The sequence below is a fragment of the Vibrio sp. MA40-2 genome (assembly GCF_047302445.1).
In the GTDB taxonomy this organism is placed as follows: domain Bacteria; phylum Pseudomonadota; class Gammaproteobacteria; order Enterobacterales; family Vibrionaceae; genus Vibrio.
This window is the reverse complement of the sequence record NZ_CP178627.1, coordinates 807,399-1,268,771: the sequence shown is the minus strand read 5'-3', so window position 1 is coordinate 1,268,771 and position 461,373 is coordinate 807,399. Positions and strand designations below refer to the sequence as shown.

The 461,373-nt window shown below is 40.1% G+C and carries 393 protein-coding genes, 1 tRNA gene, 30 pseudogenes and 1 riboswitch (1 of these 425 cut by a window edge); of the genes and pseudogenes, 204 read left to right on the top strand and 220 right to left on the bottom strand.

The genetic code is table 11. From position 1 onward, the window contains the following. Nucleotides 1–1,197 carry the 3' portion of an alpha-galactosidase gene (locus ACLKML_RS05630; RefSeq protein WP_413282735.1) on the top strand. It extends 906 nt beyond the left edge of the window, so the window shows 1,197 of its 2,103 coding nt (coding positions 907–2,103); the start codon falls outside the window, past its left edge; its stop codon occupies nt 1,195–1,197. A gap of 115 nt (nt 1,198–1,312) precedes the next feature. Then, a complete protein-coding gene (locus ACLKML_RS05625; RefSeq protein WP_413282734.1) occupies nt 1,313–3,079 on the top strand; it encodes a solute:sodium symporter family transporter in 1,767 nt (588 codons plus the stop codon). 243 nt (nt 3,080–3,322) lie between these two features. Here ACLKML_RS05625 and ACLKML_RS05620 read toward each other — a convergent pair whose 3' ends face one another. Together ACLKML_RS05620 and ACLKML_RS05615 are read right to left on the bottom strand one after the other, a co-directional pair. Next, nucleotides 3,323–3,646, bottom strand: a complete 324-nt coding sequence (locus ACLKML_RS05620) for a Fis family transcriptional regulator (RefSeq protein WP_413282733.1) — start codon at nt 3,644–3,646, stop codon at nt 3,323–3,325. A 132-nt stretch (nt 3,647–3,778) separates the two neighbouring features. Then, nucleotides 3,779–4,432: a cupin domain-containing protein gene (locus ACLKML_RS05615; RefSeq protein ID WP_413282732.1), complete on the bottom strand. Its 654-nt coding sequence runs from the start codon at nt 4,430–4,432 to the stop codon at nt 3,779–3,781. A gap of 438 nt (nt 4,433–4,870) precedes the next feature. Between ACLKML_RS05615 and ACLKML_RS05610 the strand changes: the two genes are divergently transcribed. After that, nucleotides 4,871–5,203, top strand: a complete 333-nt coding sequence (locus ACLKML_RS05610) for a DMT family transporter (protein ID WP_413283730.1) — start codon at nt 4,871–4,873, stop codon at nt 5,201–5,203. A gap of 564 nt (nt 5,204–5,767) precedes the next feature. Beyond that, complete coding sequence (locus tag ACLKML_RS05605) at nt 5,768–7,381, top strand: ISL3 family transposase (RefSeq protein ID WP_413282731.1); 1,614 nt, start codon at nt 5,768–5,770, stop codon at nt 7,379–7,381. Nucleotides 7,382–7,500: 119 nt separating this feature from the next. On the opposite strand, the gene ACLKML_RS05600 is transcribed toward ACLKML_RS05605, so the two are convergent. The 5 genes from ACLKML_RS05600 to ACLKML_RS05580 form a co-directional block, all read right to left on the bottom strand. Then, nucleotides 7,501–7,920 carry a hypothetical protein gene (locus ACLKML_RS05600; protein WP_413282730.1) on the bottom strand — a complete coding sequence of 140 codons (420 nt, stop codon included), beginning with the start codon at nt 7,918–7,920 and terminating at the stop codon, nt 7,501–7,503. Next, complete coding sequence (locus ACLKML_RS05595) at nt 7,910–8,362, bottom strand: Panacea domain-containing protein (RefSeq protein ID WP_413282729.1); 453 nt, start codon at nt 8,360–8,362, stop codon at nt 7,910–7,912. Before ACLKML_RS05595 ends, ACLKML_RS05600 begins: the two co-directional genes overlap by 11 nt. 394 nt (nt 8,363–8,756) lie before the next feature. Next, nucleotides 8,757–9,104 (bottom strand): SH3 domain-containing protein, encoded by a 348-nt coding sequence (locus ACLKML_RS05590; RefSeq protein ID WP_413282728.1) that lies wholly within the window; start codon nt 9,102–9,104, stop codon nt 8,757–8,759. A 217-nt stretch (nt 9,105–9,321) separates the two neighbouring features. Next, nucleotides 9,322–9,540 carry a GNAT family N-acetyltransferase gene (locus tag ACLKML_RS05585; protein ID WP_413283729.1) on the bottom strand — a complete coding sequence of 73 codons (219 nt, stop codon included), beginning with the start codon at nt 9,538–9,540 and terminating at the stop codon, nt 9,322–9,324. A 114-nt stretch (nt 9,541–9,654) separates the two neighbouring features. After that, nucleotides 9,655–10,119: a DUF2798 domain-containing protein gene (locus tag ACLKML_RS05580; protein WP_413282727.1), complete on the bottom strand. Its 465-nt coding sequence runs from the start codon at nt 10,117–10,119 to the stop codon at nt 9,655–9,657. Between the two features lie 141 nt (nt 10,120–10,260). Between ACLKML_RS05580 and ACLKML_RS05575 the strand changes: the two genes are divergently transcribed. Together ACLKML_RS05575 and ACLKML_RS05570 are read left to right on the top strand one after the other, a co-directional pair. After that, nucleotides 10,261–10,719, top strand: a complete 459-nt coding sequence (locus ACLKML_RS05575; RefSeq protein WP_413282726.1) for a MarR family winged helix-turn-helix transcriptional regulator — start codon at nt 10,261–10,263, stop codon at nt 10,717–10,719. Between the two features lie 809 nt (nt 10,720–11,528). Continuing rightward, nucleotides 11,529–11,719: riboswitch (cobalamin riboswitch) on the top strand. Nucleotides 11,720–12,394: 675 nt separating this feature from the next. Then, nucleotides 12,395–13,303: a PocR ligand-binding domain-containing protein gene (locus ACLKML_RS05570; RefSeq protein ID WP_413282725.1), complete on the top strand. Its 909-nt coding sequence runs from the start codon at nt 12,395–12,397 to the stop codon at nt 13,301–13,303. A 140-nt stretch (nt 13,304–13,443) separates the two neighbouring features. On the opposite strand, the gene ACLKML_RS05565 is transcribed toward ACLKML_RS05570, so the two are convergent. The 4 genes and pseudogenes from ACLKML_RS05565 to ACLKML_RS05550 all read right to left on the bottom strand — a co-directional run bounded on the left by ACLKML_RS05565 (nt 13,444) and on the right by ACLKML_RS05550 (nt 18,363). Then, nucleotides 13,444–13,932: an ATP-binding protein gene (locus ACLKML_RS05565; RefSeq protein WP_413282724.1), complete on the bottom strand. Its 489-nt coding sequence runs from the start codon at nt 13,930–13,932 to the stop codon at nt 13,444–13,446. Nucleotides 13,933–14,067: 135 nt separating this feature from the next. Further along, nucleotides 14,068–15,570, bottom strand: a pseudogene (locus tag ACLKML_RS05560) (deoxyribodipyrimidine photo-lyase/cryptochrome family protein). Next, nucleotides 15,567–16,880, bottom strand: coding sequence for a DASH family cryptochrome (locus ACLKML_RS05555; RefSeq protein WP_413282723.1), 1,314 nt, complete (start codon nt 16,878–16,880; stop codon nt 15,567–15,569). Before ACLKML_RS05555 ends, ACLKML_RS05560 begins: the two are co-directional and overlap by 4 nt. Nucleotides 16,881–17,319: 439 nt before the next feature. Continuing rightward, on the bottom strand, nt 17,320–18,363 hold the full coding sequence (locus ACLKML_RS05550; RefSeq protein ID WP_413282722.1) for an alkene reductase: 1,044 nt from the start codon (nt 18,361–18,363) through the stop codon (nt 17,320–17,322). A 402-nt stretch (nt 18,364–18,765) separates the two neighbouring features. Between ACLKML_RS05550 and ACLKML_RS05545 the strand changes: the two genes are divergently transcribed. After that, nucleotides 18,766–20,523, top strand: a complete 1,758-nt coding sequence (locus tag ACLKML_RS05545) for a C1 family peptidase (RefSeq protein WP_413282721.1) — start codon at nt 18,766–18,768, stop codon at nt 20,521–20,523. A gap of 14 nt (nt 20,524–20,537) precedes the next feature. Beyond that, the gene (locus ACLKML_RS05540) at nt 20,538–25,421 is read left to right on the top strand and encodes an OmpA family protein (protein WP_413282720.1); all 4,884 of its coding nucleotides are present in this window, start codon (nt 20,538–20,540) and stop codon (nt 25,419–25,421) included. 611 nt (nt 25,422–26,032) lie between these two features. On the opposite strand, the gene ACLKML_RS05535 is transcribed toward ACLKML_RS05540, so the two are convergent. The 3 genes and pseudogenes from ACLKML_RS05535 to ACLKML_RS05525 form a co-directional block, all read right to left on the bottom strand. Further along, nucleotides 26,033–26,773 (bottom strand): DUF1499 domain-containing protein, encoded by a 741-nt coding sequence (locus tag ACLKML_RS05535; RefSeq protein ID WP_413282719.1) that lies wholly within the window; start codon nt 26,771–26,773, stop codon nt 26,033–26,035. A gap of 69 nt (nt 26,774–26,842) precedes the next feature. After that, complete coding sequence (locus ACLKML_RS05530; protein WP_413282718.1) at nt 26,843–29,971, bottom strand: efflux RND transporter permease subunit; 3,129 nt, start codon at nt 29,969–29,971, stop codon at nt 26,843–26,845. Between the two features lie 3 nt (nt 29,972–29,974). After that, nucleotides 29,975–30,919 (bottom strand): annotated as a pseudogene (locus tag ACLKML_RS05525) (efflux RND transporter periplasmic adaptor subunit); the annotation flags it as partial. Here ACLKML_RS05525 and ACLKML_RS05520 point away from each other — a divergent pair. Next, nucleotides 30,836–31,243, top strand: a complete 408-nt coding sequence (locus ACLKML_RS05520; protein ID WP_413282717.1) for a DsbA family protein — start codon at nt 30,836–30,838, stop codon at nt 31,241–31,243. The pseudogene ACLKML_RS05525 and the gene ACLKML_RS05520 overlap by 84 nt on opposite strands. A 242-nt stretch (nt 31,244–31,485) precedes the next feature. Here ACLKML_RS05520 and ACLKML_RS05515 read toward each other — a convergent pair whose 3' ends face one another. From ACLKML_RS05515 to ACLKML_RS05465, 11 genes and pseudogenes are all read right to left on the bottom strand, one after another. Next, complete coding sequence (locus ACLKML_RS05515; RefSeq protein ID WP_413282716.1) at nt 31,486–32,010, bottom strand: regulatory protein ToxS; 525 nt, start codon at nt 32,008–32,010, stop codon at nt 31,486–31,488. Between the two features lie 293 nt (nt 32,011–32,303). Beyond that, a pseudogene (locus tag ACLKML_RS05510) lies at nt 32,304–32,693 on the bottom strand (winged helix-turn-helix domain-containing protein); the annotation flags it as partial. 281 nt (nt 32,694–32,974) lie between these two features. Further along, nucleotides 32,975–33,106 carry a hypothetical protein gene (locus ACLKML_RS05505; RefSeq protein ID WP_413282715.1) on the bottom strand — a complete coding sequence of 44 codons (132 nt, stop codon included), beginning with the start codon at nt 33,104–33,106 and terminating at the stop codon, nt 32,975–32,977. A gap of 267 nt (nt 33,107–33,373) precedes the next feature. Continuing rightward, nucleotides 33,374–35,143 carry a diguanylate cyclase gene (locus tag ACLKML_RS05500; protein WP_413282714.1) on the bottom strand — a complete coding sequence of 590 codons (1,770 nt, stop codon included), beginning with the start codon at nt 35,141–35,143 and terminating at the stop codon, nt 33,374–33,376. A 188-nt stretch (nt 35,144–35,331) separates the two neighbouring features. Next, nucleotides 35,332–36,020, bottom strand: a pseudogene (locus ACLKML_RS05495) (IS6 family transposase). 93 nt (nt 36,021–36,113) lie between these two features. Beyond that, complete coding sequence (locus ACLKML_RS05490; RefSeq protein WP_413282713.1) at nt 36,114–36,656, bottom strand: histidine phosphatase family protein; 543 nt, start codon at nt 36,654–36,656, stop codon at nt 36,114–36,116. 622 nt (nt 36,657–37,278) lie between these two features. Then, nucleotides 37,279–37,584 carry a hypothetical protein gene (locus ACLKML_RS05485; protein WP_413282712.1) on the bottom strand — a complete coding sequence of 102 codons (306 nt, stop codon included), beginning with the start codon at nt 37,582–37,584 and terminating at the stop codon, nt 37,279–37,281. A gap of 162 nt (nt 37,585–37,746) precedes the next feature. Then, nucleotides 37,747–38,058: a helix-turn-helix domain-containing protein gene (locus tag ACLKML_RS05480; RefSeq protein WP_413283728.1), complete on the bottom strand. Its 312-nt coding sequence runs from the start codon at nt 38,056–38,058 to the stop codon at nt 37,747–37,749. A 162-nt stretch (nt 38,059–38,220) separates the two neighbouring features. Beyond that, a complete protein-coding gene (locus ACLKML_RS05475) occupies nt 38,221–38,727 on the bottom strand; it encodes an IS110 family transposase (protein ID WP_413282711.1) in 507 nt (168 codons plus the stop codon). 236 nt (nt 38,728–38,963) lie between these two features. Then, nucleotides 38,964–39,479, bottom strand: coding sequence for an adenylate kinase (locus tag ACLKML_RS05470; RefSeq protein WP_413282710.1), 516 nt, complete (start codon nt 39,477–39,479; stop codon nt 38,964–38,966). Between the two features lie 291 nt (nt 39,480–39,770). Then, entirely contained in the window at nt 39,771–39,971 is a 201-nt protein-coding gene (locus tag ACLKML_RS05465) for an Arm DNA-binding domain-containing protein (RefSeq protein WP_413282709.1), read from the bottom strand. A 209-nt stretch (nt 39,972–40,180) separates the two neighbouring features. Here ACLKML_RS05465 and ACLKML_RS05460 point away from each other — a divergent pair, with 209 nt between their 5' ends. Continuing rightward, entirely contained in the window at nt 40,181–40,300 is a 120-nt protein-coding gene (locus tag ACLKML_RS05460; RefSeq protein WP_413283727.1) for a helix-turn-helix domain-containing protein, read from the top strand. 242 nt (nt 40,301–40,542) lie between these two features. Here ACLKML_RS05460 and ACLKML_RS05455 read toward each other — a convergent pair. After that, nucleotides 40,543–40,617, bottom strand: a tRNA-Gly gene (locus tag ACLKML_RS05455). Between the two features lie 266 nt (nt 40,618–40,883). On the opposite strand from ACLKML_RS05455, the gene ACLKML_RS05450 reads away from it, so the two are divergent. The 6 genes from ACLKML_RS05450 (at nt 40,884) to ACLKML_RS05425 (ending at nt 45,219) form a co-directional block, all read left to right on the top strand. Then, on the top strand, nt 40,884–41,252 hold the full coding sequence (locus tag ACLKML_RS05450) for a helix-turn-helix domain-containing protein (protein ID WP_413282708.1): 369 nt from the start codon (nt 40,884–40,886) through the stop codon (nt 41,250–41,252). Between the two features lie 332 nt (nt 41,253–41,584). Further along, the gene (locus tag ACLKML_RS05445) at nt 41,585–41,899 is read left to right on the top strand and encodes a VOC family protein (protein WP_413282707.1); all 315 of its coding nucleotides are present in this window, start codon (nt 41,585–41,587) and stop codon (nt 41,897–41,899) included. Between the two features lie 76 nt (nt 41,900–41,975). Continuing rightward, nucleotides 41,976–42,971 (top strand): dihydroxyacetone kinase subunit DhaK, encoded by a 996-nt coding sequence (locus ACLKML_RS05440; RefSeq protein ID WP_413282706.1) that lies wholly within the window; start codon nt 41,976–41,978, stop codon nt 42,969–42,971. A 154-nt stretch (nt 42,972–43,125) separates the two neighbouring features. Further along, nucleotides 43,126–43,764, top strand: coding sequence for a DAK2 domain-containing protein (locus ACLKML_RS05435; RefSeq protein ID WP_413282705.1), 639 nt, complete (start codon nt 43,126–43,128; stop codon nt 43,762–43,764). An 11-nt stretch (nt 43,765–43,775) separates the two neighbouring features. Next, nucleotides 43,776–44,660: a 3-hydroxy-5-phosphonooxypentane-2,4-dione thiolase gene (lsrF, locus tag ACLKML_RS05430; RefSeq protein ID WP_413282704.1), complete on the top strand. Its 885-nt coding sequence runs from the start codon at nt 43,776–43,778 to the stop codon at nt 44,658–44,660. Between the two features lie 10 nt (nt 44,661–44,670). Beyond that, on the top strand, nt 44,671–45,219 hold the full coding sequence (locus tag ACLKML_RS05425; RefSeq protein ID WP_413282703.1) for a DUF1097 domain-containing protein: 549 nt from the start codon (nt 44,671–44,673) through the stop codon (nt 45,217–45,219). Nucleotides 45,220–45,471: 252 nt separating this feature from the next. Here the strand turns inward: ACLKML_RS05425 and fhuB are convergent, their stop codons facing one another. The 5 genes from fhuB to ACLKML_RS05400 form a co-directional block, all read right to left on the bottom strand. Beyond that, on the bottom strand, nt 45,472–47,439 hold the full coding sequence (gene fhuB / locus ACLKML_RS05420; protein ID WP_413282702.1) for a Fe(3+)-hydroxamate ABC transporter permease FhuB: 1,968 nt from the start codon (nt 47,437–47,439) through the stop codon (nt 45,472–45,474). Beyond that, nucleotides 47,436–48,395: an iron-siderophore ABC transporter substrate-binding protein gene (locus ACLKML_RS05415; protein WP_413282701.1), complete on the bottom strand. Its 960-nt coding sequence runs from the start codon at nt 48,393–48,395 to the stop codon at nt 47,436–47,438. The genes fhuB and ACLKML_RS05415 overlap by 4 nt, the downstream gene beginning before the upstream one ends. Continuing rightward, nucleotides 48,389–49,156 carry an ABC transporter ATP-binding protein gene (locus ACLKML_RS05410; protein WP_413282700.1) on the bottom strand — a complete coding sequence of 256 codons (768 nt, stop codon included), beginning with the start codon at nt 49,154–49,156 and terminating at the stop codon, nt 48,389–48,391. The genes ACLKML_RS05415 and ACLKML_RS05410 overlap by 7 nt, the downstream gene beginning before the upstream one ends. Before the next feature lie 81 nt (nt 49,157–49,237). Continuing rightward, a complete protein-coding gene (locus tag ACLKML_RS05405) occupies nt 49,238–51,394 on the bottom strand; it encodes a TonB-dependent siderophore receptor (RefSeq protein WP_413282699.1) in 2,157 nt (718 codons plus the stop codon). 100 nt (nt 51,395–51,494) lie between these two features. Next, a complete protein-coding gene (locus tag ACLKML_RS05400) occupies nt 51,495–52,406 on the bottom strand; it encodes a helix-turn-helix domain-containing protein (protein ID WP_413282698.1) in 912 nt (303 codons plus the stop codon). A gap of 125 nt (nt 52,407–52,531) precedes the next feature. Between ACLKML_RS05400 and ACLKML_RS05395 the strand changes: the two genes are divergently transcribed. Next, nucleotides 52,532–53,272, top strand: a complete 741-nt coding sequence (locus ACLKML_RS05395) for a siderophore ferric iron reductase (protein ID WP_413282697.1) — start codon at nt 52,532–52,534, stop codon at nt 53,270–53,272. Nucleotides 53,273–53,483: 211 nt separating this feature from the next. Here the strand turns inward: ACLKML_RS05395 and ACLKML_RS05390 are convergent, their stop codons facing one another. The 3 genes from ACLKML_RS05390 to ACLKML_RS05380 all read right to left on the bottom strand — a co-directional run bounded on the left by ACLKML_RS05390 (nt 53,484) and on the right by ACLKML_RS05380 (nt 58,189). Further along, complete coding sequence (locus tag ACLKML_RS05390) at nt 53,484–54,773, bottom strand: dicarboxylate/amino acid:cation symporter (protein ID WP_413282696.1); 1,290 nt, start codon at nt 54,771–54,773, stop codon at nt 53,484–53,486. 327 nt (nt 54,774–55,100) lie between these two features. Beyond that, nucleotides 55,101–56,510 (bottom strand): sigma-54-dependent transcriptional regulator, encoded by a 1,410-nt coding sequence (locus tag ACLKML_RS05385; protein WP_413282695.1) that lies wholly within the window; start codon nt 56,508–56,510, stop codon nt 55,101–55,103. A 2-nt stretch (nt 56,511–56,512) separates the two neighbouring features. Then, a complete protein-coding gene (locus tag ACLKML_RS05380) occupies nt 56,513–58,189 on the bottom strand; it encodes a transporter substrate-binding domain-containing protein (RefSeq protein WP_413282694.1) in 1,677 nt (558 codons plus the stop codon). Nucleotides 58,190–58,775: 586 nt separating this feature from the next. On the opposite strand from ACLKML_RS05380, the gene ACLKML_RS05375 reads away from it, so the two are divergent. From ACLKML_RS05375 to ACLKML_RS05360, 4 genes are all read left to right on the top strand, one after another. Beyond that, the gene (locus tag ACLKML_RS05375) at nt 58,776–58,985 is read left to right on the top strand and encodes a cold-shock protein (RefSeq protein WP_171751734.1); all 210 of its coding nucleotides are present in this window, start codon (nt 58,776–58,778) and stop codon (nt 58,983–58,985) included. 88 nt (nt 58,986–59,073) lie between these two features. Then, nucleotides 59,074–59,529, top strand: a complete 456-nt coding sequence (locus ACLKML_RS05370; protein ID WP_413282693.1) for a YccF domain-containing protein — start codon at nt 59,074–59,076, stop codon at nt 59,527–59,529. Nucleotides 59,530–59,544: 15 nt separating this feature from the next. Further along, nucleotides 59,545–60,078: a YaeQ family protein gene (locus ACLKML_RS05365; RefSeq protein ID WP_413282692.1), complete on the top strand. Its 534-nt coding sequence runs from the start codon at nt 59,545–59,547 to the stop codon at nt 60,076–60,078. 7 nt (nt 60,079–60,085) lie between these two features. Beyond that, nucleotides 60,086–60,646 carry a hypothetical protein gene (locus ACLKML_RS05360; protein ID WP_413282691.1) on the top strand — a complete coding sequence of 187 codons (561 nt, stop codon included), beginning with the start codon at nt 60,086–60,088 and terminating at the stop codon, nt 60,644–60,646. Nucleotides 60,647–60,801: 155 nt separating this feature from the next. On the opposite strand, the gene ACLKML_RS05355 is transcribed toward ACLKML_RS05360, so the two are convergent. The 4 genes from ACLKML_RS05355 to ACLKML_RS05340 all read right to left on the bottom strand — a co-directional run bounded on the left by ACLKML_RS05355 (nt 60,802) and on the right by ACLKML_RS05340 (nt 64,048). Then, on the bottom strand, nt 60,802–61,119 hold the full coding sequence (locus ACLKML_RS05355) for an AzlD domain-containing protein (protein ID WP_317718603.1): 318 nt from the start codon (nt 61,117–61,119) through the stop codon (nt 60,802–60,804). A gap of 15 nt (nt 61,120–61,134) precedes the next feature. Next, the gene (locus tag ACLKML_RS05350) at nt 61,135–61,860 is read right to left on the bottom strand and encodes an AzlC family ABC transporter permease (RefSeq protein WP_413282690.1); all 726 of its coding nucleotides are present in this window, start codon (nt 61,858–61,860) and stop codon (nt 61,135–61,137) included. Nucleotides 61,861–61,865: 5 nt separating this feature from the next. Beyond that, entirely contained in the window at nt 61,866–62,729 is an 864-nt protein-coding gene (locus ACLKML_RS05345) for a tetratricopeptide repeat protein (protein WP_413282689.1), read from the bottom strand. A 116-nt stretch (nt 62,730–62,845) separates the two neighbouring features. Further along, entirely contained in the window at nt 62,846–64,048 is a 1,203-nt protein-coding gene (locus ACLKML_RS05340; protein ID WP_413282688.1) for a hypothetical protein, read from the bottom strand. Between the two features lie 208 nt (nt 64,049–64,256). Between ACLKML_RS05340 and ACLKML_RS05335 the strand changes: the two genes are divergently transcribed. Together ACLKML_RS05335 and ACLKML_RS05330 are read left to right on the top strand one after the other, a co-directional pair. Then, entirely contained in the window at nt 64,257–64,901 is a 645-nt protein-coding gene (locus ACLKML_RS05335) for a hypothetical protein (RefSeq protein WP_413282687.1), read from the top strand. A 170-nt stretch (nt 64,902–65,071) separates the two neighbouring features. Further along, nucleotides 65,072–66,055 carry a Gfo/Idh/MocA family protein gene (locus tag ACLKML_RS05330; RefSeq protein ID WP_413282686.1) on the top strand — a complete coding sequence of 328 codons (984 nt, stop codon included), beginning with the start codon at nt 65,072–65,074 and terminating at the stop codon, nt 66,053–66,055. A 422-nt stretch (nt 66,056–66,477) separates the two neighbouring features. On the opposite strand, the gene ACLKML_RS05325 is transcribed toward ACLKML_RS05330, so the two are convergent. From ACLKML_RS05325 to rsxA, 11 genes are all read right to left on the bottom strand, one after another. Further along, on the bottom strand, nt 66,478–67,707 hold the full coding sequence (locus ACLKML_RS05325) for a diguanylate cyclase (protein ID WP_413282685.1): 1,230 nt from the start codon (nt 67,705–67,707) through the stop codon (nt 66,478–66,480). Between the two features lie 300 nt (nt 67,708–68,007). Further along, nucleotides 68,008–68,403 carry an ArsR/SmtB family transcription factor gene (locus tag ACLKML_RS05320; protein ID WP_413282684.1) on the bottom strand — a complete coding sequence of 132 codons (396 nt, stop codon included), beginning with the start codon at nt 68,401–68,403 and terminating at the stop codon, nt 68,008–68,010. Beyond that, on the bottom strand, nt 68,404–68,679 hold the full coding sequence (locus ACLKML_RS05315) for a hypothetical protein (RefSeq protein WP_413282683.1): 276 nt from the start codon (nt 68,677–68,679) through the stop codon (nt 68,404–68,406). It abuts the gene before it with no gap. A gap of 112 nt (nt 68,680–68,791) precedes the next feature. Continuing rightward, a complete protein-coding gene (locus ACLKML_RS05310) occupies nt 68,792–69,328 on the bottom strand; it encodes a flavodoxin (protein WP_413282682.1) in 537 nt (178 codons plus the stop codon). A gap of 218 nt (nt 69,329–69,546) precedes the next feature. Beyond that, nucleotides 69,547–69,804 carry an RnfH family protein gene (locus ACLKML_RS05305; protein ID WP_413282681.1) on the bottom strand — a complete coding sequence of 86 codons (258 nt, stop codon included), beginning with the start codon at nt 69,802–69,804 and terminating at the stop codon, nt 69,547–69,549. Between the two features lie 17 nt (nt 69,805–69,821). Beyond that, nucleotides 69,822–70,538, bottom strand: a complete 717-nt coding sequence (locus ACLKML_RS05300; RefSeq protein WP_413282680.1) for an electron transport complex subunit E — start codon at nt 70,536–70,538, stop codon at nt 69,822–69,824. Then, nucleotides 70,535–71,143: an RnfABCDGE type electron transport complex subunit G gene (locus ACLKML_RS05295; RefSeq protein ID WP_413282679.1), complete on the bottom strand. Its 609-nt coding sequence runs from the start codon at nt 71,141–71,143 to the stop codon at nt 70,535–70,537. Before ACLKML_RS05295 ends, ACLKML_RS05300 begins: the two co-directional genes overlap by 4 nt. Then, nucleotides 71,143–72,141, bottom strand: a complete 999-nt coding sequence (locus tag ACLKML_RS05290) for an RnfABCDGE type electron transport complex subunit D (RefSeq protein ID WP_413282678.1) — start codon at nt 72,139–72,141, stop codon at nt 71,143–71,145. Before ACLKML_RS05290 ends, ACLKML_RS05295 begins: the two co-directional genes overlap by 1 nt. Further along, on the bottom strand, nt 72,134–73,639 hold the full coding sequence (gene rsxC / locus ACLKML_RS05285) for an electron transport complex subunit RsxC (RefSeq protein ID WP_413282677.1): 1,506 nt from the start codon (nt 73,637–73,639) through the stop codon (nt 72,134–72,136). The genes ACLKML_RS05290 and rsxC overlap by 8 nt, the downstream gene beginning before the upstream one ends. A 13-nt stretch (nt 73,640–73,652) precedes the next feature. Continuing rightward, on the bottom strand, nt 73,653–74,183 hold the full coding sequence (locus ACLKML_RS05280; protein WP_413282676.1) for an RnfABCDGE type electron transport complex subunit B: 531 nt from the start codon (nt 74,181–74,183) through the stop codon (nt 73,653–73,655). Nucleotides 74,184–74,225: 42 nt separating this feature from the next. Then, nucleotides 74,226–74,801, bottom strand: coding sequence for an electron transport complex subunit RsxA (rsxA, locus tag ACLKML_RS05275; RefSeq protein ID WP_413282675.1), 576 nt, complete (start codon nt 74,799–74,801; stop codon nt 74,226–74,228). A gap of 440 nt (nt 74,802–75,241) precedes the next feature. Here rsxA and nifL point away from each other — a divergent pair, with 440 nt between their 5' ends. The 4 genes from nifL to ACLKML_RS05255 all read left to right on the top strand — a co-directional run bounded on the left by nifL (nt 75,242) and on the right by ACLKML_RS05255 (nt 80,253). Next, nucleotides 75,242–76,771, top strand: a complete 1,530-nt coding sequence (gene nifL / locus ACLKML_RS05270; RefSeq protein WP_413282674.1) for a nitrogen fixation negative regulator NifL — start codon at nt 75,242–75,244, stop codon at nt 76,769–76,771. An 11-nt stretch (nt 76,772–76,782) separates the two neighbouring features. After that, a complete protein-coding gene (nifA, locus tag ACLKML_RS05265) occupies nt 76,783–78,432 on the top strand; it encodes a nif-specific transcriptional activator NifA (RefSeq protein WP_413282673.1) in 1,650 nt (549 codons plus the stop codon). 194 nt (nt 78,433–78,626) lie between these two features. Next, nucleotides 78,627–80,024: a nitrogenase cofactor biosynthesis protein NifB gene (nifB, locus tag ACLKML_RS05260; protein ID WP_413282672.1), complete on the top strand. Its 1,398-nt coding sequence runs from the start codon at nt 78,627–78,629 to the stop codon at nt 80,022–80,024. Then, nucleotides 80,002–80,253, top strand: coding sequence for a 4Fe-4S binding protein (locus ACLKML_RS05255; RefSeq protein WP_413282671.1), 252 nt, complete (start codon nt 80,002–80,004; stop codon nt 80,251–80,253). Before nifB ends, ACLKML_RS05255 begins: the two co-directional genes overlap by 23 nt. 121 nt (nt 80,254–80,374) lie before the next feature. On the opposite strand, the gene modC is transcribed toward ACLKML_RS05255, so the two are convergent. The 24 genes from modC to ACLKML_RS05135 all read right to left on the bottom strand — a co-directional run bounded on the left by modC (nt 80,375) and on the right by ACLKML_RS05135 (nt 102,418). Beyond that, the gene (modC, locus tag ACLKML_RS05250; RefSeq protein WP_413282670.1) at nt 80,375–81,466 is read right to left on the bottom strand and encodes a molybdenum ABC transporter ATP-binding protein; all 1,092 of its coding nucleotides are present in this window, start codon (nt 81,464–81,466) and stop codon (nt 80,375–80,377) included. Further along, complete coding sequence (gene modB, locus ACLKML_RS05245; RefSeq protein ID WP_413282669.1) at nt 81,456–82,151, bottom strand: molybdate ABC transporter permease subunit; 696 nt, start codon at nt 82,149–82,151, stop codon at nt 81,456–81,458. Before modB ends, modC begins: the two co-directional genes overlap by 11 nt. A 41-nt stretch (nt 82,152–82,192) precedes the next feature. After that, the gene (modA, locus tag ACLKML_RS05240) at nt 82,193–82,951 is read right to left on the bottom strand and encodes a molybdate ABC transporter substrate-binding protein (protein ID WP_413282668.1); all 759 of its coding nucleotides are present in this window, start codon (nt 82,949–82,951) and stop codon (nt 82,193–82,195) included. A 91-nt stretch (nt 82,952–83,042) separates the two neighbouring features. After that, a complete protein-coding gene (gene nifM, locus ACLKML_RS05235) occupies nt 83,043–83,849 on the bottom strand; it encodes a nitrogen fixation protein NifM (protein ID WP_413282667.1) in 807 nt (268 codons plus the stop codon). A gap of 43 nt (nt 83,850–83,892) precedes the next feature. After that, nucleotides 83,893–84,354, bottom strand: coding sequence for a nitrogen fixation protein NifZ (locus tag ACLKML_RS05230; protein ID WP_413282666.1), 462 nt, complete (start codon nt 84,352–84,354; stop codon nt 83,893–83,895). Between the two features lie 11 nt (nt 84,355–84,365). Next, nucleotides 84,366–84,638, bottom strand: coding sequence for a nitrogenase-stabilizing/protective protein NifW (locus tag ACLKML_RS05225; protein ID WP_413282665.1), 273 nt, complete (start codon nt 84,636–84,638; stop codon nt 84,366–84,368). A gap of 46 nt (nt 84,639–84,684) precedes the next feature. Next, the gene (gene nifV, locus ACLKML_RS05220; RefSeq protein WP_413282664.1) at nt 84,685–85,842 is read right to left on the bottom strand and encodes a homocitrate synthase; all 1,158 of its coding nucleotides are present in this window, start codon (nt 85,840–85,842) and stop codon (nt 84,685–84,687) included. A gap of 39 nt (nt 85,843–85,881) precedes the next feature. Next, a complete protein-coding gene (nifS, locus tag ACLKML_RS05215; protein ID WP_413282663.1) occupies nt 85,882–87,168 on the bottom strand; it encodes a cysteine desulfurase NifS in 1,287 nt (428 codons plus the stop codon). Further along, nucleotides 87,158–88,108, bottom strand: a complete 951-nt coding sequence (gene nifU / locus ACLKML_RS05210; protein WP_413282662.1) for a Fe-S cluster assembly protein NifU — start codon at nt 88,106–88,108, stop codon at nt 87,158–87,160. The genes nifS and nifU overlap by 11 nt, the downstream gene beginning before the upstream one ends. Nucleotides 88,109–88,425: 317 nt before the next feature. Further along, nucleotides 88,426–88,716 carry a ferredoxin III, nif-specific gene (fdxB, locus tag ACLKML_RS05205; RefSeq protein ID WP_413282661.1) on the bottom strand — a complete coding sequence of 97 codons (291 nt, stop codon included), beginning with the start codon at nt 88,714–88,716 and terminating at the stop codon, nt 88,426–88,428. Between the two features lie 27 nt (nt 88,717–88,743). Then, complete coding sequence (locus tag ACLKML_RS05200; protein WP_413282660.1) at nt 88,744–89,226, bottom strand: NifB/NifX family molybdenum-iron cluster-binding protein; 483 nt, start codon at nt 89,224–89,226, stop codon at nt 88,744–88,746. Continuing rightward, complete coding sequence (nifN, locus tag ACLKML_RS05195; protein ID WP_413282659.1) at nt 89,223–90,602, bottom strand: nitrogenase iron-molybdenum cofactor biosynthesis protein NifN; 1,380 nt, start codon at nt 90,600–90,602, stop codon at nt 89,223–89,225. Before nifN ends, ACLKML_RS05200 begins: the two co-directional genes overlap by 4 nt. Next, entirely contained in the window at nt 90,595–92,055 is a 1,461-nt protein-coding gene (nifE, locus tag ACLKML_RS05190) for a nitrogenase iron-molybdenum cofactor biosynthesis protein NifE (RefSeq protein WP_413282658.1), read from the bottom strand. The genes nifN and nifE overlap by 8 nt, the downstream gene beginning before the upstream one ends. Before the next feature lie 375 nt (nt 92,056–92,430). After that, nucleotides 92,431–92,721, bottom strand: a complete 291-nt coding sequence (locus ACLKML_RS05185; RefSeq protein ID WP_413282657.1) for a hypothetical protein — start codon at nt 92,719–92,721, stop codon at nt 92,431–92,433. 10 nt (nt 92,722–92,731) lie between these two features. Continuing rightward, complete coding sequence (locus ACLKML_RS05180) at nt 92,732–93,430, bottom strand: dinitrogenase iron-molybdenum cofactor N-terminal domain-containing protein (RefSeq protein ID WP_413282656.1); 699 nt, start codon at nt 93,428–93,430, stop codon at nt 92,732–92,734. 14 nt (nt 93,431–93,444) lie between these two features. Continuing rightward, nucleotides 93,445–93,669: a putative nitrogen fixation protein NifT gene (nifT, locus tag ACLKML_RS05175; protein WP_413282655.1), complete on the bottom strand. Its 225-nt coding sequence runs from the start codon at nt 93,667–93,669 to the stop codon at nt 93,445–93,447. A gap of 146 nt (nt 93,670–93,815) precedes the next feature. Next, nucleotides 93,816–95,387: a nitrogenase molybdenum-iron protein subunit beta gene (gene nifK / locus ACLKML_RS05170; RefSeq protein ID WP_413282654.1), complete on the bottom strand. Its 1,572-nt coding sequence runs from the start codon at nt 95,385–95,387 to the stop codon at nt 93,816–93,818. 77 nt (nt 95,388–95,464) lie between these two features. Continuing rightward, a complete protein-coding gene (gene nifD, locus ACLKML_RS05165; protein ID WP_413282653.1) occupies nt 95,465–96,943 on the bottom strand; it encodes a nitrogenase molybdenum-iron protein alpha chain in 1,479 nt (492 codons plus the stop codon). A 53-nt stretch (nt 96,944–96,996) separates the two neighbouring features. Beyond that, nucleotides 96,997–97,875, bottom strand: coding sequence for a nitrogenase iron protein (nifH, locus tag ACLKML_RS05160; protein WP_413282652.1), 879 nt, complete (start codon nt 97,873–97,875; stop codon nt 96,997–96,999). A gap of 370 nt (nt 97,876–98,245) precedes the next feature. Then, the gene (locus ACLKML_RS05155) at nt 98,246–99,271 is read right to left on the bottom strand and encodes a CobW family GTP-binding protein (RefSeq protein WP_413282651.1); all 1,026 of its coding nucleotides are present in this window, start codon (nt 99,269–99,271) and stop codon (nt 98,246–98,248) included. A 186-nt stretch (nt 99,272–99,457) separates the two neighbouring features. After that, entirely contained in the window at nt 99,458–99,910 is a 453-nt protein-coding gene (locus ACLKML_RS05150) for a Fur family transcriptional regulator (RefSeq protein WP_413282650.1), read from the bottom strand. A gap of 5 nt (nt 99,911–99,915) precedes the next feature. After that, complete coding sequence (locus ACLKML_RS05145) at nt 99,916–100,710, bottom strand: DUF1826 domain-containing protein (protein WP_413282649.1); 795 nt, start codon at nt 100,708–100,710, stop codon at nt 99,916–99,918. A gap of 99 nt (nt 100,711–100,809) precedes the next feature. Further along, a complete protein-coding gene (locus ACLKML_RS05140) occupies nt 100,810–101,607 on the bottom strand; it encodes a metal ABC transporter permease (RefSeq protein ID WP_317718189.1) in 798 nt (265 codons plus the stop codon). Beyond that, the gene (locus ACLKML_RS05135; protein ID WP_413282648.1) at nt 101,597–102,418 is read right to left on the bottom strand and encodes an ATP-binding cassette domain-containing protein; all 822 of its coding nucleotides are present in this window, start codon (nt 102,416–102,418) and stop codon (nt 101,597–101,599) included. The genes ACLKML_RS05140 and ACLKML_RS05135 overlap by 11 nt, the downstream gene beginning before the upstream one ends. A gap of 148 nt (nt 102,419–102,566) precedes the next feature. On the opposite strand from ACLKML_RS05135, the gene ACLKML_RS05130 reads away from it, so the two are divergent. After that, the gene (locus ACLKML_RS05130) at nt 102,567–103,589 is read left to right on the top strand and encodes a zinc ABC transporter substrate-binding protein (RefSeq protein ID WP_413282647.1); all 1,023 of its coding nucleotides are present in this window, start codon (nt 102,567–102,569) and stop codon (nt 103,587–103,589) included. A gap of 186 nt (nt 103,590–103,775) precedes the next feature. Here the strand turns inward: ACLKML_RS05130 and napC are convergent, their stop codons facing one another. The 7 genes from napC to napF form a co-directional block, all read right to left on the bottom strand. Next, nucleotides 103,776–104,357, bottom strand: a complete 582-nt coding sequence (napC, locus tag ACLKML_RS05125) for a cytochrome c-type protein NapC (protein ID WP_317717252.1) — start codon at nt 104,355–104,357, stop codon at nt 103,776–103,778. Between the two features lie 8 nt (nt 104,358–104,365). After that, nucleotides 104,366–104,800 carry a nitrate reductase cytochrome c-type subunit gene (locus ACLKML_RS05120; RefSeq protein ID WP_317717253.1) on the bottom strand — a complete coding sequence of 145 codons (435 nt, stop codon included), beginning with the start codon at nt 104,798–104,800 and terminating at the stop codon, nt 104,366–104,368. Continuing rightward, nucleotides 104,790–105,662: a quinol dehydrogenase ferredoxin subunit NapH gene (napH, locus tag ACLKML_RS05115; protein ID WP_413282646.1), complete on the bottom strand. Its 873-nt coding sequence runs from the start codon at nt 105,660–105,662 to the stop codon at nt 104,790–104,792. The genes ACLKML_RS05120 and napH overlap by 11 nt, the downstream gene beginning before the upstream one ends. After that, complete coding sequence (gene napG, locus ACLKML_RS05110; protein ID WP_413282645.1) at nt 105,662–106,465, bottom strand: ferredoxin-type protein NapG; 804 nt, start codon at nt 106,463–106,465, stop codon at nt 105,662–105,664. Before napG ends, napH begins: the two co-directional genes overlap by 1 nt. 23 nt (nt 106,466–106,488) lie before the next feature. Next, entirely contained in the window at nt 106,489–108,975 is a 2,487-nt protein-coding gene (gene napA, locus ACLKML_RS05105) for a nitrate reductase catalytic subunit NapA (RefSeq protein WP_413282644.1), read from the bottom strand. A gap of 10 nt (nt 108,976–108,985) precedes the next feature. Beyond that, nucleotides 108,986–109,237: a chaperone NapD gene (locus ACLKML_RS05100; protein WP_317717257.1), complete on the bottom strand. Its 252-nt coding sequence runs from the start codon at nt 109,235–109,237 to the stop codon at nt 108,986–108,988. An 89-nt stretch (nt 109,238–109,326) separates the two neighbouring features. Continuing rightward, nucleotides 109,327–109,854 (bottom strand): ferredoxin-type protein NapF, encoded by a 528-nt coding sequence (napF, locus tag ACLKML_RS05095; RefSeq protein ID WP_413282643.1) that lies wholly within the window; start codon nt 109,852–109,854, stop codon nt 109,327–109,329. Nucleotides 109,855–110,114: 260 nt separating this feature from the next. Between napF and narQ the strand changes: the two genes are divergently transcribed. The 4 genes from narQ (at nt 110,115) to ACLKML_RS05075 (ending at nt 114,191) form a co-directional block, all read left to right on the top strand. Then, on the top strand, nt 110,115–111,800 hold the full coding sequence (gene narQ / locus ACLKML_RS05090; RefSeq protein ID WP_413282642.1) for a nitrate/nitrite two-component system sensor histidine kinase NarQ: 1,686 nt from the start codon (nt 110,115–110,117) through the stop codon (nt 111,798–111,800). Nucleotides 111,801–111,813: 13 nt separating this feature from the next. Further along, complete coding sequence (locus ACLKML_RS05085; protein WP_413282641.1) at nt 111,814–112,443, top strand: response regulator; 630 nt, start codon at nt 111,814–111,816, stop codon at nt 112,441–112,443. Nucleotides 112,444–112,822: 379 nt separating this feature from the next. Next, on the top strand, nt 112,823–113,677 hold the full coding sequence (locus tag ACLKML_RS05080; protein ID WP_413282640.1) for a winged helix-turn-helix domain-containing protein: 855 nt from the start codon (nt 112,823–112,825) through the stop codon (nt 113,675–113,677). After that, nucleotides 113,664–114,191, top strand: coding sequence for a regulatory protein ToxS (locus tag ACLKML_RS05075; protein WP_413282639.1), 528 nt, complete (start codon nt 113,664–113,666; stop codon nt 114,189–114,191). The genes ACLKML_RS05080 and ACLKML_RS05075 overlap by 14 nt, the downstream gene beginning before the upstream one ends. A 104-nt stretch (nt 114,192–114,295) precedes the next feature. Here ACLKML_RS05075 and ACLKML_RS05070 read toward each other — a convergent pair whose 3' ends face one another. After that, a complete protein-coding gene (locus ACLKML_RS05070) occupies nt 114,296–115,237 on the bottom strand; it encodes a triose-phosphate isomerase (RefSeq protein ID WP_413282638.1) in 942 nt (313 codons plus the stop codon). Between the two features lie 408 nt (nt 115,238–115,645). On the opposite strand from ACLKML_RS05070, the gene ACLKML_RS05065 reads away from it, so the two are divergent. From ACLKML_RS05065 to ACLKML_RS05045, 5 genes are read left to right on the top strand one after another with little or no spacing between them, the layout of a single operon-like run. Next, on the top strand, nt 115,646–117,196 hold the full coding sequence (locus ACLKML_RS05065) for an ABC transporter substrate-binding protein (protein ID WP_413282637.1): 1,551 nt from the start codon (nt 115,646–115,648) through the stop codon (nt 117,194–117,196). Continuing rightward, entirely contained in the window at nt 117,193–118,242 is a 1,050-nt protein-coding gene (locus tag ACLKML_RS05060; RefSeq protein ID WP_413282636.1) for an ABC transporter permease, read from the top strand. The genes ACLKML_RS05065 and ACLKML_RS05060 overlap by 4 nt, the downstream gene beginning before the upstream one ends. After that, entirely contained in the window at nt 118,232–119,023 is a 792-nt protein-coding gene (locus ACLKML_RS05055; protein WP_413282635.1) for an ABC transporter permease, read from the top strand. The genes ACLKML_RS05060 and ACLKML_RS05055 overlap by 11 nt, the downstream gene beginning before the upstream one ends. Next, complete coding sequence (locus ACLKML_RS05050; RefSeq protein ID WP_413282634.1) at nt 119,023–119,724, top strand: ATP-binding cassette domain-containing protein; 702 nt, start codon at nt 119,023–119,025, stop codon at nt 119,722–119,724. Before ACLKML_RS05055 ends, ACLKML_RS05050 begins: the two co-directional genes overlap by 1 nt. Then, entirely contained in the window at nt 119,708–120,295 is a 588-nt protein-coding gene (locus ACLKML_RS05045) for an ATP-binding cassette domain-containing protein (protein ID WP_413282633.1), read from the top strand. The genes ACLKML_RS05050 and ACLKML_RS05045 overlap by 17 nt, the downstream gene beginning before the upstream one ends. A 57-nt stretch (nt 120,296–120,352) precedes the next feature. On the opposite strand, the gene ACLKML_RS05040 is transcribed toward ACLKML_RS05045, so the two are convergent. The 7 genes from ACLKML_RS05040 to ACLKML_RS05010 form a co-directional block, all read right to left on the bottom strand. After that, the gene (locus ACLKML_RS05040; RefSeq protein ID WP_413282632.1) at nt 120,353–121,237 is read right to left on the bottom strand and encodes a PfkB family carbohydrate kinase; all 885 of its coding nucleotides are present in this window, start codon (nt 121,235–121,237) and stop codon (nt 120,353–120,355) included. Between the two features lie 99 nt (nt 121,238–121,336). Further along, nucleotides 121,337–121,996, bottom strand: a complete 660-nt coding sequence (larB, locus tag ACLKML_RS05035) for a nickel pincer cofactor biosynthesis protein LarB (RefSeq protein WP_413282631.1) — start codon at nt 121,994–121,996, stop codon at nt 121,337–121,339. Next, entirely contained in the window at nt 121,996–122,802 is an 807-nt protein-coding gene (locus tag ACLKML_RS05030) for a hypothetical protein (protein WP_413282630.1), read from the bottom strand. The genes larB and ACLKML_RS05030 overlap by 1 nt, the downstream gene beginning before the upstream one ends. Then, a complete protein-coding gene (locus ACLKML_RS05025) occupies nt 122,780–124,174 on the bottom strand; it encodes a LarC family nickel insertion protein (RefSeq protein ID WP_413282629.1) in 1,395 nt (464 codons plus the stop codon). Before ACLKML_RS05025 ends, ACLKML_RS05030 begins: the two co-directional genes overlap by 23 nt. Nucleotides 124,175–124,184: 10 nt before the next feature. Continuing rightward, nucleotides 124,185–125,618 carry a lactate racemase domain-containing protein gene (locus tag ACLKML_RS05020; RefSeq protein WP_413282628.1) on the bottom strand — a complete coding sequence of 478 codons (1,434 nt, stop codon included), beginning with the start codon at nt 125,616–125,618 and terminating at the stop codon, nt 124,185–124,187. A gap of 38 nt (nt 125,619–125,656) precedes the next feature. Continuing rightward, nucleotides 125,657–126,526 carry a class II fructose-bisphosphate aldolase gene (locus tag ACLKML_RS05015; protein WP_413282627.1) on the bottom strand — a complete coding sequence of 290 codons (870 nt, stop codon included), beginning with the start codon at nt 126,524–126,526 and terminating at the stop codon, nt 125,657–125,659. Between the two features lie 9 nt (nt 126,527–126,535). Further along, nucleotides 126,536–127,435 (bottom strand): PfkB family carbohydrate kinase, encoded by a 900-nt coding sequence (locus ACLKML_RS05010; protein WP_413282626.1) that lies wholly within the window; start codon nt 127,433–127,435, stop codon nt 126,536–126,538. A 382-nt stretch (nt 127,436–127,817) separates the two neighbouring features. Between ACLKML_RS05010 and ACLKML_RS05005 the strand changes: the two genes are divergently transcribed. The 8 genes from ACLKML_RS05005 to ACLKML_RS04970 all read left to right on the top strand — a co-directional run bounded on the left by ACLKML_RS05005 (nt 127,818) and on the right by ACLKML_RS04970 (nt 137,587). Then, nucleotides 127,818–128,837, top strand: a complete 1,020-nt coding sequence (locus ACLKML_RS05005) for a TRAP transporter substrate-binding protein (RefSeq protein ID WP_413282625.1) — start codon at nt 127,818–127,820, stop codon at nt 128,835–128,837. Nucleotides 128,838–128,897: 60 nt separating this feature from the next. After that, complete coding sequence (locus ACLKML_RS05000; protein WP_413282624.1) at nt 128,898–129,407, top strand: TRAP transporter small permease; 510 nt, start codon at nt 128,898–128,900, stop codon at nt 129,405–129,407. A gap of 12 nt (nt 129,408–129,419) precedes the next feature. Further along, a complete protein-coding gene (locus tag ACLKML_RS04995; RefSeq protein ID WP_413282623.1) occupies nt 129,420–130,694 on the top strand; it encodes a TRAP transporter large permease in 1,275 nt (424 codons plus the stop codon). Nucleotides 130,695–130,696: 2 nt separating this feature from the next. Beyond that, nucleotides 130,697–131,908: a mannose-6-phosphate isomerase, class I gene (gene manA, locus ACLKML_RS04990; RefSeq protein WP_413282622.1), complete on the top strand. Its 1,212-nt coding sequence runs from the start codon at nt 130,697–130,699 to the stop codon at nt 131,906–131,908. A gap of 964 nt (nt 131,909–132,872) precedes the next feature. Continuing rightward, complete coding sequence (locus ACLKML_RS04985) at nt 132,873–133,856, top strand: TRAP transporter substrate-binding protein (RefSeq protein ID WP_413282621.1); 984 nt, start codon at nt 132,873–132,875, stop codon at nt 133,854–133,856. A 482-nt stretch (nt 133,857–134,338) separates the two neighbouring features. Continuing rightward, nucleotides 134,339–135,628 carry a TRAP transporter large permease gene (locus tag ACLKML_RS04980; protein WP_413282620.1) on the top strand — a complete coding sequence of 430 codons (1,290 nt, stop codon included), beginning with the start codon at nt 134,339–134,341 and terminating at the stop codon, nt 135,626–135,628. Then, nucleotides 135,628–136,221 carry a TRAP transporter small permease gene (locus ACLKML_RS04975; RefSeq protein WP_413282619.1) on the top strand — a complete coding sequence of 198 codons (594 nt, stop codon included), beginning with the start codon at nt 135,628–135,630 and terminating at the stop codon, nt 136,219–136,221. The genes ACLKML_RS04980 and ACLKML_RS04975 overlap by 1 nt, the downstream gene beginning before the upstream one ends. Nucleotides 136,222–136,720: 499 nt before the next feature. Further along, nucleotides 136,721–137,587: a GGDEF domain-containing protein gene (locus ACLKML_RS04970; protein ID WP_413282618.1), complete on the top strand. Its 867-nt coding sequence runs from the start codon at nt 136,721–136,723 to the stop codon at nt 137,585–137,587. A 55-nt stretch (nt 137,588–137,642) separates the two neighbouring features. Here the strand turns inward: ACLKML_RS04970 and ACLKML_RS04965 are convergent, their stop codons facing one another. Then, nucleotides 137,643–140,567, bottom strand: coding sequence for an HD domain-containing phosphohydrolase (locus tag ACLKML_RS04965; RefSeq protein WP_413282617.1), 2,925 nt, complete (start codon nt 140,565–140,567; stop codon nt 137,643–137,645). Between the two features lie 189 nt (nt 140,568–140,756). Between ACLKML_RS04965 and ACLKML_RS04960 the strand changes: the two genes are divergently transcribed. Continuing rightward, nucleotides 140,757–141,560: a substrate-binding periplasmic protein gene (locus tag ACLKML_RS04960; RefSeq protein WP_413282616.1), complete on the top strand. Its 804-nt coding sequence runs from the start codon at nt 140,757–140,759 to the stop codon at nt 141,558–141,560. A gap of 74 nt (nt 141,561–141,634) precedes the next feature. On the opposite strand, the gene ACLKML_RS04955 is transcribed toward ACLKML_RS04960, so the two are convergent. The 6 genes and pseudogenes from ACLKML_RS04955 to ACLKML_RS04930 all read right to left on the bottom strand — a co-directional run bounded on the left by ACLKML_RS04955 (nt 141,635) and on the right by ACLKML_RS04930 (nt 149,481). After that, nucleotides 141,635–141,820, bottom strand: a complete 186-nt coding sequence (locus ACLKML_RS04955; protein ID WP_413282615.1) for a DUF1289 domain-containing protein — start codon at nt 141,818–141,820, stop codon at nt 141,635–141,637. Between the two features lie 91 nt (nt 141,821–141,911). Next, entirely contained in the window at nt 141,912–142,529 is a 618-nt protein-coding gene (locus ACLKML_RS04950) for a glutathione S-transferase family protein (protein ID WP_413282614.1), read from the bottom strand. A 98-nt stretch (nt 142,530–142,627) separates the two neighbouring features. Then, nucleotides 142,628–143,659 carry an NADP-dependent oxidoreductase gene (locus ACLKML_RS04945; RefSeq protein ID WP_413282613.1) on the bottom strand — a complete coding sequence of 344 codons (1,032 nt, stop codon included), beginning with the start codon at nt 143,657–143,659 and terminating at the stop codon, nt 142,628–142,630. A gap of 187 nt (nt 143,660–143,846) precedes the next feature. Beyond that, complete coding sequence (locus tag ACLKML_RS04940; RefSeq protein WP_413282612.1) at nt 143,847–144,260, bottom strand: two-component system response regulator; 414 nt, start codon at nt 144,258–144,260, stop codon at nt 143,847–143,849. Between the two features lie 45 nt (nt 144,261–144,305). Continuing rightward, nucleotides 144,306–146,381, bottom strand: coding sequence for an EAL domain-containing protein (locus tag ACLKML_RS04935; protein ID WP_413282611.1), 2,076 nt, complete (start codon nt 146,379–146,381; stop codon nt 144,306–144,308). A gap of 82 nt (nt 146,382–146,463) precedes the next feature. Next, nucleotides 146,464–149,481, bottom strand: a pseudogene (locus ACLKML_RS04930) (chemotaxis protein CheB). 366 nt (nt 149,482–149,847) lie between these two features. On the opposite strand from ACLKML_RS04930, the gene ACLKML_RS04925 reads away from it, so the two are divergent. The 6 genes from ACLKML_RS04925 (at nt 149,848) to sstT (ending at nt 154,771) form a co-directional block, all read left to right on the top strand. Next, the gene (locus ACLKML_RS04925; protein ID WP_413282610.1) at nt 149,848–150,309 is read left to right on the top strand and encodes a hypothetical protein; all 462 of its coding nucleotides are present in this window, start codon (nt 149,848–149,850) and stop codon (nt 150,307–150,309) included. After that, entirely contained in the window at nt 150,306–151,451 is a 1,146-nt protein-coding gene (locus tag ACLKML_RS04920) for a GGDEF domain-containing protein (protein ID WP_413282609.1), read from the top strand. Before ACLKML_RS04925 ends, ACLKML_RS04920 begins: the two co-directional genes overlap by 4 nt. A gap of 351 nt (nt 151,452–151,802) precedes the next feature. Then, complete coding sequence (locus ACLKML_RS04915) at nt 151,803–152,072, top strand: hypothetical protein (RefSeq protein WP_413282608.1); 270 nt, start codon at nt 151,803–151,805, stop codon at nt 152,070–152,072. Beyond that, a complete protein-coding gene (locus ACLKML_RS04910) occupies nt 152,069–152,686 on the top strand; it encodes an SCO family protein (protein WP_413282607.1) in 618 nt (205 codons plus the stop codon). The genes ACLKML_RS04915 and ACLKML_RS04910 overlap by 4 nt, the downstream gene beginning before the upstream one ends. Before the next feature lie 31 nt (nt 152,687–152,717). Then, the gene (locus ACLKML_RS04905) at nt 152,718–153,182 is read left to right on the top strand and encodes a copper chaperone PCu(A)C (protein WP_413282606.1); all 465 of its coding nucleotides are present in this window, start codon (nt 152,718–152,720) and stop codon (nt 153,180–153,182) included. A gap of 377 nt (nt 153,183–153,559) precedes the next feature. After that, complete coding sequence (gene sstT / locus ACLKML_RS04900) at nt 153,560–154,771, top strand: serine/threonine transporter SstT (protein ID WP_413282605.1); 1,212 nt, start codon at nt 153,560–153,562, stop codon at nt 154,769–154,771. A 108-nt stretch (nt 154,772–154,879) separates the two neighbouring features. Here sstT and ACLKML_RS04895 read toward each other — a convergent pair whose 3' ends face one another. Then, nucleotides 154,880–156,043 (bottom strand): tetratricopeptide repeat protein, encoded by a 1,164-nt coding sequence (locus ACLKML_RS04895; RefSeq protein ID WP_413282604.1) that lies wholly within the window; start codon nt 156,041–156,043, stop codon nt 154,880–154,882. Nucleotides 156,044–156,529: 486 nt separating this feature from the next. Here ACLKML_RS04895 and glgX point away from each other — a divergent pair, with 486 nt between their 5' ends. Further along, the gene (gene glgX, locus ACLKML_RS04890) at nt 156,530–158,500 is read left to right on the top strand and encodes a glycogen debranching protein GlgX (protein WP_413282603.1); all 1,971 of its coding nucleotides are present in this window, start codon (nt 156,530–156,532) and stop codon (nt 158,498–158,500) included. Between the two features lie 280 nt (nt 158,501–158,780). Continuing rightward, on the top strand, nt 158,781–159,437 hold the full coding sequence (locus tag ACLKML_RS04885; RefSeq protein WP_413282602.1) for an NAD(P)H-dependent oxidoreductase: 657 nt from the start codon (nt 158,781–158,783) through the stop codon (nt 159,435–159,437). Nucleotides 159,438–159,527: 90 nt separating this feature from the next. Here the strand turns inward: ACLKML_RS04885 and ctlX are convergent, their stop codons facing one another. Beyond that, on the bottom strand, nt 159,528–160,496 hold the full coding sequence (gene ctlX, locus ACLKML_RS04880) for a citrulline utilization hydrolase CtlX (RefSeq protein ID WP_413283726.1): 969 nt from the start codon (nt 160,494–160,496) through the stop codon (nt 159,528–159,530). Between the two features lie 294 nt (nt 160,497–160,790). Between ctlX and ACLKML_RS04875 the strand changes: the two genes are divergently transcribed. Next, a complete protein-coding gene (locus tag ACLKML_RS04875; protein ID WP_413282601.1) occupies nt 160,791–162,626 on the top strand; it encodes an ABC transporter ATP-binding protein in 1,836 nt (611 codons plus the stop codon). Nucleotides 162,627–162,662: 36 nt separating this feature from the next. Here the strand turns inward: ACLKML_RS04875 and ACLKML_RS04870 are convergent, their stop codons facing one another. Further along, nucleotides 162,663–163,025, bottom strand: coding sequence for a hypothetical protein (locus tag ACLKML_RS04870; protein ID WP_413282600.1), 363 nt, complete (start codon nt 163,023–163,025; stop codon nt 162,663–162,665). On the opposite strand from ACLKML_RS04870, the gene ACLKML_RS04865 reads away from it, so the two are divergent. After that, entirely contained in the window at nt 163,024–163,308 is a 285-nt protein-coding gene (locus tag ACLKML_RS04865) for a hypothetical protein (protein ID WP_413282599.1), read from the top strand. The two genes, ACLKML_RS04870 and ACLKML_RS04865, sit on opposite strands and share 2 nt — an antisense overlap. A gap of 113 nt (nt 163,309–163,421) precedes the next feature. Here the strand turns inward: ACLKML_RS04865 and ACLKML_RS04860 are convergent, their stop codons facing one another. Continuing rightward, nucleotides 163,422–164,225: a heparin lyase I family protein gene (locus ACLKML_RS04860; protein WP_413282598.1), complete on the bottom strand. Its 804-nt coding sequence runs from the start codon at nt 164,223–164,225 to the stop codon at nt 163,422–163,424. An 806-nt stretch (nt 164,226–165,031) separates the two neighbouring features. On the opposite strand from ACLKML_RS04860, the gene ACLKML_RS04855 reads away from it, so the two are divergent. Then, nucleotides 165,032–165,667 carry a hypothetical protein gene (locus ACLKML_RS04855; protein WP_413282597.1) on the top strand — a complete coding sequence of 212 codons (636 nt, stop codon included), beginning with the start codon at nt 165,032–165,034 and terminating at the stop codon, nt 165,665–165,667. Then, entirely contained in the window at nt 165,667–166,431 is a 765-nt protein-coding gene (locus ACLKML_RS04850; protein ID WP_413282596.1) for a DUF3307 domain-containing protein, read from the top strand. Before ACLKML_RS04855 ends, ACLKML_RS04850 begins: the two co-directional genes overlap by 1 nt. Here ACLKML_RS04850 and ACLKML_RS04845 read toward each other — a convergent pair. Together ACLKML_RS04845 and ACLKML_RS04840 are read right to left on the bottom strand one after the other, a co-directional pair. Then, nucleotides 166,418–166,618 (bottom strand): hypothetical protein, encoded by a 201-nt coding sequence (locus ACLKML_RS04845; RefSeq protein ID WP_413282595.1) that lies wholly within the window; start codon nt 166,616–166,618, stop codon nt 166,418–166,420. The two genes, ACLKML_RS04850 and ACLKML_RS04845, sit on opposite strands and share 14 nt — an antisense overlap. Further along, on the bottom strand, nt 166,569–166,766 hold the full coding sequence (locus tag ACLKML_RS04840) for a hypothetical protein (protein ID WP_413283739.1): 198 nt from the start codon (nt 166,764–166,766) through the stop codon (nt 166,569–166,571). The genes ACLKML_RS04845 and ACLKML_RS04840 overlap by 50 nt, the downstream gene beginning before the upstream one ends. A gap of 167 nt (nt 166,767–166,933) precedes the next feature. Here ACLKML_RS04840 and ACLKML_RS04835 point away from each other — a divergent pair, with 167 nt between their 5' ends. Next, complete coding sequence (locus tag ACLKML_RS04835; RefSeq protein WP_413282594.1) at nt 166,934–167,638, top strand: DUF445 domain-containing protein; 705 nt, start codon at nt 166,934–166,936, stop codon at nt 167,636–167,638. 189 nt (nt 167,639–167,827) lie between these two features. Here ACLKML_RS04835 and ACLKML_RS04830 read toward each other — a convergent pair whose 3' ends face one another. The 3 genes from ACLKML_RS04830 to pdxH form a co-directional block, all read right to left on the bottom strand. Next, nucleotides 167,828–168,307, bottom strand: a complete 480-nt coding sequence (locus tag ACLKML_RS04830) for an Lrp/AsnC family transcriptional regulator (RefSeq protein WP_317717283.1) — start codon at nt 168,305–168,307, stop codon at nt 167,828–167,830. Nucleotides 168,308–168,854: 547 nt separating this feature from the next. Beyond that, nucleotides 168,855–170,348, bottom strand: coding sequence for a sodium/proline symporter PutP (gene putP, locus ACLKML_RS04825; RefSeq protein ID WP_413282593.1), 1,494 nt, complete (start codon nt 170,346–170,348; stop codon nt 168,855–168,857). Nucleotides 170,349–171,065: 717 nt separating this feature from the next. Then, a complete protein-coding gene (gene pdxH / locus ACLKML_RS04820) occupies nt 171,066–171,779 on the bottom strand; it encodes a pyridoxamine 5'-phosphate oxidase (RefSeq protein WP_413282592.1) in 714 nt (237 codons plus the stop codon). A gap of 276 nt (nt 171,780–172,055) precedes the next feature. On the opposite strand from pdxH, the gene ACLKML_RS04815 reads away from it, so the two are divergent. The 4 genes from ACLKML_RS04815 to ACLKML_RS04800 are packed head-to-tail and all read left to right on the top strand — an operon-like array spanning nt 172,056 to nt 178,219. Beyond that, nucleotides 172,056–173,447, top strand: coding sequence for an HlyD family type I secretion periplasmic adaptor subunit (locus tag ACLKML_RS04815; protein ID WP_413282591.1), 1,392 nt, complete (start codon nt 172,056–172,058; stop codon nt 173,445–173,447). A 45-nt stretch (nt 173,448–173,492) separates the two neighbouring features. After that, nucleotides 173,493–174,158 (top strand): transglutaminase-like cysteine peptidase, encoded by a 666-nt coding sequence (locus ACLKML_RS04810; RefSeq protein ID WP_413282590.1) that lies wholly within the window; start codon nt 173,493–173,495, stop codon nt 174,156–174,158. Nucleotides 174,159–174,163: 5 nt separating this feature from the next. After that, nucleotides 174,164–176,074, top strand: coding sequence for an EAL domain-containing protein (locus ACLKML_RS04805; RefSeq protein ID WP_413282589.1), 1,911 nt, complete (start codon nt 174,164–174,166; stop codon nt 176,072–176,074). Between the two features lie 30 nt (nt 176,075–176,104). Continuing rightward, nucleotides 176,105–178,219, top strand: a complete 2,115-nt coding sequence (locus ACLKML_RS04800) for a type I secretion system permease/ATPase (RefSeq protein ID WP_413282588.1) — start codon at nt 176,105–176,107, stop codon at nt 178,217–178,219. A 92-nt stretch (nt 178,220–178,311) separates the two neighbouring features. Here the strand turns inward: ACLKML_RS04800 and ACLKML_RS04795 are convergent, their stop codons facing one another. The 4 genes from ACLKML_RS04795 to ACLKML_RS04780 form a co-directional block, all read right to left on the bottom strand. After that, nucleotides 178,312–179,991: a DUF342 domain-containing protein gene (locus ACLKML_RS04795; protein ID WP_413282587.1), complete on the bottom strand. Its 1,680-nt coding sequence runs from the start codon at nt 179,989–179,991 to the stop codon at nt 178,312–178,314. Between the two features lie 193 nt (nt 179,992–180,184). Beyond that, nucleotides 180,185–182,251, bottom strand: coding sequence for a GNAT family N-acetyltransferase (locus ACLKML_RS04790; RefSeq protein WP_413282586.1), 2,067 nt, complete (start codon nt 182,249–182,251; stop codon nt 180,185–180,187). Nucleotides 182,252–182,336: 85 nt separating this feature from the next. Continuing rightward, nucleotides 182,337–183,308 carry a ParB/RepB/Spo0J family partition protein gene (locus tag ACLKML_RS04785; protein ID WP_413282585.1) on the bottom strand — a complete coding sequence of 324 codons (972 nt, stop codon included), beginning with the start codon at nt 183,306–183,308 and terminating at the stop codon, nt 182,337–182,339. A 6-nt stretch (nt 183,309–183,314) separates the two neighbouring features. Then, nucleotides 183,315–184,544 (bottom strand): ParA family protein, encoded by a 1,230-nt coding sequence (locus tag ACLKML_RS04780; RefSeq protein WP_413282584.1) that lies wholly within the window; start codon nt 184,542–184,544, stop codon nt 183,315–183,317. A gap of 1,173 nt (nt 184,545–185,717) precedes the next feature. Between ACLKML_RS04780 and ACLKML_RS04775 the strand changes: the two genes are divergently transcribed. From ACLKML_RS04775 to ACLKML_RS04755, 5 genes are all read left to right on the top strand, one after another. After that, nucleotides 185,718–187,706 carry a replication initiator protein RctB domain-containing protein gene (locus ACLKML_RS04775; RefSeq protein WP_413282583.1) on the top strand — a complete coding sequence of 663 codons (1,989 nt, stop codon included), beginning with the start codon at nt 185,718–185,720 and terminating at the stop codon, nt 187,704–187,706. Between the two features lie 446 nt (nt 187,707–188,152). Next, entirely contained in the window at nt 188,153–188,347 is a 195-nt protein-coding gene (locus ACLKML_RS04770; protein ID WP_413282582.1) for a PA3496 family putative envelope integrity protein, read from the top strand. A 138-nt stretch (nt 188,348–188,485) separates the two neighbouring features. Beyond that, nucleotides 188,486–188,695 carry a DUF3283 family protein gene (locus ACLKML_RS04765; protein ID WP_413282581.1) on the top strand — a complete coding sequence of 70 codons (210 nt, stop codon included), beginning with the start codon at nt 188,486–188,488 and terminating at the stop codon, nt 188,693–188,695. 81 nt (nt 188,696–188,776) lie between these two features. Beyond that, nucleotides 188,777–189,502, top strand: coding sequence for a YebC/PmpR family DNA-binding transcriptional regulator (locus tag ACLKML_RS04760; RefSeq protein WP_413282580.1), 726 nt, complete (start codon nt 188,777–188,779; stop codon nt 189,500–189,502). 164 nt (nt 189,503–189,666) lie between these two features. Next, nucleotides 189,667–190,539, top strand: coding sequence for an NAD(P)-dependent oxidoreductase (locus ACLKML_RS04755; protein WP_413282579.1), 873 nt, complete (start codon nt 189,667–189,669; stop codon nt 190,537–190,539). A gap of 78 nt (nt 190,540–190,617) precedes the next feature. Here ACLKML_RS04755 and ACLKML_RS04750 read toward each other — a convergent pair whose 3' ends face one another. Next, nucleotides 190,618–192,285, bottom strand: a complete 1,668-nt coding sequence (locus tag ACLKML_RS04750; RefSeq protein WP_413282578.1) for a methyl-accepting chemotaxis protein — start codon at nt 192,283–192,285, stop codon at nt 190,618–190,620. Between the two features lie 279 nt (nt 192,286–192,564). On the opposite strand from ACLKML_RS04750, the gene ACLKML_RS04745 reads away from it, so the two are divergent. Further along, nucleotides 192,565–192,921: a YibL family ribosome-associated protein gene (locus ACLKML_RS04745; protein WP_413282577.1), complete on the top strand. Its 357-nt coding sequence runs from the start codon at nt 192,565–192,567 to the stop codon at nt 192,919–192,921. An 80-nt stretch (nt 192,922–193,001) separates the two neighbouring features. On the opposite strand, the gene ACLKML_RS04740 is transcribed toward ACLKML_RS04745, so the two are convergent. The 5 genes from ACLKML_RS04740 to ACLKML_RS04720 form a co-directional block, all read right to left on the bottom strand. Next, nucleotides 193,002–193,868 carry a glycerol kinase gene (locus ACLKML_RS04740; protein ID WP_413282576.1) on the bottom strand — a complete coding sequence of 289 codons (867 nt, stop codon included), beginning with the start codon at nt 193,866–193,868 and terminating at the stop codon, nt 193,002–193,004. A 95-nt stretch (nt 193,869–193,963) separates the two neighbouring features. Further along, nucleotides 193,964–195,403 carry a sodium:proton antiporter NhaD gene (nhaD, locus tag ACLKML_RS04735; protein WP_413282575.1) on the bottom strand — a complete coding sequence of 480 codons (1,440 nt, stop codon included), beginning with the start codon at nt 195,401–195,403 and terminating at the stop codon, nt 193,964–193,966. A gap of 162 nt (nt 195,404–195,565) precedes the next feature. Next, nucleotides 195,566–196,588 carry a GGDEF domain-containing protein gene (locus tag ACLKML_RS04730; RefSeq protein WP_413282574.1) on the bottom strand — a complete coding sequence of 341 codons (1,023 nt, stop codon included), beginning with the start codon at nt 196,586–196,588 and terminating at the stop codon, nt 195,566–195,568. A 424-nt stretch (nt 196,589–197,012) separates the two neighbouring features. Beyond that, entirely contained in the window at nt 197,013–198,143 is a 1,131-nt protein-coding gene (locus tag ACLKML_RS04725; protein WP_317717309.1) for an HlyD family secretion protein, read from the bottom strand. A gap of 5 nt (nt 198,144–198,148) precedes the next feature. After that, nucleotides 198,149–198,541, bottom strand: a complete 393-nt coding sequence (locus tag ACLKML_RS04720; protein WP_317717310.1) for a DUF3302 domain-containing protein — start codon at nt 198,539–198,541, stop codon at nt 198,149–198,151. Nucleotides 198,542–198,772: 231 nt separating this feature from the next. Between ACLKML_RS04720 and ACLKML_RS04715 the strand changes: the two genes are divergently transcribed. Continuing rightward, nucleotides 198,773–199,660 carry a DMT family transporter gene (locus tag ACLKML_RS04715; protein ID WP_413282573.1) on the top strand — a complete coding sequence of 296 codons (888 nt, stop codon included), beginning with the start codon at nt 198,773–198,775 and terminating at the stop codon, nt 199,658–199,660. 20 nt (nt 199,661–199,680) lie between these two features. Continuing rightward, nucleotides 199,681–200,607 carry an ornithine cyclodeaminase family protein gene (locus ACLKML_RS04710; protein WP_413282572.1) on the top strand — a complete coding sequence of 309 codons (927 nt, stop codon included), beginning with the start codon at nt 199,681–199,683 and terminating at the stop codon, nt 200,605–200,607. A 59-nt stretch (nt 200,608–200,666) separates the two neighbouring features. On the opposite strand, the gene ACLKML_RS04705 is transcribed toward ACLKML_RS04710, so the two are convergent. Continuing rightward, entirely contained in the window at nt 200,667–201,125 is a 459-nt protein-coding gene (locus ACLKML_RS04705) for an Lrp/AsnC family transcriptional regulator (RefSeq protein WP_413282571.1), read from the bottom strand. Nucleotides 201,126–201,277: 152 nt separating this feature from the next. On the opposite strand from ACLKML_RS04705, the gene ACLKML_RS04700 reads away from it, so the two are divergent. Next, on the top strand, nt 201,278–202,192 hold the full coding sequence (locus ACLKML_RS04700; RefSeq protein ID WP_413282570.1) for a DMT family transporter: 915 nt from the start codon (nt 201,278–201,280) through the stop codon (nt 202,190–202,192). A gap of 53 nt (nt 202,193–202,245) precedes the next feature. Beyond that, complete coding sequence (locus ACLKML_RS04695; RefSeq protein WP_413282569.1) at nt 202,246–202,641, top strand: DUF2391 family protein; 396 nt, start codon at nt 202,246–202,248, stop codon at nt 202,639–202,641. Nucleotides 202,642–202,668: 27 nt separating this feature from the next. On the opposite strand, the gene ACLKML_RS04690 is transcribed toward ACLKML_RS04695, so the two are convergent. The 4 genes from ACLKML_RS04690 to deoD all read right to left on the bottom strand — a co-directional run bounded on the left by ACLKML_RS04690 (nt 202,669) and on the right by deoD (nt 208,237). Then, the gene (locus ACLKML_RS04690; protein WP_413282568.1) at nt 202,669–204,252 is read right to left on the bottom strand and encodes a diguanylate cyclase; all 1,584 of its coding nucleotides are present in this window, start codon (nt 204,250–204,252) and stop codon (nt 202,669–202,671) included. Next, on the bottom strand, nt 204,245–205,723 hold the full coding sequence (locus tag ACLKML_RS04685) for a hypothetical protein (RefSeq protein WP_413282567.1): 1,479 nt from the start codon (nt 205,721–205,723) through the stop codon (nt 204,245–204,247). Before ACLKML_RS04685 ends, ACLKML_RS04690 begins: the two co-directional genes overlap by 8 nt. A 157-nt stretch (nt 205,724–205,880) precedes the next feature. Then, on the bottom strand, nt 205,881–207,350 hold the full coding sequence (locus ACLKML_RS04680) for a transposase (protein ID WP_413282566.1): 1,470 nt from the start codon (nt 207,348–207,350) through the stop codon (nt 205,881–205,883). A 176-nt stretch (nt 207,351–207,526) separates the two neighbouring features. Then, entirely contained in the window at nt 207,527–208,237 is a 711-nt protein-coding gene (deoD, locus tag ACLKML_RS04675) for a purine-nucleoside phosphorylase (RefSeq protein WP_413282565.1), read from the bottom strand. A gap of 324 nt (nt 208,238–208,561) precedes the next feature. Between deoD and ACLKML_RS04670 the strand changes: the two genes are divergently transcribed. Further along, entirely contained in the window at nt 208,562–208,906 is a 345-nt protein-coding gene (locus ACLKML_RS04670) for a RidA family protein (RefSeq protein ID WP_413282564.1), read from the top strand. A 95-nt stretch (nt 208,907–209,001) separates the two neighbouring features. On the opposite strand, the gene ACLKML_RS04665 is transcribed toward ACLKML_RS04670, so the two are convergent. Further along, a complete protein-coding gene (locus tag ACLKML_RS04665; RefSeq protein ID WP_413282563.1) occupies nt 209,002–209,418 on the bottom strand; it encodes a MarR family winged helix-turn-helix transcriptional regulator in 417 nt (138 codons plus the stop codon). Next, a complete protein-coding gene (dmeF, locus tag ACLKML_RS04660) occupies nt 209,415–210,371 on the bottom strand; it encodes a CDF family Co(II)/Ni(II) efflux transporter DmeF (RefSeq protein ID WP_413282562.1) in 957 nt (318 codons plus the stop codon). The genes ACLKML_RS04665 and dmeF overlap by 4 nt, the downstream gene beginning before the upstream one ends. Before the next feature lie 778 nt (nt 210,372–211,149). On the opposite strand from dmeF, the gene glpT reads away from it, so the two are divergent. Beyond that, nucleotides 211,150–212,514 (top strand): glycerol-3-phosphate transporter, encoded by a 1,365-nt coding sequence (glpT, locus tag ACLKML_RS04655; RefSeq protein WP_413282561.1) that lies wholly within the window; start codon nt 211,150–211,152, stop codon nt 212,512–212,514. 98 nt (nt 212,515–212,612) lie between these two features. Here glpT and ACLKML_RS04650 read toward each other — a convergent pair whose 3' ends face one another. Beyond that, complete coding sequence (locus ACLKML_RS04650; RefSeq protein ID WP_413282560.1) at nt 212,613–213,950, bottom strand: MATE family efflux transporter; 1,338 nt, start codon at nt 213,948–213,950, stop codon at nt 212,613–212,615. Nucleotides 213,951–214,314: 364 nt separating this feature from the next. On the opposite strand from ACLKML_RS04650, the gene ACLKML_RS04645 reads away from it, so the two are divergent. The 5 genes from ACLKML_RS04645 (at nt 214,315) to ACLKML_RS04625 (ending at nt 222,223) form a co-directional block, all read left to right on the top strand. Further along, a complete protein-coding gene (locus ACLKML_RS04645; protein ID WP_413282559.1) occupies nt 214,315–215,682 on the top strand; it encodes a TolC family protein in 1,368 nt (455 codons plus the stop codon). Then, nucleotides 215,679–217,028: an efflux RND transporter periplasmic adaptor subunit gene (locus ACLKML_RS04640; protein WP_413282558.1), complete on the top strand. Its 1,350-nt coding sequence runs from the start codon at nt 215,679–215,681 to the stop codon at nt 217,026–217,028. Before ACLKML_RS04645 ends, ACLKML_RS04640 begins: the two co-directional genes overlap by 4 nt. A gap of 5 nt (nt 217,029–217,033) precedes the next feature. Beyond that, nucleotides 217,034–220,189, top strand: a complete 3,156-nt coding sequence (locus ACLKML_RS04635; protein WP_413282557.1) for an efflux RND transporter permease subunit — start codon at nt 217,034–217,036, stop codon at nt 220,187–220,189. Beyond that, nucleotides 220,183–220,851, top strand: coding sequence for a response regulator transcription factor (locus tag ACLKML_RS04630; RefSeq protein WP_413282556.1), 669 nt, complete (start codon nt 220,183–220,185; stop codon nt 220,849–220,851). Before ACLKML_RS04635 ends, ACLKML_RS04630 begins: the two co-directional genes overlap by 7 nt. 106 nt (nt 220,852–220,957) lie before the next feature. After that, nucleotides 220,958–222,223, top strand: a complete 1,266-nt coding sequence (locus tag ACLKML_RS04625) for a sensor histidine kinase (RefSeq protein ID WP_413282555.1) — start codon at nt 220,958–220,960, stop codon at nt 222,221–222,223. A 254-nt stretch (nt 222,224–222,477) separates the two neighbouring features. Here ACLKML_RS04625 and ACLKML_RS04620 read toward each other — a convergent pair whose 3' ends face one another. Both ACLKML_RS04620 and hisC read right to left on the bottom strand, forming a co-directional pair. Next, a complete protein-coding gene (locus tag ACLKML_RS04620; RefSeq protein ID WP_413282554.1) occupies nt 222,478–223,248 on the bottom strand; it encodes a transporter substrate-binding domain-containing protein in 771 nt (256 codons plus the stop codon). A 19-nt stretch (nt 223,249–223,267) separates the two neighbouring features. After that, nucleotides 223,268–224,347, bottom strand: a complete 1,080-nt coding sequence (hisC, locus tag ACLKML_RS04615; protein ID WP_413282553.1) for a histidinol-phosphate transaminase — start codon at nt 224,345–224,347, stop codon at nt 223,268–223,270. A 199-nt stretch (nt 224,348–224,546) separates the two neighbouring features. On the opposite strand from hisC, the gene ACLKML_RS04610 reads away from it, so the two are divergent. Next, entirely contained in the window at nt 224,547–225,428 is an 882-nt protein-coding gene (locus ACLKML_RS04610; protein WP_413283725.1) for a LysR substrate-binding domain-containing protein, read from the top strand. A gap of 67 nt (nt 225,429–225,495) precedes the next feature. Here the strand turns inward: ACLKML_RS04610 and ACLKML_RS04605 are convergent, their stop codons facing one another. Together ACLKML_RS04605 and ACLKML_RS04600 are read right to left on the bottom strand one after the other, a co-directional pair. Beyond that, entirely contained in the window at nt 225,496–226,008 is a 513-nt protein-coding gene (locus ACLKML_RS04605; protein ID WP_413282552.1) for a hypothetical protein, read from the bottom strand. A gap of 286 nt (nt 226,009–226,294) precedes the next feature. After that, on the bottom strand, nt 226,295–227,167 hold the full coding sequence (locus ACLKML_RS04600) for a patatin-like phospholipase family protein (protein WP_413282551.1): 873 nt from the start codon (nt 227,165–227,167) through the stop codon (nt 226,295–226,297). A gap of 612 nt (nt 227,168–227,779) precedes the next feature. Between ACLKML_RS04600 and ACLKML_RS04595 the strand changes: the two genes are divergently transcribed. The 5 genes from ACLKML_RS04595 (at nt 227,780) to ACLKML_RS04575 (ending at nt 235,083) form a co-directional block, all read left to right on the top strand. Further along, nucleotides 227,780–230,104 carry a beta-prism lectin domain-containing protein gene (locus ACLKML_RS04595; protein ID WP_413282550.1) on the top strand — a complete coding sequence of 775 codons (2,325 nt, stop codon included), beginning with the start codon at nt 227,780–227,782 and terminating at the stop codon, nt 230,102–230,104. Nucleotides 230,105–230,396: 292 nt separating this feature from the next. Further along, on the top strand, nt 230,397–230,753 hold the full coding sequence (locus ACLKML_RS04590; RefSeq protein ID WP_413282549.1) for a winged helix-turn-helix domain-containing protein: 357 nt from the start codon (nt 230,397–230,399) through the stop codon (nt 230,751–230,753). After that, nucleotides 230,743–231,492: a hypothetical protein gene (locus tag ACLKML_RS04585; protein ID WP_413282548.1), complete on the top strand. Its 750-nt coding sequence runs from the start codon at nt 230,743–230,745 to the stop codon at nt 231,490–231,492. The genes ACLKML_RS04590 and ACLKML_RS04585 overlap by 11 nt, the downstream gene beginning before the upstream one ends. Nucleotides 231,493–231,647: 155 nt before the next feature. Then, on the top strand, nt 231,648–233,978 hold the full coding sequence (locus ACLKML_RS04580; RefSeq protein ID WP_413282547.1) for a beta-prism lectin domain-containing protein: 2,331 nt from the start codon (nt 231,648–231,650) through the stop codon (nt 233,976–233,978). Between the two features lie 202 nt (nt 233,979–234,180). Beyond that, nucleotides 234,181–235,083 (top strand): helix-turn-helix domain-containing protein, encoded by a 903-nt coding sequence (locus tag ACLKML_RS04575; protein ID WP_413282546.1) that lies wholly within the window; start codon nt 234,181–234,183, stop codon nt 235,081–235,083. 67 nt (nt 235,084–235,150) lie between these two features. Here ACLKML_RS04575 and ACLKML_RS04570 read toward each other — a convergent pair whose 3' ends face one another. The 10 genes from ACLKML_RS04570 to ACLKML_RS04525 form a co-directional block, all read right to left on the bottom strand. Beyond that, nucleotides 235,151–235,996 (bottom strand): outer membrane beta-barrel protein, encoded by an 846-nt coding sequence (locus ACLKML_RS04570; protein ID WP_413282545.1) that lies wholly within the window; start codon nt 235,994–235,996, stop codon nt 235,151–235,153. Then, nucleotides 235,996–237,036 (bottom strand): hypothetical protein, encoded by a 1,041-nt coding sequence (locus ACLKML_RS04565; RefSeq protein ID WP_413282544.1) that lies wholly within the window; start codon nt 237,034–237,036, stop codon nt 235,996–235,998. The genes ACLKML_RS04570 and ACLKML_RS04565 overlap by 1 nt, the downstream gene beginning before the upstream one ends. A gap of 3 nt (nt 237,037–237,039) precedes the next feature. Further along, on the bottom strand, nt 237,040–237,762 hold the full coding sequence (locus ACLKML_RS04560) for a hypothetical protein (RefSeq protein WP_413282543.1): 723 nt from the start codon (nt 237,760–237,762) through the stop codon (nt 237,040–237,042). 13 nt (nt 237,763–237,775) lie between these two features. Further along, complete coding sequence (locus ACLKML_RS04555; RefSeq protein WP_413282542.1) at nt 237,776–240,550, bottom strand: CS1-pili formation C-terminal domain-containing protein; 2,775 nt, start codon at nt 240,548–240,550, stop codon at nt 237,776–237,778. Further along, complete coding sequence (locus ACLKML_RS04550; protein WP_413282541.1) at nt 240,547–241,059, bottom strand: hypothetical protein; 513 nt, start codon at nt 241,057–241,059, stop codon at nt 240,547–240,549. The genes ACLKML_RS04555 and ACLKML_RS04550 overlap by 4 nt, the downstream gene beginning before the upstream one ends. A gap of 113 nt (nt 241,060–241,172) precedes the next feature. Further along, nucleotides 241,173–241,712, bottom strand: a complete 540-nt coding sequence (locus ACLKML_RS04545) for a hypothetical protein (RefSeq protein ID WP_413282540.1) — start codon at nt 241,710–241,712, stop codon at nt 241,173–241,175. Nucleotides 241,713–242,193: 481 nt separating this feature from the next. Then, the gene (locus tag ACLKML_RS04540) at nt 242,194–244,545 is read right to left on the bottom strand and encodes a YjbH domain-containing protein (RefSeq protein ID WP_413282539.1); all 2,352 of its coding nucleotides are present in this window, start codon (nt 244,543–244,545) and stop codon (nt 242,194–242,196) included. A 2-nt stretch (nt 244,546–244,547) separates the two neighbouring features. Beyond that, entirely contained in the window at nt 244,548–245,348 is an 801-nt protein-coding gene (locus ACLKML_RS04535; protein ID WP_413282538.1) for a capsule biosynthesis GfcC family protein, read from the bottom strand. Between the two features lie 3 nt (nt 245,349–245,351). Next, entirely contained in the window at nt 245,352–246,053 is a 702-nt protein-coding gene (locus tag ACLKML_RS04530; protein WP_413282537.1) for a YjbF family lipoprotein, read from the bottom strand. A 141-nt stretch (nt 246,054–246,194) separates the two neighbouring features. Then, nucleotides 246,195–246,509: a hypothetical protein gene (locus ACLKML_RS04525; RefSeq protein ID WP_413282536.1), complete on the bottom strand. Its 315-nt coding sequence runs from the start codon at nt 246,507–246,509 to the stop codon at nt 246,195–246,197. Nucleotides 246,510–247,311: 802 nt separating this feature from the next. Between ACLKML_RS04525 and pseB the strand changes: the two genes are divergently transcribed. The 23 genes and pseudogenes from pseB (at nt 247,312) to ACLKML_RS04410 (ending at nt 268,548) form a co-directional block, all read left to right on the top strand. Then, nucleotides 247,312–248,319 (top strand): UDP-N-acetylglucosamine 4,6-dehydratase (inverting), encoded by a 1,008-nt coding sequence (pseB, locus tag ACLKML_RS04520; protein WP_413282535.1) that lies wholly within the window; start codon nt 247,312–247,314, stop codon nt 248,317–248,319. Between the two features lie 8 nt (nt 248,320–248,327). Then, entirely contained in the window at nt 248,328–249,491 is a 1,164-nt protein-coding gene (pseC, locus tag ACLKML_RS04515; protein ID WP_413282534.1) for a UDP-4-amino-4,6-dideoxy-N-acetyl-beta-L-altrosamine transaminase, read from the top strand. After that, entirely contained in the window at nt 249,491–250,180 is a 690-nt protein-coding gene (gene pseF / locus ACLKML_RS04510; RefSeq protein ID WP_413282533.1) for a pseudaminic acid cytidylyltransferase, read from the top strand. The genes pseC and pseF overlap by 1 nt, the downstream gene beginning before the upstream one ends. A 3-nt stretch (nt 250,181–250,183) precedes the next feature. Beyond that, entirely contained in the window at nt 250,184–251,254 is a 1,071-nt protein-coding gene (gene pseG / locus ACLKML_RS04505; RefSeq protein ID WP_413282532.1) for a UDP-2,4-diacetamido-2,4,6-trideoxy-beta-L-altropyranose hydrolase, read from the top strand. Then, on the top strand, nt 251,235–251,792 hold the full coding sequence (gene pseH, locus ACLKML_RS04500; RefSeq protein WP_413282531.1) for a UDP-4-amino-4,6-dideoxy-N-acetyl-beta-L-altrosamine N-acetyltransferase: 558 nt from the start codon (nt 251,235–251,237) through the stop codon (nt 251,790–251,792). The genes pseG and pseH overlap by 20 nt, the downstream gene beginning before the upstream one ends. Continuing rightward, entirely contained in the window at nt 251,785–252,843 is a 1,059-nt protein-coding gene (gene pseI / locus ACLKML_RS04495) for a pseudaminic acid synthase (RefSeq protein WP_413282530.1), read from the top strand. Before pseH ends, pseI begins: the two co-directional genes overlap by 8 nt. A gap of 760 nt (nt 252,844–253,603) precedes the next feature. After that, complete coding sequence (locus ACLKML_RS04490) at nt 253,604–254,728, top strand: ISAs1 family transposase (RefSeq protein WP_413282529.1); 1,125 nt, start codon at nt 253,604–253,606, stop codon at nt 254,726–254,728. A gap of 23 nt (nt 254,729–254,751) precedes the next feature. Next, a pseudogene (locus tag ACLKML_RS04485) lies at nt 254,752–254,952 on the top strand (transposase); the annotation flags it as partial. A gap of 58 nt (nt 254,953–255,010) precedes the next feature. Continuing rightward, nucleotides 255,011–255,829 (top strand): hypothetical protein, encoded by an 819-nt coding sequence (locus tag ACLKML_RS04480; RefSeq protein ID WP_413282528.1) that lies wholly within the window; start codon nt 255,011–255,013, stop codon nt 255,827–255,829. After that, entirely contained in the window at nt 255,829–257,166 is a 1,338-nt protein-coding gene (locus tag ACLKML_RS04475) for a hypothetical protein (RefSeq protein ID WP_413282527.1), read from the top strand. Before ACLKML_RS04480 ends, ACLKML_RS04475 begins: the two co-directional genes overlap by 1 nt. Continuing rightward, nucleotides 257,159–258,355 (top strand): oligosaccharide flippase family protein, encoded by a 1,197-nt coding sequence (locus tag ACLKML_RS04470; RefSeq protein WP_413282526.1) that lies wholly within the window; start codon nt 257,159–257,161, stop codon nt 258,353–258,355. The genes ACLKML_RS04475 and ACLKML_RS04470 overlap by 8 nt, the downstream gene beginning before the upstream one ends. Beyond that, nucleotides 258,342–259,421 (top strand): glycosyltransferase, encoded by a 1,080-nt coding sequence (locus tag ACLKML_RS04465; protein WP_413282525.1) that lies wholly within the window; start codon nt 258,342–258,344, stop codon nt 259,419–259,421. Before ACLKML_RS04470 ends, ACLKML_RS04465 begins: the two co-directional genes overlap by 14 nt. A gap of 3 nt (nt 259,422–259,424) precedes the next feature. Further along, nucleotides 259,425–260,387 (top strand): EpsG family protein, encoded by a 963-nt coding sequence (locus ACLKML_RS04460; RefSeq protein WP_413282524.1) that lies wholly within the window; start codon nt 259,425–259,427, stop codon nt 260,385–260,387. A 244-nt stretch (nt 260,388–260,631) separates the two neighbouring features. Then, a pseudogene (locus ACLKML_RS04455) lies at nt 260,632–260,760 on the top strand (ISAs1 family transposase); the annotation flags it as partial. Nucleotides 260,761–260,943: 183 nt separating this feature from the next. Next, nucleotides 260,944–261,767, top strand: a pseudogene (locus ACLKML_RS04450) (ISAs1 family transposase). A 68-nt stretch (nt 261,768–261,835) separates the two neighbouring features. After that, entirely contained in the window at nt 261,836–262,408 is a 573-nt protein-coding gene (locus ACLKML_RS04445; protein WP_413282523.1) for a serine acetyltransferase, read from the top strand. Continuing rightward, nucleotides 262,408–263,448 (top strand): glycosyltransferase, encoded by a 1,041-nt coding sequence (locus ACLKML_RS04440; protein ID WP_413282522.1) that lies wholly within the window; start codon nt 262,408–262,410, stop codon nt 263,446–263,448. Before ACLKML_RS04445 ends, ACLKML_RS04440 begins: the two co-directional genes overlap by 1 nt. Before the next feature lie 673 nt (nt 263,449–264,121). Next, nucleotides 264,122–264,823: pseudogene (locus ACLKML_RS04435) on the top strand (ISAs1 family transposase). Between the two features lie 311 nt (nt 264,824–265,134). After that, on the top strand, nt 265,135–265,764 hold the full coding sequence (locus ACLKML_RS04430) for a hypothetical protein (protein ID WP_413282521.1): 630 nt from the start codon (nt 265,135–265,137) through the stop codon (nt 265,762–265,764). Beyond that, nucleotides 265,757–266,392: an HAD family hydrolase gene (locus tag ACLKML_RS04425; protein ID WP_413282520.1), complete on the top strand. Its 636-nt coding sequence runs from the start codon at nt 265,757–265,759 to the stop codon at nt 266,390–266,392. The genes ACLKML_RS04430 and ACLKML_RS04425 overlap by 8 nt, the downstream gene beginning before the upstream one ends. Then, entirely contained in the window at nt 266,385–267,479 is a 1,095-nt protein-coding gene (locus tag ACLKML_RS04420) for a hypothetical protein (RefSeq protein ID WP_413282519.1), read from the top strand. The genes ACLKML_RS04425 and ACLKML_RS04420 overlap by 8 nt, the downstream gene beginning before the upstream one ends. Beyond that, on the top strand, nt 267,472–267,795 hold the full coding sequence (locus tag ACLKML_RS04415; RefSeq protein WP_413282518.1) for a hypothetical protein: 324 nt from the start codon (nt 267,472–267,474) through the stop codon (nt 267,793–267,795). The genes ACLKML_RS04420 and ACLKML_RS04415 overlap by 8 nt, the downstream gene beginning before the upstream one ends. Then, the gene (locus tag ACLKML_RS04410; protein ID WP_413282517.1) at nt 267,796–268,548 is read left to right on the top strand and encodes a glycosyltransferase family 2 protein; all 753 of its coding nucleotides are present in this window, start codon (nt 267,796–267,798) and stop codon (nt 268,546–268,548) included. 196 nt (nt 268,549–268,744) lie between these two features. On the opposite strand, the pseudogene ACLKML_RS04405 reads toward ACLKML_RS04410, so the two are convergent. Beyond that, nucleotides 268,745–268,946 (bottom strand): annotated as a pseudogene (locus tag ACLKML_RS04405) (IS1634 family transposase); the annotation flags it as partial. 220 nt (nt 268,947–269,166) lie between these two features. Between ACLKML_RS04405 and ACLKML_RS04400 the strand changes: the two are divergent. The 4 genes and pseudogenes from ACLKML_RS04400 to ACLKML_RS04385 all read left to right on the top strand — a co-directional run bounded on the left by ACLKML_RS04400 (nt 269,167) and on the right by ACLKML_RS04385 (nt 273,422). Further along, a pseudogene (locus ACLKML_RS04400) lies at nt 269,167–269,990 on the top strand (ISAs1 family transposase). A gap of 298 nt (nt 269,991–270,288) precedes the next feature. After that, entirely contained in the window at nt 270,289–271,290 is a 1,002-nt protein-coding gene (locus tag ACLKML_RS04395) for an NAD-dependent epimerase (protein ID WP_413282516.1), read from the top strand. Between the two features lie 8 nt (nt 271,291–271,298). Beyond that, nucleotides 271,299–272,414, top strand: coding sequence for a glycosyltransferase family 4 protein (locus ACLKML_RS04390; protein ID WP_413282515.1), 1,116 nt, complete (start codon nt 271,299–271,301; stop codon nt 272,412–272,414). 507 nt (nt 272,415–272,921) lie between these two features. After that, nucleotides 272,922–273,422 (top strand): hypothetical protein, encoded by a 501-nt coding sequence (locus tag ACLKML_RS04385; protein ID WP_413282514.1) that lies wholly within the window; start codon nt 272,922–272,924, stop codon nt 273,420–273,422. Between the two features lie 78 nt (nt 273,423–273,500). On the opposite strand, the pseudogene ACLKML_RS04380 reads toward ACLKML_RS04385, so the two are convergent. Next, nucleotides 273,501–273,722, bottom strand: a pseudogene (locus ACLKML_RS04380) (ATP-binding protein); the annotation flags it as partial. 77 nt (nt 273,723–273,799) lie between these two features. Between ACLKML_RS04380 and tnpA (ACLKML_RS04375) the strand changes: the two are divergent. The 10 genes and pseudogenes from tnpA (ACLKML_RS04375) (at nt 273,800) to ACLKML_RS04330 (ending at nt 281,610) form a co-directional block, all read left to right on the top strand. Beyond that, nucleotides 273,800–274,099 (top strand): IS66 family insertion sequence element accessory protein TnpA, encoded by a 300-nt coding sequence (tnpA, locus tag ACLKML_RS04375; protein ID WP_413282509.1) that lies wholly within the window; start codon nt 273,800–273,802, stop codon nt 274,097–274,099. Beyond that, complete coding sequence (gene tnpB, locus ACLKML_RS04370; protein WP_016785055.1) at nt 274,096–274,440, top strand: IS66 family insertion sequence element accessory protein TnpB; 345 nt, start codon at nt 274,096–274,098, stop codon at nt 274,438–274,440. Before tnpA (ACLKML_RS04375) ends, tnpB (ACLKML_RS04370) begins: the two co-directional genes overlap by 4 nt. 86 nt (nt 274,441–274,526) lie before the next feature. Continuing rightward, nucleotides 274,527–276,056: an IS66 family transposase gene (tnpC, locus tag ACLKML_RS04365; protein ID WP_413282510.1), complete on the top strand. Its 1,530-nt coding sequence runs from the start codon at nt 274,527–274,529 to the stop codon at nt 276,054–276,056. A gap of 71 nt (nt 276,057–276,127) precedes the next feature. Beyond that, nucleotides 276,128–276,325, top strand: a complete 198-nt coding sequence (locus tag ACLKML_RS04360) for a hypothetical protein (protein ID WP_413282513.1) — start codon at nt 276,128–276,130, stop codon at nt 276,323–276,325. Further along, nucleotides 276,306–277,453 (top strand): annotated as a pseudogene (locus tag ACLKML_RS04355) (transposase); the annotation flags it as partial. The gene ACLKML_RS04360 and the pseudogene ACLKML_RS04355, both read left to right, overlap by 20 nt. 274 nt (nt 277,454–277,727) lie before the next feature. After that, nucleotides 277,728–278,810, top strand: coding sequence for an IS110 family transposase (locus ACLKML_RS04350; RefSeq protein WP_413282512.1), 1,083 nt, complete (start codon nt 277,728–277,730; stop codon nt 278,808–278,810). Nucleotides 278,811–278,826: 16 nt separating this feature from the next. After that, a pseudogene (locus tag ACLKML_RS04345) lies at nt 278,827–279,261 on the top strand (transposase); the annotation flags it as partial. A gap of 31 nt (nt 279,262–279,292) precedes the next feature. Continuing rightward, nucleotides 279,293–279,841, top strand: a pseudogene (locus ACLKML_RS04340) (IS1634 family transposase); the annotation flags it as partial. A gap of 146 nt (nt 279,842–279,987) precedes the next feature. Beyond that, nucleotides 279,988–281,163 (top strand): annotated as a pseudogene (locus tag ACLKML_RS04335) (IS3 family transposase). Between the two features lie 177 nt (nt 281,164–281,340). Beyond that, nucleotides 281,341–281,610 (top strand): hypothetical protein, encoded by a 270-nt coding sequence (locus ACLKML_RS04330; protein ID WP_413282511.1) that lies wholly within the window; start codon nt 281,341–281,343, stop codon nt 281,608–281,610. 4 nt (nt 281,611–281,614) lie between these two features. Here ACLKML_RS04330 and tnpC (ACLKML_RS04325) read toward each other — a convergent pair whose 3' ends face one another. The 3 genes from tnpC (ACLKML_RS04325) to tnpA (ACLKML_RS04315) form a co-directional block, all read right to left on the bottom strand. Next, on the bottom strand, nt 281,615–283,144 hold the full coding sequence (gene tnpC, locus ACLKML_RS04325) for an IS66 family transposase (RefSeq protein WP_413282510.1): 1,530 nt from the start codon (nt 283,142–283,144) through the stop codon (nt 281,615–281,617). 86 nt (nt 283,145–283,230) lie between these two features. After that, a complete protein-coding gene (gene tnpB / locus ACLKML_RS04320; protein ID WP_016785055.1) occupies nt 283,231–283,575 on the bottom strand; it encodes an IS66 family insertion sequence element accessory protein TnpB in 345 nt (114 codons plus the stop codon). Beyond that, nucleotides 283,572–283,871 carry an IS66 family insertion sequence element accessory protein TnpA gene (gene tnpA / locus ACLKML_RS04315; RefSeq protein WP_413282509.1) on the bottom strand — a complete coding sequence of 100 codons (300 nt, stop codon included), beginning with the start codon at nt 283,869–283,871 and terminating at the stop codon, nt 283,572–283,574. Before tnpA (ACLKML_RS04315) ends, tnpB (ACLKML_RS04320) begins: the two co-directional genes overlap by 4 nt. 102 nt (nt 283,872–283,973) lie before the next feature. Here tnpA (ACLKML_RS04315) and ACLKML_RS04310 point away from each other — a divergent pair, with 102 nt between their 5' ends. Beyond that, nucleotides 283,974–284,339: a hypothetical protein gene (locus tag ACLKML_RS04310; RefSeq protein ID WP_413282508.1), complete on the top strand. Its 366-nt coding sequence runs from the start codon at nt 283,974–283,976 to the stop codon at nt 284,337–284,339. 456 nt (nt 284,340–284,795) lie between these two features. On the opposite strand, the gene ACLKML_RS04305 is transcribed toward ACLKML_RS04310, so the two are convergent. From ACLKML_RS04305 to ACLKML_RS04285, 5 genes are all read right to left on the bottom strand, one after another. After that, nucleotides 284,796–285,374 (bottom strand): hypothetical protein, encoded by a 579-nt coding sequence (locus tag ACLKML_RS04305; RefSeq protein ID WP_413282507.1) that lies wholly within the window; start codon nt 285,372–285,374, stop codon nt 284,796–284,798. Continuing rightward, on the bottom strand, nt 285,374–286,537 hold the full coding sequence (locus tag ACLKML_RS04300; RefSeq protein WP_413282506.1) for a tyrosine-type recombinase/integrase: 1,164 nt from the start codon (nt 286,535–286,537) through the stop codon (nt 285,374–285,376). Before ACLKML_RS04300 ends, ACLKML_RS04305 begins: the two co-directional genes overlap by 1 nt. Nucleotides 286,538–286,860: 323 nt before the next feature. Then, complete coding sequence (locus tag ACLKML_RS04295; RefSeq protein ID WP_413282505.1) at nt 286,861–288,216, bottom strand: hypothetical protein; 1,356 nt, start codon at nt 288,214–288,216, stop codon at nt 286,861–286,863. Nucleotides 288,217–288,275: 59 nt separating this feature from the next. Next, nucleotides 288,276–291,350, bottom strand: a complete 3,075-nt coding sequence (locus tag ACLKML_RS04290) for a hypothetical protein (protein ID WP_413282504.1) — start codon at nt 291,348–291,350, stop codon at nt 288,276–288,278. Then, complete coding sequence (locus tag ACLKML_RS04285) at nt 291,340–292,959, bottom strand: hypothetical protein (protein WP_413282503.1); 1,620 nt, start codon at nt 292,957–292,959, stop codon at nt 291,340–291,342. Before ACLKML_RS04285 ends, ACLKML_RS04290 begins: the two co-directional genes overlap by 11 nt. A 948-nt stretch (nt 292,960–293,907) precedes the next feature. Here ACLKML_RS04285 and ACLKML_RS04280 point away from each other — a divergent pair. From ACLKML_RS04280 to ACLKML_RS04260, 5 genes are all read left to right on the top strand, one after another. Next, a complete protein-coding gene (locus tag ACLKML_RS04280; RefSeq protein ID WP_413282502.1) occupies nt 293,908–294,594 on the top strand; it encodes a hypothetical protein in 687 nt (228 codons plus the stop codon). Between the two features lie 13 nt (nt 294,595–294,607). Continuing rightward, nucleotides 294,608–294,967 (top strand): hypothetical protein, encoded by a 360-nt coding sequence (locus tag ACLKML_RS04275; protein ID WP_413282501.1) that lies wholly within the window; start codon nt 294,608–294,610, stop codon nt 294,965–294,967. A 457-nt stretch (nt 294,968–295,424) separates the two neighbouring features. Next, nucleotides 295,425–296,102 (top strand): hypothetical protein, encoded by a 678-nt coding sequence (locus ACLKML_RS04270; RefSeq protein WP_413282500.1) that lies wholly within the window; start codon nt 295,425–295,427, stop codon nt 296,100–296,102. Further along, the gene (locus ACLKML_RS04265) at nt 296,095–296,349 is read left to right on the top strand and encodes a hypothetical protein (protein WP_413282499.1); all 255 of its coding nucleotides are present in this window, start codon (nt 296,095–296,097) and stop codon (nt 296,347–296,349) included. The genes ACLKML_RS04270 and ACLKML_RS04265 overlap by 8 nt, the downstream gene beginning before the upstream one ends. Nucleotides 296,350–296,365: 16 nt before the next feature. Next, nucleotides 296,366–297,130: a hypothetical protein gene (locus ACLKML_RS04260; protein ID WP_413282498.1), complete on the top strand. Its 765-nt coding sequence runs from the start codon at nt 296,366–296,368 to the stop codon at nt 297,128–297,130. A gap of 342 nt (nt 297,131–297,472) precedes the next feature. Here the strand turns inward: ACLKML_RS04260 and ACLKML_RS04255 are convergent, their stop codons facing one another. The 4 genes from ACLKML_RS04255 to ACLKML_RS04240 form a co-directional block, all read right to left on the bottom strand. Then, entirely contained in the window at nt 297,473–297,745 is a 273-nt protein-coding gene (locus ACLKML_RS04255) for an HAD hydrolase-like protein (RefSeq protein ID WP_413282497.1), read from the bottom strand. A gap of 383 nt (nt 297,746–298,128) precedes the next feature. After that, nucleotides 298,129–299,127 carry a LacI family DNA-binding transcriptional regulator gene (locus ACLKML_RS04250; RefSeq protein ID WP_413282496.1) on the bottom strand — a complete coding sequence of 333 codons (999 nt, stop codon included), beginning with the start codon at nt 299,125–299,127 and terminating at the stop codon, nt 298,129–298,131. 56 nt (nt 299,128–299,183) lie between these two features. After that, on the bottom strand, nt 299,184–300,932 hold the full coding sequence (locus tag ACLKML_RS04245) for a dihydroxy-acid dehydratase (protein ID WP_413282495.1): 1,749 nt from the start codon (nt 300,930–300,932) through the stop codon (nt 299,184–299,186). Next, complete coding sequence (locus ACLKML_RS04240) at nt 300,925–301,458, bottom strand: gluconokinase (protein ID WP_413282494.1); 534 nt, start codon at nt 301,456–301,458, stop codon at nt 300,925–300,927. The genes ACLKML_RS04245 and ACLKML_RS04240 overlap by 8 nt, the downstream gene beginning before the upstream one ends. A 121-nt stretch (nt 301,459–301,579) precedes the next feature. Here ACLKML_RS04240 and idnD point away from each other — a divergent pair, with 121 nt between their 5' ends. The 6 genes from idnD (at nt 301,580) to ACLKML_RS04210 (ending at nt 307,110) form a co-directional block, all read left to right on the top strand. After that, nucleotides 301,580–302,608 (top strand): L-idonate 5-dehydrogenase, encoded by a 1,029-nt coding sequence (gene idnD / locus ACLKML_RS04235; protein WP_413282493.1) that lies wholly within the window; start codon nt 301,580–301,582, stop codon nt 302,606–302,608. Then, complete coding sequence (idnO, locus tag ACLKML_RS04230) at nt 302,592–303,356, top strand: gluconate 5-dehydrogenase (protein WP_413282492.1); 765 nt, start codon at nt 302,592–302,594, stop codon at nt 303,354–303,356. The genes idnD and idnO overlap by 17 nt, the downstream gene beginning before the upstream one ends. Before the next feature lie 55 nt (nt 303,357–303,411). After that, nucleotides 303,412–304,419, top strand: coding sequence for a TRAP transporter substrate-binding protein (locus tag ACLKML_RS04225; protein WP_413282491.1), 1,008 nt, complete (start codon nt 303,412–303,414; stop codon nt 304,417–304,419). 124 nt (nt 304,420–304,543) lie between these two features. After that, nucleotides 304,544–305,143, top strand: a complete 600-nt coding sequence (locus ACLKML_RS04220; protein WP_413282490.1) for a TRAP transporter small permease subunit — start codon at nt 304,544–304,546, stop codon at nt 305,141–305,143. After that, on the top strand, nt 305,136–306,470 hold the full coding sequence (locus tag ACLKML_RS04215) for a TRAP transporter large permease (RefSeq protein ID WP_413282489.1): 1,335 nt from the start codon (nt 305,136–305,138) through the stop codon (nt 306,468–306,470). Before ACLKML_RS04220 ends, ACLKML_RS04215 begins: the two co-directional genes overlap by 8 nt. Nucleotides 306,471–306,477: 7 nt before the next feature. After that, nucleotides 306,478–307,110, top strand: a complete 633-nt coding sequence (locus ACLKML_RS04210; protein WP_413282488.1) for a bifunctional 4-hydroxy-2-oxoglutarate aldolase/2-dehydro-3-deoxy-phosphogluconate aldolase — start codon at nt 306,478–306,480, stop codon at nt 307,108–307,110. Nucleotides 307,111–307,419: 309 nt separating this feature from the next. On the opposite strand, the gene ACLKML_RS04205 is transcribed toward ACLKML_RS04210, so the two are convergent. The 5 genes and pseudogenes from ACLKML_RS04205 to ACLKML_RS04185 form a co-directional block, all read right to left on the bottom strand. Further along, entirely contained in the window at nt 307,420–307,695 is a 276-nt protein-coding gene (locus ACLKML_RS04205) for a damage-inducible protein J (RefSeq protein ID WP_413282487.1), read from the bottom strand. Nucleotides 307,696–307,779: 84 nt separating this feature from the next. Then, nucleotides 307,780–308,736 carry an IS110 family transposase gene (locus ACLKML_RS04200; protein WP_413282464.1) on the bottom strand — a complete coding sequence of 319 codons (957 nt, stop codon included), beginning with the start codon at nt 308,734–308,736 and terminating at the stop codon, nt 307,780–307,782. A gap of 335 nt (nt 308,737–309,071) precedes the next feature. Then, complete coding sequence (locus ACLKML_RS04195; RefSeq protein ID WP_413282486.1) at nt 309,072–309,575, bottom strand: GNAT family N-acetyltransferase; 504 nt, start codon at nt 309,573–309,575, stop codon at nt 309,072–309,074. Beyond that, complete coding sequence (locus ACLKML_RS04190; protein WP_413282472.1) at nt 309,566–309,832, bottom strand: DUF1778 domain-containing protein; 267 nt, start codon at nt 309,830–309,832, stop codon at nt 309,566–309,568. The genes ACLKML_RS04195 and ACLKML_RS04190 overlap by 10 nt, the downstream gene beginning before the upstream one ends. Before the next feature lie 245 nt (nt 309,833–310,077). Then, a pseudogene (locus tag ACLKML_RS04185) lies at nt 310,078–310,956 on the bottom strand (group II intron maturase-specific domain-containing protein); the annotation flags it as partial. A 663-nt stretch (nt 310,957–311,619) separates the two neighbouring features. Here ACLKML_RS04185 and ACLKML_RS04180 point away from each other — a divergent pair. Then, nucleotides 311,620–311,958, top strand: a complete 339-nt coding sequence (locus tag ACLKML_RS04180; RefSeq protein WP_413282485.1) for a cytosolic protein — start codon at nt 311,620–311,622, stop codon at nt 311,956–311,958. Nucleotides 311,959–312,383: 425 nt separating this feature from the next. On the opposite strand, the pseudogene ACLKML_RS04175 reads toward ACLKML_RS04180, so the two are convergent. Continuing rightward, a pseudogene (locus ACLKML_RS04175) lies at nt 312,384–312,767 on the bottom strand (GNAT family N-acetyltransferase); the annotation flags it as partial. A 98-nt stretch (nt 312,768–312,865) separates the two neighbouring features. Between ACLKML_RS04175 and ACLKML_RS04170 the strand changes: the two are divergent. Then, on the top strand, nt 312,866–314,071 hold the full coding sequence (locus ACLKML_RS04170; protein ID WP_413282484.1) for a hypothetical protein: 1,206 nt from the start codon (nt 312,866–312,868) through the stop codon (nt 314,069–314,071). Nucleotides 314,072–314,087: 16 nt separating this feature from the next. Here ACLKML_RS04170 and ACLKML_RS04165 read toward each other — a convergent pair. After that, a pseudogene (locus ACLKML_RS04165) lies at nt 314,088–314,411 on the bottom strand (zeta toxin family protein); the annotation flags it as partial. A gap of 473 nt (nt 314,412–314,884) precedes the next feature. On the opposite strand from ACLKML_RS04165, the gene ACLKML_RS04160 reads away from it, so the two are divergent. Next, nucleotides 314,885–316,777: an EAL domain-containing protein gene (locus ACLKML_RS04160; protein ID WP_413282483.1), complete on the top strand. Its 1,893-nt coding sequence runs from the start codon at nt 314,885–314,887 to the stop codon at nt 316,775–316,777. A gap of 115 nt (nt 316,778–316,892) precedes the next feature. On the opposite strand, the gene ACLKML_RS04155 is transcribed toward ACLKML_RS04160, so the two are convergent. From ACLKML_RS04155 to rhaB, 4 genes are all read right to left on the bottom strand, one after another. Next, complete coding sequence (locus tag ACLKML_RS04155; RefSeq protein ID WP_413282482.1) at nt 316,893–318,035, bottom strand: iron-containing alcohol dehydrogenase; 1,143 nt, start codon at nt 318,033–318,035, stop codon at nt 316,893–316,895. A gap of 10 nt (nt 318,036–318,045) precedes the next feature. Beyond that, entirely contained in the window at nt 318,046–318,846 is an 801-nt protein-coding gene (gene rhaD / locus ACLKML_RS04150; protein ID WP_413282481.1) for a rhamnulose-1-phosphate aldolase, read from the bottom strand. Between the two features lie 77 nt (nt 318,847–318,923). Continuing rightward, a complete protein-coding gene (locus tag ACLKML_RS04145) occupies nt 318,924–320,183 on the bottom strand; it encodes an L-rhamnose isomerase (RefSeq protein ID WP_413282480.1) in 1,260 nt (419 codons plus the stop codon). An 11-nt stretch (nt 320,184–320,194) separates the two neighbouring features. Next, on the bottom strand, nt 320,195–321,640 hold the full coding sequence (gene rhaB, locus ACLKML_RS04140; RefSeq protein WP_413282479.1) for a rhamnulokinase: 1,446 nt from the start codon (nt 321,638–321,640) through the stop codon (nt 320,195–320,197). Nucleotides 321,641–321,852: 212 nt separating this feature from the next. Here rhaB and ACLKML_RS04135 point away from each other — a divergent pair, with 212 nt between their 5' ends. Continuing rightward, entirely contained in the window at nt 321,853–322,824 is a 972-nt protein-coding gene (locus ACLKML_RS04135; RefSeq protein ID WP_413282478.1) for an RNA-guided endonuclease InsQ/TnpB family protein, read from the top strand. A 326-nt stretch (nt 322,825–323,150) separates the two neighbouring features. Here the strand turns inward: ACLKML_RS04135 and rhaM are convergent, their stop codons facing one another. Next, complete coding sequence (rhaM, locus tag ACLKML_RS04130; protein WP_413282477.1) at nt 323,151–323,474, bottom strand: L-rhamnose mutarotase; 324 nt, start codon at nt 323,472–323,474, stop codon at nt 323,151–323,153. Between the two features lie 12 nt (nt 323,475–323,486). Continuing rightward, complete coding sequence (locus tag ACLKML_RS04125; RefSeq protein WP_413282476.1) at nt 323,487–325,217, bottom strand: purine-cytosine permease family protein; 1,731 nt, start codon at nt 325,215–325,217, stop codon at nt 323,487–323,489. Nucleotides 325,218–325,571: 354 nt separating this feature from the next. Here ACLKML_RS04125 and ACLKML_RS04120 point away from each other — a divergent pair, with 354 nt between their 5' ends. After that, the gene (locus tag ACLKML_RS04120; protein WP_413282475.1) at nt 325,572–326,375 is read left to right on the top strand and encodes a helix-turn-helix domain-containing protein; all 804 of its coding nucleotides are present in this window, start codon (nt 325,572–325,574) and stop codon (nt 326,373–326,375) included. Between the two features lie 63 nt (nt 326,376–326,438). Here the strand turns inward: ACLKML_RS04120 and ACLKML_RS04115 are convergent, their stop codons facing one another. The 7 genes from ACLKML_RS04115 to ACLKML_RS04085 form a co-directional block, all read right to left on the bottom strand. Continuing rightward, nucleotides 326,439–326,678, bottom strand: a complete 240-nt coding sequence (locus tag ACLKML_RS04115; protein ID WP_413282474.1) for a zinc ribbon domain-containing protein — start codon at nt 326,676–326,678, stop codon at nt 326,439–326,441. A 13-nt stretch (nt 326,679–326,691) separates the two neighbouring features. After that, complete coding sequence (locus ACLKML_RS04110; protein WP_413282473.1) at nt 326,692–327,195, bottom strand: GNAT family N-acetyltransferase; 504 nt, start codon at nt 327,193–327,195, stop codon at nt 326,692–326,694. Further along, nucleotides 327,186–327,452: a DUF1778 domain-containing protein gene (locus tag ACLKML_RS04105; protein ID WP_413282472.1), complete on the bottom strand. Its 267-nt coding sequence runs from the start codon at nt 327,450–327,452 to the stop codon at nt 327,186–327,188. Before ACLKML_RS04105 ends, ACLKML_RS04110 begins: the two co-directional genes overlap by 10 nt. A gap of 294 nt (nt 327,453–327,746) precedes the next feature. Beyond that, nucleotides 327,747–328,037, bottom strand: a complete 291-nt coding sequence (locus tag ACLKML_RS04100) for a hypothetical protein (protein WP_413282471.1) — start codon at nt 328,035–328,037, stop codon at nt 327,747–327,749. Between the two features lie 325 nt (nt 328,038–328,362). After that, nucleotides 328,363–329,202, bottom strand: coding sequence for a DUF4062 domain-containing protein (locus ACLKML_RS04095; protein ID WP_413282470.1), 840 nt, complete (start codon nt 329,200–329,202; stop codon nt 328,363–328,365). Nucleotides 329,203–329,548: 346 nt separating this feature from the next. After that, the gene (locus ACLKML_RS04090) at nt 329,549–330,367 is read right to left on the bottom strand and encodes a hypothetical protein (RefSeq protein ID WP_413282469.1); all 819 of its coding nucleotides are present in this window, start codon (nt 330,365–330,367) and stop codon (nt 329,549–329,551) included. 214 nt (nt 330,368–330,581) lie between these two features. After that, nucleotides 330,582–332,063 (bottom strand): P-loop ATPase, Sll1717 family, encoded by a 1,482-nt coding sequence (locus ACLKML_RS04085; protein WP_413282468.1) that lies wholly within the window; start codon nt 332,061–332,063, stop codon nt 330,582–330,584. 358 nt (nt 332,064–332,421) lie between these two features. On the opposite strand from ACLKML_RS04085, the gene ACLKML_RS04080 reads away from it, so the two are divergent. After that, entirely contained in the window at nt 332,422–333,444 is a 1,023-nt protein-coding gene (locus ACLKML_RS04080) for an IS110 family transposase (protein ID WP_413282467.1), read from the top strand. 431 nt (nt 333,445–333,875) lie between these two features. Here ACLKML_RS04080 and ACLKML_RS04075 read toward each other — a convergent pair whose 3' ends face one another. Together ACLKML_RS04075 and ACLKML_RS04070 are read right to left on the bottom strand one after the other, a co-directional pair. Then, nucleotides 333,876–334,661 (bottom strand): sulfite exporter TauE/SafE family protein, encoded by a 786-nt coding sequence (locus ACLKML_RS04075; RefSeq protein ID WP_413282466.1) that lies wholly within the window; start codon nt 334,659–334,661, stop codon nt 333,876–333,878. A gap of 15 nt (nt 334,662–334,676) precedes the next feature. After that, nucleotides 334,677–335,588, bottom strand: a complete 912-nt coding sequence (locus tag ACLKML_RS04070; RefSeq protein WP_413283724.1) for an NAD(P)-dependent oxidoreductase — start codon at nt 335,586–335,588, stop codon at nt 334,677–334,679. Nucleotides 335,589–335,728: 140 nt separating this feature from the next. Between ACLKML_RS04070 and ACLKML_RS04065 the strand changes: the two genes are divergently transcribed. The 4 genes and pseudogenes from ACLKML_RS04065 to ACLKML_RS04050 form a co-directional block, all read left to right on the top strand. Then, the gene (locus ACLKML_RS04065; RefSeq protein ID WP_413282465.1) at nt 335,729–337,069 is read left to right on the top strand and encodes a PLP-dependent aminotransferase family protein; all 1,341 of its coding nucleotides are present in this window, start codon (nt 335,729–335,731) and stop codon (nt 337,067–337,069) included. Nucleotides 337,070–337,751: 682 nt separating this feature from the next. Beyond that, on the top strand, nt 337,752–338,708 hold the full coding sequence (locus ACLKML_RS04060) for an IS110 family transposase (RefSeq protein WP_413282464.1): 957 nt from the start codon (nt 337,752–337,754) through the stop codon (nt 338,706–338,708). A 30-nt stretch (nt 338,709–338,738) separates the two neighbouring features. Next, nucleotides 338,739–338,945, top strand: a pseudogene (locus ACLKML_RS04055) (zinc ribbon domain-containing protein); the annotation flags it as partial. 72 nt (nt 338,946–339,017) lie between these two features. Continuing rightward, nucleotides 339,018–339,116: pseudogene (locus ACLKML_RS04050) on the top strand (fluoroquinolone resistance protein); the annotation flags it as partial. Nucleotides 339,117–339,442: 326 nt separating this feature from the next. Here the strand turns inward: ACLKML_RS04050 and ACLKML_RS04045 are convergent. Further along, nucleotides 339,443–340,774 carry an ATP-binding protein gene (locus tag ACLKML_RS04045; protein ID WP_413282463.1) on the bottom strand — a complete coding sequence of 444 codons (1,332 nt, stop codon included), beginning with the start codon at nt 340,772–340,774 and terminating at the stop codon, nt 339,443–339,445. Between the two features lie 587 nt (nt 340,775–341,361). Here ACLKML_RS04045 and ACLKML_RS04040 point away from each other — a divergent pair. Beyond that, nucleotides 341,362–344,289 (top strand): EAL domain-containing protein, encoded by a 2,928-nt coding sequence (locus ACLKML_RS04040; protein WP_413282462.1) that lies wholly within the window; start codon nt 341,362–341,364, stop codon nt 344,287–344,289. 550 nt (nt 344,290–344,839) lie between these two features. On the opposite strand, the pseudogene ACLKML_RS04035 reads toward ACLKML_RS04040, so the two are convergent. From ACLKML_RS04035 to ACLKML_RS04020, 4 genes and pseudogenes are all read right to left on the bottom strand, one after another. Continuing rightward, nucleotides 344,840–345,398 (bottom strand): annotated as a pseudogene (locus ACLKML_RS04035) (ISNCY family transposase); the annotation flags it as partial. 235 nt (nt 345,399–345,633) lie between these two features. Beyond that, nucleotides 345,634–348,033: a hypothetical protein gene (locus tag ACLKML_RS04030; protein WP_413282461.1), complete on the bottom strand. Its 2,400-nt coding sequence runs from the start codon at nt 348,031–348,033 to the stop codon at nt 345,634–345,636. Between the two features lie 698 nt (nt 348,034–348,731). Then, the gene (locus tag ACLKML_RS04025; protein ID WP_413282460.1) at nt 348,732–350,138 is read right to left on the bottom strand and encodes a HipA domain-containing protein; all 1,407 of its coding nucleotides are present in this window, start codon (nt 350,136–350,138) and stop codon (nt 348,732–348,734) included. Next, a complete protein-coding gene (locus ACLKML_RS04020; RefSeq protein ID WP_413282459.1) occupies nt 350,131–350,466 on the bottom strand; it encodes a helix-turn-helix domain-containing protein in 336 nt (111 codons plus the stop codon). Before ACLKML_RS04020 ends, ACLKML_RS04025 begins: the two co-directional genes overlap by 8 nt. A gap of 357 nt (nt 350,467–350,823) precedes the next feature. On the opposite strand from ACLKML_RS04020, the gene ACLKML_RS04015 reads away from it, so the two are divergent. Beyond that, entirely contained in the window at nt 350,824–351,261 is a 438-nt protein-coding gene (locus ACLKML_RS04015; protein ID WP_413282458.1) for an RNA-guided endonuclease InsQ/TnpB family protein, read from the top strand. Between the two features lie 82 nt (nt 351,262–351,343). On the opposite strand, the gene ACLKML_RS04010 is transcribed toward ACLKML_RS04015, so the two are convergent. The 10 genes from ACLKML_RS04010 to ltnD all read right to left on the bottom strand — a co-directional run bounded on the left by ACLKML_RS04010 (nt 351,344) and on the right by ltnD (nt 361,203). Further along, complete coding sequence (locus ACLKML_RS04010) at nt 351,344–351,946, bottom strand: mobile mystery protein B (RefSeq protein ID WP_413282457.1); 603 nt, start codon at nt 351,944–351,946, stop codon at nt 351,344–351,346. Nucleotides 351,947–351,961: 15 nt separating this feature from the next. Further along, nucleotides 351,962–352,735, bottom strand: a complete 774-nt coding sequence (gene istB / locus ACLKML_RS04005; RefSeq protein ID WP_413282456.1) for an IS21-like element helper ATPase IstB — start codon at nt 352,733–352,735, stop codon at nt 351,962–351,964. Then, complete coding sequence (istA, locus tag ACLKML_RS04000; protein ID WP_413282455.1) at nt 352,732–353,766, bottom strand: IS21 family transposase; 1,035 nt, start codon at nt 353,764–353,766, stop codon at nt 352,732–352,734. The genes istB (ACLKML_RS04005) and istA (ACLKML_RS04000) overlap by 4 nt, the downstream gene beginning before the upstream one ends. A gap of 131 nt (nt 353,767–353,897) precedes the next feature. After that, nucleotides 353,898–354,386, bottom strand: coding sequence for a mobile mystery protein A (locus tag ACLKML_RS03995; protein WP_413282454.1), 489 nt, complete (start codon nt 354,384–354,386; stop codon nt 353,898–353,900). Nucleotides 354,387–354,851: 465 nt separating this feature from the next. Next, entirely contained in the window at nt 354,852–355,913 is a 1,062-nt protein-coding gene (locus tag ACLKML_RS03990; protein ID WP_413282453.1) for an alpha/beta fold hydrolase, read from the bottom strand. A gap of 94 nt (nt 355,914–356,007) precedes the next feature. Continuing rightward, nucleotides 356,008–357,483: a GntP family permease gene (locus tag ACLKML_RS03985; RefSeq protein WP_413282452.1), complete on the bottom strand. Its 1,476-nt coding sequence runs from the start codon at nt 357,481–357,483 to the stop codon at nt 356,008–356,010. 151 nt (nt 357,484–357,634) lie between these two features. Next, nucleotides 357,635–358,411, bottom strand: coding sequence for a 2-oxo-tetronate isomerase (otnI, locus tag ACLKML_RS03980; protein WP_413282451.1), 777 nt, complete (start codon nt 358,409–358,411; stop codon nt 357,635–357,637). After that, nucleotides 358,411–359,043 carry an aldolase gene (locus tag ACLKML_RS03975; RefSeq protein ID WP_413282450.1) on the bottom strand — a complete coding sequence of 211 codons (633 nt, stop codon included), beginning with the start codon at nt 359,041–359,043 and terminating at the stop codon, nt 358,411–358,413. Before ACLKML_RS03975 ends, otnI begins: the two co-directional genes overlap by 1 nt. Further along, nucleotides 359,036–360,295, bottom strand: coding sequence for a 3-oxo-tetronate kinase (otnK, locus tag ACLKML_RS03970; protein WP_413282449.1), 1,260 nt, complete (start codon nt 360,293–360,295; stop codon nt 359,036–359,038). The genes ACLKML_RS03975 and otnK overlap by 8 nt, the downstream gene beginning before the upstream one ends. Nucleotides 360,296–360,297: 2 nt before the next feature. Continuing rightward, on the bottom strand, nt 360,298–361,203 hold the full coding sequence (ltnD, locus tag ACLKML_RS03965; protein ID WP_413282448.1) for an L-threonate dehydrogenase: 906 nt from the start codon (nt 361,201–361,203) through the stop codon (nt 360,298–360,300). A gap of 233 nt (nt 361,204–361,436) precedes the next feature. On the opposite strand from ltnD, the gene ACLKML_RS03960 reads away from it, so the two are divergent. Continuing rightward, entirely contained in the window at nt 361,437–362,198 is a 762-nt protein-coding gene (locus tag ACLKML_RS03960) for a DeoR family transcriptional regulator (protein WP_413282447.1), read from the top strand. A gap of 935 nt (nt 362,199–363,133) precedes the next feature. After that, nucleotides 363,134–364,290, top strand: a protein-coding gene (locus tag ACLKML_RS03955; RefSeq protein WP_413282446.1) for an IS3 family transposase whose coding sequence is annotated in 2 segments (ribosomal slippage) — nt 363,134–363,395 and nt 363,395–364,290 — 1,158 coding nt in all. Because the reading frame shifts where the segments join, the coding sequence is not laid out codon by codon here. Nucleotides 364,291–365,144: 854 nt separating this feature from the next. On the opposite strand, the gene ACLKML_RS03950 is transcribed toward ACLKML_RS03955, so the two are convergent. The 3 genes from ACLKML_RS03950 to ACLKML_RS03940 all read right to left on the bottom strand — a co-directional run bounded on the left by ACLKML_RS03950 (nt 365,145) and on the right by ACLKML_RS03940 (nt 366,881). Continuing rightward, the gene (locus tag ACLKML_RS03950; protein WP_413282445.1) at nt 365,145–366,161 is read right to left on the bottom strand and encodes an IS110 family transposase; all 1,017 of its coding nucleotides are present in this window, start codon (nt 366,159–366,161) and stop codon (nt 365,145–365,147) included. A gap of 174 nt (nt 366,162–366,335) precedes the next feature. Then, nucleotides 366,336–366,632, bottom strand: coding sequence for a type II toxin-antitoxin system RelE/ParE family toxin (locus ACLKML_RS03945; RefSeq protein WP_413282444.1), 297 nt, complete (start codon nt 366,630–366,632; stop codon nt 366,336–366,338). A gap of 6 nt (nt 366,633–366,638) precedes the next feature. Beyond that, on the bottom strand, nt 366,639–366,881 hold the full coding sequence (locus ACLKML_RS03940) for a type II toxin-antitoxin system Phd/YefM family antitoxin (RefSeq protein WP_000557295.1): 243 nt from the start codon (nt 366,879–366,881) through the stop codon (nt 366,639–366,641). 368 nt (nt 366,882–367,249) lie between these two features. On the opposite strand from ACLKML_RS03940, the gene ACLKML_RS03935 reads away from it, so the two are divergent. The 16 genes and pseudogenes from ACLKML_RS03935 to ACLKML_RS03860 all read left to right on the top strand — a co-directional run bounded on the left by ACLKML_RS03935 (nt 367,250) and on the right by ACLKML_RS03860 (nt 384,724). After that, on the top strand, nt 367,250–367,588 hold the full coding sequence (locus ACLKML_RS03935) for a metalloregulator ArsR/SmtB family transcription factor (protein ID WP_413282443.1): 339 nt from the start codon (nt 367,250–367,252) through the stop codon (nt 367,586–367,588). A 45-nt stretch (nt 367,589–367,633) separates the two neighbouring features. Then, a pseudogene (arsB, locus tag ACLKML_RS03930) lies at nt 367,634–368,697 on the top strand (ACR3 family arsenite efflux transporter). 48 nt (nt 368,698–368,745) lie between these two features. Beyond that, nucleotides 368,746–369,258 (top strand): sigma-70 family RNA polymerase sigma factor, encoded by a 513-nt coding sequence (locus ACLKML_RS03925; RefSeq protein WP_413282442.1) that lies wholly within the window; start codon nt 368,746–368,748, stop codon nt 369,256–369,258. 76 nt (nt 369,259–369,334) lie between these two features. Continuing rightward, nucleotides 369,335–371,272, top strand: coding sequence for a methyl-accepting chemotaxis protein (locus tag ACLKML_RS03920; protein WP_413282441.1), 1,938 nt, complete (start codon nt 369,335–369,337; stop codon nt 371,270–371,272). Between the two features lie 102 nt (nt 371,273–371,374). Continuing rightward, complete coding sequence (locus tag ACLKML_RS03915; protein WP_413282440.1) at nt 371,375–372,325, top strand: permease; 951 nt, start codon at nt 371,375–371,377, stop codon at nt 372,323–372,325. Nucleotides 372,326–373,290: 965 nt separating this feature from the next. Further along, on the top strand, nt 373,291–374,322 hold the full coding sequence (locus ACLKML_RS03910) for an IS110 family transposase (protein ID WP_413282439.1): 1,032 nt from the start codon (nt 373,291–373,293) through the stop codon (nt 374,320–374,322). Nucleotides 374,323–374,596: 274 nt separating this feature from the next. Then, nucleotides 374,597–375,019: a sigma factor-like helix-turn-helix DNA-binding protein gene (locus tag ACLKML_RS03905; RefSeq protein WP_413282438.1), complete on the top strand. Its 423-nt coding sequence runs from the start codon at nt 374,597–374,599 to the stop codon at nt 375,017–375,019. A 408-nt stretch (nt 375,020–375,427) separates the two neighbouring features. Further along, on the top strand, nt 375,428–375,607 hold the full coding sequence (locus tag ACLKML_RS03900; RefSeq protein ID WP_413282437.1) for a type II toxin-antitoxin system HicA family toxin: 180 nt from the start codon (nt 375,428–375,430) through the stop codon (nt 375,605–375,607). A gap of 38 nt (nt 375,608–375,645) precedes the next feature. After that, nucleotides 375,646–376,062: a type II toxin-antitoxin system HicB family antitoxin gene (locus ACLKML_RS03895; protein WP_413282436.1), complete on the top strand. Its 417-nt coding sequence runs from the start codon at nt 375,646–375,648 to the stop codon at nt 376,060–376,062. A 231-nt stretch (nt 376,063–376,293) separates the two neighbouring features. Next, the gene (locus ACLKML_RS03890; protein WP_413282435.1) at nt 376,294–376,779 is read left to right on the top strand and encodes a hypothetical protein; all 486 of its coding nucleotides are present in this window, start codon (nt 376,294–376,296) and stop codon (nt 376,777–376,779) included. Between the two features lie 45 nt (nt 376,780–376,824). Continuing rightward, nucleotides 376,825–376,959 (top strand): annotated as a pseudogene (locus ACLKML_RS03885) (sigma factor-like helix-turn-helix DNA-binding protein); the annotation flags it as partial. A 172-nt stretch (nt 376,960–377,131) separates the two neighbouring features. Then, nucleotides 377,132–378,784: an ATP-binding cassette domain-containing protein gene (locus ACLKML_RS03880; protein ID WP_413282434.1), complete on the top strand. Its 1,653-nt coding sequence runs from the start codon at nt 377,132–377,134 to the stop codon at nt 378,782–378,784. Next, nucleotides 378,777–380,477 carry an ABC transporter ATP-binding protein gene (locus tag ACLKML_RS03875; protein ID WP_413282433.1) on the top strand — a complete coding sequence of 567 codons (1,701 nt, stop codon included), beginning with the start codon at nt 378,777–378,779 and terminating at the stop codon, nt 380,475–380,477. Before ACLKML_RS03880 ends, ACLKML_RS03875 begins: the two co-directional genes overlap by 8 nt. Nucleotides 380,478–380,513: 36 nt before the next feature. Continuing rightward, the gene (locus ACLKML_RS03870) at nt 380,514–382,478 is read left to right on the top strand and encodes a TonB-dependent receptor (RefSeq protein ID WP_413282432.1); all 1,965 of its coding nucleotides are present in this window, start codon (nt 380,514–380,516) and stop codon (nt 382,476–382,478) included. Nucleotides 382,479–382,483: 5 nt separating this feature from the next. Next, nucleotides 382,484–383,719, top strand: coding sequence for an MFS transporter (locus ACLKML_RS03865; protein ID WP_413282431.1), 1,236 nt, complete (start codon nt 382,484–382,486; stop codon nt 383,717–383,719). Between the two features lie 171 nt (nt 383,720–383,890). After that, the gene (locus tag ACLKML_RS03860) at nt 383,891–384,724 is read left to right on the top strand and encodes a helix-turn-helix transcriptional regulator (RefSeq protein WP_413282430.1); all 834 of its coding nucleotides are present in this window, start codon (nt 383,891–383,893) and stop codon (nt 384,722–384,724) included. Between the two features lie 18 nt (nt 384,725–384,742). On the opposite strand, the gene ACLKML_RS03855 is transcribed toward ACLKML_RS03860, so the two are convergent. Together ACLKML_RS03855 and ACLKML_RS03850 are read right to left on the bottom strand one after the other, a co-directional pair. Further along, nucleotides 384,743–385,300, bottom strand: coding sequence for a hypothetical protein (locus tag ACLKML_RS03855; RefSeq protein WP_413282429.1), 558 nt, complete (start codon nt 385,298–385,300; stop codon nt 384,743–384,745). Further along, nucleotides 385,284–385,745, bottom strand: coding sequence for a hypothetical protein (locus ACLKML_RS03850; RefSeq protein WP_413282428.1), 462 nt, complete (start codon nt 385,743–385,745; stop codon nt 385,284–385,286). The genes ACLKML_RS03855 and ACLKML_RS03850 overlap by 17 nt, the downstream gene beginning before the upstream one ends. A gap of 736 nt (nt 385,746–386,481) precedes the next feature. Between ACLKML_RS03850 and ACLKML_RS03845 the strand changes: the two genes are divergently transcribed. Then, nucleotides 386,482–388,743, top strand: a complete 2,262-nt coding sequence (locus ACLKML_RS03845) for a hypothetical protein (protein WP_413282427.1) — start codon at nt 386,482–386,484, stop codon at nt 388,741–388,743. 124 nt (nt 388,744–388,867) lie between these two features. Here the strand turns inward: ACLKML_RS03845 and ACLKML_RS03840 are convergent. Together ACLKML_RS03840 and ACLKML_RS03835 are read right to left on the bottom strand one after the other, a co-directional pair. Further along, a pseudogene (locus tag ACLKML_RS03840) lies at nt 388,868–389,077 on the bottom strand (IS3 family transposase); the annotation flags it as partial. Nucleotide 389,078: 1 nt separating this feature from the next. Next, nucleotides 389,079–390,329, bottom strand: coding sequence for an ATP-binding protein (locus tag ACLKML_RS03835; protein ID WP_413282426.1), 1,251 nt, complete (start codon nt 390,327–390,329; stop codon nt 389,079–389,081). A gap of 199 nt (nt 390,330–390,528) precedes the next feature. Between ACLKML_RS03835 and ACLKML_RS03830 the strand changes: the two are divergent. From ACLKML_RS03830 to ACLKML_RS03820, 3 genes and pseudogenes are all read left to right on the top strand, one after another. After that, nucleotides 390,529–390,711 (top strand): annotated as a pseudogene (locus ACLKML_RS03830) (hypothetical protein); the annotation flags it as partial. A gap of 53 nt (nt 390,712–390,764) precedes the next feature. Continuing rightward, entirely contained in the window at nt 390,765–390,980 is a 216-nt protein-coding gene (locus ACLKML_RS03825) for a hypothetical protein (RefSeq protein ID WP_413283723.1), read from the top strand. Next, the gene (locus ACLKML_RS03820; RefSeq protein ID WP_413282425.1) at nt 390,981–391,337 is read left to right on the top strand and encodes a hypothetical protein; all 357 of its coding nucleotides are present in this window, start codon (nt 390,981–390,983) and stop codon (nt 391,335–391,337) included. A 279-nt stretch (nt 391,338–391,616) separates the two neighbouring features. Here the strand turns inward: ACLKML_RS03820 and ACLKML_RS03815 are convergent, their stop codons facing one another. Continuing rightward, on the bottom strand, nt 391,617–392,492 hold the full coding sequence (locus tag ACLKML_RS03815; protein WP_413282424.1) for a LysR family transcriptional regulator: 876 nt from the start codon (nt 392,490–392,492) through the stop codon (nt 391,617–391,619). A gap of 104 nt (nt 392,493–392,596) precedes the next feature. Between ACLKML_RS03815 and ACLKML_RS03810 the strand changes: the two genes are divergently transcribed. The 7 genes from ACLKML_RS03810 to ACLKML_RS03780 all read left to right on the top strand — a co-directional run bounded on the left by ACLKML_RS03810 (nt 392,597) and on the right by ACLKML_RS03780 (nt 399,845). After that, nucleotides 392,597–392,899 (top strand): putative quinol monooxygenase, encoded by a 303-nt coding sequence (locus ACLKML_RS03810; protein WP_413282423.1) that lies wholly within the window; start codon nt 392,597–392,599, stop codon nt 392,897–392,899. Next, complete coding sequence (locus ACLKML_RS03805) at nt 392,896–393,870, top strand: Gfo/Idh/MocA family protein (protein WP_413282422.1); 975 nt, start codon at nt 392,896–392,898, stop codon at nt 393,868–393,870. The genes ACLKML_RS03810 and ACLKML_RS03805 overlap by 4 nt, the downstream gene beginning before the upstream one ends. A 504-nt stretch (nt 393,871–394,374) precedes the next feature. Further along, a complete protein-coding gene (locus tag ACLKML_RS03800) occupies nt 394,375–395,856 on the top strand; it encodes a sugar ABC transporter ATP-binding protein (protein WP_413282421.1) in 1,482 nt (493 codons plus the stop codon). Between the two features lies 1 nt (nt 395,857). Next, a complete protein-coding gene (locus ACLKML_RS03795; RefSeq protein ID WP_413282420.1) occupies nt 395,858–396,838 on the top strand; it encodes an ABC transporter permease in 981 nt (326 codons plus the stop codon). Between the two features lie 8 nt (nt 396,839–396,846). Beyond that, complete coding sequence (locus ACLKML_RS03790) at nt 396,847–397,815, top strand: sugar ABC transporter substrate-binding protein (protein WP_413282419.1); 969 nt, start codon at nt 396,847–396,849, stop codon at nt 397,813–397,815. Nucleotides 397,816–397,931: 116 nt separating this feature from the next. Further along, nucleotides 397,932–399,419 (top strand): xylulokinase, encoded by a 1,488-nt coding sequence (xylB, locus tag ACLKML_RS03785; protein ID WP_413282418.1) that lies wholly within the window; start codon nt 397,932–397,934, stop codon nt 399,417–399,419. 111 nt (nt 399,420–399,530) lie between these two features. Then, the gene (locus ACLKML_RS03780; RefSeq protein ID WP_413282417.1) at nt 399,531–399,845 is read left to right on the top strand and encodes a hypothetical protein; all 315 of its coding nucleotides are present in this window, start codon (nt 399,531–399,533) and stop codon (nt 399,843–399,845) included. Between the two features lie 44 nt (nt 399,846–399,889). On the opposite strand, the gene ACLKML_RS03775 is transcribed toward ACLKML_RS03780, so the two are convergent. The 3 genes and pseudogenes from ACLKML_RS03775 to ACLKML_RS03765 form a co-directional block, all read right to left on the bottom strand. Further along, nucleotides 399,890–401,233, bottom strand: coding sequence for a PTS galactitol transporter subunit IIC (locus ACLKML_RS03775; RefSeq protein WP_413282416.1), 1,344 nt, complete (start codon nt 401,231–401,233; stop codon nt 399,890–399,892). Nucleotides 401,234–401,561: 328 nt separating this feature from the next. Beyond that, a pseudogene (gene tnpA, locus ACLKML_RS03770) lies at nt 401,562–401,951 on the bottom strand (IS200/IS605 family transposase); the annotation flags it as partial. Between the two features lie 60 nt (nt 401,952–402,011). Next, nucleotides 402,012–402,551: a helix-turn-helix domain-containing protein gene (locus ACLKML_RS03765; protein WP_413282415.1), complete on the bottom strand. Its 540-nt coding sequence runs from the start codon at nt 402,549–402,551 to the stop codon at nt 402,012–402,014. A gap of 101 nt (nt 402,552–402,652) precedes the next feature. On the opposite strand from ACLKML_RS03765, the gene ACLKML_RS03760 reads away from it, so the two are divergent. Next, on the top strand, nt 402,653–403,819 hold the full coding sequence (locus ACLKML_RS03760; RefSeq protein ID WP_413282414.1) for a benzoate/H(+) symporter BenE family transporter: 1,167 nt from the start codon (nt 402,653–402,655) through the stop codon (nt 403,817–403,819). Between the two features lie 13 nt (nt 403,820–403,832). Then, nucleotides 403,833–404,210, top strand: coding sequence for a hypothetical protein (locus tag ACLKML_RS03755; RefSeq protein ID WP_413282413.1), 378 nt, complete (start codon nt 403,833–403,835; stop codon nt 404,208–404,210). 233 nt (nt 404,211–404,443) lie between these two features. Here ACLKML_RS03755 and ACLKML_RS03750 read toward each other — a convergent pair whose 3' ends face one another. The 6 genes and pseudogenes from ACLKML_RS03750 to ACLKML_RS03725 all read right to left on the bottom strand — a co-directional run bounded on the left by ACLKML_RS03750 (nt 404,444) and on the right by ACLKML_RS03725 (nt 409,607). Next, the gene (locus ACLKML_RS03750) at nt 404,444–405,214 is read right to left on the bottom strand and encodes a hypothetical protein (protein WP_413282412.1); all 771 of its coding nucleotides are present in this window, start codon (nt 405,212–405,214) and stop codon (nt 404,444–404,446) included. 239 nt (nt 405,215–405,453) lie between these two features. After that, nucleotides 405,454–405,543 (bottom strand): annotated as a pseudogene (locus ACLKML_RS03745) (LysR family transcriptional regulator); the annotation flags it as partial. A 64-nt stretch (nt 405,544–405,607) separates the two neighbouring features. Continuing rightward, the gene (locus ACLKML_RS03740; RefSeq protein WP_413282411.1) at nt 405,608–406,972 is read right to left on the bottom strand and encodes a sensor histidine kinase; all 1,365 of its coding nucleotides are present in this window, start codon (nt 406,970–406,972) and stop codon (nt 405,608–405,610) included. Further along, entirely contained in the window at nt 406,969–407,658 is a 690-nt protein-coding gene (locus tag ACLKML_RS03735) for a response regulator transcription factor (RefSeq protein ID WP_413282410.1), read from the bottom strand. The genes ACLKML_RS03740 and ACLKML_RS03735 overlap by 4 nt, the downstream gene beginning before the upstream one ends. 211 nt (nt 407,659–407,869) lie before the next feature. Continuing rightward, a complete protein-coding gene (locus ACLKML_RS03730; RefSeq protein ID WP_413282409.1) occupies nt 407,870–408,640 on the bottom strand; it encodes a hypothetical protein in 771 nt (256 codons plus the stop codon). A 310-nt stretch (nt 408,641–408,950) separates the two neighbouring features. Beyond that, nucleotides 408,951–409,607 (bottom strand): LysE family translocator, encoded by a 657-nt coding sequence (locus ACLKML_RS03725; RefSeq protein WP_413282408.1) that lies wholly within the window; start codon nt 409,605–409,607, stop codon nt 408,951–408,953. Between the two features lie 179 nt (nt 409,608–409,786). Here ACLKML_RS03725 and ACLKML_RS03720 point away from each other — a divergent pair, with 179 nt between their 5' ends. Beyond that, nucleotides 409,787–410,692, top strand: a complete 906-nt coding sequence (locus ACLKML_RS03720; protein ID WP_413282407.1) for a LysR family transcriptional regulator — start codon at nt 409,787–409,789, stop codon at nt 410,690–410,692. A gap of 36 nt (nt 410,693–410,728) precedes the next feature. Here the strand turns inward: ACLKML_RS03720 and ACLKML_RS03715 are convergent, their stop codons facing one another. Continuing rightward, nucleotides 410,729–411,316, bottom strand: a complete 588-nt coding sequence (locus tag ACLKML_RS03715; protein WP_413282406.1) for a cytochrome b — start codon at nt 411,314–411,316, stop codon at nt 410,729–410,731. A gap of 280 nt (nt 411,317–411,596) precedes the next feature. Here ACLKML_RS03715 and ACLKML_RS03710 point away from each other — a divergent pair, with 280 nt between their 5' ends. Next, complete coding sequence (locus ACLKML_RS03710; RefSeq protein ID WP_413282405.1) at nt 411,597–412,550, top strand: methyl-accepting chemotaxis protein; 954 nt, start codon at nt 411,597–411,599, stop codon at nt 412,548–412,550. Between the two features lie 373 nt (nt 412,551–412,923). Here ACLKML_RS03710 and ACLKML_RS03705 read toward each other — a convergent pair whose 3' ends face one another. Further along, nucleotides 412,924–414,018, bottom strand: coding sequence for a permease (locus ACLKML_RS03705; protein WP_413282404.1), 1,095 nt, complete (start codon nt 414,016–414,018; stop codon nt 412,924–412,926). Between the two features lie 236 nt (nt 414,019–414,254). On the opposite strand from ACLKML_RS03705, the gene ACLKML_RS03700 reads away from it, so the two are divergent. Continuing rightward, nucleotides 414,255–414,545, top strand: coding sequence for an ArsR/SmtB family transcription factor (locus tag ACLKML_RS03700; RefSeq protein ID WP_413282403.1), 291 nt, complete (start codon nt 414,255–414,257; stop codon nt 414,543–414,545). A gap of 98 nt (nt 414,546–414,643) precedes the next feature. On the opposite strand, the gene ACLKML_RS03695 is transcribed toward ACLKML_RS03700, so the two are convergent. After that, a complete protein-coding gene (locus tag ACLKML_RS03695) occupies nt 414,644–415,636 on the bottom strand; it encodes a calcium/sodium antiporter (protein WP_413282402.1) in 993 nt (330 codons plus the stop codon). 683 nt (nt 415,637–416,319) lie between these two features. Between ACLKML_RS03695 and ACLKML_RS03690 the strand changes: the two genes are divergently transcribed. Both ACLKML_RS03690 and ACLKML_RS03685 read left to right on the top strand, forming a co-directional pair. Further along, the gene (locus tag ACLKML_RS03690) at nt 416,320–416,547 is read left to right on the top strand and encodes a hypothetical protein (protein ID WP_413282401.1); all 228 of its coding nucleotides are present in this window, start codon (nt 416,320–416,322) and stop codon (nt 416,545–416,547) included. A gap of 64 nt (nt 416,548–416,611) precedes the next feature. Then, nucleotides 416,612–416,779, top strand: coding sequence for a hypothetical protein (locus ACLKML_RS03685; protein WP_413282400.1), 168 nt, complete (start codon nt 416,612–416,614; stop codon nt 416,777–416,779). Nucleotides 416,780–416,882: 103 nt separating this feature from the next. On the opposite strand, the gene ACLKML_RS03680 is transcribed toward ACLKML_RS03685, so the two are convergent. The 8 genes from ACLKML_RS03680 to ACLKML_RS03645 all read right to left on the bottom strand — a co-directional run bounded on the left by ACLKML_RS03680 (nt 416,883) and on the right by ACLKML_RS03645 (nt 425,876). Beyond that, on the bottom strand, nt 416,883–417,914 hold the full coding sequence (locus ACLKML_RS03680; RefSeq protein ID WP_413282399.1) for a hypothetical protein: 1,032 nt from the start codon (nt 417,912–417,914) through the stop codon (nt 416,883–416,885). 17 nt (nt 417,915–417,931) lie between these two features. Then, nucleotides 417,932–418,630 carry a 4Fe-4S dicluster domain-containing protein gene (locus tag ACLKML_RS03675; RefSeq protein ID WP_413282398.1) on the bottom strand — a complete coding sequence of 233 codons (699 nt, stop codon included), beginning with the start codon at nt 418,628–418,630 and terminating at the stop codon, nt 417,932–417,934. Nucleotides 418,631–418,642: 12 nt separating this feature from the next. Beyond that, complete coding sequence (locus tag ACLKML_RS03670; protein WP_413282397.1) at nt 418,643–421,204, bottom strand: molybdopterin-dependent oxidoreductase; 2,562 nt, start codon at nt 421,202–421,204, stop codon at nt 418,643–418,645. Nucleotides 421,205–421,434: 230 nt separating this feature from the next. Next, a complete protein-coding gene (phoU, locus tag ACLKML_RS03665; RefSeq protein ID WP_413282396.1) occupies nt 421,435–422,079 on the bottom strand; it encodes a phosphate signaling complex protein PhoU in 645 nt (214 codons plus the stop codon). A gap of 9 nt (nt 422,080–422,088) precedes the next feature. Next, complete coding sequence (pstB, locus tag ACLKML_RS03660; RefSeq protein ID WP_413283722.1) at nt 422,089–422,910, bottom strand: phosphate ABC transporter ATP-binding protein PstB; 822 nt, start codon at nt 422,908–422,910, stop codon at nt 422,089–422,091. A gap of 53 nt (nt 422,911–422,963) precedes the next feature. Then, nucleotides 422,964–423,884 carry a phosphate ABC transporter permease PstA gene (gene pstA, locus ACLKML_RS03655; protein WP_413282395.1) on the bottom strand — a complete coding sequence of 307 codons (921 nt, stop codon included), beginning with the start codon at nt 423,882–423,884 and terminating at the stop codon, nt 422,964–422,966. Beyond that, nucleotides 423,884–424,816 carry a phosphate ABC transporter permease subunit PstC gene (gene pstC / locus ACLKML_RS03650; RefSeq protein ID WP_413282394.1) on the bottom strand — a complete coding sequence of 311 codons (933 nt, stop codon included), beginning with the start codon at nt 424,814–424,816 and terminating at the stop codon, nt 423,884–423,886. Before pstC ends, pstA begins: the two co-directional genes overlap by 1 nt. 67 nt (nt 424,817–424,883) lie before the next feature. Then, nucleotides 424,884–425,876 carry a PstS family phosphate ABC transporter substrate-binding protein gene (locus ACLKML_RS03645; RefSeq protein ID WP_413282393.1) on the bottom strand — a complete coding sequence of 331 codons (993 nt, stop codon included), beginning with the start codon at nt 425,874–425,876 and terminating at the stop codon, nt 424,884–424,886. Nucleotides 425,877–426,029: 153 nt separating this feature from the next. On the opposite strand from ACLKML_RS03645, the gene ACLKML_RS03640 reads away from it, so the two are divergent. The 5 genes from ACLKML_RS03640 (at nt 426,030) to arsA (ending at nt 429,679) form a co-directional block, all read left to right on the top strand. Continuing rightward, complete coding sequence (locus ACLKML_RS03640) at nt 426,030–426,416, top strand: hypothetical protein (protein ID WP_413282392.1); 387 nt, start codon at nt 426,030–426,032, stop codon at nt 426,414–426,416. A gap of 73 nt (nt 426,417–426,489) precedes the next feature. Further along, nucleotides 426,490–426,831 (top strand): metalloregulator ArsR/SmtB family transcription factor, encoded by a 342-nt coding sequence (locus ACLKML_RS03635; protein ID WP_413282391.1) that lies wholly within the window; start codon nt 426,490–426,492, stop codon nt 426,829–426,831. Nucleotides 426,832–427,031: 200 nt separating this feature from the next. Beyond that, nucleotides 427,032–427,343 (top strand): ArsR/SmtB family transcription factor, encoded by a 312-nt coding sequence (locus ACLKML_RS03630; protein ID WP_413282390.1) that lies wholly within the window; start codon nt 427,032–427,034, stop codon nt 427,341–427,343. A 239-nt stretch (nt 427,344–427,582) separates the two neighbouring features. Beyond that, a complete protein-coding gene (gene arsD / locus ACLKML_RS03625) occupies nt 427,583–427,954 on the top strand; it encodes an arsenite efflux transporter metallochaperone ArsD (protein ID WP_413282389.1) in 372 nt (123 codons plus the stop codon). 12 nt (nt 427,955–427,966) lie between these two features. Next, complete coding sequence (gene arsA / locus ACLKML_RS03620; RefSeq protein WP_413282388.1) at nt 427,967–429,679, top strand: arsenical pump-driving ATPase; 1,713 nt, start codon at nt 427,967–427,969, stop codon at nt 429,677–429,679. Nucleotides 429,680–430,100: 421 nt separating this feature from the next. On the opposite strand, the gene ACLKML_RS03615 is transcribed toward arsA, so the two are convergent. After that, nucleotides 430,101–432,326, bottom strand: coding sequence for a hypothetical protein (locus ACLKML_RS03615; RefSeq protein WP_413283701.1), 2,226 nt, complete (start codon nt 432,324–432,326; stop codon nt 430,101–430,103). A gap of 534 nt (nt 432,327–432,860) precedes the next feature. Between ACLKML_RS03615 and ACLKML_RS03610 the strand changes: the two genes are divergently transcribed. The 11 genes from ACLKML_RS03610 to ACLKML_RS03560 all read left to right on the top strand — a co-directional run bounded on the left by ACLKML_RS03610 (nt 432,861) and on the right by ACLKML_RS03560 (nt 445,371). Continuing rightward, nucleotides 432,861–433,868 carry a putative transporter gene (locus ACLKML_RS03610; protein WP_413283700.1) on the top strand — a complete coding sequence of 336 codons (1,008 nt, stop codon included), beginning with the start codon at nt 432,861–432,863 and terminating at the stop codon, nt 433,866–433,868. A gap of 11 nt (nt 433,869–433,879) precedes the next feature. Further along, nucleotides 433,880–434,506, top strand: coding sequence for a MotA/TolQ/ExbB proton channel family protein (locus tag ACLKML_RS03605; RefSeq protein WP_413283699.1), 627 nt, complete (start codon nt 433,880–433,882; stop codon nt 434,504–434,506). Between the two features lie 3 nt (nt 434,507–434,509). Next, nucleotides 434,510–434,941 carry an ExbD/TolR family protein gene (locus tag ACLKML_RS03600; protein ID WP_413283698.1) on the top strand — a complete coding sequence of 144 codons (432 nt, stop codon included), beginning with the start codon at nt 434,510–434,512 and terminating at the stop codon, nt 434,939–434,941. A gap of 24 nt (nt 434,942–434,965) precedes the next feature. Beyond that, on the top strand, nt 434,966–437,473 hold the full coding sequence (locus ACLKML_RS03595) for a TonB-dependent receptor plug domain-containing protein (RefSeq protein ID WP_413283697.1): 2,508 nt from the start codon (nt 434,966–434,968) through the stop codon (nt 437,471–437,473). Nucleotides 437,474–437,488: 15 nt separating this feature from the next. Beyond that, nucleotides 437,489–440,266, top strand: coding sequence for an insulinase family protein (locus tag ACLKML_RS03590; RefSeq protein WP_413283696.1), 2,778 nt, complete (start codon nt 437,489–437,491; stop codon nt 440,264–440,266). Between the two features lie 20 nt (nt 440,267–440,286). Next, nucleotides 440,287–441,309, top strand: coding sequence for a TonB family protein (locus tag ACLKML_RS03585; RefSeq protein ID WP_413283695.1), 1,023 nt, complete (start codon nt 440,287–440,289; stop codon nt 441,307–441,309). Between the two features lie 354 nt (nt 441,310–441,663). Next, nucleotides 441,664–442,005 (top strand): metalloregulator ArsR/SmtB family transcription factor, encoded by a 342-nt coding sequence (locus ACLKML_RS03580; RefSeq protein ID WP_413283694.1) that lies wholly within the window; start codon nt 441,664–441,666, stop codon nt 442,003–442,005. A gap of 13 nt (nt 442,006–442,018) precedes the next feature. Continuing rightward, complete coding sequence (locus tag ACLKML_RS03575) at nt 442,019–443,020, top strand: ArsJ-associated glyceraldehyde-3-phosphate dehydrogenase (RefSeq protein WP_413283693.1); 1,002 nt, start codon at nt 442,019–442,021, stop codon at nt 443,018–443,020. Nucleotides 443,021–443,032: 12 nt separating this feature from the next. Further along, nucleotides 443,033–443,530 (top strand): cyclin-dependent kinase inhibitor 3 family protein, encoded by a 498-nt coding sequence (locus ACLKML_RS03570; protein ID WP_413283692.1) that lies wholly within the window; start codon nt 443,033–443,035, stop codon nt 443,528–443,530. Between the two features lie 49 nt (nt 443,531–443,579). Further along, nucleotides 443,580–444,806 carry an organoarsenical effux MFS transporter ArsJ gene (arsJ, locus tag ACLKML_RS03565; protein WP_413283691.1) on the top strand — a complete coding sequence of 409 codons (1,227 nt, stop codon included), beginning with the start codon at nt 443,580–443,582 and terminating at the stop codon, nt 444,804–444,806. 307 nt (nt 444,807–445,113) lie between these two features. Then, nucleotides 445,114–445,371, top strand: a complete 258-nt coding sequence (locus ACLKML_RS03560; RefSeq protein ID WP_413283690.1) for an RNA-guided endonuclease InsQ/TnpB family protein — start codon at nt 445,114–445,116, stop codon at nt 445,369–445,371. Nucleotides 445,372–445,828: 457 nt separating this feature from the next. On the opposite strand, the gene ACLKML_RS03555 is transcribed toward ACLKML_RS03560, so the two are convergent. From ACLKML_RS03555 to ACLKML_RS03545, 3 genes are all read right to left on the bottom strand, one after another. Further along, nucleotides 445,829–446,395 (bottom strand): hypothetical protein, encoded by a 567-nt coding sequence (locus tag ACLKML_RS03555; protein WP_413283689.1) that lies wholly within the window; start codon nt 446,393–446,395, stop codon nt 445,829–445,831. A 464-nt stretch (nt 446,396–446,859) separates the two neighbouring features. After that, entirely contained in the window at nt 446,860–447,621 is a 762-nt protein-coding gene (gene istB / locus ACLKML_RS03550) for an IS21-like element helper ATPase IstB (protein ID WP_413283688.1), read from the bottom strand. Then, nucleotides 447,611–448,096: a hypothetical protein gene (locus ACLKML_RS03545; protein ID WP_413283687.1), complete on the bottom strand. Its 486-nt coding sequence runs from the start codon at nt 448,094–448,096 to the stop codon at nt 447,611–447,613. The genes istB (ACLKML_RS03550) and ACLKML_RS03545 overlap by 11 nt, the downstream gene beginning before the upstream one ends. Here ACLKML_RS03545 and ACLKML_RS03540 point away from each other — a divergent pair. Continuing rightward, nucleotides 448,085–448,255, top strand: coding sequence for a hypothetical protein (locus ACLKML_RS03540; protein WP_413283686.1), 171 nt, complete (start codon nt 448,085–448,087; stop codon nt 448,253–448,255). The two genes, ACLKML_RS03545 and ACLKML_RS03540, sit on opposite strands and share 12 nt — an antisense overlap. 142 nt (nt 448,256–448,397) lie before the next feature. Here ACLKML_RS03540 and istA (ACLKML_RS03535) read toward each other — a convergent pair. Then, a pseudogene (istA, locus tag ACLKML_RS03535) lies at nt 448,398–449,393 on the bottom strand (IS21 family transposase); the annotation flags it as partial. Between the two features lie 225 nt (nt 449,394–449,618). Here istA (ACLKML_RS03535) and ACLKML_RS03530 point away from each other — a divergent pair. From ACLKML_RS03530 to ACLKML_RS03515, 4 genes and pseudogenes are all read left to right on the top strand, one after another. Beyond that, entirely contained in the window at nt 449,619–449,798 is a 180-nt protein-coding gene (locus ACLKML_RS03530) for a zinc ribbon domain-containing protein (RefSeq protein WP_413283685.1), read from the top strand. A gap of 159 nt (nt 449,799–449,957) precedes the next feature. Next, on the top strand, nt 449,958–451,052 hold the full coding sequence (locus ACLKML_RS03525; protein WP_413283684.1) for a GGDEF domain-containing protein: 1,095 nt from the start codon (nt 449,958–449,960) through the stop codon (nt 451,050–451,052). 63 nt (nt 451,053–451,115) lie between these two features. Continuing rightward, a pseudogene (locus ACLKML_RS03520) lies at nt 451,116–451,271 on the top strand (transposase); the annotation flags it as partial. 614 nt (nt 451,272–451,885) lie between these two features. Beyond that, nucleotides 451,886–461,119, top strand: coding sequence for a tandem-95 repeat protein (locus ACLKML_RS03515; RefSeq protein WP_413283683.1), 9,234 nt, complete (start codon nt 451,886–451,888; stop codon nt 461,117–461,119). Nucleotides 461,120–461,373 lie beyond the last annotated feature (254 nt).

Sequence of the window (461,373 nt, the reverse complement as noted above, 5' to 3'; positions counted from 1 at the left end):
TATTTTGATCATAAGCCTAAATACATTATAAAAATGGCAACCGAAGCGGCCGAAATGGGGGTTGAGCGTTTTATCATTGATGACGGCTGGTTTATTGGTCGCGATGGAGAACGTGCTGCGTTAGGTGATTGGTACCTCGATACGATTAAATATCCAGATGGTTTAGAGCCGGTGATTGAGCACGTTAATAACAAAGGCATGGAGTTTGGACTTTGGGTTGAACCGGAAATGGTTAGTAAAAATTCCAACCTTTACCGTAACCACCCGGATTGGGTACTAGGTTTACAAGGTTATCATCAACCTTCTGGTCGCTGGCAATATGTGTTAGATCTGCAAAATGAAGATTGTTATAACTATTTATTTGAGCGCTTAAATGACCTACTTACCCGCTATAACATTCGTTACCTAAAGTGGGATATGAACCGTGAACTCGTCCAGCCTGGCCACCAAGGCCGTCCTTCGGTCCATAGTCAAACTCAAGCCGTCTATCATTTAGTCGACCAATTAAATAAAGCCCACCCAGAAGTAGAAATTGAATCTTGTGCCTCTGGCGGTGGCCGTATCGATTTTGAAATCCTAAAACGAACTCAACGCTTTTGGCCATCCGATTGCAATGATGCGTTAGAGCGACAAACCATTCAAAAAGGAATGAGCTACTTTTTTCCACCTGAAGTGATGGGCACACACATCGGTCCTGCTGAATGCCACTCTACCAATCGTCGTCACAACATTAATATGCGAGGTGTAACGGCATTGACTGGCCACATGGGCGTTGAATTAGATCCAGTAAAAGAACCAGAAGAAGAAAAACAAGCGTTTTCTCGTTACATTGCTTTACACAAACAGTTTCGACATTTACTGCATAGTGGTCGTAGTTTCCGAATTGATCCTGCTGATCAAAATCAAAATATTTATGGTGTAGAAAATGAAGATGAAATGTTGATCATTGTGTGTCAGTTGGCAATGCCGGAGTACGCACTGCCTTCTCCACTGCGTATTAGTGACGCAGATATCAATGCGCAATATCAAGTTACGTTGGTTGAGATGCCCCAAATTAGTTTTCAGTTAATGAAACAGCGCCCTAAGTGGCTAGATAAAACACTAACGTTAAGTGGCGACAACTTGAAAGAGATTGGATTGAACTTGCCGATTTTAGACCCAGAATCGGCCCTTATCGTTCATCTTCAAAAACGCTAATGAACCATCAATAAACCCTATATATATCAGGTACAGGTGCCGTGATTGTTACCACTGCACCTGTACCTGACAAACGAATAACAACCAAAAACTTTAATAGATTAAGGACAAAATTATGCCAATGACAATCCTACTGTCATTTTTCTTCTTTACTGGCTTCGTGGTGTTTTTCACTTGGTCACGTGTGAAGAATCAAAAAAATGATTCAAAAGACGGCTTTTTCCTTGGAGGGCGAAGCTTAACTGGTGGACTTATTGCAAGTTCGCTTATTCTCACCAATCTTTCCGCAACTAGCTTTGTTGGGATGAGCGCCCTATCATTTAAGGGCAATATGTCGGTGATGGGGTACGAAGTTGCCTCAGGGATTACCTTGATCATCATCGCTCTGTTTCTGGTTCCCCGTTACCTTAAACAAGGTATTACCACTATTCCAGATTTTCTGGAATCTCGCTACGACCTTTCTGTTAAGCAATTTGTAACGGGACTATTTCTATTAAGCTATATTGTCAATCTACTACCCAACACTCTATATGCAGGTGCAATGGTTATTGGCGGTATCTTTGATATTGAAACAATGCTAGGCATTAATCGCTTTCAAGCAATTTTATTAATCGCCTCTATTATTGGTTTTTTAGGGTTATTTTATGCCATTTATGGCGGCCTAAAAGCGGTGGTTATTGCTGATACATTAAACGGTGTCGGTCTAATTGTTGGTGGCTTAATGATCCCTATTTTTGGTTTAATCGTTTTAGGGCACGGTAGTTTTATGGACGGCTTAGACATTATCACGACCAACGCGACAGATAAGTTACAGGCGATAGGTGCTGAAGATGATCCCAATGTGCCCTTTTCAACCATGTTTACTGGGTTACTATTAGTTAATCTTTATTATTGGGGAACTGACCAAGCTATCATTCAACGAGCATTAGGAGCGAAAAATCTTAAAGAAGGTCAAAAAGGCGTCATTCTTGCCGGTGCAATCAAGGTATTAACACCATTATTCTTAATTGTTCCAGGTATTATTGCTTATCATATGTTCGGTACAGTGGATGCGACGGGTCAAAGTTATGAAGCTGATACCATGTACACTCGACTGGTTAACGAAGTGCTGCCTAAACCATTGGTGGGATTTTTCCTTGCGGCAATGTTTGGTGCGATTTTATCTACATTTAACGGGGTCTTAAACTCCTCAACAACGTTATTTACGCTTAATGTTTACAAACCCATTTTTGATAAAGAGAACAAACTTTCTGATCAACAATTGGTTAATAAAGGTCGTTCATTTGGCCTGTTCATTGCTATTTTATCAGTTGGTATCGCGCCATTTATTATGTTTGCTCCAAATGGCCTGTTTGATTTATTACAACGCCTTGCAGGCCTATTTAGTGTCCCTATTTTTACTATCGTGTTTATGGGGTACATCACTAAACGTGTTCCAGCGATAGCTGCCAAAATTTCCTTGAGCGTTTTCGTACTGGCTTATGGTATTGTTCAATTTACTCCGGCATCAATGCATGACTATCTTGGTCCACTTAAGCCATTAGCTGAGTTACATTTCTTTCATCAACTAGCGGTGCTATTTGTAATTTGTTGTGTGATTATGTTTGTCATAGGTAAAGTTCGACCACGCGAAACAGATTATGTTTTACCCGTTAATGAGGCAATGGATATTAAACCTTGGGAATTTCGCTTTGAGGCTTCGGCGGTGATTCTTTACATGGTGCTTGGTGCATACATTACCTTCTCTAACTTAGGTTTGGTTGCGGGTGATTCATCCTTCATGGTGACCTACGCTTTATGTGGAATAGTTATTCTCGGTGGTCTCTTTGCTCGAATTAAAACAAAATTAAAATCTGCTCGCCTAGAAGCAAAAAACGTCTAATCTAAATGAAGATAGATTAACGTGCGTGATAATTGTGCAGTGTAAGCAAGTACAAGCACTTTGCGACGTTACGAAAACGACAGAGTAGTGTTGGTTAAATTAAAGCACGACTGGACGAACGTCATTCACCATCAATGGATCTACATTTAGCCTAGCAGTAACATAAAGCCAGTGTTTGCAATAACACTGGCTTTATGTCGAAACTCATAATATGAACCCTTACATTCCCACGACAACCTCAATTCACTTCCCTTGATAGTCACGCTTAAAATTTTTCTGTATATCGTAACAGATTTGCTTATCTGCGTTCTTTAGTTGGACCCCAACCTTATTAAACGCTTTTTGAATGGTTGTTGAGACGTACTTTGGTCCTTCTCCTACTAAAAAATTGGCTCTATCTTGATTCGTTTCGAATACGCAGACGATCTTCAAGCTTTGTGGAAAAGAAGAGAAATTGACTGTATGAGTCACCCACAGAAAACCATCGTAGCCTTTTAACGTCTCTTCACAAACTTCAGTTAATACATCTCTAATTTGATTTTCGATCTTCTTATCTGATTTACGCATGAAGTAAGCTGCCTATTTTGTAGTGGGTGAATAAATATAAGTATTTTATTTAGGTATATGATCAAAGAAACTTATTTCCTTACTAGTAACATCAACGCACTGTTTAAAAATATGTGGCAATTAAATAAACGGCTAGTCAATTGGAAGGTGACCTGTTTTCACTAAAATTATGGTCTCTTCTTCCACATAAGGAAAGTGCTCGCTCATGTGAGGACTGCGTATCCAAGTGTGTTTTGGGTACTCTGCATATTCATCTTTAAAGGTGCCAGATAGCACAAAAATCTCTTCACCACCGAAATGGCGATGCGGTTGAAAACGTTCACCCATCGGCCATTTCACCAACGCAACGTGCTCATGTTCGAACTGATGCAGTGGCATCACTTGCAATCCACCTATCCCTGGAAGCCAATCCGTTTCCAGAGTATTGATACGGACTTGAGTTAAGTCCCTCGCATCAAACTGGTTAAGCTTAACCAAGATCGTGCAGCCACCTTTACTCGATGGGGAGTGTGCACTGCCGGGAGGGTTACGAATATAAGTTCCCGCGGGAAAATCTCCGGTTTCATCAGAGAAGATACCATCTAAGACGAAGATCTCTTCGCCTTGTGGGTGCGGGTGCTCAGAAAACGAAGATTGAGGATCATACTTCACTACGCTAGTCGTGTGACCAGACTCTTTTTCTTCTCTTTCTAACGGCTTACGCCATACTCCTTTGGCTGGGCTCGCAATCCAATCTAGTGATTCAGTTTCAATAACCCGTTTCTTTGAAAAGTCCATGTTTAACATAGTAATGACCTTGCTCTTATTATCGTTTTAATTTTTATTATCTTCCTAGTTTCTATTCTACGCGAATATTCATCAAGGCGGGAGGCCACTTCACATGAATCTGTTCTTTCGGATAACTTCGACTAAGTCAAAGTTAATGACCTAAAAATGATAGGTCAGATTTGCTAATCCAATTCAGCCATTAATTACCATTTGGAAGCTTGCTCTAACTTGGAAAAACGTATGCATTATGAGCATGTCAATCCTGAATTTTGACCACCGTTCATCTCTAGTGCTAAACTCCTTTTGACCGTTTTTTAGTCATTTTGAGTTAATCGATTGACTGTTAAGCCTTCTAAAATTAAGTTCCACTGATTTTTTATAACAGACACCAATATATTTTTCTGGTTTATTGAGCATGCTATAAAAAAAACACACCTCAAAGTTAAGGTTACAGACATTATGGGATATTTTTACCTTGCGATTGCGATAATTGCAGAAGTAATAGGAACAAGCGCGCTAAAAGCATCTGAAGGATTTACTCAAACATTACCTAGCTTTGTGGCAATAATTGGTTACGGAGTCGCTTTTTATTTTTTATCACTAGTGCTAAAAGTGATTCCTGTTGGAGTTGCTTACGCTATTTGGGCGGGGCTTGGCGTCGTTCTTGTTGCTATAGTAGGAACCGTTACATTCAATCAAAAGTTAGACTTAGCAGCAATCATTGGGATGATATTGATCATAGCTGGGGTATTAGTCATGAACATATTCTCAACATCGATAGATCACTAGTTAAAAATCAACGACAACATCACCGTCCCTAAACCTCAAGCGGTAGTACAACCGGACGGTATGTTGAATGAACTTAGGAGGGAATGGATACCTTTTTATATTCATATGGAAATACTGCCATAGCATTAGTTAACTTGACAGTACCCCTCGATGTTTAGACCTAGTTTAATGCGTTAACGAGTACATATAAAATAACAAACTCAGGTTTACAAATAGCGTTACAATACTAAAAAGAGAGTTAAGTCCAAACCTTTCAAAATAACCTGACAGAAACATGCCAACAAAAGAAGCGAATATAAAATAAACGCCCTCTAAAATACCACTACCTGCACTAGTGACTATAAAATAAAAAGCCACCACCATGAGTAATATACTACTCACACTTCCTACTGAAGAAAGAAAACCCAAAAATGGATTTGAGTAACGGAATCCTTCTTCACGAATCTCTTGCTGAACAAGGTAGTTCGCTCCTGAAAAATGGGTCTTCCGCAACTTAGGTGGTGAAAATTTAATGAAACTTTTTATTTAACAACGATCTAAGCTATTTTAAGTTGGGATAATTTAATGGCTTCGCTCAAGACCTTATTACAGCTTCCTCGAGGATGGCATCCAACTCGACAAAGCACTTCTATAACTGGACTCAATGTTTATCTAAAGGCTTCCAGTAAGACTGCTCGTTGTCCTGATTGTTCGAAGCGCAGCAATTCTATACATAGTCACCGTAAGCGTCGCCTACAACATCTGCCATATGTTGGACAGACGCTATATTTGATATTTACAGTGCGACATTGGTACTGCCGCAACCGATTCTGTAAACAGCGTATTTTTGCTGAATCATTGTCACCATTCGCTGAGCCTCGCCAACAGTCTTCTATTGCTCTCCAAAATTTGCAGCGTCAATTTGGATTGATCGCTGGTGGTAATGCAGGGAAGCGAGCAGCAAGCAGTGTCGGTATTCGAACGAGTGCGGACACTTTGCTTCGCAGAGTAGTGCAAGCACCTGAGGCACCTCAACCTAAAACTCCACACATAGGTATTGATGAATGGGCGTGGCAACGTGGTCACACATACGGGACGTTGATCGTTGATCTTGATACCCATCGACCTTTAGTCTTACTTCCTGGTCGAGAGAAGCGAGCATTAACAACCTGGTTTAGGAAATATCCTGAAATACAGGTTGTCTCTAGAGATCGTGGGGGTATCTATGCTGTTGCGGCTCGTGAGGGAGCTCCCCAAGCTAGGCAAGTAGCCGATCGATGGCATCTTTTGAAAAATATAGGTGACGCTTTAGAACGGATGATGCATAGACATATGCCGTTAATACGAGAAGTTGCGAATGAATTATCACCCAAAGTAACAACACAAGCCGCGATCCACAAAGCCCCATCAATTCCGAGTAATTCGAGTTCGATACAACTGAAGCAACAGAAAAGAGAAAAGCGTTATCAACGATGGAGTCAAGTGAATGACCTCTATAAAAAAGGGAGCGGTATTAGAGAAATATCAAGGGTCACAGGGCTGTCACGAGTAACTGTTCGACGATGGATACAGTCGAAAACTTTTCCTGAAATATCAAGTAAACCACCGAGACCTAAGCTCATCGATTCGTGGCATGACTGGCTAGAAAAACAAATACAAAGCGGCCAATGTAATGCAAGCCAGTTATGGCAAGAAATGCTCGAAGCTGGTTTTACAGGTAGTGTTAGTACAGTGAGGGATGCTGTTTTCAAGCTTCGTAAAGGTAAGGGCTACCCAATGAATATTCCAGCACGCATTCCATCAGCATCTCGTATCAGTCGATGGTTAACACCTTGGAGAATAATTCGAGGGGAAGAAAACTATGCGTCACGATTTATTAATCTGATGTGTGCCAAAGAGCCTCAGTTCAAATTAGCACAAAAGCTCGCTTTAGAGTTCTACAAAATACTTAAAACAAAGAATAAAAAGTCATTAAATCGATGGTTCGATGATGTAAGCGATAGCGAACTTATCGACCTTCAGCGAGTTGCTAGAGGAATGGAGGCTGACTTAGCTGCGGTCAGTGAAGCTGTCGTTAGCCGCTGGAGTAATGGTGTTGTTGAAGGACATGTAAATCGATTGAAGATGTTAAAGCGTCAAATGTACGGCCGTGCAGGATTCGAGCTATTGAGACGTCGAGTGATGAGTCCTTTAGCATGATTTTATGCACCCTAGTTGCGGAAGACCCAGTTTTTGTTGGTAACACTAATGCTCTAAAACGCTTCAGTCAGATTAGTAGAAGTATGTTAATACCTTGGTCATTTGTTAGCAGTTTTTATTTAGGCCCTTGAAGCTAGCTCAGCAGTCAACTGATTTTCAATGTCCTCTCTGTATTCCTCTTCTAACGTTTCATTTACTTGTATAGCTTCGTAGATAGCTTGTAAAACAAAGGTAGATACCGCTCCACGCCTATCATTCTCTGGCACTTCGTGAAAGTCAGCTACATTACGAATTTCAGAAGTATCAATTGTAGCCATGCAGTCTGCATACGAGTCATGTGCCAAAAAAGGGTGTTCAGTTGAAGGGACTTCGATTTGTTGGGCTGTTAGTTGAGGGCTTCTTAGGATGAATGGGGTAATACCTGAATTGATAAAGAAAAATCGTTTGGGCCGCTTCGCTACCAGTATAAAGAACTTATGATGTGGATTTGTTTCAAATTCGACCCAGCGATAAAACACATCTCCTATACTAAGCGACATTTGCACTTCGCACGTAGTCCATGAGGTCTCTGTCACCAATTTCTTCAAGCATTGCCTCAAATGAAATTGCTTGATTTAACTCCGCAGACTTCCAAGCGTAGCCATGGCTAACTTCAGTACGAGCCTGAAAATCCATGTCAGAAAGAAGCTCTATTGCATAATCGATACTTTTTATATCAGATTTCGATAGTTTTTTGAGATTAGCATCTCGAAGAGCTCTTAGGTTGTAGCCTTCAACTTTTATATAGTGTTCTTCTGGTAAAGGACGCTGAATCATACTATATACTTCCGATGGAACAGGGCCATAGTTCATTTTAATGTACTTGTTTCCTGTTACAGGTCGGCCATAGTTTTCTAAGTGATTTAAATCCGCAAAAAAACACGTTTTCATCAACTGATGTTTATCACAACTGACACGCTTTGAAACAATGTAAATCATCATCTCAACTGCTTTTTCTTTATTATACTTAAACTTAATCACAACAACCTCAGTGTGGTTAGTTAGTCATATCGAAATCATAACAGAAATACTTAAGATACGCACATATACTGTATGCACAAACAGTTACCGAAAATACTTAATTTGAATTCTAAGTCACATTCAATCGCTGATTAAGCCTCACGTCACCTAACGCTAGATAAGCCTATCTAACACACCATAGTAACTGAGCACATAGTTAACCATTAGCCAAAGTAGGCCATCTAATGACAACAGTAACGAGTCGAAATTATAGGGTCAAGTAGCTTCGGGGCAGAAATTTGTTAGTAGTATCGCGCCATACGACTTGCGCCAAGTTAGAAAAAGCATCTTGAAATCTTAAGCGCTTGTAGTGAATTCACACAGCGCATAGGTGGTTTAAAGGAGCCCAAGCTAATTCTTCCGAATGACCTAACTTCTTACTCCATATCCAACCGTTTAATTCATATTTTTGTAATAGAATCTCACCGACTGTTAGGTTGTGTTCCTTAGCAAAATAATCCTCAAGCACAGTTACTTCACTATTCTCGACAACTAGGATTTGTTTAGGAACCCAGCCTTCTTTGTTTTCGCCTCGGCATAAGATCCAGTTTGCCCAATCCCCTTCAGGGTTTGATTCCTCGACGAACTGTAACCGTTCCCCTTTTACTATTCGAATCGGCGACTCTGGGATATCTTGATAATCTTTAACAACTTTGTATTTCATAGCTTGTTGCTACTCCAAAAACATAATGCCTATTAGACGACAAATTGTCGTTTTTCATCCTTCCATGATGCAGTCTTTTCATATTAGATCAAATGATAATCAATAAGTTATGCCGTATAAAAGGAAACGAGGCTGCAAAAATGTGGCCTAATTATGGAAATGCTTATTTATCTATTTAATCTGATAAGTTTGAATAGGGCGAACCCATCTTAAACGGTTAGGTTTTTTCCTCAAAGCTCATTAGATGATAGCTTTCATTTCCTTTATCTGCTGTTTCCTGAATTGTGAACCCCTGAGAAATATAAAACTCGCTAGCCTGTGTGTTGTGAACAAGGCACTTGAGACTTAAGTTTTCGCTTCGACTTTTAGCATGATTTAACAGTTTTAAACCAACACCACGTCTAAGGTGTTTGGGGCTAACAAACAAATGATGAATGAAGTTTGGCGGATGATTTCAGGGGGAAATCGATGTCTTTTATATATGCTCATCTAGACGATATTGTCTTAGCATCAGTCAACTTGATCGTTCTCCCCCTTAATGACTGCCGATTCAATGTGCAATGGCTACTGGGAACATCTTAAAAAACGCTGTTCGAACAATCGGCCCCACCAATAGAAATTGCAAAGGCAAAGCAAAAACAAAGTTGAAAGCAAAGGCTTTACCATATGCCGTAAGTAGAGAGCCATCATAACCTTGAACAAGGGTAGCAACTAATGACATTGCAGCACACATAAGCAACACCATCAAGCCTGAAATATACAATATCTTCATCAGAAAAGGAGTACTTTCATCAGTAAACGTATTTACTAACTTTTTTACAACAGGTGCAACTAAAAACCAATCAAGGATGAATGCCGTCATAAAAATAGCTACGAACTCTAACGAAGCCAAAGTAGTCATTACTCCGATCTGGCGTGATGAAAGCACAGCATCATTATATAGCGTCATTCCTAAAACCATTAAATAGCAAACCATTACTGAAAAAATGAAATTCTCAAATTTGTTTTTTCCCATGTATCCCTCTAAAATATATGTCAACTAAGTTGACGTGCATTTTAGGGGGATGCACTTTTATTGTCAACCAAATTGACAATAATGAGTTGTTTAAATAGTATCGTTCCTATGTAATACAAAAAATAGACGAGAAATATAGAAATGAGTCACACTGATTTTTTGGAATCCTTAGGTGTTATTGATCTTATTAGTGAAAAACATAAACAACTTCGACATGAAACGATGACAAGGATAAAAAAGCATTTTGAAGAAAAATTTTCTGTAACTGATATTTATTTAATTAGTCTGATCCAACATCACTCGATAAGCTTAAGTGAAGCTGCGCGATATATGAAAGTAAGTCGACAAGCGGTTCATAAACAGGCTAATCATTTAATTGATCTTGGATTAGTGACACACACTATATCTGAAGAAAACCGCAAAAAAAAATTGATAACTCTTACGAAAACAGGAACACAGTTGAGTATGCAGATCAATATGATTAAAAATGAGTTAGAAGTTGAATTAGAAAATGAACTAGGCTCTAAGTATTACCACAAGATAAAAGCTTTGTTAAAAGCTGATTGGCAATTGGAAAAGAATGGCCCTGGCTTTCAATAAGAAGGACGACAAACTTAACTAAATGGGCTCGCAGTTTCTCAGTTGACGGTACTGTCAAGTTAACTGGTTTGAACCTCTACTGTTCGACGAAGTATAGATTAACTAGCGGTAATATCATGCCATTTGGCAAAAGCATCGGATCTTCGACTTTTGTAACATTCGGCACAACACGAGTGTCTTTGTAAATTGAAGACCTTAATAAATTATTGAGAAAACTCTGCGCATGTACTCTGCATTTGAGTTTTCGCATTGGCGGCTCTGTCACGCTTGTTGGTTCATGAGAACTTTCACACCGATTATTGTGATACTTGCTATGATAGTGAATTGCTCATGGAACAAGTTCTCTGTCAGCAACATTATAACTGCGCCATCACATCACTATCCCTAAAACTCAAGCTAAAACAGTAGTACAACCAGATGGTGTGTCGGATAATTTCAGGAGGGAATCGATGTCTTTTATAGATGCTCATAAGCAAATACTGGCATAATATTGGTTAACTGACAGTACCGCAAAATTTACTTAGCTACTACACAAAGACCTTTTAAATCTATCTACGAGTGATTCAGAACATTCTATAATTAACTTATCACTTTATAAAAAATTACCCAATTACAATAAAAAATTGTGCAATACTCCATATATTATATCTATTTCTCAAAATTTTAAGTACCATAAATTATAATATAAAAATTGATTTTTTACTTATTGTTTATTTAAAATAAAAAATTATCGTGTCATATTATTTGAATTTTATTAAGTTTAAATTATCAATTATTAAGGTATTTATTAAAATATTTTTTAAAAATAAAAAATTAGTATTCCATTAGGTGAGAATACAGTTAAATGTATTCTTTAAAAGGGAACCAAGTAAAAGCTTGGGCTGTACCCGCAACTGTAATTGGTGAACTGATAGCAATGAGCCACTAGACTTTGTCTGGGAAGGAGCTGTCATGTGATGACCCATAAGCCAGGAAACCTGCCTAGCGGAAATAGAAGCATGCGAGCGGGTGTCTCGAAGTTTATTCGTTATTTCTATATTAACCAATTCTCTCATCACCTCTATCGCCATTTCTATTTAAATTGACTTTTTAGTCAATATAAAATCATTGGAAATAGGTCTATGAAAATTTCACAACATTCCTGTAAAATACTTACCAAATTGGTATCTTCGGTGTTTATCCCTTCAATAATAAGTGCTCCTGCATTAGCGTATAATAATATAACGTCTTCCAGAAAAATTAATTACCACAAATCAGAAATTGTTCTGACTGCATTTTCCACTTCCTCTGATAAGTTAGTTGGTTCGGTACTCGCTATACAAAATAAAAGAGGCTTATGCGAATATCCTCGTTCGTTTTTCTTTTACTCCAAATATAATTCAAAAAAAATACATTATCCTCAAAGTGAGGATAAATATAAAAGCATACACACCTAAGTAACCAACTTGATGTACGAAGTCAATGTGAGGTGGAACGGTAAAAAATGTGATAAAGCAAGGTCTCATATTTTCCGAGCTCACTGAGCGCAATCATATACCTGCAGATGAGTGACGGTATGAAACATAAATAGGTAATCGCCCGTGCATTAATGCATGAACCTAAAAATTGATTTTTAGATGAGCCAACAGCAAGAGTGGTCAATTATTGATCAGACATAACGAGGTGAAAAATGAGTATGAGACCAGATAGCTTTTTAGAATTACAGGAGATAAGTAACATACTCCAAAACTTCGCTAACGCAACCAGCTTAGCGGTTGTTTTAGTGGATATAGAAGGCTGCCAAGTATTTTCTAGTTTCAATTTTACTAATTTTTGCTCTAAAGTTTGCCAAAACCCAAGTCTGCATGAACGGTGTAAAAATAGTGGTCACTGTGCTGGTTTAAAAGCATCAAGAGAGAATAAACTGCATGTTTATAGATGCTATGCTGGGTTAATGAATTTTTCTATGCCTCTAGAAATTGACGACCATTTAGTCGGATTTGTGCTTTGTGGTCAAGCGAGAATAAAGAATGCAAGTAATTTAGAAGACTGTCAGCCTGCTGATAAAGAGTGGATGAAAAATTCCGACGTAGTTGAGGATTATGAACAAATTCCAATTATTGACTACTCGAAGTTGTTCTCTGCCGCCAATTTATTAAAAAGATTGGTGAATATTTATCTTAAGAAGAGTACAGATTTTGTAACTATCAATGATACCCATCATAGCAAGCAGTTAATCCCGAGTCATGATAGTAGCCATTCTTATGATATTAAAATTAAAAAAGTAGTCAGATACATTGAAGCGCATTATTTCGAGGATATTACATTAGTAGACGCCGCAGATCATGTATTTTTGAGTCCTCATTATTTAAGTAAACTGTTTAAAAAGGAAATCGGCATTGGGTTTAATCAATACATTAATCAGCAAAGACTACAGGGAGCTAAGAAAATGCTCCAATACAGTGATTGGTCTATTGCAAGAATAGCGCATAATTTAGGTTATTCTTGTTCAAGTTATTTCTGTAAAGTATTCAGAAATACATATGGAATAACACCTCAATATTTTAGAAACTCAATATTAGAAGAGCAACAAACCTTAAGATGATCTTTACCGACAATACGAGCAAGCACTTAATGTAAGAATCGACTAATATTGGAGAGTTCTTAAACTTGATTTCTAACTATTAGAATGGATGTGAAAATTTGGTATGCATGTTCCTACTTAAGCAACATTGCTAATTATATTTACGTGTATACTACTGTATATTCTTCGTCGCTACTTGGTTCCTCAAAGAAACTATCAAATAGTGCAATATCTTTCTCTTCAATTTTGAACGAGTGACGGTCATTGCCATTGTTTCGCGTTTGATTTCGCTGAAGCCGAATTGCCAATGGAATATCAAAATAAATCTGAGAAACCTTATATCCTAGCTCACTAAAGTACTTCTGCGTTTCGACTCTAGATGACTTAGACCAAAAGCCCCAATCTAAATTGACATCAATGTCATTTCTCAAAAATTCCAAAGCTATTCCTTTAAGGTAATTTCGACTACCAGCATGTGAACTATCAAGTTCTTCACGAGTAGGGTTCTGCCCAAAAACTGCGAGATGTAGCTCATCTACAGATAAAAAAACCGTACCATCAGATTCTTGTTGATTGCGAGCAAAAGTTGTCTTGCCACAGGCGACCTTACCAATCAGTAACGTGACCTTCGCTTTCTTATTACTTCCCAATTTATAGCCACCTATGTTTGATAAAATTTAACGAAGTAAATACGTACTAAATATTAGCATGGCACCGGCATTCAAACTATAAACACTAGAAAAAATGGCACACAACACAAATTTTCTCTGGTAACTGTGATTTCTTCATCGTTTTTTATCTGGCCTTACGTGCCGCGATAATAACCTTCTCGCTTCAGCTTGCACCTGCGGCCTATTTCGCCATGACCACAGTAATTCTTTAGCTTGTTGGTAACTTTGCTTTAAATCGACAATCGCGTTCGGGTAATCAGTACCAATGTTTACCTCATACATCACCTGTTCCATCGGTGTTAACTTCCACGTTTCGTGCACCAATGGCGCTGGCACATGTTTTAGTTCCGGTACCCAGGTTTTGATAAACTCACCGTCACTGTCTTTCTCAAGCCCTTGCTTAACCGGATTGTATATTCGGATGGTATTGATGCCAGTAATTCCCGCTTGCATCTGAAATTGGCTGTAATGAATCCCCGGTTCGAAGTCCAAAAACAGCTGAGCTAAATGACTCACTCCATAACGCCAATCGATGGCAAGGTGGTGACAGAGAAAACTCACCAACATCGCACGCATTCTAAAGTTAATATAACCTGTCGCGTGTAAACAGCGCATACAACCATCAACCATTGGAATACCCGTTGCACCTTTCTTCCACGCCTCTAGGTTAGATTTGGCCTGGTCTCCCGTTGCTCGAGGTAAGTGCTCGTAACCGGCATTGACTGGTTTAAACTCCATACTACTTTCGCTTTCAAATTTTTGAATAAAGTGGCAATGCCAATGCAGGCGTGAACTCAATGCGACTAAACTTTTTCGCCATCCCGGTTGCTGCCAATGCCCTAAAAGACTTTGATAAACCTGGCGTAAGCTCAGATTACCCCAAGCCAAATAAGCCGACAGACGCGAACAATGGACCTGACTTAACGAAGGGCTCGACAAACTAAAGACATACTGCTGACCACGTTGATCATAAAAAGCATGTAAGGTGTGCCACGCCGCCATTTCCCCGCCACGCTGAAATAGGCTAGAACTAACATGGCCAGTTTCATTTACAGAAGGTAGTTTGGAACATGAGTTCACTAGGGAAATCCTCTCCGCTTTATTCGTGAGTATAGAAGTTTCGGTGTTACACCATGCCGTGTTATCTATCTCGATATCGAACGTTTGAGCGCGCATTAGTTTTTGCCAATCTTTATCCCACGTTCGACGGTGCGTTAACCCCCTTTTAACAGCACCAAAACCACTTTAAACCCAATTAATGTTCTGTTGCGAACACCAACTAGCTACGTTCAAATCACGCTCAAAAGTGTTATTTAGCCCTACTTCTTGATGTGAATAAATTGCGTCGATACCCATATCTTGGTGAATTGCTTGTATCGCACTTAGCGCATCTTGTTTAACGCAATACAACGCTCCATCAGGTAAACGAGATCGTATGTCTTGCAAAGATTGTGAAACAAAATTCCAGTGTCGCTGGCTGTAATGCGGGTCGTTTAGTAATAGTGGTTCGAAGCAATAGAAAAGTAGAACCGGTTTACCACTTTGAGCGGCATTGAATAAGGCTTCATGATCACTAAGACGTAAATCTCGTTTCAACCAAACTAGAGCAATACTCATGACGACGTCCCTAACCACTTATTGCGGTAGCTTCCATCGGGATCAAATTGAAGCGTTTGTTTTTCAATATTGAAATGTCGACCGCCACGCGGATCTGCCCCGACGCCAGCAATATATTGCCAATTTCCCCAATTCGACGCGACATCATGGTCCACCAATTGCTGCTGAAAATACGCCGCTCCGAAACGCCAATCAACGCCAAGCTCATTGACTAAACAACTCGCCGCAATTTGGCGTCCACGATTGGTCATATACCCAGTTTGATTCAACTCAGTCATTAACGCGTTGACCAAAGAGAAGGGAGTATTGCCCTCGCACCATTGTTGAAAACGCTCTTCGTTATAACGGGTTGACGGCGCTCGTTCAGCACCGCCTTGAAAGCGAAACAACTGGTCATTGAGTAATAACGCGGACCATTGAAAGTAATCACGCCACAACAATTCGAAACCAATCCAGTAGGTTGACTCATTAGCACCATATTGTACTTCGTATTGCTTAAGCTGATGCCATAGTTGTCTAGCAGACAGATTTCCGAGCGCTAAAAAATGACTCATTTTGGTCGAGTTTTGCCAACCATCTAAGGCGTTTCGGGTCTGTTTATAGCTTCTTGGATGCAGGGTTTGAAAATATCCCTCTAGGTGTTCAATCACATTTAACTCGCCCCCGTGAAATTCACTTTCATCGTGCGGTTTTAACGTGCTGCTATTGATCGAAAAAGTGGGTAAGTGTTTCCAGTCGGTACCCAGAGCGTCTGGGGTGGTAGTTGGTAAAACTAAAGGCGAAGGTAACGATCGAAGTGAAATCACTGTCGGATTGAAGGGATGAAGAGGTTCTTTTTCAACTAGCTTACGAAACTTAGAAAACGAGGAAAGATGCTGCTTTGACAAAGTTAATTGGCGCTCTGAAAACAAGGTTGTATCCCAATCCGATACAAATTCTACTTCTGGTAAAGACTGCTGAATCTTCTGCCAAGCGCGTTGCTCATACAAACCTATTTGCGCACAATGGCCGACAGCGTTGATCTGATGCTCTTTTACCAAGGAAATCATCACCTGCTCTACGTGACCGCTAAACAGCGATAGTTGATGACCGTGCGCTCGTAACTGGCTATCCAACTGCTGCATGGATTGGCAAATCAACCGCCAGCGATGCTGACCGAGTCGCTTGTGTTGATAGTTGTCGGCTTCAAACCAACGAGGATCAACCACATAAACAAATGCAATTTGATCGGCCTGTGTTAGCAAGGCCGCTAAACTGCGATTGTCTTGCAGACACAAATCATTACTAAACCAATAAATCGCTTTTTTCATCTTAAGCCTCGTTATCTAAGTGGTTCCCATTTCTTGACATGTACTTATGCCAATATGTGCTTAGCCAATTTGTAATAAGATAATTACGCACAACAAGCCCAAAAGGTTCACAACACGATAGACTCAATTCAATTTTTTTTGATATGACCTCGGCCAGTTAGCTTAGCTAGGTTAAAGATTGAAACAAAATGCCGAGATCGCCGACTCCCTTACAGCCGCATTAATTTACGCGGAATGACCGACTTGAAGTACGCACATAAAGTCGTAAGTTATAGCTACCGGAAATGTTAAGTCTAAATGGAAAACTCAATCCCAGTGACAGCAGAGTTGATCACTGGGTTTTCTCGCCAGTATCCTATAAATACTGAGAGTATTGAGGGTCAAAAAAGTGACTTACGAACACGTCATATGTAGGATCAGTAAAATTCGAATATCGAACTTATATCAGCTCATCTAGCATATCAGCACTATATTGGGTGAGCTCTTTACCACTTTTAATTTTTTCAATGTAATCTGGGTTAGCAATAAGTGGGCGACCAATTGCGATTAAGTCAAAATCATTATTTTCGATATGTTTGGCGGCTTGCTCGGCTGAATAGCCACCTACAGCCATAAAATGACCGGTAAATGTCTTGCGCATGTATTCTGACACTTTGCCGCCTAAATGCTCATACACCACGCTGTCATCAAAAATCCCAGCGTGTACATACGCTAAGTTCCTATCAGACAATTTCAGCAGTAAGTAGTCGAACACCTCTTTATCACGAGCATCAATTTCAATATGAGTGTAAGCCGCTGGTGACAAACGAATGGCGGTACGGTTCTGGCCAATTGCCGCGCAGATTGAATCGGTGATATCTAAAGCAAAACGAGCCATGTTTTCTGGCGTTTGGCCGTACTCATCATCACGAAGGTTAGTGTTGAAGTGTAGAAATTGATCGATTAAATACCCATTAGCCGCGTGTATTTCAACCCCATCAAAACCTGCTTCAATCGCATTTTTAGCCGCTTGAGTGTAATCCGCTATTAATTGAGCTATCTCTTCCTTATCGGCCGCTTTTGGCACTTCATAATGTAAATCACGAGCACGTGGTAAAGTCCCCTCAATTTGTATCGCTGAAGGGGCATAAACAATGCCTTCTCCAAAATAATGCGAATGAGCTTGGCGACCTAAGTGCCAAAGTTGAGCAAAAATTTTACCACCTTTATCATGTACTGCCGTGGTGACTTTTTTCCAACCGTCAATTTGAGCTTGAGTAAATAGCCCTGGCGTATTAGGAAAGCCTTGGCCATCAGCACGAATAATTGTGGCTTCACTAATAATTAAACCCACATCCGCTCGGCGAGCATAATATTCCACCATTTGATCCGTCGGGACTAAATCATCACTCGCCATGCAACGAGTTAAAGGTGCCATTGTAATTCGATTAGATAATGTTAACGTATCGTTAAGGTAATAAGGTTGGAATAAAGTGTTGGGCATAGTAAATAATCCTAATGCAGCATTAGTAAAAAGACTCATGGTTTACGCGAACAACCAAAGTGGGACTTGTTGTATTTTCATCTGTTCTTACTAGGATATAAGTGAGGCTTATTTAAATTACTTTCAAGGTATGAACTAAAAAATTTAAAACAGTGCCCTCGATTCAGAGGGCACAACTTCGCTACCAAAAAAATACCCATCAACACAACTCTTTCACTTGAGTCTGTATCTAAACTATGTAGATGATGTTGTATTAAAAACAAGAAAACTTTCAATCATATCAACAAACTAAAGAATCATTCATCAATCAAATAGCTTATCGAATAACAATTTGTTAACATCTATTGGAAGGAATTTAGCGACAAGACAGATAACCATTTAGATTCAAGGATTAGATCAACAATGGTCAATAATAGATGTAACTTACTAATTTTAATAGGGTTAGTATCTTTTTTTTCACGTGCAGCAGAGCCCCGTTTCTCTCTAGGCGGCGAGTTTGACCCTAAACGCTATCAAGCCACTAGCAAGACACCACCACTTGCTCGCGGTAATGCTGAGCAGCTACCAACAAGTTTTTCACTAAAACACTTTGCTCCCATGGTTGGTCATCAAGGCCAATCAGGCAGTTGCGTGGGTTGGTCTACAGGCTACGCCGCGAGAAGCATCTTGTATAATAAATGGGCCAACGAATCTAAGCCGCAAAAACCGAGTATTGCGGCTTTTTCACCTGCTTGGGTATTTAATCAGGTGAAACTGTCTAGTGATTGTGAGGGAGGCAGTTATATTTCCGACGCATTAGACTTACTGTCCGATACTGGCGCGCTTGCCGATTCAGAATTTCCTTACTCTGACACTCAATGCTTTCGGCTTCCCACGGCCAACGAATCTGACCAAGCTAATGAATTCACTATTGAACATTATCGCAGATTGTCATCTTCACTCTCTGCATCCTCTTTATCAGTAAACACCCGAAAAGCTCTCGCACGTGGAAACCCAGTGGTAATCGGCATGGCGGTGGGCAACACTTTCATGAACCATCGAGGTTCCGGCCCTATCGATTTCACTTATTCTGATTATGAAACTTATAAAACAGCCCCTTATAGTGAGTTTGGCGGGCACGCAATGGCTGTTGTCGGGTATGACGATAACCACTCTGGCGGCGCTTTTGAGATTATCAATAGTTGGGGGGAAGATTGGGGTAATAAAGGCTTTTTTTGGTTAAGTTACAAAGATTATCAAACCTTTGTTGTCGAGGCATATGAGGTGATTGGCCCCGAGCCAGACATTGAGCCGCCAGCAACGCCTGAACCTAATTTTACCTTGCAACCTAGTTTTTTCCACTTTGACGGTCGCCTGTTACCTTTAAGTGAAGATAACAACGAACTTCTCATCACCCAAAGCCTTGGATCAGGCGAACGTTTTCGTGCAGAACTTAAGGTACAACAAGACAGCTACGTTTACGTTATTGGTGGCGATCATACAACAAGCGACCATGTGGTGCTTTTCCCTCATCAAGCTATCGCTTCACCTTACATTGGAAAAAATGAAACGCTGCTCCTTCCAGGACCAACGGAAGATTACTTCTCTCAGTTAAATCAAACGGAAGGTAAAGACTATTTCATTGTACTAACCAGTGCTAAACCCATCGATGTTGCTCATATTGCCAAGGCGATGAGCAACCAGCCTCATTACGACTCAATTCAAATGAGACTGTCTGAAGTGCTGGGTGACAAATTAGTAAAAACGGAACTGAGTAACCTAAACTCGACAGCCTATTTACAAAAGTCACAAATTATGGCGACAGTGGTCAACATTAACCATATTTCAGCCCATTCAATCAAATCAGATCAGCAACCGCCACAGATCGTATTTACTGATCCTGAACCTGACATCAACACCATAGCCACGCAGGCCATCCAGTTGATCACAACAGAAGAGGTACTTCGTGTGCGAGGTTCAGCGCAAGATCAAAGCCGAATAAAGAACGTCACTTCCGATCAAGTAATACAGGCACGCTTCTCATCTAGGGGCGCTTTTCAGCTGGATTTTGATCTGAGCAGCTTGAGAAACGGAGACGTTTTACAAGCCAAAGTTAATGCTGTGGATGAACATGGCAATGCAGCAACCACTCTTCTTCATATTAAGAAACAAGCACAATAACCCGAGGTCAATCAATGAAATTGATAAAATTTGTACTCACTACCTTCCTATTGATGCTAGTGATCCCGGTTAGCTTTGCTATGGATATTCGCAATGCCGATCCACAACAGCTTTATACATGGGCAACCTCCTCTAACAATAATAATCTTAGATATTATTTACGTTCTGTGCTCGCGGAACGTTATCCACACAGCCCCGAAGGACAATTTGCCCAAGCTTGGCTCGAAACACAGATCGGAAATAAAGAGAAATCAACCAAGCTCCTTAGACAGACCATTTCTCAATCAGATGATCTTCATACCGGTTATTTTAACCTTTCGGTTGTTCTCGACGATGGAGACGAGAAAGTAGGACTGCTAAATAAAGCCTATCAGGCTGCGGTAAGAAATAATTACATTGATGCTGATTTCTATCTTCTAGAGTACTACGAAGTACAAGCTAGAATAGACAACACCACTGTTTTAGACGCCTTTGGCCCTCAACTTAAGTCAGGTAATCAAATAGAGCGATCCTTGTATTACTACCTTAAGTCAGCTGAACTTCGGGATAACGGCGAATTCTTCCAAGCCATGACCACCGTTTATGAGGCGGTGTTTAGTTACCCCTCAACCGATAATATTAACAGACTGTACGATTATACTGTTCGCTACCAAAAGCATATCGGCGCTTCACGTCAAGAATTGTACACTGAATTAGAAAGTAGAGTAGTTGAATTAATGAGGCTAGATACACAGCCAGCTATAATTGAGCATGTATTCAGTAGTTTAGCCAGTACTTTAGATGCCGAGTTTGAACTAGAAACTAACAGCTTAGAAGCCCAACTCTATGAGCAAGCCTATCTACAACGTCATTCCCCTGCAATGGCCCTGGAATGGGGGATAGCGTTAGGCGCCCACGGTGTTGGTCAGTATGAAAAAGGACGCCGAGTATTAGAAAACTTAATGGTAGAACTTCCCGATTACGCAGATGGATGGGATGCACTGGCTTACTACTATTACGAACGATCTTTCGATAAAAACAAATTTGTCGAAGCGTCAAAGAATTCAATAAACACCAGTAAAGGGACAACAGAATTGTTCCGATTTTTGCCGACTCTTGCTAATCGATACTCGGCAATGGCCATGCAAGATGAAGCCTTGAAAATTCTCGAAAACAATTATTCTAAGCTCATTCATCATGACAATAGTGATTACACTGGCTATTACTATGCACTCGTTGAAACTGCTCTTACCGCGATGCAATTCGAAAAAGCTGACTACTATTTAAACGAAGCAATAAGCAAAGTCGAATATAACCAGTATTGGGAAAAATATCGAACCTTCATTGATATGGCTCTTAGTGGTAAAAAACAAACGGAAGCATTCTATCAAAACAACCCTTTCTTACATAACTGGGAAGATCAATTTGGCAAAAGCATCCAGTTGTCGCTAAATTTTGCTGTTAACTCCGCCAAGATACCGACATCAGCCTACAAAGACCTTGATAAAGCCGCCCTAGCCCTAAAGCGTGAGGGTGGTGAAAACTATCTGTTTGAAGTAGAAGGACATACCGACAGCTCTGGCTCTGATGAAGTGAACATCCCTTTGTCGAAGAAACGAGCTGAATCCGTCGTTGAATACTTTCAACGCAAGCATGGTATATCCTCTAATAGACTCATCGCCAAAGGATTTGGTGCAACGCTTCCGGTGGCATCTAACTGGACAGACTCAGGGAAAAAACGAAATCGACGGGTTGAAATCAAACCCATGGGGAATATTCAACAACCTGAATTTGCGGTTGTTGGAGATCTACGCTCCGAAGGAGCAGCATTCAGCAAGGATGGTCGCTTCATGGCCTCTGGTTACAACCCTATTCGACTCTGGGATCTAGAACGTGGTATCACCATTAGAGAGCTCTATTTTGGGGGAGCAAAACGTGAGTTTTCGCCCGATGGACGCTATCTCGCCGTCATTTCAGATGGGACATATTATGGAGGAATCAAGATATCCGCTCTTTATATCGTCGACACCAAAACCGGTATCTTGCATGCGCCTGTTTCACAGTTTGGCATAGGTGCCAAATTTTCCGAGTTATCATGGAGCCCAGACAACAGTAAGATAGCTTTTACTAACAACCATGGTCATGTGGGTCTATTCGACGTGACTAAGAATAAACTAATCAAAGCTAATCGCATCTCTAATATCAGTATTGGTGGTCCTATTGCGTGGGTTGCAGCAACCAACCAAATTGCAGTGGCGCAGGCTAATTCCAATAAATACCTGAAATTATTTAATGCCGACACACTTGAGCTGGAAAACACATTCGATGGTGTTGATTGGGCGCACTCAATGACCTATGTCCCTGAGCACCAGAAGCTGGTTGTGGCTAACAATAACCGGACATTCTCTGTCTACGATGTTCGCTCACCGGAGACCTATGAGACGTTTTCTCACTCTTTACCAACACCGAGCCATATGGTGCCAATTGCTAGTAGCGACTACGTATTAATTAATGACAAGTTTTCATCCAAAGCCGTCAGCTTTTTCAATTTTGTCGATGGTACGGGAGGAACAATTAATGAATACGAATCCGATCCTTATATAGGAATGAGCCCAGATGGCCGCTATGCTTTAGTCTCATCAAACGAAAAATTAGTACGCTATGACTTACATAGCGACGACATACTAACGCCAGTTGCAGAGTTTGAGCCTGCAACACCTATTGCGCAGCATCTCACGCTTAACAAAGAACACAACTTTTTAATCTCAGAAGACACGGATAGTACGGCCATATGGCACTTACTAGAAGGTAGAAAAGTCCATACCATCGATAAAGTTAACCACTTGCGATGGTTCCAATCGGATAACGACTCGTCTAACTATTTCTCTTTAACCAAAGAAGGGGATTATGTCAGCTTTAATCTTAATGACTTTAAGCTGATTCAGCACCCCTTAAATTTAGGATTCGAGCCCACGAATATTACCTATGAAGGTAATAAATTGGTTATAGCTGGTGTCGAGCAAGATAGTAAAGGCAAAGGGGGCAAAGGGTATATTGCTCTCTATGATCTAACCTCCTTAAAGAAAATGTCACAAACCACTGTTGCGTTAAATACATCCGCTCTCTCTTTTAGTGTTTGGTATGGTGGGTTTTCTGACTTAGATTTGTCTGACGACGGTTCACGTCTACTTGCCTTAACTTGGTGGAATGATGGCGGCCGAGGTAACACTGACTCCAAAGCTGTTTATGTCTGGGATACCGATAGCCTAGATGAAAATCCAAAAATGCCACGCACCAGTAGTACGCCACTCGTCAGTGCTGATTTTATGGAGGGTGACACCAAGACGGCTTCAATCCACGGTCTGACATCATCGATGGATATAGAGATATCGACTTCAAAAATATCTAATTACCAAAATTCGTTCAGTGAGATCCCAACCTACGATAACAAACCACGCCTTTCACGCGACAAAAAAACACTCATCTACGGCGAGAAAACACTCGCGTTAGCCAATCTAGCTAAATCTGTTATCAGTGATGAAAAACTTAACCTAGCGATTGTGTATACCCAGGCCAACAGCATGGAGTTCTACCAACTTGATACTCTTGAGAAAAAACTCACCATCCAGAACCGCCGCGATGGCGAATGGGTGGCATATACACCAAACGGTTATTACAACGCTTCATTGAATGGTCTTGAAGGCGTGTATTGGTCTTTTGGGGATTACCTTCTACCCTTTGAAAACCTTCAGGAAAAATATATCAGCCCACAAAGAGTAAAACAGGCTCTGCTCGATATAGTTGATAAACGCAAGACTGATGACAAACCCATCATTGATAACGATGTTATAGTTGATATGCCCTATGACGTGGTTTTGGTTGGCAAAGATAATGTGACGACCGACCAAGAAAATTACACCGTGCAACTAAAAGTCACCAAGACTGACAAATCAAAACCTGACCCAGATTTCTACTTTACCATCAATGATCGCAAAACCCGTGGCTTTGAATCTGATCCATTTATTGATGAAGATGAAAGTATTACGGTTACTCGTAAGGTGCCACTTGGCATTGGCGAAAACATCGTCACTGCCCATTTACTCTATAAAGGAGTGGTGACTTATACGAAAGAGATCGTCATCTCTCGAGAAGAAAGTAAAAACGAAGGTAGCCGCGGCACTCTTTGGTTCTTCGGTGTTGGTGTTTCTGAATATGAAAATCCATTGCAAAATCTCGATTTTGCTCATCGAGACGCACTTGAGCTAGAGAAGGCGTTGAAAAAACAGCAAGGTAAATTGTTTGCGAAGGTACACACAAAGGTTTTAACGGATGCCCACGCAACGGCTCGCGACATCAAAATAGAGATGAATGAATTTCTTGCAAATGCAGGAAGAGACGATCAAGTGATCATATTTATTGCTGGTCATGGCATTCAAGATGGTAATCAGAACCTTTATTTTATGGCTCATGATAGTGAGTTAAGCAAGCCATACACAGGAATGGCCATTGGTGAGTTCAAGGCATTTTTAGACCGACGTCCTGTTAACCAAAAAGCGCTGTTCCTGCTGGACATTTGCCACTCTGGTAGCAGCATTGATAAAGGAAGAATCACCGCAGAAGATGCTGTTAAAGCGCTTTCGCAAGGTACTGCTACAACCGTATTCAGTTCTTCAAAGGGAGCGCAACAATCATTTGAAGATGAGGCATACGGCGGTGGTCACGGAGCCTTCACCTATAGCCTATTACAAGCGTTGCAAAAGGGCGATGAAGAAATGGGAGATGGGGACGGCTATACCAGTTTAATGGAAATGATTTTCTATACTATTCGTGAAGTGCCTCGTTTAACTGATCGTGCTCAGACGCCATCTATTCCTGTATTGATTAATAACGATGACTATCCATTGGCAGAAGTACTATGATCCATATTTAAGAGTTAACTTAATTAATTTTAGTTCAACATAAGAAATTGTTTTTCAAGCCGAGTCTCTTTAATACTCGGCTTCTTTTATTGGAAAAGTATGATACTGATCCGGTTCATCCCCGTGGGTTCGGGGAACAGATATTGTTAACTAAACACACCTTAATATAAATGTTGGACGCAACTAACCTGCATAGAGATTTGAATTTTTCATCAGCAGATTATCGCACAATTGATTGAGAGGCGGTTAAGTTGACAGTACCCTAGAATGATATGATCTACCTAGTTGATGCTCTGCCCACGAATCTTGAGTGTAATGAACTGGTTCAGATGCATCTGAAGTAAAAGTAATACCTTTACCACTGCTTTTTCTCGTGATTTTCTTGAAAATTGAGTCCCCGATGGCATGAGAATTTTCAAGTAATCCAAAGCAACAACACAATTTACAATAACCTTTCGTACTCAATACTTTCTCCTGTAAGCCAACGCAAAATTGGAGCTGAACACTTAAGTTAAAATGTAATGGTAAAAATCAAGAGCTAGCAGTTAATCTACTCGCTCTTGAAATTTCTATTATCCTTTAATGAATGTTCGCATTAGTAGTAAAGTGACTTATTGATTAAAACTTTGTGTGAACTCGACAATTCGTGCGGCATTTACTCCTTGGTCACTACGGCCGATACGAGACACACTTCGAATATCCACACGGCTTGCATCGTTTATCGGGGTAACTTGAACCACTATATCGTCCATAAAACCAAAGAAAGTAGTTTGAGCGGTTGCCTCAAAGCGTAATGCTTGTGGTTGTTCAGCCACTATTTCCCAACCTTTGTCTTGTGCAATCTTTATAGCTTTTGCATACGCATCAGCAGTAGAAAGGTTGGACGATATCGGTTTTATGTACGGATACGCTTTTTTCTGTATTGTGGCGATTTCTTCTCCAGCATAAACCAAAGAGTTTTTAGCACCTGCACGCGTATCATCTAACACTAAAAATTCAGGTGGGTTATCAGTGTCAGTGGTAATATCATGAATAGCAGGGGCACGTTTTGCTGGTTGAATGATGCCTTGCAACATAGGTGCAACAAGAGCTAACCCTATCAATGTGGCAACCAAAGATTTCATTGTCCCAATACGGTTACGAGTAGCTAATTGAGATATAAGTCCTAGCGTACTTAGAATCACGACGAAAAGACCAATTGGATTGAGGTAATTTCGAATATAGCCAAAGCCAACGATGGGATCCCATAAACCAAAATGAGCGCCAAATATCATCACCATAACCGCTAGTACAGCGGAAAAAGCGACAACTAATAATAATGTTCCAATTAGAGAAGTACGATGATTCGTCATTTTTTATCCTTTTACAGTTATCTATCACTAATGATGAGCCATTCCTAGGCTCACCAGTAAGTCGTTTTGTTATTGGGAGTTGTTCGTCATTACTGTTGTGTTCTTTGACTTGAACAACTTACAGATCAAGACAAAAAATAGTGGAGCAAAATAAATCACTAATAACGTTGCTCCCAACATACCGCCTAATACAGATGTTCCAATCGCGTTACGTGCGTTGGCACCCGCTCCGGTACTAAGAACCAACGGCAAAACACCCAGTCCAAACGCCAAGGATGTCATGATGATAGGACGTAAACGCATTTCGCAAGCCTGCACAGTAGCATCAATAATATTGACCCCTTTTTCATAAAGCTCTTTGGCAAATTCAACAATTAAAATTGCGTTTTTGGCGGTCAAGCCGATGGTAGTTAACACACCTACTTGGAAATAAACATCGTTCTCTAGCCCTCGGAACATGATCGCTGCGAGCGCTCCGAGTATCCCTAAAGGAACAACAAGAATAATCGCGATAGGAATGCTCCAACTTTCATATAAAGCAGCTAAACAAAGGAAGACCATTAAAATGGAGATAGCATACAGAATTGGTGCTTGGTTTCCTGCTTCTATCTCTTGATATGACATCCCCGTCCAGCTGACTTGCACATCATTTGATATCTCTGCCGCTATTTTATCGATTTCAGCCATGGCTTCACCCGTACTATAACCTGTGGCGGCTTCGCCGACGATTTGTACTGCAGGGTTGCCGTTATACCGTTGTAACTGTGGAGAGCCTTGTCCCCAGTGGTAAGTACTGAAAGCAGAGATTGGTACCATCTCATCGCTGTTATTGCGGACAAACCATAAATCAAGGTCTTCTGGAGTCATGCGATATTCTGCATCTGCCTGAATGTAAACTTTTTTTGACCGGCCACGGTCGATAAAGTCATTGACGTATGATGATGCCCAAGCAATCGAGAGTGACTCGTTAATATTGTCAATCTCTAAACCTAGTACTTTGGCTTTTTCATAGTCGATATCAAGGAAAAGCTGAGCGGTATCTTCTAGACCATTGGGTCTCGTACTATTTAATATTGGGCTTTGCGCAGCCGCTCCTAGCAATTGGTTTCTAATCTCAATCAGTTTGTCGTGGCCAACAGCGCCTACGTCTTCTAGATAGAAATTAAAGCCAGTTGATGTACCAAGCTCTCTGATTGGTGGACTGCTAAAAGCAAAGATTTGTGCATTTTTATAACTTGAAAATTTCCCCATAACGCGGCCAATAATGGAATCGACATCGGTACCGGGTTCAGTTCTTTCCGACCAATCTTTGAGGCCAATGAAAGCCATTGCTGCATTTTGTCCTGAGCCTGAAAAATTGAATCCAGATACAGTAAATACATGGTCGACAGTATGTGACTCATTTTCTTCAAAGTAGTCTTTAATATCCAACATGACTTCTTGTGTCTTTTGCAATGTTGTACCCGTCGGTGTTGTCACCATTACCATGAAGTCACCTTGATCTTCATTCGGCAAGAATGAACTTGGAACCGCGTTGTAAAGATAAGCCGTGCCTGTGAAAAGTATTAAGTAAACAAAAACGAAGCGCAATGGACGTTGCAAAGTATGTTTAACGGAACCTCGGTAGTGAGTGGATAATTTCTCGAATGCTCTGTTAAATAATGCGAAAAACTTACCGTTAGACTCTTTATCGACAGGTTTAAGTAGTGTTGCACAAAGAACAGGAGTAAAAATTAATGCCACGACAACGGAAAGAACCATTGCTGAGACAATGGTTAACGAGAATTGTTTGTAGATAACACCGGTTGAACCAGACATAAAGGCCATAGGAATAAATACAACAGATAACACCATAGTAATACCGATTAAGGCACTAGTGATTTGTTCCATTGATTTCTTGGTTGCTTCCAGTGGCGAAAGGTTTTCTTCATGCATTAAACGCTCAACATTTTCGACAACCACGATGGCATCATCAACGAGTAAGCCAATTGCTAATACTAAACCGAACATAGTGAGTGTATTGATTGAAAAGCCTAGCACAGCCATTACACCAAAGGTGCCAAGCAGTACGACAGGAACTGCGATGGTTGGAATTAAGGTTGCTCGGAAGTTTTGTAAAAACAGCAACATGACAACAAAAACAAGTCCGACAGCTTCAAAAAGTGTTTTGACGACTTCTGTGATAGAGAGGCGAATAAATAAGTTATTATCGGTTGTTTTGACCAGTGCTAACCCATCAGGAAAGCCTTTTGAAAGTTGTTCAAGTTTTGCGTCAACCGCATTTTGAGTGTCTAGTGAGTTAGCGCCTGTTGCAAGGGTAATTGCAATACCAGAGGAGTCTTTACCCATATAGGCTGGTATTGAAGAAGATTCTTCACTGGCTAACTCTACTCGTGCGACATCTTTAAGTTTAACCTGAGCACCATCACTATCGACTTTAATCAGAATATTCTCAAATTCTTCAACACTCGTTAATAGGCTTTGCGCTGTGATGCTTGCATTAATCAGCTGAGAATCAATGGCTGGAGTTCCACCTAATTGTCCAACCGTAACTTGACTATTTTGAACGGACACAGCATTTGATATATCAACTGGTGTGAGGCTATAACTATTTAATTTGGCAGGATCTAACCAGATACGCATTGCATAAGATGGACCAAAAATGGTGACTTCTCCTACACCGTTCACACGGCTTAGGATATCTTTAATACTTGAATTTGCGTAATCTTGGATGTCACCCGCACTCATGCTGCCATCAGGGGAGTACAAGTTGGTCACGGACATAAAACCTGATGTACTCTTGGTTACAGAAGTCCCTTGATTTTGAACTGCTGTCGGTAGGCGATTGCTAACTTGTTGTAAGCTATTTTGCACTTGTACTTGAGCGGTATCTGGATCGGTGTCAGCACTAAAGGTCAACGTAATACTGGCATTACCTGAAGAGTCACTTTTAGACTCCATATACAGCAAATTATCCAATCCTGTCATGCCTTGTTCTATGACTTGTGTGACACTGTCTTCAATTGTTTTGGCTGAAGCGCCAGGATATGAGGTTGAGATAGTCACTGCAGGTGGTGCAATCGTTGGATACTGTGCCACCGGCAAAGAGACAATTGCTGCAATACCTGACAACATAATAACAATTGAAATGACCCAAGCAAAAATCGGTCTGTTAATAAAGAAATTCGATAAGGGCATGCTTTAGTCCTCACTTTTTGAAGTAGAAACAGGGATTGTTTTGCTACTATCGACTAAAACAGTGGTGTTATTTTTCATGTTAATGATATTACTGATCACCACTTGATCTCCGCTACTAAGCCCTTCTTTAACGACCCAACCATTATTAACTTCCGCTCCTAGTACCACAGGTTTTTTCATTACCTTATTCTCTGAGTTAACGACAAATACTGAAGGTTTTCCTGATTGGCTTCTTACTACCGCTGATTGCGGCACAACGAGATAGTCTCTTGCTTCTGGCATAGAAATATTGGCACGCACGTACATACCAGCCAGTAATATATTGTCAGGATTTGGAATAATGGCGCGCAGTGTTACGGTACCTGTCGAATCTGAAACTAAGGTGTCGAAAAACTCCAAATGGCCTACTTCGTCGTAAGTACTTCCGTCTTCCAGTGTTATGGATACAGGGATTTCTGCATTCTTGTCCGCTAAAGTGGAAAATTCTTTTCGTATTTTCGTAATGGCTAAAGAAGACTGTTGCATGTCAACATACACGTTTTTAGTTTGTACGATTGTGGTAAGGTAAGATGACTGCTCTGCTGTCAATAAAGAACCTTCGGACACTAAAGACAACCCTGCTTGACCTGAAATAGGCGCTTTGATTTTAGTATAAGACAGTTCAACGTTTGCATAATCTAACTCTGCTTGACTAATAGCGACTTCTGCTTGAGCTTCTTTATATGCGGCGTATGCATCATCAAAATCCTGTTGGCTTGTTAACTTTTTCTTGAGTAGTTCTTGATAACGAACAACTGTTTTTCGAGCGGTATCTTCACTTGTCAAAGCTTTAGCTAGTTGAGCTTGTGCGCTATTGACGTTTGATTGATAAGTGGTAGGGTCTATTTCGTAAAGTATATCACCGGCTTTTACCTGAGAGCCTTCTTTATACAGGCGACTTTTTACTCTGAAAACTACGGGATCTCTGATGATGGCGTTCTTATTTATTTAGCTAAAAAGTTTGGTCTAAATAAAGATAGGTTCGTAATGTTATATAACTCTGAAGAAATTAAGCAACAGACACGAATGGATTTTTCCTTTGCAAAACAACTCCAAGTAACCGCATTCCCAACGATAATTGTAAAAGATTTAGCGGGGTATGCGTATTTGACTGTTGGGTATCAGCCATATGAAGACCTGAAAAAACTGGTTGAGGCATGGTTAACTGACGAACTTCCAGAGAAAACTTCAGGTAGCTCTCCAGAACCAATCAATTCATGTTTTTTTGAATAAAATTATAGGGTTAATGTTATCCATTACTGATGGAGCATGGATGTTTACCTGGTAACAAGGATAGTGAAATATGGTATATCAGATAGGTCCCAACGGCTTTCGGTATTGGGTAAAGTTAAGTCGCGTTGTTTTTAGATAACGACAAAAGCTATACCTAGCCCAGTAAAGTGTTCTGTCTGACTAGTACAAAACACTTTACTGTTAGTGCGCTATTATATTGTTTTTAATGATATTATTGGAATTTATTGAGAAAACCAAAGCTTAGAAGTATTGTCAACAGATGTCATCAACATCGTGTTTTTATCAATCATATCAATTTTCCGCACTTGTAGCATATCGATTAGAAACAGTTCTTTTAGTTTCTCGACGTTTGTATGATCGGTATAATTGCCACTTATCGACGATACATCATGGATATCGCCTGCCTCTAAAAATAAATAGGCATCATCATATCTCCAATGACCAATGTTAGAAATTTCTATAGTGAAAAGAATATTATTTTCTTCGCCATATGCTTCGATAAAAGAGTTTTGAATGTAGGATTTATCTTCTAGATATTTAAAATTACTCATTATGGATGTTGTGTATAATTTATCTAGACCCATTGATGCTTGGTCATAATATTCATTTGGGACCATAAATTTCATATTTGAATGCCATGTAGCCGAGGTCAAAATAGAATGTTCAAATTGGTTTTTATGATAAAACATAGCAAAGGCTATCATGATAATAGCGACTAACCAGAACATAAAAAATTTATTTTTCATCACTATTTAACCTTATGTCACAAAATAAGTTCATGTCTATGTTTTTTGAAATTAATGTATAACTAGCACTGTTACTTAAGTATTGATCTATGACATTAATGACCAATTCATTTCTAGAAGTACTCGATACTATAATTTTATCGATAGTATCAGGCTGTAAATTATTAACTAATAGTTGAGTTGTGCAGTGTTTTATTTCTGGTTGAAGATTATAAAATTCATAAAATGACTCTAAGGTGTAGATGTCAACATTATAAATAGTATCAACTTGTTGTAATTTCGTGTATTTTTTGTTACCTAAGGCCATTGGAAGTCGAAAAGAAACGATAATCATTATTCCTAAAACTGATAGAAGAAGAAATAAAAAACCGGTTGTAAAAAATTTTCTTGTTATTTTCTTGTCCTTGGTTGGTTTGTATAGGAGGGACATCCTTACGAGTATTATCTTCAAGAGGTAGCCTTTTACATTTAGCGATAAATTGATAACCATGCTTAGGTATCGTCTTTATGTAACTAGGATCCTTTGTTGAGTCTTGAAGTATTTTTCTGAGTGTAGATATGGCTTGAATAACGCTTGATTCATCCACATGAAAACCATTATCCGTCCATACAAGTTGATGTATTTTGTCTCGACTTAATATTTGATCAGGTCTTTCAATAAAAGCCAGTAAAATGTTACTTTCATTACTACCTAGCTAGGTAGTATTGTTACTACTCCCATTACTAGTGAGACTTTTTGCATTTGCATCAAAAATATATCTACCATTCAGAAGGTATTTATTTTCAGTTACCATTAAAACGCCTTATAATTCTTTATGATCGTTAGTTGACAGAACGATGTAGTTATTTTTCTTAAATTGTCATTGATCATTTCAACATTATTCACCCATAGGTTAGGAGCATTCAGTACATGCGATTCTTTTTGCATACAATAATTGGTTTTTTCATCGACTGAATCTGCACGTTAAAATCCTGCTTCATAGGTTTGTGCTTGAGTATCAAACATCTCTGTTTTTAATGTTGAGCTTATAGTACTGGCAAATACAGTCGAACTAATAAAAAGTGTGGAGCTAGTTGGAATGAGCATTTTTTCCATAATAGAGTCCTTTTTCTATATTGTTTACTCTATGGCTAACGAGCTACTATATTTTTTAAGTGGTTAAGGCAGGGTTAAGATAAGTGTAAAACAATGTAAAGAAAGGCAATGGATAATAGAAAGACGACATCATAACTGCGGCCATAGCATTGGTTAACTTGACCGTACCCTGCGGTAAGCCTAATGACTAAACTAACGCATCCGGTCTCGATACTATCAAGCAATGGTTAACGAAATAAGAAGCATGGCCCATAGGGTGGTGAGGAGTCACATGACGATTTTATCCCTCCCCGTATTCTTTGCGTGATAAAGTTTTTCATCTGCTTGTTTGAATAAAGTATCTGTTGAAACATTTGTAGTGTCTGTGATATGGACAACGCCAAAACTTATGGTGATGTACTGGTCGTCATCGATGGGTGTTATAGCCAGCTCGTGGCGGATATCATTTAGCCTTTTAATGACGGTATTGGTATCTGTGTCAATAAATATCAGCGCAAATTCCTCGCCACCATACCGAGCAACAATATCGTAGTTGTTTCTTATGTGTTTTTTAAAGATATTTGCCACCAACACGAGTGCCTGATCCCCCACCACGTGACCATATTTATCATTAATGTTTTTAAAGTGATCGATATCGCATATAACGAAAGTTAACCTCTGGTTATGTTGCTGAGTGTATTCTAATGTTTGTTGGAATGTTTGTTTTAGGCCTCTGCGATTATATAGCGAGGTTAATTCATCGGTTACTGAATCTTCTAACAAGTTTTGATTTTCATCTTGCAAGTGGGATGTTCTTTCCATCACCTTCTGTTCTAAATTATGCATAACATCAGACAGCGTGTTTGCCATAGAATTCAAACCTTTACCGAGTGTATTAATCTCTTTAACGGAGCTTAGAGGCTGTTTAATTTCTTGAATACTTTTAACGTTGTTTTGGCTTACGGCACTACATAAAGTGTGTATTGGCTTGCCAATGCACCATGCAATCAAAGAACCGATAAAAGCAATAACGATAAAAAGAATAAAAGTGATAACCAATGTTGTTTGAGTATATTCGGATAAAATTCTCTGATGATGAGATTGAGGGATAAGAATGCCGAGCAACCATGTTTTCTCGTATTTCAGAGCGATAGGTCGCACATAGTATAAGTATTTACCTTGCTCTGTATTAAGGTGATGCGTTCCACTTTTCAACGTGTGACTAGCAGCTTGTAATATTTTATTTGGATGGTTGCTTAAGTTGACTCGGACCGTCATGTCATTTGATTTTTTATAGAGCTGATTTTGCTCAGATGTCGCGATCAGATCGCCATTTAATTCTGAAATAAAAACGTGAGTGCCTTCCACTAATTCTAATGACTGGAGGTAATCATCTAATTCGATTAGCGCCAAGCTAGTTGCAGTCACACCGATAAGATTGTCGGCTTGATCGTATATGGGGGCAGATAGCCCAACTCCGAGCGCGGGATAACCAAAATAAGGGTGAATATCACTCCAGACCACGTCTCTTTTAGCTACGGCATTTTGATAGAACGGGCGCACTCTTGGATCATAGCTAAATGTTGGATGCTCTTTTATTTTTTGACCGATGAACTGTTTTGGATCGTGTTCAAAGCCTTGCATTATAAAGGGTTTATTGACGTAGTTCGCTGCAATGTTGCTTTGATTTTTTAAAATTGGATCCTGTGTTGACGCCATATAGCGACCATCAGTTGTGGCGACCGAAATAAAGGTGATATGAGGATAAGGTATTCCTTGTTCATAAAAGCGATGCGTTAATAGGTCTAAATTAGACAGCATTTCGGGCTTGTTGTAGAACGCTGTACGATTAATGTCAAGAATGGTGATTAGCGGCGAAGTAAATTCATAAACCCGATCATAAATACGATGTTCTACTTCTTTGATGTACTGTAAGCCTACGGTGTATGTGATGTTAGAAATCGTCACTGTAGAAACTAAATACATAATAATGCCAGCGGCTAACGTTAGCAGGACAAATGGGGTGATAATCAATTGGCGTAAGGAAATCGTTCGCACTTAAAATTCACTATATCTGTTTTTATAAAATATTGTAATTGAAGTTAAGTTTTTTCTAGAAACTCTATATTTAGTATGTTACTTATTTTATGGTGTTACAAATAATTATTAATAATAAAACCAATAAGGGTGACGACTGGTACAGTCAACTTATCCAAATAAAGCGTCAAAATTCAACTCACGACGCCCTATCCTGAATTTGGGATACAACTCACCCTACCCCATTCGATAAATGCTCGTTCGCGGAACAGTCGATAGTGTTTGGCTTGCATCAAATGTCTACCAGGTCGGAATAAGTTGTTCACCACACCATGGCAACTTAAGAATCGTTGCACTTGACTATGCGATTTGAATCGCCGCATTTGTCTTTCTTGCTGCCTCGTCGGTTGGTGGGACAACTCACATCCATTGTTTTCATACTGAATTGTAGAATGCTCATGCTCGGTAGTAATTCTTTTTTTGCCGAAGAATAACTGGCTAATTTGTCAGTCACAACTTTCAACGGCGTTGTGCATTCACCTTTCAATAAGCGCTTGAAAAATCGCAAGGCCGCTGCTTTATCTTTACGTTTTTGAACTAAAATATCGATCTCATCCCCATCTTGATCGACTGCTCGCCAGAGGTAATGTAATACGCCATTTATCTTGATGAACACTTCATCCAAATACCAGATATTTCCGATTTGACCACGGCTCTTTTTAATCTGGTTACAATATATTGAACCGTATTTTTTGCACCACTGCCTGATCGTTTCATAACTGACAATGCAGCCCCTAGCCGCTAATAATTCCTTTAATATCACGAAAACTGAGTGTGAAACGGTGATAAAGCCAAACTGCGTTGCTGATGATTTGAGCAGGATAGCGATAACCTGCATAGATATTTGAATTCTTCATCAGCAGATTATCGCATAGTTGATTGGCAAGCTGTTAAGTTGACAGTACCTTTGAGGGTGCCAAATACAAAGACTCTATCTAATCACATCGCTCAGTTTAAAAATGCGTAGGTCTCCACACCCAATTCCTTCTTCCTGAAAGCCAAGCAAACTTTCAAGTACGTTGAAATGAGCAACTATTACTACTTTTCTAAAATCTTGATATCGCTCCAGTACACTGATCACTCGAGATTTAAGGTTATAGGCTGTTTCATATTCAGCATTACGGCACTCTCTTCCGCTTTTTAACGAAGAGCGATATTCTTGCCAACGCCGATCCCTTTCTTCTAATTCTATGTAACCACCAGACATGTCCGCGATCCATTCTCGTAAGTCATGCTCGACAAACAGTTCCAGTCTATGCTGCCTGTTGATAATTTCTGCTGTTTGAAGCGCTCGAGTATAGGGAGATGAAATTATGATATCGGCATCAGAAAATACAGGTAGCTCAGATTGAGATTTAATGAATGGGATACACTCGCGTGTAATAGGTGCGTAGTCTTTTTCGAGTTGTGTCATTTTGCGTTCATCTGAGAGTCTATAATCTGGAACCCCATGACGAACAAAAACTATTTCCATTTAATTTCAAGTCCTTATATTACCCTCATATCAAACACAAGCTACTAATGTGCAGGGGGTATGTCAATTCTACTCAGCCAATAAAACTGAAAATTAAGCTTGCGTAAGATAAGACTAACGTTTGATCAAAGTGAATAGATATGTAGCCGAGAAACTGGGAGGGAATGGTTAAAAGATGCAAACTTTTAGGAGTTTTCTTTCACCGTTCCCCTTAGCTCTTGATCATTGAGTCGGTGCAGACAAGTTGGGACCGAAATTTATCGGCCTCAAACCTTGCAGCCAAACTAAGGGGCAAAAGTGCTTCAAACTGATTTTGCCACAGGCTGCTTCCCCTATTGGGTAAGACTAAGAAAACAAGAGGTAAATGACTGCAATCGCAGTGACAGGCACGAACAAAAAAAGAGTCACTAGTCTAAGCTGCTTGCTCGACTGACTCAACTCAGAAATTTCCTGTTTAAGCTCTTTTTCGGTCAACTTTTTCTTGCTCATCGCATACAACCTGTCAGGAGATTAGATTAGTTTCAGTATAGCAAAATCAGCCAAACTGCCGCTAGAACGAACGCGTTGAAACAAATCTTGCGGCAGATTCGTTTTAGCTGCAAGTTCCGTTAGAATGAAGCTGTCACAGCTCATCTATATTGACATCAATTTCTGGGGAACTCTCTCTTTGTTTAATGAGTTCTCTATCTTGTGCGTCTTCATACGCTTCAACCCAAGTCACTAGTTTTTCAAGTTCGTCACCTTCGGGTGTACCAGGTGCAACTACATCAAACAGGGACTCGATTCTCTTCATAGCGGCTTTATAATCGCTTTCTGAGGATTCTAGTCCTAGCTCACCCCATGAAACTGTTGCAAGCTCATCAGCGTGGGCAATATCAGGTGTAATACCCTTAAGCAGTTCTTTTTCTGATAACCTTTTCTTGCTCATAAGTCGCTTCTCGATTAAAAATGACATTAGATCATTTATAGCATAATGGCGGCTAGTCGTAATGTAGTACCTTGTTTGTCATTACAGAGGGATCCTGACGGGATAAGTACCAATCGATTCTGTCGTATTACTACATTCTAGTCGTCGTTGATACTTTTCGCCTTACACGTCGATATTCAGTGATTGTAACTTCTTAATCCTGAGCTCTTTGGGGCTGAGATTTTCTTCCTTCCAGATGTTTTTAATCGTACCGATACTCACGGTGATATTGTGCTGTTTTAACTCGATCATCAGTTGCATTAATGTGAGATGAGGGTTTTGCAAAGTTAATTCGATTATCTTATCTTCTGCACTTTCTGGTATGCGATTTTTACTGCGTTTTAGAGGCTTATTGATCCGCTTTAGCCCCTGAGGCCCTTGCTCTGCCATGATTTGCTGATAAGTGTAAAGTGTTTGACGTGAGCAGCCTAGAATACGGGCTTTTTTGAGGAGCTACCTCGCCCTAAAATGTAGTCGCACCAATAGGCCAAGTCTTAGGAACGGCATCATCATTTTGTGCCCAAGAACCCAACTAGCTTCTATTGGTCGGTCTTACCTGTTTATCATTATCGCTCTCTATTGATTATGCTGAGTGTATCAAGCAAGTTTTTCTGGCTGATACACTAAGTCATTTTTTAAGATGGCATAAGCTGTTCGTACCGTTTTATTTGCTAATGCTATCGCAGCTACTTTCTTCCCACGTATCTGATTAGTTAGCGCTAGATTTCTGGCTCGTTCCATGGATTGCATAGCTTGTTCTTCTACTGACTGAATTCGTATGCTATGGATATGGTCGAGAGATGAAGCAGTAGCAATCGCAAGAGTATCGTTTCTGTCGGTTTTTTGTCTTGTTTGAAACCCTTTCACCGACCTAGTATTAATGACTTTAACCTGGTGACCTGCTTCTTTTGCATATCTCGCCCAATAGTGGGCACTGGAGCACGCCTCCATGGATACTAAAGAAAGCTTTTCTTTAATTAAAAGTTGTTTTAGCTTCGCCCGACTTACCTCCCTATTATATAAAACCTTTCCTTGTGGGCTAACTTTGCATACTTGGAAAACATTTTTTGCCAAATCAATGGCGATAATATTATATTTATTCATTGTATGGACTCTTGTTAGGTTTTGGTCAACTTAAACGTAGCTCTCCTAGGAGAGGGAGTCCACCCGACCAAAGCCAGGCGTTGTAAGACGTTTCTGGACAGAACTGAGTCAATTACATTACTAAATTAGGATGTAACGGATTATCTCGCGTATGGAAAAGTAACGCCTTGCAAACGGACGACAACGCGATACCACCCAACTTAAAATTTTTGTCACTCTTAAATGCTTGTATGCGCTTATTTCACATACTCATCAATAAAGCTATTCAATTCAGTAATTGATTTTATTATATATAAAGACTTGTTCGGCGATATTTGTTCTAATTTTTGTGAAAAGCTATTATTCCAAAACTTTGGAGAAAGTTTTAACATTTTATAACTTTCTAAAGTTCCTTTTAAAACTGAGCTACCATCTGGCCAACCTTCAGGTTTAATAACCAAACCTTTAAAAAGTCGCTTTGTCACTAACCAATAACTGAGGAAATATGGTAAGTCTATATAGATCAATGTATCGGCCACATCTAATCGCTCATAAAATGACCCCATTGGACCAAAACCATCGATAATCCAAGAATCAGAGGATATTATATCTCCATGCTCTTTATCATATGTCTTTCGATCGACTAAATCTCCATTATTTTTATATACTATTGAATCTAATTGATACAACTGTATACCCGTAGCTGATGACAGACTTTTACTTAAAGTGGACTTACCACTACCTGGCTTGCCAAAAACTGCTATCTTTTTCATATTACCTCCATGACTGAGATTGAACCCATGAAGCAGAAATAAAAAATCCGCCTCTTGGGCGGATTTGATAACTTTCCACGCATCAAAAAACCACCATTCCTATGGAATGATAATAATTCGAGTTATCTGTTGCGTAATATTTGTATTCATAACTTTATTCTGTTCGTACAGTAAATTAATGTCAACTGCTAATCGGATTACGAGTGGTAACGAAAGCATATAACAGTTGTTATATGGACATTGTCCATATAATTATAAAGCAGATCCACTAAAGTTCTGTATCACAATAACTTAGTAAGTCTGAATATTAGGAAAATATTTTTCATAGTCAAACGTATCAATAATGATTTCAACTTCAATTCGTTTCAAAAGCTTTGTTAGTCGTTTCCTATTCGATGCTGTATCTGGCAATTGTGTTTGTTCTCTGCAACGTTGCCCTTTATAACGAAATTGTAAAACTAGTTTATTGTTGCGAACATTAATAACACCCATGCTAGTCTCCTTTAGATTCCGGTCAGTAACGAGTGGGTAGAAATACCGATCAGCATTTCCTCTTCTACTCGTTCCCAAATAAAAAGAATTTTCCTACCTCCAAATGGACGAATGTAGTGAATGCCTTCAAATAAAACAGAGTCTTTTAATTGTTCACGAATTACACGCGAATCATATTTGATACGCTCTGAAAGTTCTGTGGTTGTAAGATAGGTATCAAACGAGGAACAGTTACTCGGCTATATAACGAAACCGCTACTCGAGTAGACTTGGAAGTGATAGATAATCTTTGTGCCTATTTACAAATTAGTGTTGGGGGAGCTTTTTGAACATAAGAATGAATGTTCAGATTAGCTGAGCTTATATTGAGCTGATGAAATGTGAGACAAAAAATTTTATTACCCGATAAATAGATAATAATAAAATGGACACCGTTATGGCCACCACTTGGCCACCGTGTCCATACATGGAGGATAAAAACCGATATTTTTAAACGAATAGAAACGCAAAAACCCACAATAAAGTGGTTATTTTTCAAAAGGTTGGGATTGATAAAACAGAGGAGGAAACTTGGAGCGTGCAGCGGGAATCGAACCCGCATCATCAGCTTGGAAGGCTGAGGTAATAGCCATTATACGATGCACGCACATCGTCGAACGGTGCTTATAATGCCATATCAATAGAAAAATGGAAGCCCTAAAACAAATAAAATCAATGAAACTCAACTGTTTGCTCTAATTTTGTTCAGACCGAACAAATACCGTACAAGTTTTAAGCTAGTCCTATTATAACAACTTATAGCAACGTTTGTGTCGCATCTACAAAAATGAACTTAGATTCAGCAATGCTTTTTAATTCACAGTATTTTGTATTGGTTAAAGCTATATTTCTAAAGTCTTATTAGTTTGTTCTATGGGTGTAATCTTGGTGTATCGTCAATTGACAGAAGAACAACGCTTACAAATTTGGGCTTTACGTAAAGAAGGTAAAAACCAGTCTGAAATAGCGAAATCTCTCGCGATTCATCGTTCTACCGTGAGCCGTGAGCTCAACCGCAATTCTGGCCCATACGGGTATGAGCCTTTGTTTGCCCAAAAACTTGCGGCATATAGAAAAAAATTCCATCAACAGATCGTTGAAAAGCAATACACAGAATTAGTAGATGGGCTTGTTCATATTGGACTTAATAGAGAACAGTGCCAAGCATTTGTGCTTCACCACCATCCCGAACTTCCTATAACTCAATTGAATGAACTACTCGACACTTACACCTTTAAATAGATATTTTTTGCTCGAAAAGAGTAAAAAATGCGACAAATATCACATGTTGCACTTGCTAGAACGTACAGTCGTTCGTTGACAAAATATTTGTTGCACTTGCCTTTTCCTCGCACAGAAATAAACCATATAAGCGTATTTTTTATGTTGCAGTTGCTCATATTGCTCCACTAGTAAGCTTTGTTGCACTTGCTATCCAGGGAAACAAGTTGATTTATAAGTTATTGATTATAAATGAAATAAATCAAAATTATCATTGTGAGCAATATCACATCAGTCCTTTCTCATGGCCTATATATTTAAATCGTTCAGTAAAACTATTAAGGAGAGAAATCATGAGAACATTTAACCATGTGGGCATTCCAACAACCGTCGGACATCAGGGAGAAGTATTCTCTGAAGAGATGAAACTTTATTTGACTGATTTTAGTGAAAGTGAAAACCGGATTGAATGGCTACGCTTTGCCAAAGATAGCCCAATGCCTGAAGAGTTGAAAAATACGGCTCACATTGCGTATGAAGTTGACGACCTAGAAGAAGCCATAAAAGGAAAAACCATTTTGATAGAGCCCTTCAACTCAACCGAAAAGCTAAGAATTGCTTTTATTATGGATGACGAAGCTCCTATTGAACTCATGCAATATCTATAACAACCAAAACTGGACAATACACGAGCAAAAACTAATTCAATATGTCGAGTTTAATAACGTGAACAGGAATTAAGTTATGAAAAAATTCATCAACAACCCCGAAAATATAACCATTGAGTTACTTCAAGGTTACGGGATGACTTACCCTCAAAAAATTAAAATTGTATCTGAAAAAATCGTTGCGCGAGCGATATCCAAAGATCCAAACAAAGTGGCTATTGTCACGCTTGGCGGTTCAGGTCATGAACCTGCATTAAGTGGCTATGTAGGTGAAGGTTTGCTTGATTACTCAGTTGTTGGCGACATATTTGCCGCGCCTGGTGCACCGAAAGTGTTTGAAGCTTTGAAAATGGCCAATTGCCCAGCTGGTGTGCTGCTTATTGTGTTAAACCATGAAGGTGATGTCATGGCAGCAAAAATGGCAATGGAAATGGCAGAGCACGCAGGTATTAATGTAAAAATGCTCCTTACTCATGATGATATCAGTGCTGGTTTGGATACTGATGTAGAAGATCGTCGTGGTCTTGCGGGTTGCGTGCCTATTTATAAAATTGCTGGTGGAGCAGCGGAAGCGGGTTTGCCTTTGGATGAAGTTTATCGCATAGCAGAAAAATTTAATACAAATATGGCGACTCTCGCAGTAGCTATGAGCAATGCGACTCACCCTCAATCAGGTATGGTCATTGGTGACCTTGCAGAAGATGAAATGGAAATTGGCATGGGTCAACATGGCGAAGGCGGTGGTGGCCGTATGAAAATACAAACTGCAGATGACACAGCAAACATCATGCTTAACCAACTTGGTAAAGCTATCAACCTTCAAGCAGCCGATAATGTCATGTTAATGATCAATGGTTCAGGTGCGACAACCTTGATGGAAATGTTTGTTGTTGCTAGAGCATGTCATTTATATCTTGAAGATAAAAAGGTCACTGTCTCACGCTCTAAAGTGGAAGAAATATTAACAGTTCAAGAAATGGCGGGGTTTCAAATGTGTGTCGGCAAGTTTGACAAAGAAATACTTCAATATTGGGACAAGCCTTGTAATTCCCCTTATTGGACTCAGCATTAATTAGCTTCTCGCTACACTTTTTGCCTGACAAACAATAGCGCCCTACTTACATGTTAGGACATACGTAATAACACGATATACAGCATAAAAAGTCCGTTTCAATCGTAAATATTGCAATGCAGTAGGGCTTCGTATTGCTCAAAATAAGAGGTGAATGATGACAGTATTTAATCAAGATTTGTTAATAAGCATGCTTGGTACAGCGGCAAAAAACATCCAATCTCAGGTTGCCCTTCTCAATGAACTGGACGGTAAAACTGGCGATGGCGATCACGGTACCACTATGTTGCGTGTCTGCCACTGCGTCGACGAAACTCTGGCGGAAAAGAAGAAAGATTGGAATAAACAAATAGACACACTTGGTTGGAATATCATGAGCCAAGACGGTGGCTCTGCAGGAATGCTTATGGGGAATTTGTTCATCGGTATTGGCTCAGGACTTACGGCAAAAGAATTGAAACCAGTACAAGCTGCAGCGGCCATTCGCTCGGGTGTTGATCGTGTAGTCAAATTCAGCGGCGCCCATTTAGGTGAGAAAACAATGCTGGATGCTTTGATCCCTGCAACAGAAGCGTTGGAGAAAGAAGCACAACACGGATCAGAGATTGATGTGATGTTTGATTCTGCAGCAAAAGCCGCAAGAGAAGGTGCAGAAGCCACTAAAGCTATGATTCCAACACGCGGAAGGGCAAAAAATATGGGTAAAAAAGCCGTTGGATTTCTCGACCCAGGGGCAACAAGCATGGCGATTTTGTTTGAATCGTTTAATCAAGCTATTCATGAAAAGCATTGAGGAACATCACTATGGCAGATAAAGAGGGAATACAAATAGCAAAAGACTACGGTTTAGATTGCCCTATTCAACATCAATCATTTCACGTAAAGGGGATGGATCATGTTGATTGGGGTATGAAAGACAGGCTTAGTCGAATTTTTCGCCCAGAGACGGGTAAAACGGTCATGTTGGCTTTTGACCACGGATACATTATGGGTGCGACCGCGGGCTTAGAACGAATGGATCTTTCTATCGAACCATTAGTTCCATACGCTGACGCTTTAATGGCCACACGAGGTGCATTAAGAAGTTGCATTCAACCAGACCACAACAAACCCATTATTTTGCGCGCCAGTGCAGGCAGTACCGTTCTTCAGGATGATATGAGCGATGAAGTTATTGGTGTAGATATTGATGATGCTGTTCGTATTAATGCTTCATGTCAGGCGATTCAAGTGTTTATTGGTTCAAATGGCGAATGCTCTAGTTTACGAAACCTTGTCAACACCATTGATAGTGGGAACCGTATGGGAATACCTACGCTAGGCGTGACCGCTGTTGGTAAAGAAATGGCACGTACCACGCGTTATTTTATGCTGGCAACACGCGTGCTCGCTGAACTGGGGTCACACATTGTCAAAACCTATTACTGCGATGATTTTGAAAAAGTCGTTGCTGCTTGCCCGGTTCCCATTGTGGTTGCTGGTGGTAAAAAAATACCTATCGCGGACGCGTTGGACTTAGCCTATAAATCCATACAATCAGGCGCGGCGGGAGTCGATATGGGGCGTAATGTATTTCAGGCGGACGATCCAATTGCAATGATTAAAGCCGTTGGTGCTGTTGTTCATGAAGGACTTACACCCAATCAAGCGTTTGATTTATATCAGACTGAAAAAAGCTCAAGAGCTTAAGGAAACCGTTATGAAATTTTCACAATTTATTGTTATACCATTTATCGTGGCATTCTTAGCGTTTACAATTCAAATCGCAGATCAGTTACTAGCACCTATGATGCCGATAGCAGAAAATTCAGGGTTTGGTTGGATAGCATTTATCTCATGGGCAATGTACTTCATGGCTGGCTGTAATGTTGAAGGTGGCCAAAAAAGCTTCTTTGGTTACGTTTCGGGGATAGTAGCCTCTATAGCAATAATGGAAGGTGGTGGTGCATTGTCTTCGCTTGGTTTTATGGCATTTCCTATTGCGGTGTTTATCGTGGTCATACCTTGTATATGCTTAGAAAAAGTACCGTTGTTTGACTTTGTTCCTGCTTTGTTTGTTGGTGCAGGTACATTCTTTGGGATAATGTCTTACGTTGATGGTGCCACTTATCTAACAGCCACGATAACGGAACTTGTGTATTGCGTACTTGGTCTAGGATATGGGATGGTCACTATCCTTTTACGATCTCGATATGAAACTTACATAGAAAGTCACGATCACTCATCAGATCTTCATGCAACTCATTAATTAAATTACGACATCACTGTCAGTAATAGGAAAATATCGAGTCCCATGCCTCTGTCTTTCATATGCAGTAGAAACAGTCGCATGGGAATTTTTACACTTCTCCAATATTTGCATAAAGTTAAGTGCGTCTATATTCGATATCCGGTCACAATAATAGGTAACGGCTCAGTATCATGGCCAAATGATGCAAAATCGGTATTGCAACAGTAAATTCAACAGGTACTTTCACTTTCTGGCTGCAGTTTAGCCAGCTTAACTACTTCGGCTGCGAGTGAGTAAGAAAATAAAGTAGCTGCCACCTATTACTGATACGATCGTTCCCGCCGCTATTTGCGCAGGAAAGACAATCCACTGCCCAATTAAATCAGATACACACAACAAAACCGCGCCTACCATTGGAGCTAAAATTAGCTGAACTTTAACGTGCCGCGCGCCTAATAAGGTCGCAATGTGTGGCGCAAGTAAACCTACAAATGCCACCGGTCCCATTGTAGTCGTGACTGTGGCACAAAATACCGCCACTAAAGCAAGCAACATCACGTAGCTTATCGAAATAGGAAGACCTCTTGCTCGGGCAAATTGATGCCCAGTAGCCAACAGCGTTAACCAACGACTTAAGCGTAAACTGAGAAAAATACAAGCTATCACAACCGATATAGCTATCAAAGCTTCCTGACGACTGACTCGATAAGTAGAACCTGACAACCAACTGAGAATGGTGTATTTATCCGAGCCAACGCGGGTAAGTGAAAATTGCACTAACGCTTCTAATGTAGCGGTTAAAGCGACCCCTGTTAATACCAACATTGAGGGCGAAAATTGATGCTTACGCCCTAAGATTAGTAAGCCGACCAAGGTTGCGACTGCACCAGCAATGGCGACAAAAAAGCTCGTTTCGTGAATAGATACGCCAGTAATTAAACTGGTTAATACTAGAGCAAACACTGCACCAGATGATACGCCCAGAATATCAGGGCTGGCTAAAGGGTTGTAGACCAAGCGTTGTAAAATGACACCCGCGACTGCTAGCCCAGCTCCTGATGCAATACCAGCAAGTAAGCGTGGCCACAATATATCCCATTCAAAACGGTCAGGAATACGCAAGGTATGTACATCTCCAACGGGAACAAATAAGGTGACTGCTACAATAAGAATCGCTGCTATCGCCACACCGAAATAGGTCTTATCATTCAATTGAAGTCGACCTTTAGGCAAAGTAAGTGACAAAACGTCCTGAGCGTCAAACTTACGACGAGCAATCACAATCAACATCGGAGCACCAATAATGGCAGTTGCGGTTCCTGTTGGGATAAGATCCAGCGACCATTGGCTAATAAACACAGCAAGGCTATCTGTTAACAATAAAATTGCTGCTCCTAATACTGTCGCCGCTAACAATTCTTGACGCGCTCGAGTGTAGCCTAACGATCGAGCAATATTCGGTGCAATTAGGCCAACAAAGCTAATCAGTCCAACCGCAGTAATAGAAACGGAGACTAACCAAACGCCAATAAACGATAAAATAACAAAAGCGACTCCAGTATTTAATCCTCGCCCTTCTGCGCCTCTGGAGCCAAGGCTCAATACCTGTAGTATCCGCGGAGCAAAAAACACAATCGCGACACTTATCGCCAGTTTTGGCAGAAGCCATTTGACTAATTCCCAACCGTTTTGCCCTAAATCTCCCGTTCCCCAAATAAACAAATTATCAGCATACTGCTGATTTAAAAGAATAATAGCAGTAGCAAATGCACCAAGTAATAAGTTCACTGCCATACCAGCCAATATCACTGGCAAACCAGTTAAATTACGAAAACCGACTATTGATATCACCAGCATCATCGCTAATAACGCACCACTTAGTGCGAACGTTGACTGCCATAAAGAAGACAAGGATGGGAAGAGAACAGATAAAATCACCAGCCCCAACCATGCTCCAGCGGAAGTGCCCAAGGTAAGAGGAGACATTAAGCGGTTTTGTGTTAGCTGCTGAAATAAACTGCCTACTAAACCAAACATAGCACCAACTGCATTGGCCATAACTAAACGCGGCAAAGTCGCATCAACAAATGTGGTCCATTCAAACGAACCGCTGATGGACTGAGGTGAAAACAAAAGCGAATAATAGAAATCAACACTTGGACCAAACTGGCTCTGAACTACGGCGAGATGCAGTAATGCAGTACAACCAAAAACAATTAATACGATGCCGTGCTTCATTGTGCTGCTGCAACCTCCATCAGCGCATCTGCCATGGCTCGGGCATTATATAAAATAGACATAGCGCCACCGTAGCTCCAAACAGCTGAAACTGGCTGAACTTGATTAGATTTTACAAACGGCATACTTTGCCAAATAGCCGAACGCGCTAGAAAATCTTGACGATTAAACGGTTCAAAATACAACACGACATTATTACCAATCTTATTCAACTGAGCTAAGCGTATTTGAGTAATACCCCATTGAGAACTTGGTCGAGGCAGTGCGCTTTCAAAGCCTAATTGCTGTAACGCATATTGAGGTATTGAATTGTCCGCGTATAAATAAACCGACGTGGTACTGGCAAAACGAAAAGAAGACACTTTGGGCTTGCCGTAGTTGCCTTTATTTCCTTGATTATTTTGAGAAAACGCCGCTGACAATTGCTGTTTTAACTGTAAAAGCTCCTCATTCATCTGCTTAAGCTTGTTTTCCGCAAGCTGTGACTTTCCCAAGACGTGAGCAATTCTCTTGAAGTTGGTGATCGCTGCGGCAGCGTTATCATGCGCTTCACTGTAGGTTTGGTAATATAATACCGGAGCTATCTCTGCCAACTTAGGTGTAAGATCTTTCTGTGGAGACGCGACCAAAATAACATCCGGTTTTAGTTCGCGTAGCACTGCATAATTTGGTTCAACTCGTGTGCCAATATCGCGCGTTTCTCTTGGTACTTTAGGCGTTACTACCCATTCGCTGTAACCTTTTATATCTGGCATCGCAACGGGGACTATGCCCAACTCTATGACTTGTTCCGCAATATCCCAATTTAATGCAGCAACTCGAGTCGGAATTGCATCTAATGTTTTTTCACCGTCACTATCAACAACAACATAAGCGGCCATCGAAACATGATTGAGCAAAAAAAACGACAAAACAGCGAAGACTGCACGCTTGCCATGCCTGATTATAGTTAACATACGACAGCTACCTTATTATTCTGTGTTGGATGGTCTATTAATTTGATCGGTTTTTGGTATAAATCAGAAAGTGTTGCTTCATTAAGTACACCCTCAACTGAACCTTCTACGCTGACACGACCATTTTTTAAGGCAATAACATGGTCGGCGTAACGCAAAGTAAGATTAAGGTCATGCAGAATAACGATCACACCCTTACCTTGTTCTCTGTTTAACTGGCGAAGTAGATCAAGGACTTGGTATTGATGGTGAATATCTAATGCTGAAGTCGGTTCATCTAAAATTAAAATAGGTGAACATTGAGCGATCAGCATCGAGATCCAAGCGCGTTGCCTTTCACCACCCGATAAATTTTCCGCGGAATGATTTTGGTAATGGCTCACCCCCGTGCTTTGCATCGCATCATCGACAATTTGCTCATCCTCCTGACCAAATCTGCCAAACACTCCACGCCAAGGATAACGCCCTAACTTCACCAGTTCACGCACACTCAATCCAGATGCTTGCGGCAAGTGTTGAGGCAAATAGGCTATCTGCTGAGCCAAACGCTTGGTGGTTAAGTTGGTCATGCAAGAATGGTTAAGTTTAATTACGCCACTATCCGGTTTCTGCTGCCCAGCCAAAACATCAACCAATGTTGATTTACCCGAGCCGTTATGTCCTAAAATAACCGTAAATTTATCCGAAGGTATATTAAGCTCGGCGATATCAAGTACCGTTTTTCCACCTTTAATAATTGAGATGCCTTCTAGCTGAAACATAACTTATTCTCTTTCACTAAAACGCTCAAAAATAGCCTTTCAACTATTTTTGAGCGATATGACTATAAAATTGATATCGAATTAGAATTTGATATCTACATTAAATTCTAATGAACGTTCCGCACCATACCAGCAGTTAATCTCGTCGTAGCAGGTGTAAGATTGCTCATCAAATACGTTATTCACTACCAAATTTGCTGACGCATTAGACAGTGATGGATTCAGTTCACCTAGATCATAGCCTAACGACAGATCGGTGATTACATACGATGGCACCATACCAGCGGTATTCTCAGCGTTCATTTGCATTTCACCAACATAACGCGCACCACCACTTATCCGAGTGCCACTTAACGAACCATCAAGCACATAATAGTTAGCCCATAAGTTAGCTGAATGTTTAGGTGTATAAATTGGTGTCGTACCTTGCAACCCGTTTTCTGTATCTTTGGTAATTTCCATATTCACGTAGGTATAGCTAGCTTGTACATCAACCGATTCATTGATAAACCAACGCCCTTGTACTTCAACCCCTTGCGAAGTCAACTCACCTACCTGTAGGTTAGCACCCCACGGGTCATCTGGATCCGCCATAAGGGCATCACTTTTAACTATATGAAATAGAGAGATCGTTGCTTCATGTGACATGTCGTTAGAAAGATATTTAATACCACCTTCTACTTGTTGACCGATTTCAGGATCATACGTATTGCCGTCACCATCTAGACCAGCTGCAGGTTCAAAACTGGTTGCATAACTAACAAACGGAGACAATCCATTAGCTAGCTCATACATAGCACCAACACGGTAGGAGAACTGTTTTTGATCCGCTTCTTCATAATTTTCGTAATCATACCAACTGCCTGAATACGAATATTCCCCTGTATAATCACTTTCTGATTCGTACCAATCGTAACGTCCACCCGCGATAAAGATCCAACGGTTATAGCGAATCTGGTCCTGGAAATAAACGCCTAACTGCTCAACAGAAATCTTATCTAAATAATCGGCATCTTTATCGAGTGAACTGGCGTCGATAAGATCATTATTTGGGTTGTAAAGATTAAACCCGCTTACTGTTCCGTAACTAATGTAGTTACTTTCACCATCAAGCTTTTGATAATCGATACCAAATAGTAGGTTATGCTCAACTTTCCCCGTGAAAACTTGGGCCGATAATTGATTATCAATTGCAACCCCCTGTGAAGACTCATCGGTACTGTATATATAGCGATCAAGGCTGCCTGTCGTTTCATCGAATTGACCGTCGACGTGATAGGTATTTTTTTGCAGTAGATCCGCATCGGTATAGCGCGCATTTTGTAGGAATGACCAACCATTGCCAAAATCATGATTGATTTTATATCCCAACATAAGCACTTCACGTTCAAAACTGCTCCAGTTTACATCCCCAGCAGAGGTACTTGAGGAGGTTGAACCATACTCACCACTAATGATTGGTAAAGATGAGTTAATTCCCATTGCCGGATCATTTTGGTAATACAGATTAAAGTTAATCAAAGTACGATCAGACACTTGCCAATCAACAGAAGGGGCAAGCACATAACGCTCTTCTTCTGCATTATCCACTTGGCTGTCTTGTTTACGCGCCAACGCAATAAAACGATACGATAAGTTACTATTCTCTATTTGCCCTGTAGTATCTATCGATGCTTCCATCAAATCACGTGAACCTGTGGCGAGACCTACATTCGTACTAGATTCTGCTTGTGGTGATTTAGCAATAATATTTACCATACCACCTGGCGGCATTGAACCATACAAAACCGATGTTGGTCCTTTAAAAATCTCCACTTGTTGCATGGCAATCGGATCGATTTGTGGTTGAAGGTTCCATCCTTTCAGAAATTGCAGTGACAAACCATCATAATAGCTTTGCTGAACATCAAAACCACGGATATTGAATGTATCGTACATGGTGACTGAAGAACCTTTATTTTCGGTCGACACACCAGGTGCATAACGCAATGCTTGGTTCAACGATTTTACTGAGCGTTGTTCTAGTAACTCATTTTCAATAACTGAAATACCTTGTGGCGTTTCTTCTGGTTGTAACGCCGTTTTAGTCGCTGTATTTCGATAGGTAGAACCTAATACAGTGACGCTTTCAAGGTTGTCGTTTTCCACTTCTTCTGCGCTAACGATAGGAGAAGAAAAAAAGCTAAATAGCGCAATAGAAATGGCCGAACGTTTGAATGATATTATTTTGCGATCCATTGTAAACACCAGTTGTAAATGATAATTAATCTCGTTTGTGGATTTTACAAAGTTTACATTTGGATAGTTAACAATTTGGTGCAAAGTAAGCTAAATTTCATCAACATGCTTGAATTGGTAGCCAATACTCAACAACTTGCTCATTCGAGTTTGAATCAAAATCAGCAGGATATTTTTCAATTTCGTAACCATCAATGGCAATATAACCAGAACTTGGCAACCAATGCAGCAACACCCACTCAATAGAAGAGGCCAATTCATCTAGAGGTCCAGAATGTCTAATTACTGCATAAGTCTGGCTGGGAATGTTCAGTAACTGCATTCTCTCCATCGCTTGATTATCAGCATGCATGGCTAATTTACCGAGCTCAATGCCTGCCCAATATTTAATCTTAGATTGATTATTGGAAAGCATATCAAATACACCTAAGTGGTCGACACGACGGCAATCAATCCATTGATTAAACGACGCCCAAATTTCAGGTATTCTTTGATGAAAATTAGGGTCACTAGCGAATATTCCGGTAATTTCATCGGAAATACCTAATAACGTAAAGGCATCTTCACTGTTAATACGTACATCCACTAAGGCACTAGTGCATCTAGCATATTGCAAAGAGCAAGTTGGGTAATGCAGAGGCTTACGTAACCCGGTTCTTCTTTTGGCTTGACGATAAGCCCGAGGACTAATGTGAAACATTTGTTTGAAGGCGCGACTAAAGCTGATCTCGGAATTAAAACCATGGTCGAATGCAATATCGATGATTTTGTCGGACGAATCTAATAAACGTTCAGCCGCATTGCTCAAGCGAAGCTCTCTTACATAAGATGCCACACTCGTGCCAGTCAGTCGTTGGAAGACCCGCTGAAGTTGCCAACGAGACCAACAGCTATGAGTGGCAATTTCCGTTAATGAGATCGATTCAGAGATATTTTGGTGAATAAACGCCAAAGTGCGCTGTATTCTTACGTCTCCCGTCGCCATTATTGGCTGTGTGCCCAATTGGTTCATTTCAACATTCCCTCTTTAGTCTAAATGAGAGTCTATCAAATATTTAAATGAGAATTAATTGCTTTTGAGAATTTATCTCATTATTGTGGCAGGCTATTTCTTAAAAACCAAAACATTATCAGCTAATGGATACTCTATTTCATCATCAACTTTTTGATTTGTCTAAACAAGTTACACCTTATCTTTCTGGAAGCATTGCGCCTGCAAGTAAAGGACAAATTTCACTCTCGGTTAATTTGTCTGATGCAATTGGGGCACTGTATTGTGACATATCTCGTTCAAACGAAGAGGCGGGTAAAGGCTATTGGATGACCAGGTGTTGGGAATGTGTTATCTGGCAACCGGTTTATCTCGCATTTATTTCCATTTATGCTTTAAAAGGGTTACCACAGCTAACAACTCTTTCGCAAAAAGTACAGTCTTCATCAGTATATGGCTTTCATTTTCCATCTCATCAACATATACATGGTGAACACGAGCAATTAATCAAAATAGCCGGTAAACAATTAGATCAGTTATTTTCTGTCTATCTGCAACAGATGAATAATCATGTGCGCATTCGGCCCGGTTATGCGAATCATTTACTCGCTGATCTGATCCTTAGTTGCTTAGTAAAACTGCAACAAGGTTTAGCATTACAACAAAACCATACGGTAGTCCAAGATCAACACTCAAGCAGTCAGAATGACTACTTTCAACAACAAGCCCAACTTTGGTTTGAAGCATTGCAGTTACCAACAACACTGTTGCGGGGATTAAAAAGCAATAATCCAGATCGCCTTGAGTTGATTCGAACCAGCTGTTGTTTGGTCTATCGATGTGAACAAGGCACGTTGTGCGATAATTGTCCTCGTAACCATGCCTAATGTAGCCATTTGTTATGCAACAACACGTGGTTAACCACCTCTAACCATCTCGATAAACTTCAATACAAAAAAAAGCAGAACGGCTTACTTACGCGCTCTGCTTTTTAATCAACTTTCTACTGCACAATCAATTTATAAAACTGTTCCGTTATAAAACGATTACTTTGTAAAACAATGGTGTTACATAGTCAGAATAATAATACCCAATGTATTACGCGTTTTCTGTTTCTGTTCCAGCACCGCTCACTTCAGCGTTATAAATTGTTTCGTCTAACTCACCTTCACTTTTCGCGATAAGTACAGAAACCATCATGTCACCACATACGTTCACTGTAGTACGAGCCATATCCAAAATACGGTCGATACCAGCAACAATCGCCAAACCTTCAATAGGCAGGCCAACCGTAGTAAGAACAAGTGATAACATAATCAAACCTGCACCCGGAACACCAGCTGTACCTACAGAAGCAAGAGTTGAAGTTAAGATGATCAGCATATAATCAGACATTTCAAGATCAATACCAAATGCTTGGGCGATAAACAGAGCACACACCCCTTGATACAGCGCCGTACCATCCATGTTAATGGTTGCACCCAATGGCAATACGAAACTTGAAACCCCCTTAGATACACCCAGTTCTTCGCGGCTTGCTTTGATGGTCGCCGGAAGCGTACCAGAGCTACTTGTTGTAGTGAACGCTACCGCAGCTGGGTTCATTAATGCTTTAATATAACGAGCTGGGTTTAAGCGTCCAACAAGGCTGATGATGCCAGTATAAAAAACCAATACATGAACTAGGCTACCGATATACGCAACGGCAATAACCTTAATGAGTGGCATCAAAATATCAACGCCATATTTACCAGCAACCCATGCCATTAAGCCAAACACGCCAAATGGTGCAAGCTTCATAACAAGTTCGGTCAGTTTGTACATTGCTTCCGCTAAGCTTTCAAAAACCGCAATTGCTGGTTTTGCTTTTTCGCCAATCAAAGTTAAAGCGATACCCAAGCCCAGAGCAAAGAAAATGATTTGCAAAATGTTACCTGCAGCTAAAGCACCTACCGGGTTTTTAGGGATAATGTTTAATAGTGTTTGTACTAAAGGCGGCGCTTCTTTAGCCACAATATCTGGGTTTTCGGCAACCATATTAAGGCCAGCACCCGGTGTAAATACCGCGGCAAAGCTCAAACCGATAGTAATAGCTATCGCTGTAGTACCAAGATATAAAATAATCGCTTTAGCACCGATACGACCCATTTTACGTGAGTCTTGCATGGAGGTAACACCAACGATCAGTGAACAGAAAATCAAAGGAACAATCAGCATTTTGATTGCATTAATGAATAGCGTACCAATTGGTTTAAAGACTTCAGCATCAGGGCCCATTACTGCACCCACTACCACACCGAGGACCATGCCAATTACGATTTTTTTCCACAATTCCATTTTATTCCAAAAGCCACCACTTACCTGTGGTGCTGAATCCTTTCTAGTCATAGTACTTTCCTTTTATTGCGTAATTTTCAACCGGCTACTCACGACACTAACCATTGGAAAAGTCAGTAGCCCAAGTGTCTACATTTACAATTAACATATTTGTAATTAAGGTTTTTTATCAATCAGAAATATTGCAACTAAAATGCCAACTAATAAAAAATAAGTAACTCATTGTTTAAATTGACATTTAAATATAAAAAGACAAGTCAAATGGATATAACTTAAGTTATAAAAAAGAGAGGAAAAAGCGATTTCTTATGTATTTACAATAGGATACTGCCCTATAACAAAGGATATAGTATAACTTTTGTTATAGGGGTTTGTAGGTTAGTTTTCCTGACACTTTTTAATACGTTTACTCAACGCTGGCTGAGAGATACCAAGCATTCGTGATGCAAGAGATTGATTGCCTTTAGCTCTATCCATCGCTTCACAGACTAAAAGTTGGTTTATTTCAGACAATGTTGGTAACGGCTTATTAGGATCGAATAAACCAGTATCGAAATCCAGCATATCGATCTGATATGACGAGTCATCAATAACTCGTCTAAACACTTCCATAGAAAGAATGTGACTTTTATGCTGCCCTACCGCATCGTACACCAAAGCTTGCAGCTCTCGAATGTTGCCCGGGAAATGGTAGGTAGAGAGTAAAACAGGTAGTTCTTTAGGGTAAGTAGGCACTATTTTATTCATTTCCGTTGCAGCCTGAGTGAGAAAATGGGTAAATAAAAGCGGTATATCCTCCTTGCGCTCTCTCAATGGCGGAATCTCTACATGGTGCGTACATAAACGAAAATAGAGATCTTTCCTAAAACTGCCTTCTTCTACCTTTTTTTTCAGATCTTGATGCGTCGCTGCTACAATACGAGCTCGACTGCGTTTTGGTTTGTCACTACCCAATGGATAATATTCATTTTCTTGTAACAAGCGCAGTAATTTAGTTTGAGAAGCATGACTCAAATCGCCTATTTCATCTAGAAACAAAGTACCGTCAGAGGCCGATTCAACCATACCAATTCGCTTTCGATCTGCCCCAGTAAAAGCCCCACGACTATGACCAAATAAGGTATCAGCGAAAACATTATCATCAATACCTGCAACGTTAACACTCACCATTTTTCCCGGTTTATGACTTAGTTGATGAACGGCAGCGGCGATTTGTTCTTTACCGACACCACTTTCTCCGGTGATCATAACCGATTGCTGGCTAGATGAAATCGACTCTAGATATTGAAATATTGAACGAAGTTTTTTGTTCTTAGTAATGATTGATTTAAAAACCTCAGGTTCCTCTAAGGTATCAGATAAAAAACGTCGACGCATAGCTTCATGTTCTCTACGCATCTCTTGCATTGTGATGGCACGTTTTATTCCATCTAGCAGACGATTCTCTTCGGTAGTCTTAACAAAATAGTCGTAAGCACCCAATCGAATACAATCTACTGCTGTCTCTATTTGATTCATCCCACTAATAATAATAACGCCAACGTGAGGATGCTTTTCTACTATTTGCTTTAATAGCACCTCTCCTGATATATGAGGCATATTCAAATCAAGCAACACTAATTCAATCGGATTGTTCTCAATCAGATCCATCACTTCTCGGCTGTCACACGTTTGATACAAATGGTTTATTCCACCACGTCTCTCAAGTACCAATGACAAACTGCGAATAAACGCCAATTCATCATCAACGATCAATAGACCAAACCCAGGATAGCGCGTATCTTTCATTGTTATTGTTTTTCCTTATCTAATGGAAACATCAATTCGATTATCGTTCCCTTACCAATTTCAGATTGGAATGTTAGCTTGCCAGCATGCTCTTCAACTATGGTGGTGGAGATCGACAAACCAAGTCCCGTTCCGCCTTGTTTTCTTTTAGTGGTAAAGAATGGGTCAGTCAACCTAGATAAATTATCCGCTTCTATTCCACAACCTTCATCTTTAACCGATATCATCAATTGACGATTATAAGGATTAAACTGAACCGAAATTACGATAGATTGCTGTATATTTTGCAATGCCTGACAAGCATTAACAATTAGGTTAATCACCACTTGTTGCAATCGTTGACTATTACCTTTAATTGTTGGCAGTCTTTCAAAATAATCAACCGAAAAGTGTTGGGTTGACTCTTTGATAGTTCTGTCGGTCAAACGAATCGCTGCGGCGACAACCTGATTTAAATCAACATCTTCTACTAAACTATGAGGTTCTTTTCGAGCGAAGTCCCTTAAGTCGTTAACAATTCGTCGAATATGATGTGAGCCTTCCAACATTTCACTCAACATTAGAGGTATTTCATTTCTCATGCGAGTGTAGTTCAAGCCCGCGACTTCAAAATCACCGTGATCCTGATAATGTTGCTGCAATATATCAGCAATATCATCAAAAGATTCTTCTAGTACCGGCAGATTAAGCAATAATAAACTGGTTGGGTTATTGATTTCATGCGCCACACCTGACACCAAAACACCCAGTGAGGTCATTTTATCAGCTTGAATTAATTGCTGTTGTTGTCGTTCCAATTCCTTAGTCCGTCTTGCTACTTGTTTAGCTAAACTTCTATTCCAAAAAATTACAGCGGAAAAAATCAAAATGACCAGCACAGAAATAACCACCACCACGCGGCTAATTTGCTGCCAATTAACACCAGTAGCAGTATAAGAACCAAACCATTTATTATAAATTTCTTGTTGTTTACCGGTATTTTTTAATATCGCCAACCCTTCATTAAATCGAGCTAATAATTCATCATTCCCTTTTAACACTGCGTAACCATAACGCTGTGAACTCACTGGCTCACCAACAGGTTCTATATTAGAAAGGGACAATTCTTTACCTAAGTATAAGCCGGGAAGATTAGCAACAAAGGCGTAGTCATATCGACCGGATGACAACATACGCAAGGCCGCAGCATGAGTATCGACATAAATAAGCTGCGCATCAACAGCCGAGCTTTTTATGCGTTCCGCCATAATGCCACCGCTTTGAACAATAACCGACTTACCAGCTAAATCAGACAAATTAGCAATAGGCGCAGAACCGACACGAGCAAAAACAGATTGGTGAATAAGTGAATGAGGAGGAGAAAAATCTAACCGCTTAGATCGCTCTTCCGAGTAAGAAATACCTTGTAATACGTCAATATAACCACTTTCCAATTCATTCTTCATCACGTCCCAGCTGGAAAGCTCAATTTTTACATCTAAACCCATCACTTGAGCAATAGCGTACGTCAGTTCCGTGTTATACCCATCGGGCTGACCGTTATCATTAATAAACTCATAAGGAGGGTAATTGTGATCGCCTCCAACAATAATGGTATTCTCGTTGGCAAACACTGTAAGCGTAAAGCAAAGTACAAATAACCTAAGCAATAGTTGAGCGATAAAGCTGAATTTGTTCATCGTCTACTAGGCTCAATAAAAGACCAAAATAAAACACTGTTCATACTTGCAACTCAAACCTCGTAAAATAAACTCATCATGTAATAATCAAGTTTGCCTTTGGGAAACCCTGTTGTGGAAAGCCCTGTTGTGGAAAACAATATGCTTATTTTAGATCCTTCCTATTCTCGCTTTCTCATGATGAAAAGTATGGCTAAATCATAAAACAACAAGCTAGCTTTAACCTTAACAAACCAGCAACATTAAGTGCTTATTGTGGTAAATTATCGACAAAATAGTCAATTAAATGCCACACAATTCATTCTCAAGAATGAACTTTTGTTAGTTCCATACACAAAAATGTGCGTTTTCACAAAATAATGACCTTATTCTAAAAAGTTAACACAATATCCATTGACTTCCTACGTAGTTGATTTAAGCTTCGTCTCGGCTAGAAAGAAAAGCTTTTGTTTTAAGATTTACAAGTCGTTGGTTAGCTCAAAACTCTCCGCCGTGTTGTATCTAAATAGCAATCTATTTTTTCCACGCTATCTAAATATGATTCCCAAGAAGTGGGATCAACACAATTTTTATAGGAAATAAGACTATGTCTAACACAGTGACTGGTACAGTAAAATGGTTTAACGAAACTAAAGGTTTCGGTTTCATTCAACAAGAAAATGGCCCAGACGTGTTCGCACACTTCAGCGCTATTCAATCTGACGGCTTCCGCACTCTTGCAGAAGGTCAAAAAGTTGAGTTCACTGTAACTCAAGGCCAAAAAGGCCCACAAGCTGAGAACATCAAACCTGTTTAATACGGTTTTTGTTAATCGCTAAAATTTTCGTAGCCAGTCAATAGACTGGCTATTTTTTTGCCTTTTTATTGAACAAAGCGAGTAAAACATGCGTACTTTAGGCAATATTATTTGGTTTTTATTCGGTGGAATCTTCATGGGGCTGGCATGGTGGTTGTTCGGCATACTAGCCTTTATTAGTATTATCGGTATCCCATGGGGACGAGCTTGCTTTGTCATGGGCACCTTTTCTTTCTTTCCTTTTGGCAAAGAAGCTATCGATCGAGAAGAACTCACTAGTGCTCGCGATGTCGGTACAGGACCATTAGGCATAATTGGCAACGTATTATGGTTCTGTTTCGCTGGACTTTGGCTTGCTATTGGACACGTTTGCTCGGCTATCGCCTGTTTTATTACCATAATAGGCATTCCATTTAGCATTCAACATCTTAAGCTAGCTGCTATTGCTCTATTTCCAATAGGCAAAACCATCGTTGAAAAAGAAGTCGCCTTCGCTGCAAGACAAAAAAATGCGCAAGATTACCTAAATAAGACCAGAAAATAACAAACGAGAACCAATGTGGCTTTAAAACCAACAATATACAAACTCAAAATCGCCTTAACTGATATGAATCGCGACTATTACGATTCACTCAATCTGACAATAGCGCAACATCCGTCAGAAAACTTACAGCGTATGATGGCACGTGTGCTTGCTTTCGCACTCAATGCTCAGCCAGATCTAACCTTCACAAAAGGGCTTTCTAGTATTGAAGAGCCTGATATTTGGCATAAAACTCTAGATAATCAAACTTCGCTATGGATAGATGTAGGCGAACCGGATCCAGAAAGAGTAAAAAAATCTACCCGCCTCGCTCGTAACGTACGCATATACAGTTTTAATACTAAATCAGATGTTTGGTGGAAACAAAATGCAGATAAACTAAACTTACTTGATGCAGAAATTTATAAATTCGATTCAGAAGCAATTGAAGAATTAGCCAAACTGGTAAAACGAACCATGGATATCTCAATCATGTTAACTGGTCATTCAGCATATATTTCGGCTGAAAACGGTGATTGTGAAGTGGAATGGCAACAATTGAAGGTTTAATTAAAACATGAAAGATTCGATTATAAGCATGTTAAAACAACAACTTGAAATTGCTGGTATCGACACGCTCGGTCTTTCTGACAAAGAGGCGGAGCTGTTTACCCGAGCGATTGAACAAAAAGCGGACATCTTTGCCGCTATTTGCCAAAACAACCCAGAAAAAGACCCTAAATTATTATTGTTAGGGCTTCTAACTAAATTACAGATTGAAGCAACCGCAAGACTAGAAGTACAAGCAGAGCAAATCAGTAAAATGAACAATGTGTTTGAACAGACCATCGGCCAAACTCAAGCCAATAAATTCAGCGCTGAATCAGTGATTGAACTCTCTTTAATCACCAAGTTGTGGCTGATGGTTCAAGGCTACTTAAACATGGATTTTAGCTTAGCTAATGATTACGCCGCCAATACGTCCACGCTACTGGTTAAAGCCTTGCATTCGCATGATACCGAAGAGTTAAGAACTAAACTGCTAGCCAGCTATTATCACGGAAAAGAGAAACAAAAAGTAGATGCACCAGCGACACAATGGTCGGATAAACTAGTTAACTGGTTTAAAGGCAGTTAAATTACAGTCTCAACGTTGAGTGGCAATCTTGACGTTAAGTTACAATATTGACGTTAAGTTACGTTCTTAACGTTAAGCAACCGCTATTAATCAATAATCAGCATCGCTGCTACCGTTGCAAAAAATTACCGCTGCAGAAATTATTACCACAGAAATTAAGCAAAAACGACCAGTTTTAACAACAAAAATAACGCCATACTAACAATAGTCGTCCAAAGGACACTTTTTGTTTTCCACACCATTAGCGCGGCAAACAAAGCACCAATTAAATATGGATTGGTGACACTGATGGCCAGTTCATCTTCCTGAATAAAGACAATCGGCGCCCAAATAGCCGTCAAAATCGCAGGGCTAGAATAAGCCAGTAATCTCTGAGTAGTCGAATTTAACCGAATAGGAAGCTTCGGTTCTAAAAACAGATAGCGACTAAAAAACACCAAGCCAGCCATCGCCAGTATAGACAGAATAATCATACGTTCCTTGCTAGTTTATTTTGATGACTTAGTCGTTGGTGGATCCGTTTTCGCTACATTACGCTTACCAACAACCTCTGCTGCGAAGCCACTTAACATAGCAACAATACTAGATATCATTAGCCCGCCTTCTACATGGAAGTAAGCACAAGTCACAGATAATACTAAAGCCACCAGAACGGATAACAGTATTGGAAAATTGTGGATAATAGGCACAACCAAAGCAATGAAAGTGGCCGCTACCGCAAACTCCAAACCAAATTGTTCCAAGTTAGGAATTTGGCTTCCTGCTACAATACCCACCAAGGTGGCTAAATTCCATACCAAATAAAAGCTTAATCCTGCACCTAGTGCATACCAAGGCTTAAAACGATCTGGAGTTTGGTTTCCCACCACAGCAAACAGTTCGTCAGTCAATAAAAAACCTAAAACTAATCGCCATTTCAGAGACAACGGCGCAATTTTGTTACGCATAGAAACGCTGTATAAAAAGTGTCGTGATGTAATAAAAAAAGTGGTGAGAAGCATGGTACTCAAACCAACCCCCGCCTTAAACATACCGACCGCAACTAACTGTGCCGACCCGGCAAATAAAATAGCGGAAAGCGCCTGTCCTTCTAATGGGTTAAGTCCGACATCCATCGCAAATGAACCAACCAGAAAACCCCAGGGTATTACCGCTATCGACAGAGGAGTTATTGCAACAGTTCCCCTTAAAAACAATGATTTATTGGACGACATATAAATTAACTGCTCGCAGAGGCGGAAGTTTGCTCCGTTGCTTCAATTAGCGCATCAAATTGTAAATTACCATGTAAGGATTCTAGGTCTGGCTCTTCTGCAGCCAATTCACGAATAGACGAACTCACTTCTATTGAACGGTGTAAATCATAGATAGCTTGTTCCTCAGCACCTAATCGAGCGTAAGAACAGGCGCGTTGATAGAGTGCGTGCGCATTATTATCATCTACTTCTAATACACGATTACAAAGACTCATTGCCCAGTGATATTCACTCATTTCCATGGCGGCATCGGCTTTATAGGTCAAGGCTTCTAAATCACCAGGACGGATTTTAAGAATTTCATCACAAACTTCCATTTTTTGTTCAGGAGTCTGGGCATTTTGAGCTCTGAGCCAGAGATTATGTACCTCGTTAATGATCTCAATTTCTTGGTTATTTTCAGAAATAATTCGAGTTTTACGTTTCAGATCTCGTTCTAAGGCTAAAAATTTTGATTCGTACTCTTTGGCTAATTTATCTAAACGCGCATCAGCCATTTTCTTGGTACTTTGTTTCATCTCTTTGAGCGACTGCCAACCGACCACAGCCACTAGAGACGCGACACCGGCAATAATATAGAAAAAATAGTTAACCGTAACGTTAACGTAATTCATGGATTTATCGGCAACTTCTAATTCACGATCCGTAATCTGAATAACCATTCTCCGTTCAAGATCTTGTTGATCTTGTCTAAGCGCTTTCAGTTCATCGAGAATATAACGCTCCACTAATGGGCGATCTAAAATATCACTGTCTGAATATTTCTCTTCTGCGAAACTGCTAAAAGAGCAAAACAGGACCATAAATACAATCAAAAATTTCTTCATTAAAATCACTACCAAATAATGCGCGTTTACAAAACCTCTACAATAGGAGGTAAAACCTTAGCTTTCAAGAAGTAAATGTTTGGAATGGCAAGATAGATGGAGTGAAGAACCTTGGACTAAATCCCTGAGCTTGAAATTCTAGTGGATTTAGGAATAAAGCGATTAAGTCGATCAAGATTTCTGTTTTTGGAAAAAAAAGCTTCAAATTCAAGTTGAAAGCCAGGGTTTATTTTGTAATCAAACTCGCGAGGAAAATTGATTTGCGGTGTCATCGACATATATAACCAATCGCTGTAAAGCTTTTGTCGCCACGACGCAGACAACCAATAGTTTGAAATTTCATCCGCTTGATTTGGTTCAAAAGTGATCCCGCTCGAGTACTCTAATAAATGATTAGTATTCAATCGATCGAAATATTCGAGTTGAAATAAGACCTCCCAGTTATCGTCTTCGTAGATATATTGGGCGCTGGAACTCATTTTAAGTATCTCAGAAAAATTGTCTGTCATTTGCTTATAAAAATTTAACTCTGTTAACGAGCCACTCCCAACTGAATGATAATAAAAGACTTCTTGCTTAAATTGTGCCGTCCAATATTGGGAGAAATTCTCGACACGACGCAGTTGAACCCGAGTAAAAGGGTCAATTGGCAATCTTATTTTCACTCCTACATCCAGATTGGTCCTCCAATGCTTGATCTCTTCATCTTGCAGACGAACGCCACCTATCGCACCATTAATTACATTTTTTGAATTATCACTAGATAGACCACGCTGTTTGTCTTCCAATGAGTCGTAATCATCGGGATCGGTTTCTAAAATCAACTTCCAATCATGTTTAACATGAGGTAAATCAATACGAACAGAGATCCGTTCATCCGATTCAAAATACCCTAGATCAGAGTATTCAGCTCGATACTTTATTTTTAAATAACTCTTGTTGACTAAAGGGGCTTCATTGTCATCTTTGGCCAAACCCTGATCAATGAAAAGACTAAAATCATGCACACTGTCTGCGAAATATTGCTTAGTTTCATCCAGCCAAAATGTCTCATCTTGGTGATCAAAGCTGTCTAAATATGGTTCGCTTTCAGATGAAGGCGGTACGCCTCTCAACGAGAATACATTCGAGGGCAACATCGCTATCTCTTGATCTGGTATTACAGAGTCACTCTGTGCCAGTGAAGGTAAAGGACAAAGACTTAACGATAAAGTAAATAAGTATCTAACATCACTTGTCATTCTTCGACCAATAGCAGTGATACCTAAATATTTACGGATAGTATAAGAATAACTAATATCATTCAGCCTTATTATCATTTTTTTATTTTTTATAATTATTTTGCTAAAAAAGCAACTGTTTACTAGCTTGATAGTATCTAAGTTCACAATTATGGATAAAAATATTGGCTTTAAGGTGAGAAAATAATTGGTTAGTTTGTAACAAAATTGATTGTATAAAACTAAATTATCAATATATGCTTGCTATCATGTGTTATAGATAAGGAAATGGATATTTGTGAAAAATATGTCTGTGAAAGTTTTAACCATTGTTACTTTACTCAGTAGCCTATCGTTTTCATTGCGCAGCTATGCAATGACAGGAGCCAATGGTCATTTCACTGTAGAATTAGGCCCTATAAAATTAGGTGATGTTGTAATGGAATCGAACTGCAGTGAGAGTGTGTGCAGTTATGAAACTCGCATTAAAGGATCATTTATGTTTATCAGTGCCAAAATCAATGAGAATGGCACATACAAACTAACAGACAAAGCCATCATCCCTATTGCGACTCACTATGCCGAAAAAATTGGTTCGAAGCGAAAAACGTTTTCCTATGATTTTTTAAACAAAACTATACAAAACAAAAAAAACAACAAGCAAACCGACCTACCCGATAATGTTTATCCTTTTATCCCTCTAATCAACCAAGTCATACTCGATCTCAAGCTTGGTGGACCACAACAATATTATGAGTACCTCTCGAAACAGAAAATAAAGCGCGCGACTATCTCCTCTTATAGCAAGAAAACTACTGAAAATGGCATCATTCACCACTTTGTCGGCAAAGAGAAAGACGACACCTTAGAATTTTTCTTTTTAGATGATGGTAATCAAATAGAGCTAGAAAAAATCGCGTTTGGCAGCTTTCACATGTCCAGAAAACCCTAGTTTTATTCATGCAAGCAACCGTTCGTCCGTATCATGATAAACGGATATATTAAATCAAAGCGTCCCTTTGGCTAAAAGTTGCTGACTAATTATTATGGTTGACCGACTATTTTTTCTAATGGTGCTAAACTCATTTGGCTAATTAGCCAAAACAACAAGGAATCGATTAAATGCTCAATTTAGCGGTCATTGGAACCAACTGGATATCAGAAGCATTTGTAGAAGCTGCGCTACAAAGCAAGCAGTTTAGCTTAAATGCTGTCTACTCGCGCAAATTGGAAAATGCTCAAATTTTTGCTCAAAATAGCCAAGATGAACATTGCCAATTCTATACTGATTTACAAACACTAGCGTCAGACAGCAATATAGATGCCGTTTATATCGCCTCTCCAAATAGCCTTCATTGTGAACAAGCTATGTTGATGATGCAAAATGGCAAACACGTTATTTGTGAGAAACCTATTTCTTCCAATATTTCCGAAACACGCAAAATGTTTGATTGTGCGAATACACATAACGTTATTTTATTTGAAGCGTTTAAGACTGAATTTTTGCCCAATTTCGAGGAACTAAAAAGACGCCTTACTACTATTGGAAAACTGCGCAGTGTTTATCTAAACTATTGCCAATATTCATCACGGTATCAAAAATATTTAGATGGCGAAAACCCAAATACTTTTAATCCTGCCTTTTCAAACGGCTCAATAATGGATATAGGGTTTTATAATGTCTCTGCAGCCGTGTCTTTATTTGGTAAACCCGACTCAATACAGGCTTGCGCTAAATTGCTCGATTCAGGTGTTGATGCCCATGGAACGGTTATCATGACTTATCCTAATTTTTTAGTGACAATTAATCATTCCAAAGTATCCGATGGTCATATCGATAGTGAATTCCAAGGTGAAGATGGCGTAATATTGGTTGAGCATTTATCGCAATGTCCAAGATTTAGTATTAAAAAACGAAACGCAACACAACAGACTATCAGTCTCGAACAACACGAGAATACCATGGTTTATGAAGCCATTGCTTTTGCCGAACAGATTGAAGATAAAGCGATGAATCAAGCGCACGTGCAGCGTTCGCTCGATGTATCAGAAGTCATCACTGAAATTCGCCGCCAAACTGGTGTTGTGTTTCCTGCGGATAGTTAATCTGAACGAGGGAAGACTTAAGCCTATCAGTAACGTTTTTAAGGTATAACGGCCGAACTGTAGATTAGTCAGGTCGTTGATAGTGAGAAAAATTCATCGAAACAATATATTGGTACATGCTTAGCGCTTGTGTAAGCATGTACCATCATTTATAAACCATTACACACGCTGTCGTGATGCGGTGGTAAAAATCTTAGCTGTCACTGCTCTCATCAGAATAATGTTCACTTCAACATCATTCAATGAAATATCACAACCATTCATAACATTCAGATTTTTTGCTATTGATTATCAGTTTGAACATTGATTATCAGTTTGGAAATTAAAAGAATCCGCTAGATTAAATCCCGCCGCAGATGCAAATGAACGGATAAGAACGTGGCAATAGTAGCAGCAGTAATCCAACTTGTGTATCTTAGGATTTAAAACGATATTTCTACTCGATTTCTTCCTTTATGCTTGGCTAAATAAAGAGCATCATCTACTCGTTTTAGAAGATGTCCATTTGACTCATTATCTTTTGCTGTCGCCACGCCAATACTCGCGGTTATACTACAAGGAACTTGGTCTTCTAACTCAGCAATGATCTGTTTGAGTTTTTCGGCTATAAATGAGGCCGCATCAATCGGAGTATCAGGACAGATAATAAGGAACTCTTCTCCTCCCCATCGTCCAACTATATCGGTTCTTCTTACACTAGCCTTAATCAACCTCGCTACTGCTATGAGCATTTCATCACCGGCTTGGTGTCCAAAATTATCATTGACTGATTTAAAATGATCGAGGTCAATAAGTAAAATTGACAACGCATGACCGTAGCGAGCGGTTCGATTACTCTCTTGTTTTAATACTTCATCAAGTTTACGCCGGTTGTACACATTAGTGAGGGAGTCTGTAATTGAGAGATACTTCAGTTTCTTTTCTAACTCAACTTTATCGGTTACGTCTTCAATAACAGCTTGAATAGCAGGCTCGCCATCCCATTCAATTTTATTGTCGTAAACCCGAAAATAGCGTTTAACTCCATCAAAGCAAATATTCTCAACGATCTTGCTTAAACCACTCACTTCGCTATTAATAATGTCTAGGTATTGTTGACTCGCACAATTTTTTTCATTTTCTGGTATAAAATCGATTAAATTAACATTGGCAAGGACAAACTCTATTGAAGGTGCGTGCATCAAGTTAACCCAGGACTGATTAACCATAAGAGGTTTAAAGTTCTTATGAACGATGATGCCTTGGCCTGATGTAGTGATCAGTTGTTTGTACTTGCGTTCGTTTTCTATAATTTGCTGATGGGCCTTTTCTAAAGCTGACACATCCATTACCGTCACCTGCATCGCGTCTTCGCCTTGCCATTTAATCACATGGTCTATAGCAAATATTGGGAATACTCGCCCATTGCGATCAATATTTTTAAACGTGCGACCTCTAGGGATAAGTTGGCCATTCATTTGTTGGTAATAATTTTCTCGTGCCAATTGATGATGCTTTGGATCAATCAGGTCTAAAAATCCGTCGATACTGTTCAGTAATTCTTGAGCTGATTTATAACCAAATATTCGTGCATAATTATCGTCAACGTGAACTACCTTGAGATCTTTGATCACAATAACACCATAGGTTGAATCGATATTAATTTCAGGCATAACATTCCTAATGTCGTGTAAAATTGATTTACAACGCAATTGACGGTGTTTTAATTATAAATTATTTACAGCAGACCAGTTAGCTTAAAAGCGATGATTGTGAGTACCTTCGATTTATTTGAAACTAAAATTATAGGTTCATGCGAAGTAACCATAAGGTAAATTAGGATATGTGGCATAACTCCAAGGGTGTGGTGCTCAGTTAAAAATCGGCACTCATCTTTCTAACCTGTTTATTGTTATCCAAGATTGGAGTTATTGAGGATTGGTATTATTGTTACTGCGATTTGGCATTTAACTTTATAACTCTGTAGTTGATGCCACCCACTCTTCGCTGTTGGGTCCTACCACGCACTCACCATCAACTCGCATGTTTAATCTAAGCTTGCATCGCTTCGTCACGTATTGAAAATCCGTCTCAGGTAAGTGTCGTACCGAATCAACTAAAGATACCCAATGCATTTCAGTGTGATCTGCGAGAGTGTAGTAAACCCATTTACCTCGTTTTTCTTGTAAAAGTAACCCAGCTTTAAACAGCATTTTCAGGTTACGAGAAACGTTATATTGCGTTTCTCCTGTCACATCCATTGCTTCGGCAACAGTAATTTTTTGGTCCACATGAATAAGCAACCAAAACAGCTTCAGGCGATGAGGTTCCGCTAAGGCTTTTAGTGCATCAAGGTATTGGGCGTCCATCTATTTTCCTTTGTTTTTTTTCATACTCAGTAACATTATCACCATACCAATCATAAATACCACGCTAGAATGCGTTGCATGAAAAATTAATTCTGCTTTACTCGCACCAGTAAACAGTGCGTACCAGAAAAAAGGACAAAACACTCCAAGCAAAGCAATATTCCGCCCTGTACGCGTTTGTTCAGAAATATCACCGCCATTAAGTAAGATAGAAAACACTTTGAACATATGACTGTAAGCACACCATTTGGTTAAATTATTTATTGCCGTTCTCATTGTTAATTTTCCAAATCATTTGTAATGCTGATCAGTATACACAAAAAAAGCCAATAAATACACAATTGCGCTTTTGTGCATCTATTGGTTTTTATTCGGATTAATTTAAAGACTATAATCCCATCTCATCTTTGATCTGTGTAGTCCAAGCAGTGATACGTTCATCACTCAAACTCGCTTGATTGTCTTTGTCTATTACCAAGCCGACAAAAACATCTTCTTCCACCGCGGTCGATTCGTTAAATTCATAACCATCTGTCGGCCAACTGCCGATAACTTCTGCACCACTTTCTGCAACACAATCATAAAGCTCACCTAAGCCATCGACAAATTCATCAGGATAATTCACTTGATCGCCCAAACCAAACAGCCCGACTTTCTTACCTGACAAATCAATATCATCAAAATTAGGTAAAAATTCTTGCCAACTCTCCGTTTGGCACTCACTAGATAACCCCGGTAACATACCTTCGCCATATGTTGGTGTACCCAATATAAGATAATCATATTGGTCGAACACTGACGCTTCTACTCGGTTAATGTTAAGCGGTTTTGCTGCAACATCATCACCTAACTGTTTTTGTATTTGCTTGGCTACTTTTCGGGTACTACCACTGTCTGTGCCAAAAAATATTCCTACTTTACTCATAATTCACTCCTTGAAAATGGATCGCTATCAATGCTAATAACCACAGGCGAAATGGATTCGATAGAACACGCTGCTACAGATTTCTACCGGCGTTGTTACCAACACATTGTTTAAAAACATAACTGGTGCAAACGCCATTCCAAAATTAACTAATTGTTTATTAAGTACATTTAAATCTACAACTTAGAAAAAAAGACAATTTGTACGAAAAGCGACAATCAATCGTCGTCTTCATCTATGTCTGGTTGCCAAACAATCGGACGATAGATTTCTACTCTATCCCCTTCATTTATTGGAGACTCTAATGACGCTATTTTTCCAAATACGCCCACTTTTTGCTGGTCCAAGTCAATGGATGGGAACATATTTAACACGCCAGAAGAGTGAATGGCCGTCATTAAAGTTGCATTATCTTCTAACTCTATAGGTAACCATACTTGCTCATTGGCGAGTGCATACACAACACTAACTTTCATCGTCTCTCCCAACATAATCAAATACCTTCCAATGCCTTTTCTGAGCTGGATTGCGCTTTTATAACTTGCTCAACTCTTTGTTTTATTCCTAACAATGCACCTAACATTAAGAAACCGCCCGGAGGCAAAATGACTAACAATAAGCCGCGATAGTCAGGGATAACCACAATTTCTAACAATGAGAAACTGTCGCCAAGTAACAAGCTTGCGTTTGAAAAAAGTGTTCCGCTACCAATAACCTCTCTGATCCCACCCAGTACAACCAATACCCATGTAAAACCAAACCCCATAGCCGCTCCGTCTACCAACGCCGGAAAAACAGATGTTTTACTAGCAAAGGATTCAACACGACCTAAAATGGCACAATTGGTTACAATTAATGGAATAAATAAGCCGAGTACTTTATGTAATGGATGCAGCCAAGCATTTAATATCGCGTCGATTAACGTAACTAAAGTGGCAATAATAATAATATTTACTGGAATTCTTACCGCTTTACTGATCACTCTTTTTCCAAGTGCAACCAGCATATTTGAGGCCATCATTACCACCATAGTAGCCAGCCCTAAACCTAATCCATTGGTCGCGCTACTGGTTACCGCTAAAAGTGGGCATAACGCCAGAGATTGAGTAAGAACAATATTATTACTCCACATGCCATTTTTAACGATGTTCTGATAATCGTTACTTGGCTTGGTATTTTCATCTTGATTATTACTATGACAGCTCATCATTCATCCTCTTTGTTACTAAATTCATCCAATGCCTGCATTGCTGTATAAACACCGCTGACCACACTTCTAGGCGTAATAGTTGCACCTGAGAACTGATCAAACTCGCCACCATCCTTTTTCACTTTCCAAATCGCTGTATTATTCAAAGAACGGCCATTAAAATCGCTAACCCAATCACTTTTCTCAATTTCAATTTTATCGCCTAGCCCCGGTGTTTCGGTATGGCTCAATACGCGCACACCAGAGATCTCATCATTTAAATCAACGCCAATAAGATAACGAATCACACCACTGTATCCTTCTTGTTCACCTCGAATAACGTAATGAGTGAGACGGCCTTGAGAGTTTTTCACTTCGAATAATTGAAATGTTTTTTCTTTAAAAGATAGGGGGATTTCATTATCGAAAACCTTGTTAGCAGCCTTCTCTCCTGCTAACACTTGAGAAAGCAAAACATTTTGGTCTTCTTCAACACGCAACTGAATAATAGGTTCGGTCACATACTGTGAGATCATAAGTAATGTCGCTGCTAAACCACACGCTACCGCTAATAAAATACTTTGATACGGAACTCGCTCTTTCCATTGCTCTATGTTTATCAACATTAGCTCTTCTCCTTTACCACATTGCTACCAAACACAGCTGGTCGAAGGTAGTAATCAATTAAAGGGCTTGCTGCGTTCATAATTAATACAGCAAATGCAACCCCCTCGGGATAGTTACCAAAACTTCGGATCAACCATATAAGCACCCCACAACAAGCTCCGTAGACCATTTGGCCTTTCATACTAGTTGGTGATGTCACCAAATCAGTTGCAATATAAAATGCACCAAGCATGGCCGCACCACTGAATAAGTGGGTTGAGAGAGGAAGAAACTGATCAGGATTGATCGCAAAACTGATCGCGGCGGGCAACGCTATACCGAGTAGAAATGAAACCGGAATAACCCAATGAATAATTCGGCAATAGAGTAAATAAGCACCACCACACATAATAAGAACAGCACTTGTTTCGCCCAAACTACCCGATTGAGTCCCAGCAAGCATAGAAACGACCGATGTCGCGTGCTCGCTCAATCCACTTAGCACTGTCGCTGAAGTTGTACCATCAAATTGAAACCACTGCTCAGGCACCATTACTTGGTTGTTGCTAAAATCAATTGGAGATGGCACCGACCAATTGGTCATTTCGACAGGAAAACAGATCAGCAGCATTACTCTCGCTAGCATCGCAGGGTTAAACAAGTTCTGCCCTAATCCACCATAAATCTGCTTACCCATCACAATGGCAAATACCGCTCCAAACGCACACATCCAGAGTGGAACCGTTGGTGGTAAACTCATTGCAAGCAGTAAGGCGGTAAGCAATGCCGAACCATCCAAACATGCATTACTGTTTCTTCCCATCATTTTCAAACAAATACATTCAGTCATCACAGCGGTAACACTTGTGATAACAACCACATATAAACTGTTTAAACCAAACTGGTAGAATCCAAAAATCAACACAGGCAGTAAGGTAAGAATCACGGTATACATAATTCGTACGCTAGAGTTTTCACTGTGAGAAAAAGGTCCTACCGCCGCATCATAATTAATCATTCACTGTTTCCTCTTCCTTAACCGCTGACTTACTCACCGCTTTTTTCGGTGCACGTTTACGCTTGCTTGCTTTCAATGCTTTTAACGCTTTCTTTTGTTCTGCTTCTTTTAATAAGCGAGCCTTTCTCGCTTCTGTCAGTGCCTTCGCTTGTGCAGATTTTTTCTCCTTCAGACTATTCGCTAAGATAGATCCTTTCGCATGCTGAAAATAATGCACCAAAGGAATATTAGAGGGACACACATAACTACATGCACCGCAAGACAAGCAAAAATTCACGCCTAAAGCTTCAGTTTGTTTAAAATCAGAACGCCGACTATATGCTGCCATTTGAAATGGCATTAGGCCCATCGGACAAGCCCGAACACATTGCCCACAACGAATACACTCTTGTTGAGGTTTTTCACGAACTTCTTCCGAGGTAAGAGCCAAAATGCCACCAACGCATTTATCAATAGGAATATGAGGAGAAGTAATCACTTGTCCCATCATCGGCCCACCAAAAATAAGCCTTTCTGTCTCTTCACTCATTCCTCCACAAAACTCAATTACTTCACGTACTGGCGTGCCTATTGGTACTTCCACATTGCACGGTTTTACTATCCCTTTACCTGACACGGTAATCACGCGACTAATGAGCGGACGATTAAAACGAACCGCGTGATACACCGATTTAGCAGTGGCGATGTTATTGACCAAAATACCAATGGCAGTAGATAGAGAATTAAGTGGCACACTTTGCCCTGTCAGTGCTTTGATCAAATGTCGTTCTGACCCCATAGGGTAAATACTCGGCACAGAAACAACGTTAATATCTTCGTCGTGTGACGCCGATGACTTTAATTGCTCATAAGCCACAGGTTTATTATCTTCTACACCAACAATGGCTTGTTTGGCACCGGTCGCTTTCAACATGAGGCGCACACCCGCCACAATATCGGCAGCATATTCACGCATAGTTAAATCGTCACATGTTAAATAAGGCTCACATTCCCCACCGTTAATTACTAACGTATGCACTTTAGCTTGGCGTGCAAACTGCAATTTACTTGCAGTAGGGAAACCTGCACCTCCCAAACCGACTACGCCGGCTTCGCGGACTTTTTCAATAATTTCATCAGAAGAAAAGTGGTAAAAATTTCCATGGGTGGCTGTCGTGCTACCCCACGACTTATCTTGATTAGCCCGAATAATAATTGTGGCGCATTTAGCTTTAGAAGGATGTGATGTTTGGTGAGAGGTTATCGCTGTCACCATGCCATTAACTGACGAATGTAATGGAGCAATCATGCCAGTGCTGCCAACCGCTACTTTCTGACCTCTGGTCACTCTGTCACCAACCTCAACGATCGATTTAAGTAACGCGCCATTTCGCAATTGCAATGATAAATACACATGACTCGGCCAAAGCCCTTTGTTCAACGCCTTATCGCTGGTCAATGATTTATAAGTTTTAGGATGGATACCGCCACGAAAAGGACGTTTAAATAATGTGATCATAAAACAATCCTTATTAAATCACTGCTTTGTTAGTTTCAGGTTTGGGCCAATACCATGTAGACAAGGTTGGCGTCACGTTTTTCATTGTTAAACAATCTTGCGGGCAAACATTGGAACAGAGCTGACATCCTGTACACACGTGAGAAATCACCGTATGAATTTGCTTAGTCGCACCAACAATGGCATCAAACGGACACGCTTTATAACAGCGCGTGCAACCCGAACATTGGCTTTCATCTATGCTTGCGATTTTTTGAATATCTTCTTCGCTCACCTGCAAAGAAACACCAAGCAACTCCGCGATAGCCACCGCAAGCGCTCCACCTCCTGGGGGACAAGCATTTGGGTCTAACGTCCCTTGAGCCATTGCTTCTGCTGCCTGTCTACAGCCAGCCTCACCACACTGGCCACATTGACCACCGGGCATCAATGCTTCGATGTTGTCGACTATGGGATTACTTTCCACTTTAAAAAACACCGAGGCATAACCTAATGCGGCACCTAACACGCCTCCCAGTACGATAAAAACAACAATCGAAATCACGATATCACCTCCTTGTATCGCTAAAACCTTGATTAATCTTATTTAAACAATGCCAGCAAAGCCCATAAACGCCATAGACAATAAACCTGCGGTAATAAAAGCGATGGGTGATCCTTTCAATGCAGCAGGCACTCGGTTTAACACAAGCTGGTTCCTAAGCCCGGCAAACAATACAATCACCACGGTAAACCCGATAGCCGAGCCCACGCTGAACATGATCGTATTAATGAACGACAGTTTTTCTTGAACACTTAACAGGGCCACGCCAAGTACCGCGCAATTGGTGGTAATAAGAGGAAGAAACACGCCTAACGACTGATACAAGGTCGGATCATGTTTTTTAACATAGAGTTCCGTCAATTGAACCACCGAAGCGATAAGTAAAATAAAGGCGATAATACGCATAAACTCTAAATGCAATGGAAGCAAAATAAAATGTTCCAATAGCCATGTGCTCACAGCCGCAAGTGTCAGTACAAACGTAGTAGCTATCCCCATTCCTAATGCACTGGTTATTTTTCCGGACACCCCCATAAAAGGACATAATCCCAAAAATTTTGCCAGTACCACGTTATTAACAAACGCAGCGCTCAGTAGGATCAATATTCCTTCTGACATTTTTGTCTTCCTTGCATCTAATCTTTCATATACAGAGTGTTTGCATAGGATATGCCATAAGACATACGCACCAATTACGAGCATTGATGGCCTTTATTTATAAGGAGATAACGCTTTTTTTCCTATTTTTTGACAGGAAAATAGATTGTCGTAAATGCAACAATCCTCGATTTATTGTCTCAATTTGTTCTAAATCAAACATACATGTATTACCAGACTTCAACAGTAGCAAGGGAATGACAATGGAATACTTCATGCATAATTAACTTTAACGCCACTACGTATCAAATTGTTTAGTGCGCCTTATTAAATGGATATTGAATGCCATTTTGAGATGACGGCCATCTTCAGGGGATCGTAACCTCTGAAGAACCAAAGTCTCTGAATCACATAGTAATGGTGCCAAAGTAATCATGGTGCCTACCAACAAGGATGTGAGCATGAAATCACTGCAAAGCATAGAACATGAACCAGTATTTAATCATTTTGGTTCCAGTGCATTTGAACAAATCGTCATTAATGCGCCTATCGCCATCTCGATTACCGACCAACTCGGTAATATTCTTTTAGTGAATCAGAACTTTACTGAAGTAACGGGTTATTCAATGAATGAAGTGGTGGGTAAAAACTGCTCCATTTTGTCTTATAAAACGACGCCTAAAAGTATTTATCAGAATTTATGGACCACAATAACCAAAGGTGAACACTGGCAAGGTCAATTGATCAACAAAAAGAAAAATGGCGAGCTGTATATCAGTGATATTTCTATTTCCAGTTTAACCAATGAGCAAGGCGAAATTTTTTATTACGCCATACACAAAGACATCACCGAGCAGCACCGCTTACAGACACATGAAAAAAATCAAGCCGCATTATTTCAAGTGGTATTAAATTCCGTCCCTATCGCTATTGCTTTGGTCGACAAAAATAACAATGCTTTATTTAGTAACAAGAAGTATGAGGTATTAAAAGACAACCTGCATCAAGACCCAATTTCACTTTTACTCGATTATTTGAAAATGGATTACGAGCTTAATTCCATTGAAGACTATTTAAGTCATTCTAATCAAAAATACAAAGGTGTTCATATTGACGGTACCGATAACACAGCTGAGCACTGGTTCGATTATGCGCTCGCTAAAATACCGGTTACTGACACAGCAACAGAAGCGTACTTTCAACCGGTAGACGAATTTTATACCGTGGTTGGCATTATCGACAGAAGCAAAGAAAAACATCTGATAGAAGAACGACGGCTGCAAAATATAAAACTAATGACAGGAGATGAAAAATTCGTCCATGCGATGCAAGAAGCGATGATGGCAACTCTGCACCAATTGCAAGGTCCTCTGAATATGATCAGCTCAGCTATTACCATTCTCAAACAAAACAACCATGCCTGTCCTGGAATCGTCGCCATGGACGAAGCTATGTTTAATGCTCTTGGCGCATTAGAGGATATTAAACAAGCCATTCCAGAGCGTAAAAATGAAGCAAAACAACCCGTTAACTTGAATCAACTGGTTAGAGATACTCTTGCAGTAACAACAACTCAACTGTTACATGCTTCAATTGAGCTGGATTTGAAGCTCACTCCTTCTCTTCCTTCGATTACAGGAAAACCAAACCGCTTACTGCTTGCATTGAAACAAATTATTGATAACGCAATCGACGCTATCCAACTATCACGATCAGACCAACGCACCTTGCTTATTACCACAAGGGAAAGCGTAGATGATATCTCTATAACCATTGAAGATAGCGGGGCTGGTATTTCTGAAGATATGCACTTAAAAGTATTTCAACCATTTTTCAGTACGAAACCTAAACATCAAGAAGGTTCTCGAGGTATCGGTCTTGCGATTGTACAGCAGGTTATAAATGAACATTCTGCCACTATTCAAATCCGGCCAAGTAGACGATTAGGTGGCGCTTATTTTCGTCTAACTTTTCCTAAAAAAACTAAATAGGCGGACTGACTATGAATATGGACTATTCAATCGCAGATTTAGAACGCAAGTTGCTCGCCGCAATGTATAACATTAGTATTCAATTGAATGCTAGCTTAGATTATAGTGATTCTTCCAATCAGGTATTAAAAATACTGCACGAAGAATGCAATTTACTTTGTGGTTTGCTGGCGATTAGAGACGAAAAACGCGATATCATGCTCGTTAAATCCTTCCATTCTCCATTTTCTGAAAGCCCATCTTTTGAGAAGCAAATCAGCTATAAAGCAGGTGAAGGTATTATTGGTGAGATGCTGAACCAAGGTTCGTCTATTGTGATCAGAAATTTAGGTGATGATATGCGTTTCGCAGACAAATTAGCACTATATGATTACGACAAACCTTTTATATGCGTGCCTTTAAAAGACACCACTAAAAATACCACCATTGGCGCACTTTCTGCTCAACCACAAAATAATAACGATGAGGAAATCACATTACTAAGCCGTTTTTTAGAAATGATCGCCAATCTAATTACCAAACACGTCCAGCTTGCTTATCAAGTTAACGTAGAAAAAAACCAACTGGTCAATGAACGAGATGGCTTACGCCGAAAAGTGCGTAATGATTATAGTTTTGATAATTTAGTCGGCCACACAAAACCCATGCGGAAAATTTTTGAACAAATACGTTTAGTCTCTAAATGGGATTCAACAGTGCTACTTAGAGGTGAATCAGGAACGGGTAAAGAAGTGATTGCTAACGCGATTCATTATAACTCTCCTCGTGCGAATAATTCGTTCGTCAAACTGAACTGCGCCGCTCTGCCGGACAATTTACTTGAATCTGAATTATTCGGTCATGAAAAAGGGGCATTTACTGGTGCCATTAAACAGCGTAAAGGACGCTTTGAGTTAGCACATAAGGGGACGATATTTTTAGATGAAATTGGAGAAACCAGCCCTGCTTTTCAAGCAAAACTACTGCGCGTACTGCAAGAACAGGAGTTTGAACGCGTGGGAGGAAGCGACACCATCTCGGTGGATGTTCGAATTATCGCAGCAACCAATCGAAATTTAGAGGTGGAAGTTAGAGATGAAAATTTCCGCGAAGATCTCTATTACCGACTCAATGTAATGCCTATGTATTTACCTACATTAAAACAACGCGTTGAAGATATACCAGAACTTGCTCAGCACATGCTTAAAAACTTAAGCAAAAAGCAACAACGAAAATTATCCATGTCCGAAGGGGCAATTAGAATGTTGATGGATTATTCATGGCCTGGCAATGTTCGCGAGTTGGAAAACACTTTGGAACGTGCTGCTATTCTTAGCGAATCAGGTGTAATCACTAGTGATACGTTAATTTTCCCTCAATTTTCTGTCGACGATAATAAATCATATTCAGCAACGTCAAACAGTTTAAGTACCCAACGGAAAACTGAATCAGTTCGACCAACTGCATTACATAACCATACATCGCCACCAAGCATATCGCCACACAGTACCTCACCACATCGCCACCAAGAAAAAATTGCCGTGGATGAAAGACAAGCTGTTATCGATGCATTAGAACAATCAGGGTGGGTGAAAGCAAAAGCCGCAAGATTACTCAATATGACACCACGACAAATTGCTTATCGTATTCAAATTATGAATATTGAAATGAAGCAAATATAACTGCCAATGTTATATAAACATTAAACGACAAAAGAAATTAGCCATTGTCAGCTTACCGACAATAGCTAATTTCTTTTTTAAAACAGAGAATTTAAATTACTGTTTTTTATATACATAATTCCAACAAGCCAATTGTAAACCTCGGCACGTCACTTGCAGATATAACAATATCCCCCTTATGGAAGAGGTTTCCAATGGAAAAGAGTTATCAGGAAAAACAACAATCAAATCACGACATAAGCAAGGTTAGCCACTTTTTCCGTAAAGAAATTCAACAGAAAATAGAGCAACATCCCTGTTATTCGAAAAATGCGCACCAGTATGCTCGTATGCATCTTCCGGTTGCCCCTGCTTGTAATATTCAGTGCAACTACTGTAATAGAAAATACGATTGTAGTAATGAGTCTCGCCCCGGAGTGGTTTCTAACATCATTGATCCAAACGGTGCCTTACGACAATTTAACGCTATTAAGAAAAGAGTCCCTAATTTATCCGTGGTCGGCATTGCAGGTCCTGGTGATGCTTTAGCTAACCCTAAAACCACTTTCGCGGCGTTGAGGCTTATTCGTAAACACGATCCGGATGTACAACTGTGCATTTCCACTAATGGCTTACAGTTAGTCGATTATGTAGACCAATTAGTGGAAGTCGGAGTCAACCACCTTACTATTACCATCAACTGTATTGACGACACTGTCGGAGAGAAAATCTACCCATGGATCTTTTTTGATCACCGGCGGATAAAAGGCCGGGAAGCATCGAAAATTCTAATAGAACGCCAACTAGAAGGACTCAAAGCGGCAGCGAAAGCGAGCATGCTTGTAAAGGTCAACACTGTTCTTATCCCAGGAATAAACGATCATCATGTTCAGGCTGTTTCAGAAAAAGTCACCAGCTTAGGTGCCATGTTACACAACATCATGCCTCTGATTTCAGAGCCTGAACACGGTACGTATTTTGGCCTCAATAATCAAAGAGGACCAACCGATGCGGAAATGGATCAGGCCCGTGCGTTGTCAGGTATCAATATGGCACAAATGACCCATTGCAAGCAGTGTCGAGCAGATGCAGTTGGTACATTATCAGACGAACCCACAATAGAATCAGATAAAATTACAACAGGCTGTGGCGTTAAAAATGACTCAAGTACTAACAGCACATCAGAGAATGTTAAGGCTTATAAGGTAGCGATTGCCACCAAGTTAAATCAGGTAGATGATCTTATTCAGACTCATTTTGGCTATGCCGAGCAGTTCGAAATCTACCAATACAACGATAGTTATGACACTTATTTCCACATTGAGACCCGTGTTGCTTCAAAATACTGCACAGGTTCAGAGCAGTGTGCAGAAAACGAATCGTATAAAAGTCTAGTACTTGAAACTATTTCAGATTGCGATGAACTGCTATGTTCACGTATTGGTATTGGTCCATGGAGAGAGTTAGAAAAAGCAGGGGTCACACCCAATATTGATTTTGCTTTTGTTAGCAAGCAACGGGCGCTAGAAGAAATTTCTCTTCGCCTTAAAAAGACTCAGCATATGATGCAAAATTCTACAGGAGATGACCATGAAATATGCCATTACGGATAAGTGTACAGGATGCCACGCCTGTCACACTGTTTGCCCGAGCAACGCAATTTATCAAAACCCCAATGCAGAGAACCTATTTGTTATTCATCCTAAACGCTGCACTGGATGTGCAGATCACTATGAATCACCGCAATGCAGCAGTATTTGTCCCATCGAAGAAGCTATTATTGACGAGTATATGCTGCCAGTGAACCCAAAAGGCAGCTTAACCGGAATTGTCGAACAGTAGTATTTGAATGGCACGGAATATTTCATATTGATGAGATATTCCGTTAACTGGCAAACCTCATCACTGATTATCAACCTACCTCAATACATTAAACGTATTGGAATCAAGCGTGCAAAGATGACTAACAATGCAGAATATTAACTGCTTTTATTTGTGCCCAAATGGCCATACCTACCACCAGCTGAAGTTGTGCTTTAGAGCGTTTAGTAATTAGTGACAACAAATGGGATCCATTGTCTAAACCGAGAACAAGAATAACTTCGCTGTTATTATCGGCGGGTTTCATTTCAACGATCACCGTTGGTATAATATTCAATATTGAACTCTTGCTGGGTTTTTCTGTACACACACTCACATCACTCGCCAATATTCTGCAACGACATGGCATACCCAATTGCCCAAATATCTCAGGTACAGTAAAACCAATGCCACCTGATGAAAGCATCGTCATATCATCAGCTAAATAGGAGGTTATCTTGGTATCAAAGATACAACCTAGTTCTGTACCAAATAAGGTTTGGTAGCTAGGGTTGGATAACACTTGTGCGGCGTCATTTGAATCGACAATCTGACCATGATCAAACAGTACGATGTGGTCGGCTAATCTTGCCATCTCTTGTACAGAATGAGTGACATAAACAATTGGAATATTCAATTCACTATGTAATTTATCAAGATACGGTAAAATATCTGCTTTAATTTGATTATCAAGAGCCGATAAGGGCTCGTCCATCAACAGCAGTTTAGGCGAGGTTAATAGCGCTCGCGCAATAGAGACACGCTGTTTTTCTCCTCCCGACAGCCGTTCTGTTCGCCTCTCTAATAAGTGCTCAATCCCGAGTAAACGAGCAATAGTATTCAATTCCACTTTACGCGCATTTTCCGCAATACGTTTCCAACCAAACTCTAAGTTTTGTCGAACCGATAAATGACTAAACAGTCGAGCATCTTGGAAAATATATCCAATATCACGTTGGTATGTCGGTACAAAATTTTGGTCTTGCCAAACCTGTTCACCTACTGAAAAATAGCCGTTTTCGACCCGTTCAAGCCCAGCCATAGCACGTAAACAGGTGGTTTTACCTGAACCAGAACGACCAAAAAGCACCGTGATACCTTTTGCCGGCAAGGTAATGTCCACGTCTAGATGAAAAGCGTGATAACGAATCTCAAATTGAGCTTTAACCTGCAAGGAAGAAGCGCTAACGGACATGATTAGATTCACTCACTCTTAATTGATGCTGACTATTCAACCAGTACATCAGCAGTAACGATATAAACGAAAATAGCACCATAGCTCCGGCCAACAGATGCGCTTTACCATATTCTAATGCTTCTACATGATTGTAGATTTCCACCGAGATCACCCGTGTTTTACCCGGTATATTGCCCCCAATCATCAACACGACACCAAACTCACCTAGAGTGTGACAAAACCCCATAATGGCCGCACCAAAAATCCCCGGCCATGCCAAGGGCAACGTCACAGAATAAAATGTATCCCAAGGCGATGCTCGTAACGTCGCAGCCGCCTCTATCGGTTGCTTGCCGATAGAGTCAAACGCGTTCTGCAAAGGTTGTATAACAAACGGCAGTGAATGAACGATACAAGCAATTGCAATACCTGCAAAAGAGAACGGCAACTGACCAATACCAATACTTTCTAGTCCCCGTCCAAAAGCACTATTTGGACCTAATAATACTAATAAGTAAAAACCCAATACTGTGGGAGGCAACACCATAGGTAGAGAACAAAGAGCGGCAATGACATTGCGATATTTAAACCTGCTGTGTGACAACCACCATGCAATAGGGATGGCAATGGCCATTAACCAAAAAGTCACCACAAAGGCCAGTTTCAGTGTAGTAAGAACAACAATCATATCAACGTCAGTCATTGAATTAACCTCGGTTTTTATATCGTTTTAAGCAAACGGTATTATAGATAACCATACTGCTCCATAATCAATTTGGCGCGATCACTTTGCAAGTAAGCGAGTAATTCAATAGCGGCCGTATTCTCCTTTCCGTGCTTAAGTAATACTGCCCCTTGTTTAATTGGGTCATATAAATTTTTGTCAATCTCAACATACGAACCATCGATATATTGGCCATTTTTATATATCTGTGATTTAGCAAGAAAGGCCACATTAGCATTTCCAGAATCGGCAAATTGAAAGGCCATATTCAATCCTTTTGCGATGATCAGCTTACTTTTCGTCACATTCAGAATGCCTTCTTGTTCCATAACCTGCATTGCCGCAAAACCGTACGGCGCCAAATCAGGATTAGGTAACGCAATATATTTAACAGACGGCTTTAGAAGAGTTTGTTTTACTCCGTTAATATAAGATGGCGTTGGCGACCACAGCACAAGTTGGCCCTGGGCATAAACAAACTCATTGCTTGCTAAGCCTTTTTTCGCCAACTGGTGAGGCCTTACTGTGTCAGCCGCAAAAAAAAGATCGAACGGAGCGCCATTTACAATTTGTGCATATAACTGTCCGGTTGAGCCAGTACTTAATGACACGTTATGATTTGATATGCTACCAAAATCCACTACTAACGCTTTCATTGGTCCAAGAAAATTATTTGCCACTGCAATGGTAACGTCTTTTGCATTTACCGTTGCTGACACGGTACATAGAGTCAACCCGAGCCACATCCATGAACATAGTTTTACCATCATTTTTTTCATATCGGACCTCCTGTCCTTTGTTATTTAGCAAGTACTTTTTCTGTCTCTGAGATGGCTAATCCACCGAAAACAAAATTGGTTTAAGTAAATATCAACTGTGGGCAAGTCGATTATTAAGCCACTGACGTTGTAAATATTGTTTGGCTCGAGCAGTATGTTTCTTCTGAAGAAATGGCCACACCTCCTCAAATGTTGCAACTTGCGCAGGTTTGACTTCGTGGCAAAGCAGTAAATGAAATCCAATTTCTGTTTCTATCGGTGAGCTAATTTGCCCAATAGGTAACGAATGAATAGCCTCTGCTATTTCTGGATACAATTTGCCTTCTTCACACCAGCCAAGAAGCCCTTCATGTAAGGCACTTGGGCATTCTGAATGAGACAATGCCAATGTTGAAAACGGTGTTTGTTGTGCTTCTGCTTGAATACGCGTAATACGCGCTAGTGCTTTCGCTCGAGTGTTATCTGGAAATTGATCATTAATGGTGATTAATATTTGACTCAACTTCCATGTTTTATCTCGTGAAAACTCTGTTTTATGCTGACTGTAATATTCGAGTGCTCTAGACTTATCTAGTTCGGGAACATCTTTAGCCACATACTCCATCACCTTGTCACAATGCAGTTCCTGGCGTAATGCCACCTTAAACCCTTCAACTGTCAGTCCTTGTTGTTTTAATGTGGCATAAAATGCCTGTTCAGATTCAAACTGCTTCTGGCATTGTTGATACGCATCTAATAGCTCTGAAGCGCTAACTTGAACTTGTTGTGCTTCCGCTGTACGCAATATGCTGTTGTTAATATGAGCAAGTTGCTTTACTTTTTTATCAACAATACCTTGTTGATCTTCTGATAAATAATCTGGGTTCATTTCGAACTTATCGGTGGCTATTTTCACCATTAAGTAACGCCTTAGTTGCTCATCTATGAGTTTCTCCTAATATTTAAACCGTGCAGGTATTCAGTGCCATTAACACTCGGGCATTAACTTTAACTAAATGGCCTGCAACCGCTATTTCGTAGTCAAGTTGGCCATTTTCTAGGTTACGATAAACACGCTGCACCTCTACTATGTCGCCTTTCATAGCAATAATGCTTTGCTTCATTTTAAGAGAAAGAGTTAACCTTGCTTTATCCAGTGATCGAAATAAACAAGGGATCCATTCTAATTCTGCGTCAATCACTTCAGAATCTCTCAAACCGACTACAGTGTTCAGAGCAGGGAAGTACACTTGGTAAATCACTTGATTTTGTAAAAAATATCCCGATCCTCGAACCTCGCCCACCAAACCTTGCTTCACTAATAATTCACCTTTATTTTTATTGGCAAAGCTACCATCATTGCGGATATTTCTAACCACTCTTATTTGTTCACCGGTTTTAAATCTTGCGTTAAATACGTCCATGTTTTGCTTCCTTAGTCATCGCAATCACTGCAACTTTCACAACCGGATGTTGAAAAGGCGAGTTCATTACCACTCTGTATTTGGCAGTAAGCTATATTAAGTGCCTTGGTATAGTCTTTGTTCTGCCATGGTGTGGGATACGTATTTAATACGTGTTGAAATAGTCGCAATAATTGGATGCGCTTACGTTGCACTAATTCGGGTTCATATGGAATGTCGAAATAGTCGAGAAAATCTTCCGCGCTCTCCAATGAACTGAATGTTTCACTGGTAGTATTGTTCATACTTTGTCCTTCTTTATAACCTAAGCTAGCTAACTTTTACTAAGTGCTAACTCAGCAAAGACGCTAAATCTGAAGCCGTTGGTAAGCATTTATTCACCTCTGCCCAACGCCGCAAAGAATCACGCAAAGCTTCGCATTGATGCAATGTTAATTCGATGCCAAGTTGTTTATAAATAGAACCAATTGCTTTTTGTCCAGAATGCTTACCCAGTACAAACTTGTGTTTTTCACCTAACAATTCAGGTGCAAACCCTTGGTAATTATGAATATTTTTAAGCATCCCATCTACGTGAATTCCTGACTCATGCATAAAAACCGATTCGCCAACAATGGCTTTATGACGCCATGCAAAACGACCAGAAGCCGACATAACATTTTTGCACAAACTCGGTAATTGATTGAGCGCAATACCTGTTTCGCCTTGTTTTAACACCGTAAGAGCGACGGCAACTTCTTCAAGCGGCGCGTTGCCTGCACGTTCTCCCAACCCATTTACCGTGGTATTAATCGAATTTGCTCCGGCCCCAATGGCAGCCAGTGTATTGGCAGTGGCGAGACCAAGGTCATTGTGAGCATGCATTTCCAACTCAAGGCTTGTGTTACGTCGAATAGCACTAATCTGGTTCTTAGTCGTTTCGGGAGATAAAATGCCAAGTGTATCGGCGAATCGTAATCGTTTCACGCCGAGTCGTTCTGCTCGCTCAGCAAGCGATAAAACCACGTTAATATCCGCTCTCGATGCATCCTCCATTCCAACGCAAATATCCATACCCAAGTCCAACGCTTGACTAATGTATCGCTCTACTTTGCAAAACAATTCCTTATAATTTAGCCCCAATTTATGTTTGATCTGTTGATTAGAAATCGGGATAGAAATATCCAACCAGTCCAAGCCTAAATTACGCGCACTGGCGATATCAGCATCGCTCATTCTGCACCAACCCATGGTCTTCGCTACCGTTAATGATGATGTGATAGCACGAATCGTTTCCTGCTCTGCTTGCCCCATAGCGGGAATACCGACTTCCAATTCAGGTACACCTACGCTTTCAAGTTGCTTGGCTATTGCTACTTTTTCTTCTGTGGTAAAGGCCACGCCAGGGCTCTGCTCTCCATCTCTTAAGGTAGTGTCATTCACGATAACGTAATTAACGCTAGTATCTCTACCAATGCATGTATCCAGTTTTACGGTGTCGTTTTTCATATTCCCTCACATCTCAGGTAAGAACCCAAGCACTAACAATTAAGCGTAAACTGGAGCAAAACCTTGCTCTATACCGCTATTTGTTTTGTTATCCCAATACGGTGAAAGCGCTCTCAAACGCGCTACAATATTAGGCAAATGAGCTAACACATGATCGACATCTTCATCACAATTAAACCGGGATAGAGAAAAGCGCAATGTGCCATGGGCAGCTGTAAATGGAATATCCATTGCTTTCATCACATGTGAAGGTTCTAATGAACCAGACGTACAGGCCGAACCAGACGACGCCGCAATACCAAGTTGATTCATCATCAGCAATAACGCCTCTCCTTCAATATACTCAATGGCAATATTAGAGGTATTGACCACGCGTTGAGTTGGGTTACCTGTGACAAAAGTATTGGGGATTCTGGCTAATATACCTTGCTCCAATCTATCTCTCATCATGGCGATTCGATGATTATTCTCAATCAAAGAACGCTCAGCTAATTCACAGGCCTTACCTAAACCGATGATTGAAGCTGCATTTTCAGTACCCGCGCGGCGTCCTCTCTCTTGATGCCCTCCTCTAAGTAGTGGACGGAATCGGGTTCCGCGTCTTAGATAAAGTGCTCCAATGCCTTTTGGCGCGTGAAACTTATGTCCAGATAATGACAACATATCCACTTGGGTTGATTTGATATCGATAGGGTGTTTACCCATCACTTGAACAGCATCAACATGACATTGCGCACCATATTCTTTCGCTGCGCTCGCTATTTCTTCGATGGGGAAAAGAGTCCCCGTTTCATTATTCGCCCACATAACAGAAACGATAGCCGTTTGATCACTTAGCGCAGCACGATAAGATTCCAGATCAAAACGCCCCTTCTTATCTACGCCAATCCAGTGCACTCGATAGCCTTTACGTTCTAAATTTTCACATCGTTGCAAAGTAGCCGGATGTTCAACCACCGATGTGATGATCTCTTTTTTGTCAGGTTGTGCTTCAATCGCTGACAATATCGCAGTGGTCGTTGCTTCTGTTGCAGAGGAGGTAAATATGATTTCTGAACTAAACTCCGCCCCAACTAACGATTGAACTTGCTCCCTTGCGCATTCCATGGCTCGGCCTACTTTCGCACCGAGCTCATGAATTGAAGATGGATTGCCATAGAATTCATCCAAATAAGGCATCATTTCCGCCAATACTTTGGGGTCAATTTTTGTTGTAGCGTTATTATCTAAATAGACCGTTTTTGCTGACGTTCTGGTTATGTCTGTAGTTTCACTCATAGGCACAGAAGATAAGAGTGCTGATTCAGTCGAATGATTATGCGTCATGAGTGGCCTCCTTTTTGTGTTGATGTTTTTGCACCGGAAAAACCGTAATGTGTGTTCCAAGCTGTTGAGACAATTTAGTCTCTATAGTATTAATTGTTAAACCCGACAAGCTACACGACGTACAGCTACCAGACATAGACACAAAGACAAGGTCATCTTCAATATCAATTAACTCTATATTCCCACCATCGGCAATTATTCCGGGACGAACTTCATCTAGAACACTTTCAACAATTTTGATGCGTTTCAACACCGTTAATTGGCTTTTAACTGAGCCAGTTTGTGACGCAGTTTCACTAGCCGTTGGGCCAGTGGTAGAGTCAACAGGCAGTATCTCAACGTCCGACGTATAGGCAGTTTCATTACTTGCCGTTTCGGCTAAACACTCATCCAGCACCCATTCAATTTTTTCATGGCAAGAAGTACATGCCCCTCCTGCTTTGGTATAATTGACCACCTCTTCTAGAGTGGAAAGGTTATTGGCTGCAACCACACGTTTAATCATCAAATCATCGATAGCAAAACACTTACAAATCAACTCACCTTCTTCGTGGTCACCTTCCAGCTCCTCACCACGGTAATTAGAGACCGCTGCGTGAAGTGCTTCCATCCCCATTACCGAACAGTGCATTTTTTCGGGCGGCAGTCCATCCAAGTAGTCAGCAATATCGGCGTTAGTGAGCGCCAATGCTTGGTCCAAAGTTTTACCAATAATCATTTCTGTCAGTGCCGAAGAAGAAGCAATAGCACTACCACAACCAAAGGTTTGAAAACCCGCATCTTGTATTGTGTCAGTCTCTGGGTCTACTTTAAGGCTTAAACTGAGCGCATCACCACAACTTAACGATCCAACGTCGCCCTGTGCATTAGCGTCTGAGACCTGCTTTGCATTTCTAGGTTGGAAAAAATGTTCTTTTACTTTTTCTGAATAATCCCACATAAGCGCTCCTTGCCTACTTCCAGTCTGTATTTTTGATATATCGTGCTAATAGCCTTGTTACCATGATCGTTGCAATCATCACACCATAATCAAATTGTTTGTTATCTTGTTGTTTTTGTTTTGAATTGTAGAAAAAGAGGTAAAATGCAATTTTGTGATCTACGACATGTTTTGTATCTTTGTAACAAACCGCCTGTTCGTTTGTAACAAAGCAGACAATCACTGTGTCTGCTTTGTATTATTATGAACATAGGTATTATTATGAACATAGGTATTATTATGGACATCGAACTGCTCAGTCCTATAACCAACCACCATTAAGCAGGCATAGCTGCAGGTGCAAAACTGTGGCAGTTTTTAGGGCACACTTTTGCGCAAGATCCACAGCCGATACAATCTGACGCATCTTCAATTGACATGACCATCATGACGTCATCATCGTAAAAATCATCATCATCATCATCATCGTCTAGACTTTCTCGCTCTTTGAGATCAAAAACATCACGTGAACATACTTTGTAACAACGGCCACAACCTATACAGTTTTGCTCTTTCAGTTCATTTATGAATTGAGGTTCCCAAGGGGTTCCTCCGCGTGTATATCCCATTATATTGCTCATCATCATTCCTTTTAGTTACCAATCTTCATCCATTAATTCTGCTAGCCGATCTTTTCTAACGCCTTGTTTATTCTGTTCGATCTCTTTAACAGCACGGCCTAACCAACCCGTAGGTTCACCTTGCAACTCTTGTTGAAGTTCATGCAATAAGTCCTTGATCTCTGCAGACTCTATCACCTTGACGGGATGCACCTCGTGCTCTAATAATTTCCGTATTGCAGCAGCACCGCAGGCGATACAGTACACCGCTATACATTCACTCAGGTCCTCTATTCGTGCCGATAACTTGTCATGCACGTTATCTTGATGAACAGGGTACTCTATGGCTTCTTGAATCTGCCAACGGTCGCGGTTAACGCCATAGATGAGAAAACTTTTTGCTGTACCAAAATGCTGATCAACGTGCTGCCTATCTCCAGTCGCAAATGCCACTTTATGTAATGGGCTAGTAGGAGTAGGAAATGACTCAATGTGGAGCTTTCTTTCACTGGCTATCATATTTTCACCTCTGGTCTTGTCTCCGACGGCTCAAAACGATAAACACTGAGATGCGGTGATACTTCATTTACATGATTGCGCAATAACAAGTTCGCTAACGCAAATAAACGTTCACGGCTCCCTTCGTAACCAAACTGACCCACATCCATATTGCCAAATTGATCATGACAAGGATAACCTGCTCTTAATACTGGAATATCTGGCTCACATATATGGGCGGCATGGGTGTTACTCACCACCAATGAAAGTGGTTCAGGTTCAATGGTCAGCATAGAAAGGTCACCAATAACAACTCGCTTCACATCGGTTTGATTTGCTATTTCAGCTAATTTTGCTGAGTCAACTGTAGTCACCACATTGACGATATTCGCTCCAACACTGTTGAGTAAATTAAGATAACCAATCGCTAAATCAGGCTCTAGTCCAAGTCCGATACTGGCATTAGTTAATAAAAAATGCGTATCAAGCATCGCATCTTGTAGTCGTTTTCTGGCTCGGTTCATCCATTCAGGCACGGATTTATTGGTCAGTTGACTTAAGTACATGACCAATTCATCCATACTGGTGATCCCCATTCCCAGTTCGGAATAAAACCACGGAATATCAAATCTTTTCTCTAGCCATTTTGCGGTAGAAAGTAAAGATTCACCAAATACAATGGTTGCCACACTGTTGGCCATCATTTCTACTTCGAGTACTGACGTTCCGCCAGTACTCGAAGTAGAATAATCATTTGCATCAAGGTGACCATCTAGTGACAGAGACAAATCGGGCGCAAAAATCGCATCGATGTCAAAGGCATCTAAATAACGTTTTAAAGTATCGATATCGCTGCTGGTCATCGCAACCGAGCAAAGCACATTGACTTGTTTACGCTGCCTGACTATCGAAGTCTTCGGTTTTACTAGTTGACGAATAATGCTATCGACAGTCAGAGCAAAGCCTGACTGCATAGAACCTAAAAAGTCGGGCGTACTCATATTAACAATGCGTGTGCGGTTATATTTGGGGAAATCTTTGCGAAAATTCATAATGATTCGAAAAGTATCGCATCCTTGCATCTCTGTTAGTCCCGTCGTCATTACGGTAATCAAATCAGGCTGATCTTTTTCACATAGTAAACGTAACGCTTCGTACAGGTTTTCGTCTCCTCCCATTACCGCAGAAATTTGATCAATTGCCGTATTTTGCAACGGAATTGGCTCTCTAAGATGCTGAATTAAATAAACCTTAGAGAATGCTCCACACCCTTGAGAACCATGTAGTAAAGGGATGGTATTTTGAAACCCTAAGCTCGCCAATGTCGCACCCGTTGCTTGACTGGTTTTGAGAGGTTGAGTCGACAACGGTGAATTTGCTTTAATTATCTTAGTCATGAGTATCTCCTACTTTTTCTGTAGATAAATCCATAAAACTGACTCGTTCAACGTCCTGACAAGAAATCGATTCAGTTTCTACATGCCAAGGTGCTTGGCCGCGTACATAATTCCAAACCGGACTTTGCATCGTTCGACACAACTCTTTTGCGAGGGTTATCATTCCTTCATACCCTGCATAAGCATGTTCTCGTTCCTGATTAATATCTAAAAATGGTAGCTTTGCTTTCAAGGCGGTATACATATTGCGACCACCTGCGATCATGACATCAGCATTGTACTGATAATAAACATCCAGTAAGTTGCGAGCTCCTCCTTCATCTAGCATTAATGCATCCTCGCCCATAATGTCTATGATTTTATCTTTGTCTGCTTGGGTCGATTTTTTAGTTCCAGTTGCAACCACTTCAACCCCTACTTCATTAAGCGCAGAAACCACCGACCATGACTTTACACCACCGGTATAAAGTAAGGCTTTTTTACCTTGCAGTACATCACGATATGGTTTGAGTTCCAGTCGGACTCTCGCTTCTTCACGAGCAATAACGTGTTCAACATGCTCTGTTAATTTTGGGTCGTTCAGCAAACGAGCAAATTCTCGAAGTGATGTGGACGTGTCTTCAATGCCATAAAAGCTGCCTTCAAACCAAGGTATTTGCCACTTGTCGTTCAGTTTACGTGCCACATTAATTTGTGCTCTTGAACAGACCACCATAGCAGCATCGGCGTGATGCATGGTTTGAATTTGGTGAAACTGCGTATCGCCTGCCATACAGCATAGTACTCGCAGACCAAGCTCTTCAAACAGAGGAGAAACATGCCAAAACTCACCAGCGATATTGTATTCACCAATAAGCACGATATCGTGCACTCGCCGCGTTGCATCATGTGCCATAACCGGCTTCGGTGGAGGTGTTGCGGTACCAATGACTTTTTCTACCATTACTTCGCCAGCAATTCTATTACCGAGGTTTTTATTGCCGTAAAACCCCGCTGCGTCAACATTGATAACAGGAATGTTCCAGCGTTCTTGTGCCAATGCACAAATGGCATCCACATCGTTTCCTTCCAAGGCAGGAACACAAGTCATATACACAAAAACAGCAGGTGGATTGTGCGTTTCAATTAATTGTTTGATTGAATGTAATAAACGTTTTTCCGCTCGTCCCATAATCACATCTTGTTCATTCAGGTCGGTGGTAAAACCAAGTCGAAATAAATTTTTCCCACTCGCGCGAGTGCCTCTGTTGTCCCAACTGTTGCCAGCGCAACCAATTGGCCCATGCACAATGTGACCAACATCAGCAATAGGCAACAAACTGATTTGTGCCCCATCAAACGTACAACCACCAGCTGTAGCTCCAGGTGTAGGTCGGCTACATCCTGTTTTTGAACCAGAATTATGTTCGCAGGCTGGTTCATCCTGAAGTAACCTTATTTCAGACTGTTTCATCACATCTCCTGATTCTGCTATTGTCTTGTTTACCTTATAAGTAAGGTTGGTGTCCTAACATCCATAACGATGTTTGTAATAAGAATTGCAATAACAAAGCCAATTATTATCTTATTGTTTTTTATATAATTAATTTAATATCAAGATTAAAAAACGAGTGTGTCATTGCAACATTGTCGTAAAGCTGACAAGCGTGTTTGTTATGACAATGAGGGATTTTTGGGGACTGAATTATCTAGAAAGATTGCTGAAATAAACTGAATACATAACCGAGTATCAATTAGTGGCAATGACATATTGAATAATGATGGCATCTACAAGAATATAAAAAGAAACAAACCAATAAAAAGAGTTAATGAGATAAAATGGAGCGCTTCAATCTTCATGAAGCGCAATAAGTATACCTGTACACTGACCAAGTTCACGAGTGATAAAGCTGCACCCCGCTCCTCCCGAAGAAACCAAATGTAGATCAAAACCCTGAAAAGATTGGTAGGATTCTAGTTCAGCGAGATCATCTTCTGAGCATTGAGTGAACTTTACATACGGGTAGTTCATTTCAACCGCATCAAATGAACCTGTCGTTATAAAATCCGTCAATTCCAGTTGATGTGCTATGGCTAAGATGTCTTTATCATCTAATCGCTTAGTTGTCGGTTGGTTCATAGTGCTTTCCTTAAACGGTCACGACTTGTTGCTGGATAAAAGCGCTATCGATGCTATCTTTGTCCATCATTTTTTTCATCCATGGTGGTGGATTATGAGCAATCACCTCATTCAAATCGCTTAGAATATCTGAACATGAAGTTGGAACAGGCTTCTTCACTGGATGAATATTTGCTCTTGTCACTCTTGCTGCTGCCGGGCCACCTATTGAAAGGGTAAACAGTAATTGGCATTCAGCCAATAAAGTCAGCATATGATCGGTACGAGCTTCACCATGCAGGTCATTATTTACAACTCTGACATCGACCAATTGATGGCTGTATTGATTCACTTCATAGACCAATACACGCAAACAAGAACCGTAGTGACCATTTAATAATTCACCTTGGTTTGAGGTTACCGCTACACGAAGTTTTGGTCCTGAAATGGGTGGCAAGTCTAAAACTTTTGGTATATCTGAAACGTTAGCTTGGTCGCTAGTTAAAACAGCCAGAGCACCCGTTACTTGCTTTCTGGAAATAGAATTATCTAAAGATGTCACTAGCACTTTGAACGTTTTAAGTGATAAATCGGTTAATTTTTGTTCTGAGAGAGGCTCCCCCAGATGTTGAATAAGTAGCCCAAGCAACGATTTAACATCGACCGAGGGTAATAATTTAGAGGCTAATGCCACCCTTAATGCGGCTTCATTAGAAATATGCGTGTCCATACGGTCATCTCCATTTAGGCGGCGGCTTTAAGCCTTTTTGCTCTTACGGTTATAGGTAATGTTGGTTTTACGGTAGCGGGCTCTATGTAATAAATGGCACCGTTTGCCAGGTGTACTTCGCCTCCCCACTGAGATTCAGTATCAAATTCAAAGTGAGTAATAAGCTCTTCTAAATCTTTTTTTGGTAAATAAAGTGAAAGCGCACCTTCTTCGTTATATTGAATCATAATATTTGCCATAGTGTTTCCCTTAGCGTTGTTGAGTTACCTGAAAATCGTCTAAAACTGAAGGCTAATACTCTCGTTGTACCGCTTTTTATGCGGCGATTTCTTAGCCTTCATACGCGATTTGATATGTCGTGCCTAATTAGTTTTTAGTCACTAAACTAGCGGACAAGGTCAAATCCAAAGTCCGTTTTACCCATCACGCTTGTTTGACGATCCAGTTTCGCAAGTACTTCATTCACTAATGTGGTCAAAATACTCATCGCTCCTTCGTAGCCTAATGTACTGCTACGATGAAGGTGGTGGCGGTCAAAAATTGGGAACCCGATACGAACCAGTGGCACTTCAAATTCTTCGCCTTTGGCTTTTGTATCTCTTTCAATAAATTTACCGTAAGAGTTACCTATGAGTAAGTCAGGCTTATCAGTAAATACCAGCGAACGTAAATGCCAAAGGTCTTTCCCCACATGAACTTCCGAAGTTTGTCCATAAGGCGACTCAGCAAGTAGTGCCTCCATTTTTTTGCGCCAACGCTTGTTACCGTTATTACAGAGTACGTGTTTAATTTCACAACCTAATTCCATTAGGAACTTGGTCATCCCTAACAAGTAATCGGGGTCACCATACAAAGAGATGCTCACGCCATGTAACCATGTATGAGAATCGGTCATCATATCGACAAGACGTCCACGTTCTAGTGTTAAAGAATCTGGAATAGGTTGACCCGATAATTCGGATATTTTCATTAGAAAATCATCGGTCCACTCAAGTCCCATAGGAATATTCAATTGAGGAACGTCTTGTTTCCATGTGCCCTTGATAAATTTTGCTGTTTTAGTCAGCTGATCTGGTTGCAATAAAACGGTCGCTTTTGCATTAGGTGCATCTTTAACTTCATCAATGGATGTACCACCAGAATACATTCGATATTCACCATCGGCAGGTGTGTCGAGCACCTCAGAAGGGTCGCATAAGAAGCTATAATTCACACCCATTTCTTTGAGCATGCGATGAATGACTCTATAATTACCAAGATAAGTTTCAAACCCTGGAACAATATTCAGTTTTCCATTGCTATCAAGCTGCTTATTATCCATATCTTTTGCTGTAAAATAGCGCAACATCCCTTCGAACATATTATCCCAACCAGTTACATGGCTGCCTACAAAGCTGGGTGTGTGTGCAAATGGTGTATGAACAGATTGTGGAATATAGTCATCTTCTTTTGCATTCGCGATAAAGGCGTTTAAATCATCCCCTATAACTTCCGCCATACAGGTCGTTGAAACAGCAATCACTTCTGGCTTATACAGTGCATACGCATTCTGTAAGCCATAGAACATATTTTTTTGCCCACCAAATACCGCTGCATCTTCTGTCATAGAATCCGAAACACACGCAATCGGCTCTTTGAAATGACGGTTAAAATAAGACCTAAAATAAGCGACACAGCCTTGAGAACCGTGCACATAAGGTAACGTTTTTTCAAAACCCAGTGCGCAAAGGACTGCCCCTAGAGGCTGGCAGGCTTTCGCTGGATCTATCGTAATGTGCTTTCGTTCAAAGTTGAGTTTTTTATACTCTTCCGTCGTTGTCCATTCAAAGACTTTTTTTACCTCATCTTCATGAGCTGCGTCTTCATAAGTTGCGCGTTTGTTTGCCAACATTTCCGTATATTCCGGCTGTTGAAACAAATCATAACCCGTCTTGATATCGTCAATTTTCTGACTCATAAGTACTCTCCTACCGCGCCACTAATCTGTGAACTCCGGTTCGGTTATTAACGGATGAAAATCCTTTCCATCGTAAATTATGCTGTTTCTGCTAATGGTGCCTCGTCTGCAGATGACGATTCTTTTACCCAAGGTGCCTTCATGCTAGTCCAGCATGGGTTATTTATAGTCAGATCCATATCTCGAGCAAAGATAGCGAAGCCATCAACACCATGATACGGGCCTGAATAATCCCAGCTGTGCATTTGTCTAAATGGGAATCCCATTTTCTGGAAGACATATTTTTCTTTGATCCCTGAACCAACAAGATCTGGCTGTAATTTTTTAACGAACGCTTCGATTTCGTATTCACTTGCATCATCGAAGAGTAGAGTGGCATCTTTCATTTGAGGAATGGTTTTTACATAATCATCGTTATGCGCAAATTCATATCCTGCCCCTACCAATTCCATGCCTAAATCTTCATAAGCACCAAGTATGTGACGAGGTCGTAACCCACCAACATACAACATGACTTTTTTACCTTCTAAGCGAGGACGATACTTATCAATCACTTGTTGCCATTCTTGACGATAACGCTCAATCACTTTTTCAGTTTGTGCTTTAATAGTGTCATCAAAGAATTCGGCTATTTTACGCATAGATTCTTCAATTTTAGTTGGACCAAATAGGTTGTATTCTATCCAAGGCACACCATTTTTTTCTTCCATATGACGAACGATATAGTTCATTGAACGATAGCAGTGGACAAGGTTCAATTTCACTTTGGGTGTGTTTTCCATTTCAGGTAATGTACCGTCACCCGACCATTGTGCAACCACACGTAATCCCATATCTTCTAGGATAATACGAGATGTCCAAGCATCACCACCAATGTTGTAGTCACCAATAATTGCGACGTCATACGGTGTGGATTCAAACTCTCTTTCCGAAGACTTGTTCAATACATGGTCACGTAATGTGTCATTGGCTATATGATGTCCTAGTGATTGAGATACACCACGGAAACCTTCACAACGAACAGGGACGATGGTTTTACCAATTTCTGCCCCTTTTTCTTTGGCAACCGCTTCTATATCGTCACCGATAAGACCAACGGGACACTCAGATTGAACACTCAATCCTTTTGCTAGTGGAAATAGTGATTCAAGTTCATCAATGGCATTTGATAGTTTCTTATCTCCGCCAAAAACAATATCTCTTTCTTGGAAATCGGTAGTGATATTTAATGTAGCAAAGCTATCTACACCTGTTGTGCCAGTGTAGTAGTTACGACGTCCAGCACGGGAATATTGGCCACAACCAACTGGCCCATGTGAGATATGCAACATATCTTTTACTGGTCCCCAAACCACACCTTTTGAGCCTGCGTAAGCACAACCACGAACGGTCATGACACCAGGCAGTGTTTTGCGATTTGAAGTAATGCATTTGCTATCGGTATTGGTTGGATCATTCACGATCACGTGTTTCACACGTTCTTCTCGAGCGACCTCGGGATAGACTTCCAATACTTCATCAATCAATGCTTGTGCTTGTTCTTTATTCATCGACATTTCTGCCTCCAAAATTGGGTAAACGACAGTGAAAATATTCCGCTTAATACAAATTAAGCAGCAACTTCATCTGCTGTTTTACCAATGATTGATTCATCTTCTTCGTCTATAAGGCCGAATTCCATTAACAGTTCTTCTAACTCATCCATAGTGACTGGGTTTGGAACGACAAAGAACTCGTTTGAAATGATTTTTTTAGCAAGCGTACGGTATTCATCAGCTTGTTTGCACGTAGGATCATATTCAATTACAGTCATTCGACGAATTTCTGCACGTTGAACAATATTGTCACGTGGAACAAAGTGAATCATTTGTGTGCCAATTTTGTCAGCTAGGGCTTCAATAAGCTCATCTTCACGATCGGTGTTACGTGAATTACAAATAAGACCGGCAAGACGAACTGTACCTGTTGCAGCGTATTTACAAATACCTTTAGAAATGTTGTTTGCAGCATACATTGCCATCATTTCGCCAGATACCACGATATAAATTTCTTGCGCTTTGTTTTCACGAATTGGCATCGCAAAACCACCACACACTACGTCCCCTAACACATCGTAAAATACGAAATCTAGGTCTTCTTCGTAGGCACCTTCTTCTTCCAAGAAGTTAATAGCGGTAATTACACCTCGACCTGCACAACCAACACCTGGCTCTGGACCACCAGATTCAACACAACGCACATCGCCGTAACCCGTTTTCAACACATCTTCTAGTTCAATGTCTTCCACTGTTCCTGCTTCTGCTGCCATCTCCATGATGGTATTTTGTGCTTTTGAGTGAAGAATAAGTCGTGTTGAATCCGCTTTAGGATCGCAACCAATAATCATCACTTTTTTTCCAGCTTCTGCAAGTGCTGCTACCAAGTTTTGTGTAGTTGTTGATTTACCAATACCACCTTTACCATATATTGCACATTGACGAATTGTCATAATGGGTCCCTCCATAGGATAATTGAAAAAACAATTCATTATTCTATGTGCGAAAAACAAGCCAACAGCAGAAATAAACGTAACCAAATGATTAATAACGAATTAATAGATTTCATCATTAAAGACAAGCAAACAAAAATTAAGACATTGTAAGGTTCAGAACATCTTTGTTCGTTAAATTAGGAAGGTTGTTTGTTGAGTTAAGAAGGTTGTTTGTTGAGTTGCGTAGTTTAAGTTTGACGATGATTATGATTGCATAATTTGAATTTATGCAATCATAAGTTAACAATGCTGGTTGTATCTAAAGGTAGTTAGATCTTGCTGTGATTGAGTGCATAACCGAATTAGAATGTTGGTTGAGCCACTATCTTTACACTGTAAATGCTTGCTGTTGGTCCGTTATACAAGTGCTGACTAAACGCTGCTCAAACGTTTCATCTAGCGTATCAGAAATCAGTTCAATTCTACTTTCAGTACAATCATCCAATTCTATTTCTTTTAAGCCATCAGCGGTGAGATTGTAACCAAACACACCTTGTTCAGTAATAAATACTGCTTTCATGCGCTCAACGTTTAACTCAACTAACAGTGTAATGAGTTTACGGCGATCAAACACCTTATCTGGCGAAAATCGCCAACCTACACTTTTAAACCCTTCACCTTCGTTAATCGCTTTAATCATGCCACTTTCTGGCATTGGTGCTTCTGACGCTAATGGCTTGTTATGATGATGGTGGTGGTGATTGACTGGGTTCTCATGAATACTAGTATCGCCTTCAAACTCAGAAAACGGGATCACACCATGTTGTGCAAAAATCACACGAGTATTGGACCGCCCCACTTCAGCAACATAGTTTTGTAATTTTTCTCTATCACCCTGTTGGTACAGATCGGTTTTATTCCCTACTACCGTATCTGCAATAGCAATCTGTTGATTGAACGTTTCGTGATTGGTATAACGAGGATCCGATAAATTGCGAGCATCGACCAAAGTGATATTATTTTTCAATGACAACACTTGACGATAGTATTCGGTAGATAGCACTTGCAGCACTTCTTTCGGATGACCAAGCCCAGTAGGTTCAATTAAAAGTCGATCTGGTTTTGCTTCAGACAGCAGTTGGTTGATGGCAATTTGCATTGGCAAGCCAGCAGCGCAACACATACAGCCGCCAGGAACTTCTCGGAAAAAAAGTGTTTTGTCGCCATTTTTTTGCCCTTGGAATAGGCTACCATCAACGCCTATTTCACCAAATTCATTAACCAATACAGCCCAGCGTTCATTGTCTGGTTTATTCGCCATCAAATTCAAAATAGCCGTTGTTTTACCGACCCCAAGAAAACCAGTAATGATGTTAGTTGGAACCGCTAAAATAGGTTGATTATCAGAATTCATTGATTGTTCTCCTACGATAATTTTGCCGACAACGATGTCCGGCTAATCATGACTGCGGAACCAATTAAAGCCACTTTTGATACCTGTGGAAAATCACCATTAGGATTTGTTCTTAACATACTTATTTCTCTTAAATTAACGGAAAACTAAACAATAAACACTATTTCACAATGACGATCGCAAACGCTACTCAGCGCAGTCGTCACAAACACAGTTAATCTCTAATTGAGGACTAATAACAGTAAAACCTTCTTTTCTGGCATTGGATTGCAAACCAGTTATCATCTCAGGATCGATAATTTGTTCGCTGATTTTGTCGCATTTAGAACAAATAAGAAACTGCGCGGTACCATGGTCGTATTCGCAAAGAATATGAGAACAAACAATGTATTTATTCGACACTTTAAGCTTGTGAACCAAGTGCTCACTCTCTAAAAAGTCTAATATACGATACACCGACATTGCTTGAATATTCTGGTTGAAATGTTGTTTGCAGTACTCGACTAACTCATAAGCGGAAAGTGATTTATTGGCGTGTATCAATGCTTGTAAAACCAATTTACGCTTTGACGTCAACTGTTTACCACCAGCTTTACAACTTTTTTCTACATGTTGAATAATTGCGTCAATATCATTCATATGAACTACACCATATCTAATGTAAGTAACAATCGTCGCTCATTTAAATCGAGTTCAGGTGAACGATGCACTAATCCATTATCTTCATTACCTTCCCAACCACTGCCTTTTAACAGTGCAACATCGCCTGGCGACATGGTGTTTACCGCACGCTCATTTTCGAATAATCCAGATAGGTGGTCTGGCTGGCCAAGGCTTCCTGCGCCTAATTTGCTTCGATTGATATTGTTACTATCTAGCCATTGAGTAGATGAGCCAGCATACGTTGTCACAAGACGACATGGCACATGATCAACATGAAATTTAGGGCACATTGGTCTGTCTAGAATGGTGAGTCTCAAACCTACTTTTGGCAAATCGAACAGACAACAGAACATATCAACTATGAGAGCAATATCCTCACTTAGTGACGCTGCACAAGCATAATCAGATAACTTATCTCTTATCCACTGGGCGGTATTATCTGGCGTAACAGTTTCGACTAAAGCGAGTGACTTACCGCTATCAAGCATCTGTTGAATAGTGCGTGTCATATCCGTTGGCAACGTACGTTGCAATACCGAAATATTATGTTGTGCTTGATAAATACTGGTTAAAACAGTTGGATTGATACCGATAAACTTTGCCCTATGCTTTTGCTCGAAAGGCTTAGCCTTTATAGCCAGTGAACTAGAATCTATCGCCATTGAACTAGAATCTAGCAACTGAAAATTAGAGTCTACAAACTGAGGTATAGAATCTATCGACACCTCCGCACCTGACGCATACTGTTTAGATTCAACTGTTAAATTTAATCCCATACTATCGCTCCCTAGTCAAAACAAAACGTCCAATTCAACACGCATAACTTTTATTAGAAACCACGCTCTGATTACATAAAGGTTAATTGCTATTATTTATTACCTAGTCCGGCCTAACACTCTCCATGCGATACTTGAAACAACAAACAATCCGGCGGCTATACATACCATTGTTGGGCCTGTCGGTGTGTCGAACACAAAAGAAGTTCGCAAACCAATAACACTGGAACTACTGCCTATCACTGCGGCAAGAAGCACCATAATTTCGGGTGTGCGGCTAAAGGGTCGAGCGGTGGCCGCTGGAATAATAAGCATTGAAACAATGAGTAGTACGCCAACAACCTTTATTGCTACCGCCACGACTACCGCCAGTGCAATAGTAAGAATCATTTGTTCTTTCTTTGGAGAGAAACCACTGGCTAAAGCTAAATCTTTATTTAAGGTCGTAAGTAACAATCCAGACCAACGACGCATGATCAATCCAATAACCAGTAGCGTACCCGTCCAAATAACCAGTAAATCCATCTTACTAACGGCTAGAATATCGCCAAATAAGTACGCCATAAGATCCAAGCGAACTCCTGATAAGAACGAGACGGCAACCAGACCAATTGCTAAAGCAGAATGCGCCATTACACCTAATAATGTGTCCATCGCATAACCTCGGCCACTAAACGTCGCGACGGTAAGCGCCATTAATAGCGTGATGAATAACACTCCAGGAAAAATGGGCAGCGAAAAAGACAGAGATAATGCAACACCAAGCATTGACGCATGAGCAGTCGCATCGCCAAAATACGCCATACGACGCCACACAATAAAGCATCCCAAAGGCGCTGCCGCCAACGTCACTCCAACGCCAGCCAAAGCAGCCCGCCAAAGAAAATCATCTAACATCTAAAACGCTCTCTTTGCTATTAACGGTTGCAGAAGCATTACTTGCTACAGAAACATTGTTAGGTACAAAAACATTGTTAGGTACAGAAGCATTGTTCGGTACAGAAGCATTGTTCGGTACAGAAGCATGGTGGTGATATATTCCTAAAACATCATCTTCGATACCAAATAACGCTTTATATTCTGATGACTTACTCACTTTCTCTGGCACACCTTCACAACAAATTTGACCATTCAAACAAATAACCCTATCGGTTCGACGCATTACCACATGCAAGTCATGGCTGACCATAATGACAGCACATCCAGTCTCTTTACGAATAGCGTCTATCTGCTGATAAAACTCAGCCGTTCCGCGCTGATCTAAACCTTGAGTGGCTTCGTCTAACAACAACAACGACGGTTCTTCTAGTAAGGCACGAGCTAGCAAAACACGCTGAAGTTGCCCTCCAGATAGCGACATTAGCTGCTGCTTTTCGACCGCAGGAACACCTGCTCGCTTTAATGCATTTAATATAACGTCTTTAGGACGACGGATAGGAAGCGTTAAAAAACGATATACCGTCATAGGCAAGGTTTCATCAATATGTAAACGTTGCGGGACATACCCTATCTTCAAATCTTTATGACGCTGAATATGACCACTGACAGGAGAAATAGCTCCAATCAATGTTTTCAATAACGTGGATTTACCTGAGCCATTTGGCCCAACAATCGTCACTATTTCACCTTGGCAAACCGACATGTTAATACGGTTCAATATAAGATGATTTCCAAACTTTACCGACAAAGCTTGTAATGAAATTAACATCTACTCTCGCTTAATTTTTTCGCTATAACTGGCTTATTTTAAACCAAAATTATTACTAGATACTCGATTGATAGATATGTTATAACATAACAATTACAATTACTACTGTTCATATTTGCTGTAAATAAGACACTATCAGGAGAAAATCATGCTCAAAAAAACGATTACTGGTGTTTTCGTTAGTTTGGCTTCAGCCTCACAAGTTTACGCCCAAGTACCACAGGTCGCCGTTGATATTGCACCACTACATTCACTCGTCACTCAAGTAATGGATGGTGTTGGAACACCTGATTTACTGATCCGTCCAGAATCTTCTCCGCATGAATACTCGTTGCGTCCTTCGGAAGCAAAAGCGCTATCGGAGGCAGATGTTGTTTTTTGGATTGGAGAAGGATTAACTCCTTGGTTGGAAAAACCTTTATCTAGTTTAGCTGGATCGGCAACTAAAATTGAGATGATGGAAAGCGATGGTGTTACGCTTTATGATTTCCGTGAAGGGGCGACATTCGAAGCACATGAACACCACGCTGAACACGAGCAGGATGAGCACCATGAGGATCACCACGATAAAGGTGAACATGAACATCACGATGAAAGTGAGCATGAACATCATGAAGAACATGCGGAGCACCATGATGAACACGAACATCATCACGAAGGGCACGATCCACATGTATGGTTAGACCCTCAAAACGCAATAGTTTGGGTAAAAACCATCGCAAACACATTAGCTGAAGCGGACAGTGAGCATGCAGATGCGTATCAAAACAACGCTAAACTAGCGATAGATCGCTTACAACTGCTGAGCAATGATATTCAACAACAGGCAAAGTCGTTACAAGACATCAATTTCATTGTATTTCATGATGCCTATCAGTACTTCGAACAACGCTTCCAACTTCTCGCATCTGGTGCAATTTCAATTTCTGATGCTTCTGACCCGAGCCCAGCTCGAATTTCAGAAATACGCGAAACAGTTAAAAAGTTAGGAGTGACATGTGTGTTTACTGAACCGCAATTTAACCCACAATTGGTTAAAACGGTTTTTGAAGATTCTAGCGTAACAACTATCGGAACAATGGATCCGCTAGGTGCCAACATTGCTGTAGGTAAAAACCAATACAGTGATTTACTAATGGCTATGATCAACAGCCTTAAACAGTGCCAATAATCATCTTGTGCGATGAACTCTGTTTGTAAATGACAACAATTCAAACAGGGTTCAGATTAGCGAATGGTTTAAGTTAACAACTAGTTTACAAGCGCTCAACTGAGTGAGCGCTTGTAAACTAAAATTGAGAGTAAATGATCACCAAATCTAATTCACTGGCAATGACATTCACTGCCAGTAGAGGAATTAAAACTCTTTAGAGATCGTATGCCCTTTAGGTAATTGATGAGCAATACCTTTGTGGCAATCGATACAAGTTTGACCCTGATCTTCTGCGACGCTATGTATTTTTGCCGCCACTGGTTTTTGCTCTACATAATCCATGTATTCAAAATTGTGGCAGTTACGACACTCTTGTGAATCATTAGCCTTCATTCGAGCCCATTCACGCGTGGCCATTTCAAAGCGATGGTCTTCAAATTTTTTGCGTGTATCAACGATGCCAAATACTTTCCCGTATAACTCTTTACTCGCTTGGATTTTACGGATCATTTTAGGCACCCACTCTTTTGGAACATGGCAATCGGGGCAGGTGGCCCGCACACCAGAGCGGTTAGAATAGTGGATGGTTCCTACATACTCTTCGTACACATTATCTTCCATTTCATGGCAGCCAATACAGAACTCTTCTCTGTTTGACATCTCCATACCGGTGTTAAAACCACCCCAGAAAACAATACCTGCGATAAAACCAACCGTTAGTAATGTGCCAATAGCTAAGCGACTTGGCTTAGTAAACCACGCCCAAAAGCGTTTAATCATTCCCATAACGCCCCCTACTGGCCGAATTTACCTACTGGTTTGAAATCATTATCAACCAGAGGTTTCGCATCAACTTGAGTCACATGACACTGTAAACAGAAATAACGACGAGGTGCTACTTCGGTCAATATTTTGTTATCACGGTCCATGTAGTGCGTTGGGCTCACTCGTGGTGCACCTGTCTTACGATAAGTACTCACGTCATGACACTCTAGACAACCATTGTTGCTGACATTTAGTTGTACTTGAACGGTTGAGTGTGGAATAAGCGGCGGTTGATTTACATAATCTAATGCCAACTTATCCTGTTTTTTGGGCAACTGTTTGATCGTTGCCACTTCATTATTATCACTTATACCCTGATCGCCGCGAAGTGATGTCACTTCGGCGAATGCTACCGTACTTACTAAAGCCGCCAGCATTGCAGACACGACAAACTTACTCTTCATATTTAGCTCCAGTTCTCATTCTAAATTCGAATACTTTCTCAGCACAGACATCAATACATCGACCGCATGAAATACAATCTTGACTCATGATCTTCCTGTCGCCCTCTTTTAACGGTTGTCTTAATATTTTTGGTTCAGGACAAACGTTGTAACAATCCATACAGTTATTGCATTGCTCTCGGTTAGTTGCAGACACTCGTAACAAACTAAAACGGCCAATCACACCGTATGTCGCTCCCAACGGGCACAAATGACCACACCACGCATGCTCAACGAGCAGCAAGTCGATGAGAAAGACCAACAGTATTAAGACTGCACCCGCACCGAAACCAAAAATAATGCCTCGGTGTAAAGCGGATACGGGGTCTAACCATGTCCATAACAGAGTGCCTGATATAGCACTACCAATTAGGATGGCAGCAAGTAACCAATAACGTAATGACGACGGCCATTGATAACTTGCTTTTAGCCCTGTTTTTCTTCTCAGCCATGCGGCAAAATCTGTCACCATATTCATAGGACATATCCAACCACAGAACATTCTTGGGCCTGCAATGGCATAAAACCCAGCCACGATAATCCCACCAAGAATAGCGGTAGTTTCGGGCCAATAACCGGTTGCAATGGTCTGAAGCAGCAATAATGGGTCGGACAATGGAATTACGCCGAAAAACACACTCGAAGATAAATTACCTTCTAAAATGCCCCACGTTGGTCCCATAACAAACAAACCGATAACCGAAAGTTGACACACTCGACGCAAGATTAAAAACCGATTAGCACGCCACCAACCGAGTTTATTTGTTGCCTCTTTACCTGCGTCTTTCGCCAGATTCTTAACACTTCTTTGTTTGACTACCACTATAAGCCTCCTTTATCCGCAGGTCCGTCGGGCTTAATGCCATCTGGATTGCCTAGCGGCTTACGGTTAGGTAAATCAAACTGTTCAGGAATCAGGCTTTCTCCACCATGATTGGCTTTCTCTTCCCAACCCAGGCGATAGTGATGACCTAACTCACCTTTCGCCAATGCAATTGGGACAATTTTGATTGCGGTTTCTTCCAGAACACAGGCTTGCTCACATTTACCACAACCGGTACATTTGTCAGATACAACGGTTGGGATAAAACTCGCGTGAACACCAGTACGATGATTACGTATTGGCTCCAATGTAATGGCTTCATCAATCAATGGGCACACGCGATAACAAACGTCGCAGCGTAACCCTTGCCAGTTCAAACAGGTTTCATGGTCAATAAGAACTGCCGTTCCCATTTTAGCTTTGGCTATATCGGTTAGCCCTTTATCAAGTGCACCACTTGGGCACTCAACAACACACGGAATATCTTCACACATTTCACACGGTATATTTCTCGCGGTGAAATAAGGCGTCCCGGTTGCGACTGGCGACAACATGGTCGCCAGTTTCAAGGTGTCATAAGGGCAAGCTTGAACACACAAACCACAACGTAAACATGAGTTTAAAAACTCAGGTTCGGCTAAAGCACCCGGTGGCCGAATAGGCACACCCGATCCACTCGCTTTACTTTGTGTGGTCTGCAACCCAAGCACGGTTGTTGCAGCGCCAACTCCAACCGCGGTTCGAAGCGCATCTCGCATGAAACGTCTTCTACTCGCCGATGGTAAAGAATGTAAGATTTTCATTCTTTACTGCTCCATGACCGCAATTAAGCTTTGCCGATCTTAACTGCGCATTTTTTATAATCCGTTTCTTTTGATAACGGATCGGTTGCATCAAGTGTTAGCTTGTTGGTCAACTGACTGGCATCAAAGAACGGCATAAATACCAGGCCTTGAGGGACTTTGTTACGTCCGCGTGTTTCAACATGGCTCGTAACTTCACCACGACGAGAAGCGATGGTAATAGCGTCTCCACGACGTAATCCTCGTTTCTTCGCGTCCAATGGATGCATATAAACAACCGCATCAGGGAAAGCACGGTACAGTTCAGGAACACGACGAGTCATAGACCCTGTATGCCAATGCTCTAGCACACGACCGGTACACAACCATAAGTCGTATTCATCATCTGGAGATTCTGCTGCTGGCTCATAAGGCAAAGCGAAAATAACCGCTTTTTTGTCCGGTTTTCCGTAGAACGAGAACTCTTCACCTTCATTTACATAAGGATCGTAACCTTCCACATAACGCCACAATGTTTCTTTACCATCCACTACAGGCCAACGAAGACCACGCGCTTTATGGTACATATCAAACGGTGCCAGATCGTGTGCATGACCACGGCCAAAGTAAGCATATTCTTCGAACAAACCTTTTTGCACATAGAAGCCAAAATCACGAGACTCATCGTTTAGTTGCCCTTCGGCAAGTTCATCAACGCTGAATTTATTCACTTCACCATTTTCAAATAGCACTTGGAAAAGAGTTTTACCTGCCAATTCAGGCATCTTATCAATTAACTCTTGTGGCCAAACTTCTTCAACGGTAAAGCGTTTAGAGAACTCCATTACTTGCCATACATCGGATTTAGCTTCACCTGGAGCCGTTACTTGCTGACGCCAAAACTGAGTACGACGTTCGGCATTACCATACGCGCCTTCTTTTTCTACCCACATTGCGGTAGGAAGAATAAGGTCACCTGCCATTGCTGTTACGGTTGGGTATGGATCAGAAACCACAATGAAGTTAGCTGGATCACGATAGCCAGGATAGCGCTCTTCGTTAATGTTTGGCCCAGCTTGCATGTTGTTATTACACTGAACCCAGTAAGCATTCAGCTTACGGTCTTTCAACATACGGTCTTGCAGAATAGCGTGGTAGCCTGGTTTAGGTGGGATAGTACCCGCTGGAACTTTCCACTTTGTTTCACACATTTCACGGTGTTTCGGGTTAGTCACCACCATATCAGCAGGGAGACGGTGAGCGAAAGTGCCCACTTCACGTGCCGTACCACATGCTGAAGGTTGACCGGTTAATGAAAATGGTCCGCAGCCTGGTTTCGAGATTTTACCCGTCAACAAATGAATGTTGTAAACCAAGTTATTAGCCCATACACCACGAGTATGTTGGTTAAAGCCCATTGTCCAGTAAGAGACCACTTTCACTTTAGGATCGGCGTACATTTCCGCCAATTCTTCTAATTGGTCGACCGGCACACCAGACAACTCAGAGACTGTTTCCGCATCATATTCCGCAACAAACTTAGCATACGAGTCAAAGTCCATTGGGGTAGATTTTCCACTGCCCGCATTTTTAGCAGACTGCTCAAGCGGATGCGTCGGTCTTAAACCATAACCAATATCGGTAACACCTTCACGGATATTAACGTGCTTATCCATGAAATCTTGGTTCACTTTATTATTGGAAATAATATAGTGAGCAATATAATTCAAAATAGCCAAATCGGTCTGTGGGGTAAAGATAATAGGGTTATCTGCTAACTCATAAGAACGGTGTTCATAAGTAGAAAGAACCGCTACTCGGACGTTATCATCAGACAGACGACGGTCAGTCAAACGAGACCAAAGGATAGGGTGCATTTCTGCCATATTTGAGCCCCAAAGAACAAAGGCATCGGCATACTCTAAATCATCATAACACCCCATTGGTTCATCCATACCAAATGTACGGGCAAAACCAACAACCGCAGACGCCATACAGTGACGGGCGTTAGGGTCGATGTTATTTGAACGGAAACCGGCTTTATACAGTTTTGCTGCAGCGTAACCTTCCCACACTGTCCATTGGCCAGAGCCAAACATACCAACCGCTGTTGGGCCTTTTTCTTTCAAGGTTTTTTTGAATTTATCCGCCATTACATCAAAAGCTTCATCCCAACTTACTGGGGTAAATTCACCTTCTTTATCGTAAACACCATCGGTTTTACGTAATAACGGTTGAGTCAAACGGTCACGTCCGTACATTATTTTAGGTAAAAAATACCCTTTAATGCAGTTTAAACCGCGGTTTACCGGGGCATCTGGGTCACCTTGTGATGCTACTACTCGGCCATTCTGGGTACCGACTAAAACACTACAACCTGTACCACAGAAACGACATGGTGCTTTATCCCAATGTACTTCATTATCTTTACCGGCAGCTTGAGCAATCGATGTAGGAAGTACCACTCCCGTTATCGATGCCGCAGCAACCGCTGCATTTGCCTTCAAGAAACTTCGTCTACTGACACTCATTTTTGCTTCCTCAGTCAAGCTCTACTTGTTCATCCATTTGATGGAAAACCAGAGTTGCTGCAAGCACCCCCGGCAATAGTTTAATTTTATCAAAACGCTCAGCTAAGCTGTCACGGCTATCACCTTCAATAACAACCACTAACTTGCCCACTTCACTTGTTCCTGGTACTTCTGTCCCTGGCATCTCTTCGATCAAAGCCTTCACTGCTTCAAGTTGGTCAGCTGCGGCATGTACCGCTAAGCTGCTCACGTGATAACTCATTGCTTCATCCTATTTCAATTTTTTATTTACTCAGTAATGATGATTACTTGATCAATACTGATAACTGTTTACTCAATTGTAATGACTGTCTAATCAGTACTGTCTGATGTTTTGTAAATATCAATCGCATCAACAGGGCAAGGTTTTATGCATCCTCCGCAGCCAGTACAATCTATTTCATTCAATATTGGTTTTGCACTACCGCCCACTTGCAAACGAAACTTAATCGCGGAATATTCACAGTTTTCACCACAAACACGACATTCAACACCTTTCGCCGACAGACATTTTTCATCAATTCTAGCGACTTGCTGCCATGCAGGTTCAGAGCGCGGTGTAAGGGGTTCAGAACGCGGTATAAATAAAGGTTCTGGACATATATCGGCACATTTTTCGCAAAACGAACATTCACCCAAAGCAAAATTCACTTCTGGAAATCCGCCATCACCTTTGACAATAATCGACGTTTCGCAAACATCGATACACTTATTACATCGGCTACAATCAGCAATAAACTCTGACTCACTAATCAGCCATGGCATACGCTGAGGGGCAACAGTATCTAAATGTTTTTTCGGTCCTCGGTTAAACAGCCTACGCCGTGCTAAATCAACCAAAATTTTCCTCAATAAGATTCGATATCATTACAACCCATGATAATTTTATTTATGCTTCTATTAACAACGATTAACTAAATAACCATTAATAATTAATATTTAACTTTATTAGATATAACTTTAGTCTAAGATTTGGGGTAAGCTAATAAATACCCACAAAGAGGTAATTAGCTAGTGGACTTGCGCCAGATCAATATTTATTATCGCTTTAGTTCACACAATACTTAATTCTATTGGCAAATTTTACAGGAGAGGAATAATTGCAACGCACTCACGTTTCTGTTACGAAAACTATTGCAAGAGCAATGATCATCATTCTCTTTCTCTCTGTTGTCACAACGGTCATCACTTTGTATGCGCTTTACTCAAATTTAGATGATGCAGAAGCAATAAATATCGCTGGCTCGCTGCGAATGCAAAGTTATCGTTTGGCTTTTGATATCGAGACACAATCGACACTTTTTCACGACCACATTGTCAACTATGAGCGCTCACTCAATGCGCCTACTTTACGAGCAATCGAGAATTGGTTAACGCCATCTTCACTAGTAGAAAACTACCAATTATTACTCAGTCGTTGGCAAGAATTGCAGCCCGCATTATTATCTGAAGATAAGTTTATATATTTAGATGAAGTAGCTTCATATGTTAATCAAATAGATATTTTTGTTTATGAACTACAAGAATTTTCCCAGTTAAAATTACAAATATTATTTATTACTTATGGGTTAGTATTTATATTTATATTGATGGTCGTTTCTTATGTCATTTATTTTTCTCATAGAAAAATTGTTAAACCATTGCGTAAATTGATGACCGCAAGTAAGGAAGTTCAGTCAGGAAATTTTAACTGTAAAGTACATATAAAAAGTCAAAATGAACTCGGCGTATTAGCAAATGCATTCAATGGCATGGCCACCGAATTAGAGAAACATTATACTGGGCTAGAAAAAACCATTGCAGAGAAGACACATCGTCTAGAACATGCAAAAAATTCGCTCGAAGTCCTGTATGGTTGTCAACAAGAACTCTCAAGCAGTCACCTTGGTGAACAAAATTTTAAAACTATCTTATCTTATTTACATGCGACAGAAGGCATCACAGCAGTACGTTTGGTGGTAGAAGAAACACATGCTGAATGGGAACTTCAAGTCGGAAAACCGGATCAATCTAATTGGCATTCAGAACCACTAAAGCTAGATCATGATGTTATGGGTCGACTCGAATGGCAGTTTACCCTCCCATGCCCAGATAAAGAGCTGATCACTAATGTGGCCAAAATTTTATCTCGTGGTATCTATTATAACGATACCCAAAAACAGACACAGCAGTTACTACTGATGGAAGAAAGAGCGACTATCGCCCGAGAACTGCATGATTCGATTGCTCAATCTCTGTCTTATCTTAAAATTCAAACCACTCTACTCAATCGAAGTATTGCTAAGCCAGATATGGGACAGGCAGCGGTAACCGCGAAGGAAATTGATAAACAACTCAGCGCAACTTACACTCAATTACGCGAGTTACTGAGTACTTTTAGGTTAACTATCGGCAAAGCAAACTTAGGCGAAGCTCTCCATGAATTGCTTAAACCACTAGAAGAACAGACTAGCGCTGAGGTAATATTGGATAATACTCTCGCATCAATTTCGTTACGTGCAAACCATCAAGTACACGTAATTCAACTAATACGAGAGGCTGTACTAAATGCGATGAAACACGCTAACGCCTCAATAATTAAGGTTAATTGCCATCAACAAGATCGTATGGTGAATATCAGTGTTGTCGATAATGGAAGTGGATTCTGCACAAATGTTGAGAAAATAAATCACTACGGATTAACGATAATGTCAGAACGGGCAGAACGTTTAAACGGTGATCTCAAAGTAATTAGTAAGCCGGGTGAAGGTTGTACTGTACAACTATTTTTCCCATTACAGATGTAAATTAGGAAAACAAATGTCAAACTGGAATGTATTATTAGTCGATGACCACCCATTAATGAGAAGAGGAGTGAGTCAGCTGCTCTCTTTTGAAGATGAATTTACTGTAATCGCTGAAGCGAGTAATGGTGCAGATGCCGTAGCAACAGCATGCCGCACAGAACCTGATCTTATCTTACTTGATCTAAATATGAAGGGGATGTCCGGGCTTGATACACTCAAAGTTTTACGCGACGAAGGCGTTACGTCTACCATAATCGTATTAACTGTATCGGATAACAAACAAGATATTCGAGCTCTCGTCGATGCTGGTGCCGATGGTTATTTACTCAAGGATACAGAACCGGATGAACTGGTGCATTTATTAAAACAAGCCATGATCACTGGCAGTGCTTACAACGAATATGTACTTGAAGTACTGAGAGATAAATCAGTAAGTGAAGACATGTTTAGTAAACTAACCGACAGAGAACGAGAAATTCTAGTTGAAGTGGCTCGAGGTTTTAGTAATAGACAGATCGCAGATAGGTTATTTATTTCTGAAGCAACAGTAAAAGTTCATATAAAAAGCTTACTGAAAAAACTCAGTGTGAAATCACGTGTCGCCGCAACGGTACTGTATTTAGAGAATCAAGGCAAAGCATAAAGCACGACAATAAACGTGTAGCGTCACAATCCATTCTATCGGTAAAATCAGCCGTCAATAGACGGCTGATTTTGTCCACCAACTCGCCTTTAGTCCAATCAACACTCTTCGCTTTACCCGAATCAACCGAGAGTTAATTTTGGCATACCGATTAATTGACAATATAATCAATAACATAGATTACTAATTATTCTAAATAGAAATGCCAATATATATGTTATAAAACAATAGTATATCTATTTTATTGTACAGCCGTACAATAATGATTGAAATCGATGTTAATCAGAATATACTACTCGAAATTAAAGAATAGAAAGTCTGATATAAAACAGCGATAACTTACTGTTAATTGGGCCATATGAAACTTAAGGGAGTGTTGATGTTTTCCGAGAATAAGTATTTTCTTAACGATAAATATATTTTCGATGCGAGTGCTAAATCTCTTACCATTAGCGGTGGGAGTAACAATACAACCTGGCTAGGAAGTAACGAAAGCAATATCTTATTGGCTTTTATTGAAAGGCCTAACCAGATATTAAGTCGAGATCAAATACATCAACTCGTTTGGACAGACAATGGTTTTCACGTAGACGAGTCAAGTGTTATTCAAGCTATATCCACACTGAGAAAAGTGCTTAAAGATTCAGCAAAAGACCCTGCATATATTAAGACAATTCCTAAGCATGGTTACCAATTTATTGCCAACAGCAAAAAACTTGAACTTGAAGATCACATTGACAATGAAGTCAAAAATGAAGAAAAAAGCGCAACTATAGAAAATATCGAAAAATTAGATAACACCAACGAGACCAGTGATACAACTAATAAAAGGCAGAAAAAATTCTTCAATATAAAAAATATCATATTGCTGTTGATAGTTGCAGGATTAGTACTTACCTTTGCTTTTTTGTTTCCAACCAAACTAGCACAAAAAAAATATGTTAAATTACAACAGGTTGACATCATAAATAATATAAATATTTATGTATTAAATCCGTTCGACAATACTTACAATCTTCAACCTGAAATAAAGCATTGTGTTACTCAACTATTAAACAGCGATTTACCGTCTAGTACTATCGATAAAGTGACAGTATCAAGTACTTCTAGAAATGAGTTGGTCATTAACATGATAGATAAATATTTAAGCAGAAGTATTAGCTATACCTTAATTTCAAAAAATGTAGATATGCAGTCATTTTGTGATACGAGGTTTACTAATGTTAAAAAATAAATTTTTAATTTTCTGGGGACTATTTGTCCTAATTATTATTTTTGCTATTTTTCATTACTCTAATAAATTTGATCAATCTATTTTGACCTCGAAAACGTGGCATTCTAATATGAGTTTTATGGTACCAAGCGAGTATTATGATCAAGCATCGCTGGGTTTAGATAAGCTGTATACCACATCCGTGGTGAGTGACTTCAAGTATCTTAAAGATAAGTCCTATATTCAAAACTCTTTTATTGAAGCTTACGACGAAAATAATAATATTATTTTCACAATTGAAATATCTAACGTTGGTCGTTGGAAATACGATGAACGTTATCTTTTTTTAGAGGCTGGAGAAATTCATGACGTATCATCAATAAGTGAAGATTATATTCAACATGATAATGTCGAAAAGCTAAAAGAACTGTTTCTCATTGATATGTTACAAGTGCGAAAAATCGATATGATAGATAAAAACACCATGTTGATGACATCGGTTGATAACGCATCAAAGCTTTGGATTGCTCAATAAACTAACCAGTAGCATCCTCAAACAACATTCGTTATTGAGGATGCTGACACTTTTCAAATAGCGCTATGATCAACGATAACTGGTTACATTTATTTGTGACTAAACTAAAGTGCACCTTTATAAGTAGTTAATATCTTGGCCAACTCATCCGTTTGAAACCCAATAGGAGCAGTGAAATTAGTAAGCGCGATCAAACCACCATCCAGTGAAGGAATACTCGCCAACATCGCCGCATTTTCGTTTTTCAGCCCGCCACCGTACACCACATCCACTTGTGCAGAAAAATGTTGCTTGACAATATGTTTGATAAATAAAGATATATCTTGTATGTATTCTTTACCTGGAGGCGTTTTTCCCGGTCCAATCGCCCATACTGGCTCATATGCCACAGTGATATTTTGTTCAATATCAGAGGCAGATATTCCGGCTAAACTACTAATAAGTTGTGTTTTTAGAATTTGTTTAGCATTCTCAACTTGGTGTTGTTCTGTACCTACCCCTCGCTCTTCTGAGGTTTCTCCTATACAAACCGTTGTTTGCATTCCGTTAGCAAGAGCACATTGTATTTTCTGATTGATCATATTACTCACCACTTTTGCGGCACGAGTTAAATCAATAGATTGGTTATCTAACTCAGAAAAATAGTCTTGCAAAACCTGATTATAAAAACGCCTTTCCTCGCAATGACCAATAATATTAGCTACTCCACCCAACGTTTTTTGTGTCGATGCCAAATTAAATGTGGTGAAGGCACCAAAATTTCCGCCAATAGAGACATCTTGTGAATGGCAACTTTGCACGCCAATAGATAACTTATTTACACTATCTTGATCATAAGTATTAAGTTTGTTTGTCGCTATTTTTAACAATGCGTCTGGCACGAATAAACTGAGTTCTAAGTAAGGAATATTAATAAGATTTAAAGTGATAATTTGGTCGATAACGTTCTCAATCCAATTAGCAGGATCGGTGTCATCACATACTCCACCGACTGAACGGCTCACATCAAAGCGCTTTAAATTAATAAGTATTTTTTTTGTTTTCATCTCTTTATATCCAACTATTATTTTTACAATAAATAGTAACAACAACTGAACATATAATAGTGACAAGAATCACATTTAATAAATAAGAGATATTGATCACAAAAAATATAATTTATTTTTCATTGAATAAAACAAACAAAACACAAAATAGAAACAGCATTGAAAATGATCAACAATTTTCATGTATATCATTGTATTATAAATAAAATAAAATTTATACATACACTAAATCAGTAAACAAAAATATAAACTGGTCACTTTATAAACCCAACAAAACTGATATGTTTTTTATATATTTAGAATATTAAGAGAACATAACACTTCAATATATGTGACAAATATCACTACTAGTTAAACTAAGTGGGTGCTAATGTAATAACTCAACTTTGATGAATTGGTAAAATTATAATGATACTGCGTGCCACTTTATTACTTTTTCTTATATTAAATTGCGTAGTAGCACTCGCTGCCGATGAAAACCGAACTCTGGTTGTCGCTTTAGGTGAAGAACCTAATATCGGCTTTGATCCAATATTAGGTTGGGGGCAATATGGCGATCCACTGTTTCAATCGACAATATTAAAACGAAACTCTAATTTAGAAATCGTAACTGAGTTAGCTAATCACTACCAAATATTAGATGACGGATTAAAGTGGCACATTAAATTGAAGCAAGGTGTCAAATTTAGTGATGGAAAAGAGTTAACCGCAGCCGATGTCTCTTTTACATTCGATAGGATAAAAACTGGACGGTCGACTCATGACCTATCCAATCTACACCACATTACAGTTAATAACCCGTATTCAATAACATTTGTGTTGAAACAGCCAGACATTACTTTTATAGATAAACTACTTTCAATTGGTATTGTACCTGCGCATTCCTATGGTACGGACTATGCTCAACATCCTGTAGGCAGCGGTCCATATATATTAAAACGGTGGGATAAAGGGCAGCAGATTGTACTCGAAAGAAATGCTCATTATTTTGCTCAACGTCCTCACTTTAAAACCATCATTATGCTTTTTTCAAGTGAAGAGAATAGATTAGCGCTGCTCAATACCAAGCAACTCCATCTTGCTTCAATACCTCAACGTTATGTCGGCTCCGTTCCTGATAGCTATAAAAAAATCGCAATAGTCGCCAACGATAGTCGAGGGATTGTTTGGCCTATGCATGCACCAGGGGGAAAACAACCGGGTAACCTTGTCTCTTCAGATTGGTCTATTCGTAAAGCCGTAACACTGGCGATAGACAAAAATTTATTAGTAGAAAAAATACTAAACGGATACGGTAGTTCCGCCACATCGTTAGCTGATGGCTTACCTTGGGGACCAACAACACAACCTTCTGATACAGAAATAATACAATCTGTAAGATTAGAAGAAATAAACCATATTCTGGCAACAGGAGGATGGATAAAAAAATCGTCAAATGCACCAAGAGAAAAAGATGGCATTAAAGCTGAATTTGATCTCTACTTTCCGGCCGGAGATAGTTTGAGACGAGATTTAGCTATTACCATCGCTGAATTGGTCAAACCAATTGGCATAACTATTCATCCAATTGGTACTAGTTGGGATGCAATAAAAACCAAAATGCATAGCAATCCAGTATTAATGGGCTTTGGTAGTCATACTATATCCGAACCATTCTATTTATATTCCAGTAAAAATGCTGGAAACGGTTGGTATAACTCAGGATATTATAACAACCAACAAGTTGATTTATTGCTGGATAAAGTAAAGCATTCAACCAGCCTTGAAGCTACCTATCCTTACTGGACTCAAATATATAATATCTTAAATCAAGACTTACCATGGACTTGGTTAGTGAATATCGATCATCTATATGCGGTAGATAGCTGCTTAGATCTAGGAAAAACAAAACCCGAACCGCACCAACATGGATGGCCGATAACGAGCAATATTACTCAGTGGCAATGGATATGCGAGTGAAGATATTCTCCTCGCGCACGCCAACATTTACAGGGCGAGTGGTTCCAACCTTTAAAGGACTGATAAATCCAACCTTTAAAGAGCTGCTAAAGCAAGCATTACGAGGGCTCCTCTTATTAGCGTTAGTCACTTTATTTTGCTTTATATTATTAGATGCATCACCAATTGACCCTATTTCTTATTTTAATGGTGGAAATCGCTTTTCCATCACCCCAGAGCAAAGTCATCGTTTACTGAATGAATTTGGATTAAATGACACCGTTTTTGAAAGATTAATGACTTGGGGCTCGAATGTTGCACAAGGCCAACTAGGCTTCTCTTATTCTATGCAGCAACCAGTAATTGAAGTACTGCGAACACGATTACCCCTCACGTTAAATTTACTCTTTATTGCTTGGGTAGGCACACTTGTTTTTGGTTATGTTCTCGGAACAGTTAGCGCCCTATGGGAAAAAAGCTGGCCTGATAAAGCCATCACGTTTTATGCTTGGGTCACCTCTGCAATTCCTTCTTTTTGGCTCGCTATAGTTATCTTATTCTTATTCGCCGTTGAACTGAATGTCGCCCCTGTATGTTGTGCAGCACCACTAGGTGTCTCTCCTCAAGAACTCAATTGGCTTGAAAGGCTCCCTTACCTTGCCTTACCTGTTAGTTCACTAATATTAGCTGGCATGAGCCAAATAATTATGCACACACGAGAAAAAGTACTCGATGCTATCAATAGCGATCATTATCTATACGCTAAGTTACATGGAGAATCACAATGGCGACTATTTCGATTTCATATATTTAAGAATTCTCTTGGACCAGCTCTAATTATCCATTTCGCCAGCATTTCGGAATTAATCGGAGGGTCAGTACTAATCGAATCTGTGTTTAATTACCCTGGTTTAGGCCGAACCTTAGTTACGGCTGGATTAAGTGGCGATGCTTCGTTATTGATTATTTTAGCCATTCTTTCTGCAACCCTTATTTATATTGGAAATATTACTGCCAATATTTTAAACCAGCATTTGTTACCGGAGGGTGCGAACAATGCTAAATAAACAACGCATTCTGTTCGGAATTGCTATTGTTTTTCTATTCATCAACTATTACTTTTTGTTTGCCTCGAAGGCCAGTATAGATCTAAACAATAGGCTAGCTAGCCCTTCGTTTACCGCATGGTTTGGAACCGATTGGCTTGGTAGAGATTTGTTTTATCAAACCGCAATTGGTTTATTTTATAGCCTTAAACTTGGTATTTCCGCTGCCATCTTTAGTGGTATTATTTCATTTATAATGGCTCTGTTAGCAAGTACTTACTCTCCAATGAAGTGGTGCATAACTTTACTTATCGATATACTGCTATCGATTCCGCACTTACTGCTATTGATCGTTTTAGTGTTGGCTTTTCAAAATGGTTCAGCGGGGGTGATTACCGCCGTGGTAATCACACATTGGCCCAAACTAACGAGAATACTGTGCAATGAATTTGACGGAATAAAATCATGTCAATTTGTCGCACTAGCACATCAGTTTGGTCAATCGCCTTGTAAAATTATTTACACACATATTGTGCCATTTATCATTCCTCAGTGGTTAGTCGGCACATTATTAATGGTGCCACACATCATCATGCACGTTGCAGGACTCACATTCTTAGGATTTGGAGTTGATCCAACTCGGCCATCAATTGGCTTGCTTCTTTCGGACGCTAGCCGATATATTATTTCTGGACAGTGGTGGCTAGCCGTATTCCCTGGGTTAGCTCTCATTTCAACATTGTTGCTGCTGTCATGGGCAACACAATATATGGTAGCAGAACTGAAGAGACGAGGAATATAATGCTTGCTGTCAATAATCTTTGTTTAACGGATAGTCACTCTGGCACTTTGTTTAAGAATGTCTCTTTTCAGCTATCCGCCAATGAATGTATTGGTTTTATCGGTGCAAGTGGCAGTGGGAAAAGCCTGCTTGCCCACGCCTTACTCAATTCCATTCCAGCAGACACCTATTTAACAGGTGAGGTTGTTGTAAAAGAGACCATTGCGCTCATGCCACAATCAGCCACTTACTTAAACCCGACCAGTAAAGTTCAACCACAAATTCTTAGACGCCAAAGTCATCGTTGCCAACCTAACCAAAAACAAGCATTTAAACTTACTGAAAATATTCTACAAAAATACCCAGGACAGCTTTCCGGTGGTATGACCAAATTAGTACTAGCAATGATGGCAATAGTGCAAGAAAGTAAATTTATTATTGCCGATGAACCCACAACGGGATTGGATCCAAAACAAGCGAATCTAATATTGGAGACACTATCGTCCTTTAAAAGGCACGACAAAGGCGTAATTATCATCAGCCATGATATATGTGAATTGGTTGAGCATGTTGATAGAATTATTGTCTTTTTACAGGGTGAAATCGTCGATATTACTGATAAAAAACAACTAATCAGCGGACATTGCCATCCTTACACTAAGAAACTTTGGCAAGCATCGCCAAAAAACTGGGGCAATAGTCGTTATGATAAAACTGCTTAATGCCACTTATCAGCACTCATCAAATATTATTCATATTCCGAATATTTCACTTAATCGTGGTGATATCGTCGGGCTTTTTGGTGTCAGTGGATGTGGGAAGTCAACCGCCGCTTCTATTTTAGCCGGAATGAGAAAGCCTTCTACGGGTATCATGTCACTGCCTATAAAACGAGACAACGAAAATAATCCGCTACAGTGGATCACTCAACAACCCGAATTTGCGTTTAATCCACGATGGAAAATAAAACGCTCGCTAATGGAAAGCGGTAATATTTCCCTGCCTCTACTGCAAAGGTATCTTGTTGAACCAAGCTGGCTTGAAAAAAAACCACATCAACTCTCTGGTGGGGAATTACAACGAGTTAATATTGTCAGAGCACTCACTCAATCAACTCAATTCCTTATTTGTGATGAAATAACAGCTCAATTAGATCCCATTACACAGCAGCATATTTGGAACAAGTTAATAGAAGATATTCAAGAACGACAAATAGGAACCATCATTATCTCGCATAATATTTATCTGTTACGACAACTTTGCTCAAAAATAATTTACTGGTCGAATAACTAATTAAATTCCTATTTATTTAATTAGTTAGTTAGTTAGTTACCTTCATTCATAAATTAATTACATAACTAATTCTTTTATATTATCAATATTCTTAAGTTGTCGACTACCAATAAATTCACAGCTTAAAGAGGCAATTTCACTGGCTTTTTTTATAGCGATTTCAAAATCATCACCGCGACCAATACACATAGCGAGAATACCAATAAAAATATCACCTGCACCGGTACAATCTATTTCGTTGACTTTTTTAGCATCAAGGCTGGCATAATTATTTTGGTAGAGCCAAGCACAACCTCGACTACCCAAGGTCACAATTTGATTGCCGCCAATTTTTTTTCTGGCTTTTGAAAGTGCGCGTTTGTGGTTTATGTCCGAGGTCATACTCAGTAATGCGGGATGGTTGAACACCGCAAAATCGGCAAGACGCAGAAGATCTAAAATCGAATCATTGTAAAAACTTACCCGAATAAAAGTTGGGATCCCCAATGATTTAGCTCGCTCAAACAAGACTTTAGCCCCTTCAAACCAAGTAAGATCAGCAACAACTGCCGAAACGCCCTGCAATTCTAAATTGAAAAGAGACGATGTTTCTTTAGGCATAGCTGGGTCATTGAAAACATAAATTTGTGATGAATGATCTTCGGATAAAATAATCGTTGCAATTGAAGATTGGGCATGATCATAGACTAAGTTTTGCCCCATATTGACACCGTGGCTAATTAGTTCAGAAATGATTTGTTTGCCAATCATATCATTGCCAATACGCCCTATAAAATCCACATCCCCTCCGCAATCAGAAATCGCCACAGCGGCAGTCGCTGCAACACCACCACCATTAACAGTAAAGTTACTTGCGTAAGATTTGGATGCTCTTAACTGCTCGGCAACAACAGTAAATGTTTGATCCCAAGTGGCATTTCCTAAACATAATATTTTATTCAATTGTCTACTTCTTTTTTTGTGCGCGCTCAAACAATTATCTTACAATCTATAAATAAATAGAACCAAATTATAATGATTATTTCACAGCATAATATATATTCAGCTGGTATTAAGTTGTTTTATTATTTTAATTGCAGCACACGCGGCACCAAAACCATTATCAATATTTACTGTCAGCAAGCCTGATGCACAACTACCTAAACAAGAGTGCAAAGCCAAGTGCCCTCCTTCTGATACGCCATAACCTACCGAAGTGGGTACCGCAATAATAGGGTTTGCAATCAACCCTGCTAGAACGGTTGGCAATGCAGCCTCCATCCCAGCAACCGCAATAACTAGTCGGGCTTTTTTAATCTCTTCTAGTTTTTCAGTTAACCTATATAGCCCTGCCACACCAATATCTTCAAAAAGTGCGTACGAGACATTGTGATGATTTAGTGTGGCTGCTATTTCTCTGCATACCGAAGTATCCGAGGCTCCACCAGACACGATCACTACTTGATAAGGTCCGTCCGCTTTTGTCATTTTTCCTAGAACGGCAACCGACCCTATTGAATCAAATTCCAACAGCTGTTGAGTAGAAGCGGCCAACTGCAAAAATTTCGGTTCGGACAACCGTGTGAATAGCAGTTTGTGCCCAAGCTTATCGGCCATTTCAACTATTTGATCAATTTGTTGAGCGGATTTGCTTTGACAAAAAACGGCTTCCTCAACACCACACCGTTCTTTCCTAGCGTAATCCATATTAATCGCCGTCATTATACCGCTCCTACAAAGGCGCTGCCTCGTTGATACTGAGCCATCTGTACTGGTAAATTAACTTTATGGCTAGCGGCCAAAAATTGCGTCTGTTGCGTAACCGTTTCTTTTTCAACATCACTTAGCAGCGCTAATGTATCACTGTCAATCTCAATAAGTAGTTGTTGTGATAAAAAACGACAGCGAATATTTTCCGTTTGGATGGTTTTTCTGATCATGCTTTCTACATCGTTAATAAGAGCCAGTTGATCGGGTAATATATATACGCCGGTTTCAACTCGACTAGATAAACATGGCGAAGCAGGCAAGTCAGAAAGATCGTCCAGTTGATAGTATCGTGCTATTGCGCGAATACTATTTTTATCAATTTTATTGTCGACATAAGGATGCACTACATTGTTTTCTTTCGCAGCAATAAGTCCTGGTCGATAATCGGATAAGTCGTCTAAATTAGTCCCAGATAAAACTTGACCAAAATTAAGTGCATTGAGCGTACTATACAAACAAGTCTTACAGTGATAACAACGGTTAACTGGGTTTTTTAAATATTCTTCTTTATTCATTTCACCCGTTTCGACCAATTTTAGGTTCCAACCATATTTTTTCGTATAATCCATTACTCTTTTGGTATCTAACTTAGGTACTGCTGCAGAAGTAGCATGCACCATTTGTGCATCCGTGCCTATTGCTTGATGAGCAAGGTAAGATAACACCATGCTATCAATTCCCCCACTAACGGCAATAGTGACTTTTTCCAATGTTTTTATTTGATCAGTCAGCGATTTAATTTGCTTGGCAATGTTCATTAAACGTCTCCTCTGCTTGTTGTTCAATTGCACGTTTCAGTTGAATACGGCCGTTATAATTTGTTGCTACGGTATCTAAATGATCCGCTTCTAATTTACTAGAGAATGAGCCATCAGGTCGGCTCACGGTTTTTACTCTGTAAGAAACATCATTATGTGTTACTCGGTGCTCCGTTCTATCTAAACAGACTCTGTCGCAATACCAATAGCGAATACCAATAGTGGATGTTGTGTTTAAAATAGTTTCAATAACTTGGTCTAGATTTGTCACTTTTGTTAATACAGTTAACGTGTTAATAATTCGGTTTTTTTTTCCATGTGAAGTCATTTCCGTGACTTCTAAAACACCTTGCTGCTGACGAATTTGTTCTCTTGCAACAGCAAGCATCTCATTGGTCATATCATCAATATCGCATTGAATATTAGCGATTTTTTCATTTTCTATCAGCGTATCTGATTCGAGCAAGCTGGCTCGCAATACATTGGCTCGGTCTTTAAGTTTCCTCGTACCAAAGCCATAACCCATTGCTTTTAATATACCGCTTGGGGCATGTTGTTTGGGTAACAACCAAGCTAATATCGCCGCGCCTGTTGGCGTAATACGTTCACCAGAATTACCATCATCTTTAAAACGAAAACCTAATAATAAATTCATGGTCGCAGGGGCGGGAACGGGAATATTACCATGTGCACATTTGACGGTTCCTCCTCCCCATGGAAGGTCGGACATGGACCAGCTATTCACTTCAGCATGGCTAATTAACCATGCTGCCGCCACGATGTCGGCAATACAATCCCATGCGCCCACTTCATGAAAAGTGACATTTTCAACCGATTGATTGTGAACTTTTGCTTCTGCTTCTGCCAAAAGTTGAAAGATGCCAATCGCGTTGTTTTTGGTTTGTTCATCAAGGTCACTTTCATATAAATATTGACGAATAAACGACCAGCTATGATGTTCATGGTGTTCATGGTGTTTATCATGTTCATGGCCATGGCCTGTTTCCTGACTATGATCTGCATGTTGGTGATGATGATGGTGATGAGCGTGATGCTGAGAAGAAGGATCAGTATCGGTGTGGGTCTGAGCATCAGTGTGGCTTTGGGAGTGAATATGATTAAGCTGCACCATAAACCGCTTACCATTTAAACCCATATCAGAACCATGCTTAGCATAAATAGCAACATTCTGATTGGGTTTTAACCTGTTTATAACCTTGAGAAGTGGCTTTTCTAGATCAGGAAACGTATCTAACATAGCCGCGACAAACATATCGCCAGCAATGCCACCAATTAAATCGAGATGAATATGCATTGGAACCTCAATTAATTTTATTTTGCTTCTCAAGTCGCCACCAAAAAGTGGCGACATTGAATTAACGTTATGATTCTTTACTTCCCAAATGCATTGCTGCACGTGTAAAAGCGTGTGGTAAAGCCAATATATTCGGATTGTCTCCCGTGTAACGTTTTGCATCTTCTAATGCTTCTTCAAACGTTGCTCGTGTTTTCATTCCCATTTGTCTTGCTAAACCCGGCTCCTGAGCTCCTACGATATAAGTCGCTAAAGTATTCATTTCTGCAATATGCCCGCATGAAGTCATAGAAAAACCATGGAATGGGTGATATCCATAATTAAAACGATATTTCTTAATCATTTCTTCATCACGAGCAATGTATTCAATATGTTTATTTATATCGACAAGCGTATTACAAGAATCGCTTTGGAATAGCTCAAACAGCTTTCTATAAGATGGAAACTCCTCGTCATGAAAATAACCATTGCACATCGACGAACAAATAATCACACACCGGTCAGACATCACTCTCTTGTGCCTAATAATTTGAGCTCCAATTGCTTGCATCATTAAAATTGGATTGGTGCCGTGGCCGTTCCCGTAATGAAAATTTTGCGGCATACCGAACACCATAATGTCATATTTCTTAGTGGCCCAATTCACATACGTTCGCTTATCAGCTTCTGCAAAACAAAGTGGTTGAATAGCCTCACAGCTTCCAGCATAAACAGCAATTTGCTTAGCAAACGTATCGAGCACCGCATCAACTGTGAAGAAATTTCTTCCCATTCGTTTTTCCATATATTTGCCGATTTGGTCAAACTTGTGGCGCATTAAACTTTTACTTGATACTGGTGCAAAATCGGCTCTGTGCATCACTCTCGGAATGTGATGAGAAGCGATACATTCCCAATTCGTAATGCCAGTCGCGCAGTGTTTATAACCACCCGAATACCCACCGTAAGGGTTGCCTAAAGTATGGCCAATCATGACAACCAAATCAGATTCAAATACAGTTTTGTTCATTACCACTTTGTCGCCGTATTCATTACGGCCTAAATCAACTAAGTTATCCCAGTCTTCACTATCGTGATTTACAACTTGTCCTTCCCAATAAAAGTTGTTGAATACCTGCTCACCGAGAATATCTCGAATTTCCTGTTCGGTGTTTTTCCGATGCAGACCATTGCTGCAAATTAACATGATATCTTTTCTATCAACGCCCGCTTTTAAGCACTCTTCAATCACGATTGGAATGGATATTCTCCGGTGTGCTGTCTCATGACAACCGCCTTTCACACGGTCAGGAAACACGATCGTTACTTTCGAACCGGCCTTCACTTGCTGGGAAATTGGTGGCATACCATGAGGATTCAAAATAGCGTGTTTGGTTGCTTCAATAGGATCCTCTAACGCTTGCGGATCTTTAACTGTTTCTCCAGGAATAAAAATATCGGCTTCATCTGGTAACTGAGCGGACATATAACCAGGACCATATTCAAAATCGACGACTTGCATACTATTACCTCTTAAAATAAAGTTTTGGAGACTGATTATTACGCTTTGCCACTACTACCAAATACACGCATGATGTGCGCGGCATGACTCTTGGTAGCATTAATCGCTGGTAGAATAATTTCGTGGTAATAAGCTTCATCGTTACGATTCAAGACCGCTTTACATGCGTTGCCTACATCATGAGACATATTACTGAAGTAGTTGATTTTACTAACACGACAATTGATTGCTTGGCCGTAAACACTTTCATCAAGGCCCGAACCACCATGCATAACAAGTGGGATAGAAGCCTTTTCGCTGATTTCTTTTAATCGAGCAAAATCCAGTTTTGGTTCTCCGTGATACAACCCATGAGCAGTACCAAAGGCAACGGCTAACGCGTCTACACCTGACTGCTGGGCAAATCGCATCGCTTCATCAGGATCTGTTAACTGGTCTTGCTCAACTTCAGTCGCTGCTTGAACTTGTTCTTCATCACCAGTTTCGGTATTACCAACTTTGCCTATTTCCGCTTCTACAGAAGCACCAAAATATTGTGCAAGCTTGACAACCAGTTGAGTATTAGCCAGATTTTCTTCGAAAGGTAATGCAGAACCGTCATACATGATCGAAGAAAAACCAAGTCTCAGCGCTCTTACGCAGGTTTCAATATCCTTACCATGGTCAAGGTGAATAACAACCGGAACGGATGCTTCCTGAGCCATTTTAACCATTACTGGCGCAATGATTTCAGGGGGTGTTAAACGAAATTGTCCCTGGCCTAAATTGATAATAATGGGAGAGTTTTCTTCTTCCGCCGCCGCAATTAAACCTCTCAATAAATTAACGTCAATTGCATTAAAGCTACCAACCGCATAACCTTCTTTTTCTGCTTTGTGTAGCACGTCTTTAAGGGTGACTAAAGCCATCGTAATATCCTATATATTCTGTGAGTTAATGAACTTAATTGTTTGTTCGATAGTTGGAATTCCAGCACGACCACCAATAACCGTGCATTTAAGTGCCGCAACAGCGTTGGCAAACCTGATAGCCTCCGCTCCTTTATTTCCTTGTGCTATGGCAAATGAAAGTGCACCATGAAATACATCACCGGCCCCGGTGGTATCAATGGCCTTAACTTTGTAAGCTGGGATATGATGTAAAATGCCTTGATCAAGCCAATAGCAACCTTTGTCGCCTTGAGTTACATAGACAATTCCATTGGTATAGGTTTGAGCAATTCGAAGTGATTCTTCCAAATCAGATTGACCAGAAAGAGAGCATAATGCTGGATAAGAGAATGCCACGTGGTCAGTAAGAGCAATCAACTTCGCAAGTGATTCCCCTCCTAAATCAGCATCGATGACTGAAGGAATATTTAACTCTCTAGCAAGAGTGAGTAATTTTTCGGCCCCTTCATTCCAAGTACAATCACAAAGAACGCAATCCACATTTTCAAGTAATTGTGCTGTGATCCAGTTTGCATCTCGAGGTAAGTTTGGATCTCGATGTACCGTTATCTGACGCTCGCCATGAATATCAACATGCACAACAGCGTTGCTTGTGGTGTGATCAGGAAACGTTTTTAAATGGCTGGTATGAACATTCCAGTCATTTAAATCTTTCTCCACCAATTCTCCAACAATATCTTGGCCAATGCGTCCAATAAACTCAACGCTCGCACCAAGTTTAGAGGCAGCAACAGCAGCCGTTGCGGCCACGCCTCCCCCTACTTCAAGATAATTAGATGAAAAATATTTTGTCGCCTGCGATGGGATTTCATCAACAGAATAAATTCGGTCCCATGTCGCGTTACCTAAACATAAAATTTTATACATATGATTCTCTCAATTTTTATATTGGGAGAAACGAAAACGTTTTTAATCAGCACCTTTATTCTGATGCTATTTATTTATTTGATCAATGCCTCATTATCAATAAAAGAGACATTCATCACGTAATATATTTTAACTTCATATTAAACAGCAAGTTAATTATTAACAATCAGATTTACCACCACCTTAATATTAAGTGATCTAGGTCTCACTTAATATTATCGTGACCATTGTCACTCTTATTATTAAACCCAAAGAGTAATCTAATTGCATCAGAAGCGAAAACGAAAAAATATTTACTAGTATTAATATGAGTAAATATATCAGCACACAAAAAGCATTTATAGAATGCAAATAATATATAAATATCAAAAGGACTCTACACATGAAAAAAGTATTCACCGTACTTGTAACGTCAATAGCAGTTTCAATGGCAACCAATGTATTTGCCAAAGATAATATATTAAAAATTGCCGGTACTACTCAGCTAAATACTCCACATTCTCAAACCATGGTTGCCTTTAAAAATAATTTAGAGAAACTATCCAATGGTAAAATACAAGTACAAAGTAGTTTTGGTGGTGCCATGGGAAATGACACTCAACTATTACAGAAAGCACAGATTGGTAGCCAACTTCAGGCAGCTCAAACCTCTGGTGCAAACCTAGGGACCGTAGTTGGTGCCTTTAAAGCCTTTGATGTTCCATTCCTCATTAATGGTCCAAAACAAAGTATTGAACTGTTTTACCCTAACGGAAAATTATCTGGCGAAATCGTTGATAATCTTCAAGAATTTTTAGGCAAAAAAAATCTGCACCTCTTATATTCAATGCCTTTTGAGTTCCGTGGAATATTGAGTAATGATAAAGAAGTCCGTACGGCAAAAGATGTTAAAGGAATGAAATTCCGCGTCACACCAAATCCTGTCGAACGCGGTATCGTTGAGTCTTGGGGAGCAGGTGGTACCACCATGGGTATCTCGGAAGTTTACACATCGTTACAAACAGGGATCGTCGATGCATTAGCCATACCTCCAGTAACCGCTCAGGCTTTTGGTTTAAATGAAGTCGCTAAGACATTTAATAATTTGAACTTCCAAGCTCACCCAACATTCGTAGTTATTAACAAAAAATATTGGGATAAATTATCAAGTGATGACCAAGCCCTTATTGAACAAGCCGCCGATCAAGCAGTAATGGAAACGGCTCAAATACATTACGATGCGTTAGAAACCTCGTTTAAAGCATTTGAAGACGAAGGTGCCACCGTCATACAGCCAACACCAGCAGAAATCGATACATTTAAAGCAACAGCAATCAATGCCGCTATTCCTTTGGCTTCAAAAGGATTAAGTGATAAAGAAGTGAAATTTATTGAGCTAATAAAAAACTCGGCTTCTAAATAACTTCTATTCTCTCTTAGCCATCGCTAAGAGAGAATATTTTGATGTTTACTTGGGGTGTATATGTTTATTAAATTTATTCGATTTTTAGATCGACACTTTGAAGAAGTTTTATGTTCAGCAATGATCGGCTATATAGCGGTTGCACTCAATATAGAAGTATTTAATCGGTACGTACTGTTTTCCCCTTCAGCTTATACTGATGAAATAGTTCGCATGTTAATGCTATTTATTGTTTTTTTAGGCGTTCCTTGGGCAGTAAAGCAAGATCGACATATTGTCATTGATTTGTGGCCACAAGATTTATCTCCAGATAGGAAGTTTATCCTCGATCTCATTTCTAATGGTTTGTTCTTAATATTTTCTATTGTCTTTCTGTCAGCCGCAATGGAAGCGGTAGAGTTTCATAAAATGTTAGAAAGTAGAACTGAAGCATTAGGATTTGAATATTGGATACAATTGTCAATTTTACCATTCAGCTTTTTTCTGACTTGCATTCGTTTAATTCAAAAAATATATCAATCTTGGATTGAATTCAGAACCTCTAACGAAAAACATGAAATGGCATCATAAGGACGAACTATAATGGATTTTCAAATTGTTTCTCTAGTTATTGCGTTTATCGTCATGGTAATAGTTAGAGTGCCTGTAGCAATCGCGATAGGCATCATTTTAGTATTATATAACTGGATATTAGATCTTGAGTTATTTGAAATGGCTCTCGATAGTTTCCAATCAATCGATAGCTTTCCCTTACTGGCTATTCCTATGTTTGTACTAGCTGGTACTATCATGGCTACCGGAGGAGTCGCCCAGAGAATACTCGCCCTTGCGGATGAATTCTTTGGTCATATGTATGGCGGGCTTGCTGTCGTTACCATAATGACCAGTGTTATATTTGGTGGTTTATCTGGTTCTGCGCCGGCAACCGTTGCTGCCGTGGGTAGTATTACGATTCCTGCGATGATCAAACAGGGTTATAACGCTGGGTTCGCTGCTGGTGTCGCCGCTTGTTCTGGTGTTATAGCCATTATCATTCCACCTAGTAATCCGATGATTATTTATTCATTAACACAGTACGCTACTTCAGTGTCTGATATGTTTCTTGTCGGTATTGTTCCTGGTTTGTTACTAGCCTTTGGTATGGTTATACCGGCTTGGTGGATATCTCGCATGAACGGATGGGGAGCGCATAGAGACAAAGGGACTCTCCAATCTAGATGGAAAGCATTTAAGCATGCTCGTTGGGCAGTGTTCACTCCTGTAATTATCTTAGGTGGTATCTACTCTGGTATTTTCACTCCTACCGAATCAGCAGCAATAGCGTGTTTATATGCTTATCTTGTTGGGGTTTTCATTCACAAGGATCTGAAAATAAAAGACACAGGTAAAGTATTATCTTCTGCTGCGATGATCACCGTTGTTGCTATGTTTTTAATGACATTTGCGACCGCTTTCGGCAAGGTTTTAACCTCACAAGATGTCCCTACCATTATCGCTAATATGATGTCAGACAACATTAGTACTATGGTCGGATCATTATTAATGATCAACGTATTCTTACTGTTTGTTGGCTGTTTTATGGATACCTTAGCGGCAATTATTATCTTAACGCCACTGCTGTACCCGTTGCTTTCTCAATTCGGGATGGGCGTGTATCAATTCGGTATTATGATGATTATCAACCTTGGTATTGGCTTTGTGACGCCTCCATTTGGCGGTAACTTATTTATCGCAAATCAGTTGAGTAACACATCAGTCCCTCAGGTATTTAAAGGAGCACTACCTTTAGTTGTGGGTATGTTGGTTGCCTTAATTTTAGTCACTTTTGTACCTTTCATTTCAACAATGTGGTTATAACTATGAGTATTACTTATCCAATAATTGGCAAACCAAGAAAATATGCATGGGGTGGTAAAAGCTATATTCCTCATTTATTTAACATCGACAATGCTGAACATGAGACCTTTGCTGAATGGTGGCTCGGTGCGCACCCTGACAATTCAGCAACCTTAATAAAGAGCGATGGTTCTTCGTGTGACTTTTTAGATTGGCTACAAACCGATGTTACAGTACAACATCCTTCAGAACGGGATATCGACTACCCACTGCCTTTTCTGATGAAAGTGTTGGATGTAAACGAAATGCTGGCAATTCAAGTCCATCCGACCAAGCAACAAGCTCTGGACGGTTTTGCTAGGCAAGATAAAGAAGGTATCGCAAGAACAGCGCCTGAACGCACCTACCGTGATCGCAATGATAAACCAGAAATGATGGTCGCTTTAACCTCTAATTGGTTAGCTCACGGTTTTAGCGACGCTGATACTATTAGCCAAAGGCTGAATCGTTATCCATGCTTCAATGAACTGGTTAAACAACAACAAAGACAAGGAACCGAGAGTACGTTTGAATGTTTAATGACGTCGAACCAAGATGTTATCGATGAATTACTGGCGCCTCTAATGGCAATACTGCAAGAAACTGAATCATTATCAGTTAATGAGCCAGAATATTGGATAAATAAAGCTTACTTCATAGATCAGTCAGGTTATGACCGAGGTTTATTAGCATTATTTTTTATGAATATCGTTAATGTACTTCCTGGACAAGGTATTTATCAAGATGCTGGTATTCCACACGCTTATCTGTCTGGTCAAAATGTTGAGCTAATGGCGAATTCTGACAATGTAGTCCGAATAGGTCCAACCAAGTTACATGTCGATATTCCAGAGCTATTACCGCTTATTCGTTATGATGTGGTCGATCCACACATACTCACACCAATAACGAGTACGGACCAACCTGGCATTAGCGATTACGTACATAATGGGAGTAGCGCATTTAAATTAAAAAAAATTGCTGTGTCCGATCAAACACAAACTATTTCTTTCCAAGCACCAGTCTTAAGTTTATTTTTAGTAATCGAAGGTAAGATAATAATAACGAATGATACCAAAGATACCGTATATGAAGCAGGCCAATCCTTTGTGCTACCTTGTCACACCCAGCTAGAGTTATTAGCTTCAGATGACTGTGTTGCTTATATAGCAAGCTACGGAGGCAATGTCGTTTAAAAAAACCTATCAATAACCTCATTCAAGAAGCTAACAAAAAATGAAGTGTATAAACGAGACAGTTTTACACTTCATTTTCGGGCTTTAACACTAACATCTTAAACGACAAAAGCTTATGTTAGCCTTTTTGTTGACATCGACGATAATAACTAGCAAAACCTAACACAGTAATAGGACCCATTATCTATATATCTGCTATAAGCTAATGTCACTTCTCAAACTAATCCTGTCACAATTCTCGTATGTAAACACCACAAGAACACTCATCTAACTCACCTTTAGAATATTCAATAAATCTATAACCTAATAGTTTTTAAAATCAAAAGTTATCTCTCTCTTCTCCATTCAATGTTTCTACGCAGGTTACACACTCATTCTAAAAATAGCTGACAGCAAATATCATTTGGATTTAATATCACACATCAACCTCTATTCTCTGGATAGAAAAACAGTGTATTTATTACAAAGAATGGCAATAGAAAAACGTCAAGTCATAAGAAGTATTTTTATCAAAATAACGTGCTCGCTCACGTTAATACATCTCAATTTCACTAGGCTTTAAAAATGGGATCTAACACTTAGATTTAACAATTAAAGATTTGTTATAGTATTGTAATATAAAATGACGTTCATCATTATTTAAATTAAACGGTCGGTTTTGTATTTTTTGTATGTTTTTAAGGTAAGGTTTAGTTGTTAACTATTTAGCTGATTTTTAATTTTTACAGTTATTTGTACATGGACTTATATAAAGTAAATTTTAGTGTTTTTTCATCAAAAATTACTTGTACACATAACAAAGGGATATTGTATTCATTATTTCTAATGAATATGAAAAGTAACTATAAAATATTTGCACAACGATAATTCTTTTAAAGAAGAAGGATGTGCAGAGTGAATGTGTGTAATTGTATAGACATTCAAAATGAAGCAAAAAAACTAATAATATATTAGGAGTTAAACTATGCGTTCAAATTTTAAAAAGGGTCTAATATCAGCTTTATGTTTGGCGTGGGCATCTTCAGCGTACTCTGCTGTTGAGCTCAAGCTTGGCCACTTTGGATCTGAAAACCATCCTTCTCATATCGCTGCTATGCAGTTTGCTAAGCAAGTAGAAGCAAGGACAAATGGTGAAGTAGAAATAGAGCTTTATCCTAACAATGCCTTAGGTAGCCCACCAGAAGTTCTTGAGCAGGTGATCATGGGCGTGGTTGATATGAGCTTATCAGGACAAGATCAGCTTGCAAAACATGTTCCATTATTCGATACCGTTAGTATTCCTTTTTCATTGAGTAATGCAGAGCATGCAGACCGTGTTTTAGATGGTCCTTTTAAAGAATGGGCAACACCAGAGCTTGATAAGATAGGCTTAGTGTATTTATCTAGTTGGGATTGGGGATTTCGTCAATTAACTAACTCTGTTAGACCTATTTTAACTCCTGATGATGTCAAAGGTTTAAAAATTCGAACGCCTCCTGCCATGACCTATCAAGCGGCTATGGAAGCAATCGGAGCAAACGTACAGACTATTTCATTCAGTGAACTCGTTATGGCGATGCGTCAAGGTGTGGTTGACGGTCAAGAAAACCCAATTGGTGTGATTTATAATCTGAAACTTTATGAATCTCAAAAATACATTTCCATTATTAACTACTTGTATAGTTCTATGGTACACGTTGTGTCTAAAGATGCTTGGGAACAATTGACTGAAGAACAACAAAAAATTGTTAGCGAAGAGTCTGATTCAGCACGCTTATTAATGCGAAAACTATCACGTGAAGAAGAATTGAAACAGATAGAAGCAATGCGTGAGAAAGGTATCGTTATCGACGAACCTGATCTTGCACCTTTCCAAGCGATGATGGAACCAGCTTATAAACAAATTAAAAATAAAGTTGGCGCAGCTAATTTCGATAAATGGATGGAAATGACTAAATCTGTTAAATAATTCACAGATTTAAATATTTTCACTCTATAGATAGGTGTTAATAGCGTGTCTAATCACTGTATAGAAATAATTGTTGCTAAATAAAATTATTGATTAGAAAGTCTATTGAAATATTAAATATTCATTATTTTTAATATTTAGAACGAAAACTTGTCATTTTCTCTTCATCTTTAGATGGGTGAAGAGAAAATACTGTCAATGATAATCATCACAAACTTAGCAATAATGTTAACTAGCTAGAATTCACGCTTTTTAACCCAGGTAATATTACTTAGATCAGGCCGAGTGAAGGTAAGATCTTCCGTGATTATTATAATAGAAATGATTAGGTATTGCGTAAATAAATAACCGTTACCTGAGAGTGATATATCATCTTTAAAGAAAATCACTTTTCAACTTTCATAACGTTAATTCGCAACAATACTCACCTTTTTAATTCTATTGTTAATACAAGTTATTAATAAAAATAGGTAACCTCTAATATGTTGACCTTAGCTATATTTGGCGTTCTAATTTTTCTACTACTGATCAATGTGCCAGTGGTCGTGGCAATTGGCTTAACGTCAGTGGTATTTTTTGTTGGTCTTGGTGATGCTCGCCTATTAGCCATGCTGCCTCACCGTATGTATTATGGCACGACAGGTTTTACACTGTTAGCTATACCCTTTTTTATCTTAGCTGGAAATCTGATGAATACCGGCGGAATTACTGATCGAATTTTTCGCTTTGCACAGTCAATGGTAGGTCACATTTCCGGTGGTATTGGCCAAGTGAATATTGTTGCAAGTGTTATTTTTTCTGGAATGTCAGGCTCAGCTGTTGCTGATGCGGCCGGTTTAGGCCAAATAGAACATAAAGCCATGGTTGACCAAGGCTATGACCCTGCAGATTCCGCCACACTGGTTGCTGCCTCTTCAGTTATTGGACCCGTTATCCCTCCTAGTATCCCTTTTGTATTATATGGTTCAATTACTAGCGTTTCCGTCGCGCGTTTATTCTTAGCCGGTTTTATTCCCGGCGTAATGATGGCGCTTGGTATGATGATTGCTTTGGGCATTTTAGCTAAACGAAAAAACTATCCTCGAGCAGAATATAAAGCCACCGTTAGAGAACGTTTCGTTGCGTTTAATGGTGCATTCTGGCCGCTGATGGCACCGATAATCATTATTGGTGGAATTATGAGTGGTTTTTTCACACCTACTGAAGCGTCTGTTGTGGTATGTGTCTACGCGGCATTACTTGGTTTTTACTACAAAGATTTAAAGCTAAAAGACATTCCCGGAATTGTTTATAAATCCATTACTCAGTCGGTCAGTTTGTTATTTATTATTGCTGCAGCAAACTTTTTTGGCTGGCTAATTATCCACCAAAAACTACCAGATAGTATTATTGAAGCATTGGTTGGATTTGGTGCAACTCAATCCATTGTGATGTGGATTATTATTGGTATCGTATTGACCATGGGTTTATTTTTAGAAGGTAATGCTATCTTCCTTATAACGCTTCCATTGTTCATGCCTATTGCCAATATGTTTGGTATCGATTTAGTCAATTTTGGTGTTGTTATGGTATTGCTGATTATGATTGGTAATTTAACCCCACCAGTCGGTATGTGTTTATTTGCTGTAGATAGTTTTGCAAAAGTTGGCATGCCGGCCTTAGCCAAACGGGTATGGCCTTATTTGCTGATGATATTGTTAATCACATTACTCATCGCATTTGTGCCAAGTATCGCACTATTTTTACCTAACCTTATCATGGGAGAAATGTAATGATCCGTTTATTAAAAACCATCGATACTTGGGTACAAAGGATTTTACGTTACATAGCGATGACCATGTTTTCAGTACTCGGGTTGCTGCTGTTTGCTAATGTAGCATTAAGACTGATTAATGACTTTGCACAATTTTTAATAAAACATGGCTTGGAAGGGGTGGCTGGCTTAATTCAAAGTATTGTCACGATTAGTTCTTTTCATTGGTTTGACGAAATTGTAGAGCTGAGCTTCACCGCGTTAGTTTTTTATGGCGCAGCTGGCTTATGGTGTGCAAAACTGCATTTTTCAGTTGGCGACTGGATAAGTCCTCGCATTAAAAATATACGCTTAAAACACTTTTACAAATTAGTGATCTTGCTTATTTCTGCCACTTTTATGGCGATACTATTTTGGTATTCATTAAAATTAACTATGAAGACCCATCAAGTCACCACGGTATTCCAAATTAAGCAATGGATCCTCTACTCATGCATCCCAATTTCGTCATTGATTATGTTGGTCTACTCCTTGGTAGACGTGATTGTAGAGACCAAACGGTTTATTAATTTAGATAGTAATCATTCTCTAGAAAATAACTGTAATCTCTAATATTTTTATAATTGATTAGATTACATCTCATCAAACCCAAAAACCATGCTGCCAGGTAAGCTCTCAACCTGGTAGCATGGTTTTTGTTAAACTGTTGTTTATCCAACCACGCTGTGACACATAAAAAAAACAAATAACAAACTTGAACTTATCAAGTATCTATATACTATACCAACCCAAATAAACCTGACTGGTATGATTTTCCTTATCGTACTTTTCGCTCAGTTCCATCGGAGAATTCAGTCATATGAAGCCCCATCCAGATACTATTTATGAGCGAAGACTAGCTAAACTGCTTAAGATCATCTGTATTGCTCCCTTATTTATTTTTCCACCAATGATTGTTCTCAATTACTTGAAGGGAGCCTATTTATTAGTTGTTATTGAAACGGCAATGTTGATTATTTTTAGTATACTTCTGTATTTTATACCTAAATAGAATTCGTTTACTAATCGACCTAACTTATTAAATTCAATAGGGATAATAATCACGTTTACAATGGTGGCAATGCATATATTCGCTATACTATTACCTACTCACCATACTATTTTCAGCCATTCTGCAGTCATTATTATGATCAGTTTCTTAATACTAGGTCAACGACGAGGAATGGCTGTTGCTCTCTTTTTAACGGTTGTTTCGCTTTCTATTTTTATCTACAAATATTCATCTGGGGCTAATGCACTTTCCCCTGCGGGGCAAGGCAATATTTTTATACTGATTTTAATCACTTTCATTATTAGTTACTTCAATGAATCAACTAGGATCGAGTATGAATCTGCGCTATTAGCTAAAAATCTAGAATTGGAGCTTCTGTCCAAAACTGATGGATTAACTCAACTATTTAATCGACGATATTTTGATCAAGTTCTCGAAAAGGAATGGGAAAGATTGCAACAACGTAACCTTGAGTTGTCGATTATTCTTTGTGATATCGATCATTTTAAGCAATTTAACGATGTAGGTGGCCACTTAGCTGGCGATCTATGCATCCAAAAAATAGCAACAAATTTGCAAAAATTAGTCGAACAAGACTTAAATATAGTTGCTCGTTATGGTGGTGAAGAGTTTATTATCTTATTACCAGAAGTTAGTACCGAAGATGCGCAAAGCATCGCTCAAAAAATATTGAAAAGCACACAAAACCTTGCAATTCATCATCCTGCATATCAAGATAAAATCGTTACTGTAAGCCTAGGTGTTAGTACTGTTGTACCTAAGCAACAAAACCCAAATTCACTAGTTTTTCTAGCTGATGAAGCTCTTTACCACAGTAAAAATAACGGCAGGGATCAAATGACCGTAAAAAATAGCCTCTCTTCCCTTTCTCACCAAAAGCCATTACCTGACAACACCTGTCACTAGGAATTAAACTGATTCAGCGTTCACAGGAGCATATTGGCAAATCCATATAGAGTATCTAAACATAAAAGTCCGAAATATCGATTTCATCAATCTGCTCAGGTTTCATATACTGTTGAGCATAAGTCAGATAGATTTTTGATTCTAAAAAGAGTCGGAAAATATCTGGGTCAATATGCTGATCTTTTACCATATAAGACATAATTCTAATTGCGTCAGAAAGCATTTTGCCCTTTTTGTAAGGTCGATCGACAGCCGTCAGCGCTTCAAATATATCCGCTACCGCCATCATACGGGCGACTGGCGACATTTCATCTCGCACCAAACGTTTGGGATACCCTGTCCCATCCATTTTTTCATGGTGACCACCAGCAAGTTCAGGCACCATTTTTAAATGTTTTGGAAACGGCAAATTCTCTAGCATCTTAATGGTTTGAACAATATGTTCGTTGATTTTATACCTATCTTCGGGCGTTAACGTACCACGTTGTATTGATAGGTTATGTATCTCTCCACGATTATAAAGATATTCCGGGACATCCATTTTGAAGCCCCATGGATTATCTTCCGGTAGTTTTTCCGATTCTGGCCGCTCAAAAAGGTGCTCTGGCCTATCGGCTAATAAAGGTTCTTCGACTGGTAACACTGGCGCCGCGACTTTATTTTTTCGTTCTAATTCTTCATGTGAAATACCAATACGGTCATCAAGAGTACGTGTCCACGTTCTCTGCACAATACTCGTCATACGAGCCTGTTTACTTTCGTCTAAGTATTCGCCTCCCTGATTTAACTTAGCAAGAAACGCAAAATCATCATCAAGTTGGGTCAGCTCTTCTTGTAATACAGTGTCATCAAATGGAACGCCCGCAGCATCAAGCGTACGACGTAAATAGCCAATTTCGGTTTCACGTTTAACCACTTCTATACGCATACGTATCTCGTGGATCCGATCGTAGATAGTTTCGAGTTTGGTTGCTTTATCAACCACAAATTCAGGCGTCGTGATCTTGCCACAATCATGTAACCATGAGGCCACATGAATAGCCTCCCAGTTGTCACGCGACAAGTTGAACTCTTTAAATGGCCCATCGGTTGCTTCATTTGCTGCTTGTGCAAGCAATTTAGTTAGCTCGGGAACTCGCGCACAATGCCCTCCGGTATAAGGGCTTTTCGCATCAATAGCCCCTGCGATAAGCTGTATAAAGCTTTCAAACAGTTCACGCTGAGCGGCAATTAATCGTCGTGCTTCAACCGAAACAGCAGCAGAGCCGGAAAGCGCTTCGGTAAAGCGAACTAAAGCAGGGTCAATATTTTCTTTTTCCAACAGCAATATTACGCCAACCAAATCATTGGTACGGTTAAACAGGGGGGCAGCCAGCAAATGCGATGGCACTGAATCTAAAGTAGACTTTAAATCCTCCAGCCCCATACGTTCCAGTTCTTCAAGCGATGCTGTAATATTCTCAGCCGTTTTGCTTTCGGCAGCTCGAACAATTAATGCATCATTGGCAGACAATGATACCGAAGGTATGGTGGCATCAAGTAGCTTCGCGTGAGCAATTCGTGAAACGAATGGGACTAATTCAGTCTCTTCATTATCGGTCAAATAAAGCACACCAGCTTGCGTCTCTGTGGTTGCAATGATTTCATCTAACAACTTCACAAGAAGTGTATTAAAGTCTTCTTCTGCCGCAATGGTACGGTTAATTTCGAGAAAACGCGCAATGGTAACCCTTAACCTATCGATGGTATCGGCTAATTCTGAGGCTTCCTTTACTTTAGAACTCACGGTTATAGGATGGCTGAAATCGAATGAAGCCAATTGCTGCACATCTTTTGATAACTGACTTAATGGTTTGGTAATTTGACGAATAATCAAAATACCAAAAGGAATAGAGAAAAACAGAACAATAAAGATAACCATACTTTGATCACGAATAATTTTCCGTGTCATGGAAAATAAATTGTCCGCGGGTACTGCTAACAATAGACGCACATCAGTCCCTGTTCCAAAATCTAAAGGTCTACTGGAAACAATCCATTCTCTACCTAAAGATTCAATCATACCGTAGCTATACTTACCTGAGAGCCCAACTTTATTGGCGGCGGTCGCTAAAATAGGTGAGCTTAAATGGGCGATATTTTGCCGAATAATTTTTCCGGTAGGTGCCTGTTGGACGATTTGAGTAAGATCAGAATAAGCAATTAATGTCCCATCATGTTCTGTAATAGCAATTTCCGAATCAGGAGTTAATCGTAAACTTTGTACTTCAGATGCGAGTTGACTGACAGTAGCATCGAACCCCACTACGGAAGAAGCACTCACCGAACGTTGGGATATTGTAACGCCTATTTTTCCTGTAGTAAAAAACGCATATGGTGCACTTGTTACTGACTTAGCTTTATTCTCGCTATCTTGAAACCAAGAACGCTCTCGAGGGTCATACACGTAACCAGGTTTTTGTTGAACCTCTTGCAATCGAAGATCGGCATCATAAAGTCGATACTCACCTATTCTGTTTCCGTTCACATCTAACGTGATGGTCTGCACAAGATATACGGTGCTGTTATCTAGATTAAATTGCGACCGAATCATGTCATTGTTTATTTTTCTGATAAGAAAGAATTCGCCATTCGCATACCCAACGTAAATATTCTGAATAGTTGGGTTACTCTTCAAGGCTTCGGCGAACACCGGTAATCTAGAAAGCCGTGTGCTTAGATCGGACGCAATAGTAATTTGATCATGAATTAATATTCCAAGTTGGGATTGTACCGGTTGAATTAAGCGATGTGCCCGCTCACGAATCATCACCCCAATCGTGTCAAACTGCTCTTCTTGTGCTGCCGTTAAAGCGTCATTCACGCCTCTGTAACCAAGTGCTAAAATTGTACTCGCAATGACAAGAGCAAGCGCGACACTGGCGGCTATTAGTAAGGTTTGTACAGAAACAAGAAACCTTTGAGGTTTGCGATACGACATTAATAAACTATTCCTTTAATTTAATACTCTAGGTGAAAGTTATTTATATGAATAACTACACATAGGAATCCCTGTCTCCTAGTATGCACAAAAAACCAATAATAATTGACTATTATTTATTAAATCTAGATCATTATGTGTGTTTATGAATTACAATAATTTTTGCTTATCAAATCTGGAGATACTCCGTTGCGGTCAATTATTCTAATTTTTGTTCTATTTTTTACAATAGTATCAAAAAGTTATGCAGACAACCCTGACTCATATGGTTGCAATGAAAGTACTATTTCTGTCGGCATAACCGACACTGGCGTTATGTATCATAACGGACAAGGAGTTGATGCCGATCTATTTTCACTGCTAAGCGAAATAACCGATTGCAAATTCAACCTTATTCCGATTGCACGAGAGAATGCATTCAATTTAATGGAACAAGGTGAAATTGACCTTGTTCCGAGTGTAACTCGTGAGCCTCATAGAGAAGCATTTGCTTGGTTTATTCCCTATTATGAAATTCGATTTTTATTGTTAGAGAATGGTAATACATTGCCCCCTATCTCTCATTTGGATCAATTAAAAACCATTGAAGGCGCGAGTATTGCTCGCGCTTCAGGAAGTGGCTACGGTACCTATTTTAATTATCATTTAGCGGAAATGGGATCGCTTGGAATGGTGCGGCTCTATCCAGATTATGGTAAAACTATTCAAGCTTTCTTAAATCAAGAAGTTGACGCCACCTTAAGTCTTCCTCAAATTTATCGCGTTTTTTTCGCGCCAGGAGAAGAACCATTCCCAATAAGAATAGCCGACGTATCGCCGGAAAACCCAGTAGCAATATCACTTATGTTGGGTAAACACCAATTTTCTAGTGCACAAATCGCTAACTGGCTTCGAGTTATTGAAGCCATTCGTTTGGATGGTCGTTTGCAAGCTATTTTGGAGCAATATGTGTCGACAGAAGAAGCCGCATCAATGTTAGGACTCGAGCTATAATCTAAGATAGGTCTTTAGCCGTAAATAGTGGCGATAAACCTAACCACTGAAGTGCAGCTAGGTTTACAACCATTCTATGTTTTATCAGCAATCTGTTTTTTACATCGAATCACGATGCTAATTTTTTCATCTTCAGATTTGTTTACCCAGTCAGTAATTTCTGCTGATGAACGGTAACAACCTTTACAAATATCATTTTCATCTAATTGGCATTGGCCGATACAAGGGGTAATGATGCTATTATTGTTGCCTATAAACATATCTGGTCACTCATATTAAAATAACGTCACTTTCAGTTATTGTGCTTGGAAAGTGAATATAGCATGAATAGTTGCAGTTGCTGCCTTACGATTATGAGTATTGTGTTTCAACTTGGTCTGCTTTATTACATGCTGGATGCGTTGCAAGTTGCTTAGCATATCGTTCAAGGTTGGCAAAATGAACGATGGTACCGTTATTTACCAAGTTCTCTACAATGAATGACATCATGATATCTGCACCCGATAGTGTTTCTCCAACCAGATACGTTTTATCCGATAAACAGCTATCAAAATAGCTCAATACTTTCATGGTTTCTTCGTCGGCATAATCGGCTAAAAAGTTGGTTTTACACCCATCTTTGGTCACAAAAAGTTTCAACAATAACGGTAACATTGCTGAGCTTTCTGCAAAATGCAGCCACTGGGAATACTCGGTATATTCACGCGTGCCACGTTTTGGAGCCAATCGTCCATCGCCATATTTATCAATAAGATATTCAGTTATCGCGCCTGACTCAGTAACCACTAACCCTTCATCTTCAATAACAGGTGATTTTCCTAATGGATGAATATTTTTTAACTCAGGTGGCGCTAAAAAAGTCACACTATCACGAAGATAAGGTTTTATTTGATACTCTAAACCCAACTCTTCAAGAAGCCAGATAATACGTTTAGAGCGCGATTTATTCAGGTGATGTAAAGTAATCATAATATGTCCTTTGGTGGCACGTTGCCCTCAACTAAACGCAGAAGGCCAACAGTGCTAGTCTTGATCTAGGCTTTTAGTACCTAGATCATCATTAATATCTATTTCGGTTGGTTAACTTGGATCACAAGCTTGCCAAAGTTTTTGCCTTCTAATAAGCCAATAAAAGACTCTGGAGCTTGTTCTAAACCGTCGACTAAGTGTTCACGATATTGAATTTTTCCTTCAGCTAACCATTCGCTCATCTGTTGAGAAAACTCATTGTAGCGAGGAGCGTAATCATCAAAGATAATAAAACCCTGCATTTTAATACGCTTAACTAATAGAGTTCCCATTAAAGCGGACATTCTATCTGGTCCTTGTGGCATCTCAATCGCATTATATTGAGAAATTAGACCACATAACGGCACTCGGGCAGCAGTATTAAGGAGTGGCAATACGGCATCAAATACTTTACCGCCTACGTTTTCAAAATAAACATCGATACCTTGCTCACACGCAGAAGCAAGTTGCTCTGCAAAATCATCCGATTTATGGTCAATACAAGCATCAAAACCCAGCACTTCAGTCGCATAACGACACTTTTCTTCACCTCCGGCCACACCAATAACACGACAGCCTTTTAGCTTACCAATTTGACCAACTGTTGCTCCTACCGCTCCCGTTGCCGCGGCCACAACTAACGTTTCGCCTGCTTTAGGCTGACCAATATCGAGTAGCCCCATATAAGCAGTAAAACCCGGCATGCCCATAATACCCAGAGCAAACGATGGGTGAGTTGAATTTTGACCTAATTTAATCAAACCTTCACCATTTGAAACAGCGTAATCTTGCCATCCAGTGTAAGCAAGTACCCACTCACCAACTGGAAAATTTCTATGATTTGATTGTTCAACCTGACAAACTGTCGCGCCAACGATTACATCATCAAGTTCAATTGGATCGGCATATGACTTAGCTGCACTCATGCGTCCACGCATATATGGATCAAGTGAAAGATAGACACTGCGCAGTAACACCTCGTTGTCACCAATGGATGGAACAGCGGTATTCTCAAGGCGAAAATCGTTCTCAGTCGGGGCACCAATTGGACGAGAAGCAAGTACAACACGACGGTTAATTTGTTGGGTCATTGAGGGTTCCTTTTGTTAATCATAAAATACACTTGAGATAAAAATAGCGCCGTCATCTAGTTTAATGGACTATTGATTGACAACACTCGTCTACAGGGCGCTTTTATAAATTAAGGTGTATTAAAGATATCGGTTTTATGGAAATAACTTTTGTGGATAACGTTTTGATTAAAAATCACGCTAATTTTTACGACTTGATCATCTGGCTAGATGGTATTGCTAATCTGGTGTTCAAAAAGACACTCATCCTGATGAGCATTCTAACAGGACTGATTGGTTTGGTTAAATAATCGACTCCACCCGCTTCATAGGCTTGAATTTCAAAAACGAGATCATTATATCCAGAGATAAAAATAACCGGAATATCAGCGTAATTCGGCTGTGCTTTTATTTTCCTACACACATCAAACCCAGAGACCTCAGGTAAATCAATATCAAGTAGGATAATGTCGATTTTATATTGCTTTAACATTGCAAACCCTTCATCTGCATTGGTGGCAACATGCACATGTAAAGTCGATTCTAACATGCTAGACATCACATCAATTGATGAACGTTCATCATCAATAATTAACACGTGTACTGGTTTTTTTTTACTCATATTTACACCTAGTCATTGATATGCATATCAATGTATTTTATATAACTACCTTGCCAAGTAATCAAGTATTTTAGTACGCGGCATCGCTTGAGCATAATAATAGCCTTGCGCATAACGGCAATCCCTATCGATTAAATATTGCTTTTGAGCGTCGGTTTCCACTCCTTCGCAAATAACCTCAATATTGAGGTTTTGTATCATCGCAATAATGGTATTCAGTAGGTTTTGGTCTTGTTTATTTTCAGAATTGATGTCATCAATAAAAATTTTATCAATTTTGACCGTATCAAACTTAAATTTCTTTAAGGAATAAATTGAAGAATAACCGGTACCAAAATCATCAAGCATTAAGCTAAAACCACAATCACTTAGTCGTTCAATATTAACAATGACATTTTGATTATTCTCAAAAATCAATGTTTCAGTCACTTCAATCTTAATCAAAGGTATGAGCTTTTTGTGTTTACTCGCTACCATTTCGAATTTTTTTATCATTGCTTCAGAACGCAACTGATAGGACGACAAATTCACCGAAATTGGAATGTAAATGTCAAAATTGGCTAAAATATTCAATTGAATAATCACATCATTCAACAATGAAATGCCTAGCTCTATTAACAGAACGTCCTCTTCTATACTGGGCAAAAAATAAGCGGGAGAATGTACAACACCGTTGTTATCAACATAGCGCGCTAACGCTTCAAAGGATACAACCTCACCTGTGTTCATGTCATGAATGGGTTGATAATAAGGCAGTATTTGTCTCTCACTTAAGGCCAATTGCATTTCTTTAATGACCTGTTGTTTATTGCTTTGTGATTTTTGCTCTGAAGGGTTAAAAAATGCGTAGTTATTACGTCCATTTCTCTTTGCATCATACATTGCACTATCAGCAGCGATAAGCAATTGATCTTGAGTTAACGCATCGTCAGGATAGAGAGCCACCCCTACACTGCACGTACATGTGTAATGAGTTTTATCTAAAATGTAGGGTTTAGACAAATCTTTAATCGCTCTAACGGCAATACGCTGAAGACTTTCAATACTCTGATCGGACTGGAGCATTACAACAAACTCATCACCGCCAATCCGAGCAACGACATCACACTGTTTAAAACAATGTCTTAGCCTCTCTGCAACGTGTTTTAACAGTAAATCGCCGTATTCATGCCCCAGTTCATCATTTAGATATTTAAAGCGATCAAGATCAATATAAAACAGAACAACCTTTTCGCCCACTCGTTGAGCATCACTAAACATCTCCGAAAAATGACGGTTGAAACTGGCTCTGTTATCTAGCCCTGTTAGGCTGTCAACAAATGCCGCTTTTTCTAATGACTGCTCAATCGCGACTTGTTGGGTTACATTTTCAAGAATATGTAAATACTGAGCTTTACCTGAATAAGGATCACGAATATTCATAATGCTGACATTGCAATATAAATAGGTTGCAGAATGATTTTCGTTATATTTTATACAACGCAAACGAGTCGCGACATCATCACGTTCTTCTTGGATCAGCTTTAACATCGTTTGGTGTTCGGAAAAAGATTCAGCATCGTAAATTATGCTGTCATTTGTGCCAATAATATTAATTTGGTCAACACCAAAAATATTAATAAAACTGGGGTTTACCGACAAAATATTATTCTCTATATCGCTAATATAAATAGCTTGGATAGAATGCTTAAACACCATTTTATACAAATTAAAATCTTTGTTTAATGAATAATAGCTATCGGTAGGGAAAAAGCAGAAATTATAATTTACGTCTGTAATTTCAATTTCTTCATATAAACTAGTGATGGTTTGTGCATGACAATTGGCAATAAATTGACGAGCGATACCATTGCAGTTAAGCACAACTTCATGGTAGCTGCTATCTTCATTTTTAAACCATTGCAAAAATTCATTGAGGTTTGATTTAATCGAGGCAGTTAATAAAGGAGAAGTTCCATTATGCTCTGATTTGGTTATTGAACGGCTCAACTTTTGAAAAGCCGCAGAATTATATGACAAAATTTGTAAGCTCGCATTAGTTGTAATACAAGGTATACCTAAGCCATCATAGATATTGCTGCCATTATGAATACTGTTTAATTGCTGTACTGCTTTATTCATATCCTAACCAAAATTTGTTTCAAACCAAAATTCATTTCTATCTGAATTTATTCATAGAGCCATTTACTCAGCATTTTTATAATCACTTAGCGGCAAATAATGTAACAAGCATCTTACTCGGCATGCCCGTTATATCATCAATTTCATAAACAGTATGATTTGCATAAACCTCAATTAATTCATTACTGTCATTTGTCTTCATTTTATAACTCGCCGGAAAGGTCTGTCCTGGCGTAGCATCTGATACTTGGTCAATAATCGAGACTATCGTGTCCTTATCATCATTAGCAAATAAGCCATAAAAATGCTCATTTCGGACTGCATTGATCGATTTTTGGTCGTATTGAAGCAAATTACGAAACTCTGCATTAGCGTAACCAATTTGTAGCTGGTGTAAATCAAGCACAAATGCAGCGTTAAGACTGCTATTCAAAATGTAGGTGATTTTCTCTTTGTAGCCCGCTTGTTCGCGTTCTTTCAATACTTGCTCGGTGATGTCTTTCATTGTTCCCATCACTCGTGTCGCTTGTTTTAAATCATTAAACGAAACAACCGCTTCCAGTGATATAATCACAATATTTTTATTTACATCTTGTGCTTCAAATATAAAAGGTTGTTTAGCGTTATTATGTAATAAATTCGTTAATTGCTCTTCTAATTTACTTCGATAATCACCTGACGCTAAACCAATAAATGCCTCGTAAGAAGGATGGAATACATCTTTATCTAAATCGAAAATATGGTAGCAACCATTACTCCAAACCAATTTACGAGTGGAGATATCCCACAACCACGACCCCATCTTACCTGCAACTTCCGCGTCATTAAGTAACCGTGTAGATTGTTGCAACTCAATTTTTAATCGCTCCAATTCATTGCGTTGATGTTCACGTTCTTCGTAAGCCATGCGCAGCTCGGCATAAGCGGTCTGTAGCTCTTCATTGGTTGATTGCAGTTCTTCGTTGGTCGTTTCCAATTCTTCATTGGAACTTTGGAGTTCTTCGTTAGAACTTTGCAGCTCTTCATTCATCGATTGCATCTCTTCATTAGAGGTTTCTAATTCCTCTATGACATTTTGCAATTGCTCTTTGGTTTTGACTAATAAACGCTGCTGTTCTAAGGCGATAGCCTGGCTGTTATCTTTATTATTTAAATTATTTAATAAGGGTATATTTTCTGGTTGTTCGATTTGAGAAAAAATAAGCGTCAAATCGCCCAACGGACCATCACGCTCAATAGCCAATATAATCAATTTAATCCAAACATTTTTGCCGTTTAATTGAAATGACTGGAAACCAGTATCGGCGATTTTCTTTCCTGTTTGGATATGATGAAAAGCGCTTCTCAAGTCAATCGACAATTGAGGATGTAAGTTTTTAAATATATTGTTTGAAGGTAACCCAGTAGGCCTAATTAATAATGAATTACTTCCTTGGGTAAATATAATATCTTGATTTTCATTGAGTAATATCGCATTGGGCAATACATACTCACGTAAATTTTCAGTGATTATTTCAACTAATTCAGTATCAAGTTTATTTCGTTTAGGTTGATCTGGTATTAAAATTGGCATATCTACAGCTTTATGCAAACCCGTACTCGATTTATGGTTTTTCCTTTCTGGTGGTAATTGTTTGCCTACATACAGCGCTTCATATATTTTTCCAGTCTTAGATAATGAACGATACTGTTCTTGAAAAACACCAATAGATTCTGACTGCCCCAACATTAATAATCCTTTAGGATTTAACGCATAATGGAACATAGGCAATAGTTGACGTTGCAGTTCTACCGTAAAATAGATCATTAAATTACGGCAGGTAATAAGATCCAGGCGTAAGAATGGTGGATCATTATTAATATCATGCACTGAGAAAATAACGTGAGATTTTATCGACTTGATTATTTCAAATTGCTCACCATTAACCATAAAATATTTATGCTTAATCGTTCATGGAATATTGGCTAAAGCCGATTCAGGGTAAATAGCGTTTCTGGCGAATGAAATCGCATGACTATCAATATCTGTGGCAAAAATCTGTATTTTATACTGATCAATTTTATCACCCAGAATTTCACTCAGAATAATAGCAATGGTATAAGCCTCTTCTCCTGTAGAGCAGGCAGTACACCAAATTCTTAATTCTTTATTAGTTTTATGTTGAATATAATGACTTAATTCACGCTGTAAATTGTCGAACGCTCGTGTATCACGAAAAAATGAAGTAACGCCAATGAGCATATCATTAAATAAATAGACCACCTCTTCATTGTGGTTTTTCAAATGGTCTAGATAGATGGCAGATTGACGAATTTTTAACGACGTCATTCTTCGTTCTATTCGCCTTAATATTGTATTTTCTTTATAAAGGGAAAAATCGACTTTACAATGTAACTTCAATAACTGAATGATGCCGTGGTAGGTTTCTCTTGGCATAGTGCCATCATTATCAATTCCATAGTTACGTGGAAAATAAATGATATTTTTCAGCTCATGGCCAATTTCGGTGGCTTGTAAAATAAGGTCGACATTGCCTGAATTAATGGCAGAGTTAGGCATACCATCATATTTTGCATCGTTTGGATCTTGCACCACTCCAAAACCATTTTCACCTTTGATGGCACGAATACCGCGGCTACCATCAGTTCCTGTACCGGATAATACGACACCAATGGCGTTTTCGCCTTTATGTTGAGCAATGGATTCAAACAACATATCAACAGAAGGCCTTGGTGTATGACGAACTTCCGGATAACTGATCAGACGAATTCGGTCACCCGAACTAATTTCAATATTAAAATTTGGTGGACAAACGTACACCATGTTAGCGACTAATTTGGTATTATCAACTGCGGTAACGACGGGTATTGTTGAATCTTTTTCAAGCAGTTCAGCCATCATACTTCGATAAGATGGCGATAAATGTTGAGCAACAATAATTGCCATTCCATTATCTGTTGGCATATTGGATAAGAACTCTTGCAGTGCTTCGAGACCTCCGGCACTGGCGCCCACGCCGACGACAATCAATTGAGATGTAGTGTCACTTTGTGGTTTTAAGTTACTAGGTAAATCCACAGGCGTATCTTCCTTTGCCATTTATTGACTCTCCAAAATTTAAAATGTGCTGCTATCATTAGTCAATGAGAACGCTAACCAATTCCCATCAAGCAAAATAAGTGTCATTTAACTTACTGACTACTCAAAAACCTAAATAAATTCATATGTTTTGGATATTAATATTTATCGTATAAATAGGTCAATCGTCAATACTACTTTAACTAACTCATCCTTGGCTAGTTTATTGCACTTATTTCTAGCATTAACCTCTTCAACATTTTTGAGTAACCTTACATATAAAAAAACCATACTTGGCTGCTTTTTTTGTAGACTATTTATTTTTGTATACTAAAGTAACAATTTGGTTATAAAAGGAACAGTAGATTTTCTACTGCTATTAATACGATGAAGTCATTATATTATTTACTCTCTCTATTATTGTTCGTTAGTTGGCCAAGCTATGCTACAGACGATACATTGCAACTTGTAGAGGGTGGTCACAATACCGAAATAGCAATAGAAGATTTACGACAACAAGCGAAGACTGAATTTACTATTTTTGCCCCATTTCGTGGCCGAGAAGTAAAAATGAGAGGAATATTACTGGACGAAATATTACTGCAGCACCTTTCTAAAATGCCCAAAACCGTCAAACTGATCGCGGCTGACGGCTATGAAATAACCTTTAACAATTGGCGAAAAGGTAACTGGATAGTTGTCACTCATGAAGATGACAAACCACTAACAATTAGACAACAAGGCCCTCTTAGATTGATAGAACGTAATGATGGAAATAAAGACCCAGAAAATTTACGTAATTTCAATGATTGGGTTTGGATGTTAGTGCGTATAGAAGTGATAGAATGAAGCAAAGCAGCACATTAAAAAGTAAATTACATAAAACCGGATGGCTATGGCTTAGTTTATTTTGCTTTGGCATGCTGTTTGTTATCGCTATTTTAGAGCTCAGCTTTCTTTATCCTCAAGTTCAGCGCTATTTTGATAGTACCGGCAGCTTAACCGCCCAACCATTGGCCGCTCGATCGAGGCAATATATGATTGATAGCCTTGAAATTGCTACCAAAACTCAATCAGTTAAAGTAAATAATAAAGATATAGTGCATAAGTTAAATTTAGCCTATGGTTTACTCAATATAGAACTTTATAAGCGTCGATACTCCTGTACGTCTTCAGCATTAACCCAAATCGACCAATTAGTCACTCAGCTGGAATCCCAACAAACTTTCAACCTGACCCATTTTAACTCTGAGCTATTACCTGCGCTTAAGTGCACCGAGACCATTCAAACAGGTCAAGAACATCATCGTTCAGAAGTTGCCAATAACTTACTTAATAATATAGATTTTTACCACAACACTCTTTTTTGGGGTAGTTTTCTGATGATCACGGCGGCTATTGGCTTTGGTGTATTACATGTTAACCAGACCAGACAAATGTCCAACAACCGTAAAGAAACCGCTCAGTGGAGGCGGCACGCAATGAGAGATGAGTTAACAGGGATATGGAACCGTAGAGCTTTAAATACCGATCTTGATAAGTTGATCCAAAACCATGCGACATCCAATCCCCCTTTTTCATTGCTAATGTGTGATATCGATTACTTCAAACAATATAACGATACCTATGGACATATTGAAGGAGATACCGCTCTGAAGAGTATTGCCAATGTGATAGAAAGTGCACTGCGTGAAACTGATAATCTTTACCGTTATGGTGGCGAAGAGATGGTGATTATATTGAATGAAACCGATAATCAAAGCGCTAAGGTTATCGCGCGACGTCTGCTAAGTCTTGTTGAAAACTTAAACCTTCCTCACCCTACGAGTAGCCATGGTAGGCTGACAATCAGTATAGGAAGCGCAACAACAAACAATGATGGCTCTGATGACGTGGATAGCATATTGCAGACGGCAGATAAACGACTCTATCTTGCTAAAAAAAATGGCCGACATTGTTTAGTTGCCGAGGACGGATTAGATTGCGGCTAACGCTTTCCTCTTAGACAATCAAAAAAAATCATCAATTATACCCAAAAACAAGTAAATATAACCCAAGGTTGTTATACGTGTTGATGCCCTGCTAACACTCATCAAAGAGAAAGATCACAAGTAACTAAAACAAGTTATCCTATTTTTATAAGCACATGTTAAACTGTTAACTTGTTGATAACGTTATTTAGCCCAATGAAATTACCTCCTATAATCTTTCTAGTTTTAGCAATAACAGTCGGGTTTTACGCTCCTGACGTTATAAAATTACTCAAAAATGAAACTGAACCTTTTGATATCACCCAGTACTGTATGTTATCAAGTAAAAGTTGCGTACAAAATGAAGTTAGCATGATATTAGAGCAGGATATCGCTAAACCTCTGGTACCAAATACTATTGAAGTCATTTGGGAAAATACATCAAGTAATACTCTATTACTCTCTCTACAGGGAGCACAAATGGATATGGGTATCGCCAAATATCAATTAACTAAACAACCTAATGGAAAATTTTCAGCCGATATTATGCTGCCAGTATGTACTGAAAATAAAATGACATGGGTTGGTACATTAACCGATGGCCAAAAAGAAGTTTATACGGCAATAAGGATGGCAAGATGAGCAAAAATTGGTCCTTGGCGATAGTGATTGCCTTTGTACTTGGCTACAGTGTGAAAGTCTTTATGGATATGCAAAATGATGTTGCCCAACAACAACAGGCCCTAGCAACCCAACAGATCATTAAAGACCCGGTGTTAAATGGTATGGATGATACACCTACTCATATTTTTAACCCTGATGACAATAGAATTAGAGTGATCTACTTTGGCTATACTCGATGTCCCGATGTGTGTCCTACGTCACTCGCCATGTTGTCTGCTGCACTAAATACTATAACAGCCGAACAACTGGCTCAATTACGGCCAATGTTTATATCTATCGATCCACAAAGAGATGAAGCGAATGCTGCACATCAATACGCTCAGTATTTTCATCCCACTATTGAAGGATTTTCTGCATCATTAGAAATAACAAAGCCATTAGCCGATCATTATGGGGTTATTTTCCAAAAAACTAAATTAGAAGACTCTGCCATCGAGTATGTTGTAGACCACAGTTCATATTTTTACTTTCTAAAACCAGACGGAACATTAATTACTAAAGTACCACACACACTTGAGCCAACTCCTATTGTCACTGCGATAGAAGACATACTCAAAACCAACTCAATATAAAAACTATTATACCTCGCAAAAGGAATTTTAAATGAATCGTATCTTGATATTACTCGTCTCTGCTTTCACTCTTTTTTCGGCATCGTCAGTGTTTGCTTCTGATCTAGTAGTACAACACCCTTACGCCAGAGCAACGCCACCAAATGCGCCAACCAGTGCGGTTTTTTTAACCTTAGAAAACAACAGTGATCAGCAAAGAAAGATCGTGTCTGCTTCTACTCCTGCTGCAGGAAAAGTTGAATTACATACGCATGTTATGCAAGGCGATGTTATGAAAATGCGCCAAGTAGATACAATTACAATAGAACCGATGGCGCAGACAGAATTGAAACCTGGTGGTCTTCATATAATGTTGTTTGATCTTCAACAAAAATTCACTGAAGGAAAAAAAATAGACGTGACCGTAAACTTTGCAAATGGGGAAGCATTAACGTTTGAGGCACAAATCCAAAAAGTGATGCAAGGAATGAAGTCTCATAAAATGTCGCACCATTAATAACGAACAATGCATTAAAACAGAGAAAGAGACTCATCGTATTTTTCTCTGTTATTCGCTACAAATCTTCTCTGTTATTCACTGTTACTTTACTTTCCCTTACACATTATCTTAATTAATGTATTTTCAACCTCTCATCTAAATATGTTCAGCCATGATACTCATCACTGCTGACTCTTATCATTTTGCTAACCATTGCTTAACAACTTATCAATACAAACATCTAACTTATCACAAATATAATTATTAAATGGTTATTTATTGACTTAATTATAGACAGATACTCTACATTACATAAAATATGCAGGTCGTTCTCCTAGCAAGCCAGTGTTAGAGGATAGATATAATACAACTCTAAATAATAATTAGGTAATTCCATGCAAAACAACAACTCACTCACCGCTAAATTTACCAGCGGTAACCTTGTTCTACAGATAGTCGTAGGCATTGTATTCGGTATAATGCTTGCCACTATTTCGCCTGAAAGTGCCAAAGATGCTGGGTTAATAGGCAGTCTATTCGTTGGTGCCTTAAAAGCAGTTGCTCCTATTCTTGTGTTCATTTTAGTCGCGGCTTCTATTGCTAATCAGAAAAAAGGTCAACAAACACAAATGCGCCCTATCATCACTCTTTACTTGATAGGGACATTTACCGCGGCACTGACTGCGGTATTGCTCAGTTTCGCCTTTCCAACCACTTTAACTTTAGTGGCTGGAGCAGAAGGTACTACGCCACCGCAAGGCATTGGTGAAGTACTTCATACTCTATTATTTAAACTGGTAGACAACCCAGTCAACGCAATTAAAGAAGCCAACTATATCGGTATTTTAGTATGGGCTATTGGCCTCGGTCTTGCTCTACACCACGCATCAGAAACAACCAAAACAGTATTCCAAGACCTTAGTCATGGTGTATCTCAAATTGTTCGCTTTATCATTCGTTTAGCACCATTTGGTATATTTGGTCTTGTTGCAAGTACGTTCGCAACAACGGGATTTGAAGCACTAGCAGGCTACGCTCAACTACTGGTGGTACTACTAAGCTCAATGGTCATAATTGCACTTGTAGTCAATCCGGTCATTGTTTGGGTCAAAACAAAACAAAATCCATATCCACTTGTGTTTAGATGTTTACGTGAAAGTGGTGTTACGGCCTTCTTTACTCGTTCAAGTGCAGCGAATATCCCAGTAAATATGACCTTATGTGAAAAACTTGACCTAGATGAAGATACTTACTCTGTATCTATTCCACTCGGTGCAACCATTAACATGGCCGGAGCGGCGATCACTATCACGGTATTAACACTAGCCGCTGTTCACACTATGGGAATAGATATCGATTTACCAACAGCATTGCTACTTAGCCTAGTTGCTTCTATATCGGCTTGTGGTGCATCAGGTGTTGCTGGCGGCTCTTTACTTTTAATTCCATTAGCATGCAGTTTGTTTGGAATTTCTAATGACGTGGCCATGCAAGTGGTAGGAGTAGGATTTATTATTGGTGTTATTCAAGATTCAGCTGAAACGGCACTAAATAGTTCAACTGACGTGGTCTTTACTGCTGCGGTTTGTCAATCTAAACAAGCGTGATTGTTACTATCTTTATTCATTGATACGCAACTTATTCGCTAAGACAAACCACATAAAAAAATCCAGCTAAAATTGCTGGATTTTTTATTCTCAGTATTATTTTTTATGCTACTTTTTGTATTCGATATTCGAGCCAGATTGGCCATTAGTTTTATCCATTGGCGATAGTGAATAATCCAATAATTGGTCACGACTCTGTTCTTCATCGTTTTCTTCTAATTTATCATCGCTTTTAGGGTCGTAAACCATAAACTCATTTCCATCCACTTCAGGAAAATACCCATCTCTTTTGTACAGTTTGTTTAGCGCCTTAATCATTGAGTGCTTTTCAATCGCACCGCTGGAAAATTTTTTTAACAACGGCTTCGCCATTCCCTGAAGAGCAACAACAGCATCGACACCTAAAATATTACCGACGTCATCTCGTCTTCCTTTCGCCGGCTCATAACCAAAATAAGCCGATAGAAATAACCAAATATAGGCTATTGCATTACCTTTAGAACCTCTACCAATCCAAATATCACCAGCAAAAAATTGAGCCTTAGGATCCGCTTGTTCAGCCGCACGTTCAAACCAATACGTTGCCCTGAGCAGGTTTTTATCAACACCAATACCGTCTCGGTAATGCTGCCCTAGTTTGAGTTGACCTTCGATACTATTCTGTTGAGCGGCCTTAAAGTGCCATTCGGCAGATAACTGAGGGTTAGGTTGCATGTTAGACTCGGCTATATACCAATCGCCCATGTAAACCTGTGCATCGATATAATCATCATGAGCCACCTCTTCGATAGCAGTAATACCCTTATCAATATTTTGTTCAATACCTTTGCCTGCCAAAAGCGCTTTACCCATTTCAAATTTAGCTAATTTGTTACCGTTATGAGCTTCAATCGCAATTTGCCAAAATTTAGATTTTTCATTGAGCACCACATCTTCTTTGGCACGCGCACAAACTCTAACGACACCAAACATGCCCATTTCGTTGCCTTGAAGCGCAGCTTGTTCATACCAATACAGTGCTTCTCGAGGGTGTCGCAATTCCGCTTCTTTGGCTAAAAAAAGTTGAGTGGGAATATGTCCAGTCTCAGCCTTGAATTGACGCTCTTTTTTCTCTTCATTTTTCTGTCTCTCAATCGCTCTTTTATACGCGCGATCACGCTCTGATTTTTCTTCAGCAAGTCTCTTTTTTTTAGCAGATAACGACAGCATCCAACCAAAGATAACGAGTAATGATAGGCCAGTCGTGCCAATGGCAATGGTTATAAAATTCATAAGATAAACGTGCAGCCTTTTAGTACACAGCTGTTATTGGTCAATAATGCTCATAGCAACACAAACACAATGTCTTCAACAGAGCAAATAAAATGTAGACCATACTATAAACCATTAAGCTGCATTATCTATACCAAAGAGTAAAAACTTGACTGCGAATTTACACTGTAAACAAAGTGATGGTTGCCACGAAAACACTCAAGACAGTGCATTTTTCAAAGTGGATAGTGAGGTTTTGCAAAACGGATTTTGTACAATAAATAGCTAAATTTAGCAGTAAAGTCGCTACATTTAGATTAAATTGATGTACAAAGTGTTAATATCATCATGTTTCAATATAAATATGCTATTAATAATAATTGAGAAATAAATAGAATTACCATTGAGATACTGACAGTATTAGTGGTTAGTAAATAACCCTTTTACTTTAAACTAAAATTCGCATCGATATGTGTAACCAGCCAACTATTCTAAGAATCAAATAAAATGACAGATAATCGCTCACGTCCCTACCCTTTAGGGGCCACATTAGACAACAAAGGATGCAATTTTTCTATTTACGCACCTAACTGTCCTGATATATCACTGGTGCTATTTAATGGCGAAGATGATGGTTATGAAGAGTTTCCGTTAAGTAATGAATACGCGGGAATAAAGTATACTTATATTGCAGAAATTAAAGCAGGGCAAAAGTACGGCTATACCATAGCTACCGACGAAGGTGACAAACTACTTTTATCCGATCCCTATGCAAAAGCGTTAGAAAAACCATTGCATTACGCCACTCCATACACCAATAAAAAAAGTTGGCAAATGAGCAAGTGCGTTGTCATTGATACCCTCTTTGATTGGCAAGGTATTGAGCCACCTCGTATCGCAAGGGAAGAAACCGTTTTATTTGAAACTCATGTAAAAGGGGTTTCTAAGCTAAACCAAGAAATAGAAGAAACCAAACAAGGTAAATATTTAGGCTTATCTAGCCCACAAATGCTGAAATTCTATAAAGAACAGAATATTACCACTCTTCAACTGCTACCTGTGGCCGCCTGTATGCATGAAGAACACCTTCTCGATATGGGCAAAGTAAATTATTGGGGTTACAACCCTTACCTATTTATGGTCCCAGATCCTCGATATGCAAAAAATGATGCAGTAATAGAACTTAAAACTGCCATTAGAGAACTGCATCGCAATGGCATAGAAGTCATTTTAGATGTGGTCTATAACCATACAGCAGAAGGAGGAGAAGGAGGGTTAACATTTAACTTAAAAGCTCTCGATCCTAGTAACTATATAAAACATGGCCCTCACTACGCTAATTTTACTGGTTGTGGAAACACGACCGATTTAATGCATCAGCCAATGTTGAATCTAGTCATGGATTCAATGAGATACTGGGTTGAAGAATTTCACGTTGATGGTTTTCGCTTCGATCTCGCCGCAACACTAGGACGAAATGGTGATGACTTTAATTATCACTCGCCGTTTTTTAAGGCCGTAGCACAAGATCCTATTCTTAGAGAAATCAAACTCATTGCTGAACCATGGGATATCGGCCCAAATGGTTACCAAGTAGGTGGTTTTCCTGATGGTTGGAACGAATGTAACGACAAATTTAGAGATATAACCAGAAGCTTTTGGAAAGGTGAACCTGGATACCTAAAAGAGTTCGCGACCAGAATAATGGGTTCTAGGGATTTATACAGTGCAAGTCGTTGGCCGCAAAAACTGACGATTAACTATATTACTTATCATGATGGCTTCACTTTACAAGATCTGGTGTCTTATCGTCACAAGCATAATGAAGCAAACGGCGAGCATAATCATGATGGGCACGGCGATAATCGTTCAGACAACTACGGTGTAGAAGGCTCAACCGATAACATGATGATCAAAGCGGTCCGTGAAAAACAAAAACGCAACTTCATTGCAAGTTTGTTGTTTGCCTTTGGTATTCCTCACATCATGACAGCCGATGTTATGTCCCATACACAAAAAGGCAATAACAATGCCTATTGCCAAGATAACCATTTAAGTTGGATAAACTGGGGTTTAAATTCGCAAAAAAACAGGTTCAAACGTTGGATGAGCGATATGTTAGCCGCTCGTCAGCAATATATGGTGCCTTTCATCCAAGCTTTTAGCGGTGAACAACGCAACGATAATCGAGTTGGTTGGCGCAGAGCCGATGGCGAACATATGGAACACGAGGATTGGAATTCACAGAGCTCTGTCGCTTTACACCTTGGTATTGGAACAAATGGGGACGAGTTAATTTATCTAATTAATCAAGCTTCTGCACCTGCACGCTTCGTACTACCAAATAACTATCAGCAAAACTGGTATACGATATGTGATACTAGCCAAGATAGCGTAATTCGATCCAAAGCCACTAAAGAAGTGTTAATGGCCCCTACCTCTTTGGCAATACTTCATTCGAGCGCTAAGTCAGATTAACCACATCGGACCAAATTGAAATAATACTCAACTCGGAAAACACAGCAATGTGATTTCCGAGTTCTCACTTCTGCTTTAAATAACTTGATCCCTTAACTCATTTACAATAGATAACAACAGATAAACCACCTATTATTATCAATTTTATATTGAAACTGATTCTATATTTAAGTTGTTTATATTGTTTTAATTATAAATATAATGGCGCTAAATATTCTGGTTTCTCTTTTAACACTAGAAATATAAACCTATAACTTATCAATTGTCAGAGAGGTAAAACGTGTCTCATCAAATTATCACGGATCTTAACAGTCGCTATACCGCCAAAAAATACGACCCATCTAAACGTATTTCTGAACAAGACATGCAAATAATTTTGCAAGCATTACGTCTTTCAGCATCATCTATTAACTCTCAACCTTGGAAATTTATTGTGGTTGAAAGCGATAGCGCTAAACAACGTTTTCACGACAGTTTTGCCAATAAATATCAATTTAACCAACCGCATGCAAAAGAGGCGTCTCACACTATTTTATTTGCTTATGATCCTAAATTTACTAAAGAAAAATTTAGCAAAAGAGTAGATGTAGAAGTGAGTTCTGGTCACTTACCCGCTGACATGTACGAAACATTTATGGGGGCGTACGCTTTTGCGGAAGGCAATACCGACGAAAATGGATTCAATGGCCACTGGACCAAATCTCAAGTTTATTTAGCCTTGGGTAATATTTTGCATGTACTCGCTCGATTAGGCATTGCATCAACTCCGATGGAAGGGGTTGACGCAGAGTTAATTGGTGAACTTTTCAACGAAGAGTTAGATGGGCATGTATGTGAAGTAGCATTAGCAATGGGTTATCACAAAGACGGAGAAGATTATAACCACGGCCTTCCAAAAGCGCGTTTACCACTAGAAGATATTGTGTCGGTGCTTTAAGTTTTAGTATTGCGCATTAGCCTTGCATTGTACTTAGTAAGGATAGGCAGTTGAAAAGCCTATCCTTTTTATATAACCAGCCACTCAGTATCATTTCTTAGTTAAAAACACTTCAGCTAACATGCAACGAACACTACCACCACCAATGCTTTCAATGGTTGACACATCCAGTGCGACTAATTTTCCGTGGGTAGCAAGCTGATTTCGTTGGGTCACGGTAAAAGCATCATAAGCAGATTGAGACATCGCAATCAGTTTTTCACCACGGCTATTTTTCAATTGTAGGATATTTCCACAGAAGTGATTCATTTGCTGCAACGAAATCGAAATAACTTGCTTACTTTTTGCCAGAGACTTAACCACAAAACGACGCTCAAATTCCGGGATAATCTGGTCACAAATAACACAAAAGGACTCTCCTACCGCCATCATAACGTTGGTGTGGTAAATTGGCGCTCCAGAGGGAAGCATTGTTTGAAAGGAAATAACCCGTTCATAACCAATTTGTCGAGCGTACTCTTCAAGAACTTCTCGGTCACAACGCTGAGATAACGCAGCATATATAGTTTGGTTAATATGATCCTTCACCATAACACCGGTGCTCTCCAAAAAAGCGTTCTGCTCTGCGAAGGAAACCAGTGAGGAATTTGATACAACCTCGCGACCAGAATGGCTAAGCGTATCTAGCAAGGCTTGCGGCCGTACTTCTAATCGACGATTAGGACACGCCATAGGGAAAAAAACCACCTCTCCTGACGCGGTAGTGCTAAACCAATTATTAGGAAAAACCGCATCTGGAGTTTGCTGATCAGCCAGTGGATAATCAAATTCAATAACATCAATCCCTTCGCGTCGAAGCGTACAAACCATCGAACGAAACTCTTTCATCGCTTTTTGTTGAACAAGTTCGTCACTATATTGCACGTTATTTTGGAATTCATTATCTTGCGCAGTTTGAACATTAAAGCGAAATTCTTTAGGGGGTACCATCACAACGCAATCAGCGTTTTGAATAGAACCAGCAACCTGAGTGTGTGTTTTTGTTTGAATTAAGTTCATTCCATTGATACCTGTTATAGTTGATAACATTGATTGTAATCACCTTACCTAACATCAATTCACTGAAATCATCACTTTTATCGCCTAACAACTAGGTTTTATTACTGCGTATCACCTCTATTGCCGTGAATTGTAGGAAAACACTGGTCACATTCAACTAACCATACAAAGTAACAGTCGTAAAGGCATGTTCTTTTTTTTTCGTTTGAGTTAGTGTGTACGAGTTAATAACTCCGTCTTTTTTCTAAAATATTTGAAGATAAAACAATAACAAGGCGGGATAAGGATAATTAAATGTACAAGTTTTTTGAACGACTAACAAAACCCTTCCCAGAAGAAGAACCACAACAACCGCCTAGCGGAATTTTAGCCTTTTGCCGGCACTACACCCGTGGCTATGAAAAACCGTTAATATTAATGGCAATCATGAGTGCGATCATCGCGATTATTGAAGTGTCTCTATTTGGCTTTATGGGACAGTTAGTCGATTGGCTATCTAATAGCAATCCAGAAACATTTTTAGAGGAAAACAGAGCCACGCTTTGGTTTATAGGCATTCTACTGTTAGTCGTTATGCCTATTATGGTCACTATATATTCACTTAATATCCACCAAACTTTATTAGGTAATTACCCAATGTCGATTCGGTGGATGGCTCACCGATACCTTTTAAAACAGAGCCTTTCTTTTTATCAGGATGATTTTGCTGGTCGTATTGCGACTAAAGTCATGCAGACCTCTCTTGCAGTGCGGGAAACAGTAATGAAAGCCGCCGACGTTTTCGTTTACGTTATTGTCTACTTTACTTCTATTATTGTGATGCTCGCTCAAGCAGATTGGCGCTTAATGATACCGATGCTAGTTTGGTTATTCGCTTATATCGCAATACAAATGTATTTCGTTCCTAAATTAAAAGTCGTTTCATCCGAACAAGCAGATGCACGATCAACCATGACTGGCCGAATTGTAGACAGCTACACCAATATTGCCACTGTTAAACTATTTTCACACAGTAAACGAGAAACCAAATATGCCGAAGAAGGTATGGAAGGCTTTTTGGATACAGTTTATCGACAAATGCGTTTGGTGACTGGATTCAACGTTAGTGTAGAAATAGTTAACTATTTTTTGGTTTTTTCTATCGCGGCTATGTCAATTTTCCTATGGATGGAAAGCGCTATTTCTATCGGTGCTATCGCGATAGCAATTAGCTTAGCATTACGTATCAATGGCATGTCTATGTGGATAATGTGGGAAGTCGGTACTTTATTTGAAAACATGGGTACCGTTGTTGATGGTATTGCCACTCTTTCCAAACCAATAGATATAACTGACAAAGAAGATGCTAAGCCGTTAAAAGTCGCCAAAGGCGGTATTGAGTTTGATGATGTGAGTTTCCATTATGGTGAAAAAGACAAAGGGGTGATTAGCAACCTAAATCTGCAGATTAAACCAGGAGAAAAAGTGGGACTAGTTGGTCGATCTGGTGCTGGTAAATCGACGCTTGTTAATCTATTACTTCGTTTCCATGATGTAGAAAGCGGAAAAATTAAGATTGATGGACAAGTTATCTCCGATGTCACTCAAGATTCATTACGAGCCAATATTGGTATGGTCACGCAAGACACGTCCTTATTACATAGATCTATAAAAGAAAATATTTTGTACGGTAAGCCAGACGCGACCGATGAAGAAGTGCTCAAAGCAACCATTCAAGCGGAAGCACATGAGTTCATAGAAACGTTAACCGACCCTCATGGAAACCAAGGTTATGATGCACAAGTAGGTGAGCGTGGAGTTAAGCTTTCTGGTGGTCAACGTCAACGGGTCGCCATTTCGCGAGTATTACTAAAAGATGCGCCACTATTAATTCTAGATGAAGCCACTTCCGCTCTCGATTCAGAAGTAGAAGCAGCTATTCAAGAAAGTTTCTTTGAGTTAATGGAAGGAAAAACTGTTATCGCGATTGCACACCGTCTTTCAACGATAGCCGCAATGGATAGGCTTATCGTCCTAGATAAAGGCCAAGTAGTAGAACAAGGCACACACCAAGAGCTGATAAAAGGCCAAGGCATTTACGCTCAACTATGGGCACACCAAACCGGTGATTTTATCAATGACGACATATAAATAAACTAATTAACTGATTTTTAAAATAATTTATTTTTATTTAACTTTACGAAATGGCGACAAATAGCGATAAAAAGCGAGGATTATTGAGCTCTGTCGCCACTTTATCGCCATTTTTTTATGCGTCGCCTGCCCATGTGGAATAAACGCAGGTAACGACCTTTGCACGCACTCCCAAGCCGCATAATACCGAACATCGAAAATATCGTAACCAGATACCGCAACCGCGAGTATCTGATCGGCTTTAGGGCTGTTATCTACCGCTAGCTTATTTAAGAAAGGTTGAATTTTGTCTTTAGTAAGGTAAGACAACTCGCGTTCGGAAGCTTTAATAAGCTCAATACCCACAACTGGGTTTGGCCATTTCCATTCACCATACTTTATGAGCGTATTAAACATGGTCCTAAACGTTTTAAGTTCAATATTATGTGATGATTACGACCGGGTGGACAGCACTCGTCTAAGTTTATACAGCCAAATGTATGATCCTTTAATATCTGAAACCAATATCAAACGACTACAAGATGATGAAGCAAACGTAAAAACGTTGGAAGTACAAGCCCTAGCCGCATGGCAAAAAATTTACGATGACAATCCGTGGCCAGCGCAACCAACCAAACACCCTTATTCAAACCCAGTTCTATACTGGTTTTTCTACATCTTCAATATAGAATCTAGCTAAATATCCGGCATTTACCTTGCGCAACGGTATTTATGTAAGGAAAAACGCCCAGTTGGGCGTTTAGAATAATTGTAGCGTTTTTTATGTTAAACATGAGTTTAACTTACGTAAAGTTACTCTTTTAGTTCTGTTACAACATAACCTGGTTGAATGGACTCCCTTGTGGATCCACGTTTGACATATCGATAGTAGGCTCGTTGAGTGGGCATTACGTCGGTTTTTTTTACTCCCTTGTAGCGAGTAAGGAATGACCTATAAACGCCATATTTAAAATAAGCAGTATCTTTAAATAGGGTTTGACCGTTAAAACGTACCTTTTGCTCACCATTAACCCAGACTTTAAAGAATCCATCGGAGGATTTTGACCACTTTACATGAAGCTCAATACGATGCCATTTCCCTCTTAATTCCTCTTCTGTGAGAAGTTCCCACATTGTTACTGTTTCACCATTAACCTGTCGGTCTAAATGATAACCGCCCTTTATAGCAGGGTTCCACGTATCATTGAATGGTGGTGATTGATTCTGAAACATAAAGACCGGCTTACCGTTTACTTGGTGAAATTGCCCTAAGGCAACTTTGGTCGGATACACATTGGGGTAGTCCTCGGGTAGATAGAGTTCCCATGCATACCAATACTCATCGCCGTTGGATTGTCGGTTAGTCTTTTGTGACAACTCACTACGTTCCCTGTCGTTAGCACAATCACTCCACCCACTGTTAGATGAGCAGTCTCCATCACGTACTTCAAAATATTCGACTAATCCAGTATTAGACGGGTCTAAGGGGTCCTTTACTTTGTTATAACCATGCACAGTGTTGTTAAGTGAACGTTCGAATCTACCAAAATTCTCTGAAGTAGATTTACAACCCGTTAAAATGACTAGGCTAAACAATGTCCATAAAAGATCTCGCATACGTCTGTCCATGTAAAATATTTGTTAAAAATTAAAAGTAGCAAAAATATCAATGAAGTCTAATAATAAATTACTGTGAATATTAATTGTGATTTCCTTCCAACCCCTCACACTCATTAGGCTCAACCACATCAATTCACACAAACGCATTCAATTCCGCCAATGAATCAATCAGCGGCAACAACGCATTCTTATGGAAAATACGGTCGACCTGCTATTGAATGGCTGCGAAACTTACTGTTTTGAGGTGGTGTAGTGAAAGCACGACAAAGTATAACCAAGCTATTTAAACAGCACGTTAGTCTCAAGCCAGAGCGAAAGAACAATTAGTGATGTTTATACCAAGGGTTAACGTTCTTGGGTAAGGGGCTTATTTGGGTCGTTGATAAAGTCAAGAGTGAGAAAGGCACAGATTTGAATCTGGATGTTGGGAGTTTAGGGTTTAGGGTTTAGGGTTTAGCTATTGAGGAAAGGCTTGAATCGAAATTCAGGCGTTTGGTGAGAATTAAAACATCATCACTTTAGGTTTTTGTAGTAATAGGATGCTTTGGAGTAACTCGCAGTAATCATATGCTTTAATGTGACTCTCAGTAGTAACGTATGCTAAAGTAACTCTTAGCAGTAACATACCTTAAAGTAACTCTCGGTAGTAACATGCGTTAAAGTAACTCGCAGCAGTAACATGATTTAAAATAACTCGTAGCAGTAACATACTTCAAAGTAACTCGAGTAATAAGATACTTTAAAGAAACTAGCAGCAGCAGTAAAAACGAGAACACAATAATGGTTCAAGAGTAGGATTATGTATGTCAGAAAAAATTGTTAGTGTAATCACGGGAGATATAGTTGATTCCCAGAAGATAGCGCCAGAGGACTACGAAAAGATGCTCACTATCTTAAAAACAGTTTTAACTAAGTTGGTTGAACAAGTAGACGCTAGGTTTGATATGTACCGCGGTGATGCCTTCCAAATAGTATTTTTCGAACCTGCTGACGCAGTACTATCAGCGTTGAAGATACGTCTCGCACTTAAGACGTCTGAACTACGAATAGATGCGAGGCAGTGTATTGGTATTGGTAGAGCTATGCACATAGGTAATGATATTAAAACGTCCACGGGGGAAGCATTTGTATTATCTGGAACTGGATTAGATAAACTAAAAAGCAACCATTTAACAATCCAATCAAATAACTCTGCGTTCCAAGACAAAACCTATTTGTTGACCAAGTTTTTAGATGCTCATATAAGCGGATTAACAACTATACAGACGGAAGCATTATGGTCTTACTTCGATTTAACAACAAAGACACACGAAGACATTGCAACGGCCTTAGGGAAGAAACGTACAAACATAACGAAGCTGCTTAACGCCAGCCACTACCAGCTAATAGAAGAATACATACGTCACTTTGAGAAATGCGTGAAAGAGGAGTATCAGTAATGTCAGACATAACCCTCCTTATGTTCTTAATACTAGGGCATGTTGCATGTGACTTTTATTTTCAGCCAGACTCGTGGGTAAAGAAGAAAAACGAACGTCATTACAAATCAATAGAACTTTTATTACACTCTGCATTACATGGAATTGTTGCAGCCTCAACTTTCTATGTACTAAGTAGTGACAGTACAGTGTTAAATGCCATGTATGTGATAATAGCAGTATCAGTAACACATTACGTCACTGATTTAATAAAATCTTATAGCCAGAAGTGGCCGTTAGCCTTCTTTATCGCTGATCAGTTGGTGCATATTGGAGTGTTAATCGCTGTTTGGTTAGTAGCAACGGGACAAGTTGAAAGCTTCACAGAGCAATTGACAATAGATAACCTTTCACACAAGCATGCGTTGTATATCTTGGCTTATGTGGCAATCTTTAAACCAACATCTATTTTAATCGCTATGATTTTAAAACCATGGACGGGTGATTTAAAACCTGAAGAAGACGATAACACTCTTAAATCAGCAGGACAGCAGATAGGGTTTTTCGAACGGTTCCTTATACTCACTTTTATACTATTGAGCCAGTATTCCGTAATTGGTTTTCTACTAGCAGCAAAGTCTGTCTTTAGGTTCGGAGATCTGACAGCAGCTCAAGATAAGAAATTAACGGAATACGTAATGTTAGGTACGTTAGCTAGTGTTACTGTGACGATATCAATAGGCCTGATCGTTATTTATACAGTAGGTAAGATTACAATAAATTAACACTTGTTCCTTTAATCTCCTCGGATTCGTCTAAACGCATGTCTAAGCCAGCGGTAATATTAACTAAGAATCCTCTTGCTTTAGAAAAATCGATATCTTCCATAGCGGGTGATTTCAAAAGATCAGTTATAGCTTGTTTATATAGCTTGTTTAGCGCGACTTTCTCCCTCTTGGAAGGAGTAACCAACAGTGCTTAAGCCCATATATTGCATTACTACTTTGATATCTTCGTAATCAACGTTGATCATGTCAGGCCGAGTAACTAATGTAGCTAGGCTTTTTACCACGGAATGAAGATGCTCGTTAGAGTCGGTAAATAAATCCTGACTTCCCAATATTTTTTTGCTTGGCAATACGGGAACTAGAGGCGCGACATCACTACCTGTTTGACCACCGAGTCCGCCAATGATTGCAATACGCTAGCAATAAAATCACTTCACTTATAAACTATTACTGTCTAAAATCTTGCTCTGTTTTATCAACATAACCTTTCTGAGCAACTATGAATAAAAGTCTTATCACCAACGTTATCGCATTGGCTTTATTAGCTATTGGCTATCAATCAAACAACCAAACATTACTCTATGCAGGGGTGTTTGCCTTTTCAGGTGCTATTACCAATTGGTTAGCAATACATATGCTGTTTGAAAAAGTACCCGGGCTATATGGTTCAGGCGTTATCCCTGCACGTTTTGAAGAGTTTAAAATGGCCATTAAAACACTAATGATGGAGCAATTTTTTACCAACGAGAACATTGACCGGTTCTTAGCTCAAGAAATGATTGGTGGTAACAAGTTAGATCTATCTCCCGTTATTAATAGCATCGATTTCGAACCAACATTTGAATCATTAGTCGACGTTATTGCTAATTCATCATTCGGTGGCATGCTCGCAATGTTTGGCGGAACAGAAGCACTGTTGCCCCTAAAGCAACCTTTTGTAGAGAAGATGCAACAATCTGTGGTTGAGATAAGTCAAAGTGATGCGGTTAAACAAACATTAAAAAACCAATTCGAACAGCCTAATATGATGGCTGAAATTCAGCAAAACATCGAAAATATCATTGATCAAAGACTGAATGAACTCACACCGAAACTAGTGAAACAAATGGTGCAAGATATGATCAAACAGCATCTAGGTTGGCTTGTCGTTTGGGGCGGCGTTTTTGGTGGATTAATCGGTATTATTTCTTCATTACTAGGGTAATATTTTCTAGTATAAACGCGATTTATTGGCTATCTAAACTGAATAGTCTAGTTATTTAAACACTCGGCCCGGTAAGTTAACTGTTATTTAGTACACATGTTAATTTAACGGGCGACATCACCTCAATCACATCATATCAACGCTTTGTCATTTACACTGTAAACTTTAAATTGGTTTTAAGTCACGCGGTTAAAGGGAGACATTATCAGCATTAATACCAAAACTCTTTTTATGTTCCTCTATTACTACTTCACTACGGGTTTGAATAATACCTGGCAATGTACCCAACTTATGAGACATAAAGACTTGATACGCTTTCATATCTTTTACTCGGATTTTAATCATTGCATCAAAATCCCCAGATAACGAATAATGTTCTTCAATTTCAGGCATTAAATCGACAGCTTTAGCAAATTTATCAAATATAGAAAAGCTCGATTGGTCCAACCGAACATGAATAAACACCTGAACATCAAGGCCTAATTTCTCTGGGCATAACTCAGCATGATACCCTTGAATAAACCCTTCTTTCTCAAGACGTTTAACTCGATCCGAACATGGAGAAGTTGTTAAGTGAACTTGTTTCGCTAGCTCGACCATAGAAAGGCGACCTTTCTTGTTCAAGATGCGAAGTATTTCCAAATCCGTTTTATCTAAATTTTGAGCCATATCCTTGCTCAACCTTCTACTACCAATAATATTCTCTCAATATAGCGACTTTATTAAGAAAAAAAAGAAAAAAATCCAGATAACAAGTTATCTGGATCACTAATAAATCTGGGTTCTAATCTTACATACAGCATAAACTAATGAGCGCTTACCGCAGCATTTATTGGTTTATCATTCATTTTTACATCCAATTTCTGACAATTACATTCTCTACAAAAAAACTGCTCTTCCATCTCATAATAGTGTGTACCGCGGAAAATTTGACCTAATGAGTTGAAAAATTGCCCTATTGTCGACTCAGGACATTCCTGATTTTTACACATAATCTTCTTGTGGGTTGTTGTTCTTTTGCATTCTGAACAATAAAAATCTGGCATGTTATTTCCTAAAATCTTGACTAATGAATTAGTTATAAAACGAAAGTACATAATAATACGTAAAACAGATAGAATTATTAGATTAATGTAAAAACTTTAATTTTTTTTCCATTTGTAAGATTTAGCTCACAAAAAATAGGGCCATATATGTCGGCCCTATTTTTTACTCATCAATCGAGTTGGATTAATAACTGCTTAAACTTTTTGTGTTGTTCAATAACCATCTTCTCTGGTTCACCTAAAAATAAGCTCCCGCATACAATAGCGATGGTTGAAAACACGATACCAGGAACGATTTCATACACATCAAACCATCCTCCAGATAACTGCTTCCAAATAACAATAGTAACGCCACCGGTAATAATACCGGCTAAGGCTCCATTTCTATTCATTTTCGACCAATAAAGGCTTAAGACAATGGCAGGACCAAATGCTGCACCAAATCCAGCCCAAGCATAAGACACCAGCCCAAGTACAGAACTATCAGGGCTTGCCGCTAAAACGAGTGCTAGAATAGAAATGAAGATAACACCAATACGGCCAACCTTAACGACCTCTTCAGAGGTCGCATCCGGTCTAAATACTTGCTTATAAAAATCTTCCGCCAATGCTGATGAAGAAACAAGTAACTGCGAATCAGCGGTACTCATTATCGCAGCAAGAATAGCGGCCAATAAAATACCAGCAATCACCGGATGGAAGATAGCATTGACTAGCACCATAAATACTTTTTCACCATCAACTAATAAACCAGCATCAGAATTGGTGCCATACACTAGCCCAACCAAGCCAACTAACAGCGCCCCAACCATCGAAAAGGCAGACCAAATAACAGCAATTCGACGAGCCGTAACCAGGTCTTTGTTAGTGCGAGTCGCTTTAAATCTAGCCAAGATATGCGGTTGACCAAAATAACCTAACCCCCACGCAACTAAAGAAATAATCGCTACCATGGTTAATGGTTCACCTTTGGAATCATTCCACAAAGTCAGTAATTCTGGATTTATATTGGTTAAATCGGTAGCCAATTGGCCAAGCCCACCTTGCATCGCCGCGACGGGAACAATCATTAATGCAGCAGCCATTAACAATCCTTGTACTAAGTCCGTCCACGATACAGCTAAAAAACCTCCAAATAAGGTATAAGAAACCACACAAACCGCGCCAATAATTACAGCATAGCTATAGTCTAATCCGAACACTGTCTCAAATAATTTACCACCAGCAACAAGGCCAGAACTGGTATAAAAAAGGAAAAACAACAAAATGAAGAAAGCGGAAATACTTTGTATTAATTTGGACTTGTCACCAAAACGGCGAGATAAAAACTCAGGTATAGTCAAAGATTCGGTAACAATACTGTATGTTCTCAGACGTTTAGCACAAATATACCAATTTGCCCAAGTTCCGACCAACAAACCTCCCGCAAGCCATAACGCTTCTATTCCAGCGGCATAAGCATAACCTGGTAATCCTAAAAGTAACCAACCACTCATATCAGAAGCACCTGCGGATAAGGCTGCAGGCCAAGGACCTAATGAGCGTCCACCGAGAAAGTAATCGCTTGAATTCGATGTACGTTGATAAGCATAGTAACCTATCAGCAGCATCATAATTAAATAACCAGCAAATGTGGCAGTAATAGCAATGCTATTTTCTATCATTAAAAATATCCTCTAATTAAAATAATCTTCCTTGCTCAACCTGATGTATGGAAGAGGTATCAAAAGAACTGGGTATAATCACGTACTTTCACTGTGTAAATCAAGCCACAAAGCCAAATCTTATTAGTCTAATAACGATTTTTTAAATACATATGAAAAATAATGGTTACTTTTACACGTATCGCCTGACTGATCAGTTGTGGATCATTCAGTTGTGGATCATTATTTTCAGTCATGGTTTAGGAAGCATGATCAAGGATGAAGCAGTGTCGATATTTTGATTAACCAAACCGGAGCCCCTTGATCATTCTTTCGTAAAGCGAGCACCTAGCGGTATCAAATCCTACTTTTCATTCTGTCAAAGGGCTGCTTACGCGGTAATAGCAGCATAGTGTTATGCAATATTGAGGTTTTCGGTAGCGTCACAGACACCAGTATTTATTCAATTCAACGAGAACACAGAGGAACATAAAGACTCATACGCAGCGTAACTAAATGAATAAGGGCGAGTTTTTATCTAATACTTCCGTTAAAGCATGACACGATTAATGTATATCAAAAGGTCAAGCCCACCGCATACACCCCACAAGATCATCATTGCGGAACGATGATCAAGTAACAATGAATTACGGTGAATGTTTACTCAATAGCAATCAAGCGGTTTTAATCATATCCAACGGACTCGGACTAACCATCGATTATATTCAACCCGCAACACTAAGGTGCTAAGCGCTCAACAGTCCACACAGCATCTGTGCCTACAGTATCTAAGTTTAAAGCATCTGAGTTTAAAGCATCTGAGTCTAAAGTACGCTTGTCATCGTTACTTCGTTCTCGGTTAAACAAAAATCTATCATGTAAACGATGCTCGCCTCCTTGCCAAAACTCTATGCTATCAGGAACAATACGAAAACCGCCCCAAAAGCTCGGAATAGGAACATCACCATTAGCAAATTTTTGTTTAAGTTCTAGATACTTACCTTCTAAAAGCCCTCTTGCAGACAAACGGCTACTTTGTTTACTTGCCCACGCTGCAATTTGACTCTCTTTAGGGCGAGAAGAGAAATACTTGATATTATCTAAGGTTGATAGTTTTACCGCAGTACCAGTAACATGCACTTGTCTCTCAATAGTATGCCAAGGAAAATGCAAACTCACTTTTGAATTACCTTCAATTTGGTGCGCTTTTCTGCTGGCTAAATTGGTATAAAAAACAAACCCTTTATTATCTAAATTTTTGAGCAGTACTATGCGTTGAAATGGTTGACCATGTTCGTCCACTGTAGCAACCGTCATGGCAGTCGGATCCGCTAGTTCTGCTTTCACCGCTTGTTCTAACCAATCATTAAATTGATCAATAGGGTTGCTACGTAAATCTTTACGACGTAAGCCACCTCTCAAATACTCTCGACGAATATCGTCTAATTTCATGTTATTCCCTCACTTTTTTCAGATTTTGCGCTTATACTAAAATGAAAACAAGAATCTTCTACATAACTCAACTATTCTATAGACGAACAATGACGATAAGAAAGTTGATGTATACATTGACAATCAACTTAAATTAATCAATATAGTGGACGTATTTATTCTTCACTAACTATATGAAAAAAATAGATTAGCAGTTAGCATTCTAAACGACAGTAAATAAAATTATTACCGATTAAAGTCATAATTTTATGGTTTTAGTAATTCCAGGACAAATAAATGAGCATCAAGAAGTTTGCAAAACTAAAAGATTCAGAATTAGACTACGTTGATGATAAAACCGCCGCTTTGCTCCTCAATACACCAAGTAGTGCCCGAATTCTACTGTGGATAATAGTACTATTTTTCATCTCAGCCATTGTATGGGCGTCGTGGGCAGAGCTAGATAAAGTCACAGTAGGCCAAGGGAAAATAATCCCCAGTTCTCAATTACAAGTAGTGCAAAACCTAGAAGGTGGTTTAGTCAAAAGTTTGTTGGTCCGAGAAGGTGACTCGGTAAAAGAAGGCCAACAGCTTATTCTTATTGATGATACCCGCTTTCGTTCCGACTTTAGAGAAAGTGAGCAACAAATACTCAGTCTAACCGCTAACGTTTTACAACTTTCCGCTTCAATAAGCAGTGTTGACATTCAAGAAGAGTTTGATGATGACAATTGGCAAGACAGTGTAAAAATCGATTTTAACAAACTCGCCTATCCCCCTACCTTTAGTGCAAACCAACCACTTTTAGTCCAAAGACAGCAAGCAGAGTACCGCCAGGGCTTAGAAAACCTAAAAAATAGACTGTCGGTTTTAGACCAACAAGTACAGCAAAAAAAACAAGAGTTGATTGAACAATCGGCGCGAGAAAGAAGCCTAAAGACCAGTTATGATTTAGCCAAACGAGAACTAGATATAACCAAGCCGTTAGCAGATGAAGGAATTGTCACAAAAATTGAATTTATTAAATTACAAAGACAACTCAATGACAAACGCAGAGAGCTCACATCTACTCGATTACAAATCCCAAGTATCAAATCTGCAATCCGAGAAGTCATGTTGGGTAGGATAGATGCGGCACTTAAATTTCGTTCTGAACAACAAGAAAAACTCAATCAAATACAAGACAAACTTTCCGCGCTAACCGAATCTACCGTTGGTCTAGAAGACAAAGTAAATCGGACAGTTGTACTGTCTCCTGTCACTGGAACTGTCAAAAAAATATACGTCAATACCGTGGGCGGTGTTATTCAACCAGGCATGGACTTAATTGAAATAGTCCCAACAGAAGACACATTGTTGGTAGAAGCAAAAATCGCTCCACAAGATATCGCTTTTTTGAGGCCTGGATTACCTGCTATTGTCAAATTCAGCGCGTATAACTTTACACGCTACGGCGGACTTGACGGCACGTTAGAACATATCAGCGCAGATACAATTCAAGACGAAGAAGGCAACAGCTTCTACTTAGTAAGGATCCGAACCGACGATCACAAGTTTTTCACTAAAGCCGAACTCCCTATTATACCGGGTATGACAACATCTGTAGATATAATCACTGGCAAACGAACGATTTTGAGCTACCTGTTAAATCCAATATTGTCTGCCCAACAAACTGCACTGAGAGAATAAGGAATTATACAATATGCTGCTCTTGTACTGGGTAGATATACTGCAATGAAATCGCTCAGTCTTTTATTGGTCATGATGCCATTTTCTATCGCATCTTTTGCTCTCAATACCGTAGAACAGCAATGGATAAATGCGGTTTCAAAAACCTATGGGCAGTACGCAGCTAAACGTACAAATACTTGGATAACAGAAATGAACTCTCTCAAGCAAGATTCTGAAATGCATAAGCTTGAAGGTGTAAACGCATTTTTTAACCAACTTAACTTTGTCGATGACATCGATTTATGGGGAAAAAAAGACTATTGGGCAACGCCACTTGAGTTCATTGGAAGTAATGCAGGTGATTGTGAAGACTTCACTATTGCCAAATATTTTTCATTATTAGAGCTGGGCATTTCTGACACAAAATTACGTTTGGTTTATGTAAAAGCAATTCAATTAAACCAATTTCACATGGTGCTTGCCTATTACGAAAAACCGAACTCCGTACCGATAATATTAGACAATATCAACCCAATAATTATGCCGGCAACAAAACGATCTGACTTATTGCCGATATACAGCTTCAATGGTAAGAATCTTTGGCTAATGAAGGAAAAAGCCAGTGGAGAATTAGCAGGAAACGCATCTCGATTAAGTTTATGGAATGACCTTCGTTCGCGAAATAAAAGCCTGAAACTAAATACACCAAAACGAAACTATAATGAGTAACCACCATGACATTACATAAACAACTTGTCGCCGGAATGTTGGCTGTTTTCTTGTTACTTGTTGGCTCTGTATTCGCAATAGAGTTCTCAACAACACGTAACTTTCTGATCCAGCAACAGCGTTCAGAGGTGAATAACACCATCAATACTGTTGGTCTTGCATTAGCGCCTTATTTAGAACAAAAAGATAAGGTCGCCGTAGAATCAGTGATTAATGCATTATTTGATGGCAGCTCTTACTCGGCAGTAAAACTGACATTCTTAGATACCGATGAAGAAATTCTGCGCACTTATCCCATTACAGCCACTGGCGTGCCCGACTGGTTCATTAATATGAACTTTTTAACTAAGCTTGAGGACAGGCGAGTGGTGACCAGCGGCTGGTTACAATTAGCAGAAATTGAAATCATTAGTCACCCGGGCGAAGCTTACGTGCAACTTTGGGCAGCATTAGAACATTTAGGTATGGTTTTTGTTTTTTCGTTTACGTTCGGTCTGTTACTTATTTCTGCCATGCTTAAAAGAAGTTTACGCCCTCTTTTCCTTATCACCAAAAAAATGGAAGACATCGCTCAAAACAAATTTGGCGAACCTCTTAAACAACCAAAAACCAAAGACTTAGTACCAGTGGTTGATGGCATTAATTTAATGTCAAAACAAGTAGAACAAAACTTTAAAGCACAAGCCAAAGAAGCAGAACAACTAAGAGAAAGAGCTTATATGGATCCTGTTTCTCAACTCGGTAACCGTTCATTCTTTATGGGCCAACTAAACCAATGGTTAACAGAGTCGTCTCGAGGTGGTGTCGCGTTATTGAAAGCTAAATTTATCAAGGAAGCTTATGATGAATTTGGCTATGAAACTGGCGATACTTTAATAAGAGAACTCGCCGACCATTTAAAACTCACCACTGATTCTTCTATCTCAGTTGTTGCTCGAATTAACACTGAAGAATTTGCTTTCATTTTCCCCAATATCGCAAGAGACGATTTAGAAATTTTAGCCAATAATATAGTTGCGAATATCCAAAGTATGCGACCAGATCCGACAGGAACCGCCCCCAATGATATGGCGTTAGGTTTGGTTTACAGTGAAGCACAAAAATCCAGCACAGAAATTTTATCGCTGGTAGATAATGCTCTGTCGCAGGCCATTGTTAACCCAGAACGAAGCTATGACATTGTTTCTGAAGACAGTAAGCAATCACTTCTAGGTAAGCTTCAATGGAAAGAACTAGTTGAAGAGGCAATCAATTCACGTAGTGTCGAATTCAAGTTCCAAGCGGCCACCAGTAATGACGGTTCAACATTCCATCGCGAAGTATTCTCCGCAATAGAAAAAGAAGGTACACGATATACCGCTAACCAATATCTGTTCGCGTTAGATCAATTACATTCCGGTCATCTATTTGACCAATTTGTAATTGAGTACATGATTAACCAACTAGAAGATCAATCTATTCAAGATTCGTTAGCTATCAACCTCACGGTCAGTAGTATCACTGAACCAAGCTTTATTCGCTGGTTAACAAAAATACTGGCCAAACATCCTAACGCGGCACGTAAATTACATTTCGAAATACCAGAAATTTGCTTTATTTCTCATCAACATCATACCGCACTGCTTTGTCATGCAATACGCAGCCGCGGTTCCGATTTCGGTGTTGACAACTATGGAAGACACTTCCATTCCTTAGATTACATCAATGAATTCAGACCGAAATACGTAAAATTGGATTATTTGTATACGCACCAAATCGAAGATGAAAAACAAGATTATACCTTAACCTCAATCTCTCGTGCGGCTCATAATCTAGGGATAAAAACTATCGCTTCAAGGGTTGAAACCAAAGCTCAATTAGACTTTTTGTCTAAGCATTTTATTGAAGCTTTCCAAGGTTTTATTGTCGACAAATAATAAAAAATAGTATATTTGAGGTCACTTTGAATGCAAGATCCACTTTTAAATTCATTAATTTACGTCAGCCGTTATTATGGCTTGTCTAATTCTCCTGATGCTCTGGTCAGTGGTTTACCTTTATCTGATGGCCTACTGACGCCGTTCCTTTTCCCACGAGCGGCAGAACGAGCAGGCTTGGTAGCAAAAGAGAATAGGTCCCCGTTTGCTGACATATCGAAGCTCATATTGCCAGCTGTTCTGTTGTTAGAAGACGAGAGCGCCTGTGTTCTAATTAGCGTTAATGCTCAGGACGGAGAAGCAGAAATCATCACATCTGATTCAGATATGATGCCAATTTCAATGCCAGTAGCAGAGTTAGAGCAGCAATATACAGGGCGATACTTTTTAATCAAAAAACAGTTTCGTTATGACCAACGCTCTCCCGAAATACTAAAAACAAGAGATGGACATTGGTTTTGGGGCACCATATTCGCATCAAAACATATCTATAGAGATGTGCTAATTGCTTCTATTCTGGTCAACATGTTTGCCATTGCTGCGCCAATGTTTACCAGGCTTGTGTACGACAAAGTTGTCCCTAATCTTGCTTTTGAATCATTATGGGTATTGGCATCGGGAATATTTGTCGTCTTTCTATTTGATTTTTTACTTAAATCTCTTAGAAGTTACTTTATTGATGTGGCTGGGAAAAAGTCAGACATTCTCATTTCATCAAAATTGTACAGCAAAGTAATGGGAATTCGTATGGAATCCCGTCCACCGTCTGTTGGCGCATTTGCTCGCCACCTGCAAGAATTCGAATCTATCCGAGAATTTTTTACCTCGGCCACTATTTCTGCATTGATTGACCTTCCTTTCGCTTTGTTATTCTTAGTCGTTATTTGGCTACTAGCAGGAAATCTGGTCATTATTCCTATTATTGGCGTGATCATTCTGATTATACATTCGCTCTTAATTCAAGCACCTCTGAGAAAAAGCATAGAAGAAGGGTCTCGACTAGCATCGCAAAAATACGCCAATTTAATTGAAAGTTTAGCTGGCTTAGAATCGGTTAAGTTATTCGGCGCAGAAAGTAAGTTCCAATATCGCTGGGAAGAGTCCGTGGCCCATATGGCCAACTGGAACATCAAAACCAAAAGGCTAACGGATACGATCCAAAATATGGCTGGCTTAGTACAACAAACCAGTAATATAGGTATGATTATTTTAGGCGTATATTTAATCGCCGATGGTGAGCTCAGCATGGGTGGGCTCATCGCCGCGACAATGCTAAGTGGCCGAGCAATTGGTCCATTAGTTCAGTTATCTCTGCTTTCAACTCGCTACAATCAAGCAAAATCATCGATGACAATAATCGAACAAGTGATGCAAATGCCAGATGAACAAGAAGAAGGTAAACGATACATTCATCGCCCGATTATTCAAGGTAAAATAGAATTAGACAGGGTGACGTTTAATTATCCAGACTCTGAAATGTCTTCTATTCGGGATATTAGTTTAACGATTAACCCTGGAGAAAAAGTAGCCATCATAGGCAGAATCGGCTCAGGTAAAACCACGCTAGAACGGCTGATTATGGGCTTGTATAAACCAACTCAAGGTCATGTTCGCATTGATGATACAGATATAGCTCAACTGCATCACGTAGATATACGTCGTAATATAGGCTGTGTACCGCAAGAAAGTTTGCTTTTCTTTGGTTCGATTAGAGACAACATTACATTGGGACAAACGTTAGTTGATGATAGAGAAGTCATGGACGCAGCAAACCGTGCAGGGGTAACGGTATTTACCCAACAAGACCCAGCAGGATTAGAAAGACAAGTTGGTGAAGGAGGAATGTTACTTTCTGGAGGACAAAGGCAATCGGTGTCAATCGCACGAGCGCTATTGGGCAGACCGCCGGTATTGTTAATGGATGAACCTACCAGTGCCATGGATAACCGAACAGAAATGCGCATAAAAAACCAATTAAACCAATTGCGCAAAGAAGAAACTCTAATTCTTATTACCCATAAAACGACAATGCTTGATGTCGTCGATAGAATCATCATTATGGAAAAAGGCGCGATTCTCGCAGACGGTCCAAAACATAAAATATTAAATGAGCTTAAACAAGGTAAAGTAAAAGCAACGGCTTAGTTTAAGTAAAGTGTTATAGGTTCTTTAACCCGTAGTCTGGATGAAGCACTCTATAACACTTTAATTTTATTAGGCAATAAATACGGCTCATCTTAGGGTAAATCATCCGATTCAACACCTTCCACCATCGTACTGCAATGAATTTTATATTGATCAAATGAGAACACGCTGACGCCTCTTTCTTTCTTAATTAGTAATTTTTCGTCTCCAAATTGAATCATCACTCTAGAAAAGACTTTCTGAACTGACACAGTGTTCTCTATCAGTAAACGCTCTAATTCATGTTCTGCGTTTTCAATTTTTGTTTTTGTCGATTCCATCAGCATACTATTCTGATTTTTAACTTGATGAATCTTTGCTAACTCCTTTTCAACACGTTCTGCTTTCGGCTTTTTCATATATTCCATTTCATAACGTATCGTATCCATGGTTTTATCTTGAACCAATTTGTAACGCTCTTTTAATTCGGCTAACCCTTGCTTATATTTATTAAAGCGCACAAATGCATGAACTGTAGTCGCAGTATCCCCTTCAACACCCAGATGAAAGCACTCTATCTTTCCCCCCACCTTTGCCATACCGCCACTTAGCGTACCATGTTTACCAGACCCATCTTTAACGATGAGATTACCAGTACACAGCGTCGTTGAGTTCATACAATGCAATTCTAATTCAATATCACCATGAGCCTGCAAAAATGCAAACTGAGCATATTTAGACTTAATGTTTCCATTAGTTTTGATAATACATGCTTTATCTTCGCCTTCATCTACTGCATGGCCAATAATTCCCTTGCCAACCAGTATATCTTCTTGAGCTTGAACATCGGCTGATTCAATAAACCCTCCGACTGTTACAGAGCCAGTCGCTCTCACTATCATTCCGGGTTCTATGTTCCCCTCTACCACCAAACTCCCTTTAAATTTTATGTGGCCGGTAGAGACATCCACATTTTTGAGTACTAACGACGAATCAACATCAATCGTAGTTTTTCGGATGATAGGCATTCCTGATTGGCTAGCACGCAGCAAATTAGGGTCGCTATCGTCGATATACGACCCGTTACCTACTTTCAGTTGTTCATCTTTACCTGCTTTTGCCGCAATCGCGACACCAACCACAGTAAAACCTGGCTGGCCTTTTGTTGCAGGCACTCGTTTAAGAATACTTTGCCCTTCGGCTACAGTCACCAATTCACCAAGGTTCCGCATATCCACTTTATGGGTCTTATTATTGTCTTCTTGCGGCGCTAATACCCGTTGATTAATATCCTCTACAAGCGGTATAAACTGCGCGTCACGACCATTGACGGGTTGCAATCCACTAGCAACAGCAAGCTCAAAAGACTCCCCGTTTGCCAGTGCTTGACTAGCAGACAGTACTTTTTTTAAAGCAAGTTTATTTATTCCTTTTATCACATGCGAGTTAGCCAGTGCCTCCATCATATCAACACTACTAATCGGCTTGCCGGCATAAGGTCCATGAACAATCATAGTGGCCAACATATCGCTATCAGACAGAACGACGTTTATCGTGGCATCTTTTTTGTAGGCAACGATAATCCCTTCAAATGCTGATTTTTTATTTTCACATGCAGCTCGAACAAACTGACTGGCAGCCACATCATCGTAATAAAAGTCACTTGCACCCAGCGCCTTTAGTGCTATTTCTAAACCATCAGTGCTAAACGTCGTACCAACTTGCTGGTCGTGAGAGAGTTTAGCGATAACACTATTCGAATTTTCAGATAATTGTATGAGTTCTTTCCACATTTTATTGCACAGCTCATTTGTTACATAAAAGAGTCTATCTTAAAGTATGAGTTACTTTGTGATATTTTGCTCATAAATTGCAGTAAAATTGCTTTTATATTTGAGAGTTATCACAGCTATCTATGATTTACACTGTAAATTACAGGTCTCTGCTCATTCGTTTTAAAAATAAACTCAGACTAACAACGTCAGTTTACAGTGTAAATTTCAACATTGAACTAACTTGCTGCTTGAAGTATTGCTCGGCCGCTTTCTGCCCGGCTAAAGAATACAAACTAGCTATGTCTGACCAGCTTTTTCTCTGTAGCAACTTACTAATAACGACTGGATGTATGCGGATATCGTTCCAATGTTGAAACATCCATTGAGTCAACGCATAAGCGATATTTTCGTAACAACTCCCACCTAACACATAACAGTGAATCAACCAAAGCTGATTGTCGGTAATTGGAAGATGAGCGATCTCGGTAGATTTCAATAGTTCAATAACAAGTTCAGCGGGCAGCTCTGCATATGTTTCTGCCAGCATAGTGATAAGATCGAGAGGAAATTGGCGCGTAACTTGCTCAACCCAATCACCACAATTGAGGTTGTGCAACATGACTAAAGAGTGAGTGCCGCTGGCAGGATCAAGACGACTACCAAGACGGACCGGGAAAAACTTATTCTTAGACCAGAACCGATAAAGTTCACTAGTAAGACCAAAACTAGTGGAAATATAATCGGCTCTAACATCCGTTTGACGGTTCAAACAAGACAACATTTGGCTACCAACACCACGACCTTGAAACGCCTCAACCACAGCAATACGCATCACTCTCAACGAGCAGTCGCTTGCAGCTTGAGTTACCCCTAATTGCCCTGCAATAACAGCAGCACCTAAATGCCCTTTAGGCCGACGTTTACCTAACGTAATAGATTCAATGACATCTAAATCCAGACTACCTTCTTGCTTTGCAACTACACATCCAACAATTTCGTCTTCAATAGTTGCAATGAAAACATGTACCGTGTCGTCATCGAGTATTTGTACCATATCATTGGGCGATGTTTGGTAATGAGCGTTAATCAATATTGAGAAAATAGTACGGAATAAGTTCATATCCTCCAATAATTCTGTTTTGCTCACTAATCTAAAGGAAGACGCCTTTACCTTTTGTACTGGTCGCTGGTCTACTGAATCGCAATCGAGTAAAAATGTAGAAAAAATCCAAGCTTCTAACGGATCACCAACACACCAACGTACTGGCTGATGGATATGAAATTTTTTCCAATTAGCCCTATTTAGATCCAACCATTTGAAAAATTTAATCTTGAATCCACGGCCACAGCCTTCATAACCGTGGATAGTAGACGAAAAGACGGTACGATGGTATTGAGAAACAATACGTATAAGCATAGAAACGGGAATCGCAGAAGCTTCGTCAACAAACAACAAATCACATTCTAAATTGCCACGTAATAGTTCGTCTGGAGAAACGAAGCGAACGAAAGAATCTCGAGAAACGAGCATATTCGCCGATGCTTTATCCACGGTTTGCAAATTACTTTTTGCATGAGAAAAAACAGGATCAATGGCTTTTCGTGAAGGCGCGGTTATTAAAATTCTTACTGGTCGTTCATTTATTAACTGAGCAGCAGCAATACCTAAAGCCGCACTTTTTCCTCTTCCTCGGTCGGCTGTCAGTACCAATGGACGTTTTCTGTGCCCTACTAAAACTTGTTTAATCAGCGACACTGCCTGCTCTTGTTCAGAAAATTGAGACATATGGTTGGGGTTGGCTTCAGGCAGCGATTCAGTCGAGGAGGCTACCGAATCTGATGGCGTACATAACTGTTTTGGTAACGAAGGTAATGCAGAATATTGATCGATAACAATAGCGTCACGTAAATGTTGGTCCAACCAACGGTAGGAATTAAGATTGCGCTCAGACAGCAGAACAAAAAAGATACCGCCACTACGTAATGCACCTGAAGCGGCTGTTAAACTATTGGCATCAAAACCGTTATCATCATCATAAATTAGACAATCTATTTCCTGACCAAGTAATTGAGCGCCTTGCTTATACGAACCTTGCTCGATCTCCCCTATCGCAGCTCCGCCCAATTTGTAGCTGCGTTGAATAGCACTTTGCGCGCAAAATTCACCAATGAGCTGCTTTTGCCAACATTCGGTTCCGGTAAGTCTCACCAAATAACGAAAACCCTGAACCTGGGCTATAGAACGTAGATAGAGTAAATAAGATAGAGGAGTATGCATTTATAAAAACTCGAGTGAATAGACGCTCCATTTTATCACAGCACAAAAAAAAAGCCGCTTTCGCGACTTTATTCAAACACTAACATCAATGAATTTTGCTTTCTATATAACTTAAAATCTCTTGCATCGCCTGATCATCGACCCGTTTCAAACTAATCGCTAAGTTATTGCCATTACGAGTGAAACTGGCGCGCCCTTTAACAAACTCTTTTTTAACGACCGAATCAAGTTTTTTTGGTGCTAACTCGTCAATCCAACTTTCTATATGAGCTGTTACGTCTTTGGTTAAACGAGCAATACCTTGCGACTCTTTTCTTTGCCATGCAAAGACATCGTCAGATTGACATTTTTCAAGTAAAACATCGCGAGATTCTTGGTCTAAATCATTAAACTGTTTATGAAGTTTAACAATAGTAGGCCGCCCCAACTCACTCACATTTGGATAAGCTTGCAATAGCGCTAAGGGCAAAGACGCAGCTTTAAGCGCACCACTTACCAATGATTCACTACATTGAAACATCTCAGCTAACGTTTTTTGGTCACTTGCCTCGCCACTTTCCAGTTTGTGCAACATCTCTTTACCTTTCTCATAAAGAGACAGCGGCTTATGCGCATTAGCTACGTCGGAAAGAAACTTAGCTTGTTCAGTACCAATAGATTCTGCAACATAAATTAAAAAATCTTTCTCAGCCAGAATACATGACATACGACGACGGCTGCCGTCTAAAACCTCAATTCCGCCATCTTTAGTTCTGCGACCTACCGCAGGATATTGTTGCCCTCTGACTTTTAAAGTAACCATTACATCAGATAATGCATGTTCATTTAAAAAAGATTGTTCACGAGCATTCTGAGCAAAAACCGTCGTACGGCTTTCAATCTCGTTAGCTGGAATCTTAATTAATTCAAACTCGACAGCTTGTTGCCCTGCTACCGCTAATTCAATAACTTGAGCTTGCTCTTTTGCCGCTGTTTGGGCTTCTTGTGGAGTCGTCGCGCGGCGCTTGTTTGCTTTACCAAATAATTTCGCGTTTAACTCAGAAGTTTTTATCGCCATTTTTATTTACTCCTGATTCAATGAATTCCAATGACTATGTAATACTCGCTCAAGCTCTAATGATGCTTTCTGAATGGCATCTTGCGCGGTATGCAGTGTTTTTTTACCGCCTTCAAACTCACCTACAGTAAGATCAAATACCGTACTATAAGTATCCGCACAAGTTTCAAAAGCACGGCTTCGCGGTATGGTTGCCATCATAACTTGATCGTTTAATAGATAGTTCATTTCAGTCAATACTGACACTTGTTTTTTATTATCATCCTCAAACATAGTCGGCATCAAACGTACAAATTCGAGCCCCTTCCACTCTTCAGGGAACATTTCATAAACCGTAGGAAGGTGTTGAAAGAAGTTCACCGTTGAAGCCCAATCAAGTCGTTTTGCTGCGCATGGAATTAACAAAGCATTCGAAGCGTACATTGCATTCCAAACAAGTGGGTCAACATGTGGACCGGTATCAATCATGACAATATCAAAATCATCAGAGATCTTATCAATCAACTTCTCTTTTAATAAACAAACGATATCTAGCGACTGATTTTGTGACAAATGCTGCCACGCTTCAGCGTTAAACATCGCATCTTCAGGAAAAGCAGAAATAGTTTTTAAATTTGGGTATTGAGTCGGCAGTAACACATTTTTATTTAAAAACTCTCTATCTACTTCAACATCATCTGGCACATTATCCAGCATAATATCGACGGCAGAATAAATATTTTCGTGCTGTTCCACACTAATTTGAGGATTCAAAAATAATCGAAGTGAGCCTTGCGGATCTAAATCTATCAAACAAATGCGATATCTTTTGTCCAAATTCAAAGCCAAACACGCCGCTAGATGAACTGCCGTCATCGACTTACCCGTGCCGCCTTTTTGGTTCTGAACATTAATCACCCAAGGTTTTCTCGCTACATTGCTATCTTTACCAAGCTTCCGCTCATGGAACATAGGTCTACCAGCTGCGTCCATCAGCATATGAGCTTCTGCAAGTGAAATAGAATAGTGATTAGCATTATTCTTAGTAAACTGATGGCCTTGAGCTTCCAGTTTATTAATCGCATCATCTAACTTTCTTCTAGTTAAACCAGATCGAGTTTCCATCAACGCTTTAGACATTGCGGGAAAGTGCTCATCACTTCGCTCTTCCAATACTATCTCTATACGGTCAGCTTGAACTTGTTTTGTTTGTTCAGCTAAGCGATAAAGGTTTTCTATTGTTTGCTCTCTTTTCATTTCAAATGATCCGTACAGAAAGGTATACGCAATATTGTACATAAAATAAGTACAAAAACAATAAATAGCTGAACATTCATTTCGGAGTATAGAATAAATTTTTTGACCGACATTTGGTTAAAAGGTTAATAAACTATCATATTAAGAACATATATTATGCTATAAGTCTTTATCGTAAAGAGCATAACTAACCAAAATATTCCCTACAATTAAAGTGTTACAATGTCACTTATTTACAGTGTAAAAACAATAACTACTGGAACGATATATAAACCACGATTAATTACGGCAATTGTATTTTTCATATTGAACGAACCAATTCAGTCCAATATTCAATAAAAATTTTACTAGGAACGATGATCAAGGGTAACGCTTGATCATCGTTGCGACCATTACGCAAGATGTAGGACCGATGATCAAGGAGAGTAGGCAGTAAAACAAACGATAAAAGCAATGTAAATAACATGATCGAAATACGGATCAATGATCAAGAGCGAATATCTATACGGAACAATATAACTTAAGCAACTAATTACGGGAGATGCTTATCGGATAACCGATACAAACCTATGATGTCGCTATTTATGTCTCTAATATCAGCGGTATCAAAAATTGAAAAACAAACTACCACCTTGATCATCGTTTCGATATTACTATTAATTGTACACATATTTACACTTACTCAGGATACAAGGCACCAATGAAGCAAATGTAAATAATTGCATCGAACAATGAAAAAACAATCCCTTGATCATGTGTCCGCCAGTAAAATTGGCCTAATTACAGCCGATTATGAACAAATAATTAAAAACAACAGCGCCAGGCTGTGGATAACATGTAAAGAACTGATGATCATTAATCCGTAAATTAAGTGATCATCGTTGCATGACTTATATGATCATCGTTTCGACAGTATATTGATCACTCTTCCGGACAAAGTATGATCATTCTTCTGACGCTCCCATGATCATGCTTCTGATAGAAGTATTATTTTAATCATTAATAAACAATACCTTACAGACAAAAAATATCACGGATCATTAGATCACTTAATCAATATAGATCAGTTTAATCATTAAGATCATTGAATAAAATAACCAAAAATAACACTTTATTTATTCTATGTTTTTCTTTATTCTTGTGGAACTATTACAATATTACGGATAATGATAAGTGAACTCTAAACATAAAGCCGATGAAAAGATCCTCATCAAATTACCGCGATCTCATAAAGACGGGCATTTATTTGCTGTCTCAGAAAACGCAGTAGATTGGATCGAGCAATATCAGCATTTTAAAGGAGTCACTAAAAGTATAGTCGAGCTGTTAAACTTAATATCATTACGCAGTTTTTCCAGTAAAGACGGTTACGTATCAACAACAGAAATCGTTGAGGCAACAGACCGACACCTTACCAGAGCGGCAATTCAACAACGCTTACGAGCCGCGGTAAACATCGGCTTATTTGCACAAATCCCTGTTAAATTTGAAGAGGGGTTAGCTGGAAAAACCATGCTGCATAAATTTGTTAATCCCAGTCAACTGGTGTCGGTATTAGGTGCAACGAGTCTTATGACAGAAAGTGCCAAACAAACCGAAAAACAAAAACGATCCAAGGCATTAGCTCAAACCCAAGTAAATAAAAGACTATTAAGTGAATATGGTCTTCAAACGCCTCCAACACTTAAAGATGAAGCGGATCAATTTGTGGTATCACCTGCAAATTGGGCAGGAATTATCGATCAAGCCCTTGCTCCACCGAGAACACGCAAAAATTATCAAAAAGCAATGGTATCTATTTCTGGATCAAGGGCGATTATCGAAACAAGATCATCAAAAAATATCATGACTGTTGATGATCTGATGACGCTATTTGCGTTATTTACCCTAACGGTACAATACCATGAGCATCATCAAGCAGAATATCAGCTCAATATCAAACAAGCCCCTAATAAAACACCACTCTACATCACTGATATATTGTCGATGCGTGGTAAAAAAGATAGTGGTCCAGCAAGAGATTCAATTCGAGAAAGTATCGATCGAATTGAATATACCGATTTTCAGTTACACGAACTTGCAGGTCGTTGGTTAAGTGAAAATATGCCAGAAGGTTTCAAAAGTGATCGTTTTCGATTTTTAGCCAGAACAATTACAGCTTCAGAAGAAGCACCTTCTGAAGATGCTGCCGGTGAAATAAGAATAAAACCAAACCTTTATATTCTAGTTTGGGAGCCTTCATTTTATGAAGAACTGTTAACTAAAGATTACTTCTTTTTGTTCCCGCCAGAAATTCTTAAACAACATACATTAGTGTTCCAACTGTATTCATATTTCAGAAGTAGAATGTCACGTCGATATACAGATAGTATGCTTTTAAGTGATTTGAATCAGAAACTTGCTAGAAATATTGAATGGAGACGATTTTCATCCGAATTAATTAGAGAACTTAAAAAACTCAGCAAAGAACAAATGGACGATCAGCAGTTTTTTGTTAATTTATGGGGATATCATCTAACTATTTCGCAAACAGAAACAAAAAGTAAAGTTTCTGATTATCTTATTGATATTAAATGTGATGTTGAAGAAGTGTTGCGTTTTTCCCGTGCGAGAACAACGAATGCAGGCAAAAGAAATATGGCACCGACCTTGCCAAACCCGCTGCGCAATGAAATGGTTTCAAAAGAAAAATTGGAACAATTATCAGAAATTATTGACGGAGAATTTGAACCTATACAGCGCCATGAACGCAAAACTAAAGGCAAATTGGGGCGCAGAGTTAAACTTCGTAAACATTTGGTAGAAATTAACGCGGATGAATTAACCATTACTCTATCCAAATATACCTCTCCTGAGGCCCTAGAACGCAGTATAACCGCTTTATCAGCGATGACAGGCCATTCCCCTTCTTCGATTAAGAATGAATGTGATGAGCTTATGGAAAAGCTAGATTGGCTAAGAGTGGCGGACGATATAGTGAGCTACGAAAAGCTAAGTAAAACCATAGAGCTGTACAATTCGCAAACTTCTTCCCGGCATTTATCTATAGAAAAGTTGATTTCCGCTTTAGCGGTGCGAAAAAAGGTATGTAAATCTATTTACCAAAGTCATTTTAATGAAGATGTTTTTCGAGCGTTAGATGAAGTTGCTATTGGGATTTAATTAACTCTGACAAAAAGTTTACACTTTTCTGACAGTCGTAAAAGTTGACGTATTATCATGGCGGTGAATAGACAACCTTTTACCTCTCTAGTTACATTATAGATTGGCTCATATAACATAAGTTTTTGGCGAGTTGCAAAACTCGCTATTTTTTTGTCTGGATGTTTTACTCACTTCTTTTCTGTTCAAGTCATTCTCCTTGATCATCGTTCCACAATTTAGTTCTCACCTCCATTTTTTAGCTCTGATCTCTATTTTGAGTTTTTTAGGCAATCTTGTAAGGATAAATGCGAAAAAATAGATAAGCAAAGTCATATTGATAGAAATATTAGCCAAATGATATAACCCTGTAGTAGGTCACATTCTAAGATTATTTTTCTTAACAACGATTATGACATTTGCTAAATATCCAGTGTCTACGGACACAGTTTTAATCGGAGGAATTCATGTCTATTAATTCTATTGATCATGATCAAATGGCAAATATTGCATCCAATTGGGACTTTAAGGAAGAAGGTGCCAAACAATCTAAAAAACAGCTTAAATCAGCTGAAGCTCGTCGTCGTATTGAAATGATGCGCGAGATTCGTGAAAGCGGTTTAACCCTAGAAGAGGCAGAGGAGTTAGGTTTACTTCATTGACTGTGTCGTGAATGTATATTTCCCTCGGGCGGCCATTGTGCCGCCCTAATTTATCCTTTCTCCTATTTTCAGTATTCACTCGTTTCCATTCACTGTGCTATATTGCTGCACCATACAAAAACGCTACCGAGATATATAATGCCGATTAATTTATCTTTACTTACTGCGGAAGAAAAAAATAAGATTGAAATTGATAAGCAAGCCTCATACTTAGTTTGGCAACTTAAGCACGCCAAAGTCGGTTTTGGTGAGATAGCGACACAGCGCAATAAGTTTAAAAAGCCAGATGAACAGACATGGTTTGAGCAATCGGTAGAAAAATACAAACATATTATGGGTGTAGCATAGTCTTTTGATTCTAAGAAAATTGAATTGAGTTCATATTTTGTTAAGATTCATTTAATAAATTGAAGCAGAGAGAAGATCCCGATGGGAAGAAGTTTTGAAGTGCGTAAGGCCTCAATGGCTAAAACACAAGGCGCAAAAATTAAAGTTTATTCGAAATACGGAAAAGAATTGTACATGGCTGCCAAAAGTGGTGGCGCTGATCCTGATATGAATTTGTCTTTAAAACACCTGATCGCTAAAGCAAAAAAAGATCAAGTACCTGCGCATGTTATCGACAAAGCTATTGATAAAGCGACCGGTGGTGGTGGTGAAGATTACCAACCAGCGCGTTATGAAGGATTTGCTCCCGGTGGCGCTAGTGTTATCGTTGATTGCTTAACCGATAACGGTAATCGTACTTTCCAAGATGTTCGCCAATGTTTCGTGAAAACTGGCGCTAAAATTGGCAGCCCTGGTACGACAGCACATATGTTTGACCATCAAGCTGTATTTCAGTTTAAAGGCGATGACGAAGATGCCTTTTTAGAAGCCCTTATGATGCAGGATGTGGACGTTACTGATATCGAGTCAGAAGATGGCGTGATTACGGTATTCGCACCTCATACTGAATTTTTTAAAGTGAAAACGGCATTAAATACTGAATTTCCAGATTTGACCGTTGACGTTGAAGAAATAACATTTGTACCGCAAACGAACACACCTGTTACTGGTGAAGATGCTGAAAAATTTCAGAAATTTTTGGATATGCTTGATGATTGTGATGATGTTCAACAGGTTTATCACAATGCTGAATTAGATGCAGACTAGAAAATATCGTATGTAGCTTTTCTATCAAAAATAGCACATATAAAACATGGCAATAAAAAAACTGAGCATTGCTCAGTTTTTTTATGCCTTGTCGAATTATAATTATTTAATACACTAGATCATGATTAATTTGGCGATAAATTACAAAATAGTAAGGGAATATTATGAAGGTAAGTTTTCTTGGGTTAGGTGTCATGGGATTCCCAATGGCTGGGCATCTGCAAAACTCGGGGTTTGATGTCACGGTATTTAATCGAACAACAGAAAAAGCTCAAAAATGGGCCGAGCAATATGGTGGTCGCTTTGAGTCGACCGTTGCTGAAGCCGTTAGTGATGCTGATATCGTTATCACTTGTGTTGGTAACGATGATGATGTTCGCAGTGTGGTAACTTGTGAGGGTGGGGCGCTGTCGTCTATGAAAAAAGGCAGTGTATTAATTGATCATACAACCACCTCCGCTACGTTAGCACAGGAGCTGCTAGAAGCGAGTCAAAGCATCGGTATTGAATTTATGGATGCACCTGTCTCTGGTGGCCAAGCAGGCGCAGAGGATGGTGTTCTAACCATTATGTGTGGTGGGAATAGCACTCTATTTGAGCGTATCCAGCCGATTTTTAATGCTTATGGTAAATCGTCGGTATTAATGGGAGAAGTGGGTCAAGGCCAACGCGCTAAAATGGTTAATCAGATATGCATAGCAGGGGTGTTAAATGGACTTTCTGAAGGTTTACTATTAGCTCAACAATCTGGATTAGATATCCCAACGTTAGTGGATTGCTTAAAAAATGGCGCGGCAGGTTCATGGCAAATGGAAAACCGTGCGACGACTATGGCAGAAAATGCATTTGATTTTGGTTTCGCGTTAGACTGGATGATTAAAGACTTAGGTTTTTGTTTAGAAGAAGCTCAAAAACAAGGTTTAACCTTGCCTCTAACCAGCCAAACATTTGACCACTACAAAGCTCTTTCTACAGAGGGAATGGGGCGGTTGGATACTTCTGCTTTGATTAAAGCGATAGAAAAACAATCGGCTTGAGTAATCTAAAAAGAGCCATTGATTTTATGCTCAATGACTCTTTTTATTAATAATACCTATACCTGATACAAGCGCAATTTACACTGTAAAACGGTCAACTAAATTAGATAACTCTTTGGCTTTACTACTTAATTGACGACAGCCAGTTTGGTTTTTGTTGGCAAACTGGGCAGATTGATGGCTTTTATCTGAAATGACCACCACATGCTCAGATATTTCTTGCCCTACTTGGCTCTGTTGCTCAGTGGCAGTAGCAATTAATTCATTCATATCCATAATCACGTTAATAGAGTCTTGTATTTTACCCAGAGCCTCGCTTGCTGCATTTGCCTCTTGTACCGTATTTGTGCTTTTAGAACGGCTAATATTCATTGTTTGTACTGCTGCATCTGATGCCGATTTCAATTGGTTTATCATTTGATGAATTTCTAAGGTACTTTCTTGCGTACGGCTGGCTAACTTGCGCACTTCATCTGCTACTACCGCAAATCCACGACCTTGTTCACCAGCTCGAGCGGCTTCAATTGCAGCATTCAAGGCAAGAAGATTGGTTTGTTCTGCGATATCTTGAATCACTTCTAAAGAGGTTGAAATGTTTTGCACATCCCCCTCTAGTGCAGACACGACATCATTCGCTTGTTCGACATCTTGTGCGAGAGATTCTACTGAATGAGCGGCAGAAACGACGATCTCCATAGCTTGATTGGCACTGCCTTCTACTTCTTTAGCTGAGTTAGCTGCCTGAATTGCATTGCTGGATATTTCGGTAGCAGTGGCGGTCATTTCTGTCATTGCGGTAGCGACTTGCTCGGTTTCTTCTCGTTGTTGATGGGCGAGGGAATCTACCTGAGTGGCTCTACCCGCCATATCATTAGTTTCGGTTACTACGTCATTACTGACTAGCATTACATTTTTGATTATGGATTGAAGATTTTCTACAAATAGATTGAAGTTGCTTCCTAGGCGATTAAATTCTGGCAAGTTAAAAGTATCAATTCTGGCAGTTAAATCCGCATCACCGTTAGCAAATGAAGCAATTGATCTATCAAAGGCATTTAATGGACGAATAATACTCTGGTTAACGATGACCGCAAATAAGCCCGCTAGAATGACGATAATTAAAGTGGCAATACCAATACTTAAAATAGCTTTTCCAGCAAGTGTGTCTGATACCTCTTCCATCGCCATTATTGTTGATTCCACATCGTCAATATAAAAGCCAGTGCCGACAATAAGGTCCAGCTTAGCGTTATAAATAGAATAGGTTAACTTAGGTTGAGCCGCGCTATTGTTTCCTGGTTTCTGAAAATAGTAGGTAGTGTAACCGCCACCATTTTTGGCTTGTTTAATGATCTCTTGTACAAAATATAGATTATTTTGGTCTTTTAAATGGGTAAAGTTTTCACCAATACCGCTATTGCTTAGGCCCGACATCATTCGGTCGCCTTTACTGTTATAGCCAAATACATAACCCGTATCGCCAAACTTTACCTTGGATAACTCAGCAATGACTTGCTCTAAACTCGCGTCTTTATCTATTAACGAAATCATCATTGAATCGACGATTTCCATATAATTCTTTAACTCGATTCGGTTACTTTCCATCATATAGTTTCGAGAAGACTCAACGTGAGCGCTATTTAACTTTATAAGTTCATTATTGGTAAAATACATGGTGCTAAAAGCAATAATTAGTAGTGGTAGTATAGCTAATATATACAGTCTTGTTTTTATCGTTATATTCATAATGCTTATCTCAAAGTAGATAGTGACTTATAGAGTAGTTAAATATGTGCAATTCATTGGTGATCATGAGTACAAAAACCTCAATATGACTTATCGACAGTAAGCTGGAATACTTTAGTTTTATTTTAGGCTTCCTTGGGTTTATTTTAGGATTAGAGCAACGAAAGCAGAGAGAGAAAGATCTTTACCGATCAAATTGGTGTTCGACAATCAAAAAATAATTCATTTTTTGATCATATAATGGTAGAAAGAGCGTCCATTTCGAATAGGTATAAACAAATGAGTTCAAAGAAAGAGATACAACAACTAAACGATCGTCTAGATAAATGTAAAAACAAGTTGAGCGCAGCGGTTTCTCGACGCGATCAACCTACTATTGCTCAGTTTGATAAAGAAATAGAGCAAACAAATAAAAAGCTAAATCAATTAAAGCATAAGCAAAGCTATGATTTGAATAAAGAGCGCAAAGAATTGCTTGATATGCCTTTTCAACGTGCAATAACCAAAGAAGAACAAGCGGATTTGGGTAAGTTGAAAAAAAGAGTAAAAGGTCTGGTTATTGTGCATCCATTAACCAAAATAGGCAAAGAACTAAGATTAGAAGCGGTTACTGGATTTGCAGCCAAAGAGTTTTGATTGCTGCGCTTATTTGAACAACGTAAAATAAGCGTAATTGCTAAATTTTTGTGCTTGTTGATCGCTATGTTATTGCACCTTTAATACGCTTTAATACCAAATTTTCTTAACGCGTGAGGCAATATTTGATCAAGTTGGTTTATTTGCTTGTGTTCGATTTGAATAAGGTTAAAACCGTAATTTGCGTAAATGGCGATTTTTTCTTGCTTGGTGCTTGAATCAATTGGGCCTGTGTCTGTGCCCCAATACTGAATATAAACTTTGCCACTTGGCAGATAAAAATCACTGTAGACTTGTTCTTCTATCGGTAATTTTCGCTCATAAGCATGGACGATCCCTGCCATATAAAGCCAATTATCAATCAACAACTCACCTGTCGAGCGAACATAATGGCCATCAGATGTGCGGTGTTTCGCTTCAAATTTTTGTTTGAAGCGAGAGAAAGATTTATCGGTCGATAACATGTCAGAGTCTACGCCCATAAATTCTTTAACTGAATGGCTAAAATTGCGGTTTTTCAGAATAGTGTCATGCCAAACGGTAAATAGATTTTCAGAAGCTTTATCTTGGCGTTGTTCACCGCCCACTCTCAATCCTAACTCCGTAATTCGCCAGCCGTCTGAATCTCGGTTTATCCAGCCTAATTCATTAAAAATTTGATTTATCTTCTTGGCATTTAAACCGTATTTTTCACCTAGCTGTGTTGCTGTATATCGTTCACCGTTGCTCAACGCTTTATTTATGATCAGGTCAACCGGCCACACTATAAATTGGCCGTATTTATTATGTGTAACGTATTCTCCACCAAACTCTCGACCTAAATCTGTCAGTAGCCATTTATTATCATGCCGAACAATATAACCGTACTGATTTAATTTAGAAAATAGAGCTTTCAAATCTTCATCGTTTTGTTTGGCTAAGTTGGTGGTGGATATTTTTTCAGACATAAATGGCTTCCGAAATGAACTCACAGTTAATTAGATTACTTGCCAATTTTTAGGACATAACTGTCACTACCTAGGGTTCAGGTTAGTTAGCATCCTTAAAAACTGGCACTATTAATCAATAAGTGTAACCCAATACTCACCGCGTATCCCACGGTAATTATTGGTGTCCATTTTAAATGGCCAAAAAATGTATATTTACCATGAGCCGCTCCCATTAGTGCCACGCCTGCAGCAGAACCAATAGAAAGCATACTGCCACCAACGCCAGCAGTCAGTGTGACCAGTAACCAGTTACCTAAAGACATATCGGGTTGCATAGAAAGAACAGCAAACATAACGGGTATGTTATCTACTATGGCAGAAAGAAATCCGACAACAACGTTGGCCAGTACTGGGTCCCATTGGGTGTACATTAGGTCAGATACTACGCCTAAGTAACCGAGTAAGCTTAATCCCCCAACACTCATCACAACACCGTAGAAAAATAGCAAAGTATCCCACTCGGCATGTGAAACGCGACTAAACACGTCAAAAGGAACAATCGAGCCTATTCTTTTTAATGCGGCTTCATCATGTGCTGCAAGTGCTTTGGCTTTTTTGAGTGCGATAGATTTAGGTAAGGTTTTACGTAAGAAATAGCCAAAAAATTGTAGATAAGCGAGGCCCATCATCATGCCGATAACGGGAGGGAAGTGTAAAATGCCATGAAAGCCGACTGCCGTTAATATGGTTAATAAAAACAGCCCTATAATGCGTTTGCCTCCTCGTTTCATTTCTACATACTCCTGAATCGATTCAGGTTGTTGTTTAGGAACGAAAAAGGACATCACAATAGCGGGTACCAAATAATTGGCAACAGAAGGAATAAATAGGCTTAAAAACTGACTGAATGACACTAACCCTGCTTGCCATACCATCAAGGTGGTAATGTCACCAAATGGACTAAACGCGCCACCAGCGTTGGCTGCAATGACAATATTGATACAGGCGATATTAATGAACTTGGTATTATTGCCTCCTACTTTCATTATCACGGCACACATTAATAACGCTGTGGTTAAGTTATCAGCGATAGGGGAGATGAAAAATGCCAGAACGCCTGTTAACCAGAAAAGGGTTCTTAAATTAAACCCTTTACTTAACATCCACGATCTTAATACATCGAATATTCGTCTCTCTTCCATAGCACTGATATAAGTCATGGCGACCAGTAAAAACAACAGTAATTCTGCATATTCTAATAGGTTGTGCTCAATGGCTTGTTTGGCGATATCAATCTGCCCATGTTGTTGATAAACATAACCAATCATTATCCATATTAGGCCTGCGGCTAATAATACCGGCTTGGATTTTCTTAATTGCAGATACTCTTCTGCCATCACAAGACAGTAAGCTAAGGCAAATATAATCAGGGCGGCATACCCAACTGTGGACGTGGTTAATCCAGTAATAATGGGATTTGAAGGATCGGATGCGTAAGCAGAAAAAGAACACAGTAAAAAAAGTAGAATTAAAAAGGGGCGATTCCATTTCATCGACTTGCTATCTCCAACATAAAATAAATTGGTGATAGTGTAGACAATACTAGAGAAACGTCAGTTAACAATTTGTTAACTTGACGAATAACAACAGTTAATGAGAAAAAAATGTTTTGATATGTGAGGAAAATCTTCTTCTGGGCAGATAGATTAAATTTACTATATAGGCATAACTCTATTCTTGCCCAAGTTTTTTGCTTTATACAATTGCTGATCTGCACTATCAATTAACGAAATAGGGTTTTCGCCTTCAGTAAATTCAGCCACACCAAAAGAGGCCGATATATTTTTTACTTGTTGGCCCGACCGTTTATCTTTAATGGTCATCTTTTCTACAGAACGTCGTACTGCCTCTGCAAACTGGCGAGCAATTCGTAGCGGTTTGTTAGGCACAAGTATGGCGAATTCTTCGCCTCCATAACGATAGGCTGCAATGCCGTCACGACAATTATTTTGCAGTCTTTTGGCTATCGCTTTAATAACCATGTCGCCAAATATATGCCCATAATCATCATTTAAGTGTTTAAAATTATCGATATCGATCAAGATTAAGCATAGTGGATAGGACTGTCCTGAAGAACAATAAGCCGAAATATCCTTATCAAAAGCGCCTCGGTTTAATAGCCCAGACAAGCTATCACGTAATGCATCTTTTTGTACTCGTTCTAGTTTTTCCTTTAGAGTCGATATTTCGGTACTTGCAGAACTTAGTTGATCGTTAAAGTAGCTGGTGGAGTTTTTTATGGTTTTTGATTCTTTGACGAAGTTGCGCACTAACGTTAACAATTCATCAAATGTAAGGCCTTCATTGTCGATTTTATCTAGATTTGAGAAACTCTTTTCTATTGATTTTTCGAAGGTACTGGTGTCTTGAAGAGTATCTTGCATGGAAAGAAATATTTCGTTAGCCAGAATTTCGAGATTGCATTTTAATTCACTAACATCAGATTCGGTTTTTCCTGCAATATAGGTTTGATAAAGATCTTCATTATGGCTAGGTAAACATAAGCCATATTCAGAAATGATACCATCCAGTTCATCATTAAGCTTCGGTTGAGATTGTTCTACATACGTATACCACAATGCATAATTTGGAGGCGTTGTTGGTACCTGATTCTTAATCATCAAGGGTACGGCAGCTCTTAATATTTCAGCTGCTTTATGGAAATCTTCTTTAATCATTAGTAAACCAAGTTGCCTAGAAAATCATATAATCATTGTTAGTTATAATGTTAGCGAATTTATTTAAAATTTTCTTGTTTGTTTACTAAAATTTAGCAAAAACAATCGATTTGGCTAAAAAAGTTCTCATTGTTGAAAACTTGGTGTGTTCAGATATGCATAATATTTATGCATTACGACTTTGATATATGTTTTTTTTGATTTCGAACCAGTTTGATTTCTGTGCCATCAGCTTTATGTTTTTATGTGTTAGCAGTTTTATTTCTTTACGTGCCAATAATTTTATTTCTTTACGTATAAATAGGTGAACAACGAACGAAATTGGCGAGAACTCTGTATTGATCAACAAGGTTCAAACAATAATATTACTGTTTGAACCTTGTGTGGTGTTTTTGTTAACGCACCCTATGAGGAAAAAACCAGCTTAATGATCTAAATACAAATAGTTCTGCCAACTTTTCATCCGTATTAACATTTTTCGCATTAACGAAACATGCTCTAAATGATCTGAATAAACGGCGATTTCTGCTGCGCTACCAAGAGGAAGTCCATATTGCGACATATCATCATTAATTTTAAGCTTCACCATCAAACGTCCTTGAGTATTTATCGCACTGGTTCCCAATAGTGTTCCTCTTGCTTGGAACTGCCCTTCAGCAATTGCAGGTAGAGTCTCTATTACCTCCCCAGTAAATACTTTGCCTGGTAACGCTCTAAAGATAAAGTCAGCTTCGTATCCAGGCTTTAACCGTTGAGAGGAGTTTTGTCTAAATGCGCCAATGTAATACCTTTCTTCCGAATGGACAAAAGTCATAGCTGGTGCCAATGGTAAAGGTACTGCCATCATGCCGGGTCTCAATGCCAGTTGAGAAACATAACCATCGGTTGGCGCATGAACAACGGTTTCATCCAGTTTAAATTGAGCTTGTTCCAAATCCGCGCTTGCTCTTGCGACATTGGTATTGACACCGTTTATTTGTGATTCAAACGCTAACTTGGTTTGGTTCTCATTGGCTTTGGCTGCCGCTACGGCGGCTTCAGCGGCTAAATAAGATTGGCGACGGGTATCAACTTGTTGAGTTGTGAATGCGCCTTTTTTATAACCAGATTGATAGCGTTGGTATTCTCGTTCTAATTTATCTCGTTGCGCTTCGGCTTGTAGACTTGCCGCTTGTGCGCCACGGTAAATAGATTCTAGTTGCAACACATTTTGTTCCGCTGCCGCTAATTGTGCCTGTTTGTTGATTACATCAGCTTGAAAAGGTGTTGGATCTATCTTGAATAAAATATCGCCTTTTTTGAGCGGTTGGTTAGGTACAACGTTTACTTCAATTACCTTTCCTCGCACACTCGGTACGATTGGTGTTGTACTGAATATTTGCCCGCCAATGGATGTGTACGGGTGATTAAAGTTCATCGCTAAAACCATCGAGCCAACAATAACTACGCCGCCAAGAACAGCGGTTGGAATGGTCCACTTATTTTTAGGTATCCGAAAAATTTTGAATATAGCAATACAAAATGCGGTATAAGTTAGTATTAATAACGTTTCCATTGATTCTATTTCTCCTCGTCAGTGGCAGTAGTCGCCTGTTGAGGGGAGAGAGGTGTTGAACGGTTTTCTTTTTCTTTTAACTGCTTAACTTCAGTTTGAAGATGAGAGATTTGTTCGGTTAAATGGGTTATTTTGTGTTCTAAATCGTGTTGTTCATTGGCCAATTTAGTAAACCCCCAACCTCTATCATCGCGCCATAGCGTCGCCCATATCCATAGGAATGGCCATAGAGCATGAAGGGTAAATAGACTTACCCAACCGGATACATGAATGGCATCTTGGTGAGGATGGTTACGTTCTTTGGCTATTTCATAAGGAATATCGTGAATAACGATAATTCCATAGAAGACAATCAAAACAACACATATTAGCGTCACTAGTGCGACATACTCTAGCATTGGTTATTCCTTGTATTAGTCAATGTGTAGATTCACTTTTTTTCATAAACATATAGTCTTAATAAACATATAGTCTGATAAATATACAGTTTTACAGTAAAGATTCTTTAACTACGTGTGGTCATTTAACCGTATGTTTTTAGTTTAACAGACAAAAGTAAACCAGTAATAGGTTATAAAACATACGTAACTATCATAATAGATTAGTTTTTCGAATAATAAGGAAATAAATTGCAATATATAGGAGAAATAGCGGCAATATGTGCTGCACTGGTATGGGCTGTTGCGACGTGGATCTATAGCCAATTTAGTCATCAATTCAGTGCCATGCAGATGAATATTGTTAAAGGTGTGACGGCCTCGATGATGATGTTGATTGTGCTGCCTGTTTTACCCATGCCGGAATTGAATTTGAATCCAAGTCATATTTATGTTCTGGCGGCTTCAGGGGTTATTGGGATTGCAATCGGTGATAGTGCTTATTTCTCGGCATTAAAACGCATCGGCGCCAACAAAACCTTGTTGTTAGAGTCTCTTGCCCCTCCATTGTCGGGAGTTTTAGCGTTAGTGGCTTTAGGGAGTACATTAAGTAGCCAAAGTTGGTTAGGTGTTGTGGTTACAACTATTGCGGTTACTTTTGTAGTGTTTCAACCTAATGTGAACAATCAACCCACTTCAATGTCTGGTATCGGTTATGGCTTACTTGCCAGTGTTTGCCAAGCTACAGGGGTGGTTATTTCTCATTACGCTTTAGTAGCGGGCGATATTCCACCATTGCTAGGCGCACTTATTCGCTTGAGTATTGGTGTTATTGTTGTCATGGTAGTTATTGGTTTTACCGAGAATAAACCGTTTAAGTCAATGTTTAGCAAGATGATTTGTTTATCTGGTCAAGATAAAAAATGGCTTTTGGCTGCAATTTTTGTTGGGACATTTTTAGCATTATGGTTACAACAGGTTGCGCTGAAACATGCTAATCCAGCTGTAGCACAAACACTGATTGCGACCAGCCCGTTATTTATTCTCATTATTTACGCCTGGAAAGGGGAGTTGATTACCAAAAAAAGTATCTTTGGCACCTTTTTAGCGTTACTTGGTATTTCTTTATTTTTTCTTTAACAAAAAGGTTTTTGGTTAAGATGGTTGGATTTATTACCGCACAAGACATAGAGCAGCGTTTATCATGGCGAGATCTTTGTGATGCATTTCGTGCAGGTCATCAGCTGGAAAGAGCTGATATCGATGATATTTTATTTAAGCATGGCGATAATGCGTTATTGAGTCGTGCTGCATGGCTTAAAGGCCGGGGGATTGGTGTTAAAACTGCCACTGTTTTTCCAGGTAATGCAAAATGTAGCCCGAGTATGCCCAGTGTGCATGCGGTTTTTACGCTGTTTGATGATCAGTCTGGTGTCCCACTTGCTTTTATTGATGGCAATCTAGTAACCAAATGGAAAACCGCCGGTGATTCTGCTTTTGGCGCGAAGCTTCTAGCAAGGCCAGATAGTAAAATATTAACGGTGGTTGGTGCTGGCGCGGTTGCTTCCTCGGTCATTGATGCATTTCGAGCGCTATTTCCTCAAATAGAAAAGGTTCAGATATGGAATCGAACGTTTGAGAAAGCACAAAAATTAGCGCAAGAGAAGGGCGCAATAGCGGTTAAAGATTTAGCAACGTCTTTAGCCAACGCAGACATTGTTTCTTGTTCCACTATGTCTACATCACCTGTCATTATGGGAGACTGGATCAAACCAGGAACGCATATCGATTTGATTGGTGCGTATCGTCCTGATATGCGAGAAGCAGATGATTCATTGTTAACTAAAGCCAACATTTTTGTGGATGCGAGAGAAACCGCTATTCATGATATTGGTGAACTCGCGATTCCGATTAAGAATGGCACCATTACCGAAGAGGATATTGTGGCTGATTTTTACCAACTCTGTAATGGCGCAAAAGGCCGCCAGTCGGCGCAAGAGATAACCGTGTTCAAAAATGGTGGTGGCGCTCATTTGGACTTGATGACGGCATTATATATGCTCGATAACTATAAAGAAAATCAGTAAGATAAGTTTAACAGGCCGCCTATACCTGCAACCTATAAGGTAGGTTATAGGCGGTCTAGTTATTTAATAAAGATAGGTAATGAATTTTTGGTAATCACATCTCTTACCGATAAGTGGGTATGAATATCTTTTACACTGGTGAGTTTGTGCAGCTTTCTGGTAAATGCTTCATAGCCAGCCAAATCGGCACTCACCACTTCTAACAAATAATCATATCCACCAGAAACAATATGCCCATTGATTACTTCAGGCCAATGGGAAAGAGCTTGTTCAAAGTTTATAATCGATTCTTCTTGATGGTTATTGAGACTCACTTCAACAAAAAAAGTCATCGATATACCGAGTCGTTCCTTACTTAGTGTGGCTTGATAGCCTTCAATGAACCCTTCGTCCTCTAGTCGTTTTAAACGCCTTGCACAGGGAGAAGGCGATAAACCAACTCGTTCAGATAACTCTGCTGTAGACAGCCGGCCTTCTTTTTGAATGATTTCAAGTATATGCCGATCAATTCTATTCATTGCCTATCCTTTGCAATTTAACGTTAATATTTTCAATATTATTGGCGATATCCACTAATAATATCAACTTTCATATCAATTATCGCTGATTTAATGCGCTCAATTTAATGGATAATTCTATAGTCGACAATGAATAATAGGAATTAATTGCCATGGATAAGGCTATGCAATCAGTGATGAGTAAGACCAGTGGACACTCTATATCGCCATTAACAAAGGGATATATGACCATGATAATGGTGTTATTTATATGGTCAGGTTTTGCTCTCACCACTCGAGCGATAGGTCGGTCTCCGTTAACCATTGCCGATGTAGCATTAATCCGATTTTTTGTACCTTTACTATTGCTTATACCATTGATTCCACATCACTTTAACGAGATAAAAAAGGTAAAAACCTCCGAAGTGTTGTTCATTGTTTTAGGTGGTGTTCCATTTCTATTTTTGGCCGCTATTGGCGCAAAAACAGCACCCACCGTTTATGTTGGTACCATATTAGCGGGCACTTCGCCTTTGTTTGTTGCAGCGTTATCCTATGTGGTTTACCGGCAAAAAATTTCGTTGAAAAGAGCGTTAACTTTATCTCTTATTCTGGTGGGCGTTGTTGTTATGATCGAAGGGCGCACTGGCCGAATTTCTGACGATATGCTCACTGGCATCTTGTATTTGTTTTGTGCGGCAGTGGTATGGGCTGGCTACACCATTGGCTTAAAGCGTGTCGCGCTGAGTACTTTGTCTATCGCTATTATTCTTTCTTATGCCTCGTTTTTTATTACTCTAGGATTGGTTTTGTCTGGTGTCGTCCCATCAAATTTTGGTTCCTTTAGTATTGATGAGGCGTTACCCTTTATATTGATTCAAGGTGTTGGGGTGGGAGTGTTGGCAACTATTGGTTTTTCTTATGCTGTGAGTCAATTAGGCTCAGCGCGTTCATCGATTATAGGTTCGATCTCGCCTGGCTTGACAGCTTTGCTTGCGGTGCCTATCTTCAATGAGCCTTTATCCATTGCCATTGTATCTGGACTCGCCTTAACTATTGTTGGTGTTTTATTATCTAATCGCACCTAATCTATTGCCCACTGTTTTTTCATTGAGGCTTTTAAATATCGGAGAGAGAATCAATGAAGTTCAACTTTAATCTTGAGGATGCGAGCCAAATTTTCGTCGGTGCTTTTGCACTGGCTGTGCCCGTCTCTTTTTCAGAAGAAGCTTGGCGATTAGGCGAAGTTCTTCCAATCACCAATCTATTAATGTTATTTATTTTATCAATGACGTTTCTGGCGCTATACACTTATGAAAGTGTTTTTCAAAGAGATGTTCTAAGTAGAAAAGGGGTGTTTTTATTTCGAATTGTGGTGGCATACTTAATGGCGGCCTTGGTAGTAACGTTAGTACTATTTTGTATTGATAAACTGCCATTTTCTACCGACCCATGGGTGGCGGTAAAACGCATTATTGTGATTACTATGCCAGCTTCAATGGGAGCGATTGTGGTTGATAGTTTTGATAAAGAGTGAACAGCTTAACGACAGTAAGCTGATCACTTATGCTTCTATATAGACTCGATTTCGACCGTTGGCTTTGGCTCTATACAGTGCTTTGTCAGCACGGTAAAAGGTCCTTTGAGTATTTTCTTTATCGCGATGCAGAGTGACCCCGACACTGACGGTTAACCCTCGTTCACCCAATATTGATTGCCAGTTATAATTATAGATGCGTTCACGGTATTGTTCGGCATGCATCTCTGCTCTTTCAATAGTGGCGTGTTCTAATATGACCAGAAACTCTTCTCCACCAAAACGAACACAAGAAGCGCCTCTAAACTTAAAATAGGATTTTAGTTCAGCAGAGACACAAGCAATGGCTTTATCACCAATCAAATGGCTGAGTTCATCGTTAATTGACTTGAAATGGTCAATATCAATAATGAGGAAGGCGAAAGGGGTGTCGTGTAACAGCAGATCTTTCAACTTCACATCTAACCAACGGCGATTATGTAAAGATGTTAAGGGATCGGTAAATACATCTTGTTGTAGCTTTGCCACCGCATTTTTTTGATTTTCCGTGGTTTCTTTCAATTCCTTATTTTCTTGCTCCGACATAATCAGTTTTAGTTGTAACTCAAAGCGGGATAAACGTTTCAGCTGATGGTTGCCAAGATCAGTAATAGGGATACTTTTAATAACATCGGTTGAGACGCGATAGCCTAATTTTTCAAAGGTTAACGCTTTTTTAAATTTAGCCTGATTGCGAAACACATGGCTCATTGAATCGTACAGTTGTTGTAAAAGTAACGGTGAAGAAGTTTGTTGTATTTTCTTGGTGGTGCTTGTCAGCACAATATTGGCGTAATCTACTTTGCCAAGTTCAGTCAGATTATGTGCTTGCTCTAAGCGAAGCATGCTGGCTAGCCAATGTGATTGGGAACGGTGTATTAGGTAATGTGCTTTAGCTAAAGTAACAAGGGCAAGATGATGCTCATTACGATGGCTCAGTAACTTGGCTTGATAGAGTATAATTTGCCCAGCAAGCTCTTTGTCACTAACCAAAATGCTCAGTTCTTCACATTCTTGCAGTAGTTCATTCGCCGATGAAATACGATTAAGTGAAATATAACATGCGACCAGTTTTATTTTGCAGCGCAGCCTTAGCGCACGGCTACTGATCGCGTGGTCAATACTGGCTATTTTTTGGTAATAACGCAGTGCTTTAGCATGATCGCCATAAGCATCACAAAGGTTACCCATACCCAACACAGCGACCGCATACTCATCAATAGAGCTGTACTCTACCGCCAAAGATGAAAGTTCAACAAACTCTTTTAGTGCCTCATCGTATAAGCCGGCATCAACCAATCGTTCGCTCAAGCTCGTTTTTATGGTGATGATCTCTTCAACATCATTTGGCAAAGATAATAAATTTTGAGCACTTTTCAGTTCAGAGATACTTTGCCTATGTTGGTTAAGTATGCTTCTATATTCTGCGCTAATTAAAAAACAAAGAGCTTTTTCTTTTTGAGAAACGGCGACATGATTGCGTACATGATCCCACAAAATAATCGCTTCCTCTCCTGTAACCGAAGAAGGATCGAGCCCAGCATCTGATACTTTACTTAGCAGCTTATCCATGCTCACTGTCCATTTGTTCTTGTTCTTCGAGTTGTTCTAACGTGAATGGAAACGACAATATATTGTGTAACACGATTACCGGTATTTTTCCTGTCAAGCCGCGTCTTTTCCATGGATAGTTGTGCAAAGTTTGCTTGAAAAAATCAAACAGTTCGTCTGCTTGTTTGCCTCGTTCGGCAATTAACATCCCGATTCTATCTTCACTCAATCGCGCAATAAGATCATTACGGTTACATAAGCACTGTGCAATCTCAAGGCAGACATCAAGATAAGCATTATCTTGATGTTGGATCAGTATAACAGCGTGAGTGGAGGCTTTTAGTTCACTCTTAAACAACACCATCTGTTCCCACCAATAAGTTTCAGAAACAAGAATGGAATAGCCTTTGTCACCATGGTGAAACTCAACTTGGCGTCGGATGCGGTTAATTAATTTTCTGGCACGATTATCCAGCTGTCGTTTCGACGTTCTCGCTTTATCTAGGCCAAGTCGATTGGTTTGATCTTTCAATAACTTAACGGAATATTTTCGATAATTTTGAAAGGAATCTAAAGCGCCTTCAAAATCGCCTTGTTTTTCAGAGACGACTGATTGTTGGAAACAAATTTGCGCCAGTAAGTCTTCATTATGAAACTGCTTGGCTGCTTGTTCTGCATTGCTGAGTAGTGTTTTTGCTTGGCTGATATTATCGCGAATAAGTTCAAGTCTAGCTCGGTTGATATACGCTTGAGTTTGCAGCCAATATAGATTGTGCTTCATTGCCAAGTCGTACGCTTTTAGCGTGGCTTCCTCGGCATTTTTTACTCTTTCTAAGCCGAGTAGTGCCAGGCCTCTATATTCCCAAATTTCAGCTTTCCATGTGGCATTACTATTATGTTTGAGTACTTCTTCGGCTGCGTCCAACACTGAAAGCATTTCAATGTAGTTGTTAAGTAGATAGAAGTCTCTTGCCAATAGAATTCTGGCTCGTCCTTCTAACGAATTAATGCGAGCATTATTAGCTACATTGACAGCAAGTGCGTGAGTTGACATCGCCAGTTTATGTTCATGAGTTATGCGCCAAACGTTACCTAAACCAATTAAGCTTTCAATTTCAATAACGGTTTCGCCTACTAATGCAGCTTGTTCAAGCGCATTAATCCAAAATTGTTGAGCAGAATAATATTTAGATTGGCCCCAGAACTGCAATGCGTGTACATGCAAAATTTCGGGTAAGAACTGATCGGTGTCCAACTTATTTAATCGGGCGTGAGCATCTCGAATGGTTTTTAGGCCCTGGGTGTAATCTCTTAGGTACCAATGACAACGAGAAATTAGGATGGAAGCCTTGATCCCTCCTTCAGGGTAGATCACTTGATCCATTTTAGTTAGCGCATCTTTGGCTAAACGTAAAACGACATTAGGCTCACTTTCTAGTCGAGAAGAAAGCTGGTCAATTTCATTTTCTAATACTGAGTGAGCTCTATTCAAGGCTAAATCCATGATGTGAACGACATAAACAACGTACACATTATATGGATACTTTGGAAATAATCACTAATTAAAATGCAATAAATGATTTGTCTTTCTAATTAAACTTTGCACTGCTTCACAGTATACCGCTAAGACTGGGCAAGATTTTGTCTTGTTAAGAAAGCAGCTGCTTTAGCGTTAATGGTTGGTCTGTAATGGCCAATTCTTGTGCCGGCGTTTTACCATCTTTATCTTGGTAACATAAATTATGCCATGCTCTGAATATATCCAACATCGGGAGTATACCCGCTGGCCTTAATTTTCGCCGAGGTTCATTAATAAAACTATCAAAGATGAGTTGGAAGCGGTCTTGGTAAAATGCAGTCTTTCTTATACTCGCTTTATTGATCCAAGTTTGAGGCGATGGATTCTCTCCTGCCAAGTAGCAGATCCCTTTGCTGGCATTTTCTTGTGTTGATATCGCCCAACGGTCTTTCCACCAGCCCATATGGACAATATCAACTTTATCAATCATCAGGTTTTTATCCCAACTAGGATCTTCTTCAACGTAAATCAAATCTATGTCTCGGCGCTTAACTGTCGAGGAACAAAGTGATAAAGCAGCAGAACGTAATATTGGATCTTGAGGAAGATAAATGGACATAGGTTTGCTGTGATCACATAGATCAAATATTTGCATAAAGTGCGCATAAGAGGTGTAAGGTGGCCGTATTAATGCGCCTTTGGATGGATAATTAAATTGCGCCATATTACCCATTGGATCTTCCACATTGCTGCGTGTCAGTATGACCTGATATTTTTCGTCAATGCGTTTGAGTAGATCTTGCGATGTCACTTCTATACTAACATTGGCTTCTGCTGCATATTCTCTTGATATATAACGGGCAGGGCTTGCATACGGATCATGATCAACGGGACCACAAGGTTCGTCGTCGGCAGAGTAGTTAATATGTTGAGAAAGAATATAGCCCGATTCTGCTTCACCGGTTGCAAACCATAATACGCCATTATGACTTTGCGGTTGAAGAGGCATAAAGTGAGAGGCTAATTGGTAGTGTTGTGCATGATTGACCCATCGGGCATCAAACATAGCTAACTTGCGACGGCATCGACTGGCAATATGATTGACATGATCATAAAAAGTCTTTGGGTTTACTTGCAATTTTCGGCAAATATCTTTGACTGAAAAACCAGTAAATAGCAGCCCAAGAACACTTTCTTGAAATGAGAGCTTGGCATTATTGCCCGACCACTTATCCACAAAAGTTGAATGACAACCCTTGCAGCGATAACGTTGTCGATCACCACTGTAACCAAAAGAGTGGTATAGATTTTTATTGGTATGGACCGACTTACCAAAATTTTCGCACTCGGCATGGCGGCAAGCAGCAAGACCGTCGTTATGAACCGTACGTAATCGCTTGAGTTCATTGAGCACATCTTGATTGTTAAGTAAGGGGGGGAAAGAACCACACTCCCGACAGACCATCATAGGACGCTTAGGGTTTACGTGTTGCAAAACATACCGTTCTGCATTGCTCAATCCAAAGTTATCACACGCCAATGTTTTACAAAAGTTGAGTTGTAAACCATTCGCATCCTTAGGTAGTTTGTCGTTCGACACGATCGCCCCCTTAAAACATCGTATGGGTATCCATATAACATCGTTACCTATTAACGTGGTAAACGGTTAACGTGGTAAACGATTAACATGGCACCCAATTAATATGGTCAGCAATAAAGTAGCGGCAGATTCACCGATACTGATAGTGAATTATTACCGATACTAGTAATGGCAAACTAAAGATTAACTGCAGTTTCAAGTGCAACCGTCATCATTTCGTTGAAAGATTTTTGACGATCGTCTGAGCTTAGCTTTTCGCCACGAATAATATGATCAGAGACAGTAAGAATGGTCAGTGCTTTAGCGTTAAGATCCGCAGCAACACCGTAAATTCCCGCCGCTTCCATATCGACACCTAAGATACCGAGTTTTTCCATTTTTTGGAAAATGTCCGCTTCAGGTGTATAGAACAAGTCAGCCGAAAATACGTTACCTACTTTTACTTGAACATCTTGAATACGAGCTTGCTTAACGGCTTCCTCTAATAAACCGTAATCAGCAATAGCAGCAAAATCATGGTCATTGAAGCGGATACGGTTAACTTTAGAATCTGTTGACGCACCCATACCAATGACGACATCCATTAGGTTTACATCATCACGTACTGCGCCACAGCTACCGACTCGAATGACATTTTTCACACCAAATTCTGCGATAAGTTCATGAACATAAATACAGCATGAAGGTATGCCCATTCCGTGTCCCATTACCGATACTTTTTTACCTTTATAGGTCCCGGTGTAACCGAACATATTACGAACGTCGCATACTTGCTTTACATCCTCTAAGAAAGTTTCAGCAATGTATTTGGCTCGAAGAGGATCACCAGGCATTAATACTGTCTCTGCAAAGTCACCGGGTTGAGCGTTTATGTGTGGGGTAGCCATGTTGATATCTCCAAGTTAAGCGACAAAAAGCGACATGCTTTTTTTTAATTACTAAATATGTTGAGTTTATTGATGCTTCTATTAGCAATATTAATGCTTATAAAGTGGCTTACTTGTGACGTAAGTCTTATTTTTTTATGGATTGTTAGTTTGGAGGGTATTTAATAACTAATTCTGTTGAAGTCGCGAGAGCAATCGATTTACTGGTGGTTTAGCCATGCTCCGATACTACAACGCAAACAACATTGGGCTATTTAATCTGTTTTTTTGGTCTATTTTCTTTACACTGTTGGCTGTTCGCTATAAATAAAAATAGAGATAAAAATGATTGAAAGAAAAGAAACCAAGCAACGAATGAGTCGAGCAGTGATCCATAACGGCACCGTTTATTTTTGTGGCCAGGTAGCAAAAGATTCCACGCAAGGTATTAAGCACCAAACAGAAACCATGCTTGAGAAGGTGGATGAACTATTGGCAAGTGTTGGTTCTTGTCGAGAAAAACTTTTATCGGCCACTATCTACGTAAAAAGTATGGATGATTTTGCAGAAATGAATGCGGTTTGGGATAACTGGGTACCAGAAGGACACGCACCCGCTAGAGCTTGTGTTCAAGCACAAATGGCCAGAGAAGAACTGCTGGTTGAAATTTCGGTTGTTGCCGCTGTTTAATTTATAGATGCCTAATCGGTAAACGGAAATGGATAAGCTTGCAAGTGACTAGTTTAAGATCTATTCACTTGCACTAATCACTTTGATTCAAAGAGTTAAAATTCTCGGTTTATTTTTTCTAGGCATTCAATAAGCACCTTTTCATCAGTCGACGTAATATCACGAGTTAAATCACGCACCAAATCAAGATGTAATTGGTTATGCTGCGCATGCAGCTTATCTCCATCCTTAGTTAATTTGACGACGATAGCACGTCGGTCATCAGGGTGTGCACAACGATCAATCATGCCTGCCATCACCAACTTATCAACCTGAACGGTTAAGGTTCCTGTTGTTATTCCCAATTTTTCCGCGAGCTCTTTCATACGTAAAGGCCCGTGGCTACCTAAAACTTCGATGGTGTGAACTTGAGCCAAAGAGTATCCAGTGTCTTTCACCACAGATTGTTCCCATGATGACATTTTGTCGTAAAACTCGGTGAGTAATCGATTCAGCGCAGTCAGTTCATTCATTCAGATTTAACATTATGTAGTTCTACAGTGAGGTGATTAATCCTATCAAAATTAGACAGCATTTGCCTATAGTCATCGATAGTTTTACTCTTTTGCGAGCATAGTATAAGGCTTGCAGCATAATGATCAGCGCTCACTTTCCAAATATGTAAGTCTATAATGTCGGCGTACGGTGCCAATGTAGCAATAATGGCCTGTTGGTATTCTTTGTCGATAGAGTTATCTAACAGTATTGGGCTTGTTTGTTGCAGTAGGCCTATTGCCCATTTAGTTATCACGATGGCTCCCACCATTCCCATTACTGCATCTAGCCAATTCCAACCCACATATTTGCCTACTATTAGGGCAACAATTGCCAAAACAGAGGTGAGAGTATCGGCCAAAACATGCATATAAGCAGCCCTCAAATTGTGGTCTTGGTGGCTGTGCTTGTGATTATGATTATGACCATGGTTATGCTTGTGTGAACTATCTTTATGCAGACAATCGTTATGTGAACTATCGCTATGAAGAAGCAACATGCTGATAAAATTAACAATTAACCCAACAATCGCAACCAAAATTGCTTCATCAAAACGAATATCTTGAGGTGAAAATAAACGAACCACGGAATCAAAAAGCATCATTAACGCCACAATACCCAGAGCAATAGCGCTACTGAACCCACCAAGCACACTCACTTTTCCTGTCCCGAAACAAAAACGCTCATTATGAGCGTTACGTTTGGCATAACGGTAGGTAAATAAAGTGATACAAAAAGCCGCCGCATGAGTACCCATATGCCATCCATCAGCAAGTAAAGCCATGGACCCAAAAAGGTTACCAGAGATAATTTCAGCAAACATAGCCGCAACAGTGAGAATAAGTACGTAAATAGTACGTTTTTCTCCTTGAGTATTGTGAGACGTAAACTGGTGTGAATGTTTTAGATGGGACAAGGATCGGCTAGACATATAAATTAACGCCATATAGTTTGATAGTCATTTTATTTGACTATCAAACTATATGTTAGTCAAGGTAAATTGCCTATTACTTATCTATTAGCGGCATGTTTACATGACTAATAATCACTCTTTCTAAAACGCTCAAAAAACAATTCGAACATTAATAATGCTCGAATGAAAGTTAAATGACTGAAGCGATTATTACTTACCTCGCTTTTGGCCGGGTTGGACGATGTTTTTGTTAGATAAACTGAACGTATTTTGTATTTTTTCTTTATATTACAATTGGTTTTCTATTTTTACTTTACAAATCATGTTGTGACTTTTAGTGATTTATGTTGCTAAATTATTTATTTGTTGTATAAAGCCCATCAATTGTTAATTGATATACATATCAAAATAACCTTTTATTTTTTAAGTATATAAGTGAAGGTTATTCATTTTTATGCATACTATTTTTTATAAAGTATTCGTTATTTTCTACTGAGCAGCTTGTGATTTATAGTTCTCATTGTCACCTAAGTAATTGATATTTTTTGTTTTTGTTTTGTTGTAATAAATTAGAAATAAAAATGAAACGACAGTTAAGTGGTTTTAATGGAGTTAATTAGAACATTATGCTTAATTGTGATCTAAATACCATATATTAAAATATGTAAAAGAATGTTTAAAAAAATGTATGGATATCTCTTTTATAATTATTTAATGACATTAAAATGCGCGTTCACGCATTCTTTGTTTCGTAGTCTGCACGCCCAATCATCTAAAAATGAAAAAGGATAATGAAATGTTTGGTATATTCAAACCAAAGGAGCATATTGAACGCCTCTCTGGCGATCAAGTTGATTCCACTTACACACGCATGAGATGGCAACTTTTCTTAGGCATATTTTTCGGTTATGCCGGATATTACCTGGTTCGGAAAAATTTCAGTTTAGCGATGCCCTTTCTTATTGAACAAGGTTTTACTCGAGGACAGTTAGGGGTAGCACTTTCTGCCGTTTCTATTGCCTATGGATTATCTAAATTTTTGATGGGTAATGTTTCAGACCGCTCTAATCCGAGATACTTTTTAAGTTTTGGCTTACTTGCCTCCGCGGCAGTCATGTTTTGTTTCGGCTTTATGCCTTGGGCAACGCAAAGTATAGCCGCCATGTTTATTTTGTTGTTTTTAAATGGTTGGTTCCAAGGTATGGGGTGGCCAGCATGCGGCCGAACCATGGTGCATTGGTGGTCTCGTAAAGAACGTGGTGGAATAGTTTCGGTTTGGAATGTTGCACATAATGTTGGTGGTGGACTTATCGGTCCAATGTTTATTTTGGGTTTATGGCTGTTTAATGATGATTGGCATACCGCATTCTACGTACCTGCATTTTTTGCCACATTAGTTGCTATTTTTATTTGGATTACATTGCGTGATACGCCTCAATCAGTCGGTCTTCCTCCTATTGAAGAGTATAAAAATGACTATCCGGATGACTACGATCCTTCCAACGAACAAGAGATGACCGCGAAAGAAATTTTCTTTAAGTATGTGTTTAACAACAAATTACTTTGGTCCATCGCTATCGCTAACGCATTCGTTTATTTGATTCGTTATGGTGTGCTTGATTGGGCGCCAACTTATCTTTCTGAAGCAAAAGATTTTAGTGTAGATAAATCGTCTTGGGCTTACTTCCTTTACGAGTGGGCAGGTATTCCTGGTACGCTTCTTTGTGGTTGGATTTCTGATAAATGGTTTAAAGGCCGTCGTGCACCAGCGGGTATTTTGTTCATGTTATTGGTTACGTTAGCTGTTCTTGTATACTGGTTTAACCCTGCTGGTAACCCTGGTATCGATATGGCTGCATTGGTTGCAATTGGTTTTTTGATCTATGGTCCAGTTATGCTGATTGGTTTGTATGCACTTGAACTTGCACCGAAAAAAGCAGCGGGTACCGCGGCTGGTTTAACCGGTTTGTTTGGTTATTTAGGTGGTGCAGTAGCCGCTAACGCAGTACTTGGTTATACGGTGGATCACTTTGGCTGGGATGGTGGCTTTATGCTACTAACCGCGTCTTGTGGTATTTCGATTCTTTGTCTTCTTTATGCTTACTTCGGTGAGAAAAAATTCCATAAAGAAAAGAAACTTAGAGAAGAAGCATCAGCCTAGCACAAGCTGTTATTACATCACTTGATAGGCTAAATGAATACAGACAAGCCATTACTCGGGCAACCAGTAATGGCTTTCTTTTTGGCTTATAAAATAGCTTACAGGCCAGTTTGTTCATATCTATCTAAACGGCGACGTAACGTGTTTCTAAATGGCTGAAATTTCAATATTTCATCAAATAACATAATACCAAATACAACATATAATGGAGCGCCTAGATAAATCATTAACGCACAAAGTGGCAAAGAGATAATCCACTGAGTGATAATGTTGATTCGCACAATCATATAACTATCACCCATCGCTCGGATCATATTACCGCAAAACATATTGTTGGTTCGTATGAGCGGCAAAACGATATAAACCGGTGCAATTGTCGCCAATGCGGTTAACGTTTCTGTCGATAAATTTGGGTATAGCCATGGCGCGAGTTCACTAAACGCATAAAACACAAATACAATGAACACTGAAATAATGCGCGTTACTACCAGAGATTGCGCCACAAAAGGTGGAATTTGGCGTTGTTCGTTTTTACCAATATGTTGGCTAACTAAAATGGTACTCGCTTGCGCCCATGTATTGGCAAACATTGAGCCAATTTTTATCCATGGTAAAACCAGTGTGATCGCTGCATAAGCCGCCACAGATAGCTGAGCAAATAATACTTGAAATAACAAAGTCCCTGTTAGCAACACAATAAAATTCGCCACAATAGGAACCACTTCTTGAATATGCTCGATGACCGAGACTTTACTCACAATGTTAAACCCTGCAATATGACCTTTAATTTTCTCTTGATTCAATCTAAATGCAAGGTAAATAAAGCGGATCACAATCGCAATAACACTCCCCCAAGCTGCACCAGCAAGCCCTAGCTCAGGCGCTCCCCAAACACCATAAATAAGAATAAAACTACAAATAACATTGCACGGAATTTCAATCATAAACCCATACAAAGGGATACGGGTTTGTTTCGTCGAATTAAAATACACCACCACAACTTGTGATGCCGATGAAAACAACAGTAATAATAAAGAGATATTAACGTAGCTTTTAGCGTCTGCCGCAACCAGTGGGTCATGGGTAATATAATCAATCAGCGGATCGTTAATGAAAACTAAACTAATCAGCGCAAACAGAGAAAAACCAAGGTTAGTGACCCAAGCTGACGCCATCACTAAACCTACATTCTGTTTGTTGCCCGCGCCCACCGCTCTAGACAGAACTAATTGCGTTCCATTCGCAATGGCAAACTGGATACCAATAATGAACGCCACAATAGCGCCAGCAATCCCAAAAGCCGCAACTTGTGATTCGCCAAGTGAAGCAATCAGTAATAAATCAATAATACCAACCGACTGCAATAATATGGCATTACAGGTCATTGGCCACGCAAGAGAGGCATTATGCAACAGTGCTTTTTTAGAAAAATTCATAAACCGTTAGTTATAATTGAAGAGGTGAAAATAGCTTGTTTGGAGTAAGGGATAGAACAAAAAAACGGCATCAATGGGATAAGATCTTAGATAACCAACTTACTCGAACACATTTTGAAATATAATATTATTATATCGCTCCACCGTTCGATAATAAACGTTCAACCTCCTGTAATCTGTTAATAAAAAAGCACTTTTGTAATCAAGATCACATTGAAATAGAAATTAGCTATCTTCAATAGATTAAAAATATGTTAGCCCTCTATAAGCATCACAATTAATTAATGCTTAGTAACGCTGTCTTAACCCTTCCTTAACCCTGTCTCTTTTATCCTGATGCGATTATAAATAGGAGAGACGTAACATGATGTCTTATCGAAAAATGAATCGTAGCCTTTTAGCATTCGCTATTATCGGACTAATGGGGTGCAGTTCATCATCAGATAATAATTTTCAAGAGCTTGCCAAGCAATCGCTTCAGCAGCAAATAGCATGGAATGCTCAACAACCAGATGCAACCGAAGTAGTTCAATTGACCGAACTCATGAACATTCCAGAGTTAGATACCCTTATTAAGCAAGCCATGAAAAATAATCCCAGCTTGCAACAAACTCTAACGGCTCTGAAAATTGTTTATGCACAACGAGATGAAACCAATAGCGATAGAATTCCGTCCCTGACAGCAGGATACGATGCCAGTAAAGAAGAAGGCTCAGATTCAGAATACAGCGCCGATCTAACCGTCAGTTGGGAATTAGATTTATGGAATGAAATTGGCAATGAAACCAAAGCTGCGGACAAAGATATCGCTAGCAGTATCGCCACCTATCAAAGTGCGACAGACACGTTAGCCGCCAATATTATGCGTGCCTGGTTACAAATTAGCTTGCAGAAGCAATTGGTTGATATCGAATTATTACGTCTAAAATTACTCGAAGATAACGAACAAATGATTTTAGAAAAATATCGTTCAGGTTTAGGCGATCTAGAAGACCTAGACACAGCAAAAACAGAAAGTGCTGCAACACGTTCTACACTGGCTGAATACACTGAACAATTGGCGCAAAATGAAAGAAGTTTGGCGTTACTACTCGGCAACGTTGGTGATGATCAAACGTTCAACGTCCGTTCTCAATTTCCACAAGTGCTCACACCGCTAGTGTCTCTTCCTGAGCAAGACTTATCCAGACGCCCAGATCTACAAAGCGCTTTTTACGACCTCGAAGCGGAAGAGTTCAGAACCACCGCAGCATATAAAGCGTTACTGCCTTCAATTAGTTTATCAGTCGCTTTATCCGATACCGCATCCTCGCCGACATCAGCCCTGTTTGCTAGTCCGTTATGGAGTTTGCTTGGTCAATTATCTGCACCTATTTTAGATGGTGGCTACTTACAATCGCAAATTGACATCGCAGAGTTAACCACAGAAAACGCCTATTGGGTTTACAAAGAAACCCTACTGAATGCAGTGAATGAAGTCGAGAACGCACTGGGTCAAGAAAAGTCCTTAGCCGAGCAGCAGCAACATTTACAAATCGCTTTAGAAAGTGCCAAGCGAAGTTACGCTAACTATCAAGAAAAATATCGACAAGGACTGGTTGATATTTCTGATCTCATCTCTGTCCAAACCAGTGGCTTTGACGTTAAAGCCAACCTTACCGAAGTGATTTATAACCGTTTAGTCAACCGTATTGATTTAGGCCTAGCGTTGGGCTTAGGAGTATCCTCATGAAACTAAAACCATTACCTATTCTTGTTACCTTCGCATCCATGGCATGTTTAGCCAGTGCCGTTGCCTACAACCAAGCCCAAATCTCCGCCAAACCTTCGCCTTCGTTACAAGGACAGGCACCTCAACAAGCAGGCCAATCTGCCGCTTCGTTACAGGGACAGGCACCTCAACAAGCAGACCAATCTGCCGCTTCGTTACAGGGACAGGCACCTCAACAAGCAGGTCAATCTGCCGCTTCGTTACAAGGACAGGCACCGCAAGAAATGTTGTCTGCTAGTGCGCCAAGTGTTGTTGTGCTTGAGGTTGAGGCTGATACTTATAAAGCCTTAGTTAAGGGTTATGGCGAAGCGGTAGCGCATTATGCCATGACCTATAGTGCAGAAGTTAGTGGCCGAGTCATTGAGCTGAAAGACGATTTTGCAACCGGGAAATTGGTCAAACAAGGCCAAGTTTTAGCGCAGTTAGAGAACACATCTTATTTGCAAGCCGTTGCCGAGGCTAAGTCAAATTTAGCGCAAGCGAAATTAGATTTACTTGAAGAGCAAAGAACAGGAGAACAAGCTCGGTTAGAGTGGCAACGTTCTGGGATCGAAGGTGAACCAAATTCACCTTTAGTGCTTCGTGAACCTCAGTTAGCGGTTCAGAAAGCAGCGGTAGAAAATGCCACATATAGCCTTAAAAAGGCGCAACAAGATCTGGCTAAAACCATCATTAAAGCACCATTTGATGCCTTAATTGTTGAACGTAATATTCAACCGGGTAGCTATGTACAAACAGGCACATCGATTGCGGAATTATACAGTACAGATCGCGTTGAAATAGACATCCCATTATCGATGAAGCAGTGGCAATCTTTGCCAAATATGACTAATAATGATTTGCAAAATGGGGAGCTGGAGAACGATGATCTAGCAAACCAAGCCAATAAAACATGGCCAGTGACGCTGTACAGTTCTGATGGTGAAAATAGCTGGCAAGGATACGTTAGACGCATTGAACAACATGTCGATACTACATCTCGTCAACGTTCATTGATTGTTGCAGTTGATCAACCATTCGAACAGCCCGTCGCTTTACTCCCAGGAACGTTTGTCCAAGCCCATATTGAAGGCGCGGAATTGGATAACACATGGAAACTACCGGCATCGGCAATTTCGCAACAAGGCGATATTTGGTATTTAACCGACAATAATCAGCTCAATAAAGTACCAGCGGAAAAAGTCTTCGAGAAGTCGGGCTCGGTTTATGTACAACCGATAGAAAATAGTCACTCGGCAAAAATAATCAAAAGGCCATTGAGCAATTACGTGGTAGGAATGCAGGTAGCACCTAAGGTGGAAGGATAATCCCGATGCAGAATTCTAACTCAAACCCAAGTGAAGGGATCATAGGCTGGTTTGCTCGCAACTCGGTTGCGGCTAACCTGTTGCTTATTGCCACAATTGTTATGGGTGTTTTCTCGTTAAACGAAATACGTAAAGAAGCGTTTCCCAGTTTAGCGCCAGATAAAGTAACTATCGCGGTCACTTATGATAGCGGCGACCCTGAGCAAGCAGAAAAAGGTATTGCGATAAAAATAGAAGAAGCGCTTGAAAGCTTAGCTGGCATCGACACTATTACATCAACCTCTAATGCCAGTGGTAGCTATGTTGTGGTTGAGAAAACCAATGACTACCAATTAGATACTCTATTTACCGATATTAAAACCAAAGTAGACGCTATTAACGATTTTCCTTCGGATGCAGAAAAGCCCGTAATAGAAAAAGCCACTAGGCAAGATCACGCAATTTGGGTGCAACTGTATGGCGATGCCGAGCGATCCACCTTTCAAGATCTTGCGCAGAATTTAAAAACCGATCTGCTTACGCAGCCGGCTATTCGTGATTTAGAGATCAAAGCCACGGCCGATCCAATGATCTCTGTTGAACTTGATGAAGCGAAGTTGCAGGCTTATGGACTCACTTTGTCGGATGTGTCTGATGCGATCAATGCTGAATCATCCAGTTCTGTCACTACGAGTTTGCGTAACGATGAAAAAGTCGTCCGTCTTAAAGTTTCACAACAAGCGTATCAACAGCAAGAGTTTTCAAGCATTCGTTTACTTACTTTATCAGACGGTAGCAACATTTATCTAGGTGACATTGCTAACGTGCAAGAAACGTTTTCTGATGACACTTACACTTTGTCTCGCTACAACCAGCAAAGCGGAATGGCAATTGAAATTGTGATGGACGAATACGGAGACATTACCAAGATCGTCGATCAGGCTAATCAAGTGGTGGACAAATGGAATTCTGCCAATTATTTACCAGAAAATGTGCAACTCACCACCTGGTATGACTCAAGTACCATCATAAAAGATCGTCTTACTTTATTGGTTGAAAATGCGCTCTCAGGTATTGCCCTTGTGTTCATTATTCTGGCAATTTTTTTAAACTTAAGGGTCGCCTTCTGGGTTGCGGCTGGTTTACCGTTTGTCTTCTTTGGCACACTGTATTTTATGACCGACAACTTTACCGGGCTCACCATCAATGAAATGACCACCTTTGGCTTTATCATGGCACTCGGTATTGTGGTGGACGACGCGGTGGTGGTTGGTGAGAGTATTTACACCACTCGGCGTGAAGAGGGCGACAGTGTAAAAAGCACCATAAGAGGCACTTTAAAAGTCGCGGTTCCAACCATTTTTGGTGTCTTAACCACCGTTGCTGCATTTGTCGCGATAGCCAATGTAGAAGGGCATTTAGGTGAAATTTACGCCCAATTTGGCACCGTTGTAATGATCTGTTTATTGCTTTCTGTGGTTGAATCTAAACTCATATTGCCATCCCATTTGGCTCATTTAAACACTCATCGCGGTAACAAAAAAGGCATTTGGTCTAAGGTTCAGCATGGCGCAGATGCAGGGCTACAATGGTTTAGCAATCGAATTTACCGCAGAGCAATTCGCATAGCACTTGAATATCGCTATGCAGTGTTGGTGCTATTTTTATCTCTTTTTGTTTTAGTTGTTGGCATGCCAATGACCGGAAAAGTGCGAGTCTCATTCTTCCCAGATATTTCTGGCGATACCGTTCGTGGTGAAATATCCATGTACGACGACGCCAGTTTTGGCCAAACAGAAGCGGGCCTATTGCAGCTTGAAAGCAGCGTGATCGCAGCCGATGCCAACCTTATTGCTCAATATGGTCAAGCAGAGAGTGAAATTCTTAACCTACAAGTTATAGCAGAAAGTGACGATAGCGGGACAGTCACCGTAGAACTAGATAGTGATAGCGTCTACGACCCGAATGAACTGCTCACTGAATGGAAAAAGCTGGCAGGCAATCCAGAAGGTGTTAAAAAACTCAGTATTGAAGCGAAAAAGTCCATGGGTGACACCTTTAAAGTTGAACTAAAAGCATGGGATACCGAAACCGTCTTCGCAGCAGGTGCCGCGATGAAAGCGAAACTTGAGAGTATTGCAGGCGTGAGTGGCATCGATGACAACATGAGTCCGGGCGAACCACAATATCGATTTGAACTTACCGAACAAGGGCGGTCGTTAGGCATTGATACATCAAGCCTCTCTTCACAAATCTTGCGCTCGTTTGGTGGTTCTACAGTGCAAAAATTTCAACGCGACAGTGATGAAGTGAAAGTGAAAGTGCGTTACCCAGAAGAACAGAGACAAACCTTAGCCGATATCATGGATGCACGTATTCGCACCGACGACGGTATTGCGGTTCCTTTAAGTTCGGTTGCCAAGGTTTATACCGAATATCAGCAATCGGAAGTAACCCGTATTGATAACCTACGAGCAGTCTATATTACCGCAAGTGTTGATAAGCAAGTTATTGCTTCTAACGAATTGGTACAGCAACTTAAAACTGATTTAGTACCAAGCTTATTGGATCAATATTCAGGGCTATCAATCGATTTTGCCGGAGAAGCAGAGCATCAAGCCGAAACGACAAGCTCAATGAGCAGCATGTTTGTGATCGCGTTGATCGCCATCTATGCTTTATTGGCTATTCCGTTACGATCTTATGTTCAACCCGTCTTGATCATGATGGCCATTCCGTTTGGTATTGTTGGCGCAATATTGGGCCATGTAGTGAATGATCTTACTATTAGTATTTTATCGCTAAATGGCGTGTTGGCCTTAAGTGGCGTAGTAGTCAACGACAGCTTGTTGTTAGTCTCTCGATTCAACACCTTGGTTCGAGAAAAAAATATGCAAGTCAAAGAGGCAATTTATGAAGCGTGTACAGGCCGATTACGAGCGGTGTTACTTACTTCATTTACCACCTTCGCAGGTTTAGCGCCATTATTAGGTGAAACATCGGTACAAGCACAGTTTCTTATTCCTGCGGCGGCAGCGTTAGGTTATGGGATCATGTTTGCTACCTTAATTACCTTAGTGTTAATACCATCACTGTTACTGATCAACCATGAAATTAGTACAATTTGTGGTAAGTTAATTAACAAAATTTCACCTTCAAAGGAAGTGATAAACGAGTGTTAAATTTACTCTTAGTTGAAGACGATATCGACCTCGCTACAGCGGTGGTCGATTATCTAGAGCTTGAAGATATGCAATGCGACCATGCCGTGAACGGTGTGGTTGGCTTGAATCTCATTGAAAAAAACCAGTACAGCGTAATAATTCTGGATCTAAATTTACCGCAAATGCACGGATTAGCGGTGTGTGAAGCGATGCGAGCGCAAGGAATTGATACTCCAGTACTGATGTTGACCGCCATGGATACCCTAAATGACAAATTAACCGGCTTCTCTAAAGGTGCCGACGACTATTTGGTTAAACCATTCGCGATGGAAGAGCTGATTGTACGCATTCAAGCCTTAGCTCGCCGCCGCAGTGGTCAGGTTTCCTTGTTAACCGTTGCCGATATTTCTCTTGATCTAGAGAAAAAAGAGGCCAGCAGAAATGGACAGGTGATGAGGTTGTCACCCACGGCAATAAAAATACTAGAATTGTTGCTCAGAAATAGCCCTAATCCGGTTTCTAGAGAACAGATAAACCGAGAAATTTGGGGTGACGATCAGCCAGAAAGTAACAGTTTAAAAGTTCACATTTTCAATTTGAGAAAACAGCTCGATTCGGTGGGAGAAAAAACCATGTTGCACACCATTCCTGGTTTTGGTTTCTCTATTGAAGACAAATAGCAGCAGCGAAAGCAGTTAAATCTGCAAACATAATTGAAAGACATAACATGTCTAAACCCAGTAAAAATAACCACAATAAAAATAACCAAAGGACAATGACAATCCAATGATGATTAGGCCAAGTCTTAAAATCCGATTTGTTGCTGGTATGATTTTACTGGCCTCAATAATGACACTGTTTTTTTCTGTGTTAACTCTCGACTATTTCTTTCAAGGCATGGACAGAGGACAAGCACAAACCATGCGAGACTTTGCCAATGTAGAAGGCGTTCAAGAAGGGCACTTGCTAGATGTGATGGGTTATCAAGTGTCTGCTCGCTGGCAAGATATCCCGCCGAGAGTTAAAGAGATGTTTGACAACAAACCGCCAGAGCAGCTTACTAAAATAGCAAAGCAAGCAAAAGGTGGTGGCTTTTTCTCGCCTCCAACAGAAATGTACTTCGTTATGAAAGCACTAAATCGTCAAGGAGAGGTACGTTATATTGCCAAATCCTTCTTGGCACTGGATGACCTAGAAGGGATTGAAGGTGAAAAACGTATTCGGCACTTAATGTGGCTTATTGTTGTGGCGATGAGTGTGATTGCGGCCTTCACATTTGGCTTGTTTTTTATGATAAGAAAAGTCACTCGCCCAGTAGAATCACTAAAAAACTGGGCCAAAGCATTAGATGAAGAAAGCCTCAAACAACCACCACCAGATTTTCAATATGGTGAATTGAACACCTTAGCCGATATCATTCAATCGAGTTTAAGCTCGGTTCAACAAAGTGTCGAAAGAGAACAGCAGTTTTTAAGTTATGCTAGCCATGAACTTAGAACACCGATTTCCGTTATCAGAGCCAATACAGAATTATTGAGTAAGGTTTACCAAAAAGATCAGGGAAGTGCTAAACAAGTTGCAATTTTACAGCGAATCGACCGTGCTGGAAAAACCATGACTCATCTAACGGAAACCTTGTTATGGTTAAGTCGTGATGATTCAAATTTGCCGCAAAGTGAAAAAATAAACTTACAAGATATGATCAATGAACTGGTTATGGAGTTGGGGTATTTGATCAAAGGTAAACCAGTTGAGCTACATGTAGATACATCCGATTGTACGATCTATATAGCGGAAATACCTTGTCGCATTGTTTTAGCCAACCTAATTCGCAATGCGTTTCAGCATACAAGCGATGGACAAGTAACGGTTATCCAAAATAAAGGCAAGGTAACGGTTATTAATACTAGTCATTTCTCGTCAAACTCAACACCGGATCTAGGCTTCGGTTTAGGCTTGAATTTAAGTAAAAAATTAGCGGCAAGATATGGCTGGCAGTACAGCAATAGTCACGATGAACATCGGTATACCGCGCAAATAACGTTGGATTAATATCTCCAGCGCATTTGGTTTAATATCTCCACGGTATTTGGCTTAATATCTTCATGGCATGTGAATGAATGTCCGCATGGAATGAAGCACCGTTTGTTGATAGAAAACTAGCTGACAGAAAAAATTAGTCGACAAAAACAAAACGGCCGATGGGTAAAAGCAAAAAAACCAGCATGAATGAATAGTATCCATGTTGGTTTTTTTATGTACGTCTAAAGATAACAATAGACGCGCATCTGATGAGTGCTATCAGATTACTTTTCTCCGTAAATATCGAAAGTAAAATATTTAGCGGCAATTTTATCGTAAGTTCCGTTAGCAAGTATTGCTGCAATAGCTTGGTTAAACTTTTCTGCTAATTTAGTATCTTGTTTTCTCAATGCTAACGCCGTTCCTTCACCGATATAAGCTTTATCAGTGACGACATCACCTTTAAATTCAAAATCTTCTCCTAGCTTGGTTTCTAAAAAAGCCAATGCCAGTTGGTCAGTATTGCCAAAAGTAACATCCAAACGTTTGTTACTCATATCAATATACACTTCATCTTGACCTGAATAACGCTTAATTTCAGCCACATCATCAAACATGTCAGTTACATAGCGGTCTGCAGTTGTACCGCGTTGAACACCAATAACTTTATCTTTTAGGCCAGCTTTATCCATAGTGAAATCGCTTGATTTTGGCGCAACAAAACCCGCTGGTGTTTGGTAGTATTTATCGGTGAAAAGTATTCTTCTTTTACGTTCTTCAGTAATTCTCATTGACGCCATAATAACGTCAGATTTCTTTGCGAGTAAGCCAGGAATAAGTGCATCCCAGTTTTGCGCAACCCAAACACAATCGAGTTCAGCTTCGGCACATAATGCATCTGCAATTTCGATATCAAAACCGACGGGCACACCATCACTGTTTTTATAGTTAAATGGAGGGTAAGTAAAATCAGAAGCAAGACGAACTTCTTTTGCTATGACAGATGTACATATTAGACTTGCAACACATGTGATAACGGACAGTAATTTTTTCATTAGAGTTTCCTTCCTTGAATCATTGTTCTATAGAGTTATTCAGTTGCAGAAGTAGCGTTGCGACTTCATGCATTGTTTGTGGCGTTCCGATGGTGATTCTTACACAATCAGAAAGAGCCGGTTCATGGCTTTGGTTGCGAGTAACCACTCCATTATCTAAAAGATATTGGAATAAGTTAACCGATGAATTAGTTTTGATTAAAACAAAATTCGTTGCTGAAGGATATATAGTATCTATCCATTCTAGCTGACTAATCGTGTCGATAAATACTTGTTTAGTGGCATTAAGTTCATCGACTCGCTGGCGCATTTTTAACAAGCCTTCATCAGACAAAGCTTGCAGCACAATATGCGATGATGAATCAGGCATTGGATAAGGTGGAATGAGTTTTTTTAGGTAATTCATTATTTCAGTATTAGCCAGAATGAAACCACAACGAACCGCCGCTAAACCGAAAGCTTTAGATAATGTTCTAATAACAATCAAATTAGGATATTGCTCAATGAGAGCAACCAGATTGTTCTCAATTTCAAAATCAATATAAGCTTCATCAACCACAACTAATGCACGCTCACGGGTTTTCTCAAGTACTTCAATCACGTTTTCTTGTGGTAATAAGTTCCCCGTCGGATTATTGGGTGAACATAAAAAAACCACATTCGCTTGCGTTGCTTTACTCGCCAATTCGTCCACATTTAAGGAGAAAGAAGGCAGTAGCAGCGGTACATCAATCGTGTCAACGGCAAACGCATCGGCACAAAATTCATACATAGCATAAGTAGGCGAACTAATCAGGATCTTATCTTTAGCTGGTTCGCAGAACGTTCTTATAATCAAATCAATCGCTTCATCTGCCCCTCTTACCGCCAGCGTTGGCACCGATGTGTCACAATACTGCTGATAAGCACCCGCAATATCACTAGGCAAAAAATCTGGATAACGATGATATTCAGAATCGCAATCTCTATAAGCGATCGGTTGTTCTAATTCATTGGCGTTTAGCCACAATCGTCCATTACCGCCTATTCTTCGCGCCGACTGATAAGGTATTAGTTTTTTTATCGTTTCTGGTACTAATCTCTCAACTAATGTTGCCATTGTATCCCTCTATCCAATCGATATCTATTTATTGCCTGATTTTTTATGCGAATAAGGTGCTAAATTATTCGAAAATAAGCTATTACCTTGCATAAAACCCATTCAAACAAAAAAGACCTATAGAAAAAAACGAAATAAATGCATACTAGCTATGAAAATAAAACATGGCTTGAGATAAATTATGCACAATCGATCTTCTGTGAGCAGCAGACTACCTTCAACGAAAAGTTTACAAATATTCTTAGTGACAGCAAGACAGCTTAACTTAACCCGTTCTGCCGAAATATTAAATATTACTCAAGGCGCGGTAAGTCGGCAGATAAAAATGTTGGAAGAACGATTAGAAACGCAATTATTTCATCGTAAAGCGCGTGGCTTAACCTTAACCACACAAGGGGAAAAATTCATTCCGCATGCAGAGGATATTATCGCTCGTATACGCAAATCAGTACTCGATATGTCCAGTCATTCCGAAACCATTAAACTCAATGCGCCAAGCTGCATTACTTCTTGGTTGTTACCAAAGTTAATGGAATTTCAAAAATATTATCCAGATATAAAAGTTGAACTTACTTCAACCATAACTCACTTTGTTGCACCTGATTTTGATGTGTTTGACGCGACAATTATTTATGGTCAAGCATCAAAATCATCGTTAATTGAGTCGCAATTACTATTTAAAGAGCAACTATCGCCAGTATGCACAGCCAATATAATGCAACAGATTGATGCCTCTAAAACAGACAAGCTCGAAACACGCATCGCTCAATTCACTTGGTTACACGCTAATGTTGAGCAAACCGATTGGAAAACATGGCTAAATCATTGGCAAATTAAGGGCATATCAAGTAAAACCAATCAACATTTTCAAACATTAGATCAAGCAATGAATGCCGCAATTCAAGGATTTGGCATTGCCATAGGGGATATCAAATTAGCCGAGCAAGATTTAAAAGCACAACGCCTAGTCAGGCTTTACGATGAAGCCGTATCAACAGGCATGGGCTACTATTTGGTCCGACCAAAAAATATTCAACATCCGCTCCTACCTAAACTGTTAGAAATGTTGACCACACAATGACGATTTTACACTGTAAATTGTTAGCTCCATCGCCATAGGGTTGCGCTCAGTTAACAGACGACAGAATTTAGAGTGCCGTCTGATGCAAAGTAATACATAAAGTAGAAGAAAACTGATCGTCGCCCCCTATCATCTTGTTTACTTGGTTACATACCGGTATATCGGCTTGTAGCGCAAAATTAACTTGATACCTAATATCTTCAGGTGAATCTTTAAGGATAATTTTATTGGTCTCCGCTGATGATATAGACAACGTTGGCTGACCCATATATTCGAGCGAAAATCGATATAAGTCTTGGCTAGAATCAACAACCTTACTGTGTAAAGTCAATCCGTAGGTAACCAACTTAGTGATCGGTACCGTCACTTTCTCTTTAGTTTGCAATTCAGTAAACAGAGTCACCGAATGAAGCGATTGACAAACCAGCTGCTCCCGCACTGCGCCAGAATGCTCAATAGTATTCATGTCTGGCAGTAAAATCTCTGATTGATACTTTTCCCCATCACCCACATCAAACGTTACATACGCCATGTCCGCCGCATACCCTAAAGGGGACACACACCATAATAAACCTAACATGGACGGTGGACCTAACATGGACAGGCACTTTATCTTGCGTATTGATACTGGCTCCAACAAGGACAGGAACCTTAACAAAGTGTGCAGTAAGTAAGTCATTGACCATTTTAAGGCCGATAAATAGCTTTGGGGCGAATGCAAAATGGAGGGCATTTTGGGTAAATCCATGTTTAAATTTACCCAGAACTGTGCAGCAAAATTGTGAAGTAATAATGGAGAAATAACGGAGTCGCTTCTCGTCAGCAGAATCGTTTATCGTGTTTGTTTCGATTACTCTTATTTTGCTCTAAAAACAAAAGTGGCAGTTTTCACTATCAAGTCCATATACACCATCTTTTATCGATAAATGTTCCTCGCCGGCTTTTTTACCGGTGTGGTAACCATGCTCAAGGATATCGGTTCTCATTGTCATTCGTTTTACTTTAAAATCCTCTGGAGGCGCTATCACCCTTATGGTGGCATCTTTGGGTGGGTTCCTAATAAAGTTAAGGGATTGATTGTAGTTGTCGGCACGAACCAGCATGGATTCGGCAACATTAGGGTATTTAGACAATAACCTTTTCATCAGCCACGGATATTTGGTTGCTTTCATTTGATAACTCAATGGATGAGAAAGAATAACAGTAATATCACGAGCCCCACGTCGATACGCTTCCCTAACCGGGATAGAGTCTGCTACGCCACCATCGGTGTAGCATCCACCTGAAAAACAAGGCGTTTGGCGGTAAGCGATAGGAAGTGCTGTGGTCGCTTCAATAATCTCTCCAAGTGTGTCGGGTTTAACCTCGTAGTAATCAGCATTGCCTGTGTCTATATTTGTCACTGCTGCATACATTGGAACGCTAGCAAACAGTTGTTCATAGTTCAGCGGATAACGTTTGTTAGATTGTTGCCACAACCACTTTACATCAACAAGGTTACCTCCCTTAGCAAAACGGGCTGGATTGTAGAACCCTTTATCGGTGGCTAATTGGGTAATAACGTTATAACTGCGTTGGGGAGAATGTGAAAGATACCCAATAAGGTTAGAAGCACCAGCCGATACACCAATAGTAAAATCGTAAGGTAAGTAATTTTTTTCCATGAAGACGTCCAATACTCCACTAGCAAAAATACCTCGCATTGCGCCACCTTCAACGATTAATGCTTTTTTGTTCATGGTCTATTTCGCTTTATCAATTAATTATATTTGTAGGGTAAATACTTTATAGAACAAAGTTAAATCGATTGATTCTATAATTTTGATAGTTAATAACAATTAATGTTGGTTATTTTCGAGTGTGTGTCTTTCATTATTAGAGGCATGAGTACTTGAAACCTAAAAAGATCACTCTGTAAGGATAGCCGTTTCCTTCGGTTTTCAGTGTGAAAGGTATTTGAAGCTAAATTGGATTGTTTCTATCGTACACAATGAGTTTTTAGACGGTTATATTATGATGCTTATTCCAGAAAAATAGGCATTAAAGCAAATTAATACATTTAAATTGCCTAGTGATGTTTTTGCCTTATTAAATTACTGTCAGCTCATATTGAAATAATAAATATTATTAAATTCATGGTTGATGAATAAATCAGTAAGATACTAATTATTTAACTTTGAATAATATATCTGATGATTGAACGATATTAAATCGTCGTATTTATATTGAATAGCTGTATTTCTATAGAAAATGTTATGACATATTTTATTTATTAATGAATAGTAGGCTTTTGTTAATATAAGAAAAAATGTGTTTACTTGTACATAATTTAAATGATTTTGGAATGATTTATGATTGATAGTTTTACTCAAGTTTGCCGATTTTTTCTGGTTGTCGTACTTTTTCAAAGTTTGCTTGGTTGTGGCCAAGGAGACAGTGACAATAGTGATGAGACACAATCCAATATTGTTTCTTCTGTAAATATTAATGCCGAAGATGTTTCAACCTTCATATATAAAGGAGAGACAGAAGTTATCAATCTCGCCAACGTGGTTCACTCTAGCGATAATAGTCCAATAAGATTAAATAGTGTTGATAACCTTGCATCGAACGCTTCGTGTGATGATGTTCAACTCGGTGATCTGAACGTGGCCATTGACGCACAAACTTCAGGTGTGTGTGTTTATCAATATTCGGTGAGTGATAAAAATGACACTGTAGAGCAGAAGGGGTTGTTGCAAGTTACCATGCTAGAAAAAAACGCCAAGTTGACGACCTTGGATCCCGTTATTTATTCTATAGATTCTGGTAAAGAATTAACCATAGCACTTGACGCTAAAGATGTTAATCTAACGTTGCAATCTGACGTATCGCTGGTTGGTACGGGTAAAATCGAGTCGATTGACACACAAACTAACGAAATTCAATATATAGCCAGTGAGCATGCAGACGATGCAGGTGTCTCTCGTTTAATTTACAGTTTTTCGGATACAGATGGTAATTTAAGTGTAGGGAATGTATTTATCGCAGTCTCAACGTATACCAACAGTCATATTCCTCCTACTTTTGATTTTCGACACGGTGAGTTCAGTTCAGGCTCTTCAGGTCAAGACGCCATTTTTGAATATTTTGAAATTGAAACGAATCAACTGGCTACCATTGATATTATTGATTATTTTCAGCCGGGTTTAAGTGATAGTGATGGCAATGTTATCAGTGATTGTGACGCCACATCACCATCGGATGATTGTGTTTATTTGCAGGTTGATAGTACCTCTGGTAAACGTTATCTCAAAGATAGCGATGGTGATTTTCTTCAACTGATTGATGTTCGGGTGTTTAATGCTTACGCGCAAGCTGAAGACCCCACCGTATTAGAATCTAACGATTTTGTTGCTTCTATTTTTCAGTTTTCTGCCCCCACGCCTGGATATTACACGGCTACTTATACTTTGACAGATCATAAAGGAGGATTAGCAATAGGATTGATAAATATTAAAGTTGTGTCGCAATTAAAAGATGTGTATGTCGAAGCAAGCGATACGCTTTTTTTGAGTCCCATTAATTACCAGCAAGCACAAGATGCCAGGATCAAAACCGTTGGCTCCGTTATAGGTGATGGTGTCGATGCTCTTGCTGGAACCGAGCAACCGATAGTGTTATGGGATAATGCCCAAGGCATGTGTCAGAGTATGGGAGCAAGATTGCCAACAAGTGATGAATTAGCCAGTTTGTATGAGCAAGAAGGTAACCTATTTGCTAGTGATAATGCCAAGTGGTCTGTTCAAGAGTCCTATTGGTCCTCAACGGTTGCCGTTGGCGGTGAAGGATTTGTTACTTATGATCTAAAAACGGGTGTGCCAGACGTTGCAATTCCTCTGATTGATGATGGAAAACTAGTGACCTGCGTAGTCGGTGGGGATACGAATATGGAGATAAGAATACCTGAAAGTGGCGAGCTCCATGCCGAGAGTGAGTATCAATTATCCGTGCAATACAATCTATTTGGTCAGTGGATCAATTATACCAATAGTGGGTTACCTTGGACTTGGACTACCGATTATCCTGAATTGTTTACTGTTGATAATTCTGGTTATTTATCGACACATGATATACATGGTGAAGGTTACGTATCAGTGTATTTAACCAGCGCTCCTTCCGTTACAGCGACAAGCGGTAGGTTTTATATTGAGCACGAAATTATTTCACAAGTCTATGGCGATATTCGGAGTGCAGATTCGAAATACCCTTCCGACCCTGTTGATGGCACTAGGCTTGCTGCTGCAATAGATGAGGAAGATCCTCAAATGTTATTGCGTTGTGGTTCGATAGTGGATGCCTTTGGTGTTCGTCACTCAGACGGATCTGAGTCAATGGTAGGAGGAAGTGGTGGGGATAAAGACGATATACCTATGCTTGGTGTCAGTAGTATCAGGGTAGAATGGGGCAATTATTATAACGATAAACAAGGTGGTGGCACAGAAATACTCAGTATGAGATTTGAATATACTGATGGTAAATATAAGCAATGTGGTAATTACAACGATTCTAAAAACAAAGATAAGCAGAGTGATACCTTTTATCTTAGAGAAGGCTATGAATTGATTGGTTTACACCTATACGGAAATAAATATGGTCATGCAATTCAATTTTACACGCGAGTGGAATATAAATAATCAGCTATAGATAAGTCTATGGTGTAAATGATAAACATTATATCGGTTTGTGTATGGTTACCCCATTGAATAGTAATATTTGATGGGGTATTTTTTTGCGTGATTTTAAAATACTTCACCTCACAAAATATCGTTTTATTAGGCATAAGTTAATTATTTTTTTTATATATTGCCTAATGTAACTGCGACGGTTAGAGAATATAATGAGTCCATATTGTAATAATAAGTATTATTAAATATATGTTTTTAGCAATAATACGTATATTTTAACTACTCAGTGGGTTTAAGAATTATGATGAATAGATGTCTGTTTGATAATTGCCAAGAATGCGTGAAATATGATGTAAACAATATGGCTTACAAACCGGTCAAATTGCGTCAAAATTGTGGTGCGTCGAACAAGCATCAAAGGTTGTTATGTATTCTTAGTTCTAAAGGCGATGGTGCGGTATTTTCTACCGAAGAGATAAAGGCATTTGTGTGGCCACTTAGTGTTGTAGGCGAAAGCAGCGTTCCTCAGTTAGTCCATCATGCCAAAAAGTTCTTACCGGATGGTTATGACATTGTTTGTATCAGAAAGCGTGGATACTTATTAATTACACCAAATGATAAAGCATTTAAAATCCGAGGATTGAATAATGAGTTGTAAAGAATTATACGCTGCTTTAAAAACAGATAGCTACAAATCGACAGTTAATGTTGGGTACAAATTAGAAGCTATTGTTGATTCAGATAAAAACATTATAGGTTATGAGTGTCTCGTGAATTTACGCCGGATGTCTGTTGACAATGCTAAATATCTATTTGATATCGATTTCAATCTGCCATTTGTATTTCTTAATTTATTAAAAAGAATAAGTAATGAGTTAGGTCGAGAGGTTAATGAAAAAACGGAGCTTCTGTCGTTATTGGAAAATAGAAAATTGTTCATGAACATAGAGAGAAGCTGCGTATGTAATCGGATCATTGTTAATGAAATTATTCAGTTCAAAAATTATTTGAAGACATTACATATTGATTTAATTATAGAAGTGACCGAGCGTGAAGTGAGTGTTTGTTGGGCTTGCCGAGAAATAACCTCTGGCTTGATAGAGTTATCAAACAATAAAGTGAACTTAGCCGCAGATGATTATGATATTTACAATGGTGACTTTAGAGTGTCGGAATTGCACATATACAATTATGTGAAAATTGAAATGCCAACAAATGAAGATGAGTATCATAAGTTAACTTCATTTTTAAAAGTCTATAAAAATAAAGTCAATATAATCTTAGAGAGAATTGAATCACAAGAAGAATTTAATCGTATTTGTAGTAAAGGTATAACTGCAAATTTGAAAGGGTATCAAGGCTTCACTTTTGGTAAGTCTTTAGAATTAAAAATCTAAACGAGTACTTTGACATATTTAATTCTAATGAAGCAAACCTTAATAACAGAATAAAATGTATTAATGTAGGTTGATTCATTGATGAAAATTATTGATGAGTGTCTGTTGATTTATTTATGTAAATGTATCTTTCAATAATTATTGAGATAATATCTATGATGTATAGTGTGATTAAAGCTTGTCGTTTTTTTTTGGTTATCATTCTTTTTCAAAGTTTGCTTGGTTGTGGTCAAGGAGACAGTTCAGATAATAATGATGACTCGGTTACGAATCCCTCATTGGTTTCAGACTTAATACTCTATACTGATGATATTTCAACTTATGTATATAAAGGTGATACCGCCGTTATAAATATCGCTAACTCAATTCACTCTAGTGATAATAGCCCCGTTGTATTGCAAGACGTGACCAGTGTTGAAAATAATGCTCAGTGTAACAATATTCAGTTAAATGCATCAAAGGTTACCATTGACGCTCAAAGTCAAGGGGTTTGTGTTTATCAGTACGCCATTAGTGATGTAAATAGGACGGTTGAGCAACAAGGCTTATTACAAGTTGCCATGATTGAAAAGAGTGCAACGTTAACCGATTTAACACCGATAAGTTACGGTATTCAACTCGGCGAAGAATTAAGCATTGTTCTTGATAACCCAACCGACCTAACCTTACAGTCAAGTGTTTCTGTTGTTGGGGCGGGTACGGTTACCGATGTTGATGTTACTAATTATACCATTAATTTTACTGCGAGCAGCAGTGAGGATGAGGTAGGTGTCTCTCGTTTGATTTACACTTTCACTGATTCTAGTGGTAATTTAAGTGTAGGTAGTATTTTTATTTCCGTATCGACTTACACTGAAAATCATATTCCCCCTACTTTTGATTTTTATCATGGTGCGTATGATTCAAGTTCATTAGGTTATGATGGGATAGGTTATTTTGATGTTGAAGCTAACACAACCATCGAAATAGATATTACCGATTATTTTCAACCAGGCCTAGTAGATAACCAAGGCACGGTCATCAAAAATTGTGATACGCAACTGTCTCCTGATTGCGTATATCTAATGACAGATAGGGTAACGACTAAACACTATCTAAAAGATGTCGATGGCGATTTTCTTCAACTGACTGACGCACGAGTCTTCAATGCCTCTGCTATGGCGAATGCACCTATTGAGTCAAGTTTTGGTAATCTAGTTAATTCTACTTTCCAATTTTCAGCGTCAGCACCAGGCTACTATGTTGTGGCTTATACCCTTTCCGATCACAAAGGTGGTTTAGCCGTTGGTTTGATCAAAATTAAAGTGGTTTCACAACTTCAAGATGTGTTTGTTACAGCAGATGACATTTTGTTTTTAGCACCAATTAATACCGAACAAGCGGAAGATGCTAGGGTTGAAACCACTGGATCGGTGATCGGTGATGGGTCAACAGCAGTAAATGGTTATGAGCAGCCATTACTTGCATGGGCTAATGCTGATGGCTTGTGTCAAAGTATGGGCGGTCGCTTGCCGACAAGTGATGAACTCACGAGTTTGTATAGTCAAGAAGGGTCTATTTATGCGAGTAACGCCAAATGGTCTGTGCAAGACTCATATTGGTCATCAACGGTCGACAGCGATATCGGGTTTGTCACTCATGATCTCGCAACAGGCGAAAAAGAGACGGTAACGCCTTGGACGGGAAAACTGGTTGCTTGTGTAGTAAACGTCAGTCAATCGGATATGGAGATTCGGATAGTTGAAAGTGGTGAACTGTTCCTTTTAAGTGATTACCAATTGAATGTTGAGTATAAGCTACACGGCAACTGGTTCCGATATATAGGTGACAATTCGGATTCTATGTGGTCTTGGTCTACCGATAATAATTCTCTTCTGGAGGTTGATAATTCCGGTCTTTTAACCACCAATACAACAACGAGTGAAGGGAATATCACGGTACAGGCAACTAGTGATTCCTCCATAAGTGCCAGTTCTCGTTTTTACATTCAAGATGAAATTGTGTCCAAATTATATGGTGAGATACGCCCAGATTCTGAATCCTATGAATTTCACGGGTATGGTGACGATCCCACCCTTCTTTTAAGATGTGGCGATGTGGTTGATGCGATGGGAGCCGTTCAAGAAGATGGAAGCGATAAATTAGTCGGCGGTGACGGCGGCGTGCTTAATCGTATACCAATGCTCAGTATTGCAAAACTAGATATTACAACAGGCGGTTATATATATGGTGGCAATCAAGAATATGGTGGCAATGAAGATAAAACGGTATTGCACGCATTATTCATTACCTATCGTGATGGTTCAACTTTTAGTTGTGGAGGTGACGGTATTTCCTCTAACTACTTTAACCCAATAACAGAAACGTTTGAGATCGAAGATGGCTATGAAATGATCGGTTTTTGGTTTTATGGTGATCCTATTACTTATGATTATCCCTATGGACGTGCGATTCAGATAATTACTCGAACACAATATGGTGAATAGATAGTCTGTGTCGAATAGATAGCTTGTGTTGATCCATCGATAGCTCGTTGCTAAGTAAAAAACGTTAGCATAAATAAAAAAGTTGCGACTTAGTTGCAACTTTTTTTCGTTTACATCCACTCAATTTTGCGAATGACCCAAAAGACGATTAAGATGTACTTAACCAACACATTCTTACTTGAGCCTCCTTATGTGGTGAAATATGCAACTGACACAGATTCTAATCAACTATAGAACTTTACATAACCTAACCCAGAGTGAGGTGGTTGAACGATTGTCTCAGGACAGCGTATTCGCTAATTTAGATGTCAATACATATAGTCGATGGGAGAGAGGAAGCACAACACCGAATTTAACCAAGATAGTGAAAATATTATGTTTGTTAAATGAGTACCAGTATATTGAAGATATGGTGTTTACTAGTTTGAATGATAACCGAGCAGAACAAATCGAACGCATTATTGATAAGCGCTTTAGTGTTCAACATCCAGGTTTATCCACGCCATTTATTGGTGCGTTAGCCCCAGAAAAAACAAAAAAGACAACATTAACAGAAGAAGACATCCAACGTTATACCCCCATTCATGCCCGTTGTTTTGACGAGCCGTTAGAATCTAATTTTCGGCGCGAACAAATTTCAAATATAGAGCTATATGAGGTGTTTGATGTTAATGACCAGATTATTGGCCATTTTATTTTTCAAATTGCCCCCTTAAGTGTTTGTATTCCTGATCTACCAAGGGTTCTTCAGCAAGCATCCCGAGGTTTTTGGTATAACGTATTAAAAGAGGATGTTATGTGTTTACATATTTTATCTGAATACTCAAGCAGCTCGGAAGCATTTATGTATAGAAATAAAATCTATAAAGATGTTTTATTGCAGCGAGGAGTCAAAATAGGCTTGTCAAAAGTGTATGATCTATCCATTTTTCAATTGTTAGATAAACGTGATTCTTGGGTGTTTGAGAAGGGACCACTTTTTAGTAAAGGTATCCGTTGGGCGAATAAACGCTATCGTTGGATAAAGTGCTTACATAGAGTAGATCAATTGCTTTCTTGGGAATTGCTTTGGGTTTGGGATATGAAGAATAAAAAACCGCATTAACCTGCTGTCAATGCGGTTCTGAACGCTACTACTTAGCAGTAAAAAGTAAGTATTTACTATCTTTTAATTACTTACAAATTTTCACTTTTTCTCTAACATTTAGTCGCGCACCCGGATAAATTAGGTTTAAATTAGAGTTAATAAGTTTAGGGTTTCGTTCGACTAATTCATCAAGGCTCATGTCATGAGCAAAAGCAATTTTATATAGCCAATCGCCTTCTTTAACGCGGTAATCAAAATCTATATCATTCATTTGACATGTCACGGCTTTTTCTTCAATTATTGGCGCAATTTCTTTTACCTTTTGTTCTACAGGCGCTTCCTTTTTTACAACAACGATTTTGCTTGGTGCAGGCTGGTAGTCTTTTACCACTACATCTTTATATTGATTGCCAAAATGATAATTAATACCAAAGTTGAGTGAATTAATGCTGCTATGTGTTGATACTGGCGAGTCATAGTATGCATAGCCAACATTGAACGATAAAGAAGGGTTGATCAAATAATCCACACCAACACTAAGCATAAATTTATCATCTGAAACTTGGTCGAAGCTTGATAGGTTAAAGTGATGAGCATTACCTACGCCGACTGACAAATTTGCATAATCAGATAGAGGATATCGTGCTTTTAGCTGCAGATCTAAATGTTCAAAATCATCCTCTGCATAAATATCATGTGCATAACCGTAACCAATATCAACACCTAAATAGGGTAGAAAATAATAGCTAGCATTTATACCGAAGCCAATATTGGAGTTATTAACATCTGTTTCGGTATTTCTAGAGTTTACGTGTCCAGTGTACAGTCCGAAAGATGCATCGCCATCATTGACGTAATCATGGTCGGCACTAAATACGTTCGAACAAAATAATATGCTGGTAAGCCCAATGGGCAGTAGTATTTTAGTCATTACAATATCTCTTCAAATAAAACAATGAAACTTCCTGAGTAAAAATCACTTTCGACATCTTGAGCTGACATATCGTCGTAATGAACTTTGAATCGAAAATTAAGTTCTTGTGGATTTCCCCCGTTTGTTTCTACCGTGGTGGTGGTTAATTGACGTGAACCTTCCGAAACGATTACAGCGTCTGTACATCCCTCACACGTAATTGAATAAGGAATTTGGACCTTATATTTGTTGCCAATCAAGTTAAATGGATCTGAGCTCGCTAATTCCAACGATAGACCTTCGGCAAAATATCCGGTTGCCTTAATATCAAATGTCGTGTCTCCAGAAACGGTCCTATTGGTCGTGTCATATATTGGTTCCATTACGCCATCACCGGTGACCTCTATCGAAGTTAAATAACTGGCGGTAAAATCGATTTGGACAGTGAGGGTTTCTTGAATTTGATGGTAAGTGGCGACTCCACCACTTGATTTATAATAATATCGAATCGTTATCGGCATTACGCCAATATATACACCGCTATCTCTATTTGTAAAAGCTTCGAAAAGGTCCTCATTGTCCCATTCAATAATTGGACGATAAAAATAGAAAGGCGCAACACGTGCCGAATTTGACAATGAAAAATTCGCTCTGCAATCTGCATTAGCCGTTGTGTTTTCTATTGTCACGATCGGTGAACTATAGCTACTAGAGGTACAAGCTGAACCAGAACTGATGAACAGTGAATCGCTAGTTGGATTGGCTTGGCCTGTATTGTATTCGATACCTACAATGCCTAAATCGACGTTGACAGTATCGCTTCCACTCGTTAACGCTATGCTGGTGGAATTAGTACTCGCAACCGCGTTACCTGGTATCCATTGTGTGGTTGGGTCTAAGCCGGTAACAATCGACCATTCACTGGCAATAAGGCGATTTTCACCACTTGAAAAGGCGTTGTGCCAATTCATTTGATGACCAATCAGTTCGCCCTCCATGTTGAAGGCGAATGCGTAATGACTGATTAATCCAAGAAAAATAACGACGACTTTATTCATATTTTATTCGCCTAATGTTTGAGATTGACCTTTTACAAAAGATAATTTTCTTCTATACGTTTCATCATGATTAACTACCATGACTTCAATTTGTTCATCGCGTAAATATTCTGGTACGGTAAATTCCTTTATTCTTCCTGATAGCGATGTGTAAGAGGACTGGCACTTAACATTGAGTTTTGCAGTACACTTGCTAACCATAAACCGGATATAGGTATTACCAGTGTTTTTTACCAATATTTTGTCGCCCTTATAAGTCATGTCATACGCTACTTTACTTTCTTTTGCGGGTATCACGAACAGTGGAGAATAGCCAAAGTTTATAGCCAAAACTGGTGCGTCTTGTTTCTCTGGATCTTCTACATATGGCACAGGAGAAAAAGTAATTTGGTACACTTTATCTTGTTCAAAATTACATTGGTTACCACAAAGCGAGCGAATACCCACTTGTTTAACACGTTCAGATTCTAAAATTAGCTTAGGGTGGGTGACGGTAATCTCCCAGTCATTCAGGTTATCCTTGTTGTAAGCTGTTTTAACTATTTCCCCATCAACAATATCAATTTTATCAATTTCTGATGTTATAAAACTCGTGGTGTTAAGTTCATTGGTTAAGGTGAAAACGCCGTTTCCATACTCATCGGCAGTGGTGAGCATGGAATCAATTTTTAACGCATGTACAGGTGCTGCAATAATAAACAGCAGGGTAGAATATAAATATTTCATCTGATTCACTCTATTAATTTGACAATGCATATTCAGCATCAATAATTTTGTTTGTTTTAGCGTGTCTACTCATAGTTTCAAAAGTATTTTTCACTTTTTCACTTATCGAGTGGGATGGACTAATTAACGCATAAACAAAATTTCTTTTTCCTATTGGATGTTCCAATATTTGAATGTTCTCTCTAGAGATCGCATCGATGTCTGCTTTAGAAATATATTGATCAAAACTGTTATCGTATTCGCCTAAAAATAAAATTTGAGACTGATTACTACTCACTTTCAAGTTGTTGTAAGCAAGTAATTCAATGTCTGGAATACAATAGTTATCGCCGAAATTATAAACATCAGCATCGTCTATGCTTGGAATTAAGCAGATCTCTTCATTACCTATCAGTGAAAAGCGTTGACCCTCTCTAACAGACACCTTATAGATACCATCCATTAATTCTGTCATTGATACACAACCAGTACCAACGCACTCGATATCATTGATTGGAGTATTGAATATATTTCTAAATCCACTAATAAAAGTCACGACTTTGGTAATACTAGGTTCAAGCTCTAATACGGTGCCAGGTAAACTATATGCTTGCGCAGATCGATCACCTACATTATAGAGATCGACACTCTCCGCATCGTAGTAAGAATTGTAAGAGCTATAGCTTCTAAGCGCACTAATAGAACGATCGGCGTAAAGTATTTCTTTTTGTTGTTGATTACCATTTCGGTCTATAACTAATAATCCTCTACTCGCCGATTCCTGATCATAACGAATATTACTCTCGGTATTTATGGCTAAATATGACTCTGCTTTATCTTTCGTTAAATAGAGATTTTTATTTTTTGTAATTATTTGAGAACTACTTAAATTAACGTTAATGGAGCGTTCACCACTAGTATCCATATAAGCATAAGCTCCAGCCGTGAATGGCTCTTTCGTCACCTGAGCATTAGAACTAACGGAGGTATAATTATTTGGATGAGTACTCGAATAATTTTGCGTTACTTGTGCATTGGCATAAATATCTTGATCTTCAACTAAATCGTCGGTTGTCAATCCCGCACTAATTTGGGTTATTCCCGATTCTGTCGTGCGTACTGTTGATCTTCCGGTAACCGAATCGGATAGTGGAACAGACCAAACAACACTTAGAGACAGGTCGTCGCGTTGCTCACCAGAAAAATCGTAACTACCATTGATATCTATTGTCGAATTTCCAGCAGTATTGAAAGATACACCGCCAGACAGGTAAGTGGATTTAAACCCACCAAAGTAGCCACTCCCTTCTTGATCAATATAATTATAAGAAAGATAACCAAATTTTGACATTCCTAGGGAAACGTTAGTCGCCAAGGTATATTTTAAATAATCAGATTCATTAAACATATATTGCGACAATGAGAGATCATCTTCTCCTGAAACATCAAAATTTTCGACAGATGCCGTCCAGTTTTTAAAATTTAAACTGGCTTCAAACTGGGATGAGTTATCATCGTAAATATAGGCACTCACTGTTGCTTGAGATTGATATGGGAGATAAATTTTACTCCCAAAGTTGACGTAATTGCCTACGTTAGACAAAGAGACACCACCACCAATAGTGATAAAATCAACCGGTCTATAAGCGAGCAGACCACGCACGAACGGTTCGCCAACAACATATGCATTTACTTCATCGAATTCTGCTTCATTAAATTTTTCCGCGTCAATACTTCCTAACAAGTCAGAGTTAGTATCTTCGTATGTACCAACGGTTGTTCTGAAATCGACACCTTTAACTTGCAATGAATCATTGTGGGTATTGTAAATAGACCGAATTTCTTGTTTAACAATTTCTGTACCTGAATAGATAACCATTCTTATATCATAACGACCAAAGGGTAAGTCGCTGTTAGTAATAAAGCCTTGGCCTTGATTAATGTTTTTTTGCAATATTATTTTGTCATCCCTATATATAGTCAGTACGCCATTACTAGGAGAAAAATAAAATATCTTTTGTACTGAAGCAGGGCCAGACAAAACCAAATTTTTTGATGTGCCAAAATCAAGCGACCATTCGCCATTTTTTACATCATTAATTAGAAAATCTGTAGCATTAAATGAAACCCTATTATTTGTATATCCAGTGGTTAGCTTATAATTATCAAATTCCAAATTATAAAGAAACTCATCAATATCAAGATAACTTTCACTCGATCGATAGTTGATTTCTGATGATATATGGCCATAAGGTAGGCCAACAATTACTTTATCGTACAAACTAAAGTTAGTGTAATCTTTGTCAGCCGTTGCATATATGTTCACACTATTAATAAGAGCGTTATTTTCATTATATGCACTAGCGTATTGTAGCTCCTCGTTGTTATAGCTTAACTCTACATATTTAGGGTTAACTCGGAAGTGAAGTTTATTCGTGTAGTAATCATAATACAGTGAATATACATCCGGTATTTCACGGCATTTACTGGGATCATTTGCACAAAGCTGATCGTTTTTTATTCCTTTTTTTAAATCAGCAATAAAAACGTCTATTAGTGCGTCTGAAACACTATTACTGACTAAAATTTTTGTTAATTCTCGTTCTGATTCTAGTGAGGTTAATGTGGTTGTGTCATAGCTTACATTCAAGGTTACGGCATGAACTCTACCTTGCACATCAATAACGTTGACTCTTCTTTGTGCTGCGTCATATAGATCCATAAATTCAGAAGGTACACTTGAATACACTAGTCGAGAAAATAGAATTAAAATAAATAAAAAAGAGTATGTTACGGAGTACTTTGTCATATTGAAAACTCCAATGTCATGGTGACAGACCCACTGCAATCTATTGCATTTTCAGGTAGGCTTTTAAAATTTATACTTGTTTTATATTTAGCCGCTTTACTATCATTTACAACATCATTGAACTGGAAATCTACGGGTTGGTCGAGAGACATTAATTCATCTTCTAGATGAATTATTGCTAAGTCATCGGAATTAGAAATAACTAAATTATCAAAATCGGAACATTGAGTTGTATTTTCGGTCATTCTTATCGCGAGAAACATATCAGTATTGGTTTTTGGTATATCTGTTTCAACGATTAAATCAGAAAACGCCTCATTAAATGTTTTAGTATTGTTGTTATATACTAACGCTAAGGCGTGTGGTTTGAATTCGAAGCGAGTAATGGCATTGGAAAAAAAACTATTTTTATCAATAGTGGTCGTCAAAAAAAATTGTTCCGTTATTACTGTTGAATATGCATTACTACAAAACAACATGACACTAAATAGTAGAAAGACATACTTCATTTTTTGAAACCTTAAAGTTAGGAATATAGACCCTTTTTATTTGAAAAAGAGCCTATATTTAATTTTAACGATGAAACTTCATTGAATAGTAAGTCTCAGGTTAAAGATAAAAACTATGCGCCTGGCGTTGCAGTGATAGCAACAGAAACGGTAAGTGCGTTGTAGGCTTCAACATCAGTTACTTCTGTCTCATTCTGAACACTTAAAGTTAACTCACCAGACGGTGTAGCGTGTTGTGTACCCACGGTAAACTCACCTAAAGCTTGTTTACCTGTGTCCGTTACGGTAGTTGTATCTTGAGCACTTGTATTTGCACCAAATAGTGTTGTGATACCCGTTACACGCCAAGTTGCGTCTGGATCCACGTCTCCAATAACTTCGTCTGTACCAGCACTCGCATCAGCAGGTTCATACTCTCTAGCTTCTATTTTTACTGCCGTTAGAGTTTCAAATGTTCCGTTTTGGTTAACTAATAGAACACCGTCAGCAATCTGCTTAGCACCATTGTTACCAGTAATAATTAAGCTATCACCAGGGATGCTGTTCCCTACTAGACCACGAAATACGATATTTGCATCTGGATCCGCAGCGTGAGCAACAGAAGCCGTGACAGCGAATAATACTGACATTGACAATACTTTTTTCATAAACATAACTATTTCCTTAAAACTTGATTTTATTTATGTATGACTTTATTGAAGCCCACACAAATGGTTGTTTAATTAATTAAAAAATCGTTGTCCAAATCGAAAAGCATGATCGGCAATTTCGTTTTTCTAGACGAGTTTATTGAAACAAAGGAAGCCACTTTGCTCCACTGAATAATTATTATTATTTTTTGTGGTTAAGTGAATTCTGGTGAAAATCATTTTAAATTAATTAGTTAATATAAATTTGATTGTTGGCAGAAGACCGTATTTATTTATGCGATCATACGGAATAGCTATTTTTACAGCAATTAAGTGAGGTTCTAGTTTATTGAATATTGAATATTGAATGGCTGGTTGGGCGTTTTTGCCTATAAAAAAACGGCGGATAGTTCACTATGAGTCTCTATCCGCCGTGGGCTATTTTTGCGTATTAACTGTTTTTACATACGGGCTGTTTTGTATACGATTGATTCGTTATATTAAATTACTCGGTTATGGGTTTATTAAACCATGGTGAGCGCGAATCCGTCACTTTAAATAATTGATATTTTCTATTCAGCATCTGCCCGCCATCTCGTGTAAGAGGCTGCCAGTTTATGTTGGCACGTTGACGGCTTGGTTTAACGGTTAAAATATCCAGTGGGAACGATAGATAGAAACCTTTAGTAAAACTACCTTCACCGTATTCGTCTGCCGTTAGATCAGAATAACTTGCGTATGCGCCAGCAATAATTCCAGAATCAAATTGCTTAGAGAAATCGGCTCTTACGCCTTTATCTTGTCCCAAAAATTGGCCTACACCGATTTTGAATTGGGTATTGCGAGCAAATTCCCACTTCGGCATATAGTAAAAGTTAACGAAGCCAGTTGTACCTTTAGATAATACATAAGCGGCACAAGAAGTGGTGTAAACCCCATTGTCACAACCAGAATCAAATTCGTAGTAATCGTCGGAATAAACAGAGAACCAACTGCTTGGGTCACGTTGCGACACCAAGTTTGCATCGGCACTAATCGCCCAGTTTGAATTGGCACGACGGTAAAGCACTTCTCCACCAACCCCAGCAAACATGGACTCTAAATAACCACCGTAACCTTGCACATAAATATTGTCGCTCAATTGATCGAACCAGGTTAGCTGGAGCTGATTCATTCGTAGGGCATTTTCATGCACATACGATCTAAACAGCGTTCTCACTCGCGGAACAGCAAAGTTGTCAATATGTGGGTCATTGTCAATGTAGTTAAACTTATCGTAGTTATCAAATAGGTTTAAATACAGTGAACCGCTTAGCTCGATGTTATTGGTTAAACGGTAACTGGCATTACCGGTAATACCGAATGCATACAAGTAAAACCCTTCAGCGCCACCAAAGCTTTGTGACAGTTTTGGTGCAATACCATAATTTATAGGTGAGTTATCAGAAGCCAGTAACGTTGACGAAGGTTGTGATTGGTTGCGGCTTGCTGTGGTTGTCGCATCATTATTAACGGCAGCTTGTTCTCGCTTGCTGTCAGTTAGTTTTCCGTCAGCCAGTGCGCTATTAGTTAGCTTGCTGTCATCTAGCTTGCTATCCGAGAACTGCGCATTAATGTACTGATGGGTTGCGTAAGCTTCGAACTTATCGGCGTCATAACGAGTGATATTTAAATCTAAATCTCGGTTCTGTTCAACAAAAGTGTAAGTGCTTACTTCGTCTGGACGATGCTGTGATAATATCGCTGCAATACGTTCATGGCCAATATCAAGGTCACGATACTTAATTGGTTCGCCTTTAACGGTAATATCGGTTGCCGATTGAGAAATGCTATTTTGTGCGTAGCCAGCATTGTCATTAATCTGTTTAGCCACTTGCTGCCAATCGGTGGTGTCGCTAGAACGTGTCGCTCTAGGTTGTACCGCTACTTTTTTACTATCGCGCCAATTGGTGCCCATTTGATTGAAATTACTGTGTAAATTCACACCAAATGTAAGCGTATCGCCACGCTCATAACTAAGACGTAAATCGGCCCAGCCAGGAATATCGTATAAAACACCGACGTTCCAAGGCGTATGCGGGGTTAAATCTTTTCCACCTCTGGTAACCGGAAAATCTTGGCTGTAATCGTTGCTATCGTATTCAAGCTTAAGGCGCAAAGGTTGGTAAGGGGTTTGATATTCTACCCCAGCAAAAATCGCCGCTGGGCCAGTAAACCAGCGCTCATAGTCAACCGAACCGCCATTGGCTTTGTAAGTGTCATCCCGGCTACAATAACTGTCAGAAGCTTTGCAAAATGGGTTGGTAATACTGCCTCGGGTACCTAAATAGCCCCAGCCTAAACCCAAGGTGAAATCGAGATTATTAAAGCGTTTGGTGGCCGCAACGTATTCCGCATCAAATAGCCCGGTACCGCCAATGTCGCGAATACCAAGAGACGTTTCAGGTAACCAGCTGCTCTCTTGCCAAAGCCTAAACTTCAGGTCGATACCTTTATCCGTGTATCGAGTATCGCCGCTGTATTCCGAATTGCTACTAAATAGCATATCTTCAACTTGGGTATAGCGAATGGTGCTTTCCAGCCAAGGCATTAACTGCAGCGAGATAAAGCCGTGATAGTAATCCTGGTTAAAGGTACCGCCAAGATTAAATTCACCTTCTGGCGCAACCCGTCCAGTGGGCATTTGCATTAGGCCAACGCCACCAAAATCTGATTGCGAGGTTTGCAAACTAGGCGGATTAAATGTGTCGGCATAAGTTACAGCCGGAATAGCAAAAGTAAGGCCACAACCAACCGAGCCCATTAAACGGATCAATGTAAAAGACGACCGAGAAACTAAACAAGCGTTATTGTTCATAATTAATTAATCCCTTGTTTAATCATATTGGGCTGAATAGGTTGCATATATCTGAGCAATTCAGCGATCTGCTGGTTGAGCTGCGCGTATTCATTGGGCAAGGAGGCAAATCCAGACAATATAATGGCACCGGGGGCTAGATAAGCCCGCTGGCGTTGCCAAATAGGGTTAGAGAATTGGCTAACATGTCCATCGGGTTGAATAATATAAATCGCATCGCGATCACTGCCTTCAGGTAGTGACAGTGGCTTTAAGTAGTGCAATGGGTTATGGATGCTGTGCAGCGTAACGGGGGTAATGGTTTGTCCTGCGCCAACCACAAAAATCATTTCAGAGCGGGCAGGGGTGAGCAAGGTGTAATGGCCATGTAAAGCCGGGTTAAACTCCGGTTTGAGCCGAACCATATCCTTGTCCAACGGAATAAAATAACGGTAGTTAAACTGGTTTTTCTGAAGCACATTGCGAATAGATTCTGCTTTTAGCGCCAGATCAGGTTGATACTGGCTTAGAAATTTCAAGTTTTCTAAAATCTTGATTTTTTCTAGTTCAATTTCTTCATTACGCGTAGGTTCAAGCCATTGCGCCGCAAGCCAAAATGGCTGAGGGTGCTCACTATCGCTTGTTAGCTTTTCCGAATCTAACAGAATGTGATCTAACCGAGTAGCCTGCGGATAAGATAACTCCAGCGCATAATCAGCTAATGTAACGGTTAATGATTGCGCGACGACTTCACTTGGCGTAGCGAGCGAGATAAATGCCATAAAAGGCAAGCTCGCCAACAAGGTTTTTAATGGATTCAGCATGATTTATCCGGCATAAGGTTTAAGAATGGTCATTTCGACGCTAGGCATATCAGGACCAATGAATTGGATAGATTTTATCACGTCATGAGTAACGGCATCTAACCAAAAGTGATTAGTAAACGAGGTATCCAAAGCAGGAATATAAACCTCTTCCTGGTAATAATTAGCTTCTCGAGTCCAAACGGTAGACTGAATGGTTTGTTGCTCAACAAAGTGCCAATTCATGGTTGCTTCAAAGTTATAGCGGTAGTCTGGCTGCCAGTCGTAAACGGCATGCCAGGTTTGTTGGGCAGGTTTTGCAGCAGAAAGTGTTAGTGGATCGCGATTATCTTGGTCGATTACTGCGGCCAAATTGTCAGTGGGTAGGCGCAGTGTCTTAACCAAACGGCCATTTTCGGTGACTAGCATACCAGAATCGGCGCTGGCCCACTTAAGCTGGCTTTGGCCTGGGTTAGTAGTGGAAGGTTCCACTAGCGCTAATACAATAAACAGCTGTGCGCCGTTATCAATATTAACATGGCTGCTGGCATAGGGCTGGTCGATGATTTGCTGCGCTGTTTTTTTACCATCGGGAGATCCAAAGGTAAGCTCATTAGCGGTAGAGTAAATGTCTTGGTAAGTTTGCGTGCATCCAGCCAAGAAAACCGCTGTTAATGCCAATGTTATAAAACGCAGCGCTATATAACGAATATCGAGGATTTTCATGGGTAATTACTGTTATCCAATAGGTTAAAATGGGCAAGTTGAGCCATTAAAATAAAGCTGATGGGCAAAACTTATACTACAAAAAGCAGATAATAAAAAGCCATCGACAGATCGATGGCTTTTAAATTACTAAGTGTTAGCTTAGTTTGTACCTGTTGTGGTACCAGCTGGGCTATCGTCAGCAACAGTAGATACAGCAGATACTGCAGCGACTGAAGCAATACCAACACCTACCGCGGTTGCAACGCCAGTTGCAACTGCAGAAGCGGCTGCAACACCACCAGCGGCTGCGCCACCTGCTGCTGTACCACCTGCTGCTGCTGCACCAGATGCGCCAGCACTAGCACTAGAGGTAGAAGCAGCACCGGCTGCTTCACCAACTGCCATTGCAGAGCTAGTAAACAATGCTGAGCTAGCAAATAAAGCTAAAACGAGAGCAGTAATACCCTTTTTCATAGTTAATCCTTTTAAAACATCGATGTTTTACTAATCAGTATCAATTAGTACTGGCAATATAACAAATTAAATTTAAAACGAGGAGGATTAATTTCATATAAGACTAATTTCATTAGTCGCCAAGTAAAAATAGCCAACAATAACTGGTAATAGAGGGAGACGGAAAGATAGATAAAACAGAATGATACATCAAGCCAAACTATAGCGAGATACGCTTATTGCTTTATGGCAGGAATCAAGTCTTGGTGAAAAAAAGTTATTCAGGCAAAGAAAGCCAAATAATTTTTTTGCTTATTGTTGCATAGTTATGGATAATGCGCGCTGCTTGGCTTTTGTCTAAACATTAAAACAAATAACTATAATTACAATAAGACCCTTATTGCGCTGTAGAGTGTTGCGCTAAGACTAAAGGGCGGTAGCGTGTTTAAAGCTATAGTATGCATTGATAGAACGTTGGTAATTGAGTCATTTTAGCAAATGAATAACGTGTTAGGTTGTATAATAATCATAATATCCCTTCAATTCTTCTGCTAAGTTGTTTTACCGTTCTGTATTCTCGATTTGACATAGCTACTGTTGCTAGTAAAAAGAGCTTTATAATAAAGCGTGCTGGCGCCATGGGAGCTGTTGTATTTGAAACAATTTTCCAGGGCCTATTGGGGCCGTTTTTAAAAAATAAGCGAAATCTAGGTTTTATAAGAGATAGTCAAAAATTGACTGTCTCAAAATGAATAAAAAGTGTCTCATTGGTTAATAGTCACTGAGATAAAAAGTTAACAAATTAACACATATTGGAATTGCAATGCTTAATAATAAGACAGTTTTAATTACTGGTGGTACCGGCTCCTTTGGCAAACAATTTGTAAAAACAATCTTAACAAGATACCCAGAAGTCAAAACTATCCGAATCTATTCTCGTGATGAACTCAAGCAATTTGAATTAAAGCAGGATTACGCTGGCAATCAGAAGTTGCGATTCTTTATAGGTGATGTTCGTGACCAGAATCGTATGATTCAGGCTTGTGAAGGTGTTGATGTCATTATTCATGCTGCGGCGATCAAACAAGTCGATACCGCAGAGTATAACCCAACGGAGTGTATTCGTACCAATGTTGATGGCGCAGAAAACGTCATCCATGCTGCATTGCAATGTGGTGTAAAAGATGTCGTTGCGTTATCTACAGATAAAGCGTGTGCGCCTATTAACTTGTATGGTGCTACCAAACTGACTTCTGATAAATTATTTACTGCAGCAAATAACATTAAGGGTTCGAAAGATATTCGTTTCAGTGTGGTTCGTTATGGCAACGTGATGGGCTCGCGTGGCTCAGTGATCCCTTTCTTCCTAAAAAAGAAGCAGGAAGGAGTGCTTCCAATCACGCACGAAGATATGACACGTTTCAATATTTCATTGCAAGATGGTGTCAATATGGTGATGTATGCTATCAAACATCATCTAGGCGGTGAGATCTTTATTCCTAAAATTCCATCGTATAAAATTTTAGATATTGCTGAAGCCGTAGCACCTGGTGTTGAAACAAAAGTTGTTGGTATTCGTCCTGGTGAGAAATTGCACGAAGAGATGATTACGGATACCGATTCGCTTAATACCATTGATTTAGGCCGTTATTATGCGATTCTGCCTTCAGTTTCTTTTATTTATACAGAAACTGAATATATGGAACACCATAAAGCGCAGAAGGTTCCTTTTGGGTTTAAATACAACTCAGGAACCAATACTGAATGGGAAACGATTGAAGGCTTACGTGAATTGATTAAAGAGCACGTTGATCCAAATTTTACAGTGTGAGATGCAAAGTGATTCCTTACGGTAAACAAGATATCAATCAACAAGACATTACTAGTGTGTTGGACGTTTTAAAGTCAGACTTTCTAACGCAGGGGCCTCAGGTTCCTGCGTTCGAAAGTGCACTGATTAAACACACTGGAGCTGATTATGCTTTGGCAGTTAACAGTGCCACTTCGGCATTACACATAGCTTGTCTAGCGCTAGGTCTGGGCCAAGGTGACTGGTTATGGACGTCGCCAGTTACTTTCGTCGCGTCAGCTAATTGCGGCTTGTACTGCGGCGCACAAGTAGACTTTGTCGACATTGATCCCCAGACGTACAACATGTGTCCTAAACGTCTTGAAGAAAAGCTAATTAAAGCAAAAGCTGAAGGCAGACTACCAAAAGTCGTTGTACCAGTGCATTTGTGTGGACAACCATGTAATATGATTGCAATTGGTAAGTTAGCCAAAGAGTACGGCTTTAAGCTTATTGAAGACGCTTCGCATGCGATTGGCGGCCGATATCAAGACCAACCGATTGGGAATTGCGAATATTCAGACATCACGGTATTTAGCTTCCACCCAGTAAAAATTGTCACAACGGCTGAAGGTGGTGCTGCATTAACGAACCAGAAAGAGCTAGCGGATAAAATGACTCTCTTGCGCAGTCATGGTATTACACGAGATCCTGAAATGATGACGGAAGCTTCTCACGGTGGTTGGTATTACCAACAGGTTGATTTAGGTTTTAACTACCGCATGACAGAACTTCAAGCTGCATTAGGTGCCACTCAAATGCAACGACTTGACGAATTTGTTACGACGCGTCATGTGTTGTTTAAGCGTTATAATCAAATGTTGTCTGAATTACCTTTAGTCCTTCCTTATCAACTGGAAAATACGTACTCAGGTCTGCATTTATTCGTAATTCGATTGAAGTTGGATGAGATATCATTAACTCATAAACAAGTGTTTGACGCACTGCGTGAAAATGGTATCGGTGTTAATTTGCACTACATTCCTGTTCATACTCAGCCATATTACCAAGCTATGGGCTTCACTGAAGGGGATTTCCCTGAGTCAGAACGCTACTATCAAGAAGCCGTCTCACTGCCAATGTTCTACGGTATGACGGAAGAACAGCAAAATACCGTTGTTCGTGTGGTAACCGAAATTTTGACAGGTAAGTAATGAACGTTGCTATTATTCCTGCACGTGGTGGCAGCAAGCGTATTCCTCGTAAAAATATTAAGCATTTTCATGGCAAGCCTATGATCGCTTACTCAATCGAGGCTGCACTTGCTTCGGATTGTTTTGATAAGGTTATTGTCTCTACTGATGATGCTGAGATAGCCGAGGTAGCGATAAAGTATGGTGCTGAAGTGCCATTTTTACGGCCTTCGAATATCTCCGATGATTGTGCTACCACCATGGATGTGATGCATCATGCAATAACTTGGTGCGCTAACAATGGCTGGGATATTGGTGATGTTTGTTGTTTGTACGCCACCGCTCCGTTTGTTTTACCTAAAGATCTTCAGAAAGGCTATGAGCTACTTAGGGGATTTAGTGTGCAATTTACATTTAGTGCCACATCGTTTCCGTTTCCGATTCAGCGTGCAATTAAGCTTGATGAGCAAGGCTATGTTTCTATGTTTTCGCCTGAAAATGAACAGGTAAGATCACAAGACTTGGAAGAAGCGTATCATGATGCTGGCCAGTTTTATTGGGGTCGTAAAGATGCTTTTCTAGATAAACTATCAGTGTTTTCCAGCCACTCTAAGGCCGTGCTCTTACCGAGAAAACGCGTTCAAGATATTGATACTCAAGAAGATTGGGAGCTGGCTGAATCTCTTTTTTCAGCATTGAGGTTAAGATAAATAATGAAGGTTACCTTCCGAGTGGATGCGTCACTATTTATCGGTAGTGGCCACGTCATGCGCTGTTTGGTGCTTGCTGATATATTAAAAAGCAAAGGTTTTTCTGTATGCTTTGCTTGTCTGCCTCAGTCTGGGGATATGATTACATATATCCATGATAGAGGCTTTGACGTATTAGAGCTAACTCCCTCTTGTCTACAAATGACGCCCTCCCATAGCGCTGATTATAAAGCTTGGCTTCAACGTAGCGTTGAAGAAGATGCAAATGACTTTCTATCTAAAGTTGATTATTCCGAGTGGGTGATTGTGGATCACTATGCGCTGGACCATGAATGGGAAAGTATCATTATTGGTAAGCTGTCATGCGCTATTTTATCGATTGATGACCTTAACCGTGAACACTGTAGTGATATTATTCTTGACCAAAACCTATGGCCGAACATTTCAAAAAGATATTTGGATTGTTCTGCTATCAAGCTTCTTGGTCCTGAATATGCTCTTTTAAGAGAGAATTTTTCAACATTGCGGGATTCACCCCGAGATTCAATATCTAATCAACTCTTAGTCTTTTTTGGTGGAACAGATCCTACAAATGAGTGCGAGAAGTTTATTCTTGCAGCAAATGAGTTTAAGAGGCTCCCGTTTAATACTATTTTGATCACGGGGAGAATCAACCCTCGTTTTGATGCTTTGATAAAGCTTAATCAAAAGAGCAATGTTTATATATACAAAAACTTAGAGAATTTTGATTTATCTTTAAGTAATAGTAAGTATGCAATTGGCGCCTCAGGAGTAAGTAACTGGGAGCGGTTTTGTCTTAGGGTTCCTGCTTCGATTGTTTCCGTAGCGGAGAATCAAGTAGTACTTTCAAATTACTTGTCAGATTTAGGGTTTGTTGGATACTTAGGTGAAGGTATAACGACTAATACCGATACTTATGCACTTGAGCTAGCACGCTTATGTGAAAGGTGGGATTATATCGAGCCTTTTAGTGATTTTGAAGTTGATGGCTTCGGTGCGAATAAGGTCGTTCAAACAATGGAGAGCTTTTGTCGTGAAAAAAAGAGTGATTAAATTTAGACAACTCGAAGAAAGTGATTTAGAAGAAATTCTCGCTTGGAGAAATTCTCCAGATGTTAGAAAAAACATGTACACCTCTCATGAAATCACTATGGATGAGCACAAGTCGTGGTTTTCGAACATGAGCAACGATAGTTCAAAAGAATATTTTTTAACTGAGTTAAATGGAGAGTCAGCAGGTGTTGTTGGATTTACGGATATAAATCGAATTCCTGGAATCGCTTCTTGGGCATTCTATGCGTCACCCAATGCCGCAAGAGGTACAGGATCTTTGATGGAATATCGAGCTCTAGAGCATGCATTTACTGAGTTGGATTTACACAAATTACGTTGTGAGGTTTTAGGCTTTAATCAACCAGTGGTGAAATTACATTCCAAATTTGGTTTTAAAGTTGAAGGCACTCATCGAGATGCTTTCTTCAATGGGAATGAATATCACGATGTAGTACATTTAGGTATCTTTTCACATGAGTGGAAAGGTATTAGAAACCTTATGAAAGATAAATTGAGAGTATACGAAGAAAATGAATAACAACATATACATCGATAATCGAGAAATTGGTCCTAATTGTCCTCCATATATTATTGCTGAACTTTCTGCTAACCATAATGGTGATATAAATCGTGCTTTTCAAATTATGGAAGAAGCTAAAAAAGCAGGCGCTGATGCTATTAAACTTCAAACCTATACCCACGATACTATCACTATAGATAGTGACTCGGAAGAGTTTCAGATTCATGGCGGTTTATGGGATGGCCAAACTCTGTATGAGTTGTATAAAGAAGCTCATATGCCTTGGGAATGGCATAAGCCTTTGTTCGAAAAAGCAAAGGAGTTAGGTATTACGATATTTAGTTCACCATTCGATTTTAAGGCTGTGGATTTATTAGAGGAATTAGACGCTCCTGCATACAAAATAGCATCCTTCGAAGTGGTCGATTTGCCTTTGATTAGGCGTGTAGCTCAAACCGGTAAGCCGATGATTATTTCAACCGGAATGGCAAACGAGGAAGAGATTGCAGAAGCAGTAAGAACAGCGAGAGATAATGGGTGTAAGGAATTAGTTGTATTGCATTGTGTAAGTGGCTACCCAGCTCCTGCAGAACAATATAACTTAAAGACAATTGCTGATATCGCACAGCGGTTTGACGTTTTATCTGGTCTTTCTGATCACACTATTGATAATGCTACCGCGGTTGCTTCGGTTACTCTAGGTGCATGCTTGATTGAAAAGCATGTGACAATGGATCGCAACGACGGTGGTGCTGATGATAGTTTTTCTCTTGAACCATCAGAGCTCAAAGCACTTTGTGTAGATACTAAAACAGCATGGCAAGCTTTAGGTCAGGTTAACTATAAGAGAACTGAAGCTGAAAAAGGTAACGTAAAGTTCCGTCGCTCACTGTATGTGGTAAAAGATATTAAAAAAGGTGAAGTGTTTACAGAAGAGCATGTTCGATCAATCCGGCCGGGCAATGGTATATTACCAAAATATCTTGATGGTGTTATTGGTTCTAAAGCTAGTGAAGACTTGAAGTATGGTACTCCACTATCTTTTAGCCACTATGTGGACATAAACTAAACAATACATAGTTTATGTCTCTGCACCTAGCTAGATTTTATAATTAACCTGGCTAGTAGGGAAATCGCATAAACACTCTTGCTTTAAAAGGGCTAAGCGAACTTTAAAAACCTACAAAGCTAGCCCATTTATAACTTCACGCAAAGATCATGCCCCCCTATGGAATAAGGGATTAAGTGCGTAATGTTTTCATTAACTAGTTCACTGAAATCACGTACATGTCGATTTTTAAAGGGTTCGTGACGTATTGAGTTCTCAATTTTTGAACTTCACTAGTTAATGTTATGACATAACAGTCAATTATCTGATGATCGATTTGTAATGCATTTTCAGTGTTTTCTAATACCTCCATAAACAAATTGGAGGTTCAGCAATGAGTAAGCCGCACCCATTTATGCATTTCGACCTCATTCCAGATTGCCGATAGCAAGGCAAAGTCGAACACAAGTTAACTGATATCATTCTGTTAACAGTTTGCGCTGTGCTTTCTGGTCAAGACGGCTAGAAAGCGATTTGCCTTTACGGTGAAGTTAAGTTGGATTTCTTGAAGCGATTTGGTGATTTTAGTGATGGTTTACCATCTACTTCAGGGAAAAATCACGTACCTGCCCATGTTTAAAGGGTTCATGACGTATTGAACTCTCAATTTTTGAACTCTACTAGTTAGCGTTATCACACAACAGTCAATTGTTCGATGATCGATTTGTAGATCATTTTCAGTGTTTTCTAATACCTCCATAGACAAATTGGAGGTCCAACAATGAGTAACCAGCACCCATTTATGCATTTCGATGTCATCCCTGATTACCGACAACAAGGCAAAGTCGAGCACAAGTTAACTGATATCATTCTGTTAACAATTTGTGCTGTGCTTTCTGGTCAAGATGACTGGAAGGCGATTAGTCTTTACGGTGAAGCTAAGTTGGATTTCTTGAAGCGATTTGGCGATTTTAGTCATGGAGTACCTTCCACATCGACGATAGCTAGAGCGATGGGTATGATTAGTGCGACTCGACTTCAAAAATGCTTCATTGAGTGGATGAAAGATTGCTGTGAGTTAACCAAAGGTGAAGTGATTGCCATTGATGGTAAAACCGTCAGGAGCTCTTATGATGACTCTCGCGGCCTTGGTGCAATTCACATGGTGAACGCTTTTGCGACCGAAAATGGCGTTAGTCTCGGACAACACAAAGTTTACGAAAAGTCCAACGAGATCACTGCTATCCCAGAGTTGCTCGAACTGCTTGATATATCGGGGTGTTTGGTCACGATTGATGCAATGGGATGTCAAAAGAAAATCGCTCAAAAAATACTAAACAAAAACGCAGATTACTTGTTGGCTGTGAAAGGAAATCAAGGTCGTTTGGAGCAAGCGTTCGATAATTATTTCGATATGAGCATGCTACAAAAACACGATGGTGATTCTTACAGTACGCAAGAAAAATCACGTGGCAGACAAGAAACTAGATTGGCTTTAACGAACACGGATTTGAGTGTTTTAGGTGACTTGGCGTTTGACTGGCCAGAGCTAAAAACAATGGGTATCGTCGTTTCTATGAGACAAGAAGAAGCCGTGGCGAAAGAGTCAGAAATCACGGTGAGACACTACATTAGCTCGAAAGATTTAAATGCTAAAGAATTGTTAAATTCAACGCGTTCACATTGGTTAATAGAGTCGATGCATTGGTCTCTCGATACGACATTTGGTGAAGACGATTGTCGAAAACGAGCGGAAGAAAGTGCAGAGAACTTTGCAAGGATCAGACAGATGTGTTTAAACATGCTGAAGAGTGAAACGACTTTGAAAGCGAGTATTAAGCACAAAAGAGCGATGTGTGCGATGGATTCTGAGTACCTTTTAAAGGTCCTGGCAAGCCTTTATTGACGAGGATGTTCATGATTTTTCCGTGGTCTCTCGATACGACATTTGGTGAAGACGCTTGCCGAAAACGGACAGAAGAAAGTGCATAGAACTTTGCAAGGATCAGACAGATGTGTTTAAACATACTAAAGAGTGAAACGACTTTGAAAGCGAGCATTAAACATAAAAGAGCGATGTGTGCGATGGATTCTGAGTACCTTTTGAAGGTGCTGGCAAGCCTTTATTGACGCGGAGGTTCATGATTTTTCCGTGGGTGGTTATAGTGAATATAGTATCGGATGTATTATGTCTATTAAAGAAAAGAAATTGAAAGTGGCATTTTGCCTACATGGGATGTCAGTTGGTCTAAATGACAAGCATGGGGGACTCCCTGTTACATTTCAAAAAGAGTCAGATTTATATAAAGAGAATATATTAAATGAGAATATAGATGTTTTCTTTCATACATGGAGTGATGGACAAGAAGATCTTCTAGTTGAAACTTATAAGCCAAAATCTTATGTTTGCGAAATGAAAAAATCATTTGTAAATCCAACATTGTACTGGACTTTAAAGGGTATATATAAAAAATTGTCTGGCTTACCTGTAGAACTTAATAGATTTAATAATATCTATTCTCGATGGTATAGCTATAGAAGAGTATTCGAAATTCAAAAAGATTATAGTATTAAAAATGATATTAATTATGATTTTGTTATGATAACCAGATTTGATCTTAGCTTCTTTAATGTTTTGGACTTTTCAAGTTTGTGTGAAGAAAAATTTTACGTGCCTGGTTGGGTTGGATATAAAAATTCAAATGGTGAAAATATTAAAGAAGATACATTCAATAATAGCAAGGATAGATTCTTTAAATACCAACGTGGGTTTCCAACAGATGATAAAATGGGAATCTTAGATTTCTTTTTCATTGCTTCTCCAAAAGTAATGCAGATGTTTGTTGATGAATTAGAAAACCTAGAGGCTTTAATTAAGGAAACAAACAATACACGCACATCAAATCACAAAATAAGTCTAAAAATTTTAGATAAGATTGATAAGATTTCCAGTATAGAGTTTTTGATGGAATCAGGATCTGATTTTAATTTAACAAGGTGGACATAATGAAAATTCTTTTAGATCCTGGGTTGCTTTCTAGTGATTTTTTGAGAAAAATCAACGAAAAATTTAGTGAAAATATTCAGATTTTATCTGAAAATGACGAGCGTTATGAGTTGTATAAAAATATTGCAAGTGACTTGTACATACACCGCAACCCTACATGTTCTCCGTTAAATGACAACTTAAAAATTTGTCCACACTTTATCATTGAAGCAATAATAAATGACCATAAAACAATGATGTTATATGATCGTTCTAATTCACCTTTTAAAACAACAAGTAAGAAGATAAGGTGGATATCAAGTATTTGTGATTCGGTATATAAATTCATCAAGATGCATAAACCAGACATGATTATTTATCCTAGCACGCCACATGGTATAAATACGTGGATCATGGCTAAAGTAGCTGAATCGATGTCAGTCAAAGTGTGTACATTTCAAATATCAATAGTTCCGTGGCGTGTTGATATGCTTGAAGGGTTACATCGGAATCAAAAACGAATTAGTTTACATGATGAATTATATCTATCTAAAGAAGAAAAAGAACTAATACATGAGTTCACTGAAAAAAAGAAAGCTTCTAGAGATGTTGCTCTGCCGGATTACGAAGCGGAAAGGTTAAGAGCTAATAGAGGAAAATACTATAATATCATTGCAGACCTGAAGAATAACTGGCGAAGACCAGACTTATTAGTTAATAAATACAGATGCTTCTACAAATACAATGAATTGGCCGTGAGTGAGATAAATAAAAGCCAGGACTATAGTGTTTTTTTTCTACATTATCAACCTGAGAGAACTACTCTCCCGGAAGGATACGGATTTTCACAGCAATTACTTGCGATCAAAGAGCTCAGAGCTGCTTTACCTGTTACAACCAGCTTATATGTAAAAGAGCATCCTTCAACGTTCACAAATTTGTGTCATTGGAAAGAAAGAGATACCGACTTCTATAATGAGATATGTTCGATACCTGGTGTTGAGTTATTATCACTCGACTATGATTCATATGAATTGATGGATAAAGCTACTTTGATTTCGACAATTACAGGTAGTGTAGGTGTAGAGGCTTTAATAAGGGGAAACCGTGTTGTCTTTTTTGGTTGTGGAGCATACATCCACCATAATAAAAGTCATAAGTATACAGACAGATGTTCATTGAAAGAGTTCATTGATAGTGAATCAGATAGTTTTTTTGATGTGGAATCTCAACTTTTTGGTAGTGTAAGTGCATATGAAGGCCCATTTTTAATAAATAAAAATAATTACAATAGTATAAAGTCTACTGCAATAAGTAATGGAATATATCAATTTCTACAGAAAGAATTAAATGAGTAATCTTAAAAAAAATGCGATAATTTATTTGTTATCTGATTTATTTAGTCGTGGGTTACCTTTCTTATTAACACCCTATTTATTTCGCAGTTTAGGCAGTTCGGATTTCGCAAATTTATCTCTACAATTAGCATTTATTGCTACGACGCAAGTGTTGATTACATATGGGGGGGAAAAATTAATTGTACGTTATTTCTTTCGTTATAGTCGAGATGGCGTATTAAGATTAATGTTTCTTTTGTTAAAGGTAAATTTTACAATAACAATCATTACTTTTCTTCTGCTGAATATTTTCTCTGAACAAGAGTATATCATCGCTCTACTTTGTTCTCTGACATTCTCAGTATTAGGGCTCTTTGCTTCGTTGCAAAACTGCAAAGGAAGAGGTCTATCAACCAGCTTGATTAAATTAGTTCCTATAGTTATTTCCACAATTATTACAATATTATGTTTTGAATTTTACCAAGCAACATATACGATAAGAATTCAAATGATTTTAATATCTAATTGTATTGTGATGCTTTTCTGTTTTAGTTTTTTTAAAAAAAATATACAACGTCGCAGACTTCTATGGGAAAAAAAAATGAATAAATTCATTATTTTTGGTGGAGGTTCATTTTTGATTACTAATTTCACATTTGTCATGAAAGGTCAGGTAGACAGGTTTTTTATATATGAAAAGTTTGGAGCCGATTTACTCTCTGTATATGCACTAGCTTATCAATATGCTGGGGTGATTTCGGTAGTGTCGTTAGCACTGAGTAGAGCGCTTATGCCTACTTTGCAAACCCAAATTAAAAGTAAAAAAATAGAACAAAAACATTCGCTTTTGGTTTTGTTAGTCACTGCTCTTTTATCTGTGATTGTTTTTATTTTCTTTTATTATTTGCCAAATTCTGTGTATACATTCATATTTGGTGAGTCAGTTACCGATTTTGGTTTTATATTATCAATTTTTTCAGTCTCAAACATTTTAACTTTATGTTACATAATACCATCCAATATATTGGTCCATAAAGGTCTCACGGCTAGATTGGCAAGTTATAACTGGTTATCGATTGCGCTCTATTTTTCTTTGGTTTATTTATTTTCCTTTTACGGAATACGTTATATTCCTTTTGCTATGCTTTTGTCTAACTTATTTCTAAGTGTTATATATTGTTTTGATAAGGTTATATATGAAAAATATTAATTTATTAGTACGTTCTCTTAACGCTGGTGGAGCGGAAGGCGTTGCCGTTAAACTTGCAAATGAACTGTCGAATAATGGTAATAATAAAGTGAACCTTATCACTCTTTTAGGTGAGCGCAACCAAACTTTGGGCAGTAAAGTCGCAGATTCTGTATCAATTATATTTTTCAGAAAGAAGAGAGCAGCGTATACTTTATTTTCATTAACAAAGTTATTAGTATCTTCTAAGCAAGACGACATTTTTATATCGTTTAACTATGAAACAACAATGATGCTTAACGTTATCAACAAGTTGTTATTTAAAAAAGTTAAAGTCATATCGAGAAATATCAACACTATTTCAAAGAATTTAGACTTGTCAAGAACTTCATTCATTAGTAAATTCGTTTATTTTTGTTTTAATAAGATCTATTTTGATTCTGATATTATAGTTAATCAATGTAATGCTATGCAGGAGGATATGATCTCACTATTTCCCTTCCATCAAAATAAGATGAGAGTCATCTATAATCCAGTTATTTTTGACTATAATGATTTTAGTAAACAGAACGAGTTTGACAAATATATTTTGTATGTTGGGAGGCTAGAAAGGCAGAAATCAGTACATAGACTCATCGAAATTTTTTCGAAACTTAATGACAAAAGTATAAATCTTGTCATTGCTGGTGACGGTTCTATGAAACAAAGTTTAATTGAATTAACTGAGAAGTTAGGTTTGAGCAGTCGCATCTTCTTTTTAGGCGTTACATCAGACGTTGCAAAGCTTTATTATAATGCTCAACTTACTGCTTTGACTTCTTTGTATGAGGGTTTTCCAAATGTTTTAATAGAATCGATTTCATATGGAACTCCAGTTGTTAGTTTCGACTGTCCATCTGGACCCGCAGAAATAATAAATTCTGATAATGGTCTACTTGTCAAAAATAATGATGTCATACATTTTTTAGATTGTGTAGAATTATTACTTAATAACCAAGAGGATAGGGAAACTATTAGACAATCTATAGCTGATTTTTCTATTTCGAATATTGCATTTATATATAACAACCTTATTGAAGAGATGTAGATCATGTTCATTTCCTTGAATAGATTTATATTTAATCTATTGTTGTTAGGTATCGGATTATATCTAACTTTTGTGGTCCCTGTTGATGCGGTTTTAGATAGACATAACTATCTCACATACGCTAAAGGTTCTATAGAGATATTACAACGAAATTTCGACATTTCAATATTTTATGTTTTTTTTAATGATCCATTGTGGTTATTGCTCAATACATTTTTAATGCAGTTTCTCTCGCCTGAGAGTGTAATTCGGTCATTAATATTTTTTCCATTCGTATTGACAGGATATATTTCTTCAAAGAAAGTAAGAAATAAAGAGTTGATTTTATACCTATTTTTAGTTGTGATCTTTCCCCTTGTTATAAAAAATAACATAGTGCATTTGAGGCAAGGTGTTGCTATTTGTTTTTTTTGTATTGGATGGTTTTTTTTTGAAAATGCAAAAGCACGGGTCTTATTTTATCTTTTGGCAACGTTAATTCATTCTAGTTTTTGGTTTCTTGCCCCTTTTGGGATTTGGCATTACTTCCATAAAAAGCTCGGTTATAAAAGAATACTTTATTGGTTCGGAACTATTAGTTTAATACTATGTATAATTTTTATATTTAAAACTGTAGTATCTTATCTCCCAGTCAGACAAGTTGAACGTGTAGTTTCATCCTCACTTAATGTCAGCGGAATTGGACTTTTTTTTTGGTCCTCTCTATTGTTATTATTTTTTACATTCAAGAAAAATGAATTATATAAGTATAGACTCATAATTTCTATTTTACCTTTATATATATCTGGCTATTTTTTTGTTCCTTTTATATCTAGAGTATTTGAAAGTTTTGTTATTTTTATTATCATTATTCCATTCTTAATTGATGGAAAGAATAGGTTTTTAGCATTCTTACCTATTTTGGTTTTCATTTTTTATTATTATTTCACAAATTTGGGCAAACCTTTTTTTGGCTGGGGTTATTAACCAGCTAAGATTCTTGGGAAGGTATCAGCAAGGAAAAATCATGTACGTGCCCATGTTTAAAGGTTCGTCGCTTGTTAGGCTCAGTCAGGGCAAGATCTCATGAAAAACCCTTGTGAAATAAGGCTTGACCGAGCTCATGATTTCTACATTGAAGCCACATAAATTGCAATAATATATTGATCGATTTGACGATTAAAACTAGCTGTGATTATATACTGACTTTTACAGAAACGAAGTCAGTATAATGAACGGATTAAGCCTTTTGGATCATATTTCAGTTATTAAAGACCTACGCCGCTCATAGAAAGTAGAACACAAACTTACCGATGTTGTGTTTCTTACGGTGGCGGTAGTCGTTGCGAGTTCGAAAGGCAGGAGGAGGCAAAGAAAAATTAGGTACATGTCGATTTCTAAAGGGTTCGTGACGTATTGAGTTCTCAATTTTTGAACTTCACTAGTTAACGTTATCACATAACAGTCAATTCTCCGATGATCGATTTGTAATGCATTTTCAGTGTATTTCTAATACCTCCATAGACAAATTGGAGGTTCAACAATGAGTAAGTCGCACCCATTTATGCATTTCGACCTCATTCCAGATTACCGATAGCAAGGCAAAGTCGAACATAAGTTAACTGATATCATTCTGTTAACAGTTTGCGCTGTGCTTTCTGGTCAAGACGACTGGAAAGTGATTAGCCTTTACAGTGAAGTTAAGTTGGATTTCTTAAAGCGATTTGGTGATTTTAGTGATTGTGTACCATCTACTTCGACAATAGTTAGAGCGATAGGCATGATTAGCGCCGTAACCATCCCTTAAAATAGGTGTATTCCGATTTAGAGTTCTTCCGTTTAAACTAAACAAAAACCCAAATTACTTGCTTGCGGTGAAAGGCCATCGAGGTCGTTTAGAGCAAGCATTCGATAATTATTTCGATATGAGTATGCTACAAAAACACGATGGCGATTCTTACAGTACACAAGAAAAGTCGTGTGGTAGACAAGAAACTAGATTGGCTAGAGCTAAAAACAATGGGTATAGTCGTTTCTGTAAGGCAAGAAGAAGCCGTTGCAAAAGAGTCATAAATCACGGTGAGATACTACATTAGCTCGGAAGTTTTAAATGCTAAGGAGTTGTTAAATGCAACGCGTTCACATTGGTTGGTCGAGTCGATGCATTGGTCTCTCGATACGACATTTGGTGAAGACGCTTGCCGAAAACGGGCAGAAGAAAGTGCATAGAACTTTGCAAGGATCAGACAGATGTGTTTAAACATACTAAAGAGTGAAACGACTTTGAAAGCGAGCATTAAACATAAAAGAGCGATGTGTGCGATGGATTCTGAGTACCTTTTGAAGGTGCTGGCAAGCCTTTATTGACGGGGAGGTTCATGATTTCCTCATATACTGTGGCTTCCACCTTTAAATCTTAATCATGGGGGAACTGAATGATGATACTATCTGAATGTTGGCGTTATATAAAAAGTGATGCTTATAGATATTTTGGGAAATGTGGTTTTTTCGATATAATTTCTTTGTGTGCTAGCAACCGATTTTTTCGGTTTTGTCTATATTTTAGATTATCTAAGTCGAATAATTTATTTATTAGAATCCCAAGCTCTCTATTCAAGGCATGGCTAGGTTCAAGAGTAAATATTCAAATAAGTAGTAAAGTGCCAATTGGCTATGGTTTGTTTATTCCACACGGAAATGTAGTAGTGAATTCGACAGCAACTATTGGTGATAACTTTACAATGTGTCAGTTTAGTTCTATTGGATCTGTAAAAGGGAATGCTGCAAGTATCGGAAGTAATGTCTATGTAGCCCCAAATGTTTCAATTGTCGAAGATGTTATAATAAGTGATAATGTTGTAATTGGCGCAGGTTCTGTAGTAGTCAAAAACATCGAAACTAGCTCCATTGTTTGTGGTGTCCCTTCCAGGAAGGTAAATACACTTGCTCAAGATAAGGTTGAATATTATATTTATAATTTTTTCAACGTTGATGGGTTTAATGGATAATGAGAATAGCTTATATAATTACAGGGTTAGCTCGCGGTGGGGCTGAAGCGCAACTCGCGACAGTATCCAAACACTTAAGTGCTAACCATGACGTGGCAATATTTTCTATTGCTAACAATAGAGACTTAATCAAAAGGTTTGAAGGGGTAGAAGTTAATTATTTTCCATTGACGAAGATAGCGAACCTTTATCATTTATACAAAGCACTATGTAAATTCAAACCCGATGTATTGCACTCTCATATGATCCATTCAAATATACTGTCACCAATTTATGCCAAATTGATGAGTGTTCCTTGTTTTATTACCTCTCATAATACAAATGAAGGAAATAAAATGAGATTTGAAGTTTTGAAAATTTTAGTGAAAATTTTTAAACCTCATGTTTCTCATGTGTCAAATAAAGGTAGGTTGAACTATTTGGAACAAGGTTTTTTGGAACCTATTGAACTATATACCAACCCTGTTTCGTTAGAAAAATTTTCATTAGGTAATACAAAAAGGAATCATCAGGTCAAATGGATTAACATAGCCAGTCTTACAGATCAAAAGCGGCATGACAGACTTCTTAAAGTTTTAAAAAAATACCTTGTTAATTATCCTGAAGATATATTGCAAATAGTTGGTTCAGGCAAAAATTTTGCAAAGATTAAAATGTTGATAGAAGAGTATAACCTTCATGATAATGTGATAATGTTGGGGCCTCGTGATGATATTAATTTGTTGCTTAATGAATCTGATTACTTTGTTCTTAGTTCTGACTGGGAAGGGCTACCAGTATCCGTAATTGAATCTCTTAGTTCTAATGTTCCAGTAGTGAGTACAGATTGTGGTGATATTTCATCCGTAGTAACTGAGGGCGTAAATGGTTATTTGGCAAAAATAGGCGAACGTGAATTACTCGAAGCTATGTTGAAAGCTAGAAAAGTTGACGATCTTGCATATGAACGTTTAAGTGAAAACAGTAATAAATCTGTTCAGCGCTTCGATGTACATAATGTTGTTACTTTACTTGAAGAACTCTATAGATCTAAATGTTAGGTTGAATTTATTTGTTAGTCACGCTATTTGTTTTGTGTAATTAGTATTCTGCTTAAATGGAAAAGTTATTTTTTGTTATCAATGTTGATTGGTTTTTCGTTTCACACTGATTTCCTGTTACTTTTAAAGTCAGGGAAATCGCATGAGTGTGCTGCGGAGCACCGAGGTTAACTTAAGGTTAAGGTTAGTTATTTGAGCGTAAGCTTAAGAAGATATAAAGGTAGGCCCTTAAAGTCTACTGTCGGAAGTCGGCTTTAAACCGTCTGCAAGTGGCTCTTATTAAGAGTAATGGGCAGAAGCGTTGAAAGGAAATCAGAAAAGAATTCTGGCGAGGTGCGGTGCATGGAGATGAGTTATTCTGAACCCATGTGGACGCGTCGTTAATTTAAAGCAACATCAAAACTGAAATCGTCTCATTATTTCAGGATAAGTACACTGGTTAACTCCGAATGCTGGGTGCTCGGTGTAAAGTGGGCATGCAAGGAAAAATCACGTACATGTCGATTTTTAAAGGGTTCGTGACGTATTGAGTTCTCAATTCTTGAACTTCACTAGTTAACGTTTTCACATAACAGTCAATTGTCCGATGATCGATGTGTAGTGCATTTCCAGTGTTTTCTAATACCTCCATAGACAAATTGAAGGTTCAGCAGTGAGTAAGCCGCACCCATTTATGCATTTTGACGTCATTCCAGATTACCGATAGCAAAGCAAAGTCGAACACAAGTTAACTGATATCATTCTGTTACAGTTTGTGCTGTGCTTTCTGGTCAAGATGACTGGAAAGTGGTTAGCCTTTACGGTGAAGTTAAGTTGGATTTCTTGAAGCGATTTAGAGTTTTTCCGTTCAAACTAAACAAAAACGCAAATTACTTGCTTGCGGTGAAAGGCAATCAAGGTCGTTTAGAGCAAGCATTCGATAATTATTTCGATATGAGTATGCTACAAAAACACGATGGCGATTCTTACAGTACACAAGAAAAGTCGTGTGGTAGACAAGAAACTAGATTGGCTAGAGCTAAAAATAATGGGTATAGTCGTTTCTGTAAGGCAAGAAGAAGCCGTTGCAAAAGAGTCAGAAATCACGGTGAGATACTACATTAGCTCGGAAGTTTTAAATGCTAAGGAGTTGTTAAATGCAACGCGTTCACATTGGTTGGTCGAGTCGATGCATTGGTCTCTCGATACGACATTTGGTGAAGACGCTTGCCGAAAACGGACAGAAGAAAGTGCATAGAACTTTGCAAGGATCAAATAGATGTATTTAAACATACTGAAGAGTGAAACGACTTTGAAAGCGAGCATTAAACATAAAAGAGCGATGTGTGCGATGGATTCTAAGTACCTTTTGAAGGTGCTGGCAAGCCTTTATTGACGAGGAAGTTCATGATTTCTCCGTGGGTTTAATGCGTATGTTCTTGCGGTTTCCGTGGAATGAGTCCAGAAAAAGAACGTAAGAACGAGCAGAGAATTTTCAAGGATCAGATAGAGTTGTTCGAACTTTTCGAGACCAGAAAGATCATTCAAAGGTAATATAAAGCGCAAAAGAAATAAGTGTGCGATGGATAATAACTATCTCCGGAAGGTATTAAGAACCCTGAAAGCACGCACCTCTTCATGACTTTTCCCTGATGTTCATAAAGTTTTCGAGTAGTTCCGTTATGTAAAAATAAGAAGGATAAATCAATGGAAATTATCGCCCATCGTGGCTTTTGGAATGATGTTTCTGAGCAAAACAGCGATGTTGCTTTTGAACGAGCACTGTCGAATGGTTTTGGGATAGAGACAGATTTGAGAGATTACAATCAAAAGATCGTTATTAGCCATGACATAGCGAATAATAGTTCGATGACTCTAATTAGGTTTCTTGAAATCTGTAATAAATACAGTAATAAATTAGTGCTAGCATTAAATGTTAAGTCAGATGGTTTACAAGAAATTCTAAGGAACACCGATATTGGGAATAAACATTTTTATTTCGATATGTCGGTTCCTGATATGTTTGGTTTCCTCCGCAAAGACATGGTTTTCTATAGTCGATATTCGGATGTAGAGTTATCCCCTTCACTTTATGACAAAGCAGATGGTATTTGGCTTGATAATTTCTCTGATGCTCAATTAAATATTGATGCACTCGAAAGATTCTTAGAACATGATAAGTCGGTAGTACTTGTTTCACCTGAGTTACATAAGAGGAAAGAGTTTGAATACTGGCAAACATTGAAAAATATATTAAATGAACATCCAGAGTGGGCAAATAAAATTGCTCTATGCACAGATTTTCCAAGTAAAGCAAGAGATTTTTTTCATGGCTAATAAAATTAAAGCAGTTATTTTTGATATGGATGGAGTGTTAATTGATGCAAAAGATTGGCACTATGATGCACTAAATAAAGCACTTGAAATCTTTGGGTTAACTATTAGTCGCCACGATCATTTAACAACATTTGATGGCTTATCTACAGGTGAAAAGTTGAGAATGCTTTCTAAGGTGCATGTATTACCAGAGTCGCTTCATAGCTTTATTAATGAAATGAAGCAACAATATACGATGGACATTACTCATCAATTATGCAAACCGATTTTCCATCATCAATATGCCCTATCTAAGTTAAAAGAGAATGGATATCAGATAGCTGTTGCATCAAATTCTATCCGTAATACGGTTAAAGTGATGATGGATAAATCTTCTTTAATGCAGTACTTGGATTTTTACCTGTCAAATCAGGATGTGGATAAAGGTAAGCCAGATCCTGAGATATATAACCTTGCTATTTCAAAATTAGGTTTGACACCACAAGAATGTGTTATTGTAGAAGATAATGATCATGGGTTAAAAGCAGCGAAAGCATCTGGTGCAAATGTATTAAAGGTAGATACTATCCATGATGTTAATTTTGACAATATAACTAAATTTATTAAAGAGGTAGAATTAAATGATTAATGTTTTAGTTCCTCTTTCTGGTGGTAATACTTTTAAGGTTTCAGCTGAAAATAATTACCCTAAAATTCTCACAGATGTCGATGGTCAATTGTTGATTGAACGTGCAGCAAAACCATTTTTGTCTGCTAATCAGAATTATAAGATCACTATAGCATTGCCTCAACCTGAGGCAGATAAATACCAGTTACCGAATGTATTGCGTTTATTAGGTAATAGAGTAAATTCATGCTCTATTAACGGAAATACACAAGGTGCTATTTGCTCTGCCCTATTAGCAATAGAAGAGTTAGATCTTGATAGTCCACTGATCGTAACTAGTTTTGAGCAAGTGTTTGATATTGATATTAATAGACACATCGAAACTTTTATTGACGAAAGTGTCGATGCAGGAGTGTTAACATTTGATTCAAAACATCCCAAATGGTCTTACGTTAAGACAGATGAAAATGATTTTGTAACTCAAGCTGCTGAAAAAATGCCAATTAGCAACAGAGCTATAGCAGGCTTATATTACTTCAAATCTGGTAGACTCTTTGTCGAATCTGCTAAAAATATGATCCGTAAAGATGTTAAAACCAACAATAGCTTTTATATATCACCTACACTAAATGAAGTAATTCTAAAGGAAGGTAAAGTTAAAGCAATTGATATTGATAAAAATTGTTATTTTCATGTAAATAACGATCATGAGTTATCTAATTACGAACAAAAAGTTTCAGATGAAATCTCTAAGAAGAAAGAGCAGGTCCTGAACAAGACAGAGGGCTATGCGAAGGCATTCGATTCAATGGATATTGAAGAAGTAATAACATATTTCTCTAAAACATCCATTCTTTCAGATCCAGTAGGAAGATTTATTGGAAAATCAGAAATATATGAATATGTTAAAGGTTTTTTTGATGTGTCGAAAAGCTTGAAATTTAATGTAAAAAGTATTTTAGTGACAAATAGCTTGCATTCAATTATAGAGTTTGAATTATATATTGATGGTGCTAGTTTTGTTGGTACAGATGTTATCGAGTGGAATTCCGAAATACAGATTCAAGAGTTGAGAGCTTATCTTTATGAGACGAAAGAAAATGGATAAACATAATATTTCTAATTTTGTTCGTGGATGGTTTGTTGGCGGATTCGAACCAACATTATTTAAGACTACAGATGTAGAAGTAGCAGTACAACATTTTAAAAAAGGTGATAATGAAGTAAGTCACTGTCATAAAATTGCAACAGAGATAACAATGATTGTATCTGGAAAAGCAAGAATGAGAGGTACTATATTAGAAACTGGTGATATAATACGAATTTTACCTGGTGAGTATACAGATTTTGAAGCCTTAGAGGATACAGTGACAACCGTAGTTAAATTACCTGGTGTACTTAATGATAAGTATTTGGAGAAGTAAATGTTAAATATAGTTGTTCCTATGGCAGGACGTGGAAGTCGCTTTGCGAAAGAAGGCTATGAATTACCTAAGCCTTTAATTAATGTTAATGGTAAACACATGATAGAAGTTGTTATTAACAACCTTACGCCTGACTATGAGCATCGATTTATTTTCGTTTGTCAAAACGAACATATTGAAAAGTATAACCTAAATGAGGTGTTTTCTAGTTCATGTGATAATTTTGAAATTGTCGGCATCGATGGTTTTACAGAAGGTGCTGCAATTACTGTATTAAAAGCCCGTAAGTTTCTTGAAAATGATGAGCCACTGATGATCGCTAATAGTGATCAGTGGGTCGATGTCGATATTAATGAGTATCTGCAAGATATTGAAGATCGAAACCTGTCCGGAAGTATGTTAACGATGAAAGCAAGTGACCCTAAGTGGTCATATGCAAAAGTGACAAAAGAAGGTTTTGTCACTGAGGTAGTAGAGAAAGTTGTTGTGTCAGATGAGGCAACAGTTGGTATATATAACTTTTCATCAGGCAGAACTTTCTGTAAATTTGCTGATCATATGGTAGATAATAACATTCGAAGTGGCGGTGAATTTTATGTTGCACCTGTTTATACTTATATGGCGGATAGAAAATATAGAATTGGTATTTATAACATTGGTAGTGAAGCGAACGGAATGTATGGTTTGGGTATCCCGTCGGATCTAGAGTTATTTTTGAGCTTAGAAATAAGTAATAAAGCAACTTTATTTTAATTCAATTTATTTGCGCCTTTACTCTAAGGAAAATTCTAATAGCTCAGGAAATAGCATGAAGGTGCCTGAGTTTACTGGACTAAACATATACTTCAAACTTACTTTTTGAGTACATATCTCAAACTTTATGACAGTGATCTTTAATGAATTAGCGATTAAAAAGATCATCTTATAGATCCGAGATTCCGCAGCTAATTTAGGAATCAACCGTTTCGTATAATGTGCCAAGAAGTTTGAACAGCCGAGTATGATGCTCTTGAATACCCGTGATAAAGCTTTCACAGCTAAATTCGAGTGTGTCGATACCCCCTCGAGTTTTAAGAATACCCAGGAGCAGTCGGTTTGGTTGCCGTCTTGTTCTTCACCATACTAGGAAAGAATGCCTTGGTTGTAACTATTCAGCCACGAGGCCTTGACACCAGGGCAAGATCATGGAATCCCTTGTCAGGCGAAAATCACGTACATGTCCATTTTTAAAGGGTTCGTGACGTATTGAGTTCTCAATTTTTGAACTTCACTAGTTAATGTTATCACATAACAGTCAATTGTCCGATGATCGATGTGTAGTGCATTTTCAGTGTTTTCTAATACCTCCATAAACAAATTGGAGGTTCAACAATGAGTAAGCCGCATCCATTTATGCATTTCGACCTCATTCCAGATTACCGATAGCAAGGCAAAGTCGAACACAAGTTAACTGATATCATTTTGTTAACAGTTTGCGCTGTGCTTTCTGGTCAAGACGGCTAGAAAGCGATTTGCCTTTACGGTGAAGTTAAGTTGGATTTCTTGAAGCGATTTGGTGATTTTAGTGATGGTTTACCATCTGCTTCGACAATAGTTAGAGCGATGGGTATGATTAGCGCTGTAACCATCCCTTAAAATAGGTGTATTCCGATTTAGAGTTCTTCTGTTTAAACTAAACAAAAACGCAAATTACTTTCTTGCGGTGAAAGGCAATCAAGGTCGTTTAGAGCAAGCATTCGATAATTATTTCGATATGAGTATGCTACAAAAACACGATGGCGATTCTTACAGTACACAAGAAAAATCGTGTGGTAGACAAGAAATTAGATTGGCTAGAGCTAAAAACAATGGGTATAGTCGTTTCTGTAAGGCAAGAAGAAGCCGTTGCAAAAGAGTCAGAAATCACGGTGAGATACTACATTAGCTCGGAAGTTTTAAATGCTAAGGAGTTGTTAAATGCAACGCGTTCACATTGGTTGGTCGAGTCGATGCATTGGTCTCTCGATACGACATTTGGTGAGAACGCTTGCCGAAAACGGACAGAAGAAAGTGCATAGAACTTTGCAAGGATCAAACAGATGTGTTTAAACATACTGAAGAGTGAAACGACTTTGAAAGCGAGCATTAAACATAAAATAGCGATGTGTGCGATGGATTCTGAGTACCTTTTGAAGGTGCTGGCAAGCCTTTATTGACGAGGAGGTTCATGATTTTTCCGTGGTAGGGGAGGTTCCTGTGGTCTACTCTCCTTGGCTTTATTGAAGATGCTAGTCGCATTCGAGTTGATGATAGAACCGAGGCTTTTTCAAGAGTCAGGCAGGCTAGTTTAAACCTATTGAAGGCAGAAACGAGCTTTAAAGGCGGAATAAAACGGAAGCGCATGATGTGTGCAATGGACGAAAGCTACTTAAGCAAAGTGCTAGCAAGTTAGGCATAATGCGGATGTTCATGCGGTTTCCGTATAATACAAAGTTTAAGATCATGGGAATAGAAATGAAATATTTAGTTACCGGCTCGGCCGGTTTTATTAGCAGCTGCGTTGTAGAGAAGATTACAGCGAAAGGTCATATGGTTGTAGGTATAGATAATTTGAACGATTACTATGATGTTTCTTTGAAAGAAGCACGTTTACAGCGTATCCAACACCCTAATTTTCGAGTGATTACAATGGACATTTCAGACCGTAATTGCATTGAACAATTATTCAGTGATGAACAGTTTGATCAGGTTATCCACTTAGCTGCGCAAGCAGGAGTTCGATATTCAATTGAGAATCCACACGCATATGCAGACTCTAATTTGGTCGGTCACCTGAATATTCTTGAGGGATGTCGTCAGAATAATGTAAAACACCTCGTCTATGCTTCTTCTAGTTCTGTCTATGGCCTCAATGCAAAAACTCCATTTTCTACTGCTGATTCTGTGGACCATCCTGTATCTTTTTATGCTGCAACGAAGAAGTCAAATGAGTTAATGGCGCACAGCTACTCTCACTTGTACGATATCCCTACTACTGCTCTCCGTTTCTTTACTGTTTACGGTTCTTGGGGGCGCCCAGACATGGCCCCATTCATCTTTACCAAAAAGATCTTAGATGGTGACACTATTGATATTAACAATAACGGTGACATGTGGCGTGATTTTACTCACATAGACGATATTGTTGAAGGTATTATTAGAATCGCAGATGTTATTCCAGAGCGAAACATCGATTGGACGGTAGAGTCTGGCTCACCAGCGACCAGCTCAGCTCCTTATGCCGTTTATAACATTGGCCATGGCTCACCTATTAAGCTTATGGACTTTGTAAAGGCTATCGAAGATGAGTTAGGTATCAAAGCAAAGAAAAATTTTCGTGAGATGCAACCTGGAGATGTTTACCAGACTTATGCGGATACTCAACATCTATTTGAAGCTACTGGATATAAACCAGAGGTTAGTATTAAACAAGGTGTAAAAGAATTTGTTGATTGGAACAAAAGTTATTATATGTAAGGAAAACAATGAAAACTGTAGTCATTACCTCCAATACGAGTTGGTATCTATATAACTTTCGAAAAAATACTATCTTGGCGCTGATTGAGAAAGGGTATAAGGTAATCGCAATTTCCCCTAAAGATGACTACTCTAAGAAGTTGAAAGATTTAGGGGCAGATTACTATCATATTGGTATCGATCAAGGGGGAACCAATCCTTTGAAAGATTTAGGGACTTTTTACCAATTTTTTAAGCTGTACCGAAACATCCGCCCAGATGCGATACTGAACTTTACCCCAAAAAGCAATATTTATAGCACGTTAGCTGCCCAATTTGTAAACGCAAAGGTAATCAATAATATAGCCGGGCTTGGTATGGTCTTTATTAATGAGAATATAACAGCAAAGCTAGCTCGATTTTTGTACAAGATAAGCCAACCTAAAGCTCATACTATTTTCTTTCAAAACGAAGAAGATAAGGGGATTTTCGCAAAATACCAATTAGCACCAGTTGAAATAACTGAGAGAGTTCCCGGTTCTGGTGTAGACCTATCGCGCTTTTCAATTAAGGAAAGTAATGATGATGGCTGTGTACGATTCTTGCTGATTGCTCGAATGTTATTTGACAAAGGCATTGGGCACTATGTTGACTCTGCCAGAGAGCTTAAAGCAAAATATGGTGACAATGTTGAGTTTCGTTTACTTGGATTTTTGGACGTAAACAATCCTTCTGCCGTGTCTAAACCTAAAATGCAATCATGGGTAGATGAAGGCATAGTCAATTATTTAGGTGTATCAGATACGGTTGAGGAAGAAATTGCTCAGGTAGACTGTATGGTGCTTCCTTCATTTTATCGAGAAGGAGTTCCTAAATCCTTACTTGAAGCTTGTGCGATGGGGAAACCCATTGTAACAACAGATAACGTTGGCTGTAGAGAAACTGTCGATGATGGTGTCAATGGTTACTTATGCGATGTGCGGAGTACGCAAAGTCTCATTGAAAAGCTTGATCTAATGATCAAGCATTCGCATCAAGAACGCTTGCATATGGGCCGAATGAGTCGTACGAAAGTAGAACAAGAATTTGATGAAAAGATTGTGATAAGCAAGTACTTGCATGCAGTCGAATCAGCTATTAAATAAGGTTTAAAATGAAAATAGCAATTAACAAATAAGAGGTGGATCAACAATTAATGGCGATACATATCAATTGAAAGTGTTCCTGCTGCTTGTGGAGGATTCATGCTGTTCATAGACAATCAGATTGTTATGAGGGGTGGCAACGTTATTTGCTAGAACTAACAAACCGCTTACCAGAGGGATTCTATTTATACGTTCCGGCAATCTACACTCAAGGCGAAAAACATGAATTCTTATTGCCTGAATAATAAGGTTACGTTTTGGTATTGTTTATTTAACCGATGATTTCCTTATGAGCATATATAAAAGATATCGATTCCCTCCTGAAATTATCCGACATACCACCTGTTAGTACTAACGTTTTAGCTTGAGTTTTAGGGATGATGAAGATCTTCTAACACCTCTATTTCAAAGTAGATACCATACTTGAATTAATATACAAACTAATGCATTTTAATAAATTTGAGGAATTTCAATTTATACTAATGTTATATATAAAGGTTTTTCATTATGAAAAAAACGTTAGTTTCTGGTGCGGTAGTGCTCGCATTTGTAGGTGGTTTTGGAGCCAATTCTTTTCTTCAAAGTAAGGCTACCGAAGAAGTACCTAAAAACGTACTTCATGCGTTGAAAAATATTGCACCTGAAGTTGAAGATAATCATATTGAAGAAGAGTATGTCATATATTTCGTTATCAGTGGTAGACGTTCACCAGTCCCACTCAGTCTTAAGCACACCGCTAACGTTGGCACTTTTGCGTCAGAAGTAACGGGTAAATTCACTTTACCTAAAGACAAAGGCATTACAAAAACGTTTATCACAGAGGCCACATCTTTCAATGAAGATATTTCTTATAGGATATCTACAGTTTCTAATAACATTGAATTAGATGCCGCTTTTGACATTGGCCCTATTCCACTTAGTCGTACAGAAAACTTAAGTATGGGAACATTTACCTTTAATGTGGATGGCAACACGGATGCGTTGACTTATTCTGCGAACATCTGTTAATTTGCACTTAAATCTGATCCACGATTTGCATCTAAAAGTGATCCACCTAAGCAGGTCTATTTAGACCATATTTTTAGGTTAATTTCTACTGGTTTTCTCCTTAGACTTCTTCTTTGACGCTTTAAATCGATAACTGTCATTACCTGTTTCAATGATGTGACAGTGATGAGTGAGTCGATCGAGTAGTGCCGTTGTCATCTTTGCATCACCAAACACCTTTGACCATTCAGTAAAGTTAAGATTAGTTGTGATAACAACACTTGTGCGCTCATAGAGCTTGCTCAGTAGGTGGAACAGCAACGGTAAGCGTCTAATTAACCACACGTTCTAATTCCGCTCTACCTTTGTCATAGTTTTTTCAACCTAACGGAGGAACTATGACTCAATCTGAAAAACACCAACATTGGACAACCATTGTCTCTAATCAGCAAGAAAGCGGACTTTCTGTTCCGCAGTTTTGCAAAGAGCACGACATCAATTACGCCACTTTTCATTATTGGTTGAAGAAACTCAAACAAACTGATGATGAGCAGGTTGCCCATCAAGTGGTAATAAATGATCGTCCACCTTTAGGTTCGGAGGCGGTTGTTGTACATCTACCTAATGGACTTAGAGCGGAACTGCCAACCTCATTACCACTGGTACAAATTCAAACTTGGCTTAAGGCGCTGCAATGATCCCCAGTGGCGCGGTCTATCTCGTCTCTGGTATCACCGATATGAGAAAGTCGATTGATGGCCTGTCTCTTATTGTCGCGGATGTGCTAGAAATGGATCCATTGAGCAGCGCGTGGTTCATCTTTTGTAATCGTGGCCGAGATAAAATCAAAATTCTCTTTTGGGATACCAACGGATTTTGGCTCTATTACCGCCGACTAGAAAAAGGCCGCTTTAAGTGGCCCAAGCCCACAGCAGTTGGGCATATCCATATCTCTACGCAACAACTTAACTGGCTATTATCTGGGCTAAACCTTGAAAACCCCAAGGCTCATCAACCTCTATATGGCAGAGAAGTGTGAACTTGAATACTGATCCCCAAATTGGGCTTGAACGATCCTTTTTCGCTGTCAGACTAAGTGGAAATGATAGATAACGAGCCCTTACCATGACTGATCTTCCTGATGATGTAGAACAACTCAAAGCGATGCTGCTTAAGCTTCAGGAAGAGAACAGTGCACTCCAGAAGACGGTTGACACTCAAGCTGAGGAAGTCGTTGAGTTAGAAAACAAAATGCAGTTGCTCCTTGAGCAACTTAACTTGAGTAAATCCAAACGCTTCTCGGCCAAAAGCGAAAAAGAGCCCAAAGGCACTTTCAACGAAGCCGAACAGCAAAATGCGTTGCCAAAGTCAGCCCCTAAGCATCATAAAAAAGGCCGAAAACCACTACCAGCCGAGCTAGAGCGCGAAGTACATCAACACTCCCTCAATGCCCCTTACTGTGAATGCTGTAATGAGCCACTGCATGAATGCGGAACTGAAGTCTCGGAAGAGCTAAAAATCATCCCTCAGAAAGTCAGCGTTGTGCGCCATGAACGCACTAAATATGCTTGCCGGCAGTGTGAAAAAACACAAACCAGCAGCAAAATTATTACCGCGCCTCGACCTGCCAATATGATCCCGAAAAGCATCGGTAGCCCTGAAGCCTTCGCGGCTGTTGTGACAGCAAAATATGTTGATGCGCTGCCGCTTTATCGCCAAGTCGAGATATTAAAGCGTTCTGATATCGACTTAAGCCGTGGAACACTCGCCAACTGGTGTGTGCAACTGGGCAGTAAAGTGAATGTCATCGTTGAAGCAATGAAAGTCCATTTACTGAATGAGAAGCTCATCTGCGCCGATGAAACCACCGTTCAAGTGCTACGAGAGCAAGACCGAAGTGCTCAAAGTAAATCTTACATGTGGGTTTACCGTAGCGGCGAGTTCGTTAAACAGCCTGTAGTTATCTACGATTATCAAGCAAGTCGCGCAGGGCAATACGTTAAAGACTTCTTAGGTGATTACTCTGGCTACCTGCTAACCGACGGTTATCAAGCTTATAACGGTCTCGACAATGTTAGCCAAGCCGGTTGCTTGGCGCACGTAAGACGCAAGTTCACCGATGCACAAAAAGCCCAACCGAAGAAGAAATCAGGCCGAGTAGAAAAGGCCATCAACTTCATCGCCAAGCTTTATGGCATTGAGCAAGAAGCCAAAGGCTTAAGTGCTATCGAAAGGCAGCGGTTACGCCAACAAAAATCAAAGCCTATCTTAGACAAGTTCCACGAGTGGTTGCTGGAAAGTCAGGAAAAAGTGCTGCCGAAAAGTCAGCTAGGTGGCGCTATCAATTACACGGTCAATCAATGGCCTAAGTTGCTCACCTATCTAGAAGATGGCGACATCAGCATTGATAACAATGTGACTGAGCGAGATATCCGTCCGTTTACAACGGGGCGGAAAAACTGGATGTTTTCAACCTCAGTTGAGGGCGCGACAGCGAGTGCTAACTTGTATAGCTTAGTGATGACGTGTCGGGCAAATAACATCAACCCGTATTATTACTTCGCGCACTTGTTCAAAGTGCTACCAACGCGATCCCTTCAAGACGATCTGACCGATCTTATGCCGTGGAACCTAGACATAGATGAGGCCAAATAAGGCCTCACTGCTTAATTAGACGCTTACTAGACAAAAACATCACCAAAGAGCTTAAAGTGTTGGGGCAACTAATGAAAAAGCAGTTTGCTTGCGCAGTGGATGCCGAGCAAGCAATGAGCGACTTCGCGAGCCAGTGTCATTTGCTTGGCTTTGCGCAATCAACCATCGTTAAAGAGCCAATCTATTCAGGTCGCGGCCCCCCTGTGTCAGACTACTTGTCGCCTCTAATTTTCATTAGAGGTAATAAAAATGAGTGTAAAATTCACTGAAGCATTTAAGATACAAGCAGTCCAAAAGGTACTTAACCGATCGGATAACCGTAATATTAAAGATGTGGCTGACTCATTAGGAGTGGGCCTTTCAACCTTAACCCGATGGGTCCGACAAGCCAAAAAGCATGAATTTGAAATGGCTTCAGACGCGGAAATAAAAATGATGTCAAATGAGAAGCGTCCACAAGATTGGACCTTAGAAGAACGATTTGAAATTATCCTCCAGTGTAGCGGCTTAAATGAACAAGCTGTCAATCAATTGTGCCGTGAACGTGGCATTTATCCTCATCATATTGAGCAGTGGAAGACGGATTTTATTACGGGTAAAAAAACGGCGTCAGTCACACCACAACCTGGTGAAATCAAAGAGTTAAAAGTAGAGAACAAAGCCCTTAAAAAAGAATTAAATCGAAAAGATAAAGCACTGGCTGAAACGGCCGCCTTGTTAGTACTCCAAAAAAAAGTCAATGCCATTTGGGGTACAAACGAGGACAACTAATCGAAGAATGTGAGCGTAAAGAGATCCTAAGTTTAATCGAGAAGGCTCAAATCACGGGAGCAACTCAATCTAAGGCATGTGAAATTATTGGGATCACACCGAAAACGATACAGCGCTGGAAATCGCATGACATGACTCATGATCGACGCAAAGATAATCGACGGACGCCAAAAAATAAATTAACAGACTTAGAAAAACAGCGAGTTTTAAATGTTATAAATGATAAGGATTATGCTCACTTACCTCCGAATCAGATAGTACCTGCGTTAGCCGACTTGGGCATTTACCTTGCATCTGAATCGACATTTTATAGAATTTTAAAAGAGAAAAATTTGTTAATTCATCGGAATGCCGATAAGCCACGTAGAAAAGTTGCTCGTCCGCAACCTTTGGTTGCCACGGGTCCTAATCAAGTGTACACCTGGGATATAACGTACCTTCCTACACGTATAAAAGGACTCTTTTTTTACCTTTACATGGTAATGGATATTTACAGTAGAAAAATCGTTGGGTGGCAAGTACATGACAATGAATCCAGTGCCCTAGCGGCCGATTTGATGACAGATATCTGCCAACGAGAGGGTATCGAGTATGGGCAAGTTGTCCTTCATTCAGATAGTAATAATGTCACTGCTTTGTTTTATGGTGGCAATCATTCATTAATGGTTCATGCTTGAAACATGGTACCAACAATGTATTAGGCTTTCTGACCCTCATTCTGATCGACCAATTATGTGTCATTCCTTGGATCTGTCGATTGTCTAATATCCTTGCTTGGTGAGGGCAACCTCGCCTATATTTGTGACTCAAGAAGGGCCTGCTAAATACCTCATTACTGTCATGTCCAAATGTTAGGTTCAGTGCTCTCGTCCATAACGAATGAAACAATGGAGAGAAGTCATGAATAAAATTAACAAAATAGATCGTGAATGTATTGTTGGGGGAGTCGATACTCACAAGGATATACATGTCGCTGCCGTTGTAAATGAGTTAAATCAAGTACTATCTACCGAAAGCTTTCCAACAACTAGGCATGGATATAAAAAAATGCTTATGTGGATGTCATCATTTGGCCGTGTTTCACGGATCGGAATTGAATGCTCAGGTACATATGGCCTTGGTTTACTACGATACATGCAAAGCAGTGGGATTGAAGTGTTAGAGGTTACCGCACCAGACAAATCTGACCGTCGTAAACGAGGAAAAGATGACTCATTAGATGCTGAAAATGCGGCACATGCTGCTTTTAGCAAATTGAGAACAGTTACACCAAAAACAAGAGATGGAATGGTGGAATCTCTTAGAGTCCTAAAAAGTTGTCGAAAAAGTGCGGTATCGGCTCGAACAGTAGCTTTACAAATGATAAGAACAAGTATTGTATCTGCTCCAGATGAGTTACGTGACACCCTTAGGCATATGACTCGAATGAGCTTAATCCGTACGCTTGCATCTACCCGCCCTGACTTAACCAATTACAGAGACATTAGCACTGCGTATAGAATAACTTTAAAATCTCTTGCTCGAAGATATATCGAACTTCATGATGAGATTGCTGATTTAGATAAAATGATTGCAACAATTGTCGAAACATTAGCACCACAATTAATTGAACAAACGGCAGTGGGATATGAATCGGCGGCGCAGCTACTGATCACGTTAGGTGATAACCCAGAGAGACTGCGATCAGAATCGAGTTTTGCTGCCCTCTGTGGAGTTAGCCCTATTCCTGCTTCATCAGGTAAAACTAACCGACACCGATTGAATAGAGGTGGAGATAGAGCGGCAAACAGTGCACTTCATATAATTGCGATTGGCAGACTTCGTATCGAAAAGCGTTCACAAGAATATATTAAAAAGCGCGTAGGTGACGGGTTATCAAAAATGGAAGCGTTGCGATGCTTGAAAAGATATATTGCAAGAGAAATTTACTATCTTCTTAAAAAGAGAAATATGTTGATTAATGCAGTCCAAATTACTTCTTGACACTTAGAAGGGCATCAATGGCAGTCCAATGAAAGGGGCGACTATGTTGGCGACACTACAGGAGTTAGGGATAATGCCTTCGCTAAGTCGCCCTTCTGTAAGCAACGACAACCCGTATTCAGAGTCGCTATTTAAAACTTTAAAGTATCGACCAGAATACCCAGAAAACGCGTTTGAAAATATCACCGCAGCGCGGTGCTGGGTAGAAGGATTTGTGAGTTGGTATAATACTGAACACAGACATAGCGGTATAAAGTTAGTGACGCCAGAAGAACGTCATACAGGCAAAGATATTGAGATTTTATCCGCCCGAGTTATCGTCTATAAAAAGGCACAAAAACGACATCCAGAACGCTGGAGTGGCGACATAAAGAATATGGAACCGATGGGTTCAGTTTACTTAAATCCATCGAACATAAAAGCTGAGGGTAAAGGTTTTATAGCAGCTTAAAAATTAACTAACAGGCGACAAGTAGCTTGAAAATCACCGCGGCCGGCCGAAAAAAGACGCAAAGCCAACGGGATATCACTACTTGATAGATGCAACGCCTTATACCGATTTAGAAAAAGTGAAACTAGCCAGGCTTAAAGTAGGCATGTTTATTCTCGCAACCAACGATACTGACTGCGTCGATCTAACAATGGCTGCGTTACTTGAGCATTACAAGTCACAGCAAAAGGTAGAGCGTGGGTTTCGCTTTTTGAAAAGCCCTGAGTTCCTAACATCATCAATTTTCCTGAAGAAGCCTCAGCGAATCGAGGCGCTGCTGATGATCATGACGCTAAGCTTACTCGTTTACGCTAGCTTAGAGCACAAAATCCGAGAGAACCTCACTAAAACCGAGGAATTCTTTCCTAGCATGGTGAAGAACAAGAAGACAACTAAACCGACAGCACGTTGGGTATTCTTAAAATTCGAAGGTATCGACACACTCGAAATTGGCGGTCAAAGCTTCATCACAGGTGTTCAAGAACATCAGACTCGGCTACTCAAGCTTCTTGGCATACTGTATGAAGCGGTTTATTCCTAAATTGGCTGCGGAATCTCGGTTAAATGAGTTTTCCCTGTTCCTGGCCCGCCAACAAGCACGATGTTTTGGCTATCTGAAGTGGCATAGTTAATTTGGCCACCTAGTTAGAGGTGATATCATCACCTCATAAATGAATAGGTGACATTATGACTAAACGTAAAAGAAGGCTACTTAGTGCCGAATTTAAACTTGAGGCTGCCCAGTTAGTTCTCGATCAAAATTATACGATTGTTGAGGCGGCTCAAGCGATGAATGTGAGTAAATCTGCTTTGGGTAAATGGGTTCGTCAGTTAAAGGAAGAGCGTGAAGGAAAAGCTCCGCAAGCGGCTCCTCTTACTCCTGAGCAAATTGAAATCCGTGAATTGAAAAAGAAACTTGCTCGTCTTGAAGAACACAATGATATTTTAAAAAAGGCTTCCGCTCTCTTGATGTCCGACTCTCTGAACAATTCTCGATAATCGAGAAACTCAGGAAGAGCTATAGCGTTAAAACGTTATGTTACGTGTTCAATGTTCATCGAAGCAGTTATAAATATTGGCGAAATCGGCCCAGTGATGTCAGCCCTGAAAAGATTAAATTACAATGCTTGATTAGAGAAGTTCATGCCGCCAGCAATGGCTCAGCAGGGGCGAGGAGTATCGCGGATATGGTGACGAATCAAGGTACACCATTGAGTCGTTATCGAGCTTCAAAGTTGATGAAGAGCTTAAGGTTAGTGAGTTGCCAACAACCAAAACATAAATATAAAAAATCGGGCTCAGAGCACATAGCTATCCCTAATTATTTAGATCGTCAATTTGCAGTGACGGCTCCAAACAAAGTTTGGGTTGGAGATGTAACGTTTGTGTGGACAGGAAATCGATGGGCATATCTCGCGGTAGTCATCGACCTATTTTCGCGTAAGCCTATTGGGTGGGCGATGTCTTTATCACCTGATAGTAAATTAACAGGTAAAGCACTTTCAATGGCCTTTGAATCACGAGGTCAACCGGAAGGTATTTTGTTCCACTCGGATAGGGAAGCCATTATACAAGTAGGAAATATCGTCAATTACTTTGGCGTTATCGAATCAAGCAGAGCTTATCACGCAGAGGAAATTGTTGGGATATAGTCCGATGGAACGTTTCTTCAGAAGTTTGAAAAGTGAATGGATCCCTGAAAATGGTTATCGTACTTTTTCTGAAGCTAAAGAACAGATTGTTCGGTACATTATTGGATATTACAGCCAGCTTGGGCCCCATCAATATAATGGAGGATTAACACCGAATGAATCGGAACGATTATTCAGGTTAAACTCCGACATCGTGGCCAATTATTCTTGACCACTTCATAAATCACAAAGTTGTTTTAAGCAGTTTTATTTTAAAATTGCTAAAGAATTAAAATTACAACCATCAGCACTAATTTATGGGAATTTATTTGCCTGGGACTACAATAAAAAATCACCGTTACTTCGTCCTGAAAACGAATTTAATGAAATCAAAAGATTATCCATTGCGTTGCTAGCTGTTCAAATAGAAGAGTTCAAACCAGATGTGATTATTTTTGCAACAGGTGTTCATAAAGTAATTGATGATGCGATTAAAGAGCTATTCAATACTTACTTTGATGGTCTAATAAAAAATGACGCATCTTTTATTACTAAGAAATTTTGGGAGTTCAACGCTGGAGGTGCAACATGTTTTCGAATTGCACATCCAAGAGCTTATTATGGTCATCAGAAATATCGAAAACTAATAATTGATCGTAAGCGTCTAATTAAGCAGTGAGGCCTTATTTGGCCTCATCTATGTCTAGGTTCCACGGCATAAGATCGGTCAGATCGTCTTGAAGGGATCGCGTTGGTAGCACTTTGAACAAGTGCGCGAAGTAATAATACGGGTTGATGTTATTTGCCCGACACGTCATCACTAAGCTATACAAGTTAGCACTCGCTGTCGCGCCCTCAACTGAGGTTGAAAACATCCAGTTTTTCCGCCCCGTTGTAAACGGACGGATATCTCGCTCAGTCACATTGTTATCAATGCTGATGTCGCCATCTTCTAGATAGGTGAGCAACTTAGGCCATTGATTGACCGTGTAATTGATAGCGCCACCTAGCTGACTTTTCGGCAGCACTTTTTCCTGACTTTCCAGCAACCACTCGTGGAACTTGTCTAAGATAGGCTTTGATTTTTGTTGGCGTAACCGCTGCCTTTCGATAGCACTTAAGCCTTTGGCTTCTTGCTCAATGCCATAAAGCTTGGCGATGAAGTTGATGGCCTTTTCTACTCGGCCTGATTTCTTCTTCGGTTGGGCTTTTTGTGCATCGGTGAACTTGCGTCTTACGTGCGCCAAGCAACCGGCTTGGCTAACATTGTCGAGACCGTTATAAGCTTGATAACCGTCGGTTAGCAGGTAGCCAGAGTAATCACCTAAGAAGTCTTTAACGTATTGCCCTGCGCGACTTGCTTGATAATCGTAGATAACTACAGGCTGTTTAACGAACTCGCCGCTACGGTAAACCCACATGTAAGATTTACTTTGAGCACTTCGGTCTTGCTCTCGTAGCACTTGAACGGTGGTTTCATCGGCGCAGATGAGCTTCTCATTCAGTAAATGGACTTTCATTGCTTCAACGATGACATTCACTTTACTGCCCAGTTGCACACACCAGTTGGCGAGTGTTCCACGGCTTAAGTCGATATCAGAACGCTTTAATATCTCGACTTGGCGATAAAGCGGCAGCGCATCAACATATTTTGCTGTCACAACAGCCGCGAAGGCTTCAGGGCTACCGATGCTTTTCGGGATCATATTGGCAGGTCGAGGCGCGGTAATAATTTTGCTGCTGGTTTGTGTTTTTTCACACTGCCGGCAAGCATATTTAGTGCGTTCATGGCGCACAACGCTGACTTTCTGAGGGATGATTTTTAGCTCTTCCGAGACTTCAGTTCCGCATTCATGCAGTGGCTCATTACAGCATTCACAGTAAGGGGCATTGAGGGAGTGTTGATGTACTTCGCGCTCTAGCTCGGCTGGTAGTGGTTTTCGGCCTTTTTTATGATGCTTAGGGGCTGACTTTGGCAACGCATTTTGCTGTTCGGCTTCGTTGAAAGTGCCTTTGGGCTCTTTTTCGCTTTTGGCCGAGAAGCGTTTGGATTTACTCAAGTTAAGTTGCTCAAGGAGCAACTGCATTTTGTTTTCTAACTCAACGACTTCCTCAGCTTGAGTGTCAACCGTCTTCTGGAGTGCACTGTTCTCTTCCTGAAGCTTAAGCAGCATCGCTTTGAGTTGTTCTACATCATCAGGAAGATCAGTCATGGTAAGGGCTCGTTATCTATCATTTCCACTTAGTCTGACAGCGAAAAAGGATCGTTCAAGCCCAATTTGGGGATCAGTATTCAAGTTCACACTTCTCTGCCATATAGAGGTTGATGAGCCTTGGGGTTTTCAAGGTTTAGCCCAGATAATAGCCAGTTAAGTTGTTGCGTAGAGATATGGATATGCCCAACTGCTGTGGGTTTGGGCCACTTAAAGCGGCCTTTTTCTAGTCGGCGGTAATAGAGCCAAAATCCGTTGGTATCCCAAAAGAGAATTTTGATTTTATCTCGGCCACGATTACAAAAGATGAACCACGCGCTGCTCAATGGATCCATTTCTAGCACATCCGCGACAATAAGAGACAGGCCATCAATCGACTTTCTCATATCGGTGATACCAGAGACGAGATAGACCGCGCCACTGGGGATCATTGCAGCGCCTTAAGCCAAGTTTGAATTTGTACCAGTGGTAATGAGGTTGGCAGTTCCGCTCTAAGTCCATTAGGTAGATGTACAACAACCGCTTCCGAACCTAAAGGTGGACGATCATTTATTACCACTTGATGGGCAACCTGCTCATCATCAGTTTGTTTGAGTTTCTTCAACCAATAATGAAAAGTGGCGTAATTGATGTCGTGCTCTTTGCAAAACTGCGGAACAGAAAGTCCGCTTTCTTGCTGATTAGAGACAATGGTTGTCCAATGTTGGTGTTTTTCAGATTGAGTCATAGTTCCTCCGTTAGGTTGAAAAAACTATGACAAAGGTAGAGCGGAATTAGAACGTGTGGTTAATTAGACGCTTACAATTGATCAGTTAAAAGGAATGTAATAGTGCCTATCGAAATGAGTTACGACGCGGACTTTAATGTAAAACGTTTTCAAATGTTGCTCGATCAATATCCTGATCAATATCTTAGTCAATTTAGATATCTTTGGTGTTTGTCAGATGGCGAAGATAAGAATAATTCGTCTTATCATTCAAGATTTTTAGGAGAAAGTGACGATAATTATGATGGTGAATTTAGGCGTCTTTTAGATCATTTATTTCAAGATATGTGTAATTACCGTTCGACTTGTAATCAATACCCTTGGCATGGTGTGTATGTGGTATTAAACCATAAACAGTTTACTATTGAATGGTTCAATGGGCCTGAAATAGAGCAATTGTTTGAAACAATGATTGAATTTTCTTACTAATCCTCTGAAGGCATAGTTGTACTTATAGTTTATTTTTTCGAGTGACTTAAGCTACTTATTTTGTTTTTGCTATTAAAAATGTTGGATGAATTCAACTAGGTTGATCATAAACACCAAATATAGATAATACATTATGGTCTAAATCAGGGAAAAATTACGTACATGCTCATTTTTAAAGAGCTAGTGACGTATTGAGTACTCAATTTTTGAACTTCATTAGTTAGCGTTATCAGATAACAATCAATTGGCTGATAATCGATTTGTAGATTATTTTCAGTATTTTCTAATACCTTCATAGGCAAATTGGAGGTCCAACAATGAGTAACCAGCACCCTTTTGAAGGTACTGTCGAGTCTTTATTGACGGGGGTGTTCATTATTTTTTCTTCGGACATTGGTGAATCAGGGCTAGAAAATGCTAGCCCTTGAGATGACCATGCTATCGGCATGGCTAGTCTTACCACTGCCAAGGCAGTTGACGATACTGATATCGGTTGAGCTTAAACGCTACTGGCTTTTTGATGGTTGTGTAGCTGTAACATTGCCTCTCATGTGGTTTATCGATAATGATGGTCTTTTTGCCATAACAAATATCGCTGCGTGGATCTTGGTAATGTTCATATAAAGCAACAGATAACGCACGGCACCAATGAAGATGCCTTTCCCACACTATTGACCTGTCCATATGTCCATTCGTTTTTTTAAGCGAGCCGTAATATTTTGCTAACGTCAGTCCTGGGCACTCGGCGTGTAGGCGCACGTCGTGAAACATGACTGTGTCCGATCGCATCATACTGCGTGCATACCCATTTAATACGGATTTCAGTTTCTGTTCCTCCATTAAACGCTCATAGCAATGCTTGGCTATTGTTTCTAAACGCTGTTGTTCGCCCAATGAACTTAACGCCATTTCTCGCTTATCGCCAATAAGCGTACAAACCGAACGCAGCTCAGCGCCTAAGGCAAAGGCGCGCAGTTGATGATTATCTGTCAGGTTTTGATGAAAATATTGGGCGCGGTTAAAGGTGCTTTTCATTATGATCCGCCTCCTAACATCATGTCATTGAAAGCCAGTCCATCTTGGCGAGACGCATTGGCCACATACGGTGCGTACACGTCAAACAGCAATTTGGTGTCGCTGTGTCCCAGTTTATGTGAGATATAGAGCGGATTCTCATGCGCCGCGATGTGCAGCACTGCAGCGGTATGGCGGGTTTCGTACGCGCGACGAGGTGTAAGCCCCGCTTTTTTTAAGGTTGGGTGCCAAATATGCTTGCTGATGTAGTGCGTATCAAGGCCGCCCCCTGTTTTGGACACAAAGACAAAGGGGCTGTTGTCATCTCTTTTCTCCCACTGGCGCTTGAGCGCGGCGTATAACGTGTCGCACATCTGCAAATCACGACGTGATTTCGGCGTCTTCACATCACCAATCTCCCCATTCACATAATTTTGTCTTACATGAATTAATCGGTGGTCAAAATCGATGTGCTCCCAATGCAGTCCATGCACTTCACAGCTTCGCATGCCCGTCCAAAAACGCAGTAAAAAATAGTCGCGCCACTTTTCTTCGCAGCAATCTAAAAAATGACGGACTTCTTCCATGGTGAGCGGCTTAGAGTCCGCTTTTTCTTCTTTTAGTGATTTATAGCGGCGAAATGGGTAATCAAAGTGATGCTCTTCAGCGGCAAGACTAATAATCGCAATCAGTGGCCATAAAATATTATTGATGCGTTTGTTGGTCAGTTTGCGCGCCCCATTGTGTTTTTGAATCTCTTGCAGCGTTTGACGAAAAAACTCCACTTGGGAAAGCGACACTTCAGAGACTAAGGTATTGCCAAAGTGCGGAATGAGATAGTGCTCTAGGGTGTTCTTGACGGTGTCTTTATAACTGGTTTTCCAGTTGCCTTTTTGACGCTCAAACCATTCAATCGCAAAGTCATTGAAAAAAGGATACAGGTGGTCGGGGTACTTCTCGCGCTGCAAGCGTTCAAATAACGCCACTTTTTTACTCTCTGGGAAGTAATCACGGTATTGAAAGGTGCCAAGGTCAATCTCAGCATTCATCTGTTTGAGTGTGGCTTGAGCAAGCTTTACATTTTTTGGGGTCGCCATTTGTTTGGTGCCTTCGCGAAAGCGTTGGCCGTACAAATGAAGATCGAACTGAATGCGCCCGTTAGGACGGATACGAATATGAGCCATAATGGCCTCCATTGATCTTAGATCTTAAATAGATCTATCCCTCACCAATGGAATTCGTTAGAATCGTGCCATCGGCTGGGTCTGCTTAAACACTGCGCAGCCGGTACGGGGTAGGGAGGTTGCCGCCTTCCTATCCCAACTGCATTCTTACTTTTTCAAACTTGGGCGTGTATTACGCGTTCATCGTGAAATAAACGGTCCACCCAGCTTGTATAAAGTTTCATCGTTTAATGTAGACGCATACTGTTTTAATGTCCAGTATTTTGTGTGTTTTTCTATGCCGATTTCCTCGTATTACCTCTCTTTTGGCATGACCTTGCGTTTTAAAACATCGCTTCTAAATCTAAGGTGTGGTTCTCTCCTGTTTTTTCTTGTTCAACCAAGCCTTTATCTTTGCGATAACTATCCAGTATATTATTGATTTCTCGTATTTTCTGCGCATTGTTGATCAGTTCGACACAAAGGGATTGGGCCGGGATCTGTTTTCTGGCCTCGTCAAAGAGCCCCATATACGTTTCAAGGCGTTTGTTTTTATAGATGCTGACTTTCATCTCTTTCATTTCCGTCATGTTAATGATTTTAAGGTCGAGAAACTCTTTTAAATGAAATTGCACAATCAGCTGTTCGTTGTTTTCTATAGATAAGCTCGACACTAAAATGGGTTTGCTATGATTGTCATCTTCAACTTGCGCCAGTAAGAACGAGTCCTCTTTTTGAATCACAAAATACCCAATGTCTTGCGAGCGAACATCTAGGTATTTGCGCACCGCTCTAACTTCCTTCTTGAACGGATCGATATCGATAGTAAAAATGGATAATACGTCAAGCGCATCAGCCTTTTTTTGCTTAAAGTCATCAAGACTCTCGAGTGACATTTGCCAGCATTGTTCTGATGTTTTGAAGATAAGTCGGTTGTTTTCTTGTCGCATAAGGATGTCATTATCCGCTGTGTTTTTGACAACGTGCTCAAGAAGATCGACACCATGCTCAGGTGAAGTGAACGAATGCCCGAGATCGATGTTAAGGTTGGTTTTGCTGATGTCGATTTTGTCGTCACGCATGATTTTGAGCTCTTTTGTGTCCGGATCAAACTCGACCATTTGAAAGGGGACATGCGGTTTTATTTCATGGATAAGACGTTGGCAAGTAGATTTGGTGATGGTCTGATAGTCACGTTGAGAATCTGAATGAATAAACTGAGTGTGCGCGTCCAGAGGGTCATGGGTCTTGATTTCACGGCGACAAGCACGAGCCAGGATGGCTTGAATATTACTTATTTGTTGATTTTGCGTGTTAAGGAGGGAGACATCTTTGGTATCGTAAATAATGATAAAGGGCGTTGGTTCTTTTGAATGGCATTCAATGTGGAGTGTGATGAACGTATCGCGCGTCAGAGCTTGAAGGTCGATGGCCGATTGAAGCCAGTTTTTAAACACATCACCTGAGAGTGAAAATGATCCTAGTGTGTTGACTGCTTTGATGTCGTCATTTAAATCCAGTGCGATAAATGAATATTCAGGCGCATGCCCTCCCACTATTTTGCATTGGTTATTTTTAAAATCAAAACAAAAGCTGACACAAAAATCGTCACTTTTATTAATAAGTTGAGCTTGAAGGCGCTGTAAGCTTTTTTGAGCAACGTTGGCGTTGATACGAAGTGGCACTATTCTTGTTTTCATTTAATTTTCCTTTCTAGGCTGATGGCGTACTCACTGGCAATAGGCGGCGGTTTGTCATGTTATGCATGACGCCTGCGGTGTGTATGGGTCTGGAAATAGGCCAAATACTCATAGATATGATGCACCGTTTGTCTTGCCAGTGTGATGGTCTCTAAAGGAGACAGTGTGATATGAAGCTCTGTCCCCCCTTTGTCTTTTTTCGTGATAATGATGGTGTCTTTTTTATCGGCAAAGCGTTGTCGGATGTTGGTTTCTTGTCGGCTCGGATCGGTCTTTCCATTCACCACGAGGGTAAAGGTTGCGTGAAAAAACTGAAGTTCGGGAATTTTAAAGGCTTGTCTAAATAGCGTGCCATCCCTTTGGTTGGTCGTCATTTTGATTAAAATATGGGGCGTTTCATTGTCGTCAACCCATTCCATGTTGGTGACTTTACGTATGGCTTTCTCCCATTTCTCGCGTGAAATCGCACGCTTATGCTTGTTTGAATACGCCCAAATGGTACTGATGTCTGAAAAGAGGAAGTGGTCTTGATTGTCATTGAATTGCTGACAAAACAGCGTTTTAAGTAAATCGTGTTGAACGTTTGGAAAAGGACGACAATCGGGTTGATTCGCTCTTAGCGCTTTATCTGATAATAGCTCCGTTAACAGTGTGGTTAAGTGCGAGGTGGTGACAGCTGAGGAGGTAGGACAACGCTTTTGAGGCAACACGTCATTGAGAAGGGCCTCTTCTGAGAATGACAGTGGGTAATGCTTCTTTTCTTCTGTTGAAAGTTGCGCGTAGTAAGGGTCTAATTTTGCGATGCGCCGAGAGAGATCGTTTGATCCTTTCTTTAATCCTAATACCCAACCGAGTTTGGCTCGAGTGTAGCATTGGCTTACTTTTGGGTTGCCTGTTTTTCGATAAAATGGATAAAGCCAATCTATGCCGTGGACATAGTGTTTACGTGTTGTGGCGTAGTGTTTGTGCCCAATCTCACGAGTGAGTTCTTCAAACAGCAAGTTATCATTGAGGTCCAGGGTGTCTTTTTGTTCTAACCAGTGCTGAAACTGCGTTTTCAATGTGTCTTGGGTCATCAAGGTTTGCAGTGTGGCGGGTAATCCAATATCGATATCACTGGCGTGAGACATAAAATGCAGACCTTGAAGGAGGTAGACAAAGGCGCCAGAGTGTCTCAAATGATGGAAGCGGGCATTGTCGCCACACATCGCTTTAATTGCCTTTGTGGCGGGTAACAAGTAATGCAGTTGTCTGGAGTTTGGGCGTTCATTTTCAAAACCAATAAGTGGGGTTTGTGGGGAACGACTGACAATGCCGCCACGAGTCGACAGCTTTGGTTTGATTTTTATACACATGCGGATGAGTTTGGCAAACTCAGGAGGAAGGTATACGTGTACCAATCGTGATTGCTTGCTTTTCGGTCTTCCTTCGTTTGTTTGAGTAATATGCAGCGTAAAATATTGATTGTCATCTTGACCTCCATGCAAGGGGGTTTTCTTAGCCGCCCAGATATCTTTAATTCGCAGTCGGACGATTTCACCGCGTCTGAGTTTGCCAAAATACGCGAGAATGACCGCTGATGCGCAGAATAAACGCTGAAAAAAATGTCCGGTGGTATTGCTTAGTAATGCATGAACAATCTGGTGCAGCGCATCAATAGAGATGAAATTGGCGTCGATATTGACAGGGGCGGTAGGGTTCTGCAGTTCGTTTAAATTGATGTGATCGGTTAAATCTTGCGTCGTTAAAAATTTAAAAAATCGATGGAGTGTTTGCTGGGCGCTTAGTGTGGTGAGCGGGGCATAGGTGCGATGCGCCCAAGCCATGAGTTCATCATGGTTCTGGCTGGCTTCAAAGCTTAATGGGGACGAGGCCAGTATCGTGGTAAGTCCGGAGTATTTAGTCAGCGTAGAGTCGCTAAGATGTTGAACTCGTTCCCCACCGTATAAGATAAGGTGTTTCACAAACAGACCCGCAAGTTGCGGCAGGACATTATCCATTTGCCATGTTGTCACCTCGTAGTCGGTTGGTTTGGTTCGGTTTTTCTTATAGTTATTTAATAGTGTCTGGTGAGGCCATTTTTCTTTTTTTCCTGGTTCGATTTTTTCATACCACTTGTCATCCCACGTTTGTGTATAGATGGCATCGAGCTGCTTTTTTTGATTAGGAATGCAGGGGCGTTGCAGCTCATAGGCGACGTGTCTTGTCGGGTAAGCGATGTCTTTTAACAGCGTCGGCACCACGTCGTCGCGGTAATACCAAATGGCTTGAAAGAGAAAATGCAATTGTGTTTTGGGACAAGAGTGAATGGCTTTACTCATCATTGGGGATGGCCCAGCACGACGGATCAGTTGGTCAACTAAGGCTTGGAGTCGGTTGCTGAGCGCATTGAGTCTCATGGAAGGATGGGAAAGCGCGGCCGATTTCTGCTCATAAAACGTGCTTAAGGCGCGGTAAACCGAGAGCGGTAAGTGATAACGAGTAAACGAGGCATTGTCTGCTTCTTTGTCTTGCCGGCCTTTGATGTGTATCAGGCGCAGATAAAGATGGTTATCAACAATTTCAATACACTCTGGCGAGGTGAGTATGTGATGGAGATACTCAAGCGGCAAAGGGGCGATTTCTAATGCCACCATTAAGGCGACCTGCTCTTGGCTAAGCGGCGTTCTCTCTTTATAAAAAACCGCCAATGACGCGTTGTATCCTTCAAGCAAGCGATAAGCGGTGTGCGCGTGAGATGTGATGTTCTCAAAAAGCTTGGCATCGTGATCGATGAGCTTTTTTTCTTCCGTTTGTGGTATGCCCCACCCAAGCTCATGGTAGAGATACAGCAAAATGGCGGTGAGGGCGCTTTGGTAACCTGATTTGAGTTTCGCAGGCTGGTGTGCCCATCGTTGTCTGATGGTACGTAATGTTGCCTCCGTCACTTGACGATGCGCTTCTTGACTATTTGGCCAGCGGTCTACGACCCATTTGATGGCGTCTTCTGATGGCATCAAGGCGTGGTTTTGCTGCGCGTGGTGCACAATGTTGCTGATTGATAGTGTGCGTAGTAGAGAAGAGGCGCCCTTTATGTCGGCTTCATCATTTTTGCGATAAATAGAAGGCGTGCTGCCTGATGAGTTATTGGGCATAGCACACCTTTTGTAAGTTGAAGTTCGATGCAATGCTATTGATGTGTTGAACGAGCTGTTGACGGTGGAGAGGGAAGAGATGGTCGTTCCCTAGATTTTCTCCGATGTTAGCGTGCCCCATCAGCCTATCGATTTGAGAATTACTTAAAGAAGACGGGTGAATATGTTCGAGTGCGTATTGAGCAAAAGCATGTCGTATCGAGTAGGCGACAAAAGTGGCCCCTTGTTGTTTTAAAAACTGGCGCAAAAGATGGGCGGAGACATACTGCGCTTCTTTATTGTCATCAATCAGATACCACAAGACATCTTTATCTAAGCGGTAGATCTTAGCGGGTATAAGCGATGCGAGTGTCTTTTGTAAAATTTGATGTTGATCGATCTGCTGCGCAAGGTAATCACTGATGAATATTTCACGATAATGCCCCTTATCATACACACTGGCGTTTTTTCCTGGAAAGTAACGCTCAGACTCAATGCTGATGTGGTGAGTAGGACGCGTACCCGTACCGATTAAAAAACATAAAGTGAGGTGATAGGTGCATAGATTATAATAGGTGATGAATGCTTCAAGAGAGTAATGATCGTTAAGTGCCCTGGATTGTGACATTATCTCTTTTTCCAATTGGCGAAAAAACTTTGCTAAGGTCACGACATCAATACTACGCTGGCTTCCAACCAAGACAGGTGGTAGCGTCGAACTTGGCTTGGACTCTTCTTCGCGATAATGAAGTTGTCCAATGTTATGGGCTTTTAAGGCGGCAGGGACGGTTTGTATTAATGTGGTATCCACTAAGTAGACGAGCTCAATCCCCGAGCGGTTTTTTGTGCGTCTTTCTACGGTAAATTTCTCTTCAAAATTTAACGCTCTTATCTCAAAAATCAAACGTTCAAGATAGCGTTCATGCGCTCGAAATATTTTGGCTCGTATTCGGTCGCTGGTTTCTTGTTGATAGTGCCGTGCATGTTTGTGATGGATGCCATGGTATTGATGTGCCAAGACATGTCGGGGCAATGCGCAGAGGTTATTGTCTTTTTGAACGCAAAGATTGAAATAGTTAATGAGATTGTCTTTTCTGCCTACGGATTGCTCCAGCTCATCCAAGCCATGTTGTTTCCAACGTCGCTCGATCATGGTTTTGAGTTCCTCTTTTTCTCGCGAGCTTAAAAAGGGACGTTGGTAGTCACGCTGAGAAATAAACCGCTGAAAAAAAGGATTGAGTCGAGAGGGAACCGGCTGCCATAAATAGACGATGTTATTTTTTATCGGGTACGCGACAGCGTATTCAACCCAAGAGGTCGATTCGTGCATGACGGTTCGAAACGCATTTTTTTGACACGATTTGTAAGCCTGCTGACGGAAAAGATCAGGCAGTGTGTAGTCTGAGATCTTGGCACTATTCTCTTGTTTTCTTAACGAGGCCAGCTCCCCTGTGAGCCACATATAAATGAAAACAAAAAAGAATTTCTCTCGCTTTTGGATCGGGATCTGGCGGCGATTTAAATCTTTGAAAATTCGGGCAAGGGACGTGACAGTGAGTTTGGCTTCAGGATAAGGAGCGCCACTTTGTTTGTTGCGATTTCTTCTTTTTTCATTTGCAATATAGCTCAATAACTGCCTCGTGTCATAATCTTGTAGTATGGTTTTATATAATATAATACATTTAAATTATTAATGATTAAATAAAACAGGAGGGGTGTTTTAAGTCAAGAGAAAAAATTGGTTGGCGGAGCTTTGTGTTATAAATGTGAACTAGTACCCACAAAAGAAGAGAGGGTATCGCGTTAAAAGGAGGCCATCGGTGGCATCAAAGAATTTCTCGAGCACTTAAATAGTTGTATTTGGTACTCTTGATGTTCTGTCATGACTGGTTTACCGTTAATCTTTAATGTGTCTATATTGACGAACGTAAAGCCGATCCAATGTATCGTTGGTTTTGATTTTTAAATACATAGAATACATGACGAAAGAGCAGGTAATCTATTTTCAGTTTAAGATTAAACTTATTTAATCAGCTCAATTAAAAAGGTTCCGTTGAGTGTTGATTAGGTTAAATTTCATTACATCCTCCCCTTTGCTCATTCGCGGATCTTATCATCCTGAGTCTGGGGGGCTAAATCATACCTAATTGCTGGTTTTTCTTGAGAAAGAACGTGTTATGTTTTGGCTTAAGCTGAATTCGACTGGGCGGTTGTCTTTGCTTATGAAGCGGCGTTAGTCTCGAGACTATTGAGCAACAAGCCAGAGCTGAACGAGACGCAACGGCTAGTCTGGTATAAAAAAGCGTCACTTCTTGTAATGAAACCGATCCAAGATTGAGGTGAAGCTGAGCTGGCCGAGGATAACATAGAAGAAAACAGTGGACTGGGTAAAGCGGTTAGCGACTTCAACAAATACGATGAAGGGCTGACCACCTCACGTTTTTATGTGATGGTGAAATGATAAATAGAGTTAATAAGCTTTTTTATATGGTTATGATAGGTTGTTCAAAAGAAGGGCAGGTGACAAAATGAGCCAGTCTGTCATTAAGAATATTAGGCACTTAAACGGAGTAAATTCATGGCCATGGAAGCAAAGGTAGCAGCCAGTAGCAAAAAGCATGCAGGTAAACCGCTATATCCACATAAAAACCGTGATGGCTTCTATATAGCTTCTCACAGTCGATTTAAAGCTGACTACATTCTTGTTGAAACTGAAGAGCAATTAGAAGCTCTTGTATCCTTAGGATACGGCGCCAGAATGTCTAACCCGTCGATGAAAATCGGTGCATCTCTTATATCAAGCAAAAGCATAAAACTAACTAAACCAATTAGCTTCAAATCGACGCTTGCTTCAGTTGTAAAAAGCACAGATTCTAAATCAACAGTCAAAAGAAGACTTGAACAATCTTTCTTAAGGTCCCATCTTCTTAGCGCAAATCCTACAGGTAAATGTGTCATCTGCGGCAATGAGTTTCCAGCGAATTTCCTAGTCGCTGCACATATAAAAAAACGCGCCAAATGTACTACATCGGAGAAGTTAGATTTCGATAATATTGCTAGCCTAATGTGCAAACTTGGTTGTGATGATCTTTTTGAAAAGGGGTATATTTACATCACTTCAGGCTCAGTAGCCATAAATACTAAAGCTAAACCTACACCTGTTTTAGAAAAGTACCTGACTGAGATTGATGGAAATGTGGTTCCCAATTGGTTGGGAAGCAAAGCGTATTATGAATGGCACGCACACGAGTGGGGCTGCGCCTAACTAAAAATCAACAATGCAAAACCAAGAAAAGCTGAATCAGGCCATTGTTGACTTTGAGCACTGGCGACAAACCCGCGCCAGTAAACACGGCAATATCCCTGATGAACGTCGTCACCAAGCGGTTAAGCTACTTGAAAAGTATCGAGTCGGTCAGATCACCAAGGCATTACGGATCTGCTCCACTCAACTCAATACCTGGCGCAAACAGTTTTTAGTCGAGCAGGCGATGACACCGAACTTTATACCACTGCCGGTTGAGCCTGACTTAACACACAAACCCACCCTGAAACTACAGCTGACCTTACCCAACTCAACTCAAATTCATATTTGTGGGAATATGTCCCCAGACTTATTGCTATCGAGCAACGGCTAACAAAATAAGATTAGGGCGGTGAGACATCACTTCTCCAGAGGAGGCAACTCGTGATAGTGCGTCTATTTCACGTCAACCTCACCATCATTTTTAATAAAATCCTCAGGGGCGAAGTCCTTGTATAGGTCGAGCATAAAGCCAAGTACGGGATGAGTGATAAATTCGGCGACGAAATTTTCATGTTTATCTGATAACCCCCAAAACATTACCAGTTTATCGCCTCTATTGGGTACAGTTGGTCTTTCCCAAAGTGGACTAATCGCGCACTATTAGTCGCTTTTTTCCTGAAGTTACCGACGTTTTTCAAGGTGCAGTAGAGGGCATAGCTTATGGCATTAGTAGAAGACTTTCATACGCCCCAAAAATAAATGCAATTTTAAAGTACATATGCATTTGACAAGTACATATTATTAGCTTAAATTATATGTGTAATCTGAAAGTACACATGGAGTTCAAAATGAAGATGAGAAGCGTTGCGGGTCTGCAGTTACCTCCTTGGCCAAAGTGCCATTCTGTATCTAGGGGTGAGTTTGAAGCCGCATTTTTCGAAGACTTTACGTATTCATCGGAATACCATAGTCGTTATGAAGAACCTGAGTTTCAACTGTTTTTCGAAACTAATTTCCAAGGAACTGACGAGCAATTGAAGTTTGGAAAAAACTCAGCAATTTGGAGGTTACTTGAAGACTTCTATTTCTATGCGGAGATGGGAATTAATCCAGAATTTTCTTTTTCTGATGATGACTTCATGTGGGCTATTGAATTTTTAACACATCTACATTCGCTAAAAGAATGGCATGGTATTGGTTCCTGGGCATTGGAAAAAATAGTTTATAAAGCCTTCGCAAGGATAAAGCTTGATAGTCATTTGGATGTGGATGGTCATGACGACTTCCCTACGTTATCCAGTGGTTTTCTTCCATTGGCCCATACAAAACACTTTACCATGCTAGAAGTTGCGTTACTTGCGGGCGTATCGAATGTACGCAGCATCCGAAATGCTACTTACGATAAGAATGCTCCTTTGGCCACTATTAAGGAAGGTGGAAGTGTTTTGGTTACGGTTGATGAAGCAAGGCAATGGCTGGCGACTAGACCTAAATTCATACCGACACAAGGGGTGGATTATGATTAATTTAACTCACCACTCAGTAAAACGTTGTCAGCAGCGTGGCATAGATCCAGCGGTCGTAGAGCTGCTAGTAGCAATTGGCATTGAGGTTAATGAGGACAATGAAGCGAGTAAGTTAGCATTCTCAAAGCGCGAAAAAAAACGCTTACTGAAAACTCTGAAAAAATGCACTAGAACAGTGGAAAAAACACCTTATGTGGTGTTGAGCTATGGTGGTGATGTTATCACTACCGCACATCAATACAATTAGTATGTTGGGACTAAAAATGGAAAAAAATACTTTAAATCAGTACTTAAAAGAAGTTTCAGTATGTGACCCTAAAAAACCATGGGACACGACACTACAAATGTTTAGTGATGATCGGCTTTCAGTTTACTATGCGCCTTTTGAACACCTTAATAAAAAGGCTAAAGTAGTATTGTGCGGAATCACTCCAGGTGCCACACAAGCCATGGAAGCGCTCAATATTGCGAAGAGTGGCGTTATTGCTGGCTTAACAGTTGAAACGGTTCAAGAGCAAGCGAAGCAAGCTGCTAGCTTTAAAGGTTTTAGAAAACCGTTAAGCCAAATGTTAGATTTAGTTGGTTTACACGAAAAATTAGAAATTGAGTCTTGCGATCAATTGTTCGGTATTCACGCTGGTATGGTGCATTATACTAGTGCGATTAGATATCCAACCGTACTGAGCAATGGCAATAATTACAATGGCACCCCAAAAGCCAGCCGTCACCCTCAATTAAGGCGTATGTTAGATAAGTTTCTTGCCGAAGAAGTGGAAGAATTGGGGCAAAACTGTTTGTGGATCCCGCTTGGTACCGCTGCAACTGAAGCTTTAGAGTATTTAGTAGAGCAAGGTACCTTAAAACCAAGCCAATTGATTAGCGGATTGCCACACCCAAGTGGTGCCAACGCTGAACGAATCGCATACTTTTTAGGAAATAAACCGAAAGATCGTTTAAGCAATAAAGTGAACCCAAGTAAACTAGACGCAGCTAAAATTAGTCTTTTAGAAAAAATAAAAGCGGCGTAACGATAAGAGCTTTTTATCAAGTAATGCAGAAGTGGCAGCACCTTAACCTTAAAGGGTGCTGCTTTTTAATGTTATCTGAAGACTTTTCAGCAAACCTTGCATAAAGTAAATTAAGTAACACAAAATTGTCCCATTAAGTTTTGACCTAATTACTCTGTGTCTATGGCGAACGATTGCACCAGAATCATCAACCTTTTTCTTATGACAGGAGGTTGATGACTCGTACCAAAAATCTCTCCAACCTATCAATATGGGTTCAATTCTATTCAGGCACACATCTGAATAACAATTCGCTTCTAGTACCATTCAACCTGTATGGTCAAACAAAATGTAACAGTTCCGCTAGTTTATTAATTTGTGTAAGTGATCCCTCTCTTCAAATACCTTTATCTCTTCTTCAAGGGTAGCATGAGCAAAATAAAGAGTTTTCACACCAGCTTGTACGCCAACAAGAGAGTCATCAACAAATAAACACTCGTCAGCCGATACCGACACTTTATTCATAACAAAGTGAATTAGACCAGAATCCGGTTTCCAGATGTTTGCATCAAAGGCACTGAATATTTTACTTTCAAAATAATGATATAGCTCAGTCAGCGGCAAAGTTACTTCCATTTTTTTCACGTGGTGTGTTAGAAGCAATACAGATAGCAATCTGTTTTTCAATCAAGGTTTCTAATACGTGTTTAACACCGTTTATTGGACTTAAAGAAGCCTCAAAAAGCTGTGGTAGTGTGAACGGTATTGTGTAATTAACTGAACTAAGACGTCTCCTTCCAGAAGAAATTTATCATCAATCAAACTGTTAAAAAATATCATCAATTTTCATGCCCTGATAGTTGCGTTTCAGCCAGTTAGATTCAACGTGAACACCTGTGGTAGCAAGAATATTTACCTGTGCTTGTATGCACAATTTTTCACTGTCTATCAAAGTGCCATCACAATCGAAAATGACGCACTTTATCGGTTTTTGTTTTTCATATTATTCGCCATCAGATTTACGCACTTTCCCTTACCATTAGCTCGAACGGCATGGTCTCATGCAAACAATCTACTTTCTTTCCCTCAATTAGCGCAATAATGGTTCTGACTGCAATATCAGCCATTTCTATTCTTGGTGTTCGTATTGTGGTTAATCTCGGAGTGATAACTTCAGCGAAATCGAGATCATTAAACCCAACAATATCAAGGTCTTTTCCTACTTTAATATCATGACGATGGCACTGCATAATTGCGCCGGCAGCCATATCGTCATTGACAAAGAAGACGGCATCAGTATCTGGCCATTGGCTTAAAATGTCAGAAATAGCATCGGCACCATTATGGAAAGAAGTCCGTTCTTTGGTATTGATGAACCTGTGGTTTTCCATACCATGCTTCTCCAGAACTGTCTCCCAGGCAGTCTTCCTTAATAATGCTCTTTTATCCAGCCATGTTGAACAGAACGCGATTTTCTTCCTTCCTTTCGCAACCAGATATTCCGTCAACGCTGTAGCTGCTCCAATCTGATCTACCCCAAAATTCGCGTTAAAGTTTGGTTTTTCAAGGCTATCCATAATTTCGATAGCGGGAATGTTGGTCTTCTTGAGCATGTCGTGCGTTGCTAAAGAGTGTTCTGTTTCTGTAAAGATAAAACCATCAACGTTTCGGGATAGAAAATTTTCTACAACTTTTTCTTCTCCCAGTTTTGTATAGGAGGAGTCACCAATCAGCAAATTGTATTCAAATTTCTCACATCGGCTCTTTGTCGCACTGATAATTTCGGAGAATACCGAGTTTGTAAAACTAGGAATAACCAAAACAATGGATTTGCTTGATGAAGATGCCAGAGTTTTCGCTGCGACATTCGGGATATAGTTCAATACACTGCATGCATCGATAACTTTCGAATGTAGCTCTGATGAGACTCGCTTAGGGTTATTTAAAGCTCTGGATACTGTTGATTTATTTATACCCAAATATTCAGCAACATCTGCAATGGTTGTTCTTTTATTCATTAATCACCATTTTCATTAGAAAGTGCACCAATTCAGGTTCACTCATTAATTTATCCTTAGTCATGAAGCTCTGTCCAACTCATTGCTCCATTATTTGGATGGTCCAACGATAATCGCAGGACGTCAAACAATTCCTTATCTGCCCATTTCTGTGCAGAATATGCTACTTCGTCACAAGATGAAAACGTTATATTGTTTAAGATCCCATGAACTCCATCAACCTCAATGAGTTCGCCATCCTTTATTTGTGCGATTGCCCCCCCTTTTTGAGCTTCTGGCGTTACATGAACCACTGCAGGAACTTTACCTGAAGCCCCGGACAATCGTCCATCGGTCACTAGGGCAACCTGATATCCTTTGTCATAAATATTGCTCAGCAAAGGAATTAATTTATGCAGCTCAGGCATGCCATTTGCCACTGGACCCTGATTTTTCACAACAATGACAATATCCTTCCAAAGTTCATCATTCTGATAAGCTTTATATACCGCCTGCTGGCTTTCAAATACTTGTGCTGGTGCTCTGATTATTTGTCTTGATGCTTGAACTGCAGAGGTTTTCATTATTCCTTGACCAAGATTACCCTTGAGTAGTTTTATTCCACCTGTTGTATTAAATGGCAGCTCAACAGAAGAGATTATATCAGGGTCAGTAATAGGTCGTTCTGCTTTAAGAATCTGACTCGATATCGTTTTATTGTTGAAGCATATGGCATCACCGTGTAGCAGACCAGCTCTCAATAATTCCGCCATAACGGCAGATACGCCACCGGCTTCATGGAACTGATTCACATCAGCTGAACCATTCGGGTAAACTTTTGCTAATAAAGGAACGATGGAGGAAAGTTCATCCATATCTTCCCATCGTAAATCGATACCAGCAGCTCTGGCAATTGCCACTAAGTGCAAGGTGTGGTTTGTTGAGCCACCGGTTGCCAGCCAGACAATACACGCGTTTATTATAGACTTTTCAGTGACCAGTTCATATAAAGGTAATGCATCGTCTTTAACGAGTGCAGATACAATCTCATGGATTACCTCGGACTTCCCATCACATGCTTTGGATAGCCCGCTATCTATGGGTTGAAGACCAAGTGACTCAAGCATTACCTGATTGGTATTTGCGGTACCGTAAAATGAGCAGGTACCTGCACTGTGATAGCACTTACACTCTGTATCGAGCAGTTGCTCTGAATTGATTTTTCCAACATGAAAATCCTGACGAGCTTTCGATTTATTTGAGTTACTTATTCCGGTAGCCATTGGTCCTGAAGGTAAAAAGCACGCAGGTATGTAGCCTCTTGAAAGTGCGCCAATTAACATGCCTGGAACTATCTTGTCGCAGGTTCCCAGTAGTGCAACTCTGTCAGAAGTAGAGCAAGAGAGAGGGATCGCTGTAGACATAGCAATTATATCCCGGCTCATTAGAGAAAGTTCCATGCCATGATAGCCCTGAACGACACCATCACAAATTGCAGGAACACCTCCAATAAACACAGCACTATGCCCAAGTTCTGCGCTGAATGCTTTTATCTGCTCAGGATAATGAACATAAGGAGCATGGGCTGAAACCATCTCATTGTACGAGCTGATTATGCCTAGCGTGTGGCTCGATTTTTGACGAATAATTGTCCGGCGTTTTTCGTCAATGGCGGCAAGGGCATGCGCAACATTACTTGGCTCAATAGAATGAGTCGTAATCTGGCCATCTTTAAGGCTTTTTAGGCGATTAATGTATTTTTCTCTATGAGAAACACTACGTTTTATAAGCTTTTCTGTTATTTCTTCTAATAACTGGCTAGACATAGTTTGCCTCACTTAAAGCTTTAAGAGTCTGATCAACTACGCCGTCTATATCATAATTATCGATTGAGACCTTGATGTAATCAATAGGCTCTTCCGGCGCAGGCTCAACGAGCGTATCGAATTGACTCTTTAGCATCACATCCCCATTAAAGTAGTGCTCATCACGCTTTTTCATTCTTTCACTAATTACCTCAAAAGAGCCTTTTAAGTAAACAAAGACCACCTTTTCGTTGATACCTTCCTGCAACACTTTTCGGTAGGCAGGTTTTAGACAGGAACAGGCAATAACTAGGTCTTTATTGTCATTGTTGCTTTTTGTTGCCAATCTATTAAGTGCCTTTAACCAAGGTTGCCTGTCTTCGTCGGTTAAAGGGATGTCATTTCGCATTTTATTCACATTTTCAGGTGGGTGATAATCATCGGCATCAATATAAGTGCATGTTTTTAATATTGATATTTTCTCTCCTATGCTGCTTTTTCCACATCCTGAGACCCCCATCACAAAGAGTATTTTTTTGTTTTTCATTTTGGTCTACCTCACATTTTTGTTAACTAATGCTTTAAAGATACCCGATCAGAACCTAGTATGGCAAGCGGTTGCCGTGAGAAGTGAGAGTAAGCTAAAAATGATTTCAACAGGAAGCAAGATGAACATAAATGCGATAAAAGTATTTGGCGAACGAAATGTCGCCATTGAAGAAACCTCGATGGAAGTTGGAGCAGATGAAACGCTGGTAAAAGTGACCAGAGGTGGAATATGTGGCTCTGATATTCACTATTACCAGCACGGTGGAATCGGAGATTTTAAACTTCAACACCCAATGGTGCTTGGACATGAGGTTATTGGGTATGTAGAAAGCTCAGGACAAAGAGTTGCAATTAACCCAAGCAAACCTTGTGGTACATGTTTTTACTGTCAAAGCGGGAAATCAAACCAATGTATCAACATGGAGTTCTTTGGTAGTGCCATGCGTAACCCTCATGTCCATGGTGGATTCTCTGAATATGTGAAGGTCAGAAGTGACCAGTTGGTACCCTATGATAGCGCCATAAGTGAAGATGTGATGGCATTTTCAGAGCCGTTAGCGGTTGCGATACATGCTGTGAACCAAGCCGGTGGTGTATTAGGGAAAAAGGTATTGGTCACAGGTTGTGGACCTATTGGCTGTCTGATTATTTCTGCGTGTAAAGCAGCAGGTGCTAGTGAGATTGTGGGCTCTGATTTAGAGGAACGCTGCAGAAATATTGCTGTTGAAATGGGCGCAGATACCACCTACTCACCAATTGAAGGAACACCTTCAGAATATACAGCCGACAAAGGCTATTTCGATGTTTCTTTTGAAGCCTCGGGTGCTGTACCAGCTTTTCATTCCTGTATCGATTTAACAAAGGCCGCGGGCTCGCTAGTTCTTGTTGGCATGCGACCGGGTATGGTGGACTTCCCACTTACAAAATGTCTTGCCAAAGAGATCAAAGTACAAGGTACATTCCGCTTTATATCCGAATTTGAAACATCAGTCAGATGGTTAGAGAAAGGCAAAGTCAATCCTCTTCCATTACTAACAAAAGTATTTCCATATATGGAAATCATCGAAGCACTAAAACTTGCTGAAGATAAAACTTTAGCAATGAAGGTTCAATTATCATTTGGGGACAAAAATGAAAAACTTATTTGATTTAACAGGAAAACTAGCATTAGTGACTGGTTCAGCACAAGGTATTGGAAACCTTTTGGCAAAAGGGCTTGCAGAGCACGGCGCGACCATAATCATAAATGATATAACTCAGGACAGAGCAGACAAAGCGGCTCAAGAACTAATAGGTATGGGTTATACCGCACACGGCGTTGCGTTTGATGTTACAAAGAAAACTGAGATAGGAACTTCTGTTAAACGAATCGAAGAGGAAATTGGTGAAATTGATATTCTGATTAATAACGCTGGCATCCAGCGTCGACATCCATTTTTAGAGTTTCCCGAAAATGAGTGGGATGACGTTATCCGCGTAAATCAGAAAGCCGTCTTCTTAATGATGCAAGAAGTCGGGAAATATATGGTGGCAAGAAAGAGAGGGAAAATAATCAATATTGGCTCGATGCAAAGTGAACTAGGCCGTGACACCATCACTCCTTATGCCGCATCTAAAGGCGCAGTCAAAATGTTAACGCGTGGTGGCTGTGTTGAATTAGCAAGACACAATATTCAGGTAAACGGTATAGCGCCTGGATACTTCATTACAGAATTAACCAAACCATTGGTTGATAATCAGGAATTCACAGAATGGCTTTGCAATAGAACCCCTGCTAATCGCTGGGGCAATCCAGAGGAGTTAATTGGTGCTGCAGTGTACCTTTCGGCTTCGGCATCTGATTTTGTAAATGGCCACCTGTTATTTGTTGACGGTGGAATGTTGGCTGCGGTTTAAAAGCCAACTTCTTGATAATAACAATACCCCTATAAATACAACGTGAAGGTACACTATGAAAATCAAACAACTTACCCTAACCCTATCTTCTTTGATTTTAGCTGGTTCAGCGATGGCAGCGGATATCAATTTAAAATTCCAAAGCTCTAACTTTACTGGTGAACAAGTTTACACTATTCAGAAAAAATGGGCCGATAGTGCTGAAATCTCGTCAAATGGTCGCATCCATATCGACTTACTTCCTTTGGATTCCGTTTTAAAGTCGTCTGATATGCTGACTGGTGTGCGAAATAATATCATTGATGGTGCCGTGGCTACCGCAGCGATGTATTCAGGTGAAGACCCAGGCTTTGGCTTGATTGGTGATACGATTTCCGCCTGGAATAGCGATGAAGATATCCTTAAGTTTTACTACTACGGCGGTGGTTTTGACGTTGTAGATAAGGTATTCCAAGCCTACGGTGCAAAACTTGTTGGTGTTTCCGTGACTGGTGCAGAATCGCTTCCTTCAAAAATTAAAATGGAGAAAGTTGAAGACTTTAAGGGTGTGAAAATGCGAGCACCTTCGGGGCCAATTCAAAAACTGTTTGCTCGTATGGGAGCATCACCAGTAGGCCTACCCGGTTCAGAAATCTACACTGCGCTTGAAAAGGGAATTATCGATGCTGCGGACTTTTCCACACTTGCCAATAACCAAAAGCAAGGTGTTCATGACATTGCAAAATACCCTATCTACCCAGGCATACACTCTTCTCCAGCGGTACACACCATTATCAACCTGAAAAAGTGGAATTCGTTGACTGAATCAGATCAGACATTCTTGTTGAATCACTTCAAAGGCATGGCGATGGACTCGTTACTTCAAGCCCACTATGAAGACCAGATTGCTTACGGTGAAGCAGTTAAAGAAGGTGTAACCCCTATCGCTTGGAGTGTTGAAGAAAAAGAAAAAGTGAGAAAGATTGCCAAAGAAATCTGGAAAGAAATTGCAGATGATTCTGAGATCGGAAAAATGTATTACGACACGTTGTTAGAGTTCTTAGGTTCTCAAGGAATGCTGTAAGTCACTTTTTGGCAAAAGAGGTAAATGGCTATAAAAGTAGTATTCAAATATAGCGAATTATTACCTTTACGTTGTAAATAGCAGGCTTTGTCCTGCTATTTATAAAAGGATGGAGATATTTTTTATGAACTTAAGCTTGATAGAAAAAATAGATCGGTTGTTCGTGAAGCTTGGCGAATGGGTATCAGTCTTGTTTTTTATTGTTGTTGCTATTGGCTTTTTTGAAGTTGTGGCGCGATACGCCTTTGATAGCCCAACTATATGGGTCCATGAAACCACAACATTTATTGTTAGTATTGCATTATTGTATGGCGGTGTGGCTTGCTATGCAGAAAATAAACATATTCGGATGGAGTTTATCCGACAAGGTTTCAGCAAGAAAATTCAGTGGTATCTAGAGTTACTTGTTGAACTGCTGATGCTAGCATTCATTTCCATGCTGACGTATGGATCCTACTGTACTACGCGGGATGCCTTTATCTCACCTTTTGGGAAATTCAAGATGCAGACTTCTGGTACGGTTTTGGATACGCCTTTCCCTGCATTAAATAAAGGTTTTTTCTTTTTTACATGTATTGCAATTTTGGTATTGAGCTTTATGCACCTTTACCGCCATATCGCTCTGAAAGAGCAGCTCATTAGAGAAGATTGTAACGATAGTGAAGACAATCTAACTAACGATAAAGATAGCGAACTTGTTGAGAATGGAGGCAGTGATGCTTAGTGCTATTGGTTTTGGTGCCGTTGGTATTGGAATGGCAACAACGTTTATTTTCCTAGCAATGATTTTCCTGCTGTTTATAGGGATGCCATTAGGTTTCCTCACAGGGATGGTTGCCCTTACCTCTTCTTATCTTTGGTTTGACACTACTACTATCATGCAGATGGTGGCGTCTAGGGTTACCGATTTTACCTCTTCGTACACCTTTGTTGCAGTTCCCATGTTCGTCTTAATGGCAACTATGCTTGATAAGACAGGAATTGCAAGAGACTTGTACAACGCAATGCGTGTACTTGCAGGCAGAATGCGCGGTGGTGTTGCTCTACAAAGTATGGTTGTCGCAGTATTACTAGCCTCGATGTCTGGCATTATTGGTGGTGAAACCGTATTGCTTGGAATGCTTGCGCTACCTCAAATGCTTCGGCTTGGTTACAATAAAAACTTAGCCATTGGTACCGTTGTTGCTGGTGGTGCTTTAGGTACTATGGTACCTCCAAGTATCGTTCTGATTATTTATGGCATGACAGCCAATGTGTCCATTGGGGATCTTTTTTTAGCCTCCGTTCCTGCTGCACTTTTGCTTTCAAGTCTCTATATGTTTTATATCTTTGTGATATGCAGAATCCGCCCTGATTATGGTCCAGCAATGGATCAAAGTGAGCTAGACAATCTAACTAAAGCAGACAAAATTAAGATAGCACAGGATATCGCTATTCCTGTTGCCATTGCAGGTTGGATCCTAGGCAGTATCTATGGTGGTGTAGCCTCAGTTACTGAGTCGGCTTGTGTTGGGGTTGTGGGAGTAATGTTAGCTGCATGGCATCGAAAAGAGCTTAATAAAGATATTGTTTCAGAAGCGCTGAAACACACCATTAAAACCGTAGGTATGATCATTTGGGTTGGTATCGGTGCAACTATGATAATCGGTGTCTACAACCTAATGGGTGGCGACAAATATATCGCCGGTATGTTTATCGGGTTAGATGCGCCACCTATCGTTACTATTTTGATCATGATGGGTGTATTGCTGATTTTAGGTATGTTCCTAGACTGGATTGGTGTGGCCATGCTAACCATGCCAATATTCGTTCCAATAATCGTGGCGCTAGGATTTGATCCAGTTTGGTTTGGCGTTTTATTCTGCGTAAATATGCAAGTTTCGTTTCTGAGTCCTCCTTTTGGTCCCGCCGCATTTTATCTGAAAAGTGTCGCACCAAAAGGAATAGAGCTGACGGATATATTTAAATCGGTTTGGCCGTTTATCATAATGCAGCTAATGGTACTCTGTGCGTTACTAGCGTACCCCGAATTTGTCACCGTGTTACTTTGAGGTAAATATGTCTGAACTAATTGCTAGGCTGTCTGAACACAAAGTTGTTCCTGTTATCGTTGTCGATAAGTCAGAAGATATTTTACCTTTGGGTGATATTCTTGTTGAGAATGGCTTGCCAGTGGCAGAAATTACTTTTCGTTCCTCGGCTGCAGAAGAAGCCATTCGAAAGCTGCGGGCCGCTCATCCACAGATTCTGATCGGTGCTGGTACTGTCCTCGATGAGATTCAGGTTGTTGCTGCAAAAAATGCAGGTGTAGATTTCATCGTTTCACCGGGCATCAATACCAGGACAATTGAGGCTTGCATTAAACATGATGTAGCCATCATTCCAGGGGTAAGCAGGCCTTCAGATATTGAATTAGCGCTGAATTATGGTATTCAACTAGTTAAATTTTTCCCGGCAGAGGCAGCGGGAGGAATACAGATGCTTAAAGCATTGCTAGGACCATATTCAATGTTAAAGGTTATGCCTACAGGCGGAGTATCGGCACATAATATCAGGGACTATCTCGCTATTGATGCAGTCACCGCCTGCGGAGGTTCCTGGATGGCTGATAAGAAACTGATAAATACTTCTAACTGGCGTGAAATCAATACGTTGGTAAAGGATGCGGTTCAGTTAGTTAATCAGAGTTAATGATCACTCGTATAATCCAAAATCGATAACTAAGCGCTGCTATTAATCAAAGATGGCAGCGTTTTTCTCTATTTAGAGCGAAATTTAATCTATGCACCAGACAATGTTCTACTTTAATCAAACTGGGCACCTCACTAATCGACTTTCCTATACCAAACGTTATCCGTATTTTTCTAATTTAAGTAATTAATCTAAGAAAGTTTTGTCGTCTACTCGACAAAGACCAGTTGTTAAATATTCGAGTTTTTAAGCATAAGATCTTAATTGATGCATTTACTGAAAGTGAGCTTCATTCTTTGACTAAAGATTTTAGGTATTACGGATTCTGGCTTTGCGCTCTTCCATTCGAGACTTAGCCGTTTGGTGCTCAACGAAAACGGATTTTCCTGAGTCAAACTTCTCAAATGCTAGGTTTACTTGTTCAGTTAGCCATGCATCGTGAGATAATGTTTTTCTTTGTTGTTCAGCGAGTTGCTCAGTAAGTTCACGGCAAGCATCACTTAAAGTTCGACCTTGGCTCTCAGCCATTTGTTGAGCTAGGCGTTTTGTTTCTTCATCAACACGAAATTGAATTCTAGTGTCCATGATGTATTCCTTTGTTGGTGTGTGTACAAATGTTAGCACTAGGCTTTGAGATGGGCAACTAACAAGGGGCTATGGTGTCAATAGCTAATTTTTTGCTACGGTTTCATCCCACATTACACCATCCCTTAGCATTGAATTTAAGATAACGACCATTTTTCTTACACAGGCAATAATAGCGACTTTTTTTGGTTTCCCCTGCTGAAGAAGTCGCTGATAATTCCGTTTAAATATAGGGTTGCATTGCATAGCTGACATCATCGCCATATAGAGAACGGTGCGAACTTGAGAGCGGCCACCTTGGATAGTTCTTTTTCCTTTAAACCGACCACTTTCCTTAGTTATTGGAGCGACACCAATAAGCGAAGCTGCTTGTTTGTTGGTGATATACCCTAATTCAGGAACATTGCTGATAATGGACGCCGCGACAATTTTACCTACTCCAGGCATACTTTGTAGGATCATGTTTTTAGCTTGATACTCAGGGCACTCTTCTATCATCTTTGCTATCTTTAATTCAATTTTTGTTATCTGATTTTTAAAAGCCGTTAAAATGGGTTTTATTGTTGAAGCTAGAGATTTTGGCAATATCTGAAGTCGATTTTTTTCCATAGTTTGCATGTTGAGTAACTGGTTTCTTCTTGCGACCAAATCACTCATAGCTCTCATGTTTTCAGGTCTTAATTGAGTTAAGGTTGGCTTTATAGCTTCGGAATAATGCGCAATAAGCTCTGCATCCAGCCTGTCGTTCTTTGCTCGCCTACCTGTTGCCCCAGCAAAGCGTTTTACATGTATTGGATTAGCAATAACGAAGGGTAGATTAGCCTCAGCACAAGCGATAATGAAGGGCATTTCTAACCTACCAGTGGCTTCTATGACGATTCGTTCAGGAGAATACTTCTTGATAGTTTTAATCGCTTCTTTTATGCCTTTGTCATCGTTAGATACGGTGAAGTAAATGTCGAGTGGTCGAATGTAGAAATCTAATTGCGACTTACCAGTATCAACACCGACATTAATGTTTTGAAGTGTACTTGTATTCATAATAAGCTAACTCTTGCTTGCGTAATGCGGGTTCGAGACCCAGTGGGCTATTCGAGTGTTTTGCTCGGAGTCCTATGCAGCGTTCGTTCTTGTTATCGGTCTCTCGACAGAGGAGCCAGCGTTTAATCGAACTACTGCATAGAAAGCCTAAGTTGCAGCTTAGGCTTGGGTCTCACATTACCCAAAAACAGAGGTAATTTCCCATACAAGGTGTTTGCCGTTCTCTTTCAATTTATGCTCCAACTTAACAACAAAGCTAAGGTATGGGGCATAAAATAACCACTCTAGGGTCAAATAGGGAAGCCAGATGCCTGCCCCACCTAGTTACTCAGGTTTCAATTACGAATCGTTTTTTCAATATCACAAACTCTTGCCATTAGCATAAGTGGGTGAACTTTCGATTCTTGGAAACCAAACTTTTTGTAGAAGGATTGAGCGCGTTCGTCTATCGCATGAACAAGAATACCGGCCCCACCAATAGCATTCATAGCGCTCATTGAGCGTAGTAGGCAATCTTTAAGCAAGCCAACTCCTATATTATTACTATGGTAATTTTCATCTACAGCAAGGCGAGCAAGTATCACCATTGGAATGGGATCTGGGCTGTTTCGCTTTAGAGCACTAAAAGCCTGTTCCCTTTGAACTGAACCCATTGCAATTGCATAATATCCCACCACTTTTTCAGTTACAGAGTCGGTCACAACGTAGACTCGCGCATGACCTTGTCTTTGACTTTTAAAAGCATTTTTAGATAACCAATTATCCAGTTCAGGGACACCGCACTGGAACCCACTAATGTTGTGCTCACGCATTAGCAATGTAGGTGCTGTTATTCCCACGGCGTTTTTCTGCTTAAGAGATCTTTAATGCCTTCGTTTGCTTGAGGTTCGGCATTGAGTGCGTTCTCAAATGCTTCAAATGCTTTTTCTTCAAGTAGAAAGTCTCTTTGGTTAGCCAGTACGCTTTGTGCTTCATTGAGGGCTGCTTGCTGTATGAATACCGTTCTGTCCACCTTCTGTAAACTCGCGGCAGCATCAATGATATCGCGGACGGACGGTAACACCCGCATATTTATTGGAGCTGATTTCGTAGCCATAATACTCACCTGTATATCTATTACATACACATGATAATCTATATTTGTGTGTAGTCAATAACTACACAGGTATTTCTAAGACTTGCTTGTTTCTGGGCATAAGCTTGTTCGCCTATCTCGCGCTGAAACATTGATGTCGAGTAGACGACACTTATTACCAAGTGCCGCCCCTCTAAGAACTGTACGTGCAACTTTCACTGCATACAGCTCAAGCCTCCGCTAAGGCGTATTACGTTACCCAGCGATCACAATGCAGCTAAAGCAGGTTCGAACCATGAGTTTCGTCCCAATTTCTTTGCCTTTCGTTCTTTAAGGAAAGGTTCATAAAAAGGATCATAAGGCGTTGCCTTGCTCATGATTTTTACATGCCTTTTAATTGGCGTTTTGGCTATCTGAACCAGATTAAAATGACAATCCATATTCGCGATCTTTTGCCAACCATGGAATTGCCATTCACCTCGTCGATTCAAGTAATATTTTCTACGCACCCAATCTTTGTTTTTCGTTGGATGACGCCTTACCGCCCAACGCCATAACAACCAGAAAAGTTGATGACTTACATAGTCGAAAGTTCGCTTTGCCACGCAGTGACGATAATAATTCGCCCAACCTCTCAGTTTTGGATTCAGTATTTTAATCAGATCGTTCACTGGAATTGTTGCGTGCTTTTTGATGAGTTCACGTAAGTTACCCAAAAATGACAGTACGTTGCTCTTACTTGGTTTAATAAGCAGTTTGCCTTTGTACTTTCTGAGATTAAATCCCAAAAAATTAAAACCATCATTTATGTGAGTTACGTGTGTTTTCTCTTCAGAAAGTGTTAAACCTCTTTCTTCTAGAAAGCCAATTAGCTGCGGTTTGATGTTGTTCACCAAAACTTCCTTTGAAGTCCCAGTTATTACAAAATCATCAGCGTATCCAATGAAGTTGACTCTATCGCCAGTTTTACGTGCTATCGACTTAACCAGATTTTCTAAACCTGCTAACGTCAACAGCATAAGCGTTGGGGAAATTATACCGCCTTGAGGCGTCCCCTCTGCTGTCTTGTAAAACAGTCCCTTATCGATAAAACCGCACTCAAGCCATTGCTTCAACATTCGTTTATCCGTTTGAATGTTATTTACCTGCACCACTATCGGCTGTCTTTACAGACCGCTTTCCCAAAGGGAGAAGTACAGGCTTACCCTGTTCCGTATGTCGCGCAACGTCGGGTTAGATGCCCACTATAATGCGGAGAGCGTCTTGATCACGAAAGAGCACTGTCCAATCTCTTTCCTACTCTCATGCCTTTTGGCCACAGCGTATTAACCACTTCCGCTGATCCACGTATAACGCATCTTAAATGGATTCACTTACGTTCATCATACCAACACCCTAGCACTCACCCAATTGTGGTTATCAGGAGAAACGTCCTCTCACGAATTCATTCCCGCTCAGCAAAGGCTGAACTTCGTTACATTGCCGGGTTCGCTGCTTTATTCAGAACCCTAGGGTCATCTGGTGATACAGATGGTTCACACTTGTTGCGGTGAACAGCACTTCATACGACTTCAGGTCGCACGGACAATTCCGTGTTGTATTCATTGCTAAATTAGCATTTAGTAAATTACTTGAGGTACAGAAAATCCTCTAATGATTTCATCTGTGACGTTAGCTACGTCCATAAAATCATCAAAATCGTCAGTGGCGTATATTTTTCACAATTACCGCCTTTAGCAACGAAATCTCTACTACGCCCAGTCTCTGATAGTGATAAAATCTCCACATCATAATTATCGAGAAACTCTATGTTCATCCATCATGTTAATGGCATCGACTGGCTGGTGATAACAGCTTTTGAAGAACTGAAAACTATGTTTATCGAAGAAGCCGGCGCGATTCCATCCTGCTTCTCTAGTGACAGCGAATTGAGCCTGATTGAACAAGCCAAGCGCACTTACGGATATTTGCCCACATTCAACGGCGTAATTACTGATACTGGCACCTATCAACGCAAGAACAACGAAGAAGATTTGAACCCACAGCTTGCCTGTCTAGTTGAAGGGCGTGGCCGAGTGTTTATCTACCACGATGGCTTTGTTGCTTTTGTAGATGATGAGCAAACTTTCATTACCCGAATAGACTGAAAATTATTCAGTAGGTTTGCAGTGGAGAATTGGTATCCTTAGCAAAAAATGGGGCAGAACCTTCTCAGCCAAACTAGTGAATCAACTCATTTTTGGACATGGTTTGCTAGTAAATCTCCTAATTTAGTAAACCATGAATAACTACAGGTATTGCAAAGTCAAGTTATGGAGAGCTAGCACGGCAGTAAAGTTGCTTGCTCTAATACCTCCTTTAATAGAAAAGTAAAAGACCAGAGCAATAAGAATATGCCTCAGCTGTCAGCATGAAATAGCGTGCGTAGGGAGTTGGCCGATATAGCCGAAAGGTGACGATAGAAGAAAGAAAAAATGGTTAATTAATTGATAAGATGACATCAGCCTTGCTCAACACTCGGAATTTAGTGTTATCTTCACTACACCTTAATCTCTATTTATTATATTCGTACTTATTGACTAAACAACTGTTCTACTGTTTTCATTGGTAAGAACATTCGAATACGACCGTTATTGTCACACAGGACTTCAAAACCAAACTTCGTATAAAATGCTTGTGCGGGGTCTGTAAGGCAGTCCACTACGATAGCATAAGCTCTCATATGGTGATTGACTTCCCAAAGGTACTTTAAAGCGCGAATCAAACTGACCTTTCCTAGCCCTGAGCCATGAAACTCTTTATGAACAGCCAACTGAGCTAATAGAAAAACAGGAATTGGATATCTAGGTAACTTTTTCACTAGCTTAGAAGGTAAAGTCTCTCGGCTGATTGAGCTAGGCGCTACGCTATAAAAAGCACAAATAGCGTACTTTTGATTAAGCAATGGTTGTGAATTGTAGAGCGCTAACGGGAAAGTTTGATTTATGGTGCGATTGCAACTGAATTCATATAAAATAGCATAACTAATTGATTCCTAAATTGTCAGAGGCTAAGATGAAAAAAACTATAATTGCATTAAGCTGTGCAGCCATCATCGGTAGTGGTGCCTTCGTTGCTAACAACATGTTGATTAAGAATGCAGCTGAAACTGTGGCCAATGAAGTTGAAAGCTCACTAATTGGACTAAAAAACAAGTTCATAGATGCTCAACTCATCGATACCGAAATCAACAATAACAATATCAAACAGCATTTCGCTATCTACATAAACAACGGTTCAAAAAGACTTCCTGAACCAATCTACCTCAACCACACAGCAACGGTTGCGCCATTTGGACTTAGTGTTGACGGTAACTTTAGTCTCCCGAAAGATAAAGGGCTAACCTCAACGTTAGTCAAAGAGGTTGCGAGCTTGAATGAAAACATAAAATATAAATTTGATACCAGCAATCAATCTTTAGATCTACAAAGCAACTTCTCACTCGGAGAAATCAACATAGGCCGTTCCAATAACTTCAAACTTGGCGATGTTGAGATTCTGTTCAACGGCAATAAAGAAGCCTTCACTACATCCACAAAAATTGACGGCATTAGAATCTCTGAAAGAAGGGAGCAGGTTTATCTAAACGGCATTGAGCTTAAGTCAAATATCACCAATAACACCCATCATACTGAAATTATAGTAAATGATGGAGGCTACAACGATCGATCTGGTGGAGTTAGCTTCAAAGACGCGAAGCTTCATTCAGCAATTACAATTGAAGACAATACCAGCCTGAAGCTTGATTGGGACGTTGACTCTCTAGACCTTCAATCTCCAAACATCACCCAACTATCGAACAAACTTGGCTTAAGTGGTGAGATTAATCAAGTTAACACTCAAGAGCTTAACAACTTCATCGATTTGATTGAAAGCAATCCGACAGAGGAAACAATTCAGGCTACTTTTAAATCCATAATAGGTAATGGGATCAAATTCGAGAACATCAACATCTTCGTTAATGACTCAAATACAGATGGGAAAATTGAAATAATGCCTACAAATTATAAAGGCTTAACTAACCGAGAATCACGAGAGGCACTTGAAAATTCCCTTAAAATTGACTTCAATATCACTATCACACCAAAGCTAGTTAAATTATTTAAAATCAATCAAAGCATATTGGACAGAATGTGGAACCAAGAAGAGTCAGGTAACTACACCACAACATTCAAGCAATCACTTGGGAAGCAGTTTATCAACGGCATCGAAGTGAACTAACATTTCATTCAGGGGTCTATTGCTGCCTACCATTTGAACATGCTGGGCGGCATGAATTCTCAGAGAAAATTCCAAAATACTCCATATTCATAGTCCCACCTTTCTTCACAGTATAATTCGGTTTCAGATAAGGTTTCAAGCTACTAACATTACTATGATAAGTTCTAGTGCTGCCATCATTATCTTTCATCAACAAGTCGACTTGGATCTTTTTACCGAATTTTTCCTTCAACGCCTCTATAACTGTCTGAGAACCAAAAAATTGTTCTACGAAGAGTTCAGGGAGAATTTTTCTACCTTCAACTTTTTCTCTCGCTTTAACATATTACCATGCCAGTTCAAACTAAACCGACGGCACGTTGGGTATTCTTAAAATTTGAAGGGATCGACACACTCGAATTCGGTGATAAGAGCTTCATAGCCGGTGTGCAAGAGCATCAAATACAATTGCTGAAATTGTTAAGTAAGTTATAGGAAGCAATTTATTCCTGAATTAGGTGCAGAAACTTAGTCTTATTTAACATCAAGTGTAAAATCACACCAAATATGATCTTTTAAAAAAACTTTAAATTATATAAGTATACTTTTTATCACTACTTAGTTATTGTGATTATGATATTTTTTTGATGAGCATTTACATCATACTAATATTGAGTCGACAAGGGTTTTTTTATAGTTTCTTGATATATGAATTGTGAAAGTGTGATCGAAAATGGAATTTTTGACTAAAATTGGGATTCCCTTCGTTATAATTTTCAAGATTCATTTTTTCTATTTAAAAAAAATTTAATAAAAATTATAAGTTATTGGTATATGTATAAATATAAATATAAACGTCTGTTAATTCTCTCATCTAACCTTCCAGTGTTGTTAACAATTAATATAGGTATCGCATCTACGTTGGTGATGGCAAACATATATGAGAGCGATATCCATAATGGTAAACTTAGCTGGTTATTTGTACTTTACGCTGTTACTGGTATTCGTTTTCTCATTCATCATTTTGTTTCTAATGAAAACAAGTATAAATTAGATTTTCACTTGATTGGTGTTATCGCTGCAGGGATCGCATGGGCATCTTATCCATATGTATTTCATCAAAGCATGGCGACAAAAGAAATCATGTTTACGTTGATTATATTTTGCGGAATGTCTGGTGGAAGTGTGAATTTATTATCATCTGACCTTCGATCTGCTCTCGCATTTGTATCTCTAACCGTTTTTCCATATAGCTATGTATTAATTACTGGCAATGATCCCAGTCTTGTCAGTCTTGGAGTTATGGGCGTAGCGTTTGGCATTGCTTTGTGTATTACCGCTATAAAAAGTGCTCAATTGATACTTTCATTTATAGAAAATCAATCAAAAATAGAAAATTTACTATCAAATTTAGAAATAGAGTCCGATGATAAAACTAACTTAATCAGAAGAATGGAACAAAGGGATAAGCTGACAGGACTGTTCAACAGAGAAAATTTTAGCTCTGTGATTGCGATGAAACGTGCCAAGCTTACGAAACCAACGTCAGCCAATGGTTTTATACTTATTGACGTAGAACAATTTCATATAATCAACCATAACTTTGGTCATCATTACGGTGACCAGCTTATCTCAAAAATTGGAAGTGTACTCATCGATATTAATAAATCTTATGGGTCAAGTTCTGCTCGGTACGGCATTGATGAATTTATCATCCACATTGATGCCGATACAGAATTCGATATCATTCAATTTATTGAAAAGATAAGAGCACATTTGACAGTGTGCTTTCAATTTGAAAATATTCGAATTAATCCTGATTATCACATTGGATATTATTTTTGTGATGATTCTATCTTAATCAATCAAGCGACAAGAAATGCATATTTAGCCGTAACTGAGGCAAAAAAAAATAATATTCGAATTTATAGGTTTGATAGAGAAATTCAAAAAACATTAAAACGAAATAAATATATTCAAAAAGCCATCAAAACAGCCATAGAAAACAAGAGTTTTTACATGAACTTTCAACCAATTATTGGTTCAGTAGATAAAAAAATTCATTCCTTTGAATCTCTTGTTCGATGGAAACTGAAAGGGAAATTTATATCTCCTGATGAGTTCATATCAATAGCAGAAGAGCATGGCTTGATAGTTGAACTAGGTCGCTTAATTTTGAACATGTCCATAGAAGCTTTGGCAAGAGTGAATGAAACTTATCCAGATATTTCTATATCAATCAACGTTTCTGTCATTCAATTAGAAAATGACGATTTCTTAGGTGATCTACAGCACCAAATGACGAAGTATAAAATCAATCCCAATAATGTTCATTTAGAAATAACTGAAACAGCTATGATCACCGATATTTGTAAACTCTCTCAAATCATCCATGCTGCAAAAGATCTAGGGGTTATGATTTCGGTAGATGATTTTGGTACCGGGTTTTCTTCAATCTCTGTACTGAGAAATCTTCAAATTGATTATATTAAAATTGATAAATCTTATATTGATGGTATTTGCTCGTGTGAAAAAGAAAGAAGTATCGTCTCTGCAGTGACTAAAATGGCTCATACTATTGATACACAGGTAATAGCAGAAGGTGTTGAAAGTAATGAACAACTAGATGCCATTACACAAAGTGATATTGATTTTTACCAAGGTTACTTGTTTAGTAAGCCAGTAAGTTTTAAGGAAATGATGTCGCTGTTAAGTATGAACTCGTAAGATATTAACTAGAAGAAATCAGCATAAACCACTGCCCGAAAAAGGGCAGTGAGTCAAAAGAGCCACATTTGGCCAAGCCATTCATATGCATCTGTTGATAGAACACCCTCTTAAACTAAAGAGCACTTTCATATAATTCAATGATTTGTTCACGACTCATTGGATGTGGGTTACCTCCAGCACAAGGATCAGCCATAGCATCGTCCACCCAATTTTGAATATCTGTTTTAGTTACACCTAACTGGCCAAAACCTTCCGGAATACCAACACGGCGGTTAAGCGAATTAAGTCCATCAATCGCGGCGAGGCTAGCTTGTTCTACAGTCATATTTGACGTATCGGTTCCAAGTGCTTTAGCGATCTGCGCAAATTTTTCTACACAATATGGACGGTTAAATTCACTTACGATTGGTAATAATATTGCATTACATACACCATGAGGCAGATCTTTATGAGCGCCAGCAGGGTGCGCCATCGCGTGAACCATTCCAAGTCCCGCATTATTGAATGACAAACCAGCTATAAACTGACCATATGCCATCATCTCGCGAGCCTCGACATTAGAACCATCATCAACCGCTAATGGTAAACTCTGTGCGATAGTGGTGATTGCTTCTAAAGAAATGTAGTCTGTTAATTTATGAGCCCCAACAGATACAAAAGATTCTACAGCATGTGTTAAAGCATCGATACCTGTGGCTGCTGTTGTACTACTAGGCAAACCTAGCATTACGCTAGGGTCATTAACGGATATGTCCGGTATAATTTTGTCTGATATAATTACATGCTTTACATGCGTGTCTGTATCAGTAATTACTGCATTACTCGTAACTTCTGCCGCAGTTCCAGCCGTTGTATTAATAGCATACATTGGAGCCCCAAGACGTCTGACTTTTTCGACACCATTATAAATAGCTATGGGGCCATCATTAGCAGATAAAATTTTAATCGCTTTTGCTGTATCAATAGAGCTACCACCACCAAAGCCAATGATGTATTGAGCATCTGAACTACAATACATCTCATACGCAGTATTCACCGTATTTGTATCTGGATTAGGACGTACATCTTTAAACAGAACTAAGTCAAGTTCACTGTCGAGTAATTGATCGGCAAAACCAAGATCTACCAATGTAGGATCGCAAATAAGAATGCCTTTTTCATTACTATGCTCATCAGATAGACGTTCAATCAAAGCTTCAATTGCCCCAACACCTGAATAATTAATTTTTGGAAAAGCTAATTTAAACACACTCATAGTCTAGGCCTTATAGGTTAAATTCTTGTTTTAATATTTCCATATTTTCTTTAGTCACACCTTCAGGCTCATAACCAGCAGATATACACATCAAATATAACTTGGCACCTTTATTTGCAACATCAATATAGTCGAATGCTTGTAATACATCTGCTCCGGAGGCAGTTGCACCATGTTTTTCCCAAATAGCAACGTCGTGATCTGCTAATACAGCGGTTGTACCATCAGCCATCTCTTCTGAAGAAGGCAGGCAATATGGGATAATACCAATACCACGTGGCACAAATGCTCGTACTTCGGGTAGCATTTTCCAACAAGTATGTGTAAAAATGTCACTACTTTTAGATATCTCTGGATGATGAGAAAGAGCAATCAATTCTAATGGATGCGTATGAACAACCGACTTATGGTCAGAGCCAATTTTATGTTTATCTACTAATATTTTAATATGACTAATGAATTCAGAAGTTGGAGCGAAATCATCACTTGCTTTACCACCCCATAAAATCTGGTAGCCATTAGCCGTTGAATTAATTTTAAGAACGCAACCGGCATAATCTGGATCACGTAATTCACGAATACGCTGGCCAGTTCCTTTTACATAATAAATCCGGTTAGCACTTTCTAATGGTAACTGTAATGATAGTTTTTTTTCTGGGATACCAATTTTAGGTATTTCGTCAAATAAATCTGTCACATCAACAGAAATGTTACCTCCATTTCGTTCTGCCCATTCCCGTTGCCAAAGATATTGGGATACTTCACTTACTTTCTCTATTTCACGCATGACCGCATCGTTTAATTGAATCATAGTTTTGCCTTTTGATATCTACTTAACCAAACAAGCCAGATACATCATCTGACTTGTGAACTGTGGAACGAGTTTAATTAACGGGTTTTCAGAATTGTTGCTTCGTACTCTTTCAAGTCATTGATCCAATCAAATCCGACTGGAACTTCATTCTGCAAACACTGATAGTTCCATACTGCAGCCCATGGCAAAGAATGTGTTTCTTCAATCAAGCCTAGACGGGTAGTGTAGTCAAATGACGTTTCGGCTTCTTTTAATTGTTCTACGGGTTCTAACAAAGCTTTAAGAAGTGCTTTTTGTGCATTGCGAGTACCGATAACCCAAGCCGCGACACGATTGATTGATGCATCGAAGAAATCTAAGCCAATAGCGACACGATCCAACAGATTGTTACGAACTATTTCACGCATAATTGCCTGAGTTTCATCATCGAAGGAAACAACATGATCCGAATCCCATCGAACTGGGCGAGTGACGTGCAATTGTAGGTCATTCACATACAATGAACATGCACTGATTTTGTCACTAATAACTTCAGTCGGATGAAAATGGCCAGCATCCAAACATAATGCAGTACCGCGAGTTGCTGCATATGCTAAATAAAACTCATTGCTGCCAACTGTATATGCTTCAGCACCAATACCGAACAATTTACTTTCCACTGCATCTTTATGAAACGCTGGGTCTATTTTCTCAGCGAGTGCTTTGTCCAGAGAATCAGCTAAACGAGCACGAGGTGACAAACGATCAATTGGCTGGTCTTTCATACCATCTGGGATCCAAATATTCATGAATGACGCAGAGCCGAGTTCTCGACCAAAATATTCAGAAATCTTACGGCTAGCTTTTACGTGATCGATCCAAAATTGACGTATTTCTTCATTAGGATGAGATAATGTCAAACCATCATCTGCGTTAGGGTGTGAGAACAATGTTGGGTTAAAATCTAAACCTAAATCTTTCTCTTTTGCCCATTCAACCCAACGGGTAAAGTGCTTAGGTTGTATCTGATCACGTTCCACATACTCATCGGCATCGATATAAATAGCATGTAGGTTTACACGCTTCTTACCAGGAATTAAAGAAAAGGCTTTTTCCATATCTGTTCGTAACTGTTCTGGCGTTTTCGCCGCGCCAGGATAGTTACCTGTAGCTTGAATACCACCACTTAACGCTGTATCAGGAGATTCAAAACCGCGAACATCATCACCTTGCCAGCAGTGCATAGATATTGGGGTTCTATTCAGTCGTTCTAGTGCTTCATCTGTATCTACACCATATTTTTTGAACGTCTCTTTTGCTTGTTCATAAGCTGAAATTATCTGCTCTTTGCTCATTGTTATGTACCTTATTTAGTTATTTTTTGGAATTGAGATTTGATTTGTTCCAATCCCTCAATAGGGTTTGCAGTAAAACTCTTTGCGTCTGAAGAGGCATCAATGATTTTTCGTCCTTCTTCCAACGAATTAATCAAGTCGGATGCGATAAATTGATTAATGACATTACCCAACGCGGAAGCTTCCGTCGGTTCGGTTGATACTTTAACTTGGCAAACGTCTGCACAAAGTTGATTTAGAAATAAGTCTTGTGTCCCACCACCAACGATACGTAACTCAGTAATTGGTTTTCCAGTGACTTCCTCAAGTTCAGTAATTACTTTGTCATACGCCAGTACTAAACTGTCGTAGATACAACGAATGATTTCTGTCAGTGTTTCTGGTACTTCAAGATCTCGTTTCTTAAACCAATTCTTGACGGCACATGTCATCGATTGTGGGTTCAAGAAATCGTTATCATTTGGATTCAAAATATACTTAAACGGTTCACCTTGACGAGCCAAGATAGATATGTCTGAAAATGTAATCGATGGGTTCTCTGCTTTAAGGCGCTGAATCAGCCATAAACCCATAATATTTTTTAGAACTCGATAATGCCCATCCACGCCGCCTTCATTAGTTAAATTGTACTGATAGGCGACCTCACCTGTATAAGGCTCAAAACTTTCGACTCCCACCAAAGACCAAGTACCAGAACTGAGATAGGCCATTGACTCATGGTCAATAGGGGTAGCAGCGACTGCTGAGGCGGTATCATGGCTTGCTACAGAACACACAGGAATTTGAACATCACCGATTTGATATTGACCGATTATCCGATTAGGCATCATGGGTGGTAGAAACCACTCCATTTTTGCACCACAGGCATTAATTAATTGCTTGTTCCAGGTTTTTTCTTTACATTCCAACAGTTGACTAGTGGAAGCATTGGTATATTCACAATGTTTTACTCCACTAAGCTTATAATTCAGGTAATCGGGAATAAATAACAATGTATCTATATCAGAAAACCATTCTGGTTCCTCATCAGCAATGGCTTTTAACTGATAGAGTGTATTAAATGGTAAAAACTGAATACCGGTTTGATGATAAATCTGTTCACGTGTGAGTTGACTATCTTGAAGTAATTTATCTAATGAACCTTCAGTACGCTCATCTCGATAACTAACAAAATTCCCCAGATGATGGCCAAACTTATCCAATAAAACAAAATCCACGCCCCACGTATCAATACCCAGTGAAATAATATCTAAACCAGAAGAAAGCACTTTATTAATACCTATCTTTATCTCTTCTAATATGAAATAAAGATCCCAGCATGATTGTCCATCATTCATCACTTGTTGATTCAGAAAACGATGAAACTCTTCGATCTCAATTTTTTCGTTATCTAAGTAACCAACCATGACACGCCCACTTGACGCCCCGAGATCTATTGCAATCACAGCTTTTTTCATGAATACCACTCCGTTGTTCTTTAGTCGTATTACATCGTTTTTTCCAACGAAATAACTTCACAAATCCTCCATAAAAAACGTATCTCGTGCGTTTTTCTCAAGAAGCTAATGCGATATTTCAAACTTTTGATAACTTGTATATTTGTGCTGGATAACTTTGAACATAAAGCTTGCGCAATCTCGCCATTTTAAGGGCGAGTCAAGGAACTACCATGCTAACTGGCATCAAGCTACGAGCTAACCCTACATCCAATCAAAAACTGGTACTAAGTCAGTGGATGGGCTGTGCGCGTAGTATTTGGAATGCCAAAGTCGATGAAGAAAGGTATTACCGTACTTTTGCGCGTAAGTATTATCCAATTGGTACTTATGCCCCTATTGATCAGAAAGCATCGCAATTCAAATCTAAAGAGCTATCACCTTGGCTCTATCAGTGTCCTAGCCAGATAATCCGCAACAGTGCTGTTAACTGGTATCAGACTTACCAAAAGTTCATGAAAGGCGCGTGTGGACGACCTAAGCGCAAGCCTAAAACTGATCGCGGTAGCATCTACCTTACTCGCGAGGTGTTCCGCTTCGACCGTTGCGAAGATGGCAATTCACGCCTATTTATCGGCACGAAGACTAACAATATTGGTTACTTATCTTTTAAAGCTCATAGTAAGTTCGAGATCCCGAACTCGCTTTATGTGCGTAAAGAGCGTGGTCAATATTATGTGTCTTTCTGTTATGAGAATGGTAATAGTGAAGATGGGTTGTCTAGCAATTCTGAGCATTTAGCGTTCCTGCAAGGTTCAACAAAAGAGTATCTGGAAGAAAGCGTTATCGGTGTAGACCGTGGTGTTGCCATCCCTGCTCATGCTGGCTCAATGACGTTCGACTTCTGTGATAATCAGAAAAAGAAGATGAGCAAAGCTGATCGCTACATTAAGCGACTACAGCGTAAGTTGGCGCATCAGGTAAAAGGCTCAAATCGCAGGAAAAAAACTAAGCACCCTATTGCTACGCATCATGTTAAAAAGGCGAACATACGTAATGACTTTGCGCATAAAACCAGTCGTTCATTAGTCGATAGTCAAGCTAAGGTTATTGTGTTCGAGGCTCTAAGAACCTCAAGCATGACGCGCAAACCAAAGGCAAAGCAGGACGAACAAGGTCGATATGTGTCAAACGAAGTCAGATAGTGGACGTGGAGGCAATCGTAAGACTAGCCGAGCCAAAAGCTCGACTAGCGGTGTCCAACGAAGCGTCAAAAAAGAAAAGTTAGCGGCTTAGGCTGTTATCTTGGAAGCTCGCTGCTTTAGCTGCGAGTAGTTCACTTGAGAATTACTGATGTGAGCATTGTGAAGATATAATATCTATTATTTCACACTTACTTTTAAGCAAGAGATTCGTAGTATCCTAAAGAGTAACTCGATACTTTATATGGTAATTATCGAAATTTAACTAATGTTAAAAAAGAAAAAACCTCGCTAAATTGCGAGGTTTTGCAATGACAGTAAAAAACATATCAGGCCAGATAAAATACTGAAGTTAACTCTATAGATTGTGGAGATTTATCAGGATTAGTCTCCATGATATCTTGCATATATGACCACCATTTTTGACATATTTCAGTACTGGCAACTTGCAACCAAAGCTCTTCATTCTCGATTTCAACATACCCAAATAGTTGATTGGTTCCTTCATGAAGAAAAATGGAATAGTTATGGCCACCATGACGCTTTAAAACATCCACTAATTCAGGCCAAATTTCATCATGTCGTAGTTTATATTCTGCCTTACAGTCTTCATTTAACTGCATGACAAAAGATTTACGAATAACGTCATTCATAAGTAAGCACTCCTAAGCCTTGTCACGCAATATGATCCAAGTCGTTGCGGTAATAAAATAAGTTACGGTAGGATAAATAGCGAATGCCTTGAAAGATTCAAATGCAATTTGATAATCGGAACCTGCTCCCCAGACTCTCAATGCAGAAATAAGCATGGCAGCTAGAGATGCTAAAGCTATCGCTCCTGTGATTTTTTCAAGCTTACTTGCTGTCTTCGTTTCAGTTTGCTGTTTAGTTTCCAGTTTGGCTTGTTTTGCATGATAAGCTTCCCGCTCCTCTAACTCTTTATTATATTCTGCTTCCTGTTCTCGATAATCTTCAGCTGCACCCATTGATTTAGCTAACAAAATATAAATAGCCATAGATAGCAAATAAGTTGGCACAAATAAGAAGAATAAATGTAAGAAGCCTAATTGCTCACAGGTAACAGCAAACACCACACCGATAGCCCAAGTAATGAGTGCTGCTTTATTTAATTCATTTCCTTGGTACTTAGACCACAAAGGCGTTAGACCAAGCTTTTTAAATATCCAGTGCTCCGACACAATAATAGCGCCAACTGGAGCTAAAAGTAGGCCCATATACCCAACAAAGTCGAGTAAGCGCGTAAATACAAATGGAAAACAAGCGATAATAGCTGTTATCACACCAACAATTGTCGTGATATACGCACGTGATTTATTTGGGAAAATACTTTGAATGGCCAAACCTGCACGATAGATCGTTGGGTTAGATGTTGTCCAACCAGCAATGATAACGGCAATAATACCTGTTGCTCCAAGCACTGCATACGCAATACCTCCAGCATCTAAGTTAGACATATTTGTTTGCATAAGTAACATCGCTCCTGCGCCCATGACACCAGCACAAATCCACGCGATATAGTGACCAAAGAACATACCAAACGCAGAAAAGTAACCGTATTTTGTATTCTTTGCAAAACGTAATAAAGCCATATCACCTAGAGACCCATGCATTGCTAAGTTACATACCCAAGCGAAAGCTGCAATCTGCCAAAATGTCATTGATGGTGACCCGTCTGGTGTTTTCCCTGTCCAAATGTATTGATCTGCAAGCGTCAAAAACTGACTAAAGCCTGTGAAAGTTTCACCATTGCCAACGTTACTTAATGCAGGCAGAGCTACCATACCGCCAGTGACAAAAACAACTAATAACCATGGAGAGCATACTGTCGCGAACTGAGCACATTTTTGAAAACCCAGTACCGCAATAGCAACAACAATCGCTCCCACAGCAAGAGCAACTGCAACAAACCCTGCACTATTTGGATACCAATGTGTTTGTGCTGGAATATCAAATAAAATACGCACAGCTGAAGCTGATACGGTAATCATCGCGCCTCCTAAGGCACAAAACAACACAGCATTGACCACGTTATAAACTTTATTAAATCCAGGCCCTGCTACTCGACGTAGGTATTCATAAACGGTTAATCGAGATTGAGTGGCTATAGGCGCAGTAATAAGAGCCCAGGTTAATACAGCCATCATGTTACCAACCAGTAAGCCCACCAAAATGTCGAAAGTACTGGCACCCCATGCAACAAAAGCTGCACCGATAACAAATTCAGTCCCAGCTACGTGTTCTCCAGAATAAGAACCAAGAAAATGTCGCCAACCAAGCAATTTATGTTTAGGCACTCGCTCTTGTTCATATTCATTAAGTGTACCGTCATTTACTTTTTTTTCTTCAGATTTTGTAGAGGTAATCGTTACAGACATGAATGTCTCCTTGCTATTTGTAAGCTTATTTTTATACCTTTAACTTAATTATTTAAGTGTCGTTTTCGTTAATTTCCCGCTGAATTACCGCACATTATCCATGTAGCATGTAGGGAGATTAGAAGTAGCTTACAAACCTGACAAATTTAAACCTTGGATAATTCACATCAGGAATCGATATTTTGGTGAGTTTTTTAAGGTGTGCAACTCTACCTTCACATTTTTGAACATATCACTAAAAGAGTAGTGAAAAGTGCGATATTCCACGAGGAAAAGCTAACTTAAAGCTTATAGATTCAAACGACATTAAAAGTAGAGGTTAAAATGATCTATCTAAAGTCGAGAGAATTTTTCATGAATTCGTGCTGTCCGATTACCACTGAACTACGCTCTCCTCAAGAACCTTATCCTGAGCACGCACATTCATTTGAAGAAATAATTATTGTGTCGCAGGGCAGCGGTACACATGTAATGAATGATGTTCCCATGAATCTCAGCAAAAACTATGTCTGCTTTGTAAAAAAAGAGGACCGTCATTTATTCGATACAGTAGATGATCTGTATTTGAGTAATATATTATTTGAAAAAAATAAACTCCAATTATGTTCAGACGTTAAACGATTTTTACCAAATGAATCAGACAAAGACACTGGTTGGTTTATCAATGAAAACACGGCACAATCTGTTCGCAAGTTAATTGAACGTTTACATATAGAATCGCATTTAAACAATGAAGAATCACTAATGATCGCTCAATTCATTTTTCAGCAAATTATTGTTGAATTGTGGAGAGGCAAAATAAAGAATGTCGACTGGTTAAATACCAATGACAAAGTCATTTATGCTTTATCACAAATTCAACAAAATTATGCAGACGTAAAAGAACTAGATGAAGTTGCTGAAGCCGTAAAACTCTCTTCACGTCAATTAACTAACAGTATTAAAAAATTGACAGGAATGAACTTTAATCAATACTTGCATTACACACGTACCTGCAAAGCGTTATCTGAAATTATTTATACAGATCAATCAATTACGGATATAGCGTTTAAAGTTGGTTATCAGGACAGTAATTATTTTTCTACTAAATTTAAACAAATCTTTAATCAAACGCCGAGAGAGGCTCGCATAAATCACCCACTTTTATATAAAAAGTGACTACTCACCGCCCGTTGGGCGATGCTTCTTATTTCGTTAGCCAGTGCTCGATAGTATCGAGGCTTACGCAGCTTCCATAAGCAGAAACGACTGTCCAGCCGCTTTTAATTCTAGAATACCTTTATCACGAATATTAAGAGCGACATTTAGATCCCGATCTATATCCGTAGCGCCACAAGATGGGCAATCCCACTTGCGAACTGATAAGGGCATGCCTTCCATTTTATGGCCGCAACAGTGGCATGTTTTAGAGCTGGCGTACCATTGATCGAGCTTAACAAGGTGTTTGCCGTTCTCTTTCAATGTTACTCAGGTTTCAATTACGAATCGTTTTTTCAATATCACAAACTCTTGCCATTAACATAAGTGGGTGAACTTTCGATTCTTGGAAACCAAACTTTTTGTAGAAGGATTGAGCGCGTTCGTCTATCGCATGAACAAGAATACCGGCCCCACCAATAGCATTCATAGCGCTCATTGAGCGTAGTAGGCAATCTTTAAGCAAGCCAACTCCTATATTATTACTATGGTAATTTTCATCTACAGCAAGGCGGGCAAGTATCACCATTGGAATGGGATCTGGGCTGTTTCGCTTTAGAGCACTAAAAGCCTGTTCCCTTTGAACTGAACCCATTGCAATTGCATAATATCCCACCACTTTTTCAGTTACAGAGTCGGTCACAACGTAGACTCGCGCATGGCCTCGTCTTTGACTTTTAAAAGCATTCTTAGATAACCAATTATCCAGTTCAGGGACACCGCACTGGAACCCACTAATGTTGTGCTCACGCATTAGCAATGTAGGTGCTATTATTCCCACGGCGTTTTTCTGCTTAAGAGATCTTTAATGCCTTCGTTTGCTTGAGGTTCGGCATTGAGTGCGTTCTCAAATGCTTCAAATGCTTTTTCTTCAAGTAGAAAGTCTCTTTGGTTAGCCAATACGCTTTGTGCTTCATTGAGGGCTGCTTGCTGTATGAATACCGTTCTGTCTACCTTCTGTAAACTCGCGGCAGCATCAATGATATCGCGGACGGACGGTAACACCCGCATATTTATTGGAGCTGATTTCGTAGCCATAATACTCACCTGTATATCTATTACATACACATAATAATCTATATGTGTGTGTAGTCAATAACTACACAGGTATTTCTAAGACTTGCCTGTTTCTGAGCATAAGCTTGTTCGCATATCTCGCGCTGAAACATTGATGGACAAAGGCGTGCCAACGCTTCTCCTAAATTAGCAACTCATGAATAACTATGGGTATGGCAAAGCTACTGAGAAGAGCTAGTGCGATCAGTAAAATCGCACTAACAAAAGGGTTGGTTCAGGTACGGACTAAGTGATTTCTAGTTAACGCCTGTTAACTTAATTACGACACTTATATATTTCAATATTTGTTGCAACGGCGTCATTGCTGGATAGAATTGAAATTGGGGTAGAAGAGATCATCTTATACGAGTCACCACCCTTTTTAACAACCGTTTTCTGTATGTAACTCACCGTATTGAAAGGCGCGGTTTCTAGATACTCTATCGATTTAAACACGCAATTTTCAGTGCTACTAATCGATCTGACCTGTCTCATTTCTTTCGTTGGTTTTGAAACACAGCCTGCCATTGTGAACATGATTGCTGTAATAAAAAGCACTTTTTTCATATGCTACTCCTTGATTAAAAAAAAGGATACCACAGACAAAAACAAAAAGCCTCGGTGTTCATTATTCCTATTATGACAAATGTGCGACTTTGCTATCAAAAACAACCCTCAGACCGCCTAAAATGCTTTAAGTAGATATTTTTGGCGCTTGTTTAGATCAATATGCCACCATATCACTTTGTGAGTTTTGGGTGTCAGATGAGTTAAATTTGGTCAAAATCCACCCGACCGAGTCACGTAGGCTTTTTGGCGAAACTGACAATGGGGCAGAGATGAATTAGCCATCAACAGATGATATTCTTCACGTTGAGGGTTTTGTATATATTTATAGCTCAATCATATCAGCAACTTGGTATCCAAAATTGGTAATTTCGAATATCTCACCTTTATAACCCCTTTCAACAAGAAGACCCTTCAATACAAGCTCATCAATAGCGGCTTCCCAGCGAGCCACTTCTCGACGTTCATTAGACTCTATGAAATTCTTACTATTGGTTTGAACGTTAGTTCCACCGAGATGGCGCAAATGCATAACCGTCCCATTTCGGTCTTGACTGGTTTCTTTAAGAAGAATTTGGGACTCATAGGAAAGCTGTGGTAATGGGGTTTTGGACTGTACAACGTCAACAGTAGTTGAAATAGAGGTTGTTTGAAATAGTGGGTGTTGATTGAGCTTAAGTTGTAACTGGCGATAAAACTTATCTTTAAAGCTTGAACGACTATCATAGCTTTCGTACAAGCTTCTATTTTGACAAGACTCTTTAAATGCTTTTAATTGCGCATATTGTTCTGGTTCAACAGTATCAAGCGCCACAGGCTGGCTGGAAAAATAAAGCATTGCGGGTTTGGTTGATTTGATATGTTCTTCAATTTCTTCGACAGTTCCGCTGACATATTCTGTGGTAGGTGTACCAATCCGAGTCCAAAACACACCTACCAACAAGTCACATCTATCGAGCACTTGATTGTTGATTATTTCTTGTGCTTGACCACCCATTTCTGGTGAAGAGTGGGTTTCCCAACCGACTGGTAATAAAGCAATATTTCTGGGTTCAGAATTAACAGCATTCCATTCATATATGACATCCCGAATGATTGCTCGCTCAGATGATACATCGCCTGGTGAAGCGATCATTACATTGAATACTTTTGCTTCATAACTCATTTAACTCTCCTTGCAAACAGTCGTGGTTCGCACTATCAATAGGCCAGAATTATATAAAACCAAGCAAATAATGATGTATTAGATAAATTAGGTCAAACACGGATAGTTAAGTGTAATGCGAGAAGAAGCTCTAAAAAGAAAAGGAGCATAAACGTGCCAGAACAGATTGGACTAGCACGAGTATGGACATTTATGAGTTAGCTATTTTGCTAATTTAGTGAATTACGGATTAGTTGATGTATGGGAAAGCAACACCTAATTAACAGCAAAAAAATAGTCGACTAAAAAATCAACTCTTTTTTGTCCTTATTTAATTTATTGTTAGCCGCATCTCCCATATTACCCATTAAGCCTTCTTCAAATGCTTACTTACCTTATTAGGTAGTTTCATTTTTGTCTCAAGCCATTGAAGCGAGAGTTTTGCCTCATTTGGTGCATGTATTCCAGTGAGAAAGTCTAAGGTTGTAACTGCCACAGAGGTGGTTATATTGAAATTTTCATTGGGGATTTCTGCGAAATCTATGTTTGTCGATTCAAACCATGGGTTATATTCGTAAAATGCCTCAATAAGACTTTGATCCATCTTTCTGAGGGTTTCTTGTATCGAAGGCACACCAATTAACTGCCTTAATCCGAAAACATAACTATCTAGTGCAAACAAATAGCCAGAGTTAAAATTAACGCCGAAAGAGTTATAACGATTATCAGGATTTCCATAGGCTTCAATATTATTGATGAAATCTGATACTGAGAAAATATCAACTGACTCAGCAACAGCCGAATGAATCTTGATTGCCTCATTAGGTTTCGTTTTAACGCTTGAGAGTTGCTTTTCTATTGAGCAGGCTTCTTGGTGAAGGGCAACAATAGGATGGCCACGGAACCGCTTTTTATTAACAGCGATTCCCCTCATAAGGAGAAAAGCCTTTAAGTATTTTTCGAGCGCTTGAGACGCAGCCCAGAAGAACGCACGATGCATACCTTTTTGCGCTAAAAACCGAGCAGTTACGTAGTCCTCATCGGCAGGTGTAACGAAAGAATCGGTGATGACTTTAACAATGTATTTTTCTATATCAGCTTGCATTTTTTCAGGCAATTTTTCGAAGTGTTCAAGATCGTCTTCACACTTGAAACTGTATTTGTAGATCAATTCTCTTTCATTCATCAAATCCTGAATCCTTGCTCGCTGTTGGCTGAGAGCCTAACGCCCAATTAACGGACAAATAATTGTGGGCTAAAATAGTCAACAAAGTGAGCAAAAGTCGACTGTTATTTTCAAGGGGGATACCCCCTGTATAACTTTTTGTATCCCAAAATGTAAAAGATCACCGTTATATACGGTAGTCGATTTGTAAGGAGCAGCCCGTCTCCTCCGTCAGTTAATAAACTTCTCTAAATAACTGCTCGAAGATGAAGTGGACTAACAACTTTTGGTCTTGAGCTAATTTAATCTCATCCCCAAAGGTATGGTGCGGCAGGTACTTATATTTAAAAAATACATGCCCCTTGTCATTTCTCATTCCAATGAAAGAACGCTCGTACAGATCTTCCAATACTCTTTCAGCATCTAAATTGGCTTTATTAAGTTTTGGAATAATATCCCCTACAGTAGGTTCTGTTTTATTGATAATTGATAGAGCACTCAATATAGAGTCTATTTCTCTGTCTGAATAAAACGATGAAAGCTCACTTTTAAACTCATCTCTTACGTATGTACCGAACTGAATAACAAGCTTGTCCGTCTCTTCTTTAGTTAGAGGGTAGCTATACTCGCGCTGACTTAATGGTGAAAAGTAGGCTATTAAATCTCTAGGGCGACAAAATGTTCTGTCTAAAACCTCTTTAAATGGCGAATTAGTTAGCGTTACCCAGTTGGCATTCTTCGTACCACGAGTATCTTTAAAAGCTCGTGCAATTCTTCGTTCGATAAAAGACTTCAGTTCTGGCGCTTCTTCACCTTGAGTATACCAATTTAAAGGCACACCATAAGAACCAAAAAATTTATTCAAATCACTTTCTTTACTGACTAGGAGTCTTTCTACGTCATCTCTCAGTAAAACGATACACTTAAAATTAAAGCAGTTCCAAGTCGCATTAATCTCTTTGGTTGCCCTTAGAAGACATATCAAATTTTCAACACTTTCTTTTTTACTAACTTTAAAGCCAATATCTAGGTCATCAAAAATCAAACAGTAATTGTTGTCGTTGTTGGAGTCTTTAGCGCATCGAAGTAGTTTCCCAATAACTGTTTCTAGATCCGAAAGAATCTCATAAATTGTTGGTGAGTTTCTTAAGTTCTTGATGCTTGTCATTCCGTTAACTTTCATAAATGACTTTAGAGGCTTTGCATCTACGCCAAAAGATGTTTCGTTACCTAGTGATTTAGTAAGCTCAGAGCTTGTAATTTTCTGCTCCGTTATTCGAATTCCGCCTCTATTAACTTCTAAGAACTCCTTCAACTTATCAAACGCCTTAAGGTCTTCAAAAACACATTCATGTTTGACTAGTAAATCAATCAAATTAACCATCACAAGCCATTTGTAAAAATCAAGTCCTAACACTGCACTTGACTCCAAACCTTGTAGTTTTAGCTCTCTCTCGATAGAGTCATGCTTTATTATTCTACATTGGGCTGTGGGTTCTTGGTTCATGCTGCCTTGTATATAATTGGCAAGTGCACTTTTCCCTGCACCTTTTCGGCCAACAACCACAAATCGCTGACTGCTTAGTTTTTCTACAACTTCTAGATCATCAAAGAAAACGTCAGCCAATTTTACTGAGGATGTAGCGTTAGCTTCTCCTTCTGCCTCCAAGACCCCAAGATCTATCTTGTTGGAACCTTTATTTTTCTTAAAAAACATACAAACCTTGCTAACCAATTGATACTTAAGGCTATTGTATAGAAATTATATATTTAATTAATAAATGAAAGTCACAATTCCCGAGTATTTCTGGTGATTGCGAACGCTCCTCGCTTCCTCTCGATGTTAGCATAATTGTTTCTTTAAAATTAAACTAAATATCAGTGACAAGAATGTATTACAATATGTTAGGGAGAAGGACAGCGAGCGCTGGAAATTATTGGATTCGTATAACTTTTAGTAGGGAAAATGGCCCCCTCTTTAACTGTTTAGAGTATTTTATCTAAGTTGATGTATGGAATCCACTCCCTCCTTAGCAATCTACACTTAGGAGAGAGAGAAAACCGAGGGTTCCAATATGTTGACTAAAAATGTTATCGCTATTGACTTAGCAAAAAATGTTCTTCAAGCGTGCCATATCAGCATTCATGGTGAGCTACTGTCCAATAAACCTCTGAGTCGCCAGAAAATGAAAGAGTTCCTAGCAAAAGCTAAACCTTCGATTGTCGCCATGGAAGGTTGCTGCGGTTGCCATTACTGGGGACAATTAGCAGAAAAATTTGGACACCAAGTACGGATCATCAATCCTAAGAAAGTAAAAGGGTACTTGGAAGGCCATAAAACTGATCACAATGATGCTCTTGCTATCGCTAACGCAGCTATCCAAATCGGTATCAAATATAGTCGTCCAAAATCGCTTGAACAGCAATCCATGGAAAGTAGTCGTCGTTTCTTATCTCGCAGTGTGGTTTCTTTGGGACAGCATATTCGAGGCACCATTTTAGGCTATGGCATTGCTAACCCTAAAGGTGAAAAAGGATTAAAAACATCGGTTCAAACAGTGCTTGATGGAGAGACATCAATACCAGTAAATGTTGTATCCGTTCTGTCCATGCTGTGGGATCAATATAAAGAACTGAAAGCAAAACTCATCGCGTTCGAAAAAGAGAAAAATGCTTTAACCCGTCAGATAGAACCATGCCAACGATTAATGGAAATTGAAGGTGTTGGTGAAACAACTGCTGCGATGCTCTATACAACTCTTGGTGATGGAAAGCAGTTCAAGAATGGAAGACAAGCTTCAGCGTTTGTTGGTCTTACGCCGAAACAACACAGTTCAGGTGGCAAAGTCTTTATGATTGGGATCGATAAATGCGGTGGTGTGAAGGAGCTACGCTCGCTTCTTTATCTTGGTGCAATGTCTTACGTTGGACGACTACCCGAAAAACCGAGGACTCAAAAGGATGCTTGGTTGAGAAGCATCATAGATCGTATCGGCTTCAAGAAGGCCTGCATTGCACTGGCTAACAAAGTGGTACGGACTGCATGGGCAATGCTTCGGTATGGGACTGGATATAAACCAGTATTACTCACTAATTAATCACTAACAAATTCTAAAATTTTACAAAATGATGATGCATAAAAGGTAAGACCAACCTACTGAAAACCTGACCAAAATGTGACGTTTTAAGAGACTGATAACTCGATGAGGACGGTAGGTGCGCAAACATCAAAGGCTAGAAGGTAGCTCCTTCACCAAGAAGCCGAATATACGTACGCATCTTAACTTTTATTAATTATTTCACTTTGTAAATACGTGGATTCCATATAGATTTTGGGGCATAAACGCGTTTGAAGCTTCGGTCGAAATTTACCCATCATAGATGTTTTTCACATCCCAAACAGCAGAACGGCACCACTTCAAGTGATGCCACTCGTGCTCGAAAATGGACAATTCCAATCATCTCACTCAGTACGTTTTATGCTTTTAAATCTCTCCCTTAGAATAGCTAGGACTTCGTACCACTTTAGCTATGCAACAAAGAACTTATATCCTAGCGAGCACATTAGCAAACTCAAAGAAAGTGAAATTGTTTTCTGGACTAACTTGGGGCCATATCTTATCGCTGAATTACTGCCTACATGATTACCAAACAGATTCATGACCACCAATGGAACTGCCAACAAGTACAAGACATTCCCAGAAAAAATGAACGCTATAAGGGCTCCAACATTTGATGAAAAATTAAAGAGCTTCGAGGTAGCCGATGCACCAACCAAGTCAAACTTCAGCAGATAGTGTAATGCCAGTATTAAAAAGCTTCCTGTACCTGGGCCAAAAAAACCATCATAGAAACCAATAACAAAAACAGTGGCAGGCACGCCAAACCTAATCATATTTTTGCTAACATTCTCGTTTGTTTCTTGCGATTTCTTTCTCTTAGGGATAAACGAAACAATGATACCAAAAGGCAGCATACCCAAGATAATTTTACCGATTGTATCAGGGTGAAAATACAGTATTGCTTGCGCACCTACATACGCTCCCAACAGTCCTGCGGGTATACCTGTTGCCACCGCCGCCCAGACAACTCGTTTGTTTCGTATAAAGTTTCTTATAGCTGCTACCGTGCCTAACGTACTTACTATTTTCTCCTGTCCCAACGCAAGTTGAGGAGGCAGCCCTGCTAGTATAAAAGACGGGACAAGAATCAGCCCCCCACCTCCCGCGACGCTATCGATAAAGCCAGCAACAAATGCTGAAACCATGAGGATAATAAGTACCCAAAAAGTAATGTCATTTCCTAACCATTCCATGGATATCTTCCCCATCTATTCGTTATCATAGGCTTTTATAAGCACAGATGTATCCATACGACCAAAACCTAGGTCATGCAACAGGCGATATTGGTTATCAACTTCCTCCGTTAGTGGCAAAGACAACCCTTTTTTCTTGGCTTCGTTAAGGCAGAATCCAAGATCTTTGCGCATCCAGTCAATTGCGAATCCGAAATCAAACTGGTTTGAGGACATCGTGACGGCTCGGTTTTCCATTTGCCAAGAGCCAGCAGCGCCATGCTTAAGTACATCAACAACTTGCTCGATGCTCAGTCCTGATTTTTTAGCAAGAAGTACTGCCTCACTCAGTCCCTTTAACACCCCAACAATGCAAATTTGGTTTACCATCTTACATCTCTGCCCCTGCCCATTTTTACCCAGAAGATCAGCTTGATTTGAGTAGCTTGCTAGCACAGGTGAAATGGCTTCAAAAGTATGTTTTTGCCCACCACACATTACGGTAAGTACTCCATTCTCAGCACCTACCTGGCCTCCTGATACTGGAGCATCGATAAAACTTATCCCTTTTTCTGAACACTTTACTGCCAGTTCTTCAGCTAGTTCTGCTGATGTGGTCGTGTGGTCGAGCAAAATAGATCCTGGGCGCATACTGCTAAGTACGCCTGTATCACCGTATACAACGCTGCGCACGTCATCGTCATTTCCAACACAAACCACAACAACCTGCGCATCCTTAGCTGCATCGTAAGGAGTTGCCGCATACTGACCTGAATATTCGCTTGTCCAAGTTTCAGCCTTGGAAACAGTGCGGTTATAGACGGTAACATTAAAACTCTGCTTTGAAAGGTGACCCGCCATTGGGTATCCCATGACACCTAAGCCTATAAAAGCGACTTCTGAAATATTTATTGATTGATTCATTCTTTTTTTCCTTTTACTGACGATAATTAAGTCTATTGAAATAGATTAATTGATCTAAATGACATATGTCAATATGGATTTGTCACCTATGTTTATTAATTTTCCATTTCAATTAAACTAGGTCATAATCTGTGGAAGTCGTTGAAGTATTTGTAGGAGAGTCTGTGAGCAGCGCTAAGTTTGTTAAAATTGCAAAAATTATTGAGAATCGTATTGATAACGGAGAATACAAGCCCAACTCAAAACTACCGACTCACAGAGTGCTTGCCGCAGAACTTGAAACAACACCAGTTACCATCGCTAAAGCCTACAATCAGCTTGTCGATAAAGGTAGAGTCGAATCTTACGTTGGTAGGGGAACTTATGTATGCGAAAACTCCAACCTAGGTAAGGCCATTCAGGCTCCTGACCATTGCGATGATTTTAATTTCTCGATTCTCCAGCCATGTCTGTACAAAAATGTTAATGCACTTAAGCGAGTGTACACGATGACTGCGGATAGAATGACCTCTGAATTAATCGGGTACGTAGAACATTCTGGTCATGTAGCACACCGTCAGGCAGGAAGTACTTGGGCTAAGCATTTTGGATTAGAGGGTGGTAACGCCGCTAACACGATACTCACTAATGGTGCACAACATGCACTTTCACTACTGATAAACGCTCTGACAAAACCAGGTGACACAATTGCCGTAGAATGTCTGACTTATCCTGGTATTTTTGCAATAGCGAACCTTTCGGGTCGTAACATCGTCGGAGTCCCCATGGACGAGTATGGTGTATCACCAGAAGCTCTGGATTCAGTTATTTCCGAGCACAGGCCTAAGCTGGTTGTTGTTATACCGTCACATCAGAACCCCACTGGTATTACTATGCCCGAGTTTCGCCGTGAAGAAATAGCAGAAGTTATACGTAAACACCGTATTTGGCTCGTTGAAGATGATATCTACTGTTTTCTGGATGAAAAGCCAATCCCAGCGATTAGCAATTTTATACCTGAACAGTCATTTCACATTTCTGCTCTATCTAAAGCGATAAGCCCAGCAATGAGGTGTGGGTATATCAAAGCACCAGAGAGTCAAATTGCGCTCATAAATGCGCATATTCGTGCCAATATCTGGCTTCCTTCGCCGATGAACTTCAGCGCTGCCACTTTCCTTATCGAATCAGGTGAAGCGTTTGAGTTAGCCCAAACTCAGCGTATTATCGCTGAAGAGCGACAATCACTGGCCCGTCAAATATTACCGTCTATACAGTGTCGTTCCACTGGGTATCACATCTGGCTTCCTATTCCTAGCCAATGGAAAGCGGAACATCTGGTACACGAAGCGAAGTCCCAAAAACTTCTTGTCAGTAGTGGAAGCTATTTTGATGTTACTGGAGTGGAAGCTGGGCATATCCGCCTTTCATTAATGTCTGTCAGTACTGAAAAAAGGGTAAAAGAAGGCCTTACTAAGTTGAAATCTCTGCTGGATTCGAAAGTAAATACTACTTTCCCATTCTAAAAACTCGTACAGATAAGTAGTTTGTGAGGTACTTGTTAGTATAAATATCTTAAGTTTCTGACACCAAATCTTCAGTTGAATAGATATGCGAATGCGAAACTAGGCACTAATTGCTAAAAAGTGCACGAATCTGGGAGAAACTGTTCACCGAGTATTTGATTCCGTTCGTGTAGATAGTGTCGACAAATCAGAGGCAGAATTTATCGGTCAAAAACCAAGCTGCCTCACAATGGGGCACTTCCGAGTTACGAAGTGCCAACTGTGAAGGTTCTGGACATGAATGTGTTATAGGCTTTACTAAATTAATAAATCAAGGATTACTTTTGGTATCGAAAATATCCATATGGCAGGCCAGAAGTTCTCACGTCCTGTTAAGGGGTGAGCAACGCAATGCCTAAGCCGCCGCATCCTCTCTAAACACTTAAACCAACGCATATGAAAATGCCACGCGTTGCGAATCACTCTTAAATTGTTTGTATGGGAAATTACCTCTGTTTTTGGGTAATGTGAGACCCAAGCCTAAGCTGCAACTTAGGCTTTCTATGCAGTAGTTCGATTAAACGCTGGCTCCTCTGTCGAGAGACCGATAACAAGAACGAACGCTGCATAGGACTCCGAGCAAAACACTCGAATAGCCCACTGGGTCTCGAACCCGCATTACGCAAGCAAGAGTTAGCTTATTATGAATACAAGTACACTTCAAAACATTAATGTCGGTGTTGATACTGGTAAGTCGCAATTAGATTTCTACATTCGACCACTCGACATTTACTTCACCGTATCTAACGATGACAAAGGCATAAAAGAAGCGATTAAAACTATCAAGAAGTATTCTCCTGAACGAATCGTCATAGAAGCCACTGGTAGGTTAGAAATGCCCTTCATTATCGCTTGTGCTGAGGCTAATCTACCCTTCGTTATTGCTAATCCAATACATGTAAAACGCTTTGCTGGGGCAACAGGTAGGCGAGCAAAGAACGACAGGCTGGATGCAGAGCTTATTGCGCATTATTCCGAAGCTATAAAGCCAACCTTAACTCAATTAAGACCTGAAAACATGAGAGCTATGAGTGATTTGGTCGCAAGAAGAAACCAGTTACTCAACATGCAAACTATGGAAAAAAATCGACTTCAGATATTGCCAAAATCTCTAGCTTCAACAATAAAACCCATTTTAACGGCTTTTAAAAATCAGATAACAAAAATTGAATTAAAGATAGCAAAGATGATAGAAGAGTGCCCTGAGTATCAAGCTAAAAACATGATCCTACAAAGTATGCCTGGAGTAGGTAAAATTGTCGCGGCGTCCATTATCAGCAATGTTCCTGAATTAGGGTATATCACCAACAAACAAGCAGCTTCGCTTATTGGTGTCGCTCCAATAACTAAGGAAAGTGGTCGGTTTAAAGGAAAAAGAACTATCCAAGGTGGCCGCTCTCAAGTTCGCACCGTTCTCTATATGGCGATGATGTCAGCTATGCAATGCAACCCTATATTTAAACGGAATTATCAGCGACTTCTTCAGCAGGGGAAACCAAAAAAAGTCGCTATTATTGCCTGTGTAAGAAAAATGGTCGTTATCTTAAATTCAATGCTAAGGGATGGTGTAATGTGGGATGAAACCGTAGCAAAAAATTAGCTATTGACACCATAGCCCCTTGTTAAGCTCGATCAATGGTACGCCAGCTCTAAAACATGCCACTGTTGCGGCCATAAAATGGAAGACATGCCCTTATCAGTTCGCAAGTGGGATTGCCCATCTTGTGGCGCTACGGATATAGATCGGGATCTAAATGCCGCTCTTAATATTCGTGATAAAGGTATTCTAGAATTAAAAGCGGCTGGACAGTCGTTTCTGCTTATGGAAGCTGCGTAAGACTCGATACTATCGAGCACTGGCTAACGAAATAAGAAGCATCGCCCAACGGGCGGTGAGTAGTCACAATCTCGTAAAGTGGATTTAACTGGCGTGAAAATTTGTGCATGGCAACAAGAGCAGCTTTTGGAGCAACTGGCGGTGATTGTTATTCCAGACAAAGTGTTTTGACCTACGATTTTAATCAGTGAACTACTCGCAGCTAAAGCCGCGAACTTCCAAGATAACAGCCTAAGCCGCTAACTTTTCTTTTTTGACGCTTCGTTGGACACCGCTAGTCGAGCTTTTGGCTCGGCTAGTCTTACGATTGCCTCCACGTCCACTATCTGACTTCGTTCGTAGAACTCCATCGTCAGACAACACCGTTACAGTGTCTAATATTAGATTAATTGCCCCCGCCCTCAGATCGGACGAGGGTTTACGGCGAGATTGTTAACCTTAAATAAAGATTGTTTTTGAAAGCCCCGTTAGGGCTTTCTGTTTCTTTTGTCACTAGCCTAGTTTTTGTCTAGATCATTCAAATGATCAAGTAAGTATTCTGTGTAGTAAAGCGGCATCACTATGTGCTTTTTCTCTGTTGCTGGAGAGCCTTGAGTACCTGTAAGTTTGATTGTCTTGTGGGGCTTGCACTTCTTGATGTAGGATTGCAATGATTTCGCACGGGTTCGCTTACCGCTTTTGACTTCTACAGGTACGATACGACCTAGGTCATCAGCGATAATGAACTCTATCTCCGCTCTTGCATCTCCCCAAGAGAAGCTTGGTTCAATACCTAGCGCAGCGATTTCCTGTTGGACATAATTTTCGGCGACATATCCTTTGTATTCATAGCCTTGCTGTTTGATTTCACGGTAACCTGTGCCGAGCATATGGTTCAATAGCCCTACATCAAAGAGAAATAGTTTAACCGTATTTTCCTTCTGATAAGCAGCTAAAGGAGAGCGAGGCTGTCCTTCAATAGGATGGTTTTTTAAAGCAAGCCGACACTTGTGAAGCCATGTGATCGCACTTTCATATTCAGCATAGCGAGACTTGCGTTCGTGAACTCCCTTGAATTTAAACCGTTTAACGGAGTCGTCGAATACCGAAGATAGTTGAGCGGGAATGCTTCGAAATACAGATTCGATTAGCTGTGCATCCACTTTTCCAGAGTACTTTCCGAAATCACGCATGTAGCCCTCAATTAAGTTTCGATGGACTTCAGATATGGCTTTGATGCGTTCAATAATACTGAGTTCTGAGTTTTCGAACCATGAGTTTACGGCTTCAGGCATGCCGCCAACAAAATAATAGTCGGTCAGTAGTTCGATTAATTTTGTATGAGCCGCTGAAGAATTCAGCTTTTGGTCAAATGCTTTTTGCAGGGTTTTTTCTCCAGATGCCCACAAGAATTCCCTGAAAGTCAGTGGCCTTAAATTGTGCTGCTCAACTTTTCCAACGGGAAAGGACGTGAGCAATCCGATATTTGAACCACTGGCAGCAACATAAGCTTTGGGAGCCTTTTCTGCAAAGTACTTAAGAGAGGTGACGGCTCTTGGACATTCACCAATTTCATCTAAAATAAGAAGATCTGTCGATGGTTCGATGATCTCTCCTGTTAAGAGTTCAATGTTGGTGATGATGTCATCAGGGTTTAGAGATCCTGAAAAAGCTTCAATTAACTCAGGGCTTTCTAGGAAATCGATTCTTATGACATTTTCGAATGTACTTCCTAATAGTTCCTGTAATAGGAATGTTTTACCAGTTTGTCTAGCACCGTCAATCAGCAAAGGCTTCCTTGTTGGCTTGTCTTTCCAGGTGAGTAGGTTTTCAAGTAGTGTTCGTTTCATCTAGCCACCTCAATTAAAGTGCTTATCTGATCAATTGCCCATTACACAAAAATGCGCAATAAAATGCAAGTTAAAACATTTTTTAGCGCATGTAAATGAAAGTAACAACACTTTTATGCGCATAAAAGTGTTGTGAGCAGTTTTTGTGCGAATGATAGTGTTGGGACCGTGAAGGGAGGTGATGAACCTATGTATCATTTCTGATTGGTTGCTTCACAAGGAGATCAATGAGCGCAGTGATAAAGCCCTCACGGACTTTCAGATGCCAGCCTTGAGTGTATTTTTAGTGATGGTAGAAGGAAATATAATAATAACCAATGGTACCGCATATCAAGCAGGACAATCCTTTGTGCTACCTTGTCAAGTCAAAACGATTAGAAAAAAACGGTTATGAGCTTGTTTATAACAATAGAGACTCCCATAATCCGGCTGACAATGAATCCAGTAAATCACATAAATAACCAATATACTGAATGATTTAATAAGCGGCTCTTGACAGAGAGGATCGTCTGTGGTTAGTAATGATTGCAAACGAAACTAGATCAACTTATGCTTTGGATAGACTTTTAAAAAGTGAGCGATAAGGTATGCAGATATCTCGTACATCATTAATTTCATTGGCTGCATTTGCAATCATTTACGCTTGGACGGTTATTTCTTCTCGCTTCAGTATAGAACACAGTGAACAACTGCTGATATGGTACCCAGCTGTATTGGTAGGTATTATAATAAGTCATGTGAGAACGGCTCTTTGGCTCTTTGCTGCCGTGTTAGTTGTAATGTCAGTATTTGCCTACTCTATGTTAAGCACACTAGAGAGCAGTATCTCATTTGCACTCGTCGTATCCAGCATGTTTGATTGCTTCATGGTTGCTTATTTCTGTCGATTCCATTTGAACTTAAAGCAAATTCTCATCGATTTTCGTGAGTTCACGAGATTATTTGTGTGCTTTAGTGTGATTATCCCTTTGTTTGGCTTTGTTGTTTTCAATTTGTTCAATTACTTAGGTAGTGATTGGGTGAGCTTTGAACTACTGTATGTGAATTCTTTAATTAAGGTTTATGTAACCGTTAGCCTTCTACCATTGACACTACTTTTATTGAATGTAGAAGCTAAGGGGTTGATAACAAAGTTATTGAGCCCACTTTCAGTAATTGCAATAACTAGCGTAATTGTGCTTTGCTTTGTAACAATAGAATACGAAAGCAATTTCCTCACCTTTCTATTCGTAGCCCTTATAGCTATCGCTTTTCTATCATTTGAATCTACGGCTATGTCAATTCTCGGAGGCAGTTTAATTATTGGTCATCATTATTTTGATGTCGCAGTATTAACAGCTTATCATCAAGACGTTGCTATCTATTCGCTGATTTTTGGTGTGGTAACACTTATCGCTATGTATTTGAGAGTGCAAAGAGACAATCTATGTGAAGCTAGGTATCGTGAAGAGCAATTTATAGACATATATCATAAAACACCCGCAGCACTCCATTCTATTGATGCGTCGGGATCTATTGTTGCTGTTAGCGACAAATGGTTGCAGCTTTTTGGCTACGAACGTTCAGAGGTATTAGGAAAAAAATCTAGTGAATTTTTGACCGAAGAATCAAATAAAAAAGCAATTGAGAGCATTTTGCCATCTTTTTTTGAAAATGGTCATGTGGAAGATGTTGAGTATCAGTTTGTTCATTCCTGCGGAAAAATCATCGACGTTGAGTTGTCTGGCATCCTGATCACTGAAAACAACACACAAAAATCTTATGCTGTGCTCCAAGACATATCAAACGCGAAAAAATTAGCTCGCGATCTGTTCGAAGAAAAAGAAATGTTGGAAACTATGCTCATGTCTATGGGCGATGGGGTTATTGCTACAGATAAAGTAGGAAACATAACGTTAATTAACTCTGTGGCAGAGCTTTTAACTGGTGTAGACAGTGAAACAGCGATCGGTAAAAGGTTTGAATCGGTCGTTGAATTAACAGATGGCAATAATGGAAAGGCACTATACAACCCTATTCAGTTAGCATTGAACGAAAGAACGACAGTTGGGGTGCCCGAAACGACCAGGCTTAAAAGCAAAACAGGTGACATATTTGAAATACAAGACTCGGTAGCTCCAATTTATAGTTCAAACAATGAAATCACTGGTGCTATTATGGTATTCCAAGATGTTACGGAATCACGTAACGTCAGTGAAAAAATGTCTTATTTAGCCCAACACGATATGCTAACTGATTTGCCAAACCGAGTGTTGTTGACCGACAGACTCAATCTAGCTTGTGCATATTACGAAAGAACTCAGACTCCGTTCACTCTCTTATTCATGGACTTAGACAACTTCAAAACACTCAACGATACAATGGGGCATACCGTTGGAGATCAAGCCTTAAAAATAATAGCGAAGCGACTTAAACCACAATTTCGAAAAACGGACACTCTATCGAGGATAGGAGGCGATGAGTTTGTTGTTTTACTAGAAGGCGAGATGAATTTGCTCAATATTTCGAAAACTTGCAAAAGCATTTTGGAAGAAGTTAGTCGGCCTATATTCTTCGACAAACAGGAGTTTGTGTTATCCGCTAGTATTGGAGTTGCATCGTGCCCAAAAGATGGCTCTGATGCAGAAACTATTATGAGAAGGTCGGACGTTGCAATGTATCGAGCGAAAGACCTTGGACGCAATCGCTTCAATCTGTACTCTAGAAAACTTGAATCGGCCATGAATGAGCGCTTAGAGCTAGAGTCCAAACTTCGTCAAGCGATTGCTAGCGATCAAATGCAACTGTTCTACCAGCCAATCGTCAATGCACAAAACTCTGAAATTGTATATGCAGAAGCTTTGTGTCGATGGAGAGAAAAAGAGGGTAATTTTGTGAGTCCTGACGTCTTCATTCCGTTGGCAGAAGAGACAGGATTGATTATCGAACTTGGAGAAAAAATCATCCGACAAGCTTGCAAAGACTTTATATACGTAATAAGGAAAGGCTCGTCCCCGTTTTCCAAACTGTCCGTTAATATAAGTGCAGTACAACTTAACCATATTGGTTTTCTTAATATGGTAAATAAAATATTCAATGAAGAGGAAGTCGCACCTAGTTGGTTTATCTTCGAAATTACTGAGACGAGTATAATGACAAACCCCAAAAAAAGTCTCTCTGTACTAACTGAGTTGAAAGGTCTTGGGGTTTCAATCGCTATTGATGACTTTGGTACTGGATATTCAAGTCTGAGTCATCTGAAAAATTTTCCAGTAGATATATTGAAAATTGATAAGGAATTTGTAAATAACATTGAACAGGGAGGTCAAGAAGAAGCGTTTGTGGACGCGATGGTTAAAATGGCAAAAACTTTAAACATCAACGTCGTTGCAGAAGGTGTTGAAAATTGTCACCAAGCCAGCATACTCAACGAACTTGGTACGGACTACTTACAAGGTTATTATTATTCTAAACCGAGTGAACTGAGCAACTATATATTGTCGGAAGGAGATGTAACTGAAAAAGTCTTAGCATGAACCTTACCGTTTTTGAACTCAATGAGAATGGGTTACATTCTCTGTGGCTTTTTCTTATAATTAGCAACTGACCTTTCTTTTAATGAGGCAACTTCATGCCCGAACTGAATATCTATTCAGCTTATGGCGCAATAGTGATCAAAGACCTAGAGCCTGTGTATGTTGATGACAACTATGCTCGAATATTGGGGTTGGGATATTGATTTGTAGCGGATCGAATAAGACCTAATTGCGCTCTTATTGTGAAAGATAGATTTATTTTTGATTACGTTTTTTGCTACATAAATCAGCAGAGGGAAACATCTGCTGATGTTTATGAACTAGGGTATATTACTATGTAGCAGATTGGATTTTGCTATCTAAGCGACGTTAACCTTGTCGAACAATTATTCTCAACGTTTCTGCGATAAGTCGAGTCCCCCAAAACGCACCATACTTACCCTGCCTCAATTTCATCTCACTACTGCAGTTTAAACACATTGGGCGCTCATGTTCACAATTAGAGTTAATGCAAACTTGATAGTCCTCTTTCATTTCACGAATCATGGCACACTTTCATACAACCTTCGGTGGTTTCAGAGCAAAAGAACTGGGCGTGAATATCACTGGTAGCATCATCAATAATTTCAATCAAGCAGGATTTGTCATCACCGAACCAACGATGAGGGCTACCATCCATTTGAAGCATTAGACCAGGCATCTCCATACGTTCGCGAGATTTTCTGACTCGACTTCTACGTCGCTTTGCCCGTTTAACATGATGGATGTCATGCGCCCAAGAACGCAAAGTTTCACGTTTAATAGCGATCCCTTCATTCTTCTTGAGAACCTCAAAGAGGTGTTGCAAATTGAAATCGTAATACTTGGTTTGTATGAGACTTTGTACTTCTGTCTTGAGCGACTCAGGGATCTGATTGACTGGAGCTCACCTTCGATTCCCATGAATGATGAAGCAACCCCCCTTCTTTCCGATATCGGCTGAGAGATCGCTCGACGGTTCGACGAAATTTATTGAGCAGAGTTGTGGCACTATTACTGGTGATCTTACCATCGATAACCTTGCTGATGATATCGACAGTGAATTGGGATTTTGAATCCATATAGAACATTTTTAGCCCCCACTAAAGTTAAAATAATCACTTTAAAAGGTAAGCCAATTTAGTCCGTCAGAATCCTTTGGTAGTGATGGTAATGACAAAGTCGCTTGGTAATTAAAGTACGATAGAATCGCTCGGTGATCACACCTTGCAAAACAGGGGGGTAGCAACTGGCTCGATTTTGATTAGGCACATAGCGCCATGCCATCATTTTTACACAAACGGATTGATGGCATGGCATGTGTCATTATTTCGCTTTTTTCTTATCCCTGGGAGGGGTTAATAGGTGCTCCAATGAGACGTTTTTAATTCGGTTGACATTATGTTGATGAGTACATTGCAACATGATTGTCTTCTTGGATCCTTTGCTCACTAAAGGTTGGTCAATCGTCCCATGAAATTGAGCGCGCAACTCAGCTTCATTGTTCCAAATCCATCCGGTTTGTTTTAGTTTGTCTTTGGCCACATTAAATTGCGCCTGACGCTGACATGCCCAGCACTGCGCCTCATCGTTTCCTTGTTCCAATGGGCCCAATAAATAGGCTTTGGAGAGGGAGACTTGAAAGGCGTGTTGTTGGCGACATGAGATGGTTATGCGAGGACGTTTTTTGACTAACGAGTGCCGTTGCGCGATCAATTCGCCTTTATAGCGCTGGTTTAAGCGTTCCAATGTCCGTTGACTATCGGACTTATGTTGCCAACTTTGAGTCATGAGGGCCTCTTTATCTATTTTGGGTGGGGCGGCGTCATAGAGCGCAACATAGATGCGCTGACATATATTGAGCGCCTCATCAAACTGCTTGGGAAAAGTATAAGGCTGATATTGATCCGGTCCTGTTTTGGTATAACACGGGATACGTATGAGCCTGATCTCGGGGTCCTTTTCAAAGTAGGCATCGACCAGAGCGTCACGACGTTGTTGTTTGATGAGTTTTTTTTGACGATCCACTTTTTTTAAGATTTGTTGATTCAAACTTTTATGTTGCACACCGTCAATTTCAATGGCCCATTTTAGCGTGGGTTGATAAAAATCAATCGACAGAGAGCGGTTGGAGTTTTCGCTTTTCAGTCCATCAAATTCTTGCTCCAAGCGCAGATCCAATTGCCATAGATGCCCAAAATATTCAACGAATTTAGCAAGAAAAGACACATTATTTCGGTTAATGAAGCCTCTTTTTCCTTTTTTAAACGCTTGGTAGGAGAGGGAAATGGCGGTGCGGTTGGGCAAGGGCAAGCCAAGCGCCGCGTTTATGGTCTGTTTGATGTTCACGCGTATGGATAATTTATCATAAGGCGTGTGATGGGTCTTTTGGATTTGGGTTATCTGTGTAGTGATCTCCTCGTCTGTCGATATCAGCTCATAGAGGGCACCGTGGGTGCGCCATCGTTCGTCTGACTCAACGAACTTACGGACACGGACCGCCGTTAATGCCAACCCCGAATTGGGCTGGCAATGGGTACACGGGGTAGAGTGTTGGTAAGCTCGAAGGTATCGGATCAATTGATAACTGGTGTACGTGTTGGTTAATGGTCCATGAGTGGGACAGCGAAGATGAATGGCGACATGACTGTGGATAAGGGTTTGGCGAGTGGCAAGGCCAGAAGCGCGAAGATCGACACGCAGTTCAATCCCCTTGTTTGAAAATAACCTTTCGACATACGCAGCGGTGTACTTGCGTTTGCCCTCGGCTGAACACGCGCGACACGAGTGCTTAACTAATTTGGCGTGGAGTGAACTCACTCGTGGTGCACGTCTTCGATCAGGGTGGTACTGGCATTGCACGTGCATTTTAGCCTTGGCCGGTAAATCGTGACGCAGGGCAAAGCACGCTTGATTCTGTTTGACAAGGGCCGGATCGGTCGCTAACTGCCACGTGGTTGTGGCGCGGATGAGCATATCAAAGTCGTCAAGCGAAGGCATAAGGGTGAGAGGTCTTGCGCCATTGGTTCCACATTGCACACATTGACCGTGTTCGGCGCTTTGAGGTATCCATTCATGGCGCTGGCCGCATTGGCGGCAGGTTAACAAACCGGTTTTTGAGAACCCTTGATAATGCTTAGGATCAATATCAAAGCGGGTGACACGTTGCTGCGCCTCCTCCCATGAGATCCGTTTCGTTTTGCCTTTGCGTCTGCGCTCACAATGTTGACAAAAGAGGTGATCGCCACGCGATAAATGGGTCTTGAGATTATTCACGCTATGAAGGGTCAACTTGTGGCAGTGCGTGCATTTGGCCTCAACGTACGCATTATGGTTAATAAAATCCTCAGGGGCGAGTTCGTCGGGCAGGGTGAGCACAAAGCCAAGCTCGGGACGGTTGATAAATCCGGAAATTAAATCTTTGTATTTCCATCGATACTTTCGGTTTTTCTCACTTTTATCAAACTCATAGTGACACTCTTTACACATGGTGTTACGGACTTGACCTTGGTGTGCAAGATAACGCCACTTGGAGTGAAATTCACATTGATGTCGCGTACATTCCAATGTGAGTGTGTCACTTCGTGGGTCCGTTATTTTTGCAGGCGCGACAATGCGATAATACGCATACCATGCAAAGTGAGGGGGAGACTTGTGATCGCGGTTGTGATGCAGTGTTGATAAATGTGCATTGAGCGTCTCGCGTGATAAAGATTTTTCCGTCATAACAGGTCCTCGTTAGGGGGCGAATAAGGGGGTCTTTAACACGATACAATGTTTATTATTTTCGATCAAGTCATTGAATTATAAGTCATTTTATTGAAATTTTACACGTTAAAACTGTCTCAAAATCCCGCCAAATGACTTAAATCTGTCTCAGCCGTTTTTGGGCGCAAGTCTAACGGTTTGTTTTGTCTTGGGAAGATACCGATAGAAAAAAAGGTTCCAATAGGTAAACACATTAGGACCTGATGCATTTGCGTGTGTCTGGCTTGTTCGATTGGGCATCAAATGAGTAAGATTGAGTCATTGTTGAGCCGATCTAAGCCTTGTGGGAGGACGAGCTGATATCACATCGATGGTGGCTCATTTGAGTCAACATTCCATTAAAGAGATTGACGTGGCGTGGGATCGTTTTGAACAATCTGGTATGGATGTGAAAGGGGCGTTTTCACGCGATTGAGAAGAAAGTATCCAGTTCGTACCGATATGGTGATGATAACGCCGCCTAGTGAACTTTTTAAACACGATGTTCTGGCAATCTACACTCAAGGCGAAAAACATGAGTTCTTATTGCCTGAATAATACACTTTACGCTTCAGTATCAAATCAATCAGAGCTTAAGTTTACTTCCATTTGCCCATTAACTCGCATTTGTCCAAAAATGGCTTACAAATGGGTAACGATCGCCCCTGCAGTTGCCATTAAAGAAGCTCACTCATTTCTGGCACACTGTCGGCTTGCACTAACAAGTATTCACACTCTGTTTGGATGAGTGAGACACATAGTTCTATGTGTTCACGCTCTCCGTCATCGATTCCTTGAGCTTCGGTAAGTCCAACCGTTTCCTTCAGGGCATTCTTTATGGCACCAATGGTTTCTACAATTATGGAAGCCATTTTGCTGCCTGAATAGCCGAGTAAAGTGGCGAACTCAGCTAAATCATAGCTGGTGATAGGGTGTTTGAAGTTACCTTTCGGCGGGTTTTGAAAGTCTTCGCTTTCCCAATCTCCAATCGACATTGCAAAATATTGAGGGATACTGGCGGCACGACTCTCATCAGAAGACAATTTACCGCTTCGTGAGTTGCGTTTTGTTCCCTCTTGAGCGATAGCTTCTATGTTGACTAAATCATAAAAAGGGGTCAGTTCCAGCCCTTTAGGGGTGACGAAGAAGCTAATATTTTTACCATGGGCATCGTAGTTTAGCGTTGCTAGATTAAAGAGCATCCATTGGGTAATCTTTAGGTTAGTGATTACCGTGTCTATGGTTTTAACGTTCAGTAGGCGTGGGAAAGAAACGCCATCACGCATATATACGCCATCGCCTTCATCCCCATTCTGACGCTCGTATTTGTAACCAGGAGGTAAGTCGGTCGCCTGACAGCCATCAATTACATGTTTTCGTTGAACGACATCGCGACCCTCGAAATAGGCACGATCGAACCGCTCTATGATGAGTGTCCTAGTCTTCCCTATGCGAGTTAACTCAACATTAGCGACGTCCAAACCTACTAGCTTGGCTAATGTCATGCAAAAGAACTCATTAACAGCAATACACGGTGCTTTACCGCTTTCAAACTTCAGAATGTAGTTCGAACTTAATTTGCCTTCACCAAATCCCCATTTATCACCGCGCTTAAGTAAGTTTAACTTGTTTTGAACACCGGCAACCGAAAGACGAACCTGACCGTCCCAATAGACTAATGAGGCAAAATTTCGCTCTAGTCGTTCTACTAGCTGCTCATTAGGTACTGGTCTAAAGCTGGTTTCCTCAGGTTCTGAGTCTGGAACTCGAAAAGTTAATGCGCCAGATGTTTCCGCACCAAGCTTACGGATCAGCCCGAACGTATTGCTTTTGGAGATAGTGGTGTTTTGTATCATCTCCTCAAAGGCTTCTCCTTCAGGAAGGAGATTTCTAAGATAGTTCTCGATACTGCGTGGCGAAGCCTGATCATCGAAAGGGATGTGTGGAGAAATCGGGAAACCCATGTGTTTCCATTCATCTTCATAGATGAATGATAACTCAGTTTCTGCTCCGACAGGAAGAATCAAACGACCAATTTTGGTATTCGTACCGATAAACACGTCTAACTGTTGTAACTTATTCATACCAACCGTCCTCATTGCTTCTCACGCTGTTTTCATCTTGGGAGGTTATTGGGTTATGTGGACGAGCAAATAGGTTTAAGTCGATAAGGCGTAACGACAGCCCTAAGATATCCATGAGGACGAGTACATTGGCAAAGGTAACACTGGTATTGCCTTTTTCAATCTTCATGATTGTTCTACGAGATAAATTGGCTTTTGAAGCAAGATCATCAATACGCCAGCCTCTATCGGTGCGCTTTGAGCGAATGGCGCTCCCCAGCGCTTCCATACTGAACTCGGTATTCAAATCAGGCATAGGTTGTGCCTTTACCATCTTACCTTTTTTCATAAGTTCCTTTTAATGTACTTTTGTCAATATTGGCGTCGTCTTAATATATAAGTTCACTATAACTCACTTTTGTAGTAATTGTATAAGAAACTATCTATAAGTGTAATTTAAATCACTTATGTCTCGTTTGCTAATTGCACACTCGTTCCAATTAGTGGCAAGCTGGTTTTGCTACACTAGAGTAAGCTGAGTTTTCCACCGTTCGATTTGGTGTTGTGCGCTTTGCGTATAACAAAGCTCGGCACTTAAAACATCATTTCTAAATCTAAGGTGTGGTTCTCTTCTGTTTTTTCTAGTTTAACTGTAGTGGATGAGTAAATATGGCCACATGGTTAGAGTGATGGAAAATCAGATTCATTGGATAAATTCATTCTCAAAAGAACAGCGAACGCTCGCGCTGATTTCCAACATAAACTCTCTCGAACACTCGTAGACAAAAACCACGCTGTGATTGTAGAGACATTGAAATCGGCCAATATGATGAAAAACCGCAAACTAGCGAAACACATAGCAGAGGCTTCATGGCATAGCTTTGTTGTTAAGTTGGAGTACAAGTTGAAAGAGCAAGGCAAGCATTTTGTTAAACTCGACCAGTGGTACGCCAGCTCTAAAACATGCCACGGTTGCGGTCATAAAATGGAAGAGATGCCCTTATCCGTTCGCAAGTGGGATTGCCCCTCTTGTGGTATTACAGATATAGATCGGGATCTAAATGTCGCTCTTAATATTCGTGATAAAGGTATTTTAGAATTAAAAGCGGCTGGACAGTCGTTTCTGCTTATGGAAGCCACATAAGACTCGATACTATCGAGCACTGGGTAATGAAATAAGAAGCATCGCCCAACGGGCGGTGAGTAGTCACCTCTTAACGCTTACTTTAAGTCACATTTTCTTTCGCCTGAAGATATTGAATTAAAGGCGCATAATCGCCGGCATCAGCTTGGCGTAAGCTCGCAATGTACTTACCCCGCTCTTGGCTTTGTTTATCCAAATCTGTATTGGACCAAACTAAAGGCTTTTGTTTGAGGAGTACCATTCGTATGTAGTCGGTCATCACGCGCGAGTGACGTCCGTTGCCGTTAGGAAAAGGGTGAATTTTAACTAACCTGTGCTGTATCCGGGCCGAGAGTTCTAGGCTGTCATAGTGTTCAAACTCAATCCAACATTTGATGTCTTCCAGTAAGTTGTGTAAATCTGGCCGGATGTTCAGCGGATCGACACCAATGTTCAACTCTCGGTGACGGTAGCTGCCGGCCCATTCCCACACATCACCAAACAAACGTTGATGTAACTCTTCCACAAACGCCATAGAAAGAATGTCATCCATGCTGGTTTTAGGCGTCGTGGCTAACCAACTCAACCCTTGCAGTATGTTGGCATTTTCAAGCTCATTAAGCTCTTCGCGAGTCGTGATGTGATCAAATTTTAGCCCGGTAACATCATCTGTCAACAACAACCGAAAAGTGATCCACTCCATCATTTGAATAATGATCCACTATTTATTAAGGTTTTCCATTAATCCTGCTTGTTTCTTTTCTTTGATCCTATAACTTTCCCCCTTAATTTGAACAATGTGTGAGTGGTGTAAAATTCTATCTAACATCGCTGATGTTAACGCTGTATCATTCGCAAAAATGCTCCCCCATTGTCCAAATGGGAGGTTGCTGGTGAGTATGATCGCCCCTTTTTCATAACGCTTTGCAATGACATCAAACAATAATTTGGATTCTTGAGCACTAAACGGTAAATAACCTATTTCATCAATTATCAGTAGCCTGGGTGCCAGAACTGAGCGCTGCATCACTTGTTTATACTTATCTTGTCTTTGCGCTGTGGTTAATTGCAATATTAAATCAGACGCGCTAATAAAGCGGGTTTTTAAGCCTGCTTGCACTGCCTTGTAACCTAGCGCACTGGCAATATGTGTTTTTCCTACACCGGATGGCCCAAGCAGAACGATGTTTTCTTTTCGTTCAATAAACGAGAGTGTGGCAAGCTCATTAACCTGTTTTTTGGGCACACCAGTGGCAAACGTAAAGTCGAATTCCTCGAGCGATTTTAATGATGGAAACCCAGCCATACGTGTAAACATAACCTGTTTACGTTGGTGCCGATACGCCTGCTCACTTTGCAGTACGCGCTCTAAGAACTGTAAATAATCCCATTCCTCTTTTGCCGCTTGTTGCGCTAGTGCTGTTGCGTTCGTTTCAACACCTGCAAGTTGCAGCTCATCGGTTAGTTCATGCAAACGAGCTAATTGTAAGTTCATAATGCCTCCGAAAACTGCGCGTAAATGTTTAAGTCATGGTGTAATGGTTGAGTCTCAAAGGGCATATCAAAGACAGGCATGGTCACTTCTGCCGGCTGTGGTGGTGCAGGGAGTTGAGTTGGGGGTAAAGATTGCAGATAGACTTGCTCTTCCTTTAATCTATCCGCTGGCTTTACTTTGATTGTGTCGTGAATACGTTGATTAGCAACTGTATTTAACCAGTCAATGACTTCTATATTGGCAGTCTCAACGTCCAAAGTAAGTTCAAGGGCCGATAATTTGGTCGCCAATGGCTGATAAAAGTTATCGCGCACATAGCGCACCATTCGCTCTACTTTGCCTTTTGTTTGTGGGCGGTAGGGTTTACATAGCTTTGGAATGAACCCCATTTCTTTACTAAATTGGTAGAAGTGCTGGTTAAAGCGGTGTTTACCTTCACCATAAGCGTCGCGCTCTATCACAACGGTTTTCATATTGTCATACCACACTTGCTGTGGGATGCCTTGGAAATACTCAAAAGCTTGGCGATGACATGCTTCGAGCGTTTCATAGCGCATGTTGTCAGTAATCGCGACAAACAATGCACGGCTGTAGCCTAAAACAGCGACAAAGGCGTGCAGTGGTGATTTTCCACCTCGCATTTGGCCCCAATCGACTTGCACTTGTTTACCCGCTTCGGTTTCAAAGCGAATAATGGGTTGAGGTTCAACGCTACCGCGATATTGATGTAGGTATTGACGCAGTAACGATATGCCTCCTGTATAGCCTTGCTCTTTAATTTCTCTGAGTAAAACGACGGCTGATAAGTGTATTGGAGCAGCTTTAGCTAGTCGAGAGTGTAAATACGGTTTAAAGGCTTCCAATTTGGAAATACCTGTTTTGCGGGTAGCATAATGCGGCTCGTCAAAATCACCTTGCAGGTATTTTTTAACGGTGTTGCGCGATATGCCTAACTGTTTAGCAATGGCTCGTTGAGACATTCCTTGGATGGCTAAGACTTTTATTTTCATGAGCTCTTCTTTTGAAATCATGGTGCTTATCCAAAAGCACCAGTGTTAAGTTAACTGGATCAGATTTCAATTGTTGAAGTGGCTCATTTTTGCATTGCTGGTAACATCATCGGCATTGAGTTCGGTTGCGCCCTCTGGTTCAACAAACAGACTCATTGGTATTTCTCTTGCAAACTGACTTTCCACAAATCTCGGGTGCTGCCCGTTTTAATCTCATTGGCTAATTGAACCAGCGCTTGCTTTTGTTGCTCTGAGGTTAACTGCTGCGCTTCTAAAAACATCGATTGGTGGCTCATGGCCAAACGCTGCTTGGCCAACTCCATAGCGCGCGCTTCTATCATGTCATCAATTGACTGACGCGGAACAATCGCATAAACCAGTTCGGCATTGAGCCCGCTCGCCAGCTGTTTGAGTTGTTTGAGTGTGATGGTTTCATCGGCTTCTTTACGCTCCAATATGGAGACTTGATTACGAGAGAGATTAAGACGTTCACCTAATTGCGCGCCCGACATCCCCAAGGCCTCACGGATACTGCGCACCCAACCATTTCTCGGCGGTTTAGGCACAGATAAATCGAGTAAAGCGCTGATTTTTGCTTTGACTTGCTTGAGGGCAACGGCATAGACACCGGATTTTTTCATAACTTTGTATCTCTTATTAAATACACAACAACTCTAATGGTATCTAATTTTTCATACATTATAAAGGTTGTTGTATTTGTTTTTTAATACATAGTGAAGCTAAATGTATCGATAAAAAATACAATACTTGTTTGGCTATCTGTTTACTGCCGCTCTTAATATCCGTGATAAAGGTATTCTAGAATTAAAAGCGGCTGGACAGTCGTTTCTGCTTATGGAAGCTGCGTAAGCCTCGATACTATCGAGCATTGGCTAACGAAATAAGAAGCATCGTCTGTGCTTAGGGCGGTGAGTAGTCACCTTTTAATTACTTAGAGATAAGAGCGTAAGCGGGTTCTTTGTGACCACATCTTCTAGGTGATCTAAGCTCATAGCATTTGAAAAAGAACAGGATGGCGTTCTGATAAGACAACATCCCACCAATTGGCGGGATGCAGTAAAGGCTTAAAATTCTTTTATGAATGATTACATTTTTGGTACGTTGGCCATAAATTGAGCTAACTTACCTTCATATAACCATGGAAAATGATAAACCGTACCGTGGCCTGAATATTGCCCAGTACCCGAAATCATAAAAGAGTCACCATTGACTATTTTCTCCATCCCTAGTGAAAGAGTATCTAGCTCTACCGGATTACGTGGATCGCCGTCTTCATTGATAACAAGTACATGTGCTTTAATTTTATTCAAGTCATTGGTAGGGTCAAAGTCACGTGAAGCCCCCCATTGATACATCGCATCATTTGCATCTGGTGCGTCAGTCACTGCATATTTCTTTTCAATAGCTTGATTAAATGATTCATGATCAGGATAAAGTTCAGTCATACGCTTTTCACTCAAATAAAACGCTGTACTAAACCAAATGCGGGCAGTAAGAAAACTTGGCGGAACTTCAGTATAATTCCCATTGTTCCAAACAGGATCACGGCGAATAGAATCCACTAAGAGTTTGCGCATGGCCCAGTTGCGACCAGACATAGGTCCAGGAAAAGCGGCTGTTGGGACGATAGAATCCATAAAATTTGGATACATAATAGCCCAATCGAAAGCTAGCATTCCCCCCATAGAGTATCCAAAAATACTGCGTAAATGATTAATTCCTAGGTGGTTTTTCAATAAGTCATATTGAGCGTTAACCATATCGTGATAATTATATACAGGGAAAGACGCCTTTAGACCGTCTGAAGGTTTAGTGCTGTCGCCAGTACCAATTGCATCAGGTGCAATAAAAAAATATTTTTGTGCATCAAGCGCTTTTCCTGCGGAAAAAAGATGTTCTACTAATGCTTTTGACATCATTTTCGCACCGTCCCCATGAGTACCGTGCAGTAATAACACTGGCTCTCCTTGTGGGTTACCAAATGTACGGTAAGCAATTTTCATCTCAGGCATGGTATAACCATTTTCGAATTTAAAATTCTTGATAGTATATTCTCCAGTTGTTGCCTCCATATAGTCAGCGGCCTGCACTGGTACGATGAAAACCTGTAAGACCAAAAATACAATAAAATTGCGTATTGATTTCATCACTCTCATAACTATTTCACCCCGTAATTTTTCCTATTTAACGTTGATGAGTAGATCGGATAGCGCCAACTGGTGGCGCTATCCGATATTGATTTTAACTATCTTTTTCTAAGCTAATTTGTCCGGTTTGAGTCGTTACTGATGACTTTTGGGTTTTCATCCAGATTACAATTGCAGCTAAAACAGCTAATGGAATCAATGGATCAATCATTGTGCCTTGTTGCCCAAAGAACAGATTTAAGGTCATAATAATGCTTGCGCCAATTGCCCATGCGATAGTCGACGTTAAACTCCAGATTTTTAGCTGATCGGCCAGTTCCGTGATGCCTAAAGTTCGGCTGATAATGTGGAAGTAAGAGTCATTAAGGTGTGAGAAGCCAACGGGTCCCACTGCACAAGCCAGTGCGACAAACACAGGGTTCAGCCCTAAGGTATCAACAAGTGGTAATGTCATTGTTGCTGCGACCATCATTGATGCAGTTGCAGAGCCTTGAACCAGACGCAGCATAGAAGCGATAGCCAGTGGTACTAATAATGGAGGAATTCCACTGCTTGCGATTGCTTCTGCAACCTGAGGACCCGCTCCTGAAGCTTTAAGTACTGCACCCATTGCACCACCACAGCCTGTCACGACTAGAATTAAGCCAGTAGTTGAAAGTGCGTCATCCATAGAACCAATCATATCTTTACGTTCGATATGACGAGTAAGGCCATACAGTGCCATCAGTACACCGATACCCACTGCTACAACAGGATTACCAATCAGTTGAAGCGAAGAATGGAAAAACGTATCGCCTTTGCCTATAAGCGTATTTGTAAGGATAAGAGCAATTGGGATTAAGATTGGACCAAAAGAAAGGAAGTTGCTGGGTAGATCTCTCTCTTTCGTCTCTTTTACATTCTCAAGATTCGCCCAGTCAGCCTGATTAGTGATCCACTCACCGTCATCACCAGGGACGCGGTAGTACTCGTTACCTACACGGCGAATATAAAAGATAGAAAGCAGCATCATCGGGATGGAAACAAGAAGCCCCCAAAGCATATAGACACCCAGATCAACACCCAAAATACCAGCTACAGCCACTGGACCTGGTGTAGGTGGAACAAGGGCGTGCGTAATTAAGAGACCCAGAGCCAGTGTAACACCAAGTCCAACAGACGACTTACCCGTATTCCTTGAAATAGCTCTTACTAAAGAGTGAAGAATAATGTATGCAGAGTCACAAAATACAGGGATGGCCACTAACACACCGGTCAAACCAAGCGCGAGATCTTCTTTTCCAGAACCACATATCTTAACAAAAGTTTTTGCCATTCGAACCGCAGCACCAGAACGCTCAAAACAGGCTCCCATAATTACGCCAAAGGCAATAATAAGACCTATACCACCGAGCACTCCGCCAAAACCGTTCTTAATAGCACCAACCAGTTCATTGGGTGCCATTCCGGCAAATAATCCCATAATCAGGCAGGCAATAACCATAGCCAAAGATACTGGGATCCGGGTTTTAATAATCATCAGCATCATGGCAATAATACCCACGATAATACCTATCAATGCACTATCCATAGTTTTATCCTTTTGGTTTTCATTATTACCGAACCTGATTTAAACAAATTTAGGCCATAGGAATCCCAGAGCTGTTTCAGTGAACAGGTCGGTAATAATAAGTTTCACGTTATTGAATTTAGTTAGTTATATATTTATGTAATATTTTTTCTTATAAGTAGGGCTTTACCCAGTTCAGGCCTTCAAGTGTTCGACCTCTTGGGTTGTATTCGCATCCTATCCATCCAGAATAGTTGACCTCATCTAAGGTGTTGTATATATGAGGATAATTTAGTTCTCCTTCATCAGGTTCATGTCTATCAGGTATTGAAGCAATCTGAATATGACCAATATCAGTAGCTAAATCACGGATCATTGTCGTAATATCGCCATCCATAATTTGTGCATGGAATACATCGAATTGTAGTTTTACATTCGGTCTTTCAACTTTTTTAATAAGTTCAACGGCTTCTCTTTGATGGGCAACAAAATATCCGGGGGCTGCTTTCGTATTTAAAGGCTCTACTAACAAGAGAATATCCTTTTCTGCGAACTTATCTGCCGCGTAACGGATATTGCTAATAAATGTTTCTACGTGTTGCTCATAGCTGTAAGCGCTATCCATTATCCCGGACATAGCATGAACTTTTTTGCATTTCAGCGCCTCGGCATAACATAGAGCGGTATCAACACTGTTTCGGAACTCCTCTTCACGTCCAGGCAGAGCGGCAAGACCACGTTCTCCAGCATCCCAATCGCCCGGAGGCATATTGAAAAGAGCCTGCTCTAGCCCAAGTTCGTGGAGCTTTCCGGCAATTAAATCAGGTTCAAAATCGTAAGGAAATAGAAACTCAACGGCTTGAAAACCTGCGTTTTTAGCCGCTTCAAATCGTTCCATAAATGGTAGCTCAGTAAATAGCATCGTTAGGTTTGCAGCAAATTTGGCCATTATTTTTTTCTCCTACTTAATTCAGTTATATTTTTGTTTGAAAGATATTGGATCTCCTGTCCTTTCAACATCAGACAAAGTTTTGCTGTCTCTTCCAGTTCTTCCGCATTATCTACCGCATCCTCTAAGCTGGTCCCGGTAACAACTGGACCATGATTCGCTAACAAAAATGCCCGATAGTCAACTGCTCGTTTCGCCAGTTCTACCGCTATTTGTGGGTCGCCTGGATTGAAATATGGTATGAGTGGTAACTGACCTATACGCATCACGTAGTATGGGGTAAATGGTTTTATCACGTTTTCCGGATCAACATCCTTAAGACATGAAAGTGCTGTCAAATAAGTACTGTGAAGGTGAACAACGGCACGACAGGCGGCGTTGTTACGATACAGTTCCAGATGAAAATCCACTTCTTTTGATGGTTTTTCACCAGATAACTGATTTCCCTGAATATCAATCACAGAAAGAGTATGAGCGTCTAAACGCCCCATTGAAGACCCGGTTGGAGTGGCCAAAATATTACCGTCAGGTAGTCGGAGCGAAAGGTTTCCCGCGCCGCCGGTTGCATAACCACGGTCAAATAATGAACGGGCTAAGGTAACCATTTTTTGTTTAAACACTAGGTCACTCATGATAGAACTCCTGTGCTTTGGAGAAAAAGTCCAGTTCACCAAAGTTACCTGATTTCAATGCCAGCGAAAGGGAACTATCAATTGCTTTAACCCAAGGCACTCCCGGAGTTATCTGAGGCCCAATGTGGAAACCTTCAACAGCAAGACTTTGAGTGACCACACCGGAGGTCTCACCACCTGCAACAATGAAGTTATTGATACCTTGTTCACGCAACTGATGTGCGAGTTGACTAAAGAATTGTTCCACTGCCTTACTGGAAGTATCCGCACCATAAGTTTGCTGAATCAGCTTAAGAACTTTAGACTCTGCTGTGGCATAAACCAAAGGTGCTAATTCACCATTAAGGTTGTCCATTACCCATTTTGCAATATCGCTTACATAGTCATCTTTTTCGATACAAGACTGAACATCAAGCGCAATACTTGGGGCTTTAGCCATGTACGCAGCAACTTGTTCATTGGTTCTAACTGAACAAGAACCGGAAAGAACCACGGTATTAGCCTTTACTGGTCGACCCGCTTCCAAGGCTTCTGTTTGGTCACTCAGTTGACTCTCCCAGTTTTTAGCAATACCAGCTGCCAGGCCAGATCCACCAGTGACCAGTTTCAGAGATTTAACGGCTTCGCCTAATATATTAAGATGACTTGCATTAAAAGCATCGACTACAGCATAACGCTTCCCTTCACTCTTTTGGTGATCGAAAGCCCGAATTACATAGTCTGCACCTTCTTCTATCGTCTGATAGTTAACCAATCCGGTATTACCTTCAGACTGAGCATCCATTAGGCGAACTAGGCTAGAGTCAAGCATTGGTGTAACTGGGTGGTTACGCATACCAGAATCACAAAGCAGTTCTCCTAATACAAACAGGTGACCGTTAAATACAGTCCTGCCATTTACGGGCAATGCTGGACAGACAATAGTGAACTCTTCACCTAGGCCATTCAGTAGCGCATCAGTAACAGGACCAATATTGCCTTCTGTTGTACTGTCAAAGGTAGAGCAATATTTGAAATAATACTGCTGGCAACCGCGACTCCTAAGCCAATCCATCGCCGTTAACGAACTTTCTACCGCCTCGTTAACCGGACAAGAGCGTGATTTTAAGCTAATAACAACAGCATCAGCGTCTACTTCAATATCATTCTCTGGTACACCATTTAATTGAATAGTTCGCATACCGTTAGCAACTAAGAACCCAGCAATATCTGTTGCGCCTGTAAAATCGTCAGCAATTACTCCTAACAACATAATTATTTCTCCTTAGAAGGCAGTTCAATACCGTCAAAGATTTTTATCACTGCACTATCGTCTTCCTGACCGTAACCTGCATTGCTAGCGCTAACAAACATATTCAACGCAGTGCTTGCCAGAGGAAGAGGGAATTTAAGTTCTTTCGCAGTATCAGACACAAGGTTTAAGTCTTTAACGAAAATATCGACCATAGATTTTGGAGAATAATCACCGTCCACAACATGCTGCATACGATTTTCGAACATCCAAGAGTTTCCTGCAGCGTTTGTTACTACGTCGTACATTAAATCGAGAGGTATGTTTGCTTTTGCTGCAAGTGCCATCGCTTCAGCGCCTACCGCGATATGAACACCAGCAAGAAGTTGATGTACAATTTTAACTGTTGAACCCAGACCAATCTCTGTACCTATGTTGTACACTTTTGTTGCTGTAGCATTAAGTACTGGTTCAAGCCGACGGAAAGCTTCCTCACTTCCCGATGCCATAATAGTCATTTCGCCCGCATTTGCTTTAACCGCTCCACCAGACACTGGTGCATCCAGCATTATTAATTGTTTGTCCACCAATTTAACGTTGAATGCCTTGGCGTCTTCAGATGCAATCGTAGCTGAAATCATAATGGTTGTGCCTGGTTTAAGCGTATCTGCAAGTCCGGAGTCGAATAGTACGGAGTTTACCTGTTTAGCATTGACTACCAACAGAAGCACTGCATCCAGATTTTCAGAGAAATCGGCACAATTAGTTGATACTGCTTTCGCTCCAGCTAATGAGAGTTCTTTTAAAGCCTGTTCATTCAGATCAACACCATAGACATCAAGTCCGGCTCTTACACATGACTTAGCTGCGCCCATCCCCATAGAGCCAAGACCTATGACCGCAACACTTTGTACTTTTTTATCTTCCATTCTATTATCCTCTGGCGTTATTTTGTGTTAATATTTGTTACGATATTATACAATAATTTATAATTCCTAGGTGTTGATCACGTTACATCAATTTAAGTGTGAATTATTGTTAATTTTTTAGCGCTGGTTATAACTAATGTGCTTGTGAAGTACATAATAGCGACTTCATTTAACAAAAATGCACATTTAGATGTTAAGATCATTTCAATATTAGTTTCAGGAGAAATACTCACATGATCCCTGTCGAAAGGCATCGCACTATTTTAGCTTTGCTTAAAGAGCAAGAAGTAATCAGCATTAATACGTTAGAAAAACGTCTGCAAGTTTCCCACATGACCATTCGGAGGGATATCAGCAAGCTAGAGGCTGAAGGTAGGGTATTGTCTATAACAGGTGGGGTTCAGTTAACTAAATCGTTACAAAATGAAGAATCTCATGACAATAAAGTTCTCCAGAATTCCGATGAAAAAGAGAGCATTAGTTTATTGGCTTTCAAACAGATAAAAGAGAGCAAGGTAATTTATCTTGATGCAGGAACAACGACTCTTGAAATTGCAAAACGAATTGCAAAGCTTGATGACCTAACCGTAATCACTAACGACTTTGTGATCGCGAACTATCTCACCTCAAATTCACAGTGCATCGTTTATCATACTGGCGGGAAAATAGATCGTGTGAATAAATCTAGTGTGGGAAACAAAACCGCGCAGGCTATCCGTGAATTTAATATTGATTTGGCATTTATTTCTACGTCGTCATGGAATCAACGTGGTATATCAACACCATCTGAAGAAAAGGTAACAGTCAAAAAGGCGATATGTGATGTCGCCAATACTTGCTGTTTAGTCTCTGATTCAAGCAAATATGGAAAAATAGCCCCTTTTCATGCCGTTAATATAGAAAGATTTGATTTGGTCCTCACCGATAAACATCTATCGCAATATGCCCTTGAGGGTTTGATGCAAAAAGGTATTGATGTATTAACCACTGGCTAGCCCAGACATATAACATCAGTACTAACCGAGTATTGATGTGTAGTGGATGAGTAAATATGGGCACATGGTTAGAGTGATGGAAAACCAGATTCATTGGATAAATTCGAACAAACCATCAAAAGTGTTACGACTCAGAATACGTATACCCTTAACCCTAAATGTTCCGTGTGTTGCATAGCAGTATTCGAATAGCAGGATTTCTTCTAAGCCATCCACATAATTGACCTCTAGTCTAACTTCAGAAGTAGCTTTATTAAGTATAGAAGAGGGACATTGAATGGCCATGCAATTAACTTGACAGTACCATTCATAAATACCGGTTTATGACTCGCTGTTAATGTAATTATTATTACAGTAATTTAATTTACACTAAATGGCTAATATTCTATTTTATCGCTAATACGTGAGAGTAAAAGTAGAAAGTAATGAAAAAATTTATAATCGTCAGAAAGAATTAAAAGCTCTACAAACTGTTTCTTAGCGGATAGCAGAAACAAAGGGACAACTTAGCGTATTGGTTGGGAGAAGGCATGTCGGTAAAACCCGTCTGTTAAACGAAGCATTTCGCCAAGAAAATACCAAATTCCTTTACCTTTTCATAAGTTGAAAGAGTGAAAGCGCCTTAGTGGTTGAATTCGCTGAAATCATCAGTAGTGAGCTCGGAGTTAAGTAGTCGTTCGCATGGGTGTAGCGGGAAAATTTGAACCTAGTGTTTTAAAGAAAATTACTGCTCAGGATGCTCAAATGCAGTCAATTACAGTCCCTAAGCTCAGGAAGTACATTAACCCAGTGACCTTTGGTAGGCTGACAAGTCGAACGCCCCCAAGTAAGATTCTTTTGGTTGATGCTATGGTAACATAGGGCACTACTGTAATGGTACGATTATCCTGGAGACTAATTAAGCCTTATAATCATATGATAAATGAGGCCAAATTATGAAACGAAAAGAACGAGTAATTATTTCCGACCAACAAAAACTAGAATATGCAAAAATGATGGTTGAAGATGGATATTCTAATCAACAAATACAAGAAATATCGGGGGCATGTTCTTCTGCCGTGGTTAGATGGAAAAGACAATATAAAGCGGAAAAGCAAGGCATTACCCCTCAAAACCAGAAAGCCATAACGCCTGAGCAACAAAAAATACAAGAGCTGGAAAAACAATTAGATAGAGCGAATAGAGACATCGATATATTAAAAAAAGCCAGCGCTTTGTTCATACGAGACAACTAAAACAAGATGCCGTTAGGCAAATGAAGAAAGCGTATCCTAATTATACTGTCTCTGAGTTGTGTCGAGTACTTAAGGTGTCATTGAGCAATTTTTATTACAGAAAGATAAATAAACGGAGTGATATTCAACTTCGTCATCAAATCCGAGTAATATCAAGTGAATCAAATCACACCTATGGTAAACGTAGAATTAGGGAAGAACTTGTAGACAAAGGGATCACAGTAAGCCTGTATAAGGTTGCTAAGTTAATGAAAGAGCAAAACATTTATGTTCGTTATCCGAAAAAGAAACACTATTATCCTGATGCAGGAGTAGAAAAAAGATATGCACCAAACCTGTTAAATCGTCAATTTAATCCAGATACTTACAATACCCATTGGGTCACTGATGTGACTTTTATCCGCTCACACCAAGGATGGAGCTATCTAGCGTGCGTAGTCGATCTAGCAACAAAAGAAGTCGTGGGGCATGCGCTGTCTCGCTCACCTGATACTAAACTAACCCTTGCGGCATTGGATCAGGCGATTATCAGGAAAAAGCCAAATACAACTCAATTAATGGCTCATTCAGATCAAGGATGCCACTACAGTTCCCATGCTTATAGGAATCGTCTAAGTGCTTTAAATATAACGCAAAGTATGAGTCGAAGAGGCAATTGTTGGGATAATTCAATCATGGAGCGATTCTTTAGAACATTAAAGTCGGAGCATTTAAATATGCTGAGCTTTATCAATCACCAAGCGGTGATATCTGAAGTAGAGAGTTATATTGCTTTTTACAATTACAAACGGCGACACAGCGGATTAAACTATATTACTCCGCATGAACAATATGTTCAGATGAAAAAAGCGGCTTAAGAACTCTCCAGTATTAGTGGATCATTACATACATTGAGTTATGCTAAACAAGCTATTCAAGAACGGTATCCTATGGCTAAGATAGAAGCATTAACTCTCCTTAGTTCAAGTAAGATTATAAATATATTGACATTATGTAGTCACAGATATAGCCCTAGTTCAAGAGCTGGTATGAGCCGCTCTGCTCTATAAATCATCGAAAGCGGAACACGCTGCGCTTGGTCAGCCAGACTGTAAGAGTCAAGCAGGCCTTTGTTTACCATTGATAAACATGTTGAGTCCGAGTTGAAGCGTAACAAGGCCAACAACAAAGTTGAAAAAATGAAGTGAAGTATTTCTTGGGGACTTCTTAGGTCCCCTTTCCTTTGTCTAGGGAATAGACAAAGCCAACACATAACGCGCTTTTTATTGTTGAAGTATCTACACTACTCCCTTGCCTTTAAAAATATTACTGATATGCGTGATAATCTCGTGTCTTCTACATGATTAAATATACTAGACATTGAATTAAGCAACTTTCCATACCTGTGATTATTCGTAGTTTGCTAATTTATCAAAAGCACTGACTCAGAAGTGTCCAAATCCGTGCTGACGGGGTAGGTTGTCGTAACGCAGAAATGCCCCAATATATGGTACGTCCCGTTATTGCAAGTAGAGTTCAAAATAACGAGTTGATTTGCGCTAATATATCCAGAGTCTATTAGAGACAGTTATTAGTCTCAGCTCTATGATGAGGTGTGCGCCAGACTGTCCTCGCAAAGCGTAAAGCATACTAAGTTGCTGTTTGGGGCAACAGGTCTTCAATCTGGTGGTCTAACCGTTGTGTCATTTTTTACTCTCATTGCAAATTTTGATTATGTTCTTATTTCAAAAGATTTTTTATTAACTAAAATTGCCCACGCTATACGGGCTATTTTGTTGGCTAGTGCTACCACTGCCACGTTAAAGGGTTTTCGTTTCTTAAGCTCTACAAGCCACGAACCAAAGTATTTTTCGACCGATTTGTCTCTCCATAAAATAGACCTTGCAGCATGGATGAATAGCGTCCTTAGTTCTTTATTTCCTCGTTTCGATATTCCAAGTAGCGTTGATTTACCACCTGTTGAATATTGAATGGGGACAAGTCCGATCCATGCTGCAAAATTTCTCCCGTTTTTGAAGTCATTGGGGTTGCCAACTGATGATAAACAAGCACTAGCGATGACTGGGCCAATGCCAGGAACACTTTGTAGTTGTTTCATCTGCTCGTTATCTGCAAGAATTCTCTCGACCTTATCTGGTTGTGAATCTATGCGTTCATTAAGATTTTGATAGTGCTCATGTAACTCACTTAATTCAAAAATGATTAGAGGTGGAAGGTGTTGATTCTTATCCACTAGCCACTGGAATAAACCTTTCATACTAGCGTGACCTTTTGGCAAACTGAGCCCAAACTCAAGAAGGATTGAGCCAATTCGGTTCATACAAGCGGTACGCTCCCTAATATATCCGCTACGAATTTTTCGAATAGTTGATATAACCTGAGCTGACTCTGTCTTTGCTGAGGAGAACCTCATAGTTGGCCGTGAAGCTGCTTCTGCGATAGCGTCGGCATCGATAAAGTCATTTTTATTGGTTTTAACGTAAGGTTTTACATATTGAGGTGGAATTAGCTTGGCAGTATGACCAAATTCTGCACATTTTCTAGCAAGCCAATGAGATCCGCCGCATGATTCCATGGCTATAATTACAGGCTCATGGCACGATAAGAATTCTAGTAATTTTGGGCGAGTAAGCTTTTTCTTAAATAACTGATGCCCAGCTTGGTCATGACCAACTAAATGAAAAGAGTTCTTACCTAAATCGATTCCGATAATGTGTGAGTTATTCATTTGGCACTTTCCTTTTAAGACTAAACCAATTTGAGTTTAGCTGTGTAGGGAGGGACGTACCATCTCATTAAGCGTCTTAGTGCAAAGCGTATACTTGGAAAACGCTGCTAAACGCGGCGTTAGTTTACCAGTGAAAGTCATCACCCTAAATCCAATCCTAGGGTGTAATCTTAACTACAGGTGGTTCTGCGGAAGTTGTGATTGACTGAGTACAGCAACAACTAAAATGAAGCTATCTTCTTTTGTAAAGTACGCGGTATGCTTGCCCACCGGGAAATAAAAATCACTTGGGTATATCTCATCGCAACTGCGACCAACAGCTGGGTTGTCAGCAAGCATTTGAAACCCTGTTAGTAAGGTATCTTTGTAGCTTTGCCATTGCATCTCAGAGAAATTGTTGACGGTATAGTTTTTGATTTTTTGTAAATGAGTCTGTGCTAATTTACTTAGCTTATATTTATTCTTTTTCATAATGGGTTATAAGGCGTTTAAAAAGTCTTCACCATCAACCACATTGCCTTGTGCCAAGTCTTGTTTAGCTGACTCGAAACAATGTCTCAGGTAATCAGTTTTCATTGCCTCCAGCTCTTCATAATCCTTAATCGACATAACAACTACGGCATCTTTGCTATTTTTGCTAATTTTCACTGGCTCACGTTGAGCGCTCAGAAGTAACTCACCAAAATTACGTTTGGCATCATTTGCTGTTAAAGTGTGCATGATTACTCTCCAAATCTGGAATCACAGTTAGATTATAGTTGTTCGCATGAAATGGTCAATATAATTAAATCGTGCGATTTGTTCGAAAGGTGAACATACAAGCGTTTAAGGTTTCAAGATACTTTTACTAATCGGATATAAGCGGTTTACCAAATTTCGCGTAACTAGCTTCTGTCCAGAGATGTGCTAGCCCGATTATCGCTAGCACGTTTATGCCCCATTTCGATTTAGTCTCAATATTAAGACGCTAATTTCTCATAGTTATCGACTTACTTTTCCTAATCTAACTTATCTCTCAGAATCACATGTTTAATTGAAAAATTGACATATATGAAAAATAAGATATTTCATAATATTGAATAGTTCCTATGTTTGATCCAATCCTTGTTTACAAAGCGCTTTCTGAAGAAACTCGGCTTAAGTCTCTGCTGTTAATGCAGAAACAAGGAGAGTTGTATGTCTGTGATCTCATGGAAGCGCTGAATCTCAGTCAACCCAAAGTCTCTCGGCATCTTGCCGAATTGCGAAAACACGAGCTTGTTCTGGATGAGCGACGCGGTAAGTGGGTTTACTACCGAATCAACCCCGCGCTAGCTCCTTGGGTCAAGCAAGTGCTGGAGATCACCCTTAAGCATAATTTGACATTTATCGAGTCAGAGTTGCAGTTCATCAAAGGCAAATCATGTTCGAATGGTGTGAACGAATAATGCCCTATTCCGTTGGTTTATCAATTTTAAATGAAAGAGATTTGTATGAGTAATGTCTCAAGCTGTGTCGAAACCAGCGCATCTGAAAAATGAGTTTTCTTGATCGATACTTAACCGTATGAATTTTTCTTGCAATGGCAGTTGGTGTCGGGATTGGAGTGTTATTTCCTCAAGTCGCTCAGTGGAACGAAAGCCTATCTGTTGGTTCAACCAATATCCCACTTGCGATTGGCTTAATCTTAATGATGTACCCTCCATTGGCGAAAGTGAACTATAGCCTTTTAGGTGAGGTAACTCGTGATAAACGCGCGATAACGCTTTCTTTAGTGATGAACTGGTTCGTGGGACCGATTTTGATGTTCATCTTGGCTATCATTTTCTTGCGCGATCAACCTGGCTATATGGTGGGACTCATTCTGATTGGCCTTGCTCGATGCATCGCAATGGTGTTGGTTTGGAATGATATCAGCGGCGGAAACAAAGAGTACGGAGCAACCTTAGTTGCCTTAAATAGCGCGTTTCAGATTATCACGTACAGTTTTATGGCATGGCTGTTTATTACTGTGTTACCCCCTTACTTTGGTCTTGAAAGTTTCGTTGTTGACATCACTATCTGGGATATTACACAAAGCGTCTTAATTTATTTAGGCATCCCTTTCTTAGCTGGTTTCCTAAGCCGTAAGCTATTGGTCTCAGCAAAAGGTGAACAGTGGTATAACGAAGTCTTCATCCCTCGTATTTCGCCAATCACCCTGATTGCGCTTTTGGCAACCATCGTTTTGATGTTTAGTCTGAAAGGTGAAATGATCATCGAGTTACCGATGGATGTGCTCCGTATTGCAGTACCACTGATCATCTATTTTATGGTGATGTTTTTTGCGAGCTTCTACATCGGGAAACGTATGGGGATCCCTTACGACCAAAATGCTTCTATCGCCTTTACTTCATCAGGTAACAACTTCGAACTGGCTATCGCCGTATCAATCGCTGTATTTGGATTAAACTCTGACCAAGCGTTTGCTGGTGTGATTGGACCTTTGGTAGAAGTGCCTGTATTAATCGCTTTGGTTAACGTGGCCTTGAGAATGAAGCGTAAATATTATGTCTAAGAGCCGTATTTCGAAACAAACTTCAGCAGTGCCATGTCTCATTGAGACATGGCATATTTCCGAGTCGAGCTTTACTACTGGCTGCTTAAGCAAACAGGTGATCCTGAGCTGAGCTTTGATTTACTACAAGATACCTTCTTGAAGGCGTTACAGCAGAAGCAAGCGTTTTGCGATATTCAAAACCAAAGAGCATGGCTATATCGAGTAGCGCGGAATATGCTCATTGATAAGCAACGTAAGGCGAATCAAGAACAAGTTCAGGATCTGAGAGATAATGAGCCGATATTGGAAGAGCATGAACTTCCCGCCGTCGATAGCCTTGCGCAATGCCTACCTAAAGCGCTATCAAAACTGATGACTGAGTCTGAAAGCGAAATTATCAAACAGTGTGACCTACAAGGTCTTACTCAACAGCAGTTTGCCGAGCAAAATGGACTCACTTTAGTGGAAACCAAATCACGCATTCAACGTGCTCGACAAAAACTCAGAAATGTTTTGCAAGTACAATGTCATATACGTTTTGACGAACAGCGGCGAGTTTGTTGCTTCTTTCAAGACTAATTGTCTTCAAGCTGTCATAAAAACCTAATAAAATTACATTAATATATATATATTTCCACATATTAGGGCTTTTTGAATGAAGCGAATGATTCTCGCAATTGTCGTCTCTTGTCTGATGGGCTTAATGACTCTGGTTTGGTTAACACTATCTAACACCAACAAGTTTTCAACCCATTTAGAACAGCAGTATCAAGATACGATAGATTTCTATCAACAAACCTCGGCTTCTGGTGCATCACTTAGAAATTTCAGCCTACTCGTCTACCAATTGGCCGCAGCAGAAAATAGCGTTGACCAAGAGCATATCCAGAACTTAATCGATAAAGAGTGGTTAACGATCCAATCAGGCATGTACACTTTATCTGCACAGAAATACGCTGATATACATAGTACGATTTTCATTGGTGATGAGTCATCAAAGTCAGAAGATCTGCAAGTAAAAGATCTGTTAGCTGAAATACAAATATCGTTAGATGGCGCACATAAAATCTACCAATTGATGCAAGAAGTCGTTTCGCGCAAATTGCCATTGCTCCAAGAGCTAGATTATCAATCGAATCAGCTCACTCAGCTTGCCTATACTGCTACCCAAAATGCGTCTATGAGTAACGACATTACAGCCACGATGGTCAGTGCAATCGCCATCATGCTGTCTACGGATTCCAATTACCAACTGAAAAAAGCATACAAAAATGCGCTAAAAAGCTTTGATACTTTAAATGAGACCAAGCCAGGCGTATTCGATGCTGTTAAAGCAGAAGAGCCTCTAGCAAAATTCTTCAATACGAAAAAAATGGTGCTAAAAACAAGCGTTGATCCTGCGGCATTTTCACTCAACTACCAACAGGCGATAGAGAAGTTTACTCAATTAGAGACTTTTATTGATAACTTATTGACCGCGCAAAAAGCGTCTTTAGTACAAGATTTACGTCAACTAGACACATTTGTTTTGGTAGGCGCGGCCTGTATTTTATTGGTCGTTTCAATATCAGGTTATACGTTTGGTCGAAAGATAACTCATCAGATAGACTATGTTGTCGAGCGTATGACCGATATCGCTTCTGGAGACGGAGACTTGACCGTATCACTTCCAGTTAGAGGGGCAAAAGAGATTGCGCAGCTTTCCGCTTCATTTAATCTGATCATCGAAAAACTCCGCCTGAGTTTTTCCGAGCTGGCACAGCGCATCAACAGCACAGAGTCACTCAGTCAGCAAAGCGCACTCGCGAGCAAGCAAACTTGCGAGAAAATGAGTTTATTGCTGACTGAACTCGAAGAGTTCTATAGCAATATTAGCCATATGCGCCAAGCCTCATCTAATGTTGCTCAGCAGTGTTTACTCGGACAAGAGCATACTGAAAACACGAGCCAATCCGTTATACGAGGACAACGCTCATCGGAGTCTGCTGTGAGTGAGTTAACTGAACTCTCACGCTCTTTCGTTTTGCTAACAGAACTAACGCATAAATTTGTGGCAGACAGTCAGAAAATAGGCAGTATACTCGATGTAATCGAAGAAGTATCAGAGCAGACTAACTTGTTGTCACTCAATGCCGCGATAGAAGCTGCCAGAGCAGGCGAACAAGGTAGAGGATTTGCCGTCGTGGCGAATGAAGTCCGCACCTTAGCAGCCCGAACAAAATCCGCGACCATTGAAATTGAAAATGTGGTTAAGTCAATTGCGTCAGCCGCAAACGATATAACCTCAGCAATCAATGCAGCAAAAACAAACGCGGATACATGCACAAATAGCGTTCAGGAATCATCTGCTCAATTAGATAGTATTACTCATGTGATTGGTCGTATGGTTGAGATGAATCAACACATTTCAATCGCCACGTCTCAACAAGAACAGTCAGCAAACGTAATGACCGATATGATTAATAACATTCGCTCATTTGCTGACATGGCAACACAACAAGCGGCGACGAATGAAAACATCGCTAGTTCGTTATCTGATGAAGTCGATAACGCGATTGTTATCCTCGGTCAGTTTAAAACTCACGCTGGCTAACGCTTCTCTATCGATTAAAAAATATAAACATTTCTGCATTCTTTTAGCTTCATTTTCGTCTTAGTGACCTCAAAAACAAATTATGAGGTTGAAGGAGCCGATATGTTTGCAGTCTTTACCCATCTTGCTGATTGGATGACCTACCAGCTATTTGCTATGCAGCAAGGTACTAAGCTGGCAGATGCTATTCACTTTTTTATAGAAGACACTAGTAAAATCATGGTGCTACTGGTTGTCATGATTTACGTCATTGCGTTATTCCGAGCTTCTTTAAATGTTGAAAAAGTACGCCACTATCTTGCAGGCAAACGGCGTCTTTTTGGCTATGTAACGGGTAGTGTTTTCGGGGCGATCACCCCATTCTGCTCATGTTCAAGCATTCCCGTTTTTCTTGGCTTTACATCCGCTGGTATCCCGCTTGGGATCACCATGGGATTTTTGATTACCTCGCCATTGATCAATGAAATCGCAGTATTACTTCTGTTTAGTCTACTGGGATGGAAGTTCACCATCATGTATGTGCTGATTGGAATGCTTATCGGGATGTTGAGTGGTTGGTTACTGGATCTCATTGGAGCTGAGCGTTGGTTACAGCCATTTGCCGCGAAAGCCATGCTGAAAGCCCAAGTTCAACAACATACACAGGACAATTTGAACGTCAGCAACGCAGAGCCTACTATCACACTCTCATATCGACATCAGTTTGCCAAACAAGAAATGGTTGAGATCATCGGTCGGGTTTGGAAATGGGTGTTTATTGGCGTGGGCATAGGCGCGGGCTTGCATGGCTTTGTACCCGATGGCTGGATAGAAGCCCACTTAGGCGCGGGTCAGTGGTGGTCTGTTCCAGCTTCGGTATTGATTGGTATCCCTTTGTATTCTAATGCGACGGGGGGGATTCCTATCATGGAAAGTTTACTGAGAAATGGGCTTCCCATTGGTACGACATTAGCGTTTTGTATGAGCACTGTCGCTGCAAGTGTTACCAGCTTTGTGTTTGATGATGGGATTGCTAGTATGAAGCATGAGAGTTACCTCTTTTGTTTTGATTAAAGATTCGACACCTTTATCAAAACGGGTAACTCTCAACTTTTCAAGTCGATGTGTCAGATCTAGTCTGAACTAATACACTTTAAGTGACGTTCAACTTTATCGCATATACATTCACTTGTTGCTTCCTGATTATAAGTCCTATCTTGCACATTCTGTCCATTTCCTTCCTCCTCAGGCATTGTGATAAGCGATGCCTGTTTGCATTTTGGGATACTAAAAGTTATTCGATGATAGCTAAATTAGAAAAGTCACTGACACGTTTATGTCCGTGCGACCTGAAGTCGTATGAAGTGCTGTTCACCGCAACAAGTGTGAACCATCTGTATCACCAGATGACCCTAGGATTCTGAATAAAGCAGCGAACCCGACAATGTAACGAAGTTCAGCCTTTGCTGAGCGGGAATGAATTCGTGAGAGGACGTTCCTCCTGATAACCACAATTGGGTGAGTGCTAGGGTGTTGGTATGATGAACGTAAGTGAATCCATTTAAGATGCGTTATACGTGGATCAGCGGAAGTGGTTAATACGCTGTGGCCAAAAGGCATGAGAGTAGGAAAGAGATTGGACAGTGCTCTTTCGTGATCAAGACGCTCTCCGCATTATAGTGGGCATCTAACCCGACGTTGCGCGACATACGGAACAGGGTAAGCCTGTATCACTCCCTTTGGGAAAGCCTTTGTGGCCGATAGTGATGCAGGTATAGGAGATCGGAAAAAGCGAAAGCTACATTGTAGTGATGCAGATACAGACCTATGTCTGATCACGAAAGTGAGCCCACTTCCGACTGGTCTCCCATTGCGAGAGAATTTGAAGAACTTTATTCAAGGAGAAATGATATGAACGTTTCCCCAACCCACGGAGACTAACGATGATTCGTTTTATGAGGAAGGAGACTCCCTGTCACGGCATCAAAGTGCTCAGTGTGGTTCAATAAAGTGAACCATCGACATTGGGAGTATCCACCATGAACACTAGCGTATTTGGCATTGATATCGCAAAGCAAGTATTTCAAATTCACTGGGTCGATCAAGAAACAGGAGAAATACACTCTGACAAAGTAAAGCGAAAAGATTTTGTAAACTATTTTGTAAATCAGCAGCCTTCGGTAATTGGTATGGAAGCTTGTGGTGGTGCTCATCACTGGGGAAGGTTGTTCAAGAAATTGGGTCACACGGTGAAATTGTTGCCTGCGAATAAGGTGAAGCCATTCGTTGTTGGTAATAAAAACGATATGGTTGATGCTCGTGCGATTTGGACAGCTATGCAGCAACCAGGCATGAAGTTTATTGCTGTCAAAACCGAAGAGCAGCAATCCATCCTCAGTATACATCGGATGAGAGAGCTACTAGTCAAGCACAGAACGGCACAAATCAATTCAATACGTGGACTTTTAATAGAGTTTGGGCTTGTCATGCCAAAAGGAAAAAAAGCACTTAAAGAGCGATTACCTAACTGCTTAGCAAAATTGGAAGGTAAAGTACCGAGTGCCTTTATGCATGCTTTGCAAGTTCAAATAGAACAGTTGTCTCATTTGGATGACGATATCAAACGATTGGAAATGCAAATACAAATCTGGTTTAAGCACAGTGTTGATTGTCAGCGTATCGGTAAGATTCCAGGGATTGGGCCACTAACAGCGACAGCACTTATTGCTTCCATGGGAGATGCATCAGCATTTAAATCAAGTCGAGAATTTGCTGCTTGGATAGGCATGGTTCCAAGACAAACGGGAACAGGAGGCAGAATCCATTTGCATGGTATAAGTAAAAGAGGAGATATTTATTTACGTACGCTACTTATCCATGGAGCTAGATCGGTAATAAGTCGCAGCAAAGATAAGAGTGAATGGCTTCAATCTTTACAAGCACGAAGACCGAAAAATATTGTGACCGTTGCATTAGCTAACAAGACTGCTCGAACTGTTTGGGCATTGGTTGCTAACCAAACAGTTCGAGCAGTCTTGTTAAGGGGAAGGCTGGTCATAAAATTTAATTAACACTGGATGTTCACTAAAAGTTTGCCAAGGTGCATCAAAGAGTAATGACAAACAAGGTAAGACCAAGCCTTATAAAACCTGAATTTGCGTTAGAGCAATAAGCTCGCAGGAGAAATGAGGAATAGAGCTGCGGAAATCATTAGGGTCGGCAGGAAGTTGTTAAATTGCAGCCAAAATTGATCCACTTTACCCCCCTGATTTGCACCGAAAACTGATCCACATAATCTAATCTAGATCCTGCTGACTTAAAGCAGGAGTATGTGGAGTGATAGACATGTCACTATTAAGCGTTATTCGTCGCTGGCATTTTCGAGAAGGGATGTCGCAAAGGGAAATTGCTAGACGTACTGGGCTTTCCAGAAATACCGTTAGAAAGTATTTAAAAGATCAAACCATCGAACCTGTTTACTCTAAGCGCAGTACATTAAGTAAACTTGATGAGTTTGAGGAACTGCTGATTTCTTGGTTGAAACGCGAAGCAAGGCGACCGAGAAAACAGCGAAAAACGGTCAAAAACTTGTTCCAAGACCTCGTTTCTATTGGTTATAACGGCTCATACGATAGGGTTGCTTCTTTTGTCCGTAAATGGCGAGAAGAACAAAAACTCACTTCTTCAAAACAGATGTACATGCCACTTGAGTTTGCACCAGGTGAAGCCTTTTTATCTTCTCAAGTCGCGGTACACCGTACTCAATGAAGATAAAAACCAAGTTCAACTATCAAGGTGAGCCAGTGCAGTATGAAAGTTGTGACACTCTAGAAGCTGAGGTTCGGCGCATATTTCAACGCTGTGGATTAAAGAGGTGTTCAGGGCGCAGATCAAGGGCAACAGAACTAAACAAGCAACACATAGATCTGACTACCATCTCAAAGATGTTAGGCCATGCTAATGAGCAAGTAACTCTTTTGTATATTGAAATAACACAACGACAAATGATTAGGCTGTTCGAATTAGCGCTCTATATTTTATTGGGGTTAAAGGGGTTAAAGGGGTTAAAGGGGTTAAAGGGGTTAAAGGGGTTAAAGGGGTTAAAGGGGTTATTTTGTTTGTTTTCTACATTGGAAGGGGTTATAATAACCCCATGTTAAACAAAGGTGAGGAACGGTGAAGAGCAGAGACTTAATTAAACTGGTGGAAGAGGCAGGTTGGGAACTGGTCAGAGTCAAAGGAAGTCATCACCAGTTCAGACATCCAGACCACAAACTACCACTCACAATCCCTCATCCAAAGAAGGATTTAGGATTAGGACTTGTGAAAGCAATTAGGAAACAGGCGGGGCTGTAAGTTCCCCTGATTCTGCAAATCACTTAGGAGAGACAACGATGTTATATCCAATTGCAATCGAAAAAGGTAATGAAAATACCGCTTTTGGCGTGGTGTTTCCAGACGTTGAAAACTGCTTTGCAGCAGGTGACAGCTATGAAGATGCACTGATACAGGCTAAGGAAGCTTTAGAGTTGCATTTTGAGGCCCTAGCGGATGCTGATGAAGTGCCGCCATTGGCAACCAGTATTGATGAACACTTTAGTAAAGATGAGTTTCAAGGTTGGGTGTGGGCGTTGGTCGAACTCAACTTAGAGCCTTACTTGGGTAAGTCCAAAAAATATAACGTGTCATTGCCAACCTTGTTACGCAAAAAGGTTGATGATGCAGTCGATGAAAATGATCAGTACGGTGGTTTCTCTCAGTTCATACAAGAGGCCGTAGTTAAAGAGTTAGCACGTACACATAAGCTTTAGAGGGGAAATATCGCCATGAAGAAAGTAATGATAGATGAGTAACACAGAGTTCCAAGCTATCTGCAATATACGGTCATTTTTGATTCCACGAACAGCCTAAAGGGGCAGTCCACACTCATCTAACAAGTGGCGTTCGACCTGAAAATGCAGAAACACTGAAATCAAGTGTCAAGGTTAATTTGGGCGCACTTAAAACTCAGTTATCCGAGTAGTAGGGGAAATAATACATTTATGAGCATTCGAGAAAAGCTAATCGTTCTACTTGGTGGTGTACCCGTCAAAAAAATCAGCACAAGAACAGGCCATTTACCCTATTTTGATTATTTGGTAGTGAGACATAGGGGAGCAGTACAAAACCTGAGTGAGTACTTCAAACTTGAACCGATACTCACAATATACACTCAAGATAATGAGCATATAACGGTAATTCCAAACCAGGGACAAAATATTGCGAATGTTGATAGGATTTTCTCTGTAGAAAAAATCGCAAGAAATGAATTGTGGTATTTCCTTGCACCTTACTTTCAGGATATTGAGAAGCGTCCAGTTAGCGTTGAGATGGCTTTGAGTATGGCGAGAAAAATAGTTTGTGGAACAGAAGCTAAACATGCACACCAGTTAAGCTATGACCTATTGGAAGCCTTACATAACTACCCTTGTGATACCACGAGAAGGGTAGGTGTTAAATTGCAGTCAAAATTGATCCACATAATCTAATCTAGAGCCTGTTGACTTAAAGCAGGGGTATGTGGAGTGATAGACATGTCATTATTAAGTGTTATTCGTCGCTGGCATTTTCGAGAAGGGATGTCGCAAAGGGAAATTGCTAGACGTACTGGGCTTTCCAGAAATACCGTTAGAAAGTATTTAAAAGATCAAACCATCGAGCCTGTTTATACTACGTGCCTATTATGCCCAGAGCCATGAAATGTTGTTCGATGCTCACAACCTATCACGTAATATTTGCGCTGATCGAGTACATGTTTCCCAATTTTGTTCTTATATTTCCCGATTTTGGTATTTTTGGTTTCTCAACTAGGTGAGAATGATTCCTATTAAGGAGTTATTCATGCATTTAACAAATACTATGAGCGCTACTCAGGTGCTCAAATCCATATTAAGTACCGAGAAAAAGCGTCTAAGTACTGTCGCTATCAGTGCATTACTTTGCACGTTCTCTGAGTTGTTAGTGTGGGTTAGCCTATATCTGATAATCAAAAGTCTAGTTGAGGGACAGATTAACTCCTTTTACTTTTTAGCTATAACAGGAGCACTGTTCGTTCGTTATAGCTTATATACTCTCTCATTGTGGCAAGCTCATCTTGCTGCTTATCAGATAATCCAACGAGTCCGGCAATATATCGTTAAATCCATGGCGGTTATGTCAGCAGATTTGCTTCTGACGTTCCATCGTGGTGATTTGGAAAAAAGGTTGAATGATGACTGCCAGAACCTAGAGCCTCTGATTGCCCACCACACAACCGATATTATCAATGGTATTGTTCTCCCCCTTTTATTGAGCACATTCCTTATTTGGATTGATTGGCGTCTTGGGTTAATAGCATTAACTCCACTACCACTTGCGTTATTGGCTCAGATAACAATGATGCGAGGATTTTCTTCACGACAGGCCAAATACAATCAGGTTGTCGCAAATATGCATCAGGCCCAACTTGAGTTTTTACGCAGTATAGGAGTTATGAAGTTGTTTGCTGTCGACACTGATTCGTACCATCAACTCAGCAAGAGCATGAACAAACACCACAAGTTGATAAGCACATATACTAAGCAGATTGTTGGTTCATGGGTGACTTTTGTCACGTTAGCCCAAACATCTTTAATGCTTGTTATTCCTTTTGCGATTCATTTTTCCATGGCTGGCTCATTATCTTTAACTGAGCTGGTAATGGCAGTGATGTTGTGTGCGGGAATTCTAAAGCCTTGGCTAGATCTCACTCAAATTATTGGGCAGGTTCAGCAATCTATGCTGTCAATCGACAGAATGAAAACACTGTTTACTGCTCCTCCATCTTATACGCCAGTAAAACCACAACCATTAACAACACTTAGCACACGCAATTTAGTAGTTGAGAGGGGTGGAAGGGAACTAGTTCGGGAAGTGAATATCGAGTTTTCACTCGGTGATTTTGTGGTTCTACAAGGAGTATCTGGTTCAGGAAAAAGTAGTTTTTTTGCGACCTTATCCGGGTCAGTAAAACCCAAATCCGGAGGGTGGTTTATTAATGACCAGCCAACAGACTCCATTAGCGATGATGACAGAAGCAAATGGTTAGCGGTTGTTGATCAATCTCCTGTATTTTTCAGCGGAACGCTAAACGAGAACCTGTGTCTCTCCAGCACTGACACTCAAGAAGAAGATGTTTTAGAGCTCCTATCCATGGTAGGTCTGGCTGATGTTGTTAGCCAGTTACCAAATGGACTAAATACGGATATCGGTGAAACACAGCGAAACTTCAGTGGAGGTGAAATTCAAAGATTGGCGATTGTTCGCGCTGCTTTGGCAAGGACACCAATATTGATTCTGGATGAAGCTACCTCTCACCTAGATAACCTGACCGAGCAAATCACGCTTTCCGGTTTACGTCTGTTTTCACCCGAACAGATTTTATTAGTTATCAGCCATAGGCCATACGCATTACAGATGGCTAGTCTCGTCTATCAGTTGACTGAAGGAACACTAAAGGAGGCGAGCAATGGATAAGTTAAGGTTTTTATTGAAGCACAGCGGAGCAAGTCATCGTGATTTTCGAATCGGTGTAGCCGGAAAAATCGTTAATGAAATGCTCCCTTTAAGCTGTTGGTTTTTGTTATTTGTGTACATAGCCTATGGATGGCACATCAATCTTATTTACGCATTGTCGTTGTCTGTTGCGGTTTTGTGTGGTCAGTGGTTATTTGGTCAGTCTGCAAGGCAAAGTTTTCTGGGCGCTTACGAAATCACTCACAACCTGAGAAAAGTACTACTAAAAGATATACGTAGTCAACCTATGTCCCTGATCACTGGCAGAGGATTGGGAGAGCGAATTAGCCTGATAACCAAGGACTTAAAAAGCTTTGAAGACATTTTTAGTCATCTTCTCGCAGACCTCGCTGCAAGCTGTGTTGTCCCAGTTGCGATGGTCGTGGTCTTATTCAGCGTATCTACAGCTCTTGGCGCATTGATGCTTGGTTTAATTGTTTTGGCCTGGATTATTTTACAGGTATGCGAAAGATCTTTTTCAAGACAAGCGAACAAATATCATGCAACACGTAGCGATGTTGCGAATAAAACACTCGAATACATAGAGTGTCTACCGACGCTAAAACAGTTTGGTCAAAGCAATAAACTTGCCGATCCTTTGTGCAATCAAATAGAACAATTACGAACCCGGGGACTTGGTGTTGAGTGGGCCGGAGGAACGGGAGTTATTCTTTCGACTTTGCTACTTGAACTCAGTATTCCCTTGATAGCTTATATCGGCACGCTGCAAGTTAACAGCGGGACACTGTCCCAGAACGAGTGGGTTATTGTGGTTATCGCCTGTGTAGCCTGCACACGTCCATTTGTTCGTATGACGATTTTCTCTACATTGATACGCTACATGTTTAAATCTGCACACCGCTTACATGCATTAGCGATTACCCAACAGCAGCCTAGAGAAGGTTGTAGGCCTCGTGACCACAGCATTCAACTACAAGGCGTGACATTCTCTTTTGAGAACCAACCTGTTCTGCATAACGTAAACCTAGACATTAAACCTGGTGAACATATCGCGATTACTGGCCCTAGCGGAGCGGGTAAGTCAACACTGCTTGATCTGATCGCCGCATTCTATATCCCAAGTGAGGGAACAGTAAAAATTGGTGGTGAGTCTCTAAGCATGATAGGCACGCACCACTGGTATCAGCATATTTCCTATGTCACCCAAAATGTTCAACTTTTTGCCGGAACACTAAGAGAAAACCTGTTAATCGCTCACAAATACACCAGTGAAGCGAAACTGATGGATGCCGTTCGTTTGGCCGGAATTGATGACCTAATAGCAAGACTCCCTGAAGGTCTAGAAAGTGATGTGGGTGAAAACGGCAATCATTTATCAGGAGGTGAGCGTCAAAGATTATCTATTGCCAGAGCACTACTTCATGATGCACCTATTGTTCTTTTGGACGAATTCACCTCCGCTCTGGATGCAGAAAAGCAATTAGAAATACTCAAAGGCTTAGAGTCATTCTTCACTGGTAAAACCTTAATAACTATCGCGCATCGGTTGGATACCATCGCCAATGCAGACCGAATTTACTTTTTTGATAAAGGAAAAGTTGTTGATGAAGGTACTCATGACCTCCTCATGATGCGCTGTAAACAATATCAACAACTTTGGATGATTCAAACAAGTCACAAACCCCAGTTGTAAACAGTGATAACAATATAGAATATAAGGAACAATCATATGTATCAATCACGTGCTAAAAAAACGGTATTAGCCAGCGCAATCATACTTGCAGTGAACAGCTTCGGTGCAAGCGCTGACGAAGCTATGACAGTAATGGTAATAGAAGCGACCAAGCTGGATACCCCACTTTCACAAGTCAATAACTCCGTTTTAGTAAAAACAGGTGAAGAGCTAGAGAAGGCCGGTGTTTATTCGGTAGGAGATCTTGAAAAAGTATTTTCTGGATTGCTTATTCAGACTAGGGGAAACCGTACTTACGCGAACACAACTATTCGGGGAGTGAGTTCTCCGGATTACTACTCACCTACAGTCAGTGTATATGTTGATGGCATTTTGCAAGACAACTCTTTTATTACCCAACAACTTATCAACGTAGAAAGAGTAGAATTACTTCGTGGACCACAGGGAACCTTGTATGGTGGAAATGCACAAGGTGGTGTGATTAACATTGTTACTAAAAAGGCGTCTAAAGATATTCAAGTCAGAACTTCTGCACTTTATTCCAATCTAAGCCAACAGGTTGATGGCGTTGTTGCTGCCCCTATTTCAGATAATCTATACGCAGATGTGTCCGTTCGTTATGTTTACGATGAAGGGAACATTGATCATACACCAAGTGGTAAAACAGACGCCAATGATGCCGATGAGCAATCGCTTCAGGCGCGATTCCATTATCTTCCTGACGATTCTCGACTGACGGCGACGGTGTCTATTGCCGTGGATAAGCTAGACAGTCATGAAGAGTGGTATCTCAGTGATAGCGATTACGACTCAGGGTCAACCAGTACAGATATCCCGGAACTGAAGAGAGACGTTTATACCTACTCCCTTAATGTTGGTTATGACATGGGTGCGTCTACTTTAAACAGCATCACCGCTTTTCAGGATAGGGCTATCGACAGAGATTATGCGTTTGGAAGTTGGGAAGAGGATCAGAGCAAGTTCAGCCAGGAGCTACGAGTAAAAACCAGTTTTAACGATTCTCTTACTACACTGGTTGGAGGATACGTAGAGTTACGTGATCTGCAAGTAGATACAGGTGCTGGTTTAAACCAGCTCGATTACCAAACTTACGCTCTCTTTGGTCAGGGAAACTATATGTTAACCGAGACGGTTGACATAACACTGGGAGCGCGTGTGTCATACCTAAAAGTGAACTCAGATTTCAGTGGGAATAGCGCCTGGTACATCTCAGCATATGATGAAAATCTTGATGAAACCAAGGTTTCACCGAAAGCCGCTTTAGGTTGGCAGGCAAGCGACGACACACGCTTTTACGCTTCGATAACCAGTGGTTACCGTCCAGCCGGATATAATGTTATACCTCTTAGCAACAACGACTCTAGTGGTTACCATGCTGAAACTTCACTAAACGGTGAACTGGGTTGGCGAACTAGTTTGATTGACAATCTGGTAGAGTTCAGCGGTGCATTGTACTGGATAAAAACAGACGATGTACAAATTTATACCGGCACTGTAGGCACACAGACACTAGAAAATATGGGAGAAGCGTTGAGCAAGGGTATTGAAGCTGAGCTTTCTGTTTATCCAAATGATGACCTAATCATTACTCTAGGTGGCACATTCGGCAAATCTGAGTTTGAGGCTGACAACAATGGTTACGAAGGGAACCGATTACCATACGCACCAGACACAACGGCAACATTTGGTTTCGATTATTACTTGCCACAAACATGGGTAGAGGGAGATATCTCTATTGCCTCTCAGGCTAGATACACTTCGAAAATCTATTTCAATGAAGGCAATACGTTGTCGCAAGATGGATATACCCTTGTGGATCTGTCGCTGACTTATGACTACAGCAATGACCTGTCGATGTCACTGTTCAGCAACAACCTCACTGACAAAGAATATGTAACATACGCCTACTCTTACGGTGGAACATACAGTAACTATGGGGCAGGCAGAGAAGTGGGCCTTAAAGTACGATATGACTGGTAACGACAATGATGTCTAGTCGAGTGTTAATACAAGTAAAACCACTGCTGGCCGTTCTGGCCAGCGTGTACACAATCCAAAGTTTGATTGGTATGTTTACCTTACAGGGGCTACCTGCAATTATGAGAAGTGAAGGTATTTCTACGTCCCATATAGGTCTGTTCTATCTGGCAATGATACCCTGGGTTCTTAAATTTTTATGGGCTCCCTATCTTGAACATCAACGTAAAAAAGGCGGATATTTTGCCAGACATGCCATCATCATTCTAAGTGCGCAGCTTGTGATTATTGGTACTTTGGTGTTTCTAGCCGTGACTGCTTCAATCAGCCACCTCGAAGTGATTTTTATCAGTGTACTTTTGCTGACCCTTATATCTACTTTTGCGGATATCACAGCCGATGGACTCGCAGTCGACCAACTCCCGGTTAAACAGCGATATCTGGGTAACATTATGCAGGTCGGAGGGGCTTATCTCGGCGCTGTTTTTGGTAGCGGAGTATTTATTTATCTGACCAGCATTATAAATTGGCAGTATGCTCTGTTCGTTTTGGCTGCACTAGTATTACTAATGAGTTTGCCAACGTTTAGTTTATTCAGGCTTAAGCAACAGAGTTTAAAATCATCCGAGCAGACTAAGCCTTCTCTAGCAAAGGCACTGAAAAGTCCAATAGTAAGAACAGGACTTATACTGGTTACGATCAGTCAAATAGGAACACGTGGGACTTTATCTATGATGATGCCATTTTTATTTGATCAAGGGGTGAGTCTGGAAAGCTTAGGGTTATTAGTTGCGGGAGGTGGTGTCGTTACCGGAGTATCTGGTGCTTTGTTGGGGGGGTGGTTAGTTAAGCAGATATCAGCGACAAAGAGCTTACTTTTAATACTTATTCTTGAAGCGGTTACCTTTACCTTACTGCTTCTCTTTAGTTTGCAGTTATTGAGTTTTGACTGGGGTTTACAGATCCTATATATCGTCAATAGCTTGGCCGCGGCTGCAAAATTTGTTGCCTTGTACACCCTGATGATGGAGTTTGCTCATGGAGAGCAATCAGGTGTGGACTTCTCTATGTTCCAGTCAATGGATATGTTAATTGCGATTGTGATGGCGATTGTTTGCGGTTCAATTATTGCCCATTTTGGTTACATCTACCATTTTGCTTTACTAGTTCTTTCTACAGTAATTGCGATTTTAAGTTTGGATCGACTCTCTAGTTCTAATAAGTTATTAGCAAGTTCGACTTAATGTATCGCCAGTTAATCGAGCGTACTAATCTGTGCTCAACTAACTATTCAGTCAATTTATTCTGTAAATGATACCCATTATCATTTAGTATAATCCGAATCAAGGACATGTTGGCTGGAGTTGAAAAGTAAAATGGGCAATATAGTAAGGAGCTTAAACAGGGTTGATGGAATGGATGGGCAATATGATGTTGTTTCAGTGGACGAAGGCGTTAATGCGTATGTAGTTAGCTGTACTGCACTGAACTCAGTCAGCTTCAATGACCCTGCCGAAGCTGGCTTTTACATCAGTTTTGCTGGTACAAATAACGCATATAGCCCCGAGTATCCTAACTATCCAGCATCTGAATTTGCTTTTCGTTGTATTGCCTCTCTTATACCAGAATACGAACCTAACAACCCTATCGTTCTATCTAAAGGTGGTAAAATTCAGAATATACGCATTCATTTCCCACTACACCACAGCCTGACTAAAAGCTTACTCCCGGATAATAATGGGTCTTCATTCAAGCCGTTTGACCTATATGAAACAGGATGGCAAATGTCTCTTACCGGAGAAATTCTTAAGGTCGCAACATCCATTTGGGATTGCAACCTCCATGGAGCCTCACGTGTTTTGTGGCTCAAAGGTAAAATATTAGAGTTGCTTGCATTATTGATGGTGCATCGGGAACCAAACTCATTAGCAGATAAAGCATGTGATAAAATCGCTCAACAGCCATACGTAAACTGGAATATAACCCGTCTTGCTAAAGAATTGGCAACCAACGAATGCTATTTAAAACAAGCCTTCAAGCAGCAGTTTAATATGGGGGTCGCTAGTTGGATTCAATCGTACCGGATTGACCTCGCTAAAGAACGGCTGATGGATCCAGACGATTCGATTACGAAAATAGCGTTAGATCTTGGTTATCAGAATGGGAGTTATTTCGCCAAAGTTTTTAAACAACACACGGGTGATACACCGAAAGCCTATAGAAACTCAATAAGCTCGTCCTCTTCATAAAAGTCTCAATATATAAAATTAGTATTGAACCAAATTACTTATCCAATCAGTCAAAAAAGTCAATAACCCAATCAACATCCCCTCACCAAGTGCTACGGCTCCGATTAACTGTTTCTTTGTTAATCCCGATAGACGAGCCAGATACACGATAATCTCTGTAAACAAAAGTGGAAAAAAAGCCCAGCCGGATACCGCAGCAACACCCATCGAATTTATCCAGTGTTGAGCGCGTTGAACTGAGTGGCTCGGAAGTGCGTTGAGTTTCTTTTGAATATCTAGATAGTCTACCGCTAAGCAAACAAGATAAGTAGAACAGCAAGAAGCCAGTAATGTGGTTCCGAACAACAACCAGGGTTCAACCACACTTGCCATTAGCAAAATAAAAGGCATAGTTGGTATGAATAGTAGGCCTCTAACTGCGATCAGTGCGACATATCCAGTTAATACATACCACTGATTGTCAGTGATGACGCGTTGCATTTCAGAGAGGGTATAAGTCTCATTGAGCCATCTAATACCGAGAATCGCGATTACTACAATGCTGATCCATACTGCAACTTTAATTATGGCGTTCATGCTTGGGTCCTTTGTGATCTTTGCAAATTTGAAGCTCTAAAGCTTCCTTGCAACTTTTTCTATTGCCACAGCGTAATCCAGTCACCTCCCATGCAACATCGAGGGTTCTATGCATACCAACCAATGTATATTGACATCGTTTTGGATAGTCTTGCATTACAAGCATTCGGGCAAAAAATACATCTTTATCTCGGTTGTCGGGTAACTCTTTCCTGAGTTGTAAGAAGTTCGTTTCATCACTTTTATTGGTTGTTGAAAGCTGATATTCCGTAAGTAATTCATCTTTAGTGAGAATGCTGTAATTCAAGAACTGGTGTGTTGGTAACAGCTTTAAAGTCGTGGCAAGCGTAGAGGTAAAGATTTTAGGAGTAAACACAATGCAGACAATGGTGAGCATGAATGAGATTATCAACGCAATGCACACCCTGAAGATAGTTTTCAGCATAAAATATTTTCCCCGGTTAGTTTTTGCATTTTCTTATCCCTAGCTTTAATGATTGGGAAATCGATACATTTAGATTAACACAATCCGTTTCAATCAGATTAATCGCGATTGATTATCTGTTTATCCAATATGACAGAAACTAGCCCTAGCGCGGTTAAACTGTTTCTTACATTAATCATGGTCCATCCGTATCTTCTGCTAATAACTTCAGCGTCAATTCTACAACGGGGAGGTGTGTTACTAGTTTAGTTTAGGTTTAGAAGTGGTCGCTTTACATAAATTTACGCTCATCGGAATAATCGATCTTACCTGCTGCCCAATTCGCACGGGATGTTGCATAATCAGGCTATTATGCTGCATAAAGTTTATCTATCCGCAATGTTCCCGGATGCTCACTTATGTCCATTTTCGTTCACCTCATCCACCTTAGGAAGCAGTGGACTATTGTGTTTTGGGCTACTAAAAGTTATCTGAAGGGTAGATACAGTCCCAAGCTAAACATTAAAAATGTAGCATTGTTGGGGTGAGGGTGTGTCCATACCACTGCTTACCGTGCAAGCGATAATGGGTCATTACCACATCAGACAGAATTATATCGCCTTTCAAAATTTCTAAGTATAATAATGGGTTACATTATTAGTAAAGTGACCTACATGTTCAATAAGGTTTACTTGACTTGTTTTTTTACTATGTTAGATTTTTGTGCTTTTTGGCTCATAAATGGACTTTATTAATAATGAAAAAAACAATATTAGCGACTTCAGTGATAGCACTTTTGGCCGGTTGTGGCTCAGATAGTGACAGCTCTTCGTCGTCCACTACTTCACCGTCCACTACTTCGCCGTCTGGCTATACGGTAACTGGCTTTGATGGATATCTTCAGAATGCGGTTATTTACATCGATAAAGATGGTAGTAGTAGCTTTAATGATACCTCTGAGTTTGTGGGTTTAACCAATGAATCAGGTACATTAACGCTGGATGAAATGCCTTCTGAACAATTAGCTTTGCAAACGCTAGTTAGCGGAGAGCCTGCACAACAAGTGCTTGCTGGAATGGACAGTAAATATGAAGCAGTTTACACAACCGACTCAGATCGCCCTTCAATGCCACTTGATGCCGAATATACACTTCATACAACTGAAACTGCAGAAGTGATCTCGCCATTGACAGATCTTATAGTGCTAGAGATGAAGACAAGCGGAACGGATGTCGATACTGCAATTGCCGTTGTTCAAGGTGCACTTGGTCTTGATTCGGATGCAGATCTATACGTTGACTTCGTTCATAACGGAGATGAGAAGCTTCATAAAACAGCCCAGATTTTGGCAGACTCTAAAGCTGGCAGTCCAATCGCTTATCAATTAAATCCAATCGAGTTCGCAACCGATACAAAAATAGCCGTTGACCAAATCCCAACGGATAAATTATCCGACCCTAATTATCGTATGATCGTAGACGGTGATATGGGTACTAATGACACAATTCCAACTGGTTCAGATACTTACGTTAACCCTACGGTTTTTAACACTGTACAAGCTCAGTTCGATGAGTTAGATCTCACATACGGTTACTCTGCTGGGAATCCGATTACTTTATTTAAAGCAGACTTAACCGATCTATTCAAAGACTCGGATAACACTGGTAAGTTAACTAATTTCATTCATGTATCCAATACAGATTCAGATTACGTTGTACTTGATAAGTACAATGAGAAAACAGGCCTCGTTGCTTATGTAACTAACGATCAGATACGAGTTGGTATGAACTCAAACGATGCTATTAGAGGCTCTGGCGATTACACTGTTGTTGTGCAGTACGAAGGAGAAAATTCAGATACAAATAAAGCCAAGGCTTTATTTTCATTTAGCATTAAAATCGATGATTCTACCCCGCCCATTTTGATTCCAAATGAAGTAAACTTAGCTCAAGCGAAAATATATGACACACCGATGGTGGTCGATATCGACATTACTCCAATTGAGTTAGACCTAAATAGTATTTTTAATTCACACGGAAAGGACATCGAATTCTCATTAATCCAAAATACGATGAATGGGCTAAACCTGTCTCTGAATGGTTCGATGCTAACGATTGACGGTGTGCCTTCTGCTGGTGCAGAAAAAGATGTATACGCACTAGAAGTCGTCGGTAAGTCAGGTACTGCAGAAACGACACTGTCATTGAATTTACCTGAAATACTTCTTGTGCCAAATAGTATTGCAGCGATGGAAAACCAAGTTCTTTATCGTGCAGTATTGAATTTACATGCTGATATTCGTAAATGTGAAGCCATCCAACTTATTAACGGCGAAATCTATTCCATTCTTGGTGAGAACAAGTCCGATTGTCCAGTGAGTGTTCCAAGTGACATAACTGGCGACCTTGTAGGTAATTATAGAATCGAGAATGGCCGCTTGGTTGCCTTTAGTGGAAAAGTTCCAGCTGACAATGCAGACTCACGTTACTTGCTAGCTAATCTAATGAGCACAGACAGCAAAGATGGTGACGTGTACCGATTCTTGGTTCAAGGTGGCGTGACTCCTACACCAGAAACGTACTCTGTTGAATTCTATGATGCGCCTTATCAAGTAGAGAAGATTGTAAAACCTCGGACTGTTGACGATGGTGGAAGCTGGTCTGAGAATGCGGTAGCAGGTTCAATTAACATTAATGGGGAATATGTATCAACAGTGATTTTGGCAAATAATGGAGAGCGATTGAGCCTTCAAGGCGAAAATTCTAACGACATTTTGTGTGAAGATGTCGCCGGTCAGTATGAATCATACGAGGTTGGTATCATGGTAAATAACGTTTATCGATCTCTATCGCATCAGCCGATCTACGATGTGTGTGAAGAGTTATCAGGCTATTCAGTGAGTGTTAACATTGGTGTTGAGTTGGGGCTTGAGAATGAAACTTACGTCCATATCCTTCACCCATACAGTACTTCAAATGCTCCTTACATTCAGCGTGAGTGGATTGAGACTCGAAATTAATTTGTAGTAATTGGAGAATACTTAATAGCCTCTGTGATTTAGAGGCTATTTTCACTGAGTTTTCTTCTTCTGTTCAGTACAAGTAAATCCAGCATTGTGGGAACTCATTAAAAAGCACGCAACTATCACTGTGAAACAAAATGTTCTCAGGTTGGCCTCGTGATTCAAAGGCCATTGAAAGTGCTTTACCTGTTAATTTACTATCAGGTGATAAAGACATCGCCCACCCAAACGTTACGTCTCCAACCCAAACTTTGTTTGGAGCCGTCACTGCAAATTGACGATCTAAATGATCAGGGATAGCAATATGCTCTGAGCCCGATTTTCTATATTTATCACTCAAAACACATTAAGTTAGAGATAGGTAATAAGGTGATTTTTTCAGAAATCTTGATCAATCGGTCACCGGTATAAATGATGAACCCGTGGCTAATGACGCCATCGTCTACAAGTTTTTGGATCGGTTTTTTCCAACTGTCTTTCACTGTCATACCGGACTTTACCTCTATGCCCACTGAAATCCCTCTTGAGGTTAAAATAGCATCGACCTCGATAGCGCCGTCTTTCGTTCTGTAGTGGTTCACCGTACAGTTTTCTGGGTAGAGGCTTGATAGCTTTATTAATTCGGCAATGACGAAATTTTCAACGACGTCACCTAGCACCTCAGGGTTCATGACGAGATCATCATAGTTCTTATCTCTTAGGAAGCAATGTAACCCTGAATCTAATGTGACTATTTTTGGTGAAGCAACGACTGCCTTAGTCTCATTCTGATGAAATGCAGGAACATAATGCATAAGATATGCAGAGGCCATGGCTGAAATAAACCGGTTCCCGGTCTCTTTTGCCACACCAACATTCTTGTATATGGCAGACTTATTTAAAAGTTTAGAGGAATTGATGGCTAACAGTTTAAGCGTTTTTATAGCCTCATCACTTTTTTCAATTGAGTACACCTCTTTCAAATCTTGTCTGACAATAGATTCGATATAGTTGTCAAACCATGCACTTCTTCGGTGTGGTCGCCGTCTTTGGATTTCTGGGTATCCACCAAGAACAATCCTCTCAATAAGTTGTTCTCTTGTTAATATGGTCTCTGTTTGCTCAAAGTGATTCTGCAGTGCTGATCGAATAAAAGAACTCTCAGCATCATGGATCTCTGCTTGAGTGAATGTGTATAGCCTTAACCACTCAATGCGCCCAGCCATAGAATCGCCATGATCAGAAGCTTCTGACTTGTTCTGAAACTGAGATAATATTCTCAGATCTGCTGAGCCAGTGATAATAAAACTCCCGTCCTCACGGCTTTCGTCAACAAGGAGTTTTAGATTTGAAGTTAATGCAGGACATTTTTGGATCTCGTCAATCAGGGCCGGTTTTTTCAAGGAGCTAATAAATGCTTTGGGATCGTTGTTTGCGAGATCTCTCATCCCTTTATCATCAAGTGAGACCCTGTGATAACGTGATTCAGGTACAAACTTTTTTGCTAAGGTGGTCTTACCAACCTGCCTAGCGCCAAGCAATGCAACAACAGGTGTATCTATCATTGCATCTTCAACATACTGTGATAATTTTCTGTTTTTCATTGTTATCTCAAAGATATTAATTTTTTCTATGTTAGACTGAATTAATATTTTTGGCTAGTCACTGTCCATATTTTTGGCTAGTCACCTTTCATATTTTTGGCTAGTCACCTTTCATATTTTTGGCCAGTCACTTTCCATATTTTGGGGTTAATAGTCTTCTATATTTATAACCATCCAGCTTGTGGTTAGGTTTAGATATATGAATGGTACTGTCAAGTTAACCGATGCTATGGCAGTATTTCCTCCTGAAATTATCCGACACATCGTCTGGTTGTACTATCGTTTTATCATGAGTTTTAGGGATGGTGAAGACCTTCTAGCAGAACGAGGCATACCGTAAGCTACGAAACTGTTCAGTATTGGAGCAGTAAATTCGGGCGTATCTATAGCGAACGTCTCAAGAAAAATGCCGGTCGATTTGGTTATACATGGTTCATGGTCGAGGTGTATATTAACATTCGTGGTGAGCGTCACTACCTTTGGCGAGCGGTAGATCAGGAGGGTGGATACGGGAAGCAAACAGGACGCTTAACGTCAATACGTAACTTCATTGAGAAACAGCCGGTTGAATTGGAAAGCACCACCAAAATTGCAAACGAATACAAGGTTTCAAAGTCCCTACGAGTTGTCTGCAAACAGATTGCAGAGTAGTTGAATACCAGAGGCATTCGCTCTTTTAAATACAGTGATGAATTTTACGATCAGCCATCTCAGGCTAGTGAGCAACAACCAATGGGCTCACTGAAAAGAAGCACATCAGATACTTTTGAAGTCCTTCTCTATCCTGAAGGGCAACAATGGATTTTGGAGTTCAAACCAGATGAAGTTAAAGATATTGCCTATGGTAAGGCAGACACGATCACAGTGTATGAATGCCCGGACGATGAATGCAGGGCGGCGTACAGTTCTCCGGATTATCCTTGTATCCGCTGTGAGAAGCACCGATTTAAAGAGATTGACACCATGGACATTAATGAAGTGCTTAGGGTAGCGGATTTCTTCAGCTAGGATAAGCCTTTCCATTTTTACTTTGTAATAACGCACAAAAAATATCCTCAATCAGTGAGGGTATTTTTTTAACCATATGCTAATTTATATTGTACTTTAATTTTTTAATAAAAGGCGTTTACTAAATAACCGTTTATTAAAAATGCTTTAGTAAAGCGGTGCTAACAACTAAATACGTTCAATGTGTGTTGGATGGTCCGTTTTAAAGTCTTCATGTATGAAAATTTCAGGGCGAGACAATATTAATCGGTACGAACACTATATTCAGATGAAAAGTGGCTAATTCACTTTTCGTAAAACGAAGTCGACAAAAGTACGATTTTTTAGTGACAATTGTTTAGAGCGATAGAGTAGATGGATCGGTTTAGGTCTTGGTGTGTACGTTTGAAGCAACTCTACTAACGTCGCGGATTGGATTTCTTCTTCAACCAGAATTCTAGGTTGCAATAAAATACCTGCCCCATCTATTGCCGCAAACTTAAGGACATCTCCATTGTTTGAGGTGAGACGAGTAGTATTGAGATCAAAGGTATTCGATGGCATGTTTATCACTTGTTGGCTCTCTCCTTGATGGTATTGAAATCCTAAGCAATGGTGTTGGTCGAGATCTTCTATACAATTGATTTCGCTATGTTTCATCAAATAGGAAGGCGCGGCGCAGTAAGTCATCTCGTAATCACCAAGCTTTCGTACAACAAGGGAGGAGTCGACTAAATCCCCGATGCGAATAATGATGTCCGCATCGCTGAGATAAGGGTCAATTAGATTGTTATCTAGCTGTAACTCCACATTCAAGTCTGGATATTCTGCGAGAAATTCCGCTACGATTGGTGCAAGTATCATCTTTCCGTAAGTTACTGGGCAGTTGATCTTCACCGTACCTGTCGGTCGATTGACTAGCGTTTGAATCATGTTTTCAGCGTTGGTAATGTCTTCAATGATACGCAAGCATTCTTGGTAGTAGAGTGTGCCAGCTTCAGTAAGCGATTGCTTACGAGTCGTTCGGTGAATGAGTTGTGTACCTAAGCTTTGTTCTAGAAAGCTTATATGTTTGCCAACCATCGTCGGTGAAATATCAAAACGATGGGCAGCGTTGCGAAAGCTGCCATGCTCTACCACATAAGTGAAGACTTTCATGCTGGTTAGTTTGTCCATTATGCACTCAAGGTTTATAAATAAATAACTAAAGTAGAGTTTATCAATCAATAGAGGTTAATTATATTGGTTTGCATGATTAAGTATGAAGAAAGAGATCTATCATGAGCCAGACTATTTTTGTCACAGCCGAACTTAAAATGAATTCAGGTAAGCCGAGAGAGCAAGTCATTCAAGCTATTGAGCAATTCTGCCTTGATATGCAAAGTGAAACAGGTTGTTTACAAGCCGTTGCCACTTACGATGCGAAAGAACCACAACGAGTCATTTTGTGGGAGCGATACAAGGACCGTACCGCAATCGAAGCCCATTTTACAATGTCTCACACCCAATTATTCATCGCGACTGAAATGGCAGAATTGGTTCAAACCTTTGAAACCCAAGCTCAACAGGAGGCGAAATCATGAAGTGGGGAATTTTAGGAACCAGCTTTATTTCTGGCGTCATGGCAGAAGCGATCAAAAGTGATGATAAGAGTGAACTCTATGCCGTTGCTGGGCGGTCTAAACAAAACTTAAAAACGTTTTCCGAGCAATATAGTATCGAAAAGACCTTCACTGATTATAGTACTTTAATTGAGGATGAGCAGGTTGAAATCATTTACATTGCACTCCCAAACCATCTTCATCATGATTTAATAATTAAAGCGGCAGAGAAGGGTAAAGCCATTCTGTGTGAGAAGTCGCTCTCTGTTGATATGGAAAAAACCGAATTGGCACTAAAAGCTGTTGAATCGCACGGGGTGTTCTTTGCAGAAGGTTTGATGTATTTGCACCACCCGTTGGTTAGAGAGTTGGTTTCGGTACTAAAATTAGGAGAAATTGGCGAGTTGCGTTCGATTCATACTTCATACATTGCGTCGATTGCTCAGTTCGTCAACCCAGATAGTAAAGGCGCATTATACAACCTAGGCTGTTACCCAATGTCACTTCTGAATCTTGTAGTGAAAGCGATGCTCGGTGAGCAAGCGTTAGAAGATCGCACAATTGCCGCTATTGGCCGTCGAGGGGAAGATGGTAATATCCACGAATCGAGCCTGTTAATGCAATTTGGTGAACAACAGACGGCAAATGTGCACACAGCAGAGGACCATGGTCTAAAGCACCAATTTACAATTCTTGGTAGCAAAGGTTGTATTACTCTAGATTCCAATCCGTGGTTACCGACGCAAGAAAACCAATTCAGTGTCGAAATCTACGAAGACTCAAAACGTACGGTTTCAGTTTTTGCAGAAGGCGATGCTTTTTTCTACCAGGTTCGTAACATTCGTGACGCGGTAGAGAAGGGGTACAAAGAACTAGAAAGTCCATGCACAACATGGGGAGATTCGCATCGTATCATGCAACTACTTACAGAATGGGAAACCGCTGTCTCATAGAACGTAAAACTGGTGGTTGAACAGCAAAGCGGCGCAAAAATTAGCATAAAAGCGCATAAAAAATGAAAAACCTAGAAACCTTAAATCAGCTACTTACTGAATCCTAGATCGGCTAGGGTACTCATCGGCCCGAAACAAACGGTTTATTGCACCATTTATCGAAAACACGACATAGATGATGCGAAACACCTTTACTTTAATAACAATCTTATCCAGATAGTAAGTCCAATTGGTTTTCTTTGACCTAGCCATAGTCAATTGCGTCGTATTCTTCTTTTCTGTTTACCTATTCAGTTATTAGCATTTGGTTGTCCTATCAAAAAGCACTCACATCACATTTATTGAAAATTTGTGATCAAAACGTTAATTCACATATCAATGTGTAGTTATGCACACCGAATGGTGCTTAAATAAGAGCATAAGTTGATGTGTATATTATATGCATAGAAATACCGTTGTTTTATTAAAATAATGGTTAGTTTAAATATAAATATTAGGCATAGAATGAAGGTTCAATTAAATAATATTTCAAAATCATTTGGATCAGTTAATGTTTTGAAGTCAGTTTCGCTAACTATTAAATCGGGAACCATACACGCTTTAATGGGAGAGAATGGTGCTGGAAAATCAACAATCATTAAAGTATTGGGTGGTGTCCATAAGCAAGATGAAGGTGAAGTTGTTATTGATGGTTCTGTCGTTGATATAAATAACATCAGAGAAAGTATGGAATGTGGAATTGCATATGTTCATCAAGAATTAAATGTTGTTGATACACTAACTGTTGTTGAAAGTATGTTCTTAGGATCTGAAATAAAGAAAAAGTATGGTTTTTTAGATTATGATGCAATGAGAAGTAAGGTAATAAAAGTTTTTGATAAGTTGAAGTTGAAAATTTCTCCAGATACAAAAATGAAAGATCTTACTGTAGGAAATCAACAAATGGTTGAAATAGCTAAGTCGCTTTTATTTCATGCCAACGTTATTATTTTAGATGAGCCAACAGCAGCATTGTCAAATAAAGAAATATCTAGTTTATTTGACGTTATAAAAGAGTTAAATAGTCAAGGCGTTAGCTTTATTTATGTTTCACATCGTATGAATGAGATATTTGAAATTTCAGATGAAATATCAGTAATCAGAGATGGCGTCTATATTGGTACCGTAGAAACTAAGCAATGCACAGAAGATAAACTCATTACTATGATGATTGGAAAATCATTGACAGAAATTTTTTCAAATAAAGAATCGACTCCAGGAGAAGAAATTTTACGAGTGAATGATCTTTGTCTTAAAGATACTTTCTCTGATATAAACTTCACTCTAAAAAGAGGTGAAGCCCTTGGTTTTAGTGGATTAATGGGCGCGGGTCGATCGGAGTTAATGCACAGTTTGTTTGGTAGTGTCCCTTATGATAGTGGTGAGATTTTCATCGAAGAAAACAAAGTTAACATTAATACCCCAATTGATGCAGTAAAACATGGTATAGCTTTTGTTACCGAAGATAGAAAAAATCAAGGATTAATATTACATGACAGCATTAGAGATAACATTGCATTACCCAGTTTAAAAAAATATAAGACTAATGGCATTATTGAAGATAGAAAATTAAATGAGGCCGCGAATAAAAAAATATCTGAATTAAACGTTAAATGTGAATCAGGAATCCAATCAGTTTCTAAATTAAGTGGAGGGAATCAACAAAAAGTGGTACTGGCTAAATGGCTAGAAACCTCTCCAAAAATATTGATACTTGATGAGCCAACTCGCGGTGTGGATATTGGGTCAAAAAAAGAAATATACCAAATAATAAATAGTCTAAAAGAAGCAGGGAATGCCATTATTATTGTATCAAGTGATTTGTATGAAATTATTGGTATAAGTGATCGTATTGCTGTGATGAGAAATGGAAAGATAGAAGATACCTTATATAAAAATGAAGTAACGGAAGAGAAAGTGTTAAAGCTTGCTTTTACAGGAAAATAAAATGAATTTTAAAAACGATATCAAAGAAAGAAAATCATACAAACTGAATTTTTCAGAAATTTATGATAAATATGGTCTTTTTATTATATTAAGTTTGTTAGTGGTTTGTTTTACTATAATAAACCAGAATTTTTTATCTTTATATAATGTCCAAAATATATTTAAGCAGAGTAGTATTAATGGTCTTATTGCCTTTGGTATGACTTTTGTTATTTTATTAGGAGCAATAGACTTATCTGTTGGTTCTATTTTACCATTAATTGGTTTCTTTATTGGTTCAGCGTTAGTTACCTTTAATATTCCTATTTATGTAGCTCTTCCTGTTGGATTAATATTTGGTATAGGGTTAGGGATTATCAATGGCGTATTAGTATCCAAATATAAACTTCAACCTTTTATTGCCACGTTAGTTACGATGGCGGTTTACCGAGGTATCACACTGGTTATCTCGGATGGCCTCCCGGTACGAAATATATCTAAAACGTCTGAATTTATGGCTTGGTTAAACCACGGTCAAGTTGGTCCTATTCCTATTTTTGTCATTGTATTAGTGACCACACTTTTAGCGTTGTATGTATTGTTACATAAAACGGTATTTGGCAGACACGTCTACGCGACTGGTGGGAACGAAGAAGCGGCTCGTTTATCAACGATACCGACGAATAAAATTAAAATTTATTGTTATGCATTGTGTGGCTTTTTGACTTCTATTGCAGCTATTTTACATCTATCTAGATACAACTCTATGTACCCTAACGTTGGTGTTGGTATGGAACTAGATGCAATTGCAGCAGTTGTTATTGGTGGCACAAGTATGACAGGTGGGAGAGGCCGAATAATTGGAACCTTTATTGGCGTTCTTATTATTGGAGTCTTGAATAATGGATTGAATTTAATAGGTGTTTCCTCCTTTTATCAAGAGATTGTAAAAGGGATCGTTATATTAATTGCAGTCATCATTGATCAACAAAAAAATAAATAGGTAATCATATGAATATTATAAAAAATACAATCGTTACTGTCGGCGCAATGTTAGCTGTTACAGGAAGTAATGTGATGGCTAATGATACGATTAGTGTATTAATTAGTAACCGATCAAATGAATTTTTTAGTGTTCTAGAGAAAAGTGCAGTGAATAGAGGTGAAGAACTTGGATACAACGTCAGAGTATATGATGGAGGAAACAACGCTTCACGCCAACCAAGTCAAGTTGAGGATGCGATTGCTAGTGGAGCGAAAGCTATCATTATCAATCCTCTAAATGAAGATGCAACCTCGTTTGTATTAAGTGAAGCTGTGAACCGTGGTATTCAAGTCGTGACCGTTGATACTACAGTGCAAGATGTTGACTTATTAAGTGAAATAGCAACGGATAATGAAGATGGTGGTAAATTTGCAGCCCAATGGTTAGTTAAAAAATCAGGTGTCGATCCATCGCAACTTGGCGGCATTATTCACATGAAGGGACTTGATGGGCATACGGCACACATTTCTCGTTACAAAGGATTTAATGATTATCTAAAATCAGACAGTGTCGACAAAGCTTGGAATACGTTAACTCAATCAGGGGATACTTATATTGAACTGACTGGCTCGTTCTCTCAAGATGGTGCACAATCGGCTTTGGAGTCTCGTTTGAGTGCTTTAGATCCAGAGGCGAAATATGCCGTTTATTGTGAAAATGATGTGATGGCTATTGGTGTAATTAATGCGATTGAAAATGATCCTAGGTTCGATTTATCTAACTTCAAAATTATCGGATTTGATGGTTCGAGTGAAGGCAAAAACTTAGTCGATGAAGGTAAAATGAACGTTACGGTAGTTCAGGATTTCGAATATATTGGTTCGGAAGCCATTAATGTCATCCATAATTATCTTCAAAACCAAGCAACACCAGAAAGTGTTACTAATGCGGTTGAGGTAGTGATGTATCCTACAGAACAAAGTCCTCGTCAATAGCCAAACGATTAAAACTAGGTACAAATAGTGCCGAGTAATCAACGACAAAAATAAAATAAGATATCTCATGCAGTAGAGTTGTGTGAGATATCATAAAAAAAATTTATAGGTTTTGTATGCGTTATTCTTTAGGAATTGATTGTGGAACTCAAAGCAGTAAAGCCATTATTATTGATGCAATGAATGGGCTTGTCCTAGCGTCTTCCTCTTCACCACACACTATGTATACCAATGAGTCTGGTGCTCGAGAGCAAGATCCTTCGATATGGATCGCTGCGATAAAACAATCTATCACCGATGTTATAGAAAAAGCGAACATTGATCCCCAGAAAATACAATCTATCGGTGTATCCGGCCAACAACACGGATTGGTTGTTTTAGACGAAAATGACAAAGTAATAAGAAAAGCTAAATTATGGTGTGATACGGAAACCGTCGCGGAGAACGACCAGTTTATAACCTCTATTGGCGGCGCAGAAGGCGCGTTCCAGCATTTAGGGTTATCTATTGAGCCAGGCTATACGGTTTCAAAAATATTGTGGTTAAAAGTACATGAACCTGAACATTATAAAAAAATTAGAAAAATATTGCTGCCTCATGATTATATAAACTATTGGTTAACGGGTAATCATTGTTGCGAATATGGTGACGCCTCAGGCACGGGGTTATTTAATATTGACACAAGACAGTGGTCAGAATATGCATGTAATAAAATAGATGAATCTGGTTTTTTAAAGGATAAATTGCCAAAAGTAGTGGCGCCATTTGATCCGATTGGTTTAGTGAAATCACAAATTTGTGATCTCTTTGGGTTCTCTGACAATGTAGTCGTTTCTGTTGGAGGAGGAGATAATATGATGGGGGCCATTGGTACCGGTAATATTGAAAATGGTATCGTTACTTTATCACTTGGCACTTCAGGGACAATTTATACACATTCATCAGACTATATAAACTTCAAATCACCGTCTATTGCCAACTTTTGTTCGAGTACTGATGGATGGCTTCCATTGATTTGTACGATGAATGTCACGTCTGCGACTACGTCTGTGTTGAATTGTTTGAACCAAGATATTTCGGATTTTTCGAGCGCATTATCTAATACTACTATTGGCGCATCAGGTATTAATGTTTATCCTTTTTTTAATGGTGAACGTGTTCCATCGTTACCTAAAGCTCAAGCCTCCATTTCGGGACTGACTTCAGACAATTTTACTACTAACAACTTGATTCGAGCCACTGTCGAAGGAATAACGTATGTATTAAAGTTAGGTGCGGATATTTTATTAAACTCGGGTGTAGAATTTAATCAAATCAGAGTAATTGGTGGCGGTGCTAATTCAAAAGAATGGAGGCAAATTGTTGCTGATATTTTTGATACCGAAGTCGTCACATTAAAAAATGAAGAAGCGGCGGCGCTTGGTGCAGCTATTCAATCTTCGTGGCTTATTTTTCCAAATATCGATAGAGCGGAGATAGTTAGTAAATTTGTGATAATTGATGATGACAACACCGTTAAACCATCGATGATGAATGTGGAGTTGTATAAAAATGAGTTGGAAAAATTTGCATTGGGATTAGAAAAAAGTTATGTAACCAAATAAATCGTATCCATTTGTCTTACCTCTTAGGGTTTAAATAGCCATTTTAACCCTAAGTCTCAAGTGATATAATAAGATTATTCGACCTAAACGACATTTAAATACTTAATAATTATGGTAGATACTCCACTACGAATTAATGATGTTATTGAAATTACGGGAATTTCTCGTAGAGCAGTTTATAATGCTATGGACAGTGGTAAGCTAGCGTTTCAAGAAACCATTATTAATGGACATAATGTTAGGGTATTTACTGTCGATGCTATTTTGTCTGCTTTTCCTCGTTTATCCGCTATAGCAAAAGATAATGCTCGACTCAGAGCTGAAGTCGCTGCCTTGAAATTTGCCAACGAACAGTTAACTAAAGCGTTTTCAGATTTGGAATCTAATGATAGCGCTATGATTTCTGAGTATTTACCTCGACCGTAATTTTTCTTTCTTATTGGTCTTCAATATTTGGCGATCCTCTATTTTTACTCTTTATAGTCAACGTCTTCTTTTTGTAATAATCGGTAGTTTATATACATCAGAGTCAACGTTCCTAGTGTTACTGCTAAAATAGCGATTATGTTCGATTCGAACATACGTACAATCCCCCAAGGTAATAATGCACCAGCATAATCAATGGAGCTTATTGATGTGGCATTGTCAGGAATAGTGAAGTAATTACTTCTGGCTACGCTGGTCATTAAAGGGGCTAAATTTGTAGCAAAATACAATGAAGTCGTCAGTGTAATAATGGCAGTAATAAGTGTTCTGAATACATCACCACGACACACTGCCGTCACTAATACAAAAGCAAAAGGTAACCCAGTTAAACTGGCAAAGGGCAGGAATTGATTGCCAGGAACTATTGCTGCAAGAAATAAAATTACAGGGATCATAAATAGTGAAATCGTCAAAGTAACAGGATGACCAACAGAAACTGCTGCATCCAGGCCAATCGTTATACTGTTAAAGTACGTAAGCCTTGTTTGGACTAGTGTTTGTATTTGTTTGGAAATGGGGTACACACCTTCCATTAAGATTTTCGCCATTCGAGGAATAATCAACATGACTGCTGCCATCGTCATCGCCGTATTCAATATGGTTTTTATATCTGCTCCTGCTGATACGGCTAATAAAGCCCCAATAATTGCGCCTAATGTACCAGGGTCGTTTAGTACTGAAAATTTTCCTTGGAGTGTATAAATATTAATTTTAATGCCGCTAATAATTGGTGTTCGATCGAAAACGTAGTTTACCAACCAAGCGATAGGAACAAATGATACAGCGAAACCGTGAGGAATAGAGATATTAGCTAACCCAAGTGTTTCCGATACATCTTTTGCGGTTCGATCGGCAATAATCATGGTTAAAATACAATTAATCGCTGCGGCAAATAAACCTAAACTAAATGAACTCGACATAAACGCGACTAATGAACCTGTGACAGCATGATGCCATAAATTCCATATGTCGACATTCAGTACTCGAGTCGTTCTGGTATAGAGCATGATTATATTAATAAAAATACACAATGGGACAATGAATATACCGATTTTTGTACCCATCGCAATAGCTGCCGCTGCAGGCCAACCGATATCGAGTACGGTTAATGATAAGTTGAATTTTTCGACGATTATTATGGTAATGGGCGTCAATGACTCAATCATGAACTCTACCGTTATAGATAGCCCGATAAAGCCAATTCCAACCATGAGTCCCGATTTAAACGCATCTTTAAACGGAATTCTGACGATAAGACCTAGAATGATGAATGTAATGGGCATTAGCACTGGTGAACCTAAGTCCATTATATAATCTAAACTTTCCATGATGATCTTATTTTTTCCTATGTTAGCCAGTGGTAGCTCATTAGCGACGAAGTGAGTTAATTGTCAACTTATTGTACCTTATCATAAATTGGCTAAGACAGTGTTTTGTAACTTGTTTGTTATGACCTGTGTAATTATTAATAAGTTTCTGCATCAATTGTTAGGTGTGAACCAACTCACTATTAATGCAGATAATTTGGCAGTGTCTATGATAAATATTTGAAGAAAATCAAGGCAGTGGTAGTTTCGATAGTTTGACTTAGCAATTTCGCCGTAAACCCTTGCTCGTTCTTAGGGCGGGGATATAAGGCGTAAAGCTCAAAGAGCGTTAATTTGGTGTCCCCTGACTTTCTACATAAGCCTTTAATTTCTCAATTGTCGCCCCGCCAGCCGTACACGCAAAGTACGAACGAGACCATAAGGCCGCACTTTTACTTTGCCTTGTAAGGTGCGTATGTTGTCGCCTCAGCATTCTTGATGAAATAGATTTAAGGTTGTTCACCATGATGCTAACCGATAGCTTTGGTGAGTAGGCTATCAATAAATGGACATGGTCTTGTCCACCATCCATCTCGATCAATTCACATTTTAATTTTTTATAAGCAGAGCCAAAAACCTTTCTTAATTGCTCGATCATAACTCCAGTGAGTAACTTACGTCGATATTTGGTTGTGAACACCAAATGCACGACCAATTTGCTAACACTATGTCTTTTTTGAGGTAGCCACTATAAGGACTTAAGATTGAATAAGTATGTGCTGTAAAAATAATGGCTGAGTCACCTTGGGTAACAAATAATGTTCTGAAAAGTGGTTATTTCCGTAATTGCATGATACCCATGTGGTTGATCACTGTAAAAGCGAATACTGTTACCTGAATTCAAATGGTGCCATTTATTGTCAAAAAAGACGTTTAATTGCCCAACGGTAACAACAACATGCTCTATAACTCCTGCACCATGTGGAGATGACATCTGTTGATGATGACCCGTTAAAGTGATTTCAAACATTTCCATCCCAGAGTCTGTCATATATGGAAACAGAGTCTTTACTTTCATTCTTGAATCATCGGGAAAAGCCCGTTCACCAGAGCACAGGACGGGATCACTTGCAAAAAAACCAGAAAAGGATGTACCTAGTCCACTAGCAATTTTCCACAAAGTAGAAATAGTCGGGCTGGATTCTTCTCTTTCTATTTGTCCTAACATGGCTTTAGAAACACCGGTTAACTTAGATGTGGCATCCAAACTAAGTCCCTTTCTCTTCCTCACTGATTTTAAACGATTAGCTATTTCAGTTTTAAATATTGAATTTTTCATAATGTAGCATCTTGTTGTGCGTTATAACGCACAGTGGTATCTTTGGGTTTGTGCGCTATTACGCACAGTAAATATTACCACAGAGTTAGGAAAAACAAAGGATGAAAAAGCGGTTCAATTTAAGTCACCTCACTGCGGGATTTACAGCAGTATTAGTTGGTTATACGAGTTCTGTAGTGATTATCATCCAAGCAGCAACCGCTGCTGGTGCTTCACCAGTACAAATCGAAAGCTGGCTTCTTGCTTTAGGTATATCCATGGGGATCACCTCGGTTGTTTACTCATGGTTTTACAAAATGCCGATATTGACAGCGTGGTCAACTCCCGGTGCGGCGATGTTGGTAAGTTCAGTAGATCAATATGAACTCAATGTGGTCATAGGTGCATTCGTTATGACAGGACTGCTCATATTTTTGACGGGGTTAATTACCCCTCTTAGCAAAATGCTGGAACGAATTCCTCCTCAGCTTGGGACGGCTATGTTGGGGGCTATTTTGCTTCCTATTTGCCTCAAGGGGTTTGAAACTATTACTAATACACCAATGATCTTTCTGTTTATGTTCTCAGGTTTTTTGTTGGCAAAAAAATATATTCCCAAATATGTGATGCTCGTTCTACTAATTATTGGTGTTATGTGTGCTGTCCCTGTTGGTAATTCTGACTTGGCGACAGCAGAACTGTCGGTAGCTGAACCCATATGGATAACACCTAATTTTGAACTCTCAGCGGTAATCAATATTTCCGTTCCGTTATATCTGATTACTATGCTTTCACAGAATTTACCTGGTATCGCGATGATGAAAAGCTACCAATACCGCCCCCCTGTTAAACCACTACTATTAGGCACGGGGTTAACTAATATACTGTTCGCTCCTTTCGGTGGCTTTAGCGTCAATCTTGCTGCTATTTCAGCAGCAATATGCATGACACAGGAAGTTGATTCAGACAAAACACAACGTTATCGGTCTGTACTATGGGCGGGGTTGTTTTATATTATTGCTGGAATATTTGCTACAACGGTTGTAACCATTTTCTTATCTCTACCACAGGAGATCACACAAATTTTAGCGGCATTTGCGTTACTGGGGACATTGTTAATGTGTTTACATACCGCTTTCAAAGACGAAAACTACAGAGAGCCCGCTCTATTTACCTTTCTTATAACGTTTTTAGGAATTAGTATTTTGGGCGTCAGCTCCACTCTGTGGGGGCTACTCATAGGTTTACTTTATATCAGAATGAATAGTCCCTCTAAAGCAAGAATTTGAATGGCTCAAAGAAGTGTCGAGTGTTATCTTTCAGCAAGCTTTGCGCGACCAACAAGACGCATTTAAAAACTTTTGGGATAAACGCGCCAAGTACCCAACATTCAAATCAAAGCATGACAAGCAATCTATTCGGCTGACTAAAGCAGCATTTCGATACAAAAACGGTCAATTGTTCATTGCCACGTCAAAGCAACCACTCGATATTCGTTGGTCGCGAGAACTGGCAAGCGAGCCTCGCTCAATCACCATTTCAAAAGACAAAGCAAGGCGATACTTTGTGTCGATGTTATGTGAGTTTGAATCTAAAGAAATGCCTGTAACCGCTAAAACGGTTGGTGCATATCAACTCCTTTTTATGTCTCATCATAAGTGTAGGCCAGTGAGTTTTTGACTGCCTGTTGCTAGGAACTTTTTGGGTTTTGGTTATATTCAATAATAAAACCGTAGGATTTTCCTGTAGATTTATCTACACCAGAATTTCCCTCGCTTATCAGCCTGTGCCAAACAGAGCTAAGCCAATAGCGCCTGCTATCAGGGGAGTTCGTCGTTTAATAACACTTTAATTTTCTTGTATTACATTACTGATAGCGGGTAATGACAACCCGCTATAATTATATTCCGTGTTTATTCTGGTTTGTTGTTGTATTCGATGATAAATGCATATCGGCCCGGGCCTCTTCGGCCGTAGGTACCGGCATCATCAGAGTAATCGCCCCATGTCGGTACAGGCTGGTTTAACTCGCCGAAACCAAGGATTCGCTGACTTTTCTCTTTGCCGGAATCATTTGGCTGGGTGTTATTACGAGGATCTTTATCGATTACACCATCATCGAGGTTTTGGGCCCAGTTGGTATAGCCCCATTCTTCACCACTAAGCCAGTGCCAGTCTGCACCCGGGATGGTAGCATCTTCGGGTTGATAACCACCCAGCATAGGACCAATCATGATCTCATAGTGGTTAGCTCGGCCCGAGCCTTCGACATGTTTAGGGAACTGGAAGAAGTATTTAGGATCGTCGATTAGGTTAAATAGAAAATCATTTTCAGCTTCAGATGTAATGGAGGCTAGGTAACCACCCGCTTCTTCGGCTAACTTGGCGGCCTGAAACCAGTTCAGGTTTCCGTTAGGAAGATAAACAACGTGGTAGTAATGTTTATCTCCATTGGTATTGGTAAAGGTTTGGAGAGGTTCTTTTTTATAAAGCACGTCACTTGGAAGGGTTTCCCAAGTAAAGAAGTCATAGTAATCGGCAACCTTGAAGTCCACCGAGTTTATCGTAACAGTCTGAGTTGCTTTTTCTTGGCTTGTTGTGCCCTCAGAAGATGCTTGTACAGCCCCTGCCGAAAACAGAGCAACTAGCCCTACGGTGGTTAAACAGTTTCTTACATTAATCATGGTCCCTCCATCTCTTCTACTTAGTAAATTCGGTTTCAATTCTATAGCGGGAAGGAGTGTTACCAGTTTAGTTTTGGTTTAGAAAGGGGGGCTTTACAAAAATTTACTCTCATCGGAATAATCGATTATTCTGATATAAAATGGAGGTTACATGTTTCAGAGGGAGAATAGGGTGTCAGCATAGCTTGTCAGTTATGCTGCATAAAGTGAATGCATTGGAAATGTCCAGAAATGAGCTATATTGCGCCTGATTTGGCAAGATGTCCGCTATTGACCTTAAATGAAGACGGTACCTTTTGGGTAATTGGCTCACCTTTACCGTTTTTGAAACCCTCGCCCGATGAGGGCGGGGGAGAAGTCAGTTCGAGTAAAAGTATGTAAAGAAGCCTTAATTTAACGAGGAAGTCGGATAATAAATCGACTGTATGATTGGCCATCACTTTCAACTCGAATCTTACCCTGATGCATTTCAATGAGTGCTTTACAAATACTTAGACCCAGCCCCATTTTTCCTGATTTACTACTTCTCGACGCATTTGCTCTATAAAATCGGTCAAAAATAAAAGGTAAGCTCTCGTTTGAGATACCGCACCCTGTATCTATTACTTCAATCACGAGCTCTGTTTGCTCAGTATAAGCAAGAACTTCAATTTGACCTCCGGTGCTTACATAACGAGTAGCGTTATTAATTAGATTCCCCAACACTTGTGTCATTCGTTCTGGGTCTATCTCGATGTTAGGCAATGGATCTTGGCATGATGCGATCAAGTGTATTCCTTTGTCTTTACAGCTCACTTGGTGAGCTTGAACCACTTTATCTACAAGCTCTGTGATGGAACTCATTTCTGGATAAAATGAAAGGGCTTTGGCGTCTGATTGAGCCAACGTACTCAAGTCTTTAACCAGTCGTTGAATATGATCTAGTTCAGAGGTAATGGTGTTCAAACGCCCTGGATTTAGGGCCATCGCCCCATCTTGAGCCATCTCAATGTAACCAGATATGACCTGTACAGGTGTCCCTAAATCATGGGTGATATCAGCTGTGAGCTGTTTTCTACGCTGGTCCGAAATGGCTAATTCGTTACTCATTTGATTAAAGGAATCAGCAAGATCACCAATTTCATCATTAGGATATGAATTTACTTTTTGATTTAGATTTCCCGAGGCAATGGCTGAACTTGCGTTGATGAGAGAATCTATCGGACGAAGAGCAAAGTTTGCGATAATACCTCCCATAACGAGAGACACAACGATACTTATAGCGATAGAGATCAGTAATACGTCCAAGATATTATCTAGAAATACCTGTAGCTGAGAATTCAGGTTGATACCTGTTGCTTCGGGGGGAATCACCCATGCAATGATATCACCGTTGTATTTTACAGCTTGTGCTCGTGCCAGAAAAGCTTGAGGTATAACGTCACCTATTTGGAAGGATTTGTATTCGAGTAAGGCTGTACCTTGAGCGGTTACAATTCCTGCTTTTTTGGTTGGCTGAGTCCGGACGTTATCTTGGTTGTGATTGGTGTTCTTTGGCGGATGCAGTGCTTTGAAATAGATCTCAAAACCATCCCAGCTTTCCTCTGTTGCGTACCAACGGCGGATCTCTCTTACCATCTCTGTTACCTGATATTCTAGCGTTAGTTTTGCTACACGTTGCTCAGACGTGTAATACGTTAGCAGGTAAATGGTGAGAGCGGTGATCACGCTAATGAGGAGATAGGTTCCCATTAATTTATAACGTATAGATAGTCTCATATTGGTAAGGCCTTCAATCTATAACCCACTCCAAACACTGACTCAATTTCAACATTTCCATTGAGTAACGGGTCAAGCTTGTTGCGTAGATTACGGATATGAATTTTAAGTGTACTTTCAGATCCACTGTATCCTTGTTCAATAAGCTGACGGCTGATTTCTTGTTTATTTACGGTGTGCTCAGCTGAATGCATTAGTACTGATAGTAGCTTTGTTTCTGCTAACGTTAACTCAAGGAAGTTTTCTCCGACCCAAACTTCGTGAGTCGTTGAGTTCAACGATAAGTTAGCGACTCGAAGTATGGGATCTGTCGTAAAATAATTGGATGTACGTTTTAGTACGGCTTGAATACGAACAATCAACTCATTCATGCTAAATGGTTTACAAATATAGTCATCAGCACCTAATTCAAAACCCTTCACTATATCTTGTTCATTTTGTTTCGCTGTGATCATGATGACGGGGAGATTGCTAGTCATGCGTAACTTGGTGATAAAGTCGTAACCATCCATTTGAGGCATCATAATATCAAGCAGGATCAAGTCAGGTGAAGAAGATGAAAGAGCTAACAAGGCATCCCTGCCATTAGAGACACATTGAACCTCAAAACCTTTACATGTGAGCACTTCAGACAGTAATTTTTGAACGTTAATTTTGTCATCGACGACCAAGATTTTCGCTGTCATACTTTGTTAATACCTTCTTTTTATAAATAGAAGCAATAATCGCAGTCCATATTGCAGTGGAAACCGGTGGGTTTTGTCATTAAGCTGAAAGGCTTAGTCATAGCTGTTACCTATAATGTATCTATTTTAGTGCTGTAGTACAGCGTTGATTCAGTAAAATACACGTTTTGGGGCCGGCCATTTATTCTGCCTGCCCCAATGTTACCTTTAATTATTTAGGGTCAGAATTGTATTCAATGATAAATGCATAACTTCTGCCCGGTAGGCGTTCTCTACCATAGGTGCCAACATCATCCATATAATCTCCCCACGTTGGTACCGGAACGTTCATTTCTCCAAAGCCCATGACCCGTTGACTATCGCCAGAGTCATTCGGTTGATCATTTGGCCGAGGATCTTTATCAATGACACCATCATCTAGATTAACTGCCCAGTTGTTATAAGCGAATGTTTCTCCGCTTAGCCAACGCCAACCTCCTGCCGGTTCAGTTGAACCTTCTGGTTGATAACCTCCAAGGTATGGACCAATCATAATTTCATGATGATTATGTTTGTGCTTTCCTTCTACATAGGTAGGAAAGCGCCAAAAATACTTATCATTATTTATCAATTCAAAAATAAATGTATTTTCTTCTTCGGAGGTGATTGAGGCGAGATAGCCTTCTGCGTCATCGGCTAAGTATGCGGCTTGATACCAATTGAGGTTGCCCTCAGGAAGGTAAACAATTTGGTAGTAATGGGTCACTCCATCTGGGTTGGTGAAGCTTTCCAAAGCTAATTTTTCATAAGTTAAATTCGCTGGTACGTTCTTCCAGTTAAAGAATTGATAGCTTTCGGACACTTCAAATTTGACACCATTGATTACAACTTCTTGTGTATCTGTTTGTGTTGTTGGTTTTTTTTTGTGGGCGTCTTTAGCATAAGTACCCGTGGTAAATGCGCACGTTGCCATAATTGCCAAGCCAATCATCGTTTTTTTCATATGTCCTCCAGACCAAGTATTTGATGAGGAGAAATGTACCATTCCACATCAGAGAAATAGTTTAGAACTGGTTTACGCTTGCTTACTTTACAATTTTTTACATTCATAGATACTTAGCACGAACGTTAATATACATCTTGTCTATAAACCATATATCACCAAACCTACCGGAGTTTTTCTTCACACTATGGTTATAAATAGGTCCGAATTTTTTGCACTAATACCAAATAGTTTCGTAGCTTACGTTGATCAAATGGCTAAAAGTAGTACGAGACAGCCTTAAATACGTAGCGACTTGCCGACATCCTTCTTATTTAGATACAGATAACAGAAGTAATTGCTGATAATTATAAAACACACCACCTACAGCTACAGCGAATAGGAATCCTGCACATAATCCTTCAATCCAGCGTGAGTTAAATACTTTTGACCACCATTTTACGCACAAGATGTAAAGAGAGAGAATACTTAAATCAAATAGCAGCCAGATAGTAGACAGTGTTATTACGCTTATAGAAAAATTGTGTGTCACTGCAATAAACTGCGGAAAGAAAGAGACAAAGAATAAGATGTCTTTCGGGTTGGCTATCCCAATAATAAAACCTTTGACTAACCCGCTATTTTGGGCGGTTTCGATGAGAGCCGATGTTGATTCATTGTCTATATCGACATTTAGTAAGTTCTTTATTGTGAGTAGGTCCATTATCGCGCCAAAGCCAATATAGAGTGAACCGACAATGCCCAATAAATATAGATAGACGGGAGACAACTGTACTATACCTGCCAAAGTCAATACTGCAATCGTCAGTAACAACAAGGAAGCTCCATTGGTGCCTAGCATCGTCATAAATGCTTTACGTTGTCCTTCACGGGTTGCTGTAGAGGTAAGCAGAGCAACGACTGGACCAGGAGTGATAATTAATAGTAGTACGACGAGACTGTAGCTGAGGAGTAATGATAGGTTCATGGTATGCTGTTTCCTGTTGAGATACTTGATTACCTGTAGATGAGTTACATTCATACTTTCAAATATCATAAAATCGGTTTAACGTAATGAATTAATCTTATTATGAAGGGATTAATCAGTACTAAAAAACGAAAAAAACTGTATATTATTATGAGTAATACTCACAATGGGATAAGGACATGACTTTGCCTCCACTGTATGCGTTACGGGCGTTTGAAGCGGCTGCTCGTTTAGGATCTTTTTCTAAAGCTGCGGATGTACTTAACGTTACGCCTGGTGCGATAAGTCGCCATGTGCGAACACTGGAAGAGTGGTTTGAATGCAAGTTGTTTGAGCGACATGGTCCCAAAGTATTCATTACCCCTGCTGGTCACTCACTCGCTAGTCAATTGACGGAGAGTTTTCAGAGTTTGGAAAATGCTTGTTACTATTTTGGTCGTAATAATCGGCAACTACGCTTAAAAGCACCTTCCACGCTGACCATGAGTTGGTTGCTGGACGCACTGAGTAATTTTAGAGATGAGCACGCGGTACCAATGATTGAAATTGTCAGTGTGTGGATGGATATCGATAGCGTTGATTTTGTCCGAGAACCTCACGATTGTGCCATACTGCTGGGACAGGGTAATTTTGGTACCGATACTGAATGTCTTCCGCTGTTTGAAGAGCTGCTGATTCCAGTTTGCTCACCTGTGTTGTTGAGTGAGGCTCAACGTGATTTAAGTTCTTGTGAATTAATTCACCCGACTTCGGACCGCCGTGACTGGCGGCGTTGGATAGACCGCACTGGTTATTATAAGTCTTTGAACATTAATAAGGGCAAGGTGTTTGATACTCTTGAGCAGGGCAACCAAGCAGCGATCAGCCGCCATGGTATTTCTGTTGGCGATTTGTTACTCAGTCTGAAAGCGATTGACACCGAACTACTTGCGTTGCCGTTTAAGCAAGCAGTGGTGACTGGTGATAGCTATTATCTTGTCTGGCCTAAAGGTTCATCTAAAAGACAACATATCGATTTACTCTACCAGTGGCTCAAGTCTTCGACACCTGGTCCATTGCCTGACGAGGTGACCTGTCTTAATTGATAAAACAGGGGACTAGCCTACTATTTTAAATTTAACTTATTTGTCTAATTTCTCTGGCAGCATACGCGTTAGCGTATCGTCATTTTGTACGAAGTGATGGTATAAAGCAGCGCCAGCATGAATAGCAATTAAAATCCACAGTACCCATGGCCCACTAATCTCTTTATGGAAAAAGTCCCATTTCTTTTCCCAAACATCCCATTCAGTATTGAACAACTCTAAAATCCACCGTCCTATTCCTGTTTCACGAAATGTGGAAACCTGAAAAACTCCATAGTCGATTGAACCACCGAAGCCAAACCATCCGGAAATTGGCATTGCAAACATAAAAAAATAAAGGATCCAATGCATCCAACGCGCACTGTTTAGCTGCCATTTCGGAATTTCAGGCATTTTAGGTTGAGTATTCATCAGCCTCCACCCAATGCGAAAAGAAGACCAGATAAGTACGCTAAAACCCACTGCTGCATGTATATTCAGACTTGAACGGAATAATGAATCGTCTTTGTCTAAAAACCACATTTTAAAATATACGATCACATAAGCCGCTAGAAAACAAAAGGCTACTAACCAATGAAGCCATTTCGCAATACTGCCATAAGTTGTCTCGGTGTTTTTAATCATAATTTTTACATCCTTTATCTGCACTATGGGCCGCCAAAAGCAGTACTTCGAATTTCATCTTTATCTTACTTCTTTATTAAGACTATTAGATTCTGTCTTTGTATTAAAAACCGGTATCAAAAATAAAAATCAGCTTAACTCAGAAAAAAACAAATAATAATAAGAATGAATGTAATTTTATGTAAAGATAAATTTAAGGGTAACGAATCTCCAAAATGAACATGGTTGGAATGGGTTGTTTACTGTTGGCTAAATACTGGAATAGATTCTTCATCTAGTTATGCCTTCTCAGAAAGCGTATCTCAAACTCAAGAAGGAAGCCGCTTTAGAGTTGCAGCGCGGAGGGGTGGACGGGATATCTTTATGTGTTAATACGCCGCACAAAGTGTATGACCAGATACAAGCTTCTCTATCTATTCCTATTTTACATATTGCTGATGCAATGGGAAAGCACCTTAGAAGCGCAGGACTTGATAAGGTAGGACTTGTGGGTACACGTTTCACTATGGCGCCATCTGCTATCGATCAAGACGTTATTCAAGAAATGCTCTATAACAAGCTTTCGGTGGGGATTTTTGACGACCAAACTAAGATGTTTTTTGTTGACGTCATTGAGTCATTAGCAGAAAAAGGGGCGAAAGCAGTGATCCTTGGTTGTACTGTTTCATCGACTAGAGATACGATACTAGAACTATCGGAAAGTTTATCCATTATTTCTCAATCGATAAATGAATTAGCAAACGAGTGCCAACAAATTAAAGAGATTACTGGTTCTATTAGTGGTATATCAGAACAAACAAACTTGTTAGCACTCAATGCCGCGATTGAAGCCGCAAGAGTAGGCGAACATGGTAAAGGGTTTGCGGTAGTTGCTGATGAGGTGCGAGTTTTTCCCTCTAGAACTCAGCAATCTACTGTAGAAATATCAACGATGATTGACAGGCTTCAACGCGGAAGTACCCAGGCTGTTGAGGCTGTAGATGCCAGGTTAGAAAAGGTGAGTTTTTCAGTTGAGCAGATACAGCAAACAGAAAATGCGTTCGCTGATATTGCCGATTCAGTTGCTGATGTAAATCATATGAACATGCAGATAGCCACGGTAGCAGAACAACAATCTAGTGTGGCAGAAGAGATGAATAAGAACGTTACTTCAATAAGTAGTCATTCTTATAAAACGATGGATAATGTTAAGGAATTGGAGGAGGAAATAGAAATATTAATGAAAAATGTTTGAATCTCTAAAACGCCAACTACACCAGTATAACTTAGGTGATGTGTCATATTGATATCCTTCATCGTATCAACACATGGATCTGAAATAAATCTGAATAGGCTTATAAAATAAGGCTTGTCACTCTTTTTCAGAACAATAATTACTATCTAGGCGCTGGACTAAGATTACCGCTCTTCTATGCCTAGATTGAAAAGAACTAAAGTTATATAACAACGCACACAAAGAGATACCTTACACATTTTTGAAGATACACTTGCTCAGCTAGATGAATGGGGACATCTAGCAATCCTTCTTGCTAATTGTTTGTCAAAGGCATAGAGCTTGTCGATGTAATGGCATGGATTCTCAGATAAAGCATCAATGTATTCAATGCTCAAATAAAAATGCAGTTGTACAAATACCCCGACCCTATTGCCATGCTTAAAATAACAAATAGGAAAGCAGCAATCATTGGGGTTTTAAAGATGGATTTCAGCAAAATGACTTCGGTAAGACTTGCACCTGCGCTGCCGATAATAAGTGCCATTACTGAACCCAATGCCATACCTTTTTGCACTAGAGCTGCACTTAACGGGATCACTGCTTCTGCTCTGATATACAATGGAATACCGATGATAGCTGCTACAGGGATTGCGTACCACTTCGCCTCTCCCGCGTATTTCACAATTAAATCTGTTGGAACAAAACCGTAGATAAGTGAACCAATTGCAATACCTATCATTAAATATGGCGCCATTTGCTTGAAGTCTTTCCAAGTAGAATACCAAATTCGTACCCAACGGTTGGGTTGATTTTCTTCCAAGACTGTTGTAGCAGCACGACTATCGGCTGAGCTGCAACACTTTGTTATTTCAGGATTTGCTGTGGGCGTGGGAGCATTACAACATGACGTTTTTGTTACGACTGGTGTTGGTTCACCACAAAAGCGCGGACTGCAGCTTGATGTTGGGTTCTGTTTTTCTGTCTTGCTGGATTCATTACAAGATGTAGCACATGTCGATACACCCGCTGCGTTATATGCCTCTGGCTTTACATAGCGCTCAAAGCCTAATTTTTCAAGCACATAGCCAGCAACAACAGATACGGTCATCGCAGTTACAAAATAGAACGCTGCTATTTTCCATCCAAAGGTGACGACAAATAAGCCAATGATTACTGGATTGAGTAGTGGGCTTGCAAATAGAAATACCATCATCGGTCCGAAACCCGCGCGTGCACGTAATAAACCTTTTAGAAAAGGGATGGTAGAACAGGAGCAAAAAGGCGTAATTGAACCTAGTAGGGCGGCGATAATCCATCCTTTCCCTTCCTTTGAGCTAAGGATTGATTGAATTTTTTCTGGTGTGAGTACTTCTTGTAAAAAACTCACGATATAACTAATGACCAAGAAGAGAATGATTAGCTCTGTTGCTAATAAAACAAACATATCAAGTGCTTCTTTTGCCATAGTGGCAATTTCTGGGTTCATATTGACGCTCCAAATGACGCTTTCGATAACAACTATCAATATCGAAATGAATATATTTCGATCTTTCTGGAATTATAGTTTTAATGGAGTGGTAGTCAATACAATACGCCTGTAATTATGAAAATATTAATTGAATAATGATTATAAAACAATGGTGAGCTGACTATGTTTGTCATGAGTCAATGTTTCCATTATCATCAATAACATCTTCTCCTTTATGACTTAAAGAGACAAAAATGGAACTTGATGCAGTAGCAAAAGCACTCAAAGAGCTAGGACATAACACTCGGTTAAGTATCTACAAGGTAGTCGTAAAGGCGGGTCATCAAGGCGTAGCAGTCGGTCTTATACAAGAGAAACTTGGCGTTCCGGCTTCTACACTGTCGCATCATATATCGAGTTTAGCCTCATCAGGTTTAATTTCTCAGCGTCGTGAAGGACGCACCTTATACTGTGTGGCGGAATACGATTGTTTAGAAGCTGTAATCCAATTCTTACAAAAAGAGTGTTGTATTGATGAAGAGTAATAATACACTAAGTTGGGCAATGAGTTAGTTGGATAGTAATAGAATACGCTCAAATTTGTTAGAATTAGATATTGGGGTGGCGCCTTGTTTTGGAAAATCTAAATCACCGAATACGCTATTCTTGTTAGGTAAGATATGAATATGATTAATAGCACTCCTCCTCCCAGACGATGAATGCTGTAAGCAGTTTGTTGCTTGTTACTTTGTGTTCGTGATTGAAGGAAGGACACGGCGAACATGCTACCTAACACTGCGGTTAAAATAATCATGTAAGGAATATCACGACTAAAAACTTGATTTGGAATGATTAACTCTTTACCTATTATTGAAGGTATAGCCATTACGCCCAATAAATTGAAAATATTCGATCCTATTACTGTAGCAAATACTATGTCGTACATTCCTTTGCGTGCTCCAGCAATCACGGCTGCGAGCTCGGGCAAGCTTGTTCCAAATGCAATTATAGTCAATCCAATGGTAAGCTCACTTAAACCAGCAAATTTAGCTAGATCAACGGCTCCCCATACCATCAATCTTGATGAGGCTAGCAGCAGTAGTAGCATCACTAAGCTTTCCCAACCAGCTCGCTTTTTAGATAATGATAAAAACTCTAGTTCATCTTGAGAAAACTCACCTTGCCTTAAAGACTTAGCTAAATAGAGACAGTAAATAAGTAACAAGAAGCCCAATAAAATGCCGTCTACCATACTAAGCTTTCCTGTAGACATGAGTACAATACAGATGAGCATTGAGCCAGCCAATATTGGAAATTCTATTTTTATGAAGCGTTTGTGAACTTGAATGGGCGCTATTAACACAGCAATGGAAAGCACAAAACCAACGTTAACAATATTTGAGCCAATAGCATTGCCTACAGCCAACTGACCAGCATCATTGAAAGCCGCAACGGCCGATACCAGTAATTCGGGTGCAGAAGTGCCAAAAGCAACCACGGTCATACCTATGAAAATCATTGATATATTGCAGTGCTTGGCGTAGGTTGCTGTTGCAGCTATTAGCCTGTCTGCACTGAATGATAGTACCAAGAAACCGGCTGATAATGCCAAAAATGGAAGTAAAAACGTAGTCATAGAATAAGTGATAGAAGGGCTTATGAAAAACGAACAACCTAACACTTAGCCCTGCATGAAGTGTATAAGCTGTTCGAGTCTCGCTGGGTTGGTACGAAAAGTACCACCGGTTGTACCATGACGTGTGGTCAAATATGTTGATACAGCCTTTTGCAATGCTAACAAAGCAAAATAGCTACTCCCTCAAACTGGTGCGAACTATAGCATATAAGATTGAAAAAGTAATTTGCGAAAATAGATTAATTTATTGATCAGTGAAGGTTGCCACATGACTCCATCAAGTTAGGTTATAGGGCACTATTCCTGCGTTACCTTCCGAAATAACGGGGTTCGAGGATTTACTAATGGTTGAAAGTAAAGAGACTATTTGCCGTAGTTGGTGACTTGACGTTCATTTGAGTATTTAATAGTAATTTGATGACCTACAATTAATTTAAAAGACAACGATACTAGTTGCACTCTATCGACTTCGTGCAGCTAATATTTCCGTGATTCCCGTTACTGGCGTTTGTGCAGGTTAGTGTGATCAGATTGCACGTTTATGGCCAGTTTCAGCTGTAATTGGTGAGAATGGCGCATTTTGCGTTGAAAAACATCAAAACGGGCTCAAGTATATCGATACGCAAAGTGAGCAGCAAAGGCAAAAGTACTACCAACATCTCGAACGAGTGGTTAATAAGGTATTGTTTAAAAAACCTTTGTTGGCTTTGGGACAGGATAATACCTACCGACGTTATGATTTAGCGATTGATTATAATCAGCAGTATAAAGGGACAACAGAAGAACAGCTGAAGTTTGCCTTGGATTTGATTTATTCGGAAGGGATAAAGGCGACGGCTAGTTCTATTCATATCAATATTTGGAAAGGTGACCATGCCAAAAAACATAGCGCACTTTTGTGGCTCAATTGACACCATCCGGATTGGACATTAGACAGAATTAAACAAAGTTGTGCCTATATTGGAGATTCTTTGAATGATGACGCTATGTTTGAATTTTTTGATAATACGATTAGTAGCGAATATCGCTCCATATTTAGAACAATTGCAACATCAACCAAATAAAGTACTTTCACTGCCGGGTGGGGAAGGGTTTGCAGAATGGGTCGATGATATGTTATCTGACTCACATGACAGCAACTAAGGAGGCGAGGTTCGCTTTACCGTCATCCTAATTTGAAATTACTTCATAGTTTACGCAGAGAATAAAGGGGCGAATATCGCCCCTTGTCTAATATCAGTCAGTTTTAGTTATGGATTTTTCTTGAACGTAGATAAGGCAATCCTTGAACAATAAGGTTGTATGCGATAACGGCGATACTTACACCTAATACCAATACCCCAATTTCAGCAATATTAGCAGAATATTCAACTGACTTTCCAAACCAGGTAGTTTTTGGGCCTAACACAAATAGTTGTCCTTGGATAACAAAGGCAAGTTCAATGCTAAATATTGACGCGAGCACAAAGCTGGCACTTAATTTAGGCAGATACTTTATTAGAAGCCATGCGAGTGCAATGCCTAGTATAGAGATAACCTGCAGCCATTGTGGTTCTTCTAATACATGTGCTCGGGTTAAGTAGATCCATTTGACCATAATGAAAAGGGTTAAAATACCAAATGTCCAACGTGCCGCGCTAAGATAATAACGGTTGATTTTATTTTTCGAAATCAACAGAATCATAGCAACCCCGGAGCTTAAAGCACAGATAAAAGTTAAGACTGAAGCATCTATTCCACTATAACCTTCTCGACCAATAACCGTACCAAAAACACTACCTAAAACTAAACTTGCCGTTACGGCAACAATCAACGTAGCATAGGTTAAAATCGTATCTAGTGATGAATGTTTATCTAATAGCATCATTGTTAACTTAACAAACAACAAGAGCAACTCGATTGAGTAGAGTGTCCCCATCCACCAAATAGGTGATAAGAAATTAGGACTGAATACTAACCAGAATATGTGCAAAGGCGATCCCATCTCTGTTGCTAGTGAAGCAAAAGCACCGACCAAAAGCCCTAGTGCTAAACCAATCAAAGTAAGTTTGTTTGCCTCAATACCGTCTACATGCTTTAGTGAACCATACGCATAGACAATAGATACTCCTGTACTGGACAACGCTAAAAATATGTAACTAATTAAAGGTAATGTCCAGATTATTGTATCGTTAGTAGAAAAAGAAGGTCGAATAAACCATTCTTCAATCGCGAAATATCCACCAAAAATCAAACCAACGAGACTGATGATGAGTAGTATTTTATTATTGATATGCATTGTAGTCTCCTGCTGTCTTAGTGGCGTTGGGGCGTATAGCGTCGGATATAAAATACCTTAGCTTGCGTTCCCAGTTCGGCTCGAAGAGGTTGTCCATCGAATTTTTTAATTAGAATAGAAACCTCACTGTTCGGATCATCTAAATCCCCAACCACACGAGCATTAGAGGGACAAGCATCGACACAAGCTGGGTTTAATCCTTCTTTCAGACGATGGGCGCAGAATGTACATTTCTCTACCGTACCTCTTGAGCGCATAGAAGGGTATATATTTGCCGATTCAGGATTACTTTGTGGACTGCCTGTGCCACCGGTCTCCTTCAACATGCTTTGGCCTGTAAATCCGCCATCAACTACTGGGATATCACTTTTCCAACGTTGGTGAGGTTTTTCCCAGTTAAAGCTGATAACGCCATACGGACAGTTAACCATACATGCTTTACAACCGATGCATTTATCTGGATCATGTAACGTCAGCCCTCCTTCTGCTTTGTGCATCGCTTGTGTTGGGCATCCTTTGACACAAGGGGCATCGTCACAGTGGTTACACATGGTTGAAATGTACTCAAACTCTATATTCGGATATGTGCCACCTTGACGGATAATTTTGTCGCACCAATTGATAGTTTCGGGTGTATGATTTTCTGCTTTACAAGCTAAAACACATCCTGTGCAGCCAACGCATTTTTGTTGGTCGATTACCATGCCATATTTCATGATTTATTCTCCTCAAACTGATGCTTTTTCTACACGGACACCAATTTGTCCATAAAATGCAGATGAACCTGATAGGCGTTCATAAGCAGCAGGTAGCAACTCATTATTATTTCCCCCTCTGGCTTCGGAGCCAAATTTCTTAGAAGCAATGCGGCCGTACGCCCAATGACCTTGGCCGTAAGCTTTTGCAATCGTGCCAGGGCGCACGCCTTCAAATAAAGAGGCGGTACAATGAATACTGCCTTGTTCAGAGGTAATCGTGATAGCGTCACCTTCTTGTATTCCAAGGGTTTTGGCATCCAAGGGGTTAATTTTCGCAACATCAGCGTTTTTGCGAGAGCCAGGGTCAATATCAAGATTATTTTGATACCACGGTGTATTGGCACTTCGTCCTTCTCTATTCAAACGGGACTTATGGTCGACCAGTAACATAGGATACTGGTCTATATCTCCGTATCTAAACGGCGGTTCATAGTGCGGCATAAATGCCTGTTCACCTGACGCTGTATAGCCTGTCGCTTGCATTACCTCATCGACATTCACATGATGTTTTTTAGCATGTTTTTCTAGCGCTTTCTTCAATGTTTTACTGACAAATTCAAATTTGTTTGTTTCCGTTTTCATATGGCTCCAGCGCGCGCGGAACGAATAAGGAGCTGAGTTCCAGATCCCTTTTTGTCTAAATTCCTCCCAGCCAGAAAGCCTGTCACCGCTTGTATACATTTGTGGATCCCAAAGTGGTTGAGTAACAATTTTAGTTGCATATTCTGCAATTTCTTGAGGTGATGTCGGTGCTTTACCTGTTTCTACATCACGAAACTCGTTGGTTAAATAATTAAGCGGTTCAGTAAAGCCACGTGAGGCGAGTTCTTTAGCAATTAGCCAAGGAATTCCGCATTCGTCTTCATGTATCTCACCCATTGCAGTAACAAGCGGTTGTGTTATTGATAATTGCGAATATCGATTTCCAGAGGTTTTTTGAATCCCCCATCGCTCAAACATGAAATGTGGAGCAGGTAGGAGAAGGTCAGCATACCAACTAAATTCACTCACGTTCGTTGTGATATGGGCAACAAAATCGACTTTCTTGAGTGCTTCTTCCCATCGCTTAGAGCCTGGAGCAGAGAAGCTAAAATTGTTAAAGTAGCCTAGCACCACTTTCGGCAGGTAAGGATCTTCTTCTAAGATACTTTGAGCCACGGCATTGGTAACGACACCGCCACCACTTTTACCTCCTTTTAATGCGGGAAACTCTAAGCGCCCACGGCGGTCAATTTTTTCGTACTTAAGTCCATTGGCGGCAACTTCATCAACATAATTCTTACTAGAAGGGATACTGTTTGTTGGTACTGAGTTCCATTTCAATACACCACCTTCTTGATCAATAGCGCCCAGTAAGCCATTTAATGCGTGCAGCGCCATCGCGGCATAAGCACCACGGTGCTGCATCTGAACGCCACGCGAGCGCCAAATTTGCACTCTCGGTGCGGCATCAACTAACTTGATTGCTAAACGTTCGATCTGTTGTTTGGAAATACCACAAAGTGGCTCTGCCCAGTCAGGTGTGCATGTCTTGAGTTCTGAATTCCACCAATGAACTAAACCATAGGTATGTAATTCGTTAAAGCTGCTTTCATCCACATCATTATTGGCAACGAATTGATTGACTCCATCATTAAAGTCACCGACAAAGGGTTTGTGCCACCCACCGAGAATGAGGATTTGATGAGCAAGGGCTAGCCCTAGCGCACCATCTTGTCCTGGCTCAATGGGTAACCATTCATCCGCCTTTGCAGCCGATGCCGAGAAACGAGGGTCAACAATAGCCACTTGAGCGTGATCGAGAGTGTTTCCCCATTCAGAACAGTAATAAGACACTTGTCGGTTTGCGCTTAGTGGGTCGACACCAAAAGAAAGAATATAACGTGTTTTTTGAATATCGTATTGACGGTAGCCCCAGTCACCTTCAGTAAAAAAACTGCCAAATTTGTCTGCTTCAGCACATAAAGAACTGTGGGTGATATCATTTGGCGAGCCAAGAACATGAGTGAAGTTTTTGATAAGCACATCACTAAGCTCAGAGTACCGTCCGCGTAATGCAACGTATTTATGTGTTTCATTTTTTTCACGCAAATCCATAATTTTATCAGCAATGAGAGCGATCGCACTGTCCCATGAAATTGGCTTAAATTGGGGATCAATACCTCGTCCTTTTTTGGGATTCGTTCTGATAACAGGTTGCGCTAATCTATCTGGGTCATACAGTTCCTGTAAAGCAATATACTGACGTGGGCAGCTTGACGTTCCATGTACTTTTGAGAACTCATTACCTCGGATATGCAATGCTCTTCCTTGTTGTACATAGACTTGTTTTGCACAAAATGACGTACAACCGTTACACGTTGTCGCAACCCACTTACCGCTGTTGACTAACGCGGTCGTTGTATATCCTGCCTTATCCATGGCATTTACAATAGGGTTTACGCCAAGTAGTGTTAGTGAAGCTGTTGCACCAGCTCCTATTAAAAAACGACGTCGCGAAATATCCAGCGACTTTTGATTGATTATGTTCATACCACATAACTCCTTATTGGCTTATGCGGATAACTGTATATATAAATAAGTGGTAAATATAAGAAATAGTTCAATATATGTGAATGTATTGATGACTATATGAGACTCCCTTGATTTATATCAAAGTAAGACTTGCTAGGAGAGTAGAAATAACCAAGGATTGGGGATGGTTTGAACGTCTTGAGAATAAATTGTCAGAGGGTATGGCCTCTGACAATTAGAATAAATGGTTAACCGTTCACCATAAATTGGACGTCATTGGCGATGTCACTGATGTGATCGCCTGCACGCTCTAGTCCTTTTGCAATAAACAACAGTTCAACTTGTTGTTGATGTGATGTAATTTTCTGGTTAAACCCCTGAATGAGCAGAGAGTACACATCTCGATAATAGGCATTGAGCGCATCATCTCCTTCCCAGACAACATTTGCTTGAGTGGTATTCTTGGTGTTGTACGCCTCAATGACATTACGTAACATCGTCATCAAATGAACATGCATCTGGTGAAATAGTTCGTTGAGTTCATCAGGGATAACATGTTTGAAGTTGCTTGACTTTACTGCCATCGATTTTGCGTAATCGCCTACGCGCTCTAACCTTGGTGCGATCCGCATGGATGAGAGAATAAAGCGTAGATCATCCGCTACAGCATGTTGGCGAGCTAATACTCTGGCTCCATGCTGTTCGATGTTCACTAAGCATTGATTTGCGATACGGTCTTGCGCCACAATGTTATCGGCTAACTCGGTATTTGGCTGGTCAAAGACATCAATTGCTTGCTCGAACTCTTGCAATACAACGTTAGCGAGTTTATTGAGTTCGGATCTTATCTGTTCTAAGTCACGATCAAAGTTCTTTAAAGTATGATTTTCCATCTTATCTTCCTAACCAAAACGGCCTGTAATGTAGTCGCGAGTTTTCTCTTTTTCTGGCGATGTAAACAAGGTATCTGTTGGCGCAAATTCGACCATTTCACCCATGTGCATGTAGGCAGTATAATGAGAAATACGTGCCGCTTGTTGCATGTTGTGAGTGACCATTACGACGGTAGTTTCTTTGTGTAAGTCACTCAGTAGGTCTTCAATTTTAGCGGTTGCAATGGGATCTAATGCCGATGTTGGCTCATCTAGTAGCAATAAATCAGGTTTTGGGGCTAATGCTCGGGCGATACAAAGTCGCTGTTGCTGTCCTCCTGATAAGCCGTAGGCTGAGGTGTGGAGTCTATCTTTGACTTCATCCCAAATTGCTGCGCCTCTCAGAGACTCTTCTGCACGAGCATCAAGTTCTGCTTTGTTATTAACACCTCGAATGCGCAGACCTGCCACCACATTCTCGTAGATGCTTTTAGGGAAGGGATTAGGTTTTTGGAACACCATGCCGACCGTTAAACGAACTAGGCCAGCCTCCATATCAATCAAGTTATTCGCGCCTGGATGCAATAGGATTTCTCCCTCATAGCGATTGCCTGGATAGAGATCGTGCATTCTGTTGAAGCTACGCAGCAGAGTACTCTTACCACAGCCAGAAGGACCAATCAATGCCGTGATCTTCTTGTCCGCAATGGGTAAATTGACACTGTGTAAAGCTTGAACTTTACCGCCGTACCAAAAATTTAGGTTTTTTACTTCTGCACGAAGCGTCTCTTTTATTGATGAGTCGGACGATATCTTTGACCTGTGGTTCACGCTATTTTGCTCGCTTTTCACTGGTTGGTTAGATAAAGCTGAAACGGTTTGTGTCGTCATCGTTAGGTTCTCTCTTACTTCAAGTTACGACGCAGTCGGTATCGGATATAAATGGCAATGCCATTCATCAAGATTGTCATTGCCATTAGTACAACACCAGTCGCCGCGGCATTGATGTGGAATTCGGCTTGTGGGCGAGATACCCAGTTAAATAATTGAATAGGCATCAAGGTAAATGGGCTAGATAACCACTCAAAACTAATAAATGGGAACTCACTTTGAAACGGTGAACTTGGCAAGAACGCAATAAAGGTCAACGCTCCAATGGTAATAACAGGCGCGGCTTCACCAATTGCACGAGCGAGACCAACAATGGTTCCTGTTAAAATACCAGGCCTTGCTGCGGGTAAAATATACATTCGTACCGTTTGCCATTGGTCTGCACCGAGACCATAGGCGGCTTCACGTAGCTCTTGAGGGATGCTTCGAATCGATTCTCGTGTAGATACGATGATGACGGGAAGTATCAGTAGCGCCAGAACTAAGCCTGCCGTAATGATGCTTTCTCCTAAACCAAAACCATAAATAAACAACCCTAACGCAAGTAAGCCATAGATAATGGAAGGCACACCAGCTAGGTTACTGACGTTGATTTCTATGATGTTGGTCAGCCAGTTTTTTGGGGCATATTCTTCGAGATACAACCCTGCTGCAACTCCAAAAGGGATGGCAATACAAGCCGTCACCAACATTACTAGGCTGGTACCAACCCAAGCAGATAAGATACCCGCACGTTCTGGGTGACGAGAGGGGAAGTTAGTATAAAAATCGATGTCAAAAAGACGAGGAAATCCTGAATAAATAAGTTCGGTAAAAACACTGATCAGTAGTGACATTGCAATAAGTAGGATAACAATCCCAATTGTTGCGACGGTAATATCGGCTTGTTTATTTTTACGGACGATTTTTTCGAGTGTTAAAGTGGTATTTTGCATTAGTAAACCTCTCTGAATCGACGACGCAAGTAGAAACCGAGGATGTTAAAAATCAGAGTGATGATGAACAGCACTAAGCCTGCGGCAAATACAGACTGATACGCAATTGTGCCATGAGGTAAATCTCCCATCGCCATTTGTACGATGAATGAGGTGATGGTGGCCGCTCCTTCGGTTGGGTCAAAGCCAAACCTAGGGTTTTGACCTGCAGCGATCGCCACAACCATCGTTTCGCCAACGGCACGTGACATGCCAAGAATACAAGCGGCTGTAATGCCAGATAATGCAGCAGGTATTACTATGTGCGTAGCAACGCGAAAGCGTGAATAACCTAAGGCATACCCTGCTTCTTTTAAATGCATAGGTACAGAACGCATAGCATCTTCACTTACGGATGCGGTATATGGAAGGATCATAATCCCCATCACGATGCCTGGTGCTAACAGATTAAAACCGGAAAGACTTGGGATAATGACTTGCAGTAGTGGAGTAACAAATAATAGTGCAAAAAAACCGTACACTACCGTTGGCACACCTTCTAAAAGCTCTAAGAAAGGCTTAATGATTTCTCGTACACGGTTGCTGGCGTATTCACTCAAATAAATGGCTAGACCAATCCCTGCGGGAATGGCAACTCCGAGAGCAATACCTGCGACAGTGAGTGTTGCAGAAACTAACGTCATCACGCCAAAATGCGCATTAGAAAACATCGGTGTCCATTGAGTGTCTGTAAGAAAATCGAAAATAGATACATGTTGGAAAAAAGGTAAGGATTCTGAAACCAGCACATATACAATGCCGACAGTGACAAAAATGGACGCAAGAGCCGCCGTCATAAGAAGGTAACGACTCACCACATTCCAAAAAGCACGTCGCTTTAAAAATGCTTCAGAAACCAAAAGACTTGAAGAACTGGATTGAGTTGTATTCATATTTATTGCCTGCATAAAGAGAGCAAGGAGGGCAGCGGAGCTTCCCTCCATAAATTAAATATAATGACTATTTCGGAGTACGAACTAGCAGTTCTTCAATACCGACACCGACTTCTGCACCGTGGAAAACAGAACCTGTGCGACGTTGTTCAAAGTTATCTCGAGCCAATTTGTAGGCTTTGTCAGGTAGTGGAACGTAGCCGACTTCTTTAACTAATTGAGGGGCATTCGTTGAGTCCATGTAGAAGTTTACAAAACGCTCGACGTGGGCTTTTTCATCGGCTGATTTTTTGTTCACATAGATGAAGATTGGACGAGACAATGGTTGGTAGGTTGCGTTTTTCGCATTTTCAACACTTGGCTCAACAGGTTCACCACCTTTCCAACTAATTGGAGCGGCTTTTAGTTTGTCTTTGTTTTCTTCATAGTAAGCTAAACCAAAGAATCCCAATGCATCAACGTCATTTGATACGCCTTGAACGATAATGTTATCGTCTTCACTTGCGGTGAAGTCTCCACGGCTTGATTTGTCTTCAACAATGGCTTCAAGGAAGTAATCATAAGTACCTGAATCAGTCCCTGGACCAAAAAGTTTTAGCGGGCGATCAGGGAAAGCAGGGTTCATTTGTTTCCATGTCATTATTTTGCCTTGAGCTGCTGGTTCCCAAGCTTTCTTAAGGTCTTCAACATTTAGGTGTGTAATCCAGTCATTTTTTGGGTTAATAACCACGGTCAGCGCATCGAGCGCTGCTGGTAGTTCAATAAACTCAATACCGTTTTCAGCACACAGTTCACGTTCGGAGTCTTTGATTGGTCGAGAGGCGTTTGAAATATCCGTTTCGCCGCGACAGAACTTTTTAAAACCACCGCCAGTACCAGAAATACCAACAGTCACCATCGTTTTACCTTTTTCTACAATCTGAAACTCTTCAGCCATCGCCTCGGTAATAGGGAAGACGGTACTAGAGCCATCAATTTTAACCAGATCACGAGCGAATGCGACTTGACCCGCTGTGAGTAGTGTCGCGCCGACTAAGGCTGCTGATAAAGTGTGTTTCATGACTTTTCTCCATATTTGTGTCATTGATTACATCGATGCTTACCCTACTATTCATTTGTTACACTTTTATGTTGCTTTGTTTACATATACGTTTATGTGTATGTACAAATATTAATATCTGTTATACATTTTATTAATTTGAAAATGGATCAGATGGAAATTGCTAAGATGGATAAGAGAACCGTACATTTCATTAGTTACCCTAGTTCGGATTTGGCCTGTATTGCTGCACAGCTTCTTTTTAGTCGCTCAAGTGATCGGTATCATATCAGTTACGAAAGGTTGCCAACCGAGGAAGACTGCTGTGATATGCTGGAGCGGTTTGGGTATTTTGGATATCTGTTCTTAGATGCTTCGGACGACTTAGAGCCAGCTTATGACTATGTAATCGATATTAATTATGCGATGCATCGTATCGGAAAGCACAGAGAGGCTTATCAGAAGAATCTCTATTGGGAAGTTAGTTGTAATCAAAACGTGACGGAAGAGTTACAATATTGTATAAGTTATTTTTCTTCTCGTTGCGATGTCATTTTGTAATGTTTTTCATTCTTGTTGACAATCGGTAAATCTAAAATAACATATGGTTATATACAAATAATAAAGGTTTCACATGTTACCACATCAGTTTTTTAAATTACTTTCAGATGAAACGCGGGTACGTTGTTTACTGATGATCGCCCGTGAAGAGAAGGTTTGTGTCGGAGAAATTGCGGATGCCCTAAATGAAAGTCAGCCTAAAATTTCTCGTCACCTTGCATTGCTTCGTGCAAGTGGTGTGGTGGTTGATATCCGTCAAAGACAGTGGGTTTTCTATCGTTTATCTGACCAGCTTCCAGGTTGGATGAAAAAACAGATTAAGGGGTTAGTTGATTCTAATTGCCTGAAAGAAGAATATCAGCGAGATATTCAACGTTTATCAGAGATGAAGTCTCGTCCAGAATGTTGTGTTTAAAGAAAGTTAAGATGTTAATTAAATTGGTAATCAATGGGTTAGGTTATGGTGAAAGGGGGTATCACCCGCAGCAATTCTATTGTTATGATTGAAGTTATTCAACCTTAGTGATTTCTTTCTTAAAAAATTTTATTGCATAAGCAGAAATATAAGTCTACCATTAATCGTAATTTAACGATGAATGATTTTTTTATAGAATTATGTCAACTTGCTTAACCAATTTAGGCCCCATTCAACTGGATGAAGCAACCGAAAAAGAACTTGCGGCGTTTGCAAAGGCTATCGGGCATCCAGCTCGTGTACGTTTGTTGAGAATTCTTGCTAGTGGCCAATGTTTGGGATCAGATCTTGTTGAACAGCTTGAATTAGCACAGTCCACTATCTCGGAGCACCTAAGGGTACTCAAGCAAGCGGGCTTGATTCATGCTGAAGTCCAGCATCCGCGTACATGCTTTAGCCTTAAGCCTGAAGCAATGTTAAGAATGAAAGAACTGCTTGGCTACATAGTCTAGTTTCAACGAATACTTAGTAGAAATGATTACTGCTAATTTTGTTAAAATGATTAATCGTTATTCGTCGATTGTCGATGTTGTTGAGTTTTTATCTCGATAAAGGGGGGGAACTACGCTAATAGAAACGAAAATATATTTCCTGTGGCTTACGCTAGTTGATACCTTCTGATACAAGCTGTCCCTCTGTATTAAGGGGCAAAATTGAACTTCAACCAATAATAACTAATGGAATCTTAATTATGTCTACTATTACTGTTTTTGACCCTGCAATGTGTTGTTCTTCTGGTGTCTGCGGTCCTAAACCAGACCAGAAACTCTCCGTGTTTTCTGCTGATCTTCAATATCTTGAATCACAAGGTCACACAGTTGTTCGCCACAATCTCACCCAAGAACCAGCTGCTTTTGTGTCAAACCTTACGGTTAAAGCATTGTTAGACGCACATCAAAATAGTGCCCTTCCTATTATTATTAAAAATGGTGAACTCATTAGTTATGGTCGGTATCCTTCTAGAAACGAACTCGTTGATTTGGTTAATAGTGCGAAACCCAATGACAACCAAGTTGAAGGAACGATAGAAAAAGCAAATAGCTGTTGTAACGGTACTTGCTAAGGAGCTGATAGCATGAAATTTCTCACCAAGCTTCCACGCGTACTATTTTTCACCGGTAAAGGTGGTGTAGGTAAAACCAGTACAGCATGTGCTACAGCGATACATCAAGCAAAGATGAATGAAAAAGTCTTGTTGGTTAGCACAGATCCAGCGTCTAACATTGATGAAGTATTGGAAACCAAATTAAGTAGCACGTTTACAGCTGTTAAAAACATCGACAATCTATTTGCCTTGAATATCGATCCACGTGCCGCTGCTGCAACTTATCGTGCCAAGGCCATTGACCCCTACCGTGGGGTACTGCCAGATGCTGTGATTGAAAATATGGAAGAGCAATTATCCGGTGCATGTACGATGGAAATTGCTGCCTTTGATGCGTTTACTGAACTTTTGGCTGATAAAAAAACGACCGAAGACTTCGACCGAGTCATTTTCGATACTGCGCCTACAGGTCATACACTTCGCTTATTGTCCCTGCCTAAAGCATGGACAGGTTTTGTCGACGAGAATTCTAGTGGTACATCCTGCTTGGGGCCACTAGCCGCGTTGGAAAAACAAACAGAATTGTACGCTTTAGCAGTCGATTTATTGGCTGACCAGAATCATACACGATTGGTACTGGTTACCCGTCCAGAACAAGCCGCTTTAAAAGAAGCCGCTCGAAGTAGTATAGAGTTGTTGGATTTAGGCATAGCCAACCAGCATTTGGTGATTAACGGCGTGTTCAATGCAACAGACGCCAAAGATCCTGTTGCTGTTGCTCTAGCTAAGAGAACATCCGAAGCCCTTGCAGCAATGCCAGAGCAACTGATTGGATTGCCTTCGTCTATTATACCTATGAAGGCGACCCCACCAATAGGTCTTGAAGGACTAACCAGTTTCTTCTTAACCGAAGAGACTAATCGGCCAACAATAGAGCCCACTTATTTCAATGATTGTAGTGATGATTTAACACTCTTTATTGAGGAGTTAGCCGAAAGTGGCCGTGGTGTTGTTATGACAATGGGCAAAGGGGGGGTAGGCAAAACTTCAGTGGCGGTGATGATCGCACGACGCCTAGCGGATAAAGGGCTTCCCGTTACTTTAACGACAACTGATCCGGCTGCCCATGTTCAGGATGCGGCAGGTGAAGTGCCCACTAACCTATTAATTGAACGAATCGACCCGTCAGCGGAAATTGAGCGTTATAAAAAAGATGTGATTCGTGATGCGGGCGAACTGGATGCCGATGGGTTAGCATTGTTACAAGAAGATCTGCGTTCTCCTTGTATTGAGGAAATCGCCGTATTTCAAGCCTTTGCCCGTACGGTTTATCAAGCGGATGATAGAATCACAGTGATCGATACGGCGCCGACAGGTCACACAATTTTGTTGTTGGATGCGGCACAAGGTTATCATCGAGAGGTGTTAAAGCGAGGGGAGGTACATTCAGATGAAGTGAGTGGTTTATTACCTCGACTTCGAGATCCGGATTTCACTCGAATTATAATTTGTACTCTGCCAGAGGCGACACCAGTTCATGAGGCCGCCGATTTGCAAAAAGACTTGGCACGAGCTGAAATACAGCCGGCAGGCTGGATTGTCAATCAATCTCTGACTCCGTTAATCGTGAGTGATCCACTATTGGTTGCTCGGAAATCACGAGAGTCTCTATACTTGACAGAAATTAGCTCACAACATGCTAATCGTATGTTTTTACTTCCTTGGCTGGAACAAGGGTTGTAATTACACAATCTTTGGTATTGAAAAATGATTCTTTAAGTTGTTATAAACTTAGGATATTAACACGACAGCGAAAAGTTTTTATGGCTTATCGCTGTACCACTGATGGGTATGGTGGCGATTATGAGCCGTCGTGTGTCTTTATTCTGTGTTTGGCTTAGTTATAGTTTAATAGTGACTACTCACCGCCCGTTGGGCAATGAGTAGTCACGGGTTAAAGCATTTTTCTCTTTCTTGAATGCGATGAGTTTTGCTTTCAGTTATTTATATTGTTCCCACAGCATCGATAGAACGGATACGACATTGGCGGGTATTGATGTATCGCCATCAAGCCGTCCTATCTTAATCCAATGCATCCAGAGCTGTTCGAGGCAGCCTCAACTAGAGACTGACCTCCGCCAGACAAAGCCTGGGCTGTGCGCCATTAGTAAGTCGTCCCGCCACTGATATTTACCGTGACATCTGAAGCCGAGTTAATGATGAACTCGAACTGCTCACCGTATGTGCCAATTTCACTTGTTAGGTTCTCGTTGGTGTCAACTTCGTATATTTTCACAGTTTCACCGTTTAGTGTGGCACTTAATACTGCAGTCTCAGGTGTTGTAACGTTTGTATCAATTGCTGAAAACAATAGGTTACCGCTGCCTTCAGTAGTACCAATATAACTATTAGAACTCAAACTAAAGACGAGGTCGTTACTGGAACCTGAACCTAACTCAATAGTCACTGGTGTCGTACATACTCCATCATTTGAACACGCCTGTTCTGTTATTTCATAGACTTGATTGACAGCAACATTAGGTAAACTAGAGTGGTTAAGTTTGGCTATGATGGTGTCACGTATTTGATCTTTCTTCGCTGATGTCATTAGTACTGCTCTGAATGTTTCACTATACTCTGGAGTAACCACAGACGAGTTGTCATTAGTATTATTTTTGGTAATAGTAACGGATCCAGTATTGTCGGTATTTACTGCGATAGTGATTTGAAGGCCAGTGTCCGATTTAGCTCCTAAGCTATCAGTTGCGTAAAAAGTGACTCGATAAGTATCAGCTTCATCTTCGGCAAGTGGTAAACTACCTGTATTAAAGCTATACATGCCGGTAGAAACCTCGATGAGGAAAGCTAAGTCAGTGAGACCTTGAAAGTCGCTTGGATTTAGATGTTGATCTACCGTCACTAAATCACCTGAGTCATCTGTGAACATCTCCGCCATATTCTGACTTTTTACCTGAAAACTATAATTAGGTTCTACATATACAACTCCGTCAAGTACAAAACCAGGGTCATATGCACTTTCAGCTTCTGCTGCAGAGATTAGGTTGTTTAATATTGACGTTGCAGTCTCACTTTCTGTTCCAGAAAATACAGGGGCAGAGTTAGCTACTTGAGTTTCCGTGACATCAACGGTAAAAGTGACAGGCGCAGATTCGAAGGTTTCATCTTCGTCACTAAAGCCAGAGAGTACTTTCTTAGAAGTTAGCTGGAAATCATAAGAACCGTGCTGATTAAATGTTAGTCCTGAAATATTTAACTTTCCGTTGGATTGCGAAGCGTCAGTTATTGTTTCAGCATCCCAAATTGCCCCAACTTTTTTACGGGTTAATACGTAGCTAGCGTAAGAATCTTCAGTGATCCCACTAATAGAAAAATCGGGTAGAACAAGGTTAACGGTATTATCGTTTACTGCTGCTACTTGCGCTGAAATGGCGTGTTCAAATAGAGATTTTAGTGCGGAGCCTTCAACAGATGGTCGCTGAGGCATTTCGGCTAGTTTGCTCGCGTTTGAAATATCGCTTGATAGTTCAGATAAACTAGAAGAAGATTCGAAATCTTCAATACCAAACTTATCAATACGGTTTTCCACATATATAGCTATGTTTTCCAAGTACGTACGGTTAGCGGAAGATGTTGGATCGTCTGCTATATTATCCAACACTGTCGCAGCTGACTTAGCGATATTAATCGTTTGAGTGACATTTACTGACGAATCTTCGTCAAATAACTGAACCAGAAGTTGAGCCATAACGTGAAGATTCTTGGCCGCCTCCTGTACATCGTCGCTACCTTGAGTCTTCATCGCTACATAGTCACTAGCTAATAGGTCGGTGATACTATCATCATTTCCATCCAGCCCAAGCGCATCAGCAAGTTGTGTTTTCGCTTGTTCTGCAGCATCAATCCGTTCCTGCTCGGTTACATTACTATTACTAGACTCCGCTTCTTCCATGGCGTTATGAATATAGGTGGTCAATGGTGAAATCACAGGTGCATCAGTTGAGTCAATCAAGCGAGGGGAGGGCGAATAAAGTGTATAGTTTTCTGTCAGGGTTTGATTAGGAAAGTCCTGATCTATCGTGTTGCTTGTAGTCACTGCACAATAACCATCTGCTAAATCAGACAATGTGACTACCAACTGACCATTTGAGTCAGTTGTTCCTAGTGATTCACCATCGGTTAAACAGTTTCCGTTTCCGTCCTGCTTATAGATGTGTGCTTTGTATAAATAACCATCCATTGCTGTGATCGTTACGTTATTTGATGTGGTTATAGGGCCCGTTGTTCCCGTATCGTTGCTGCTATCACCACCACAACCTGCAAGTGCAATTGAGCATCCCATTAACGCTAAAATCAACTTATGTTGAGACATATTTCGAGCCTTTTTCCTGTAATAGTTTTATTAAAAATAGACAAAATTATGACGAGGATTCCATTGAAAACTCGCGCACATGATAATACAAATTATTATCATTTAGATCAATTGGTCCACATGATTGTTATGTGAAAACTTGATCGTGCTCAATTTATAATAATAATGATAATAATTCGTATTATTATTCGTTGAATTATCAGTGCCATCCATGGGATACTCTTTATAAATATGTGATTTAAATCTAATTAAGTTTGATAAATCCCTAACTTACTTGGTTTATTACTCTAAAAAAAGTCATGATGAGAACTATTATCAAATGATAGCCTTTATCGTTAGTGGATTTCCAAAGCCAAACAAACGGGTTGGGTCAGAGGTAAATTCGAACAAGATACTCAGTATCAAATCTATGACTTTTTGCTTTATCGTTTTAATACACGAACAATCAGAACCCAACTTGTAAACGTTTATGTATTAAATGTTGCTCAGTGGGGGGATTGAGATTTTCTGGGCTAAATTAATCTAGGTAACTTTATGTTTCGCAGTTTTTTTCTGAGCAGGCGTTGGCAAGTCTGGTCAATTCTGGGGTCGGTGCTCATTTTATCGGTCACTTGGTACAAGGTGCAGCTCGATGTTCAGATCAATGAGTGGTTTGGTACTTTCTACAATATCATTCAGGATGCTTTAAGTAAGCCGAATCAGGTTTCTGAGTTAGAACTTTTGAGCAACTTATGGGTGTTTGTTCGAATATCCATCATCTATATCGCGGTGGCAGTCATTCTTGAGTTTTTTGTCCGTCATTACGTTTTTCGATGGAGAACGGCTATGAATGATTATTATGTGTCTCACTGGAGTAAAGTGAGACATATAGAAGGAGCATCCCAGCGAATTCAGGAAGATACGATGCGCTTTGCCCGTATGGTGGAAGGGCTAGGGGTTTCATTTTTACGTTCCATGATGACTCTCTTTGCCTTTCTTCCGCTATTGTGGGAACTCAGTAAACATGTCGAGCAAGTGCCAATCATCGGTCATGTTGACCACGTGCTCATTTATTTCGCGATCTTGATGGCTTCGTTTGGTACCGTGCTACTTGCTGCCGTTGGTGTCAAGCTGCCTGGGCTTGAGTTCAAAAATCAAAAAGCAGAGGCAGCATTACGTAAAGAGCTTGTTTTAGGTGAAGATGATGGAGAACGTGCTCAGCCTATGAGTCTGAACGAATTATACTCTCACGTTAGGCTCAACTACCTGACCTTGTTTCGTCACTATCTCTATTTTGACTTGGCGAAATGGTCATATTTACAAATGTCGACGATTTTTCCTTACATAATCATGACGCCGACCATAGTGAGTGGCGCTATTACCTTAGGAGTTTTACAGCAGATACTAAGAGCATTTGGCAAGGTTGAAGGTTCTCTACAATATCTGGTTTACAGTTGGTCAAGTATCGTTGAGCTGCTATCTGTTTATAAACGCCTAAAGGCATTTGAAGTTGAAATTGAGAATGCGTCTAAAGAAGGCGTCGTAGTTGATATACCTGGTTAAAGGAGAGCAATATGATGAGTTTTCTACAGGACAACTGGACTATTGCTACCGGGTTACCATTGCTGCTTTGCTCAATTTTCACCTTAGCTTTGATTATAGAGCGGCTAAGTTATGTGCTATCTCGCAAGATGCTCTCTTCTAAAGAGTACGCAGACTTAACGCACTTTTTGTATGCAGGAATGTTGGAGGATGCTCGCGCGGTACTCCAACAGGTTAACCCTTTCTATATCGTTGCTTATTACGAATTGATTAAGCACAAAGATAAAACCAAAGCGCTCCGAGATGAGGCTGTCACCCTAGCGGTCAACCATTCCTCTCGTTTGCTGCGTAGAAGATTAACCCCCATTGTCACCATTGGGGCTCTGGCTCCAATGCTAGGATTGCTTGGAACCATTATTGGTTTGATGCGCTCTTTCCATGATATTGGTTTACGTGATGGGCCGGTTGAACCAGCTGTAGTGGCTGATGGGCTGTGGCAGGCGTTGACGACGACTGCTGCCGGTATGGTGATCGCGGTAATTTGCGTTTTCTTTAACGCCTTTCTACGTTCAAAGATCCGTCATTATGTTAGTGAAGTTAGCGATGAATTGAGTCGTATTTCTTTGCATTTTGAAGACCAGAATCAGAACAGAGGTTAAATCATGATTAGGCCCGAATGTGACGATGACATCGAAACTGATTCAAACAGCTCAATGACGCCGATGATAGACGTTATCTTCACGCTTATCGCGTTTATGATGCTGATGATTAACGCACCATTGCTCTCGATGGATCTCGATCTTCCTGACGCTAAAAAAACAGAAATAGTCGTTTCAACAGAAGCAAAAAGTGTTGCTATTGCAGTACTTCAGGAAGAAAACCAGTGGAAGCTTGGGGAGGGTAACACGCTTTCAGGTGATGAGCTCAAGCTGCGGCTTAATGAATTGAAAATAGAAAATGAAAACGGAATAAAGGTGGTGCTGACAACAGACAAAACTACCTATGTTCAGAGAATGGTTGATACGATTTCTATCCTCAATGAGTTGGAAATTGAAGGTTCTCAAATCGCGATAAACAGAAGCGAAAACAATTAAGCTACATCAAGTGAAACTAAAAAAATGCATAAAATAAATTATATTACGTTGTCTATTCTAGCGGGAGTGTATTCCTCTACTTTGGTTGCTGAGACTCAGAATATAGAAACAACAGAGTTAGGTGAAGTTGAGGTTTGGTCGGAACCTTTTGCTCAGAAAATGGGGACGCAGAAGGTAAATAGTGAGGAAATTGAAAAACTTCCTACTTCGAACGGTACAATAAGTGAACTGCTTAAAAGTAACCCAACTGTCCGTTTTTCTTCCAACTCATCAGTGTCAGAATCACAAGGAGAGATTGCACCAGAGAATGTTTCTATTCATGGCGAGGCGTTTTACAACAACGCCTGGATAATTGATGGAATGTCGAACAATGATAATACGAACCCTGGTTCCAACAATGGGTCACTCTCTTCACTTGATGGGCAACATCCTTATAGCTTACCAGATGGAGGAACTCAGTCTTTTTGGGTGAGCTCTGAGCTAGTTGATAGTGTTGATGTATATGACAGTAACATTTCCGCGAAATACGGTCAGTTTACAGGGGGTGTGATTGACGCCAAGCTAAAAGATCCAGACCCTTATAAAGCTTCAGGCAGCGTTAGCTACAGAATAACTAAGGACGAATGGACTAAATTCCATTTTGATACTCTGGAGCGTGAAGAGTCTTTTGATCAGGCCGCTAACATATACGATCAACCACAATTTACTAAGCAAAAATACTCTTTAATTTCAAATCAACCGCTTTCTGATTCGGCTGCAATCCTGTTCTCTTATGAAAGAACAGACTCTGTGATCCCGTTTCACCACGTAAAAATGACACCGGATTTGTGGGAAGATCAAGAACGTATAGCGGAAACTTATATGTTGAAGGGCTTTTATGAGGCTGAAAGTGGTGATATCTGGAAAATAACGGCAATGTACTCTCCACATGAGTCACGTTATGCTTCGTCAAATGTTAGAAATGGTGGGTATTCTAACCATGGAGGTGGTTATCGAGCTAACCTTGATTGGCAACACTTTTTTGACGTTGGTAGCGTAACGAGTTACGCAGGGTATAGGGATACGACTAATGAGCTTGAGTATGATGCAGCAGACTCCTACACATGGGCGTTAACCCCGTCTATCGATTGGAGTTCGAGTGCGACAGACGCGATCGAAGGCGGATATGGCAAGGCTTCTACTGAGAGAAAAATTTGGACAGTTAAGCAAGATTATGAGCTAGACCAAATGAGCGTTTTTAGTCTCGATCACAGAGTCTCTTTCGGTTGGAAATCCGAATTAGCTCAAGCTTCTTACTCCAGAGACAATTCCACAACTATTTATACTTCCTCCACAACGCTTGCTCCAGCAATATGCTTTGATGGCGACAACACCTGTATTGCTGGGGAACAAGCCGCAATTTCTAGCGCTGAGTTTCTAGCTTCATCAGTTACCGTTGGTAACGATCACCACGCTATCTATGTTCAAGACCAGATACAAGTTGGTCAATGGGAATTCGTACCTGGAATGCGTGTTGATTACGATGAATACCTAGGTAATTTTGATGTGGCGCCGCGCTTTACCGTTTCTTATGATCTTTTCAATAATAAGAAAACCATCCTATTTGGCGGAGCAAGCCGTTACTACTCAGACAGTATGCTTTCATATGCCTTGGCAGAACAAAAAGGTAGTGCCACTTACTATAAGCGTACAAATTATGATGAAGGTTGGGTATTCAATGGCGACAGAACTATCGGTGGTACTTATAACACAGCTGACACTAAAACACCTTACAGTGATGAGTTAAACATCGGTGTAACTCAGTTGGTAGCGAACTCAGAGTGGACATTAAAATGGGTACATAGAGAAGGTAAAAACCAGTTTACTCGTGATTTGGATACGGACGATTCAAATAGAAAAATTTACACCTTGACGAATGACGGTGCAAAAAAAACAGACAGTATTACGCTTAGTGGTAAGTTAATCCAGCCAATTGAACTAGAGCCAGTATTGTTGGATATTAAAGTTGGTGCAAACTATATCAAGAGCGAGTCTAGCTACACCTCCTACGACCCTGGGTGGGATAGCGCAGCAATTTCCGAAAGCCGCTACTACGCTGATGGGCGTCTAATGGAGTATGACGAACTTATAAGTCGAAACGACTTCAATCTCCCGTGGACATTATTTACAACACTTGTTTTAGATGTGCCCGATTGGGGAGCAAGCTGGGTTCAAACATATAGCTTTACGTCTGCATTCAGTCAGTACAGCGACACTGGTACAGACTATGTCTGTGATGTAGGAAATAGTTCATGTAATGAGTATGTTGGCAACGCAAACATATATGAGAAAACCAGCTATGGATCCAACTTGTTAGCAGATTGGCGCTTCTTATACAGAATTCCAATCTCAGATAATTCACTCGAGCTGAACATGGACATACTAAACGTGTTCAACTCAAAGATTGAAGGTAGTTCAATTAGCACGTCAGAAGCAGACATCTCCTACAAACCTGGAAGGCAATTCTGGTTTGGTGGCAAGTTCAGTTGGTAGCCGAGTAAAAATGAAATGAAAATTAAATATATAAGAAATGCAGTGCTTAGAAATGCAGTGCTTAGTGTGGCGTGCATAGCCGTTAGCTTTGCCTCGTTGGCGGCAACCTACACTCATGGTGAATTGGCTAACGGCCTGAAGTACCATATTTTCAGCACAGATGTGGAAGAGGATTATCTAGATATCCATCTTCTCATCAATGTTGGAGGTGCTGACGAGTTGCCCCATGAGTACGGTTCTGCCCATATGCTTGAACACACGCTTTTCCATAAAAGTCAACACTTTCCTAAAGGTATCAGTACGGAGCTTGAGCAAGTAGGTTGGAAACTGGGTGACCAGTTAAATGCCTATACGGGTTATGAACAAACCAAGTTTGTAATGACTCCGCCACTTGGGGTCAAAGAGATCGATACGGCTCTTCTTGCCATGAAAGATATTGTTGCTGCTCCAAAACTTACCGAAGAAGACTGGGCTCGGGAACAGCAAATTGTTCTGGCAGAAAGGCGAAACAACCTTGGGCTTCGAGGCCGAATGGCAGAAGAGCGTCGTCAAATGCTATATCGTAACTCGAAACAAGCGCAATCAACACTTATTGGTACAGAACAAGATATATTGGGACGTAAAGTGGAAACCTTAAGGGAATTTCACGACCGTTGGTATCAACCTTCGAACGCTCAAATTGCACTGATAGGCGATATCGATCCAGAATTAGTGATAGCTAAACTCAAGCAATCTTTGGGTTCTATAGACGGAAAACCAGTACCCGAACGGGATAACTACTACTACGAACCTCATCTTCATGATGGTTGGAAAATCAGTGAAATCAGGGACCCTCAGAGTAAGAATAATCAGGTAAGTCTTGTCTTTCGAGTTAACGATGGCTATGACAGAGCGTATGATAGCTACGAAGGTATCCGTAACCAGCAAATAGATCGTAGTGCCCGTACCATGATTATGGAAAGACTGGATGCATTAAACCTATCTTTACCTAAAGGTGTGGATCCTCTTTTCATTCAAAGAACGGAAATCGGACATCATACAGCGGCTATTTCACTGTTTGCAGGCACAACTGCTGGTAAGCTACAGCTCGGCCTAGAGCAGTTATTTGAACTTCGCCAGCAGTTATTGAACTATCCGATTACTAAAAAAGAGCTGAACTTTTATCGTGACGATATGGATGCCTATATCAAAGCGAATATTGGCGAGGAGCAACTGCCAGATCAGATTGAAGATTTAACAAGGCTAGCCTTAGGGGCTTTAAGGGAACGGCCAGTAGCACCGGTTGGCGAGAAGGTGAAGCTTTATAAAAAAGTAATGGCAGATATCACCACAGCAGACGTTAATAAACGTATTCAGGAATGGATGACAGCCGTGGACCGTTCTGCCATGTTCCAGATTGAAGCGAGCGTAGACTATTCGGTACCTACAGAGAAACAACTGGTTGGATTAGCGATTGCTTATAGCAAGAAACAGATACCCGCTCCGAATGATATTGAAGAGCTGGTCGGTGGTGAGTTTACCTTTAAAATCAAGCCAGGAACAATTACGTCTAAACATACCGACAGACATTACGATAAGGTTCACGAGTGGATGTTAAGCAATGGTGACAAGTTTGTTTGGTTAAAAAGTGACGTCGCTAAAGACGATGTATTCTTCCGTAGTGTTTCTAATGTCGGTTATCTAGCCCAAAATTTTGAAGGATGGAAAGCGAGACTAGCAAGTCAGTTTGTGTGGATGAGTGCACCTGAGGGGTACGACATGCAGACACTGGGGACATGGAGAAGACGCAATAGCATCATTTTCCGTAACCTGTTGGCTTCGGAGTCTTATCAGATAAACGGTGAGGCTGGTTCTGAGAATATTGAAAAAATATTTGAAGCTTACGCAGCCTATCAACTGACACCAAAGATCGATGATGACTTTATGACGATGCAACTCGCCGGTATACGCCAGTCTCTCCTTAATCAAGAAGAAACTGGAAAGTTAGTGAGAGAAGCAGAGGAAGAGCTGCGTTATAAAGTGAGTCATCTGACGGTACCAGATATTGACCAGCTCGATAGTCTTTCTAAGAACGAGCTTCTAAACCTTTGGACTCAAATTGTTCGAACCCCTGTCACGCACTTTTTGGTCGGCGATGTTTCAGAGAAACAGCTAGAAGTATTGGTAAAGCAGTATCTTGCCAATATTCCACGTAATCCAAGTCAACATAGTTTCCATAAAGAGCAGTTAGCTTCGGGTGAAAAGGAAACAAAAATAAACGTCGAGAACACTGAACGCACCGATATAAATGCGTGGACATGGAAAGTTCAACCTTGGTCAATCGCTACCTTACAACAATTGCAGGCTGCTCGTTCACTCGCTCGCAATGCTTTAAAAGAAGCATTGAGGGGGAAAGAGAAAGGGGTTTATACCGTCGATTTCGAATCAAGCATCAACATGCTGACAAACCAATTGGTCAGTCATCTTCATTTCAATACTAAGCCAGAGAACTCGGTCAAGCTTTGGAAGGTTTCGCAAGAAACACTGAAATCGTTGCCAGAACGTCTTACGCAAGAAGAACTTGATGCTGAAAAGAAACATCTTCTGAAAGCAGAGGATAGAGCTTTAATGCAACCACGTGTCTGGTTAGGAAGACTTGAGCGAAGCTATCAATATTATGGTGATGCACGCGTTCTCTCTGAAATGCGAAATATGGATGCCAACGTGAATCTGATTGACGTGAAAAAGATGGCTAACAGAGTCTGGACTCAGGATAACCTGCGTTATCTATGGGTTAGCCCTCAACAATATTAGTCATTTTGGTGCATATAAGTATGAGGTTATCCAGCGCTCTTATTTTCTCCATACTGGTTCATATATCCGTTGTGGCTTTATGGCTGCGACAGGATATAGAGCCAGTTACCAAGAATAGTCAGATGTCGCTGGACGCTGTTGATTTTGATCTGGGTATTCTTGCGGCTCAAACAGAATCAGTGATTGAGCAAAAAGCAAACTCCGAAGAACAAGCAGAGAGCAAGGCCGGGTCACTTGCTAGCGTTGCTCCGCCTGTTCCAACTGAGGTAGCGCTAGAATCAAATATAGAACGAGAAAAAAAACCAGAACCAAAAGAGACTTCAAAACCGGAGAAAGTTCAACCTGAGAAGCTTGCGCCTGAAGAAATTATTGAGGTAGTTAAGGCTATCCCTCTCGAAACAGTCGCTGATGAAGTAACGTCAGATAAGACTCCTTTACCTGAAGGAGTCAAGCCAAAAACGATACAAGCGAAATCTCGCGTACAAGAGAAGCAAAAACGCCAACCCAAACTAGAGGTATCCTATGAGGAAACAACTGTCCCTAAAAAGGTCAAACAGGAAAAAGTATCAATAAAACCTGAGCTTGTTGCACAAAAACAGCCGAAAGAAAGACAAGTAGCGAAAGACAAACCAGCGATAACCGACTCGACAGAAGGGAGCCAGTCCGTCGATGCTCAGAGAAGCATTAAACAGGCTAGTGAGGCGACGAACCGAAAATCTACGGGTGGCAAAGCCAGTTCCTCAGAAGCCACAAATAAAAATGCAGCATCTTATATATCAGGGCTGCAGCGTAAAATCGCCAATAGCGCAAACAGGATGTATCCAAAGAAAGCTCAGCGCAACAATCAGCAAGGGGTAATTAAGGTCAGCTTTTACTTGCTTGAAGACGGGACCATCGAGAAGGTAGCGATTGTTGAAGAAAGTAAGTTTACGGCTTTAAATAAAGCGGCTGTAAAGGCGGTAAAGCGAGTGAAAAAATATAAACCTCTACCGGAAGGCATAAACAACTATTTTGTTATCCCGATAAGCTTTAAATTAAGGTAATAACTTTTTATTAATAGGTGTATGAAATAGAGCCGGTAAAAGATCAAACACGGACAAAAGTGACTACTTTGATGCTCTAATTGGTGGAATTAGGTTTAGCAATTTCGCCGTACACGCAAAGTACGAACGAGACCGACCACACGATGCATCGAGTTGGACGGCGTAGAGAAGGGTATCAAAAAAACCTATATTGGGAAGTGACTTGTAATCAAAACGCAATAGAAGAACTACAGAATCACATCAGCTATCTCTCTTCTCGTTGTGATGTCACCCTGTCATCTCCCTGCGTTTTTTTGTTGACAGATGATACATATTAAATAATATATACGCACATGCAGATAAGCAGGATTTGACATGTTACCTCACCAGTTTTTTAAATTACTTTCAGATGAAACGCGGGTTCGTTGCTTGTTAATGATTGCCCGTGAAGAAAAGGTCTGTGTCGGGGAGCTGACAGAAGCCCTTAACGAGAGCCAGCCCAAGGTTTCTCGCCATCTTGCATTGCTTCGTTCAAGTGGTGTGGTGGTTGATACCCGTCAGGGGCAATGGGTTTTTTACCACTTATCGGACCAGCTCCCTGGTTGGATGAAAAAACAAATTAAAGGGTTAGTTGAATCTCACTGCCTGAAAGAAGAATACCAGCAAGATATTCAACACTTATCCGAGATGAAGTCTCGTCCAGAATGTTGTGTTTAAAGGAAAAATTAAGATGTCTATTAAAGTAGGAATCAATGGGTTTGGTCGTATTGGACGTTTAGCGCTGAGAGCGTCGTTTGATTGGCCTGAAGTCGAGTTCGTTCAGATCAACGATGTGGCAGGCGATGCGGTAACCTTAGCGCACCTGCTTGAGTTTGATTCAGTGCAAGGTCGTTGGCACCACGAAGTGACGAGTGAAGGTCACGCAATTGTCATCAATGGAAAAACCATCGCAACCTCACAAGAAAAAGCCATCGATGCAGTAGATTGGTCTGGTTGTGATGTAGTGATTGAGGCAACGGGTAAACACCGTAAATCCGAGTTCCTGAATCAGTATCTGGCACAAGGTGTTAAGCGCGTGGTGGTTTCCGCTCCAGTAAAAGAAGATGGGATTGCTAACATTGTTGTTGGTGTTAACGACCACATTTTTGACCCAGAAAAACACCAGATTGTGACCGCAGCCTCTTGTACTACTAACTGCATTGCACCAGTGGTCAAAGTGATTCATGAGAAGCTCGGTATTGAGCAGTCGTCATTTACAACTATCCACGACCTCACTAACACCCAAACTATTCTCGACGCTCCGCATAAAGACCTTCGCCGTGCTCGTGCTTGTGGTATGAGCTTGATCCCAACAACCACAGGCTCTGCGAAAGCGATTATCGAAATTTTCCCTGAACTTAAAGGAAAAATTGATGGTCATGCAGTGCGTGTACCGTTAGCTAACGCCTCATTAACCGACATTATTTTTGATGTTAAGCGTGACACTTCGGCTGAAGAGGTGAACGATTTACTTAAAGAAGCTTCGCAGAATGAGCTGAAAGGCATACTTGGTTTCGAAGAGCGCCCTCTTGTTTCTATTGATTACAAAGGCGACCAACGTTCAACGATTGTGGATGCGCAATCAACGATGGTTGTTGGCAAGCGTATGGTTAAAATCTATGCGTGGTACGACAACGAAATGGGTTACGCAACACGTACAGCTGAACTTGTTCGTAAAGTCGGCCTAGCATAAGGAAGCAAACAAATGACACACCCTACGTGGGAACTGCCTGTTGAAGACAATAACGCAGCGTTAATACTAACTCCTTGTCCTGGCACTAAAGAAGCGTCACTGAGTGGCAGTATTGATCAACTCAAGTCTCAAGGTGTAACCGTCGTTGTTACGGCACTGAGCAGTCATGAGATGCAAGAAAATGGCGTTGGTGGCTTGCCAGACCTTGTTGAGAAAGCAGGCTTGCAATGGTTCCATGCCCCAATAGAAGATGACTGCGCACCAAACGAAGCGTTCCAAGCTCGCTGGAAACACTTATCACCCTCTTTGCATAAAGCCCTCGCCAATGGCGAAAAGATAGCGATGCATTGTATGGGAGGATCGGGACGTACTGGTTTGCTTGCTGCCCATCTATTGTTAGAAAGAGGTTGGGAGTTGCAAGAAATCATAACCCATGTCCAGTCATTAAGACCTGGCGCATTTACCAAAGATGTACAAGTTGAGTACATCCACCAATTTGCTAATCAATAAAAGCCTTGAAGAGCTGCCTTAGGCGGCTCTTTTTTTAAAGAGAGTGAATATGTTGTCTAAGCTCAACCAAAATGTCCGCCAGTACATGTTGGTCACATTTAACTATTGGAATTTTACCGTTACCGATGGCGCATTACGCATGTTGGTGGTGCTCTATTTTTATGACTTGGGGTATTCAACCTTAGAGATCGCCTCCCTGTTTCTTTTTTATGAATTCTTTGGCGTTGTCACTAACCTCATTGGTGGCTGGCTAGGTGCTCGTCTTGGTTTGAACCGAACGATGAATATTGGTTTGGGAATGCAAATCATCGCTCTTTCAATGCTCGCTGTTCCTGCAGGTTGGCTCTCGATTCCATGGGTCATGGCTGCACAAGGCTTGTCAGGTATTGCCAAAGACCTAAACAAGATGAGTGCAAAAAGCGCCATCAAAACCTTGGTGCCAGAGAATGCTCAAGGAGCATTGTATAAGTGGATTGCCATACTTACAGGCTCTAAAAACGCGCTAAAAGGCGCAGGATTTTTCTTAGGTGGTGCGTTGCTCTCTTTGATTGGCTTCCAATATGCTGTAGCTGCGATGGCAGGTGTTCTTTTACTGGTCTTTATCGGCAGTGTGATTAGCCTTAAATCCGACTTGGGCAAAGCGAAAAATAAACCTAAGTTCTCTGAAATTTTTTCCAAATCTAGCAGCGTAAACATTCTATCCGCTGCTCGTATGTTCCTGTTTGGTGCGCGTGATGTTTGGTTTGTGATTGCACTGCCAATTTATCTGGGATCTGTATTTGGATGGGATCATAGCGCCGTAGGTGGATTCCTTGCTATTTGGGTTATCGGTTACGGAATCATTCAAGGAATTACACCAAAGATAACAGGCAGTAAATCGGGGCATACTCCAGATGGTAAAGCCGCGATAGTGTGGGCGTTGGTATTGTCTGTAGTGACTGGCGTAATTGCTTACAGTGTGCAGCAGCAATGGTACCCAGAAGTGGTTATTGTCGTTGGATTGATGATTTTTGGTGCAGTGTTTGCGGTTAATTCTTCTCTGCACTCGTACTTAATCGTCAGCTATGCCAAAGGCGATGGCGTTTCTCTGGATGTCGGTTTCTACTACATGGCAAACGCAATGGGACGCTTGATAGGGACAATTCTGTCTGGTTGGGTATTCCAAATGTGGGGGTTCTCAGCCTGTCTATGGGTATCCTTTGCCTTCTTAGCATTAACGACCATTATTTCGTTTTGGTTGCCTATAGGTACAAATCAAAAACTGGCTCAGCAATAAATAAAACTAAGCAGATTTGTTCACCAATGCCAGCAATCGTAGCTGGCATTATTTTTTGTCAGTCTTAAACTACCTTCTGTGAAGGTGGTGATCGTTCTTTAGGGCTATGCCCGAAGAACGCGCATGTTAAAAATACCTTTGATTTGTGACCAAACAAACAGAGGAAATTAATAACATGAGTAGATGTGAATCCAGTTCATACGTTTTTGTAGTAACATAGTTAATTTGGCCACCTAGTTAGACGTGATATCATCACCTCATAAGTTAACAGGTGACATTATGACTAAACGTAAAAGCTAAATTAGGTTTGAATAAATCGATACTTGATCAAGGCTGGTATGAATTTCGTCGCCAGCTTGAGTATAAGCAGCTTTGGAATGGTGGATTAGTGATTGCTGTGCCAGCGCAATATACGAGCCAGACATGCCCTTGTTGCGGTCATGTATCAAAAGAGAACCTCCAAACTCAGGCTAATTTTACCTGTGTGGGATGTGATTATACCAACAATGCCGATATTGTTGGTGTAATAAATATTTTAGAGCGGGGACAGCGCTTGCTACCATGACGGGTTAGTGGAGAGTCAGCATTAGCCGCTTGATGAATCAGGAACCTTGCTAGAAAAGCAATTTTCTAGCACCTTGTAATGGGAATCCTCCACCGAATTAGGTGGAGGAGGATGTCAAGACGTGTAGTCAAATATGTTGATACAGCCTTTTGCAATGTTAACAAAGCAAAATAGCTACTCCCTCGAACTGGTGCGAACTATAGCATATAAGATTGAAAAAATAATTTGCGAAAATAGATTAATTTATTGATCAGTGAAGGTTGCCACATGACTCCATCAAATCACCAAACATGGTAGTTAATTCTGGCAGTCTTATTTAAATGGTGAATATGCTTTTAACAAAAACCGTAAAGCGATTGTTTTAACAGGTTTATTAAGTGGCATTGAGCCAATAGAATCCTCTGTGTAAACTATTAGCAATTTCGCCGTAAACCCTCGCCATGCGGGCGGTGAGTAGTCACGGCTGCTTTGTTTCTGCAATTTCTAACGCGGCTTTATCAAACGTATAAACTGTTGATATTTCATTTTTAATCAGTTGTCCATAACGTTTTGCTTTATTGATTATTAATGCATCTGGAAAATCAGCTTGTTTGGTTTTTCCTGCTGATTTTATAGGCTTAGCATCCATAAAGTCTTTTAAAGCCCCCCAAACTGCCTGACTGTCTTCAAAATTTAAATTTGGTTCAGTAAATAGTGCATGAATAACGTCAACAAGCTGTTCTTTACTTAAATTGTAGCGCTTGCCTTTTAATGTCCAGATGGTTTCTGTTAAGACAACATCAGTAATAAGGACTGTTCCTGAGCCTAAAATTAATTTACTTGCTTTCGTTGCTTGCTCACTTATGTCAGAATTGATGGCGATATCTTTAAGCAAGCCTTTCGCAGCTCCAGAATATTTTTTAACGATAGTGATCACACCTTGTCTATCAACAAAACTCTCTACATCATCACCTGCATTTATGTGAGCAACAACGCATTGCTCTATGGGGAGAGTAATTTGTCTCTTTGCACTAACTTTAGCCATATTAACCTCTTTACTATTTTTTGATATGTAAAGAATGTAATTATTATAAATAACTGTATATAAGTGTTTGAGTATATAGGTATACCTAAGTACTTTAGTGCGGATCTGAATTTCATTGGTTGTTAAATCGCTTCATTTTATGCAAATTATTGGATTAAAATTTGATTGACACTATTTATGCTTGAATCGGTAATGGGTGATAGTCACTATCACTTTTTATGAGTGCAATGGCGGTTCTAACCGTTTTATTTGCCAGAGCAATAGACTCGCCCCCGCTCATAGCATGCGTCAGTGCGATACTTGAGAAGTTACCGACGTTTTTCAAGGTGCAGTTGAGGGCATATCTTATGGCATTAAAAGAAGACTTTCATACACTTCAATGTTAATTTGCACTTAAATCTGATCCACGATTTGCATCTAAAAGTGATCCACCTAAGCAGGTCTATTTAGACCATATTTTTAGGTTAATTTCTACTGGTTTTCTCCTTAGACTTCTTCTTTGACTCTTTAAATCGATAGCTGTCATTACCTGTTTCAATGATGTGACAATGATGAGTGAGTCGATCGAGTAGTGCCGTTGTCATCTTTGCATCACCAAACACCTTTGACCATTCAGTAAAGTTAAGATTAGTTGTGATAACAACACTTGTGCGCTCATAGAGCTTGCTCAGTAGGTGGAACAGCAACGTGCCTCCAGCTTGACTGAAAGGCACATAACCAAGCTCGTCCAGTAGCACCAAGTCGCAGTTCACTAGACGGTTAGCCATGCGACCAACATGACCCGCTTGTTTTTCCTTTTCCAGTGTATTAACCAGCTCTATGGTTGATAAAAATCGTACTCGCATCTGATGATGTTGTATCGCTTGAACGCCTAACGCTGTGGCTAAATGAGTTTTCCCTGTTCCTGGCCCGCCAACAAGCACGATGTTTTGGCTATCTTTAATAAATTCACAGCGATGCAGACCTCTTATTAGGTATTCATCGACCGCACTTTCGCCAAAATCAAAGCCATATAAATCGCGATATACTGGGAACTTAGAAACTTTCATTTGGTAAGCGATACTGCGTACTTCTCGGTCTGCAACTTCCGCTTTAAGCAAGGTTTCCAGTATTGGCTGGGCTTGTTGATAGGCGGGTGAGTTTTGAGACGCAAGCTCTGTAATACTGCTGACCATACCGTGAAGTTTGAGTGTTTTTAACGTACTTAATAGGGCTTCATTGTGCATGACGCTGACCTCTTAATTCATCGTAACGAGATGTATCGCTGGTTGGCTCAGTAATCAGTCGTAACCCTTTCGATACGGAAGCTGGCTCCACTGGTTCAGGGCTAAGCAATCGACTTAGGCAGTTTATTACATGTTGTTTTGACGGTGTTCCTGCTTCAAGTGCCATTTCTATCGCTTGCTCTACATGCTTTTCATCGTGATGCAGCACCAACGACAGCACTTCTACCATTTCCCTATCACCACCTTGGCGTTGCAGTAAGATGGTTTGCAGGTGCTTAAAGCTATCAGGCAGTAGATTAAACGGAGCACCATTACGTAGTGAGCCAGGCTTACGCTGCGCGACTAACAAATAGTGTTGCCAGTTATAAATGATGCGTGGCGGCTCATGTCTAGGGTTAAATACCCGTAAATGCTCAGCGACTTGCTGTCCTTCTGTAAGCAAGGCAATTTTATCGGGATAAGCATGCAGACTCACTCTACGGTTAGCGTAACTGGCAGGTACGGAGTATTTGTTGTCATTATTAAACCACCTTCTTCAGAAGGTGGTGATCGTCCTTTTGGGCTAAGCCCGAAAGGCAATAAAGCGACAAGTAGCAATTATTTACTGATGCTGAAAGGTATTGAGCCGGATTGATTTTTTTATTGGTTAAATCTAAGTGCGGCACTTTGAATTATGTGTAAAGCAGAGCGCTAAGAGGTTACTAGAATCAAACTTAGCTTTCATTAGCCCCCTTTTAGGGGGCAGTGTCAAAGCTACCTGCTATTGCAGGTAGTTTTTTACTTCTGTCGAAGTTCACTAAGCAAGTGGAAGATACGCGTTTACCTTGCTCGATAAAGCCATCGAATGGTGCGGTAACCTTCATTAAATGAGGTCGTTCACTAAGCCATACTTGTTCGATAGTCTGATTGCTGTATTGAGGATGTTTACGTGACTGCCAATCTTGCACGCACTGCGCTTCTAGCCACTCATTGAGTTCAGCTAAGGTTTTTACTTTCGGAGCGCGTTGCCAGATAATAGAGCGAGCATCACGTACGTTCTTCTCAATTTGCCCTTTCTCCCAACCTGCGGCAGGATTACAGAAATCGGCTTCAAACAGATAATGACTGACCATAGCTAAGAAACGACGGTTTACTATGCGTTCTTTTCCTTTCTTAACCGCATCAACAGCGGTTTTCATGTTGTCGTAAATACCACGCTCAGGTACGCCTTGAAACACTCGAAAAGCATGGTTGTGAGCATCAAACAACATTTCATGGCTCTGGGCATAATAGGCACGTAGTAAGAAGGCTCGACTGTTACTAAGTTTAAAGTGCGCCACTTGTAACTTGGTTTTACAGCCATTGATGTAAGCCCAGTTTTCGCCCCAATCAAATTGAAAGGCTTCACCTGGTGCAAACTCAAGTGGCATGTACATCTGTTTTGAAGAAGTGAGTTTTTGTTCTTCTCGCCATTTACGGCCAAAAGAAGCGACCCTATCGTATGAGCCGCTATAACCAATAGAAACGAGGTCTTGGAACAAGTTTTTGACCGTTTTTCGCTGTTTTCTCGGTCGCCTTGCTTCGCGTTTCAACCAAGAAATCAGCAGTTCCTCAAACTCATCAAGTTTACTTAATGTACTGCGCTTAGAGTAAACAGGTTCGATGGTTTGATCTTTTAAATACTTTCTAACGGTATTTCTGGAAAGCCCAGTACGTCTAGCAATTTCCCTTTGCGACATCCCTTCTCGAAAATGCCAGCGACGAATAACGCTTAATAATGACATGTCTATCACTCCACATACTCCTGCTTTAAGTCAGCAGGATCTAGATTAGATTATGTGGATCAGTTTTCGGTGCAAATCAGGGGGTAAAGTGGATCAATTTTGGCTGCAATTTAACAACTTCAAAAATAAATGTACTTTTAAAATGCATATGTATTTGACAACTAAATGTTATTGGCTTGAGTTATATGTGTAATCTGAAAATACACATGGAGTTCAAAATGAAGATGAGAAGCGTTGCGGGTCTGCAGTTACCTCCTTGGTTACATGCCCTTATCAGTACGCAAGTGGGATAGTCCCTCTTGTGGCACTACAGGTATCGATCGGGATCTAAATGCCGCTCTTAATATCCGTGATAAAGGTATTCTAGAATTAAAAGCGGCTAGACAGTCTTTTCTGCTTATGGAAACCACGTAAGACTCGATACTATCGAGCACTGGCTAACGAAATAAGAAGCATCGCCCGACGGGCGGTGAGTAGTCACTTCAAGAACCAACGTCTGACTGGTTAAATGAGTGACTTCTCAAAAAAGTATTCGTGATCTTGTCCTGCGACTTGCATCTGTTAGCATTATTCTTGGCATTTGGCGAAAGTTGTTTGCTTTTTATGTCGAAAAAATCAACACGTCCTAGCTATTATGAAACAAAAGATAATATGAACACATATTCATACAACAGAGAAAGAAAGCTAATTGTTCGCTTTTTTTCGACCATCGGATTTATAGCTACCTTCGCTATGGCGTGTATTGCATTGTCTAATGCTGATATAGTGCTTGGTATTTTGCTTTTAGTTTCTGCTGCTTTATATGCATGGACTTTTTTTTATAGTGCAGTCGAAAAATCAGCGACCACCATATTATATAATCTTTATTGTTTAATGTTGTATTTAGTAATCACTGGTGGAGTCGAAGGTACCGGTCCAATTTGGATATTTATTGTATCACCAGTGGCTTACTCAATTAGAGGCCTTAAAAAAGGAACAATTGATATTGTTGTTTTCTTATTTGTTGTGATCGCCGGCTTTATTATTACAGATAACTATAATATTTATGATTATCAGCCTGAAGCACTTCCATTGAGGGTGGTCATTTCTTTTATTATTGTTGCGTTATTAACCGGCTTTTATGAGCGTTTACGCGAAAAATACAATAAAGAAATAGTCGCTCTGAGTCAAAAAAATGAGCGCCTTGCTACAATCGATTTCGTAACTGATTTGCCTAACAGGCGTTTTATGATGAAAGAGCTTGTTGAGCTTAAACACCGCCATAAAAAAACTAAGCAGCCGTATGTGATTTTGTTAGCTGATGTTGATAATTTCAAAAAAATTAATGACAACTACGGCCACGACTTAGGTGATGAGGCGTTAACCCAACTTGCCAATATTTTACAAAAGAGCATGCCAACGCAAGGTATTGCTTCTCGATGGGGCGGGGAGGAGTTTTTGATTGCATTACCAAACAGCGACAAAGAGTCGGGACAAAGTATTGCAGAAAAAATTCATGCTGAATTACAAAAAACAACGATCCACATGAACGGAAAATCGGTGGAATTAACACTAAGTATAGGGCTTGTGCAAAGCCAGTTAGATAAAACCATAGCTCAAGATATAAAGCTGGCCGACGAGCGCTTATATAAGGCAAAAGAGCAAGGCAAAAATAGAACTTGTTCTTAATGTTTGTGTCTAGTCTGACTTCTCCTGTAAGACTTAGTTGGTCACTCGACCTCTAAGCTATACGCCTTGAAGTTCTGGATTGACGACTCCGCCGTTGAAGCGTGGCAATGCAAAAGCCACCACGGTAAACGTGGCAGAGGCTTTCAATTTGCTGATACTGCAATCGAAACAGCTTTGATGATTAAAGGGATATTCTCTCTTCCGTTGCGTGCACTCAAAAAAAGGTTCGAATAGGGAAGACCTATTGGGGGGACGGACTCGAGCCGGGTTGGAACACGAGCGGGCACCACATTGATGGTGATGAGATAGATATTTTGGTTCAAAACGACAGGACAAAGTGGAGGCATTGCGATTTTTCAAGTTCTTGTATTCGTTGTTGCTCAGGCGTTAAGGCTTTTTGGTTTTGTGGGGTAATGCCTTGCTTTACAGAGAGTTGGATATAAGAAAACGTGTATTGCACTTGCTAATAAAACGGTACGAACAGCTTGGCTTTATTAAAACAAAATACGAAATACCAACCTGAAATGCTTACGGTTTAACAGATAACTAAGATTTATGCATCATCATTTTGTAAAATTTAAGAATTTATTAGTTCCATCGAATTGCGCAACAAAGCCGACAGAATACACAATAGCAATCGTTAACTTGGTTAAAGTTGTTATGCAAATAGTGGATTGTTTGTATATTTGTTATTAATGTGTTCCATGTGTGTGATATTATAAATATAGTCGTTCGCCGAGCAAGTACGATAGAGGGCATTTTTTTATGTCAGATATTTATCTAATTGAGAGGAGAATATAGTTATTATCGTCATAGTAAAGTTGGTAGGATGAATGTCTGTTGGATCATTAAAATTTGTTTATCTTTTTAGGAAAAATAAATTATTCACAAACGGCTCTTTTTATTTAAAAAGTGCTTTATTTCTTTTTTCTTTAGGGGGCTCATTTTCAGCATTAGCGGCTGATGAGTTAACGTTTGTTGAGTCGTTCAATGAATCATCTATCGTTAGTGACCCTGCTGTCAGTCCTGATGGTCGGTATGTATATGTTGTTTCCTATCCAAGTAACTCTATATTCGTCCACGAAAGGTCGATATTGACAGGTAAGCTCACCTTGATTCAAGAAGTCTCAGATAGCACTAATATTAGGACTGCGTTTGGAGTCGATGTAAGTCCAGATGGAAAGCAGATTTATGTTAGTTCCGCGACAGGTAATTCAATTGCGGTGTATTCTCGAGATAACACCACGGGGCATTTATCTTTTGTGGAGGTACACAAGACAGCTGAATCTGAATTTAGCTCTTCTGGTTTTCTCTCAGTAACTGCAAGTCAAGATGGACTTTCGGTTTATAGTGTAGGGAGTTCTATCGATGGATTGGTTGTTTTTCAGCGTGATACTGATACCGGAAAGCTTACTTTCTTGGAGGAGCATCTCGATAATGCTAATGGAAATTTATTAGACCAAGTATACTATCCTTCGAATGGCCCGATTAATAATGTAGCTATTTCTGAAGCAGGAAATTTTGTTTTTATAACATCTACTAACGACGATGCCGTATCAGTATATGCCCGAGACAGTAACAATGGTTCTTTAACACTATCGTCGACTGTGGTTGATGGTGTCGATGGTGTCGATGGTATCGAAGGTGCTTCTTCTCTAGTATTGTCTGCTGATAATAAGTATCTGTTTGTTAGTGGACAAAGTGAGAATTCTGTTGCTGTTTTTTCTGTTGATAGCGATACAAGTGTATTAACTTATATTGAAAAGAAAACCGATGAAGTAGATGGGATTTCCACCTTAGGGGGAGCCCGCTCATTAGCAATTAGTCCAGATGGGCGTTATTTATATGTAAGTGCATTTACTGATAATAGTATTACAGTTTTTGCTATAGACAGTTCTTCTGGTTCATTAACTTATCTGACTTCTGTGCGGGATAATGTTGATTCAATAAATGGACTGGCTGGGGCATCTGGAATGGAGGTCGATCCTTTAAGCCGACATTTGTATGTGGCAGGGATGAATGATAATGCTATTTCTGTTTTTAGCTTGCCTATACCTGCTATTACTTTAAGTAACACCGTAGCCTCTGTAACTGAAAAAGGAGATTCTATTGTATTAGATAATGCACTTGAACTTTATGATAGTGATGATACAAACTTGGAATCAGCTACTGTGAGTTTTGGCGCAGGATTTAATGCTAATGACCAATTATCAATAACAGCACAGGCTGGAGTTGTAGTGACTCATCAGTCTGCGCAAAGAAAAATTACATTGACTGGTAGCGCCACGTTGGAACGTTACCAAGAAATTTTACGTTCTTTGACTTTCCGTGCGGGCAATGATGAAGCCATCGGTGATGGTGAAACGGCAACACGTGAAGTTAACCTACAGATCTCCGATGGAACAAATCTAAGTGCTACTGTGACGATTACCGTTGTAGTAAATGGCTCAGTAAGTAATTCCGCTCCAATAATTAGCGGTATGCCGTCCACAGTAGTGGAAGAGGATTCAGCTTATAACTTTATACCTACAGCTAACGATGTGGATGTAGGTGATAGCTTAACATTTAGTATCACTAATAAGCCTGACTGGGCAAACTTTAATACAAACACAGGCGCATTGACAGGTACTCCAAAAAACGATGATGTGGGGATTACCAGTAATATAGTTATTAGTGTTTCAGATGCTACAGATAGCACAAGTCTTACGGCATTTAGCATAAACGTAATTAACACCAACGATGCGCCGAGTATCACCATCAACTCCACGTTAACCACCGATGAAGACAATCAGCAGACATTGAGCTTTGCGTTCAATGATGTCGATGGCGACACGGTGACCGCGATCGAGAAAACGGGCCCAGCGCACGGCAGCATCACTATCGAAGGCACCAATATTGTGTACACGCCAACGGCTGACTACAACGGTAACGACAGTTTTGTGGTGACTCTAACGGATAACAATGGGTTCAGCGTTGATAAAACCGTGAATGTGACCGTGAGCAGCGTGAACGATGCGCCGAGTATCACCATCAACTCCACATTAACCACCGATGAAGACAATCAGCAGACATTGAGCTTTGCGTTCAATGATGTCGATGGCGACACGGTGACCGCGACCGAGAAAACGGGCCCAGCGCACGGCAGCATCACTATCGAAGGCACCAATATTGTGTACACGCCAACGGCTGACTACAACGGTAACGACAGTTTTGTGGTGACTCTAACGGATAACAATGGGTTCAGCGTTGATAAAACCGTGAATGTGACCGTGAGCAGCGTGAACGATGCGCCGAGTATCACCATCAACTCCACATTAACCACCGATGAAGACAATCAGCAGACATTGAGCTTTGCGTTCAATGATGTCGATGGCGACACGGTGACCGCGACCGAGAAAACGGGCCCAGCGCACGGCAGCATCACTATCGAAGGCACCAATATTGTGTACACGCCAACGGCTGACTACAACGGTAACGACAGTTTTGTGGTGACTCTAACGGATAACAATGGGTTCAGCGTTGATAAAACCGTGAATGTGACCGTGAGCAGCGTGAACGATGCGCCGAGTATCACCATCAACTCCACAATAACCACCGATGAAGACAATCAGCAGACATTGAGCTTTGCGTTCAATGATGTCGATGGCGACACGGTGACCGCGATCGAGAAAACGGGCCCAGCGCACGGCAGCATCACTATCGAAGGCACCAATATTGTGTACACGCCAACGGCTGACTACAACGGTAACGACAGTTTTGTGGTGACTCTAACGGATAACAATGGGTTCAGCGTTGATAAAACCGTGAATGTGACCGTGAGCAGCGTGAACGATGCGCCGAGTATCACCATCAACTCCACATTAACCACCGATGAAGACAATCAGCAGACATTGAGCTTTGCGTTCAATGATGTCGATGGCGACACGGTGACCGCGATCGAGAAAACGGGCCCAGCGCACGGCAGCATCACTATCGAAGGCACCAATATTGTGTACACGCCAACGGCTGACTACAACGGTAACGACAGTTTTGTGGTGACTCTAACGGATAACAATGGGTTCAGCGTTGATAAAACCGTGAATGTGACCGTGAGCAGCGTGAACGATGCGCCGAGTATCACCATCAACTCCACATTAACCACCGATGAAGACAATCAGCAGACATTGAGCTTTGCGTTCAATGATGTCGATGGCGACACGGTGATCGCGACCGAGAAAACGGGCCCAGCGCACGGCAGCATCACTATCGAAGGCACCAATATTGTGTACACGCCAACGGCTGACTACAACGGTAACGACAGTTTTGTGGTGACTCTAACGGATAACAATGGGTTCAGCGTTGATAAAACCGTGAATGTGACCGTGAGCAGCGTGAACGATGCGCCGAGTATCACCATCAACTCCACATTAACCACCGATGAAGACAATCAGCAGACATTGAGCTTTGCGTTCAATGATGTCGATGGCGACACGGTGATCGCGACCGAGAAAACGGGCCCAGCGCACGGCAGCATCACTATCGAAGGCACCAATATTGTGTACACGCCAACGGCTGACTACAACGGTAACGACAGTTTTGTGGTGACTCTAACGGATAACAATGGGTTCAGCGTTGATAAAACCGTGAATGTGACCGTGAGCAGCGTGAACGATGCGCCGAGTATCACCATCAACTCCACATTAACCACCGATGAAGACAATCAGCAGACATTGAGCTTTGCGTTCAATGATGTCGATGGCGATACGGTGATCGCGACCGAGAAAACGGGCCCAGCGCACGGCAGCATCACTATCGAAGGCACCAATATTGTGTACACGCCAACGGCTGACTACAACGGTAACGACAGTTTTGTGGTGACTCTAACGGATAACAATGGGTTCAGCGTTGATAAAACCGTGAATGTGACCGTGAGCAGCGTGAACGATGCGCCGAGTATCACCATCAACTCCACATTAACCACCGATGAAGACAATCAGCAGACATTGAGCTTTGCGTTCAATGATGTCGATGGCGACACGGTGACCGCGATCGAGAAAACGGGCCCAGCGCACGGCAGCATCACTATCGAAGGCACCAATATTGTGTACACGCCAACGGCTGACTACAACGGTAACGACAGTTTTGTGGTGACTCTAACGGATAACAATGGGTTCAGCGTTGATAAAACCGTGAATGTGACCGTGAGCAGCGTGAACGATGCGCCGAGTATCACCATCAACTCCACATTAACCACCGATGAAGACAATCAGCAGACATTGAGCTTTGCGTTCAATGATGTCGATGGCGATACGGTGATCGCGACCGAGAAAACGGGCCCAGCGCACGGCAGCATCACTATCGAAGGCACCAATATTGTGTACACGCCAACGGCTGACTACAACGGTAACGACAGTTTTGTGGTGACTCTAACGGATAACAATGGGTTCAGCGTTGATAAAACCGTGAATGTGACCGTGAGCAGCGTGAACGATGCGCCGAGTATCACCATCAACTCCACATTAACCACCGATGAAGACAATCAGCAGACATTGAGCTTTGCGTTCAATGATGTCGATGGCGACACGGTGACCGCGATCGAGAAAACGGGCCCAGCGCACGGCAGCATCACTATCGAAGGCACCAATATTGTGTACACGCCAACGGCTGACTACAACGGTAACGACAGTTTTGTGGTGACTCTAACGGATAACAATGGGTTCAGCGTTGATAAAACCGTGAATGTGACCGTGAGCAGCGTGAACGATGCGCCGAGTATCACCATCAACTCCACATTAACCACCGATGAAGACAATCAGCAGACATTGAGCTTTGCGTTCAATGATGTCGATGGCGACACGGTGATCGCGACCGAGAAAACGGGCCCAGCGCACGGCAGCATCACTATCGAAGGCACCAATATTGTGTACACGCCAACGGCTGACTACAACGGTAACGACAGTTTTGTGGTGACTCTAACGGATAACAATGGGTTCAGCGTTGATAAAACCGTGAATGTGACCGTGAGCAGCGTGAACGATGCGCCGAGTATCACCATCAACTCCACATTAACCACCGATGAAGACAATCAGCAGACATTGAGCTTTGCGTTCAATGATGTCGATGGCGACACGGTGATCGCGACCGAGAAAACGGGCCCAGCGCACGGCAGCATCACTATCGAAGGCACCAATATTGTGTACACGCCAACGGCTGACTACAACGGTAACGACAGTTTTGTGGTGACTCTAACGGATAACAATGGGTTCAGCGTTGATAAAACCGTGAATGTGACCGTGAGCAGCGTGAACGATGCGCCGAGTATCACCATCAACTCCACATTAACCACCGATGAAGACAATCAGCAGACATTGAGCTTTGCGTTCAATGATGTCGATGGCGATACGGTGATCGCGACCGAGAAAACGGGCCCAGCGCACGGCAGCATCACTATCGAAGGCACCAATATTGTGTACACGCCAACGGCTGACTACAACGGTAACGACAGTTTTGTGGTGACTCTAACGGATAACAATGGGTTCAGCGTTGATAAAACCGTGAATGTGACCGTGAGCAGCGTGAACGATGCGCCGAGTATCACCATCAACTCCACATTAACCACCGATGAAGACAATCAGCAGACATTGAGCTTTGCGTTCAATGATGTCGATGGCGACACGGTGATCGCGACCGAGAAAACGGGCCCAGCGCACGGCAGCATCACTATCGAAGGCACCAATATTGTGTACACGCCAACGGCTGACTACAACGGCAACGACAGTTTTGTGGTGACTCTAACGGATAACAATGGGTTCAGCGTTGATAAAACCGTGAATGTGACCGTGAGCAGCGTGAACGATGCGCCGAGTATCACCATCAACTCCACATTAACCACCGATGAAGACAATCAGCAGACATTGAGCTTTGCGTTCAATGATGTCGATGGCGATACGGTGATCGCGACCGAGAAAACGGGCCCAGCGCACGGCAGCATCACTATCGAAGGCACCAATATTGTGTACACGCCAACGGCTGACTACAACGGTAACGACAGTTTTGTGGTGACTCTAACGGATAACAATGGGTTCAGCGTTGATAAAACCGTGAATGTGACCGTGAGCAGCGTGAACGATGCGCCGAGTATCACCATCAACTCCACATTAACCACCGATGAAGACAATCAGCAGACATTGAGCTTTGCGTTCAATGATGTCGATGGCGACACGGTGATCGCGACCGAGAAAACGGGCCCAGCGCACGGCAGCATCACTATCGAAGGCACCAATATTGTGTACACGCCAACGGCTGACTACAACGGTAACGACAGTTTTGTGGTGACTCTAACGGATAACAATGGGTTCAGCGTTGATAAAACCGTGAATGTGACCGTAAGCAGCGTGAACGATGAACCAATTGCTGTAGATGATCACAGTTATACGTTTACACAGAGCGATAGTGGTAGGTATACGCTAGATGTATTGGCGAACGATACTGATAGTGACGGTGATGCTTTGCAACTGGAGTGGGTTATAACCGACTCCGGTGCAGTAAGTTATCAGAATGGTTTCATTACTCTAGTTGCTGATACTTTAGGGGAGTTTACTTTGAAGTATAGTGTCAGTGATGATAATGGTGGTAATGATGTTGCTGAAGTAACGGTTGTCATTGTTGCTGACGAAGGCTCAGCGCCGATCGTGACGGCTCCGAATGCAATAGACGTTAATGCGACAGCGTTATTTACAAAAGTAAATTTAGGCGTTGCAGTGGCTTCAGACAGTAATGGTAGCGCGTTACCAATATCTTTGGTTGAGGACAATACTTTTTTCGCGCCTGGACTTCACACCATATATTGGGAAGCAACCGATTCTAATGGTCGGCAAGGGGTAGATAGTCAGCAAATTACAGTCCACCCATTGATTTCTTTTGGTAAGGATGACGAGACAACTGAAGGTACAACGCATTCTGTCGAGGTTTATCTGAATGGTGAAGCACCTAGCTATCCAGTAACGGTTCCTTATGTCGTTAGTGGCAGTGCAGACTCTTCTGATCACAACTTAATTGATGGTGAAATTAATATTACTAGTGGCACAACAGGAAGCATCGATTTCACGATTGTGGACGATATGGTGGCAGAAGGGCCGGAAACGATCATTATTACATTGGGTGATGGTTTAAATAAAGGCAGTAAGTCTAGTTATACATTGAATATTCAGGAATCCAATGTCGCTCCAAAAGTCAATTTAGCCATTACACAAGATGGCGAGAGTCGCAGTGTGGTAGAAAGCAATACCAATATGGTTACAGTGACAGCAACCGTTGAGGATGCGAATATTGAGGACACGCATTCGTATACTTGGATCAATGATGATTCGTCGTTGGCGAATGTCAGTACAGACGACAATGTGTTTGCATTTTCGCCTGAAGGGTTGTTGGTTAGTGTTTATCATTTAACCCTTGAGGTCGATGACGGGAGCGAAGTGGTATCGAAAGATATCTATATTGAAGTGACTGATCAATTAGCAACACTAACCGCGAAGGATAGTGATGGCGATCTGATCCCTGACGATGAAGAAGGGTATACCGATAGCGATAACGACGGTATACCAGATTATCTCGATGCGATAAGTGAATGTAATGTTATCCAACATCAGGCACTTGAATCTCAGGACTATTTGATTGAAGGGGAACCAGGCGTTTGCTTACGTAAAGGGGTGACACTGGTTGATAACCAGACTGGCGGTACACAGTTGCTAACCAGCGAACTAATTACTGATAGTAGTGCGGCGAATATTGGTGGTATATTTGATTTTGTGGCTTATGGATTACCGACACCAGGACAGTCTTATCAGATAGCACTTCCACAACGCCTACCTGTACCAGCAAGTGCGGTCTATCGGAAATATAGTGAGGCCAGTGGTTGGATAGATTTTCAAATAGATGCTGACAATTACATTTCCTCTTCCGCGGGTGAAGAAGGTTACTGCCCTCCTCCAGGGAGCAGCATGTGGAGCGAAGGATTAACGGAAGGTCATTGGTGTGTGCAATTGACTATCGAAGATGGTGGTCCTAACGACGATGATGGCTTGGCTAACGGGACGATTGTCGATCCTGGTGGTGTCGCGACGACTTCTCAAAATATACTTCCGGTAGCGGTAGATGATAATGTGTATGTGGCAATTAACGGTTCATTACTGATCGATGTATTGGACAACGACAGTGACGCCGATGGCGATACGTTGTCGATTAACAGCGCAAGTGTCAGTTTTGGCACTGTGTCTATTGAAAATGATCTTATTGTCTATCAGGCTGCCGATGAATTTTATGGTACAGATACTATTGAATACAGCGTTACAGACGGAAATGGTGGTACTGCTTATGCAGAAGTTACGGTTAATGTGACACCATCCGCCGGTGGAACAGTAAGCAACAGTGCCGGTGGAGGAAGTATAGGAGGATTGACTGTCTTGATCTTAAGTCTCTTGGGCGTTGCGCGAAGCCACTGCCGTCAACTGTCAGCGGTATTATTGACCGTGTGTAGCTTCAATAGTCAAGCGAACTGGTTTATCGATGCGAGTTTAGGTCAAAGTATTGCAGACAATCGTGAGACAGAATTTGATGAGTTCGTACAGGATAAAGAGAGAAGTGCGCTAGCTTGGTCTGTTGGCCTTGGGTATCAATTGACAGCAGACTGGAACGTTACAGGACGTTACCTTGACTTAGGGGAAGGTAGCGCAACATTAAGTACTGATAACCGAATTGAACCAACTACCTATCATCAAAGTGTCACTAAGGTGACACCAGTGCTAGCAGAGGGTTTTGCTATTGATGTTAGTTATACCTTATTGAAGGATAACCATGCGAAAGTAAATGCTGTTATTGGCGGTTTTGCTTGGAATGTGGACTTTGATAGTACATACCAAGAAACGAACATGACGAGCAGTGAGAATGGTATCGATCCGTATATAGGTGTTAGCTTTGACTATAAGCTGACTGACGATTGGTATGTAGGTTGGCAGTTTACACGTTATTTTATTGATTTGAATGATGTCACCACTATGGAACTGACACTCCAATACTATTTTGATAATTAACGTCGTTCGCTTTCAGGGCATTTAAATAGCGAAAGAGTCTCGATCTAGAAATAGACGAGACTCTTTTTTTGTTAATGAAAGCTGCAATGTGTGCTGAAGGATGTGTATGTGTCAGCCATAATGCGCAATAGAACTCTTGCTGAACTTTTTTTGTGTTTCCCACTGAAAATGTTGGAGACATTCAACTAGGTTGATAATAAATACAAAATATGGATAATACATTGCGGTCTAAATTGACTGTTAGTATTGGTATG

Coding starts and splice junctions, on each gene's coding strand:
- ACLKML_RS05625 (WP_413282734.1), top strand. CDS start 1,313: ATGCCAATGACAATCCTACTGTCATTTTTCTTCTTTACTGGCTTCGTG.
- ACLKML_RS05620 (WP_413282733.1), bottom strand. CDS start 3,646: ATGCGTAAATCAGATAAGAAGATCGAAAATCAAATTAGAGATGTATTA.
- ACLKML_RS05615 (WP_413282732.1), bottom strand. CDS start 4,432: ATGTTAAACATGGACTTTTCAAAGAAACGGGTTATTGAAACTGAATCA.
- ACLKML_RS05605 (WP_413282731.1), top strand. CDS start 5,768: ATGGCTTCGCTCAAGACCTTATTACAGCTTCCTCGAGGATGGCATCCA.
- ACLKML_RS05600 (WP_413282730.1), bottom strand. CDS start 7,920: ATGTCGCTTAGTATAGGAGATGTGTTTTATCGCTGGGTCGAATTTGAA.
- ACLKML_RS05595 (WP_413282729.1), bottom strand. CDS start 8,362: ATGATGATTTACATTGTTTCAAAGCGTGTCAGTTGTGATAAACATCAG.
- ACLKML_RS05590 (WP_413282728.1), bottom strand. CDS start 9,104: ATGAAATACAAAGTTGTTAAAGATTATCAAGATATCCCAGAGTCGCCG.
- ACLKML_RS05580 (WP_413282727.1), bottom strand. CDS start 10,119: ATGGGAAAAAACAAATTTGAGAATTTCATTTTTTCAGTAATGGTTTGC.
- ACLKML_RS05575 (WP_413282726.1), top strand. CDS start 10,261: ATGAGTCACACTGATTTTTTGGAATCCTTAGGTGTTATTGATCTTATT.
- ACLKML_RS05570 (WP_413282725.1), top strand. CDS start 12,395: ATGAGACCAGATAGCTTTTTAGAATTACAGGAGATAAGTAACATACTC.
- ACLKML_RS05555 (WP_413282723.1), bottom strand. CDS start 16,880: ATGAAAAAAGCGATTTATTGGTTTAGTAATGATTTGTGTCTGCAAGAC.
- ACLKML_RS05550 (WP_413282722.1), bottom strand. CDS start 18,363: ATGCCCAACACTTTATTCCAACCTTATTACCTTAACGATACGTTAACA.
- ACLKML_RS05545 (WP_413282721.1), top strand. CDS start 18,766: ATGGTCAATAATAGATGTAACTTACTAATTTTAATAGGGTTAGTATCT.
- ACLKML_RS05540 (WP_413282720.1), top strand. CDS start 20,538: ATGAAATTGATAAAATTTGTACTCACTACCTTCCTATTGATGCTAGTG.
- ACLKML_RS05535 (WP_413282719.1), bottom strand. CDS start 26,773: ATGACGAATCATCGTACTTCTCTAATTGGAACATTATTATTAGTTGTC.
- ACLKML_RS05530 (WP_413282718.1), bottom strand. CDS start 29,971: ATGCCCTTATCGAATTTCTTTATTAACAGACCGATTTTTGCTTGGGTC.
- ACLKML_RS05515 (WP_413282716.1), bottom strand. CDS start 32,010: ATGAAAAATAAATTTTTTATGTTCTGGTTAGTCGCTATTATCATGATA.
- ACLKML_RS05505 (WP_413282715.1), bottom strand. CDS start 33,106: ATGGAAAAAATGCTCATTCCAACTAGCTCCACACTTTTTATTAGTTCG.
- ACLKML_RS05490 (WP_413282713.1), bottom strand. CDS start 36,656: ATGGAAATAGTTTTTGTTCGTCATGGGGTTCCAGATTATAGACTCTCA.
- ACLKML_RS05485 (WP_413282712.1), bottom strand. CDS start 37,584: ATGAGCAAGAAAAGGTTATCAGAAAAAGAACTGCTTAAGGGTATTACA.
- ACLKML_RS05475 (WP_413282711.1), bottom strand. CDS start 38,727: ATGAATAAATATAATATTATCGCCATTGATTTGGCAAAAAATGTTTTC.
- ACLKML_RS05470 (WP_413282710.1), bottom strand. CDS start 39,479: ATGAAAAAGATAGCAGTTTTTGGCAAGCCAGGTAGTGGTAAGTCCACT.
- ACLKML_RS05465 (WP_413282709.1), bottom strand. CDS start 39,971: ATGGGTGTTATTAATGTTCGCAACAATAAACTAGTTTTACAATTTCGT.
- ACLKML_RS05450 (WP_413282708.1), top strand. CDS start 40,884: ATGGGTGTAATCTTGGTGTATCGTCAATTGACAGAAGAACAACGCTTA.
- ACLKML_RS05445 (WP_413282707.1), top strand. CDS start 41,585: ATGAGAACATTTAACCATGTGGGCATTCCAACAACCGTCGGACATCAG.
- ACLKML_RS05440 (WP_413282706.1), top strand. CDS start 41,976: ATGAAAAAATTCATCAACAACCCCGAAAATATAACCATTGAGTTACTT.
- ACLKML_RS05435 (WP_413282705.1), top strand. CDS start 43,126: ATGATGACAGTATTTAATCAAGATTTGTTAATAAGCATGCTTGGTACA.
- lsrF (WP_413282704.1), top strand. CDS start 43,776: ATGGCAGATAAAGAGGGAATACAAATAGCAAAAGACTACGGTTTAGAT.
- ACLKML_RS05425 (WP_413282703.1), top strand. CDS start 44,671: ATGAAATTTTCACAATTTATTGTTATACCATTTATCGTGGCATTCTTA.
- fhuB (WP_413282702.1), bottom strand. CDS start 47,439: ATGAAGCACGGCATCGTATTAATTGTTTTTGGTTGTACTGCATTACTG.
- ACLKML_RS05415 (WP_413282701.1), bottom strand. CDS start 48,395: ATGTTAACTATAATCAGGCATGGCAAGCGTGCAGTCTTCGCTGTTTTG.
- ACLKML_RS05410 (WP_413282700.1), bottom strand. CDS start 49,156: ATGTTTCAGCTAGAAGGCATCTCAATTATTAAAGGTGGAAAAACGGTA.
- ACLKML_RS05405 (WP_413282699.1), bottom strand. CDS start 51,394: ATGGATCGCAAAATAATATCATTCAAACGTTCGGCCATTTCTATTGCG.
- ACLKML_RS05400 (WP_413282698.1), bottom strand. CDS start 52,406: ATGAACCAATTGGGCACACAGCCAATAATGGCGACGGGAGACGTAAGA.
- ACLKML_RS05395 (WP_413282697.1), top strand. CDS start 52,532: ATGGATACTCTATTTCATCATCAACTTTTTGATTTGTCTAAACAAGTT.
- ACLKML_RS05390 (WP_413282696.1), bottom strand. CDS start 54,773: ATGACTAGAAAGGATTCAGCACCACAGGTAAGTGGTGGCTTTTGGAAT.
- ACLKML_RS05385 (WP_413282695.1), bottom strand. CDS start 56,510: ATGAAAGATACGCGCTATCCTGGGTTTGGTCTATTGATCGTTGATGAT.
- ACLKML_RS05380 (WP_413282694.1), bottom strand. CDS start 58,189: ATGAACAAATTCAGCTTTATCGCTCAACTATTGCTTAGGTTATTTGTA.
- ACLKML_RS05375 (WP_171751734.1), top strand. CDS start 58,776: ATGTCTAACACAGTGACTGGTACAGTAAAATGGTTTAACGAAACTAAA.
- ACLKML_RS05370 (WP_413282693.1), top strand. CDS start 59,074: ATGCGTACTTTAGGCAATATTATTTGGTTTTTATTCGGTGGAATCTTC.
- ACLKML_RS05360 (WP_413282691.1), top strand. CDS start 60,086: ATGAAAGATTCGATTATAAGCATGTTAAAACAACAACTTGAAATTGCT.
- ACLKML_RS05355 (WP_317718603.1), bottom strand. CDS start 61,119: ATGATTATTCTGTCTATACTGGCGATGGCTGGCTTGGTGTTTTTTAGT.
- ACLKML_RS05350 (WP_413282690.1), bottom strand. CDS start 61,860: ATGTCGTCCAATAAATCATTGTTTTTAAGGGGAACTGTTGCAATAACT.
- ACLKML_RS05345 (WP_413282689.1), bottom strand. CDS start 62,729: ATGAAGAAATTTTTGATTGTATTTATGGTCCTGTTTTGCTCTTTTAGC.
- ACLKML_RS05340 (WP_413282688.1), bottom strand. CDS start 64,048: ATGATAATAAGGCTGAATGATATTAGTTATTCTTATACTATCCGTAAA.
- ACLKML_RS05335 (WP_413282687.1), top strand. CDS start 64,257: ATGTCTGTGAAAGTTTTAACCATTGTTACTTTACTCAGTAGCCTATCG.
- ACLKML_RS05330 (WP_413282686.1), top strand. CDS start 65,072: ATGCTCAATTTAGCGGTCATTGGAACCAACTGGATATCAGAAGCATTT.
- ACLKML_RS05325 (WP_413282685.1), bottom strand. CDS start 67,707: ATGCCTGAAATTAATATCGATTCAACCTATGGTGTTATTGTGATCAAA.
- ACLKML_RS05320 (WP_413282684.1), bottom strand. CDS start 68,403: ATGGACGCCCAATACCTTGATGCACTAAAAGCCTTAGCGGAACCTCAT.
- ACLKML_RS05315 (WP_413282683.1), bottom strand. CDS start 68,679: ATGAGAACGGCAATAAATAATTTAACCAAATGGTGTGCTTACAGTCAT.
- ACLKML_RS05310 (WP_413282682.1), bottom strand. CDS start 69,328: ATGAGTAAAGTAGGAATATTTTTTGGCACAGACAGTGGTAGTACCCGA.
- ACLKML_RS05305 (WP_413282681.1), bottom strand. CDS start 69,804: ATGAAAGTTAGTGTTGTGTATGCACTCGCCAATGAGCAAGTATGGTTA.
- ACLKML_RS05300 (WP_413282680.1), bottom strand. CDS start 70,538: ATGATGAGCTGTCATAGTAATAATCAAGATGAAAATACCAAGCCAAGT.
- ACLKML_RS05295 (WP_413282679.1), bottom strand. CDS start 71,143: ATGTTGATAAACATAGAGCAATGGAAAGAGCGAGTTCCGTATCAAAGT.
- ACLKML_RS05290 (WP_413282678.1), bottom strand. CDS start 72,141: ATGATTAATTATGATGCGGCGGTAGGACCTTTTTCTCACAGTGAAAAC.
- rsxC (WP_413282677.1), bottom strand. CDS start 73,639: ATGATCACATTATTTAAACGTCCTTTTCGTGGCGGTATCCATCCTAAA.
- rsxA (WP_413282675.1), bottom strand. CDS start 74,801: ATGTCAGAAGGAATATTGATCCTACTGAGCGCTGCGTTTGTTAATAAC.
- nifL (WP_413282674.1), top strand. CDS start 75,242: ATGAAATCACTGCAAAGCATAGAACATGAACCAGTATTTAATCATTTT.
- nifA (WP_413282673.1), top strand. CDS start 76,783: ATGAATATGGACTATTCAATCGCAGATTTAGAACGCAAGTTGCTCGCC.
- nifB (WP_413282672.1), top strand. CDS start 78,627: ATGGAAAAGAGTTATCAGGAAAAACAACAATCAAATCACGACATAAGC.
- ACLKML_RS05255 (WP_413282671.1), top strand. CDS start 80,002: ATGAAATATGCCATTACGGATAAGTGTACAGGATGCCACGCCTGTCAC.
- modC (WP_413282670.1), bottom strand. CDS start 81,466: ATGTCCGTTAGCGCTTCTTCCTTGCAGGTTAAAGCTCAATTTGAGATT.
- modB (WP_413282669.1), bottom strand. CDS start 82,151: ATGACTGACGTTGATATGATTGTTGTTCTTACTACACTGAAACTGGCC.
- modA (WP_413282668.1), bottom strand. CDS start 82,951: ATGAAAAAAATGATGGTAAAACTATGTTCATGGATGTGGCTCGGGTTG.
- nifM (WP_413282667.1), bottom strand. CDS start 83,849: ATGGTGAAAATAGCCACCGATAAGTTCGAAATGAACCCAGATTATTTA.
- ACLKML_RS05230 (WP_413282666.1), bottom strand. CDS start 84,354: ATGGACGTATTTAACGCAAGATTTAAAACCGGTGAACAAATAAGAGTG.
- ACLKML_RS05225 (WP_413282665.1), bottom strand. CDS start 84,638: ATGAACAATACTACCAGTGAAACATTCAGTTCATTGGAGAGCGCGGAA.
- nifV (WP_413282664.1), bottom strand. CDS start 85,842: ATGAAAAACGACACCGTAAAACTGGATACATGCATTGGTAGAGATACT.
- nifS (WP_413282663.1), bottom strand. CDS start 87,168: ATGACGCATAATCATTCGACTGAATCAGCACTCTTATCTTCTGTGCCT.
- nifU (WP_413282662.1), bottom strand. CDS start 88,108: ATGTGGGATTATTCAGAAAAAGTAAAAGAACATTTTTTCCAACCTAGA.
- fdxB (WP_413282661.1), bottom strand. CDS start 88,716: ATGGGATATACACGCGGAGGAACCCCTTGGGAACCTCAATTCATAAAT.
- ACLKML_RS05200 (WP_413282660.1), bottom strand. CDS start 89,226: ATGATAGCCAGTGAAAGAAAGCTCCACATTGAGTCATTTCCTACTCCT.
- nifN (WP_413282659.1), bottom strand. CDS start 90,602: ATGACTAAGATAATTAAAGCAAATTCACCGTTGTCGACTCAACCTCTC.
- nifE (WP_413282658.1), bottom strand. CDS start 92,055: ATGAAACAGTCTGAAATAAGGTTACTTCAGGATGAACCAGCCTGCGAA.
- ACLKML_RS05185 (WP_413282657.1), bottom strand. CDS start 92,721: ATGAACCAACCGACAACTAAGCGATTAGATGATAAAGACATCTTAGCC.
- ACLKML_RS05180 (WP_413282656.1), bottom strand. CDS start 93,430: ATGGACACGCATATTTCTAATGAAGCCGCATTAAGGGTGGCATTAGCC.
- nifT (WP_413282655.1), bottom strand. CDS start 93,669: ATGGCAAATATTATGATTCAATATAACGAAGAAGGTGCGCTTTCACTT.
- nifK (WP_413282654.1), bottom strand. CDS start 95,387: ATGAGTCAGAAAATTGACGATATCAAGACGGGTTATGATTTGTTTCAA.
- nifD (WP_413282653.1), bottom strand. CDS start 96,943: ATGTCGATGAATAAAGAACAAGCACAAGCATTGATTGATGAAGTATTG.
- nifH (WP_413282652.1), bottom strand. CDS start 97,875: ATGACAATTCGTCAATGTGCAATATATGGTAAAGGTGGTATTGGTAAA.
- ACLKML_RS05155 (WP_413282651.1), bottom strand. CDS start 99,271: ATGAATTCTGATAATCAACCTATTTTAGCGGTTCCAACTAACATCATT.
- ACLKML_RS05150 (WP_413282650.1), bottom strand. CDS start 99,910: ATGAATGATATTGACGCAATTATTCAACATGTAGAAAAAAGTTGTAAA.
- ACLKML_RS05145 (WP_413282649.1), bottom strand. CDS start 100,710: ATGGGATTAAATTTAACAGTTGAATCTAAACAGTATGCGTCAGGTGCG.
- ACLKML_RS05140 (WP_317718189.1), bottom strand. CDS start 101,607: ATGTTAGATGATTTTCTTTGGCGGGCTGCTTTGGCTGGCGTTGGAGTG.
- ACLKML_RS05135 (WP_413282648.1), bottom strand. CDS start 102,418: ATGTTAATTTCATTACAAGCTTTGTCGGTAAAGTTTGGAAATCATCTT.
- ACLKML_RS05130 (WP_413282647.1), top strand. CDS start 102,567: ATGCTCAAAAAAACGATTACTGGTGTTTTCGTTAGTTTGGCTTCAGCC.
- napC (WP_317717252.1), bottom strand. CDS start 104,357: ATGGGAATGATTAAACGCTTTTGGGCGTGGTTTACTAAGCCAAGTCGC.
- ACLKML_RS05120 (WP_317717253.1), bottom strand. CDS start 104,800: ATGAAGAGTAAGTTTGTCGTGTCTGCAATGCTGGCGGCTTTAGTAAGT.
- napG (WP_413282645.1), bottom strand. CDS start 106,465: ATGAAAATCTTACATTCTTTACCATCGGCGAGTAGAAGACGTTTCATG.
- napA (WP_413282644.1), bottom strand. CDS start 108,975: ATGAGTGTCAGTAGACGAAGTTTCTTGAAGGCAAATGCAGCGGTTGCT.
- ACLKML_RS05100 (WP_317717257.1), bottom strand. CDS start 109,237: ATGAGTTATCACGTGAGCAGCTTAGCGGTACATGCCGCAGCTGACCAA.
- ACLKML_RS05085 (WP_413282641.1), top strand. CDS start 111,814: ATGTCAAACTGGAATGTATTATTAGTCGATGACCACCCATTAATGAGA.
- ACLKML_RS05080 (WP_413282640.1), top strand. CDS start 112,823: ATGTTTTCCGAGAATAAGTATTTTCTTAACGATAAATATATTTTCGAT.
- ACLKML_RS05075 (WP_413282639.1), top strand. CDS start 113,664: ATGTTAAAAAATAAATTTTTAATTTTCTGGGGACTATTTGTCCTAATT.
- ACLKML_RS05070 (WP_413282638.1), bottom strand. CDS start 115,237: ATGAAAACAAAAAAAATACTTATTAATTTAAAGCGCTTTGATGTGAGC.
- ACLKML_RS05065 (WP_413282637.1), top strand. CDS start 115,646: ATGATACTGCGTGCCACTTTATTACTTTTTCTTATATTAAATTGCGTA.
- ACLKML_RS05055 (WP_413282635.1), top strand. CDS start 118,232: ATGCTAAATAAACAACGCATTCTGTTCGGAATTGCTATTGTTTTTCTA.
- ACLKML_RS05050 (WP_413282634.1), top strand. CDS start 119,023: ATGCTTGCTGTCAATAATCTTTGTTTAACGGATAGTCACTCTGGCACT.
- ACLKML_RS05045 (WP_413282633.1), top strand. CDS start 119,708: ATGATAAAACTGCTTAATGCCACTTATCAGCACTCATCAAATATTATT.
- larB (WP_413282631.1), bottom strand. CDS start 121,996: ATGACGGCGATTAATATGGATTACGCTAGGAAAGAACGGTGTGGTGTT.
- ACLKML_RS05030 (WP_413282630.1), bottom strand. CDS start 122,802: ATGAACATTGCCAAGCAAATTAAATCGCTGACTGATCAAATAAAAACA.
- ACLKML_RS05025 (WP_413282629.1), bottom strand. CDS start 124,174: ATGTCGCCACTTTTTGGTGGCGACTTGAGAAGCAAAATAAAATTAATT.
- ACLKML_RS05020 (WP_413282628.1), bottom strand. CDS start 125,618: ATGCAAGTCGTCGATTTTGAATATGGTCCTGGTTATATGTCCGCTCAG.
- ACLKML_RS05015 (WP_413282627.1), bottom strand. CDS start 126,526: ATGGCTTTAGTCACCCTTAAAGACGTGCTACACAAAGCAGAAAAAGAA.
- ACLKML_RS05010 (WP_413282626.1), bottom strand. CDS start 127,435: ATGTATAAAATTTTATGTTTAGGTAACGCGACATGGGACCGAATTTAT.
- ACLKML_RS05005 (WP_413282625.1), top strand. CDS start 127,818: ATGAAAAAAGTATTCACCGTACTTGTAACGTCAATAGCAGTTTCAATG.
- ACLKML_RS05000 (WP_413282624.1), top strand. CDS start 128,898: ATGTTTATTAAATTTATTCGATTTTTAGATCGACACTTTGAAGAAGTT.
- ACLKML_RS04995 (WP_413282623.1), top strand. CDS start 129,420: ATGGATTTTCAAATTGTTTCTCTAGTTATTGCGTTTATCGTCATGGTA.
- manA (WP_413282622.1), top strand. CDS start 130,697: ATGAGTATTACTTATCCAATAATTGGCAAACCAAGAAAATATGCATGG.
- ACLKML_RS04985 (WP_413282621.1), top strand. CDS start 132,873: ATGCGTTCAAATTTTAAAAAGGGTCTAATATCAGCTTTATGTTTGGCG.
- ACLKML_RS04980 (WP_413282620.1), top strand. CDS start 134,339: ATGTTGACCTTAGCTATATTTGGCGTTCTAATTTTTCTACTACTGATC.
- ACLKML_RS04975 (WP_413282619.1), top strand. CDS start 135,628: ATGATCCGTTTATTAAAAACCATCGATACTTGGGTACAAAGGATTTTA.
- ACLKML_RS04970 (WP_413282618.1), top strand. CDS start 136,721: ATGGTGGCAATGCATATATTCGCTATACTATTACCTACTCACCATACT.
- ACLKML_RS04965 (WP_413282617.1), bottom strand. CDS start 140,567: ATGTCGTATCGCAAACCTCAAAGGTTTCTTGTTTCTGTACAAACCTTA.
- ACLKML_RS04955 (WP_413282615.1), bottom strand. CDS start 141,820: ATGTTTATAGGCAACAATAATAGCATCATTACCCCTTGTATCGGCCAA.
- ACLKML_RS04950 (WP_413282614.1), bottom strand. CDS start 142,529: ATGATTACTTTACATCACCTGAATAAATCGCGCTCTAAACGTATTATC.
- ACLKML_RS04945 (WP_413282613.1), bottom strand. CDS start 143,659: ATGACCCAACAAATTAACCGTCGTGTTGTACTTGCTTCTCGTCCAATT.
- ACLKML_RS04940 (WP_413282612.1), bottom strand. CDS start 144,260: ATGAGTAAAAAAAAACCAGTACACGTGTTAATTATTGATGATGAACGT.
- ACLKML_RS04935 (WP_413282611.1), bottom strand. CDS start 146,381: ATGAATAAAGCAGTACAGCAATTAAACAGTATTCATAATGGCAGCAAT.
- ACLKML_RS04925 (WP_413282610.1), top strand. CDS start 149,848: ATGAAGTCATTATATTATTTACTCTCTCTATTATTGTTCGTTAGTTGG.
- ACLKML_RS04920 (WP_413282609.1), top strand. CDS start 150,306: ATGAAGCAAAGCAGCACATTAAAAAGTAAATTACATAAAACCGGATGG.
- ACLKML_RS04915 (WP_413282608.1), top strand. CDS start 151,803: ATGATATTAGAGCAGGATATCGCTAAACCTCTGGTACCAAATACTATT.
- ACLKML_RS04910 (WP_413282607.1), top strand. CDS start 152,069: ATGAGCAAAAATTGGTCCTTGGCGATAGTGATTGCCTTTGTACTTGGC.
- ACLKML_RS04905 (WP_413282606.1), top strand. CDS start 152,718: ATGAATCGTATCTTGATATTACTCGTCTCTGCTTTCACTCTTTTTTCG.
- sstT (WP_413282605.1), top strand. CDS start 153,560: ATGCAAAACAACAACTCACTCACCGCTAAATTTACCAGCGGTAACCTT.
- ACLKML_RS04895 (WP_413282604.1), bottom strand. CDS start 156,043: ATGAATTTTATAACCATTGCCATTGGCACGACTGGCCTATCATTACTC.
- glgX (WP_413282603.1), top strand. CDS start 156,530: ATGACAGATAATCGCTCACGTCCCTACCCTTTAGGGGCCACATTAGAC.
- ctlX (WP_413283726.1), bottom strand. CDS start 160,496: ATGAACTTAATTCAAACAAAAACACACACTCAGGTTGCTGGTTCTATT.
- ACLKML_RS04875 (WP_413282601.1), top strand. CDS start 160,791: ATGTACAAGTTTTTTGAACGACTAACAAAACCCTTCCCAGAAGAAGAA.
- ACLKML_RS04865 (WP_413282599.1), top strand. CDS start 163,024: ATGGTCCTAAACGTTTTAAGTTCAATATTATGTGATGATTACGACCGG.
- ACLKML_RS04870 (WP_413282600.1), bottom strand. CDS start 163,025: ATGTTTAATACGCTCATAAAGTATGGTGAATGGAAATGGCCAAACCCA.
- ACLKML_RS04860 (WP_413282598.1), bottom strand. CDS start 164,225: ATGCGAGATCTTTTATGGACATTGTTTAGCCTAGTCATTTTAACGGGT.
- ACLKML_RS04855 (WP_413282597.1), top strand. CDS start 165,032: ATGTCAGAAAAAATTGTTAGTGTAATCACGGGAGATATAGTTGATTCC.
- ACLKML_RS04850 (WP_413282596.1), top strand. CDS start 165,667: ATGTCAGACATAACCCTCCTTATGTTCTTAATACTAGGGCATGTTGCA.
- ACLKML_RS04835 (WP_413282594.1), top strand. CDS start 166,934: ATGAATAAAAGTCTTATCACCAACGTTATCGCATTGGCTTTATTAGCT.
- ACLKML_RS04830 (WP_317717283.1), bottom strand. CDS start 168,307: ATGGCTCAAAATTTAGATAAAACGGATTTGGAAATACTTCGCATCTTG.
- putP (WP_413282593.1), bottom strand. CDS start 170,348: ATGATAGAAAATAGCATTGCTATTACTGCCACATTTGCTGGTTATTTA.
- pdxH (WP_413282592.1), bottom strand. CDS start 171,779: ATGAAATTAGACGATATTCGTCGAGAGTATTTGAGAGGTGGCTTACGT.
- ACLKML_RS04815 (WP_413282591.1), top strand. CDS start 172,056: ATGAGCATCAAGAAGTTTGCAAAACTAAAAGATTCAGAATTAGACTAC.
- ACLKML_RS04810 (WP_413282590.1), top strand. CDS start 173,493: ATGAAATCGCTCAGTCTTTTATTGGTCATGATGCCATTTTCTATCGCA.
- ACLKML_RS04805 (WP_413282589.1), top strand. CDS start 174,164: ATGACATTACATAAACAACTTGTCGCCGGAATGTTGGCTGTTTTCTTG.
- ACLKML_RS04800 (WP_413282588.1), top strand. CDS start 176,105: ATGCAAGATCCACTTTTAAATTCATTAATTTACGTCAGCCGTTATTAT.
- ACLKML_RS04795 (WP_413282587.1), bottom strand. CDS start 179,991: ATGTGGAAAGAACTCATACAATTATCTGAAAATTCGAATAGTGTTATC.
- ACLKML_RS04790 (WP_413282586.1), bottom strand. CDS start 182,251: ATGCATACTCCTCTATCTTATTTACTCTATCTACGTTCTATAGCCCAG.
- ACLKML_RS04785 (WP_413282585.1), bottom strand. CDS start 183,308: ATGGCGATAAAAACTTCTGAGTTAAACGCGAAATTATTTGGTAAAGCA.
- ACLKML_RS04780 (WP_413282584.1), bottom strand. CDS start 184,544: ATGAAAAGAGAGCAAACAATAGAAAACCTTTATCGCTTAGCTGAACAA.
- ACLKML_RS04770 (WP_413282582.1), top strand. CDS start 188,153: ATGTCTATTAATTCTATTGATCATGATCAAATGGCAAATATTGCATCC.
- ACLKML_RS04765 (WP_413282581.1), top strand. CDS start 188,486: ATGCCGATTAATTTATCTTTACTTACTGCGGAAGAAAAAAATAAGATT.
- ACLKML_RS04760 (WP_413282580.1), top strand. CDS start 188,777: ATGGGAAGAAGTTTTGAAGTGCGTAAGGCCTCAATGGCTAAAACACAA.
- ACLKML_RS04755 (WP_413282579.1), top strand. CDS start 189,667: ATGAAGGTAAGTTTTCTTGGGTTAGGTGTCATGGGATTCCCAATGGCT.
- ACLKML_RS04750 (WP_413282578.1), bottom strand. CDS start 192,285: ATGAATATAACGATAAAAACAAGACTGTATATATTAGCTATACTACCA.
- ACLKML_RS04745 (WP_413282577.1), top strand. CDS start 192,565: ATGAGTTCAAAGAAAGAGATACAACAACTAAACGATCGTCTAGATAAA.
- ACLKML_RS04740 (WP_413282576.1), bottom strand. CDS start 193,868: ATGTCTGAAAAAATATCCACCACCAACTTAGCCAAACAAAACGATGAA.
- nhaD (WP_413282575.1), bottom strand. CDS start 195,403: ATGAAATGGAATCGCCCCTTTTTAATTCTACTTTTTTTACTGTGTTCT.
- ACLKML_RS04730 (WP_413282574.1), bottom strand. CDS start 196,588: ATGATTAAAGAAGATTTCCATAAAGCAGCTGAAATATTAAGAGCTGCC.
- ACLKML_RS04725 (WP_317717309.1), bottom strand. CDS start 198,143: ATGGAAACGTTATTAATACTAACTTATACCGCATTTTGTATTGCTATA.
- ACLKML_RS04720 (WP_317717310.1), bottom strand. CDS start 198,541: ATGCTAGAGTATGTCGCACTAGTGACGCTAATATGTGTTGTTTTGATT.
- ACLKML_RS04710 (WP_413282572.1), top strand. CDS start 199,681: ATGGTTGGATTTATTACCGCACAAGACATAGAGCAGCGTTTATCATGG.
- ACLKML_RS04705 (WP_413282571.1), bottom strand. CDS start 201,125: ATGAATAGAATTGATCGGCATATACTTGAAATCATTCAAAAAGAAGGC.
- ACLKML_RS04700 (WP_413282570.1), top strand. CDS start 201,278: ATGGATAAGGCTATGCAATCAGTGATGAGTAAGACCAGTGGACACTCT.
- ACLKML_RS04695 (WP_413282569.1), top strand. CDS start 202,246: ATGAAGTTCAACTTTAATCTTGAGGATGCGAGCCAAATTTTCGTCGGT.
- ACLKML_RS04690 (WP_413282568.1), bottom strand. CDS start 204,252: ATGGATAAGCTGCTAAGTAAAGTATCAGATGCTGGGCTCGATCCTTCT.
- deoD (WP_413282565.1), bottom strand. CDS start 208,237: ATGGCTACCCCACACATAAACGCTCAACCCGGTGACTTTGCAGAGACA.
- ACLKML_RS04670 (WP_413282564.1), top strand. CDS start 208,562: ATGATTGAAAGAAAAGAAACCAAGCAACGAATGAGTCGAGCAGTGATC.
- ACLKML_RS04665 (WP_413282563.1), bottom strand. CDS start 209,418: ATGAATGAACTGACTGCGCTGAATCGATTACTCACCGAGTTTTACGAC.
- dmeF (WP_413282562.1), bottom strand. CDS start 210,371: ATGTCTAGCCGATCCTTGTCCCATCTAAAACATTCACACCAGTTTACG.
- glpT (WP_413282561.1), top strand. CDS start 211,150: ATGTTTGGTATATTCAAACCAAAGGAGCATATTGAACGCCTCTCTGGC.
- ACLKML_RS04650 (WP_413282560.1), bottom strand. CDS start 213,950: ATGAATTTTTCTAAAAAAGCACTGTTGCATAATGCCTCTCTTGCGTGG.
- ACLKML_RS04645 (WP_413282559.1), top strand. CDS start 214,315: ATGATGTCTTATCGAAAAATGAATCGTAGCCTTTTAGCATTCGCTATT.
- ACLKML_RS04640 (WP_413282558.1), top strand. CDS start 215,679: ATGAAACTAAAACCATTACCTATTCTTGTTACCTTCGCATCCATGGCA.
- ACLKML_RS04635 (WP_413282557.1), top strand. CDS start 217,034: ATGCAGAATTCTAACTCAAACCCAAGTGAAGGGATCATAGGCTGGTTT.
- ACLKML_RS04625 (WP_413282555.1), top strand. CDS start 220,958: ATGATGATTAGGCCAAGTCTTAAAATCCGATTTGTTGCTGGTATGATT.
- ACLKML_RS04620 (WP_413282554.1), bottom strand. CDS start 223,248: ATGAAAAAATTACTGTCCGTTATCACATGTGTTGCAAGTCTAATATGT.
- hisC (WP_413282553.1), bottom strand. CDS start 224,347: ATGGCAACATTAGTTGAGAGATTAGTACCAGAAACGATAAAAAAACTA.
- ACLKML_RS04605 (WP_413282552.1), bottom strand. CDS start 226,008: ATGTTAGGTTTATTATGGTGTGTGTCCCCTTTAGGGTATGCGGCGGAC.
- ACLKML_RS04600 (WP_413282551.1), bottom strand. CDS start 227,167: ATGAACAAAAAAGCATTAATCGTTGAAGGTGGCGCAATGCGAGGTATT.
- ACLKML_RS04595 (WP_413282550.1), top strand. CDS start 227,780: ATGATTGATAGTTTTACTCAAGTTTGCCGATTTTTTCTGGTTGTCGTA.
- ACLKML_RS04590 (WP_413282549.1), top strand. CDS start 230,397: ATGATGAATAGATGTCTGTTTGATAATTGCCAAGAATGCGTGAAATAT.
- ACLKML_RS04585 (WP_413282548.1), top strand. CDS start 230,743: ATGAGTTGTAAAGAATTATACGCTGCTTTAAAAACAGATAGCTACAAA.
- ACLKML_RS04580 (WP_413282547.1), top strand. CDS start 231,648: ATGATGTATAGTGTGATTAAAGCTTGTCGTTTTTTTTTGGTTATCATT.
- ACLKML_RS04575 (WP_413282546.1), top strand. CDS start 234,181: ATGCAACTGACACAGATTCTAATCAACTATAGAACTTTACATAACCTA.
- ACLKML_RS04570 (WP_413282545.1), bottom strand. CDS start 235,996: ATGACTAAAATACTACTGCCCATTGGGCTTACCAGCATATTATTTTGT.
- ACLKML_RS04565 (WP_413282544.1), bottom strand. CDS start 237,036: ATGAATAAAGTCGTCGTTATTTTTCTTGGATTAATCAGTCATTACGCA.
- ACLKML_RS04560 (WP_413282543.1), bottom strand. CDS start 237,762: ATGAAATATTTATATTCTACCCTGCTGTTTATTATTGCAGCACCTGTA.
- ACLKML_RS04555 (WP_413282542.1), bottom strand. CDS start 240,550: ATGACAAAGTACTCCGTAACATACTCTTTTTTATTTATTTTAATTCTA.
- ACLKML_RS04550 (WP_413282541.1), bottom strand. CDS start 241,059: ATGAAGTATGTCTTTCTACTATTTAGTGTCATGTTGTTTTGTAGTAAT.
- ACLKML_RS04545 (WP_413282540.1), bottom strand. CDS start 241,712: ATGTTTATGAAAAAAGTATTGTCAATGTCAGTATTATTCGCTGTCACG.
- ACLKML_RS04540 (WP_413282539.1), bottom strand. CDS start 244,545: ATGAACAATAACGCTTGTTTAGTTTCTCGGTCGTCTTTTACATTGATC.
- ACLKML_RS04535 (WP_413282538.1), bottom strand. CDS start 245,348: ATGCTGAATCCATTAAAAACCTTGTTGGCGAGCTTGCCTTTTATGGCA.
- ACLKML_RS04530 (WP_413282537.1), bottom strand. CDS start 246,053: ATGAAAATCCTCGATATTCGTTATATAGCGCTGCGTTTTATAACATTG.
- ACLKML_RS04525 (WP_413282536.1), bottom strand. CDS start 246,509: ATGAAAAAGGGTATTACTGCTCTCGTTTTAGCTTTATTTGCTAGCTCA.
- pseB (WP_413282535.1), top strand. CDS start 247,312: ATGCTTAATAATAAGACAGTTTTAATTACTGGTGGTACCGGCTCCTTT.
- pseF (WP_413282533.1), top strand. CDS start 249,491: ATGAACGTTGCTATTATTCCTGCACGTGGTGGCAGCAAGCGTATTCCT.
- pseG (WP_413282532.1), top strand. CDS start 250,184: ATGAAGGTTACCTTCCGAGTGGATGCGTCACTATTTATCGGTAGTGGC.
- pseI (WP_413282530.1), top strand. CDS start 251,785: ATGAATAACAACATATACATCGATAATCGAGAAATTGGTCCTAATTGT.
- ACLKML_RS04490 (WP_413282529.1), top strand. CDS start 253,604: ATGAGTAACCAGCACCCATTTATGCATTTCGATGTCATCCCTGATTAC.
- ACLKML_RS04480 (WP_413282528.1), top strand. CDS start 255,011: ATGTCTATTAAAGAAAAGAAATTGAAAGTGGCATTTTGCCTACATGGG.
- ACLKML_RS04475 (WP_413282527.1), top strand. CDS start 255,829: ATGAAAATTCTTTTAGATCCTGGGTTGCTTTCTAGTGATTTTTTGAGA.
- ACLKML_RS04470 (WP_413282526.1), top strand. CDS start 257,159: ATGAGTAATCTTAAAAAAAATGCGATAATTTATTTGTTATCTGATTTA.
- ACLKML_RS04465 (WP_413282525.1), top strand. CDS start 258,342: ATGAAAAATATTAATTTATTAGTACGTTCTCTTAACGCTGGTGGAGCG.
- ACLKML_RS04460 (WP_413282524.1), top strand. CDS start 259,425: ATGTTCATTTCCTTGAATAGATTTATATTTAATCTATTGTTGTTAGGT.
- ACLKML_RS04445 (WP_413282523.1), top strand. CDS start 261,836: ATGATGATACTATCTGAATGTTGGCGTTATATAAAAAGTGATGCTTAT.
- ACLKML_RS04440 (WP_413282522.1), top strand. CDS start 262,408: ATGAGAATAGCTTATATAATTACAGGGTTAGCTCGCGGTGGGGCTGAA.
- ACLKML_RS04430 (WP_413282521.1), top strand. CDS start 265,135: ATGGAAATTATCGCCCATCGTGGCTTTTGGAATGATGTTTCTGAGCAA.
- ACLKML_RS04425 (WP_413282520.1), top strand. CDS start 265,757: ATGGCTAATAAAATTAAAGCAGTTATTTTTGATATGGATGGAGTGTTA.
- ACLKML_RS04420 (WP_413282519.1), top strand. CDS start 266,385: ATGATTAATGTTTTAGTTCCTCTTTCTGGTGGTAATACTTTTAAGGTT.
- ACLKML_RS04415 (WP_413282518.1), top strand. CDS start 267,472: ATGGATAAACATAATATTTCTAATTTTGTTCGTGGATGGTTTGTTGGC.
- ACLKML_RS04410 (WP_413282517.1), top strand. CDS start 267,796: ATGTTAAATATAGTTGTTCCTATGGCAGGACGTGGAAGTCGCTTTGCG.
- ACLKML_RS04395 (WP_413282516.1), top strand. CDS start 270,289: ATGAAATATTTAGTTACCGGCTCGGCCGGTTTTATTAGCAGCTGCGTT.
- ACLKML_RS04390 (WP_413282515.1), top strand. CDS start 271,299: ATGAAAACTGTAGTCATTACCTCCAATACGAGTTGGTATCTATATAAC.
- ACLKML_RS04385 (WP_413282514.1), top strand. CDS start 272,922: ATGAAAAAAACGTTAGTTTCTGGTGCGGTAGTGCTCGCATTTGTAGGT.
- tnpA (WP_413282509.1), top strand. CDS start 273,800: ATGACTCAATCTGAAAAACACCAACATTGGACAACCATTGTCTCTAAT.
- tnpB (WP_016785055.1), top strand. CDS start 274,096: ATGATCCCCAGTGGCGCGGTCTATCTCGTCTCTGGTATCACCGATATG.
- tnpC (WP_413282510.1), top strand. CDS start 274,527: ATGACTGATCTTCCTGATGATGTAGAACAACTCAAAGCGATGCTGCTT.
- ACLKML_RS04360 (WP_413282513.1), top strand. CDS start 276,128: ATGAAAAAGCAGTTTGCTTGCGCAGTGGATGCCGAGCAAGCAATGAGC.
- ACLKML_RS04350 (WP_413282512.1), top strand. CDS start 277,728: ATGAATAAAATTAACAAAATAGATCGTGAATGTATTGTTGGGGGAGTC.
- tnpC (WP_413282510.1), bottom strand. CDS start 283,144: ATGACTGATCTTCCTGATGATGTAGAACAACTCAAAGCGATGCTGCTT.
- tnpB (WP_016785055.1), bottom strand. CDS start 283,575: ATGATCCCCAGTGGCGCGGTCTATCTCGTCTCTGGTATCACCGATATG.
- tnpA (WP_413282509.1), bottom strand. CDS start 283,871: ATGACTCAATCTGAAAAACACCAACATTGGACAACCATTGTCTCTAAT.
- ACLKML_RS04305 (WP_413282507.1), bottom strand. CDS start 285,374: ATGAAAAGCACCTTTAACCGCGCCCAATATTTTCATCAAAACCTGACA.
- ACLKML_RS04300 (WP_413282506.1), bottom strand. CDS start 286,537: ATGGCTCATATTCGTATCCGTCCTAACGGGCGCATTCAGTTCGATCTT.
- ACLKML_RS04295 (WP_413282505.1), bottom strand. CDS start 288,216: ATGAAAACAAGAATAGTGCCACTTCGTATCAACGCCAACGTTGCTCAA.
- ACLKML_RS04290 (WP_413282504.1), bottom strand. CDS start 291,350: ATGCCCAATAACTCATCAGGCAGCACGCCTTCTATTTATCGCAAAAAT.
- ACLKML_RS04280 (WP_413282502.1), top strand. CDS start 293,908: ATGGCCATGGAAGCAAAGGTAGCAGCCAGTAGCAAAAAGCATGCAGGT.
- ACLKML_RS04275 (WP_413282501.1), top strand. CDS start 294,608: ATGCAAAACCAAGAAAAGCTGAATCAGGCCATTGTTGACTTTGAGCAC.
- ACLKML_RS04270 (WP_413282500.1), top strand. CDS start 295,425: ATGAAGATGAGAAGCGTTGCGGGTCTGCAGTTACCTCCTTGGCCAAAG.
- ACLKML_RS04265 (WP_413282499.1), top strand. CDS start 296,095: ATGATTAATTTAACTCACCACTCAGTAAAACGTTGTCAGCAGCGTGGC.
- ACLKML_RS04260 (WP_413282498.1), top strand. CDS start 296,366: ATGGAAAAAAATACTTTAAATCAGTACTTAAAAGAAGTTTCAGTATGT.
- ACLKML_RS04255 (WP_413282497.1), bottom strand. CDS start 297,745: ATGGAAGTAACTTTGCCGCTGACTGAGCTATATCATTATTTTGAAAGT.
- ACLKML_RS04250 (WP_413282496.1), bottom strand. CDS start 299,127: ATGAATAAAAGAACAACCATTGCAGATGTTGCTGAATATTTGGGTATA.
- ACLKML_RS04245 (WP_413282495.1), bottom strand. CDS start 300,932: ATGTCTAGCCAGTTATTAGAAGAAATAACAGAAAAGCTTATAAAACGT.
- ACLKML_RS04240 (WP_413282494.1), bottom strand. CDS start 301,458: ATGAAAAACAAAAAAATACTCTTTGTGATGGGGGTCTCAGGATGTGGA.
- idnD (WP_413282493.1), top strand. CDS start 301,580: ATGAACATAAATGCGATAAAAGTATTTGGCGAACGAAATGTCGCCATT.
- idnO (WP_413282492.1), top strand. CDS start 302,592: ATGAAAAACTTATTTGATTTAACAGGAAAACTAGCATTAGTGACTGGT.
- ACLKML_RS04225 (WP_413282491.1), top strand. CDS start 303,412: ATGAAAATCAAACAACTTACCCTAACCCTATCTTCTTTGATTTTAGCT.
- ACLKML_RS04220 (WP_413282490.1), top strand. CDS start 304,544: ATGAACTTAAGCTTGATAGAAAAAATAGATCGGTTGTTCGTGAAGCTT.
- ACLKML_RS04215 (WP_413282489.1), top strand. CDS start 305,136: ATGCTTAGTGCTATTGGTTTTGGTGCCGTTGGTATTGGAATGGCAACA.
- ACLKML_RS04210 (WP_413282488.1), top strand. CDS start 306,478: ATGTCTGAACTAATTGCTAGGCTGTCTGAACACAAAGTTGTTCCTGTT.
- ACLKML_RS04205 (WP_413282487.1), bottom strand. CDS start 307,695: ATGGACACTAGAATTCAATTTCGTGTTGATGAAGAAACAAAACGCCTA.
- ACLKML_RS04200 (WP_413282464.1), bottom strand. CDS start 308,736: ATGAATACAAGTACACTTCAAAACATTAATGTCGGTGTTGATACTGGT.
- ACLKML_RS04190 (WP_413282472.1), bottom strand. CDS start 309,832: ATGGCTACGAAATCAGCTCCAATAAATATGCGGGTGTTACCGTCCGTC.
- ACLKML_RS04180 (WP_413282485.1), top strand. CDS start 311,620: ATGTTCATCCATCATGTTAATGGCATCGACTGGCTGGTGATAACAGCT.
- ACLKML_RS04170 (WP_413282484.1), top strand. CDS start 312,866: ATGAAAAAAACTATAATTGCATTAAGCTGTGCAGCCATCATCGGTAGT.
- ACLKML_RS04160 (WP_413282483.1), top strand. CDS start 314,885: ATGTATAAATATAAATATAAACGTCTGTTAATTCTCTCATCTAACCTT.
- ACLKML_RS04155 (WP_413282482.1), bottom strand. CDS start 318,035: ATGAGTGTGTTTAAATTAGCTTTTCCAAAAATTAATTATTCAGGTGTT.
- rhaD (WP_413282481.1), bottom strand. CDS start 318,846: ATGATTCAATTAAACGATGCGGTCATGCGTGAAATAGAGAAAGTAAGT.
- ACLKML_RS04145 (WP_413282480.1), bottom strand. CDS start 320,183: ATGAGCAAAGAGCAGATAATTTCAGCTTATGAACAAGCAAAAGAGACG.
- rhaB (WP_413282479.1), bottom strand. CDS start 321,640: ATGAAAAAAGCTGTGATTGCAATAGATCTCGGGGCGTCAAGTGGGCGT.
- ACLKML_RS04135 (WP_413282478.1), top strand. CDS start 321,853: ATGCTAACTGGCATCAAGCTACGAGCTAACCCTACATCCAATCAAAAA.
- rhaM (WP_413282477.1), bottom strand. CDS start 323,474: ATGAATGACGTTATTCGTAAATCTTTTGTCATGCAGTTAAATGAAGAC.
- ACLKML_RS04125 (WP_413282476.1), bottom strand. CDS start 325,217: ATGTCTGTAACGATTACCTCTACAAAATCTGAAGAAAAAAAAGTAAAT.
- ACLKML_RS04120 (WP_413282475.1), top strand. CDS start 325,572: ATGAATTCGTGCTGTCCGATTACCACTGAACTACGCTCTCCTCAAGAA.
- ACLKML_RS04105 (WP_413282472.1), bottom strand. CDS start 327,452: ATGGCTACGAAATCAGCTCCAATAAATATGCGGGTGTTACCGTCCGTC.
- ACLKML_RS04100 (WP_413282471.1), bottom strand. CDS start 328,037: ATGAAAAAAGTGCTTTTTATTACAGCAATCATGTTCACAATGGCAGGC.
- ACLKML_RS04095 (WP_413282470.1), bottom strand. CDS start 329,202: ATGAGTTATGAAGCAAAAGTATTCAATGTAATGATCGCTTCACCAGGC.
- ACLKML_RS04090 (WP_413282469.1), bottom strand. CDS start 330,367: ATGAATGAAAGAGAATTGATCTACAAATACAGTTTCAAGTGTGAAGAC.
- ACLKML_RS04085 (WP_413282468.1), bottom strand. CDS start 332,063: ATGTTTTTTAAGAAAAATAAAGGTTCCAACAAGATAGATCTTGGGGTC.
- ACLKML_RS04080 (WP_413282467.1), top strand. CDS start 332,422: ATGTTGACTAAAAATGTTATCGCTATTGACTTAGCAAAAAATGTTCTT.
- ACLKML_RS04075 (WP_413282466.1), bottom strand. CDS start 334,661: ATGGAATGGTTAGGAAATGACATTACTTTTTGGGTACTTATTATCCTC.
- ACLKML_RS04060 (WP_413282464.1), top strand. CDS start 337,752: ATGAATACAAGTACACTTCAAAACATTAATGTCGGTGTTGATACTGGT.
- ACLKML_RS04045 (WP_413282463.1), bottom strand. CDS start 340,774: ATGAAACGAACACTACTTGAAAACCTACTCACCTGGAAAGACAAGCCA.
- ACLKML_RS04040 (WP_413282462.1), top strand. CDS start 341,362: ATGCAGATATCTCGTACATCATTAATTTCATTGGCTGCATTTGCAATC.
- ACLKML_RS04030 (WP_413282461.1), bottom strand. CDS start 348,033: ATGACGGAAAAATCTTTATCACGCGAGACGCTCAATGCACATTTATCA.
- ACLKML_RS04025 (WP_413282460.1), bottom strand. CDS start 350,138: ATGAATAAGTTACAACAGTTAGACGTGTTTATCGGTACGAATACCAAA.
- ACLKML_RS04020 (WP_413282459.1), bottom strand. CDS start 350,466: ATGAAAAAAGGTAAGATGGTAAAGGCACAACCTATGCCTGATTTGAAT.
- ACLKML_RS04010 (WP_413282457.1), bottom strand. CDS start 351,946: ATGATGGAGTGGATCACTTTTCGGTTGTTGTTGACAGATGATGTTACC.
- istB (WP_413282456.1), bottom strand. CDS start 352,735: ATGAACTTACAATTAGCTCGTTTGCATGAACTAACCGATGAGCTGCAA.
- istA (WP_413282455.1), bottom strand. CDS start 353,766: ATGATTTCAAAAGAAGAGCTCATGAAAATAAAAGTCTTAGCCATCCAA.
- ACLKML_RS03995 (WP_413282454.1), bottom strand. CDS start 354,386: ATGAAAAAATCCGGTGTCTATGCCGTTGCCCTCAAGCAAGTCAAAGCA.
- ACLKML_RS03990 (WP_413282453.1), bottom strand. CDS start 355,913: ATGAAATCAATACGCAATTTTATTGTATTTTTGGTCTTACAGGTTTTC.
- ACLKML_RS03985 (WP_413282452.1), bottom strand. CDS start 357,483: ATGGATAGTGCATTGATAGGTATTATCGTGGGTATTATTGCCATGATG.
- otnI (WP_413282451.1), bottom strand. CDS start 358,411: ATGGCCAAATTTGCTGCAAACCTAACGATGCTATTTACTGAGCTACCA.
- ACLKML_RS03975 (WP_413282450.1), bottom strand. CDS start 359,043: ATGAGTGACCTAGTGTTTAAACAAAAAATGGTTACCTTAGCCCGTTCA.
- otnK (WP_413282449.1), bottom strand. CDS start 360,295: ATGTTGTTAGGAGTAATTGCTGACGATTTTACAGGCGCAACAGATATT.
- ltnD (WP_413282448.1), bottom strand. CDS start 361,203: ATGGAAGATAAAAAAGTACAAAGTGTTGCGGTCATAGGTCTTGGCTCT.
- ACLKML_RS03960 (WP_413282447.1), top strand. CDS start 361,437: ATGATCCCTGTCGAAAGGCATCGCACTATTTTAGCTTTGCTTAAAGAG.
- ACLKML_RS03950 (WP_413282445.1), bottom strand. CDS start 366,161: ATGAATAACTCACACATTATCGGAATCGATTTAGGTAAGAACTCTTTT.
- ACLKML_RS03945 (WP_413282444.1), bottom strand. CDS start 366,632: ATGAAAAAGAATAAATATAAGCTAAGTAAATTAGCACAGACTCATTTA.
- ACLKML_RS03940 (WP_000557295.1), bottom strand. CDS start 366,881: ATGCACACTTTAACAGCAAATGATGCCAAACGTAATTTTGGTGAGTTA.
- ACLKML_RS03935 (WP_413282443.1), top strand. CDS start 367,250: ATGTTTGATCCAATCCTTGTTTACAAAGCGCTTTCTGAAGAAACTCGG.
- ACLKML_RS03925 (WP_413282442.1), top strand. CDS start 368,746: ATGGCATATTTCCGAGTCGAGCTTTACTACTGGCTGCTTAAGCAAACA.
- ACLKML_RS03920 (WP_413282441.1), top strand. CDS start 369,335: ATGAAGCGAATGATTCTCGCAATTGTCGTCTCTTGTCTGATGGGCTTA.
- ACLKML_RS03915 (WP_413282440.1), top strand. CDS start 371,375: ATGTTTGCAGTCTTTACCCATCTTGCTGATTGGATGACCTACCAGCTA.
- ACLKML_RS03910 (WP_413282439.1), top strand. CDS start 373,291: ATGAACACTAGCGTATTTGGCATTGATATCGCAAAGCAAGTATTTCAA.
- ACLKML_RS03905 (WP_413282438.1), top strand. CDS start 374,597: ATGTCACTATTAAGCGTTATTCGTCGCTGGCATTTTCGAGAAGGGATG.
- ACLKML_RS03895 (WP_413282436.1), top strand. CDS start 375,646: ATGTTATATCCAATTGCAATCGAAAAAGGTAATGAAAATACCGCTTTT.
- ACLKML_RS03890 (WP_413282435.1), top strand. CDS start 376,294: ATGAGCATTCGAGAAAAGCTAATCGTTCTACTTGGTGGTGTACCCGTC.
- ACLKML_RS03880 (WP_413282434.1), top strand. CDS start 377,132: ATGCATTTAACAAATACTATGAGCGCTACTCAGGTGCTCAAATCCATA.
- ACLKML_RS03875 (WP_413282433.1), top strand. CDS start 378,777: ATGGATAAGTTAAGGTTTTTATTGAAGCACAGCGGAGCAAGTCATCGT.
- ACLKML_RS03870 (WP_413282432.1), top strand. CDS start 380,514: ATGTATCAATCACGTGCTAAAAAAACGGTATTAGCCAGCGCAATCATA.
- ACLKML_RS03865 (WP_413282431.1), top strand. CDS start 382,484: ATGATGTCTAGTCGAGTGTTAATACAAGTAAAACCACTGCTGGCCGTT.
- ACLKML_RS03860 (WP_413282430.1), top strand. CDS start 383,891: ATGGATGGGCAATATGATGTTGTTTCAGTGGACGAAGGCGTTAATGCG.
- ACLKML_RS03855 (WP_413282429.1), bottom strand. CDS start 385,300: ATGAACGCCATAATTAAAGTTGCAGTATGGATCAGCATTGTAGTAATC.
- ACLKML_RS03850 (WP_413282428.1), bottom strand. CDS start 385,745: ATGCTGAAAACTATCTTCAGGGTGTGCATTGCGTTGATAATCTCATTC.
- ACLKML_RS03845 (WP_413282427.1), top strand. CDS start 386,482: ATGAAAAAAACAATATTAGCGACTTCAGTGATAGCACTTTTGGCCGGT.
- ACLKML_RS03835 (WP_413282426.1), bottom strand. CDS start 390,329: ATGAAAAACAGAAAATTATCACAGTATGTTGAAGATGCAATGATAGAT.
- ACLKML_RS03825 (WP_413283723.1), top strand. CDS start 390,765: ATGGTCGAGGTGTATATTAACATTCGTGGTGAGCGTCACTACCTTTGG.
- ACLKML_RS03815 (WP_413282424.1), bottom strand. CDS start 392,492: ATGGACAAACTAACCAGCATGAAAGTCTTCACTTATGTGGTAGAGCAT.
- ACLKML_RS03810 (WP_413282423.1), top strand. CDS start 392,597: ATGAGCCAGACTATTTTTGTCACAGCCGAACTTAAAATGAATTCAGGT.
- ACLKML_RS03805 (WP_413282422.1), top strand. CDS start 392,896: ATGAAGTGGGGAATTTTAGGAACCAGCTTTATTTCTGGCGTCATGGCA.
- ACLKML_RS03800 (WP_413282421.1), top strand. CDS start 394,375: ATGAAGGTTCAATTAAATAATATTTCAAAATCATTTGGATCAGTTAAT.
- ACLKML_RS03795 (WP_413282420.1), top strand. CDS start 395,858: ATGAATTTTAAAAACGATATCAAAGAAAGAAAATCATACAAACTGAAT.
- ACLKML_RS03790 (WP_413282419.1), top strand. CDS start 396,847: ATGAATATTATAAAAAATACAATCGTTACTGTCGGCGCAATGTTAGCT.
- xylB (WP_413282418.1), top strand. CDS start 397,932: ATGCGTTATTCTTTAGGAATTGATTGTGGAACTCAAAGCAGTAAAGCC.
- ACLKML_RS03780 (WP_413282417.1), top strand. CDS start 399,531: ATGGTAGATACTCCACTACGAATTAATGATGTTATTGAAATTACGGGA.
- ACLKML_RS03775 (WP_413282416.1), bottom strand. CDS start 401,233: ATGGAAAGTTTAGATTATATAATGGACTTAGGTTCACCAGTGCTAATG.
- ACLKML_RS03765 (WP_413282415.1), bottom strand. CDS start 402,551: ATGAAAAATTCAATATTTAAAACTGAAATAGCTAATCGTTTAAAATCA.
- ACLKML_RS03760 (WP_413282414.1), top strand. CDS start 402,653: ATGAAAAAGCGGTTCAATTTAAGTCACCTCACTGCGGGATTTACAGCA.
- ACLKML_RS03750 (WP_413282412.1), bottom strand. CDS start 405,214: ATGATTAATGTAAGAAACTGTTTAACCACCGTAGGGCTAGTTGCTCTG.
- ACLKML_RS03740 (WP_413282411.1), bottom strand. CDS start 406,972: ATGAGACTATCTATACGTTATAAATTAATGGGAACCTATCTCCTCATT.
- ACLKML_RS03735 (WP_413282410.1), bottom strand. CDS start 407,658: ATGACAGCGAAAATCTTGGTCGTCGATGACAAAATTAACGTTCAAAAA.
- ACLKML_RS03730 (WP_413282409.1), bottom strand. CDS start 408,640: ATGAAAAAAACGATGATTGGCTTGGCAATTATGGCAACGTGCGCATTT.
- ACLKML_RS03725 (WP_413282408.1), bottom strand. CDS start 409,607: ATGAACCTATCATTACTCCTCAGCTACAGTCTCGTCGTACTACTATTA.
- ACLKML_RS03720 (WP_413282407.1), top strand. CDS start 409,787: ATGACTTTGCCTCCACTGTATGCGTTACGGGCGTTTGAAGCGGCTGCT.
- ACLKML_RS03715 (WP_413282406.1), bottom strand. CDS start 411,316: ATGATTAAAAACACCGAGACAACTTATGGCAGTATTGCGAAATGGCTT.
- ACLKML_RS03710 (WP_413282405.1), top strand. CDS start 411,597: ATGCCTTCTCAGAAAGCGTATCTCAAACTCAAGAAGGAAGCCGCTTTA.
- ACLKML_RS03705 (WP_413282404.1), bottom strand. CDS start 414,018: ATGAACCCAGAAATTGCCACTATGGCAAAAGAAGCACTTGATATGTTT.
- ACLKML_RS03700 (WP_413282403.1), top strand. CDS start 414,255: ATGGAACTTGATGCAGTAGCAAAAGCACTCAAAGAGCTAGGACATAAC.
- ACLKML_RS03695 (WP_413282402.1), bottom strand. CDS start 415,636: ATGACTACGTTTTTACTTCCATTTTTGGCATTATCAGCCGGTTTCTTG.
- ACLKML_RS03685 (WP_413282400.1), top strand. CDS start 416,612: ATGATGACGCTATGTTTGAATTTTTTGATAATACGATTAGTAGCGAAT.
- ACLKML_RS03680 (WP_413282399.1), bottom strand. CDS start 417,914: ATGCATATCAATAATAAAATACTACTCATCATCAGTCTCGTTGGTTTG.
- ACLKML_RS03675 (WP_413282398.1), bottom strand. CDS start 418,630: ATGAAATATGGCATGGTAATCGACCAACAAAAATGCGTTGGCTGCACA.
- ACLKML_RS03670 (WP_413282397.1), bottom strand. CDS start 421,204: ATGAACATAATCAATCAAAAGTCGCTGGATATTTCGCGACGTCGTTTT.
- phoU (WP_413282396.1), bottom strand. CDS start 422,079: ATGGAAAATCATACTTTAAAGAACTTTGATCGTGACTTAGAACAGATA.
- pstA (WP_413282395.1), bottom strand. CDS start 423,884: ATGCAAAATACCACTTTAACACTCGAAAAAATCGTCCGTAAAAATAAA.
- pstC (WP_413282394.1), bottom strand. CDS start 424,816: ATGAATACAACTCAATCCAGTTCTTCAAGTCTTTTGGTTTCTGAAGCA.
- ACLKML_RS03645 (WP_413282393.1), bottom strand. CDS start 425,876: ATGAAACACACTTTATCAGCAGCCTTAGTCGGCGCGACACTACTCACA.
- ACLKML_RS03640 (WP_413282392.1), top strand. CDS start 426,030: ATGGAAATTGCTAAGATGGATAAGAGAACCGTACATTTCATTAGTTAC.
- ACLKML_RS03635 (WP_413282391.1), top strand. CDS start 426,490: ATGTTACCACATCAGTTTTTTAAATTACTTTCAGATGAAACGCGGGTA.
- ACLKML_RS03630 (WP_413282390.1), top strand. CDS start 427,032: ATGTCAACTTGCTTAACCAATTTAGGCCCCATTCAACTGGATGAAGCA.
- arsD (WP_413282389.1), top strand. CDS start 427,583: ATGTCTACTATTACTGTTTTTGACCCTGCAATGTGTTGTTCTTCTGGT.
- arsA (WP_413282388.1), top strand. CDS start 427,967: ATGAAATTTCTCACCAAGCTTCCACGCGTACTATTTTTCACCGGTAAA.
- ACLKML_RS03615 (WP_413283701.1), bottom strand. CDS start 432,326: ATGTCTCAACATAAGTTGATTTTAGCGTTAATGGGATGCTCAATTGCA.
- ACLKML_RS03610 (WP_413283700.1), top strand. CDS start 432,861: ATGTTTCGCAGTTTTTTTCTGAGCAGGCGTTGGCAAGTCTGGTCAATT.
- ACLKML_RS03605 (WP_413283699.1), top strand. CDS start 433,880: ATGATGAGTTTTCTACAGGACAACTGGACTATTGCTACCGGGTTACCA.
- ACLKML_RS03600 (WP_413283698.1), top strand. CDS start 434,510: ATGATTAGGCCCGAATGTGACGATGACATCGAAACTGATTCAAACAGC.
- ACLKML_RS03595 (WP_413283697.1), top strand. CDS start 434,966: ATGCATAAAATAAATTATATTACGTTGTCTATTCTAGCGGGAGTGTAT.
- ACLKML_RS03590 (WP_413283696.1), top strand. CDS start 437,489: ATGAAAATTAAATATATAAGAAATGCAGTGCTTAGAAATGCAGTGCTT.
- ACLKML_RS03585 (WP_413283695.1), top strand. CDS start 440,287: ATGAGGTTATCCAGCGCTCTTATTTTCTCCATACTGGTTCATATATCC.
- ACLKML_RS03580 (WP_413283694.1), top strand. CDS start 441,664: ATGTTACCTCACCAGTTTTTTAAATTACTTTCAGATGAAACGCGGGTT.
- ACLKML_RS03575 (WP_413283693.1), top strand. CDS start 442,019: ATGTCTATTAAAGTAGGAATCAATGGGTTTGGTCGTATTGGACGTTTA.
- ACLKML_RS03570 (WP_413283692.1), top strand. CDS start 443,033: ATGACACACCCTACGTGGGAACTGCCTGTTGAAGACAATAACGCAGCG.
- arsJ (WP_413283691.1), top strand. CDS start 443,580: ATGTTGTCTAAGCTCAACCAAAATGTCCGCCAGTACATGTTGGTCACA.
- ACLKML_RS03555 (WP_413283689.1), bottom strand. CDS start 446,395: ATGGCTAAAGTTAGTGCAAAGAGACAAATTACTCTCCCCATAGAGCAA.
- istB (WP_413283688.1), bottom strand. CDS start 447,621: ATGCACAATGAAGCCCTATTAAGTACGTTAAAAACACTCAAACTTCAC.
- ACLKML_RS03540 (WP_413283686.1), top strand. CDS start 448,085: ATGCAGACTCACTCTACGGTTAGCGTAACTGGCAGGTACGGAGTATTT.
- ACLKML_RS03515 (WP_413283683.1), top strand. CDS start 451,886: ATGTCTGTTGGATCATTAAAATTTGTTTATCTTTTTAGGAAAAATAAA.